Source organism: Bradyrhizobium sp. CCBAU 21365 (assembly GCF_015291305.1).
GTDB lineage: Bacteria > Pseudomonadota > Alphaproteobacteria > Rhizobiales > Xanthobacteraceae > Bradyrhizobium > Bradyrhizobium elkanii.
The window spans coordinates 8,050,186-8,506,581 of the sequence record NZ_CP030036.1 but is presented as its reverse complement, the minus strand read 5'-3'; the positions used below and the strand labels follow the sequence as shown (position 1 = coordinate 8,506,581).

421 protein-coding genes, 1 tRNA gene and 50 pseudogenes (1 of these 472 only partly in view) are annotated in these 456,396 nt (G+C 62.1%); 283 read left to right on the top strand and 189 right to left on the bottom strand.

What is annotated here, in order from left to right:
- The 4 genes from XI02_RS40220 to XI02_RS40205 all read left to right on the top strand — a co-directional run.
- A protein-coding gene (locus XI02_RS40220) for a lytic transglycosylase domain-containing protein (RefSeq protein ID WP_244980935.1) crosses the window boundary here: on the top strand, positions 1-647 show its 3' portion. Its footprint begins 274 nt before the window's first position; only the last 647 of its 921 coding nucleotides appear in the window; its start codon lies beyond the left edge, outside the window; its stop codon occupies positions 645-647.
- Positions 648-1,001: 354 nt separating this feature from the next.
- Positions 1,002-2,741, top strand: coding sequence for a VirD2 family relaxase/mobilization nuclease (locus XI02_RS40215; protein ID WP_028343849.1), 1,740 nt, complete (start codon positions 1,002-1,004; stop codon positions 2,739-2,741).
- A gap of 41 nt (positions 2,742-2,782) precedes the next feature.
- Entirely contained in the window at positions 2,783-4,765 is a 1,983-nt protein-coding gene (locus XI02_RS40210; protein ID WP_028343850.1) for a conjugal transfer protein TraG, read from the top strand.
- Between the two features lie 7 nt (positions 4,766-4,772).
- The gene (locus tag XI02_RS40205; protein WP_028343851.1) at positions 4,773-5,237 is read left to right on the top strand and encodes a hypothetical protein; all 465 of its coding nucleotides are present in this window, start codon (positions 4,773-4,775) and stop codon (positions 5,235-5,237) included.
- 50 nt (positions 5,238-5,287) lie between these two features.
- On the opposite strand, the gene XI02_RS40200 is transcribed toward XI02_RS40205, so the two are convergent.
- Both XI02_RS40200 and XI02_RS40195 read right to left on the bottom strand, forming a co-directional pair.
- Complete coding sequence (locus XI02_RS40200; RefSeq protein WP_028343852.1) at positions 5,288-8,926, bottom strand: DEAD/DEAH box helicase; 3,639 nt, start codon at positions 8,924-8,926, stop codon at positions 5,288-5,290.
- Between the two features lie 8 nt (positions 8,927-8,934).
- Positions 8,935-9,885: a hypothetical protein gene (locus XI02_RS40195; protein ID WP_028343853.1), complete on the bottom strand. Its 951-nt coding sequence runs from the start codon at positions 9,883-9,885 to the stop codon at positions 8,935-8,937.
- Between the two features lie 384 nt (positions 9,886-10,269).
- Here XI02_RS40195 and trbB (XI02_RS40190) point away from each other — a divergent pair, with 384 nt between their 5' ends.
- From trbB (XI02_RS40190) to XI02_RS40140, 11 genes are read left to right on the top strand one after another with little or no spacing between them, the layout of a single operon-like run.
- Entirely contained in the window at positions 10,270-11,220 is a 951-nt protein-coding gene (trbB, locus tag XI02_RS40190) for a P-type conjugative transfer ATPase TrbB (RefSeq protein ID WP_051448102.1), read from the top strand.
- The gene (locus XI02_RS40185; protein ID WP_028343855.1) at positions 11,217-11,558 is read left to right on the top strand and encodes a TrbC/VirB2 family protein; all 342 of its coding nucleotides are present in this window, start codon (positions 11,217-11,219) and stop codon (positions 11,556-11,558) included. The genes trbB (XI02_RS40190) and XI02_RS40185 overlap by 4 nt, the downstream gene beginning before the upstream one ends.
- Positions 11,558-11,833: a VirB3 family type IV secretion system protein gene (locus tag XI02_RS40180; protein WP_028343856.1), complete on the top strand. Its 276-nt coding sequence runs from the start codon at positions 11,558-11,560 to the stop codon at positions 11,831-11,833. The genes XI02_RS40185 and XI02_RS40180 overlap by 1 nt, the downstream gene beginning before the upstream one ends.
- Positions 11,834-11,840: 7 nt before the next feature.
- On the top strand, positions 11,841-14,279 hold the full coding sequence (gene trbE / locus XI02_RS40175) for a conjugal transfer protein TrbE (protein ID WP_028344229.1): 2,439 nt from the start codon (positions 11,841-11,843) through the stop codon (positions 14,277-14,279).
- On the top strand, positions 14,276-15,034 hold the full coding sequence (gene trbJ / locus XI02_RS40170; protein ID WP_028344230.1) for a P-type conjugative transfer protein TrbJ: 759 nt from the start codon (positions 14,276-14,278) through the stop codon (positions 15,032-15,034). The genes trbE and trbJ overlap by 4 nt, the downstream gene beginning before the upstream one ends.
- Positions 15,035-15,044: 10 nt before the next feature.
- Entirely contained in the window at positions 15,045-15,365 is a 321-nt protein-coding gene (trbK-alt, locus tag XI02_RS40165) for a putative entry exclusion protein TrbK-alt (protein ID WP_028344231.1), read from the top strand.
- Positions 15,362-16,723, top strand: coding sequence for a P-type conjugative transfer protein TrbL (gene trbL / locus XI02_RS40160; protein ID WP_028344232.1), 1,362 nt, complete (start codon positions 15,362-15,364; stop codon positions 16,721-16,723). Before trbK-alt ends, trbL begins: the two co-directional genes overlap by 4 nt.
- A 3-nt stretch (positions 16,724-16,726) precedes the next feature.
- The gene (gene trbF / locus XI02_RS40155) at positions 16,727-17,416 is read left to right on the top strand and encodes a conjugal transfer protein TrbF (protein WP_028344233.1); all 690 of its coding nucleotides are present in this window, start codon (positions 16,727-16,729) and stop codon (positions 17,414-17,416) included.
- Complete coding sequence (gene trbG, locus XI02_RS40150) at positions 17,413-18,489, top strand: P-type conjugative transfer protein TrbG (RefSeq protein WP_028344234.1); 1,077 nt, start codon at positions 17,413-17,415, stop codon at positions 18,487-18,489. The genes trbF and trbG overlap by 4 nt, the downstream gene beginning before the upstream one ends.
- On the top strand, positions 18,480-19,682 hold the full coding sequence (locus XI02_RS40145) for a TrbI/VirB10 family protein (protein ID WP_028344235.1): 1,203 nt from the start codon (positions 18,480-18,482) through the stop codon (positions 19,680-19,682). The genes trbG and XI02_RS40145 overlap by 10 nt, the downstream gene beginning before the upstream one ends.
- Positions 19,679-19,936, top strand: coding sequence for a DUF2274 domain-containing protein (locus tag XI02_RS40140; protein WP_028344236.1), 258 nt, complete (start codon positions 19,679-19,681; stop codon positions 19,934-19,936). The genes XI02_RS40145 and XI02_RS40140 overlap by 4 nt, the downstream gene beginning before the upstream one ends.
- On the opposite strand, the gene XI02_RS40135 is transcribed toward XI02_RS40140, so the two are convergent.
- Entirely contained in the window at positions 19,900-20,811 is a 912-nt protein-coding gene (locus tag XI02_RS40135; protein WP_085970796.1) for a LysR family transcriptional regulator, read from the bottom strand. The two genes, XI02_RS40140 and XI02_RS40135, sit on opposite strands and share 37 nt — an antisense overlap.
- Positions 20,812-21,720: 909 nt before the next feature.
- On the opposite strand from XI02_RS40135, the pseudogene XI02_RS40130 reads away from it, so the two are divergent.
- Positions 21,721-22,045, top strand: a pseudogene (locus XI02_RS40130) (helix-turn-helix domain-containing protein).
- A gap of 131 nt (positions 22,046-22,176) precedes the next feature.
- Here XI02_RS40130 and XI02_RS45870 read toward each other — a convergent pair.
- Positions 22,177-22,320: pseudogene (locus XI02_RS45870) on the bottom strand (ferredoxin--NADP reductase); the annotation flags it as partial.
- Positions 22,321-22,741: 421 nt separating this feature from the next.
- On the opposite strand from XI02_RS45870, the gene XI02_RS40125 reads away from it, so the two are divergent.
- The 14 genes from XI02_RS40125 to XI02_RS40065 all read left to right on the top strand — a co-directional run bounded on the left by XI02_RS40125 (position 22,742) and on the right by XI02_RS40065 (position 35,560).
- Positions 22,742-23,065, top strand: a complete 324-nt coding sequence (locus XI02_RS40125; RefSeq protein WP_018268871.1) for a hypothetical protein — start codon at positions 22,742-22,744, stop codon at positions 23,063-23,065.
- A 300-nt stretch (positions 23,066-23,365) separates the two neighbouring features.
- Entirely contained in the window at positions 23,366-24,769 is a 1,404-nt protein-coding gene (locus XI02_RS40120) for a GGDEF domain-containing protein (RefSeq protein WP_028344238.1), read from the top strand.
- 659 nt (positions 24,770-25,428) lie between these two features.
- Entirely contained in the window at positions 25,429-27,021 is a 1,593-nt protein-coding gene (locus XI02_RS40115; protein WP_028344239.1) for a bifunctional diguanylate cyclase/phosphodiesterase, read from the top strand.
- 410 nt (positions 27,022-27,431) lie between these two features.
- A complete protein-coding gene (locus XI02_RS46595; protein ID WP_063607128.1) occupies positions 27,432-27,893 on the top strand; it encodes a transposase in 462 nt (153 codons plus the stop codon).
- Positions 27,890-28,216, top strand: coding sequence for an IS66 family insertion sequence element accessory protein TnpB (gene tnpB / locus XI02_RS40105; RefSeq protein WP_028344241.1), 327 nt, complete (start codon positions 27,890-27,892; stop codon positions 28,214-28,216). The genes XI02_RS46595 and tnpB (XI02_RS40105) overlap by 4 nt, the downstream gene beginning before the upstream one ends.
- 350 nt (positions 28,217-28,566) lie before the next feature.
- The gene (locus tag XI02_RS40100) at positions 28,567-30,657 is read left to right on the top strand and encodes a recombinase family protein (protein ID WP_129964893.1); all 2,091 of its coding nucleotides are present in this window, start codon (positions 28,567-28,569) and stop codon (positions 30,655-30,657) included.
- 112 nt (positions 30,658-30,769) lie between these two features.
- Positions 30,770-32,329, top strand: a complete 1,560-nt coding sequence (locus tag XI02_RS40095; protein WP_172649038.1) for an IS66 family transposase — start codon at positions 30,770-30,772, stop codon at positions 32,327-32,329.
- 29 nt (positions 32,330-32,358) lie between these two features.
- Positions 32,359-32,928, top strand: a complete 570-nt coding sequence (locus tag XI02_RS40090) for a YecA family protein (RefSeq protein ID WP_172646725.1) — start codon at positions 32,359-32,361, stop codon at positions 32,926-32,928.
- 54 nt (positions 32,929-32,982) lie between these two features.
- Complete coding sequence (locus tag XI02_RS46590; RefSeq protein ID WP_370142434.1) at positions 32,983-33,219, top strand: transposase; 237 nt, start codon at positions 32,983-32,985, stop codon at positions 33,217-33,219.
- Positions 33,220-33,247: 28 nt separating this feature from the next.
- Positions 33,248-33,355: a hypothetical protein gene (locus XI02_RS46585; protein ID WP_370143884.1), complete on the top strand. Its 108-nt coding sequence runs from the start codon at positions 33,248-33,250 to the stop codon at positions 33,353-33,355.
- Complete coding sequence (locus tag XI02_RS40080) at positions 33,352-33,897, top strand: UPF0149 family protein (RefSeq protein WP_334369536.1); 546 nt, start codon at positions 33,352-33,354, stop codon at positions 33,895-33,897. The genes XI02_RS46585 and XI02_RS40080 overlap by 4 nt, the downstream gene beginning before the upstream one ends.
- An 81-nt stretch (positions 33,898-33,978) precedes the next feature.
- Entirely contained in the window at positions 33,979-34,386 is a 408-nt protein-coding gene (locus XI02_RS40075; RefSeq protein WP_244980937.1) for a hypothetical protein, read from the top strand.
- Between the two features lie 66 nt (positions 34,387-34,452).
- Positions 34,453-35,198 (top strand): IS5 family transposase gene (locus XI02_RS40070; RefSeq protein WP_370142457.1). Its coding sequence is split into 2 segments (ribosomal slippage): positions 34,453-34,797 and positions 34,800-35,198, totalling 744 coding nucleotides; the frame shifts between segments, so codons are not numbered across the junction.
- Positions 35,198-35,560: a hypothetical protein gene (locus tag XI02_RS40065; protein WP_244980938.1), complete on the top strand. Its 363-nt coding sequence runs from the start codon at positions 35,198-35,200 to the stop codon at positions 35,558-35,560. The genes XI02_RS40070 and XI02_RS40065 overlap by 1 nt, the downstream gene beginning before the upstream one ends.
- 759 nt (positions 35,561-36,319) lie before the next feature.
- Here XI02_RS40065 and XI02_RS45855 read toward each other — a convergent pair.
- On the bottom strand, positions 36,320-36,517 hold the full coding sequence (locus XI02_RS45855; protein ID WP_244981118.1) for a phasin family protein: 198 nt from the start codon (positions 36,515-36,517) through the stop codon (positions 36,320-36,322).
- A gap of 1,187 nt (positions 36,518-37,704) precedes the next feature.
- On the opposite strand from XI02_RS45855, the pseudogene XI02_RS40055 reads away from it, so the two are divergent.
- Positions 37,705-38,403: pseudogene (locus XI02_RS40055) on the top strand (IS256 family transposase); the annotation flags it as partial.
- Between the two features lie 444 nt (positions 38,404-38,847).
- Here XI02_RS40055 and XI02_RS40050 read toward each other — a convergent pair.
- A pseudogene (locus XI02_RS40050) lies at positions 38,848-39,372 on the bottom strand (transposase); the annotation flags it as partial.
- A gap of 154 nt (positions 39,373-39,526) precedes the next feature.
- Here XI02_RS40050 and XI02_RS46580 point away from each other — a divergent pair.
- Positions 39,527-39,640, top strand: coding sequence for a hypothetical protein (locus XI02_RS46580; protein ID WP_371814171.1), 114 nt, complete (start codon positions 39,527-39,529; stop codon positions 39,638-39,640).
- On the opposite strand, the gene XI02_RS40045 is transcribed toward XI02_RS46580, so the two are convergent.
- From XI02_RS40045 to XI02_RS40030, 4 genes and pseudogenes are all read right to left on the bottom strand, one after another.
- Entirely contained in the window at positions 39,632-39,841 is a 210-nt protein-coding gene (locus tag XI02_RS40045) for a hypothetical protein (RefSeq protein WP_172646727.1), read from the bottom strand. The genes XI02_RS46580 and XI02_RS40045 overlap by 9 nt on opposite strands.
- Positions 39,842-39,998: 157 nt before the next feature.
- A pseudogene (locus XI02_RS40040) lies at positions 39,999-40,169 on the bottom strand (IS5/IS1182 family transposase); the annotation flags it as partial.
- A gap of 322 nt (positions 40,170-40,491) precedes the next feature.
- Positions 40,492-42,234, bottom strand: a complete 1,743-nt coding sequence (locus tag XI02_RS40035) for an ABC transporter ATP-binding protein (protein WP_129964839.1) — start codon at positions 42,232-42,234, stop codon at positions 40,492-40,494.
- Positions 42,235-42,451: 217 nt separating this feature from the next.
- A complete protein-coding gene (locus XI02_RS40030; RefSeq protein WP_129964838.1) occupies positions 42,452-43,795 on the bottom strand; it encodes an IS1380 family transposase in 1,344 nt (447 codons plus the stop codon).
- Positions 43,796-44,285: 490 nt separating this feature from the next.
- On the opposite strand from XI02_RS40030, the gene XI02_RS45850 reads away from it, so the two are divergent.
- Positions 44,286-45,872, top strand: a complete 1,587-nt coding sequence (locus tag XI02_RS45850; RefSeq protein WP_244980939.1) for a hypothetical protein — start codon at positions 44,286-44,288, stop codon at positions 45,870-45,872.
- 8 nt (positions 45,873-45,880) lie between these two features.
- Here XI02_RS45850 and XI02_RS40020 read toward each other — a convergent pair whose 3' ends face one another.
- The 5 genes and pseudogenes from XI02_RS40020 to XI02_RS40005 all read right to left on the bottom strand — a co-directional run.
- Positions 45,881-46,990, bottom strand: a complete 1,110-nt coding sequence (locus XI02_RS40020; protein WP_172646728.1) for a hypothetical protein — start codon at positions 46,988-46,990, stop codon at positions 45,881-45,883.
- Positions 46,991-47,292: 302 nt separating this feature from the next.
- Positions 47,293-48,644: pseudogene (locus tag XI02_RS40015) on the bottom strand (IS3 family transposase).
- 52 nt (positions 48,645-48,696) lie between these two features.
- A complete protein-coding gene (locus XI02_RS46170) occupies positions 48,697-49,107 on the bottom strand; it encodes a hypothetical protein (protein ID WP_259245184.1) in 411 nt (136 codons plus the stop codon).
- An 88-nt stretch (positions 49,108-49,195) separates the two neighbouring features.
- Positions 49,196-49,516 carry a transposase gene (locus XI02_RS46165; protein ID WP_259245185.1) on the bottom strand — a complete coding sequence of 107 codons (321 nt, stop codon included), beginning with the start codon at positions 49,514-49,516 and terminating at the stop codon, positions 49,196-49,198.
- 86 nt (positions 49,517-49,602) lie between these two features.
- Positions 49,603-50,171 (bottom strand): annotated as a pseudogene (locus XI02_RS40005) (transposase); the annotation flags it as partial.
- On the opposite strand from XI02_RS40005, the pseudogene XI02_RS40000 reads away from it, so the two are divergent.
- Positions 50,144-50,496, top strand: a pseudogene (locus XI02_RS40000) (transposase); the annotation flags it as partial. The pseudogenes XI02_RS40005 and XI02_RS40000 overlap by 28 nt on opposite strands.
- 53 nt (positions 50,497-50,549) lie before the next feature.
- On the opposite strand, the gene XI02_RS39995 reads toward XI02_RS40000, so the two are convergent.
- The 17 genes from XI02_RS39995 to XI02_RS39915 form a co-directional block, all read right to left on the bottom strand.
- On the bottom strand, positions 50,550-51,179 hold the full coding sequence (locus XI02_RS39995; RefSeq protein WP_172646729.1) for a GNAT family N-acetyltransferase: 630 nt from the start codon (positions 51,177-51,179) through the stop codon (positions 50,550-50,552).
- Between the two features lie 25 nt (positions 51,180-51,204).
- Entirely contained in the window at positions 51,205-52,131 is a 927-nt protein-coding gene (locus tag XI02_RS39990) for a sulfatase-like hydrolase/transferase (protein ID WP_179077631.1), read from the bottom strand.
- On the bottom strand, positions 52,125-53,147 hold the full coding sequence (locus XI02_RS39985; RefSeq protein ID WP_028344151.1) for a hypothetical protein: 1,023 nt from the start codon (positions 53,145-53,147) through the stop codon (positions 52,125-52,127). The genes XI02_RS39990 and XI02_RS39985 overlap by 7 nt, the downstream gene beginning before the upstream one ends.
- Positions 53,140-53,709 (bottom strand): hypothetical protein, encoded by a 570-nt coding sequence (locus XI02_RS39980; RefSeq protein WP_028344152.1) that lies wholly within the window; start codon positions 53,707-53,709, stop codon positions 53,140-53,142. Before XI02_RS39980 ends, XI02_RS39985 begins: the two co-directional genes overlap by 8 nt.
- Positions 53,706-54,668: a hypothetical protein gene (locus tag XI02_RS39975; protein ID WP_028344153.1), complete on the bottom strand. Its 963-nt coding sequence runs from the start codon at positions 54,666-54,668 to the stop codon at positions 53,706-53,708. Before XI02_RS39975 ends, XI02_RS39980 begins: the two co-directional genes overlap by 4 nt.
- Complete coding sequence (locus XI02_RS39970; RefSeq protein WP_028344154.1) at positions 54,665-55,870, bottom strand: metallopeptidase TldD-related protein; 1,206 nt, start codon at positions 55,868-55,870, stop codon at positions 54,665-54,667. Before XI02_RS39970 ends, XI02_RS39975 begins: the two co-directional genes overlap by 4 nt.
- 18 nt (positions 55,871-55,888) lie before the next feature.
- Positions 55,889-56,695 carry a DUF3050 domain-containing protein gene (locus tag XI02_RS39965; protein WP_028344155.1) on the bottom strand — a complete coding sequence of 269 codons (807 nt, stop codon included), beginning with the start codon at positions 56,693-56,695 and terminating at the stop codon, positions 55,889-55,891.
- 12 nt (positions 56,696-56,707) lie between these two features.
- Positions 56,708-57,895: a hypothetical protein gene (locus XI02_RS39960; protein WP_028344156.1), complete on the bottom strand. Its 1,188-nt coding sequence runs from the start codon at positions 57,893-57,895 to the stop codon at positions 56,708-56,710.
- Positions 57,892-59,889 (bottom strand): B12-binding domain-containing radical SAM protein, encoded by a 1,998-nt coding sequence (locus tag XI02_RS39955; RefSeq protein ID WP_028344157.1) that lies wholly within the window; start codon positions 59,887-59,889, stop codon positions 57,892-57,894. The genes XI02_RS39960 and XI02_RS39955 overlap by 4 nt, the downstream gene beginning before the upstream one ends.
- A 15-nt stretch (positions 59,890-59,904) precedes the next feature.
- Positions 59,905-61,251, bottom strand: a complete 1,347-nt coding sequence (locus tag XI02_RS39950; RefSeq protein WP_028344158.1) for a radical SAM/SPASM domain-containing protein — start codon at positions 61,249-61,251, stop codon at positions 59,905-59,907.
- The gene (locus XI02_RS39945; protein WP_051448133.1) at positions 61,251-62,186 is read right to left on the bottom strand and encodes a transketolase family protein; all 936 of its coding nucleotides are present in this window, start codon (positions 62,184-62,186) and stop codon (positions 61,251-61,253) included. The genes XI02_RS39950 and XI02_RS39945 overlap by 1 nt, the downstream gene beginning before the upstream one ends.
- Complete coding sequence (locus tag XI02_RS39940) at positions 62,176-63,030, bottom strand: transketolase (RefSeq protein ID WP_051448134.1); 855 nt, start codon at positions 63,028-63,030, stop codon at positions 62,176-62,178. Before XI02_RS39940 ends, XI02_RS39945 begins: the two co-directional genes overlap by 11 nt.
- A 2-nt stretch (positions 63,031-63,032) precedes the next feature.
- Positions 63,033-64,394 carry a DegT/DnrJ/EryC1/StrS aminotransferase family protein gene (locus XI02_RS39935; RefSeq protein WP_051448135.1) on the bottom strand — a complete coding sequence of 454 codons (1,362 nt, stop codon included), beginning with the start codon at positions 64,392-64,394 and terminating at the stop codon, positions 63,033-63,035.
- A gap of 9 nt (positions 64,395-64,403) precedes the next feature.
- A complete protein-coding gene (locus tag XI02_RS39930) occupies positions 64,404-66,272 on the bottom strand; it encodes an alkaline phosphatase family protein (protein ID WP_028344159.1) in 1,869 nt (622 codons plus the stop codon).
- Between the two features lie 32 nt (positions 66,273-66,304).
- Complete coding sequence (locus XI02_RS39925) at positions 66,305-66,766, bottom strand: nuclear transport factor 2 family protein (RefSeq protein ID WP_172646730.1); 462 nt, start codon at positions 66,764-66,766, stop codon at positions 66,305-66,307.
- A 200-nt stretch (positions 66,767-66,966) separates the two neighbouring features.
- The gene (locus XI02_RS39920) at positions 66,967-67,806 is read right to left on the bottom strand and encodes a BTAD domain-containing putative transcriptional regulator (RefSeq protein WP_194483293.1); all 840 of its coding nucleotides are present in this window, start codon (positions 67,804-67,806) and stop codon (positions 66,967-66,969) included.
- 171 nt (positions 67,807-67,977) lie between these two features.
- A complete protein-coding gene (locus XI02_RS39915; protein ID WP_051448136.1) occupies positions 67,978-69,183 on the bottom strand; it encodes a S8 family serine peptidase in 1,206 nt (401 codons plus the stop codon).
- Positions 69,184-69,814: 631 nt separating this feature from the next.
- Here XI02_RS39915 and XI02_RS45845 point away from each other — a divergent pair.
- Both XI02_RS45845 and XI02_RS39905 read left to right on the top strand, forming a co-directional pair.
- Positions 69,815-70,048: pseudogene (locus tag XI02_RS45845) on the top strand (helix-turn-helix domain-containing protein); the annotation flags it as partial.
- 1,768 nt (positions 70,049-71,816) lie between these two features.
- Positions 71,817-72,447: pseudogene (locus tag XI02_RS39905) on the top strand (IS6 family transposase).
- Between the two features lie 8 nt (positions 72,448-72,455).
- On the opposite strand, the gene XI02_RS39900 reads toward XI02_RS39905, so the two are convergent.
- The gene (locus XI02_RS39900; protein WP_172646732.1) at positions 72,456-73,724 is read right to left on the bottom strand and encodes an IS256 family transposase; all 1,269 of its coding nucleotides are present in this window, start codon (positions 73,722-73,724) and stop codon (positions 72,456-72,458) included.
- Between the two features lie 95 nt (positions 73,725-73,819).
- Between XI02_RS39900 and XI02_RS45840 the strand changes: the two are divergent.
- The 5 genes and pseudogenes from XI02_RS45840 to XI02_RS39880 all read left to right on the top strand — a co-directional run.
- A pseudogene (locus XI02_RS45840) lies at positions 73,820-73,958 on the top strand (IS6 family transposase); the annotation flags it as partial.
- Between the two features lie 224 nt (positions 73,959-74,182).
- Positions 74,183-74,347, top strand: coding sequence for a hypothetical protein (locus tag XI02_RS39895; protein ID WP_244980940.1), 165 nt, complete (start codon positions 74,183-74,185; stop codon positions 74,345-74,347).
- A gap of 339 nt (positions 74,348-74,686) precedes the next feature.
- Positions 74,687-76,066: an aspartate aminotransferase family protein gene (locus XI02_RS39890; RefSeq protein WP_035633702.1), complete on the top strand. Its 1,380-nt coding sequence runs from the start codon at positions 74,687-74,689 to the stop codon at positions 76,064-76,066.
- Positions 76,067-77,801: 1,735 nt separating this feature from the next.
- Positions 77,802-78,950, top strand: a complete 1,149-nt coding sequence (gene solA / locus XI02_RS39885; RefSeq protein ID WP_028344453.1) for an N-methyl-L-tryptophan oxidase — start codon at positions 77,802-77,804, stop codon at positions 78,948-78,950.
- 287 nt (positions 78,951-79,237) lie between these two features.
- Positions 79,238-79,974 (top strand): annotated as a pseudogene (locus XI02_RS39880) (IS6 family transposase).
- A 321-nt stretch (positions 79,975-80,295) separates the two neighbouring features.
- On the opposite strand, the gene XI02_RS46575 reads toward XI02_RS39880, so the two are convergent.
- Together XI02_RS46575 and XI02_RS46570 are read right to left on the bottom strand one after the other, a co-directional pair.
- The gene (locus tag XI02_RS46575; protein ID WP_370169440.1) at positions 80,296-80,556 is read right to left on the bottom strand and encodes a transposase; all 261 of its coding nucleotides are present in this window, start codon (positions 80,554-80,556) and stop codon (positions 80,296-80,298) included.
- 82 nt (positions 80,557-80,638) lie between these two features.
- Positions 80,639-80,860, bottom strand: a pseudogene (locus XI02_RS46570) (transposase); the annotation flags it as partial.
- A 549-nt stretch (positions 80,861-81,409) separates the two neighbouring features.
- On the opposite strand from XI02_RS46570, the gene trbB (XI02_RS39870) reads away from it, so the two are divergent.
- From trbB (XI02_RS39870) to XI02_RS39855, 4 genes and pseudogenes are all read left to right on the top strand, one after another.
- On the top strand, positions 81,410-82,360 hold the full coding sequence (gene trbB / locus XI02_RS39870; RefSeq protein ID WP_051448102.1) for a P-type conjugative transfer ATPase TrbB: 951 nt from the start codon (positions 81,410-81,412) through the stop codon (positions 82,358-82,360).
- A complete protein-coding gene (locus XI02_RS39865; RefSeq protein WP_028343855.1) occupies positions 82,357-82,698 on the top strand; it encodes a TrbC/VirB2 family protein in 342 nt (113 codons plus the stop codon). The genes trbB (XI02_RS39870) and XI02_RS39865 overlap by 4 nt, the downstream gene beginning before the upstream one ends.
- A complete protein-coding gene (locus XI02_RS39860; protein ID WP_028343856.1) occupies positions 82,698-82,973 on the top strand; it encodes a VirB3 family type IV secretion system protein in 276 nt (91 codons plus the stop codon). The genes XI02_RS39865 and XI02_RS39860 overlap by 1 nt, the downstream gene beginning before the upstream one ends.
- A 7-nt stretch (positions 82,974-82,980) precedes the next feature.
- Positions 82,981-84,543 (top strand): annotated as a pseudogene (locus tag XI02_RS39855) (conjugal transfer protein TrbE); the annotation flags it as partial.
- Between the two features lie 790 nt (positions 84,544-85,333).
- On the opposite strand, the gene XI02_RS39850 reads toward XI02_RS39855, so the two are convergent.
- Positions 85,334-85,600, bottom strand: a complete 267-nt coding sequence (locus XI02_RS39850) for a DUF3892 domain-containing protein (RefSeq protein WP_080686996.1) — start codon at positions 85,598-85,600, stop codon at positions 85,334-85,336.
- Between the two features lie 1,112 nt (positions 85,601-86,712).
- Entirely contained in the window at positions 86,713-86,916 is a 204-nt protein-coding gene (locus tag XI02_RS45830) for a hypothetical protein (RefSeq protein WP_028344410.1), read from the bottom strand.
- Positions 86,917-87,228: 312 nt separating this feature from the next.
- Between XI02_RS45830 and XI02_RS39840 the strand changes: the two are divergent.
- Both XI02_RS39840 and XI02_RS39835 read left to right on the top strand, forming a co-directional pair.
- Positions 87,229-87,762: pseudogene (locus XI02_RS39840) on the top strand (transposase); the annotation flags it as partial.
- Positions 87,763-88,276: 514 nt separating this feature from the next.
- Positions 88,277-88,678, top strand: a complete 402-nt coding sequence (locus tag XI02_RS39835; protein WP_028344413.1) for a hypothetical protein — start codon at positions 88,277-88,279, stop codon at positions 88,676-88,678.
- 124 nt (positions 88,679-88,802) lie between these two features.
- On the opposite strand, the gene XI02_RS39830 is transcribed toward XI02_RS39835, so the two are convergent.
- Positions 88,803-89,447, bottom strand: coding sequence for a hypothetical protein (locus tag XI02_RS39830; RefSeq protein WP_194483292.1), 645 nt, complete (start codon positions 89,445-89,447; stop codon positions 88,803-88,805).
- Between the two features lie 205 nt (positions 89,448-89,652).
- Between XI02_RS39830 and XI02_RS39825 the strand changes: the two genes are divergently transcribed.
- From XI02_RS39825 to XI02_RS39810, 4 genes are read left to right on the top strand one after another with little or no spacing between them, the layout of a single operon-like run.
- Positions 89,653-89,967: a hypothetical protein gene (locus XI02_RS39825; protein ID WP_129964766.1), complete on the top strand. Its 315-nt coding sequence runs from the start codon at positions 89,653-89,655 to the stop codon at positions 89,965-89,967.
- Positions 89,968-90,006: 39 nt separating this feature from the next.
- Positions 90,007-91,776 (top strand): carbamoyltransferase C-terminal domain-containing protein, encoded by a 1,770-nt coding sequence (locus tag XI02_RS39820; RefSeq protein ID WP_051448168.1) that lies wholly within the window; start codon positions 90,007-90,009, stop codon positions 91,774-91,776.
- Positions 91,754-92,398 carry a DUF6445 family protein gene (locus tag XI02_RS39815; RefSeq protein ID WP_035633741.1) on the top strand — a complete coding sequence of 215 codons (645 nt, stop codon included), beginning with the start codon at positions 91,754-91,756 and terminating at the stop codon, positions 92,396-92,398. Before XI02_RS39820 ends, XI02_RS39815 begins: the two co-directional genes overlap by 23 nt.
- A gap of 36 nt (positions 92,399-92,434) precedes the next feature.
- Positions 92,435-93,151 (top strand): iron-containing redox enzyme family protein, encoded by a 717-nt coding sequence (locus XI02_RS39810; protein ID WP_129964764.1) that lies wholly within the window; start codon positions 92,435-92,437, stop codon positions 93,149-93,151.
- A gap of 917 nt (positions 93,152-94,068) precedes the next feature.
- Here the strand turns inward: XI02_RS39810 and XI02_RS45825 are convergent.
- The 3 genes from XI02_RS45825 to XI02_RS45815 are packed head-to-tail and all read right to left on the bottom strand — an operon-like array spanning position 94,069 to position 95,531.
- On the bottom strand, positions 94,069-94,602 hold the full coding sequence (locus tag XI02_RS45825; protein WP_244980941.1) for an IS4 family transposase: 534 nt from the start codon (positions 94,600-94,602) through the stop codon (positions 94,069-94,071).
- Positions 94,603-94,659: 57 nt separating this feature from the next.
- Positions 94,660-94,938 (bottom strand): hypothetical protein, encoded by a 279-nt coding sequence (locus XI02_RS45820; protein WP_244980942.1) that lies wholly within the window; start codon positions 94,936-94,938, stop codon positions 94,660-94,662.
- Positions 94,926-95,531 carry a transposase DNA-binding-containing protein gene (locus XI02_RS45815; RefSeq protein ID WP_244980943.1) on the bottom strand — a complete coding sequence of 202 codons (606 nt, stop codon included), beginning with the start codon at positions 95,529-95,531 and terminating at the stop codon, positions 94,926-94,928. Before XI02_RS45815 ends, XI02_RS45820 begins: the two co-directional genes overlap by 13 nt.
- 166 nt (positions 95,532-95,697) lie before the next feature.
- Here XI02_RS45815 and XI02_RS45810 point away from each other — a divergent pair, with 166 nt between their 5' ends.
- Positions 95,698-95,871: a transposase gene (locus XI02_RS45810; protein WP_244980944.1), complete on the top strand. Its 174-nt coding sequence runs from the start codon at positions 95,698-95,700 to the stop codon at positions 95,869-95,871.
- A gap of 359 nt (positions 95,872-96,230) precedes the next feature.
- Here the strand turns inward: XI02_RS45810 and XI02_RS39795 are convergent, their stop codons facing one another.
- The 7 genes from XI02_RS39795 to XI02_RS39770 all read right to left on the bottom strand — a co-directional run bounded on the left by XI02_RS39795 (position 96,231) and on the right by XI02_RS39770 (position 99,868).
- Complete coding sequence (locus XI02_RS39795) at positions 96,231-96,701, bottom strand: tyrosine-type recombinase/integrase (RefSeq protein WP_197971369.1); 471 nt, start codon at positions 96,699-96,701, stop codon at positions 96,231-96,233.
- Between the two features lie 337 nt (positions 96,702-97,038).
- The gene (locus XI02_RS45805) at positions 97,039-97,158 is read right to left on the bottom strand and encodes a hypothetical protein (protein WP_304494566.1); all 120 of its coding nucleotides are present in this window, start codon (positions 97,156-97,158) and stop codon (positions 97,039-97,041) included.
- A gap of 25 nt (positions 97,159-97,183) precedes the next feature.
- The gene (locus tag XI02_RS39790; RefSeq protein WP_197971350.1) at positions 97,184-97,597 is read right to left on the bottom strand and encodes a hypothetical protein; all 414 of its coding nucleotides are present in this window, start codon (positions 97,595-97,597) and stop codon (positions 97,184-97,186) included.
- A gap of 11 nt (positions 97,598-97,608) precedes the next feature.
- Positions 97,609-97,848 carry a hypothetical protein gene (locus tag XI02_RS39785; protein ID WP_129964762.1) on the bottom strand — a complete coding sequence of 80 codons (240 nt, stop codon included), beginning with the start codon at positions 97,846-97,848 and terminating at the stop codon, positions 97,609-97,611.
- Positions 97,826-98,287, bottom strand: a complete 462-nt coding sequence (locus XI02_RS39780; protein WP_129964761.1) for a hypothetical protein — start codon at positions 98,285-98,287, stop codon at positions 97,826-97,828. Before XI02_RS39780 ends, XI02_RS39785 begins: the two co-directional genes overlap by 23 nt.
- Positions 98,288-98,824: 537 nt before the next feature.
- Entirely contained in the window at positions 98,825-98,998 is a 174-nt protein-coding gene (locus tag XI02_RS39775) for a hypothetical protein (protein ID WP_155258820.1), read from the bottom strand.
- A 633-nt stretch (positions 98,999-99,631) separates the two neighbouring features.
- Positions 99,632-99,868, bottom strand: coding sequence for a hypothetical protein (locus XI02_RS39770; RefSeq protein ID WP_244980945.1), 237 nt, complete (start codon positions 99,866-99,868; stop codon positions 99,632-99,634).
- 537 nt (positions 99,869-100,405) lie between these two features.
- Between XI02_RS39770 and XI02_RS39765 the strand changes: the two genes are divergently transcribed.
- Both XI02_RS39765 and XI02_RS39760 read left to right on the top strand, forming a co-directional pair.
- A complete protein-coding gene (locus XI02_RS39765; RefSeq protein ID WP_129964759.1) occupies positions 100,406-101,167 on the top strand; it encodes a hypothetical protein in 762 nt (253 codons plus the stop codon).
- Between the two features lie 16 nt (positions 101,168-101,183).
- Entirely contained in the window at positions 101,184-101,393 is a 210-nt protein-coding gene (locus XI02_RS39760) for a hypothetical protein (RefSeq protein ID WP_129964758.1), read from the top strand.
- 76 nt (positions 101,394-101,469) lie between these two features.
- Here the strand turns inward: XI02_RS39760 and XI02_RS39755 are convergent.
- From XI02_RS39755 to XI02_RS39740, 4 genes and pseudogenes are all read right to left on the bottom strand, one after another.
- Positions 101,470-102,158, bottom strand: a pseudogene (locus XI02_RS39755) (IS5 family transposase).
- A 587-nt stretch (positions 102,159-102,745) separates the two neighbouring features.
- Positions 102,746-103,161 (bottom strand): annotated as a pseudogene (locus XI02_RS39750) (transposase); the annotation flags it as partial.
- 126 nt (positions 103,162-103,287) lie between these two features.
- Entirely contained in the window at positions 103,288-103,653 is a 366-nt protein-coding gene (locus XI02_RS39745) for an alcohol dehydrogenase catalytic domain-containing protein (protein ID WP_028344450.1), read from the bottom strand.
- A gap of 247 nt (positions 103,654-103,900) precedes the next feature.
- Positions 103,901-104,901: pseudogene (locus XI02_RS39740) on the bottom strand (IS481 family transposase).
- A 142-nt stretch (positions 104,902-105,043) separates the two neighbouring features.
- On the opposite strand from XI02_RS39740, the gene XI02_RS45795 reads away from it, so the two are divergent.
- The gene (locus tag XI02_RS45795) at positions 105,044-105,358 is read left to right on the top strand and encodes a transposase (RefSeq protein WP_080687005.1); all 315 of its coding nucleotides are present in this window, start codon (positions 105,044-105,046) and stop codon (positions 105,356-105,358) included.
- 2 nt (positions 105,359-105,360) lie between these two features.
- Positions 105,361-106,920, top strand: coding sequence for an IS66 family transposase (locus XI02_RS39730; protein ID WP_028344449.1), 1,560 nt, complete (start codon positions 105,361-105,363; stop codon positions 106,918-106,920).
- A 278-nt stretch (positions 106,921-107,198) separates the two neighbouring features.
- On the opposite strand, the gene XI02_RS39725 is transcribed toward XI02_RS39730, so the two are convergent.
- Both XI02_RS39725 and XI02_RS39720 read right to left on the bottom strand, forming a co-directional pair.
- Positions 107,199-108,410 carry an IS701 family transposase gene (locus XI02_RS39725; protein ID WP_080687004.1) on the bottom strand — a complete coding sequence of 404 codons (1,212 nt, stop codon included), beginning with the start codon at positions 108,408-108,410 and terminating at the stop codon, positions 107,199-107,201.
- Between the two features lie 61 nt (positions 108,411-108,471).
- Positions 108,472-109,160, bottom strand: a pseudogene (locus XI02_RS39720) (IS5 family transposase).
- Between XI02_RS39720 and XI02_RS39715 the strand changes: the two are divergent.
- The 4 genes from XI02_RS39715 to XI02_RS39700 all read left to right on the top strand — a co-directional run bounded on the left by XI02_RS39715 (position 109,107) and on the right by XI02_RS39700 (position 114,936).
- A complete protein-coding gene (locus XI02_RS39715) occupies positions 109,107-109,814 on the top strand; it encodes a YecA family protein (RefSeq protein ID WP_244980947.1) in 708 nt (235 codons plus the stop codon). The pseudogene XI02_RS39720 and the gene XI02_RS39715 overlap by 54 nt on opposite strands.
- 850 nt (positions 109,815-110,664) lie before the next feature.
- Positions 110,665-111,870, top strand: coding sequence for an HlyD family secretion protein (locus XI02_RS39710; protein WP_051448141.1), 1,206 nt, complete (start codon positions 110,665-110,667; stop codon positions 111,868-111,870).
- On the top strand, positions 111,870-113,840 hold the full coding sequence (locus XI02_RS39705; RefSeq protein ID WP_028344310.1) for a glycosyltransferase: 1,971 nt from the start codon (positions 111,870-111,872) through the stop codon (positions 113,838-113,840). The genes XI02_RS39710 and XI02_RS39705 overlap by 1 nt, the downstream gene beginning before the upstream one ends.
- A gap of 58 nt (positions 113,841-113,898) precedes the next feature.
- Positions 113,899-114,936 carry a cache domain-containing protein gene (locus tag XI02_RS39700; RefSeq protein ID WP_038387930.1) on the top strand — a complete coding sequence of 346 codons (1,038 nt, stop codon included), beginning with the start codon at positions 113,899-113,901 and terminating at the stop codon, positions 114,934-114,936.
- Between the two features lie 616 nt (positions 114,937-115,552).
- On the opposite strand, the pseudogene XI02_RS39695 reads toward XI02_RS39700, so the two are convergent.
- The 3 pseudogenes from XI02_RS39695 to XI02_RS46560 all read right to left on the bottom strand — a co-directional run.
- A pseudogene (locus XI02_RS39695) lies at positions 115,553-115,696 on the bottom strand (transposase domain-containing protein); the annotation flags it as partial.
- 112 nt (positions 115,697-115,808) lie between these two features.
- Positions 115,809-116,807, bottom strand: a pseudogene (locus tag XI02_RS46565) (tyrosine-type recombinase/integrase).
- 126 nt (positions 116,808-116,933) lie between these two features.
- Positions 116,934-117,293 (bottom strand): annotated as a pseudogene (locus XI02_RS46560) (tyrosine-type recombinase/integrase); the annotation flags it as partial.
- A gap of 170 nt (positions 117,294-117,463) precedes the next feature.
- Between XI02_RS46560 and XI02_RS39675 the strand changes: the two are divergent.
- Positions 117,464-117,715, top strand: coding sequence for a hypothetical protein (locus XI02_RS39675; protein ID WP_244980949.1), 252 nt, complete (start codon positions 117,464-117,466; stop codon positions 117,713-117,715).
- A 632-nt stretch (positions 117,716-118,347) separates the two neighbouring features.
- Positions 118,348-118,623 carry a hypothetical protein gene (locus tag XI02_RS39670; protein WP_125459452.1) on the top strand — a complete coding sequence of 92 codons (276 nt, stop codon included), beginning with the start codon at positions 118,348-118,350 and terminating at the stop codon, positions 118,621-118,623.
- A 38-nt stretch (positions 118,624-118,661) separates the two neighbouring features.
- On the opposite strand, the gene XI02_RS39665 is transcribed toward XI02_RS39670, so the two are convergent.
- Positions 118,662-118,835: a hypothetical protein gene (locus XI02_RS39665; protein ID WP_155258786.1), complete on the bottom strand. Its 174-nt coding sequence runs from the start codon at positions 118,833-118,835 to the stop codon at positions 118,662-118,664.
- A gap of 641 nt (positions 118,836-119,476) precedes the next feature.
- On the opposite strand from XI02_RS39665, the pseudogene XI02_RS39660 reads away from it, so the two are divergent.
- Positions 119,477-119,905, top strand: a pseudogene (locus XI02_RS39660) (ISL3 family transposase); the annotation flags it as partial.
- Between the two features lie 953 nt (positions 119,906-120,858).
- Here the strand turns inward: XI02_RS39660 and istB are convergent.
- Positions 120,859-121,332 (bottom strand): annotated as a pseudogene (istB, locus tag XI02_RS39655) (IS21-like element ISBj11 family helper ATPase IstB); the annotation flags it as partial.
- A gap of 306 nt (positions 121,333-121,638) precedes the next feature.
- On the opposite strand from istB, the gene XI02_RS39650 reads away from it, so the two are divergent.
- A complete protein-coding gene (locus tag XI02_RS39650) occupies positions 121,639-121,815 on the top strand; it encodes a hypothetical protein (protein ID WP_155258785.1) in 177 nt (58 codons plus the stop codon).
- Positions 121,808-123,877 carry a recombinase family protein gene (locus XI02_RS39645; protein ID WP_028344307.1) on the top strand — a complete coding sequence of 690 codons (2,070 nt, stop codon included), beginning with the start codon at positions 121,808-121,810 and terminating at the stop codon, positions 123,875-123,877. The genes XI02_RS39650 and XI02_RS39645 overlap by 8 nt, the downstream gene beginning before the upstream one ends.
- A gap of 34 nt (positions 123,878-123,911) precedes the next feature.
- Here the strand turns inward: XI02_RS39645 and XI02_RS39640 are convergent.
- From XI02_RS39640 to XI02_RS39615, 6 genes and pseudogenes are all read right to left on the bottom strand, one after another.
- A pseudogene (locus XI02_RS39640) lies at positions 123,912-124,256 on the bottom strand (ATP-binding protein); the annotation flags it as partial.
- Positions 124,253-125,515, bottom strand: a pseudogene (gene istA, locus XI02_RS39635) (IS21-like element ISBj11 family transposase); the annotation flags it as partial. The pseudogenes XI02_RS39640 and istA (XI02_RS39635), both read right to left, overlap by 4 nt.
- Positions 125,516-125,986: 471 nt before the next feature.
- Positions 125,987-126,265 (bottom strand): thioesterase II family protein, encoded by a 279-nt coding sequence (locus XI02_RS39630; RefSeq protein WP_245163915.1) that lies wholly within the window; start codon positions 126,263-126,265, stop codon positions 125,987-125,989.
- Positions 126,266-126,627: 362 nt separating this feature from the next.
- The gene (locus tag XI02_RS39625; protein WP_028342888.1) at positions 126,628-127,047 is read right to left on the bottom strand and encodes a globin domain-containing protein; all 420 of its coding nucleotides are present in this window, start codon (positions 127,045-127,047) and stop codon (positions 126,628-126,630) included.
- 424 nt (positions 127,048-127,471) lie between these two features.
- Positions 127,472-129,382 carry a di-heme-cytochrome C peroxidase gene (locus tag XI02_RS39620; protein ID WP_244980950.1) on the bottom strand — a complete coding sequence of 637 codons (1,911 nt, stop codon included), beginning with the start codon at positions 129,380-129,382 and terminating at the stop codon, positions 127,472-127,474.
- Between the two features lie 438 nt (positions 129,383-129,820).
- Positions 129,821-130,225, bottom strand: coding sequence for a VOC family protein (locus XI02_RS39615; protein WP_075969173.1), 405 nt, complete (start codon positions 130,223-130,225; stop codon positions 129,821-129,823).
- A 247-nt stretch (positions 130,226-130,472) separates the two neighbouring features.
- On the opposite strand from XI02_RS39615, the pseudogene XI02_RS39610 reads away from it, so the two are divergent.
- Positions 130,473-131,111, top strand: a pseudogene (locus tag XI02_RS39610) (IS6 family transposase).
- A gap of 488 nt (positions 131,112-131,599) precedes the next feature.
- On the opposite strand, the gene XI02_RS39605 reads toward XI02_RS39610, so the two are convergent.
- Both XI02_RS39605 and XI02_RS39600 read right to left on the bottom strand, forming a co-directional pair.
- Positions 131,600-131,812, bottom strand: a complete 213-nt coding sequence (locus XI02_RS39605; RefSeq protein WP_129964749.1) for a hypothetical protein — start codon at positions 131,810-131,812, stop codon at positions 131,600-131,602.
- A 362-nt stretch (positions 131,813-132,174) separates the two neighbouring features.
- A complete protein-coding gene (locus XI02_RS39600) occupies positions 132,175-132,417 on the bottom strand; it encodes a hypothetical protein (protein ID WP_129964748.1) in 243 nt (80 codons plus the stop codon).
- Positions 132,418-132,838: 421 nt separating this feature from the next.
- Between XI02_RS39600 and XI02_RS39595 the strand changes: the two genes are divergently transcribed.
- The 3 genes from XI02_RS39595 (at position 132,839) to XI02_RS45775 (ending at position 134,500) form a co-directional block, all read left to right on the top strand.
- Positions 132,839-133,105: a DUF3892 domain-containing protein gene (locus XI02_RS39595; protein WP_075969178.1), complete on the top strand. Its 267-nt coding sequence runs from the start codon at positions 132,839-132,841 to the stop codon at positions 133,103-133,105.
- Between the two features lie 797 nt (positions 133,106-133,902).
- The gene (gene queD, locus XI02_RS39590; RefSeq protein WP_028342886.1) at positions 133,903-134,265 is read left to right on the top strand and encodes a 6-carboxytetrahydropterin synthase QueD; all 363 of its coding nucleotides are present in this window, start codon (positions 133,903-133,905) and stop codon (positions 134,263-134,265) included.
- 28 nt (positions 134,266-134,293) lie between these two features.
- Positions 134,294-134,500 carry a 7-cyano-7-deazaguanine synthase gene (locus XI02_RS45775; protein WP_244980951.1) on the top strand — a complete coding sequence of 69 codons (207 nt, stop codon included), beginning with the start codon at positions 134,294-134,296 and terminating at the stop codon, positions 134,498-134,500.
- A gap of 654 nt (positions 134,501-135,154) precedes the next feature.
- Here the strand turns inward: XI02_RS45775 and XI02_RS39580 are convergent.
- A pseudogene (locus tag XI02_RS39580) lies at positions 135,155-136,310 on the bottom strand (IS110 family transposase).
- A 4-nt stretch (positions 136,311-136,314) separates the two neighbouring features.
- On the opposite strand from XI02_RS39580, the pseudogene XI02_RS39575 reads away from it, so the two are divergent.
- Both XI02_RS39575 and XI02_RS39570 read left to right on the top strand, forming a co-directional pair.
- Positions 136,315-136,461: pseudogene (locus tag XI02_RS39575) on the top strand (IS5/IS1182 family transposase); the annotation flags it as partial.
- Between the two features lie 935 nt (positions 136,462-137,396).
- Positions 137,397-137,738, top strand: a pseudogene (locus tag XI02_RS39570) (hypothetical protein); the annotation flags it as partial.
- A 60-nt stretch (positions 137,739-137,798) separates the two neighbouring features.
- On the opposite strand, the gene XI02_RS39565 reads toward XI02_RS39570, so the two are convergent.
- Positions 137,799-137,984 carry a hypothetical protein gene (locus XI02_RS39565; RefSeq protein WP_028342883.1) on the bottom strand — a complete coding sequence of 62 codons (186 nt, stop codon included), beginning with the start codon at positions 137,982-137,984 and terminating at the stop codon, positions 137,799-137,801.
- Between the two features lie 866 nt (positions 137,985-138,850).
- On the opposite strand from XI02_RS39565, the gene XI02_RS45770 reads away from it, so the two are divergent.
- Positions 138,851-139,111 (top strand): hypothetical protein, encoded by a 261-nt coding sequence (locus XI02_RS45770; protein WP_245163916.1) that lies wholly within the window; start codon positions 138,851-138,853, stop codon positions 139,109-139,111.
- Between the two features lie 173 nt (positions 139,112-139,284).
- On the opposite strand, the pseudogene XI02_RS39555 reads toward XI02_RS45770, so the two are convergent.
- A pseudogene (locus XI02_RS39555) lies at positions 139,285-139,533 on the bottom strand (ATP-binding protein); the annotation flags it as partial.
- Between the two features lie 310 nt (positions 139,534-139,843).
- Between XI02_RS39555 and XI02_RS39550 the strand changes: the two are divergent.
- From XI02_RS39550 to XI02_RS39540, 3 genes are read left to right on the top strand one after another with little or no spacing between them, the layout of a single operon-like run.
- Positions 139,844-140,905 (top strand): tyrosine-type recombinase/integrase, encoded by a 1,062-nt coding sequence (locus tag XI02_RS39550; RefSeq protein WP_197971351.1) that lies wholly within the window; start codon positions 139,844-139,846, stop codon positions 140,903-140,905.
- A complete protein-coding gene (locus XI02_RS39545) occupies positions 140,902-141,879 on the top strand; it encodes a tyrosine-type recombinase/integrase (RefSeq protein ID WP_028342882.1) in 978 nt (325 codons plus the stop codon). Before XI02_RS39550 ends, XI02_RS39545 begins: the two co-directional genes overlap by 4 nt.
- Positions 141,876-142,901: a tyrosine-type recombinase/integrase gene (locus tag XI02_RS39540; protein ID WP_028342881.1), complete on the top strand. Its 1,026-nt coding sequence runs from the start codon at positions 141,876-141,878 to the stop codon at positions 142,899-142,901. Before XI02_RS39545 ends, XI02_RS39540 begins: the two co-directional genes overlap by 4 nt.
- Positions 142,902-142,996: 95 nt before the next feature.
- Here XI02_RS39540 and XI02_RS39535 read toward each other — a convergent pair.
- A pseudogene (locus tag XI02_RS39535) lies at positions 142,997-143,496 on the bottom strand (ATP-binding protein); the annotation flags it as partial.
- Between the two features lie 11 nt (positions 143,497-143,507).
- Positions 143,508-144,290: pseudogene (locus XI02_RS39530) on the bottom strand (IS21 family transposase); the annotation flags it as partial.
- 104 nt (positions 144,291-144,394) lie between these two features.
- On the opposite strand from XI02_RS39530, the gene XI02_RS39525 reads away from it, so the two are divergent.
- The 3 genes from XI02_RS39525 to XI02_RS39515 all read left to right on the top strand — a co-directional run bounded on the left by XI02_RS39525 (position 144,395) and on the right by XI02_RS39515 (position 147,737).
- The gene (locus XI02_RS39525) at positions 144,395-144,604 is read left to right on the top strand and encodes a DUF5372 family protein (protein ID WP_240537328.1); all 210 of its coding nucleotides are present in this window, start codon (positions 144,395-144,397) and stop codon (positions 144,602-144,604) included.
- A gap of 111 nt (positions 144,605-144,715) precedes the next feature.
- Positions 144,716-145,291: a helix-turn-helix domain-containing protein gene (locus XI02_RS39520; protein ID WP_240537329.1), complete on the top strand. Its 576-nt coding sequence runs from the start codon at positions 144,716-144,718 to the stop codon at positions 145,289-145,291.
- Between the two features lie 373 nt (positions 145,292-145,664).
- A complete protein-coding gene (locus XI02_RS39515; RefSeq protein ID WP_197971352.1) occupies positions 145,665-147,737 on the top strand; it encodes a recombinase family protein in 2,073 nt (690 codons plus the stop codon).
- 24 nt (positions 147,738-147,761) lie between these two features.
- Here XI02_RS39515 and istA (XI02_RS39510) read toward each other — a convergent pair.
- Positions 147,762-148,514 (bottom strand): annotated as a pseudogene (gene istA, locus XI02_RS39510) (IS21 family transposase); the annotation flags it as partial.
- Positions 148,515-148,619: 105 nt separating this feature from the next.
- Here istA (XI02_RS39510) and XI02_RS45765 point away from each other — a divergent pair.
- Positions 148,620-149,000 (top strand): hypothetical protein, encoded by a 381-nt coding sequence (locus tag XI02_RS45765; RefSeq protein ID WP_244980953.1) that lies wholly within the window; start codon positions 148,620-148,622, stop codon positions 148,998-149,000.
- 278 nt (positions 149,001-149,278) lie between these two features.
- Here the strand turns inward: XI02_RS45765 and XI02_RS39500 are convergent.
- Positions 149,279-149,712, bottom strand: a pseudogene (locus tag XI02_RS39500) (integrase core domain-containing protein); the annotation flags it as partial.
- A gap of 1,718 nt (positions 149,713-151,430) precedes the next feature.
- On the opposite strand from XI02_RS39500, the gene XI02_RS39495 reads away from it, so the two are divergent.
- From XI02_RS39495 to XI02_RS39485, 3 genes are read left to right on the top strand one after another with little or no spacing between them, the layout of a single operon-like run.
- The gene (locus tag XI02_RS39495) at positions 151,431-152,930 is read left to right on the top strand and encodes a radical SAM/SPASM domain-containing protein (RefSeq protein WP_244980954.1); all 1,500 of its coding nucleotides are present in this window, start codon (positions 151,431-151,433) and stop codon (positions 152,928-152,930) included.
- Positions 152,931-152,941: 11 nt separating this feature from the next.
- Positions 152,942-154,267, top strand: coding sequence for a radical SAM/SPASM domain-containing protein (locus tag XI02_RS39490; RefSeq protein ID WP_028342873.1), 1,326 nt, complete (start codon positions 152,942-152,944; stop codon positions 154,265-154,267).
- Between the two features lie 6 nt (positions 154,268-154,273).
- Positions 154,274-155,326: a DUF5700 domain-containing putative Zn-dependent protease gene (locus XI02_RS39485; protein ID WP_129964744.1), complete on the top strand. Its 1,053-nt coding sequence runs from the start codon at positions 154,274-154,276 to the stop codon at positions 155,324-155,326.
- A gap of 21 nt (positions 155,327-155,347) precedes the next feature.
- On the opposite strand, the gene XI02_RS39480 is transcribed toward XI02_RS39485, so the two are convergent.
- Both XI02_RS39480 and XI02_RS45755 read right to left on the bottom strand, forming a co-directional pair.
- Positions 155,348-156,001: a PAS domain S-box protein gene (locus XI02_RS39480; protein ID WP_244620937.1), complete on the bottom strand. Its 654-nt coding sequence runs from the start codon at positions 155,999-156,001 to the stop codon at positions 155,348-155,350.
- A 2,397-nt stretch (positions 156,002-158,398) separates the two neighbouring features.
- Positions 158,399-158,671, bottom strand: a pseudogene (locus tag XI02_RS45755) (transposase); the annotation flags it as partial.
- Between the two features lie 114 nt (positions 158,672-158,785).
- Here XI02_RS45755 and XI02_RS39475 point away from each other — a divergent pair.
- The 3 genes from XI02_RS39475 (at position 158,786) to XI02_RS39465 (ending at position 161,924) form a co-directional block, all read left to right on the top strand.
- Entirely contained in the window at positions 158,786-158,965 is a 180-nt protein-coding gene (locus XI02_RS39475; RefSeq protein WP_016843092.1) for a hypothetical protein, read from the top strand.
- A 322-nt stretch (positions 158,966-159,287) separates the two neighbouring features.
- Entirely contained in the window at positions 159,288-160,634 is a 1,347-nt protein-coding gene (locus XI02_RS39470) for a hypothetical protein (RefSeq protein WP_244980955.1), read from the top strand.
- Positions 160,635-161,417: 783 nt separating this feature from the next.
- On the top strand, positions 161,418-161,924 hold the full coding sequence (locus tag XI02_RS39465) for a GNAT family N-acetyltransferase (RefSeq protein WP_028342869.1): 507 nt from the start codon (positions 161,418-161,420) through the stop codon (positions 161,922-161,924).
- Positions 161,925-161,988: 64 nt separating this feature from the next.
- Here XI02_RS39465 and XI02_RS45750 read toward each other — a convergent pair.
- Positions 161,989-162,138, bottom strand: a pseudogene (locus XI02_RS45750) (IS110 family transposase); the annotation flags it as partial.
- 236 nt (positions 162,139-162,374) lie between these two features.
- On the opposite strand from XI02_RS45750, the gene XI02_RS39460 reads away from it, so the two are divergent.
- Positions 162,375-162,662: a hypothetical protein gene (locus XI02_RS39460; RefSeq protein ID WP_145972837.1), complete on the top strand. Its 288-nt coding sequence runs from the start codon at positions 162,375-162,377 to the stop codon at positions 162,660-162,662.
- A 380-nt stretch (positions 162,663-163,042) separates the two neighbouring features.
- On the opposite strand, the gene XI02_RS45745 is transcribed toward XI02_RS39460, so the two are convergent.
- A complete protein-coding gene (locus tag XI02_RS45745) occupies positions 163,043-163,459 on the bottom strand; it encodes a hypothetical protein (RefSeq protein WP_244980956.1) in 417 nt (138 codons plus the stop codon).
- Between the two features lie 55 nt (positions 163,460-163,514).
- On the opposite strand from XI02_RS45745, the gene XI02_RS45740 reads away from it, so the two are divergent.
- A complete protein-coding gene (locus tag XI02_RS45740) occupies positions 163,515-163,883 on the top strand; it encodes an ABC transporter ATP-binding protein (protein ID WP_028342868.1) in 369 nt (122 codons plus the stop codon).
- A 325-nt stretch (positions 163,884-164,208) separates the two neighbouring features.
- Here the strand turns inward: XI02_RS45740 and XI02_RS46555 are convergent, their stop codons facing one another.
- On the bottom strand, positions 164,209-164,334 hold the full coding sequence (locus tag XI02_RS46555; protein WP_371814020.1) for a hypothetical protein: 126 nt from the start codon (positions 164,332-164,334) through the stop codon (positions 164,209-164,211).
- Between the two features lie 350 nt (positions 164,335-164,684).
- On the opposite strand from XI02_RS46555, the gene XI02_RS39450 reads away from it, so the two are divergent.
- Complete coding sequence (locus XI02_RS39450) at positions 164,685-164,834, top strand: hypothetical protein (RefSeq protein WP_155258665.1); 150 nt, start codon at positions 164,685-164,687, stop codon at positions 164,832-164,834.
- Between the two features lie 5 nt (positions 164,835-164,839).
- Here the strand turns inward: XI02_RS39450 and XI02_RS39445 are convergent, their stop codons facing one another.
- Both XI02_RS39445 and XI02_RS39440 read right to left on the bottom strand, forming a co-directional pair.
- Positions 164,840-164,983, bottom strand: coding sequence for a hypothetical protein (locus tag XI02_RS39445; protein ID WP_155258664.1), 144 nt, complete (start codon positions 164,981-164,983; stop codon positions 164,840-164,842).
- Positions 164,984-166,275: 1,292 nt separating this feature from the next.
- On the bottom strand, positions 166,276-166,596 hold the full coding sequence (locus XI02_RS39440; protein WP_028342865.1) for a hypothetical protein: 321 nt from the start codon (positions 166,594-166,596) through the stop codon (positions 166,276-166,278).
- Positions 166,597-167,126: 530 nt separating this feature from the next.
- On the opposite strand from XI02_RS39440, the gene XI02_RS39435 reads away from it, so the two are divergent.
- A complete protein-coding gene (locus XI02_RS39435) occupies positions 167,127-167,492 on the top strand; it encodes a hypothetical protein (RefSeq protein WP_028342864.1) in 366 nt (121 codons plus the stop codon).
- 880 nt (positions 167,493-168,372) lie between these two features.
- Here the strand turns inward: XI02_RS39435 and XI02_RS39430 are convergent.
- Positions 168,373-168,681, bottom strand: a complete 309-nt coding sequence (locus tag XI02_RS39430; RefSeq protein ID WP_129964743.1) for a hypothetical protein — start codon at positions 168,679-168,681, stop codon at positions 168,373-168,375.
- Positions 168,682-169,135: 454 nt separating this feature from the next.
- A complete protein-coding gene (locus XI02_RS39425) occupies positions 169,136-169,402 on the bottom strand; it encodes a hypothetical protein (protein WP_244980957.1) in 267 nt (88 codons plus the stop codon).
- Between the two features lie 215 nt (positions 169,403-169,617).
- Between XI02_RS39425 and XI02_RS39420 the strand changes: the two genes are divergently transcribed.
- The 12 genes and pseudogenes from XI02_RS39420 to XI02_RS39380 all read left to right on the top strand — a co-directional run bounded on the left by XI02_RS39420 (position 169,618) and on the right by XI02_RS39380 (position 176,074).
- Positions 169,618-169,836, top strand: a complete 219-nt coding sequence (locus tag XI02_RS39420) for a hypothetical protein (RefSeq protein WP_028342862.1) — start codon at positions 169,618-169,620, stop codon at positions 169,834-169,836.
- 366 nt (positions 169,837-170,202) lie between these two features.
- Positions 170,203-170,817, top strand: coding sequence for a class I tRNA ligase family protein (locus XI02_RS44930; RefSeq protein ID WP_338139840.1), 615 nt, complete (start codon positions 170,203-170,205; stop codon positions 170,815-170,817).
- Between the two features lie 210 nt (positions 170,818-171,027).
- Positions 171,028-171,345, top strand: a complete 318-nt coding sequence (locus tag XI02_RS44925) for a class I tRNA ligase family protein (RefSeq protein WP_028342860.1) — start codon at positions 171,028-171,030, stop codon at positions 171,343-171,345.
- Positions 171,346-171,770: 425 nt separating this feature from the next.
- Positions 171,771-172,121 (top strand): transposase, encoded by a 351-nt coding sequence (locus XI02_RS39410; protein WP_028342859.1) that lies wholly within the window; start codon positions 171,771-171,773, stop codon positions 172,119-172,121.
- A 294-nt stretch (positions 172,122-172,415) separates the two neighbouring features.
- Positions 172,416-172,871, top strand: coding sequence for a transposase (locus XI02_RS45735; RefSeq protein ID WP_334369526.1), 456 nt, complete (start codon positions 172,416-172,418; stop codon positions 172,869-172,871).
- A gap of 4 nt (positions 172,872-172,875) precedes the next feature.
- Positions 172,876-173,655, top strand: a complete 780-nt coding sequence (locus tag XI02_RS45730) for a transposase (RefSeq protein ID WP_244980958.1) — start codon at positions 172,876-172,878, stop codon at positions 173,653-173,655.
- A 33-nt stretch (positions 173,656-173,688) separates the two neighbouring features.
- Complete coding sequence (locus tag XI02_RS39400; protein ID WP_028342858.1) at positions 173,689-173,946, top strand: hypothetical protein; 258 nt, start codon at positions 173,689-173,691, stop codon at positions 173,944-173,946.
- Positions 173,850-174,528 (top strand): annotated as a pseudogene (locus XI02_RS39395) (IS30 family transposase); the annotation flags it as partial. The gene XI02_RS39400 and the pseudogene XI02_RS39395, both read left to right, overlap by 97 nt.
- Positions 174,529-174,568: 40 nt before the next feature.
- Positions 174,569-174,838 (top strand): annotated as a pseudogene (locus tag XI02_RS39390) (integrase core domain-containing protein); the annotation flags it as partial.
- Positions 174,839-174,863: 25 nt separating this feature from the next.
- Entirely contained in the window at positions 174,864-174,980 is a 117-nt protein-coding gene (locus XI02_RS46550; RefSeq protein ID WP_129964750.1) for a hypothetical protein, read from the top strand.
- A gap of 138 nt (positions 174,981-175,118) precedes the next feature.
- A pseudogene (locus XI02_RS45725) lies at positions 175,119-175,408 on the top strand (CopG family transcriptional regulator); the annotation flags it as partial.
- Between the two features lie 321 nt (positions 175,409-175,729).
- On the top strand, positions 175,730-176,074 hold the full coding sequence (locus XI02_RS39380; protein WP_370142472.1) for a hypothetical protein: 345 nt from the start codon (positions 175,730-175,732) through the stop codon (positions 176,072-176,074).
- Between the two features lie 466 nt (positions 176,075-176,540).
- Here the strand turns inward: XI02_RS39380 and XI02_RS39375 are convergent, their stop codons facing one another.
- Together XI02_RS39375 and XI02_RS39370 are read right to left on the bottom strand one after the other, a co-directional pair.
- The gene (locus XI02_RS39375) at positions 176,541-176,759 is read right to left on the bottom strand and encodes a hypothetical protein (protein WP_244980959.1); all 219 of its coding nucleotides are present in this window, start codon (positions 176,757-176,759) and stop codon (positions 176,541-176,543) included.
- 883 nt (positions 176,760-177,642) lie between these two features.
- On the bottom strand, positions 177,643-177,867 hold the full coding sequence (locus tag XI02_RS39370) for a hypothetical protein (protein ID WP_244980960.1): 225 nt from the start codon (positions 177,865-177,867) through the stop codon (positions 177,643-177,645).
- A gap of 549 nt (positions 177,868-178,416) precedes the next feature.
- Between XI02_RS39370 and XI02_RS39365 the strand changes: the two genes are divergently transcribed.
- From XI02_RS39365 to XI02_RS39335, 8 genes and pseudogenes are all read left to right on the top strand, one after another.
- On the top strand, positions 178,417-178,986 hold the full coding sequence (locus XI02_RS39365; protein ID WP_244980961.1) for a hypothetical protein: 570 nt from the start codon (positions 178,417-178,419) through the stop codon (positions 178,984-178,986).
- Between the two features lie 23 nt (positions 178,987-179,009).
- Positions 179,010-179,261 carry a hypothetical protein gene (locus tag XI02_RS45720; RefSeq protein ID WP_244980962.1) on the top strand — a complete coding sequence of 84 codons (252 nt, stop codon included), beginning with the start codon at positions 179,010-179,012 and terminating at the stop codon, positions 179,259-179,261.
- Positions 179,224-179,979 carry a hypothetical protein gene (locus XI02_RS39360; RefSeq protein ID WP_080686870.1) on the top strand — a complete coding sequence of 252 codons (756 nt, stop codon included), beginning with the start codon at positions 179,224-179,226 and terminating at the stop codon, positions 179,977-179,979. The genes XI02_RS45720 and XI02_RS39360 overlap by 38 nt, the downstream gene beginning before the upstream one ends.
- A 261-nt stretch (positions 179,980-180,240) precedes the next feature.
- Positions 180,241-180,555 carry a hypothetical protein gene (locus XI02_RS39355; RefSeq protein WP_179077634.1) on the top strand — a complete coding sequence of 105 codons (315 nt, stop codon included), beginning with the start codon at positions 180,241-180,243 and terminating at the stop codon, positions 180,553-180,555.
- Positions 180,524-182,143, top strand: coding sequence for an oleate hydratase (locus tag XI02_RS39350; protein WP_051448033.1), 1,620 nt, complete (start codon positions 180,524-180,526; stop codon positions 182,141-182,143). Before XI02_RS39355 ends, XI02_RS39350 begins: the two co-directional genes overlap by 32 nt.
- A 22-nt stretch (positions 182,144-182,165) precedes the next feature.
- A complete protein-coding gene (locus XI02_RS39345) occupies positions 182,166-182,924 on the top strand; it encodes a glucose 1-dehydrogenase (protein WP_129964742.1) in 759 nt (252 codons plus the stop codon).
- Between the two features lie 40 nt (positions 182,925-182,964).
- Positions 182,965-184,717 (top strand): annotated as a pseudogene (locus XI02_RS39340) (oleate hydratase); the annotation flags it as partial.
- A 765-nt stretch (positions 184,718-185,482) separates the two neighbouring features.
- Positions 185,483-186,818, top strand: a pseudogene (locus XI02_RS39335) (IS5 family transposase).
- 97 nt (positions 186,819-186,915) lie between these two features.
- On the opposite strand, the gene XI02_RS39330 reads toward XI02_RS39335, so the two are convergent.
- The 4 genes from XI02_RS39330 to XI02_RS39315 form a co-directional block, all read right to left on the bottom strand.
- Complete coding sequence (locus XI02_RS39330) at positions 186,916-187,323, bottom strand: hypothetical protein (RefSeq protein WP_080686869.1); 408 nt, start codon at positions 187,321-187,323, stop codon at positions 186,916-186,918.
- Positions 187,324-187,690: 367 nt separating this feature from the next.
- The gene (locus XI02_RS39325; protein WP_028342850.1) at positions 187,691-189,145 is read right to left on the bottom strand and encodes a GntP family permease; all 1,455 of its coding nucleotides are present in this window, start codon (positions 189,143-189,145) and stop codon (positions 187,691-187,693) included.
- A gap of 4 nt (positions 189,146-189,149) precedes the next feature.
- Positions 189,150-190,202, bottom strand: coding sequence for a patatin-like phospholipase family protein (locus XI02_RS39320; protein WP_028342849.1), 1,053 nt, complete (start codon positions 190,200-190,202; stop codon positions 189,150-189,152).
- Positions 190,203-190,867: 665 nt separating this feature from the next.
- On the bottom strand, positions 190,868-191,368 hold the full coding sequence (locus XI02_RS39315) for a DUF1269 domain-containing protein (RefSeq protein ID WP_016839870.1): 501 nt from the start codon (positions 191,366-191,368) through the stop codon (positions 190,868-190,870).
- A 142-nt stretch (positions 191,369-191,510) separates the two neighbouring features.
- Here XI02_RS39315 and XI02_RS39310 point away from each other — a divergent pair, with 142 nt between their 5' ends.
- The 3 genes and pseudogenes from XI02_RS39310 to XI02_RS45715 all read left to right on the top strand — a co-directional run bounded on the left by XI02_RS39310 (position 191,511) and on the right by XI02_RS45715 (position 193,260).
- Entirely contained in the window at positions 191,511-191,768 is a 258-nt protein-coding gene (locus XI02_RS39310; RefSeq protein WP_155258663.1) for a hypothetical protein, read from the top strand.
- Positions 191,755-192,096 (top strand): annotated as a pseudogene (locus tag XI02_RS39305) (transposase); the annotation flags it as partial. The gene XI02_RS39310 and the pseudogene XI02_RS39305, both read left to right, overlap by 14 nt.
- Before the next feature lie 102 nt (positions 192,097-192,198).
- Positions 192,199-193,260 carry a tyrosine-type recombinase/integrase gene (locus XI02_RS45715; RefSeq protein ID WP_334369658.1) on the top strand — a complete coding sequence of 354 codons (1,062 nt, stop codon included), beginning with the start codon at positions 192,199-192,201 and terminating at the stop codon, positions 193,258-193,260.
- Positions 193,261-193,274: 14 nt separating this feature from the next.
- On the opposite strand, the gene XI02_RS39295 is transcribed toward XI02_RS45715, so the two are convergent.
- From XI02_RS39295 to XI02_RS39285, 3 genes are all read right to left on the bottom strand, one after another.
- Complete coding sequence (locus tag XI02_RS39295; protein WP_075969327.1) at positions 193,275-193,766, bottom strand: hypothetical protein; 492 nt, start codon at positions 193,764-193,766, stop codon at positions 193,275-193,277.
- A 124-nt stretch (positions 193,767-193,890) separates the two neighbouring features.
- Positions 193,891-194,100: a hypothetical protein gene (locus tag XI02_RS39290; RefSeq protein ID WP_028342848.1), complete on the bottom strand. Its 210-nt coding sequence runs from the start codon at positions 194,098-194,100 to the stop codon at positions 193,891-193,893.
- A 463-nt stretch (positions 194,101-194,563) separates the two neighbouring features.
- Entirely contained in the window at positions 194,564-194,830 is a 267-nt protein-coding gene (locus XI02_RS39285) for a hypothetical protein (RefSeq protein WP_244980963.1), read from the bottom strand.
- 916 nt (positions 194,831-195,746) lie between these two features.
- Here XI02_RS39285 and XI02_RS39280 point away from each other — a divergent pair.
- Positions 195,747-196,006, top strand: a pseudogene (locus XI02_RS39280) (helix-turn-helix domain-containing protein); the annotation flags it as partial.
- Positions 196,007-196,324: 318 nt separating this feature from the next.
- Positions 196,325-196,558, top strand: a complete 234-nt coding sequence (locus XI02_RS39275) for a hypothetical protein (RefSeq protein ID WP_028342846.1) — start codon at positions 196,325-196,327, stop codon at positions 196,556-196,558.
- Between the two features lie 90 nt (positions 196,559-196,648).
- Here XI02_RS39275 and XI02_RS39270 read toward each other — a convergent pair whose 3' ends face one another.
- Positions 196,649-196,960, bottom strand: a complete 312-nt coding sequence (locus XI02_RS39270; protein WP_028342845.1) for a tyrosine-type recombinase/integrase — start codon at positions 196,958-196,960, stop codon at positions 196,649-196,651.
- Positions 196,961-197,118: 158 nt separating this feature from the next.
- Here XI02_RS39270 and XI02_RS46545 point away from each other — a divergent pair, with 158 nt between their 5' ends.
- From XI02_RS46545 to XI02_RS39255, 3 genes are all read left to right on the top strand, one after another.
- The gene (locus XI02_RS46545) at positions 197,119-197,418 is read left to right on the top strand and encodes a helix-turn-helix domain-containing protein (protein ID WP_080686866.1); all 300 of its coding nucleotides are present in this window, start codon (positions 197,119-197,121) and stop codon (positions 197,416-197,418) included.
- Between the two features lie 664 nt (positions 197,419-198,082).
- Entirely contained in the window at positions 198,083-198,292 is a 210-nt protein-coding gene (locus XI02_RS39260; RefSeq protein ID WP_028342843.1) for a hypothetical protein, read from the top strand.
- Positions 198,293-198,379: 87 nt separating this feature from the next.
- A complete protein-coding gene (locus XI02_RS39255; protein ID WP_028342842.1) occupies positions 198,380-198,742 on the top strand; it encodes a hypothetical protein in 363 nt (120 codons plus the stop codon).
- A gap of 409 nt (positions 198,743-199,151) precedes the next feature.
- On the opposite strand, the gene XI02_RS39250 is transcribed toward XI02_RS39255, so the two are convergent.
- From XI02_RS39250 to XI02_RS44910, 3 genes are all read right to left on the bottom strand, one after another.
- Entirely contained in the window at positions 199,152-199,871 is a 720-nt protein-coding gene (locus XI02_RS39250; RefSeq protein ID WP_028342841.1) for a hypothetical protein, read from the bottom strand.
- Positions 199,872-200,155: 284 nt separating this feature from the next.
- Positions 200,156-200,434, bottom strand: a complete 279-nt coding sequence (locus tag XI02_RS44915) for a hypothetical protein (RefSeq protein ID WP_028342840.1) — start codon at positions 200,432-200,434, stop codon at positions 200,156-200,158.
- Entirely contained in the window at positions 200,434-201,054 is a 621-nt protein-coding gene (locus XI02_RS44910; RefSeq protein ID WP_028342839.1) for a helicase-related protein, read from the bottom strand. The genes XI02_RS44915 and XI02_RS44910 overlap by 1 nt, the downstream gene beginning before the upstream one ends.
- 60 nt (positions 201,055-201,114) lie before the next feature.
- Here XI02_RS44910 and XI02_RS39240 point away from each other — a divergent pair.
- From XI02_RS39240 to XI02_RS39220, 5 genes and pseudogenes are all read left to right on the top strand, one after another.
- Positions 201,115-201,465 (top strand): annotated as a pseudogene (locus tag XI02_RS39240) (acetyl-coenzyme A synthetase); the annotation flags it as partial.
- 91 nt (positions 201,466-201,556) lie between these two features.
- Positions 201,557-201,730: a nucleoside monophosphate kinase gene (locus tag XI02_RS46540; RefSeq protein ID WP_348652650.1), complete on the top strand. Its 174-nt coding sequence runs from the start codon at positions 201,557-201,559 to the stop codon at positions 201,728-201,730.
- 173 nt (positions 201,731-201,903) lie between these two features.
- A complete protein-coding gene (locus XI02_RS39230; RefSeq protein WP_028342837.1) occupies positions 201,904-202,353 on the top strand; it encodes a cytochrome c in 450 nt (149 codons plus the stop codon).
- A gap of 155 nt (positions 202,354-202,508) precedes the next feature.
- Complete coding sequence (locus XI02_RS39225) at positions 202,509-203,009, top strand: hypothetical protein (protein WP_028342836.1); 501 nt, start codon at positions 202,509-202,511, stop codon at positions 203,007-203,009.
- A gap of 70 nt (positions 203,010-203,079) precedes the next feature.
- The gene (locus XI02_RS39220) at positions 203,080-203,796 is read left to right on the top strand and encodes a S1C family serine protease (RefSeq protein WP_244980965.1); all 717 of its coding nucleotides are present in this window, start codon (positions 203,080-203,082) and stop codon (positions 203,794-203,796) included.
- 83 nt (positions 203,797-203,879) lie between these two features.
- On the opposite strand, the gene XI02_RS39215 is transcribed toward XI02_RS39220, so the two are convergent.
- Positions 203,880-204,566 carry a CBS domain-containing protein gene (locus tag XI02_RS39215; protein WP_028342835.1) on the bottom strand — a complete coding sequence of 229 codons (687 nt, stop codon included), beginning with the start codon at positions 204,564-204,566 and terminating at the stop codon, positions 203,880-203,882.
- A 130-nt stretch (positions 204,567-204,696) separates the two neighbouring features.
- On the opposite strand from XI02_RS39215, the gene XI02_RS39210 reads away from it, so the two are divergent.
- Positions 204,697-205,158: a host attachment protein gene (locus tag XI02_RS39210; protein ID WP_028342834.1), complete on the top strand. Its 462-nt coding sequence runs from the start codon at positions 204,697-204,699 to the stop codon at positions 205,156-205,158.
- Positions 205,159-205,192: 34 nt separating this feature from the next.
- Here XI02_RS39210 and XI02_RS46535 read toward each other — a convergent pair whose 3' ends face one another.
- Positions 205,193-205,528, bottom strand: a complete 336-nt coding sequence (locus XI02_RS46535) for a LysE family translocator (protein WP_369525590.1) — start codon at positions 205,526-205,528, stop codon at positions 205,193-205,195.
- A gap of 113 nt (positions 205,529-205,641) precedes the next feature.
- Here XI02_RS46535 and XI02_RS46530 point away from each other — a divergent pair, with 113 nt between their 5' ends.
- From XI02_RS46530 to XI02_RS39180, 5 genes are all read left to right on the top strand, one after another.
- Positions 205,642-206,094 (top strand): transposase, encoded by a 453-nt coding sequence (locus XI02_RS46530; protein WP_051376434.1) that lies wholly within the window; start codon positions 205,642-205,644, stop codon positions 206,092-206,094.
- Positions 206,091-206,414, top strand: a complete 324-nt coding sequence (tnpB, locus tag XI02_RS39195; protein WP_028342833.1) for an IS66 family insertion sequence element accessory protein TnpB — start codon at positions 206,091-206,093, stop codon at positions 206,412-206,414. The genes XI02_RS46530 and tnpB (XI02_RS39195) overlap by 4 nt, the downstream gene beginning before the upstream one ends.
- Positions 206,415-206,439: 25 nt before the next feature.
- The gene (locus tag XI02_RS39190; RefSeq protein WP_189397628.1) at positions 206,440-206,769 is read left to right on the top strand and encodes a hypothetical protein; all 330 of its coding nucleotides are present in this window, start codon (positions 206,440-206,442) and stop codon (positions 206,767-206,769) included.
- A complete protein-coding gene (locus tag XI02_RS39185; RefSeq protein ID WP_172646724.1) occupies positions 206,766-208,856 on the top strand; it encodes a recombinase family protein in 2,091 nt (696 codons plus the stop codon). The genes XI02_RS39190 and XI02_RS39185 overlap by 4 nt, the downstream gene beginning before the upstream one ends.
- 168 nt (positions 208,857-209,024) lie before the next feature.
- Positions 209,025-210,608, top strand: coding sequence for an IS66 family transposase (locus XI02_RS39180; protein WP_028339956.1), 1,584 nt, complete (start codon positions 209,025-209,027; stop codon positions 210,606-210,608).
- On the opposite strand, the gene XI02_RS39175 is transcribed toward XI02_RS39180, so the two are convergent.
- Together XI02_RS39175 and XI02_RS39170 are read right to left on the bottom strand one after the other, a co-directional pair.
- Positions 210,609-211,046 (bottom strand): hypothetical protein, encoded by a 438-nt coding sequence (locus XI02_RS39175; RefSeq protein ID WP_028339957.1) that lies wholly within the window; start codon positions 211,044-211,046, stop codon positions 210,609-210,611.
- Positions 211,047-211,178: 132 nt separating this feature from the next.
- Complete coding sequence (locus tag XI02_RS39170; protein ID WP_051447787.1) at positions 211,179-211,448, bottom strand: LysE family translocator; 270 nt, start codon at positions 211,446-211,448, stop codon at positions 211,179-211,181.
- Positions 211,449-211,804: 356 nt separating this feature from the next.
- Here XI02_RS39170 and XI02_RS39165 point away from each other — a divergent pair, with 356 nt between their 5' ends.
- The 4 genes from XI02_RS39165 to XI02_RS39150 all read left to right on the top strand — a co-directional run bounded on the left by XI02_RS39165 (position 211,805) and on the right by XI02_RS39150 (position 215,039).
- On the top strand, positions 211,805-212,266 hold the full coding sequence (locus XI02_RS39165; RefSeq protein WP_018268815.1) for a CBS domain-containing protein: 462 nt from the start codon (positions 211,805-211,807) through the stop codon (positions 212,264-212,266).
- 199 nt (positions 212,267-212,465) lie between these two features.
- On the top strand, positions 212,466-212,654 hold the full coding sequence (locus tag XI02_RS39160) for a hypothetical protein (RefSeq protein ID WP_129964714.1): 189 nt from the start codon (positions 212,466-212,468) through the stop codon (positions 212,652-212,654).
- Positions 212,647-213,654 (top strand): LOG family protein, encoded by a 1,008-nt coding sequence (locus tag XI02_RS39155; RefSeq protein WP_051447788.1) that lies wholly within the window; start codon positions 212,647-212,649, stop codon positions 213,652-213,654. The genes XI02_RS39160 and XI02_RS39155 overlap by 8 nt, the downstream gene beginning before the upstream one ends.
- Entirely contained in the window at positions 213,651-215,039 is a 1,389-nt protein-coding gene (locus XI02_RS39150; RefSeq protein ID WP_028339959.1) for an MBL fold metallo-hydrolase RNA specificity domain-containing protein, read from the top strand. Before XI02_RS39155 ends, XI02_RS39150 begins: the two co-directional genes overlap by 4 nt.
- 62 nt (positions 215,040-215,101) lie before the next feature.
- On the opposite strand, the pseudogene XI02_RS39145 reads toward XI02_RS39150, so the two are convergent.
- Both XI02_RS39145 and XI02_RS39140 read right to left on the bottom strand, forming a co-directional pair.
- Positions 215,102-215,281 (bottom strand): annotated as a pseudogene (locus XI02_RS39145) (BON domain-containing protein); the annotation flags it as partial.
- A 57-nt stretch (positions 215,282-215,338) separates the two neighbouring features.
- Positions 215,339-215,930 (bottom strand): annotated as a pseudogene (locus tag XI02_RS39140) (CBS domain-containing protein); the annotation flags it as partial.
- Positions 215,931-216,206: 276 nt separating this feature from the next.
- Between XI02_RS39140 and XI02_RS39135 the strand changes: the two are divergent.
- The 5 genes from XI02_RS39135 to XI02_RS39115 all read left to right on the top strand — a co-directional run bounded on the left by XI02_RS39135 (position 216,207) and on the right by XI02_RS39115 (position 218,623).
- Positions 216,207-216,578: a carboxymuconolactone decarboxylase family protein gene (locus tag XI02_RS39135; protein WP_028339962.1), complete on the top strand. Its 372-nt coding sequence runs from the start codon at positions 216,207-216,209 to the stop codon at positions 216,576-216,578.
- Between the two features lie 84 nt (positions 216,579-216,662).
- Positions 216,663-216,953, top strand: coding sequence for a hypothetical protein (locus tag XI02_RS39130; protein WP_129964731.1), 291 nt, complete (start codon positions 216,663-216,665; stop codon positions 216,951-216,953).
- Positions 216,954-217,066: 113 nt separating this feature from the next.
- Positions 217,067-217,888, top strand: coding sequence for a universal stress protein (locus tag XI02_RS39125; RefSeq protein ID WP_028339964.1), 822 nt, complete (start codon positions 217,067-217,069; stop codon positions 217,886-217,888).
- Positions 217,889-218,133: 245 nt separating this feature from the next.
- Entirely contained in the window at positions 218,134-218,346 is a 213-nt protein-coding gene (locus XI02_RS39120; RefSeq protein ID WP_028339965.1) for a DUF2892 domain-containing protein, read from the top strand.
- A gap of 16 nt (positions 218,347-218,362) precedes the next feature.
- On the top strand, positions 218,363-218,623 hold the full coding sequence (locus tag XI02_RS39115; RefSeq protein WP_028339966.1) for a hypothetical protein: 261 nt from the start codon (positions 218,363-218,365) through the stop codon (positions 218,621-218,623).
- Positions 218,624-218,992: 369 nt separating this feature from the next.
- On the opposite strand, the gene mgtA (XI02_RS39110) is transcribed toward XI02_RS39115, so the two are convergent.
- Positions 218,993-221,602 carry a magnesium-translocating P-type ATPase gene (gene mgtA / locus XI02_RS39110; RefSeq protein WP_028339967.1) on the bottom strand — a complete coding sequence of 870 codons (2,610 nt, stop codon included), beginning with the start codon at positions 221,600-221,602 and terminating at the stop codon, positions 218,993-218,995.
- Positions 221,603-221,858: 256 nt separating this feature from the next.
- On the opposite strand from mgtA (XI02_RS39110), the gene XI02_RS39105 reads away from it, so the two are divergent.
- Positions 221,859-222,023 (top strand): hypothetical protein, encoded by a 165-nt coding sequence (locus tag XI02_RS39105; RefSeq protein WP_172646738.1) that lies wholly within the window; start codon positions 221,859-221,861, stop codon positions 222,021-222,023.
- 382 nt (positions 222,024-222,405) lie between these two features.
- Here the strand turns inward: XI02_RS39105 and XI02_RS39100 are convergent, their stop codons facing one another.
- Positions 222,406-223,131: a CBS domain-containing protein gene (locus XI02_RS39100; protein WP_051447789.1), complete on the bottom strand. Its 726-nt coding sequence runs from the start codon at positions 223,129-223,131 to the stop codon at positions 222,406-222,408.
- 137 nt (positions 223,132-223,268) lie between these two features.
- Here XI02_RS39100 and XI02_RS39095 point away from each other — a divergent pair, with 137 nt between their 5' ends.
- A complete protein-coding gene (locus XI02_RS39095) occupies positions 223,269-224,492 on the top strand; it encodes an OpgC domain-containing protein (protein WP_244980968.1) in 1,224 nt (407 codons plus the stop codon).
- A 28-nt stretch (positions 224,493-224,520) separates the two neighbouring features.
- Here XI02_RS39095 and hemN (XI02_RS39090) read toward each other — a convergent pair whose 3' ends face one another.
- The 6 genes from hemN (XI02_RS39090) to XI02_RS39065 all read right to left on the bottom strand — a co-directional run bounded on the left by hemN (XI02_RS39090) (position 224,521) and on the right by XI02_RS39065 (position 228,971).
- The gene (gene hemN / locus XI02_RS39090; RefSeq protein WP_028339970.1) at positions 224,521-225,873 is read right to left on the bottom strand and encodes an oxygen-independent coproporphyrinogen III oxidase; all 1,353 of its coding nucleotides are present in this window, start codon (positions 225,871-225,873) and stop codon (positions 224,521-224,523) included.
- 55 nt (positions 225,874-225,928) lie between these two features.
- Positions 225,929-226,606: a helix-turn-helix domain-containing protein gene (locus XI02_RS39085; protein WP_028339971.1), complete on the bottom strand. Its 678-nt coding sequence runs from the start codon at positions 226,604-226,606 to the stop codon at positions 225,929-225,931.
- 188 nt (positions 226,607-226,794) lie between these two features.
- Positions 226,795-226,959: a hypothetical protein gene (locus XI02_RS39080; RefSeq protein WP_155258421.1), complete on the bottom strand. Its 165-nt coding sequence runs from the start codon at positions 226,957-226,959 to the stop codon at positions 226,795-226,797.
- Between the two features lie 19 nt (positions 226,960-226,978).
- Entirely contained in the window at positions 226,979-227,701 is a 723-nt protein-coding gene (locus tag XI02_RS39075; protein WP_028339972.1) for a CBS domain-containing protein, read from the bottom strand.
- Positions 227,702-227,763: 62 nt separating this feature from the next.
- Entirely contained in the window at positions 227,764-228,057 is a 294-nt protein-coding gene (locus XI02_RS39070) for a cytochrome c (RefSeq protein ID WP_370143886.1), read from the bottom strand.
- 77 nt (positions 228,058-228,134) lie between these two features.
- The gene (locus XI02_RS39065) at positions 228,135-228,971 is read right to left on the bottom strand and encodes a universal stress protein (RefSeq protein ID WP_028339974.1); all 837 of its coding nucleotides are present in this window, start codon (positions 228,969-228,971) and stop codon (positions 228,135-228,137) included.
- Positions 228,972-229,133: 162 nt separating this feature from the next.
- Here XI02_RS39065 and phbB (XI02_RS39060) point away from each other — a divergent pair, with 162 nt between their 5' ends.
- The 6 genes and pseudogenes from phbB (XI02_RS39060) (at position 229,134) to XI02_RS39035 (ending at position 235,416) form a co-directional block, all read left to right on the top strand.
- Positions 229,134-229,859, top strand: coding sequence for an acetoacetyl-CoA reductase (gene phbB, locus XI02_RS39060; protein WP_172646739.1), 726 nt, complete (start codon positions 229,134-229,136; stop codon positions 229,857-229,859).
- Between the two features lie 15 nt (positions 229,860-229,874).
- Positions 229,875-230,354 carry a CBS domain-containing protein gene (locus XI02_RS39055; RefSeq protein ID WP_244980971.1) on the top strand — a complete coding sequence of 160 codons (480 nt, stop codon included), beginning with the start codon at positions 229,875-229,877 and terminating at the stop codon, positions 230,352-230,354.
- Positions 230,351-230,740: a hypothetical protein gene (locus XI02_RS39050; protein WP_080686696.1), complete on the top strand. Its 390-nt coding sequence runs from the start codon at positions 230,351-230,353 to the stop codon at positions 230,738-230,740. The genes XI02_RS39055 and XI02_RS39050 overlap by 4 nt, the downstream gene beginning before the upstream one ends.
- Positions 230,737-232,551 (top strand): annotated as a pseudogene (locus XI02_RS39045) (PHA/PHB synthase family protein). Before XI02_RS39050 ends, XI02_RS39045 begins: the two are co-directional and overlap by 4 nt.
- Positions 232,535-232,876, top strand: coding sequence for a hypothetical protein (locus XI02_RS39040; protein WP_035631253.1), 342 nt, complete (start codon positions 232,535-232,537; stop codon positions 232,874-232,876). Before XI02_RS39045 ends, XI02_RS39040 begins: the two are co-directional and overlap by 17 nt.
- On the top strand, positions 232,861-235,416 hold the full coding sequence (locus tag XI02_RS39035; RefSeq protein ID WP_129964726.1) for a cation-translocating P-type ATPase: 2,556 nt from the start codon (positions 232,861-232,863) through the stop codon (positions 235,414-235,416). The genes XI02_RS39040 and XI02_RS39035 overlap by 16 nt, the downstream gene beginning before the upstream one ends.
- A gap of 144 nt (positions 235,417-235,560) precedes the next feature.
- Here the strand turns inward: XI02_RS39035 and XI02_RS39030 are convergent, their stop codons facing one another.
- The 3 genes from XI02_RS39030 to XI02_RS39020 form a co-directional block, all read right to left on the bottom strand.
- Positions 235,561-235,806, bottom strand: a complete 246-nt coding sequence (locus XI02_RS39030) for a hypothetical protein (RefSeq protein WP_018273625.1) — start codon at positions 235,804-235,806, stop codon at positions 235,561-235,563.
- Between the two features lie 68 nt (positions 235,807-235,874).
- Positions 235,875-237,455: an AAA family ATPase gene (locus XI02_RS39025; protein WP_371814018.1), complete on the bottom strand. Its 1,581-nt coding sequence runs from the start codon at positions 237,453-237,455 to the stop codon at positions 235,875-235,877.
- Entirely contained in the window at positions 237,455-238,438 is a 984-nt protein-coding gene (locus tag XI02_RS39020) for a zinc-dependent alcohol dehydrogenase family protein (protein ID WP_194483290.1), read from the bottom strand. Before XI02_RS39020 ends, XI02_RS39025 begins: the two co-directional genes overlap by 1 nt.
- A 134-nt stretch (positions 238,439-238,572) precedes the next feature.
- Between XI02_RS39020 and XI02_RS39015 the strand changes: the two genes are divergently transcribed.
- The 3 genes from XI02_RS39015 (at position 238,573) to XI02_RS39005 (ending at position 242,333) form a co-directional block, all read left to right on the top strand.
- Positions 238,573-239,046 (top strand): Hsp20/alpha crystallin family protein, encoded by a 474-nt coding sequence (locus tag XI02_RS39015; protein WP_194483289.1) that lies wholly within the window; start codon positions 238,573-238,575, stop codon positions 239,044-239,046.
- A 75-nt stretch (positions 239,047-239,121) separates the two neighbouring features.
- A complete protein-coding gene (locus XI02_RS39010) occupies positions 239,122-239,598 on the top strand; it encodes an HPP family protein (RefSeq protein WP_018268786.1) in 477 nt (158 codons plus the stop codon).
- On the top strand, positions 239,580-242,333 hold the full coding sequence (locus XI02_RS39005; RefSeq protein WP_194483278.1) for a bifunctional acetate--CoA ligase family protein/GNAT family N-acetyltransferase: 2,754 nt from the start codon (positions 239,580-239,582) through the stop codon (positions 242,331-242,333). The genes XI02_RS39010 and XI02_RS39005 overlap by 19 nt, the downstream gene beginning before the upstream one ends.
- On the opposite strand, the gene XI02_RS39000 is transcribed toward XI02_RS39005, so the two are convergent.
- On the bottom strand, positions 242,320-242,730 hold the full coding sequence (locus XI02_RS39000; protein ID WP_018268784.1) for a hypothetical protein: 411 nt from the start codon (positions 242,728-242,730) through the stop codon (positions 242,320-242,322). The two genes, XI02_RS39005 and XI02_RS39000, sit on opposite strands and share 14 nt — an antisense overlap.
- A 211-nt stretch (positions 242,731-242,941) precedes the next feature.
- Here XI02_RS39000 and XI02_RS38995 point away from each other — a divergent pair, with 211 nt between their 5' ends.
- From XI02_RS38995 to XI02_RS38985, 3 genes are read left to right on the top strand one after another with little or no spacing between them, the layout of a single operon-like run.
- On the top strand, positions 242,942-244,024 hold the full coding sequence (locus tag XI02_RS38995) for an ABC transporter permease (protein WP_081334562.1): 1,083 nt from the start codon (positions 242,942-242,944) through the stop codon (positions 244,022-244,024).
- 2 nt (positions 244,025-244,026) lie between these two features.
- Positions 244,027-244,764: an ABC transporter ATP-binding protein gene (locus XI02_RS38990; protein ID WP_172646810.1), complete on the top strand. Its 738-nt coding sequence runs from the start codon at positions 244,027-244,029 to the stop codon at positions 244,762-244,764.
- A gap of 16 nt (positions 244,765-244,780) precedes the next feature.
- On the top strand, positions 244,781-245,890 hold the full coding sequence (locus XI02_RS38985) for an MlaD family protein (protein WP_194483288.1): 1,110 nt from the start codon (positions 244,781-244,783) through the stop codon (positions 245,888-245,890).
- Here XI02_RS38985 and XI02_RS38980 read toward each other — a convergent pair.
- The 3 genes from XI02_RS38980 to XI02_RS38970 form a co-directional block, all read right to left on the bottom strand.
- Positions 245,887-247,071 carry an acetate/propionate family kinase gene (locus XI02_RS38980; RefSeq protein WP_194483287.1) on the bottom strand — a complete coding sequence of 395 codons (1,185 nt, stop codon included), beginning with the start codon at positions 247,069-247,071 and terminating at the stop codon, positions 245,887-245,889. The two genes, XI02_RS38985 and XI02_RS38980, sit on opposite strands and share 4 nt — an antisense overlap.
- 28 nt (positions 247,072-247,099) lie before the next feature.
- The gene (locus tag XI02_RS38975; protein ID WP_035631294.1) at positions 247,100-249,511 is read right to left on the bottom strand and encodes a phosphoketolase; all 2,412 of its coding nucleotides are present in this window, start codon (positions 249,509-249,511) and stop codon (positions 247,100-247,102) included.
- 479 nt (positions 249,512-249,990) lie between these two features.
- A complete protein-coding gene (locus tag XI02_RS38970) occupies positions 249,991-250,248 on the bottom strand; it encodes a hypothetical protein (RefSeq protein ID WP_172646742.1) in 258 nt (85 codons plus the stop codon).
- Positions 250,249-250,308: 60 nt separating this feature from the next.
- Here XI02_RS38970 and XI02_RS38965 point away from each other — a divergent pair, with 60 nt between their 5' ends.
- Positions 250,309-250,554 carry a hypothetical protein gene (locus XI02_RS38965; RefSeq protein ID WP_129964723.1) on the top strand — a complete coding sequence of 82 codons (246 nt, stop codon included), beginning with the start codon at positions 250,309-250,311 and terminating at the stop codon, positions 250,552-250,554.
- Between the two features lie 2 nt (positions 250,555-250,556).
- On the opposite strand, the gene fixJ (XI02_RS38960) is transcribed toward XI02_RS38965, so the two are convergent.
- The 5 genes from fixJ (XI02_RS38960) to XI02_RS45700 form a co-directional block, all read right to left on the bottom strand.
- Entirely contained in the window at positions 250,557-251,165 is a 609-nt protein-coding gene (fixJ, locus tag XI02_RS38960; protein ID WP_028339989.1) for a response regulator FixJ, read from the bottom strand.
- Positions 251,162-252,592, bottom strand: coding sequence for a PAS domain S-box protein (locus XI02_RS38955; RefSeq protein WP_028339990.1), 1,431 nt, complete (start codon positions 252,590-252,592; stop codon positions 251,162-251,164). The genes fixJ (XI02_RS38960) and XI02_RS38955 overlap by 4 nt, the downstream gene beginning before the upstream one ends.
- A gap of 110 nt (positions 252,593-252,702) precedes the next feature.
- Entirely contained in the window at positions 252,703-252,930 is a 228-nt protein-coding gene (locus tag XI02_RS38950) for a hypothetical protein (protein WP_035631256.1), read from the bottom strand.
- A 1-nt stretch (position 252,931) separates the two neighbouring features.
- Complete coding sequence (locus XI02_RS38945; RefSeq protein WP_028339991.1) at positions 252,932-253,288, bottom strand: hypothetical protein; 357 nt, start codon at positions 253,286-253,288, stop codon at positions 252,932-252,934.
- Between the two features lie 403 nt (positions 253,289-253,691).
- A complete protein-coding gene (locus tag XI02_RS45700; protein WP_155258422.1) occupies positions 253,692-253,838 on the bottom strand; it encodes a hypothetical protein in 147 nt (48 codons plus the stop codon).
- Between the two features lie 151 nt (positions 253,839-253,989).
- On the opposite strand from XI02_RS45700, the gene XI02_RS38935 reads away from it, so the two are divergent.
- The 12 genes from XI02_RS38935 (at position 253,990) to ccoS (XI02_RS38880) (ending at position 263,885) form a co-directional block, all read left to right on the top strand.
- Positions 253,990-254,739: a CBS domain-containing protein gene (locus XI02_RS38935; protein ID WP_028339993.1), complete on the top strand. Its 750-nt coding sequence runs from the start codon at positions 253,990-253,992 to the stop codon at positions 254,737-254,739.
- Entirely contained in the window at positions 254,736-254,945 is a 210-nt protein-coding gene (locus XI02_RS38930) for a hypothetical protein (RefSeq protein ID WP_129964721.1), read from the top strand. Before XI02_RS38935 ends, XI02_RS38930 begins: the two co-directional genes overlap by 4 nt.
- Positions 254,946-255,096: 151 nt before the next feature.
- Entirely contained in the window at positions 255,097-255,396 is a 300-nt protein-coding gene (locus XI02_RS38925) for a hypothetical protein (RefSeq protein WP_244980974.1), read from the top strand.
- A 112-nt stretch (positions 255,397-255,508) separates the two neighbouring features.
- The gene (locus XI02_RS38920; RefSeq protein ID WP_155258423.1) at positions 255,509-256,006 is read left to right on the top strand and encodes a hypothetical protein; all 498 of its coding nucleotides are present in this window, start codon (positions 255,509-255,511) and stop codon (positions 256,004-256,006) included.
- A 26-nt stretch (positions 256,007-256,032) separates the two neighbouring features.
- Positions 256,033-257,655, top strand: coding sequence for a cytochrome-c oxidase, cbb3-type subunit I (ccoN, locus tag XI02_RS38915; protein WP_028339996.1), 1,623 nt, complete (start codon positions 256,033-256,035; stop codon positions 257,653-257,655).
- A gap of 8 nt (positions 257,656-257,663) precedes the next feature.
- Entirely contained in the window at positions 257,664-258,398 is a 735-nt protein-coding gene (ccoO, locus tag XI02_RS38910) for a cytochrome-c oxidase, cbb3-type subunit II (protein WP_028339997.1), read from the top strand.
- Between the two features lie 10 nt (positions 258,399-258,408).
- Complete coding sequence (locus tag XI02_RS38905; protein WP_016845468.1) at positions 258,409-258,573, top strand: cbb3-type cytochrome c oxidase subunit 3; 165 nt, start codon at positions 258,409-258,411, stop codon at positions 258,571-258,573.
- A 6-nt stretch (positions 258,574-258,579) separates the two neighbouring features.
- Positions 258,580-259,452, top strand: a complete 873-nt coding sequence (gene ccoP, locus XI02_RS38900) for a cytochrome-c oxidase, cbb3-type subunit III (protein ID WP_028339998.1) — start codon at positions 258,580-258,582, stop codon at positions 259,450-259,452.
- Positions 259,453-259,546: 94 nt separating this feature from the next.
- Complete coding sequence (gene ccoG, locus XI02_RS38895; RefSeq protein ID WP_028339999.1) at positions 259,547-261,004, top strand: cytochrome c oxidase accessory protein CcoG; 1,458 nt, start codon at positions 259,547-259,549, stop codon at positions 261,002-261,004.
- Positions 261,005-261,019: 15 nt separating this feature from the next.
- Positions 261,020-261,520: a FixH family protein gene (locus tag XI02_RS38890; protein WP_028340000.1), complete on the top strand. Its 501-nt coding sequence runs from the start codon at positions 261,020-261,022 to the stop codon at positions 261,518-261,520.
- An 11-nt stretch (positions 261,521-261,531) separates the two neighbouring features.
- Entirely contained in the window at positions 261,532-263,718 is a 2,187-nt protein-coding gene (locus tag XI02_RS38885; protein WP_028340001.1) for a heavy metal translocating P-type ATPase, read from the top strand.
- Entirely contained in the window at positions 263,718-263,885 is a 168-nt protein-coding gene (ccoS, locus tag XI02_RS38880) for a cbb3-type cytochrome oxidase assembly protein CcoS (RefSeq protein ID WP_028340002.1), read from the top strand. Before XI02_RS38885 ends, ccoS (XI02_RS38880) begins: the two co-directional genes overlap by 1 nt.
- A gap of 154 nt (positions 263,886-264,039) precedes the next feature.
- Here ccoS (XI02_RS38880) and XI02_RS38875 read toward each other — a convergent pair whose 3' ends face one another.
- Entirely contained in the window at positions 264,040-264,285 is a 246-nt protein-coding gene (locus XI02_RS38875; RefSeq protein WP_129964719.1) for a hypothetical protein, read from the bottom strand.
- A gap of 295 nt (positions 264,286-264,580) precedes the next feature.
- On the opposite strand from XI02_RS38875, the gene XI02_RS38870 reads away from it, so the two are divergent.
- Together XI02_RS38870 and XI02_RS38865 are read left to right on the top strand one after the other, a co-directional pair.
- Positions 264,581-265,759, top strand: a complete 1,179-nt coding sequence (locus XI02_RS38870) for an NnrS family protein (protein WP_028340003.1) — start codon at positions 264,581-264,583, stop codon at positions 265,757-265,759.
- Between the two features lie 46 nt (positions 265,760-265,805).
- Positions 265,806-266,381 (top strand): cytochrome b, encoded by a 576-nt coding sequence (locus XI02_RS38865; protein ID WP_063607072.1) that lies wholly within the window; start codon positions 265,806-265,808, stop codon positions 266,379-266,381.
- Positions 266,382-267,264: 883 nt separating this feature from the next.
- Here the strand turns inward: XI02_RS38865 and XI02_RS38860 are convergent.
- The gene (locus XI02_RS38860; RefSeq protein WP_016846976.1) at positions 267,265-267,867 is read right to left on the bottom strand and encodes a hypothetical protein; all 603 of its coding nucleotides are present in this window, start codon (positions 267,865-267,867) and stop codon (positions 267,265-267,267) included.
- Positions 267,868-267,870: 3 nt separating this feature from the next.
- On the opposite strand from XI02_RS38860, the gene XI02_RS38855 reads away from it, so the two are divergent.
- Positions 267,871-268,743 (top strand): hypothetical protein, encoded by an 873-nt coding sequence (locus XI02_RS38855; protein WP_172646743.1) that lies wholly within the window; start codon positions 267,871-267,873, stop codon positions 268,741-268,743.
- Between the two features lie 59 nt (positions 268,744-268,802).
- On the opposite strand, the gene XI02_RS46105 is transcribed toward XI02_RS38855, so the two are convergent.
- A complete protein-coding gene (locus XI02_RS46105) occupies positions 268,803-268,931 on the bottom strand; it encodes a hypothetical protein (protein WP_256438794.1) in 129 nt (42 codons plus the stop codon).
- Positions 268,910-270,424, bottom strand: a complete 1,515-nt coding sequence (locus XI02_RS38850) for an ATP-binding protein (RefSeq protein ID WP_172646744.1) — start codon at positions 270,422-270,424, stop codon at positions 268,910-268,912. The genes XI02_RS46105 and XI02_RS38850 overlap by 22 nt, the downstream gene beginning before the upstream one ends.
- Positions 270,425-270,911: 487 nt before the next feature.
- Here XI02_RS38850 and XI02_RS38845 point away from each other — a divergent pair, with 487 nt between their 5' ends.
- The 3 genes from XI02_RS38845 (at position 270,912) to XI02_RS38835 (ending at position 274,446) form a co-directional block, all read left to right on the top strand.
- Entirely contained in the window at positions 270,912-272,279 is a 1,368-nt protein-coding gene (locus XI02_RS38845; RefSeq protein ID WP_246783599.1) for a hypothetical protein, read from the top strand.
- Between the two features lie 2 nt (positions 272,280-272,281).
- Positions 272,282-272,842, top strand: coding sequence for a hypothetical protein (locus tag XI02_RS38840; RefSeq protein ID WP_172646746.1), 561 nt, complete (start codon positions 272,282-272,284; stop codon positions 272,840-272,842).
- A gap of 314 nt (positions 272,843-273,156) precedes the next feature.
- Positions 273,157-274,446, top strand: a complete 1,290-nt coding sequence (locus XI02_RS38835) for an MFS transporter (protein WP_172646747.1) — start codon at positions 273,157-273,159, stop codon at positions 274,444-274,446.
- Positions 274,447-274,507: 61 nt separating this feature from the next.
- On the opposite strand, the gene XI02_RS38830 is transcribed toward XI02_RS38835, so the two are convergent.
- The 3 genes from XI02_RS38830 to XI02_RS38820 all read right to left on the bottom strand — a co-directional run bounded on the left by XI02_RS38830 (position 274,508) and on the right by XI02_RS38820 (position 277,858).
- The gene (locus XI02_RS38830) at positions 274,508-275,680 is read right to left on the bottom strand and encodes an OpgC domain-containing protein (protein ID WP_172646748.1); all 1,173 of its coding nucleotides are present in this window, start codon (positions 275,678-275,680) and stop codon (positions 274,508-274,510) included.
- 263 nt (positions 275,681-275,943) lie between these two features.
- Positions 275,944-276,597, bottom strand: a complete 654-nt coding sequence (locus XI02_RS38825) for a TetR/AcrR family transcriptional regulator (RefSeq protein ID WP_016846968.1) — start codon at positions 276,595-276,597, stop codon at positions 275,944-275,946.
- Between the two features lie 88 nt (positions 276,598-276,685).
- The gene (locus tag XI02_RS38820; protein WP_194483285.1) at positions 276,686-277,858 is read right to left on the bottom strand and encodes an acyl-CoA dehydrogenase family protein; all 1,173 of its coding nucleotides are present in this window, start codon (positions 277,856-277,858) and stop codon (positions 276,686-276,688) included.
- A 237-nt stretch (positions 277,859-278,095) separates the two neighbouring features.
- Here XI02_RS38820 and XI02_RS38815 point away from each other — a divergent pair, with 237 nt between their 5' ends.
- The gene (locus tag XI02_RS38815) at positions 278,096-279,187 is read left to right on the top strand and encodes an asparaginase (protein ID WP_172646750.1); all 1,092 of its coding nucleotides are present in this window, start codon (positions 278,096-278,098) and stop codon (positions 279,185-279,187) included.
- Here XI02_RS38815 and XI02_RS38810 read toward each other — a convergent pair.
- Positions 279,166-279,714 carry a sigma factor-like helix-turn-helix DNA-binding protein gene (locus XI02_RS38810; protein WP_172649040.1) on the bottom strand — a complete coding sequence of 183 codons (549 nt, stop codon included), beginning with the start codon at positions 279,712-279,714 and terminating at the stop codon, positions 279,166-279,168. The genes XI02_RS38815 and XI02_RS38810 overlap by 22 nt on opposite strands.
- 185 nt (positions 279,715-279,899) lie before the next feature.
- Here XI02_RS38810 and XI02_RS38805 point away from each other — a divergent pair, with 185 nt between their 5' ends.
- From XI02_RS38805 to XI02_RS38785, 5 genes are all read left to right on the top strand, one after another.
- Entirely contained in the window at positions 279,900-280,880 is a 981-nt protein-coding gene (locus XI02_RS38805) for an AraC family transcriptional regulator (protein WP_244980977.1), read from the top strand.
- A 60-nt stretch (positions 280,881-280,940) separates the two neighbouring features.
- Positions 280,941-281,747 (top strand): MBL fold metallo-hydrolase, encoded by an 807-nt coding sequence (locus XI02_RS38800; RefSeq protein WP_172646752.1) that lies wholly within the window; start codon positions 280,941-280,943, stop codon positions 281,745-281,747.
- 90 nt (positions 281,748-281,837) lie between these two features.
- Complete coding sequence (gene htpG / locus XI02_RS38795; RefSeq protein WP_172646753.1) at positions 281,838-283,700, top strand: molecular chaperone HtpG; 1,863 nt, start codon at positions 281,838-281,840, stop codon at positions 283,698-283,700.
- Positions 283,701-283,995: 295 nt separating this feature from the next.
- The gene (gene zigA, locus XI02_RS38790) at positions 283,996-285,201 is read left to right on the top strand and encodes a zinc metallochaperone GTPase ZigA (protein WP_018268755.1); all 1,206 of its coding nucleotides are present in this window, start codon (positions 283,996-283,998) and stop codon (positions 285,199-285,201) included.
- 221 nt (positions 285,202-285,422) lie between these two features.
- The gene (locus XI02_RS38785) at positions 285,423-286,571 is read left to right on the top strand and encodes a DUF3095 domain-containing protein (RefSeq protein ID WP_172646754.1); all 1,149 of its coding nucleotides are present in this window, start codon (positions 285,423-285,425) and stop codon (positions 286,569-286,571) included.
- A 122-nt stretch (positions 286,572-286,693) separates the two neighbouring features.
- Here the strand turns inward: XI02_RS38785 and XI02_RS38780 are convergent, their stop codons facing one another.
- From XI02_RS38780 to XI02_RS38770, 3 genes are all read right to left on the bottom strand, one after another.
- Positions 286,694-287,137, bottom strand: a complete 444-nt coding sequence (locus XI02_RS38780; RefSeq protein ID WP_016846959.1) for a DUF2147 domain-containing protein — start codon at positions 287,135-287,137, stop codon at positions 286,694-286,696.
- 283 nt (positions 287,138-287,420) lie between these two features.
- Positions 287,421-288,806 (bottom strand): MATE family efflux transporter, encoded by a 1,386-nt coding sequence (locus XI02_RS38775; RefSeq protein ID WP_016846958.1) that lies wholly within the window; start codon positions 288,804-288,806, stop codon positions 287,421-287,423.
- A gap of 277 nt (positions 288,807-289,083) precedes the next feature.
- Complete coding sequence (locus tag XI02_RS38770) at positions 289,084-289,614, bottom strand: GNAT family N-acetyltransferase (RefSeq protein WP_172646755.1); 531 nt, start codon at positions 289,612-289,614, stop codon at positions 289,084-289,086.
- A gap of 139 nt (positions 289,615-289,753) precedes the next feature.
- Here XI02_RS38770 and XI02_RS38765 point away from each other — a divergent pair, with 139 nt between their 5' ends.
- The 15 genes from XI02_RS38765 (at position 289,754) to XI02_RS38695 (ending at position 305,865) form a co-directional block, all read left to right on the top strand.
- Positions 289,754-290,353: a superoxide dismutase gene (locus tag XI02_RS38765; RefSeq protein ID WP_016846956.1), complete on the top strand. Its 600-nt coding sequence runs from the start codon at positions 289,754-289,756 to the stop codon at positions 290,351-290,353.
- Between the two features lie 245 nt (positions 290,354-290,598).
- Positions 290,599-290,985, top strand: a complete 387-nt coding sequence (gene crcB, locus XI02_RS38760) for a fluoride efflux transporter CrcB (protein WP_016846955.1) — start codon at positions 290,599-290,601, stop codon at positions 290,983-290,985.
- 580 nt (positions 290,986-291,565) lie between these two features.
- Positions 291,566-292,279, top strand: a complete 714-nt coding sequence (tolQ, locus tag XI02_RS38755; protein ID WP_016846954.1) for a protein TolQ — start codon at positions 291,566-291,568, stop codon at positions 292,277-292,279.
- A gap of 34 nt (positions 292,280-292,313) precedes the next feature.
- On the top strand, positions 292,314-292,781 hold the full coding sequence (locus XI02_RS38750; protein WP_016846953.1) for a biopolymer transporter ExbD: 468 nt from the start codon (positions 292,314-292,316) through the stop codon (positions 292,779-292,781).
- 30 nt (positions 292,782-292,811) lie between these two features.
- Positions 292,812-293,744, top strand: coding sequence for a cell envelope integrity protein TolA (locus XI02_RS38745; RefSeq protein WP_016846952.1), 933 nt, complete (start codon positions 292,812-292,814; stop codon positions 293,742-293,744).
- Between the two features lie 37 nt (positions 293,745-293,781).
- Positions 293,782-295,140 carry a Tol-Pal system beta propeller repeat protein TolB gene (gene tolB / locus XI02_RS38740; protein ID WP_172646756.1) on the top strand — a complete coding sequence of 453 codons (1,359 nt, stop codon included), beginning with the start codon at positions 293,782-293,784 and terminating at the stop codon, positions 295,138-295,140.
- Positions 295,141-295,324: 184 nt separating this feature from the next.
- On the top strand, positions 295,325-297,649 hold the full coding sequence (locus XI02_RS38735) for a bifunctional diguanylate cyclase/phosphodiesterase (RefSeq protein WP_172646757.1): 2,325 nt from the start codon (positions 295,325-295,327) through the stop codon (positions 297,647-297,649).
- Between the two features lie 175 nt (positions 297,650-297,824).
- Positions 297,825-298,559, top strand: coding sequence for a hypothetical protein (locus XI02_RS38730; RefSeq protein WP_038376456.1), 735 nt, complete (start codon positions 297,825-297,827; stop codon positions 298,557-298,559).
- A 271-nt stretch (positions 298,560-298,830) separates the two neighbouring features.
- A complete protein-coding gene (gene pal, locus XI02_RS38725; protein ID WP_016846948.1) occupies positions 298,831-299,313 on the top strand; it encodes a peptidoglycan-associated lipoprotein Pal in 483 nt (160 codons plus the stop codon).
- Positions 299,314-299,563: 250 nt separating this feature from the next.
- The gene (gene ybgF, locus XI02_RS38720; RefSeq protein ID WP_194483284.1) at positions 299,564-300,610 is read left to right on the top strand and encodes a tol-pal system protein YbgF; all 1,047 of its coding nucleotides are present in this window, start codon (positions 299,564-299,566) and stop codon (positions 300,608-300,610) included.
- A gap of 52 nt (positions 300,611-300,662) precedes the next feature.
- Positions 300,663-301,697: a tRNA lysidine(34) synthetase TilS gene (gene tilS, locus XI02_RS38715; RefSeq protein WP_172646758.1), complete on the top strand. Its 1,035-nt coding sequence runs from the start codon at positions 300,663-300,665 to the stop codon at positions 301,695-301,697.
- A complete protein-coding gene (locus XI02_RS38710; protein ID WP_194483283.1) occupies positions 301,697-301,936 on the top strand; it encodes a hypothetical protein in 240 nt (79 codons plus the stop codon). Before tilS ends, XI02_RS38710 begins: the two co-directional genes overlap by 1 nt.
- A gap of 259 nt (positions 301,937-302,195) precedes the next feature.
- On the top strand, positions 302,196-304,118 hold the full coding sequence (gene ftsH / locus XI02_RS38705; RefSeq protein WP_018268750.1) for an ATP-dependent zinc metalloprotease FtsH: 1,923 nt from the start codon (positions 302,196-302,198) through the stop codon (positions 304,116-304,118).
- 12 nt (positions 304,119-304,130) lie between these two features.
- Complete coding sequence (locus tag XI02_RS38700) at positions 304,131-304,544, top strand: DUF3052 family protein (RefSeq protein ID WP_172646759.1); 414 nt, start codon at positions 304,131-304,133, stop codon at positions 304,542-304,544.
- Between the two features lie 121 nt (positions 304,545-304,665).
- Positions 304,666-305,865 carry an ABC transporter substrate-binding protein gene (locus XI02_RS38695; RefSeq protein WP_069280143.1) on the top strand — a complete coding sequence of 400 codons (1,200 nt, stop codon included), beginning with the start codon at positions 304,666-304,668 and terminating at the stop codon, positions 305,863-305,865.
- Positions 305,866-306,071: 206 nt separating this feature from the next.
- Here the strand turns inward: XI02_RS38695 and XI02_RS38690 are convergent, their stop codons facing one another.
- Positions 306,072-307,571, bottom strand: coding sequence for a hypothetical protein (locus XI02_RS38690; protein ID WP_018268749.1), 1,500 nt, complete (start codon positions 307,569-307,571; stop codon positions 306,072-306,074).
- A gap of 393 nt (positions 307,572-307,964) precedes the next feature.
- Here XI02_RS38690 and XI02_RS38685 point away from each other — a divergent pair, with 393 nt between their 5' ends.
- Both XI02_RS38685 and XI02_RS38680 read left to right on the top strand, forming a co-directional pair.
- Entirely contained in the window at positions 307,965-308,639 is a 675-nt protein-coding gene (locus XI02_RS38685) for a TetR/AcrR family transcriptional regulator (RefSeq protein WP_026191806.1), read from the top strand.
- 93 nt (positions 308,640-308,732) lie between these two features.
- Complete coding sequence (locus XI02_RS38680; RefSeq protein ID WP_172646760.1) at positions 308,733-309,161, top strand: OsmC family protein; 429 nt, start codon at positions 308,733-308,735, stop codon at positions 309,159-309,161.
- 71 nt (positions 309,162-309,232) lie between these two features.
- Here the strand turns inward: XI02_RS38680 and pyk are convergent, their stop codons facing one another.
- Together pyk and XI02_RS38670 are read right to left on the bottom strand one after the other, a co-directional pair.
- Positions 309,233-310,669 (bottom strand): pyruvate kinase, encoded by a 1,437-nt coding sequence (pyk, locus tag XI02_RS38675; RefSeq protein WP_026191805.1) that lies wholly within the window; start codon positions 310,667-310,669, stop codon positions 309,233-309,235.
- Complete coding sequence (locus tag XI02_RS38670) at positions 310,666-311,226, bottom strand: DUF1036 domain-containing protein (protein WP_172646761.1); 561 nt, start codon at positions 311,224-311,226, stop codon at positions 310,666-310,668. The genes pyk and XI02_RS38670 overlap by 4 nt, the downstream gene beginning before the upstream one ends.
- A 244-nt stretch (positions 311,227-311,470) precedes the next feature.
- Between XI02_RS38670 and XI02_RS38665 the strand changes: the two genes are divergently transcribed.
- The 3 genes from XI02_RS38665 to XI02_RS38655 all read left to right on the top strand — a co-directional run bounded on the left by XI02_RS38665 (position 311,471) and on the right by XI02_RS38655 (position 314,148).
- A complete protein-coding gene (locus XI02_RS38665) occupies positions 311,471-311,773 on the top strand; it encodes a DUF1244 domain-containing protein (protein WP_026191804.1) in 303 nt (100 codons plus the stop codon).
- A gap of 174 nt (positions 311,774-311,947) precedes the next feature.
- A complete protein-coding gene (locus XI02_RS38660; protein ID WP_016841616.1) occupies positions 311,948-312,220 on the top strand; it encodes a DUF2312 domain-containing protein in 273 nt (90 codons plus the stop codon).
- A gap of 164 nt (positions 312,221-312,384) precedes the next feature.
- Entirely contained in the window at positions 312,385-314,148 is a 1,764-nt protein-coding gene (locus tag XI02_RS38655) for an adenylate/guanylate cyclase domain-containing protein (protein WP_016841615.1), read from the top strand.
- A gap of 35 nt (positions 314,149-314,183) precedes the next feature.
- Here the strand turns inward: XI02_RS38655 and XI02_RS38650 are convergent, their stop codons facing one another.
- The 3 genes from XI02_RS38650 to XI02_RS38640 all read right to left on the bottom strand — a co-directional run bounded on the left by XI02_RS38650 (position 314,184) and on the right by XI02_RS38640 (position 320,102).
- A complete protein-coding gene (locus XI02_RS38650) occupies positions 314,184-315,779 on the bottom strand; it encodes a DUF882 domain-containing protein (protein WP_172646762.1) in 1,596 nt (531 codons plus the stop codon).
- A gap of 265 nt (positions 315,780-316,044) precedes the next feature.
- The gene (locus XI02_RS38645) at positions 316,045-318,303 is read right to left on the bottom strand and encodes a L,D-transpeptidase family protein (protein ID WP_172646763.1); all 2,259 of its coding nucleotides are present in this window, start codon (positions 318,301-318,303) and stop codon (positions 316,045-316,047) included.
- Between the two features lie 308 nt (positions 318,304-318,611).
- Entirely contained in the window at positions 318,612-320,102 is a 1,491-nt protein-coding gene (locus XI02_RS38640) for a sigma-54 dependent transcriptional regulator (protein ID WP_069280122.1), read from the bottom strand.
- Between the two features lie 142 nt (positions 320,103-320,244).
- On the opposite strand from XI02_RS38640, the gene XI02_RS38635 reads away from it, so the two are divergent.
- The 10 genes from XI02_RS38635 (at position 320,245) to XI02_RS38590 (ending at position 329,259) form a co-directional block, all read left to right on the top strand.
- Positions 320,245-322,161, top strand: coding sequence for a M3 family oligoendopeptidase (locus tag XI02_RS38635; protein ID WP_172646764.1), 1,917 nt, complete (start codon positions 320,245-320,247; stop codon positions 322,159-322,161).
- Between the two features lie 243 nt (positions 322,162-322,404).
- Positions 322,405-322,557 (top strand): aa3-type cytochrome c oxidase subunit IV, encoded by a 153-nt coding sequence (locus XI02_RS38630; RefSeq protein ID WP_016841611.1) that lies wholly within the window; start codon positions 322,405-322,407, stop codon positions 322,555-322,557.
- 144 nt (positions 322,558-322,701) lie between these two features.
- Positions 322,702-323,826 carry a Re/Si-specific NAD(P)(+) transhydrogenase subunit alpha gene (locus XI02_RS38625; protein WP_018268745.1) on the top strand — a complete coding sequence of 375 codons (1,125 nt, stop codon included), beginning with the start codon at positions 322,702-322,704 and terminating at the stop codon, positions 323,824-323,826.
- 11 nt (positions 323,827-323,837) lie between these two features.
- Positions 323,838-324,155, top strand: coding sequence for a proton-translocating transhydrogenase family protein (locus tag XI02_RS38620; RefSeq protein ID WP_016841609.1), 318 nt, complete (start codon positions 323,838-323,840; stop codon positions 324,153-324,155).
- A 43-nt stretch (positions 324,156-324,198) separates the two neighbouring features.
- Positions 324,199-325,596: an NAD(P)(+) transhydrogenase (Re/Si-specific) subunit beta gene (locus XI02_RS38615; protein ID WP_172646766.1), complete on the top strand. Its 1,398-nt coding sequence runs from the start codon at positions 324,199-324,201 to the stop codon at positions 325,594-325,596.
- A 10-nt stretch (positions 325,597-325,606) separates the two neighbouring features.
- The gene (locus XI02_RS38610) at positions 325,607-325,777 is read left to right on the top strand and encodes a hypothetical protein (RefSeq protein ID WP_172646767.1); all 171 of its coding nucleotides are present in this window, start codon (positions 325,607-325,609) and stop codon (positions 325,775-325,777) included.
- A 15-nt stretch (positions 325,778-325,792) separates the two neighbouring features.
- Positions 325,793-326,611, top strand: a complete 819-nt coding sequence (locus XI02_RS38605; RefSeq protein ID WP_172646768.1) for an alpha/beta hydrolase — start codon at positions 325,793-325,795, stop codon at positions 326,609-326,611.
- A gap of 53 nt (positions 326,612-326,664) precedes the next feature.
- The gene (locus XI02_RS38600; RefSeq protein WP_172646769.1) at positions 326,665-327,762 is read left to right on the top strand and encodes a calcium:proton antiporter; all 1,098 of its coding nucleotides are present in this window, start codon (positions 326,665-326,667) and stop codon (positions 327,760-327,762) included.
- 36 nt (positions 327,763-327,798) lie between these two features.
- Positions 327,799-328,083 carry a cupin domain-containing protein gene (locus XI02_RS38595; protein ID WP_069280521.1) on the top strand — a complete coding sequence of 95 codons (285 nt, stop codon included), beginning with the start codon at positions 327,799-327,801 and terminating at the stop codon, positions 328,081-328,083.
- Positions 328,084-328,347: 264 nt separating this feature from the next.
- Complete coding sequence (locus XI02_RS38590; protein WP_172646770.1) at positions 328,348-329,259, top strand: hypothetical protein; 912 nt, start codon at positions 328,348-328,350, stop codon at positions 329,257-329,259.
- Positions 329,260-329,307: 48 nt separating this feature from the next.
- Here the strand turns inward: XI02_RS38590 and XI02_RS38585 are convergent, their stop codons facing one another.
- Together XI02_RS38585 and rpsU are read right to left on the bottom strand one after the other, a co-directional pair.
- Entirely contained in the window at positions 329,308-329,970 is a 663-nt protein-coding gene (locus XI02_RS38585) for a tetratricopeptide repeat protein (protein ID WP_016840584.1), read from the bottom strand.
- A 113-nt stretch (positions 329,971-330,083) separates the two neighbouring features.
- Positions 330,084-330,377 carry a 30S ribosomal protein S21 gene (rpsU, locus tag XI02_RS38580; protein ID WP_018268740.1) on the bottom strand — a complete coding sequence of 98 codons (294 nt, stop codon included), beginning with the start codon at positions 330,375-330,377 and terminating at the stop codon, positions 330,084-330,086.
- Positions 330,378-330,641: 264 nt separating this feature from the next.
- Here rpsU and aqpZ point away from each other — a divergent pair, with 264 nt between their 5' ends.
- Entirely contained in the window at positions 330,642-331,364 is a 723-nt protein-coding gene (aqpZ, locus tag XI02_RS38575; RefSeq protein WP_016840586.1) for an aquaporin Z, read from the top strand.
- Positions 331,365-331,628: 264 nt separating this feature from the next.
- On the opposite strand, the gene XI02_RS38570 is transcribed toward aqpZ, so the two are convergent.
- Both XI02_RS38570 and purE read right to left on the bottom strand, forming a co-directional pair.
- Positions 331,629-332,735 (bottom strand): 5-(carboxyamino)imidazole ribonucleotide synthase, encoded by a 1,107-nt coding sequence (locus tag XI02_RS38570; RefSeq protein ID WP_172646771.1) that lies wholly within the window; start codon positions 332,733-332,735, stop codon positions 331,629-331,631.
- Positions 332,732-333,220, bottom strand: coding sequence for a 5-(carboxyamino)imidazole ribonucleotide mutase (purE, locus tag XI02_RS38565; RefSeq protein ID WP_016847376.1), 489 nt, complete (start codon positions 333,218-333,220; stop codon positions 332,732-332,734). The genes XI02_RS38570 and purE overlap by 4 nt, the downstream gene beginning before the upstream one ends.
- 145 nt (positions 333,221-333,365) lie before the next feature.
- Here purE and XI02_RS38560 point away from each other — a divergent pair, with 145 nt between their 5' ends.
- Positions 333,366-334,082 (top strand): GGDEF domain-containing protein, encoded by a 717-nt coding sequence (locus XI02_RS38560; RefSeq protein WP_172646772.1) that lies wholly within the window; start codon positions 333,366-333,368, stop codon positions 334,080-334,082.
- A gap of 14 nt (positions 334,083-334,096) precedes the next feature.
- On the opposite strand, the gene XI02_RS38555 is transcribed toward XI02_RS38560, so the two are convergent.
- From XI02_RS38555 to XI02_RS38545, 3 genes are all read right to left on the bottom strand, one after another.
- On the bottom strand, positions 334,097-334,348 hold the full coding sequence (locus XI02_RS38555; RefSeq protein WP_018268738.1) for a hypothetical protein: 252 nt from the start codon (positions 334,346-334,348) through the stop codon (positions 334,097-334,099).
- Positions 334,349-334,390: 42 nt separating this feature from the next.
- Positions 334,391-334,600: a hypothetical protein gene (locus tag XI02_RS38550; RefSeq protein WP_028336001.1), complete on the bottom strand. Its 210-nt coding sequence runs from the start codon at positions 334,598-334,600 to the stop codon at positions 334,391-334,393.
- Between the two features lie 196 nt (positions 334,601-334,796).
- Complete coding sequence (locus XI02_RS38545; protein WP_016847372.1) at positions 334,797-335,003, bottom strand: YdcH family protein; 207 nt, start codon at positions 335,001-335,003, stop codon at positions 334,797-334,799.
- 240 nt (positions 335,004-335,243) lie between these two features.
- Between XI02_RS38545 and XI02_RS38540 the strand changes: the two genes are divergently transcribed.
- On the top strand, positions 335,244-335,429 hold the full coding sequence (locus XI02_RS38540) for a YdcH family protein (RefSeq protein WP_016847370.1): 186 nt from the start codon (positions 335,244-335,246) through the stop codon (positions 335,427-335,429).
- A gap of 96 nt (positions 335,430-335,525) precedes the next feature.
- On the opposite strand, the gene XI02_RS38535 is transcribed toward XI02_RS38540, so the two are convergent.
- Complete coding sequence (locus XI02_RS38535) at positions 335,526-336,629, bottom strand: NAD(P)/FAD-dependent oxidoreductase (protein ID WP_172646773.1); 1,104 nt, start codon at positions 336,627-336,629, stop codon at positions 335,526-335,528.
- Between the two features lie 274 nt (positions 336,630-336,903).
- On the opposite strand from XI02_RS38535, the gene XI02_RS38530 reads away from it, so the two are divergent.
- The 3 genes from XI02_RS38530 to XI02_RS38520 all read left to right on the top strand — a co-directional run bounded on the left by XI02_RS38530 (position 336,904) and on the right by XI02_RS38520 (position 343,292).
- A complete protein-coding gene (locus tag XI02_RS38530) occupies positions 336,904-339,591 on the top strand; it encodes an EAL domain-containing protein (protein WP_172646774.1) in 2,688 nt (895 codons plus the stop codon).
- 362 nt (positions 339,592-339,953) lie between these two features.
- On the top strand, positions 339,954-341,483 hold the full coding sequence (locus tag XI02_RS38525) for an ABC-F family ATP-binding cassette domain-containing protein (protein WP_172646775.1): 1,530 nt from the start codon (positions 339,954-339,956) through the stop codon (positions 341,481-341,483).
- A gap of 342 nt (positions 341,484-341,825) precedes the next feature.
- Positions 341,826-343,292: a glycerol-3-phosphate dehydrogenase gene (locus XI02_RS38520; protein WP_172646776.1), complete on the top strand. Its 1,467-nt coding sequence runs from the start codon at positions 341,826-341,828 to the stop codon at positions 343,290-343,292.
- Positions 343,293-343,559: 267 nt separating this feature from the next.
- Here the strand turns inward: XI02_RS38520 and XI02_RS38515 are convergent, their stop codons facing one another.
- Complete coding sequence (locus tag XI02_RS38515) at positions 343,560-343,958, bottom strand: hypothetical protein (protein ID WP_244980978.1); 399 nt, start codon at positions 343,956-343,958, stop codon at positions 343,560-343,562.
- A gap of 88 nt (positions 343,959-344,046) precedes the next feature.
- Between XI02_RS38515 and XI02_RS38510 the strand changes: the two genes are divergently transcribed.
- A complete protein-coding gene (locus tag XI02_RS38510) occupies positions 344,047-344,532 on the top strand; it encodes an Hsp20/alpha crystallin family protein (protein WP_172646777.1) in 486 nt (161 codons plus the stop codon).
- Between the two features lie 635 nt (positions 344,533-345,167).
- Here XI02_RS38510 and XI02_RS38505 read toward each other — a convergent pair.
- Positions 345,168-345,788: a PAS domain-containing protein gene (locus tag XI02_RS38505; protein ID WP_245163919.1), complete on the bottom strand. Its 621-nt coding sequence runs from the start codon at positions 345,786-345,788 to the stop codon at positions 345,168-345,170.
- A gap of 29 nt (positions 345,789-345,817) precedes the next feature.
- Here XI02_RS38505 and XI02_RS38500 point away from each other — a divergent pair, with 29 nt between their 5' ends.
- Positions 345,818-346,018 (top strand): hypothetical protein, encoded by a 201-nt coding sequence (locus XI02_RS38500; protein ID WP_172646778.1) that lies wholly within the window; start codon positions 345,818-345,820, stop codon positions 346,016-346,018.
- Between the two features lie 610 nt (positions 346,019-346,628).
- On the opposite strand, the gene XI02_RS38495 is transcribed toward XI02_RS38500, so the two are convergent.
- Together XI02_RS38495 and XI02_RS38490 are read right to left on the bottom strand one after the other, a co-directional pair.
- On the bottom strand, positions 346,629-346,967 hold the full coding sequence (locus XI02_RS38495) for a hypothetical protein (protein WP_172646779.1): 339 nt from the start codon (positions 346,965-346,967) through the stop codon (positions 346,629-346,631).
- Positions 346,968-348,128: 1,161 nt separating this feature from the next.
- A complete protein-coding gene (locus tag XI02_RS38490; protein WP_194483491.1) occupies positions 348,129-349,358 on the bottom strand; it encodes a tetratricopeptide repeat protein in 1,230 nt (409 codons plus the stop codon).
- A gap of 348 nt (positions 349,359-349,706) precedes the next feature.
- Between XI02_RS38490 and XI02_RS38485 the strand changes: the two genes are divergently transcribed.
- From XI02_RS38485 to XI02_RS38470, 4 genes are all read left to right on the top strand, one after another.
- Positions 349,707-350,876: a lipopolysaccharide assembly protein LapB gene (locus tag XI02_RS38485; RefSeq protein ID WP_194483282.1), complete on the top strand. Its 1,170-nt coding sequence runs from the start codon at positions 349,707-349,709 to the stop codon at positions 350,874-350,876.
- A gap of 245 nt (positions 350,877-351,121) precedes the next feature.
- Entirely contained in the window at positions 351,122-352,294 is a 1,173-nt protein-coding gene (locus XI02_RS38480; RefSeq protein WP_172649042.1) for an ABC transporter ATP-binding protein, read from the top strand.
- The gene (locus XI02_RS38475) at positions 352,291-353,205 is read left to right on the top strand and encodes an ABC transporter permease (RefSeq protein ID WP_172646781.1); all 915 of its coding nucleotides are present in this window, start codon (positions 352,291-352,293) and stop codon (positions 353,203-353,205) included. Before XI02_RS38480 ends, XI02_RS38475 begins: the two co-directional genes overlap by 4 nt.
- Positions 353,205-354,014, top strand: coding sequence for an ABC transporter permease (locus XI02_RS38470; protein WP_172646782.1), 810 nt, complete (start codon positions 353,205-353,207; stop codon positions 354,012-354,014). Before XI02_RS38475 ends, XI02_RS38470 begins: the two co-directional genes overlap by 1 nt.
- Before the next feature lie 6 nt (positions 354,015-354,020).
- Here XI02_RS38470 and XI02_RS38465 read toward each other — a convergent pair whose 3' ends face one another.
- The 4 genes from XI02_RS38465 to XI02_RS38450 form a co-directional block, all read right to left on the bottom strand.
- Positions 354,021-354,872, bottom strand: coding sequence for a carbohydrate ABC transporter permease (locus XI02_RS38465; RefSeq protein WP_016843362.1), 852 nt, complete (start codon positions 354,870-354,872; stop codon positions 354,021-354,023).
- Positions 354,869-355,738 (bottom strand): carbohydrate ABC transporter permease, encoded by an 870-nt coding sequence (locus XI02_RS38460; RefSeq protein WP_026191797.1) that lies wholly within the window; start codon positions 355,736-355,738, stop codon positions 354,869-354,871. Before XI02_RS38460 ends, XI02_RS38465 begins: the two co-directional genes overlap by 4 nt.
- Positions 355,739-355,959: 221 nt before the next feature.
- Positions 355,960-357,345 (bottom strand): ABC transporter substrate-binding protein, encoded by a 1,386-nt coding sequence (locus XI02_RS38455; protein ID WP_172646783.1) that lies wholly within the window; start codon positions 357,343-357,345, stop codon positions 355,960-355,962.
- 160 nt (positions 357,346-357,505) lie between these two features.
- On the bottom strand, positions 357,506-359,470 hold the full coding sequence (locus tag XI02_RS38450) for an AsmA family protein (RefSeq protein WP_069280107.1): 1,965 nt from the start codon (positions 359,468-359,470) through the stop codon (positions 357,506-357,508).
- Positions 359,471-359,715: 245 nt separating this feature from the next.
- Here XI02_RS38450 and XI02_RS38445 point away from each other — a divergent pair, with 245 nt between their 5' ends.
- From XI02_RS38445 to XI02_RS38415, 7 genes are all read left to right on the top strand, one after another.
- Positions 359,716-360,423 carry a CoA transferase subunit A gene (locus tag XI02_RS38445; RefSeq protein WP_028336014.1) on the top strand — a complete coding sequence of 236 codons (708 nt, stop codon included), beginning with the start codon at positions 359,716-359,718 and terminating at the stop codon, positions 360,421-360,423.
- 24 nt (positions 360,424-360,447) lie between these two features.
- A complete protein-coding gene (locus tag XI02_RS38440; protein WP_018268725.1) occupies positions 360,448-361,098 on the top strand; it encodes a 3-oxoacid CoA-transferase subunit B in 651 nt (216 codons plus the stop codon).
- 1 nt (position 361,099) lies between these two features.
- Positions 361,100-361,744 carry a GNAT family N-acetyltransferase gene (locus XI02_RS38435; protein WP_172646785.1) on the top strand — a complete coding sequence of 215 codons (645 nt, stop codon included), beginning with the start codon at positions 361,100-361,102 and terminating at the stop codon, positions 361,742-361,744.
- A 201-nt stretch (positions 361,745-361,945) separates the two neighbouring features.
- Entirely contained in the window at positions 361,946-362,980 is a 1,035-nt protein-coding gene (locus XI02_RS38430) for an IS110 family transposase (RefSeq protein ID WP_172646394.1), read from the top strand.
- A gap of 497 nt (positions 362,981-363,477) precedes the next feature.
- A complete protein-coding gene (locus XI02_RS38425; protein ID WP_172646786.1) occupies positions 363,478-364,485 on the top strand; it encodes a GlxA family transcriptional regulator in 1,008 nt (335 codons plus the stop codon).
- Positions 364,486-364,587: 102 nt separating this feature from the next.
- Complete coding sequence (locus tag XI02_RS38420; RefSeq protein ID WP_172646787.1) at positions 364,588-365,115, top strand: tautomerase family protein; 528 nt, start codon at positions 364,588-364,590, stop codon at positions 365,113-365,115.
- Positions 365,116-365,128: 13 nt separating this feature from the next.
- Positions 365,129-366,112 carry a carbon-nitrogen hydrolase family protein gene (locus tag XI02_RS38415; RefSeq protein WP_172646788.1) on the top strand — a complete coding sequence of 328 codons (984 nt, stop codon included), beginning with the start codon at positions 365,129-365,131 and terminating at the stop codon, positions 366,110-366,112.
- Between the two features lie 59 nt (positions 366,113-366,171).
- On the opposite strand, the gene XI02_RS38410 is transcribed toward XI02_RS38415, so the two are convergent.
- From XI02_RS38410 to XI02_RS38400, 3 genes are all read right to left on the bottom strand, one after another.
- Positions 366,172-367,539: an MFS transporter gene (locus tag XI02_RS38410; protein ID WP_172646789.1), complete on the bottom strand. Its 1,368-nt coding sequence runs from the start codon at positions 367,537-367,539 to the stop codon at positions 366,172-366,174.
- A gap of 180 nt (positions 367,540-367,719) precedes the next feature.
- Positions 367,720-369,249 carry an aldehyde dehydrogenase gene (locus XI02_RS38405; RefSeq protein WP_016842317.1) on the bottom strand — a complete coding sequence of 510 codons (1,530 nt, stop codon included), beginning with the start codon at positions 369,247-369,249 and terminating at the stop codon, positions 367,720-367,722.
- Positions 369,246-369,899, bottom strand: a complete 654-nt coding sequence (locus tag XI02_RS38400; protein ID WP_075969134.1) for a GntR family transcriptional regulator — start codon at positions 369,897-369,899, stop codon at positions 369,246-369,248. The genes XI02_RS38405 and XI02_RS38400 overlap by 4 nt, the downstream gene beginning before the upstream one ends.
- Before the next feature lie 155 nt (positions 369,900-370,054).
- On the opposite strand from XI02_RS38400, the gene XI02_RS38395 reads away from it, so the two are divergent.
- On the top strand, positions 370,055-370,849 hold the full coding sequence (locus tag XI02_RS38395; RefSeq protein ID WP_016842320.1) for an alpha/beta fold hydrolase: 795 nt from the start codon (positions 370,055-370,057) through the stop codon (positions 370,847-370,849).
- A 131-nt stretch (positions 370,850-370,980) separates the two neighbouring features.
- Positions 370,981-371,466, top strand: a complete 486-nt coding sequence (locus XI02_RS38390) for a Crp/Fnr family transcriptional regulator (protein WP_016842321.1) — start codon at positions 370,981-370,983, stop codon at positions 371,464-371,466.
- On the opposite strand, the gene XI02_RS38385 is transcribed toward XI02_RS38390, so the two are convergent.
- Complete coding sequence (locus tag XI02_RS38385) at positions 371,405-372,232, bottom strand: metallophosphoesterase (protein WP_172646790.1); 828 nt, start codon at positions 372,230-372,232, stop codon at positions 371,405-371,407. The two genes, XI02_RS38390 and XI02_RS38385, sit on opposite strands and share 62 nt — an antisense overlap.
- A gap of 461 nt (positions 372,233-372,693) precedes the next feature.
- On the bottom strand, positions 372,694-376,560 hold the full coding sequence (locus XI02_RS38380) for a histidine kinase dimerization/phospho-acceptor domain-containing protein (RefSeq protein WP_194483281.1): 3,867 nt from the start codon (positions 376,558-376,560) through the stop codon (positions 372,694-372,696).
- 354 nt (positions 376,561-376,914) lie between these two features.
- On the opposite strand from XI02_RS38380, the gene XI02_RS38375 reads away from it, so the two are divergent.
- The 3 genes from XI02_RS38375 (at position 376,915) to XI02_RS38365 (ending at position 378,287) form a co-directional block, all read left to right on the top strand.
- Entirely contained in the window at positions 376,915-377,313 is a 399-nt protein-coding gene (locus XI02_RS38375) for a phasin family protein (protein ID WP_016846989.1), read from the top strand.
- Between the two features lie 272 nt (positions 377,314-377,585).
- Positions 377,586-378,020 (top strand): phasin, encoded by a 435-nt coding sequence (locus XI02_RS38370; protein WP_016846990.1) that lies wholly within the window; start codon positions 377,586-377,588, stop codon positions 378,018-378,020.
- A 190-nt stretch (positions 378,021-378,210) separates the two neighbouring features.
- A tRNA-His gene (locus XI02_RS38365) sits at positions 378,211-378,287 on the top strand.
- 551 nt (positions 378,288-378,838) lie between these two features.
- Here the strand turns inward: XI02_RS38365 and XI02_RS38360 are convergent.
- From XI02_RS38360 to XI02_RS38345, 4 genes are read right to left on the bottom strand one after another with little or no spacing between them, the layout of a single operon-like run.
- Positions 378,839-379,525, bottom strand: coding sequence for a 3'-5' exonuclease (locus XI02_RS38360; protein WP_016846991.1), 687 nt, complete (start codon positions 379,523-379,525; stop codon positions 378,839-378,841).
- 1 nt (position 379,526) lies between these two features.
- Positions 379,527-381,329 (bottom strand): putative nucleotidyltransferase substrate binding domain-containing protein, encoded by a 1,803-nt coding sequence (locus XI02_RS38355; protein WP_244980983.1) that lies wholly within the window; start codon positions 381,327-381,329, stop codon positions 379,527-379,529.
- Between the two features lie 34 nt (positions 381,330-381,363).
- Entirely contained in the window at positions 381,364-383,055 is a 1,692-nt protein-coding gene (locus tag XI02_RS38350; protein WP_172646791.1) for a cation acetate symporter, read from the bottom strand.
- A complete protein-coding gene (locus tag XI02_RS38345) occupies positions 383,052-383,354 on the bottom strand; it encodes a DUF485 domain-containing protein (RefSeq protein ID WP_172646792.1) in 303 nt (100 codons plus the stop codon). The genes XI02_RS38350 and XI02_RS38345 overlap by 4 nt, the downstream gene beginning before the upstream one ends.
- Before the next feature lie 410 nt (positions 383,355-383,764).
- Between XI02_RS38345 and acs the strand changes: the two genes are divergently transcribed.
- From acs to XI02_RS38325, 4 genes are all read left to right on the top strand, one after another.
- Positions 383,765-385,759 (top strand): acetate--CoA ligase, encoded by a 1,995-nt coding sequence (acs, locus tag XI02_RS38340; protein ID WP_194483280.1) that lies wholly within the window; start codon positions 383,765-383,767, stop codon positions 385,757-385,759.
- A gap of 60 nt (positions 385,760-385,819) precedes the next feature.
- Positions 385,820-386,398, top strand: coding sequence for an adenylate kinase (locus tag XI02_RS38335; protein WP_172646794.1), 579 nt, complete (start codon positions 385,820-385,822; stop codon positions 386,396-386,398).
- A gap of 239 nt (positions 386,399-386,637) precedes the next feature.
- On the top strand, positions 386,638-387,087 hold the full coding sequence (locus XI02_RS38330) for a cytochrome c (RefSeq protein WP_018268719.1): 450 nt from the start codon (positions 386,638-386,640) through the stop codon (positions 387,085-387,087).
- 151 nt (positions 387,088-387,238) lie between these two features.
- Positions 387,239-387,739, top strand: coding sequence for a hypothetical protein (locus XI02_RS38325; RefSeq protein ID WP_069276635.1), 501 nt, complete (start codon positions 387,239-387,241; stop codon positions 387,737-387,739).
- Between the two features lie 175 nt (positions 387,740-387,914).
- Here the strand turns inward: XI02_RS38325 and XI02_RS38320 are convergent, their stop codons facing one another.
- A complete protein-coding gene (locus XI02_RS38320) occupies positions 387,915-388,601 on the bottom strand; it encodes a CBS domain-containing protein (protein WP_069276634.1) in 687 nt (228 codons plus the stop codon).
- 129 nt (positions 388,602-388,730) lie between these two features.
- Here XI02_RS38320 and XI02_RS38315 point away from each other — a divergent pair, with 129 nt between their 5' ends.
- The 5 genes from XI02_RS38315 to XI02_RS38295 all read left to right on the top strand — a co-directional run bounded on the left by XI02_RS38315 (position 388,731) and on the right by XI02_RS38295 (position 392,810).
- Positions 388,731-389,192 (top strand): host attachment protein, encoded by a 462-nt coding sequence (locus XI02_RS38315; RefSeq protein WP_172646795.1) that lies wholly within the window; start codon positions 388,731-388,733, stop codon positions 389,190-389,192.
- Between the two features lie 390 nt (positions 389,193-389,582).
- Complete coding sequence (locus XI02_RS38310) at positions 389,583-390,044, top strand: CBS domain-containing protein (RefSeq protein ID WP_018268691.1); 462 nt, start codon at positions 389,583-389,585, stop codon at positions 390,042-390,044.
- A 24-nt stretch (positions 390,045-390,068) separates the two neighbouring features.
- On the top strand, positions 390,069-390,425 hold the full coding sequence (locus XI02_RS38305; protein ID WP_172646796.1) for a hypothetical protein: 357 nt from the start codon (positions 390,069-390,071) through the stop codon (positions 390,423-390,425).
- A complete protein-coding gene (locus XI02_RS38300) occupies positions 390,418-391,425 on the top strand; it encodes an LOG family protein (protein WP_244980986.1) in 1,008 nt (335 codons plus the stop codon). The genes XI02_RS38305 and XI02_RS38300 overlap by 8 nt, the downstream gene beginning before the upstream one ends.
- The gene (locus tag XI02_RS38295) at positions 391,422-392,810 is read left to right on the top strand and encodes an MBL fold metallo-hydrolase RNA specificity domain-containing protein (RefSeq protein WP_172646797.1); all 1,389 of its coding nucleotides are present in this window, start codon (positions 391,422-391,424) and stop codon (positions 392,808-392,810) included. Before XI02_RS38300 ends, XI02_RS38295 begins: the two co-directional genes overlap by 4 nt.
- A 60-nt stretch (positions 392,811-392,870) precedes the next feature.
- On the opposite strand, the gene XI02_RS38290 is transcribed toward XI02_RS38295, so the two are convergent.
- Together XI02_RS38290 and XI02_RS38285 are read right to left on the bottom strand one after the other, a co-directional pair.
- Positions 392,871-393,059, bottom strand: a complete 189-nt coding sequence (locus XI02_RS38290) for a BON domain-containing protein (protein WP_016847216.1) — start codon at positions 393,057-393,059, stop codon at positions 392,871-392,873.
- Positions 393,060-393,431: 372 nt separating this feature from the next.
- Positions 393,432-394,163 carry a CBS domain-containing protein gene (locus tag XI02_RS38285; protein WP_172646798.1) on the bottom strand — a complete coding sequence of 244 codons (732 nt, stop codon included), beginning with the start codon at positions 394,161-394,163 and terminating at the stop codon, positions 393,432-393,434.
- A gap of 291 nt (positions 394,164-394,454) precedes the next feature.
- On the opposite strand from XI02_RS38285, the gene XI02_RS38280 reads away from it, so the two are divergent.
- The 4 genes from XI02_RS38280 (at position 394,455) to XI02_RS38265 (ending at position 396,559) form a co-directional block, all read left to right on the top strand.
- A complete protein-coding gene (locus XI02_RS38280; RefSeq protein WP_018268713.1) occupies positions 394,455-394,826 on the top strand; it encodes a carboxymuconolactone decarboxylase family protein in 372 nt (123 codons plus the stop codon).
- Positions 394,827-394,970: 144 nt separating this feature from the next.
- Positions 394,971-395,825: a universal stress protein gene (locus tag XI02_RS38275; protein WP_246783598.1), complete on the top strand. Its 855-nt coding sequence runs from the start codon at positions 394,971-394,973 to the stop codon at positions 395,823-395,825.
- A 245-nt stretch (positions 395,826-396,070) separates the two neighbouring features.
- Positions 396,071-396,283 (top strand): DUF2892 domain-containing protein, encoded by a 213-nt coding sequence (locus XI02_RS38270; protein ID WP_244980988.1) that lies wholly within the window; start codon positions 396,071-396,073, stop codon positions 396,281-396,283.
- A 15-nt stretch (positions 396,284-396,298) separates the two neighbouring features.
- Complete coding sequence (locus tag XI02_RS38265; protein WP_016847823.1) at positions 396,299-396,559, top strand: hypothetical protein; 261 nt, start codon at positions 396,299-396,301, stop codon at positions 396,557-396,559.
- Positions 396,560-396,583: 24 nt separating this feature from the next.
- Here the strand turns inward: XI02_RS38265 and XI02_RS38260 are convergent, their stop codons facing one another.
- Positions 396,584-396,829 carry a hypothetical protein gene (locus tag XI02_RS38260; protein ID WP_172646800.1) on the bottom strand — a complete coding sequence of 82 codons (246 nt, stop codon included), beginning with the start codon at positions 396,827-396,829 and terminating at the stop codon, positions 396,584-396,586.
- Positions 396,830-396,926: 97 nt separating this feature from the next.
- Positions 396,927-399,533, bottom strand: coding sequence for a magnesium-translocating P-type ATPase (gene mgtA / locus XI02_RS38255; RefSeq protein WP_172649045.1), 2,607 nt, complete (start codon positions 399,531-399,533; stop codon positions 396,927-396,929).
- Between the two features lie 516 nt (positions 399,534-400,049).
- Here mgtA (XI02_RS38255) and XI02_RS38250 point away from each other — a divergent pair.
- Positions 400,050-400,262: a hypothetical protein gene (locus tag XI02_RS38250; protein ID WP_018268708.1), complete on the top strand. Its 213-nt coding sequence runs from the start codon at positions 400,050-400,052 to the stop codon at positions 400,260-400,262.
- A gap of 50 nt (positions 400,263-400,312) precedes the next feature.
- Here XI02_RS38250 and XI02_RS38245 read toward each other — a convergent pair whose 3' ends face one another.
- The gene (locus XI02_RS38245; RefSeq protein WP_069276624.1) at positions 400,313-401,050 is read right to left on the bottom strand and encodes a CBS domain-containing protein; all 738 of its coding nucleotides are present in this window, start codon (positions 401,048-401,050) and stop codon (positions 400,313-400,315) included.
- 175 nt (positions 401,051-401,225) lie between these two features.
- On the opposite strand from XI02_RS38245, the gene XI02_RS38240 reads away from it, so the two are divergent.
- On the top strand, positions 401,226-402,419 hold the full coding sequence (locus XI02_RS38240; RefSeq protein WP_172646801.1) for an OpgC domain-containing protein: 1,194 nt from the start codon (positions 401,226-401,228) through the stop codon (positions 402,417-402,419).
- 29 nt (positions 402,420-402,448) lie between these two features.
- Here XI02_RS38240 and hemN (XI02_RS38235) read toward each other — a convergent pair whose 3' ends face one another.
- The 5 genes from hemN (XI02_RS38235) to XI02_RS38215 form a co-directional block, all read right to left on the bottom strand.
- Positions 402,449-403,801 (bottom strand): oxygen-independent coproporphyrinogen III oxidase, encoded by a 1,353-nt coding sequence (gene hemN / locus XI02_RS38235; RefSeq protein WP_172646802.1) that lies wholly within the window; start codon positions 403,799-403,801, stop codon positions 402,449-402,451.
- Positions 403,802-403,854: 53 nt separating this feature from the next.
- The gene (locus XI02_RS38230) at positions 403,855-404,532 is read right to left on the bottom strand and encodes a helix-turn-helix domain-containing protein (RefSeq protein WP_172646803.1); all 678 of its coding nucleotides are present in this window, start codon (positions 404,530-404,532) and stop codon (positions 403,855-403,857) included.
- A gap of 359 nt (positions 404,533-404,891) precedes the next feature.
- The gene (locus XI02_RS38225) at positions 404,892-405,614 is read right to left on the bottom strand and encodes a CBS domain-containing protein (protein ID WP_172646804.1); all 723 of its coding nucleotides are present in this window, start codon (positions 405,612-405,614) and stop codon (positions 404,892-404,894) included.
- 62 nt (positions 405,615-405,676) lie between these two features.
- Positions 405,677-406,000, bottom strand: coding sequence for a c-type cytochrome (locus XI02_RS38220; RefSeq protein WP_018268702.1), 324 nt, complete (start codon positions 405,998-406,000; stop codon positions 405,677-405,679).
- Between the two features lie 47 nt (positions 406,001-406,047).
- Entirely contained in the window at positions 406,048-406,884 is an 837-nt protein-coding gene (locus tag XI02_RS38215) for a universal stress protein (RefSeq protein ID WP_038378748.1), read from the bottom strand.
- A gap of 161 nt (positions 406,885-407,045) precedes the next feature.
- On the opposite strand from XI02_RS38215, the gene phbB (XI02_RS38210) reads away from it, so the two are divergent.
- The 6 genes and pseudogenes from phbB (XI02_RS38210) to XI02_RS38185 all read left to right on the top strand — a co-directional run.
- Positions 407,046-407,771 carry an acetoacetyl-CoA reductase gene (gene phbB, locus XI02_RS38210; RefSeq protein ID WP_172646805.1) on the top strand — a complete coding sequence of 242 codons (726 nt, stop codon included), beginning with the start codon at positions 407,046-407,048 and terminating at the stop codon, positions 407,769-407,771.
- Positions 407,772-407,786: 15 nt separating this feature from the next.
- Positions 407,787-408,266, top strand: coding sequence for a CBS domain-containing protein (locus XI02_RS38205; RefSeq protein WP_244980990.1), 480 nt, complete (start codon positions 407,787-407,789; stop codon positions 408,264-408,266).
- Positions 408,263-408,652 carry a hypothetical protein gene (locus XI02_RS38200; RefSeq protein ID WP_172646807.1) on the top strand — a complete coding sequence of 130 codons (390 nt, stop codon included), beginning with the start codon at positions 408,263-408,265 and terminating at the stop codon, positions 408,650-408,652. Before XI02_RS38205 ends, XI02_RS38200 begins: the two co-directional genes overlap by 4 nt.
- Positions 408,649-410,463 (top strand): alpha/beta hydrolase, encoded by a 1,815-nt coding sequence (locus XI02_RS38195; protein WP_245163921.1) that lies wholly within the window; start codon positions 408,649-408,651, stop codon positions 410,461-410,463. The genes XI02_RS38200 and XI02_RS38195 overlap by 4 nt, the downstream gene beginning before the upstream one ends.
- Positions 410,447-410,788, top strand: a complete 342-nt coding sequence (locus XI02_RS38190) for a hypothetical protein (RefSeq protein WP_194483496.1) — start codon at positions 410,447-410,449, stop codon at positions 410,786-410,788. Before XI02_RS38195 ends, XI02_RS38190 begins: the two co-directional genes overlap by 17 nt.
- An 18-nt stretch (positions 410,789-410,806) precedes the next feature.
- A pseudogene (locus XI02_RS38185) lies at positions 410,807-411,531 on the top strand (cation-transporting P-type ATPase); the annotation flags it as partial.
- Positions 411,532-411,846: 315 nt separating this feature from the next.
- On the opposite strand, the gene XI02_RS38180 reads toward XI02_RS38185, so the two are convergent.
- The 3 genes from XI02_RS38180 to XI02_RS38170 all read right to left on the bottom strand — a co-directional run bounded on the left by XI02_RS38180 (position 411,847) and on the right by XI02_RS38170 (position 414,721).
- On the bottom strand, positions 411,847-412,092 hold the full coding sequence (locus XI02_RS38180; protein ID WP_194483279.1) for a hypothetical protein: 246 nt from the start codon (positions 412,090-412,092) through the stop codon (positions 411,847-411,849).
- Between the two features lie 68 nt (positions 412,093-412,160).
- Positions 412,161-413,741 carry a bifunctional aminoglycoside phosphotransferase/ATP-binding protein gene (locus XI02_RS38175; RefSeq protein WP_172646808.1) on the bottom strand — a complete coding sequence of 527 codons (1,581 nt, stop codon included), beginning with the start codon at positions 413,739-413,741 and terminating at the stop codon, positions 412,161-412,163.
- The gene (locus tag XI02_RS38170; protein WP_018268788.1) at positions 413,738-414,721 is read right to left on the bottom strand and encodes a zinc-dependent alcohol dehydrogenase family protein; all 984 of its coding nucleotides are present in this window, start codon (positions 414,719-414,721) and stop codon (positions 413,738-413,740) included. The genes XI02_RS38175 and XI02_RS38170 overlap by 4 nt, the downstream gene beginning before the upstream one ends.
- A gap of 134 nt (positions 414,722-414,855) precedes the next feature.
- Between XI02_RS38170 and XI02_RS38165 the strand changes: the two genes are divergently transcribed.
- From XI02_RS38165 to XI02_RS38155, 3 genes are all read left to right on the top strand, one after another.
- Positions 414,856-415,329 (top strand): Hsp20/alpha crystallin family protein, encoded by a 474-nt coding sequence (locus tag XI02_RS38165; protein ID WP_026191811.1) that lies wholly within the window; start codon positions 414,856-414,858, stop codon positions 415,327-415,329.
- A 76-nt stretch (positions 415,330-415,405) separates the two neighbouring features.
- On the top strand, positions 415,406-415,882 hold the full coding sequence (locus tag XI02_RS38160; protein WP_018268786.1) for an HPP family protein: 477 nt from the start codon (positions 415,406-415,408) through the stop codon (positions 415,880-415,882).
- A complete protein-coding gene (locus XI02_RS38155; RefSeq protein WP_194483278.1) occupies positions 415,864-418,617 on the top strand; it encodes a bifunctional acetate--CoA ligase family protein/GNAT family N-acetyltransferase in 2,754 nt (917 codons plus the stop codon). The genes XI02_RS38160 and XI02_RS38155 overlap by 19 nt, the downstream gene beginning before the upstream one ends.
- On the opposite strand, the gene XI02_RS38150 is transcribed toward XI02_RS38155, so the two are convergent.
- Entirely contained in the window at positions 418,604-419,014 is a 411-nt protein-coding gene (locus XI02_RS38150) for a hypothetical protein (protein ID WP_018268784.1), read from the bottom strand. The two genes, XI02_RS38155 and XI02_RS38150, sit on opposite strands and share 14 nt — an antisense overlap.
- Positions 419,015-419,225: 211 nt before the next feature.
- On the opposite strand from XI02_RS38150, the gene XI02_RS38145 reads away from it, so the two are divergent.
- Genes XI02_RS38145 through XI02_RS38135 form a run of 3 tightly spaced genes read left to right on the top strand, consistent with a single transcriptional unit; the run spans position 419,226 to position 422,174 of the window.
- Positions 419,226-420,308, top strand: a complete 1,083-nt coding sequence (locus XI02_RS38145; RefSeq protein ID WP_081334562.1) for an ABC transporter permease — start codon at positions 419,226-419,228, stop codon at positions 420,306-420,308.
- 2 nt (positions 420,309-420,310) lie between these two features.
- Entirely contained in the window at positions 420,311-421,048 is a 738-nt protein-coding gene (locus XI02_RS38140; protein ID WP_172646810.1) for an ABC transporter ATP-binding protein, read from the top strand.
- A 16-nt stretch (positions 421,049-421,064) separates the two neighbouring features.
- Positions 421,065-422,174 carry an MlaD family protein gene (locus XI02_RS38135; RefSeq protein WP_172646811.1) on the top strand — a complete coding sequence of 370 codons (1,110 nt, stop codon included), beginning with the start codon at positions 421,065-421,067 and terminating at the stop codon, positions 422,172-422,174.
- Here XI02_RS38135 and XI02_RS38130 read toward each other — a convergent pair.
- Positions 422,171-422,464: a hypothetical protein gene (locus XI02_RS38130; RefSeq protein ID WP_244981123.1), complete on the bottom strand. Its 294-nt coding sequence runs from the start codon at positions 422,462-422,464 to the stop codon at positions 422,171-422,173. The two genes, XI02_RS38135 and XI02_RS38130, sit on opposite strands and share 4 nt — an antisense overlap.
- Positions 422,465-422,687: 223 nt before the next feature.
- Positions 422,688-422,945: a hypothetical protein gene (locus XI02_RS38125; RefSeq protein ID WP_172646812.1), complete on the bottom strand. Its 258-nt coding sequence runs from the start codon at positions 422,943-422,945 to the stop codon at positions 422,688-422,690.
- 149 nt (positions 422,946-423,094) lie between these two features.
- Between XI02_RS38125 and XI02_RS38120 the strand changes: the two genes are divergently transcribed.
- Both XI02_RS38120 and XI02_RS38115 read left to right on the top strand, forming a co-directional pair.
- Positions 423,095-423,388, top strand: a complete 294-nt coding sequence (locus tag XI02_RS38120) for a hypothetical protein (RefSeq protein ID WP_172646813.1) — start codon at positions 423,095-423,097, stop codon at positions 423,386-423,388.
- Positions 423,389-423,631: 243 nt separating this feature from the next.
- The gene (locus XI02_RS38115) at positions 423,632-425,626 is read left to right on the top strand and encodes a methyl-accepting chemotaxis protein (protein ID WP_172646814.1); all 1,995 of its coding nucleotides are present in this window, start codon (positions 423,632-423,634) and stop codon (positions 425,624-425,626) included.
- 26 nt (positions 425,627-425,652) lie between these two features.
- On the opposite strand, the gene XI02_RS38110 is transcribed toward XI02_RS38115, so the two are convergent.
- From XI02_RS38110 to XI02_RS38095, 4 genes are all read right to left on the bottom strand, one after another.
- Positions 425,653-426,618: a helix-turn-helix domain-containing protein gene (locus XI02_RS38110; protein ID WP_069276611.1), complete on the bottom strand. Its 966-nt coding sequence runs from the start codon at positions 426,616-426,618 to the stop codon at positions 425,653-425,655.
- Between the two features lie 101 nt (positions 426,619-426,719).
- Positions 426,720-427,328 (bottom strand): response regulator FixJ, encoded by a 609-nt coding sequence (gene fixJ / locus XI02_RS38105; protein ID WP_018273613.1) that lies wholly within the window; start codon positions 427,326-427,328, stop codon positions 426,720-426,722.
- Entirely contained in the window at positions 427,325-428,755 is a 1,431-nt protein-coding gene (locus tag XI02_RS38100; protein ID WP_194483277.1) for a PAS domain S-box protein, read from the bottom strand. Before XI02_RS38100 ends, fixJ (XI02_RS38105) begins: the two co-directional genes overlap by 4 nt.
- 311 nt (positions 428,756-429,066) lie before the next feature.
- Positions 429,067-429,423, bottom strand: coding sequence for a hypothetical protein (locus XI02_RS38095; RefSeq protein ID WP_172646816.1), 357 nt, complete (start codon positions 429,421-429,423; stop codon positions 429,067-429,069).
- A gap of 695 nt (positions 429,424-430,118) precedes the next feature.
- On the opposite strand from XI02_RS38095, the gene XI02_RS38090 reads away from it, so the two are divergent.
- From XI02_RS38090 to ccoS (XI02_RS38040), 11 genes are all read left to right on the top strand, one after another.
- Entirely contained in the window at positions 430,119-430,865 is a 747-nt protein-coding gene (locus XI02_RS38090) for a CBS domain-containing protein (RefSeq protein ID WP_172649048.1), read from the top strand.
- A 228-nt stretch (positions 430,866-431,093) separates the two neighbouring features.
- Complete coding sequence (locus tag XI02_RS38085; protein WP_069276607.1) at positions 431,094-431,321, top strand: hypothetical protein; 228 nt, start codon at positions 431,094-431,096, stop codon at positions 431,319-431,321.
- A 115-nt stretch (positions 431,322-431,436) separates the two neighbouring features.
- Positions 431,437-431,934 carry a hypothetical protein gene (locus XI02_RS38080; protein WP_172646817.1) on the top strand — a complete coding sequence of 166 codons (498 nt, stop codon included), beginning with the start codon at positions 431,437-431,439 and terminating at the stop codon, positions 431,932-431,934.
- On the top strand, positions 431,931-433,583 hold the full coding sequence (ccoN, locus tag XI02_RS38075) for a cytochrome-c oxidase, cbb3-type subunit I (RefSeq protein ID WP_069276606.1): 1,653 nt from the start codon (positions 431,931-431,933) through the stop codon (positions 433,581-433,583). Before XI02_RS38080 ends, ccoN (XI02_RS38075) begins: the two co-directional genes overlap by 4 nt.
- 8 nt (positions 433,584-433,591) lie before the next feature.
- Positions 433,592-434,326, top strand: a complete 735-nt coding sequence (gene ccoO / locus XI02_RS38070) for a cytochrome-c oxidase, cbb3-type subunit II (RefSeq protein WP_018273606.1) — start codon at positions 433,592-433,594, stop codon at positions 434,324-434,326.
- 10 nt (positions 434,327-434,336) lie between these two features.
- Positions 434,337-434,501 (top strand): cbb3-type cytochrome c oxidase subunit 3, encoded by a 165-nt coding sequence (locus XI02_RS38065; protein WP_018273605.1) that lies wholly within the window; start codon positions 434,337-434,339, stop codon positions 434,499-434,501.
- A gap of 6 nt (positions 434,502-434,507) precedes the next feature.
- Positions 434,508-435,380: a cytochrome-c oxidase, cbb3-type subunit III gene (ccoP, locus tag XI02_RS38060; RefSeq protein WP_069276605.1), complete on the top strand. Its 873-nt coding sequence runs from the start codon at positions 434,508-434,510 to the stop codon at positions 435,378-435,380.
- Between the two features lie 96 nt (positions 435,381-435,476).
- On the top strand, positions 435,477-436,934 hold the full coding sequence (gene ccoG, locus XI02_RS38055; RefSeq protein WP_194483276.1) for a cytochrome c oxidase accessory protein CcoG: 1,458 nt from the start codon (positions 435,477-435,479) through the stop codon (positions 436,932-436,934).
- Between the two features lie 16 nt (positions 436,935-436,950).
- Positions 436,951-437,451: a FixH family protein gene (locus XI02_RS38050; RefSeq protein ID WP_194483275.1), complete on the top strand. Its 501-nt coding sequence runs from the start codon at positions 436,951-436,953 to the stop codon at positions 437,449-437,451.
- 11 nt (positions 437,452-437,462) lie between these two features.
- The gene (locus XI02_RS38045; protein ID WP_194483274.1) at positions 437,463-439,649 is read left to right on the top strand and encodes a heavy metal translocating P-type ATPase; all 2,187 of its coding nucleotides are present in this window, start codon (positions 437,463-437,465) and stop codon (positions 439,647-439,649) included.
- A complete protein-coding gene (gene ccoS / locus XI02_RS38040) occupies positions 439,649-439,816 on the top strand; it encodes a cbb3-type cytochrome oxidase assembly protein CcoS (protein ID WP_016845472.1) in 168 nt (55 codons plus the stop codon). Before XI02_RS38045 ends, ccoS (XI02_RS38040) begins: the two co-directional genes overlap by 1 nt.
- A gap of 154 nt (positions 439,817-439,970) precedes the next feature.
- Here ccoS (XI02_RS38040) and XI02_RS38035 read toward each other — a convergent pair whose 3' ends face one another.
- Positions 439,971-440,285, bottom strand: coding sequence for a hypothetical protein (locus XI02_RS38035; protein ID WP_172645830.1), 315 nt, complete (start codon positions 440,283-440,285; stop codon positions 439,971-439,973).
- 220 nt (positions 440,286-440,505) lie between these two features.
- Here XI02_RS38035 and XI02_RS38030 point away from each other — a divergent pair, with 220 nt between their 5' ends.
- Positions 440,506-441,684: an NnrS family protein gene (locus XI02_RS38030; protein WP_172646823.1), complete on the top strand. Its 1,179-nt coding sequence runs from the start codon at positions 440,506-440,508 to the stop codon at positions 441,682-441,684.
- Between the two features lie 22 nt (positions 441,685-441,706).
- On the opposite strand, the gene XI02_RS38025 is transcribed toward XI02_RS38030, so the two are convergent.
- Both XI02_RS38025 and XI02_RS38020 read right to left on the bottom strand, forming a co-directional pair.
- Positions 441,707-442,282 (bottom strand): hemerythrin domain-containing protein, encoded by a 576-nt coding sequence (locus XI02_RS38025; RefSeq protein WP_172646824.1) that lies wholly within the window; start codon positions 442,280-442,282, stop codon positions 441,707-441,709.
- A 34-nt stretch (positions 442,283-442,316) separates the two neighbouring features.
- A complete protein-coding gene (locus tag XI02_RS38020; RefSeq protein WP_172646825.1) occupies positions 442,317-442,508 on the bottom strand; it encodes a hypothetical protein in 192 nt (63 codons plus the stop codon).
- 58 nt (positions 442,509-442,566) lie between these two features.
- Between XI02_RS38020 and XI02_RS38015 the strand changes: the two genes are divergently transcribed.
- From XI02_RS38015 to XI02_RS37970, 11 genes and pseudogenes are all read left to right on the top strand, one after another.
- Positions 442,567-445,311 carry an MFS transporter gene (locus XI02_RS38015; protein WP_172646826.1) on the top strand — a complete coding sequence of 915 codons (2,745 nt, stop codon included), beginning with the start codon at positions 442,567-442,569 and terminating at the stop codon, positions 445,309-445,311.
- A gap of 11 nt (positions 445,312-445,322) precedes the next feature.
- Entirely contained in the window at positions 445,323-449,075 is a 3,753-nt protein-coding gene (locus XI02_RS38010) for a nitrate reductase subunit alpha (RefSeq protein ID WP_172646827.1), read from the top strand.
- Entirely contained in the window at positions 449,072-450,592 is a 1,521-nt protein-coding gene (narH, locus tag XI02_RS38005) for a nitrate reductase subunit beta (protein ID WP_172646828.1), read from the top strand. The genes XI02_RS38010 and narH overlap by 4 nt, the downstream gene beginning before the upstream one ends.
- Entirely contained in the window at positions 450,592-451,302 is a 711-nt protein-coding gene (gene narJ, locus XI02_RS38000; RefSeq protein ID WP_016841351.1) for a nitrate reductase molybdenum cofactor assembly chaperone, read from the top strand. Before narH ends, narJ begins: the two co-directional genes overlap by 1 nt.
- Before the next feature lie 11 nt (positions 451,303-451,313).
- Positions 451,314-452,039 carry a respiratory nitrate reductase subunit gamma gene (narI, locus tag XI02_RS37995; protein ID WP_016841352.1) on the top strand — a complete coding sequence of 242 codons (726 nt, stop codon included), beginning with the start codon at positions 451,314-451,316 and terminating at the stop codon, positions 452,037-452,039.
- A 4-nt stretch (positions 452,040-452,043) separates the two neighbouring features.
- A complete protein-coding gene (locus XI02_RS37990) occupies positions 452,044-452,868 on the top strand; it encodes a peptidylprolyl isomerase (protein WP_172646829.1) in 825 nt (274 codons plus the stop codon).
- 9 nt (positions 452,869-452,877) lie between these two features.
- On the top strand, positions 452,878-453,216 hold the full coding sequence (locus XI02_RS37985; RefSeq protein ID WP_016841354.1) for a hypothetical protein: 339 nt from the start codon (positions 452,878-452,880) through the stop codon (positions 453,214-453,216).
- 96 nt (positions 453,217-453,312) lie between these two features.
- Positions 453,313-453,423, top strand: a pseudogene (locus XI02_RS46525) (molybdopterin adenylyltransferase); the annotation flags it as partial.
- A complete protein-coding gene (locus tag XI02_RS37980; protein WP_172646830.1) occupies positions 453,392-453,943 on the top strand; it encodes a DUF2478 domain-containing protein in 552 nt (183 codons plus the stop codon). The pseudogene XI02_RS46525 and the gene XI02_RS37980, both read left to right, overlap by 32 nt.
- A 626-nt stretch (positions 453,944-454,569) precedes the next feature.
- Positions 454,570-454,836 (top strand): hypothetical protein, encoded by a 267-nt coding sequence (locus tag XI02_RS37975; protein ID WP_172649049.1) that lies wholly within the window; start codon positions 454,570-454,572, stop codon positions 454,834-454,836.
- 213 nt (positions 454,837-455,049) lie between these two features.
- Positions 455,050-455,376 carry a hypothetical protein gene (locus XI02_RS37970; protein ID WP_018273595.1) on the top strand — a complete coding sequence of 109 codons (327 nt, stop codon included), beginning with the start codon at positions 455,050-455,052 and terminating at the stop codon, positions 455,374-455,376.
- Between the two features lie 13 nt (positions 455,377-455,389).
- On the opposite strand, the gene XI02_RS46100 is transcribed toward XI02_RS37970, so the two are convergent.
- Positions 455,390-455,524, bottom strand: coding sequence for a hypothetical protein (locus XI02_RS46100; RefSeq protein WP_256438792.1), 135 nt, complete (start codon positions 455,522-455,524; stop codon positions 455,390-455,392).
- 34 nt (positions 455,525-455,558) lie between these two features.
- Between XI02_RS46100 and XI02_RS37965 the strand changes: the two genes are divergently transcribed.
- Positions 455,559-456,239, top strand: a complete 681-nt coding sequence (locus XI02_RS37965) for a ParA family protein (protein WP_026193359.1) — start codon at positions 455,559-455,561, stop codon at positions 456,237-456,239.
- Positions 456,240-456,396: the final 157 nt, after the last annotated feature.

The window sequence follows — 456,396 nt, the reverse complement described above, 5'->3', positions numbered from 1 at the left end:
AGAGAGCGCCGGCGCGCGGTCAACCTGCGAGCGACCGCTATGTCACTTATGTGGCGGAAGCCGCGCTGCGCTTTGGCATTCCGACTGCATGGATTTGCGCCGTTATGCGCATCGAGAGCAATGGCGATCGGCGTGCCGTCTCACCTAAAGGCGCAATCGGTCTGATGCAACTTATGCCCAAGACCTGGGCGGACATGCGCGCTCGCTATGGTCTCGGACGCGATCCCTTCGATCCGCATGACAACATCTTGGCTGGCGCCGCATTCCTTCGTGAACTGCACGACCGCTACGGCTCGCCGGGCTTCCTCGCGGCCTACAATGCGGGTCCTGGCCGCTACGAGGATTACCGCGACAGACATCGTCCGCTGCCGGCGGAGACGAAGGCCTATGTCGCGGCCATCGCCCCTTTTGTCGATGCGGAGGGGACGCCAGAGCCTCTCCTCCTGGCGGCCTCCTATCGTTCATCCTGGACACGGGCGCCGCTCTTCTTCGCCCGCGCTGACGTTCCGCCTGCTGCCGCGTCACCGACGCCCGATGGACCGCCGCACGGCATGCCGACTGCAGTTCCAGTGCGCGATCTCTCGGCCATCGCGCCGCAGTCGGAGGGCCTGTTCGTCGCGCTCTCGACACCGGGACGATCGCAATGAATGCGCGGCGTCGCCAACATCATGATGCCGATCGACACGCGCCCGTAAGCACCCACGCTGCGGACACCGGGACCGTTGTCGTGCAAAGGCGGCTAGCCACGGCCATCCGTTGCCAATTCGTCCTTCGGCGTGTTTCAGGGAACATCGGCGAACAGGAAGGAGCAGGCGAGGGAGAGGAGCAGGCAACGACCGAACGAGGGCGAGATAAAAGGCCGCAATGTGCGGCTCGGTCGGTCGGTTGTTTGTGCTTCCATTTTTCCTCGGGTCCGCAACGTGCGGCTTCGGCGCGCAATGTGCGCCTCACCATCAACTCATTGCACGGATTCTGCTTCTTGCACATTACCGAGGTAGCCAATGGCTGAAGAGAATGACTTTCAGCCTCGGCCTGGCCGCATCCGCTCTTCGCGCGCCCAGCGGGCAAAACCCTTTATCGCCCAAGCGCTCGCTGCCGCTCAGCGCGCCGGTGGCGGCATTTCACGAGCCGGCCATCTCGTGAGCCACCGTCATTCGCGCTTCGGCCGCGGCCGCCTCGCCAGTGTGCGGGCAAACCGCCTGCTTACCGGCCGCTCGCGTCTGGTGACGATCAAGACCCGGGTTGTCAGGCATAGGGCGAGATCAGCGCCGCTCACCGCGCACCTCGGCTATCTCCGGCGCGAGGGCGTCACCCGGGACGGGGAGAAGGCCCACCTGTTCGGCCCGGACACAGAGGATGCCGATCCCAAGGCCTTCGCTGAGCGGTGTCAGAATGACCGCCACCATTTCCGTTTCATCGTCTCGCCCGAAGACGCGCCGGAGATGACTGACCTCAAAGGTTTCGCCCGCGAGTTGGTCGGCCAGATGGAAAAGGATCTTGGCACCAGGCTCGACTGGCTGGGCGTCGATCACTGGAACACCCAGCACCCGCACGTCCACATCATCGTGCGCGGCGTCGCCGAAGACGGCCAGGACCTCGTCATCTCCCGCGACTACATCAAAGAGGGGATGCGCGCTCGCGCCCAGGACCTGGTCACGCACGAACTTGGACTGCGCTCCGATCTCGACATCCGCCGCTCGCTCGAGCGCCAGGTCGAAGCCGAACGCTGGACACAGCTCGACCGCCAGCTTGTTCGCGACGCTGACCGGCATGGCGTCATCGACCTTGCGCCCAATCCGGCCGAGCCGCCTGATCAGTTCCATGCGTTGAAGGTCGGCCGGCTGCGCCGCTTGGAGAGCCTTGGCCTCGCTCATCAATTTGGGCCAGGCCAATGGGGCATGGACGAGACCGCCGAGACGACGTTGCGCGCACTCGGCGAGCGCGGCGACATCATCAAACGCATCCACCGCAGCCTGACCGAACGCGGCATCGAGCGCGGGACGGCGAGCTACGTGCTGGCAGGCGAAAGCCTCGACGTCCCCCTTATCGGACGCCTCGTCGATCGTGGTCTTGACGACGAACTCAAGGGGACCGCCTATGCCGTAGTCGACGGCGTCGACGGCCGCACCCATCACATCCGGTTGTCCGACCTCGATGCCGCTGACGACAGCGCACCCGGCTCGATCGTCGAGCTGCGCAAATTCGAAGACGCGAGAGGGCAGCGTCGCGTGGCGCTTGCCGTCCGTTCCGATCTCTCGATCGAAGCGCAGGTGACGGCGAGCGGCGCGACATGGCTCGACCGCCAGGCCGTTGCACGCGACCCTGTGGCGCTCGGCCAGGCCGGCTTCGGCGCCGAGGTCCGCGACGCCATGCAACGGCGGGCCGAGCAGCTTATCGAGCAGGGTCTCGCCGAACGCCAGGCGCGTGGACTGGTGTTTGCGAAGAACCTCATCGGCACGCTGCGCCATCTTGAGATCCAAGCTCTCGGTAACCGGCTCGCTGCCGAGACCGGCCAACCGTTCAACCCGTCGGCCGCCGGCGAATATGTCACCGGCACCTATCGGCAGCGCTTCGCGCTTGCCTCCGGCCGCTTCGCGATGCTCGACGACGGTCTGGGCTTCCAGCTTGTGCCTTGGACGCCCTCGCTCGACAAGCAGCTCGGCCGGCATGTCTCCGGCATCGCTCGCGCCGACGGCGGCATCAATTGGGATTTCGGGCGGAACCGGGGGCTCGGCCTGTGAGCGATCCTTCCAATCACCGACGTCAGGAAAGCACTGCCGCCATGTCCGCGACCAAGATTCTCTGGGGGCAGGTCATCACTGTCTTCGCGATCGTCCTGCTGACGATTTGGTCTGCGACGGAATGGACCGCCTGGCGGCTCGGCTTCCAGCCGCAGCTCGGGCAGCCCTGGTTCGAACTGCTCCATTTTCCGTTCTATCTCCCGCCGGCCTTCTTCTGGTGGTGGTATGCCTACGATGCCTACGCACCCTCAATCTTCATCGAGGGCGGCTACATCGCCGCATCCGGCGGCATCATCGCGGCCGCCGCTGCGATTGGCATGTCGGTCTGGCGCGCTCGTGAAGCGAAGAACGCTGAGACCTACGGTTCTGCGCGCTGGGCTGAGGCAAAGGAGATCGAGCAGGCCGGATTGCTTGGACCTGACGGCGTCGTGCTCGGCCGGTTCGAGCAGACCTATCTTCGCCATGATGGGCCGGAGCATGTCCTGTGCTTCGCGCCAACCCGGAGCGGGAAGGGCGTCGGCCTCGTCATTCCTTCGCTGCTGACTTGGCCGGGCTCGGCGATCGTCCACGATATCAAGGGAGAGAATTGGCAGCTCACCGCCGGCTTCCGCACTCGGCATGGCCGCGCGCTTCTGTTCGATCCCACCAACGCGAAATCGTCGGCCTACAATCCGCTGCTGGAGGTCCGCCGCGGCGAGTGGGAGGTTCGCGACGTCCAGAATATCGCCGACATCCTGGTCGACCCGGAGGGCAGCCTCGAGAAGCGGAACCACTGGGAGAAAACCAGTCACGCGCTCCTGGTCGGCGCGATTCTCCACGTCCTCTATGCCGAGGAAGACAAGACGCTCGCTGGCGTTGCTGCGTTCCTGTCCGATCCCAAGCGGCCGATCGAGACGACGCTTGCCGCGATGATGCGGACGGCGCATCTCGGCGAGGCCGGCGTCCATCCAGTGGTCGCTTCCGCTGCGCGAGAACTGCTGAACAAATCCAGCAACGAACGCTCCGGCGTCCTGAGTACCGCCATGTCGTTCCTGGGTCTCTACCGAGATCCGGTGGTGGCGCAGGTCACCCGGCGCTGCGACTGGCGGATCACCGACATCGTCGGCGGAGAGCGAGCGACCACGCTTTACCTCGTCGTGCCGCCCTCAGACATCAACCGCACCAAGCCGCTGATCCGCCTAATCCTCAACCAGATCGGCCGCCGCTTGACCGAGGATCTCCAGGCCAAGGCCAGCCGGCGCCGGCTCCTCCTGATGCTCGACGAATTCCCGGCGCTCGGCCGGCTCGACTTCTTCGAGTCCGCGCTGGCCTTCATGGCGGGTTACGGCATCAAGAGCTTTCTGATCGCCCAATCGCTGAACCAGATCGAGAAAGCCTATGGGCCCAACAACTCTATCCTCGACAACTGTCACGTTCGGGTCAGCTTCGCGACCAATGACGAGCGGACCGCGAAGCGGGTGAGCGATGCCCTCGGCACGGCGACCGAGATGAAGGCGATGAAGAACTATGCCGGCAGCCGGCTCGCGCCTTGGCTGGGTCACCTGATGGTGTCGCGGTCGGAGACCGCCCGCCCGCTGCTCACCCCAGGCGAGATGATGCAGCTCCCGCCATCCGATGAGATCGTCATGATGTCGGGTCTCCGTCCGATTCGGGCCAAGAAGGCGCGCTATTACGAGGACGCGCGCTTCCAGGAGCGCATCATAGCGCCGCCGACGCTGACCAAACCCAATGGCGGCCGGCTGGACGATTGGAGTTCACGGCCGCTGCCGCCGCGCCCATCGGCATTGCAGGCGCCGACTGACGGCCAGACGGATGACGAAGATCCAAAGACCGCCGATCGCCGGCGGCAGCCGGAACTCGATCGAGACACGGTGGAGAATAAGGAACCACTCGAGAACGAGTTCGCTTCGGACCTCGTCGATGAGCTCGATGAAGATGTCCCGCGAATCAGGCGCATGAACGACATGATGCAGGGCGTCGCTCGCCAAGCGTCGCTCGATCCCGGCGACGATCTCGGATTGTGAGGCAGGCATGACCGCCCCAAAGAAGAAAGCCCAGATGTCAGTTTATCTCGACCCTGACGTCATGACCTCGCTGTCTGCTTACGCCGCCCGGCGCGAGCAGCCGCTTTCGCTCATCGCCGAAGCCGCCATTGCATCCTTTCTGTCGCCGGACGCCGATGAGCGGCGTGAAGCCGCCATCGCCAAGCGCCTAGACCAAATCGATCGCCGGATCGCGCGCCTTGAGCGGGACGTCGGGATTTCAGTCGAGACCATCGCTCTCTTCATCCGCTTCTGGCTCACGACGACACCGCCGCTCCCCGAACCAGCCTCCAAGGCCGCGAGGGCACAGGCCGGAGCGCGTTATGATAACTTCGTCGCGACGCTGGGCCGGCGACTAAGCCACGGGCCACAGCTGAGGCAGGAGATCCCGGGTGACGTGGATAGCGTTCAGTCTTATTCCCGCCCAGAACCAGCGGGGTCCGAAGGTAATTAGGGAACCGCAACAGTCGCCAGCCCCGCTCCGGCCCCATTCGTCTCAGCGGATTATTGAGCGCCTGCGCGAAAAGTTCTGTTCACGGAGGCGCCGCGCTGCGTGGCGCGAAGCTCGTAGTCGTTCCGAATGGAACTATTGTCATAAGCGCCGGCAATATCCTTCGACGTTGCGAGCTCAAAGCCAGCGGGGTCAAGCCAACTAACGCGGGCGCCGTGGGGAACAGGTATCACGTTGTATCGTGGTCGCGCGCCATTGGTTCCAGTCAATTCGACCGTCTCGGGAGCAAATGGTACGGCGGCGTGCTCTCGCCTGGGCAAGCTGTTCTGCCACTCGAGAAAAAGCTGCGGATCGATGTAGTCGTCGGGCTCGATATCCACGTGGTTTGCGTGCAACCAAGTTTCGAACTCTTCACGACGTTCGGCAGCGCGCTCTCGTGTGTGAGCTAGCCCTTGTGCAAGCACATAGGCGACGAACGGATCGTGTGTGCCCCATCGCAGCAGTTCGCGAGCCCAAAAGCCAAACCACGGTAAACCCGTGGTAACGCGCCACTCTGAAAGCGACGGTACCGCGTAGGGGTCGCCCGCGCCTGCCGACCAGGCCTGCGCGACGGCCGCTCCTATGGCGACACCCAACTTGAATTCGAGGTTGTCGGCAACGAAGCGCTGCCAGCTCCGAAGCTGATCCGCATCAGGTCCAGCGGCGTCCGCTGCTTGCATCCACCATGCCAGCACGTCTCGCCAGTTTGCGAGCAGCGCCTGATCGCCGACCGTGGCGCGCACCCGAAATCCGAACCCGCGATCATTAGAGAGAAGCATCCCGATTTGTTCGAATACGCGCAGCCGGGTGCCAGCATCATCAACCCCGTAGCTGTGTGCTGCTGCCATCAAAACTCGGATTTGAGGAGCAACCCCCTCGAAGCGACGGCCAACGATCGGAGAGAAGCCATATTGATAGAGACGCCGACGTTCGTCCGCGTCCGGGTAGACGGTTTCCACCACCGCGCGGCCACGCCGTATAAACGCTTGCTCCATCCATTCTTCTTGGGCGGCAGCAACCGCGGTGAATGTTCGCCGCCATAGTTCGATGAGCTGAGCTTCGGCTTCGGCGCCCGTCATGCTCACTTCGTCTGCGCGTGCGACCTCCTCCAGCGCCGCGAGCAGCACGCCGTCAAGTTCATCAAGACTATCTGCTAGGCGAGCGCGAAGTCCGCTCGCTCCCTCACCAGCCTCGGGACTGATATTCGGCGGAAGGACCTGATCGAGCCAGTCCAGAAATCGGTTAGGCGGCAGCCCAAGAACGCTGATTGCACGATCGCGGATTGCGGTCAGGAGCATGGCCAACGGACTCTCGACCGCATCAGCATCGCGTTCCTCGATCAGCAACGCCGTTCGGAGCTGTTCATAGTCTGTCACGAGATCACGACGTTGCCTGCGCTGAACCCCGACGAAACTGTCTGCCGTCGTGGAGATCGTGGTTGGGAGCGCTACAAGCGTCATACCCTCGATCCCTCGGGCGGCTCCGGGCCGTCCAGCCCGGCCTGCGAGATTGCGGAATTCCGCAGTGGAAAGTGGCGTTATTATCTGTTGCTCGTTCTCTGCGTCCCAAGAGCGCCGCTTCAGCGACGTAAGAAGAATTAAGTCGAACGGAAGGTTAACTCCCTCTGTCAATGTCGCGGTTGCGACCGTTATCGGGCAAATTCTCCGCTCGATCATTTCGGTCATCAGGCGCCGAAGCCGTTGCGGCATTTGGCCGTGGCTCGTCGCAATGCCCCGATCAAGGAGCGCGAGCTCGAAGGAGTCGACGCCGCAATAGTCGATACAAGCAGCCCGTGCTTCGTCGTAGCGCCCGCGCATTTCCCCGTCAGGCGCCGAGAAGCCAGGCGCTGTCGCCCATGTCGGCAGTTCGAGAGCTTCCTTGAACCAGCGCATCGTCTGTTCTGGTTCCTGCGCTACGGAGATAAGAATGCGTTGATCTTCCTCGACCAAGTGAAGAGCCGTCCAAAGTACGGTTAGACTATTGAAGCGATTGAGACTATTCCGCATGCCCGCTGGCAATTGCGGCATTTGTTCGATTCGAAGCCGGAGATACAAGGGCTGCTCCTGGCCACGCAGATACAGCGGTCGCCCGTTCATGATATCGAGAAGGATCCGGCACGGGCGGTTCGGTGTTGTTTCCAAAACGCCGATAACCTGTCGAGTGCTTCGATAACGCACTCCTACGGCTTCAGCGTCGGGCCGCCCCTCGACCCAACGTGCTACAGGCAGGGATGCGCCTCCTGCCACCGCAGTGAGCGCGATTCGCACGACGTCCGGCCGCCTTGCGAGAACGCGCGATATGAAGCTTTCGAGCCGGAGCGAGCGATTGCGGTGCTCCGAAAAACTGATCCTGGTGTTCTCCCCACTCTCCGGAACCACCTGGTGTGCTTCGTCAATGACCACAAGCCGCAAGCGCCCAAGCAAAAGGGGACCAAGGTAGCGCATCAGCGCATCCGCCTTTTCTACCGTCACGATGAGCACGGTCGGTTGTTCACCGCTCAGCCAATAATCCGTGATGCCCCAGTCCGCGCCGTCATAGAGTCCGGTGACGATCATCTCATCGCCGAGCTCACCTCGAAGCTTAGCCTCCACTTCACCAGCTAGGGCGCGCGAGGGCACGAGATAGATTGCCAAGGGGGCGACGTCCTCGTGCCCCCGTAGCAGCAACTCTTTGACCAACGCCATGTTGGCGACCAGCGTTTTGCCAGATCCAGTTGGTGTACAAAGAGCAAAGGAACTGTCCCTCAACAGGCGCTCCAGCCCCTGCAATTGCGAGGTCCAGAGAATACCGCGCCCCCGGCTGAATTGTCCCCGAGCGTAGGCCAGGAGCTTCGAACGTCGGTCGGGATTGAGGTCCGATAGCGCATTGAGGGGACGATAGATGCTTGCGCGTCTGAAGCCATCCGCTACCTGCTTCAGCAGTCCCACGAGGAGCGAGGCGTCGTCGCTGAAAACACGCGCGGCCATTCCATCAAGGGCGTTGAGCTTCTCCATCGCGCGGCCGCTGCGCTCATCATCCCCACGTCGTAGACTGTCAGCCAGGAGCCCGAGGCAGCGCACGAGCTCGACGGTGAAGAGCCAAGTTACTCGGTCATCATCGTCGAACGCGTCTAGGTCGGGTCTAGCCAATTTTTCGGAGGCGTCTGATCTCGTCAGATCGCTGTGGGATGCCCAAAACTCGGCCGCCCGCTCCAGCACGTTGTCAAAATCCGCACGCAAGAAGGCAGCGTACAGAGCGACCCCATCGTGCTCGCTATCAACCTGCCCCAATAGACCGGACGCCATTGCTGGGAGGCCGCCAAGTTGGTAGGCGGCAGCAGCAAGTATCTCGATCGGAACAACGGCGCGGATGCTATCCGCTGCTCGCGTCAACCACTCAAGGATTTCGCCTGTGCGGCGAAAGCAGGCGATAGCGCCTGGCGACGCCGGCCCTTCGACTTGCTGAAATATATGTGCTGCATGAAGGAGACGCCTTGCGTCCTGCAGCTGACCGGCGGATTCCTGGTCCGTCCATTGAATTGTAGGCACTTGCCATGTCGCCTGCAGACAGCGAACATACGCTCGAGCCTGTAGGCGCGAGAGTTCATTTTCCACGGCCAGTTGGCGGCGGAGATTGTTGGCCAGGTCGAGCCGTTCAGCATCAAATTCTGGCATAGCTCAGCCTACGTCCAGAGCGAAGAATACAGGCCATCGATGAGCAATTCTCCGTCGCTCAGGATGAGCTCAACGACCTGTAGGTCATGAGGAGCGGTGTACTCGTTCGGCAGTTCCTCCCAGCCGATCAGCACGTCTCCTTCCTCTCTCCGTTGCGCGCCGTTACCCGCGATCAGAATGAGGTTCGTGCGAGGCAGCGGCCGTGGGTGATCGAGGATCAGCGCCTCATCGAGCGACAAGATCGCCGCCGCATAGCCCTCCGGATCTCGCTGTTCTAAAAGCCTCTGCAGTTGGCGCAAGCCATGCGGCATCGGTGTGTCCCGATTTATTTCAAACCACACACCTTTCCCCGAACGTGTGCGCTCTCCAGTGTCCGGGTCGGTGATAAGCTCACCGAGCATCAGCTCATTGAAGACACTATCGGTGAGCCGGCGGCGCCATTTGGCCTCTCCAGCGATAAACCTCGATACCCGACCATCATCATCCAGAACGACTCCGATGAAGTCGCTCCCGAATCGGCCAAACACCTCGCGCCGCCGCCGCCCGTCTCGAGCCAGTGAGAATAAATAGGCCTCAACATCAGCGTGATACCGAAACAGGTAGATCGGCACGCGCCAAGCGTGACCGCCGACAAACGAATCGCGAAAAGCTTCCGTGAGCATTCCCGCCATCACCTCCCCGAAAAGACCGCGAAGCGCCTTCAGGGGGAGGCAGTTCGGATAGCAAGCCTCCTCGCCGGGAGCGCCAGCGTCCGGGTGAAGGTTGATCCCGATCTGAGCGTGGAAGTATTCCCGCGCGTCTGTGTGAGCCGACTCGAAGTACGGCCTTAGCCCGGCGATCAGGTCGTTGTCGGTGTCGGATTTTTGCTCGAGGAGAAGGTGGCCGAAACGCCCCCGCACGCTGTCGAAAGATTCGAGCCATTCGTCGAGCGCCTCGCTCGGGGGCGGACAGGTGTGCATCGTTGATAAAACGCCTCAACCAAAAATTGTCGATCGCCGGGAATATACCCTGTTATCGTTCGATGAAACTAGGCCTTTGGCGGTCGCAACGACCAAAACCGGGCCTACACGTGCAGTATGACCGTCGTCCATTGCAATTCCGAAAAAGTAGTCAGTAGCAACCTGGCCCCGCATCCCGGTTAGGATATCGCCTTCTATGCAGCAAGTATTTTTTCTCTGCCCTACGCCGGCCCCCTACGACATCTGAATACTTGTTGAACTAACCTATTTCCTGCCTTTTCTATCCATCCCCGTCGCCGATCGGTTGTTGCGATTGGCGTTCGACGGGGGACGATCGTGGTGGGCATTCCACTCCATTCGGAAGCGCTTTCGCGGGGCGCGCGCATGCTGCGCACCGCGCTTGGCCCCGCGATCGCGACCTTCCTCGAAGACCCCTCGATCGTCGAGGTGATGCTCAACCCCGACGGCCGGCTCTGGATCGACCGGCTGTCCGGCGGGCTGGAGGATAGCGGACGAACGATGTCCGCCGCCGACGGCGAGCGGATCGTGCGCCTGGTCGCGCACCATGTCGGCGCTGAGGTGCATGCCGAGAAGCCGCGCGTCTCCGCCGAGCTTCCCGAGACAGGGGAGAGGTTCGAGGGGCTTCTCCCGCCCGTCGTTGCGGCGCCGGCCTTTGCGATCCGCAAGCCCGCTGTTGCTGTTTTCACGCTGGACGACTACGCGGCGGCTGGGATCATGACGGTGGGCCAGGCGGGCGTGCTCCGCGACGCCGTCGCCGCCCGCAAGAACATCCTGGTCGCCGGCGGTACCTCGACCGGCAAGACCACCCTGACAAACGCACTACTGGCCGAGATCGCCGGCACCACTGATCGCGTGGTCCTGATCGAGGATACGCGTGAGCTGCAATGCCGCGCTCCGAACCTGGTCGCACTGCGCACCAAGGACGGCGTGGCGTCCCTGTCCGATCTTGTTCGGTCCTCCCTCCGCCTACGCCCCGACCGGATTCCAGTCGGCGAGGTACGGGGCAGCGAAGCCTTGGAGCTCCTCAAAGCCTGGGGCACGGGCCACCCCGGTGGGATCGGAACGATTCACGCTGGCACGGCGCTGGGCGCGCTTCGCCGCCTCGAGCAGCTCATCCAGGAAGCCGTCCTCACCGTTCCCAAGGCACTGATCGCCGAGACCATCGATCTCATCGCGGTGCTGCGCGGCCGCGGCCGCGAACGCCGCCTCGCCGAACTTGCTCTCGTCGCCGGCCTCGATCCCGCCACCGGCGATTACCGCGTCCAGTCTGCCGAGGCGGGCGGCCAATCCTCGATTCTCGGAGACCCGTCATGATCCAGTGTCCTTCCGCGATCCGTCGCGTTCGTCGCTGCTTCGCCGACCTCGCGGAGATTGCCTTCATCTCCATCGCCTTTGCCCCGGCGGCCTACGCCTCGGGCTCCTCGATGCCGTGGGAGACGCCGCTCAATCAGATCCTGGAGTCCGTGCAAGGTCCGGTCGCCAAGATCATGTCAGTCATCATCATCACCGTCACCGGCCTGACGCTCGCGTTCGGCGATACCTCGGGTGGCTTCCGCCGGCTGATCCAGATCGTCTTCGGCCTGTCGATCGCCTTCGCCGCGTCGAGCTTTTTCCTGACCTTCTTCAGCTTCTCCGGCGGAGCCTTGGTGTAATGGCCAGCATCGTCGATCCAGAAGTGCCGGGCTTCTTCGCGCCGGTCCATCGCGCGCTCACCGACCCCATCCTGATGGGCGGCGCGCCCCGCACGGTTGCGATCGCCAACGGCACGTTGGCGGCGGCAATAGCGCTCGGCCTCCACCTCTGGATTCCCGGGGCGTTGATTTGGGCCGTGGGGCATGCCGCTGCGGTCTGGGCGGCCAAGCGCGACCCGCTATTCGTGGACGTCGTTCGACGTCACCTCCGCTATCCATCCTATCTCGGCCAGTGAGGCTTGCATGCTGCACCTCGCCGAATATCGCAACCGTCCCCACAGTCTCGCCGACTTCCTGCCCTGGGCCGCTTTGGTCGAGAAGGGCGTCATCCTCAACAAGGACGGTGCGTTCCAGCGCACGGCGCGCTTCCGCGGCCCGGACCTCGACAGCGCAACGGCTGCCGAGCTGGTCGGCGTGACGGCCCGCCTCAACAACGCGCTGCGCCGTCTCGGCTCAGGCTGGGCGATCTTCGTCGAAGCCCAGCGCATCGCCGCCCAGACCTATCCGCACAACACTTTTCCAGACGCCGCATCAGCGCTGGTTGACCTGGAGCGGCGGGACGCATTCGAGGAGTCCGGCGCGCATTTCGAGAGCCGCTATTTCCTGACCTTCGTCTGGCTGCCGCCGGCCGAGGACGCCTCGCGCATCGAGGGCTGGCTCTATGAGGGCCGCGCGCAGAGCGGCGTCGATCCGCACGAGCTGATGCGCGGATTCGTCGACCGGACCAATCGCGTCCTGCAACTGGTCGAAGGGTTCATGCCCGAGGTGGCGTGGCTCGCCGACAGCGAGACGCTGACCTACCTGCATTCGACGATCTCGACCCGGCAACAGCGCGTACGCGTCCCCGAGACGCCGATGCATCTCGACGCGTTGCTCGCTGACGAGCCGCTCGCCGGTGGCCTCGAGCCGCGCCTCGGCAGTCATCACCTTCGCACGCTCACCGTGGTCGGTTTTCCGACCGCGACCCATCCCGGAATCCTCGACGAGCTGAACCGGCTCGCCTTTCCCTACCGCTGGTCGACGCGCGCGATCCTTCTCGACAAGACCGAGGCGGTGAAGCTGCTGACCAAGATCCGCCGACAGTGGTTCGCCAAGCGAAAGTCGATCGCCGCGATCGTCAAGGAGGTGATGACCAACGAGGCCTCGACACTGGTCGATAGCGACGCGGCGAACAAGGCCGCCGATGCCGATCTCGCCTTGCAGGAACTCGGCACCGACGATGTCGGTCAAGCCTACGTCACCGCGACCGTCACCGTCTGGGACGAGGATCCCGGTCTCGCCGCCGAGAAGCTGCGCCTCGTCGAGAAGGTGATCCAGGGTCGTGACTTCACCTGTATGCCCGAAGGGGTGAACGCGCTCGAAGCCTGGCTCGGCTCTCTGCCGGGGCACGCCTACGCCAACGTCCGCCAGCCGCCGCTCTCGACACTGAACCTCGCCCACATGATTCCGCTGTCGGCGGTCTGGGCCGGGCCAGACCGCGATGAGCATTTCCGCAGCTCGCCACTCTTCTTCGGCAAGACCGAAGGCTCGACACCGTTCCGCTTCTCGCTGCATGTTGGCGACGTCGGCCACACCCTGATCGTCGGCCCGACCGGCGCCGGCAAGTCTGTGCTGTTGGCGCTGATGGCGATCCAGTTCCGGCGCTACCGGAAGAGCCAGATCTTCGCCTTCGATTTCGGCGGCTCGATCCGCACGGCGGCGCTTGCCATGGGCGGCGACTGGCACGACCTCGGCGGAAGTCTGTCGAACAGCGCTGAAGACTCAGTCTCCCTTCAACCGCTGGCGCGTATCGGCGATGCGGCGGAGCGCGCCTGGGCGGCCGAATGGGTGACCGCGATCCTCGCCAAGGAAGGCGTCACCATCGACCCGACCGTGAAGGAGCATGTCTGGTCGGCGTTGACGTCACTGGCATCCTCGCCCGTCGAGGAACGCACGATCACCGGCCTGACGGTTCTCTTGCAATCGACCGCGCTCAAGCAGGCCCTGCAACCTTATTGTGTCGGCGGCTCCTCCGGCCGTCTGCTCGACGCGGAGGCCGAGCAGCTCGGCTTCGCCCCGGTGCAGGCTTTCGAAACCGAGGGCTTGATTGGCGCTGGAGCGGCACCTGCCGTTCTTACCTACCTCTTCCATCGCATCGAGGGACGGCTCGACGGCCGGCCGACGCTCCTCATCATCGACGAGGGTTGGCTCGTCCTCGACGATCCGGCCTTCGCGCAACAGCTCAGGGAGTGGTTGAAGACGCTACGGAAAAAGAACGCCTCCGTCGTCTTTGCCACCCAATCGCTCTCCGACATCGACGGCAGCAACATCGCACCCGCAATCGTCGAGAGCTGCCCGACGCGCATCTTCCTGCCGAACGAGCGCGCAATCGAACCGCAAATCGCCGCGATCTATCAGCGGTTCGGTTTGAACGATCGCCAGATCGAGATCATCGCGCGGGCGACACCGAAGCGGGACTATTACTGCCAGTCCCGCCGCGGCAATCGGCTCTTTGAGCTCGGCCTCGGGCCGGTCGCGCTCGCCTTCTGCGCCGCGTCTTCCAAGGCCGACCATGCCGCAATCGAGCGGTTGCTCGCTGAGCACGGCCGCGACGACTTCACGCCCGCCTGGCTCGCCGATCACGAGCTGCTCTGGGCTGCCGATCTCATCCCTGACCTGACAAACCTGGAGGTACAATCATGATCACTCGTAAGACGCAGCGCGCAAACTTCGTCGCCACGACCGCTCTCTCGCTCGCTCTATCGATCTCGCCGCTTTTGACGGCACCGGCCTCCGCGCAGTGGATCGTCTACGACCCCACCAACTTTAGCCAGAATGTGCTGACTGCGGCGCGCGAGCTGCAGCAGATCAACAATCAGATCCAGATGCTGACCAATCAGGCGCAGAGCCTGGTGAACCAGGGAAAGAACCTCGCCAACCTGCCGTTGTCGACGCTGACCCAGCTTCAGGCACAGGTCGCACGGACTCAGTCGCTGCTGAGTCAGGCCCAGAACATCGCCTTTAGCGTCGAGCGCATCCAGACGGCGTACTCCACGACATACGGCACGGCGGCGGCCACGGGCTCCAATGCGACGATGTTTGCCGCGGCTCAAACCCGTTGGCAGAACTCGGTGGGCGCTTTCGAGGACTCGCTAAAGGTGCAAGCCGGCGTCGTCGGCAATATCTCGACCAACTCCAGCGCAATGAGCTCGCTGGTTACCGCCAGCCAGTCGGCAAGTGGCGCCCTGCAGGCCGCTCAGGCCGGCAATCAGCTCCTGGCCCTGCATTCCCAGCAGCTTTCCGATCTTGTCGCGGTTCTCGCCGCGAAGGGGCGGGCGGACGCGCTGGAGCAGGCGCGCGTGACGGCGACCGAATCGCAAGGCCAGCAGCAGTACAAGATCTTCGCGACGCGCAGCGGCTACCAGCCCGGCAACGTCACTATGTTCAGCGGCAACTGAGGCACCGACCATGGAGCGCTCGGATATCCTTCGCGCTGGCGCGATGATCATCGTGTTCGCCATTTTCCTTGCCGCGCTGCACGTCATCCATCGGCGCCCGGCGGAACGGTCCGTATCCGATGCCCCCTCTGTCTCCGCTCCCGATGATCTCTCGGCCGAGCTGCGCCGCTGCAGCGCGCTCGGACCCCAGGATGCCGAAGATCCGCACTGCCAGGCGGTTTGGAAGGAGAACCGCGCGCGCTTCTTCGGCGGGCCGGCGCGGCCACTTCTGCCGCAGGCCGCGCCGGCCACTCAGCCGATGACGAACGCCACGCAGGGAGAGAAGCCTTGAACAACGTAGGGGTTATTGACACCTTCCTCAATACTTTCACGACCTACATTGATTCAGGTTTCGGTCTGGTCAAAGGCGAGGTCACGTATCTCTCGTCGACGTTGATCGTCATCGACGTCACCTTGGCCGGCCTGTTTTGGGCCTGGGGCGCAGACGAGGACATACTCCAGCGGCTGGTGAAGAAGACCCTCTATATCGGCTTCTTTGCCTTCATCATCACCAACTTCAACAAGCTCTCAGGCATCATCTTCAACAGCTTTGCTGGCCTCGGTCTGAAGGCCGGTGGCTCATCGATCTCGCAAGCGGACTTTTTGCGACCCGGCAAGCTGGCGCAGGTCGGTCTCGATGCCGGGCAGCCGCTGCTCGACGCAGCAAGCCAGATGATGGGCTTCACCAGCTTTTTTGCGAACTTTGTCCAGATTGCCGTGCTGATGCTGTCCTGGCTGCTGGTGCTGATCGCCTTCTTCATCTTGGCGGTGCAGCTCTTCGTCACGCTGCTCGAGTTCAAGCTGACGACCCTCGCCGGCTTCATCCTTATTCCCTTCGCGCTCTTCAACAAGACCGCCTTCCTCGCGGAGAAGGTGCTGGGCAACGTCGTGGCGTCCGGCGTGAAGGTCATGGTGCTCGCCGTCATCGTCGGCATCGGCACCGGGCTGTTCTCCCAGTTCACGTCAGCCTATGGCGGCGGCCAGCCGACGATCGAGCAGGCGCTCTCCGTCGTGCTGGCGGCACTCGCCATGCTCGGCCTCGGCATCTTCGGTCCCGGCATCGCCACCGGTCTTGTTTCCGGCGCGCCGCAGCTTGGCGCGGGCGCTGCCGTCGGCACCGGCCTTGCCGTCGCCGGTACCGCAATGGTCGGCGGCGCGGCGCTCGGTTTGGCCGGAAGGGGAGCGATGGCAGCTGGCTCCGGTGCTGCGGCCGCCGCGCGTGGTGGTGCGGCGATGGCGGGCGGTGCGTCCTCCGCCTACAGCCTTGCATCGGCCGGTGGGTCCGGCGCTGGCGGCGTCGCGTCCGGTCTCGGCGGCGTGGGCCGTGCGGCGGCAAGTCACGCGGCAGCTCCCGTCAGACGCGCCGCTGCGCGAGCAACGGGGGCAATGACGGAAAGTTTTAGCTCTGGCGCCCGTGCCGGCGTCGCCAACACCGGTGGCTCCTCGACGATGGGGACCATCGGGAGCGGCGCCGCCGCAAACGATGGAACCGCATCTCAAGCAGCGAACGAGAGCGGTCCGCCCGCCTGGGCCCAGCGCGTCAAGCGTAATCAGGTCGTCATTCACGGCGCGCAGACGGCCGCGCAAGCCCTCAAATCCGGCGACAGCCATGGCGGCGGTCACGCCGTCGACCTCTCGGGAGGAGAATAAAAAGTGTCAGTCTTCCGGCGATCGTCGGTCCGCTTCGGCCGTACACCCGAACCCGAAACCCCGTATCAGCGCGCAGCCCAGGTTTGGGACGAACGCATCGGCTCAGCCCGCGTGCAGGCCAAGAACTGGCGGCTGATGGCCTTCGGTTCGCTGATCCTGTCCTGCGGCCTCGCCGGCGGGCTCATCTGGCAATCCACCCACGGCACCGTCGTTCCCTGGGTGGTGCAGGTCGACAAACTCGGCGAAGCGCAAGCCGTGGCACCCGCCACCGCCGACTACCGGCCGAACGACCCGCAGATTGCCTGGTATCTCGCCCACTTCATCCAGATCGTCCGCTCGCTTCCGGCCGACCCGATCATCGTGAGGCACAACTGGCTGCAGGCTTATGATTTCACGACCACGGCGGGCTCGGTGGCGCTGAACGACTACGCCCGCGCCAATGACCCCTTCGCCAATCTCGGCAAGCAGCAGGTCGCTATCGACGTCTCCAGCGTCATCCGCGCCTCGCCCGACAGTTTTCGCGTCGCCTGGGTCGAACACCGCTTTCAGGATGGGGCGCTCGCCGGCACCACACGTTGGACCGCGATCCTCACGATCGCAATTCAGCCGCCCACCGACGCCGATCGGCTGCGCAAGAATCCACTCGGCATCTACGTCAACGCCATCAACTGGTCAAAGGAGCTGGGACAATGACCCCGCCGATTTTCTCAAGAGCCGGCGGTCCGGCTTCGCAGCTTATCGTTCACCAAAACCGGAAAGTCGGCGATACGTCTCCCCGTAAACCCGCCTTTGCGGCTTTGCTGATGGTCGCATCGGCGCTTGGCGGCTGCGCACACAATTTCATCCCGCCCGACATCAATTACGACACCGCGGAGCCGGCGACGCTTACCGCTGATCCGCCGGCGCCGGTCCAGATCGTGGAATTGCCAAAACCCCTGCCGCTACCGGGGCAGTTGAAACCGCTCGTCTCCGGCAAGCGCGTCCCCGAAGCCGCTGACCCCAAGGTTCGCGTCAAACAGGCCAACGCCGCGGCACGGGTGCAGCCGGTCCGCAACGGCTTCATCAACGCAGTGCAGGTCTATCCGTTCTCCGGCGGAGCCCTGTACCAGGTCTATACGGCGCCCGGTCAGATCACCGATGTCGCTCTGCAGGAAGGCGAGCAGCTCGTTGGCTCCGGACCGGTCGCCGCCGGCGACACGGTGCGCTGGATCATCGGAGATACCGAGAGCGGGGCGGGCGCGACCCGGAAGATCCACATTCTGGTCAAGCCGACGCGGCCCGAATTGGTCACCAATCTCGTGATCAACACCGACCGGCGAACCTATCTCCTTGAGCTGCGCTCTACGGAGAAGACCTACATGGCCTCGGTCTCCTGGCAGTATCCCGAGGACCAACTCATTGCGCTTCGGCGGCAGAATGCGGCGGCTGAAACCGCAGCGCCCATTGCGGCCGGCGTCGATCTCGCCTCGATCAACTTCCGCTACTCAATTGAGGGCGACGATCCGGCTTGGCGTCCACTGCGCGCCTTCGACGACGGGAACAAGGTTTACATCGAGTTTCCGAGTGGGATCGTTCAAGGCGAAATGCCGCCGCTGTTCGTCATCGGTCCGGCCGGCGGCTCTGAACTCGTGAACTATCGCGCCAACCGCAACTACTACATCGTCGACCGCCTGTTCGCCGCCGCCGAATTGCGTCTTGGCGACAAGGACAGCGAGCGGCGCGTGCGCATCGTCCGCACCGACGGAAGGCCGCGCGCATGGCGATAGATGGCGAAGACGAACATCAGCGCGAGATTCCGCCCGTCGCGCCACCGGACCTTCGGCTTCGAGGCGAGCGGCCCCGTGTCACGCGGCTCTCGCGCAAGGTTCTGATCGGCCTCGGCGCAGTGTCGGCCCTCGCCGTCGCGGGCGCGCTCGGCTACGCACTGCAGACTGGGAACAAGCAACAGGCCGGCCAAGAGTTGCTCAGCACCCAGAACAGGCCTTCGGCCGACGGCCTCGCCGCCTTGCCGAAAGACTATACCGGTCTGCCGCGCCAGGCGCCGCCGCTCGGGCCACCGCTGCCCGGCGATCTCGGCAAGCCGATCCTCAACGCCGGAGCTGCACCGAACACCGTGGCAGCGACGTCAGACCCGGAGACGCAGCACAAATCCCAGGAAATCGAGGCAGCGCGGGTAAGCCGCCTCTTCGCCCAAACCGCTCAGCAACCGCAGAGTGTCGGCCAAGTCATCCCGAATGCCGCGGCCGGCATAGTGGCGGCTCCAGCCGCGACACCGCCCGTCGACGCCGGGTCCGCCCAGAACATGCAGGACCGCAAGACGGCCTTCCTTACCGCTGCGACGGACAAGCGCACAGTCAGTCCGGACCGGCTCGAGGCCAAGGCCTCACCTTACGTCGTGCAGGCTGGCACCGTGATCCCGGCCGCGCTCATCACGGGCATTAGGTCCGATCTGCCTGGCCAAGTCACTGCTCAGATCACGGAGGCGGTCTGGGACAGCCCGTCCGGAAAATATCTTCTGATTCCGCAGGGTGCGAAACTGATAGGCCAGTACGACAGTTCCGTTGCGTTCGGCCAGTCCCGCATCCTCTTGGTCTGGACTCGCATCATTATGCCGGACGGCAACTCGATCGTGCTGGAGCGCCAGCCTGGCGCTGACACTGGTGGTTATGCTGGACTCGAGGACGAGGTCGACAACCACTGGGGTATGCTGTTCAAGGCCGCCGCTCTCTCGACCATGCTCAGCGTCGGAGCGGAGGCGGGGACGAGCCAAAATGAGAACAACCTCGTTCAAGCGATCCGTAGCGGTGCGTCCAACAGCATCAGCCAGACCGGCCAACAGATCGTGCAGCGCCAGCTCAACATCCAGCCGACGCTGACCATCCGGCCAGGTTTCCCGGTGCGGGTTATCGTCACGCGGGATTTGGTATTGGCTCCGTACGGAAAGGGGCGAACGCCATGACGAAGCTCAAGCTCGGGCCGCTTGAAGACGACAAGCCGGTCAAGCTCACGATCGAGCTGCCGGCGGCGGTTTTCAGGGACCTCAAGAGCTACGCCGAGATTTTAACGCGTAGCGGAGGCGCGACGACGCCGGCCGAGCCTGCCAAATTAATCGCGCCGATGATCGAGCGTTTCATGGCAACCGACCGCGCCTTTGCAAAAGCTCGCCGAAATGCGGCTCAGGTCGTCTCTGGATCAGCCGAGAGGTCTGGATAGCGTTCCCGAAGTAGGGCGAGGAACGGACGCAGTGACGGATTGCAGTTGTCTTGCCGCCAATAAGCGCGGAAGCTCAGCCGCGTCGGACCCTCCGCATCATGGACCTCGCGGAAGGTCACTCCCTGATAGGCCGCGCCGGTCGCGCCTTCCAAAGTCAGCAGGACACCCCAGCCCGCGCCCACCAAAGTGAGAAGCCGGTCGAGCGCCACATCATGGTGAAGCAGCCAACACGGATCGGACCCACCCAATTTGCTGACGAGAAGCTTGAGCAATTCCGGTGCCGGGCCATGCTGTGACAACAGAAGCGCTTCCTCCCTCAGTTCGCCCCAGTGAACCACATCACGCCTTGCCAGCGGATGGCCCTTGGGGAGGGCGACGACGACACGTTCGCTCCAGAGCGACAAGCACCCGTCGCTCCAGCTTGAATTGGGTTCGGCCACAAAGGCGACGTCAATGGCGGAACTGGCTAGATCGGAGATCAGATGGTCTCTCGATCCGTCTACCAGATGCGTATCAGCATCGGGGAAGCGGTGCCGGTGGTCGAGGAGGGTGGCCCGGAGATTGCCGGCTGAGAGTGAGGCGTGGACGCCGATGGTCAATCGGCCGCTCTCGCCTCGCCAATGAGTCTTGAGGCGAGCGGCGATCGCTTCCGTTTCATCCACGATGCGCTGGGCGGCATCGAGGAATTCTTGCCCTTCAAGGGTCGGTCGCGTGCCGGCGTAAGTGCGCTCGAAGAGAGCGCCGCCCAACTTGTATTCGAGATTGCGCAGGCGACGACTAAGCGTCGACTGCTTGATTCTGAGCGTTTCTGCCGCTTGGCGGAGGCTTCTGTGGTGAGATGCGGCGATTGCCCAGCGTAGATCTCTTAATTCCACTGGCGTGGTCGGAGCCCTATGGCGAATTGCCGGTGACCAAACTTTTTTTTGAATGGTTCACTCCATTTGTTTGCGCTGCTTCAGCGCCTTCTTCGCGCTAGCCCTGACGCAGCCATTGAGCGCCTTCGTGAAGGCATTGGAGGTTCTGGCGACCGACCGCAATGGCGTGTAAAAGAGCCAACGTAGGCTTCCGCCCCGACCAAAAAAATCGCTGTCGACTTCAGATTGAACCGCATGTAGCTGCCCGCCAGCTAAGAGGCTAAAGCGCGTCCATTCGACGAACTCAACCGCGAAAAGGTCAGGAGCTTCGGTAAGTAATTGCGAGAAGGTTTAGCTATCTGCCCTCGGTTGCCTCCTTTTCAAAGGATTCGGCGATCTCGTTTCTCCGACCAATGATCGAACCGACCTTGGCGCATTCGACAACTCGTTCACTGAGTGGCGCGCCGACGCTGGCTCTTGCCATCGGAGTGCAATCGCCTCGGCGAGCGTTACGGGCGGGTTCAGACGAAGTTCTGCTTGAGCAAGACGGCTGGGCCGTTTGCTGGAATTATGCCACCAAAATACAATCTATTTGATTAGATGACGACTCGGCCTCACGACAATCCATCGCCAAATCAGATCGGTCCATCACATTAGTTGGTGGTTGCGCTTGGATGCGCCGCCGAGGTTGCGAACAAGGTTGCAGCGGAACCGCCGGTCACGGGAGGCCACGGTTATCGCCTCAGCCTCATCGAGCGCTCCTTCTGAGATGCGGGGGAGCCATCGCATGGGACCTTCGAACGTGATTGCTCCTGACTGGATCGGCAAAGTAGCCCTACCGCCTCAGCATTTATTAATGAGTCTGCACCCTGCTAATAGTAGCGTTATAGTCAGTGGTTTGACGGTCAGAGCGAATGGCATGCTTGGCACATGAAAACTCGTGCGCTAGTGGCTTGGAATGTGCGTCGGATTCGGGCGAAACGCGGTATTTCCCAAGAGAGATTGGCTTACCAAGCCGGGATGGACCGCTCTTACATGGCCAGTCTTGAGCGGCAATCGAAAAATCCGACAATTGATCTCCTCGATCGCATCGCCGAAACGCTGGGCGTTCATTTTGTCCGAATTCTTTGCTCGGCCGTCCAAACATGCGGTGTCTTGCAAGACCTCGCCTAAACGCCGTAAGTCAGCGCGTCTCGGCAAGCCGCGTGTCCAAAAGAACAAACGCAACGGTCCGACGCCACAGAATTTCGAATGAGGCCTCGGCGAGAAGCTTGGAGCCCGAACAGATCGGGCGCCGGCTTTCGCACCAGCCGATGCACGCCCGCGTAGGCTATCAACTCGCGGCCTTGAACCGGCACCCCTCGATATCACTGGTGAGCCAGCTACGCTGGCGAGGCTACAGGCACGCAGCAGCGGCTCCTCGTCGACCTTGAACCCGATCATGGTGAATTCGCCGCTGCGGAAGCGGAACGACGAATCCCGCGTGGTGGTGAAGCTGAAGAGATTGTCGGCCCAGTGGGGGCTACTAAGCTATGAAGATGGAGATGCGGGCGGCAATACGGAATCCCTGATACCGGCGAATGGATCCAGCATGTCTCGCCTACTGGGACACGATCTTCGGCGGTTACTTCTCGTCCTATGGCGCCATCTTTGACGCCACGACAAAGGCGTGCCGATGGTGTCTGTGTCGACTACTATACCGCATTCCAGAGCGACCAGTTTGGCCAGTGTCGAGCAAGCGGGGATGTTGCCTATCCCGCAACAGTGGGCAGTTAGGTGCTTACACCGAAGCGGCACCGCATTTTCTACATGATGAAAACTATCTGACAGGTTCCAAATATTGGCCGCCTACAAGATCTGGCAGGGGCCTAGCTTAGCCAGCTTATGTATATAGCGGAACCTCTGTCCCGCATTTTGCGCGGGGACACGCGGCAGGTAACGGAGGTCACAGATGGCATACAAGAAACTCATCAATCAAAGCGGCCTGACACTTACGGTGTTGCTCATCACGCGCGTTGGCTCAGAGCCGAACCAGTCCGGACAGATCGTCGCAACGGCGCTACCGGTGGGTGGCAAGCAGACGATTGAGTACGGCAGTGCGCAGAATCCCTTCCTCAACGGGCTCGTGATTTCCTCATCTTCCGATGGCGCGTTTTCGAACGGGTCGCAGATCGTGACGACTCGGGGCAGCAGCTGGGATACTGTCCTGAACACGCACGATACCCTTACCTTTAGCGGAGCGGGTGGGCTGAACGTGGTGGGCTCGAACATATAACCCGCCACGGCACCGACGGTCCCGCGGTGGCGGACTTGGCCGCTCCTCGATGGCAAGCCGATCCTGGCGGCGTCGCCGCCCTGCTCGGATGAGTGCAGCCGATGGACGGAAAGGCAACTCTTGTGACTTCGGCGCCCGTGCAGCGGTGATCACCCGTGCCGGGGTGTTGGATGACTTCGCCGGAGACGAACCATGATGCCTTCACTTTGGTTGTCCAACAGGACCCCAGGTGCTCTGAAGAAAGGCCCGCGAGTTCATGAAAGGACCGCGCGGGATCATCATGGAATGACGGTATAGCATATGAGTACCAATCTTATGTTGCACGAGCCGCCCAACGCGCTGCGGCTGATCACACAGGCGTATACGAGCCTTCTCATTATCGGCTTCGCCCTGCTGCCCACTCAGTTCATCGCTTACCTTTATTTCCAGCAGGATCCCGCGCTGAAGTTTGAAGACCACCTGTTCCACGAATTCGCCATCGCCGTCGCCACCCTCGAGGGGCTGTTCGTCACATATGTGACGTGGCGTTGCTATCGGTCTTCAGGCGAGCCGTTGTTGCGGTGGTTGACCCTTGGTTTTCTGGCCTTCGTGCTGATCTATTCGCTGCACGGCGCCTTCACCGGGATGGCACATCGCAATATTTGGCTGTTTCTGCTCTATGGGCCGGCGTCGCGTCTGGCGATGTCGATTTTGCTCTTCGTCGGGCTACTCAGCTACAACCAGCCGTCAGACGAGCTTGAGAAGCGCTCGGACACGCGCGCGTGGCTCATGTGGATTGGCCTGTTCCTTACGGTGGACCTAGCTGTCGCACTTGTCGCCTATTCACGCTATGCTGGGCATCCGGTGGTCCGCCTGTCCATGGAGGGCGGCGCATTGCTATTCAGCGCGCTGAACGTCGCGGCCTTGCTCATGCGACGGATTCACTCACCGCTGATGCTTGTTTTCGGCGTTTCTGTCACATGGTTTGCGTTATCGTCGCTCGCATTCATTTTGGCCGCGCCGTGGAATCATATGTGGTGGCTGGCTCACGCGATCTTTGCTGGCGGCTTTTTTCTGCTCAGTTATGGCGTCGTCCGAGCTTTCCGAACAACGCAATCGTTCGCGACCATCTATAGCCAGGAAGAAATGACCGCCCGCCTGGCCAAATCGATGGCTGACACTCAAAAAGCACTCCAGCAAGTGCAAATGAGCAATCAAAGGTTGGAGCGGCTCGCCGCCACCGACCCACTAACCGGTGCCGGGAATCGGCGCCACTTCATCGAGCATATCGGCGCAGAGATCGCGCGTGCCAAACGGACCGGTGCTCCATTGGCTCTGCTATCCCTCGATCTCGACCATTTCAAGGATATCAACGACTCGCGTGGTCACAGCGTCGGCGATGAGGTCCTGCGCGTATTCGTGCGAAAGTGCCTGGAGGCAATCCGGCCTTACGACTCTGTCGCGCGCGTGGGCGGTGAAGAATTCATGGTACTGCTGCCGGGGGCGACGCTCGACGCGGCTTGCGCGGTCGCCGAGCGCCTTCGGTCGGCCATCGAACGCACCGCATTCGACGTCGGAGCCGAACCGTCGGTCGGCGTCACCATCAGTGTTGGAGTGTCGGAGTTCGGGCGCGATGCAGACACGCTCGACGGGTTCTTGAACGTCGCCGACCAGCGACTCTATCGTGCAAAATTTGAAGGTCGCAACCGCGTGGTTGTCGCCTAGGTTATCCTTCATCGCTCACTTCGTCTCTGGTGCTCTGGGCCCCGACGCCCGTTCTCGCTATCATTCTCCGAGTCAAAGCCGCAACTCCACTAACAATTATTCGGTCATGGTCCATCCATTGCAACATTTGCAGGTAGATTCGCACCACAATAGGTTGCTGCCGGGAGCTGTCATGTCGTTGCTTGCTACAACAGCGCTTGACAGCCATTGTTCCGTCGAGCGCTCAACTGGCAGCAGCCGCCGCACCTCGCCAAGGCGGCCGGCCCTTGGCGCGCGCCGCGATTACCGATCCGCTGGCCAGGCACTCGGCAGAATGTCGGGATCAGGGAGCACAACTGACAGGAACCTAGTCGCGCCGATTGCTATCCCACGTGAACTAGCGGCTCGCGCTCCAGGGTGTTCAAGTGGCAGATGTAACTCGTTGCTTCGGCCGCGCTAACGATGTGCGAACTTGCAGGTCGCTCGAACACAACTTCTGCCCGGCAACTATCGCTACCCGATGGCTCATTGCAGCTTCCGAAGCCGCAACTGAAGTTCGGCAATCGGCGCAACATCTGGTTCTCAGTTAACAACCGCGCTGCGGGCACCAACCTCACTGGATCACTCTACGTTGCGAAATTTCGACTGAGATGAGAATTTCAACTCCACGATTGCGAGTATTGCACTTCGATTGGAGCCGTTCTGCCACGAGAGACTTCATTGCTCTTTTCGGCGGCGTCGTTCTCGCTTCACTCTTAGCGCATCTCTATGGGCTTGGCCCCCGTTTGGCGCAGCTGGGACGGCGCTATGTGGATTCGGTACTCGACGACATTATATTCATTGTGTTCGTCGCGTTCTTGCTGAGCATTGCACTATCAATCTTTAGTGTTCGGCGCTACCGAGAACTCGCCCGCGGAATTGACGCACGAACCATTGCAGAAGGGGACGTCCGCGATTTGGCGCGACACGATCCATTGACTGGCTTGCCGAACCGCCGCCTGTTTGATGAGAAACTTGATCTGTGCGCTGGCCTCGCCACCGACACGCATCAAGTCGCTGTTCTGATGCTCGGCCTCGACGGCTTAAAGCGGATCAAGGATACGCACGGCCATGAAGCGGTGGACAAGGCACTCTGCGAACTTGCCACAAGGCTTATCGACATCTTGCGCAAGGATGGCCTCCTGGCGAGGATCGGAGGCGACGAATTCGGGATCGTCCTGCCCTGCATTAGCTCCCTCGAAGATCCCGCCAACCTGGCGCGCCGTATGGTGGCGTCCGCCGCCGATACTTTCGCGATTGAGACTGGCGCAGCCGAGCTTAGTCTTGGCATTGGCATCGCCATCGCTCCGCTTGATGGCGTCAACCCCCACGAATTGGTCAGGCGCGCAGAACGCGCGCTTTATCGCGCGCAGAGCGACGGCAGGTCGCGTGTTCGCTTTTTCGAACCGGACATGGACATACATGTCGAGCGGCGCATCAATATTGAGCGTGAGCTTCGGAGCGCTATCGCGGCGGATATTATCGAGCCCCACTACCAGCCGGTGGTTTCACTCGAAAGTAATCGCATCGTCGGGTTCGAGGCGTTGGCGCGTTGGGAAAACAGGACATTAGGGCATATCCCGCCCGACGTGTTTATTCCAATTGCAGAAGAAACTGGCCTCATCGACGCTCTTGGAGATCAGGTTTTTCGCCGCGCGTGTCTTGATGCCACTGCGTGGCCGAAGACGTTCTCGCTTGCCTTCAACATTTCGCCTGTTCAATTGCGGGATTCCGCGCTTGGAGGGCGCATTATATCAATCCTTGAGCAAACCGGCTTTAGTCCATGCCGCCTGGAGATTGAAATTACCGAGAGCGCGTTCGTGGAACGAAACGGGGCTGCGAAGACCGTGATTGACGAACTTCGTCGAGCCGGCGTCCGCATCGCGCTCGATGATTTTGGAACGGGTTATGCTACGCTTAGCCAGCTGCTTTCGTTTCGTCTTGACAAGATCAAGATCGATCGCAGCTTCGTGTCGCATCTCGACGAGAGCACCGACAGCCGGGTGATCGTTCGTGCTATACTCGGCCTTGCTAAAGGGTTTGGTTTGACGACCACGGCCGAGGGAGTCGAAGACGAAGGCCAACTCGTCTATCTGGTGGCCAATGGTTGCACAGAAGGACAAGGCTACTTGTTCAGTGGTCCCGTTCAAGCCGCCGGTATCCCCGCGCTGCTTGATCGCCAAGCCCGCCGCGGACCGGTTACTGAAGATGGAGCAAGAAACCTACATGCGTGAGTCGACGCGCTGAGTTCAAGCGTGCTCGGGAGGCGTTAGAATGAGCCGTGTAGATCTGCCGCACTGCATTTGACGCGTTGCCGGCAATTGCATTGTTGCTCACGGAAGGCGCATTCACTTAGACAGGGCGTGGGCTCTTAAGAAATCACATTGGCTCGATCACTGGTAGCGGCCTGTCGTGCACACCGTTTTGCACCTGCTCCAACGTCAACGCATAGGGGCATCCGCGAACGGCGATCAGATATCAGAAGTCCGGATATCGTCTCAAAGATCCGTCACCAACGCCCCTAATGCCTCTCCGACTGAAACGCCGGAGCTGACCGTTCGTAACCGGCATGAGGCCCACACCTAGCCCCCCTCGGCGTGCGCGCGATAGAGCCTGGCATGAGCTAATCGGCGGAGGTGGAACGATGGCAAATGCCATGCTTGATGCCAGGCAGGAAGGTGACTCCTATCGTCGCGTCGAGGTGATCACGGGGGAGCGCCGACGGCGTCGGTGGACGGGCGAGGAGAAGGCCCGGATCGTGGCGGAGAGCTTTGAGGAGGGTGCGAACATCTCCGAGGTGGCGCGGCGCAATGGCGTTTCGCGCGGGCTGCTTACGGTGTGGCGACGCCAGGTTGCGGCGGCGGTGGTAGGCAAGGCGCCGAACTTCGTGCCGATCCAAATTTGTGCCGAGAGCGGTAGCGGGACAGCTGTCGAGCCCGAGCGTATTTCGCCGCTACAGACGAAGCCTTTGGAGATCACCGCGCCGCCGGCCAAGGTTTGCGGGGTGGTTGAGATCGAGGTGAACGGGGCGCGCATTCGGGTCGAACCGGGCGTGGAGCTGGCGACGCTGTCGACCGTGCTGGCGGCGCTTCGGGGCATCCGGTGATTGTGCTACGATCTGACCTCAAGGTGGTGCTGGCGAGACAGCCGGTCGATTTCTGCAAGTCGGTGCACACGTTGTCGGCGCTGGTGAGCGAAGCACTGCGCGCGAACCCGTATTGCGGCGACGTCTTCGTGTTCCGCAGCAAGCGCATGGACAGAGTGAAGCTGCTGGCGTGGGATGGCAGCGGCATGGTTCTGATAACGAAGTGGCTGCACCAGGGGTGCTTCACCTGGCCGCCGATCCGCGACGGCGTGGTGCATCTAAGTGCGACGCAGCTTGCGATGCTGCTCGAGGGCACATCGAAATATCCCCTCTGGGGAGTCTGACGAATCACCTGCCATCGAAGTTACAGTGTGCGAACCGACGCATCCGCTGTTCGGCCGCACGTTCCGCGTCATTCGCCGCTCGGTTCATCGTGGCGGGGGCTTCCCGCTTTCGTACGAGGTCGAATATCGAGACGGTGCCAGCCTTTTGATTCCGGTCGCGGCGACCGAACCACGGAAGTCGATGGAGAATCGAACGAAGCTGAGCGCGAGGCACTACACGATCTGACCTCTCTGGTTGAGCAGCTCGAACACGATGCCGATCGATCCGAAAGACCTTTGGGCCACGCTGTCAACGGCACTGCAGCGCCAAATCGTCAACGAGGTCGCCGCAGTGCTGGCGGAGGCAAGTCATGAAGTCCGAGCTGGTCAAGCCGATACACCTGGCGCGCCGCGCGGTCGTGTACATCCGGCAGTCGACGACTCATCAGGTTGTGACCAACCAAGAGAGCCTGCGATTGCAATACGCGCTTCGCCAACGCGCCATCGAGCTCGGATGGCACGAAGCTGGCATCGACGTCATCGACGCTGATCTTGGCATCAGTGGGGCGTCGGCGGCTCAGCGCAGCGGCTTCAAGGAACTGGTCGGGCGTGTTGGTCTTAACGAGGTTGGTCTGATCCTGTCGATCGACGTGACGCGTCTCGCCCGCAACTGCTCGGATTGGTATCCGCTGCTCGATATCTGCGGGCTGCACGGCTGCCTCATCGCCGACCGTGATGGCGTCTATGACCCTGGCAGCGCGAATGGCCGACTGCTGCTCGGCCTAAAGGGGACGATATCGGAGCTCGAGCTCCATACAATTCGTAGTCGATTGACGGCTGGTCTTCTTGCCAAGGCGGAGCGCGGCGAGCTTGCGCTCACCTTACCGATCGGCCTTGTCCGCGATCCCTCTGGCGTCGTCGTCAAGGACCCGAACCTGGAAGTGCAGGAACGGCTCGAGCTGCTGTTCGAGACCTTCCTGAAACTGCGCACCATTGCCAAGGTCATGCGTGAGTTCAACGACCGTGGTCTGGAGCTGCCGCGCCGCGATCGTCACGGCGATCTGCATTGGGCGCGGGCGACGACAGCCGCGGTCGCGGCGATTCTGAAGAATCCTGCCTATGCGGGCGCCTTCGTTTACGGACGGACACGACTGCGCAAACCGTCGGAGGGAAGATTACCGACGAAGGCGCCGAAGCCGATCGAGCAGTGGCGGATCATCGTCAAGGACCGCTATCCTCCCTATATCGCTTGGCAAAGCTACGAGAAGATCAGGGGCATCGTCAGCGACAACCGAGCAGAATACATGCGCAACAAGACGAGGGGGGCCCCACGTGAGGGCGAACTACTGCTGCAAGGCATCGCATGGTGTGGAAGATGCGGTCACAAGATGTACGCGCGCTACAAGAGACGCGCCGAATACGTCTGCAATCACCTGCGTTCACATCAGGGGTTGCCGGCGTGCCAATACATCCGTGCTCCCCGCGTCGACGCCGCCGTGGCGCAAGCCTTCCTTACAGCGCTGGCGCCGGCCGAGATCGACGCGTTGTCGTGCGCTCGTCGCGCTCAGCAGCAGACGTACAAAGCAATACGAAGCAATGCCGAGCAGCAGCTCGAGCGGCGACGCTACGAAGCAGCACTCGCCGAACGTCAGTTCAACCGCGTCGATCCCGACAACCGGCTCGTCGCCGCCGAGCTCGAGCGCCGTTGGGAGGCGGCTCTGAAGGAGGCTCGAGCGGCAGAGGAGACCCTGGCCCGTTTAAAGTCTCCCCAGGCTATCGCTCAGATCACCTTTGGCAACAAGGCGCTGAACGACAAAGTCGTCCACCTCTCCGGCCGTCTGCCTGAGATCTGGACGGACTCAAGCACGACCGACGCGAAACGCAAGGCGCTGCTGCGCTGTCTCATTGACAAGGTGATTCTCGATCGTGGCGAGCACGACCTCGTCAAGGTGAGGATTGTGTGGCGCGGCGGAGCCGTCACCGAGATCGAGGTAAAGGTGCGCGTCAATTCAGTAGAGAATCTCACGCAGGGCGTGGAAATGCGAGAACGCGTCCTCGAGCTCGCCCGCACCAAGCTGCACGACGACGAGATCGCTGCCATATTGACGGGCGAAGGACACCGGTCACCAAAATGCCCAGACGGGGTGCTGCCGATCACTGTCCAGCGCATTCGCTTCCAGGCCGGCCTCAAAGGGCTTACCGAGCAACGCACGCGATGGCGGCATTCACCCGATTTGCTCAGCGCACAGGAACTCGCCGGCGTATTGAACATTCCCGTGAACTGGCTGTACGTTCAGATCAGGCAGGGCCGTCTTTTGATCGATCGTCACCCTTCGGGCGCGCACCTGTTCTCCAACACGTCGCGCGTGATTGAGGCTGTTCGAAAACTCCGCAATCACGAGCTCGATCATCTCGATCTCAGAATCACTGAGCCTCACGAGGAGGGGCATTCACATGGATAGTCGCTTGACGGGTTGGAGTGGACGCGCGTCTCACCCAAGCCTGTGAAGCAGCCGGCCGTTGTTGGGTAAGAGGAGGATTGGAGCGTGGAGCGTGCACATGTATCGTCTGATCATGGCGATTCGTCCCGACGCTCTCCCGACCGATCCGGCGTCTCTGACCGAGATGGTGCTCGCGTTTGATGCCGAGAACGAGAAGCTGCGTGTGGCCATGCAGACACTCAGGGAGATGATCTTCGGGAAGCGTTCGGAGAGGCTTACGGCGCTCGTGGACGAGCAACTGGCGCTCGAGCTGGATGATCTTCAAACCGACGCCACACGGCCTGCACCGGCCAACGACGATGCGCCTGCGGCAAAGTCGCCCGACAGACCACGCAAGAGAGCGCGCCGCAACATCGGTGCGCTGCCCAAGCACCTGCCGCGTTGTGAGCAGGTGCTGGAGCCGGAGGTGACCGCGTGCCCGTGCTGCCAAGGCCGGCTTCACAAGATTGGCGAGGACGTCAGCGAGGTGCTGGACGTGATCCCGGCGATGCTCCAGGTGCTGCGGACGGTCCGTCCCAAGTACGCTTGCCGCAGCTGCACCGATGGCGTGGTCCAGGCAAAGGTACTGCCGCGCCTGATTGAGAGTGGCATGGCCTCGACAGCACTCGTGAGCCACGTGGTGGTCTCGAAGTTCGCCTGGTATCTGCCGCTGTACCGGCAGGTTCAGATCCTGGCCGGCCAGGGCATCCAGCTTGACCGTGCGACACTCGCCGGTTGGATCAAGCGTGCCGCCTGGTGGCTCAAGAGCCTCTACAAACTGCTACTGCGGATGATCCAGGCTGCGCCGCGCGTGTTTTGCGACGAGACGCCGATGCCGGTGCTCGATCCCGGACGACATCGCACCCGCATCTGCCAGTTCTGGGCGCATGCCATGGATGACCGGCCGTGGGGCGGGCCGTCGCCGCCGGCGGTTGCCTACGTGTTCGCCAACGGCCGCGGCACGGAGGAGATCGCCGGACAATTGACGGGCTTTTCCGGCATTCTGCAAGTAGATGGTTATGCCGCCTACAAGGCGCTCGCCCGCCATCATGGCGGCGCGATCCAGCTCGCCTTTTGTCTTGCCCATGCCCGCCGCAAATTCGTCGAGGTGTACAAGACGACCCAGTCGCCGTTCGCTCGCGAGGTGATCGAACGCCTGCAGGCAGTCTATGCCATCGAAGCGGAGATCCGTGGCAGCAGTGCGGAGCAGCGGCTGGCCACCCGCCGCACCACGAGCGCACCGTTGATGGCGGCACTCAAGGCGCGACTGACCGGGATGGTGGACCAGCTCTTCTCACAGTCGAAGCTGGCAGAAGCGATCAACTATGCGCTCAATCACTGGGACGGGTTGACACTGTTCCTCCGCGACGGTCGTGTCGAGGTCGACAGCAATACGGTCGAGCGTTCCATGCGCCCGATTGCGATGGGAAGACGCAATTCATTGTTCAGCGGCAGCGAAGGCGGCGCCGAGAGCTGGGCGATCCTTGCCTCGCTCGTGAACACGGCAAAACTCCATAAACTCGACCCGCAAGCCTACCTGACAGACGTGCTGGAGCGCATCGTGTCCGGGCGAACCAAAAGCCATCAGCTGCACGAACTGCTCGCCTGGAACTGGAAGGCGGCGCACGATCGCACCACACAGGCTGCCGCATGAGCCCGCGTCGCCATAAAACAGCATCGTCGATGACGTCAGCTGCGATGCCGCTTGCGGAGCTCGAGCGATGGCTCCAGGCTCGCGCCAATCGCCATCCTGTCGCCACCAGCATCGCCATGCTCGACGGCTATGCCGCCGCGATCGTCGCCGGACCGGTGTCAATGAGCCCGATCGACTGGATCTGCCCGCTGCTCGCGATCGACGCTGACGCTTTCAACCATGGCGGCACGCCGGAGTTCGCCGCGATATCAGCCGTCGCGCTACGCCACAACGACATCAGCAACACCCTCTCGACCGCGCCCGATCGGTTCGAGCCGATGCACCGGCGCGACGTCAATGGCGATATCGATCCGCGCCCCTGGTGCCAGGGCTTCTATGCCGCGATGCAGCTCAGACTGTCCGCGTGGGCGCCGTTGCTGGACGCCGGCAACGGCAATCACGGCCTGCTGCTACCCATCCTGCTGCACAGTCGCGACGATCAGAACCGTCCGCTGCTCGGAGCGCCACAAAGCGGCCGCGAGCCTAACGCTCACGCCGACATCCCAGCGGCCGTCGAGGCCTTGCGCCAATATTGGATGCCGATCCGCTACGCACGCTGATCACCGCGGACGTGGTAGCTCATACCGCTTACACTCAAGGCGCGACTGACCGGGATGGTCGGCCAGCTCTTCTCCCAATCGAAGCTGGCAGAAGTGATCAACTATGCGCTCAATCACTGGGACGGGTTGACGCTGTTCCTCCGCGACGGCCGCGTCGAGGTCGACTCCAGTACGGTCGAGCGTTCCATGCGCCCGATTGCGATGGGGCGGGGGAACTCATTGTTCAGCGGCAGCGAAGGCGGCGCCGAGAGCTGGGCGATCCTGGCTTCGCTCGTGAACAAAACTCCGTGAACTCGACCCGCAGTCCTACTTGACCGATGTGCTGGAGCGCATCGTGTTCGGGCGAACCAAGAGCCATCAGCTGCAGGAGCTGCTCGCCTGGAACTGGAAGGCGGCGCGCCATCGTACCACACAGGCTGCCGCATGAGCCCGCGTCGCCATAAAACAGCATCGTCGATGACGTCAGCTGCGATGCCGCTTGCGGAGCTCGAGCGATGGCTCCAGGCTCGCGCCAATCGCCATCCTGTCGCCACCAGCATCTCCATGCTCGACGGCTATGCCGCCGCGATCGTCGCGGGACCGGTGTCAATGAGCCCGATCGACTGGATCTGCCCGCTGCTCGCGATCGACGCCGACGCTTTCAACCATGGCGGCACGCCGGAGTTCGCCGCGATCTCCGCCGTCGCGCTGCGCCACAACGACATCAGCAACACCCTCTCGACCGCGCCCGATCGGTTCGAGCCGATACACCGGCGCGACGTCAATGGCGATATCGATCCGCGCCCCTGGTGCCAGGGCTTCTATGCCGCGATGCAGCTCAGACTGTCCGCGTGGGCGCCGCTGCTGGACGCCGCCAACGTCAATCACGGCCTGCTGCTGCCCATCCTGCTGCACAGTCGCGATGATCAGCACGCTGATCACCGCAGACGTGGTAGCTCATACCGCTTACGACTGAGCCAAGAAAAATAGGCGATCTGGCTGTGCGCAAAATGGCCCAATTCTTGCGAGCGATCAGACGGCGGGCACAGAAGCCCAAGTTGGAGATTGAGAATGGCGAAACTGAAGGTACTCGCTGTGCTGATTGCAGTCACACATGCGCTTCTTCCGGTATCGGCAAAAGCTCCGATATGGACTTCTAATGATCGATACGGGAGCTTTTCACTCGATGGCTACTCTTGGAACAACGACGTATGGGGCAGGGACGCAGGGCCTCAGACCATCTCGGTGAGTGCTATCAACCAGTGGGGGGTATGGTCGAACCAGCCTGATACTGATGGCATCAAGAGCTATCCCCATGAGGGTTTCAATATCGGGAAGCCGCTCAGTTCAATCAACACTCTAGTATCCGCCTTCAATCAGGATGTTCCGACTAGCGGCGCCTGGGACGTCGCTTACGATATCTGGGACAACTCAAATCAGCACGAGATAATGCTCTGGACTAGAGTGAGAACTCATTAATTGTTCTGCTCCGACAATACGATACTGATTCTCTTTTGGGGAAGGATTGGGATCGTGAGTAGGAGTTTGTTTTGGCTGAGCGACGAGCAGTGGCAGCGGATCGAACCTCACTTGCCAACCGATGTGCGCGGTGTCGAGCGGCAGGACGATCGCCGCATTATCAGCGGCATTATACATGTGCTGAAAAGCGGCTGCCGCTGGTCCGATTGCCCCGAAGCCTACGGGCCTCCGACAACGATCTACAATCGCTTCGCCCGGTGGGCGCGGCGCGGCATATGGGAAAGCCTGTTCCGCACGCTTGCCGGCAACGGTCGATCGATAGACACGCAGATGATCGACTCCACGCACGTCAAAGCGCATCGCTCAGCAGCGGGCGGAAAAGGGGGGAGCAGAAGCAGGCTGTTGGCCGCTCGCGCGGAGGGCGCAACACGAAGATACACGCACTTGCAGATGCTAAGGGACGCCTGATCGCGATTTTGTTGACCGGAGGTGAAGCGCACGACTGTCCGGTCGCAGAACGCCTGATCCGCAGGGTCAAGCCTCCGAAACGGATGCTCGGCGACAAGGCCTATGACAGCGCCGAATTGCGCGAGGAGCTGGATGCGCGCGGAACCAAGCCGGTCATTCCAAACCGCAGCAATCGCAAACAACCCTACAGCTTCTCAAAGCGCCTCTACAAACTGCGCTGGCGCATCGAGAGTGCATTCAACCGGCTGAAGGACTTCAGGCGTATCGCGACCCGTTATGACAGGCTGGCGCGAAACTATCTCGCCTCCGTCTGCCTCACCGCAGCTCTTGTATGGTGGATCTAATGAGTCTGGACCCTAATTACACCGGAAATCCTGACGGTGGCGGCAACGTCAAGCCCATTTCTTACAAGTATGCTCCTTCCGGGGCGGCTATACCGGTCTACACAAACGTCGACGTAGGCGGAGCGACTTGGAACGTGTTTGAAGGCGAAAATCGCCACAAGGTCATCTCATTCCTGCGCACTTCGAAGACTAACAGCGGGACGGTGGATATCAAAAGTGTCCTTCAGTGGATCAAGTCGAAAGGGTACTTTGGGGAGATAAACGTCGGCAACGTCCAATACGGCGTTGAGATCACCTCCTCCCCAGGCGGGGTGAATTTCCACTTCAGTAATTGGACCCTGACATCAATAATTGCACCCTGACATCGAACTGAGTGAAATGGACCCGCGGAGCGGGACTGCTTGAGCCGGTTTGCTAGTTGGTAACTGACCGCCCCAAATCCCTTTCTACCACGCTGCGAGAGACGAGCTATGCGGGAGCGTGGATGATGACTGGCTGAGAGAGGCGGCGCATCGAGGCGGGTGTCAAGCCTGCCAGGACCTCTTGAAGAGAGCGATACGCCATGACGAAACTACAAACATCCTGACCCTCTGTCAGCGGTCGGCGGTTGATGATCCACCGACAGAAATTTTGCGGAATGGAGCCTGAAACCTGCTCGCCAGGGCGGTCGAGATTGAACTGCGGGCGTTTCTGGAGAGGACGGCTGAGTTGAAGCTGCCGGATGGCTGCTCGACGAGCTGCGCCGCCGGCATACCGACCTTAACCCCAACATCCGACGCGCGCTGGAGCGGCGGCGCATCGATGCCTGGCGGGCGCTCAGCGGCCCTGAACAGGACGTGATCTTCCGCCAAGAGCACGACCGGTCGTCATAAGTGGTCTCCCTGCGGCCGAAGGATCCTGGATGCTCCGCGACGATCCTTCCATGCTGACGGACCACGATGCGGTCGGCATAGGCCTGGAAACGGCGGCGAGCATTTTCCTCGCTTCCATGGATGGATGTCCGGGTCCTGGATCCCGCATGCGCTTCCTCTTTGGAAGCACACGCTCCGAACCGCTCCCCCACGCAAGACGCCAATGCGGCCGAGCAGCTGCGTGGCGCGTTGGGACCAACGCGGTTTGTGCTATCTTGACCATAGTCTCTCCAGATACACCATTCCCTGCTTGGCCATTTCCCTGTGGAGCTCACAGGTCTTCTGCGAGTCAGCGGTGAGAGTTTCATTGGTCTGCTTCAGACAATTGGTCTGAAGCTCAAGAGCTTCATGAAGCGAGCGCACGCGCGCGAGCTTCTCGACAAACGACTTGGTCTGTTCGAACGATATTGTGGCGTAGCCGCCATAGGTATTCGCGATTTTTTTAAGCTAATCGGGATCGTTTCCGCCGACGGGGCACGGCCGCTAGGGAAGATCTCACTCGAGTCGGCCTGTGCGTTGAGCGGCTTATGGGTGTCCTGGAACTGTTCCGGCTTCGAGCCGCGTTGCTGACCGGAGTTGCTCCGCTGCGTCGCCTTGTCGCTCTGCTGGCTCGCCTTCCGGGTGCCCTTGCCCGACCGCTCTATGGGCTTATTCTCTTCTGTCATCGTTCGAGACTCTATGGAAAAGGTTGATCAACTTGCAAGCCTCTGCCACATTTGCGCTAACTCACGAGGGCAGAGGCGCATCTCAGACCGTGAATGCGCGTCAGGAGCACAAGGAGATGTCTGACCGGCGGCGACGCGAATCTCGGCAACGGACGAGCTCAATTCCAATCTTGCGCCGCACGGGGTCCCTTCAGCAAGCCTTAGTCAACCTGGGCCTTTCCATTTCGCTTGAGACGCAAATGAGCGGCGGCTAGTCCAGCAGCTTTCCAAAGCTGAGCAGCGAGCCTACGAAGCGTACTTCCCATCTCGCATTCGTCCTTGTGTCGAGGGCAGGGCATATCGCCGCAGCTCTTCTTAGGCGCGCACTTGACGCTCAAGCTCAGCCCCCGCGTGACTAGACTCTCTTCTCCCCGAGAATGGAAGCGAAGTCGATAACTCTATCTACACGGCAGATCACCTCCTGAATCAGGTAGGGTCTCTGCTGAAGTTGTCGTGCACACCGACCGTAAATTCGCACATGCTTCAAGGCACCAGGAGCCCTAATTGTATTGGTGGCGGGCGCAGCTTAGTCCAGTAGGCGGGCGCGATACGCCTCATTTGCGGTCGTCGAATCGGTCTTTGTTGGCCTGACTCCCCCGCCACCATTCCCGCGTTGATTAGCGAAGGTGGTCATCGGGCGAGATGGTGGTCACGACCGCTGAAGTCGGTCCAAGGAAGATAAGCGACGTCGGTGCTTGCGCGCCACCGCTCGGCGAGCATGATTTCGGCGCTTAGGCCAACACCGGGTGCATTCCACTGACTATCCTGGCTACCACCCATCCTGTTGTCACCCGGCGTTGGGCATGGACTCATGGGGTTGACGATCTGCACGCATCCCGAGCCGTAATAGATCCAGCCGATAAATCCGCCGGCCTTGTAGGAAATCGTAACCGACGTCGGCCCCGCATCGTCTCGGTCGCGGTGATTGTCGCGGTCGGCGTCAACAGCGACGGCCGGCGCGAGGTTCTCGGCATGGATATTGGTCCCTCCGAGGCCGAGACGTTCTGGACGGCGTTCCTGCGCAAACTTGCCCGCCGCGGCCTGCGCGGCGTCAAGCTCGTCGTCTCCGACGCCCATGAGAGCATCAAGGCTACCGTCGCCAAGGTGCTCAACGCCAGCTGGCAACGGTGCCGCGTCCACTTCATGCGCAACGCGCTGGCGCACACCGGCAAGAGCGGGCGGCGCGTCGTCTCCGCCTTCATCGCCACCGCCTTCGCCCAGGACGATGCCGAGGCCGCAACGGCGCAGTGGCGCAAGGTCGCTGATCAGCTCCGCCTCAAGCTGCCCAAGCTTGCCGACTTCCTCGACGAAGCGGAGACCGATGTGCTGGCCTACATGACGTTCCCGCCGCAACATCGCACCAAGCTGTACTCCACCAACCCAATCGAGCGCCTCAACGGCGAGATCAAGCGGCGCACCGAGGTGGTTGGCATCTTCCCCAACGAGGATGCCATCGTCCGCCTCATCGGCGCGATCCTGCTCGAGCAGAACGATGAATGGGCCGTCCAGCGTGCCCGTTACATGACACTGGAAACCATCGCGCCGTTGAGTGATGATCCGACCGTCAGCCTTCCGGCTATCGCCAGCTGACCGGCCCGGCCCACGCCGGCGAACGCGGTGCCCCGCCGCCAGCTACACCACGCCCGGGGACACGATCAACCCTGACCATCGCGCCAACTATTTTTGCTCTCGGTTTTGGTAGGTCGACCCGAATTGAACTGCGGTTGTAGCGAGCGGGGTGATGAACGTTTCACGATACACTCGATGCGAACAATGTCATTGTTGGCTTCGAATAGGCCGACGATGACGTCTCAGGCCGCGGCACAGGTCCGTTATTCATCTTCGAACGAGCTGATTTTTGCGAGCGAACGAGCGCTGGTGCTTGTCCCGTTTGTTTGATTTTTGACAGCGGCACAGCGCCTGTCGGGCTCCAAACACCAGCTGCCATCTTCCGCGTGTTTGTCCGTCGTCAGATAATTTGAGACTGATCAGGCATTTCGAGAAGGGAGGCTCTGGCTCATCAGGGGTTAGAATTTAAGCTGCTTGCAATTGATGCTGCCAGCGGCGGTTTGCGATGGTGTTGCGCTTGATGCGTTTTCGCTCGGCGAGGATCGCCTCAGCCCTGCCGAAGTAGACATCGGCAGGAGTGAGGTTGTCGATGCTCTCATGATAGCGGACGTGATTGTAGTGTTCGACGGAGGCCCGTATCTGCCGTTCGAGGTCGCCGGGCAGGTAGTAGTTGTTGAGCAGAATGCGGTTCTTCAAGGTCTGGTGCCAGCGCTCGATCTTTCCCTGGGTTTGGGGATGATACGGAGCGCCGCGCACATGTTGCATGCCCTTCTGTTCGAGCCAGCTGGCCAGATCGTCTGCCACGTAACTCGAGCCATTGTCGCTTTGAAGCCTCGGCCGGAGTGCGACGGTGCCGCGGTCGAGACCAGAGGCCACGATTGCCTGGTCGAGCGTGGCCGTGACGTCGGCGGCAGCCATGGTGGGACCAAGCCGCCAGGCGACGATGTACCGCGAGAAGTCATCGAGCACGGTCGAGAGATAGTACCACCCTCATCCGGCGATCTTCCTCCCTCCGCAAAATCCTTCAATTTGTCTCACAGGTCCTGACGGCGAACAATTTTAGACAGGTACGTCCTGGCCTGAGATGGGCGTATGATCGTCGCTGTGGACGAGGACCATTGCAATGTAGCGCTACTATTTCCCGATCATTCGTAACGGGCGCGTACAGCCAGACGATGAGGGTGAAATGTTTAGCTCGGCAGATCTCGCGAGGCAGTACGGTACCCGTGTCGCTCGGGGGCGACCCCGACTACGATAGACTGTTAGTACCACGGTCGTAGCGGTGCTCGATAGCGCTGGCACGGAGATCGGGCGAGATGTTGTTGGCGAGATGCCTCGCTGAGGAGCGGCCCAAGGCATCCAAAGTTCGCCACCCTCCTTCGTCGATCCAGAATTCTCCATTCGCCATATCGCGACAAAATATGCGCTCCGTGTACTGGTGGTTGGCAAAGTCGGTCATGGCGACTGCCGAGCCGCTAACTCAGCCTCAGCTGCGCGCAGTGAGGCTACACGCTTGCTCCTGCAGTGCAGCTGGCGGCTTTATGAGCATATCGAGCGTGGCGCGCTTCTCCGGTAGTACCGACGATCGCGGAAGTGTTGCTGATCAGATCCGCGCATGGCAGGTCAGGCTGCCCCGGCCCGGTTTGGCACACCAAACCAAAGCGGTCATCCAGAAACTTCCAGTCGATCAGCGCCGCCAACCGCACCAGCGGGTGGCCCATGTCGATGATTTGATCGAGCGCCGGAAGCAACAGGTCTTTCTGGCGATCATCCCGCGGTTTGCTCATCGCCGTCCCCAATGCCGATGACCCGCCGTCAGGGAATCACGAATCGCTGCGAAAGCAAAATCCCAAAACGCAAGAAACCGCGGCCCCACACCCGGCTTTCCTGCAAAATCGAATACTTTATCCAGGTAACTTCTGTCTATCTCTCAGGCCGATCTGCATTCTTCACGGACAACCCCGATGAATCGCTGTTTCGAACAGTAGCCAAAGATGCCCACCATCGTCTTAATTGCGTGGGCAACTTCTTGCAATTGCGAAGGCATCTCGTCCAGCAATGCGCCTGCAGTGCAGACAATCAGCGCGCCGGGCTGATCATCCCCTTCGCCTATGTCAAGGACAAGCCGCAGTCGGTCAGCTCGACCACGACGTCGGTTGTAGAAATGACGCCTTTGCGATGAGTGATCGCCAGCACGGTCACATCTTCCGCCAGGCTGCGAATATGGTCCAAAATGTCCCGCTCGGTTCGTTCGTCAAGCGCGGAGCTGGCCTCGTCGAGAAGAAGGATCGCCGGCTCGCCATAGAGCGCGCGGGCAATAGCAATACGCTGCCGCTCCCCGCCTGAAAGCTTCAAACCGCGTTCTCCAACGGTTGTTTCAAATCCTTCCGGCAGAGCGTCGATAATGGGGAGAATAGCGGCGTTTTCCGACGCACCGCGAAGGCGCACCTCGTCGCGGGGCCGTCCTAGCAGAATATTGTCGGCTAGCGACTCATTGAGCAACATCACGTCCTGCGGCACGACAGCAACTGCGGCATACCAATCCGTGTGATCGATGGTCGCTATATCGGTTCCATCGACCAGAATACGGCCGCAGTCTGGCTCAATCGATTTCAGGACGAGCTTGAAGATTGTCGACTTCCCCGATCCGGTTTCGCCGACAAGGAAGGTAATGGCGCCGCGCCTAGCCATAAACGAGACATTCGTAACGCCACGACCGTTGTCGTAGGCATAACCAATGCCCTCGAAGGATAGCTGGCCAGCGGAGGGCGTGAAATCATGAGCATGAGATGTTCGCCGCTCTTCTGGTGCGACCCACAGTCTGGCGAGAGGAATGAGGTCGGCTCGCGACCGCGCCGCGTCAGAGATCGCGCGCGCGACCATCTCGAAGGGCATATTGAGTTGGAGTAGAATCGTGTTGAATAGCACAATATCGCCGATCGTGACCGCGCCGGCCCGGTATTCAGGTATTAGAATGAGAAGTGTGACGGCAAATTGTAGCGCGATGGCTAAGCCGAGCACGGCTATGTAGGCCAGTCGTTGAAACACGTAAGCTCGCCAGTTATCGCGCACCTCCCGCGCCTTCATCGTAAAGCGCTGGCTCATCCAGGAATGACTGCCGAAATGGCGCAACGTGTCCATGGAGTTCGTGACGTTGCCGACGAAACGTGCATTCTCCTGTCCGGCTTCGATGGCCCGGTCCAAAAACACGTGCGCCCGACGCGTGGAACTCCACCCCAATGTAATCGCGACAGCCCCATAAGCGACAACGATTGCAGCGATTTGGATATTGACGAGCACACCGAGAGTAGCGAGCGTAAGCAGAAGCTGCGCTGCAGCCGGGATGATTATCATAATTCCAAGCTGGACCAACGTCGTCAACGCGCTGCACCCGCGCGCGGCCGCCCTCTGTATCTCCACGGGATTGTGCTCAAGAAAAAAGGCCGAGGTTTTTCTCAGGATGCGATCGAAAAAGCGAGTTGCCGCAATGAAGCCCAGGTTCTCGGCTGTCATGAAGGAAAGATACTGCAGCATGCGCTGCAATGCGGAGGCTATGCCGAGCAGGACCGCATAGCCGGCGAATCCCCAGGCAAGCGCCGACATGCCGTCCCCCCGCGGGAGACGATCAATGAGACTCGAAAATACATAGGGGGCTGCGACGCTGCTCGCGCTGGAGATCAGCACCACTGTGGCAACGATGAGAAGCAAGCGCCGATCGGATCGCCAGTACGCATGCAGAATTTCGGAAACCGGCGACAATGTGCTGTCGTTGACCTGATCTGCGGCGGATCCAAGGAATGGGGCTTTGCTTGCACTGAGAGAGCCGACATGGCCTTGCGATCTGGATTCCATACGATCTCACGTAAAGATGCGGCTCTGCGGAATTTGCTGCCGTTTACCGTTACTAGCCCGTCTTATTCACGATGTGCCCGCGTGAAGAAGGCCACATTTGCGTTCCCCGGGGTGGGGTCGCGAGTGAGGGTTGCGGAGTTTTCCGCGGTTTGCGTCGAATGTGGGGAACGCGTTTGAGGAGCGATGGGGATGAACGGGGCATCAGCCGCCCCGTTGGTCACGGCGGTTGAGGGAAGAATGCGTTGACAAGGCCGCGGAACAGGTCGGCCTCGGGACAGGCTGCGGCGAAGGCGATGCGGATCCGGCTTGTGGTCTCGACGATGCGAGCGGCGATCTTGAGAAGTCTGAGCCTGATCGTTGCGAACTCGGCGGTGGCGAGGTCGCGCAGTTTCGGGATCCTGTCGCGCACGACGAGCACGAGCCAATAAGCGGCGGTGTGGAGCACGAGGCGGACCTGATTGGCGAGCGCCGAGCGGCAGCTGGTCCGATCGGAAGCGAGCTGGCTCTTGTGCAGCTTGATCAGGTTCTCGGCCTGTCCACGTTGGCAATAGAGGCTGTCGTAGATCCATTGAGCCGAGCCGATGCCCAGGCTGGTGACGACATAACGGATATCGAGCCCGTGCTCGCTCGCCTCGATGCGGGCGACGATGCGGCGCTCGTGGTGCCAGGAGCCGGCGGCGTGGCGGACCTCGGTGTAGTCCCGCACTACCGCCTTGCCTTCGATCGCCCGTTCGACGCGGACCGCGTCTGCGATCTGCTCGACCTTCACGGCGAGCGGCTTGGTCCCGGCCACGGCGAAGACGTAATCGATGCCGTTTTGCTCGCAGAACTCCATGGCCTCGGGGCGGGCGTAATGACTGTCGCCGCGGAAGGTGATGCGCGTCGTGGGCCAGCGCTTTCGAATGTGACGGACGAGGCGGCGCAGATGGGCACGAACTTCGAGGCCGCCCGGCACCTTGCCCGGGCGCAGAACGACCGCAACCGGCCGGCTGCGCTGGGTATCGTAGACATGGATCGGCAGAAAGCAGTGCTCGTCGTAATGGGCGTTGAACAATGATAGCTGCTGACGCCCATGCACCACGTCGACGGTGTCGTCGATATCAAGCGTCACAGCGCCCGGCGCGCGTGAGTAGCTGTCCATCCACAGGTCGACAAGCGCATAGCTCAGTCGGATCGTCTCGCGCAGGTCAGGGGCATTCTCCAGCCGCGACAGGGTCGGCTGCGAGCAGAGGTTCAAACCGCTGTCCGGTAGACGGCCGCAGGCCAGCTTGAAGGCCGGATCGCTGCGCAGCTGGTCGAGATCATTGCCGTCCTCGTAGCCGCACGCGATGGCGAAGATCCGGGCGCGGATCAGATCGACAAGGCGATGTGCGATGCGGGCCGGATCGCGCCGCTCGGGAAAAACGCGCGCCAGTTTCTCCGAGACCTTGGCATGACCGTCGGCCAGCGACAGCAGCATGACGCCTGCATCCGACGTCAGTCGCCCGCCATCGAAAGCGGCTGTGATCTTCTTGCGTCCGACCGCTGGAAATATGAAGGGCAGAATTGTATCGTCGACCATGGCGGGTGTGGCGGCCTCAATGTCAGCGCAGAATTGGTGTCAGCAACCGAATCCTACGCCCCATCAGCGGCTTACGCCACACCCGCCAGCCACTTCAAAGCTCATCGTGAATAAGACGGGCTAGACTCCAACCCAATTTTGTCCAGCACCGTCATCCAACCCCGCCAAATCTTGGTAGGTTGCCGCCCGGTTTCTCACATGAGAGACGTTATAGTGTGGCTCGACACGCTGCCGCGCCACACGACGAGAAGCCCGATCACGCTATCAATAGGAACAGACATGAAGAGCGCAACTGCAGACACGTCTAAGCGGCCATCGAGGCCCGATACAACGGACGACCTCCCCTTACCGGTGTTGCCACCTCCCACTATCGAGGGAGAGAAGGCCCCTTTCCCTGACGACAGCAGTAACTACGGCTACCTTTAAGATCATTCTTAACTCCGTTATCGCCTCTCCCGCGAGAGGCGATAACGTTTAAGTCGAGGAACAAATGCTCAAGGCTACTCTGAAGATAGCCGACTTGGAACACGTTGATCCTGCTGTTAAAGGCTGTTCGATAGAGTTTGGTGAAAGCTACATCCGGCCGTTCCAGCATAAGAGTCTTGAGAGTTCGTTAGTCAAGAACACTGAGCAATGGTTCTTCGTCATACGTGAGCGTCAAGTCGCGACGGACGGGGCTGACGTTCATCCGGTCCTAATAGCCCATGCGTCTACGGATCAGTTTCGTCAGCACTATCAGAAATGCATGCACTGGCCGCTCGATTTTATTGTGATCGAGGCCGCTCGCCGGGGTCCTCGGTTGCGAGTACGAGCAGGCCATATAGGCAGCCTCCCAATTTACTTCCACGTGGAGGAGCGCACTCGTACGGTTACGCTCTCCTGGGATTTCGTCGATTTTTTGGATAAATCGCGAGCGATTGATGCGGAGATTATAGCGCATCACCTGTCGATGAGAACGTTCTACTCTGCGCGACAGGCCTGTGTTGGCGTTAACCTGCTGACTGCTGGCTCCACCTTGTACGTCGACAGATCGGAAACGTCATTTGAGTACGGCGCGACAACTTCATCAGCCCCTGAGCTCTCTGGACGAGAGGAGAGCAATCATGTCCTTGAGTTTTCTGATACTCTTCAGGCGGTTGTTCGTTCGCGGCCGACGGCCTTCTGCGCAAGCGCTGTGGAGCTGAGCGGAGGAATGGACTCCGCTGCCGTCGCAATCGCTGTTGGCGAGAGCGTAGCATCGCTAGCATGTGGCGGGATACTATTGGGCGACGGGAGTAGCCCCAAGCAGATTGACCGCCGAGCGAGCATTTTGAGTGCACTGAATTGCCGCGATCACAAAGTTGAAATGCACGCCCACATGCCGGCGATTGATATAGATCTTGACCTGAAAGGACGTCTGCCACTCATTTCAGAGTATTACCTTGAGGCGTTCGGGTCCCTCTGGGATCGGTTTCGCGGTGATGGCTGCGAAATAATCTGGACTGGCATAGGAGGAGACGAGCTTTGCGCTCGCTTCAGCAGCGACGAGGGGGAACCCAGATCTCCCTCTTCACCCCATCTGGATATCGCGCTTGGGCTTGCAGAAGACCTATTGACGAAACGCGGGCTCGACGTCGCTCGTTCATCCTTCCTTTTTAGCGCCCCCATCAGCGCCACTCTATCCACAACTCTGCTCGCAAGTCTTTGTCATGCTCGCCCGCTCGCGACGCGAGGACTTTGGCCCGTCCGCCCATTCGGCGATCCGAGATTGATCAATTTTGGAGCGAAGCTTCCGTTTGCACTTCGCTCGGGCAAGGAACTCCTCCGTTCTTATTTGAGTGAGCGCTTGGGCTCTGACGTATTTCCACACGGTTACGCAAAGGAGACTTTCGCGCTTGTACTGCCAAAGGCGATTGCGGCTCGTGCGGACATAATTTCATCACAGCTTGCTTCTTGCGCCTTGGCCGACTTCGGCTTGGTTTCGCAAGAGGCTGTCATGGCGCTCTTGAAGAGGGTGATAACAACACACGAATTTTTGGCAACAAGCACCTTGGCTCGCTTTTTATGGGCGGAACGTTTCGTTCGACAACTCTGTTGATTGCGTTGTCATAAACGATCACGCGTCAGAATGTTTGTCGGGGGGGGGACGGGCACGTTGGTTTGTGCCGTGAACAATGTAGCGACGTCAGGCGCGAGCGTCAGGTATGCATCATAAGCTGCTTGAGTGGCTGGCACGACTGCCGTGGTCAGTGATGCAGGTAGGACGCCATTGTTCGCAGCGATCGAGGAAGACCGAAATTTCTTCTCAGCCTCTCGCAACTCGCCGATCATCTTGTTGAGGTCAGCCATTGAGGTCGGCGTAACTAGTTTTCCGCCGATATAGACGACGTGGCTGAGCCCAAGAATGCCCAGCAAAGTCTGTGGGATCTCAAAAGAGGAGAGCTGTGTGACCCCGCCAATTATGAGAGCACCACCTGCCGCCAGGCTGAAAATAAAGCTTTGATAGCGATAAACGTCAAATTCACCGTCGGTCGAAAACAGGTCGCGCCAATGTGCATCATTGGTCGTAGGATTGACGTTCGATGGAAGCCACCGCTTCCTGAGCAGCCAGGCACGATTCTCTGGCGTGATGGTTGTCCTGGAGAGGTCGGCCCCTTTAGCTACGGTCGATCCGACGCCAGCGATGCCAAGCAACAGCAGTACGGTGCTTGAAACGTCCGTGAGCAATCCGGTTTTGATCAAGAAATATGTTATCAACCCAAACACAACAAGCGAAAACATCAGAATCTGCAGCGTTCCCAAGCTGGCCTTACCATCCATGCCGGATGTGATGCGAATTGGAGTCAAATAAGCTATCCAGCGCTCTGGGCGCGTCGGCCGAAAGGCAAACGCTGCAATGAGGTACGCGGTGAAAACACTGCGACCAGCCAAGATCGAACTATAGAGAGACGGACTGACTCTGACGTTGGCTTCGGACACTTTGAACGGCGATCCATCCCGGCAGGTAAAAATATAGAAATCGGCTTGCGACCAAGGTGCATTCAACACATCGGGGATTCGGACGGTGCGGATGGTGCGATCTTTTCGCATTAGACCATTTTTGACGATTGGATCGCTATCGGATGCTTGACGCGCCACGAGAGACCCGAAGAAATACTCTGTTTCAGAAAATACTTCGTCTAGTCCTACGTCAACGGTCTGACCGGTAGGAAGCAAGAAAGTATCGAAAATGAGCCGGCCGCCAATTTGGCGCCTTTTGTTTACGAGTTCGGATCAGGCGTCCTCTTTTGTGATGCAGAGATCGCGAGGATCGTATCGCTTCTTCGGGGGAGCCGCCGCCTTCGAATCGTTGTTCCCGGGCGGCAATGCTTGCTTGGAGACTGGTTGTTCTGTGGGACTGCTCGCTGGCGCCTCCTGAGCGTGCCCCTCCAAACCAAACGAAAGTGTCCGTCGTCAGATAATTTGAGACTGATCAGGCTTTTCGCGAAGAGAGGCTCTGGCTCATCAGGGGTTAGAATTTAGGCTGCTTGCAATTGATGCTGCCAGCGGCGGTTTGCGATGGTGTTGCGCTTGATGCGTTTTCGCTCGGCGAGCATCGCCTCAGCCCTGCCGAAGTAGACATCGGCAGGAGTGAGGTTGTCGATGCTCTCATGATAGCGGACGTGATTGTAGTGTTCGACGGAGGCCCGTATCTGCCGTTCGAGGTCGCCGGGCAGGTAGTAGTTGTTGAGCAGAATGCGGTTCTTCAAGGTCTGGTGCCAGCGCTCGATCTTTCCCTGGGTTTGGGGATGATACGGAGCGCCGCGCACATGTTGCATGCCCTTCTGTTCGAGCCAGCTGGCCAGATCGTCTGCCACGTAACTCGAGCCATTGTCGCTTTGAAGCCTCGGCCGGAGTGCGACGGTGCCGCGGTCGAGACCAGAGGCCACGATTGCCTGGTCGAGCGTGGCCGTGACGTCGGCGGCAGCCATGGTGGGACCAAGCCGCCAGGCGACGATGTACCGCGAGAAGTCATCGAGCACGGTCGAGAGATAGTACCACCCTCATCCGGCGATCTTGAGGTAGGTGAAGTCGGTCTGCCAGAGCTGATTGACGGCGGTCGTCTTGTCCTTGAACTCGTTCGCCGCCTTGATCACCACATAGGCCGGGCTGGTGATGAGGTCATGCGCCTTGAGCAAGCGATAGACCGACGCTTCGGAGACAAAATACTTCCGTTCGTCGGTGAACCGCACGGCCAGCTCACGCGGCGACAGCTCCGGAATCTGCAGCGCCAGGTCGATGATCTGACCTCGCACATCGTCCGGGATGCGATTCCAGACCCGTTCTGGCCGAGATCGATGATCGGCCAGCGCGGCGATGCCGCCCTCGTGGTAACGCTCATACCAGCGATAGAATGTGGCGCGTGGGATCCCAAGCTTGTCCAGCGTGCGCTTGGCCGGAAGATGCGATTGTTCGACCAGCTGGATGATCTCGGCCTTCTCGGACGCAGGATATATCATGCCTCGTCCTCCCCATCTCCGCTCATGCTTTTTTTGAGCAACCGGTTCTCCAGGGTGAGGTCGGCCACGACTTCCTTCAGCGCTGCCGTCTCACGACGCAGATCCTTCACCTCGCCAGAGGTCGCCGCACGCGCCGTGTCGCCCGCCAGGCGACGCTTGCCGGCTTCGAGGAACTCCTTGGACCAGCCATAGTACATTGAGGCGGCAATGCCCTCGCGCCGGCAGAGCTCGGAGATATTCTCCTCGCCCCGCAGTCCTTCCAGCACGATACGGATCTTCTCTTCCGCCGAATATTGCCGGCGTGTCTGGCGCCGAATGTCCTTTAGCACTTGTTCTGCCGGCGCTTTGCCCGGTCCGGATTTCTGCTTCATCTTCGCTCCTGGTGGCTACGATGAACCAGAAATCCTCCCTCCGCAAAATCCTTCAATTTGTCTCATAGGCGCTGACGGCGAACACCTTGATCCGATGTAGGCCTTTGACCGCAACTTCATCCATTTCGTCGGTAATTGTATGATTGCCGTCTCCGGCAAGCCTATCAACACAGGTTCGCACCAGGAAGTGCGTTCCAACCTCATCGGCTAGGCAAAACAGCTCATAGATGTCGCTCTCGCGATCACCAATATGAACGCATCGTCCAGGGGCTGCGAGAAGGTCGGTCGATTGCCGTAAATTCTCCAGCCAGCGGATACTCTCCTTCTGCTCGATCGGAACCCGTGTCGGATTGATCTTTCGCTTCAGCGCCGTCGTTCCCTTGAACTTCTTGCGTGTCCAGAACTTGATTGCCGCCAGTCCGAACGGAAGCCCCTCGGTCGTCACGGCGAGGCTCGAATGCATCAGGATGTCGCACCGCGTGCGCCCTGCCGTCTTGCCCGTAAAGCCAATCAGATCCGGCTTCTCGCGCTTAAAGCTGAATTCCGTCGTGTCATGAAGGACGAGGATCGGTCCATCCGCCGCCGTTGCGCGCCCGCGCGTCGCTTCGAAATGACCGCAAAGAATATCCGCCTCGTTGACCCGTTCGTTGGAGAGGAAGCGAGGCGGCCTTCGTGTTGGCCCAGTCCTGACAAACCAGCGGGATGCTTTGACCCATGTCGCTCCCGATTTGTGCAAGCAGTTTGCCGAACCGGCGGCCTAGCCGCTCATCCTTAAACTCGCATCCCGCAGCTTCCCGATCAACCCACGTCTCGATACCAGTCGTAGATCGCTGAGCACGCGCTTTCGCATGCTCCTTTAATACCAAACCCATCGAGCACCCTCAAATTTCGAATCAGGTGCTCGACAACGAATCACAACAGATTCCAACGATTCAAGATTTTGTCCCGGACTAGTCGTCTATATCAGGCGGCAAATGTGGGTAATTGAAAGCAAGCTGAGGCCGTCAGGCGGCGTGGGCATAAGTGCGTCGATTTTCGCTGCTCGGCCAGCCGTTGGCGATGCGCTGAAGTGTTAAGCGGGGCCAAGCAAATGGATCGACGTTGTTCATTTTCGCTGTCTGCAGCAGCGTTGCGATGGTTGCCCAGGTTCGTCCGCCGGCGTCGCTGCCCGCGAAGAGGCTATTCTTTCTCGTAATTGTTTGTGGCCTGATGGCGCGCTCGACAATGTTGGAGTCGAGCTCAATCGCGGCCGTCGGCGAGGAAGCGTTCGAAGATGGCACGGCGCGAGGCGGCATAGCGGATCGCCTCAGCCAGTTTTGATCTGCCGGAGATCCGCCGCAAAGTCTGCTGCCAGAGGTCGAATAGATCTGCGACGACCGCCGCGGAGGCTTGCTGACGCGTGGCAACGCGAGCGTCGGGGCTTTGACCGCGCACGGTCTTCTCGATCTGCCAGAGCCTTGCCATCCGCTCGACAGTCGTCGTTGCCACTTTCGAGCTCCCTGCAACATGTAGCTCGTAGAACTTGCGACCGCAGCAGATTGCTCGAGTTTTTCGCCAAGTTGCCAAGGTGTGTGGTTGCAATGGAGGCCTGCGCCAGCGCTCACTATTGGGGACGGGAGATCGGTAAATTGGGGCAGGAGGTCCGGCTGATCCATCCCTCCTACGTGAAGCCCTTCGTTAAGCGTCAGAAGAACGATGCAGCGGACGCGGAAGCGATCGCCGAAGCCGCGTTCGACCAACGATGCGTTTTGTCGGCGTCAAGAGCGCCGAGAAGCAAGCCTCTTCCATGGCATTCAAGGTTCGTGATCTCTTGGTTCGACAGCGTACACAGGCGATTAACGCTTTGCGCGGATTGGAGAGCGAGCTCAAATCATTTAATCGGCTAGTCTAGCTAGGGGATCCGGCTCAACTAACCCAAACCCGCAGTGCCGCTTGGTCGTCGGCGACTTTCGCAAAGCCAGCATTTGCAAACATCTTCGGAGTGCCGGTCCAGGCAAAGGCTCCGGGGAGTTGACTGCCAGCCGAGGTTGCGACGGGGTATCCCTCGACAACCGCGGCGCCGGAAGCTTTCGCGAACTTGCGTGCTGCGACGAGTAGACGCGTGGCAAGGCCACGATTTCGGTGCCTTGAGGGAATGTAGAAACACACGACGGACCAAGTCTTTGCCGGTCGTGCGTGTCTGATCGCGCGAACGGTAGCAAGCCGGGGAAAGTCCTCATACGGTCCAAGACAAGCCCAGCCGATTGGCGTTCCCTCTTCGACGGCGAGCAGTCCGTGGACCTTTCCACTCCGCACCAGCCTTTGAAAATGCGTGCGCGCCTTCTCTCCGCGCATGTCGTCCCAGGTTCGTCCGCCACGTTCGACACGCCAATACATGCACCAGCATCCGCCACAGGCCCCCTTATCGCCAAACAGCGACGAAATCGCCGGCCAGTCCTTGTCGGTCAGCGGCCGGATCACGAGCTTCTTGAAACGCGATCCGGCTCGCGCTGTTTTTCCGGCCATGGTGACAACCGCCTTTTTTGCCTTTGCCATGAACGCCGTCCCTCAAATGAGTTTGCTAAGCATAGCCGAGTTTTCTCAGCCGGGCCATGATCACGGCCTGGTCGTGATCGATGTTGGTGGCTTCCGCAATGCGCGGGTTCTTGCCTTCCACGAAGAACACCTCGAACACCTTCTCATGGATCACGGGTCCGTGGCCAAAATATCCGCCTTCTCCGAACAGCTCGCCGTGGTCGGCCGTGATGATGAACCAGGTGTTCGGCGGCGCCTTCTCGATCAGGTCGGCGACGACGCCGTCGAGATATTCGATGCAGGCGACCTGCTTTTGCCAGAGCGGCCGCAGCGATTCCGTATCGAAGCGGATGGCGTCGCCGGATGACGGCCGCGCCGCGTCGCCCGCATTGTTCAGAAAATCATCGAGATCGCGCCAGACGCCATGAACGCCGGGAATTCGCGGCAGGTCGTTCGGTCCCTCGTGCGGAAGCGCATAGGGATAGTGGGTTTCTCCGGCATTGACGAAGATGAATTGCGGCTCGCGCGAGAAGCGAAGCCGCGCCACGATCGCGGCAAGGTCGTTGTGCGTCGGCATCAACTCGAAATGATCGAAATGTTGCGCGATCGGCGTGTGCGGATTGAGCACGGGGAGCGAGACATAGGCCTCTGCTCGATAACCGATCGAGCGCAGGAATGCGGGCAATGAGAGGGACGGCGCAAAATCCGCAAAGGAAATCCGGTGGGCTTCGTCGCCGATGCGGCGTTGCCACAGCGCGAGGTCGCGCCGGTGCACGTCGGCAGCGAGCATACGCGGCTCATTGGCATGGGGCGGCAAACCCATCATGAAGGCATAATGGCTCGGCGCGGTCCAGCTCGCATAGGAGAAGCGCCGCTCGGTCGGACCGATGCTGTCGATCGCAGGCGTGCGCGCCGCCATGAATGCGTCGTACCGCGCGCTGTCGAACACGAGCCAGACGATGTTGTTCAGCATGGTGATGCTCCGGCACTTGTTGAACGGGGCTGCTGCTTCGGGTAGCACTCGCTGATGAAGCTCGACAGGCGCCGTTCCCGCCGTTCCGCGGAGCGCAGCGCGTGATCGACGAGCGTGGCGTATTCGGAACGATCGAACGCCAGCGATTTGATCAGGACGTCACGCGCGCTGGCGAGCTCGGCGAGTTGCCGCGACCAACCCCGGATCTCGGCCGTGAGCAGGGGGTCCTCGAGGAAATCGCCCGCAAGATCGAGGAAGGCGCGGAGATAGGCGCGCAAGCCGATTTCGGCGCGCAGCTGCAGCGCGGCGGCGCGCCGAGCAGTGCGCGAGATCGCGATCGGCCGCGACAGCGCTTCGACCGCAGCGTAGCGGAAAGCAGCGATTCTGGCCGGCGTGTCGATACCGATTGCATCCGCGGCGAGCCCGCACAACGCCAGCACGATGCCGTCCCGGTCGCGAATGAGAGGGGCGGCCACGCGGGCGAGGGTCCACCAGCGTTGCCGCAAGGTGACGCCCGCATAGAGCGGCTCGCGTTCGATATTCTCCGGCACGAGCGAGCTCCGTGCGCGATCGAGATCGGCAAGCTCGACGGGGCCGGCATAGTCCGGCATCCAGGTATCGATGATCTCGGCAAGGCCGAGATCGATCGAAACACGATCGACGACCAGCGTTCGAGCGCTGTGCACCCGCTGCCAGGCCGGCCGGTAAGGCAGGTAATAGCTGTCAACCGCAACGACGATCGGCTGACCGAGCTCGACGCGGTCGTAGGCGTTACCGCCGCCATGCTCCGAATAGTCGAGCTGAATCCCGGAAAAGCCCAGGATCTGTTGCGCGTAGAAATCCCAGCCGCACGGCAGGTCGAACTCGGTCGCCGTGGCGGCGGGATCGACATTGCCGAAGCCCCAGACGCAGCCAAGGCACGGGGCACTGGGCCGGTCCGTGATCGCATCCAGGATGACATTCAAGTTCCGAAGCACGCTCGGGACCAGGATTTTGCCGGGTGTGATGTCAGGCATGCAGGGAGGCTCCGGCCAGCAGGCTGATGGCGACGACGTGTGCTAGTGGATTGGCGTGGAGCGTCACGGAACGGGGGCGGACGGCCGAGCTGAACGGCGCCGTCACTGCAAACAGGCACGGGCGCAGATGATTCAGCTCGTAGTCGGGATAGTGCAGATGCGTTGCCCGCCAGCTTTGCGGCGTCGGCCTCGCGTTCTCTGGAACGAGCCAGTTTGGCAGGATCACCTGCGTGAGGTGCTCGGCCCCGAAATTATCGGAGAGGCGGAGCTTCAGTTCTTGATCGCCGAGTTCGCCGAAGCCAAGCACGGCGACCGCGCGGACGGTGGTCATCACCTCGACCTCGACGGTCTGCTCGAGCGCTTCGATATGATCCGGAGCGCCGTGCAGCTTTTTCGGCAGGCGGAACATGGTTCCTCCGAACAGGAAATTCTGGCCAAAGGGAATCTCTTCCGCCGGAAAGCTGTTGCGCCAGGCGTTGACGAAACCGGCGCGGCGGTCGGAATCGAACGTCGCCGCGTGGGCGTTCAGATGAGCCTCGAGGTCGAGACAAGGCGATTTCATGCGAGCACCTTGATCGCCAGGGACGTAGGCTGGACGAGCAGGTGCGGAGCCGTTCCGTAGCACTCGCCTTCGATGGGGTCGCAGATGCAGGCGGGCCAGGGGCGGCCCACCGCAACGGCGTCGCTTCGCAGAATTCCCGAGGTGTCGATGACAACGGCGAGCCGCTCCTCTCCCCAGCATGATCGGCCCTGCTCCGTCAGATACCAGGTCGCAAGCCAGGACGAACGCGACAGCGTGGGTTCGACCTCCGCCGACAATGTGTCGAGCACGACGACGGCGCCGCACGGATCCGGCGCGATGGTGTCGCATTGGATGGCGAGGTTGCGCTGCCGCATGTTGTAGAGCGCGTTTACCGGCCGTTGCCAGACTTCGCTGCGTTGTAGCAGCATGAATGCGATGTCGTCGCCCTCGTCGCGGTGGGTGATTCCAGCGCCAACGCGGCATGGCGTGGACTCCGCGCGATGCTGCGGAGGATAGGGCGAGTGCCCGGTATCGTGGATCAGCAATCGGTCGTCGAACGGCCATGATGCGTCGTCGATGGTGCCCGGAATGCCGTCGAGAATGAAGTCCACCAGTGCGAGCGTTGCCGACGGACCGAGCAGCAACGCGCAGGGCTGCGCAACATCGGCCCATTTGATCGCTTCGGCAGATGAGGGCAACCGCGGCGACTGCAGGCCGTCGAGGATATTGCCGTTGGCATGGACGACCGAATAGGGGAGGACGTTGCCGAGATCGACGACGCGGCCCATCTCGGAGACGAGCTGGCTGCGGCGGCCGAGTGGCAGGCGAGCCGAATGACGCTGCCATTCGCGGCGTGCCAGCTCGCTGAGCTCTGCGGCGCCATGGTCGCACCCGCCGACCACCGCATCTCCGCGATCGACCGTCACGCGGTGCGCGAATTGGTGGACGGTGTGCCCGTCGCGGCAACGTGCAAACAAGATGGTACGGTCGGAGTTCATGACGTGATCCTCAGCCGCGATAGCTGCATGGCCGGCGCGAGCGTGCCGACGTCATAGAGGATCTGACCGTGCTTCCCGCACAGCGCGTTGGGATTGAGCTCGATGCGGTCGGCGCGACCAAGGCATCTTGTCAGCACATCGATCCGATCGGTCACGCGGCCGCCGCTGACGTAGCGCCCGGTGCGCCGGCCGGACTCGATGTGCTCGGCGAGCACTATGCGCGCCTCGATATCGAGACCCCGCGAGAAGCCGTGCGAGAGGTGGTGGATCAGCAGGCCGTTGCCAAGCGCGTCCAGCAGCTCGTCCTCTGATCGCGTGCCGGCCGGCACGACCAGATTGGAGAGGCGCGGGATTGGCCGTTGGCTGAGCTGCGCCGCACGCGCGTTGGCTGTGGAGAGTGTCTCGGCGGTCCTGGCCGAGCTGCAGCCATGGAGCTGCTGCACGAGAACGCCGCCGGCAACAATCTGCGTTGGTCCGACCGCGACGGTGCCTTCGTCGTCGACGTCGTAGCGCGCGGCGGCATCGAGCGTCGGATCGTCAAACACGTCGAAATCCTCGGTTGCAAGACGCAATCCGAGGCGATGCCGCAGGTCGATCGTAGCGCTCGCCGCCGCCTCAGAAAAATGGCCGATGGCCTCATGGGCGACGACGGCCGCCGGCTGTGCCGCCAGCAGCACTGGGATGTCGCCCGCATCGGTCGGTGCGGCCGTTCCGGCGCAACGCGAGAGCCATTCGATCCGCTCGCGCTTCAGACCCGCCGCCATGCCGGCAAGGCCGTCGCCATACCCGCTCCAGCCCAACGACATCGTGCGGCCGTCGGCGAGGGTGATCCGGCCGGTCAGGGCGTGCACGTCGATCGTCCTCGACTGCCAGCCCTCCTCGCCGTCGGTCATTTGCCGCTGCGCGATCAATCGGCTGTAGCGCAACGCGACCGGCGCCGGGATCGCCGCGGAGAACGCCAGCAGCGCCGCGGTGGCTTCGTCGGTATCCATCGCGGCCGGTGAGGATGCCGGGGGCATCCGCCAGTCGACCGGCCCCGGCGACGTCCGGCTGCTGACCGTCCCGCAAGGAAGCTCCTCGCGGCAGGCATCGAACGACACAGTTCGCGCCCTCGGCTGTCCATGCGTCGTGAAGTCGATCGTCAGCAGCACGCCGCTCTCGCTGCTCCTGCGACGGATATGCTTCGGAGGAAATGACCGCATGGCAGCTGTCCAAGGCCATTAGCCTGTCGCGCGAAGCTTGGGAATGCCCATGCGGGCCAGCGAGACCTCGCTTACGACGGTGCTCCACAGGCTGTGACGTGCCGTGAGCGCGGCGATCGCAGCCCGCGTCGCCTCGCCCCATTTCTCGTCGTCGGAGCCACAGAGCTCGGCGAGCATTTCGACCGCCATGGGCGCGTGGTGATCCTCATCTAAGCCGATATGACGATCGAGATAGGTGATGAAGGTCTTGAGGCGGTCGCCATGCTGCTTCTGCAGGCTTCCGACCAGGGTGCGGAACATGTCGGGGATCGGCTCCTCGCGGCCGAAGGTGAAGGCGGACGCGATGACGTGGGTCTTTCCGGACGCAATGAGTTCGAATGTCTTGTCGACAAACGCGCGCGCGCCGACCGGTGCGCCGCACGAGGAGATTGCCTCGCCGACCGGCATTCCGCGGGCGACGGCTCCGATCATGGTGTCGATCGGACGCGTATCGGCGCCGATCTCGGTCATCGCCCTGTGATAGAGCTCATAGTGGCTGACGGGAACGCCTTCGACCTCGTCGGTCTCCTCCTCGAGAACGATCTCGTTGATCAACCGCCGCAGCCTTGGCGTGCCGACCGGCACCCAGGGGACCTCGACGCACGTCAATGCCTTCTGCAGCGACTTCAGCAGCGACATGAAGTCCCAGACGGCGAAGACGTGATGCTCCATAAAGATGCGGATGTCGTCGACGCTCTCCAGGTTTCGATAGATGCTGTGCTCGGCAATTTGCTTGCGCGATGTGTCGAGACGACGCAAGAGGTGGTACATTCCCATGGCTGACATTGAGTTCACCTCTCATTGAGCTGCATTTGCAAAGGCGTCCACAAGCGGCCGGCGCTCGTCGGGGGCGTGAAGGAAGAGTTCCTCGGGGTCCTCCTTGCCCAGAAAGCGCGTGCGCATCGAGCGGCAGTAGGCGCCGGCGTTGTGGAAGGCGATCAGATCGCCGACCTTTGGGTTAGGCAACGCGGCGCCGCGCGCGAGGAAGTCGCGCGAATAGGTCGAATTGCCGGTGACCCAGACCGGCAAGGCGGCCGGCAGCCGATGCCGACCGTCGACGATCTCGCAAGGGTGGCGGGCCTTTTCCGGATGCAGCAGCATGCGTGGAAACTGCACGACGCTCGCCGCGACACCCGCCAGGATGCGATCGGCGCGCGGCTTGACGTCGATCACCCGGGCAAAGAACCATCCGATCGGCGCGCTGAGCCAGCGTCCGGGCTCCACGATCAGGGTCACGGGCCGCCGCAGTCTCTCCTCCAGTCGCGCAATGATGGCGGCGGCCCCTCTGCCGTAAGCCGCGAGATCGAATGCGGGCGAGTCGAAATCGTCTGCAATGCCGAAGCCGCCGCCGCCGTCGACATATTCGAGATCGGGGAGCAGGACCGCGATTGACGCCAGCCGATCGAGCCCGTCCAGCAACGTCCGCGGATCCAGGATGTCGGTGCCGAAGTAGCAGTGGACGCCGGTGATGCGCAGGTTGCGCGTCGAGCGCTGCACAGCGTCGACCTCGTCGGCGAGCAACCCGAACCGGTAGGACGCCTCGAGCGCTAGCGAGGGGCCTTCGATCGCGCTGCCGGCATTGACGCGGATTCCGACCGGCGTGTTTGTCGGTGCGATGGCGTCGAGGCTCGCCACCTGGCCCGCCGAATCGAGCACGAGGTGGACGCCGACGTTCAGGCACATCCGCATCTCGCTGCCCGACATGTTGCTCGCAGCGTAGATGATCTGCTTGGCCGCAACTCCGCTGCTGAGGGCAAGGCGGAGGTGCAGCGGCGAATTGACGAACACGCCGTGCCCAGTTTCGGCGATGGTCGCGAGCACGTTCGTGTGATCGTTGGCCATGGTCGCGAAGTGAATGTGCTTCCGCTTCAGCGGCAGCGCGTCCTCGATCTGGCTCAGCCGGGATCGCAATATGTCGAGGTCGTAGACATAGCCGGCGGTGTCGATTTGACGTGCGGCCGACAAGACATGCGGCGGAATTATCATTTCCGGAATTCCCTCAGCAGGTTGGAGGATGTGAGCGCCTGGACGGTCGCCAGGCCGCGGTCGAAGGCATCGCTGTGCGGTGATGCGGAATCGTTAAGCGCGATCCGCACCAGCTCTTCGCGCGACCTCGGCGTGCGGGCGCGTTCGAGCACGCGCCGAGCGGCGTCGGAAACGACATGGGTATTGACGGTTCCGGCAGGCTCGCGCGCGAAAACGACCCATTGCGGCAGCTCGATGTCGTTGGCCGCCGGCGGCTTGCCGCCGACCAATCGGCCGATATCAGTCGCGAACGGAACGATCAGGAACGGCCGGCCTTGGCCCAACATGCCGGGCGGCAGACCTTCCGCATCCGGCGGCACGTCCGGCGGCAGGGCGGCGGCAGCGAGCTTGGCGGCCTCGTAGCGGACCAGATTGCGCAAGGGCTCATCTTCGATGCCGAGCAGCGCGAGCTCCGCCGAGATGAAGTCGATTAGGTCGCCCGCGTCGCCGTGGTGACTGGCCCGCCACCGTCTTTCGCCGTTTCGCGTTCCGATCCACGACGTCCAGTGCCGGAACAGCGTGGCCGGCTCGTCATAATAGGGCAGCAGCCGCGGCCAAATCCGTTTCAGCAGTACCATGTGCGACGAAATTTCCTCCGCCGCCGAGATGTAGTCGGGTACCACATTTGGCGTAGCGAAGCGGTAGTGGCTCGCAAACAGGCTGCGGTCGCCCATGCTCAACTCGTCGGCTTCTTCCCTCACGGTCGGCTGCAGCGGCAGGTCGAGATAGTCGGCGCGGCGGTCGATGCCGGCTTTGGCGCTCTCGAACATCGGCGCACCCGGAAACGGGCACAGCGTGAAGATGTGGGCGCGGAAGCCGCCGACCTCCAGAAAGTCGAAGAAGCGCGCGATCGTGTCGGAGAATGTCTTTTGCGTTTCCTGGGGATAGCCGACGATGAAGCCGGTCACCGGGCGGATGCCGCAGGCGGCGGTCGCGCGAACGATCTCGCGCGACCAGTTGAGGTCGAGCCCCTTGCAGATCGTGTGCTGCATCTCCTGCGAGCCGGTTTCGATGCCGTAGTAGATTTCGACACAGCCGGCCTCGGCCATGTGTTCGAGCAGCTCGGGATCGATGACATCCGTGCGGGTCGAGCATGTCCAGGTGACCCCGAGCTTGGCCGCTTTCATCGCTTCGCAGAATTTGTGGGTCCATTTATTGTCACAGGTGAAGATGTCGTGCGAATAATTGAAATGGCGCCGTCCCCAGCGGTCGCGCAGCAGCCTCATCTCGTCGAGAATCCGCGGGATCGACTTCATCCGATAGCGACGTTCCCAGAACGGTGCGGTGGCGCAGAACGCGCATTTGAAGGGGCAGCCGCGGCCGACGTCGAGATACAGCGCCGCGTGCGCGGTCTGGTCGTAAGCGTCGAAATCCGGGATCGGCAGTCGGTCGAGATCTTCCATCACCTTGCGGTCGGCGGCGTGACGAATGGTGGCACCGTCGCGCCAGGTCAGGCCCTGGATATCGTCGCGGGTGCGGCCGGCTTCGAGCGCGGCGAGAAATTCCGGAAACGTCTCCTCGCCTTCGTTGCGCACGACGAAGTCGAGTGCATCGTAGCGCTCGAGCAGCCGCCGCGCGGTAGGCGTGACGGCGGGGCCGCCAAGGCCGACGATCGAGCGGGGCGCGCGGGCCTTGACCCGCTTCGCGATCGCGACGGTGTGGTGCAGCGAGTCGGCGTCGGTCATCAACCCGACCACGTCGGTGCCGCGATGCAGTATGGTCTGCGCGATGTTGTCGTAGAAGTCATCGTCATTGGGAATGGCGCCGGCGTTGATCAGGGTGTTCAGCTCGTTCACATTGACGCGCCAGTTCGCATTCTCGGCGTCGCACGCCGCCTTCAGCGACAGCAATCCGACCGGCACGAAGGCCTGCATGGTCAACCGGCTGCCCGGGGTCGCATCGAACGATCTGGCACCGTGATCGAGATGGAGGCTGGTTGCGAGCGATACCTGCATGCAATCGATCTCCCGTCAGGCTTCGGCTGTGATGGTGGCGTTGGAGCGTGGCGCCTTGGTCTGATGACGTGTCACGGGAACGGCGGGCTCGGCATGGATCCGCGCCTTGAACAGCTCCTCGCGGCGCAGGATGCTCGCCTTCTGGAAATCCGTCGTGCCGCAGCCGTCGAGCCGGCCGCGTAGGACGCTGGAGCTGCCCGGACAGCGGCCGGTGCAGAAGTAGCGCCGCTCGCTGATCGCACACCCGTTGCAGGTATCGGCAAAGCTGTCCCAGGTGATGCTGCGGATGTCCCAGTGCCCGTCCCAAATCTCGGCAAAGGAATCCCAGCGGGCGTTGCCGGCGCACAGCACCTTGTTGCCCGAGCAGGTGCTGCAGGGGTAAACGTCACCGTTGGAATTGACGTAGCAGAGACCGCGGCCGCTCATGCAGCGCCGGGTCGCGTACACCATCGTCAGCAGGAAGTTGAAGACCTTGCCCGCGCAAAGGCCGATCTTCGGATCGCGCACGCGCTCCCATTCCTCCTCGGCGATCCAGAACCGCGCGGCTCTCTCGACGTCGTCGACGTCGTTGACGAGATGGCGGTTGAGCGAGCCGCGTCCCATCGCGACAAAGGGAACACTGCGCAGGCTGATGTCGTTGGCCACGGCCCAATCGATGATCGCCTGCAGCTGGTCGATGTTCTGGCTCGACGTCGTCGTCATGATGCTGGTGTTGAATCCGGCCTCCTGCATCAGGAGCAGCTTGCGCGTGACATAGTCGAAGTCGGTGGCGCCGGAGCGCCCGCCCTGGCCATGCAGATGATCGATGCTGACGCTGATGATGACGTCGTCGCGAGGAATCTTGGCCAGCAGCCGTTCGGTGATGGGCATCCCGTTGGTGGCGATGCCAACGGTGAATCCCAGGCGGTGGGCGTGATGCAGGATGACCACGAAGTCCGGATGCATGGTCGGCTCGCCGCCCGTGAGAATCACGGAGAAGACGCCCATCGCCGCCCATTCATCGAGCAGGCCGAGAATGCGCTCGGTCGACAGCTCACCGGCGCGCGCCACGCCGCCCTCGACGAAGCAATGCGGACAACGCAAGTTGCAGGCCCGGGTCAGCTCGAGCCAGGCCATCAGCGGCGCGCGAAAGTGGAAATCAGTCGGCACTTCGAGCTGAGGAATGAGATGGGAGATGCAGGCATCGTAGTCGGCGCCGGCCTGCAGCAGCGGAACTGCATCGTCGCCGAAGATGCCGACATGGCCGTCGGGAAAGGCCGCAAGGTAGCCGAAGGCCTCGCGCCTCCAGCGCACCAGCGGGCGGGCGCGGGTAGGGATGCGGTTGCGGCAGGCGGCGTTCAATGGCGTGAGGGTTTGCAACATCAGGCGGCCCTTTCGGCCAGCGACGCGGCGATCCGGTCGGCCAGCGAGGTGGCGTCGAGGCCCGTCACCGCCAGCAGCCATTGCGGATCTCCCGCCGGCAGGAAATCGTCCGGCAACGTGAAGCATGCTACGTTGATGCCGTGGCCGGCGAGCGCGGTGGTGACCGCCTGTGCGCCGCCGCCGACCATGCTGTGGTTCTCGACGATGACGGTGCGCCGGCTGCGCCGGGCGCTGGCGAGCACGGCCTCGATCGCGAGCGGCTTGACCCGGACCACGTGAAACAGGTCGGCCTGAATTCCTTCATCGGCCAGGATACGGACCGCCGTGAGCGCCTCTTCGAGCAGATTGCCGATGACGACGACGGTGACCGCGGTGGGATCGCCGCCGGCATGAACCAGATGCGTGCCCTCGCCACCCCTGCGTTCGCCGTTCCCGGGCCGCATGCCATTGCGCCGCAATCGCACATAGGAGGGACCGTCCTCAGCCATCGCTTCGCGCATCGCCTCCTGCAAGTCGTCGCCGTCGGCCGGCTCGTAGACCGTGAAGCCCGGCAGGGCCGTGAAGGTTGCGAGGTCGTCGCTGGCGAAGTGCGACGGACCGTTGCGGCCGTCGAATATGCCGCAGCTGCCGCCGACCAGCAGCACGCGAAGCCGCGGCAACGCGATGGAAACCGCGATCTGGTCATGCGCGCGTCGGGCAAGGAAGTTGGCGAAGGAGTGGACGATCGGCCTGAATCCACGTCGCGCGAGGCCCGACGCATAGCCGACGGCATTGGCCTCGGCGATGCCCAGATTCACGTAGCGTTCGGGGAATGCCGCCTGGAACAGGCTGGTCTGCATCGAGGTCGCCAGCCCAGCGTCGACGACGATCGCGTTGGCATGCTGGTTGCCGAGGTCGCGCAATGCGCGGGCATAAAGCGGCGCGTCATCCGTCACGATTTGTCTCCCCAATCAGCATTTGCTCGACGAGGCGAAGCTCGGCGCCGTCGAGCGGCGGCGGGTAGTGGCATTCGGTCGCGTTCTCCAGGAAGGGAACGCCGCGTCCCTTGACGGTTCGCGCGACGATCAGCTTCGGCGTGTCGGGGGCGACGTCGCGGATCGCGGCGAACAGGCCGAGCATCGCGCGGGAATCGTGACCATCGACGTCGTGGACCTGCCAGCCCAGCGCGCCCCAGGCGCCCTGGACGTCGCGGACCGGCATGATGTCGCTCATCGCGCCGTCCTGTTGCAGGCCGTTGGCATCGATGATGACCATGAGATTGCCGAGCTTCAAATGCGGGGCGGCGATCGCGGCTTCCCAGAGCTGCCCCTCGTTGAGCTCGCCGTCGCCGGTGATCACCACCGTCCATTCGCCGGCGCGGCCGGCCAGTCGGCTGCCGTGGGCGAGCCCGAGCCCGATCGACAGGCCTTGTCCGAGCGATCCCGTGCAGACTGACGCTTCGGGCAATACCGTTTCGTTCGGATGCGGCTCGAGGGCGCTGCCATTCTGTCCGAATGTCGCCAGATCGGCCTGTGGAATGGTGCCGGCCTGCGCCAGCGCGCAGTAGAGGCCGAGGGCGGCGTGTCCCTTCGAGAGAACCAGCCGGTCGCCCTGCTGCGTGGTCGGGCTCGCGAACTGTCCGGTGGCGAACAGCGCGCTCAGGATCTCGACGAGGGACAATGAGCTGCCGAGATGGCCGTGACCGGCGGCGGCGTGGGTGCGCAGGATTGCGATGCGCAGATGCGTGGCGCGGAGATCGAGATTGCGGTCGTCGTCGAATGTGCGCGGGCGTTCGGTCATGGTCAAAACATCCGGGCCGCGGTGGACCACGGCGCGCTCGCCGGCAGGCTTGCTGCGAAGCGCTCGAATATCCGCATGCTTGAAGCAAACTTCTCGAAGGCTGCCACATAAGCGTCGATCACCTCCGGATTGGCGAGGACCGCCTGCGAGGGCATGCCGACCACGAGGGAATCGCGAATCGCCTGCAGCGCGCCGGGGAATTGCTCGATGCTGTAGTCGATGTCCTCCCGCCCGTGGCAGCGCCAGGGGCACCCGCGGCCGTAGCCGACGCGCTGCCGGATGAGATCATGGCCCGCCAGCGGTTGGTTCTGAAACTCGACCAGAAACAGTCCCTCGGCATGAAATGCTCGCTTCAGCGCCTCGTGCGCCTGATCGATGCTGATCGAGAGCCCCGCTGCGGCCGGATCGAACTTGAAGCGGTACATGTGGTAGCAATGCTGCCGGTCTTGCGGAACGAACGGAGGCGTAAAGCCGCGGATCGCCGAAAGCGTGGAATCGAGGCGGGCCGCGCCCTGCTGCCTGAGCTCTGTATATCTCTCCAGATGAAACAGCTGGCGGCTCACCATCACGGCCGACAGCAGATTGATGCGGTAGTTCCATCCCATGGTGGCGCCGATCAGCCCGTAGCTTCCGTCAACCTTGACCACTTCGCTGAACGCCTTGACGGCCGCTGCCCGATTGCGGATCTCACGTTTATTGGTGACGAGAACGCCGGCCTCTCCGGCCGAGGGCAGGTTCTTGCCGGCCATCAGGCTGGCGGCGCCGACGTCGGCGAGGCCGCCGACCGGCCGATCGCGATAGGTCGCGCCGACGGCTTGCGAAAAGTCCTCGATCACGGGGATGCCGTGGCGGCGGCCGACCTCGCAAATCGCCTCGATGTCACAGGGCAGGCCGTGCAGATGAACGGCCATGATCGCACGCGAGCGCGGCGTGATCGCCTTCTCGACGCTGTCGGCCGTGACGTTGTAGGTGACGGGATCGACATCGGCGAAGACCGGGATCGCCTGGTGATGCAGCACGGCGGCGGCGCACGCGATATAGGCCAGCGCCGGGACGATGACCTCGTCGCCGGATTGCAGTCCGAGTCCGGCAACGGCGCAGTGCAACGCGGCGGTGCCGCTGTTGACCGCCAGCGCGTAACGGGTGCCGGCCATCATCGCCATCTCAGCTTCAAATTCGTGCACCCGCGCGGTCGATGCCATCTCGGTGAAGAGGCCGCTTTCCAGCTGACGAATGACGGCGTCGAGATCGCTGCGATCGAGCCGCGGCCAGCGCGACATCATCATGTGTCCCTTGCGGACGATGGGATCGCCGCCGTCAATGGCGAGGCGGGGCCGGCTCGCGATCGTCGGTGCTTTGACCATGGACACGGTTCAGACCTCCAGCGGCTGCGACGGAGCGGCAGGAACGGGCGGCGGATCGGCAAGGACCGACTCGATCGTGACGCCGTCGATGTCGGGTGGTGGCGCGATGCCGAGAACCGCCAGGATGGTGGGCGCGACGTCGACGATCGGACGCGGGCGCGACGGCCGCCCGTCGGCTGCAAAGGCGGGGCCGGCCGCGAACATCAGCGACTGCAAGCGCGGATCGAGCGGCCAGAAATGATCATGTCCGCTGGTGAATTCGGCCCAGGGCGTGGTGATCTCGAACATCGGGCCCGGATCGTTGCGGGCCTGATAGCCGCTGCGCAGGCAAAACACGATGTCGCCCATGCCGCGGCCGTGCGCGCCGAGATAGGCAAAATGCTCGCGTGGCGCGGCGACGTGCACGACGCGTTCGCCGTTACGCGGATCGGAAATGCCGAGCAATCCCGCGCAGAGCTCGTCGATCAGCACAGCGGCGCGGCCCGGATCGACGATACCGGTGGGTTCTCGCCCCGCGAGATTGAGGTACACGCTGTTGCCGAGAGTGCAGGCGAGGGTCCGCGTCCAGTCGATCGCCGTCGGATCGTCATCGCGGAAGGCAAGGTATCCGGTTCCGGCGAGCCAGTGGTTGAACCTGACCGTGGTGTGATGCAGGTCCTGGCCATGATCGCCCATCACGATGATGTTGGCATCATCCCCGGCCGCATCGATCACACTTGCGACGAGCCGGTCGGTCATGGCGTAGAAATGCCGCAACAGCGCATCCGCTTGGTCGGCACGATCGGGCTCGAAGCGCGGATGGCGGGAATCAATCGCGCCGTGCAGGACGTGATGCGCCCAATCGACAATATGCGTGTGCACCATGAACAGATCCCACGGCTCGTCGCGGAGAACCGATTGGGAGATCCGGCACAGCCAATCGGTGTTCAACTGGCAGCGATCGACATGCGTGGCGACGTCGATCGCGCCCGAGAACAGCAGGGACGGGTCGGTCTGTTCTTCGATCGGTCCGGCGGCACGACGGTGCTTTTGCCAGAGCGAGTCGGGGAGCGAGTGGCCGCTAAGCTCGTGGACGGGGGTGTTGAACAGTTGCACGGAAACCGGATCCGTCTCCAACGCCAGCGCCTTGAAGCGCAGCGCGCAGCGGCGCACCTTGCCGCGGCGATCGGCGGCGGGAATTTCGACGGGATCGCTCCATTCACCGCGCAACAGCGTCGTGAGCAGACTGCCCCAATCGGGATCGTTCGCGATCGAGACGGCCGGTCCGTCCTCGCTTGTGGACAGTGCCAGCGCGAACCGGATCGGTGCATGACCCCAGGTGCTAGAAAGCGACAGACAGCCGAGCCAGACCGGGCTTAGTCCGGCGGGCGGCTGACCGGCCCATTGTTCGACCGCGGAGATCAATGCGTTCTCGCCATCGGGCCATCGGCTGACACCCGAGGCTGCCGCCTCATGAAGGCATGTCAGCCCGCCCCATCCTGCGGCGCCGTCAACGCGCAGCGTTGCGGCCGAAGGATAAGATAACGGGAATTTGACGACGTAGCTCGAGAGGCCGTTGAGACAGGCCGTCTGCCAGATTGGTTCGGCGGTCATCAGGTCGGCATAGACACCACTGATGCGGTCGTCGAGCCGACGTCCGGGTCGATGCAGCAGAAAACCCTCGATTCCGTTCTTGGCAGGATAGCATCCTGTGCTCATCGCAGCCCATGCGACCGGCGTGGTGGCTGGCAGGGTCGAGACGAGAGGTACGCGAACGCCACGCGCGGCCAGCGACGCGAGAGCCGGCATCACCCCGTCACCGAGAAAGTGCTGCAGCGTCGAAGGCGAGAACCCGTCGATGCCAACAATCGCAATCCTGGATCGAGCGTGGCGTTTCATCAGGCGCTCCTCGTGAACTCTGTTTCCTCGAACTATTTAGGCGTGCCGACGGCGGCGGCGGCGGTGGCCACCCGTTCTTCCAGGAGGGTGACGGCTTCTGGCGCGCGTCCTTGGACGGATACACCTACCGAAGCGAGCGGCGAGGTGTGCAGATGTGCGATCTTGAGCCCGGCAGGGTCGTTCACCACGACCAGCGTGGCGCGCAGGTTCGCGGTGCCTCCACCGACTGAAACGCGGTTGTGGTACGATACGAGGGCCGCGTCGCCAATCACCCGAATCTCGGGCGAGAGAACCTGCGAGCGGCGCTGCTGGCCGAGGAATTGCTCCTCAAACCCGCGGCGGAACTCCTCGACACCGTCGATGCGGGTCGGCGACGAAACCGAGAAGAACGAAGCACTCGGGTCGAAAGCGTCGAAGAAAGCCTTGTCGCCAGCCTCGTAGGACGCGACCCACTTCTTCAGGAAGTCGCTGACGTCCTGTTCTTTCAGAGCCATGGGAAATCTCCGTTGTTAATCAAGGTCAGGGGCGGACCGTGCAGGCTGACGCCGCGGGATTGCGGCGGAGCTTGTGGTCCTCGCACCACGATAGCGTGGGGGGGGCTCGGCATGGTCACGCGTCGATCTCACCAGTGTTTCGGCGCAAGCGCGCGCCTTGCGAGCTGGCGGCGAAGCAGCACCGGCTGGCAGAGTCAGGATCAAACAGCCGTTGAGGGGGGGCGATGATCGGAGGGAGCGTCCGGCGGTAGCTCCTCGAGCAATTCGGCGCAGGCGACCAGCAACCTGGAAACGGTCGTTCGGAGCTTCCTTACGCGGTCCGCTTCGATATCGGGGGCGGCGCAGACAGCAATCGGTTGCGTTCGCGGTCCGGTCCGGCGCCGTCCCGTACGGAGCGAAGCAAGCATGCATTCGGCATCGGCGCTCAAGGGAACCCCGAGGTCGTCCCTCAGCACGCGGCGGCAAAGATCGAGCTGTGTTGCAGCGAGCCCGGTCTTCCCGGTCGTCAGATACGCTTTCGCGAGCGCGAGGTGGACCGACTCGTCATAGGGGTCGATCTGTAGGAAGCGGTTTGCGTAGGTGGTGACCTTGTCCGGCTTCCCGGCCTTGTCGAGATACAGGATCAGCAATTGCAGCATATCAAGATTGCATTGCCGCACATGGGCGCGCGCCTGGCACAGCCATTCGCTATCCATGTCCTCGAGCAGATCGCCGCGATAGAGATTGACGGCCTTTTCGATCGCCGCGCCGTCGCTGTCGCGGAATTTTTCGACGTGGGCGGGGATTGCCTTGAAGATCGCCTCGAACTCCGCCAAATCGATGTAGGTGCTGGCGTCGGCGTCGATCCGAATATCGCCATTCTCCTCGATGTGAACGATCTCGCACCCCTGTGCGTTCCGCGGCGACGCGCTATTGACGCGCCAAAGAATCGTGCTGAGACGCCGCCGATGCATCTTGTCGTAGTCGGCCGACCAGAGCAGATCGACGATCTCTTCCCGCCTTACGCTTCGGCCGTAACGCAACGCGAGTAAAGCCAGCAACGTTTTGGAATGCGGTGCAAGTCGGCGACCGAAAGATCGGCCGTTGCAGAAAACCTGTAAGCTCCCGAACACTCGTATGTTGCAGAACACAGGAGCACCCACTCAAGAGAGATTGCACACCAATTTCTGGTCTGAAGACCAGAAAACCCGTCCCCGATTCAAGTGTGCCGGTTAGAAATCGGCTCGGCTTGCCGCAGATACTCGCTCGTCTTCAAGCAGCGTCTTGAGAAATTCACTCGAGGCAGAAATATGCATGACGCCCAATCGCGACGTCCCGCTCCGCAACTCGTACCCGCCAAACCTGCGCGTCGAGAGAATGCCTGCGCCCGGAGCGACCAGATCGGGCTTCGGATAGGGCGGCGGTCCTGGCAGAGCCTCACTGCATGAGGATTCGGCGACAACATGCTGCTCGTTGATGGAGCCGACGCCCAGCACGTCCGCATAGTTCGCCGGCGAGAAGCTGTTCCCCTCGAAATCGTTGCCGATCGAGATGATCGGCCAAACATTGGCAGCGCGAAGGCGTTCGACAACGGCTTGAAACACCGGGTTGAATGGTTCGACACCGGCCGACAGCGACAGCAGCCGGACGCCTTTTCCCATTAGCCATTCCAGTCCGCCGAGCATCCGCAGCAGCGACTGATCTCCAGTGATCTGCCCGCTGAACAATACCGCCTCCAGCGCGATACCGACCGACGTGCCGTCGATCGGGCGGGCACACCGAATGCCGGCGGTATGCGTGCCATGGCCGTGATCATCCGATGCGGCGACCTCCTCATTCGCGGTGCCTGTTCCGTCGATGGCAACGAACTGACGTAGCGCCGAGCGGAGCGCGGGGTGTTTCCCGTCGATCCCGCTATCGAGGTGTCCGATGGTAATCCCCTTATCGGTAAACCCCTTCGCCCAGAGCTCCGGAATGCGCAGGAACTCAAGACTCCAGGGGCGCCGCGCCGTCGCGTCCTCCAGCAACTGTACGTCGTACACCATTCTCGGCGCTGCGGCATGCACGACGTCGTCGACTTCGGGATCCTTGCGCAGTTTGCGGAGCCCGTTGTCGTCGACATCGCCCACGATCAGCCCGAGCCTGGGAAAGTGCTTCGGACCAACCGCGGCGAGCGCGGAAGACCGGGGAGTAGCGGTTTCGAAATCACCCCGATCGTGAGCCTTATTGAAGGTGTGGCGGGTGATCGCCAATGTCGAAAAGCCACCCAGGTCGAGCTTCGAATGGATAAAGAGCGATTCTACCTGGTCGATCGCGGACGAATGGTCGTCAGTCGAAAGCAACGAGTCTCCGCCGTCGGGTCGCGGCGGCGCCTGGCTCAGAACCGCAATGACTGTTGCATGTGCTTCTAATGTCATGCTTGCGATCAAGGTCGACATTATGTTCGGATGTCCGGCAAAAATAGCAGCAAACGGCTAAATAATCAACTTAAGATTGTTTGCGGCTGGCGGTAAATTTTAGCGCTGCCCTCCTGACTAATCCTATCTTGTCCCCAATCAGGCGGCTCCAACACGTGCATCACCTGCAGTTCTTGTAGTTGATCAGCGACCAATCAAACCTGTAAGGAAAAAAGACTGATTTGTCGTCGAGAGACGTGAAGTCAAAAATGCAAGAAGTGCGTTAGCTCGACCGGCTACAACGTTCTGGCGGATTTCTTGGGCGCGGCTCCGTGCGGATCTGTTGTGAGGAGTTGTGATGCGTCACGTGTATCGACTGCAAATCGTAGCCTTAAGCGTTACACCGCTAATAGTCGTCGCTCAATGGTCTGCTGGCGCACAAGCTCAACAGGTCCAGTCCGAGCCGATTGCGGTTCAGGACCGGCTACCCTTGGGCCCTCTGACCCGTTTGATTGGCGTATGGACCGGCACTGGCATCGACACGGTGCCGGACAGCAAGGGCGGATCGACCCGTACCCGGCGGGCGAGCGGGAGCGCTCACCCAGATGGCGCGCCCGCGCAGCCCTCGCCGACCTGAACAGGAGCTTATCTTGTAACGCAAGAACAGAAGGCGATTTTGGGCCAAGGTCGGAGTGCTGGAACTCGCCAGGCAATTCGGCAATGTCAGCCAATCCTGCAAGATGATGGGATATAGTCGCGACAGCGTCTACGGGTTCAAGGAGTTGTATGACAAAGGTGGCGAGTTGGCGCTGCAGGCGATCAGCCGCAAGAAGCCAGTTCTCAAGAAGCGCGTCGCGCCTGAGATCGAAGCGGGGTGGTCGCGCTGGCGATCGAGCAACCGGCCTGGCGCTAGGTGCAGAAACGAGGTCGAGGTAGTAATCTTGGCCGCAGACCTCACGGTGATACTGGCTCCCGACAAAGGCGGGTCACAAGCAGCGAAGCGCCGGACCAAGCGCTTCGCCGGGCTGTCGCGCTGGGGCGGCGAAGCTCTGGCCTACGCGGCAAGTCCGGCGATCAGGCGAGCTGCGCGAACTCAGTCACGCCAAAGGCGCTTTCGCACAGTATCGCGGTTGTTACGCGCTGTGGGCGAGTACGTCCCGGGCATCTAACGAACTCTGACAATGCTGGCATTGCCCAGCAAGTCGGGCGAGAATTCAGTCGCTGGCAGCCGCTCGGCTTTGATACGTGCGCAGCTCTTGCCGAATGCCCCTTAGACCGCCAGTCTATATCAACGGATGTCGCGACCTTCCAAACGCGCTGTCGCATCTCCGACAATATCGAAATTGCGTCGATGCGTGTGAATCGGCGTGGGGTCCGGACGCCGGTCGGCGTCCCAAGTGCTTGATTGACTTCGTGCATGCGGGGTCAATGTTCGGCGTCGATTCACAATCGCAAGTGCAGTAGGCCACGGCAAGCACGGCTTGCAGGTTCGTTGTCCGCGCTTTCGGCAGGAGCTTGAGCAATTCGGGTTTGATAAAGCCGAGCGGCCGAGCGCAGCCGTGGGCACGAAAACCCAAGGGAGCACGGGCCATTCCTTATTGAGCAACGTGTCTTCCGTCGGCGTCGAGCCACGACCGCTTTACGAGAGCGCGCGGTCGTCGCGCCCTGAGTAGAATATGATTGTTGCAAACGTATAGGTTGTATGCAACCGTAGGCTTGGCGATGAACTGGGCGGGCATCAGGGCGAAGGCGATGAGGAGAAGGCTCATATACGCCTGTGTGACCAGCCGGAGCGCATTGGGCGGCTCGCGTACCGCACGATTGGTACTCATATCCACATACCGTCTCCCATGATGACGTGCGGTCGTTTCGTGGACACTTCTCCGAAGGATACTCTGTCCCAGAGCACCGTCGGTCCCTGCTTTACTACCCAGATGAAGGAACCATGGTGCGTCGCGGCTGAAAGGCCAATTCAACAACTCGGCGCCCGCGATCACCGCTGCGCCGGAGCGGACGGAGGCATGAGCTTGAGCTTTCCGTCCATCTGCGGCACCCCGTCGAGCAGGCGGCGGCGCCGACAGGGTCGGCCTTGTCGTTCAGCAGATTATTCCGGCCCCTACCGCGAGTTGTCACGGTCTGCGAGGCGCTCGAAAATGCCCATCGAGACAAGGAAATCACGGGCCCGTTGAGGAAGGAGTCTGCGTATTACCGTACTCAACCGTCTGCCTGCCGCCCGCCGGTAGTGCCGCCGCCACAATCGGTCCGTTACTGGTTCGACTCCGAGCCAACACGCGTAATGAGCAAAACCGTAAGCGTCAGCCCGCTTTGATTGGCGAGTTTCTTGTAGGCCATCTGCGATCTCCTTCGTCTGGGATGTCCCCGCACTGCGTGACCGGGGCCGTTAGGATACCTAAGCTGGTTGAGTCAGCAGCCTGCCAAACCTTGTAGGGTCCCTAACGCAACCTGTGAGATTGGCTTGCGGCAAGGACGAATTACTCGATCCGTCCCGGATGACGCACGAAGAGATGTCCGACGGACAAAGTAATCGCCGGTCCAGCTCTATCGCTCTATCGGCGCGCGGCCAGCAGCTTCGCCCATGTCCGGAGCCTCCCGACGCGGCGTGACGGCACCGTCAAGTTAACAAATTGGAGCGGCCGAGGGGGTAGACGACGGGCATGCCGACCACCCGGGACCCTCTTTATCGCCGCCATCGCTTCCCACCGGAAGTGATCAGCTATGCCGTTTGGTTGTATTTCCAGTTTACCTTAAGCTTGCGCATGGTCGAGGAAATGCTGGCCGCGCGTGGCATTGGCGTGACCTACCGTGCGCCAGTGGGGGCAGAAATTCGGCAAGGCGTTCTCCGATCGGATCCGCCAGCGCGCACCCGCTCGCGGTGACCAATGGCATCTGAACGAGGTCGTTATCTCGATCTGGCGCGCGGTCGACCAGAATGGCTTCGTTCTCGACGTCTTGATCCAGCGCCGAAGAGACTCGCGCGCTGCGCAGCGGCTCATGAAGAAGCTCTTGAAATCCGCCGGCACGCCGCCGCGCGTGATGATCACGGACAAGCTCCGTTCGTACGGCGCTGCGAGGGCGAAGATGGGCTTTCACGTCGAACATCGCCAGCACCAAGCTCTCAACAATCGGGCCGAGAATTCTCATCAGCCGACGCGGCGACGCGAGCGGATCACGAAGCGTTTCAAATCGTCCCATCAGGCTCAACGGTTTCTGTCAGTTCACGATCAGGTCGCGAACCTTTTCCACATCCCCTATCCCGGAGCCGGAGCTATGCGGGATTTTGGGTGACGAGGTGATCAGGCGGCGTGGTTTGCCGGCACTTGGATGACCTCGATGCCGTCGTTGAATCTGACACCAGCGATGACCTTCGGCAACTGATTTGTGCCTTTGAGCCGCCGCCAGGTCTTTGATGCGGCGATGACCAGCTTGAACACCATCAACTTGGCGGTGGTCGGCGACAACGCACCCTTGGTGCGCACCGTCCGGTGCCGCACGGTGGCGAACACGCTCTCGATGGGATTGCTGGTGCGCAAGTGATCCCAATGCTCGGCAGGGAAGTCGTAAAAGGCCAGCAGCGCGTCGCGGTCTTTGGCGAGGCATTCGACCGCCCGGCCGTACTTGGCGTGGTATTTCTCGGCGAAGACGTCGATAGCCACTTCGGCGGTCGCCCGGTTCGTCGCCCAATACACCTCGCGCAGGTCCTTCTTCATGTTGGCCTGCACCGAGAGCGGGACCTTGTCCAGGACGTTGACGGTCTTGTGGACCCAGCAGCGCTGGTGCCGCGTGCCGGGAAAGACCTCGTCGAGTGCCTTCCAGAAACCGAGCGCGCCGTCACCGACGGCGATTTCCGGGGCGATTTGCAGCCCACGCTGCTTCACGTCGATCAGGAGCTCACGCCAGCTCTGCGCGCTCTCCCGCACGCCGACCTGGAAGCCGATCAGCTCCTTCTTGCCTTCCGGCGTCGCGCCGATCAGCACCAGCATGCATTCGCCGTGACCTTCCATGCGGGCCTGCAAGAAGACGCCATCAGCCCACACGTACACGTATCGCCGCGCCGATAGATCGCGCTTTTGCCAACGCTCATACTCGCCCTGCCACTCGGCTGTCAGCCGGGAGATCGCCGCCGGCGACAGGTTCGGCGCGTCCTTGCCCAGCAGGGCCGTCAGCGCCTCCTGAAAATCGCCGGTCGATATGCCGCGCAGATACAGCACCGGCAACAGCGCATCCAGGCTCCGGGTGCGCCGCGCCCACAGCGGCAGGATCGCCGAGTTGAACCGGATCCGCTCGCCATCGCCGGCCGCCCCGCGGTCCCGAATCTTCGCCCGCGTGACCTCGACCGGTCCGATGCCGGTCGCAATCGTTCGCGCCGGGCCGTAACCATGCCGCACGACACGGGCGCGCCCGTCGGCTAGCTTCAAATCCTTCACCGAGGCAAGAAACGTCTCGACTTCGGCCTCCACGGCCTGCGCCAGAAGCTGCCGCGCGCCGGCGCGCAAAATATTGGTCAGTGGATCGTCGATCTCGTCGGGCTGACGAAGCGGGACAATGTTGCTAATCTCGTTCATGGCGTATCGCTCTCCTTGAGAGGTTCTGGCAGGCTCGACACCCGCCTCGATACGCCGCCTATCTCAGTCCGTCATCACCCACTTTCCCGCATAGCTCCGGAGCCGTCACTGCCGACTTCCGTCGTGCTTCGCGCGAGCGAGCCTTTGCGACTTGGCGCGAGATCTCCTCGACAAGCGCAATGGCCGAATCTCGAACCTTTAAGAAGCGCCTCCTTCAGCTCGGCGGTCGATTAAGTTGACGATGCCGATGGCGGAGATAAAGAGGGTCCCGGGGCGGTCGGCATGCCGGTCGTCTACCCCATCGGTCGCTCCAATTCGTTAACTTGACGGTGCCGGTTGGGGGGGAGCCTACAAGCGTTGGCAGGCGACGAACTCAGCGAGTTAAGGTATTCTGGAGGAAACTCGGTCGCGCATCTCCGCGCAAAGCCGGGACACCGACTAGATCAAGGAGATCACGGATGGCCCACAAGAAACTGGTCAATCAGAGCGGGCTGACGCTTACGGTTTTGCTCATCACGCGTGTTGGCCCGGAGCCCAACCAGTCCGTGACGACGCGCGGCAGCAGCTGGGATAACGTGCTGAACACACATGACACGCTGACCTTCGGCGGAGGGGCGGCCTGAACGTGGTGGGCTCGAATACGTAACCGCGGTCCACGGCGCTACGACCACCGACTCTCTACGGCCTGAACGCCGCCGGCAGCTTGATGGAGGCTCCCGTCGGCGACCAACGCGTCCCGGAAATCCGGTGCTTTGTCGTGCTTGGACATCGTCCCCTCTCTGTGATCACTTCCAGACAGTGCGTCGCCGCCAGCCTGTGGTCAGACATAGGCACAAGCGAATCCCTTTAAAGAGATCGTCAACCACGACTATCGCAAGGCCCAGAGAAGCCGGGAACGGACCGGCGCTTCCCCACATGATGCTGTCCCTATCCAATTCTGAACCGATGATGTGACGCCGACCATGCTGCCCAGTTCTCAACAGGCCCGAGATGTGGCCTATCAGCTTCACGCCTATACCAACGCGCGGTCGCACCAACGGGCCGGGCCGCTCATAATTGAGCGCGGCGAGGGCCCCTACGTCTTCGACACGGCAGGAAAACGCTACCTCGATGCGATGGCCGGTCTCTGGAGTGCGGGTCTTGGCTTCAGCGAAAAGCGGCTTATCGAAGCCGCGCATCGCCAGATGCAAATCCTGCCATTCTATCATACCTTCGCCTCACGATCGAATGGGCCTTCCATCGCGCTTGCCGAGAAGCTGGTGAAGATGTCTCCGGTGCCGATGAGTAAGGTGTTCTTCACAAACTCCGGCTCGGAAGCGAACGATACGGTGTTGAAGCTGATCGCCTATCGATCGAATGCATTGGGCCAGCCCCAGCGCAAGAAGGTCATCAGCCGGTTGCGCGGCTATCACGGCGTCACGATCGGTGCGGCAAGCCTGACCGGATTTCCCGACAACCACCGCTCTTTCGATCTGCCGCTGCCCAACATTATGCACACGGGCTCCCCCCATTTCTACAAAGACAGCCGTGCGGGCGAATCGGAGGAGACCTTTGCAACGCGTCGGGCCGAGGAGCTCGAGTCGCTGATTCAGCGCGAAGGTGCCGATACCATCGCAGCATTCTTCGGTGAGCCCGTAATGGGCGCGGGCGGCGTCATCGTTCCGCCGCCGACTTACTGGGACAAAATTCAAAGGGTACTAAAAAAGCATTGCATCCTTTTGGTCGCTGATGAGGTGATTTGCGGCTTTGGCCGGACCGGAAAAATGTTCGGTTGCGAAACCTACAACATCGCGCCCGATGTAATCGTGGTGTCGAAGCAGCTCACGTCCAGTTATTTTCCGTTATCGGCGATCATAATGAATGACTACATGTTCGAACCAATCGCGGACGAGAGCAATAAGGTTGGACTGCTGGCTCATGGCTTCACGGGCGGTGGTCACCCGGTCGGAGCCGCCGTTGCGCTCGAAAACCTCAAACTTATCGAGGAGCGGGGTCTGATTGCGAACATTGGCCGCATCGGGGCCTACATGCAGGAACGGCTGCGCACGCTCGTTGATCATCCACTCGTTGGGGAGGTCCGCGGCGTTGGCCTTATTGCGGCAATCGAGCTGGTGCTGGACAAGAAACGGAAAGTCGCCGCTACTACTCCGGGCGACATTGGCAGCATCGCGAGCCGGTTGCTGCACGAGCGAGGGATCATCGTGCGGAATGTAGACGATGCATTGTCGATATGCCCACCTCTGATCGTCAACAAGGATCAAATCGACGAACTCGTCGACGGGATCACGGCCATGCTCCAGGATCTTAAGGCGACTGTAGTTAATTGTCGCGAGCCTCACTAGCGTTCACTCAACTCCGCTTAGTGCGCCTCAAGTCCGATTGCCTGGACAGATCCGCCAATGATCGATACACGGCGCAATAACGCTCATGCATTTGCCCGATCGAACCGGTGCTTCCGCAAATCCGCGGCGCAATCGAAGTTACGTAACAATTATAGGGCGAGATCGACGGCGCGAGATGCGGACGCCCGGAAGGCGTGACCCTCATCGCGGCGAATCACGAAGGCCTGCTTTTCGCAGCAAGAGGCGTTGACGATCGCTGGGCCTCGCTCTCGATCAAGGCAAACGGGATGGATTTATCTCGGTTGGCACAATGGCGACGACAGCATCTACGCCGTAAGGTCGACCAGGGCTTGGACCACGCCTCAGCCGCCGACCTCGAAGCGGCTGATCCGGAAGACGCAGCCCCTGCTTTCAAGCGACCGCCCTAAAAGGAAGCTTGAGCCGAAGCTTCTCGCCGAGAACGAGTACCGGGCCAAGTCGGCCGGGGGAAAGGTACGAACCATTCTTCAAGGACTTGCGAGAGTTCCCCGAGGTCATGCCGCTTGCTCGCGGTCAAGGTAAAGATGGTGACTTTTCTAGATTGTCTTCGGTCCCGGCAGCCTGTGGTATTGCTCTTCCAACGAAGTCTCTTGGCCGGCTCGGGCAGCTCATGCCAGCCGCCGGACAGAGCGCCAGCGGCAACTTGTAGGCGGTGGTCTCGAAGTGCCCGAATGAATGTTCTTGATGAACTCGTCTCCCCCGTCGAATGAATCATAGCCATCACGTTTGCCACAATCAGGCGCAACGCCTTTCAAGCTCGAAGCCGTCTCGCTGCAGCTCCCCGATACTGCTATGCGTTTTCATTTGCTCTTCGTCTCTTCGAGGTGGGCGCCGTTCGCTTTGATACCCGGATCATTCTCCAACCGCTTACCGCATGAGTTCGCGCGCCTGCGGCTCAATTGCAGGCGGCTCTCAAGCGGAGAACGAATTGTATACAGAGTCGGCCGTGCCATTCCTTCCTCCACCTGGTTCGAGGTCTAAACCGCGATCAACTCAGAACTTTGCCTGAAGAGGGCCGCGGTAACCCTGGCGCCCCTTTCTGGCTGCGGGTGGTGCTCGAAATGAGGAAGTGGCGATGTTCGAGCTCTCACAAATCTTGTCAGCTTTGACCTAACATCAGCAAGCGACGCGATGCCCAACAGAGGACTGTAGTGTTTGCAGAAATCGCGCCTTTCTGTCCGGCACGTCGCTTGCATTGTTCACACCACCATCACACCGTGACGAGAGGACGATGCGGAGAATGCTGTCTGGAGTTCACGAGGTGTTAATTACGATGGTCGCGGCGCTGCGTCATCGCTGCGCTTTCTCGAATCGAGAGAGCGCTCGGCTACGATATCTATCTTACGATCGTGCGCGACTGCCGGCTGCTGCTTCCGGTCGTCGCACCGTTCTCCACCGCAGCGCTCTTCGCAGCCCACGCGCTCGCGAGCTTTCTGCTGCTCGTGCCGTTATTCGCCAGCGTGGTCTTCGCGGAAGCATTGTTGGCGCTCTATGGCACTGCGATGGCGGCGGTGCTCGTCATCCGTTCGCGGACAACGATCAACGGCCGGGAGCTGCAGACTGCGCGACTGCACCCTTCAGGGATTCTTGTGCTCCTGCTGCGGCTGCAGTGTGTCCACCAAGGGCGGGGCCCTCAAAAGTGCGGTGGCGCGGCAGATCAATCGCGCGTGCTAGACAGCGGAAGAGGGAGTGAGGGATGCGTGCTTGCGAAATCGCCGTCGTCGGCCTCGGCCTGATAGGGAGTTCTGCGTTCCATGCGCTGGTGCGTCGTGGGGCCGACGTGCTCGGATTCGACCCTCTTGTCTTGGGCGAGGCTCGCGGCTCGTCGCATGGCTCATGCCGAGTGTACCGACGCTTCAATTTCGAGAGCGCGGGTTACACGGAGCTTAGCGATGCTGCCCTCAAGGGATGGCGGATGTTGGAGGCCGCCAGCGGACGAACAATCCTCATGCCGACCCGCGTACTCGAAGCAGGACCTCCCGGATCGAAGATGGTGGCCGACTCCCGCGCCGCCGCGCGCAAGGACGCCGTCTCCGGTCCGGTCACGGGAGCGGAAGCAAACGCCGCATTTCCCGGGTTCCGGCTTCCGGAAAATTGGGATGTGGTCGTCCAGGAAAGCGGCGGGATCCTGTTGGCCGAAGCGGCGATCCGCGCGTTTCGCGAAGGCGCCGAGCACCGCATCATTCTGGCTCCGGCCCGAATACGGCCGGTGGCCGCCGGCATCCGTATTTCAATGCCCCAAGAGGTAATCTTGGCCGAGAGGGCCATCATTGCTGCAGGACCGTGGATTGCCGAGCTAATCCCGGGACTCGCACGACACTTAAAGATCACCCGACAAACGGTCGGTTGGTTCAAGCCGGCCAAACCCGAATTGGTGCGTTACGGCGAGTTTCCGGCGTTTATTGTCGAAGGGGAGAAAGGAGTGGTCTACGGCTTTCCCGATTTCGAGGGACGAGGCGTGAAGGCTGCACAGCACGACCAAGGGCCAGTCGTGGGGGCAGACGCCTGGCACCCGCCTCCAACGGACGCAGAACTGGAGACTGTCGGATTGACACTCGCCGAATTGGTTCCCGGTGCGGCGGGGCCAATCGTCGAGCGCGATATCTGCCTCTACACGAACACGCTGCGAGCAGACCTGCAACCGGACGAGGGCAACGAATTCATCATAGATCGACTTCCGGCCGACCCCCGCATCGTCGTCGCGTCGCCTTGCTCCGGTCACGGTGCGAAGTTCGCCAGCGCGATTGGTACGATGCTCGCGGATCTGGCACTCGATGCGAAGCTGATAGCGCCGAACGCGTTTCGGCTCGACCGGTTCAGCGGCGTCGCGCCGCCAAGCTCCTGAGACGTCAATTGGCGTCCAATTCTGGTATTGCAGACAATGGCGTAATTGCGGTCGTGGGCTCGGGCACCAATGGAGCTCCCGCAAACAACCGATTCGCATCAACTGCCATGAAGCACTATGTTGGGCCGGAGACCGCAGTGTGCGTGGTCGGCGAGACGGGGCAAGTGGGTCTTTGAAGGCCGCCCGTAATCGGTCTGTGCCGGGAATTGCCCCAGCTGATCAAGTAGCTCGCAGGAGGGCACCGTCAAGTTAACAAATTGGAGCGGCCGAGGGGGTAGACGACGGGCATGCCGACCACCCGGGACCCTCTTTATCGCCGCCATCGCTTCCCACCGGAAGTGATCAGCTATGCCGTTTGGTTGTATTTCCAGTTTACCTTAAGCTTGCGCATGGTCGAGGAAATGCTGGCCGCGCGTGGCATTGGCGTGACCTACCGTGCGCCAGTGGGGGCAGAAATTCGGCAAGGCGTTCTCCGATCGGATCCGCCAGCGCGCACCCGCTCGCGGTGACCAATGGCATCTGAACGAGGTCGTTATCTCGATCTGGCGCGCGGTCGACCAGAATGGCTTCGTTCTCGACGTCTTGATCCAGCGCCGAAGAGACTCGCGCGCTGCGCAGCAGCTCATGAAGAAGCTCTTGAAATCCGCCGGCACGCCGCCGCGCGTGATGATCACGGACAAGCTCCGTTCGTACGGCGCTGCGAGGGCGAAGATGGGCTTTCACGTCGAACATCGCCAGCACCAAGCTCTCAACAATCGGGCCGAGAATTCTCATCAGCCGACGCGGCGACGCGAGCGGATCATGAAGCGTTTCAAATCGTCCCATCAGGCTCAACGGTTTCTGTCAGTTCACGATCAGGTCGCGAACCTTTTCCACATCCCCTATCCCGGAGCCGTCACTGCCGACTTCCGTCGTGCTTCGCGCGAGCGAGCCTTTGCGACTTGGCGCGAGATCTCCACGACAAGCGCAATGGCCGAATCTCGAACCTTTAAGAAGCGCCTCCTTCAGCTCGGCGGTCGATTAAGTTGACGATGCCCGCGACCCTGTTGAAGTCGGATAGAACGAAGGCGCGGGAGATATGCACGGTGGTGCGGCTATGGGGATAGTTTGAAATCGCGGGTTGCTATCGGCAGACTGCGGAGCTGACGTCGGCGACGATTTGGTTGCGCAATGGCGGCAATTGAGAAAGAGAGTATTTTACAGGCAGTCGCGATCGATGGCCCGCTGCATCGAATGACTTCCATCACCTAACTTCCATCACCGGTACCAGTGGGTTGGATCGTCGGAACAGCTGAAGCTGTGTCGAAAGCGCATCGATGATACGCATGACAAACCTTGGCCCACGTCAGAGCGTCCGAATCCACAGGCTACGGCTCGCCATCGTTTGGCGCTGCCCGCTCACGATCGAGAAGTTTGCGGCAGAGGGCGAGTTTGGCAGCACGGTGGCCGTTTGGCCATGAAACCGAAGTGGCGGGATGCGATGGAAGCCATCGGGCAGCGTATGAAGAAGGAAGCTGCGAATGAACTCGTCGGGCTTGAGCTTCGTGATCTTTGAGGTAAGGGCGACGTGATCCTTGTCGAGGGCTACGAGCCGGCTGTTGGCTATTGCAACGCGATGGGTATATCGGACCGAGATAGGCCAGCACCTGTGCGAGGCTACCGAACGGCCGTTTGGCGTAGACGACCCAGCTGATGCGCCGCATAGCGACGAGGTGAACTGCGAAGGCGGCAGGCTTGGCCAGGGATGCGAGATCGCCGAAGAAGTTCAGGGGGCCGGCGTTGAAGGCGACGGTCAGCCGTTCGAGGAACAGGAGTCTGAACAACTGGGCGAGCGGTTTGGCGGCCAGGAAGAAGTTCGGTCGGCTGGCGATCCAGCGCGCGCTATTGAGCGAGAGACCGCCGCCCGGCACGACGCAGTGGACGTAGGAGGACTTGGCGTGAACGCTCGAGAAGGTTCGCGAGCCAGGGATCTTGATCCCATTGAAGACTAACGGGAGATCGTCGATTTGCACGGAAATCTCGGCAGTCGGGGACGACGCGTCACCGGCGGCGAATGAACGAGGAACTCCGCCGCTAAATAATGAAAAATAGACGATCTTCAGTGCCTTCGCGCGCGCAACGTATTGCGGAATCAATTGAATGCGCCGCGAGCGGTGTCATGACCGATTCGCACTCAAGAAGTCTGCCGATAGTCTTTCAAAGCCTGGGCAAATTCACGGTCGCACATGTCTCTATGACGCGTCTGTCATCAGGGGCGGTCAGCAGCCTGCTACGCAGCAAGTATTTTTTCTCTGCCCTACGCCGGCCCCCTACGACATCTGAATACTTGTTGAACTAACCTATTTCCTGCCTTTTCTATCCATCCCCGTCGCCGATCGGTTGTTGCGATTGGCGTTCGACGGGGGACGATCGTGGTGGGCATTCCACTCCATTCGGAAGCGCTTTCGCGGGGCGCGCGCATGCTGCGCACCGCGCTTGGCCCCGCGATCGCGACCTTCCTCGAAGACCCCTCGATCGTCGAGGTGATGCTCAACCCCGACGGCCGGCTCTGGATCGACCGGCTGTCCGGCGGGCTGGAGGATAGCGGACGAACGATGTCCGCCGCCGACGGCGAGCGGATCGTGCGCCTGGTCGCGCACCATGTCGGCGCTGAGGTGCATGCCGAGAAGCCGCGCGTCTCCGCCGAGCTTCCCGAGACAGGGGAGAGGTTCGAGGGGCTTCTCCCGCCCGTCGTTGCGGCGCCGGCCTTTGCGATCCGCAAGCCCGCTGTTGCTGTTTTCACGCTGGACGACTACGCGGCGGCTGGGATCATGACGGTGGGCCAGGCGGGCGTGCTCCGCGACGCCGTCGCCGCCCGCAAGAACATCCTGGTCGCCGGCGGTACCTCGACCGGCAAGACCACCCTGACAAACGCACTACTGGCCGAGATCGCCGGCACCACTGATCGCGTGGTCCTGATCGAGGATACGCGTGAGCTGCAATGCCGCGCTCCGAACCTGGTCGCACTGCGCACCAAGGACGGCGTGGCGTCCCTGTCCGATCTTGTTCGGTCCTCCCTCCGCCTACGCCCCGACCGGATTCCAGTCGGCGAGGTACGGGGCAGCGAAGCCTTGGAGCTCCTCAAAGCCTGGGGCACGGGCCACCCCGGTGGGATCGGAACGATTCACGCTGGCACGGCGCTGGGCGCGCTTCGCCGCCTCGAGCAGCTCATCCAGGAAGCCGTCCTCACCGTTCCCAAGGCACTGATCGCCGAGACCATCGATCTCATCGCGGTGCTGCGCGGCCGCGGCCGCGAACGCCGCCTCGCCGAACTTGCTCTCGTCGCCGGCCTCGATCCCGCCACCGGCGATTACCGCGTCCAGTCTGCCGAGGCGGGCGGCCAATCCTCGATTCTCGGAGACCCGTCATGATCCAGTGTCCTTCCGCGATCCGTCGCGTTCGTCGCTGCTTCGCCGACCTCGCGGAGATTGCCTTCATCTCCATCGCCTTTGCCCCGGCGGCCTACGCCTCGGGCTCCTCGATGCCGTGGGAGACGCCGCTCAATCAGATCCTGGAGTCCGTGCAAGGTCCGGTCGCCAAGATCATGTCAGTCATCATCATCACCGTCACCGGCCTGACGCTCGCGTTCGGCGATACCTCGGGTGGCTTCCGCCGGCTGATCCAGATCGTCTTCGGCCTGTCGATCGCCTTCGCCGCGTCGAGCTTTTTCCTGACCTTCTTCAGCTTCTCCGGCGGAGCCTTGGTGTAATGGCCAGCATCGTCGATCCAGAAGTGCCGGGCTTCTTCGCGCCGGTCCATCGCGCGCTCACCGACCCCATCCTGATGGGCGGCGCGCCCCGCACGGTTGCGATCGCCAACGGCACGTTGGCGGCGGCAATAGCGCTCGGCCTCCACCTCTGGATTCCCGGGGCGTTGATTTGGGCCGTGGGGCATGCCGCTGCGGTCTGGGCGGCCAAGCGCGACCCGCTATTCGTGGACGTCGTTCGACGTCACCTCCGCTATCCATCCTATCTCGGCCAGTGAGGCTTGCATGCTGCACCTCGCCGAATATCGCAACCGTCCCCACAGTCTCGCCGACTTCCTGCCCTGGGCCGCTTTGGTCGAGAAGGGCGTCATCCTCAACAAGGACGGTGCGTTCCAGCGCACGGCGCGCTTCCGCGGCCCGGACCTCGACAGCGCAACGGCTGCCGAGCTGGTCGGCGTGACGGCCCGCCTCAACAACGCGCTGCGCCGTCTCGGCTCAGGCTGGGCGATCTTCGTCGAAGCCCAGCGCATCGCCGCCCAGACCTATCCGCACAACACTTTTCCAGACGCCGCATCAGCGCTGGTTGACCTGGAGCGGCGGGACGCATTCGAGGAGTCCGGCGCGCATTTCGAGAGCCGCTATTTCCTGACCTTCGTCTGGCTGCCGCCGGCCGAGGACGCCTCGCGCATCGAGGGCTGGCTCTATGAGGGCCGCGCGCAGAGCGGCGTCGATCCGCACGAGCTGATGCGCGGATTCGTCGACCGGACCAATCGCGTCCTGCAACTGGTCGAAGGGTTCATGCCCGAGGTGGCGTGGCTCGCCGACAGCGAGACGCTGACCTACCTGCATTCGACGATCTCGACCCGGCAACAGCGCGTACGCGTCCCCGAGACGCCGATGCATCTCGACGCGTTGCTCGCTGACGAGCCGCTCGCCGGTGGCCTCGAGCCGCGCCTCGGCAGTCATCACCTTCGCACGCTCACCGTGGTCGGTTTTCCGACCGCGACCCATCCCGGAATCCTCGACGAGCTGAACCGGCTCGCCTTTCCCTACCGCTGGTCGACGCGCGCGATCCTTCTCGACAAGACCGAGGCGGTGAAGCTGCTGACCAAGATCCGCCGACAGTGGTTCGCCAAGCGAAAGTCGATCGCCGCGATCGTCAAGGAGGTGATGACCAACGAGGCCTCGACACTGGTCGATAGCGACGCGGCGAACAAGGCCGCCGATGCCGATCTCGCCTTGCAGGAACTCGGCACCGACGATGTCGGTCAAGCCTACGTCACCGCGACCGTCACCGTCTGGGACGAGGATCCCGGTCTCGCCGCCGAGAAGCTGCGCCTCGTCGAGAAGGTGATCCAGGGTCGTGACTTCACCTGTATGCCCGAAGGGGTGAACGCGCTCGAAGCCTGGCTCGGCTCTCTGCCGGGGCACGCCTACGCCAACGTCCGCCAGCCGCCGCTCTCGACACTGAACCTCGCCCACATGATTCCGCTGTCGGCGGTCTGGGCCGGGCCAGACCGCGATGAGCATTTCCGCAGCTCGCCACTCTTCTTCGGCAAGACCGAAGGCTCGACACCGTTCCGCTTCTCGCTGCATGTTGGCGACGTCGGCCACACCCTGATCGTCGGCCCGACCGGCGCCGGCAAGTCTGTGCTGTTGGCGCTGATGGCGATCCAGTTCCGGCGCTACCGGAAGAGCCAGATCTTCGCCTTCGATTTCGGCGGCTCAATCCGCACGGCGGCGCTTGCCATGGGCGGCGACTGGCACGACCTCGGCGGAAGCCTGTCGAACAGCGCTGAAGACTCCGTGTCTCTTCAACCGCTGGCGCGAATCGGCGATGCGGCGGAGTGTGGGGTTGGTCGGCCAATCCGCACGATTGGACACATCGTAAATCGACGAATGCCCGCGGCAATTGCCATTCCGAACTAGTCCTAGCCAACAGAGCGGCAAGGCCGAGCGCTTGATAAGCACACAATGCGAAGCGTTCCTTTGACAAACTAGACGAAAAACAGGAGCGGAAAGTGACTGCTTAAGGGGCCGCCAAGATGGCGGCCTTTTGTTGCACCTAATTCGCTAGCTGCCGCTGCCAGTACACCGTGAAGTCCGCTGACTTGCCGCGCTTCAAGGCCAGCGCCGTGATGCGGTTCACCTGATCCCACGAGACGCGACGGTTGTCCTCCCGCCATGAGGACTTCCCGCTCGGGGAAATTGGTGGGTGCCGGCCTGTTTTAACTCTCAGTGGCCTGGGCTTGATCCACCGCAAGGTTCTCACCCAAAACTAGTTAATGATGTTTTCTATCACCGGACCCTGGTTCGGCCGTTGCCGGTTACTGGGAGTGTTGTGCTCCCGCCGTTAGCTGCGGTGACGTATGCGCTTTATCCGAGCCCGCTTGGGCCAATTGCTTAAGGCATCTATCGAAATCTCCCGGAGACAACTGGTGTGCCTTTCAGTTTCCGAAGTGCGCCGGATGGCCCTAATGCCGCCGCGTTGCCTCATCATTCAGTGGGCGCGCTTGAACACCCGATGGAATCGGACGAGATCAAAGGGTGGCTTTGCGGGCTTAAGCCGTACAGGGGTTTCTGTTGCCATCAAAAAGTAAGGCCGCAGAGACTGCGACAGCGAAGATCGACATGCTGGTCACGAACACTCTGGAAGACTCAGAAGATTGTCGGGAAGAAAACGATCGTTCTCGGTCTTGAGGTACTCGCGACCATCGTGGGTTTTGACGATCACCTTGACCGTCTTGCCCTGCTCAGTGATCTCATAAGCGCTTTTGTCGCGTTTGACGTTTGCAATGGCTGTTTCTTCCGAGTCTCGCCATCCTGAACCACCGACGGCTTGAATACGCCGATGGCGGTCTTGATGGCTAGGCAGCTTGGTAATGCAGGTAATACGGCGAGTCATGGCTCACCCCTATTTCGTGAGCCAAGGCTTGACCGTTAGCAGAGTCGGACTCATTATCCGATTGCTTGGAAACGTTCAGAGCCCTGCCTCACACGGTTGCAAATTTGAATCAAGTGAAGCCGTCAGTGGTCGCACACTGACGGCTTTTCTTTCGAGGTTGCAAGGCCTTCCAATCACATCACCCGGAAATTCCGCTTCACCCGTACCAGCCGGTCGTCTCCAGCGGCAGAACGGCCCAGCAAATCCCCCAACCGACCAAGCGAGGACGCACCAACTGAGGCAGCCTTACGGCACGACATGCGTCAGTATTATCCCGACCAGCAGGGCAGCTCCTAAGACCGCAATGCCAATACAGATGCGGGCCGGGGTTGAATAAGAATGGAAGCGTGGTTGTTTGAACATGCCACTATCCTCTTGTCCCTGTAACGGCGGCTGACGGATACAGCATCAGCAGTGGATCGGCTCCCTACCTACTCTAGGGGGGCGGGCTCTGCAGGCATAGCAGCATCAGTATCTGACAATGGGAGGTAAGATTGTTCGAACATGCCACGATCCTCTTGTCCCTGTAACGACGGCTGACGGGCGCCCCGGGATGAAAATGCCCGCCCCCTAGAGTAGGTAGGGAGCCGATCCACTGCTGATGCAGTACCGTCAGCCCTCGTTAGCCTTTTCGAGCTGACTCCGTGGGGCTTATCAGCATCAGGATCTGACGGTGAGACGTAAAAAGACCACCAACTTGAGCGCCAAAGTTAAGAAGCGCATTGCCCAGATCGAAAGTATGACACTAGTCCAAATTCAACCGGTCATGATGGATGGTATGTCCGAGCGGCCCCCGTGAGTACAGGCTCGTTCTCGCTGCGACTGTCATTGCTGGCTCCACGCAATTGCCGGAGCCGCGCGAGCACTATAATACCTTCCCGGGCATTCTTCTCGATATCAGCCAGCTCGAAGAAGCCCCGCCGCGCAACGCTGGTTGCGATTGACGGACAACCTATCTGATCCCAACATCGCGCAGATCGCACTCGACCGTTTGGGAGCACGCCGACATTGCGATCCTTCATAGGTATGCCGTTGCCGGCGGCCTCCATGAGTGCACGCGGCATTCCTTCACTTTAGATGCCCTTCAGAACCAGGCTCTTTGCTGATCCGACGCAAATTCCAAAGTGTGCCGCAGCCTTCGCAAGGCTGATCATTTTTCCGTCGCATGATGCGGGATCGTATTCCGGCAAGCTCAAGCGTTCGCGCATTTCCCGCACGCGAACAGTCGTCCAGGTCTCGCCGTCGCCGGTCTTGCAGCGCATCCGATTGAGCGACACGGCGAGCTCTCGATCAGGCCAATGACCAGCGAGTTTGCGAAGTGCATCAACGGCAGTGGGTGCCATATCCCCCGGATATCGGCCCGTCTTAACGCGAGCAACACGAACCTCCGTGTGCCGGCCGCCGGTCCAGTGGATGAGCAGAACCGCCTCATTGGCGTTCTCATCGAGATCGCAAACAATCTCTCGGACCACGATGTGAACCAGCCGCTGCTTAGTGCGTGTGTCCGTGGACGGTGCATTGGCGCGCAGCTCCTTGGTCCGCCCCTCAAGCTCGGCAACCCGCTCCAATGCGCCATTCCAGCGCGCCTGGTCTCTCCGATCGCGCTGGAGGCGGTCAGACGCCTCGATGCGTTGTTCGAGATCGAGCGCGCCATTAACGGCTGCGGTGCCGACGAGCGGCGCGTCGTGCGCCAGGAAAAGAGCAGGCCGCTTCTCGACGACGTGCACGCCTGATTGCTGCGTGAGCGCGAAACCCTCTCTCGCTCCTCCGAGGTCCTGAAGCCCATGAATTACATGCTCAGGCGCTGGGACGACTTCGCCCGCGTCCTCGACGATGGCAGGATCTGCTTGACCAACAATTGTGCTGAGCGCGCATTGAGAGGCATCGCCTTGGGAAGGCGCAACTGGACCTTCGCCGGCAGCCAGCGCGGCGCCGACCGTGCCGCCATTATGCTGACGATGATCACGACCTGTCGCCTCAACGAGGTCGATCCGAAAGCCTGGCTCGCCGACGTCCTCGTCCGCATCGCCGATCTTCCCGCATCGCGTCTGCACGAATTGCTGCCCTGGGAATGGAAGCTCTTGCGCCAAGCCGACAAGCCCGCCGATCAGCAGGTCGCCTGACCTTCACACAACGCCCAGCCATCATTGAGGCAGCCGCTCTCACGCGCATGCGCCAATCAGGCGGTCTTCGTCGTGTGCGTACCGTGCAGTTGGTCACGCCTACGAACAATGCGTGTGGGCGATGTTTGCGTTGCGACGTAATCGACTGCGATGGCTTCCACAAATTATCCGACTCATATCGTCACGCAGGCGCTCGCCAATGTTCCGGCAACACCCGTCCGGCCATCTTGCATATCGATTTCGCTGCCGTGAAAACCTTGCTTGAGGGAGTTACCCGCGACTGAAATGGTGTCCTCGAGTTTTTGGTGGAAGAGTTTTCGTCCGCTGCGGTCGCGACGAGTAGTGATCAGTTGGCGTGCTTGTCGGCGTCCAGGTCATTTCACCGCTCCTTAGAGCCCCCTACCTATTTTGGCGGTGGCGGCCGGCTGTGTCGTGGTACACACTCAGGAAGTATTCAACTCGCAGTTCCGGATGGCATCGATGTCAACCCGATCGAAAGCTCTTGGGAAACGCCATGAGTGATCCTGATAAGACCGGTCCTGGCAGCTCCAGTTTGATTGATAGCCTTCGCCAAGCAATCGAGCAGGCCGAGGAGCGCGTGGCTACATTGGGCCCAGATCAGTGTACGGCCCGTCTGCTCGCCGCTCTTGCCAACCAGTCGGTGCAAGAGCATTTCATCAAGCATATTTTGAACGGCGAGGGGTTCTCGCGCGGCTATTGCCTCGGCAGCTTTATCCCCGAAGAGGATCGTATCGTTTTCGAGTTCATCTGCATGCCACCCAAGATTTGTCTGTTTCCAATGAAGTTCCTTGTCCGAATGAACATCATCACGCAAGCGGTGATCGAGGTGATCGATCCTGCGCCGACCTGGGTGCCGGTCCATGAACAATTACCCGGCGCAATGTTCAGGCTTTGACAGGGAAGAAGCTAGTGAATGCGTCGCAACCAGATCTAGTCGAGTTACTAACAGGGGCAACAGCGGGAAGCGTTGTTTGGAAATGCGTCAGTGACGCATCGGCACAGGAGAGAAGGACGATGACTCAGGGACTCACAGCGGGCACGACTGCAGGATTCGACGGAACGGCGCCCACCTTGGCGGCCACGGCAACGCCGGGTTTTGCCGCGACGGCAACTCCGGGCTTGACCGCAACGCCAGGCTTGGCGGCCACGGCAACGCCGGGTTTTGCCGCGACGGTCACTCCGGGCTTGACCGCGACGCCGGGTTTTGCCGCGACGGCAACTCCGGGCTTGACCGCAACGCCGGGCTTGGCGGCCACGGCAACGCCGGGTTTTGCCGCGACGGTCACTCCGGGCTTGACCGCGACGCCGGGCTTGGCGGCCACGGCAACGCCGGGTTTTGCCGCGACGGTCACTCCGGGCTTGACCGCGACGCCGGGCTTGGCGGCCACGGCAACGCCGGGTTTTGCCGCGACGGTCACTCCGGGCTTGACCGCAACGCCGGGCTTGGCGGCCACGGCAACGCCGGGTTTTGCCGCGACGGTCACTCCGGGCTTGACCGCGACGCCGGGCTTGGCGGCCACGGCAACGCCGGGTTTTGCCGCGACGGTCACTCCGGGCTTGACCGCAACGCCAGGCTTGGCGGCCACGGCAACGCCGGGTTTTGCCGCGACGGCAACTCCGGGCTTGACCGCAACGCCTGGACTTGCCGGTCTCACTGCTGCCATGGCCCCCACTCCTAGTTCTGCTGTAACGGCCACTCCTCAGGTTTTTCGTGTGATGGTCCCAAGCTTGGCGGGGCCAGTGGCTATGGACGTCGTCAAGTAGCCGCTAGACAGTGCCGCCCGCCTTGCGGCTGCGCGTCGGTTGAAGGTCCGACGCGCATCCGTGACGCGTGGAGGTGCAATGTTAATCGTTGGGGAGTGGGCCGCAATGGCGTATGGGCAGATGGAAAAGCTCCTGATCAAAGCAATACTGGAGCCCGACTTTGGCAAGGAGCTGATATCACAGGGGAGGTCGGCTGGAGCGCGATACGGCTCCGACCAAGGCGAAGCCGCGGCGCTGTCGGAGCTACTCGCGAATGATGGCGCTGGCTTGGCTGCCGTGCTGTCGGTGATCGATACGGCTATCGATGCCCGCCTGTCACTCGGCCTGTTTGGCAGACTCCCGCACGAACTTGGCGGAGGAGATCCCAAACAGCATCAGCCCGCCGGTCACGTCGCCCCCATGAGCGCCCATACGGGCTAAGCTCGGAGCAGTGCGGCAATTGTTGCGGGGCGCCTTCTCATGTATGCTCTTGGTCTGAACCTGTCGCATGATAGATCCGCGTGCCTGCTGAGCGACTCAGGCGATATCGTCGCAATCGCGGAAGAACGTCTCGACCGGCACAAGCATTCCTGTCCGTTGGACCGGCTGAACCGACTTTTCGCTCTCGTCCCGCAGAAGAGCCTGTATTACTGCCTCGAAGCCTGCGGCATTGGCGTCGAAGACCTGGACGTCGTCGTATTCTGCAACGCAGCGATCGTCGGCGGCAACGTCATCCGTAATCTAAGTGTTGCCGATTGCGCGGTTCAGATGCCGTGGTCGCCGCGTTCGCACCTTGCGACGATAAACCATCACGAGGCGCACGCGCTGAGTGCCTTCGTGCCATCGGGCTTCGAAGAGGCGGCCGTCCTAGTCGTCGACAAAGGAGGCAGCGTGTGGGACTGGTGGCGAAATCGGCAGGGCGCCGACATCCCGCTGATCGAGCGGGCTAGTCTCTACCGAGCCTCGCCCAACGCACTGGAGCTGGTCGCAAAAATCCATGATCGCAAGGGTGATCTGCTGTGGAACTGCAATTCTGTCGGCGCGCTCTACGAACTCGCCACGCTCCAGATCGGATGCACGCCGTTCGACGCCGGCAAGACGATGGGTTTAGCGCCGTACGGCATGACGATATACGCCGACGAGTTCAAGCGCCAGCTCGAGCTGGCCGAAGGTGGCTTCCAGATCAGCCCAACTGTTCAATCCGTTGGCCAACATCTCTTTCCGCAATTCTTCACCGCCAAATATGGGCCGGTGAACTTGCGACCGGACGAGCCCCCGCAATATTACGCCGACCTCGCGCGCGCCGCCCAGGAAGCCGTCGAAGAGATTATGGTCCACCTGGCGCGAGAGGCCTATGCGAAGACCGGCCTGCCTCGACTCTGTATTGCCGGCGGCCTCGGCCTCAATTGCGTGGCCAATGCCCGTATCGAGAAGTCGACCCCCTTTGAGCAAATTTTCGTGCAGCCCGCTGCCACCGATGATGGCACCGCTATTGGTGCTGCGTTCCGGGGATTATCGATAAGGGGAGGCGAGTTTCCGCGCAACGGCTTGTGGCACACCGCGCTTGGCCGCACGTATAGCTCCGTGGAGGTCGAGAGTGCTGTGCGGGCGCTGCCTACGCTTGAGCAAAACTACGCCGAGATTCTCGATGCTACGCTCTACGATGTCGTGCGGGTGCTGACCAACGCGGGGGTGGTCGGATGGTTCGAGGGTGGCTCGGAATTCGGCCCGCGCGCGCTTGGTCATCGCAGCCTCTTGGCCGACCCGCGTCCAGCCGAGATGCGAGCGTTTCTCAACGGGCAGGTCAAAAACCGCGAGCAATATCGCCCATATGGAGCGAGCGTCCTGGTTGATCGTGCCAACGATTATTTCGAACTGCGCAGCGAACAGCCTTACATGCTGTTCGTTTGCGGCGTCCGGCCGCGGTGCCAGGCGGAGGCGCCGAGCGTCGTTCACGTCGACAATACCTGTCGAGTGCAGACGGTCGCGCGTGATCGTGATCCCCTCTACTACGACCTGATTTCGGCGTTCGCGGAGCAGACCGGATTGCCGTTTGTGCTCAACACCTCATTCAACGGAAAAGGCGAGCCGATCGTCGAGTCGCCAGCCGACGCCATTACGACCGCGGTCAACATGAAGCTCGATGCACTGTATCTGAACGGGCGCCTCTTCGTGCGGCGGCAATCAAACACGCGATTTAAAAAATGGGAGCAGACGAGTGGCTGCAATGCGCCTAACAGTTCTCGATGATTTTTACCCGGACCCATGGGCAGTGCGTCGCTACGCGCTGACCTTGCGCTACGAAGACGCCGCCAACGAGAACGACAATACCCATTATAAGGGCATGCTGACTACGCCCTCGCACCCATACGCGGAGGGCGGCCTGGGTCTCATCGCCTGCGCCCTTAGCAAACCTCTCGTTTGGCGCACCCCTATCGGCGAGTTCCGCCTGCTGCTGAAGAGGAAGCCAGACGCAAATCCCAACGAACGGGCGACCTGGATCCACTACGATGCCATGGTCGCTAGCTATGCTGCTCTCGTTTTTCTTAATCTCGATTCGCAGTGTCAGGGCGGGACCAGCTTCTTTCGCCACCGCCAACTCCAATGGGATCGCATACCGGACTTGAATTCAGAGGATATGGCCCAGCTCTGTCGCAACTTGAATATCACCATCCCCGAGGTGCTCGAGACCTTGAAGCATGACGGCTTCAAGATTGATGAGAAGTGGGATCTGCTTACGACAGTGCCTATGAAGTTCAACCGGTGCATCATCTTCGACAGTCGCCAGTTCCATGCTCGAACCGGAACCTTCGGCGCTACGCCGCTCGATGGCCGACTGACCCAAAACTTCTTTTTTGATGTCCTGAATTGACTTTGTCCGCTCGTGCGGGCGGCGCGGGAGGCTTACGTGAGGGTAGAGCAGTGGAGGCAGGCGATCGACCAAATCATGGTGGCGGAATGCTTGCTATTCGCAAACAGCGTTCCCCGTGCTGACCATCTGAGCGGACCGACGACGCCACTCGATCGGACGTACTATCTGCGTCACCGTATCGAGACGGTGCGGCGCATCTGGGAGACCGCACGCACCGATGCGCTCGCCCTGAGCGTAATGGTCCGTGAGGACTATGAAGCGGCGCGCTATTGGGCCGAGTATCTCCGCGAAGAGATGAACCATGACAAGTTGTATTTGGGCGATCTCGGAAGGCACGGCATTAGCAGAGACCTGGTCTCGACCACCCCGCCGTTCGCTTCCACCTTGGATCTGATCGCGACCCTCGAACGGCGGATCATGGAGTTCGGTTCGCTTCCTGCCGTTGCGTATTCGGTGTTCGTGGAGTGGAACTCAAGACATGCCTCGCCGCTCGCCGCGGCGCGTGCGGCCGAGGCTTTCGGTCAGAACTGCGTCAACGGTGCGAGGGCGCACATCGCCATCGACGAGCGCGATCACCACGATGAGATGATGCTGGCCGTGGCCACGCGAGTCATGGGGGCGCGAAACTATTCGACTGGGCTCCTGGCAACTCTGCTGTCCGAAGTCGGCGCTTTGTTGCGCGCTTATTTCGTAGAACTCGACGGGTATTCATCCGCGATGTCCGTTCGGCTGATTCGCACCTCAAAATCATAGCGACGAAAGCGCTGAGACAAAGCTCTTAATCTATCGCGCCGTCGACGTGCCAGCGTAGTTGAAGCGATCGGTAATGCCGAACTAGTTGTTGAAGCCTCCGCTGAGCGTCAGCATTCGTTGCCCCCAGCAGGCGCGTCAATAATACCCCCTGGAGACACCGCCTGACACCGCATCCATGTCGAATCCCATTCCCCAAAGTTCATAGTGAGGCCCACAGTTAGAGCGCGGCTACTTTCGCTCGCGTTGATGAAGGCTCGAAGCGCCTCGCGCAGTTCTCCAATGCGCGAAATGTGCGGGCAGCGGCGTCGCAACAGGATCGCCACGTATACGCTTAGAATTAGACCCGCAAACCGCAACAAAGGCGACTACGACGCCGTTATGTACGACATGGTCTGTTCCTGACGGCAACTGCTTCCCGCCGAAAACGCTCCATGTGTGGGTGTCTCCGCTCTTATGCCCACTCGGCACCTCTACCATTCAAGGTTCTAACCTCCTGACTTCCGTCCGAGACTATGTAGCAATGAGGCCGCAACTGGAGAGAGGAGAACAGCAAGGATGCTCCATCGACATTGGGGCATCACCATTTACCCCACAAGATCAAAAGGGCATTGGAGCTGAGCCCTCCAAGAGGGACGGCCGTTGATGACGTTTTGGAGGCATCGCTACGCGCGCCGTCCCCGCTCCAACGGTTAGGAGCTGTCGGTTCTGGTCTTCACACGCCGCTCCAGATATTCGACGATCTCGTGAACCCACCAAACGCGGGGAGAATTGCGGTGGTCCTTCAGCTTGAAGCCGATCGGAAATTTCCGCGCATCTTCCAAGCGATCAAGATGAGTTCGCGACCAACCGATATCGAAATCTGACTGATACCGAAATCTGACTTGAGCCGTTTGAAAGGTCTCCCTCCGGTGAAGCTTTCAATTACCCACAATTTCTACCCCAACGACGGCACCCAACCCGATGTCAGTAAGGCGTGACAGTCCGCGCCACATAACCGTATTGCCGGGCGGGGGATCATCGGAGCGCGCGAGGTAGCCGCCGAGTCGTGCGATCTTGGTCAGGTAATGAGACAGTGATTTTTGTCGGAACGACCTTTGGCCTTTATCCTTTACAAGAAGATCGAGCAGGTCGATCTCGATGTCGGACAGCGCAAGGCTCGGTGGCGCATCCGGGGCCGAGCGGTTGAGCATCGTCATCCAGAAGACTCGCCAACTCAGGATGCAAAAGACCGAGATCAGATTGGCAAGCCGTTGGGCGGTCCTGAGCTTCGACTCCTCAGCTTTGCAGCCCGATCTGAGGATCTTGTGGAACACCTCGATTTTCCACCTCAGCGCATACCATTCGAGCTTCTCAATGGCGTCCTTGCGTGACTGAACGGGCAGGTCGGTGATCAGTTTCCACTCGATTTTCTTTCTGTTCTTCGGTGTCCCGCGTTCTTCGGCATGGATCACCGTTAATGTCAGCGCGGATACCGCTTTCTGCTTTCCGATCGGCGGCAGGACTCGAATCTAACGATATCGGATCTCGAGAACGGCTTCGTCTGGATCGCCGCGGCTATCTCGAACTTCGACGCGATGCAGTCCCTTGACGGCAACCTCTTCCATTTCCTCGGCGATCGTGTGATCCCCGTCCACAGCCAAGCGGTCAACACAGGTTCTGACTAGGAAGTGCGTTCCGATCTGCTGTGCCGCGCAGAACAGTTCATAAATGTCGCTTTCACGATCACCGATATGGATGCACCGTCCCGGCTCCTCCAGAAGCTCGGTCGATTGCCTCAGATTCTCCAACCATCGGATGCTTTCCTTCTTCTCGATAGGAATCCGGGTTGGATGATCTTCTTTTTAAGCGCTGCCGTCCCCTTGAATTTCTTCCGAGTCCAGAATTTAACGGCTGCCAACCCAAGCGGCACCCCGTCGAATGTAACTGCGAGGCTCGAGTGCATCAGGATGCCGCAAACCGTGTGCGATCTCAGGCGACCCGCCTTGTCCCGTCCACTGTTTATGCTCTTGGTGATGCCGATCGCTTCTGAGTTCTCGCGTTGATAGCTAAACTCGGTTGTATCGTGCAGCACAAGAACGAGACCTTCAGCGGCGGCGGCACGATCACGTGTCGATTGGAAATGGCCGGCCAGAATGTTCGCTTCGCTGACCCGCTCATTAGAGAGAAAGCGGTAGGCTGCCTTGGTATTCGCCCAATCCTGGCAGACGAGCGGAATGCTTTGTCCCATGGCGCTTCCAATCTGCGTGAGCAGTTTGCGGAATCTGCCGCCGAGCCGCGCGTCCCTAAACTCGCATCCACTAATCTCTCGATCAATCCAGCATTCACGTTCCAACGATCGCAAAACGCCTTTTGCCGATCGATCCTTCAATGTCAGCCCCATAGAGCACCCCTTGCGAATCAGGTGCTCAACAAGGAATCACAAGTGATTCTTTCGACTCAAGAGTTCGCCGATCAGCAGATCAGCCCAAGTGGTCCAAGTTATGGGTAATTGAAAGCCGGTGAAGGCCGCCTTGTCGGGATAATGCGAGTGCTGTGTAACAGCCCTTATGGACAGCAATAAGTGCGGTGCTCAGATTGAGCGGGTTGAGGTTGTTGAGACTGGCCGGCGGCGTCGGTGGACCGATGATGTGAAGCTCAGGATCGTTTTGGAGAGTTTGCAGAGCCCGCGGGCCGTCTCATCGACTGCGCGGCGATATGGGATTCGCGCTCGCTTCTGTTGACTTGGCGGCGATCGCTCGGGACGCGGCCGCGCAAAAATGAACAGCCTCAGCCTTCCTTTGTGCCGGCGATGGTGACGCCCGAGCCGGCTGCAGTGGGGTCGACCGTTCTGGCGACACCGGCGAGCGGGCGTATGGAGATTGTCGTCGGCACGGCCTGTCGTGTGATTGTGGACGCCGGCGTTGATATGACCGCGTTGTCTCGGGTGTTGGACCTTCTGGAGCAGCGATGATCCCGATCGCAGCAGGCGCGAGAATCTGGATCGCGACCGGTCACACTGACATGCGCAATTATGCGGAGCCTACAATTATGCGGAGTGCGCGGCAGGAAGTTGCTGCCCGCCGCGGTTTTCTCGTATGTCTCACTCCGCATAATTCGGCTTGCGTCCGGCCGCGTTCAGCATGGCCAGGAGCTTGTCGGGTGCCCGGAAGCGACCAGGGGTCAGCATCGGCGGCGACATGGCGGTGAGCGCTTCGAGCTTCTCCGTCGGATCGGCTCGAAGGTAGACCTCGGTGCTTTGCAGGCTGGCGTGTCCGAGCCACAGCGAGACTTTCCGGACGTCCCGGGTCGCCTGAAGCGTATGCATGGCGCAGGTATGGCGCAGTACGTGCGGACTGACGCCTTTGTCGGCGATCGAGGGCGCTTTGCGAGCGGCGGTGGCGACATGCTTGGTCAGGATGTATTCAAAGCCTGAGCGGGTCATCGCCTGGGCGCGAGCGTTGAGGAACAGCTCAGGAGCGCCGCTGACTGGACGCACTTTGAGCCAAGCCTTCACAGCTGCGGCCGTCTCCTTCCAGAGAGGCAGGACACGTTCACGACGGCCCTTGCCCATGATGTGCACGCTGGACATGGTCTGGCGGGCCAGAGCTGATTGACGGCGGTCGTCTTGTCCTTGAACTCGTTCGCCGCCTTGATCACCACATAGGCCGGGCTGGTGATGATCACGCAACCGAAAGAATTCGGCTCCATGTTCGACCTGGATGATCTCCAATGAGCCGTGCGACCTGGTGTGGTGCTCGTGGAGGGGGTGTTGATTTTCGGCTTCGACATGAGCTCGCGCAGGCATTCCGCGAGCGTACCGTACCAATTAGCGTCCTCGGCCACTCGGCTCGATAATTCGGCCCCGACCTCCAGGGCGCGCGGTCCCGTCACGGTTAACCCGCGCAGGATCATCTCGATCGCCTTGGCCTCCCAACGATCCTGGGCAAGCGCTGCGTGCCGCCGCCACCCGGAAAGATGCCAATACGGGTTTCCGGCAGACCCATTGCCGTAACGGCATTCCCTGCGATGCGCAGGTCGCATGCTAGTGATAGCTCAAAGCCTCCACCTCATGCATAAGCTATTTATCGCGGCTACGACCGGCTTCTCGACGGCTGCAATCAGGTCGGTGAGCGCATGGAAGCCTGGCGGTCGAGGACCGGGTGGCGACGGCGGGTGCGGCGCTCCGCGCTCAATCGCATCCGCGGAGTCAGGGAGTTCCCTGACGTCGTAATGGCGAATGAAGATGCCGGGTACGCTCCCCGTGATGACTACGGCCCGCACCGATGTGTTTTCTCCTGCAGCCGCGACTGCATGAAACATCTCGGCCGTCCCAGCAGCGGTCATGGTGCCGAACGGGGCGTTTACGTAGGTGATGATACGAACCACGGCGCGATCTTCGGTGGAAACAAGGGCGATGGGCGTCCTCTCTCCTGCCGCGCACCGGCTGCTCGGGACCGTGATCTCCATCGGAAGCATCCTCACATTCTGGATGAACTTTCCAACTGGATCGCGGATGCAAAGTGATCGCGGATCAGGCAGCCAAATCGGCATCCGGCGGTCGCTCGAACAATCTCGCTTGAAAAAGAATGGCCGATCTCCGCGTTGAGGTGGGTGCACTTGCGCGTTATCGACGCGATCAACGCCGCCGGCAGTCGCATTGACAGCTTGGCGAAACACGGCAGCACTAAGATCCTATCACTGATGAAAACCGGCTTCATTCGGTTCTTGTTCTTCAGTGGGCGCAGGGGTCAGCGAGCCGTCGGCCTGAACGATCATCTTGCGCGAGAGGGGCGCGCCAAGCGGCGGAACTGCCGATCGCCGGATCTGCGGCGGATATCGCCGGGAAAACGCTGCAATCAGGCGCTGGCGGCGGCGAGCTTTTTCCACCACCTTCTCGATGGTCTTCTCTTTGGAGCGTAGTGCGGCGCGGGCGCGTCGGCGTTGGCGGTTCCACTCCTGCACGTCCGTTAACAGCCACATTGCCTCACCCGCTGAAGTGCTCGCGCACGGAAAATGTGGCTCTCCAGCCCAACGAGCGATTGTCCGAGGCGTGGTCTTGAAGTACGCGGCCAGTTGGACCACTGTCATTAAGATGCCGATAAAGCCGATCGATGTCGGTCCAACATTCTCAGTGATGCTCCCAGTGCTGTCTTTCATTGCTCGCGAGCCGCCCCTGGCAAGCGACCGCGAGCGGGCAGCAACTTGCCATTCATGAGCGACGCTCTTCATGCGCCGCGATGGCGCTTTCCAAAACCTCTTCACGGGTCATGTGAACTATCTCCCCAGCGAGCCTGTTGCGGAAGGCCGGCAGAAAGAGGCGCGGGCGTCTGGAGGAGCCGCCCGCGCGAAGTTTGCTACGCCAAGCTTGGCTGCTGGGGTTGCGTGAAATAAACAGCTAAGCCAAAAGTCTCTCAGCAACTCGCGTGCCAGACGGTCACGAACTTCAAGTGTAGAGATAAGCGGTGCCAGCCTTTTCGCCCGTCGTAGCCTGACCTCGACAGAGCACGGCGGCTAGCGCCACGATGGAAAACGTGCGGGCGGCGGCTGAGGGACCGCCCGCCGAGTTGAGTTACGCATGATACTTGGCCCTCAGGAGATTCAGCAAGCGACTAAGCCATACATGGCTCAGCAATCCGCGTGCCAGACAGTCATCAAACGCAAGGGAAAAACGGCACGCTTTCACACGCAGATCCGCTAAGCAGTTCTAAAGAGCGCAAGCGGGTGTTTGCGTATGAGTTCTGTGCTCGCCTTCGCGAACTCGTCACGGCCTCCACGCTCATCGATGGCCTCCCGCAGTGCGGCGAGCTTGTCGGGATCGGCAGAGCGAATAGCTGCGTCGAAGGCAGGCATGAACTTGAGCCTGTCCATTGCAATAGTCCCCAGAGGCGATCTTGAGCCTGACCTACGAACTTTGCTTCCACTGCGGAGGCGGCCTAGGTGACCGTCTGGTTGCCTGATGCTTCACAATCGCCGCAAGCACTGCGCTCTTTGTGATCTTCCCCTTAGACCATTCCCGGAGTGCCGCTATGGCGTCCTCTTCACGCGTCATGGCATGATCTCCACACCGTGTCACCGATGGCATGGAAAAGATGCGCGGAGGAGAGTCACCCACGCAGACTTGGCCATCTCATGGGGGTTGCGCGAAATTATGAGGAGCCAAGCCCAATTGGCTCCCAGCAACTCGCGTGCCATTCAAGATGCAAGAGAGGCGAAATAGTGCGCACCACCATGAAAAGCGTGCGGGCGGCAGCTGACGACCGCCCGCACGAGTTACGATGCGAGGACTTGGCCCTCAAGAGAGTCAATCAATAAGCGACCAAGCCATACTTGGCTCAGCAATCAGTGTGCCAGACGGCCACATTGCGCAGAGAGGCAAACGGCGCGCTTTCATACCTTGTGCAGACTAACTATTCGCGCGAGCGGTGCCTTCCGGACCACAATGTCATGAACCGGACGCAACTGAACGAGATCAGACGTGCCGCGGTAATGACGACGAGGGCGCTAAATAATCGGACTGATCTCGTCATCGTGCACGACGAGAAGCTCGCCGGGCTTCATGCCGAGTCTTCGCAACTGCTCCTCTTCGATTGGGCAGTTGAGCATTGCGGCCTTTGCGCCGCATTTCGCGATGGTCATCCTCACCACTTCCGCCGGATCGGCGACGGCCACCACGTAAGTTATGTGCCTGAATTCTTCGTCATCGTCGCCGTCTTCCTTGAAGACAGCTGCTGTCACCATCCAACCATCCATCTTGTTGCGCTCCGTATGCCGTGGGCCCTGCACTGCCGAACCTCTGAAGATCCGGAGGCATCGGACACGGCGGCTGAACACGAGGTCGGCCACCTCATTGCATGAATATTACGACCGCTGCGATGGCGAGCGAGGCTAGTCCCATCAAAATGACGCATGCGATGTACGGAAGGTCGCCACGCACTACACCGCTCCAGCACTTGACGGAGCGTGCACTCCGAGACGCGGCACACCAGCACAAGCCGGCGCGCAGCGTTCCGCACCCTGACACGGCAACCCAAGCCCTACACCTACTTGTCTGCATAGGTGCCAACTTCACGGCGAAGCCATTAGACGTTAGCACGCGCTCAACCTGCGGAGTATCTCGTTGACGCATCGCGAGGAGAAGCTCCGTCCTCCCGCGACCAAATCCCAATAGGGATCGGGCTGGAAGCCAGCTGTTCAATTGAACCACCATTTGGTGCAGCATCCTTAGATTGCGTTACGGGTACGGACGCAATGGCACCTCTCAACAGACGAGCGAGCATGAAGTTCCGAGTGCCCGAGGTTGTCATAGGTTGCTTGCTCACGGTCGCCGCTTTCGCCGTGGGAATGGCCTTCATGCCGTCTGCGAGAGCAGGCGAACCCTTGCTCAGTTGGTTCACCAAGGATGCAAGTGGCTTTTTCACTTCGGTGCAATTCGTTGTGGCGACAGTCCAAGCGGCACTCTTCTTCTATCAGCTTCGTTTGATCAAGCTCAGTTTGGATGACGCCAAGGTCGCATCTGAGGCGGCTACTCGGCAAGCTCGTGTTGCCGAAGACACCCTCAACAAGATCGAGCGCCCTTATGTCTTCGTCTTCAATGTGAGCTCTCTCAAAATCGTACGCTGGGAGGATTGGGAAAACGGGACCGAGGGTGTGAGGTTGTCCGTCACCTACTCGGTCGCAAACTATGGGAAGCTCCCTGCCGTCATCGAAGCTATGCAAGTAAGCCTGAGCGTGCACGCAGAGCCGCCAGCTCCGGTCAACTACGACCACAACCATCCCCTTGCGACCTCTGCTGTCCTCGTGCCTGGCGAGCCCCGCAACGATCTGGATGAGGGGCTTGCGTGGAATGATGTGGAGCTTGACGACTACGAAGGTGACCGTCCCGATTTCGGCGACATGCATCTGTTCTTCTGGGTCATCATTCGGTATCGCGGCACGTTCACAAGCGGCCACACCACCCGAGCGTGTTGGCGATACGACGAGCGAACACGCCGGTTTGTCGAGTTTAACGGAGGCCCCGAGTACAACAGTCAAACCTGAAGAGCAAGGAAGCGGGATGACAAAACACGGTTCGATCATCGAGGAGTTGGAGCGAGAACGAGCGAACATTGATCAGCTTTGGGCAGGCCTTGGAGGCCGCCAAGTCCGCGTCCATGCGGCCGGCGCCTCCGAGGCCGTTGTCACGGCCGAATACGTGGACGGCCTCAAGCAAGCCTCGAACGCGCTCAACAAAGCAATTACGGCCCTAAAGAACGTGGATGCCTGAAGGCGTTAGTTATCCACGATGGCCGGCCCGCCGTCACGCAAGATGTGCCGGTAGCCTTGATTAGGGTCCAGACTCATTAGATCCACCATACAAGAGCTGCGGTGAGGCAGACGGAGGCGAGATAGTTTCGCGCCAGCCTGTCATAACGGGTCGCGATACGCCTGAAGTCCTTCAGCCGGTTGAATGCACTCTCGATGCGCCAGCGCAGTTTGTAGAGGCGCTTTGAGAAGCTGTAGGGTTGTTTGCGATTGCTGCGGTTTGGAATGACCGGCTTGGTTCCGCGCGCATCCAGCTCCTCGCGCAATTCGGCGCTGTCATAGGCCTTGTCGCCGAGCATCCGTTTCGGAGGCTTGACCCTGCGGATCAGGCGTTCTGCGACCGGACAGTCGTGCGCTTCACCTCCGGTCAACAAAATCGCGATCAGGCGTCCCTTAGCATCTGCAAGTGCGTGTATCTTCGTGTTGCGCCCTCCGCGCGAGCGGCCAACAGCCTGCTTCTGCTCCCCCCTTTTCCGCCCGCTGCTGAGCGATGCGCTTTGACGTGCGTGGAGTCGATCATCTGCGTGTCTATCGATCGACCGTTGCCGGCAAGCGTGCGGAACAGGCTTTCCCATATGCCGCGCCGCGCCCACCGGGCGAAGCGATTGTAGATCGTTGTCGGAGGCCCGTAGGCTTCGGGGCAATCGGACCAGCGGCAGCCGCTTTTCAGCACATGTATAATGCCGCTGATAATGCGGCGATCGTCCTGCCGCTCGACACCGCGCACATCGGTTGGCAAGTGAGGTTCGATCCGCTGCCACTGCTCGTCGCTCAGCCAAAACAAACTCCTACTCACGATCCCAATCCTTCCCCAAAAGAGAATCAGTATCGTATTGTCGGAGCAGAACAATTAATGAGTTCTCACTCTAGTCATCCACTTGGCTCGGGCAAGATACGTCTCATAGGCTCGGCGGGCGCGCTGCGGCTCGCGTTTAGGATTGATGCGCAATACGATCTCCGCTACCACTCGCCAGTCTGCGCACTCTGCGTCCACTTCCAGCATGCGCATGTAGGTGACGGCGTGCTCCCGGTCATAAGGCGTCAAGGTCTGATCGCTCGGGGCGATATCCCGTGGCGGTCTTTGCATCGGATGCAACTCCGGTTTATCACCAACTAGAGCGTGATGACTTTCGTTTGGCCATATCCGGCGTTGGCGAAAGTAATAGGCACATTCGGCCGGTGAGACGGTGCCGAGGATCGGAGCGATAGCATCGTAGACGGCCTCGGTAGTTCGCTCATGCGCATGTTGGCGAGTCAATTGGGGGGGGCGCACGCTCAGGTCTTTGGCCCTGGCACTACATCGCACCCGGCAAACCGATCCTGAACATTGCCCGGGTGCACGATGGCGCTCAGCAAATGTCCTTGTGTATCGGTGACGATGTGGCGCTTGCGACCTTTGATCTTTTTGCCCGCATCAAAGCCGCCGTGCCCTCCGCTCTCGGTTGTCTTGATCGATCGACTGTCGATGATCGCCGCCGTTGGTTGCGGCTCCCGACGATTCCAACCAGGGCTTCATTGATCAAGGCCAACGCCCCGCTGTCGCGCAGGCCACAAAAATAGTACTGCACCGTCGTGAAGGGAGGAAAATCCTTCGGCAGTAGCGTCCATTGGCATCCCGTCGTCGCAATGTACTGGATCGCATCCCATACCGATCGCATCCAGGTCGTGCGCGGTTGCCCGACCTTGCTCAGCCTTGGCATCAACAGCTCGAGCAAGTCCCATTCCGCATCAGCTGCCGCCTCAACGCCCTTTGCGAACGCGACGCACTCAGCATGTGTTTCAAAGGTGGCTTGAAAGTTCCCACCGAAAAGGACATGGTTCGGCTGTGAAAGCGCTTGTTAGGCAACCAATTTGCCTCACAGGTCCTGACGGCGAACAACGCGGGCCACGTCGTTCGCCCGAAGCGTACGATAATCGGCGTTTGACCCGACCACAGTCATATCGGCCACGCGGTCGCCAATCTGAAAATCGTGCACGTCTTCACCGAGCTGATCGATTATCCCGACGACGTCGTAATCCATTACGAACGGCGGGCGGAGGCGCATCGTTTGCGGGTATAGGTGGCGCCTGATCAACACCTCGGTGTAATTGAGGCTCGACGCGATTACACGGACCCGCAGCTCTCCCCGACCAGCTGTCGGCAGGGGAGCGTCGATCACCTCCAGCCTCTTCGGATCACCGAAGCTGCTGACTTGAACAACTCGATTGCGCAGCTCTATCATGAGTGATCTCCCTGCAATCTCGTAATTCGGTGCAAGAACGGCACCAGTCCGCCGCTATCTTGCGGTCGCATCGCTACGTGATAGAGAATATTGCTGACCTGAGGTTCTGCCTTGATCTGACTCAAATCAGCCGACCCGACGTTGTCGGACCAGGTGGACGTTCGCGATCACGTTCTTTCTGGATTCGCGTAATAGAGGCACTAGGTAGTGTGGACTCTAAGGATTCCCTTTTGGGAGCAAATCAGATTCAAGGCTGCTTTTGGGGAGGCTGCCTTGGGTGTGATGTGTTTAGTCCCGGCATTTGCGGGAGCGGATTGAGGGTGAATCGTTCGGGCTCTTTTGTCCAGGCTTTGCAGATGTATTCGTAGGGCGTGAGGCCCTTCAGGGTCTTCAGCCGCCGAGCGTAGTTGTAGGCGTTTACGAAGTCGGCAAAGTGTGCTTCGAGCTGATCGTGTCGATCGTAATGGTAGCGCTGGACGGTCGCTTCCGTGATCGTGCGGTTCATGCGCTCGACCTGCCCATTGGTCCAGGGATGCTTGATCTTGGTCAGCCGATGTTCGATACCATTCTCTTGGCAGCGCATATCGAACATGTGTGTCACGTATCTTGCCGTCGCGCCGTCGGCGTAGCGCGGTGGGAAAGTGAACTGGATCCCATTGTCGGTGAGAACCGTGTGGATCTTGTAGGGGACAGCCGCGATCAGAGCTTCGAGGAAGGCCGAGGCGGAGGTCCTTCCCGTCTTCCTGGCCAGTTGCACGAAGGCGAACTTGCTGGTGCGATCGATGGCGACGTAGAGGTAGAGCTTGCCCTTCGGCGGTCTGGAGCTCAGCAATGTCGATGTGGAAATGACCGATCGGATAAGCCTTGAACGTTTTCTTCGGAGGCTTGCTGCCTTCGACCTCCGGCAATCGGCTGATGCCATGGCGCTGGAGACAGCGATGCAGGGATGATCGCGTTAGATGCGGAATGGTCGGCTGGAGCGCATAGAGGCAATCGTCGAGCGGCAATAGCGTGTGCCGACGGAAAGCGACGATGATCGCCTCCTCCTCAATGGAAAGGACTGTCGAGTTGGCTTCCTTGGGGCCGGTCGAACGATCGGCGACGGTGTCGCGGCTGCTTCCACTTCGCGACAGTCTTCTGATTGATCCCGTAGCGCTTGGCGAGTGCTCTCAGGCTCTCTTGACTATTTTGTATTGCTCGACGGACTGCCTCCGTCGTGGTGGCGCAGCCGTGTAAAACTTGTCCCATAGCGCATCCTTCGAATCGTGCGACAAGATTGCACCATCAAAGCCTGGGACTAAACACCTAGTCGTGTCCTGAATCAGAAGTTCGACGGACTCCAAATTGACTCGATGATAGCGGATTCTCCAGATTTTGGGGAGAATTGGCCATGGGTCGACGCTTTGCTCCGCTGGAGCTGGATGAGGTGGAACGCGCTGAGTTGACGTCGTTGGCGTCGCGTCGAAGCACTGCTCAGGCGTTGGCGCTTTGTCTCGCCCATGCCCGCCGCAAATTTGTCGAGGTGTACAAGACGACCCAGTCACCGTTCGCTCGCGAGGTGATCGAACGCCTGCAGGCAGTTTATGCTATCGAAGTGGAGATCCGTGGCAGCAGTGCCGCGCGTCTCACCCAAGCCTGTGAAGCAGCCGGCCGTTGTTGGGTAAGAGGAGGATTGGAGCGTGGAGCGTGCACATGTATCGTCTGATCATGGCGATTCGTCCCGACGCTCTCCCGACCGATCCGGCGTCTCTGACCGAGATGGTGCTCGCGCTTGATGCCGAGAACGAGAAGCTGCGTGTGGCCATGCAGACACTCAGGGAGATGATCTTCGGGAAGCGTTCGGAGAGGCTTACGGCGCTCGTGGACGAGCAACTGGCGCTCGAGCTGGATGATCTTCAAACCGACGCCACACGGCCTGCACCGGCCAACGACGATGCGCCTGCGGCAAAGTCGCCCGACAGACCACGCAAGAGAGCGCGCCGCAACATCGGTGCGCTGCCAAAACACCTGCCGCGCTGTGAGCAGGTGCTGGAGCCGGAGGTGACCGCGTGCCCATGCTGCCAGGGCCAGTTTCACAAGATCGGCGAGGACGTCAGCGAGGTGCTGGACGTGATCCCGGCGATCCTGCGGGTGCTGCGGACGGTCCGTCCCAAATACGGCTGCCGCAGCTGCACCGATGGCGTGGTCCAGGCGAAGGTGTTGCCGCGCCTGATTGAGGGCGGCATGGCGTCGACGGCCCTCGTGACTCACGTGGTGGTCTCGAAGTTCGCCTGGTATTTGCCGCTATACCGGCAGGTGCAGATCCTGGCCGGCCAGGGCATCCATCTTGACCGCGCGACACTCGCTGGCTGGGTCAAGCGTGCCGCCTGGTGGCTCAAGAGCCTTTATGAGCTGCAGCTGCGGATGATTCAGGCCGCGCCGCGCGTGTTCTGCGACGAGACGCCGATGCCGGTGCTCGACCCCGGACGACATCGCCCCCGCATCTGCCAGTTCTGGGCGCATGCCATGGATGACCGTCCCTGGGGTGGGCCCTCGCCGCCGGCGGTAGCCTACGTGTTCGCCGACAGCCGTGGCACCGAGAAGATCGCTGGACAATTGACCGGCTTTTCCGGCATTCTGCAGGTGGATGGGTATGCCGCCTACAAGGCGCTCGCCCGCGGTCACGGCGGCGCAATCCAGCTCGCCTTTTGTCTCGCCCATGCCCGCCGCAAATTCGTCGAGGTGTTCAAAACGACGCAGTCGCCGTTCGCGCGCGAGGTGATCGAGCGCCTGCAGGCGGTCTATGCCGTCGAAGCAGAGATCCGTGGCAGCAGTGCCGAGCAGCGGCTCGCCGCCCGCCGCACCAGGACCGCTCCGTTGATGGCGGCGCTCAAGGCGCGACTGACCGAGATGGTCGGCCAGCTGTTCTCCCAGTCGAAGCTGGCAGAAGCGATCAACTATGCGCTCAATCACTGGCACGGACTGACACTGTTTCTCCGCGACGGCCGCATCGAGGTCGACTCCAACACAGTCGAGCGTTCCATGCGCCCGATTGCCATGGGAAGGCGCAACTCGTTGTTCAGTGGCAGCGAAGGCGGCGCCGAGAGCTGGGCGATCCTGGCGTCGATCGTGAACACGGCAAAGCTCCATGAACTCGATCCGCAAGCCTACCTGACAGACGTGCTGGAGCGCATCGTGTCCGGGCGAACCAAAAGCCATCAGCTGCACGAGCTGCTCGCCTGGAACTGGAAGGCTGCGCGCCAGCGCACCGCACAGGCCGCCGCGTGAGGGGACGTCGCCATAAACAAGCATCGTCATCGATGGCCGCCGCCGCGATGCCACTTGCGGAGCTCGAGCGCTGGCTGCAGGCTCGCGTCGATCAGTATCCTGCCGCCACTAGCATTACAGTTGCAATTTTTTGCTGAGATGGGCTTTGCGCGCGTTGGCCTGATGAGCCCTACGCCAGGACGACCATGCGAGGATGTGGGCGTGGGGGATGCGCCGCTGGGTTAGCTTCATGGCGATGCGCCGGATTTCCTGGATTGACCAGCGGATCAAGAACGATGCTACGGTCGAGGCCGCTGTCGCGTTTTTTTGAGCAATGGCCCGGTGTTGGCCCGATGACGGATGACGGCCATCATGGCGAAGGCAAGCATGACGAGCGAGACATGGCGATGCCAGCCTTGCCAGGAGCGGGTTTCGTTGTGATCAAGGCCGAGCTCGTTCTTAGCGGTTTCGAAGCTGTCCTCGATAGCCCAGCGATGGCCTTCCACCGACACCAGCTTCTGCATGGACGTGCCCTTGGGGCACCATGTGGAGAAGAAGGCCAAGCTGCCGTCGGCAATGTTGCGGCGGATCAGAAGACCCCGCGTCCATTCCCCGGCAAGGTCGTCGTTGTATTCTCCAGCGTCGAGATCGGCCAGCTCAAGATAGGTCCAGTCGTGCCAGCGCGGACCTTTGGTCCCTTCGCCGGACGACAGGCGATGCCAGTCCTTCTTGGGAAGGCTCTGCGCGATCGCGGAGGCAGTGCCGGCGACAGGCTGCTGCTTGCCCCAAGAACGGAACACATGATTGGAAGCAACACCCAGAACATAGCCCTTGCCCGCCTTGCGCAGCAGGGTTTCGATCTCTCCGGTGCCATACACGCTGTCCGCCGCCACGAACGAGAACGGCACCTTTGCGGCGATCGCGCGAGCGATCATTCGACGCGCGATCTTGGGCTTCGTCGCAAAGCTCACATCGGTTGGTACATGCGCTGCCTTCAGGCGAGCGGATTCGTCCGTCCATTCCTTTGGCAGGTAGAGCGCCCGGTCGATGAAGGCATGGCCATGCCGCGACACATAGGAGGCGAACACTCCGATCTGGCAATTGGTGATCTTGCCCGCCGAGCCAGTGTACTGGCGTGCGACCCCGCACGAGGCCTTGCCCTGCTTCAAAAAGCCGGTCTCATCGATGACCAGGACCGCGTCCTCATCGCCAAGCGCTTCCAGCGCGTACTCACGCACAATGTCGCGTAGTGCGTCGGCATCCCACCGCCCCCGACCCAGGATCGCCTGCTGGCGCCACGGGCCTGGATCGCCGGCCGCTTCCGCCCGCATCCAACCCGTCTTGCGCGGCTCGTTGCCCAACAGTCCGTCGAGAAACTGCCACGCCGAGGCCGCGACCCGTTCCTGCGTAAACAGCGGACGGATGCGTTGCTTGGCATCTCGCAACGATGAAGCCCACAGCGCCAGCGTATTCTCAACCGACGCACCACCAATCATCAGATCCCGAATCATGGTCACCCATGGATTCAGAACCCTCAAGAAAATGCAACTGTAATGCTAGGGTCCAGACTCATTAGATCCACCATACAAGAGCTGCGGTGAGGCAGACGGAGGCGAGATAGTTTCGCGCCAGCCTGTCATAACGGGTCGCGATACGCCTGAAGTCCTTCAGCCGGTTGAATGCACTCTCGATGCGCCAGCGCAGTTTGTAGAGGCGCTTTGAGAAGCTGTAGGGTTGTTTGCGATTGCTGCGGTTTGGAATGACCGGCTTGGTTCCGCGCGCATCCAGCTCCTCGCGCAATTCGGCGCTGTCATAGGCCTTGTCGCCGAGCATCCGTTTCGGAGGCTTGACCCTGCGGATCAGGCGTTCTGCGACCGGACAGTCGTGCGCTTCACCTCCGGTCAACAAAATCGCGATCAGGCGTCCCTTAGCATCTGCAAGTGCGTGTATCTTCGTGTTGCGCCCTCCGCGCGAGCGGCCAACAGCCTGCTTCTGCTCCCCCCTTTTCCGCCCGCTGCTGAGCGATGCGCTTTGACGTGCGTGGAGTCGATCATCTGCGTGTCTATCGATCGACCGTTGCCGGCAAGCGTGCGGAACAGGCTTTCCCATATGCCGCGCCGCGCCCACCGGGCGAAGCGATTGTAGATCGTTGTCGGAGGCCCGTAGGCTTCGGGGCAATCGGACCAGCGGCAGCCGCTTTTCAGCACATGTATAATGCCGCTGATAATGCGGCGATCGTCCTGCCGCTCGACACCGCGCACATCGGTTGGCAAGTGAGGTTCGATCCGCTGCCACTGCTCGTCGCTCAGCCAAAACAAACTCCTACTCACGATCCCAATCCTTCCCCAAAAGAGAATCAGTATCGTATTGTCGGAGCAGAACAATTAATGAGTTCTCACTCTAGTCTCCCCATGCTCGACGGCTACGTCGCCGCAATCGTGGCCGGACCGGTGTCGATGAGCCCACTCGACTGGATCTGCCCGCTGCTCGCCATCGATGCCGATGCATTCAACCACGGCGGCACCCCGGAGTTCGCAGCCATACCGGCCGTCGCTCTGCGCCACAACGACATCAGCAACACCCTCTCGACCGCACCCGACCGGTTCGCGCCGATGCACCGGCGCAAACCGAGTCGAGACGTTGATCCGCGACCCTGGTGCCAAGGCTTCTATGCCGCGATGCGGCTCAAGCTATCGGCCTGGGCGCCGTTGCTCGACGCCGGAAACGTCAACCACGGTCTACTTCTGCCCATCCTGCTACATTGTCGCGACGATCAGGGCCGTCCGCTGCTTGGACCACCACGAAGCGGCCGCGAGACCAAGAACTTTCTGCGTAACGCCCACGCCGATATTCCGGCGGCGGTCGAGGCATTGCGGCAATACTGGATGCCGATCCGCTACGCCCGCGCTCGCTGATCACCGCGGACGTGGGAGCTCATACCGGTTACGACCGTTCTGGTCTCCTAACGACTCCTGATTGCGCCAGGGAGTGCCGAGCGCACACGATCCAAAGCGCACTTCCACGAGCATCCGGTTGTCCGGTCTGGTGGAGACGTTCTGATCAGGCCGTTTATGATCAGCGACACCTCCCAGCCCGCATTACTCAACGCCGAACGATTCACCCAAGGCTTCCAAAACGAGACTTAGCCTGATTTGCGACCTTGCGTTAGAACGTAACATAGATTGTCCGATTTCTGACATGCAGTCGGTCTGGTACACTTCGTTGAAAAATATCCTTTACTGATCAAGCTGTCGCAGTTGGCACAGGGTTTGAACAGAGAAGTCCGTCCACCGCAGCCGCCCACGAAGCGGCGGCCACAATAATGCTTCTTCGGCAATGCCGTTTGGCACAACGACACGGGCTGCCACATGGAGTCGGTCTCAATAGCACGTCACAAAAACTGTCCTCAATGTGGCTCTGCGTTGGTCCACCGCGAGTGGCATGAACGCATTGGTGCGCGGGAGGTCCAAGATCTCTGGCGCTGCTGGAATTGCAGGCACGAATTTATGACCATTGTCACTTCTGACGATACGGATCCTCCTATCGCTGAGATCACAAAGCTATTCTTTACCAGCCTGTTAGTCTGATCAATGAACGCCTGAGCCGCTAACACTCGCATCCGAGCGGCATCAGACTTGGCAATCCAAAGCAGGGCGGAGGGTCGCTTAGGGGAGAACAATTCGACCGTAGGCTCAGTATCTGCTTATCCCGGATGGGGAATACGCTTCGCGACCTTCCCATCATAAATGAAGTTGGAATGTTCTTATGAGGCTCGTACGTGCAATCGTCGGCTTGGCCCTGTTGGCAGTTGGATTGTACGTTATTATCGGCGAGCACTTCGCCGGAACATCGGCGGATGCTACACTCAATGCTCGACTCTACATCGTTCGGGCCCCGATCGAAGGAAAAGTGACGCTTGCCGTAAAGAGCATCGGCGCGCGCATTAGTCCCGGCGAGCTTATAGCAGAATTGAACGACCAACGCTTCGATACCGCGAGGCTTCTTGAGCTTGATCGCGATCGCACGAACCAGCAGATCGAGCTAAACCGTCTCGTTGGCCAGCGAGAGGCCTTGTCCGCATCCCGGTCTCGCTTCGATGTTCAATCAACTGATTACCAGCGCGGCAGGGTTCGGCAGATTGAGGCTCGAATTGCCGAAACGAAAGCAGCTCAAGACGCTGCGGCCGCGCGCCTTCGTCAAGCGGACGCAGAATTCAAGCGGGCAAATGAGCTAAGCACGCGTGGTGTACAGACGGTGGCGAATTTGGATCGCGCTCGCGCAACTTACGACGTCGCGCAGCAAGAACTGGAGAGTGCGCAGCAGCGAGTGAATTATTTAGAGACGGAACTTACGTCCGCTCGCGACGGCGTCTTCATCGGGGAGTCCTATAACGACGCTCCCTCCTCGGCCCAACGTATCCGCGAGCTCGAGCAGCGGCTGGCCGAGCTGAATGTCGACAAGGAGCAGGTGAAGGCACGTATTGTGCTGCTCGACGGGCAAATCGATGCCGAGCGTCTTCGTGTCAATAGCTTGAGCTTCGCTACTCTTAATGCCAGCGTCGTTGGCCTAGTCTGGGACATACTAATAGACGATGGCCAATACGCGCGGCGCGGCCAGGATCTCATCAAGATCGTCGACTGCAGTACACTGATCGTCACTGCGGGCGTCAGCGAATCTCTCTACGACGGTCTCTCGGTGGGAACGGCCGTGCAATTTCGGTTGTTTCGCGATGACCGTGTTTTCAATGGAACCATAACTCGCCTTGGCGGATCCGGTGCGGCCTCGCTTTACACCAATCTTGCTGTGGGTCCAAGTGCACAACATCTCCAGCGCTTTGATGTCACCGTGACTGTTCCAGACCTTGCAGGAGAGGCAGATCTCAGCTGCGCGATTGGACGTACCGGACGCGTTATCTTCACAGCCGGCCCAATCGCACAATTCCGTCGCTTTATCACGCGGTACGGACTCTGATGCTTCTGCTGTCGCCACTCGTTGCTGCCTTCGCAGGCGCCGCCTTCATAGTTGGGCTTCGCCTTACCGTCTTTCCGTTGCTTAATCCGATGAAGTGGTATTGGCGCGCTCTTCTCCTGGGGACGGCTACCGTACTGTCTTGGCGTTATATGGCTTGGCGCTTCACCGAAACACTGGCACCGCTCGACTGGACTGCGGACGCGCTGTTCAGTTGGGGATTCGCCATACTCGAAGCTCTGACGATGCTTTCCTCTACCATCGCGTTTTTCATACTGTCGCGGGTGAAAGAGCGGTCGGCAGAAGCAAACCAGTACTCCGAATGGTGGCTGCCTGGAGAAGCGCCGCGCGTCGATGTTTTCATCACGACTTACAACGAGCCGTCGGAAGTGCTCGAGCGCACGATCATTGGCGCGACCGAAATCCGCTATCCACGGCTTCGGATTTTTATTCTCGACGACGGCGCCAGGAATTGGGTGAGGCAACTTTGCGAGCTGTACGAAATCGGATATCTCGCACGCTCGGATAAGGAGCACGCTAAAGCGGGGAACATCAACCACGCACTTCGCGTGCGCGCCCGCGATCCAGCCCCCCCGGTCTTTGTCGCTGTACTTGACGCAGATTTCGTTCCCCATGCGGACTTCATCGAGCGGACACTAGCGTTGTTTCACGAGCCAGACGTCGCGCTCGTGCAAACCCCGCAGCACTTCTTCAATCCTGATCCGATCCAACATAACCTGGGAATAAGCACCGCATATCCGGATGAACAACGTCATTTCTTTGACAACGTCGAGCCAGCGCGGGACGCTTGGGGGATTGCCATCTGCTGTGGGACATCATCCGTAATGCGGGTCCGGGCCGTCGAGCAGATTGGCTGGATTCCAACACAAAGCGTAACCGAGGATTTCCTGCTCACCCTTAAGCTTGCGGAGAACGGCTGGCAAACTGCGTACCTTAACGAGCCATTGACTGAAGGTTTGGCTCCCGAAGGATTGAAAGAGTATATTACTCAGCGTGGACGGTGGTGCCTTGGCCTGATGCAGATTGTCCGCGGCTCATACAGCCCCTTTGGCATGCGAGGCCTTGGGCTGATGCATCGAATCGGTATCCTCGATTCATTGCTCTACTGGCTCAGCACCTTTCCCTTCAGGCTTGCCAGCTTGATTTGCCCCCTGTTGTACTGGTGGTTCGGTATCACCATCGTGAACGCGTCGCTGGTGGAAATTATCAGTTATTATGTACCCTATTACCTAATGGTTCTGGTGTCCCTGAACTGGCTTTCAAAAGGGTTGTTTGTCCCGCTTCTCAACGATACGGCTCAACTGATCGCGGCCTGGCCCATCAGCCGGGCAGCTGCTCTCGGGCTTCTGACCAGCGGATCGCATAAATTCTCGGTGACGGCCAAAGGCGGCGACCGTGCCAAGGTCGTTGTCCAATGGGCGTTGATGCGACCGTTTCTACTCCTGCTCGCACTGACGATCGGCGGCCTGATCGTGCCGTTGAACTCCGATTTCGTCTTCAATACGGCCCCAACAGCGGGCGACGGCACGGCTATCGTGATGTTCTGGACACTTTACAACATACTGGTGCTGTTCGTGGCAGTCGTGGTGTGCATCGAACGACCGCGATACGATCGACCTCAGCGGCAGATCCCAGAACCCATCACGTTGGTGATCCAAGGTGAGAAACACCGCGGATGGCTTCTCAATCTGGGCCGAGGGGGCGCTCGAATCAGCGGTCCATCCGGGCTTTCCGCCGGAGCAGAAGGGAAGCTCGACCTGCCCGGGATTGGCGGAGTGGACGCGCATGTTGCTGCGACTACTCGTGATGGCTATCGAATCAAGTTCTCTCCAACTCCTGAGCAAAGGGCGAAAATTATCAAGAAGCTTCATACCGAATCGGCCATGCCAGGGGCCGATCGAGGGAACATCTTGCAAATGATCCGCGAGTTGGCGCGAGCTCTAACGAGTTGAGGAGCGTGAGATGCCGAAAAGACCGAGCTTACTCTCCTTGGTGTTCTGTGGAGGCGCCTTGCTCATATTGGTGCCTGCCGTGGTGACCGCAACGATCTACACGGCCTTGCTACAGCAACGGGGAGAGCAGCTGCAATTCGACGCGCTAAGGATTCGCGGCGAAATGAGTTCCGCGCTGTTGGCCCGCCGGCTCTATGGAGTTTGGATGGATGTAGCTCGGTCCGCTGAGCTCATTGACCCGGCAGATCTTAAGAGTGCGCGAGAACACATCGACTTCTTGAGCCGCCTTGATCGACGCTACACTTGGCTCGGCGTCGCGGATCTCGAAGGGACCATTCTCGCGGCTAAAGACGGCATGCTCGAAGGAGTAAGCGTTGCACAGCGACCCTGGTTTAAGCGGGGCCTTGTCTCGCCGGCGGCTATCGATGTGCATGCCGCTCAACTGCTGGCCACCCAGTTGCCTGCATCTCGTGAGCCCTATCGCTTTATCGACCTGGCAGCACCGTTGCGCCACGCCGGCTCCGTTGCCGGGGTCATCGGCGCGCACCTTGACTGGAAATGGGTCGCAGAAGGCATGGACTCGTTACAAGTGCCCGGCATTGACGTGCTGCTGCTTTCGGGTGATCGAACCGTCCTGTTTGGCCCGCCCGATCTCATCAACAAGCCGCTCAACATCGGCTCCGCGCTTGCGGCTAGTCGCGTGACGACCGCGTCTCTACGCGAGCGCTGGCCTGACGGCAGGGACTACTTCGCAGTAATCGTTCCGACGGTCGGCTTCGCAAACCTTCCAAGCTTCGGTTGGTCTCTTCTGGTTCGGCAGAGTACCGACGAGGCGCTTGCGACCACCCGTAATTTAATCCGATCATTTTGGAGTAGTTTCGGTGTTTGTGCCATTGCCACACTAGCACTACTCTTTTGTGCGGCGCAGTGGCTGAGGACGCCGCTCCGCCGGCTCTCGAATACAGCGGAGGCCCTCTTGCACGATCCATCCGCCCGCCCGCCATATTCGGAGACACGCTTTAACGAAGCGGCGAGGCTCAGTGACGCGCTAGCTCGTATCCAGTCGAAGCTGATGGGCCACTCTGGTCGCAATTGAATCCAAGCACCGACTGGAGATGACTAGCTGAACGATGATCACATCGGGCATGAAGTTGCGCGGAAGTGTCGTGTCTGGTCAGCGCCGAAACATCTGAGGCAAATTGAGGTTGACGAGGGAGGATATCTGGTTCGTCGCAGCCACCGGGAGCGAAGATGCAAGAGAAGTCTCCAGGGCCGCAGAACAAATGCTGAGGGATATTCCGCATCAGATCCGCTGGCAATTCGGCGGGAAGAACGGGTCTGCCGGTTCCGGCGGAGGGCCGGTACGTCCCGGTAGCGCTTCACGCTCGATAAGCAACACCGCCCCCTCTACGTCCTGGATGGTGAGGCACGGCGCGTCTGGTAGAACAGCATGGCCGCGGTATTCGATCACATTCCGAACGATGACGTATTCCTATCTGATTCTCTTGTCGAGCAATGGCAAGGACGACAGGTTCTTCCGGGGCCGTTTACTCAAAACCAAATCTGCTTAACCCGAGAAAGGGACGAAGACCACGCAGGTTCGCGCTCGAGATCACTGTAGTGCGCATCGCGGATCAACCGTTAGCAAACAGCGAGGCCGTCGTATGCATCCGGCCAGCACCCTGGGTAGGCGCACCGGTCTGCCGCGGCGCTCAGGCAGCAGCAGCTTTGGACTGTTGGGTCTCCTTCCAATTCCACGGGAGCAGGTCTGCGACTCTGCTGACGGGGTGATCTGGAAGCTTGGCCAGCACGTCAGCGAGCCAGGCTTGCGGATCAACGTCGTTCATCTTGGCTGTTTATCCCGCCCGCCGAACTATGCCAAACGGATTTAGTATGGCACGCCGTTGTCGCGCTGGCACCGTCGATCGCGTGCAGGCAGCCCCATTCCATTCGGCATAGTCTGATCGTTCAGAGCGTCTCGAGGAAGGCGAGTAGGCGGTCGTTCGGCTGGAAGCGAGTTCGCTTGCCGCGCTCGTACGGCTTGAGCTTCGCCAGGGCAGCTTCCTTGAGGGCGAGGTTGGCGTGCAGGTATGTCTGCGTCGTCTCGACCGATTCATGACCGAGCCACAGCGCGATCACGGAGCAGTCGACGCCGGCTTGCAGCATCGCTGCGCTGTGCCTCAGCACGTGCGGTGACACGCTCTTGGCTTCAAAGACGGGCAACTCTTGTGAGCGACACGAACATGCTTTCCCAGCAGGGACTGGACGCTGTCGGCACTGAGCCGGCCCCCCATGCGCACTCCGCTGACCACACTCGCTCGGCGTGCGCTCCAGGCATGGCTCAAGGAACCGTGGAAAGGAGCAACAGCGTTGTTCCCCAACGTGGGACAGCATCCCGGTCAAGGCTAGTCAGCTCGGAGAGGCGTAAGCCCGTCCGGGCCGCGACCAGCAGCAAGGTGTGATCACGGCGGCCAAGCCACGTCGTTCGATCGGGCGCTGCGAGAACCGCCTCGATCTCGGGGCGCGTTAGGAAGTGCAGCTGTCGCTTATCCGGTCCACTCCTTCCGCCCTTTACCGACGCATCGTACGTGTGCGCCAGACCCGAGGTTCCGATCCTTCTTCAGGTTCGTGTCCTTTGACGAGCCGGCACACAGTGCGCTGATCCAGCGCGTGCTCGCCATACCGAGCAAGCGCCACGATGGCGGTCAGACGCAGGTTACGCGTCTTCGCGCTGGCGCCGCGCTTTACCTCGAGATCGGTTAGGAACGCGCCGATGAACGTTGCGTCCAAATCGGTGAGCGCCAAGGCCGATGGGGGCTTCCGCAGCTGCACCTGTGCGAACAAGAACAGCAGCCGGAACGTGTCCCTGTAGGAGGCGATCGTGTTGGCGCTAACATTGCGCTGGCGCATGAGGCGCTCGGTGAAGAAGCGCTCGATCAACGTGGCGACATTGCAGGCAGGCTTCATGGCGTCACCTCCCACCGCCGATCGAGACGCCGCGCCGCTTCTTCCATCAACTCGGTGGCAGGCCGAGAGATACCAGTAGGTATCACGCACGCAGGCGTGGCCGAGGTAAGTGGAGAGCACTGGGAGTTGCTGCTCGACGTCCTTGCCTTCGCGATACCAGTCGAACAGCGTCTGGATGGCGAAGCGATGACGGAAGTCGTGCACGCGTGGCCCGGTACGATCACCTGGGCGCCGCAGTCCGATCTCTCGGGACAATCGCCAGAAGACGCGATGAACGTACTGGTGCAGCAAGCGGCCTCCCTGTTCGGCAACGAAGAAGGTCGAGCCGCAGCGTGATCCGAGCATCGCGTCGCGCCGGTGAGCGTAGTCGCGCAACGCGGTTCGCGTCGTCGGATGCAATGGCACGAGCCGCGACTTGCCGAACTTGGTCAGCCGGACCGTCAGCACGCCGGCGTCGAGGTCGACGTCATCACGCTCCAGGCCCATCGCCTCGGATAGCCCAGCGAGCGGCGCGGAGAAAGAGTTCCCGGAATGCTACGGGCGCCGCCGACCTTCGCGTTCAGCCCCGTCTCACGGGTGTTTGGCGGCTCCGGATTTGCAGGGCTCGGCAGCTCATAGTTGACGCCAGGGAGCGCAACAAAATGGATGGTTGGATAGTGACAGTCGCTGTCTTCAAGGAAGAAGTCGACGACGACGAAGCTTTCAGGCATATAACTTACGTGGTTGCCGTCGCCGATCCGGCGGAAGCGGTGAGGATGACCTTAGCAGACTGCGGCGCAAAGGCCGCAATGCTCAACTGCCCGATCGAAGAGGAGCAGTTACTAAGACTTGGCGTGAAGCCCAGCGAGCTTGTCATTGTACACGAGGACGCGATCGGCCCGATCATCTCGCGCCCTCGTCGTCACTAATGCGGCACGTCTGATCTCATTCAGCCGTGTCCGGTTCATGACGTTGGGGTCCGGAAGCCGCCGCTCGCGCGAGCAGTCAGTCTGCACAAGGTATGAAAGTGCCCCGTCTGCTTCTCTGCGCAATGTGACCGTCTGGCACGTGGGTTGCTGAGCCAGGTATGGCTTGGTTCGCTTATGAATGATCCTCGTGAGGGCCAAGCCTGTTCGCGGCGCGACGGCGTGCGGGCGGTGGCCGTCAGCAGCCGCCCGCACGCTTTTTCGTCGTTTCGGCCCCTAGCCCCGCTGTGCTGTGTCGATTACTCACCGCTTATCTTTGCATTGCATAGTGACCATCTGGCACGCGAGTTGCTGAGAGGCTTACGGTTTGGCTGTTCTATCCTCACGCAACCCCAGACAGTCAAGCTTGGCGTAGCAAACTTCGTGCGGGTGGTTCCCGCCCGCACGTCTTTTTCGTAGCCGTGGAGATCATGGCATGACACGTGAAGAGGCTTTGAAGAACGCTATAGCAGCGCTCAGGGGATGGTCGGAGGGAAAGATCGAAACCGGCGCTGTACTGGCCGCGATTGCGGAGCTTATGGCGACTGGGCCGCCGCCTCGAAAACAGAAGCTCTTTTCATAGGCCAGAAACTGAGATGGCAGCAGGATGGATGATTTCGGTCGGCGTAGTCAAAGACGGCAAGGTTCGATATGTGACCTATGCCGTCGCAATGGCTAATCAGGCGGAAGCTGTGAAAGCTTCATTGGCGGCCAGCGGCGGTGAAGCAACGATCGTGAATTCCGAACTCCGCGAAGCGCATTTGAAGGGCCTTGGCCTAAAGACTGGCGAGCTTGTGGCCATACACGATGATCGAAATGATCCGCTGATGTCGCGCACTTGGCGCCCTGTCCGACCGCGCGACACAAATTAGCGGGCAACCGCCAGGATCAGCCTCTTTGCTGGCGGCATTTAGTCAATGCTCTTGAGCAGGTCCAGCAGCTTAGGCCACGCCGTAGTCATAACGAATGCGATCTTATCCTTGGGAAGAACAAGACGGGATGAAATCTCGTCAAGCGTGATTTTCCCGGCTGCATTCAGGGCAAAGAATTCATCTCGGGCTTCCTCTGGGAATAGCACTGCCATCGCTTGATACTCAGCCCACTGGTCCTTATGGCAGGGAAGATCAGCGTGCGCGCAAAGCGCGAGATCACATCAGCGCTGGCCGAGCGTTATCGGTCGAGCGGGCGGATCGAGAAGGGACGGAGCCTGGACGAGCTGTGCGCCGTTACGGGGTGGCATCCCAAGCATACGGTACGTGCGCTTCGGCCACGCGAGACAGTTGGGCCGGGCAAGGTCGAGACACCGCAAGAGCGCAAGCGTAGATATGGCGCGAACGGTCAAGGACACGATGACGGCGCTGTGGGAGGCGTCGGAACGGGTGTGCGGCAGGGCACAAGGCGCTAGGTGAGTTTCTGTGACCCACTACGCCACCACGCTTTTCACTGCCATGTCCCAGCACTGTCGCTGAAACCTGCCAACCTACAGCTCCCACGCTGCAACGGGAGTACGCATCTCTTCCAGATAACGTGTGGCGCTGGTAGATTCTCGCGACGCCGGGGCGAACCTGCCCAAGAGGTGATTGAGCAGTTTCTCGATGAACCTCTTCCACACGAGCCGAGAATTGCGCTCGGCTCACAACCTCAAGAGGAGGCGATCGAGAGTGATGAACAAGAAGCGGATCAGCGTAGAGGCGCGGCCGGCGATCCTTTCGCGCGTTCGTCGCCTATGGCGAAGCCGCAGCAAAGGCCTTGCCGTACGCGGTACGGGTCGCGGATCGTTGGCATCTTATGGAGAACGCCGGCCGAGCCTTCCTTGATGCCGTCCGAAAATCGATGCGTCAGATGCGCGCCGTCATCGGCGCGACCACGATCGATCCCAAGCTGCTCACAGCCGCCGAGCGCCTCCAGTATGAGGGCTATCTGCGCCGCGAGGAGACTAATGCAGCCATCCTGACTCTGTCGAAGAATGGCATACCTATCGAGTAGCTGGTACGCCAGACCGGCCATAGCAGGAAGCTCGTACGGCAGGTAGTCCGCGGCGACCGCAACGATGTCTTTCGGACCCGGCAAAGTTCGTTGGACTTGAATTTGCCATGGCTCGATGATCAGTGTGCGACCGGCTGTCGAAACGGGACTGAACTTTGGCGCCGCCTAGTCGACGCTGCACCAAACCTGCGTAAGAGCCAATATTGCAAGCCGGATGACACTTTATGGAGCCCTGCCTCTAAAGAGGGCTACACGAGGACCCGTTGTCGTCGTAAGAACGGCAAGGGTGGTCTGGCAAACCTTAAATCTGACCAAGAGAACCGTCTTTCTGTGGAAAGTGTTCCTCTTCCATGAGCCAAATGAAAATCGATGCCATACTCGCCCGGAACGAGAGGCCTGCTACAGTTTGTGGTCAGCGCATGGCTGCGAAACCCAAATGTCGTTGGCGTAGTTTCAGGCCGACGGAAACCGTCTCCTTCTTGGCCGCTGCGTGGACAAAGGATGCGTACCTTTGCGAACGGCTGACCACGCCGAGCCCACCTGCACGTTGCCTGCCGGCAGGTTATCGCATCGAACGTCAGAGGCTTCGATGCTGCTGCTCAAGTCCTTGTCGTCGCCTTGCCGGACCAATCGCCTTGGTGGTCCCAGCGACTGTTATGCGCTTTCTTCCAATGCCTGGTTGAAAACCGCATGGAGTGCCGCGCAGGCAATGGCGCCTGCGCGGCCCATGCACCCACAAAGGTGGAATCGGGTTCCAACTCTTCGAGGGTCCATTCCGGCATCGCCTGGCCGTTCGAGGGACTTGGGTGTGCGGCCACTCGATCTCGCAACGGCGAGGGCTGATGGACAGGCCGATGCCGGAGGCCTTCAGCACGTTCGCAACAGCGATGAGCGTTGCGCGCAAGGCGACAGCGCCCGCCAACGCGCGTGTTCCGATTCACTGAGCACCGCGATCGCCATGGAACTGATGTCGCCTCGGCGATCGATCGGCTCGATGTCGATATAGCGCGACGATCTGGGTCGGAAGAGCGCGGCGATCAGGATGGCGAGTCAGTGTCGCGGCGCGATGATGATCGCCGCGCGCAAGAGTTTTGTTTGCTTTGATTGTCGCGGAGCGTCAATCAAGCGAGCGTTTTTTGTGTCGCGTGCTCCGGTGGCCGCCCTGGACCACGCTTTCGCTCGAGGGCAGTCCGCCTGCGATAGCTCTCGACGTTCATCTCGACGATGGTGGCGTGGTGAACAAGGCGATCGATCGCCGCGAGGGTCATAGCTGGGTCCGGAAAGACGTTGTTCCATTCTCCAAAGGGCTGATTGGCGGTGATCAGCAAGGAGCGTCGCTCGTAGCGTGCGCTGATGAGCTCGAACAGCACACTGGTCTCGCCCTGATCCTTGGTGACATAGGCAAGATCGTCAAGGATAACGAGATCGAAGCGGTCGAGGCGGTTGATGGCACCCTCGAGGTTGAGCTCGCGGCGAGCCACCTGGAGCTTCTGCACGAGATCGGTGGTGCGGGTGAAGAGGACGCGCGATCCGTTCTCGATGAGGGCCAAGCCGATGGCTGCCGCCAAGTGACTCTTGCCGCCACCGGGCGGACCAGCGTCATAATGCCGGGCGTCTGGGATCTGAGATTGAAATCCTCTACCCGTTCCACCCACGCTGCGGAGCCTTGGTGGCCGTTGTCGCCCGCAAGCAGCTTGGGGGCGAAGCGCATTTTGTCATCAGACAGCCTGACGGCACGTTAACGTTGCTGCCGGCATGGATGACGGCTCCCGCCGCCGCTTCCTTCCGACTCAAAGCTGATCCAAGGCTTCCGGTGAATCGCCTACTGGAGGCGCGCATTCTTGTCGACGCGCTCTTAGCCTCCTCCATTCGGGAATCGTCCCATTCACAAGGAGGCGGTCATGGTGGCGGCATCACATCGCCAGGGGGATCTGTTCGAGAGTCCTCCAACATACGGCAGCATTCCAATCGAGGCTCACCAACAGATGCTGGAGCTCCTAAAGGAGCTTCTGACCGAAGCGCTCACCGACAGCGCGACCGAGGTACACGACGTCGGCGGGGAGAACGGCGGTGAGTAAGATCACGTCCGTGCACCTTGCTCGCCAGGCCGTGGTCTACATTCGTCAGTCGACGGCCGATCAGGTTATCCACAACAAAGAGAGCCAGCGGCGTCAGTACGGCTTGGCCGACCGGGCGCGGCAGCTGGGCTGGAGCGAAGTCGTTGTGATCGACGATGATCTCGGCCGCTCTGGTGGCGGCACCGCCCGTCCCGGATTCGAGAAGTTGCTCGCCGCCATTTGCGAGGGGCGAGTTGGTGCCGTAGTCTCAATCGAGGCATCTCGGCTCGCCCGCAACGGCAGGGATTGGCACACGCTCTTGGAGTTCTGCGGGCTGGTCGCCACCCTCATCGTTGATGAAGATGGTGTGTATGATCCGCGCCACCCCAATGACCGCCTTCTGCTCGGCATGAAGGGCACGATGAGCGAGATGGAGCTGTCGATCTTCCGTCAGCGCTCACTCGAGGCCCTGAAGCAGAAGGCACGCAGGGGCGAGCTCTTTTTGAATGTCGCCATCGGCTACCTCAAGGTCTCTCACGATCGCATTGAGAAGGATCCTGATCGGCGCATCCAGGAAGCGCTGGCGCTTGTGTTCGCCAAGTTTACCGAGATGCAAACGCTACGCCAGGTGCACTTTTGGTTGCGGCAGGAGTCCATCGCTTTGCCCGCAGTCAGCAATGGCGCCGAGGGCCGGCACGTCGAGTGGAAGCTGCCCGTCTACAATACGATCCACCACATCCTGACGAATCCCATCTATGCTGGCGCCTACGCCTTCGGTCGCTCGGGTAGTCGGGTGACGATCGAGGGCGGCCGCAAGAGGATCGTGCGTGGCCTCCGCCGTGAGCAGCGCGACTGGGAGGTTTTGATCAAAGACCACCACGAGGGCTACATTACCTGGGCGGAGTTTGAGAGGAATCAGCGCCTGATCACCGACAACGCCAACGGAAAAAGCTTCATGAGTCGTGGTTCGGTCCGCCGCGGCGAAGGCCTTCTTGCAGGGCTCCTTCGTTGCGGTCACTGCGGCCGCAAACTTCACGTTGGCTACAGCGGCACGCACAGCACTGTCGGGCGCTATTATTGCCGCGGTAGCCAGATCAACCATGGCGGAGATCCGTGCATCTCATTCGGCGGTTTGCGCGTGGATCGCGCGATCAGCGCGGAGGTCATCGCGCGGGTGCAGCCGCTGGGTGTCCAGGCAGGGCTGGCGGCCATAGAGGCGCGCGGGCGTGAACACGCCGACAAGCTACGTCAGCTCGATTTGGCTCTGGAGCAGGCACGCTACGAGACAACTCGCGCTCGTCGGCGATACGAGACTGTCGATCCGGACAATCGCCTTGTTGCCGGCGAGCTGGAGCGGCGCTGGAACGAACGCCTGCTCGCTGTCCACGAGCTTGAGGGCGAGCGCGAGGCGTTGTTGGCGACGCCGGAGACGACGCTGAGTGATACCGATCGCGATCGGCTGCTTGCGCTTGGTGCCGATCTCGAGCGAGCTTGGGAAAGTCCGGGTGCAACAGCTGCGACGCGCAAGAGGATCATCCGAAGCTTGATCCATGAGATCGTCGTGCGCATCCGCGACGAGATGCTGGACTTGGTTGTCCACTGGCATGGCGGCGATCACACGGCATTGCAAGTGAGGAAGAACCGCACCGGCGAGCACCGCTGGAGCACCGCAGCAGATGTGGTCGATCTCGTTCGTGTCCTCGCGCGTCAGATGCCCGACAGCACGATCGCCGCGGTTCTCAACCGCGCCCGCAAGTCGACGGGGCGGGGCAACAGTTGGACCCGTGTCCGCGTTCGCAGCCTGCGCAACCAACACGCCATCGCGGCCTACCAAGAGGGCGAGCGCGCCGAGCGTGGAGAGGCCACTTTGGACGAAGCTGCAACTGCGTTGAAAGTCAGCCCTTCGACGGTTCGCCGTCTGATCGAAGAACAGAGCTTGCCTGCGCAGCAGCTGTGCAAAGGCGCGCCGTGGATGATCAAAGTGGTTGATCTGGAACGTCCCGATGTCAAGCGCACCGCGCATGCGCGGCGGCTCCGGCGGCCATCGTCTGGCGATCCTGGTCAAAAAGAACTTGAACTCTAAGGGGGTAGCGAGATGGGCAGTATGAATCTGACTCGGGCGGGCCAAACAGCAGCAGATTGGCGCCCTTGCCGAGCCAGCCGTCGCCGGCGGCGAGCGCGCTCATTTGCGCCCTGGAGATCATCGGCACGGCTTCGAAGTCGAAGCTGTCAAAGGTCTTTCCGGTGGGCAGCCGCGCCTCGACGAGATGGCGCTCGATGCGGCGACGGCTGCGTTCAGCGATCTCGTGCTCGGCAATGGTGGCGAGGAAGCGCGCCGCCGGCCAGCCTTCCTTATCGGACAGCTCGGCAAATTGCGGCCACAGCACCTTGATGGCGGGCAGCCGCAGCTCGTTGAGCAACAGATTGAGGCGCGCGGTGTCGACTACGTTGGTTGTGCTCATGCGGCACCTCCGATCTCGGCAGTACCGATGAGGCATTCATAGGTGGCGAGCGGTGCGAGGCGCACCACGACGTTCGGCATCTGGGCGGGATCCGGGGCGAAGTGAGTACGTAGCCGGTTGAGGTCGGGCAGCCGGCCGTCGTTCAGGTCGGCCGTGAGCTGATCGGCGAGTTCGGCCTCGCAACCGCGCTCATGGGCGAGTGCGAGGAGATCGACCATGATCCGGCAGGCCTTCTTGTCCGGTAAGCGTTTGCGCAAGACGTCGAAGGCTCGGCGGTAAGCTTCCCGGGGGAACAGCTGGTCGCGGTAGACCAGGTTGAGGAGCGCCATCGGCTTGCGCCGCAAGGAATGGATCACGTGCCGATAATCGACGACCTGATCGTGCTTGCCATTGGGATGCGGCCGCCCGCGCGGCAAGGTGAGGAGATGCGTGCCGCCGACAAACACGTCGAGGTGATCGTCATACAGGCGCACCCGCAGCCGATGGCCGATCAAGCGCGACGGCACCGTGTAGAACACCTTGCGCAAGGTGAAGCCGCCGGACGATGTCACGTGGACGATCACCTCTTCATAGTCCGACGTGCGGCGGTCCGGCAGATCCTGAAGTGCGGTACGTTCGCTGTCGATCCGCTTGGCGTTGCGGGCATTGCGGCGGCTGACGATCTCATCGATGAAGCCACGATAGGCAGCGAGATCGTCGAAGTCGGCGGTGCCACGCAGCAACAGCGCGTCGCCGACCGCCCGCTTGAGATGGCCATGCGAACTCTCGATCGCCCCGTTCTCGTGGGCGATGCCACGATTGTTGCGGGAGGGGCGCATGCCGTAATGGGCACAGAGGTCTTCGTATCGCCGCGTCAGATCGTCTTTGGCGTCGCGGTCGAGATTGCAAAAGGCGGCCGACAGGCTGTCGGTGCGATGCTCCCGTGGCGCTCCACCGAGTGACCACAAGGCATTCTGCAGGCCTTCGGCCAGAGCGATGAAGCTCTCACCGCCGAGCACGACATGGGCGTGCTCAAACCCGGAATAGGCCAGCCGGAAGTGATAGAGACGATGGTCGAGCGGCACGCCCGCGATCGTGACACCCAATTCGCCCATGTCGGTGAAGTCGGACAGGCCGCGCTGACCGGGTTCGTGGGTCTGCCGGAAGATGACCTCCTGCTCCTCGCCGTGGATCGCCCGCCAGGCCCGGATCCGGCGCTCCAGCGTGCGACGGATGCCGGCGCCGAGCTCAGGATGGCGTCGGAGCAACTCCTCGAAGATAGCGCCCGCCAACGCGCGTGTTCCGATTCACTGAGCACCGCGATCGCCATGGAACTGATGTCGCCTCGGCGATCGATCGGCTCGATGTCGACTCCTACGTCCCCACCGCGCGCGATGCCTATCAGGCATCGGCGTCTGCCATGCGACAGGCTGAAGTGGATCGGCGGCAAGCGCGGTAGGACGGCGCGCGGCTTGCCGAAGCGGCTGGTGGCGAAGACCAGATCGGCGGCGCTGATGTGGACGTAGGCCTGCAGCACCTGCCGCAAGGCGGCATGCGCGACGATGTAGCGCCGGCGGCGTTCATCCGCCCGGTGGCCGGCCGCGACCATGCGCTCCGCATCGGGAAAGCACCGGCAGCCGGCCGGTGTCGCAGGCACCATCCAGCTCGACCAGCCACAGGTGCACGTCGCCGCGCCCGAGCGCAGGCGCGACATCGGCAGGTCGGGCGGTGGGCCACATCGCGTGCTATCGTTAGCGAGGCATCGCGCGCAGCACCGGCCTGAGTATCGACACCACGAGGTCGATTAACACCGGCAAAGACTTGCGAAAGTAGAAGTGGCCGCCGGGAAGCAGCACGGGCACGAATGCGTGCACGTGGCTTGCCCATCGCTCGAGAAGGTCCGGGCGCACGACGGGATCGTCCTCGCCGCCCAGCAGCGTCGTCGGGCAGGCAAGGCGCACGGGAGCTTCGGGACGATAGGTCTCCAAGATCTCGACGTCCGCCCGCATCGGCTTGATCAACGCGCTCATCATCTCCGGGTCATTGATCACCGCCTCGGGTAGTCCGTCGTAGTGTCGTAGTGACCAATCCGGGCGATGAAGTCGGGGTCGGTCAGCCGCGTCGCACTCCCTCGGCGCGCCCGGCCGATTCCGTTCACTCGCGTTCCCACAGATTGCAGACCCCGCGGATTTGCCACTGGATCCAACGTCACATTCCAAAGTCGATCGCGACGATGCGACGGCGGCTCGCCCGAACGCTGTTGAGTTCGTCCAATCCACAGACCACCCTTGTGACGCAGTAAGACTAAATGTGGCGTTGAGTATGGTACCGTCGCGCACGTCTTATTTGTGTCCGACGTAATCTTTCACAAACTGGCCCCTGTCCGCCGCTGTCAGAATGAACTCGGTCGGCCAGCCGCGCGCAGCATCTCGTTCTGGGCGGTGGCGTAAAGTGTTCGCCAGGAATCCCTCAACTCGGGGGTGAAAAAAGCGCCGAATTTGCGCTCAAAGCTCCACATCAGCGCCTCGCCCATTGCGACAAAGTGCGATGGCTGAACGCCAAGTCTGGCGTGCTTGTGACCGGAAAGCGTGATCAGCGATTGGAACATCGGTCTTTCGTCGAGCGAAGCGACCAGAGCGGTGATCATATCCAGCATCTTCATTCGCTGCTTCTCAGCATCGCCGCCGAACAAGCTCCTTGCATCAGGAGCTAGTTCGACGAACCTGTTGTAGCACAGGTCAGCGAGGTCGCGACGAATCGGCCACATCGCGTCAAATGATGTCCTTATAAGGTCGACCTGCTCGGGCGTCATTGATCAGACGAGCAGGCTCGTAAAGAATGGTTTTGTGATCTCATCGACTAAAGGCACCCTCTCGTCAGAAGTGATGATGGAGACAAACTGGTGTTTGCAGTTCCAGCAATGCCAATGATTCTGAACTTCATTCGCATTCACGCGTTCATGCCACTCGAGGGTGACTAATCCAGAACCACAGCGAACGCATTCTATGCGATGTCGCATCGAAATTGGGAGCATGCGTAATCTCTATTCTTATGCAGAAGCGACGCATACGTAAGATGGGCGAGAATTTGTAAGCCGTCACTTGTGCTTCCTGGAGCGGTTGTGCTGGATCAGATGTCTGTGCGAGAGCTCGGTAAACCGATGCCGTTTGCTCAAACAAGCATGCTGTGACCGACAGCATGTAGGAAGCCGCTCAAAGAGGGAGCGCCGGAGCGGGTCACAGTGTCTTGAGGTATTCAAGCAACGCCCTTTTTTCTGGGTCGCTTAAACTGGTCCCATACTCGTGGCCGCATCGGCTATTCCCGGAGTTGATATTACTGCAATCCGTGAGGGATAGAGTTTCGCTCAGGGGCTCCTGGGTGGCAGCAAGACCAACGTTTTCAATGTCGTATTTCCGTCCAACGCTAAATTGCGATAAGCGCTGCCCTGATGGCTTGAGCAATTCCGCCAGCGTAGGAACCGAGCCGTTATGAAGATATGGTGCGGCGGCCCAAATGCCCTGCAGAACTCGAGCCTCGTAGGAGCCCCATGGAGGGAGCCGGCTGCGAAACGCTCGTTCTGCTCCCTGCCGCTTAGTTTTAATTGCTTCCGAGGTGCTGGCAGTATCAAAAGCCGTTAGCAAATCCTGCAGCGTTGGTGGTAGTCGCACCAGACCCAGAGACTCCGGTGTGTCCGACGATCCCGGCTCTGGCGCCGCTGCCACCCGGGCATTGGTTGAAGGGGCGCCGCCGGCCAACAGGTGTTCCGCTATCGAACCGATGACCGAGGTCGCAAGAATGTTAAAAATCTCATCGTTCTCCTTGAGCGGGGCGGTCGCGAACGGAATGAACGCTCCTTTCAGCACGCCCGTTTTCGCCTTCCAGGTGAGGACATCGTATTCTCGTGTATCGGTACCAACGTTCTGGACCGGAGTTCTCCACGTTTTGATGAATGGAACGCGTTGCTCTCCGTCTTCAATCCCGTGACACCCGCTACATCCCCCTTCAGCGGAATCCCTTTCGAAAATTACTTTGCCCCGGGTGGCCAAAGCAGCGTCAATCTTCCAGGGCCATTTCGGAGGGCCGATCCGCTTCACCAAGTTTTCAAGCTCGCTCAAGCCGTCGAAATTGGTTGAATTATTGTCGAGGAAATTGATAATCGCGCCCTGACGCTTCGGCTCGAACGTAGCGAATACCCCCAGAACCTCGCCAACGTTCCGAGCCAGCCCCAAGATGTCATTTCCATTTTTTGCGAATCCAGGCCATTGCGTCTTGTCTTGCCGCGGCGAATTCCAAAGGAATGGGTATCTCACGGGAGCGTCCGCGTTTTTCATATTTTCCGGGATCATGAAGTCGGGTGGCGGACCGATGTCCAGGCCGGATATGCGGTTGAAGATCATTCCTACAGCATCGAGACGGCCAACTCCCCAGCCGCTCTTGGGCAGCGCGCGTACCATGAGCGTGTGAAACCGCAAGTACCACCCATCTACCTGTCGACGAAGGTCCGCAACATCGGCCGCATCCGGCGTTGTGGACCGCAGGACAGCTGCAGCAAAGGGAGCGAACGAGCTGTCGCTGGCAATCACATCGCCGACTGCCTTGTCCAGATCGCCAAGCAGTGCGTAGAAGTCTACAAGCCCCGGACCGCCATCCACCCGATACACCTTGCCGTCAACTTCGATCTGGCGCGTGTGACATGCCGAGCAGGTCATTCCAACGACCTGGAAGTCTTGAGGGCCAGAAGCGTGAAAACCGACGGGAAGGTTGGCCGTGTTTGCAGGATTCGGTAGATAACCGTACCGTGACAAACCATCCGCGAGGAATGGCTGTCCATTCTTTTGCTTCAGGGCCTGCATCCAAGACAACGCAATCAAACGCGAGCCCTGATCGCGCGAGTAGAAGTCCGCTCTTGCTGCCGCGGTCCAATCCATACCTTGGTCAACATATATGGGATTGGCGTCGGTCCCTTGAGCACTTGATCTTGTCGTGACGACAAACGTCAAGGCAATTATAAAGAGAGTCCGGAGCATCGTGTGGCCTACCGCTTCCATCGTCAAAATTGCAAGAAGAGGCGTGCGCCGAAATTCCGCGCCATTTCCGGCAAACTTCGGCTCGCCTTTCGGCTTGCAGGTCGCTTGATCATCGATCATTAGAGGCCGCTGTCCAACTAAGTGCAACCTACCAAATCTTAGAAGAAGGCACCGGCTAGCGGTGTAGCGGTAAGCCCACTAGTCGAAGAACCGCATGCCGTGGCGAATCAGACGGATGCCAATTTGTCTGTAGAGACTGGCGATCCCTTTGGAGGTCTGGGTAGGTATTGGCGATCACTTTGCCGGGCGACGTGCGTCTCCCGCCGAATGGTGGAGTCACATTCGTCGCTTGTGGAGGCGGACACTGTGTCGTGCCGGCAGTGGCTGGCAGCGCAACCATTCAACAGCAAGTTAACTCGGCGGCCCTCTGTGAAGTGCCGACGCGCAAGGGTAAGTGAGCCGGCGGCGGGCCGGGTTCACCCAACTTTCCGAAGGGGCAACCCGCCAGCGGGTCAGCAGCCACCGGCTCGCATGAGGCGCAAGCCGGTGGCTGGTGGACTACGCGCCGCCTACGGCAGCTGCCTTGGGATGCTGCGGAGAGTTTTGACGAAGACCGAGGGAGTTGCCGTCGGGATCCTTGAAGAAGGCAAGCCGAACGCCGTCTCCCACATCATCTATTTTACTGACCTCCACGCCCTGCTTCTGCAATCGGTTACTTGCCTGCTCGATGTCATCGACGACAAGCGTTGCCACGGCACCGCCTGTTCCGACTCCGGTAGGGTGCACATTCAGTCCGATGGCAACACGTGGAAGCACACGGAATTGCCGCCATGTCGACGTGTGGTACTTTTCGTCTGGAATTAAGCCGAGCTTCTTTCCATAGAACGCCACGCTGGCATCCAAGTCTGATACATCTACTTTGGATACAAAAGCGTATTCGCCAATAACATCTTTCAGTGCCATTATTTGCTCCCTGTGCTGTGGCAGCTCGCAGATTGCAAGAATTTGTGCTACACGCAAAGCATGCTGTCGCCTCCTCGTCCTGGTAGGGGCCGAGGGTGCCGTCAAGTTCAACGAATTGGAGCGGCGCAGGGGGTATACGAGCGACGTGCGGACTGCCAAGGATCCTCCTTATCACCGCCATCGCTTCCCGTCGGAAGTGATCAGCTATGCCGTTTGGTAGTATTTCCTGTTTCCCTTAAGCTTGCGCATGGTCGAGGAAATGCTGGCGGCGCACGGCGTTGGCGTGACCTTATGAAGCCGTGCGCCAGTGGGGACGGAATTCGGCAAGCCGTTCTCCGATCGGATCGGCCAGCGCGCTCCCGCTCGCGGTGACAATGGTATCTGGACGAAGTCGTTATCTCGATCGCGGGCGAATAACATTGGCTCTGGCGCGCTGTCGACCAGAATGGCTTCGTTCTCGACGTCTTGATCCAGCGCCGAAGAGATTCGCGCACTGCACAGCGGTTCATGAAGAAGCTCTTGAAATCCGCCGGCATGCCGCCGCGCGTGATGATCACGGACAAATGCCGTTCGTACGGTGCTGCGAGGGCGAAGATGGGCGTTGAACATCGCCAGTACAAAGCTCTCAACATTTTCATCAGCCGACGAGGCGGCGCGAGCGGATCATGACGCGTTTCAAATCGTCCCATCAGGCTGAACGGTTTCTGTCAGTTCATGATCAGGTTGCGAACCTTCTCCACATCCCCTATCCCGGAGCCTCGCCGCCGACTTCCGTCGTGCCTCGCGTGAGCGAGCCTTTGCGACTTGTCGCGAGACCTCCATGACAAGCGCTACCGCCGACTCTCGACCTTTGGGAATCGCCTCCTTCGGCTCGGTGGTCGATTAAGTTGACGATGCCGCTATGAGTATTCAGTTCGCTTGACTCTCTTGAGTCGGATGACAGCGCGCCAATCTCGAATTTGGCGGCGCTTCAGTTTCGGAGCCGTTAGGCGCCAATCCGAATCCAGCGGCCATCTATCAGTCCATCGATCCGTTTAAGGATTTCGAGATCAGGCCCTTCATCAAAGTAGATGTTGTATCCATACAGCCAGCCATCGTCGCTGTGCAGTACCTTGATCGGTGCGAATGCCTGTTAACCTTCCCGCAGGGGGGCAAGTCCCGAACCAACCTCACTAGGTTCGCGCCGTCGCTCCACCAGCAATACCGCAGCATCGGAAAATGCGGCATCGTCGGTCACGACATACCATTCCATTAGGAGCGAAAGCCGATTGGACAAGGAAGAATCGTAGAACCGGGAGCGATTGGGTTCAGTCGGATCGCGCTTCATGACGGGAAGTTGCAGGAATCGCTGCGCGATCGGCCAAAATGCGATTCCTAAAGTCTTCTTCTGCTCGATTGATTTCGCTGCGATCCGTTGTCCTGATTCCAGACCGCCTTTGCCCAGTCGGCCTTCTGGGCAGCTTCCGCGAACAAGGCTCGCAGAGCCGTATCATCGAGATAGTTTGTCAGATAGTCGCGGATCGACGGATTAATGAAGCTTACGCGCCCACTGCTAATTGACACAAAGCCGCCTTCGAGGATCTTCAATGCTTCCTCGAAATCCTTGCGGCGAGCCTGTTCGATCGTGACCGCGGATCGGAAGATGATCCGCTACTGCCGGCACCGTTACCTGATGCGCCGATTCATCTCTTGGAGGTCGGCAGCCTTGAATGGCGTGAGCCGTCGCGTCGTCCTGCTCGGCGCGATAGAGCCCTTGCCTGTCCCGTTGACTTGATCCGGCCGCCCCCCAGAGTAGGTAGGAGCCGATCCAATGTTGATGCTGTACCGTCAAACGTCGTTAGCCTTTCGGGCTGGACTCGGTGGAGCATCAGGATCTGACGATGTCTAAAAAGACTGCCAACTTGCGCGCCAAAGTTAAGAAACGCATTGCCCAGATCGAAAGTATGACACTAGTCCAGATTCAACGGGTCATGATGGATTGTGTGGCCGAGCGGTCTGCTGGCAGGATGACGACGTGTGAGGGCAATGCGTTGCGCCGAGCGCTGAACAAACGGGTCAGCATTCTCAGACGAGACCTTGTCGCGTAAGAGTTCGCGAGCTTGCAGGCAAAGCGCCGCGCCGAACTGCGGGAAGCCGGCGAGCTGCGAGAGAAATCGCGAGAAAGCCAAAGCGCGGTGGAACCGGTTCGCCAAGCTCGCATGCCTAAAGAAAGAACTCGCGCCACGGAGTTAGGGCACATCAGCGGTACGCGCTCGCGTCAAGGGACAAGAGAAGAAGTCGCATGTTCAAACAACCACGCTTCCGTTCTTATTCAACCGCGGCTCGCATCGGTATTGGCATTGCGGTCTTAAGCGCCGTCCTGCTGGTCTGGATAATAATGACGCACGTCGTGCGGTAAGGCTGGCCAGTTGGTGTATCCGCGCTGGCATAACCAACGATGCAGATACAGACAGCGAGCAGAGGAAACCCGGGTGAATGCAACCCGCCCGTACTGACCACGTTATTCAAATTTTCAACCCGTGAGGCGGGGCTCTGAAGGTTTCCAAGCAATCGGATAATGAGTCCGTTCTGCTAACGGTCAAAGCCTTGGCTCCACGAAATAAGGAGTGAGCCATGACTCGCCGTATCACCTGCATTACCAAGCTGCCTAACCATCAAGACCGCCATCGGCGTATTCAAGCAGTCGGTGGTTCAGCATGGCGAGATTCGGAAGAAACAGCCATTGCAAACGTCAAACGCGACAAAAGCGCTTATGATGTCACTGAGCAGGGTAAGACAGTCAAGGTGATCGTCAAAAAACACGATGGTCGCGAGTACCTAAAGACCGAGAATGATCATTTTCTTCCCGACAATCTTCTGAGCCTTCCGGATTGCTCGTGACCGGCTTGTCCGTCGTCAGATGATTTGAGACTGATCAGGCTTTTCGAGAAGGGAGGCTCTGGCTCATCAGGGTTAGAGTTTAAGCAGGCTGCAGTTGATGCTGCAAGCGGCCGTTTGCGATGGTGTCGCGCTTGATGCGTTCTCGCTCGGCGAGGATCGCCTCCGCTTGAGGCGCGCGCCAGCCACCCGTTCGTCCAGCCGGTCGCGGCGGAGCGCCGGGACTGGGTCCGGGTCCGGGGGTCGGCCGGTCGCCGGAGGAGTTGGGGCTGTGAGGCGGCCGAGACAGACGCTGAAGCCGCGGCAGGCCGCGGTCCTGGCCGCCGACCGCGAGGTGACGGCGCTCGAGATCGGCCGCGACTCCGGCCTTTACCCCAACGGCAATTCGCGGACATGGGCCGAGCTCGGCTCGTCACTGATTCGGTGCCCTGATCGCCGGCTCCGTGGCGTAGTGCGGCCGCAAGCCCCTTCGCTTCGAAATCACGGAACGCGGTCGGATCGCGATTGCGCTCTTCAAGGCCATTGCCAACAGAGAGGTTCGACATGCAGGGGCCTTCGGGCAGAAGGTTGCAAAAGAACGGCGGAAGGACCTGCTGATACGGCTTAAACGAGGTGAGCAGGTTTCCGAACGGGCCCGAGGCGCTACCCGAGCGTCTCGAAGACCTTGACTTCGCGAACTTCCTGCTCCAGCCGATGGATGGTCCCGACGTCGTCGCCAGTACACGCGATGCCATCGAATATTGTCGGCCTCATCCCAAATGGCGTCTCAGCGTCCAAACTCACAAACACCTCGGAATCAAATGAGAATATCTCAAGCATTCAAGTTTGAAGCCGCGCACCGGCTGCCGAACGTGCCCGAGACGCATCGCTGCCACAGGATGCACGGTCACTCCTACCGGATCGAACTCGTCTTGAGCGGTCGGGTCGATCCGCGGACGGGCTTCGTGATAGATTTCTTCGAGCTCGAGGAGGTTTTAGGGCCTTTGTTGCGACAACTCGATCACCATTGCCTCAACGATATCCGCGGGCTCGAGAATCCGACCGCGGAGAACATCGCGATCTGGATCTGGGACAAGATAAGACCCCGATTGCAGCAACTCTCCGCGGTCAAGGTCTTCGAGACCGCCGAATGCTGGGCCGAATATGATGGAGACGAACCGTGAGGCTCGGAGTCATTTTGGGACACTGGGGATGACAAGATCTGCACTCGTGCGTTTCTCTGGAGGCCATGATTCTACGACCTGCCTTGCCTGGGCGTTGACGCGCTACGACAGCCGCGCGGTTCGTCACGGCGTGCTCGATGATGGGCTGGGGACTCGAGAAGGCGGGCGTCTCAGGCGACCGCAGCGCGCGCTTCCGCCGAACGACACCATCCTGCAGCTGCCGGCCAGCATCTGATTACTATGTGGCGGAGAATCTCTGGGTGGCCGGCCCTGGCTGGTGTTAGGGCGCCTCTGCCACATAATCTCGTCCGACACACAAGAACGGATCCGAACCGGCATCGCGCACAAGCGCAACAAGACCATCGATACCCTTGCGGAAAGCCTTGGTTCGAGAAACAGCTGTCGATGGTCTCCTGCGGTTCGACGCTCGCCGAAGGGTTACGGTTTCTGCACCCCGCGCGCACTGACAGTTCAGGGGCCGGTGATCTGGAATCAGAAACAGCGGAAGCCCGTTCCCGAAGATCATACGTCCGTCAGCAAGGACGAGGAATCGGGTGCACGCGGATTGCAGCGCGATCTGCAAGACCGGTTGCAGCCGGCGCACGACGAGCCGGTGAGCGCGCCCGTCAGCGATAGCGCTCCCCATCCCGAAGCACCTGCAGGCTAGGGCCGGTGGGTTCGCCGCCTGCTCAAGGTCGGCATTGGCCTTTGCGATCGTGGCCGTCTTCGGATGGTTGCCGCTGAAGGCCGTGCTGCAGACCTCGGGCGTCGAGGCCGTGGTCAATGCCAGGATCGTGACCTTGCGCTCGCCGATCCACGGCCCCGTGAGCGCGAAGCCGCCGCAGGGCTCGACGCAACTCAGCGTGGTCCATGAGGGCGATGCGATCCTTCATGTCGTCAACGCGCGCGGCGATCGCGTGCGGCTCGACGATCTTCGGCGGCAGATGTCCCGAGCGGTCAGGCGGGTCTGCGCTTTCCATGCGATCTCTCGCACCGCTGGCGATGGCTGCTCGAGCCGGTATAGCTTTGTTTTTCCGATCTTCGGCGGGTGCCGATACGTCCAGGCGCTCTCGACCAACATGTGGCGAACGCGGCCATTGCCGGCCTTGGTGATGCCGCCACGCCTGACCGTCTCCCCGGTCGATCGCTCGCCCGACACCAGGCCGAGATAGCCCATGAGCTGACGTGAGGTCTCAAAACGGCTCACGTCACCAACCTCAGTGGCAAATGTCACCGCGACGATTAGATCGATACCTCGCAGTGTTTGAAGCGCCCGCACGAGCGGCTCCAAGGACCAGGCAGAGACGAACTCTTCGATCGTGCGCTCCAGACGTTCGACCCGCTCCCTGGCGAGGCAAACCGCTTCGACCATTTCTTGGAGCGCGATCTGATGCGCGGGATGATCGAACTGCTGTTCCTGAAGCCAACGCAGATAGCGCATCGTCCATCCCTTCTTGCGGGGATAGGTGCGGCCGTGCTTGAGCATGAAGGCGCTCACCTGTTGGCGGTGGACCCGCAGCGCCTCAACCGCCGCCGCCCGGGCGCGGACGAGATCGCGCATCGCTTCGTGGCTTTCATCGGGAACCCACACCGCCGTCAGCTCGCCGGCGTGCAGCAGCCGGGCAAGAGAAACAGCGTCCCGGCGGTTCGTCTTCACGCGATCACCTGGCTTCCTCGGGATCAGCGACGGCGCAACCACGGTGCATTCATGGCCGAGCGACCGGATCAGGCGATAAAGGCCATAGCCAGTCGGACCGGCCTCGTAACAGAAATGCACACCACCAAACCGGCTGGCGATCCGTTCAACGACCCGGCGCATGGCCGTCGCCGACGCGTCGACCTCACCGATGAAGCGAACCTCTCCTTCCCGGCCTGTTTCCGCGATCGCGATGGGCGTTTTTCAGCTTCGCGACGTCGATTCCGACAAATGCTTCCCCATAATCTGCCACGGCTCGTCCTGCCGTGATGAAGGTCGGCTCGGTACGCCCGAGTAACCCTCGGACGCGCAGTGTGGGGCGAGCCACCTCACTGGAAGAGGCGGACATACGGCCTTACGGTCTGTTCGTGCTGTACGCCAGGTCGTTGCCCGACAATCCGTACGACGGTCACACCTTGCGGGACGTTATTGACCGCACCGAGACACTGACCGGCTGTGCGATCGAGCGGCCTTATGTCGACAAGGGTTACTGCGGCCACGGCCGCGAGTTGTATGCGACGTAGGAAGCGTTTTGCTCGCCGCGCGAGCAGACGCCTTGATTGGTGCTTACTTCGGCAGTGACGCGCCAAAGCAGGCGAGGCCAAGAATCAGCAGCGCGCCAGCGCATGCCTCCATGATCTTTGATTGATGCCGACGTGCGTACAAGGCTAGGGCGGATCCCGAAAGCATACTCAGGAGGCCAAATTCCCTGATCATTCTCGATCCAAATTGCTGAACTTGAAACTTGTCCTTGGACGAAAAGAAGCGCTTGGAAGAACCCATCCGGTTGTCGTTGGAAATGGAAATACCTTCGGACACCCATAGTCGGCACGCGAGCGGGGAGTTTTCACGTCTGGTTTGAGCCTTATCGCGCATTGGCCAACTTGGTGTCCCGGCTCAGCTTGCGACGTTATGCTGACGACTCTCAGCCGTTGAATCCGTTTGTCGTTTTGAGGCCCTGTCGGTAGACAAGAATCTTGATCAGGCGATCTAATTGATTTGCATGCGGGATGTCCGGATCCTGCGGACCGGCGGGTAGTAATGGGGCTCCAGAAGGAACGATCGCTCGCGCGCAGTGAGTGACTGCCCTTTCGGCCCCACTTCCAGAAATCATCAGGTGATTGGCGAATGCCACGCTCGGCAATCTTCTGCTGTTCCTTCAACAGCGCGAGCAATTCTACGTAGTTCTTTGCCATGGCGGGATCGGGATAGTCCTTCACTCACACTGTCCTCCGTTTGAACCTACAAACGCAAGAAGCAACTCTAACCCGCGGCATCCAGGAACGAACCTACCTGATCTGGCTTTTGAATCTGGTTAGCGTGCCGGTCGCGCTGTACGCTGTCTTGCGAGGTCCCTTGCCATTTTAGACAGTAGATTCCCGGTCTGATGTTGGCGTGTTCGCCGTCAGGGCCTGTGAGACAAACAGTGGGGGATTTGCGGAAGGAGGATTTCTGGTTCGTCGTAGCCACCAGGAGCAAAGATGAAACAGAATCCGGGCCGGGCAAAGCACCGGCAGAACAAGGTCTAAGAGACGTCAGGCGACAGGCCCGCCGGCATTATTCAGCGGAAGAGAAGATCCGTACGCTGCTGGAAGGATTGCGCGGCGAGGAGAACATCTCCGAGCTCTACTGCCGAGAAGGCATTGTCGCCTCGATGCATTACGACCGATCCAAGGAGTTCCTCGAGGCCGGCAAGCGCCGCCTGGCCGGCGACACGGCGCGAGCTGCGACCTCCGGCGAGGTGAAGGACCAGCTCAAGAAGCTCAAGAAGCTTCGTCCCGAGTTTCCGTTCACCAAATCTCTTCAGCCGGCCCACATGGGATATCGACTGTGTTGCTCAGTTTGACGCGGGCCAGCCGTACTTCAGCAGCGGTTCATATCCGTGATTGCTCAGCCATTTCGCCCTTGAAAGGTGCGTCTCGTACACTTTCCTGGCGCGATCAAGGTCGCGCCCCGGCTCGATGCGCAGCACGATATCGGCCACTTCGCGCGAGTCAGAGCCTTCGGCGTCCGTGTCCAGCATGCGCAAATACGTGATCGCATGTTCGTGTCGTGGTCATACGGCGTGAGCGGATCATCCGCCGGTGCCGTGTCGGCGACTGGGGATTAGGCGGGATCTCGCGCATGGCTTCTCCTCCGCGGACTGCGCCCTGCTTGTCGTACGCCATTTGGACCGATTGATGTTCTCGTGATTAGTACGATGCGTTTGCCGGGCTTGACGGCTCAACCGGGGGACCGCAGTACGACGAGCGGTAAGAGGAGTATGACGGAAGATCCCTTCAACTAACTAGGATCATGGAGTGAGCTTCTGTTTCGGACGCCGCCTTGGTGGTGGCCTCATCACTTCGGGCTTCGCGATCGCGGCGAGCACGACGCTCGTTGCGACCTTCTCTTGAGACCATTGTGTGAGCGCCTCTATTGCGTTCTTCAAAGCCTCTTCGCGGTAATGGCACGATCTCCACGATGTGCGACGGTCGGATACCAAAAAAGCGCACGGGAGGCCGACTGCAGACAACCACCCGCGCGAAGTTTTTACGGCAAGCTCGGCTGTCTGAGGGGACGTGAAGAATAGACGGCCAAGCCAAACATCCCTCAGAAACCCGTGTGCCAGACAGGCATAGACTTCAAAAGCACCAAAGCGATGAGTGTTTTTTCGCACCGCGCGAGCCATTCGCACTTCACTCCCGCCGCACGCTGCCGTGTTTGATGCTTTCGTGTTTCGAGTCCGACGTTTTGGAGAGCGAGCTTCGGTCGTAAAGCACATGTTTTCCTTCCTTTTCCACTGTAAACCACATGTTCTTCCACCAAGGTCTCTCACGCGCGCTTCTTGCTCAGTCGAGGCATCAGACCGCTGCGGCCATCAGCGGACTCCGCGCAATGCGCCCGCCAATGAGAACGAACGCCATCGTCACGGTGATCGAGAGGATGTCGATGTCAGACCCGAATTGGTTCTCGTGGTATTCGTTTCCATTCTTTGTGCCACTAAGCGGGGGTGTGAATCAGGAAATTGAAACGAACGTCGTCAAAGTTTCGGAGATCGAAAAGAAGAGTTTAGAGAAATATATGCGGATTCCGACGAAGTCGCCCGGGCGTACCGATATGAAGTCGCCCGCCGATTCCGAGACGATGTCGCCCACCTCTCCGATTTGATCTCGCCCGGTGGCGAGGCGTTCTGGCCGGTTGGTTCTCTGGCATCGGTCAAGCCGGATGGTCAATCTGGAATCGCAACCTGAACCTGTTTTCTTTGTCTGCGTTTGCTGTGGGCATGTGGGCAACGCGTTTGCGTTGTCCAAGCGTAGCGGCATGTCCACAGCGCCACGGGCTCAGGTCTTTCGGGCGGATGACGGTGTTCGGCGCAGGCTCTCGCCGGTGAGGTCGAGCCGGTGGGCGTTGTGGACGAGGCGATCGAGCACGGCGTCAGCGTAGGTGGGGTCTCCAATTAGCACGTGCCATGCATCCACGGGGAGCTGGCTGGTGACGAGGGTGGAACGTCGGCCGTAGCGATCCTCCAGGATCTCCAGGAGATCGTGGCGGGCGCCTGCATCGAGCGGGGCGAGGCCCCAGTCGTCGAGTCACGTTGAGCTCAACGTGACTCGACTTATGTGGAGCGCACAGTGATGTGGAGCCGTATCGATCTCCCCGCTATTAACAGCCGCTTCGACCGTTCCTACTCAACATAACTGACGACGGTAGCGTGGTTCTCCCAACCATCCAACGGGGGCAACCATGCTCGAACACTTATTTCGGAAGGTTCACGCGTGCTACACGGGATCGCCCAATGGCGCTTTGTTGGAAGATTTCGCCGCTTGGCTCATCTCGGCTGGATACGCCCGACCCACAGCCTGCCGCCACGTACGAGGGCTAAAGGAAGCCCTCGATCGGATGGGCGCGGCGCGGCTTGATTGCGATACCGGCGTTTCAGAGAGGTTTTTCTCGCAAGCATTTTCTTCTACGTCATTGCAAGGCACTCGATGCGCCGTTGTACGCTTTCTCACCGTGAGAAGACTGCTCGTCAGGGAACCGGCGCCAGACCCGTTCTCATCGCTTCTTGATCGCTACAAACGGCATCTATCGGAGGTGCGTGGCCTTTCCAGCGCGACGCTGGAACAGCACATCGCAACGGCGAAGAGCTTGCTCGCGCACGCTTTGCCAGCTGACGCCCCGCTGCAGGCGTTATCAGCCGCCGCAGTGGAGCGGTTCGTAATCACCGCAGCCCGGCGGATCAAACGACAGACACTACAGCACGTTGTCGCTCGCCTTCGTGCTTTTCTTCGGTTTTGCTTCGACCAGGGCGAGGTCCAAGAGCGGCTCGACGTAATTGACGCGCCGCGCGCCTACCGAGGTGAACTGCCGCCTCGAGCCCTGGCATGGCCGCTCGTCCAGCGGCTGCTGCGTTCCATCGATCGATCAAGCCGGCTTGGCTGGCGAGACTATGCGATCCTCCATTTGATGGCGCACTACGGCCTGCGTCCCTCAGAGATCATCACGTTGACGCTTGGCTCCATCGATTGGGAGAACAAGACGCTCCACGTCAAGCAGTGCAAAACCAGATCGGATCTGATCCTTCCCGTAGCCGACCAAACGCTGCGGATTCTCAGACACTATCTGCGCCGCGGCCGGCCTGGCGGGAAGCACCCTGAACTGTTCCTCCGCGCCAGCACCCCGGTCGGTCCCCTCACGCACTACGCCATCGGCGATCTCTACCAGAAGCGCGCGGGTCAGAGCGGGCTGCCGCTCCAAGGTACGTCCTCCTACTGCCTGCGCCATTCATTTGCGATGCGTCTGCTCGATCGCGGGGTCGGCGTAAAGGTGATCGGTGATCTGCTGGGTCACCATACCCTGGAGAGCACCTGCGTCTATCTCCGGCTGGAGACCGGAGCCTTGCGAGAGGTCGCGCTTGCTCTGCCGACGGCGACCATTGGCCTCGAGGAGGACGCCAGATGAGCGCGACATTACAATGCAGCGCGTTCGACCAGTTGGCCGACCGATATTTGCGGAGGCAACGTTCACTCGGCCGCGCCTACGTCAATGAGGAGCGCATAATCGACGGTCTGCGTCGGTTTCTTGAGAAGACCAGCCGTCCCGACCTCGATCAAGCACTCTTCGATGCATGGTGCGCGGCGCAAGGTCATCTCTCTGCAAACACGCGACGTAATCGCCAGCGCATCGTGCGCAACTTTTGCCTCTATCGACGGCGTACCGAGCCAACCTGCTTCGTTCCGGATATCAACCGTCTCCCACATCGCAGGCCGTATGCACCGCCGGTCATCTTTGGGGCGGCCGAGGTCGCCAGGATGTTGGCCGCGGCCGATCGTTTGGCCCCGACGTCGACCTCGCCGCTTCGGCCAGCCGTGATGCGACTTGCCGTGGTCCTGCTCTACACGGCAGGGCTCCGTCGGGGCGAACTCCTGCACCTCACATTGGCCGACGTCGATTCCCGCCACGGCATTTTGCAGATTCGGGCATCGAAGTTCCACAAGTCGCGGATCGTCCCGTTGTCGCCAGACGCCGCTCGGGAGCTGAGGTCGTACCTCAGGAAGCGGCTTCGGCCACCGCTGAGCCGTTCAGCGGGTTCACCCTTGCTGTGCAACAGCAAGGGGCGGGTGCGCGGCTACACGGGTACCGGCCTGCGCCAAGGAATCCAAGCGCTATTCCGAGCAGCCAACGTTTGCGGCACCGACGGACGAGCCCCGCGGGTGCACGATTTTCGTCACAGCTTCGCGGTCGGGTCGCTGTTGCGATGGTACCAGCAAGGTGCGGATGTCCAATCCAATCTGCCAAAGCTTGCGATGTACATGGGGCACGTCTCAATTGTTTCGACTGCCTATTACCTGCGCTGGATTCCGCAACTCGCTGCTGCAGCCAGCGATCGGCTCGAGACGCACTTCGGCCATCTCATCACCGGAGGTGCCGCATGAGATCCCAAAGACCTAACGAACTCGGCAAGGGCATCGAGCGGTTCTTCCGCGAGTATCTGCCGACGCTCCGGGGTACCAGCCGACACACCATACGCAACTACCGGGATGCCATCGTGCTGTTCTTGCGTTTTACTTCGTCGCAAACAGCCAAGGCTATCGAGGATCTCGACCTCGTCGATTTCACCGCCAGGCAGGTCCAGGACTTCCTGGCCTTTCTGGAAGCCGAGCGTCACAATGGCGTCGCCACCCGCAATGCGCGGCTGGCGGCACTGCATACATTTGCTCGCTTTCTTGCAACCGAACAGCCCGCCCATCTAGCCGAGCTGCAGCGCGTGCTAGGCGTACCGTTCAAACGCGGCGCGCGTAGCAAGCCGATCGAATACCTTGAGCCGCAGGAAGTCGAAGCGTTGCTCAAATCGATCGATCGCTCCACGGAACGGGGTAAGCGCGACTATGCCCTGTTCGCACTGATGCTCAATACGGGTGCCCGTGTTCAGGAGATACTCGATCTGCGCCTGTGCGACATCCGCACTGATCCTCCTCATCAAGTCCGGCTGCGCGGCAAAGGCGGCAAAATGCGATTGTGTCCAATTTGGCCGCAAACCGCACGGCTTCTGCAGGACCTCTCGAACAGTGCTGCTCAGTCAGAAGGCGGCGACTCTCCGCTGTTCGTGAACCGCCAGGGCAACAAGTTGACCCGCTTTGGCGTTCGTTACCTGCTCAAGAAGCACATCACGGCCGGAGCCAGTGCAACCCGCACGCTGCAGGAGAAGCGGATCCATCCCCATTCCTTGCGGCATACGACCGCCATCTTTCTCCTGAAGGCGGGAGTCGACTTCGCGACCATCAGCCAATGGCTCGGGCATTCGTCGCTGAACACTACCATGACCTATGCAAGGGCGGACATCGATCTAAAACGCCAGGCGCTAATGCAGGTGTTCCCTGAGATCCTCGCACCGCCTCGTGCCGGGCACGTCTCCTCTGCGGCGATCAACATCGTTGATTGGCTGAAGAGGCTATGACCTACAGGTAAATTATGTGGAGTTGGCGGCTGTCAAAAACCGGACCGGCGCCGATTGTCGACCCTCAACTCCACATCACTGTGCGCTCCACATAAGTCAAGGATCAACAGATCGACGCGGCCAAGAGCGCGCAACAGGCGCGGATGGCGGCCGTCGCCGCGTGCGAGCGCCAGCTCGTCGAACAGACGCGGGACGCGTTGGTAGAGCACGGAGCGATTGTCGCGACAGGCCTTGTGGCCGAGCGCCGAGGCGAGCCAGCTCTTGCCGACGCCGGCCGGGCCGCAGATCAGGAGATTGACGCGGTCGTCGATCCAGCGACCCTCAACGAGGCTGGCGAACAGCGGACGGTCGAGCCCGCGCGGGGTGCGGTAGTCGACGTCCTCGACGCACGCCTGTGGCGCAGCTTGGCGTAACGCAGACGAGTGGCGAGCCGCTTGTCGTGACGCAGCGAGGCTTCACGTTCGAGCAGCAGCGCAAGCCATTCGGCGTGACCGAGGCTTGCGGCCTCGCCGGTGGCTTCGATGTCGGCGAAGGCCTTGGCCATGCCGTGCAGGCCGAGGGCGTTGAGGCGGTCGAAGGTCGGATGAGTGAGCAAGGGAGGGTCTCCTAATTGTAGTAGCGCGGTCCACGGATGTTGGCATGCAGGATCGGCGCATCGTCCGCGGAGCGCTGGTGAGCAGGACGCCGATCGAGATTGTTGGCGAGGATCGACTTGACCGAGCCATAGGTGCGCGCGCCGATGTCGATCGCCCGCGCAGCCGCAGCGTCGAGGCGCTCGCGCCCGTAGGAGGCGGCAAGCCTGAGAATGCCGAGACAGGCGCGGAAGCCTTGCTCGGGGTGCGAGCGCTCGTCGAGAATGAGGTCGCACAACGCGCGGGTCGCCGGCCCGATCGCGGTGGCATCCTGGCGGATGCGTGCGATGGTCCAGCCGGCGTAGCGCCGATGGCTGGAAGCCATGTGCTCCGGCACGGTGGTGTGCTTGTGATTGCCGCTCATGCGCTGATGCGCGGCGATCCGCTCGCCCTTGTGGAAGATCTCCACGGTGCGGGCAGTGAACCGCACCTCGACCTCGGCGCGGGCGAAGCGATGGGGAACGCTATAGTAATGCTTCTCCACCTCGACGTGGTAATCGAGACTGACACGGCGGATACGCCACTCGGCGAGCACGTAGGGGGATGCCGGCAACGGCTTGAGTGCCGGCCGGTCGACCTCTTCGAGCAGCCGGCGGCGCGTTATGCCGAGCCGCCGGATCGTCCGCTCTTCGTTGAGCCTCGTGAGCAGTTCGCCGATCGCCGTGTTGACCTCGGCGAGGTTGTAGAAGGTGCGATGACGCAGGCGCCCAAGCAACCAGCGCTCGACAACGAGGACGGCCTGTTCGACCTTGGCCTTGGAGTCTAGCGCGCATTGCATATGGTGATGAGCATGGCGCGCAAGTTTTTACGGTCACGCATCCATTCCATCCGCTACGAGGACAGACGTTCGATCTGCTTGCCGTGCGCAACAACTGGGGCGGAGACCGCGTGTTGTACGCAGGCCCCGAAGGGAGGCTGCGCACACTTCCGGTCGAATGGACTGACGTTATCGAGCCCGACCTCGTAGTCACGGTTGGTGCTGGTCGCGCCTTCTTCCGAACCGATCAACTGCGTGAGCTGCGCAAGCTCATCGATGAGTGGCGGCAGCAAGGGGAGGCGCCGTCATGTTAGGCAAATTATATGCATGCTGTCTTGGAAAATATGTTCGCGCGTCGGTGGCGACGTGTGGGTCGATAAACGGATTTCAGCGATTTATCGCCGATGTAAGAGGATATTATCTGATTGCGCGATCTTCTCCTCTTGATCGTCGCCCATATGCTGTATCTAATTATCAAGACACATGGGCGATTCGCGCTTCAAGGAGGCCGGATGGCAGCAGATTCACGTCAACGGGTGCGGCGCCGGCAGGCCTTGCAGGCACACGGCGCCACCCACCCCCGCCCTCAGGCCGTGAGCGATCCGCTCTTCCGCGGCAGTGCGTTCTTCGATCCGAACGATCTGGTCCAGGTCAAGTACGAGATGCTCCGCAGCGTCGCGAAGGAGGGGCGCGCCGTGGTGGATGCGGCAGAGGCCTTTGGACTGTCCCGGCCGGTCTATTACGTGACCTGGGAGCTGTTCAATCGCGAAGGTCTGCCGGGCCTGTTACCGCGCAAGCGCGGGCCGAAGCGCCCGCACAAGCTTACCGAGGAGGCCCTTGCCGTGCTGGCGCAGGCGGTGCGCGAGGCGGAACACATGCCAGGCGGTGCAGAGTTGGCCGAGCTCTTGGCCGAACGTTGCGGCATTCATGCCCACCCGCGCAGCATCCTGCGACGTCTGCTCCCCTATCTGAAGCGGCAGGAAAAAAAACGCCCACGATAGCCGAAGTGGCTGCGCTCGATCCTGCGCAGTACGTAGCCCATTACGAGCTGCTTCGTTCACAGGTCGTCGCTGCGGAGGCCAGTCCCGGCGGGACGAGCGCAGCAGGCCAGCCCCGCGGCGTGGGTCTTGCCTTGCTGCTGTACGAAGGGATGCCCGGCTGGCTCAAGGCGCTGGAGGGCGTTATCCGGGCGTCGGGCGTGCGACACACCACACCCCCCGCGGAGGTGCCTGCGGCCGAACCTCCCGGCGCGTACGACTCTGCGCCGGCGTGGCTCGGCAGTGTGCCTCACCGCGATCTGACCGCGCTTTTGACCAATCTGGTTCTCTCGACGCGTTGTGTCGAACACCCCATACCGAGGGAGGGATATCGATCATGCCGATGAACAGTGAGGCCTCACAGAAGATCACTGCCACGCATTTGTCGCGCATGGCATACTTGTATGTGCGACAGTCGACGTTGCGCCAGGTCTTCGAGAACACCGAGAGTACGCAGCGCCAGTATGCGCTGCGCGATCGTGCCGTCGCGCTCGGTTGGCCGCTTGATCGGATCGTGGTCATCGATTGCGATCTCGGGCAATCCGGTGCCAGCGCGACCGACCGCGAGGGCTTCCAGCGTCTGGTCAGTGAGGTTGGCCTGGGCCGTGTCGGGATCGTACTTGGACTTGAGGTATCGCGCCTTGCGCGCAACAACACCGACTGGCATCGATTGCTCGAGCTGTGTGCACTCGCTGACACACTGATTCTGGACGAAGACGGGTTGTATGATCCGGCGCACTTCAATGACCGCCTCCTCCTGGGTTTAAAGGGAACCATGAGTGAAGCCGAACTTCATGTGCTCAAGGCGCGACTTCGCGGCGGGATTCTCAGTCGCGCCCGCCGCGGCGAGCTCAAGCAGATGGTCCCGGTCGGCTTTGTGCATGATGCACACGAGCGTGTTATCCTTGATCCGGACATCCAGGTGCAGGCCGCCGTGCGGCTGTTCTTCGACACGTTCAGGCGCACGGGCTCGTGTTTGGCAGTGGTCAAGGACTTCCATGCGAAGAAACTGCTGTTCCCGCGTCGTTTGAGAAGTGGCGCGCACAAGGGCGAACTCGTGTGGGCTGAGCTCCTGCACTGTCGCGCACGGCAGATCATCCATAATCCGCGCTATGCCGGCGCCTTCGTGTTCGGTCGGACCAAACATCGTCGTCTGCCGAGCGGCAAGTACACCTCGCGGCAGGTTCCAAGCGAAGAGTGGATCCTGCTCCGCGACGTCCATCCTGGCTATATCAGCTGGGAGGACTACCGATCGAACCTGGACCGTGTGAAGGGTAATGGGTTGGCCTGGAGTACCGAGCGGCATCGGGGCCCGCCGCGCGAGGGAACGGCCTTGCTGCAGGGTCTTGTGATCTGCGGGAGCTGCGGCGAGCGCATGTCGGTGCGTTATCACCATCACCACAACCAACAAGTGCCGACCTACTGGTGTGGCCGCCGCCCAATGTTCCGAGGCGAGATCGGCCTGTGTCAGACCGTGCATGGCAGCGCGCTCGATGCTGCGATCGGCGACATCCTGATCGAGGCGATGACGCCACTGGCGATCGAAGTCGCTCTCGGCGTGCAGCAGGAGCTTGCCAACCGTCAGGACGAAGCAGATCGATTGCGCCGTCAGCACGTGGAGCGAGCGAAGTATGATGCAGAACTTGCGCAGCGTCGCTTCCTCAAGGTCGATCCCGACAACCGTCTGGTGGCTGACGCCCTGGAAGCCGACTGGAACACGAAGCTGCGCGCGCTCGCCGCGGCACAGGACGCTTACGACAAAGCCTCGACGGTCGATGTAGGCGTCGTGACCGATGCCGAGCGTACGGAGCTGATGGCCCTCGCCACCGACTTCCCCCGCCTCTGGCGCAATCCGCGCACTCAGATGAAAGACAAAAAGCGCATGCTGCGCCTGCTGATCGAGGACATAACGCTCAGCAAGGGCGATACGCTCCATGTCGATATCCGCTTCGTCGGCGGCGCGACGCGCTCCTTGGATCTACCGCTGCCGAAGTCGTGTGTCGAGTTGCGCACGACAGATGCCGCCGTGATCGAGGAGATCGACCGCCTCATCGATACCTACACGGACAAGGAGATCGCCGGCCTGCTCAACGAGCGTGGCGTGCGGACCGTCGTGAGCACCCCTTGGACAGCTACGCGCATTGGGCGGCTTCGCCACACCTACCACCTTACCGATCGACGTGAGCGTCTGCTCGCGCAGGGACTGCTGACCCCGCAGGACGTCGCGGCTCGCTACAACGTTGTGGTCTCGACCGTCCACATGTGGCGCCGACGCGGCCTGCTACGCGCACATCCAATCAACGATCGCGGCGACTTCCTCTACGAGATTCCGCCCGAGGGCCTGCCGGGAAAGTTCATCCACAAACGCGATTACCAGGTCGATCCCGCAACTTCATCCTCACGTAACTGACGAGGTGCAGTATGAGTCTGAGCCCTTGTCGCGCGGCTTGCGCGGCCGCGCCGGCAAGATGGCGGTGCCGTAATGCGCTGCCATCTCCGCATAGGTGCGGTTGATCTGCGGGTCGTAGAGACACGCCTTGATGACCGCGACCTTGGTGTTGTCCGGCACCAGCAGCGCCGGGATGCCGCCGATCGCCGCGAAGGCGCCAACATGGGCGCTGATCCAGTCGGCGAGCCCCTGCGTCCACGTCGCCTGAGCGTAGGTGAAGCTCGATGCGCCGAGCACGGCGACGAAGATCTGCGCCTTCCTGCGCTCCCCGGTCAGACGGTCGACCACCACTGGCACGCCATCGCCGGCGTAATCGACGAACAGCTTGTCGCCGGCCGCGTGCGCCTGGCGCATCGTCACCGACAGACGCCCCTCCCAGGCGCGGTAGAGCTCACAGAAGCGCGAGTACCGGTATCCGCCGGGCTCGGCGGCGATATACTCCTCCCACAGGATCGACAGCGTCACGTGCTTGCGTTTGAGCTCGCGGTGCACGGCCGCCCAGTCGGGCTCCGTGACGCGGCGGTGACCCTGACGGTTGCCATTGCCGGTCTTCGCGAACAGGCGGAGTTCCAGAACCGTGTCGGTGACGTCGTCCGGCAACGGCCAGCTCAGACCCGCGGCCTCGAACCGCCGGATCGCCAGCCGCACCGTCGAGGGCGCCGCGCCCACCCGTCGCGCAATCTCGCGGCTCGGCAGCCCGGCCGCCTTCATCCTGATCACATCGCGCACACGGCGCATCGCAAGCCTCTCCGTCGGCATCCAGGGTCCCCCTTCGCAAAGCCGAAAGGGTTGACCCTATGGGAGCCAGAAGAGGCCTCGTCACCCGGGCGACATCATCCCGGAATGGTGGGCGACATCATCTCGGAACGGGTGGGCGACTTCAAATCGGAATGGTGGGCGAGATCATCTCGGAATCCTGGGCGACATCGACCGGAATCAGCAAAATATAGCCCAGGCCAACAGCTCAAGGCCCTTTTCGCTGCCTTTAAACAATTGAAGGGAAAGACTGACGCGAGCGCCGGACACGCAATGAATTGTCTCGAAGAGATGATAAAAGGCGCGGAAGAGGTCAAGCAACGTCACAGCATTGACTTACGTCACGACGCCGAGCGTGCGTTGCAACGCCTGAAGGCCGCCGACCTCGCGCAATATCAAGCGTTCATTAACGACCACGAGATGGCGCCACGAGATGGCACACGGAGATCTAGTCACACCGGCGGTTGAATAGCTCGGGGTCGTCTCCGTGGCCTCGAACTGCAATCCATATCACCCGCCACCCCCTTCCGGCCTAGAGGTGGTCCCAAAGACAGCGCCAGCTTGAATATACCTCTTCGAGCACATTCCAAATGAAAAGGAGATCGTGATGACAGGCGAAACCGGGCTCCACGATCAGATGCGCGTTGCCGCAGACGCGCTTCAGGACTTCACCTGTCCGTCGTCAGATGATTTAGGACTGATCAGGCGTTCTGAGAAGAGAGGCTCTAGCTCATCCGGGTTAGAGTTTAAGCAGCCTGCAGTTGATGCTGCAAGCGGCGGTTTTCGATGGTGTCGCGCTTGATGCATTTTCGTTCTGCGAGGATCGCCTCGGCCCTGCCGAAGCAGACATCGGCTGGTGTGAGGTTGTCGATGCTCTCATGATAACGGACGTGATTGTAGTATTCGACGAAGGCCCGTACCCGGCGTTCGAGATCATCGGGCAGACAGTAATTGTCGAGCGGTATGCGGTTCTTCAGCGTCTGATGCCAGCGCTCGATCTTTCCCTGGGTCTGGGGATGGGTACGGAGCGCCGCGCACATGCAGCATGCCATTCTGATCGAGCCACGTGGCCAGATCGTCCGCCACCGTAACTCGAACCATTGTCGCTGAGAAGCCTTGGCCGGTGCGCGACGGCCATGTGGTCAAGACCGGATACAGCGAGTGCTTGGTCGAGGGTGGCACGCGCTGGCATGCCTCGCGATGGATCGCGTGCCATGCTGGGCGCTCGGATCGCCGAGCAGGCCAGCTGTGCCATCCATCTAGTGCATCACACGCGCAAGGCCCCAGCAGGCACCGAGGTGACGAGCGGGGAGCCAAGGCGCTCACCGACGCGGCGCGCGTGGTGCGCGCTGAACCAGATGACCGAGGAGGACGGCGCGAAGGCTGGCGTCGAGAACCATCGGCTGTTCTTTTTCAGCAGCCCGGGGCCAGGCTGCCCCGTCGCCGAGGTTGGACGCGGTTCCCGAAGACCTCCCGGCGGCTGTTGGATGTTCAAGCCGATGCGTCGCCGGGCTTGGCTGATGATCCCAACGAGACGGGTCAGTGCCGAATATATCCGTATATCTTCCTCTGGACTGGCAGCACGGTGCGCAGTGGGCGCCGGATGACAAGGAGGGAATGTGCTTGCACCGCGTGCTGCCAAGCGCGTCTCAACCGGAGACAAACCTCACTCTTAAGGGCGTGACTTACACGGGCATCATTGAGCCGCCAGGTTATGAGGATCAGGTTTTTCTGCGCCCTACCGGAAAAAGGGAATAGCTATCTTCGGAGGTGGTGCGCGTTCAATGACCGCTATCAGTCGCGAACGGCGTGCGGCATTGGTTGTGGTCGTTTCGCTCAACGAAACCACCCGGCAACGCGTCGACCGACTTCTCGCCGAGTGGCAAACGAAGCGCAGGCGGGCGTGGGCGGCTCGCTAGATGGCGAGTTCGCCTATGACGCCTCCGTAATCCTGCGAGTCTAACCCCTCCTATTCGTGAGAGTGCGGCTCTTTGACCCGATTGATGCGGCCGCACATCTCCTCTGACGCGGCGCAGGATTGCCTTCGGCTTTCGAACTGCCGAACTGCCGGGGGCGAGCTGCTGGCCGGCAAACATCCGCAGCTCGCGAGCGTCCACGTGGTCGTCGGAAATCTCGGCCGCCGCCTGCTTGGATGCGTATCGTAAGAGAAGCTGTTCGCAGACCGATATAGAGAGCGACCTAGGATCGCCCTGAGAAATAAGGGTGATCGGTTCGCGGCGAATAACTTCGTTCTGAATGTCTGGGTGCCAGAGCGATAGCCAAGCTGCTTCGCCGCGCAATGACGGAACCACGGTCTCCACGCCATAACGTTTCTGCGAAAAGAAGCTGAAATATCTCCGTGCGCGGGCAATTGTTGCGGATCAAAAACACAGCATTGAATGGCGTTGCTTTTGCTTCACATGTGGCACTCCATCCCCTCTGTTACATTCATCACTCCCGAATGACGCTTGTTCAGTTTACCCGTTTAGGGCCCCGATGATAGCGTCGCCAAGTGGAAACTTTGGCAATGGAGATCTCACAATGGCAACGAGAATTGACAGGGGCAGAGCGTCCGAGGCGGAACGCGAAAAACTGATTGAAGAAATGCAAGAGCTGATCAGGGCGAAAAATCTCGACGTGGAACTAGTGGTCGGTCGGCCGGTCGCTCCGACCTTGAAGGGCTGCTCGCAGTGCACGGTCTGCCCGTGCATTATCTGCTGGTAGTGCGAGTGGCTGGGGCTGTCGGCTTGCGCACCGTCAACTTCGACATCGCGAAGGAAGGGACAGACTGTAGCAAGCCGACGGTCTCCACGCTTCGGGCATGAATCGAATCGTTGGCTGTAGGTCAAAGCGTCCGCTTTCCAGCTAACCACTGATTCCAAGCCGCCGGTGATCGACATGCATATGCTCAATACATCAGGTTCACAATATCCCGCCGTCAGATGCGAATTCATTCTCAAGGTCGACGGTGCCCGGCCGATCGTTTATTCGCTCGATTACATCAACACTCAAATCTATTACTTGGCGCCAATCGAAGGCTTTGCGCTGTCCTTGCTCGACGGACAACGATCGATCTCCGAGCTTAGCGTCCTATTTAAGAGCCTGCTCCCGAGAACCGATAAGCCGTTGCTTGACGTGTTGCGCTCCGCCGACACGCTTGTCCGTATGTCGCCCTCGCAGACCGGGCTCGGCAAGGATGGATTGTTCGACATTTCTGATGAGCCGATTGCCGATGCGCAGTCTTTCGATCCGCGCGAGTTCATCATCGATCCAGCTCATTTTGCAGCTCGTAAGAACGATCCGAAGACGTCGCTGCGGCTCGATACGCCGATCAATGTCTATACCGTCTTCACACATCGCTGTCTGACCGACTGCGTTTACTGCTACGCGGATCGCTGCAAGATGACGGAAATGCCGATTTCGCGCTGGCGCCAGATCATTCGCGAGATGCGCAGCCTGGGCATCTGGCTGGCGTCACCGGACAATGGCGACACTTTCGCCCGCCGCGACGGCATCGATCTTCTCGAATGCCTGCTCGAGAACGAGATGCACTTTCTGCTGTCGACCAAGGCCTATGTCAGTAAAGACTACATCAAGCGCCTGATCGACGCCGGCTTCACGAAGAAGGTGCGCGGCGTAATCCAGCGTCAGGTGCAGTTAAGCATCGATGCCGTCGACGACGACGTGTCGCGACGCGTGCTGTGCATCAAGAGATCGAACGTCGCCCGCAATCAAGAGACGATCGAGAACTTCCTTTCCTTCGGCATCATGCCTAAGATTAAGGCGGTGATCACCGGCCTCAACCACGACCAGCCGGAGAAGATTGTCCACCGGTTCTACGAGCGCGGGGCGCGGGTCTTCCACTTCGTCCGCTATGGGCGGTCGTTTCACCGGCACACGGACCATCTCTTTGTCGATGAGGTTGCGATTGCTTCACTGCGCGATCAGTTTGATCGCATCCGTAGCCGTTACGATGACGCCGATATCGTCGAGAATCTCACGCAGGCGCCGCCGGACCAGAGCGAACTCGACGCGAATGCGGCGCGCGCCATTTGGGACGGTCGCATCGGTTGCGGCGGCGGGTGGTCGGCGCTGGGTATCTCGCCGAGTGGGAAGGCCTTCTTGTGCGAACAGATGAAAATGGCGGACCCGTTCTTCGTCGGCGATGCCAGCTATCAGTCGATCGAAGAGATCTGGCACGGCGCGCACCTGAAGCGCTTCATCTATCCTGAGCAAATGCAGTTCGCTGGCACGGCATGTGAATCATGTCCAGAATTCGAAACCTGCATGTGGGAAAAGGGCCGCTGTTACCGCGACGCCTATTTCTCGTACGGAACTGTGTTCCATCCACCGCCGCTCTGCCCGAGTAACTATCGCTCCGGACTGCGTTTGAGCTGAAGGAGGCCGGAATGACCGCCGCCGTCCAGCTTAAGCCGTCCGCCTTCAACGTAAAGTTGCGGCACGAGGGCAGGCACCTTGCTTTCAACAGTATCGTTGCCCACTCGCTGGAGATGAGCGAGGCGCAGGCGCGTGTTTTCAACGATGCGCTCGATGAAGTGGCTCAATCCGGGTCGTGCAAGGACGAGGCGCTACTGCGTTGCCTTTATGCGCTCGGCTTCGTGGTACCGGCCGACCATGACGAACTGGCGGTGCAACGGGCGGTTTTCCAGGCAACGAAGGCAAGCACCGAGACCTTGCGGTTCACAATTGCGCCGACCATGGCCTGCAATTTGCACTGCAGCTACTGCTTCCAACAGGACTTTGCACCCTGCAAGACCATGCGGCTGGACATCGAGCGCGGCATTATCGAGTTCGCGCGGCGCAAGTTGGAGGGCTGCAAGACGCTGGTGGTGCAGTGGTTCGGGGGCGAGCCGTTGCTGCGTTACAAACGTATTGTCGCGATGACTGAGGCGTTCCAGCGCGTCTGTGCTGAGCGCGGCGTCAACTATTACGCGGAAATATTGACGAACGGCGTTCTGCTCACGCCTGAGATCATCGCAAACTTGCCCAAGCTGGCGGTCAAGGCGATCCAGATTCCGCTGGACGGTGACGTCGATACCTACGCACGGCGGAAGGGTGTCAGCCGTGAACGAGCCCAGGCGTACCACGACGTCTTGGTCAACCACATGCACGCGCTGGTGGATGCGACGGGCAGCGTGACGATCAGGATTAACGTCGATCGTGAGAACCCCGCCGCCGGCTACGACGTGGTCAGGATGTTCAAACGGAAGGGGTGTGTCGACCCGCGTATCGATTTCCGGCTCGGCTTTCTCAACAACCGCGATGGTATTGTCGACTGTATTCCGCACGATTGCTTATCGGATGTCGAATTCTCCGATACGGAGGCGGAGTTCCGTCGCTTCCTGGTCGAGCAGGGCTACCGCGTCTATGGCGAGCCCGGGCCGCGCAAATTTCCATGCTCGGCACCGTTACGAAACAACTTCACCATAGATCCCACTGGACGCATCGGCAAATGCGTGCCGGTAATTGGTACCGACGAATCCGTGTTCAGCTGCATTTATCCCGACGACATCGCGCGCACCATGCGGGAGACGAGCATATCGAATGCGCCCTATTCGGATTTCGACCCCTATGGGAGTGTCTGCCGCAATTGTGAATTGTTGCCGGTGTGCCTTGGCTCATGCCCGCGCTCGCATGCCCCGGAACATTCTGTGATTTGTCCACTCAAACAAGGATTGGCAAAGACTCTTGCCTTCTATCGCCTGCATGGCTGACGCGCTATGTGCAACGAGGCTCAGCGGACACATGTTCACGACGCCGAACGAGACTGCAATATTCCCCGCGACGACCGGGTGTCTTTGCAATTTGATAACGCGCAGGTCGCAGCGGTGCTGAACATCTTGGATAAGATTGCGCAAGCAACGCCCGTCGATAACGATGATTGGCAAGACTTGTATGCGGCCGAACCCTATATCCGGTTGAAAGAACGTGAGGTCTCGATCAATCGGCCGTTCACCGACACCGATTTCAAGAGCTTTCTCTTGTCTTCGGATACACAGCGGCAACGGGTGGCATTGAAGCATACGCTGGCGGCCTGGTGTCGGCTGCCGCTGTCCGCGATCGGCGTAAGCACATTAGACTATTTGCCGGCTCACGCGCGCATTCGCGCAAGACTATTCCCCGTCATCAAGCCAGCGCCGAACAGTTTCGTGCATGGGGCGAGCGACGACGCGATGGTTTTCCTGTATCTCGATCCCACCCTGCGCATGCCGCAGGTTGAAGCCTTGATCGTGCACGAGCTGCATCACATCGGACTCTACCCGTTCGAATGCGAAAGCAACCAGCGGCAGGATCTGCGGCCGCCGGTCCGTCGCGCCGTCGGGTTCATGCGCGACTTCCGCGAGGGTTACGCTATGTTGGCGGCGGCCGGCGGATCTGACGTGCATCCGCGTCATCTCGACGGCGCGGCCGAACGCGCATTGTGGGACCGCGCCATGAACGATTTCGGTCATGAGCTGAAGGCAATCGAGAGCTTCCTGCTCGATGTGGTCAACGAACGGCTCGCTCCGGCGCAATCCGAACGCATAGCCATGGAATTCCTCGGCCGGCAAGGCCCATGGTACACGGTCGGCTGGCGCATGGCGGCGATGGTCGAACGAAGATTTGGCCGCGACCTGCTGATCGACTGCATGTCCGATCCGCGGCTCTTGCTGCTCTGCTACAATTCAGCTGCGGTAATCGCCGGACGTGACGAAAGCGCCGAAGAATGGCCGATCTGGTCGATGGAGTTGATGCGCGCGCTGGTGCCGTCACGTCGCGAAACGAGGCCTTGACCGTAGGTTCGCCCAACGCGATCAAATAACGCCGCGCCGCTTGGCCTCGATCACCGCTTCCAGACGATTGCAGGTGCCGAGCTTCTGGTTGACACGGTGAAGATGGTTGCGCAGCGTGCCTAGCGTAATCTGTCGCTCGCGCGCGACCGTCCGCGGGTGCTTGCCGTCGCTAATGTCGCGCAGGATCCGGTGTTCCTGGTCGGTGAGCGGAACGATCGGCGGCCGCCGTTGCTCGGCCTGAGGTAGTTGCACAATCTGCCGTACCAGATCGATGAGCTGCTGGTTTAAGTTCTCCGCGTCCTTCTGCCGCGTGATGTCGCGCGCGAAATGCACCACGAGCAGCTCGTTGTTGACCTCGTCCTGATACGCGAGAATTGAGACATTGATCCAAATGGGTGTTCCGGCCGCTGTCTTCGCCCTGACGTCATAGTTGGGTACGGTCGTGCCCGCTAGGCATTGGCCAATCACACCACATTGCTTGCAGCAGGTGTCCGCGTGGGTGCCGGTGTGAAATGAAATCAGGTCGACGCATGGCATGTTCATCGCTTGGGCGGCGCTGTAGCCGAACAACTGTTCAGCGCTGCGATTCCAGGCGCGGATCATACCCTCGCGGTTGACGGCGAACCCTGCATCGGCAGTGCGGCTCAGAAGCAATGCAACACGATTAGAACTCATCGCTCTTTACCCGAGGCCAGCATTCCATTTTCGAAAAGACACCAGGACAACAATAGTGCGAAGTAACTCGCTCTGCAATCAAGGAACGTAGATGCAAAGATGACAAGAAGTTGGGAAATGCCGGTCGGCGCGCACCTATTGTGGCTTCTGAACCGCCACATGGGCTTGACTTCGGCCCGATGGCATCGGGGCGGCATTGCCTTTTGGCCTCCCGATGAGTTTGGGCGTTGACTATCGTGATGTCTCTTCATGGCCCATCTTCGGCCTGGGCTACGCGCCAGGGTACGGCGCATAGGTTGCTGCGCTCTATGCCATTCCGCTTGATCCCGTCAGCAAGACGCAATGTATCGGCATTATCGCACTAAGTGGCGCGTATCTAGCCTCAGATGTTGCGCAGGCCGCCGTGCAGGGCGGGCCGCCCCTGGGCTAGCCGCGGGCGGCGCACCCACAGCGTACGGAGATCGAATGAAGGCGAATGTGGTCTAATGTCAGCTCGGGAGGATCATCTCCTCTCGATCGCAGAGACCCCTTCAGACGTCCCGTTCCATTTGGTTCAGCGAGCGGGCGGCAAGCGTCCGAAGCGCGATCCACATGCCGGCGACCCAGAAAATGCATTGGACACGCGACGATCGGTCACCCGCGGCACGCGGCGGGCCTATGCTAACCGAAGCTCGCCCTCATCGATGAAGACGAGGCGCTCAGAATCAAAGGTACATAGCTTTCGCGATCTAATATCGCTCCAGCCGCCTCGAAGTTATGTTCGTCGAACTGCTCTTTCCAAGTCTCAACGCGCGTTGCTGAAAAACGCCCTACCAGAATCACGAGTTGATCAGTCTCCTACATGCAACTATCATTATCGCCCTGTTTCAGGTTACGGCGGCGATAGCCGAGTCAAGCGGAGGTTCTCCTCATCGCGCAGCCTGCAAAACAGATCGCGTCTCGCGTCGAGATGCGCGTGCGTTCCGATCTCAGGGGCTCTCTTCGCATCGCAAAAGGCCAGGTCGAGCCTTGGGGCCGTTTTGCGCCGGCGCCCGGGGGCCTCGCCGTGTTCTGGATACGAGTATAAGTGTCAATCGGCACTGGAATGGGACCCCCCGTATTGCCTCATCTGCGGATGTTACCCTGATGGCGTCATTGCCTATGATGATCCAATGTCGATTGACGGGCAGCGCCACGTGGCTCTCCGAGCTTGCTCGACGAGAGGGGCTGTGGGCGGATCGGGCCCTACATAGCCCGAGCCGTCCACAACCCCGGGCAATGGGGCAGCGGTCGTGGCTGCGCCAAACGCCTCCTGAGCGACCAGTGTTCGGCAGCCCTGAGTCTAAGCGCCCTCAGCAGACGCTGGACGATCGAATGTCTCGTCCCGAACTCCTCAGGGTATTTCTCGCTCAGTCGGCCGACAATGGCGAGTGACGTCAGCTGCGACTGCGCAGCGAGCCACCCCCGATCGTAGCAATATGCGGGTTCAGCTTGGACGGCATGCGAACTCTAGTTTTATAGGGCCGACGGGATCGCCGGTGTGTGGCACGAGGCTTGCCGCCCTTCGCCGTCTTGCCGAGCGTCTTGGCAAGATTGGCTGCGGTCGCTGGCGCGTTGCAGGCCGCGCGCCTGAGCCAGCCACTGACGTGCCGCCATGGGCCACCTTGCTGCCGCTTTGCCATATCCGCCGCCACGATCGCGGGCGATGACCGATATCATTGGATGAGCAGCCAGCCAGGCTTGTGCGCTCGGGCTCACGGTCCGGCAGCAAGGTGACTACCCGGCGCATTTCCAGGTTGCAGATAATGCTGGCGTATCGGTGATTGCGCCGCCAAGCCCAGTCATCGATCCCGATGACCTTGAGAGAATCGGCCGACAAACGGCTGCGGCGTCGGACAACGCGCAGAAGCGGATCCTTGCTCACTGGTAGCATCAGCCGTTTTGCGAAACCCGCTGCCGGTCGACCGCCAAGCCCCAGACCAAGGTGATGGACGATAGAGTCCAGCCTTGCCGCGCGTCGCGCCGATGGAGCTATCCCGTCGGCGAAACGCTCAGTGAAGATCTGACGTCCGCACAGGACAGCGTCGCAGCGGAAGTGGCGGACGATCACCAGGAGCTCTACGACGCGCCCAGACAGCGGCAGATCGGTCACGCGGCGTCGATAGCGGCTATGGACACGTCGCGAAACCGTTCCACGACGGGCACAGGACGACGCCCCCGGAAGCCCGAACCACAACAATCGCCTTATCAGCCTGTAGTAAGCACTCTCTACAATAAACCCACGCGTGACCAAACTGGAGCGGTGGAGTGCCTGCTGCATGGCGCTGATTCTCCTCCAATCAAAGCGCCAGACATCCCCCGAACTGCATCAAAAGTGGGACAGAGCCCTTATTTTATGCCGAAGCACACCTTGGCTTTGAGCATGTCTTCCGACGCGCGCCGCTCGGCCGTTCCCGTGGCGTGCGTGACCCGACCGGCCACGGCCAGGCCATTCCGGTTCTCCATGGTGACATGCCCCATGTAGCAGAGCTTCGCCTCCCGCCCGGCAGCCTTCCGATAAAGCCGGCTGTCGGGAGCGGTTCTTCGTAGACGTCGTCGGGTCCCACACCGGATCGTTCGGCGCCAGCCCTACAAACCACCGATACAGCAGTTGTAATCCAGCTGCTCCATCAGTTGTCGTTCCGAGCGAATACAATCGTATGATCGCCATCGCCTCACGCGATCGACGTAGGCGCGGAAGGAATTGAGCACGAGGCTCTTGCGTCAGGCTATACGATTCGTTGTCGCTTTCGCGGCCACCGAGATATGAATGCAACGCTCCGGCTGCCCGAGCCGCTCGATCGATTGCCTGAGATTGTCGGTTTGTCGAGCCAGCGAACGCTTTCCTTCTTCTCGGTCGGAATGCGGGGCGGGTTTGATCTTCCTCTGGACTGCGCCGTGCCTTTGAATTTTTTCCGTGCTCAGAGCTTCACCGCGGCCGACTAACAGTGGTAGACTCCGACACCGCCCAGGTCGAGGCTGGAATGCATCAGCATTCCGCAAGTCGTGTGATGTATTGGCCGCAGGCTGTAGCCATAGATCCATAGATGCCGAAGCGAGCGAGTCCGACGGTTGGCACGGCCGGCGAACCGACAGTTCACCTTGGCGCAGTCAACGAAGCGGACCGGGGTGCTCACCTCTCGGATGTCTTCGCTACTTTGACGCCCGACATGAGTGACCGGCCTTGGCGCGCGCCAGCGTAGCGGCGATAGGGTGAATCGACTAGTATTTCGATCCTGTCGTCACGCAGCCGTACCAGGCGATTTCCATGATGAAAAGTCCGCGTAAAAAGATTCGGTCGTTATTGGTTGTTGTACTTTCGGTTGCGGGCGCGGCAAGTGGAATATGGGGCTGCAGGCGATGGCATGGGACACACGAACCGCCGGAGGCGCGGCTTGCGTTGGATGCGTACTACCCAGAGATGCCGCCCGATGCAAACCATCGATACCTCAATCTTCCGATGGATTATACAGATGAAAGCAGCGGACGCTTTCGCGCGTTCTACGTGCTCAGCACTAACTTCAATCCCAAAGATCCTGTGGTTTTTTTTCTGACGGACGGGCAAATGGAATTGGTAGGCCCGGAGATGGATTTTTCTTTCTTTGATGAGCAGCTTCCTGGCGTGTCATATGTGCTGATCGGCCATCGCGGCCATTGTCCCACGCTTTTTCCTGAGGTCTATCCAGATGGCAAGCTGGATCTGCGCCGCGCAATGAACCTTTATGGCTCCTGGCAGCGCATCGAGGATATCGAACGCGTAAGGAAGGACATGGTTTCCGCGAAACTGCTTCCGTCAGACGGACGCATTATGATTTTCGGAGCCTCAGGCGCAGGCCTACTTGCGCAGCAGTACCTGCAGCGATATGGAGAACACGTGACCCGGACATTGCTGGCCACCACGGGAGCGCCGGACTTGGCCCGTCAGCACGGATGGACCTACGCCCGCAACTTAGCTGAGATCGACTCGCAAGCCGCAGCCTCCTTGTCGGAGATTGCAAAGCTTGAGAATGGCAGGCGAGCAAACTTAGCTTATATGGTCTTTCAGCTCGCGCGACAAGGACAGTCAGGCTTAGCAACGCTTCGTAAGATTGTCCATGAAGAGCTAACCCACAACTTCTTGCCGTATACTTTGCACGACCTGCACATGAGCCTGCGGTGGGCACTCACCCGCACCCTGCTAAGCCTGCCTGCCGCTGATGCCGTGAAAGTGCGAATGTACGAGCTACTTGGAAGGGACCTACAGAGTATGTCCTCATATGGTTATGACCTCCCGCTCTACGTGTGGTCTGCGGAAGTCCTGAAAAACTTTCTGCAGGAGCCTGTGTCCTTACCGAATCTGCAGTTGGATCGGAGCCGTTATCAGGGGGAGGTTTTGGTTATCGCAGGAAAGGACGATGTCGTATTCTCTCCTGCAATAGGCAACGCTATCGCGTCAGCCTATTCTAGGAGCAGGCTCCTATTGGTTCGAGGTGGCCACCAATTGGAACTTGATCACGAGTACCAGCGTGCCGTTCGGAGAGCCTTCTTCCTGCATGGCCTACACGCGGGCGAAACAGTATTGCTCCTGGACACTCCTCCCTCCGGTCCCGCGAGGCGGGACGGAGAACCACAATAGGGAATCGATATGTGCGCCCATTCCAGCGGAACGGAGGTCTTCAGGCATGTGGCGCAGTGACGACTAACACTTCTGATTTTTTGCCCTACTGAACGCACCGCTGTAATTTCTCAGAGTTCCGCGCCGCAGCCGTAGCAATAACTCGCGCTGCCTGTCAGCAGAGATGGCTAAGACGGTTGACGCAGATCAAAGAAGCCCAACCCTAGATCAACTATCATGTGAGCGGTCACGTTCCAGCGGAGACGCCGATCTGCTTCTGCAGTACCAGTCGGACAAGTTGATCCAGGAGATGCGGACCCTGATCACCATCCTGATGTTTGTGCATCCAGATGGTCCGGCCAGATCGAGGATTCTGGTCAGAAAGTACAAGGAGGAGTGCGGTGGCGACGAGGCTATCGATTGAGCCAAATCAGTTTGTCGCAGTGCGCCGGGACTTCATCTTCACACGAGATGGTGATCGGCCAATTCCACGCTGCCGTACTTGTAGACCGACACGGCGCGTGATCCGAACGGCTCCCATCGTCGCGTACATGCTCGGCCGGGATCGGCAGCGCGTGCTCTCTTATGCCGAGCGCGACAGATGGCGCGCGACGTGGATCGATTGACCCGCGCGAGGCCTGCCAGGGCCATCGATTGCAAAGTTACTTTGGGAAAGCCGAGGCGGCGCGGGATCGCGGGACCGCCCATCTTGCGCATATAAGGCGCTTGCCGTTTCGGCCTTTGACTGCGCTGTGAACGGCTCAGAAATAAACTGGAGTGAATAAGACGGAGCAACGGACCGATATGAGCAAGCCGCATTGGCGTCCCGCGCGCGCGTCTGACCTTGCTGCGATCAGCGCGATCGCCGCGCGCATCCATCCCGCTCTGTTCGAGCGCTCCGAGGTGTTCGCAGAAAAGATGCGGCTTTGTCCAGATGGCTCCCGCGTGCTCGCCGCGGACGTAGCGATCGTCGGCTACGGGCTCGCCCATCCCTGGAAGCAGCATCGGATCCCGCCGCTCGACGGCTTGCTCGAACGATTGCCTGACGATGCAGATTGCCTTTACGTGCATGACGTGGCCGTGCTGCCCGACGCCCGCGGTGGTACGGCACGCGCTTATGTCGCGGCGATCGAGAAACTCGCGCGCCTGTCAGGCATTGCGGCTCTCGCGCTGGTCTCGGTTTACGCCACGCGACCGCTATGGGAACGTTTCGGCTTTCGGCCCGTCACGACGAATGCGGAATTGAGCGCAAAGCTCGCGTCCTACGACAAGGGCGCGACCTACATGCTCCGCGATCTCGGTGCGACGTAATGTCCCTCACGCTCGCGGCTCATGCGGCGTTAAGCCACGCGCTCGAACCGGTCTCGGACAGCCTCCGTCGAACAACCGCGTGTACCGTTCCGGTCGCACCTTCGACCTCACCGAAGAAACGAACCTCTCCCTCCCGGTCTGCGTCCGCAATCGCGACCGCGTTCCTCAGCTTGGCCACATCGATTCCGACAAATACTTCCCTATAATCTGCCACGCTCGTCCTCCTGTGATGAGGATCGGCTTGGTCCGTCCGAGCAACCCTCGGACGCGCAGTGTAGGGCGAGCCACCTCCTCGACAGAGGCGGACATAAGGTCTTACCCTTGATCGACGCTGCAGCTATGTATTCAGCGTTGACGCAGTGTTGTCGGTGGATTTGGAGCCGTCGTACACGAGCGCCGACGCCCCTTTATCCGAGTGCACGCAACGAGTATCGGAGCTTTCGCGAACAGTTGAGCCGATTCCGCGCGGAAGACTATCGCGGACGCAAAAAAAAACGGGCGAGTTCGCGGCCTCGATCGGCTTACCTCTCGCTCGGCGTGCGGCGGACAACGCCTGAGGTCTTTCGTCAGCTCTATGCCGATGGCACGCCGGAGAAGATATGGCTCAGTTTGGATGCGAGCGATTTCGAAAATGCGGAATATGCTGATTTCTTAGTTGGTACAGGAGATATTTCGCCGCAACGACTATGGATACGCTCAGCGCGCCTAACTCAGCAGCGCAGCATGTATGCAGGGTAAGACCAATTCCAATGGTTAAGCAGCCGGACCTAGCTAAAAATGGCTGGGGCAAAGAGCGATCATCGTTGTAGACCAAGGGTACTCCGCTGATGGCCGTGCTGGCATCGTAAATCCTGCTCTTCGAAATCACCTCATGCACAAGCCGATCCCGCGGGAGAGGTCGTCTCAGATCGTCTTCGTGGAGTCTTGAGTTGTGCACGCGAACACCTCGGGCGCGATAAGCGGCTCGTCGTTTGCTCCAACAAGGCCCCCGTCGCGTCGCTCGAAGAGATGGAGGATCTCGCCCAAATGATCGCGAGGGGTTGGGTAACGAAACGTGTTCGGAGACGCCCTCAAGGGTCTACGTGGTTAACTTCACGATAGGGCCGTGATCCGAGCTGCTATTTTGCATTGGTAATGCCTATTGATAGAAGAGGACGCCATGGCGACTGCGACGCAAACGTCTCGGGGTCCTTGAAACGCAGCGCGGCGAGACCCTTTCCCGCGTGCAGGGCGAGGCAGACGCGGTTGCCGCCGTCATTGGTGCAGGTAACCCGTATCCTCAGCTTTGCAAAGCGGTTCCGTGATGCCGTTCTGGAATATCGACTGGTGCGCCGGCGCTCAAGGCGAAGCAGGACAAGCTCAATCTGCTGGACCGGTGGTAGACGTTTATCACGCGCGCCGGCCAGAGCTTCGCCGACGCCGAGGCGGCGCTGGCTAACGAGCGGATTGCCGAGATTCAGACCGCCTGCCAGGATCTGTTCGCTCGCTTCGTGCGCGGCTGGCCTGATGTGAAGCCGCCCCTGAGCCGGGCTCAAAACAGCGAAAACGTTGATCTAAAGCTCGCGGACTTTTTCGGCCTTCAGGATCTCAGTGCCCGGGGCTCTCCTATCGGAAAGCTATCGCAACGCTGTTGCGGCCGCGATTTTCCTGGCGGCTGCGACCAAGCATAGTGGCGTTCCGCGCTTCACGGTGCTTGATGACGTGACGTCCAGCTTCGACGCTGGTGACCAGTTCGCGCTGATGGATGCTGTTCGGACATTGCTGCGCTATAGCGCCGTGCCGGACGGGCTTCAGTTCATTTTCTTAAGCCATGACACCAGTCTGGAGAAATACTCCGACAAGCTGAATGGCACCGCGGATTGGCATCATCAGAAGTTACAAGGCATGCCGCCGAAGGGGCGGCTCATGGTATCGGCTCAGGAGGCTGATCGCCTCAAGGCACAGGCGTTGCACACCTGAATGCCGGTCAGATCGATATTGAACTACGACAGCCTTATGCAGCGATTTTTTCCGATCATGCTGGGAGGAGGGGGCCTAGGCCGAGACGTCGAGACACCGCCCGCGGTCGCGGATTACATCAACTGGTTCATGGGTTGAACAAGCTGCGCAAGCTACAAGCCGGCCTCTGTGGCAATCGCGCCATCATGATTGACAAGCGGCTACGGTTCGACGATGAAGCACAGGCATTCCGGCACAATCTGGTTGCTGAGTTTTGTGCATTGGCGTGCGGTTGCGCTCTCGGTCCACGCCAGAGAAACACATCTTCTGGTCATCGCGACGCCGGTTAATCAGGCCCCGAACAATCTTGCCCTGCGCGCGGATGTAACCAACCGTTGTAATTGCCCTTTTGTTTGGTCAGCAACGCCGCGCACGCGCCTCGGAAATCACCATCGTTGATTCTGGCTAACATTGGCGATTTGCACACGGCACTAGTACCAGCGTTGTAGGACCTGGTAAGGAACTGGCCGACTACAGAGAACATGTGCGGCTGAATATCTGAGCAAGGACTCGATGACAAAAATCACGGCAGCCATCAATAGGTTGGGCGATCGACTTGACGGGTTCTTTCTTCAGTTTGTCAAAAGGCCAGATTGAGTCGGCTCTCATCGCCACAGCAAGGGCCCGGTAAATCTTCGTAGACTATCAATCCTGGTAGGTGCGTCGCAATTCGCCTTTCACGATAGTGCCTTATGCAGACTCATTGCGCGATATCGTCACTCGTAAGGAAGCAGAATCATGCCCAGACTTCAGGGGACTTATGTGAACGACAACATCGGAGCGAAGCTGGTAATCTCACAGGCCAATGATGCAAACGGCCAGATTACTGCTGCTTCGATCAGCTATAATGGCCATAACTATCCTGCAACCGGCCACTACACTTCAAGAACAGCGCTGGCCCAACCACGGTAGCGGTTCTAACCGGTTTGAATGATGATATTGGCTATGTCGCCTTGTCCTTGACCGCCGAAAACCAGGAATTCAAACGGCTCAAGAGCTTCGGTGGCCTCGTTGATTTCAATGTCGAAACCATCGGCATCGGTGGCGCCTTCATTCGCCAATAGTGCAATGACTGGGTGTGATCTTAGGATTCGCGCTGCGTTTGGGCTGTGGGGGGCTACTGCCGCGGAACGGATGATCTCGGCTAAACCCTATAGGCGCCGCTCTCTTTCGTCTTTGTAGAAATCGGCCGCGAACGTAGAATCGCCAGGTTCGCGGGCATCGTCGCAGCCGATTTTTCAACGAGCTTATTATTTGGTGATGAGCGAAACCTCAGACGGCTGGACGCGCGAGCAGGATGAGATCTTCTGGCATTTGGTAAGGAAGCAAACTCCAGAGGAAGTCATCGCGGCGGAACTGAACAAAAACTGTCAGGATCTCAGACGTCGCGGTTACGCGCTGGGTCTGCCAACGAAATGGTTTAAATCCGCTAAGAGAACGACTGCCCCCCCGGTGCCAGAGACCGGGGAGGGTCGCCAGCCCCGTATAGCGGAGAGATTTCCCAAAGCCGACCGCCCCGTTGAACCGATCCAGTTTTCGCGGCCCAATGATGCAATGACCGTTGGGTCTCGCGTGATAGTGGCGTACTCGACAGGTTCAAAGTTAAAATGGCGGCGCGGCCTCATCGTCGGTCTTGGTACGACCAGGACAAGGGTGCGCGTCCTCTTGGACGGAAACATGCGCCCGATGACACTCCACGTTTGCCTTTTGGAGGTGGAGGAGGCGCAACGTTCATAGCCAGCGCCGCGCAGCCAGATGATGTCGGTACCCGGATAGTAACGCCGCCCGCGCTTAACATATATGTGGACGGCGCTGTCTCTATCCGCAGGAGGGATGACAAAATCCTGACCTGCGTGACGTATGGAGCGGAGCTTCCGTCTTCGCTATCCGTATGATTCCGGAAAAGAACCCCAATGAGCTGTGGAGGCGGCTCGGTGCGCGGGCTGGATCGGCGGCTGGCTGCCTAGCCGTGCGCGCTGGCGGCCAGGGTGACGCACCCAACTACGAACAAAACCAACGAGCTCACAATCGCGATGAGTCCGGCCCGCATATACAGATCTGATGTTCGAATATGGCGTGACTGTAGAGTGTTCTCCCGTTCGCTCTTGTCAACGTATCTTGTGGAAATGAAGGCCAGAACCCACGTGCTAACAGCGGCGACTGTCCCTAGCGCCCAAAGAAGCATCGAGCACCTGGCGCCGGCTGTGATTGCGGGCTTGTTCATCTCAACTAGTTTTGCTGACTGCGTCAGGAGAGCAGCAGCCGCGCCAGCGTTTATGAGAATGCAGGCTTTGATAGCACCTTGTGCATATTCTTGGGAGATTTCCCGATAGTCGGCCATTGTATATCGCTGTCAATTCTCTACCGCGTCCACCCGCATGTCGCCGTAATCTTCTTGCATCGGCCGCTCGCCGTCGAAATCCGGATGAGCGAGGAGGGCGCCATTGCCAAATAGCACCATGCCGCCAATCCAGACGAGGCAGGTGGCAGTCGAATGAGCTGACGTTTCGACGCCCATATTGCCGGTGAGGCCGAACAACGTGCTCGCGTTGAACAGTAGGCCGGGGATTCCCCAGAGCCAGAATAGCACTGCTAGGATTCCCCTGAAAGCGCCGTAGCGGCTTGTGAGCGGGAAGGTGTGTTCCCAACTCTCGTTGCGTTTAAATAGCCCCATTGAAATCCCCTAAAACCAAACGCAACGTTAGATCGTGGGTACCGTGCGCGACAACTAGTCTTTGGGCTCGTGCATGTTTTCGCCCCAGCATTCCAAGTTCCGTACGGTCCGCGCCGGGACCTGAAACTGGACCTCCGATACACTGTCGCAGGAAGTATGGAGTGCAGTGATCGCGAATGAGCTTGATGATTTGGGTGGTCGGATCGCTGAGATTGAAATCGACGAGTTGGTTGCGATCATAGTTGATCAAGTCGACGACGAGATCACAGTCCAGATCGCGAGCTTTGTGGGCGTTGATTTTCAGGGGACGGGCCGTTGCCGCAGAGGACGCGGCGAAGTTCGGAGCGTCAGTCGCGACGTAGTGGCGGATAGGTGCGAGCCTATTCCTTAGTGTGAAGCTCCTGCATAAAACATGCAGCTCGAATACGAGCCCGCTCTAGTGTGGCCTCTTTCTTCTTCAGAATCTCAAGCTCAGATTCTAGCCGTTCGAAGGTCGGCAAATAAGCTCTCCCTCTCTGCCCGCGCGGTGCATGTTCGACGCGCCTGCTGCGGGCTGGCGCGAGCTAAGCAGGAAAGCTCTGCTGCTACTCGATGAGCTGCCGTACGAGCCTGAATGGCTCGATAGGATCTATGATCGCCTATTCGAGGACAGCGCGCGCCTGAAGCTGGCCGAGACAGCAGACGGCCGGACTTTCGAAACGTTGAAGGAGGCGGAAGACTTCCTGGCTGACATCGGATTCCACCTGGTGCCTGACAGCTGCGATTGGCGGATTGCAGCTGGTGATGACGCGGATTGCTACGCTGTCGAAGGTGGTGGATACAGCGTCAAGATCGGGGCGGCCGAATCTACAGCGCGCGCCTGTCGTGCTGAGGCGCTCGCGCAGGCGGCTGAATAGCCGGAAGCTGATCAAGAAAAACGGGGCCTGTACATATCGTGCAGGCCCGTTTTCGACTTTAGGCGCGGCATCGCCGGCCAGTAACAAGGCTGGTTTCCAAGCCTCGGATTATATATCGTGATGCGTGGTGATATCTAGTGCCTGCCGTAGCCGTGTATGGTACCAGCGCCGTTGGATCACCGTCCGAAGCTGCTAAGGTCGTAGCAAGACCAGGCCCGAGACCTGGCGCTGGGAATAGCTTTGCTCGCGGCTGCTGCCATACCGGCAACATTGCAGTCTGACATCGTCGCCATGTAACCTTCAAGGATTGTGTGCTGCAAGTAGGCAGCGACACCTAATACGCGCGATGAACTCCGTTTTCGGGTAGTGTCGTGGCAGACATAGGACGCAGAATAACCGGGCTTCAAAGTCGCGGCCTTGATTGCCGACTCTCCAATCCTCCGACACTCATCTAAGGTCTCTGACGGCCGAGCGACGATGTGGATGGTGGCTAAAATGCTGAGGTGCGTCGAAGCGACAATGATGATGAGCGGTGACATGTCGGCTGACCTCGAAATCGTTACTGGGTAATTCCATTAAGCGCATCAAGCCATCGAAGATTGTTGGAGCCGGCCATTGTGCTGGCCCTTCGTTCTTGGCCGATCTCTTTGCCGTTCTGACCCGATCACTCGCGCCTTCTCTGTCGGTCCGCACATACAGCCGCCGCCATGATGCGCAAGCCGTAATAACGATAGACACAGCCGCCTCTGCGATGAGAATGCTATGGCCTCGAGAAGCTGGGGTGATGCTCATGAGCGTCTTTCCTTATGTGCCGCGTCGGAGATGATCTTAAGCAACCTAAAGGGCGTAAGCGGGTCTTTGCGGATGAGTTCTGTGCTCGTCACTGTAAACTCTTCGGGGCCCCGCGCTCGCCGATGGCCACGCGAAGTGTGGCGAGCTTCTCGGGGTCGGCAGAGCGAATAGCTGCTTCGAAGACAGGCATGAATTTGAGCCTGTCCATTGCAACAGCTTCGTTAGCGATCGTGAGCGGGCGGCCTCGAAGTGCCCTTCCGCTTGGAGGCCGTCTGGGTGGAGGCCTAGTCACTTCGAGTTTTGCAATCGCGGCAAGCACGACGCTCGTTGCGACCTTTCCTTGAGACCACTGTGTGAGGGCCTCAATGGCGTTCTCCGATGCCTCTTCACGGGTCATGGCATGACTTCCGCGAAATTATGGAAAAAACTTGCGGGCAGCTGGAGGAGCCACCCGCGCGAGTTGCGCCAACAAAGAGGCCCGGCCATCTCAGGGGGGGGGGGGCGCGCGAAGTTATGAGTAGCCAAGCCGATAAGCCTCTCAGCAACTTGCGTGCCATTCACAATGCAGGACACGCGGAACAGTGCACGGCACATGAAAGGCGTGCGGGCGGCTGCTGACGGACCGCCCGCACGAGTTGCGATGCGAGTGGCTTGGCCCTCCAGAGGGGCAATCATAAGCGACCAAGCCGTACACGGCTCAGCAATCCACGTGCCAGACTGTCACGTGTCGCAGAAAGCAAACGGAGCGCTTTTACACCTTGTACAGGCTGACCATCCGAACCTTGATGGCGGCTTTCGGACCACAGTGTCAGGAACCGAACGCGGCTGAACGAAATCAGACGTGCCCGTCCTTAGTGGCGCCGGGATCTCGTGATGATTGGATCGATCGCGTCATCGTGTATGACTATGAGCTCGCCGGGCTCCACGCCGAGACTTTGCAACATCCCAGCTTCGAGAGGGCAGTTCAGCATTGCAGCCTTGACGCCGCTGTCGCTAATCGTCAGCTTCACGGCTTCAGCCGGATCCGCGACCGCAACGGCGTAAGTTACATGCCTGAATTCTTCGTCATCGTCGCTATCTTCCTTGATGATGGCGACCGTCACCAACCAACCGTCCATCTTGCTGCGCTCCGGAAGCCATCGTCTGTGAGCCACCGATCCACGATGAGCCAGCAATTTCGGGGCCATCGGATATGCTGCCATAAACCCAGCGCGGCTGGTGCGATCGTTGCTGGGATTGGCGGGCTGCCGTATGCGAACAGCGCGCCGATGCGGCGGTGAATTAGGACATTGACGTAGCGCGTTACGGCAGGTTTGATGATTGATCAATTTGGATGACCATGACAGTTGCAGAGAAGATCGTCCGCGCCGTCCGCGAACAACCAGGTTTGACAGAACGCGAACTCGCCGACCGTCTCTTCGGGGAGAACGCAGCAATTCAGCGCGTCAATCCGACATGCCGGAAGCTGGTAGAACAGGCCCTGTTGGTGCGCCAAGGAAAGGGATGGAGCGACGATCCGTTCAGGTATCGCCCGGCGAAGCGCGAACGCTAGCGGCTGCAGCCCAGTGGCAACTCCAACTCTTACGCGGAGGCGATCCATCGAGCCGTGCAGAGTGTACGATAAGCTGCTCGTGCGAATGCTTTCAACGCCCCGCGACCGCGTTTGTGTCGATGCGTGACGTCAATTCGGCTGGCGGGCGAACCCGCCGCTCTGCGCCGGAGTTGATCCAGAGAATGGAGTCGGGCTTGTTCGGAAGAAGCGGCCAGATTCGAGGACGGGCAACCGCGCTGATTGGCGTTGGGGTGTTCCAGTCCGCTGCCGCCGAACAGGCCTGAACCGTCTTGTCAGGACCTCGGTCTGCTGCGTGGAGCCGAGAAAATTCGCCACATGGTGCCCCACGGGGACCGTTCGGGTGTCGTGGTCGAGCCTTTTCTGACCGACCAGTGGTTCGTGAACGCCGAAGTGCTGGCGCAGCCTGCAATCAAGGCCGTGGTTGAGGGCGATACGGTCTTCCTGCCCAAGCAGTGGGAAACGACCAACCTCGACTGGATGCGCAACATTCAGCCCTGGACCATTTCGCGTCAGCTCTGGTGGGGTCATCGCAACCCGGCCTGGTTCGGCCCGGATGGCACCATCTTTGTCGAGGAGACCGACGAGAAAGCGAAGGCTCAGGCCCGGTTACACTATGGCCACGACGAGCCGCTGACTCAGGACGAGGACGTGCTCGACACCTGGTTCTCCTCGGCGCTGTGGCCATTCTCGACCCTCGGCTGGCCCGAGCAAACAACCGATCTTGAGCGCTTCTATCCAACGGACACTCTCATCACAGGTTTCGATATTATTCCGTTCTGGGCCGCTCGGATGATGATGCAGGGCCTGCAGCTGACGGGCGAGGGTCCGTTCAGGCGAGTGTTCATCAATGCCCTGGTGCGTGATACGAGCGGCGCGAAGATGTCGAAGTCCAAGGGGAACGTCTTAGACCCTCTCGCGCTCTCGATGAGCTCTGAGCCGACGCCCTGTGCTTCACGCTGACCGCCATGTCGGGCGCCGCACGCGATATCAAGCTCTCGCGGCAGCGCGTTGAAGGCTATCGCAATCTCGGTACCAAGCTCTGAAATGCCTCGCGTTTCGCCCAGTTGAACGGCTGCGCGCGACAAGCGGGATTTTCGCCGGTTCGGGCGACGATGCCGCTGAACCGCTGGATTATTGGCGAGACGGTCCGTACGGCGAAAACCGTGACCCGTGGCATTGGCGGAGTGCGGCTTCGGTGAAGCTGCGGAGACGCTCTACCGCTTCATTTTAAACTTGTTCTACGATTGGTACATCGAACTGATCAAGCCGAGGCTGAACGGTGCCGACATTGCGGCGCACAACGAGACCCGCGCGGTCACCGCGTGGGCGTTGGACGTCACCTTCAAACTGCTGCACCCGGTCATGCCATTCCTGACTGAAAAGCTTTGGGCCCAGACGAGCGATTGGCGCATCACGCGAGCACCAGGGCTTCCCCATGACCGCGTCCTGGCCACAGTTCGCGGAGAGCCTGATCGATCCGGCCGCTGATGGGGAAATCAGGCTGATCATTGATGCCATCTCCGAAGGCCGGTCGGTTCGACAAGAGCTGAATGTTCCTCCCTCAGCGCGCCCACCGCTTCTGGTGGTCGAGGCCTCCGAGACGCAGCGCAAGGCGTTGAAGGTCAGCGCGCCGCTTATCGCGCATCTGCTCCACATCTCTGATGTACGGTTCGTCAGTGCGGTGCCCGCAGGCGCGATCTCCTATGTGATCGCCGGCGCTACGCTGGCATTCCCGGTCGCAGAATTCATAGAGCTGACGGCCGAGCGCACGCGCCTCGCTAGGGAACTCGCTAGCCTTGACGTAGAGGCCGACAGACTTTCTAGGAAGCTCGGCAATGCGGACTTTGTCGCGCGTGAACCTCCTCCGAATGAGTGGACACCTGTAGTAGGCTCATTGAGCCCGGAGGTGTCGAATGGAACGTCAACGTCGGTCGTTTACCGAGGAGTACAAGCGCCAGGCCGTCGAGCTGGTGGTGTCGAGCCTTCGCTCGGTCACGTCGGTTCCCAAGGAGCTCGGTCTGCGCGACTCGGTGCTGCGGCGCTGGGTCGACAAGTTCCGGCAGGAGCCGGCATCGGCGGCGTGGCGCCTCACCACGCAGGCGACGTCGATGTCGGCGGACCAGGCTTCGGACATCGCCCGGTTGCGCCAGGAGAACGAACGTCTGCGCATGGAGCGCGATATTCTAAAGAACTGGTCCAGTACAGTGGCACGCCTGTGCGGCGTAGAAACAGCCTTGTGCTACCCTCGGCGGCTGGGAGGGTAGCGGCCGTTCAATTATTGGAGGCACAATCCCCGTTAAAAAACATGTCCATGGGGGCATGCGAACTTGAGAGCGGTGACGTCGCCCTGGCGACGATCCCGATTAGGAAGATGACGATAGGAAGATGACGATTGGCATAGCCCAAACCCTCCTGCTCATCATTGAATGGAGGATTGCCATGCTCAAGAAGAGGACGGCCGGCGACCGCCCAGAAGTTAGGCGAGTCAACGTCGCGGCCGCCGCCATCGACATCGGATAAAAGATGCACATGGCTGCGGTGAACCCGCTTGCACTGACGTGCCTGTGCGCTCTTTCGGCACATTCACGCGAGACCTGCATGAGCTGGCGGACTGGTTCAAAACGTGCGGCGTGACGGGTGTCGCAATGGAATCCACCGGGGTCTATTGGATCCCGGTCTACGAGATCCTGCAGCAGCGCGGGTTTGAGGTGATTCTGGTCAATGCGCGGTACGCCAAGAACGTGCCCGGGCGCAAGACCGATGTCAGCGATGCCGCGTGGTTGCGCCAGCTTCACTCCTATGGCCTGTTACGCGGCAGCTTCCGACCTGATGCCGAGATCGCAACCCTGCGCGCGTATCTACGCCAACGGGAGCGGCTGGTGGAATATGCCGTCGCCCATATCCAGCGTATGCAGAAGGCCCTGATGGAGATGAATCTGCAGCTCCATCATGTGGTCACCGATATCACGGGCGCAACCGGCATGCGGATTATCCGAGCGATTGCGGAATCCTGACGTCTTGGCAACCTATCGGGACGTGCGATGCCATTCATCCATCGCGACGATCCGTGCGGCACTGGTGGGCAACGACCGGCACGAACATGTCTTCGCGCTGACCCAGTCGCTGGAACTTTACGACGTCTACCAGGCGAAGATGCTGGACTGCGACCGCAAGCTCGAGGTCCTGATCGCGGCACTGAACAATAAAGGCGCGAAGCCGACCGGAAAGCTATCCAAGCCACGTATCAAGACCAAACAGGTCAACGCGCCTACCTTCGATGTCAGGACCGCACTGTACAGCGTGCTCGGCGTCGATCTGACTGAGATCCATGGGCGGGGTCCATCACTGGCATTGAAGCTCGTCGGTGAGTGTGGCACCGATGTGCGAGCATGGCCGAGCGCTAAGCACTTTACCCCCTGGCAGTGCCTTGCGCCAGGCAACAAAATCTCTGGCGGCAAGGTGTTGTCCTCGCGCACACGGAGATCGTCCAGTCGGGCAGCCGCACTGTTGCGGTTGGCAGCAACAACCGTCGGGCGGAGCGATACGGCGCTCGGTGAATTCTATCGCCGACTATCCTCACGTGCGGGTAAGTCAAAGGCGGTGACAGCGACCGCCCGCAAGATCGCCGTTTTATTCTACAACACCCTCCGGCACGGTATGCACTACAGAGACCCCGGCGCGGATCACTATGAGCAGCAATATCGCGGTCGTGTCCTCGCTAACCGTCAGCGCCGAGCCAAATATCTCGGCTTCGTGTTACAGCCCATTCCGGGCGACCCCGATCCGGCTGTTTCTTAGGAAGTCGATCGCGATCTTTGCCGGAACCCGGACATGAGCTTCCGCTTCATTGAAGACCACCGCGATGCCTTTCCGGTACGGCTGATGTGCGCCGTGCTCGAGGTCTCACCGGCCGGCTACTACGCCTGGCGCGATCGCCCCGTGAGCGAGCGGACAAAATCCAATGCCACGCTCCTGGCTGCGATCCAGCAAGTCCATCAAGCAGCAGCGGCCGCTACGGCAGTCCCCGCGTCCATGCCGTCCTGCACAGGCAGGGCCGTGGCGCCAGCCGCGGCCGGATCGAGCGGATGATGCGTCGGCACGGCATCCGCGCCATCATGGCACCGCCGCGCCGTGTGCGCACCACCGACAGCCGTCACGACCTGCCGGGACATTGGGAGGGAAACCTCATCCTCGGTCTTGGCAGCTCGGCGATCGGCACGTTGGTCGAACGCACCACGCGCTTCACAATGCTATTGCACCTTCCCCGGTTAGCGGGGCATGGCGGAAGCTCCGCGCAAGAAGAACGGAGCTGCGCTTGCGGGACACGGGGCGGAAGCCGTGCGTGACGCGATCTCGCGCACCATCATCACTTTGCCGGAAGAGCTACGTCGCACGCTGACTTGGGATCAAGGAGCCGAAATGGCTCAGCACGACCGCCTCAAGTTCGATGCGGGCATCCAAGTCTACTTCTGCGACCCGCAAAGCCCTTGGCAGCGCGGCATTACCGAAAACACCAACGGGTTGCTACGGCAGTACTTTCCGAAAGGCACAGACCTGAGCATCCACAGCGCCGACGAGATATCCGCTGTAGCAGCGGCCCTCGACGCCCGACCGAGAAAGATACTGGGCTGGAAAACGCCGGCAGAAGCGCTTGACGAATTTCTGTCATGAATGAAAACAATTGGTGTTGCGACGACCGTTTGAATCCGTCCAGTATGCCTCACACGCCTATCGCAACGCTCTCACCGGCGCCGGCATCACCACATCGATGAACCGCAAGGCCGATTGCTACGACAATGCCCCGATGGAGAGCTTCTTCCATACCTTGAAGACCGAGCTCGTTCATCATCGCAACTACAAGAGCCGCGCCGAAGCCCAACGCGATATCTTCGCCTTCATCGAGGGCTTCTACAACCGAACAAGGCTCCATTCCGCCGTGGGATACATCGCCCCGATCAAGATGGAGCTAAAGGCCGCCTAAACCAGTCCACTTTTATCGGGCGAAGATCACTCGAGCCCCCGAACAGGTCGTTGAGGATACGCGCGAACGTCTCGCTGAAACCGAAGGCGCCAAAAACAAGCTTGAGGCCGCGCTCGCCCGCCTGCTGGACGTCATCCGGTGATTGTGGGCAAGTCATCCCGCGCGCAGGGAACGACGATGCCGAGAGAGCTGCAACGGACCGCTAGACAGAGCAAGCGATTCCGCAACGCCTCCGGCGCGTGCAGGTGTGGTGCCGAGTGCAAATGATTGCGCGCCATTTGCCGAAATCGGTCAGCACAAACGTTCGATGTCGCTCATCGCGGAAGCCGCCATCGCCAAGCGCCTCGACCAAATCGACCGCCGGATCGCCCACCTATCGGGATCTCGGTCGAAACCATCGCTCTCTTCATCCGCTTCTGGCTCACCACGACACCGCCACTTCCCGAACCGGTCGCCAAGGCCCCGAGGGCACAAGCCGGAGCGTGTTATGATAACTTCGTCGCCGCTCTGGGCCGCTGGCAGGAAATCCCGGAGGATTTTCAGCGGACTAGCTCGATTCAGGGTGACTAGCCGCGCATCCTGACCGAAGTCTGCAGGAGCCTTGCGTGGTACCGCGCAAAAGATCCATCAATACGTAGTAAAGAGCGAATATGAAGTGGTTCGTTTTCACGGCTAAGAGAATCTGCTCGGGGTTCTCCTTATAGTTTAGGAAGGATATTCGCCGAAGAGTGCCGTGATCCGCCGACCCACGCATGACCGGACACCGGAAAAATTGCAAACCGGACAAGGCACACCTGGAGTCACTTCTCATGACGCTCGAGGGCGATATTTCCTTCAGGGTCGCTCGCCGCGAAGACGTTTTCAGCATCACGAAGGCGTCGATCCACAGCCTTGCACGCGCATCCTATCCCGCGTGAAGACGACGCCATTGCGGTGCTCTTCATCGGCACCGACGGGCTGCCCGGCAATCCGCACAACCTCGTGTCGAGATGGGGGCCGGTCGAACCCGTCTGGCGGGGCACGATCGATGGCAACTTCATCGCCGTGCAGGTGAGGGCGATCAACAACGGCTTCCGCCTGGCGCATCATGGTTTTGCGATACCGGTCTATGTTTTCACCGAAAGCGAGGCGACGTCAGCGCGGTTGATACCGGTGACCTCGGGCGCCGACGCAGGCAAGAAGCTGCTGTGCCCGATGCCCGGTCTCGCCTGCGTTATCGTTCTAGCGGTAGCCTAGGTGTCGGCTTGCTTGCCTCAAGCTCTGTAAGCGCGATGCTGGTTGCGATCTTCTCTTGAGACTATTTCTTAAGCGCCTCTATGGCATAGTCCAAAGCCTTTTTACGCATGATGGAATAATCTCCGCGGACCGGCGACGAAAAAGTGCGCGCGCGGCTGGAGGGCCACCCGCGCGAGTTTGCGCATGAAGAGGCTTTGCTGTCTCATGGGGGGCGTGAACATATGAGCAGCCGAGCCATACATGTCTCAGCAACCAGCGTGTCAAACGATCGCACCGCCTCTCCGCTTAAACAGATGCAGAACGCTGCGCCTTAAGCGCGACCTCGAATAGCTACTCGCACTTCGATGGCGACTTCCGGACATGCGCGTCATCAACCGGGACGCGACTGAACGAGATCGGACCTGCAGCGCTTAGTGACGCCGCGGCCGCGCGGTGATTGGGTCGATCTCGTCATCGTGTATGGCGATCAGCTTGCCGGACTGCAAGCCTGGCCTTTGCAACTGTTCTTCCTCGATCTGTTTAGCATTCGGGCCTTGGCGCCGCAGTCTTTCAGGCTCAGCTTCACGGCTTCTGCTGGATCGTTGACGGCAACCACGTACGTTGCGTGCCTGAGCTCTTTGTCCTCATCGCTGTCATCCTTGAAGATGGCGACCGTCACTATCCAACCACCCATCTTGCTGCGCATCGGGAGTAGCCGTCGCCATGAGGTCGGCTCGTACCGATGATCCTGCAAATTCGAAGCCATCGGACATGCATGCTGTCAACCCAGCGCGGCCGCACGCGATCAGGAAACATGCCTCTGACTAGCCTCAACGGCTGCCCGGAGGTAGGTCGTGCGGCAGCATGCGCATGACGCGCTCATCCACTTGCGCGTGGAGGGAGTTCGCTGAGTCATTACCTTCGAAAAAACCGGCGGTTCAGCCGGTCACGACTTCAAAAAAAGTCGTTCGTCCTGGCGACTCAATATCTCGCAGCCGGCGCGCCACCCCAGCGGTAGTTCACGCCGACCAAACCGATATCAACGTCCTGACCAATACGCGCGGTCCCTGCAAGAGCGCCAGGCGGACCGCCCACGAATCCGGTTGAAAAGAAGAAGTCAACAGCCCGATGACCCATACTGCACCCAGCAGGACGTTCTTCATACGAATTGACTCCCCGATGGTTCATCGGGGACGACTGCCATGTGTCGGTCCTCTCCATCAATAACCAAGCTCAGTAGTTGACTAAGGCGCAAGACATTTGTGGAGCCAGCAGCATGCTGAGCGAGCGCGTTGATTTGGGATGCCCGCCATTTCTGGTAGGAGCCTCGCGGTCGTTTTTTACCGATACTGGACCAACGTAGGCATATTGAACCAGCTCAACGCAGAGAGGCCCACAATCAAAATGGCTGTTTGGGGTGTGCTCGGCGTGTTGCGGTTCGTGTCTTTCGGTAGGTGTCTTCGGGTGGCTGGTAAGGCCGTTTGTGAGTCGGTCCATCAGGCAGATGCTCACGAAATCGTTGAGCAGCACGGATCGGCGCTGAGCGAATCGAGGCCCATACCGACGCGATGGCGTGGAAACGCGGGCCTCTAATCATGAATAGCGAAGGCGAGGAGATGGGCGGCAGGCTGATACGCGCCATTGCGCGTGCAGAGGTCCGAACGCGCGACCGCATAATCCGCTTGCTCGAAGCCGAGGACCCCCTCGATGCCGACGTCGAAGCGCTTCGCCCTGAAGAGCGGCGCCGCATCGTCGCGGCTGTAGAGTGCCAAGCACAGCTGGCCGATGCCGCCCTCAGGCTCCAGGAGCGCCAAGTCGCCGCCTTGGAAGTTTTGGTCGCAGGCGTGCAAAAGCGCGGCCGGGCTTGAGCGTCAACCTTGCTGCAACAGCGCCGACTCAAACAACGGCGATGACGGTAAGCTAGGGGCTTCTCATCCGCGTCGGAACTGGCAGCAAGACGTTCGCTTGCGCTGTCGATAATTGCGAGGCCGACAACGATCGACATGAAGTCGTTCTGGATAGGCCTTAGGTGCAAACATTAAGACGTGCACAAGTCGGAAAGCGGACAAGGCCAACACAAACATGGTGCCAACTGCCGGCCATTGCCTGGCACGAAGAATGCAGACCCTCGATATGCCCGGGGTGCCCTCCCTTGGGCATGGCCACCATCGCAAGTTGAAGCTGTGGCTGGCCCCCGAGGTTAGCGGCGCGTGACATAGACGGGGGACGGCGCGCCTGCTCGTGCGCGACACTGGCGGGCACCTGCGTCACGTCGCCGCTAACTTCTATCTATCGCGAATAGCGCATTCGGCGGTTGGTCCGCTTTAGAATTGGCGTGTCGACAAGAGCGGATGGGCGGACTTATGAACAAAATGGTTGGAAGACGCGTGCTTTGGTTCTGTCTCGGCCTGCTGCTGATCTGCCTGGCTGAGGCCGCCACGAGCAACAGTGTTCGCGCCGACGACAATCCACTTGTCGACAAGGTCAAGTCGATGTGGCGAGCACAAGACGGCGAGACAGTAGAACAAATTATTTCCAGGGTCGCGAAGGTGGCGCACTTCGTTCCACGAACGTGGGGAGTTGCCGGAGCAATTGATCAATCTGAGTATGTCTTTCTTTCGTGGACTAGGCACCGCCACCACAGATCACTCGAAGAATACGTTATCACCTGGAAGGTCAGACCGGACGGAGCGATTAAGATTGCGTCGACATATGCGAAGCCGATGGAATTGAGCTGGCGGGCCTTCGCGCTCTCATTGATTGCCGGTGAAGTCGCTGACGGCGAAGAGAACGTGAACCTTCGCTTTCTGCATGAGCCGACCAATTTCAACTTCGTCACGACCGCGCAAGGCAAGCTGGGTAATCTCCTCGGGCACGGCCGTTGCACGATCGTTGAACCTGTTAGCGTGGATTACTTGCCGAAGGTGGACTAGAATCAGGCCACGAAAGGTGATCTGTGGCGCGTGCTACTTTGGTGAACTGCAATATTCCGGGACCCCGTTATTTTACCCGCAAGGGGGGCATCACCTTCGAGAAGCGCGAGGGACAAGAGTGGGAGCCGCAATCCTTCCTTGCCAAGCGTATTGCGACATTTCCCCCGGGCTCTTGGTTTGATCACATCGAGCCGGATGAACAGGACGCGCTAGAAAGGGCGCGCAAGGCCTCGGCAAATGAACGCAGAGAACAATTTCGCGGCACGGCTGATTGACGCCGGTCGTCTCGCGGCAATAGCACGTACATGCGGTCTGAAAGCTGACGTCTCATATTACGTCAATGAGGCGCTCAAGGAGCTTTGGCGAAGCAGGTCTCCCGAAGAGGCAAAGAAGATCGCCGAGCGCTGGGTCTTGTGGGACGCAGAGGGGAGGCCGTGGCCGCGCATGCCACCGCTGGAAAACGTGGTCCAGTTCCATCGCGCCGGCACGGCGCAGGTACCGGTTGTGAATCGGCCGGTGACGCCGTTGCATGCAATCCGAGCTTGGTTCGAAAAACAGGACGACGGGGTGCAATGCGAGATCGCTGGCATGGCGGCGCTTTTGGTCTTCGAAGGTGCGGACCTTCTCGACCTCAGCAGCCGAGTGTGGTGCGACTGTCTTCGGAGGTGGCTGAGTGAGGCGGGCTTACCAGCCCATACGATCATCGGCCGCGCTTTGACGTTCCGGACCTGTTTTGAGTATTTCGCGGAGAGCAGGTTCACCGAGTCGGGGTGGAGGCGGTCCGAAACGACCGCTCTTAAAATTCTCGAAGATGCCAAGTGCGACCCGAACTCGGAAGCCGCGCGCCTTGCACCGATTGCCGAGAAAATGCTCGACACCCTGCCCGCTCGAAAGGGCCGTTGGATGGAGGTGCGGAAGTCCTGGAGAGAACTGGCCAGTGCCAGCCTCACAGCCCGAAGTCTCAGAGTTTGGAGCACCTTGCAGACGAAATGAAGGCTCACGGGCTCTAGGCGAAGAGTGCCTCGCCATCCCGAAAGACTTTAGCGAGATGGCAAGGACTGCTAGTGCTTGCGCTCGAACTCGACCCGGTCGCTGGCCAAGCACCTTGTAACGTCACCTTGGCATCGTCGTGCTGCAATATGGTCGGGTTCGGCAAAAGTGACAACCGGAACCAACTCAATTTCCGTCTTGTCCAGTTGCTTTCTGTCTTGTCTGGTTGGCGACGGGTCGGTTGGAAACCCGACATGACGACGCTTGCATTCCGTCTTCAAGAAGGGCCCGCAACCAGCTCCTTGCGCGGCGCACAGCCGCTGCTGGTATGACTTGGTCGATTCCGATCAACGCGGCGCTATTGCTGCTTATGGTCAGGCGCCCGACGGCGTCTGCATATGGCTTGTGTACGTCGAAGAGCTTCGGCGCTTGCTGATTATGCAGTCCCGGGAACGGTGGTTCGCGATCATATTTTTAGCACGCGCCGCCATCGGCGCGCCGATTGCATGGAATCTATATTTCCAACCGCTGCATGCCGGAGAACTTTATGCGCTCTGCTTCTCTCGTTTCCCGCCTTGATCCACCGAAGCAGGTGGCTCCTCGCAACGCCTATTTGGTCGGAACAGGCATCGCTGCCTTGGCCGCAGCGGCCTACCTCGTCAAGGAGGGCGGGCTATCGGGCCCGAATATCGTTCTGTTCGAGCAGATGGAGCAGTTCGGCGGAAGCCTCGACGCGCATGGCAATCCGAAGGATGGATACGTCATGCGCGGCGGCCGCATGTTCGAGGAAAGGTTCAATTGCACCTACGACTTGTTGTCCTTCATCCCCTCAATTGGCGACCCCATGAAATCGGCGAAGGACGAGCTGATGGAGTTCCATCAGGAGTTCTTCTGGAACGACAGGGCGCGTCTGGTTTCGGGCGGTCAGATCGTCGACGTCTCCGATCTGGGTTTCAGGGAGAGGGATCGGCTCGACCTGATCGCGCTTTGCGCGACTCCAGAATCGGTGCTCGACATCAGGACGATCCAGGACTGGTTCGAACCCCACTTTTTCCGCAGCAACTTCTGGTTCATCTGGTCCACGACCTTTGCTTTTGCGCCTTGGCACAGTGCGATCGAGTTCAAGCGCTACTGTCTACGCTTCCTGCATCTGTTCTCGACGATCGACACCATGGCAGGCATTTACCGCACGCAGTTCAACCAGTTCGACGCCATGGTCCGCCCGATCGTTGCATGGTTGAAGGCCCGGGGCGTGCGGCTTGAGATGGGGGCGGAAGTGACCGATATTGATGTTGTGATCGAAGGCGGGCAGAAGACCGCGACGCGTTTGCACTATCGGCAGGGCGGTGAAGATCGCGTCATCGATCTGGCTGAACAGGATCTAGTGTTCGTGACCAACGGATCAATGACGTCCGACACCAGCTACGGTTCGATGGACACGGTTCCGGCGCTGAATACGACGCGAAACGGAGGTTCGTGGAAACTTTGGGAACGTCTGGCTGCCAAGAGTCCAGACTTCGGGTGCCCCGCCGTCTTCGTTTCCAGGATCGACCAGTCCAAATGGGAATCGTTCACAGTCACGGCGGACGATTCGAGCTTCTTCGACCGGCTCGAAGCCTTTTCCGGCAGCAGAGCCGGCAAGGGCGGACTGGTAACGATCAAAGACTCCAATTGGCTCCTGACCGTCGTCCTTAATCGTCAACCGCACTTTTACGAACAGCCGAAGAATGTCTTGGTGTGGTGGGGCTATGGGCTCTTCCCGGACCAGCCGGGTAACTTCGTGCATAAGCCCATGTCGGAGTGCACGGGGCGTGAAATTCTCATCGAATTGCTTTCGCACCTGCGATTCACAGAGAGTATTCCGCACATCCTCGACACTTCGCGCGTCATAACGGCGATGATGCCTTACATTACCGCCCAGTTCATGCCGCGCGTGAGGACCGACCGGCCGAAGGTCATCCCGAAGGGATCGCGCAACCTCGCCTTCATCAGCCAGTTCTGCGAGATTCCCGACGACGTTGTCTTTACCGTCGAATATTCCGTGCGCGCGGCGCAGACCGCCGTTTTCGGCTTGCTCGACATCCAGCGTCCGGTCTCGCCCTTTTATAAGGGCCAGCATGATCCCCGCGTCCTCTTCGACGCCTGGAAGACGCTGCACCGCCATTGACCAACGGCACGAGGCAAGGATCATGGGACGTTTGAAGAACAAGGTTATTCTGGTGACCGGCGGAGCTCGCGGGATGGGTGCGGCTCACGCGCGTCTGCTGGTGGCTGAGGGGGCGAGGGTCGTAATCACTGATATTCTTCATATAGAAGGGGAGGCTCTCGCCGCTAAACTGGGCGAATCCACGGTTTATGTCCCTCAGGACGTTACCCAGCCGAAGGAGTGGGCCGAGGCGGTCGCAAGCGCCGAGCGGCGCTTCGGCGCGCTGCATGGGCTAGTCAACAACGCCGGGATCGCCAACATGGCCCCTATCGAGCAGTTCCCGCTCGATCAGTGGAACAAGACCCTCGCCGTCAATCTGACCGGTGTATTCCTCGGAATGCAGGCGGCCCTGCCGGCCATCAGGCGCGCCGGCGGAGGTTCGGTCGTCAACATCTCCTCGGTCGAGGGGCTGCGGGGCAGTGCCGGGCTCCACGCCTATGTCGCTTCCAAGTTCGGCGTTCGGGGCATAACAAAATCCGCTGCGCTGGAAGCCGCAGCCTCGGGGGTCCGCGTCAACTCGATCCATCCCGGCTTCATTGCCACCCCGATGACCGAGAGCTTCGAGTCCTCCCTTTTCCCCGTTCCACTCGGGCGGGCAGCCGAGCCGCAGGAAGTGTCGCAGGCAGTCTTGTTCCTACTCAGCGACGAGTCCAGCTACCTTACCGGTTCCGAGATCGTCATCGATGGCGGTCTAACGATCGGCGTCCCGCGCAAATGCCTGGCGCCCGAGAACATCTTTTAATGAGCCCAAGGATTGTCGATCCAATCGGACGGAATGTTCCATGTATTACGGTAGCGGAAATTACGAAGCCTTTGCCCGCCCCCGCAAACCCGAAGGTGCGGACAGCAAGACGGCATGGCTGGTCGGTGCGGGCCTGGCGGCGCTTTCCGGTGCGGCCTTCCTGATCCGCGATGGCCATATGCGTGGCGACCGGATCACCATCCTCGAACGGCTGAAGATCCCCGGTGGAGCGCTCGACGGTAACCAAGACCTGGGAAGGGGCTTCGTGATCCGGGGCGGCCGCGAGATGGAGGATCATTTCGAGTGCCTATGGGACTTGTTCCGGTCGATCCCGTCGCTGGAAATCGAAGGTGCCAGCGTGCTCGACGAATTCTACTGGTTGAACAAGGATGATCCGAACTACTCGCTGCAGCGGGCGACGGTGAACCGGGGACAGGATGCGCGTACCGACGGCCTTTTCACTCTGAGCGAAGAAGCGCAGAAGGAATTGATTGCCGTCTTTCTTGCCTCCCGTGAGGAGATGGAGAACAAGCGCATCGACGAAGTGTTTGGGAAAGAGTTCTTCTTCAGCAATTTTTGGCTTTATTGGCGGACGATGTTCGCCTTTGAGGAATGGCATTCCGCCCTGGAGATGAAGCTTTATCTGCATCGGTTCATCCACCATATCGGAGGCCTGCCGGATTTCAGTGCGCTGAAGTTTACCAGGTACAATCAGTATGAATCGCTGGTTCTACCGTTGTGCAAATGGCTGTTGGAGCAGGGCGTCAACTTCCGCTACGACGTCGAAGTCACCGATGTCGATTTCGACTTAAAGGCCGGATGCAAGCAGGCCACGGCCATCCACTGGCTGGAGGATGGCGTCGCCGGCGGTATCGGCCTTGGCGCCGACGATCTTGTATTCATAACGATCGGGTCGCTCACTGAAAACTCGGACAAGGGAGACCATCACACGCCCTCCAGGGTTGACGAAGGCCCGGCGCCAGCTTGGGATCTGTGGCGGCGTATTGCGGCCAAGGACGCGGCTTTCGGCCGCCCGGACGTCTTCGGCGGCAATATCCCTGCAACAAAATGGGAATCGGCAACGATCACGACTCTTGACGCGCGCATTCCGGCCTATATCCGCAAGATCGCCAAACGCGATCCGTTCAGCGGCAAGGTCGTCACGGGAGGGGTCGTCACGGCGAAGGATTCGAACTGGCTGCTCAGTTGGACTGTAAACCGTCAACCGCATTTCAAGCACCAGCCCAGTGATCAGATCGTCGTCTGGCTCTATTCACTTTTCGTCGACAAGCCCGGCGATTACGTGAACAAACCGATGCAAGATTGCACGGGCGAGGAAATTACGCAGGAATGGTTGTATCACCTCGGCGTGCCGATCGATGAAATACCGGGACTGGCCGCGACAGCCGCAAAAACAGTGCCGGTGATGATGCCCTACGTCACATCTTTCTTCATGCCGCGGCAGGCGGGTGATCGACCAAATGTTGTGCCCAAAGGCGCTGTCAATTTTGCCTTCATCGGCCAGTTTGCTGAGTCGGCGGAGCGCGATTGCATCTTCACGACCGAATACGCAGTTCGCACTGCGATGGAAGCCGCCTACACGCTCCTCAACGTTGAACGCGGTGTGCCGGAGGTGTTCAATTCGACCTATGATATCCGCAAGCTGCTCGTTGCAATCGGCAGACTGCGCGACGGCAAGGAAGTCAGAATCCCCGGATCGACGCTCTTGCGCGAGCTAATGCTGAAGAATATCGACGCTATGGAGCCCGGCGAAACTGCTCAATGAATATCATCGATCTCCAGGTGAGGGGGCCTTGTGCGGTCCCACCTGTCTTGTGCAGCTGGAGAGCTCTGTTCTCCACTGCTCGTACGAGGGTGAATTGCAAGGGGCGAGTGCTTCGTCGAGGGCCGAAAGCGGCGCACTCATAATATTGCGCATGACGGCGCACACGAGGCTACCATCCTGTCAAATCGGACATGAAAACCGGTTCTTGAGGCGTCACAGATCGGACGCATGGGCCTCGCTCGGATTGCGCAAACTCGGACATCTAGGCGTCCAGCCAACGACGCTCTTGAGGAGCCGCTGCCATGGTAGTGACCAAATTCGGCATGACGCTCGGTTCTGAGCGGGAGTGCAGGGACTTTGATTTGTGAGAAGTTTGAGGTTTTTGGGACTCCAGCCGATGAGATCGGGAGGACGGAAACATCCTCCTTCGGGCGCGATGCATAACATGGCGTGGTAATGGAAGCCGCAACCATCGCGCCTTCACATAATGCTGACGGCCGACCGTTGCTTGATAGTCGCGTTCGATGCGCCATCTGAGCTCCATATCGAGCAGGAGGCGGACGGAGGTGCTCTCAGGTCGAGCCGGATGCAGTATCCACAGTCGTCCGTGAAGAATGCGGATCGGCCTGAGAGATAGGCAGAAGTTGTCTCGATAAAGTATTCGATTTTGCAGGAAAGCCGGGTGTTGGGCCGCGGTTTCTTGCGTTTTGGGATTTTGCTTTCGAGCGATTCGTGATTCCCTGACGGCGGGTCATCGGCATTGGGGACGGCGATGAGCAAACCGCGGGATGATCGCCAGAAAGACCTGTTGCTTCCGGCGCTTGATCAAATCATCGACATGGGCCACCCGTTGGTGCGGTTGGCGGCGCTGATCGACTGGAAGTTTCTGGATGACCGCTTTGGTTCGGTGTGCCAAACCGGTCCGGGGCAGCCCGGCCTGCCGACGCGGCTTGTCGCCGGCCTGTTCATCCTGAAGCACATGCACAATCTCTCGGATGAGGTGCTGTGCGCCCGCTGGATCGAGAACCCCTTATTATCAATACTTCTGCGGCGAGTTGAGCTTCTGCCACCGGCTGCCGTTCGATCGATCGTCGATGACGCGCTGGCGCCAGCGGCTCGGCGAGGAGCAGCTCGTCGCGCTGATCCAGGAAAGTCTGTCGGTGGCACACAAGACTGGCGCCCTTGGTCCTAACGACCTGGAGCGGGTGGTGGTCGATACCACGGTGCAGCCAAAGGCCGTTGCGCATCCGACCGACGCACGGCTGATGCATCGGGCCATCACCAAGCTCGTCGGGTTCGCCAAGCGCAACCGTGTGCCGCTGCGCCAGAGCTATCTGCGCCTGGCGAAGCGCGCCGCCATCATGGTCGGCCGCTATACCCACGCGCATCAGTTCAAGCGCGCCCGGCGCCAACTCAAGTTCTTGCGGACGCGGCTTGGCCGGATCATCCGCGACATCCGCCGCAAGATTGATGGCGATGCGGTGCTGGAAGCGCGCTTCGGCCCGCTGCTCGATCTGGCGCAGCGGGTGCGCAGCCAGGATCAGCATCAGCGCGGCCCCAAAGTCTATGCGTTACATGCGCCGGAGGTCGAGTGCATCGGCAAGGGGAAAGCCCGCGCGCCTTACGAGTTCGGCTGCAAGGTCAGCATCGCCACCCCCGTGACGTCCCCGAAGGGCGGACAGTTCGTGCTCCATGCCAAGGCGCTGCACGGCAATCCCTTCGACGGGCACACGCTCGGCCCCGTGGTCGCCGACATGGAGAAGCTCACCGGCGTGGAGGCTCGCCGCATCCATGTCGACAAAGGGTACCGCGGCCACAACCACCCGCACCGGCTCAGGGTCTGGATCTCAGGCCAGGTCCGTCGCGTCACGGCTTCCATCCGGCGCGAGATGAAGCGTCGTGCGGCTGTCGAACCCGTCATCGGTCACGTCAAGGCCGAGAACCGCATGGACCGCAACTATCTCAAAGGCCGCGTCGGCGACCGTATCAACGCCGTCCTCGCAGCGGCCGGCTACAACTTCGGCCTGCTCCTGCGATGGCTCGCAGAACTCTTGCGTACCATCATCCGGGCGCTCGCCGAAACTGTCCCGGCTCAAAACATCGCTTAAATCAGCGCTCGTCCGCGTTCTTCACGGCGGACTCCACAACGTCCCCGACCGCCGACGTGTGGCCCCGGATGAAGCAGAGTACCGTCGGGCCGTTGCTTCAAGCTCGGTGGATTGCTTGGCTTGCCGCAGATGATGGCTGTGGTTTGAGATGATCCAATATCTTCGAGCCTTGGCTGAACGACTTCGACCAGAACTTCTCCGCAAAGTCCAGGTGGCACTTCAGGAGCTCCGAGGGAGTCTTGGAGTCGGAAAGATTTCTCAGAAAGTTGGCCTGGTCGTGCAGAGAGGAAGCGGCGAAACTTAATCCGTCCTTTAGTGCCGTCGCGAACAGGTGCCTTGTCGCTTCGATCGATTTTTCCCATTCCGGAAAAATTAATGGAATGCGTGATGCCGCTGCCGCTGCTTCTCTTAAGCCGTCGGGGCCGCCGCCCGATGCCTGGGCCAGTCCGGGCTCTGGACGTGCCCGCCGTTCGCGTTTCTCGTCTTCGGTTATATTCGCGGTCATTCGACGTCTCCTAGCCTAAGGGGATTGTAACGAGCTGAGTTGTTCGCTGCTCAGCTTCGATCATCAACCTTGAGAAGCTACCACAACCGCCAACATGTCATACCTACCTCATTTGGTAGCGCGTGATCACACTGCAAAATTGCGCACTCTGCGCGCCACTTGCCGGAATGTTCACTCGTCTCCGGCTCAGAGGCTGAGAACCGCGGTAACCTGATGGGCGCCGGCTATGCGTAGATCGCTGGCGCTGCCCGAGGCGGTAAGGTCGCACGTCGATACAGGCCAATCAGGCCTTCAATAACGGCTCACGAGTTCGAAGTCGGCCCTTACGGCGGACAAGATCGCGTCGATAGCGTCCTCGTCGTCCCTCCTAGAATGATCCGATCATCGAACCCAAAAAAATGACGAGGGTCAAGGCGATGATCGGCCCAACGATGTTGGCCATCACCATATCGAAGTAGCTCTTGCCATGGGTCGAACCGCAGACCGCAAGCAGCGTCACGACGGCACCGTTATGCGGTAGGCTATCGAGGGTGCCGGAACCGATCACGGCAATGCGATGCATGAGCGCCGGGTCAATGTGAGACGTCTGGGCAATCTGCAAATAAGTGTCACCAAGGGCATCGAGCGCAATGGTCAATCCGCCGGAGGCCGATCCGGTCAAGGCAGCAAGAACGTTTATCGCGATGGCGAGAGAGACGATAGGACCGCCGGAGATCGACAGTACCCAGTCGCGCACCGACACAAAGGCCGGTAGCGCAGCGACGACGGCTCCAAAGCCGACGAGGCTCGCCACGCTGAAAATGGGGAGCACCGAGGCGTTTGCGCCGGCATCCATGCTCGCCCTTAGATCCGTCAGACGGGCTCGATTGAGCGCGATGAGCGTCGCCGCGGCGGCGGCGAGAGCGACTGCGACCGACCACACCCCGGCGACGCCGGCAAGGGATGTCCCGCCCCAGCGCTCCTGCGCGAGGAACGAGAAATTGAGCCGTGGCAGGATCAGGAGCGACATCAGCAGATTCACGCCCACGACCACGAGAAGCGGGATGATCGCCGTGCCGATCGGTGGCCGCACGTCGCCGCGCTTGCCATGCATTATTTCGGCCGGATCGAACTCGTGGGACGATGTCGCGCGCTCGCGGATGAACTGATCGTCAGCGACCGCTCCGCTGACGAGCTCTGCGTCTCCGCCATAGCCTTCACCGGTCTTGCGTGCCGATCCCTCGGCGCGGCGGAGCCACCAGAGCCCGAATGCAAGCATGATCGCCGCAGCGACGATGCCCAATCCGGGCGCGGCAAACGGCGTGGTTCCGAAGAACGGCATCGGAATCGTATTTTGAATCGCGGGCGTTCCGGGCATTGCCGACATCGTGAATGTAGAGGTGCCCAGAGCGATGGTGGCCGGCATGAGCCGATGTGGGATGTTCGCGACGCGAAACATTTCCCGTGCCATCGGCGCCAAAACGAAAAAGGCGACGAAAAGGCTTACCCCGCCGTAGGTGACGATCGCGCCGGCAAGCACAACGGCAAGAATCGCGCGACGCGCCCCGAGCTTGGTGCTCATGAAATGGGCAATCGCGTGGACCGAACCGCTGTCGTCCATCAGCTTGCCGAACAGCGCACCGAGCAGAAATATTGGGAAGAATTGCGCGATGAACTGCGCAGCGCCGCCCATGAACGTCTGCGTCCAATGGGCGAGCAGGGGCTCTTCGGCGAAAGCCGCAGCGACGATCGCGGCAGCCGGCGCCAGCAGGAGCACGCTCCATCCGCGGAACGAGAGCCAGATGAGCAGGCCAAGGGCAACCAGGATTCCGACGAGGCCCATGGCGTCAAACCTGCTGCAAGAGCAAATCCAAATCCATCGAGGAACGCCTGCCGATATTCCGGTCGTTCGCGGCGAGGAATGCCTCCGCGGCACGGCGGCCTTCGTCGCGCAGCATGCAGAGAAAGTCCCACTCGGCATTGAGCTTTGACGAGACGCCCAGCCCGGCCAGAACCTTGCTCGCGATCAGATGGATGCGCATCTCGGCCCATTTGCGCCCCTCGGAACTCCCGGCGTCCGCGACCTGCCGCAGCAGCGCGATCATGCGCAACTCCTTGAGCAGCGTGGCGTTGAACGCAATCTCGTTCAACCGATCGAGGATCTCGCGCGCAGAGCGCGGTGTCCCGGGTCGCTCGACCGGGTTGACGGCGACGAGAAGCGTGTCATGCGAGTCACACTCGCGTACGAGCGGTGTGATCGTCGGGTTCCCGGAGTAGCCGCCATCCCAATAGGGCTCGCCATTGATCTCTATCGCGCGGAACAGGGTGGGCAAGCAGGCGGAAGCGAGCAGAACGTCGGGTGTAAGCTCGGCGTTGCGAAACACACGCCCGCGGCCGGTATGAACGTTGGTCGCCGTCACGAACAAGCGGATCGGGGAGTTCGCGATTTGTCGAAAATCGACCGACTCGGCGAGGACCTGGTGCAAAGGGTTTGTGCCGGCAAGATTGAGGTCGTACGGCGAGAACACGCGGCTCGCCAGATCGAAGGCGAGATAGAAGGGCGACGTATCAAGGGTCCAGCGACCGAGGATGACGTCCAGCGGACTTCGCCGAATGAGACTGAACCGCGCTGAGTCAGCGACCCGCCGCCAGAAGGCCTCCAATGCAGACTTGGCGCCGGCCCGGCCGTTGGTCATAAAACCGCCCGCCAGCACGACGGCGTTCATCGCGCCGGCCGACGTGCCCGATATCGCCTCGATGCGCAGCCAGGTCTCATCCATGAGCCGATCGAGCACCCCCCAGGTAAAAGCGCCGTGCGATCCACCGCCCTGCAGCGCGAGATCGACCAGCACGGCATCGCGCGCTTGGCCCGCGCATTTTTGCGGCTCCTTCAAGGCCATGGCGGGCTCCGACTGGCCTGCCACGTCGCGGCCGGCGAACGACATACAAAAATGTCGTCAGCTCCTGCCAGGGAACGGTTGTGGGAGTGGTCGCGGACGCTCGATTCCTGGCCGACCAAGTCTCGGAGGCCGAGTGACCGGGCGGTGGCCTGGCCGTCGCCATCCGTGCCATCCCGCCGGACCACCCCAGCCCAAGCCGCGCCTCGAAGCAAAACCACACCGATACCAGCCGCCACCGCGCCATCCCCTATTGTACCAACAATAGCGATGGCCCCTCCAGACGAACTGGACAGTTTCCGCGAGACGAAGCTCGTCGGCGGCCTGACGCACGCCCAGCGGCGCCATAGGGCCGGCTTGCGAGCGACCGCTGGTCGCCGTAATCCCTGCCGAAGCAATCCCAAGTGCGAACCCCCATAGAAGCAATCTTCGCATGATTTTCTCCCGGCTTTTGATAGCGCGGAAGAGAGCCGGCTGAGCGGCCGCGGAGCCGCATGGCTGCAGCCGGCCTCCTTCGCGGGCGATCCCGCCCAGGGACCGATGCCGTTGCGCACCGATCCCTACGCAAAACTGTAGCGTATTCCGCTGCCACAGCGACTGCCGTGACAGCGCAGCGACTACCGTTCTCGGCGACGCTTTGACGCTGGCGCCAGGTTTTGGCTCACTGGCTAGGCAGGCTTGGCCTGAGTTGCGGCTGCGAGAGCATCGCGCAGGTGCTGCTCTCTCTTTTCATCGAGCGAGGTTGTCAGGACAATCCCTCCCGCATCCTTAATCGCATTGAGAACCTTGTCTGACGTCATAGACTGGATCAGCAGGAAGAGGACGGCATCGCCCGATCTTACCTTCGACGCGAGATCCTTCATGAACTGGTCTCTGATCCCGAAATCGGTCAGCGCACCGCTCAGTGCGCCTGCGCCGGCTCCGAGAGCCACGCCTAGAAGCGGATTCAGGAAGACCATCCCCAACAGCAATCCCCAGAAGCTGCCACTTGCGGCGCCAGTCATAGTGGTATTCACAAGTTGACTGAGTTTTACAGAGTCCCCAGTTTTGACGGCGATCACGGCATCGCTGATCGTGATCAGATACTCGCTCTGGAGCTTGAATATTTTCTGCCGAACTTCCTCTGCTTTAGCTTCGGATGGGTACACGATCGCAACAAGGTCTGACATTAAAAGCTCCCCTGATGACTTCTAGTGCTCCCCATTTGCCTGCTTGATGCACGGCCGAAGCTTACCCCCCGAAGATCTCTTGTCGACTGGTCAGACAAGCAGGTTGACAATATCAAGATGCTTTGATCTGGGGCCGCGCCCAATGGAAGTCCAACTCTCAACGGTCAACGTAACGGAACTCAAACAAACAGTCGCAGCCGAAACCGACCCGTCAAAGCCGGGCCTGATCGCCGACGCCAGTACGATCCGCTGGCCGGGAGGCGAAAACAAAATTGAGGCCGATCAGCTCGACCGCGAGTGTCGGCTCGCTCGCCATCGCTGTCGGACTGCTTTGGGCGGAAATGAAGTCGCGATGACCTTCAAGCCAGGCGCTCGCAAATACACTGACCGAGGTTGGTGACGTGAACCGTTTTGAGAGCCCACGTCAACTTATGGGTTACCTCGGCCTAGTGCCAAGCGAACGATCGACGGGAGAGTCTGTCAGGCGTGGTAGCATCAGCAAGGCGGGCAACGGCCGTGTTCGCCACATGTTGGTCGAAAGCGTCTGGACATATAGACACCCGCCGAAGATCGGCAAGACAAAGCTATACCGGCTTGAGCAGGTGTCGCCGGCAGTGCGAGAGATTGGTTGGAAGGCGCAGAGCTGCTTGACGGCCCGCTATCGGAAGCTGGCTGCGCGCGGCAAGCGAACGACGGTAGTCTGCACCGCTATCGCCCGTGAACTGGTGTGCTCCGGCGGCGCCGGCGCCCTGCGCAAGATCAGCCAAGAGGACGTGATCCGCTACGTTGAGCGCCACGCCCAGGATTGGGGCCCGGAAACAGGCAAGGCGATGTGCTGGTCATTGCGTGCCTTTCTCCGTTACCTCCACCATCGGGGGCTGAACGCGCGCTCGTTGGCGGATTGCGTTCCATCGATGCGCCGATGGAAGCTCGCAACTCTGCCGACCTATCTGCGTGCCGCTCAGGTGCGGAGGGCTCTCGACGGTTGCGACCGAGAGACGGTGATGGGACGGCGCGACTACGCCATTCTGTTGTTGCTGGCCAAGCTCGGCCTGCGGGCCGACGAGGTTGCGACGCTCACCGTCGACGATATCGACTGGCGCGCCAGCGAGATACTCGTTCGCGCCAAGGGCCGACAGCGTGCACGAATGCCGATACCGCCAGACATTGGCGCGGCTATCGTTGCATATCTGCGCAATGGCCGCCCAAAGTCGTCGTGCCGACGGCTGTTCGTCCGCACACTCGCGCCACACGTCGGCTTTGCTTTCGGATGCGCGATCACCATGATCGCCAAGGCCGCTCTCGATCGCGTTGGAATCGAAGGTTGCGCCCACCGCGGCGCCCATATCTTCCGACATAGTCTCGCTACCGATGACCTTGCCCCCAAGTTTTATCCGGTCCTGAGTTCGCCCCGGCTGTTGGATTTGCCCGGTTGGGCGGTGGTAGCGACGGGAGCTGGCGCGGAGCCCTCGGCATTCTTACAAATCGCTGGCGACCGCGCTGGGCGTGCCCGAAATTCTGTTCAGCATTTTGCTAGGCCACGCCGTGCCGGGCATCAGCGGGCGCTACATCGGCGAATTGGCCGTGCTGCGGTCAGTGGAGCTACGCGAGGCGCAAGAATCCATCTCGCGCCCGGTGTTCGAATTGCTCGGGCTCAAACTTACTCGGGATGCGAAACGTCCGAGAAAGGCGAGGGCCGCATAATGAGCCGCAACACACCACGTACCACGGGCAAGCCGCAGGCCCTACGGGCCTACGGAAAGCCGGACGTGCTCCGCACATCCGCAAAGTCGCACGGGATACGGATTGCCGATAGCGTGCTCGCGTTGGTCGCGACGTTCCGACAACTCCTGAAGGTGATGCAGCGCGTACGCTACACGCGCGAAGATTAGAAACGCTCATCGCATCATTGTTGAAAGATGCCGAGATCGTAGCAAGCCCAAGCCCGGGTTCTAACGCCGGGAACAGCCTTGCTCGCGGCTGCCGCCATTCCGGCAACTTTGCAGTCAGACATCGTCGCCATGTAGCCCTCAAGGATCGTTATTTTACCGTCCTCTTGCGAAACGTAGGCAATCACACCTAGTGCGCCCGTTAAACCCTGTTCGCGCGTAGTATCGTGGCAGACATAGGACGCGGAGCGGCTGGGCTTCGCGGTCGCGGCTTCTATCGCTAGCTCACCAATCCTTCGACACTCATCTAAAGTCTTTGATGGCCGAGCAGCGATGTTGACGGTGGCTAAAATGCTGAGGTGCGTCGAAGCGACAATGAGGATGAGCGGTGACATGTCGGCTGACCTCGTAATTCCGTTGAAACCATCAAGCGATCGGAGATTGATGGGGCCGGCCATCGCGCTGGCCTTGCGTTTCTGGCCGATCTCTTTGCCTTCATCCCAGTCCAACCACTTGGGTCTTCTCTGTCGGATCGCACGTACAGCCGCCATGCTGCGCAAGCCACCTTAACGAGCGATACGGCTGCCTCTGCAATGAGAATGGTGTGACTTCCGGAGGCTGGGTGGATGCTCATTAGCGCTCGTCCTCATGTGCCGCGTCGGAGATGATCCTAAGAAGTCTAAAGAGCGTAAGCGGATGTTTGCGGATGAGTTCTGTGCTCGTCAGTACGAACTCGTCAGGGCCTCCGCGCTCACGGATCGTCTCGCGAAGTGCGGCGAGCTTGTCTGGATCGGCAGAGCGAATAGCGGCCTCGAATGCGGGGACGAATTTGAGCCTGTCCATTGCAACAGCCTCCTTAGCGACCCTTTCAGGGGGCGCGGATCATCTCGCGGCTTTTCGCGCGAAAAACGCGCGGGCGGCTGGAGGAACCACCCGCGCGAGTTGCGCCAACAAAGAGGCTTTGCTATCTCATGGGGGTTGCGTGAAGTATGAGGAGCCAAGCCGAAGCGTCTCTCAGCAACTCGCGTGCCATTCACAAAGCCGCGCGTAGCGCTATGAAAAAGCGTGCGGGCGGCTGCTGACGACCGCCCGCACGAGTTACGATGCGTAGACTTGGCCCTCACTCAATCAATAAGCGACCAAGCAATCATGGTTCAGCAATCAGCGTGCCAGGCGGCTACATTGCGGAGACAAGCAAACGGCGCGCTTTCATACCTTGTGCAGATTGACTGCTCGTGCGAGCGGCGGCTTCCGAACGACAATGTCATGAACTCGACGCAACTGATCAAGATCGGACGTGGAGCGCTTAGTGACGACGATGGCGCGAGATGATCGGATCGAACTCGCCATCGTGTATAACGAGAAGCTCGCCGGGCTTCACGCCAAGTCTTAGCAATTGCTCCTCCTCGATGGGGCAGTTGAGGATTGCGGCCTTCGCGCCGCTGTCTTTTACGGTCAGCTTCACTGCTTCCGCCGGGTCAGCGGCAGCAACGACGTAAGTTATGTGCCTGAATTCTTCGTCATCGTCGCCGTCTTCCTTGAAGACAGCGACCGTCACCAACCAACCATGCATCTTGCTGTGCTCCCGTAAGTTGTCGGCTATGAGCTGCTGAGCCTTGCAAATCCGGACCCATCGAACGCTCGTGAGGTCGGCTGGCGTCCGTAGCATTCCGGGAGCCCTTCCCTCCGCGCCGCACATTGAGCTAGGCTCGCAACCTCATGAGGAGCGGACGTGTGACGAGTGAGAAGCGGATCAGGGTCGAAGGACGGCCTTCTGTGCTGTCGCGGCTTCGCCGGGTGCAGGCATGGCGCCGGAAGCGGGCTCCAGCGCCTTCTATCTGATCCCTACATCGCGGAAACCGATCCGGGGCGGTATAGTCCATCAAGGCCGCACAGCACTACACGGCCGTCTCTATCCGCGCGGAAGCCATCTTGAAGGACCTGATCCCGCGCTAGGTCGGAAAGCCTGCATGTGACTCCCGGAAGGGCGTCCTTGCCCTTTGAACGGGCTGAACGCTACATCGGCCCCGGGCCTTATTGCATAAGCATGGCGATCGCTATGATCGCGAGGAAGCCTAGTCCCATCAAAATGACGCATACAACGTACGCTAGGTCGCTGCGCATTACCCAGCTCCAGGCCTCCTAAAGGACATCGAAACGTGCGGGCGACTGCCGCCGCTGACGGACCGCCCGCACGGTCCCATAGGACGAGGCTTGGTGCTCAGGAGGGGCATTCAAAAGCGACCAAGCTCTGCCAACCTGACACAGCAATCCGAGCCCTACACCTACTTATATGCGTAGGTGCCGGTCGCGTTTTCCGGACGCCGAGTTCGCGCTCGGCCATTCGAAAGCGACGATCACTGCGATCTGGACGGGCGCCGTTACCGTCCCCGGGACGGCCGTCAATTGCGGGGCGATCTGAACTTCAACGATTCTGGTTGGGGATTGCACAGGGAATGACCAGCGAGGATGCTGCGCTAACAGCTGGTATGTCGCAGCCTGTGGGAACCAGATTGTTCCGAAAGGCAGGCGGAATGCCACCAGCGACGTTCAGATCTTCAGCCAAGCCGCCGTCCGGGCGGTATCTCTCTTTTGCAGAACGCGAGGAGATCGCACTCTTCGCGTTCAGGGCCTCTCGAGGCGTGAGATCGGGCGCCGTCTTGGTCGATCTGCCTCGACCATCTCGCGTGAGTTACGACGTAACGCCGCGACGCGCAGCGGCGGCTTGGAGTATCGTGCATCGACAGCCTAATGGCACGCCGAGCGATCGGCCCGTCGGCCCAAACCCACCAAGCTTGCACTCAACACAACACCTCGTGCCGCGTGGGCGTGCATCACCGATGAAAAGGTCCTGCGCCGGGAAATTGCGCGGACGTTTAGCGACAAAGCCAACCATCTCTACACGGTCGATCAAGAGGGGGTCACCGCCGATGAAAAGGAAACGGACATTCGTCTGCGGTCTACGGCAGCCAGTCAACAGGCCACTCTCGAACTTAAGATTGGCGAACAGCCGCGGTCTGCCGGTGCGTTGCGTGGGGCCCTGAAAGATCAATTGCTGAAAAAATACATGTCATCCGACGAATGCCGCGCTGGTTGCCTATATATCAGCGTCGCTTCGGACCGGACGTGGCGGCATCCCGATACAGGCAAGAAACTTGATCTCGACGGCCTCATCGAGATGTTAAACGAAGAAGCGGATCGAATTGCCGCTGATTTGGGAGGGGCTGTCCGGTTGATGGCCAAAGGCCTCGACTTGCGGCCGCGCCTGCCGCCCGAGAACGTGGCGGGTGGCGACGAGTAGTTGCGTTGGCGGAGAAAAGCGGCTGCGGCGGTCATATTTGACCAACGACTTAAAGAGCGTTGAACCTTCCGAGCTACCCGTTTAGCGCGGTTAAGCATTGCAGGGATGCTCTCGGTCGTCGCAAGTCCTAGGCTCAAACATTGCTTCAAGCTTGCGTGCGGCACTTTCCGCCAACCTTACGTCGCGGCCGAGATAGTGCTTATCAAGGATGCTCTCTACGTCCTTCAGGCTATGGCCGGTGAAGGTCGCGATCTCCGGGACCGTTGATCCGGCAAGCGCCAATCGGATCACCGCCGAGCCTCGGAGATCGTGGAACGTGAGATCCTCGTTGATGCCGGCCTTGTCGAAGGCTTTGCCCCACGACGAGCGGAAACCGTCCTCGGTCCATGGACGATTGCGCACGGAATCGCACAGGCGGGCTTCCCAGCGGCGACCTGCCTGCTTGGGATAGCCCGCGTGGTCAGCGGTTCAGGCCAAGCCGGTCATATGATAGCCCGGAAGAGCCCGGTTCGGGCACTGAGTGTCCGGCCTGAAGCCATCTGACAAAGAGAATCTTGCCCATGACGCCCCTATTGAAACCCGCCGAGGTTGCCGCCGCTTTAAATGTTTCTCCCAGAACCCTGCGCGGACTGATACGGGATGGTCTCATTGCCTACGTGATCACCGGTCGTGGTAAGAAGCGACCGGGGATCGGGTTCGAGGCCACCGAGATCGAGAGGTTCAAGGCTGAGCGGCGCAGGCGCGAATGTCCGCCTACAAGCGTGAAGGCAGCCCCTTCAATCAGTATGACTTCTGAAGCCACGGCCGGCAGTTTCCTGGCTCTACGGAAGTTACGTCAAAAGCCGAAGCGCGGCGGGTAGGAGTTTCCGTCGGATATGCCGTGCTCGCAATAGGTTGGCTCAATGGGTTGTGACGATGCCGAAGGACCCGTCGCGTTTGCGCGCGCGTCAGCCGGAAATACCCACTTGCAATTCCATAGTTTGCGAGTGGCTGGTCGGTCACCTCGACAATGACCGGCATGTGGTTTGTGTAGCAGTGCTTGGTTCGAAAGCTCGTACCAGCACAGCTTAAGTCGGCGCAACGATGAAAGGTAAAACGATCACAACTCAGCAATGATCCGGAAGCCTTCGTCACAACCAGAGAACCCCTGACGGCAGCCGTATTGGCTCGAACGGTTGATCCAGCGCCCGCGGCAAGCCCCTCTGGTCAGAGTTCGGTCACTTATTCCAACGCCAGATACTCGTCGAGAATACGCCTGATCGACTCCGGGCGTCCCGGTTGATCTGGTTGCCTTTTGATCCAGGCATCAAGGGCAGCCACCTGCTCTGGAAGCAAGCGCACCAGAATCGGCGTCGCGTACGTCGGTGGTCTTCCGAACCTGCGCTCTTTCTTTTTTTTGGGGATCTGAAACTCATCGCGACTTTCCAATATTAACAAGTCGAGGGGCAGCGAAGGGTCGTGCGCCATCCCTGTCTATGACTGAAGCGGCCGTTTCCAATATTGACAAAACCGAAGGAAGTTTCAATGACAGCATACGAAATCGATCTGATCGGTGCCTTGGCCGAGGCGCTGGCACTCGAATATGCGGACGTCGACGACGAAGATCTCCTCGGCATCTGCCAGGGCGTCGGTCTCCTGACGCGAGCGCAGCAGTGCATCGAACGGTGGGGCCGTCAGTGCCCCGTTCCCGTGGCACTTGTCATCGCGCACTACAGGCAGCGTGTTCAGCCATAACCCGCTCATCGAGCGAAGGGCACTTTTTGCCTGTCTGGCACATCAACCCAACCGAAAACCTTTAACTCATCTCATCGTGGAGAGAGAATGTTGCTGTTGAACCTTTTTGCAATTCGCCGTCTCGACACCAAAGAGGCTGTCGGGCTCTATTGGGCGCCGGACCTCGAGACTCTGTGGTGGATGGTCGAAGCTATAGTCGATCCCGACGACTGTGAGTATTGTGTGGTTGATGCCCCCGCGGCAATAACATGGCCGGGTGAAGTGCCTGCAATCGGCGTCGAACGAGGGGAAGACGATAAGAGCATCGAGGCACTTTCACGCGACGTGTCATTCGAATTCGCGCTCTCTGACGTTCTCCACTGCGAGATCATAAAGGGCTGGATACAGATGCCGTCCGCTCCTGAGCCCGGAGAAGAATACCCGGAAATTCTAAGGGAGTGGGAACGCTAGGGAGTAGGGCGCGAGGAGAGAGACCCAGCTGATGCCGCTTGGGCCTCAGCCGGATCCGATTTATCTGGTGTGCATGGCCCCGAGCGGCTTGAGAGCCGGCTCATGGTTTCCCCGAACATCGGTGCTCTGGGATCTCAATCGAAATTCTGGCGGGCGCGGGCTTCATGCCGGCCAACGGCCGCAGCCACGATCCGATTGACGGTCTACCGTGACGTCGAAGGGGTATATGCTTTTATAGGGGCAGTGATCGCGCCGCGCCGGCATGGTGCCACGGAGATCGCGCTCAAAAATTTCGAAACACAGACACTTGTACCATCTCCGACGAGACTCGCAGATCGGGTCAAATCGAGGGATGAAGAACGATCAAACCTGGTTGTCGTCGCGCCTCTTCAGTTTTTCGGCCTGACCGTCAGTTTCCGAGCGCCGGAGCGCTGCTGCTTCGGCGGAGGGCGCGACTTGGTTGCGGCCTGTTCGATCTACTGCTTCCGCGGTCGTTGAACATCAGCGCAAGCAGGAAGCGCGCCAGGCGCGGCGTCAACGGAGCGTCGTTCGCCGTCCGGTGGCCTTCGGCGTTCAGGCGACGGGCGACGTCCCATGGCTTACGCGTGTGCTCGCGGGTGTAGGCCCGGAAGATCGGCTCCGACTTTCCGAACAGCTTTCCCAGGTCGACCTCGTTCGAATTGAAGTGGATCATCTCGGCTTCGGTCATCGGGGCTCGTGAATCCTCGACTAGCCGCTTGCCTCCCGCAGGGATGAGACGAGGCTGTCTGAGCTGCAACGCTCCCTGCGGCGGAGGCGCTACTTCCTCCGCCGGCGCGGCAGGCATAGTCACCGTTACACCGATCCGGAAGAAGACCGGCCTGAGCGCCTCCTTGTGTATGAAGGAGATCTCATCCCCTCTCATGTTGATGAAGTCGCCCACATCGAAGATCGGAAGTTCGGAGTGGCAAGCGAACGTCGTAGTTTCTCCGTTGCTTGAGTCGAGATACTCCACGGTGACGGCGTTCTCGTCGCTGATGCGGTCCACCGCGAGCACGATGAGCACCGTCCATTCGTCGGGGGCTCGACGACCGAACACTTTGTTATCAAACAGGCCGACGACGTTGGCAGCAGAAATCAACTCCTGCACGGCCCCGCGGGCCCGCCGTTGCGGCGACCGGTCCGTGGGTCGGTAATCCCTCGGGATGTCTGTACAGGGGTGTTTGGGCCAAGGCGGACCCAGATGGTCGAAAAACACGCGGCTGCCGTGTTCGTTTGTGTAAAAAACACGCTAGCATTACATTCGGGGTAACGCGCGTTCGCGCCTGAAAGTATTTCTCGCGCAGGCGTTCGACCGCCGGGGCACGCGCTCCATCCTGTCTGACCGCGATCGGCTGCACCACGACACGGCGTTCGCCGTTACCACCAGATGTCTCAACCATCCAGAGCGACAGCAGCCTGCCCGCCAACCTCGCCCGACACTGCAATTCCGAGATTCTCTGGCGGCAAATTGCGCCAACGTTCCAGCTCTTCCTGTACCAACGGATGGTCTAAGCCCATCAACTGCAGTTCGTCCTGATTCGTCGCAGCTTCGCGGTTCAAAGTGAAGCGCGCACGGCGAGTGCCTTCCGCGGTGATGAGGTCGTAGGTTGCGTCATCCAGCTTGATCAGCTTCTGCTGGAGGTCTGCGGCCGCAGTCGAGAAGAAGCGCACTAGCCGATCCAGACTGGACGAGACATCCGAGAAGGCTTGTAGTCATCAAGGCTGAAGCCATCGAGGTCTTGAAACAAGTCAAACACCACTTGCCGCGCTTCGCGCGAGTTCGACAGCGCGGCTTCTAGTTCCACCTGGGTGCGCTTCAGCTCGGGGTCGGAAAGCGCCTCCTGATAAAGGCGGTCATCATTCAGCCGCTCGGACAACTGCCCGAGAATCTGCGCTTGCAAGTCCTCCGCCGCGTTGCCTTGTTCATCCACCTTTCCGACCGTGCGTGCGATCTCGGTCAGCTTCTCGTCCAGCAGCAGAAAGATACGTCCTTCGATGGTATCCGAGAGAACGAGATGGTAAACCTGTGCGGTGTCACGTTGACCGTAGCGATGGATGCGCCCAATGCGTTGCTCCATATCCATCGGATTCCACGGCAGATCGAAGCTGAACAGGATTCGCGCGAATTGCAGATTGATGCCTTCGCGTCCTGCTGCCGTGCAAACCAGCACACGCGGGCCATCCTTTTGGCGGAAGCGGCGCTCGGCCGCCACCTTGGCTCTGTGGTCACCACCGCGCAGCACCACGACGCCCTGACCGGGGAACGTCTGCTCGATCTCGCGGGCGATCATATCGACTGTGCCGAGGTAGGTGGCGAAGACCACAATCTTGTCACTCGGATTCTGTCGCCACAGAGTTCGCTGGTCGCGCATGAGGCGGTGTCGGAAGCCGCCGTCGTCGGCTACCCGCACGACATCAAGGGCCAGGGCATCTATGCCTATGTCACGCTGATGAAGGGCACTGAGCCGACCGAAGCGCTGCGCAAGGAGCTGGTCGCCTGGGTCCGCAAGGGCGTCGGCCCGATCGCATCGCCGGACCTGATCCAGTTCGCGCCCGGCCTGCCCAAGACGCGCTCCGGCAAGATCATGCGCCGCATCCTGCGCAAGATCGCCGAGGACGAACCGTCCAGCCTCGGCGACACCTCGACCCCGGCCGATCCGGCCGTGGTCGACGACCTCGTGCAGAACCGGCAGAACAAGAGGGTGCGCAAGCGTAGGAAAGTGACCGTATCGTACCAACCCAATGCTCGAACCTGTGGAGACAACGCTGTGAAATTAGTTCTGTTGGGGGTCCCTGGATCCGGGAAAGAAAGGGACTCAGGCGGCCCGTCTTGCCAAGCGCCTGGACATTCCTCAACTATCGACCCGCAATATGTTGCGAGCGGACGTATCCCAAGGAACGCCAATCGGGATAACGGTTAGCCGAGGTCCGGGCTCAAACCCGACGCCTCCACCATATCGAAGCTAGCGTGCCGCTTCCGGCTCAGCGTGGGGATAGAAGCGGCAAGCCTATGTCTGTTTACTGTTTGGCCCGAGTGATAGTGCGCCGTTGGACTGGGCGGGCGTGATGCATTGACCCGCGTCAAACCAAGGGCGACCCAATACTGCTAAAAGCGCGTATCCGAAAAACTGGGGCATGATATGATTATCTGTGGCCTGAAGTCTTTCATGATTGCTGGTCTGACCGCTGGTTTCGCCGCGGCCGCTCACGCTGAAGACGCCGATGTTGGCAAGGCGGAATTTCAAGCTTCGTGCGCAAGCTGTCACGGCGTGGATGGAAAGGGCAAAGGACCCGTTGCTGGGCAGCTGAAGGTGCCGCCTGCCGATTTGACGGCCTTGGCCAAGAACAACAACGGGGTCTTTCCTATTACCGCCGTCTACGAAGCCATAGACGGGCGGAAAACAATATCCGCGCACGGCACCCACGAAATGCCGATTTGGGGGGAACGGTTCAACCCCGTCAAGAACTTGCCTCACATTGTCGATCCGGCCTACGACGCGCTCGATCCTTCCCGGGATTTGCGGGAGGTCGTCGTGCGAACACGAATCCTTGCCATTATCGATTATCTGAACCGCATTCAGCAGAAGTAGCGCGCCGCGAAAGCTCATGGGGTCCCCCGGCTACGCAATCTGCCGCAGTAGATGGGCGGCAACCGCACGCGCGTCCAGGCGCTCCCATCATTGATCCCCATCAAGGCGGCTGCGAGCAAAGCCGGTAATGGTCATATGGAAACGGAGGATCGACGATGACCGGCATAGTGCTCAACGCCCAGCAAATTCAGAACGCTCCAGCGCCCGTTCGCCTCTGGCTTGAGCAGCAGATTTCGGCCGCTCTCGGTCCGAGGCCGGCACCCGGAGCGTCGTCGCCCCGCCTGGTTGCCTGCACGGAAGCCCAGGCAGCGAACCTCCTCAATCGAATCAGGCAAGCGCCATCTGCGGTCGAAGTGTTCTTCGGACTCGCCCATCCCGAGATCTCGTTCGGTGACCCGCCGGTCGTGACGTTCCGGCTTCTCGATCTTCAGCGTCGTGCCGGCATGGAGAACATCGCCAAGCTCCTGGAATGTCTCGACCTCATCAACCGGTCATTTGCGGAAATATGTGGTGATCCGGCAGCGCGTTTCTGTGACTTTGACGCCGCAGGGCATTGCTCGCTTCTGCCAGCCACTCAGTGCAGCATCGCCGCATTGTGGAAGGCGATCATTGCGGCGGAGCGGCCCGGCGTGCTGCCGATCGCCGCTGCCGAGTAGACGGGGCGGGCGCGAGATGAGCCCGAAAAGATCATGCCGCAAGTCGGCGCGGAAATGGTCGGAACGTCCGTTGTCATTCATCGTCGCCGTGACGTGCATGCTCCTGCCCTGGCCTAGACTGGTGCAAGCAGGGGAAATCCGGGATGTGCAAACTCTTGCGCCCCTGGTCGGGAAGGTTATCCAAAGTGTCGTCGGCATAACGGCCAGCACGGAGACGGCGGCAGCCTCCCGGTCAGGGAATTCCGGTCCCGAACTGCCCAGCGATCCGCGTCCCGCGACGAAAGATGTTTACGGCGCAGGCGTCATCATCAAGGCAGAGTCCGGATTGATCGTGACGAGCAATCATGTGGTCAGCGGCGCCAAGACACTCTCGGTCCGATTGTCGGATGGGCGCCAGCTTGACGCTAGGTTCGTTGCGGCCGACGAGCGATACGATCTGGCGATGCTGAGGATTTCGGCCTCCGGCCTGACCGCGGCCCGCATCGGCCGATCGGTCGACGCCGAGCCTGGCGATTTCGTCCTTGCGGCCGGTGGTTCCTTGAAATCCACTCCGAGCGTCAGCTTTGGCATCGTCAGCGCTCTGCATCGTTCGCGGCCCGGAAGCCCTTGCCGGGATCTCATTCAGACCGATGCCTTGCTGGATCGCGGCAGCGCAGGCGGGCCGCTGTTCAATCTGCGGGGCGAAGTGATCGGCATTGTTGCCGCCAGCACCGGCGAGACCGAATCCGAGCACGCCTTTGCGATTCCCTCGGATGCCATCGATCGCCTCTACATCAGAATGAATTAGGCATTCCGCGGGATCGCGGATCGTTTCGAAGTGCGACCGATTTGACTACCTAATGGTGGTTGCTTGATGATCGTGCACCCGGATCAGTAGGCCATGATCGGCGTTTCCAGCAGGTGATCGTTCACAGCAACGACACCGGGAATTGCCTCCGCGGCAATCCGGATCGCTGCGCGCTCGGCGGCGGATGGCGCATATCCCCACAGGTCGACGATGCCGTTCTGTACGGTCGCAGTCAGATTGAACGTGTGTGCCCACGGTTGCCCGTGAAGCACGCCGAGTAATCTCTTCCTGATGACGGAATCGGCGGGTGACATCTCCAGCTTCGGCCGGGCGCTCGCGACGGCCTGGAGCAGGTTGGCCCGGCTGACGATGCCGAGGAGGTGGCCGGCCTCATCGACGATGGGGACACGCTTGATGCCATGTTTCTCGAGCAGCATCGCAATTTCATGCAGAGGCGTGTCGGGCGCCGCGGTCACGACCTTGCGGGTCATGATGTCGGCGATCTTGACAGCATGGGACTTCACGTAGTCGGACGCCATTTGCGCGTCTCCGACCAAAAGCCGGAGCCACCACGAATACGGGCGCTCGGTGCCGGCTTCAGTCCGATGCATCAAGTCGCTTTCCGTGACGATTCCGACTAGTTCGCCATCCTTGCCCACAACAGGAACGGCGCTGATGCGGTGCTGGAGCAGCAGGGAAGCAACCTGCCGCACCGTTGCGTTGGAGTTCTCCGTGATGACGGGTGACACCATGACGTCGCGTGCTTGCATGATCGTGCTCTCTGTAGGACGGAAAGATACCCCATTCTGTGGGATCGCGCGCATGCGTGATTTGACTCCGATCAATTGATCTAAAGCTTCCGGGCATTAGACAGGATTTGTTGAAGTGGAGGATGTTTGGATGGCGGGAATTCCAAAGAACGCGTTCGTGCTTGGAAACGGGCGCAAGGCGCTGTTGCTCCGCAACGAAGGCGACAATCAGTTCCCCACCCTGAAGGCGGAGGCGGTGTTCGAAGATCAGAATCCGCCAACGCACCTACAAGGCACGGACCGTCCAGGACACTTCATAAAAGGGATCGTCTCCGGTCAGCGGGGAGCCGTCGAAACGACGAACTGGCACGAACTCGAGGAGTATCGGTTCACGAGGCGGATTGCGCGGGCTGCGGAGGAGATTGTTCGGAGTGGAAGGACGACGGCGTTTGTCATCGCCGCTCCGCCGCGAACGCTGGCACAGCTTCGGGCGACGCTCGCTACCGATGTCAAGCGTCACATCATTGCGGAGATTCCCAAGGATCTGACAAGGCTTCCCGTCGGGGAAATTGAAAGGCACATTGTTGAGGCGCTTGCGTCGCCCACACGATAGGCGCCGTGCCGCCGACAGCGTCCCACGAGCAAGTTCAAGAGTAAGTTCGTCTCGTCGTATAGAACAGCCAGATTGCAATAACGGCCAGCAACACTGACATTATCCGCCTGATGAGCATTGTGTTTGCCCGTTTTTCGATGCTTGGCCGGATGGCGTTCGCTGAAATCACGACAGCCGTATGTATTGCAGTCGCTATCGTGATGTATACCGTCAGCAAGATCGCTATCTGCGGAAGCAGTGGACGTGCTTGATCGATGAAAGTCGGAAAAATCGATAGATAGAAAACTCCGGCCTTGGGATTGAGTAGATTGGTAATCAAGCCCCTGAGGAAGAATTTGGTATGTGCCGTCGCCTCGACTGGCTTGGTGATCTCTTGCGGCGCATCGCGCCATCCTTGGTGAGCGTCATCCAGGGACCACGCGCTGAGGGCTAATCTGGTCGGTTAGGAAGATCTCGTGGACTGAATCATCACGAGGTCTCGCCATGTCTAAGGATAGCCGTAAGGATAGCGATAGGGATAGGCATACGCCTATCCTCAAGGATTTTTCTGACACGCTGCAGCGTGTCGAGATCATCACTGGGACCGGCCGGCGCCGGCGCTGGTCGGCCGATGCGAAGGCGGCGATTATCGCGGAGAGTTTTGCGCCGGGTGCAAGCGTGTCCGCTGTGGCGCGGCGACACGACATCAGTCCAAGCCTGTTGTTTCTGTGGCGTCGTCAGACGACGCGGGCGAAGGTCGCGGCGCGCCGGGCCGGAGACGTGCCACCTGGCTTTGTGCCGGTCGCGATCACCGGCTGCGGGGGCGAATTGCCGTCGCGCGAGGAGCAGGCGGCAATCGAGATCGAGGTCGGCGCGGTTCGCATCCGTGTCAGAGGGACGGTCGACCGGCGGGCGCTGTGCGAGGTGCTGGCGGCAGTCGGGACGGTTGGCCGATGATCGGGATGCGACCCCGGTTGTCGATCTGGATCGCGACGCAGCCGGTCGATTTCCGTCGCGGGATGGACTCGCTGGCGATGCTGGTGAGCGAGGCGTTTGGAGCCAATCCGTTCGACGGCGGACTTTACATCTTCCGCTCCAAGCGCCGAGATCGCGTGAAGATCCTGACCTGGGACGGAAGCGGCCTTGTCCTTTACTACAAGAGAATCGAGGGGCAGTTCACCTGGCCGCCGATCAAGGAAGGCGTCGTGCCGCTATCTCATGCTCAGCTCTCGGTGCTGCTCGAGGGCACATCGAAATATCCCCTCTGGGGAGTCTGACGAATCACCTGCCATCGAAGTTACAGTGTGCGAACCGACGCATCCGCTGTTCGGCCGCACGTTCCGCGTCATTCGCCGCTCGGTTCATCGTGGCGGGGGCTTCCCGCTTTCGTACGAGGTCGAATATCGAGACGGTGCCAGCCTTTTGATTCCGGTCGCGGCGACCGAACCACGGAAGTCGATGGAGAATCGAACGAAGCTGAGCGTCGAGGCACTACACGATCTGACCTCTCTGGTTGAGCAGCTCGAACACGATGCCGATCGATCCGAAAGACCTTTGGGCCACGCTGTCAACGGCACTGCAGCGCCAAATCGTCAACGAGGTCGCCGCAGTGCTGGCGGAGGCAAGTCATGAAGTCCGAGCTGGTCAAGCCGATACACCTGGCGCGCCGCGCGGTCGTGTACATCCGGCAGTCGACGACTCATCAGGTTGTGACCAACCAAGAGAGCCTGCGATTGCAATACGCGCTTCGCCAACGCGCCATCGAGCTCGGATGGCACGAAGCTGGCATCGACGTCATCGACGCTGATCTTGGCATCAGTGGGGCGTCGGCGGCTCAGCGCAGCGGCTTCAAGGAACTGGTCGGGCGTGTTGGTCTTAACGAGGTTGGTCTGATCCTGTCGATCGACGTGACGCGTCTCGCCCGCAACTGCTCGGATTGGTATCCGCTGCTCGATATCTGCGGGCTGCACGGCTGCCTCATCGCCGACCGTGATGGCGTCTATGACCCTGGCAGCGCGAATGGCCGACTGCTGCTCGGCCTAAAGGGGACGATATCGGAGCTCGAGCTCCATACAATTCGTAGTCGATTGACGGCTGGTCTTCTTGCCAAGGCGGAGCGCGGCGAGCTTGCGCTCACCTTACCGATCGGCCTTGTCCGCGATCCCTCTGGCGTCGTCGTCAAGGACCCGAACCTGGAAGTGCAGGAACGGCTCGAGCTGCTGTTCGAGACCTTCCTGAAACTGCGCACCATTGCCAAGGTCATGCGTGAGTTCAACGACCGTGGTCTGGAGCTGCCGCGCCGCGATCGTCACGGCGATCTGCATTGGGCGCGGGCGACGACAGCCGCGGTCGCGGCGATTCTGAAGAATCCTGCCTATGCGGGCGCCTTCGTTTACGGACGGACACGACTGCGCAAACCGTCGGAGGGAAGATTACCGACGAAGGCGCCGAAGCCGATCGAGCAGTGGCGGATCATCGTCAAGGACCGCTATCCTCCCTATATCGCTTGGCAAAGCTACGGGAAGATCAGGGGCATCGTCAGCGACAACCGAGCAGAATACATGCGCAACAAGACGAGGGGGGCCCCACGTGAGGGCGAACTACTGCTGCAAGGCATCGCATGGTGTGGAAGATGCGGTCACAAGATGTACGCGCGCTACAAGAGACGCGCCGAATACGTCTGCAATCACCTGCGTTCACATCAGGGGTTGCCGGCGTGCCAATACATCCGTGCTCCCCGCGTCGACGCCGCCGTGGCGCAAGCCTTCCTTACAGCGCTGGCGCCGGCCGAGATCGACGCGTTGTCGTGCGCTCGTCGCGCTCAGCAGCAGACGTACAAAGCAATACGAAGCAATGCCGAGCAGCAGCTCGAGCGGCGACGCTACGAAGCAGCACTCGCCGAACGTCAGTTCAACCGCGTCGATCCCGACAACCGGCTCGTCGCCGCCGAGCTCGAGCGCCGTTGGGAGGCGGCTCTGAAGGAGGCTCGAGCGGCAGAGGAGACCCTGGCCCGTTTAAAGTCTCCCCAGGCTATCGCTCAGATCACCTTTGGCAACAAGGCGCTGAACGACAAAGTCGTCCACCTCTCCGGCCGTCTGCCTGAGATCTGGACGGACTCAAGCACGACCGACGCGAAACGCAAGGCGCTGCTGCGCTGTCTCATTGACAAGGTGATTCTCGATCGTGGCGAGCACGACCTCGTCAAGGTGAGGATTGTGTGGCGCGGCGGAGCCGTCACCGAGATCGAGGTAAAGGTGCGCGTCAATTCAGTAGAGAATCTCACGCAGGGCGTGGAAATGCGAGAACGCGTCCTCGAGCTCGCCCGCACCAAGCTGCACGACGACGAGATCGCTGCCATATTGACGGGCGAAGGACACCGGTCACCAAAATGCCCAGACGGGGTGCTGCCGATCACTGTCCAGCGCATTCGCTTCCAGGCCGGCCTCAAAGGGCTTACCGAGCAACGCACGCGATGGCGGCATTCACCCGATTTGCTCAGCGCACAGGAACTCGCCGGCGTATTGAACATTCCCGTGAACTGGCTGTACGTTCAGATCAGGCAGGGCCGTCTTTTGATCGATCGTCACCCTTCGGGCGCGCACCTGTTCTCCAACACGTCGCGCGTGATTGAGGCTGTTCGAAAACTCCGCAATCACGAGCTCGATCATCTCGATCTCAGAATCACTGAGCCTCACGAGGAGGGGCATTCACATGGATAGTCGCTCGATGGCTCAGACTGGAAGCGTGTGCCGATGCGGGTTGTGGATCAGCCAGCACGAGCTGGTTGATCCGTATCAAGAGTAGTTCGTCACTCATGCGGAGTTGTTGTAGAATCACTCTGCATGAGTGATTTGCCTTCTGATCCAGCATTGCTCCGACAAGCCGTGATGGCGCTGTCGTCACGGCTTGCGGCGTTGTCGGCGGAATGCGGCACGCTGGCGGCCGAGCGTGATGCGGCGATTGCCCAACGCGACGCTGCGGTCCAGGAGAACGACAAGCTCCAGATAATCCTGTCCCAGTACAAGCGCACGATCTTCGGTCCCCGCTCTGAGACACTGGATCCCGGACAGCTGCCTCTCTTCGCCATCACGGCGCAGGCGGCTGGTGCCGCCGCCAACGACGACGTTACCGGAGGCGGGCTGCCTGACGGAGCGGAGGGCCGTGGAAAGCGACCGGCGCGACGCAACCGGGGGAAGCTTCCGGAGCATTTGCCGCGCATCGACGTCGTGATCGATATCGAGAGCCACATCTGCCCTTGCTGCGGCGAGCGGCTGCACAAAATCGGGGAGACCGTCAAGGAAGCCTTCGACGTCATTCCGATGCAGTACCGGGTCAAGCGCATAGTGCGTCCGCGGTACGGCTGCCGGGGATGCCGCCAGGGTGTGCTGCAGGAACCCGCGCCGGCCCAGGCGATCGACGGCGGGATGGTGACGGAAGCCTTGCTGGCCCACATCGCGGTGATGAAATACGGCTACCAGCTGCCGCTGTATCGGCAGGAACAGATGTTCGCTGCGCAAGGCATCACGCTCGACCGGCAGACGCTGGCCTCGTGGATGGGGCGCGCCGCCTGGTGGCTGAAGCCGCTTCACACGCTGTTGCGCGACACAGTGATGTCCTACCCGCGGCTGTTTGCCGACGAGACGCCGCTGCCGGTTCTCGATCCCGGCCGTGGCCGGACCAAAGTCTGCCAGTTCTGGGCGATCGCCACCGATGACCGTCCGTGGGGTGGCCCGGCGCCGCCGGCGGTGGTCTACATGTTTGCCGAGGATCGCAAGGCGATCCGCGCCAAGCAGCTGTTCGGGGACTACCACGGCATCCTGCAGGTCGACGGTTATGCCGCCTACAAGGGCCTGATCAAGAACGGCGGCCATCTGGTGCAGCTGGCGTTCTGCTTCGCGCATGCGCGGCGGAAGTTCTGGGACGTTCACGTCGCGACCAAGTCGCCGATTGCCGCGGAAGCGCTGCGACGGATCGCGATGTTCTACGCCATTGAGGATCGCATCCGCGGTCTGCCGGCGGCGCATCGGGCTGCTATGCGGCAAAGCGACACCAGGCCGTTGATCGAGGACTTCAAACCCTGGCTTGAGGCGCGGCTGCTGGAAGTCTCGAAGAAGTCCGGTCTGGGTAAAGCCATCCGCTACACCCTCAACCATTGGGACGGCCTGACGCGCTTCATCGACGACGGACGCATTGAAATAGACAGCAATACGGTTGAGCGCAGCATCAAGCCGATAGGCCTGGGAAAGAAGAACTACTTGTTCGCCGGCAGTGAAGGCGGCGCCGAGACATGGGCCATTCTCGCCTCGCTCATCAACTCGGCAAAGCTGCAAGACATCGACCCGCGGCACTATCTGACCGATGTTCTCGAGCGCATCGTCTCCGGACGTACCAAGATCAATCAGCTGCACATGCTGCTGCCGTGGAATTGGAAGGCCGAGCGCGACAGTTCGCCGGCAAAGCTCGCCGCCTGATCAGTTCGACGGCAGGGCATCTGGAACTTCCTGCGCATCGCTGGTGTCGTCATAGATCTCCTCGCGGATCACACGCAGCGTCACCTCGTGCAGATAGACTTGCAGCGCCCTCTCCAGCTCGGTGAACTCCGGCAGCAGCACTTTGTCGACGAAGCCTCGTGACGCGCGGATCATCACCGTGTTGCGTCGCTGGCGGTGATAACGAAACGGCCGCAGCCCGCAGCGACGGCAAAGCGCCAAGAACAGGTGCCGCGACCATTGGTCGGGAAGTGAGAATTGCTGTTCGATCGGTGGATCGTGGCGAGCGAGTTCCTCGACCCGGGCACGCACCCGCCGCAGCGCGGCTTCCGCCGCAAGGCGCTCACCAGCAGTTCCCGCACCCACGAACAACGCCTCGATCTTCCGAAGCTTCTCGCGCAGCTGCGACTCGCTGGTCATTCTGATCCCCGTTGCCCGCTCCGAACCGGGATCACCCCATCACCGCGTGCTTGCGGCGTCAATCATCCCGACCGCGCTATCCAGAGCATTCCGCGCGAGTCAAGGCCCGGCACGGTGCGCTTCCCGTGACGCTCACCATCCTTGCCAGGCAAGCCAAAGCAGGTAGAGCGCCCAGCGAAGGGCTTCGTAAAGCGGGTTGGAGGCAGCCACGATAGCTGCAAGGCCGAGCGACGATGCGATCCCAACTCCAAACAAGCCGAAAGCAACACCGGCTGTTGCGGCAAGACCGGCCCTGCGTCCGGCCGACGCGGCCAGCACCGCGAGATAGCCCATGTTAGGTCCCGGGGTCAGTTCGATGAGCGTGACCGTGAGTGCGAAAGCAAAGAGAGAGTTTTCACCCATGGATCGATCCCTGCGCTTCCGAGGCGGGGTTGCCCTAGATGTTGGTCAGATGGCTTGATCTGGGTCAAATTGTCCGCGTCATGCCGCCTCTCTCGATTCCGAGCTGACATGAATGCAGTCGACAGAGGGCGCAACGACCGCGAGCTTCCGCAGGTAGCATTCGACGTGGGCAATCAGGGTAGCGGCCCCATCCTCGACGGCGATTCCCACATGAGCTGACAGCTCGCCGAATGATCCTGAGGCGAAAACCAGCGATTACAAAAGCTGCACGGCTTTTTGATCCAGATCAGCCTGGCCTTCCATTTTTGAATGATGCTGGCAGATCATCGCGTACACGAAGCTCTGGGGAGGTTGCCATGTTGGCTTTGGATGTCATGCGGACGTCTTTCTCGACGATCAAACCCGGCGCGCCATTGCTCGATGCCGTTCGTCTCTTGCTGGAAACTGGCCAGCGCGGCTTGCCTGTGCTCGATGGCTCAGGGGCGCTGATCGGTGTTATCTCTGAAGGAGACTTCCTTCACCGTCGCGAACTCGGCGTGCATTGGCCAGAGGGATTTTGGCTCGAATGGCTGTTGAGCAGAGAGGAGGGACGGCTGGTCCGCGAGCGGACCCGGGCCCTGAGCGTCGACGCTGTGATGAGCCGCAAGCCCGTTTGCGTCGACGAATGCGCGACTGTGGACGAGATCGTGGTCGAAATGGACAAGCATCAGATATCGCAAGTCATGGTGCTCCGGGGTATGCGTGTCGTCGGCATCGTTGGACGTGTGCAGCTGATCACCGCGCTTGAGCGGATACTCGCGCGATCCGAGGGTAACTGACGCGGAAGACCCCGGCAGGCGATTGCGGAGCGTGCGATTGATCCGGACGCGCTTCCGGTTGAGCGTAACAGCGGCGAGAAACTAGGCTCAGGTTGGCGCCTTGCCATCAAAGAAATCCCTGAATTGACCCTGCTCAAGGCGCCCGTGCAGCCGATTGCGGATGCTAGGCAATGCCCATCGAATGCCGACGAGGTTCGCCATGACTGACCGAATGAAGTTGCCGGCCGTCAAGCAACCGGTGAATTTTGAAGCAGATATTGGTAGGTCGAAGCCGACCGATCACCGCTGGCTACTGGATGCGTTGGAGGATGACGAGGTTCGTGAGGCCCTGAAGCACGATGCGGCGCTCACATCCTCCGAGGCGGACGGCGGGCCGGCGCATGACTGACGATCTGCCATCGACTCGTCCGAGCCCGAAGCCGGCTCACCATGTCGACAGGGCTGTGGTACTCCCGGGTGGGCAGCCCAACGGCGCCGAAGAGGACGGCCGTGCGCTTGGCGATCTGCGCAGCATCCTGCAATCGCCAAGCTATCGGGAGGCGAATCAGGACGAAGATTTCCCGCAGAGCGAAGCCACACGCGGCATTCGCCTCCAACTCGATTTCCTTAAGACGGAGACCCTGCTCCGGGAGCATCAGATCGCTCATACGATCGTTGTCTTTGGCAGCACTCGCATTTGCGAGGCGCAGGCGGCGCGCCGGACCGTCGCATCGATAGCCGATGCGCTCGCGTTGAATCCCGACGATGGCGGCTTGCAGCGCCGTCTCAAGACGGCACGGAGCCTTGCGGCGAAGACCAAGTATTACGGAATCGCACACGAGTTCGGACAGATCGTCGGTGCCGCGAGCGAAAAGGCCATCGGTGGCCGCCTCATGATCATGACCGGCGGTGGGCCGGGCATCATGGAAGCAGCTAACAGGGGCGCGCACGATGTCGGGGCCCAATCGATCGGACTGAACATTACCCTGCCGAAGGAGCAGGACCCTAACCCATATGTCACGCCCGAGCTCTGCTTCAGGTTCCACTATTTTGCGATGCGCAAATTGCATCTCCTGATGCGCGCCCGCGCGCTGGTGGCATTCCCGGGCGGCTTTGGCACGATGGACGAGCTGTTCGAAGTGCTGTCGTTGGCGCAAACCCGAAAGATCGCGCCGGTGCCGGTCGTGCTGGTCGGCGAGTCGTACTGGCGTCGCGCGTTTGATCCGGACTTCCTGGTCGGCGAGGGTGTCATCGATCCGGAAGACAGGGGCCTGTTTTGGTTTGCAGAGTCCGCCGAGGAAGCCTGGCATGGCATTCTGCGGTGGTACGAGACGGCCGGCCGCCCGCTTCTGCCGATCGGAGATGGCGCCTCACGGGGCAAGTCGATCAGTCAAGAGGGTAGATCGTGAAGTTATCCTTTCATGGCGCCGATCGCGCGGTGACCGGGTCCTGTCACCTGGTCGAATGCCTGAACCAACGCATTCTGATCGATTGCGGTCTTTTCCAGGGAAGCCGCGACCTGGTGGAAGAGAACGTCGCCGCCTTCGGGTTCGATCCTGCAACCATCGACTATGTCCTGCTGACCCATGCCCACCTGGACCACTGCGGCAGGATTCCATTGCTCGCGAAGCGAGGGTTCAGCGGTGAAGTGATCACGATTGCGGCCAGTCGCGAGCTGGCCCGCCTCGTGCTGGTCGATGCTGCGCATCTCCAGGAAGAAGACGCGCAGCGGAGAGCCCGCCAGTGGCGCAGGCGGGGGGAAGAAGAAGCGCCGTCGCCGCTCTACACCGTCGTCGACGCGCTCGAGTGCTTCGACCGGTTTGGAAGGACGGCTGAATATGGACAGCCGTTACAGCTCGCGGAGGGACTTCGCGCAACTTTCTTCGATGCCGGCCATATCCTGGGCTCTGCGAGCATCCTGATCGAGGCTGCCGAGCACGGCCGCACACGTTCGGTCTTGTTCTCGGGCGATCTCGGCAACGCCGGTCGTCCGCTGCTGCGGTTGCCGAGCCCTCCCGCTCGCGCCGACGTTGTCGTCATGGAATCGACGTATGGAGACAGGCGCCATCGGCCGCCGAAAGACTCGATCGAGGAGCTTTACGGCGCGATCAGCGGCACGCTGGCCCGCGGCGGCAACGTCATCATCCCGACCTTCGCGCTCGAGCGCGCCCAGGAGATCCTCTATGTCCTGCGTCAGGGGCTAGAGCGGAGCAGGCTGCCGCCGGCCATGCAGATCTTCCTGGACTCGCCGATGGCGATTTCGGCGACCGAAATATTCAAGCGGCATTCCGAATGGCTCAGCTCCGAGGCTGCCTCCATGTTTCGCGAAGGGCGGGATCCGCTGCATCCGGCAAACCTGCGTCTGGTCCGCGAGAGCGCCGATTCGGTTGCCATCAACAGGATAACCGGCGGCGCCGTCATCATGGCCGGGTCCGGGATGTGCACGGGCGGCAGAATTCGCCATCACCTCAGGCACAATATTTGGCGCAAGGAATCGGCGATCGTATTCGTCGGATACGCCGCCGCGGGAACGATCGCGCGGCAGATCATCGATGGGGCCAAGTCCGTGCGGCTGTTCGGCGAAGACATTGCGGTTCGCAGCACGATTTACACGATCAACGGATTTTCCGCGCACGCGGACCAGCAGGAGCTGCTGGCATGGCGACGCGCGATCGAGGGATGCGAAGCAACGTTCCTGGTCCATGGCGAAGAGCCCGCAATGCAGGCGCTCGCTGCGCACTTGGAGGGACGGCGGGTCGAGCTGCCGCGCCTGGGCGACGTGTTTGATCTCTAGATGGCCCGCGAAGGCGAGCCGGACAATGCGAGCCAAACAATCATTCTGAGCTGCTGGTTGCTTCAGCTCGCAGCCTTCACGTCCCTGGGAGATTCGACGTAGAGGCCGGTATAGGTATCCACGAAGCAGGGGTGATCGTACACCTTCTTGACGCCGGCGGTGTTCTCCGCGGCCACGATGGTTGCCTCACGCGCATGGTCGCTGGTGGCGATGCCATGCAGATGGACAACGCCGTTGCGGACGATCACCATCGATCTGTCGGACGATACGGTCACGGATATGGTAGTCGTCCGCGGTTGGATCCGGGATTTCGTGTGCCCCGCTCAAGTGGACGATGCCGTCCCGAACGATGACGCTGAGTCCAAGCGGGCACCAGGCGTTGCGTTCGATCTCGTCCAGAATGCGCTGCCGGATCTGGTCGTCGTTTTCGGTCGGATCAGGTACGTCGCGTGCAAGACTCGCCACCGTTCGCAGCAGGTTGCTGCGGGTGATAATGCCGACAAGTTTGCCGTCGCGAATCTCCGGCAGCCGCTTGACGTTGTTTTTCTCCATCAGTTCGACGAGCGTCGTCAGCGGCGCATCCTCGGCCACGGTGACCGGCGCACGCGTCATGATCTCAGAGACCTTGCGTCCATGCTCGGACACGTAGTCCTCGGCCCACTTTCCCGGTCCGAGAATGAAGGTCATCAACCAGTTGCGCTTCCGCTCGGTGCCGATCTCGCTGCGATGAAGAAAATCGCCTTCGGTGACGATGCCGGCGATCGCGCCGTCGCGATCGACCACCGGTAGCCCGCTCACATGGTGCCGAAGCATGATGTTTGCCGCGTCGAGGATGGTGCTGTCCGGCGTTGTCGAGGGCACCTTGCGAGCCATGATCTGGTGCGCGTACATCCGAATGTCTCGTGGTGTTCAGCCTAACTCCAGATGCGGTGGGACGCGTTGATCTGACGCAAGCGGTAAATTGGGTGCGGTTTGATCTGGCGCAAATGTCACGCGCGATCACCGGGTTACAAAGTGCGGGTCCTTGCAGGCCGAACACGCACGTCCTTCATAGAGGCCAGATCGTGTTGCCGGCTGCGTTGGATGAAGGGCGGCGTTCGCCGTTGCATCCCCGTCGGCGGAGCCGCCCTTTCCTGGACCGTTTGAATAGCGAAGACCGAGGGTCGCATGCAAAAGGACTATGCCGACATCTGCAAGCACATCTCCAACAATCTGGGCCAGTTGCGCAAGGGCATTCCTGAAACCATGCGAGCGTTCTCGGCCATGGCGCAGGCGGCCACCAGAAATGGCGCGCTCGATGCCCGAACCAAGGAATTGATCGCGCTCGCGCTGGGCGTTGCCGCGCACTGCGACGGCTGCATCGGCTTCCACGCCGAGGCCCTGGTCAAGCTTGGGGTCAGCCGCAAGGAGGTCGAGGAGACGCTCGGATTGGCGGTCTACATGGGCGGCGGACCGTCCTTGATGTATGCCGCCGACGCGTTGCAAGCTTACGACCAGTTTCAGGAGCGCGCGGTGGTTTCCGAGCCGGCGATGGATTGATCCGACGCCACGCGCCGTGGGGCGTTGGCGAACTGCTGGAAGGGACCGGAGCTGTCCTCCTTCGATAGCCGGGAGTTTGGTGCGATGTGCTCTGGAGATGGCAAGCGGCGGCTGCCGCAGCAACACGGGAATGGAGCCGTCACCGTTGCGCAGCCACGTCAGGCGGCGAAGAATGCCGATGAGGTGGCGCAGAAGAAGCCGCGTGCCCGAAAGCCTCAGGACGACGCTTCATATTGGGCGTCCCGCGCCGAGCGGACGAAGCGGCAGGCCGCGCGACATCAGGACCAGGCGACTCGCGATCATTTCATGAAGATCGCGGCCGGATATGAGGCGCTCGCCCGCTCGGCCCGCAGCGTCGGGCAGGATCGAGATTAGGCGGACGGCAGACGTAGAGCTTAGGGGACCGAGGCGAGCTTGAGCTGGCTCAACGTAGGCAGCGCCGCCATACGCGGCAATACATGATCATTTTAGCTTGGTGGAGCAGACACATGTTTTTGGCCAATGTCATGGTTTATGTCGACCCTCAGCAGCAGGACGAGGGACAGATTCGCGTCGCCGAAGGGATTGCGGACAAGTTTCACGCATCGATGATCGGCGTCTCAGCTTCCGCCATCGATCCGCCCTTCGTCGCCGAAGGGGTGATCATCGAGCAGACGACCGAAGATGACGTCAGGCGGATGCGGGCCGATCTCGCGGCGAAGGGCGAATGGTTCGGGAAGATCACGGGTCGGGAGCGTCACAAATTGGAGTGGCGGTGGGCGCTGGAATCCCCCACCGCGTTTCTCGCGGAGCAGGCGAGGGCGGCAGATCTGGTTGTCTTCAAGCGCCGGAAGGCCCAGTCCTACAATTTCCATTACCTCGATTCGGCCGAGGCCATCCTGCGGATGGGTCGTCCCACGCTGTCGGTGCCGGAAGGCGTAACCGGCTTGTCCGCCGATCGCATCGTCGTCGGGTGGAAGGACACCCGCGAGGCGCGTCTGGCGATTCGGGACGCGTTGCCCTTCCTGACCCGGGCTTCCAAAGTGACCGTCGCCGAAATCTGCACGTCGGACGAGCAGGACGCAGCGACCCGCCGCTTGCGCGATGTCGCGAGCTATCTCGAACGGCACAGCGTCAATTGCCAGTTCGACGTTCGCGTCCACACGGCCGAGCCGGACGCAGGGTACCTTGTCAGACTGGCAAAGAGCGAAGGCGCCGACCTCATCGTCACCGGAGGCTATGGACATAGCCGGCTCGGTGAATGGATGTTCGGCGGCATGACGCGGGGCTTGCTGCAGCAGGCTCCAATCTGCCTGCTGATGTCGCATTAGACCAGCCGTTCCAGGGCGCGGTGACGGTGGCATCTGAGGATGTTGGTCTTGCGGTCGCCATGGCCGTTTAGTGCCGCTCGGTGCGCGTCGGAGCAGCTCTGCCGTCTGAGGTTCGACAAATCGACAATCGCGGCGAAGTGCCAATGGTGCTGGTTGGCGATCTGCGCCGCGTGAATTGATCACGATCAAGGGCCGGGAGCCGGAGTGCGTTCAAAATGGAGCGGCATCGAAGGAGGCAGATTGCCATGACACGCAACGTCGGACTCATTGATCAGTACGCCCGGATCATCATCGGTCTGGCCGTGATCGCATATACCCTGAAGGACGGCTCCCTTGGAGCGGGATGGCTGGTCGCCGGGACTCTCGGATGCGTCCTGATCGCGACAGCGTTCTTCTCTTACTGTCCGCTCTACACATGGCTGGGAATCAACACTCGGCAGACGTCCAACTCGATCTAGAGATCTGACAAGATTAATGAATAAGAATCTCACCCTTGTCGAGTTGCGATCGCGACTCGATCGCCTCGGCGCAGGCGCTGTCTTGAGAATCTCTGATCGTGATTATGAGCGGTTGTTTGGGATCAACGAGGTCGCTGCCGCCAAGGCCGCACAGTTTGCCAGGAAGCATCGTTGCGTGAGCGTTCCGCGCGAAGATTCGGTGTACTTCCGAAAGTCGACCCCCGACGCGTATGGTTCAGCCGAACTGGTGCAGGACGGGCCTTCAATTTCCACCTGAACTGGAATTCCGCTCAACGAGACCTTCAGTCGAGAGTGATGATGGTCAGAAGCAGCTGGAAGATCTCCCAGCCGGCGGCGACCAGTAATGTCCCAACGATGAGCACACGGCCGTACCATGAGACAGTCGGATCGCTCCGACGCTTCCGGCGTCGAAGCTGATTGACCGTCGGCATCGATGTAAGGCTTGGAATGGCGTGAGCATGCCTATCGCTCGCGTCGCCAAGTCTCAGTTCGTTCCGTTGTCGTGATCGATCCATTTGTGGGCAAAGCCGTGCACTGTACCAGCACAACGATCGCATTCCAGGGACGAAAGACCTTGATGCGAATCAACTCCGGTCCACGGTTCGGTTGATGTGAGCGCCGTAGGTCATCCATTCAGTGCGGTACCCTTGGCAGGATATTGTCGCCTCAGCGCAGCGCGATTTGGCTCATATGTAGCGGCTGGAAGAGCAGGGCGCTTTCCGGTCTCCGCCATGACGAGGTAGCCGAGCGTTATCAGCGTGATCGCGCCTAGCAGCACAGGCGGCAGGTCCGCGAAACCGAACAAGGAACCGAACGGTCCCAGGGCCAGGAAGATCCCTGAAGCAAGCGCGCCCAGCGAGCCCAACCCCAGGATGAGGTGCGGGCGGCTGGCGCGCCACGGCGGCCGCCGCGAGCGGATCAGGAAGATCACGAGGATCTGCGTAGCGATCGATTCCAGGAACCAGCCGGTCTGGAACGCGGCGGCATCAGTATGGAAGACCTTCAGGAGAATGGTGAAAGTTGCGACGTCGAACAGCGATGAAATCGAGCCCATGACGAACGTGAACCGCAGGATATCAGCCATGTTCCATGATTGGGGTCTCTCGACATCCTCCTCATCGATCTCGTCAAACGGAATGCCGGTCTCGGAGAGATCGTAGAGCAGGTTGTTCAGGAGAATCTGCAGCGGCAACAGCGGCAGGAACGGCAGGGCAATGGATGCCAGCGCCATCGATAGCATGTTGCCGAAATTCGAGCTGGTTCCCATCCGGACATATTTCAGGATGTTTGCGAACGTTCGTCGTCCCTCGATCACGCCCGCACCCAGCACCGAGAGATCCGGCGCCAGCAGGATCATGTCCGCCGCCGCGCGTGCCACCTCGGTCGCGCCGGCGACGGAAATTCCGACATGGGCGGCGTGAATCGCCGGAGCGTCGTTCACGCCGTCGCCCATGAAGCCGACGACGTGACCGCGTTGACGCAAGGCCCGGATGATCCGCCTCTTCTGCTCGGGATCGATCCTGGCGAACAGGTCGACGTCCTCGATCTGCGCGGCGAGCGCCTGATCGCTCAGATTGGCGATCTCGCCGCCGGTCAGGATACGACCGGAGGGAAGACCGACGGCATCCGCGACATGCGCGACCACCGCAGCGTGGTCTCCGGAGAGCACCTTGATGCCGACGCCACGTGCCCTCAGGTCTCGGACCGAGTCGGCCGCATCGCGCTTGGGAGGGTCCGCGAACGCGCAGAAACCGACCACCGTCAGGACAGCTTCGTCCGCGGTCGTAACATTGGCCCGATCCGGCGCCATGGTTCGGATGGCGACGCCGAGCAGCCGAAAGCCCTGCCGGGCATGGTCATCCTGCAGGCGAACGAGCGCGGCACGGTGGCTGTCATCCAGCGGCCGGGCCAAGCCGTCGACCTCGACTGCAACCGCGCGGTCCATGATCGCTTCCGGCGCGCCCTTGACGATCAGGAACCGGTCGTTGTCCCGCATCGCAAGGACCGAGAGGCAGCGCCGCTCGAAGTCAAACGGAATCTCGGCGAGCCGGGTCCAGGCGCTGCTGCCCGGCGGGCTGTCTGCGGCAAGCAGCGCCTCATCCAGCGGGCTGTGAATGCCGGTCTGGAAGGCGCTGTTCAATCGAGCCAGCTCGAGCACCCGATCGCTGGGGCGTCCCGCAGGATCGAAATGTGCTGCGAGCGTGATCTTGGCTTCTGTCAGCGTGCCGGTCTTGTCGACGCATAACGTGTCCATCGCACCGAGATCGTGGATAGCAGACAGCCTCTTGACGATCACCTGCCGCTTCGCCATCCGCTGCGCTCCGCGCGCCAATGTCACCGTCATCACCATCGGCAAGAGCTCGGGCGTCAGGCCGACGGCGAGCGCGACGGCAAACAGGAATGATTCCATGGCCGGCCGATGTGCCACGAGGTGGGCGAGCAACACGAACAGCGTCAAAAAAAGCGTCAGCTTGAGGATGAGCAAGCCAAGCTTCTGTACACCTTGCTCAAGGGCGCTTGGGGGATCGTTCGCCAGCAGCTCGGCGCTGATCATGCCGAAGCGCGTACGGCGGCCAGTCTCGACGACGAGCATGACCCCGTTGCCGCCAACGACGCTGGTGCCGGCGAACAGCGCATTGCTCGCTTCCGCAGGCTGACTGGTCGCGCATGGCTCCGTCGTCTTCGCGGCAGGAAACGGCTCGCCGGTCATCAGGGCCTCGTTCAGCTGGAAATTGCGGGCCATGAGCGCGACCCCGTCGGCCGGCACGAGGTCGCCGGTCCGCAGCTCCACGACGTCTCCGGGCACGAGTTCGCTCACCGGCAACGCGACGATTGCGCCATCGCGAATGACATCGGCCTGGATGGCAACCGAGCGTCGCAACGCATCGGCGGCGACCTCCGCGCGGTGCTCCTGCACGATATCCAGCGTCAGTGACAGGCCCACCACGAGCGTGATGATCACAAAGCTCGCGAGGTCGCCGCTGAAGCCCGACACGGCCGCCGCCACGATCAGGATGGCAATCAGCGGGTTGACCAGACGATGTACGATCTTCTGCAGGATCGATCGCGTGCCCGATGGCTCTGCGAGGTTTGGGCCGATCCGGGCGAGCCGCTTTTCGGCCTCCTGTTGGCGCAGACCGCACCGCTGGGTGTCGAGCCTGCACAACAGCGCATCGGCCGGCTCCCGCCAGAACGCTTCAACGGCAGGCCCATACGCGGGCGGCTTGAGCGGCATGAGAATCTCGCGCTGCTGGAAAGAATTGGCAGCAAATCATACTGCAGCCTCGTAGGTGCGAGGTTGATGCGGCTCAAGCGACTCGGGGCGGTGTGCGACCCGTCTCCCTGGCGAGGTAAGTCTCGGGCAAAGCGAGGAAATTCTCGCTCCAAGGCAGGCGGGGCCGGGTCGAGCCACAGCCGCTGCTTGCTGGCCAGCGTGTGCGCGGCTAGGATTACTCTTTCAAAGCACGCGAATGGGTAGAAAACGCTGTCCCATGGAGCGATTTATTCACGACGAGAACCTGGCCTTGTTCAGGAAAAAGCTTGCAGATCCACAGCTGACGGACGAGGAACGCAAGGTCGTGCTCAAGCTGTTGGCCGATGAAGAAGCGAGACAGATTGCGTCTCAAGGCACGGCAGAAGATCGCAGGCCGGATTGATGCAGATCAAGTCCGATGCCCGGGCAATCTGCTTTGCTTGGATGCGCAGATCCCCTAACTGCGTAGAGCAGCCCCACTGAAGCTGCCGGCTGGCCTAAGCTGCCGGCTTCTTTGGGCGGGCCGCGATCGGAGACCCGCAGGATGGTGTTCCGGTCCGTGATCGGATCGGACTGGAGTTTCTGAACGCCGCCGCTGCGATCACGCACAGGAAGCAGGATTCGAACCGAGGAGCCGGCTGGCAACGTCGATCGTCACGTTGTGGTCATCGACGGGTCGGGCAAGGAAATTCACCGGGAGGCGATCTATCTCGTCTAGGGACTGGCGCATAGTCTGTCGATGCAAGGCAGGCGCCATTGGCGCGATCATCGGCGCCTTTGCATGCTTACAAGGGTTGATCGTCTTCGGTCGAAGGCTCTTGCTCTAACGAGACAAAGTCGCCGCCGCCATAGTCCTCTTCCGCCGGCGGGTAGGCCATTTTTACCAGTTGGTCTTCGACCCGCTTCACGCCCGAGACGTTTTCCGCAGCAACGATCGCTGCTTTGTGCGCATTATCGCTCCGGATGCTGCCGCGTAGGCTGACGATCCCGTCATTTACGCTGACGTCCAGTGCAGCGGGTCGCCAAGGCGCATGCGCAAATGCCGCAATGACCGACGCACGGATCTGATCGTCATTGCCGGAAATGGAAGACCATTCGAGGCGAAGCCTTGCGATTGCCGTCATGAAATCCGTGCGCGTGACCATCCTATCGCGCATGACCGGGAATCGCGTGACGCCGTGCGATTCCATGAGCTGGACGACCTGCTCAAGCGATGTGTCCTCCTCGACGGTGATTGGGTCGGGCGACATGATCTGACTGACCTTGCGGCCATGTTGGCGCGCGAAGTCGAGTGCAACCTGGTTCGTGCCCGCGAGCATCGCAAGCCAGCGGCCGCGGCGCTTCTCCGTTCCAACTCCCACGCGCCGGATGAAATCTCCGTCCGACAGGATTCCGATGAGCGCTCCGTCTTGATCGATGACAGGAAGGCCACTGATGTGATGGGACAGCATGGTCTTGATGGCATCGATCACCGATGCATCGCCATCGATTGTGATGACGTTCCGTGACATGATCTCCCGTACGCGCACAGCGTAGATCCTCCGACTCGAACTGATCCAGCTAACTCTCGGAAGGAACAACGTGTGTTGATCCTTATCAATCGGACGGTCGTGCAACTGCGCTGATATGTTAAACAGTGCGGCAGGCAATGGGCAAGCCGACAGCTGGTAATGGTCTCATGCTTTCTGACTGTTCGACCGGTCCCTTGAACGGCAAGAGTCTTCACCGGAACCCCGCGCTCCTGACCGTTCATCCCGGGAAGGACGACAGCGTGCCTTTGGACCGCGATCTCCGGCTGGATCTATGCCGAGGTCTTGCGCTCTGGTGCGTCTTCCTCGATCACATCCCCAAGAATGTCTTCAGCTGGTTGACCTTGCGCCATTATGGCTTCAGCGATGCGACCGAAGTCTTCATGTTCGTGTCCGGCGTGACATGTGCGCTGAGCTACAGCAGCGTCCGCCGTCGCGATGGGTGGGCTACAGTCCTCGCACATACGCTGCTGCGAAGCTGGGAGATCTATGCGGCCTTTCTCATCCTGACCATCGCGCTTGCCATCGTTGCGTACAGCTCAGGCAGCAACCGGCTGGCGGACGAAGCCAACGTGAAGATCCTGCTGCAAGAGCCGGGTGCTGCGCTGGCCCACGCCGCCATCCTGATGTATCGCCCCGTAAATACGGATGTCCTGCCGACCTTCGTGCTGTTTCATCTATCGTTTGCGCCTGCCCTCTGGGGAATATCGAAGTTTCCTGGTGCGTCCCTGCTGATCTCCGCGTTCCTCTATGCGCTGGTCCAATTGTACGGCTGGAACTTGCCGCAGTGGCCGGTCAATCTGTGGTACTTCAATCCGTTTGCCTGGCAGCTTCTGGTCGTTCTCGGGGCGTGGTGGGCGATCCGGGGCTATCGAATGTTTGGGCGGAAAATCGCGTCGTGGCCCGTCGTCGCACTTGCGATAGCGTACCTCGGCTTTGGTCTTGTGATCACATTGAGCTGGCAGATCGAGCCATTGGCGGCCGCGGTTCCCAGCTATATTGCGCGGTTGATCTATCCGATCGACAAGCCGGATCTGGACCCGCTGCGGCTCCTGCATTTTCTGGCAATTGCCGTCGTCGTGGCGAGGTTCGTGCCGCCGAATTGGCGAGGACTTGCCAGGGGCGGCCTGAGGGGCGCAATTCGTTGCGGCGAGCGTTCGCTCGAAACCTATTGTGCAGCTGTCGTGCTCTCCCTGTTGGCGAGTTTGTATCTCATCGAAGTGTCCGACAGCATTGCGGCGCAGTTTCTGACGAGCGCCGCAGGGATCGCGGCGCTCGTTCTGTTTGCGACATGCCTGGCCTGGATCGGTAAACGAAGCCGCCAACATCCGAAACTGCTGTAGACGGCGGACCGGTTCCGCCGGTCGGAATCTAGACCGCTCGGCTATGCCGGTTCGTGGCGCGACCAAGGTGAGCGTCGAACGCCGAGGCGACGCTTCGGACCAGGAACTCCGCATCATCGTTGATCAGGAGCCGGTCACCTCTCATCGTCACCGCGCCGTCCGCGATCAGCCTGTCGAGCCGGGAACGATCGACGACGGCCGAACCAGGATCCCAGCGGTGCCGGCGGCACATTCCCGGCAGGTCGACGGCCATGTCGCACATGATGCGCTCGATGATGTCGGCTCGGAAACGGTCCTCCGCCGTCAGCATGTAGCCCTTGACGGTGGCAAGCCGGTCCTCGGCGATGCGCGCAAGGTAGTCGCGTGTCGCGACTGCATTCTGCACGAAGCCCTGCGGCACGCGGCCGATTGCGCTGGCGCCGAGACCAATCAGGGTCTCGGCAGAATCGTCCGTGTAGCCCTGGAAGTTACGCCGCAGCCGGCCCTCGCGCTTTGCGATGGCCAGATTGTCGCCGGGGAGCGCGAAATGGTCGAGGCCGATGCGGATGTATCCGGCGTCGGTCAGCGCCTGCGCGACTGCCTCGGACTGACGATGCCGCTCGAGGCTATCCGGCAGCGACGCCCCGTCGATCATGCGCTGGTGCTTCTTGAAGGAGGGAATATGGGCGTATCCGAACACGGAAAACCGGTCGGGCCGCAGCGCGACGCATGTGTCGACGGTATCCAGGCAGGAAGCGACAGTCTGAGCGGGCAGGCCGTAGAGCAGGTCGAAGTTGATGCGGCCGACGCCGGCACGGCGCAGCCGCTCGACCGCTTCCGCGGTCTGCTCAAGGCTCTGCGACCGATTGATGGCGTGCTGGACGACAGGATCGAAGCTCTGGACGCCAAGGCTCGCGCGGTTGACGCCGCTGTAGCCCAATGCTTCCGCCATCGGCTCGGTCAGGGTGCGTGGATCGATCTCGACGGCGATCTCGGCGTCGGGCTGCACGAAGAACGAGTAGCGTAGCGCGCTGACGAGGTCGGCAAAGGCTTCTGGCGTCATGATCGTCGGAGTGCCGCCACCGAAATGGATGTGGGAGACGGGCAATCGCTGACCGACCGCTTCCGCAACGAGATGCGCTTCGGTGCGAAGGCCGGCGGCGTAAACGACGACCGGTTCGTCGCGGCTGGTGATGGAGGTGTGGCACCCGCAGTACCAGCACATCGACCGGCAAAACGGCACATGCAGATAGATCGAGGCTGGCCGCCGAGCTGGAACTGACTTGAGCCATGCCCCGTAATCAACGTCGCCGACCGCCGCAGAAAAATGCGGAGCCGTGGGGTAGCTGGTGTAGCGCGGGAGCCTGTCCTGCCCATAGGTGATCGCCAGGTTCGACCGCATGCTATTCTTTGCCTCTCACTTGCGGCCGATTATCGAAGCCTGGCACGCCCTTCGCTTACGCCGCCATGTTCCGGTTCGATATCGCGCGGTTGCGCAGTTCCACCCGACGCGAGGTCGGAAGGGAGATCACGCCGTTCTGCTCGAGCTGGGTGAAGGTGCGTGACACCGTTTCGATCGTCAGACCGAGATAGTCGGCGATATCCTGCCGCGACATCGGAAGCTCGATCGCCGCATTCTTGACGGCGCGGCGCGCCATGTCGTGGAGGAAGCCGACGACACGATCTTCAGCGCTGCAGATCAGCAGCATCAGATGCTCCTGGAAGCGACGCAGTTCCTGGGCCGTCGCATCCCAGAGTTGGCGTGCCAGATCCTTTTCGTGGGTCGCACGGACCATGAGCGCGGCGCGCTTGACCACGATGACCCGCGTCTCGGAGACGGCCTCGGCCGAGGAGATATGGGTCTCGCCGGCCTCGAAGCCGAAAATATCCCCGGGCAGATAGAATGCGCCGATCTGGCGACGTCCGTCTTCCAGAATCTTGTAGGTTCGGACGGCGCCGGAAACGACCTGATAGAGGTATTCCGCGGCCTCGTCCTCGCCGTAAATTTCGCTGTTGCGGGCGAACCGCATCGGCGTCCCAACCATGCCGAAGGGTCCTTCAACGCGCGCCTGCCGGCTGAGGATGCTGGTCGGGTGATGGCTGTTCTCGAAAGAAATGGCGTTCTGGGTCTGCATGGCGACGCTCCATGAATGGGAAGATCGATGGAGGCAGATTGATCGCATCTCGTGGATCGGGAAATTTGGATATTTCCCCTAAGTAGAAGCCACTTACGTATTTGTACGTAGCTCCGGGAATGCAGAGCAATAAACGGTGGCCGCACGGCGAGACATCAGTGTCTCGGCGCGCGAGGCAAAAAGCGCTGCTAGGTCCCGTTCTTATCGGGATAGGCAGCGCGTGTGCTGGCTCCATTCCCGTCCTGTTCCCGAAGCCAGCGCGTCGTGCTGCGATCGGTCACGGCGAGCACGAGCGCAAAGATCGCGAAGATGAGACAGACGGCTGTGACGACAAGCAGTGTACTGATTGCCATGTTGGCCTCCTCGATCTGATCAGCTAGCCGCCTTGACGTCTTCCGGCGATTGCACGTAGTAGCCGGAGTAGCCGTCGACGAAGCATAGATGATCGCGGACTTCCCTGACGCCCGAGGTATTCTCGGCGAGGACGATCGCGGCCTGGCGAGCTCGTTCATCGAAGATCAGGCCGTGCAGATGCACGGCGCCGTTGCGTACCCAGACCTGGAAGCCGGCCGGCCGCCAGCCGGTGGCGTTGATTTCGCGCAGAATCCGTTCACGGATATGGCTGTCGTCGGCGGTCGGATCGGGAACTTCGCGCGCCAGCGATGCGACGGCCTGCAGGATGTCCGCCCGGGTGACGATTCCGACCATGGTCTTGCCCTTCACAACCGGCACCCGCTTCACGCCGTGCTTGTGCATCAGATGCACGATCTCGTCGAGCGGCGCCTGCTCATCGACGGTGATCGGGGTCGTGGTCATGACGTCCTCAACCTTGCGGCCGCGTTCGTGCACGAAATCGGTCGCAGCGCGACCCACGCCGGTGAACAGTTCCAGCCATGCCGAGCGCTTGTGTCCTGTGCCGATCTCGGCGCGCTCCAGGAAATCTCCCTCGGACACCATGCCCCTGAGCGTGCCGTCTTCGTCCATCACCGGCAGACCACTGAGGTGACATCGCAGCATGATATTGGCCGCATCCAGGATCTTCGTGTGCGGACTGACGGCGATGATATGCCTGGTCATTATCTGATGCGCACGCATGTCGGACCTCCGTGTTGAAGCTTGAACAATGAGGCTTTGTGCGTTCCGCGCATTGACCTGGCTCAACGGTCCGCTTGGCCCCGCTCGAGAGATTTCAAGAACAGAATGAAGTCGCCCACCTGGTCCGGCTCGAAGCTGAACTGGGGCATGGTCGGATGGCCGGTGACGATCCCTTCCGCCAGCGATTCCTGCAGCATCTCGACCGGATAGCGTTCGTGCAATGTCCGGAACGGAGGTGCTATCCTCAGCGGGCTCGGGCTTACCCGGTCGATTGAATGGCAGCGGGCGCAGTAGAGTTGCGCAAGGCGACGACCTTGTTCCTGGTCGGCGGCAGCAGGAGTCAGTGCGGCGCAGATCGTGCCGAGGATGACGAGGCCGCGAGCGACATGATGCCGAAGTGGACTGGCAGGATGTTTCACCAGACGCCTCGCGCTTAGTGGGACATCAGGACCGGGACGGTCATCGCACGCAGCATGTCGCGCGTCACGCCGCCGAGCAGGATTTCCTGCAGGCGGGAATGGCCGTATCCGCCCATCACCAGAAGGTCGAGGCTCTCATCCGCCGCGATCGACAGCAGGATCGACTGAACCTCGGACTTGGACGCCGGCAACGACGTGATCTTGGCCGGAAGCCCCTCCTTTGCAAGATAGCGCACCAGATGGTCGGTGGAGCATTCTGAAGGGATCGGATCAACGCCATCGATGGTGATGACGGCGAGAGCATCGGCTGCGCGCAGTAGCGGCATTGCGTCGTGGAGAGCGCGGGCGGCGAGCCGGCTGCCGTCCCAGCAGATCCCGATTCGCTTCGCCGAGAACGCGCCATGGAACGTGTAGGGCATGAACAGGACGGGACCGCCGGCCTGGAACAATAACTCCCGAGGGATCACGTTGTCGTAGCTGTTGTATTCGCCCAGCGGTTGCACCACCACGGTCAGGTCATGCAGTCGCGCGCTCGCGCAGATCATCTCCCGAGCATCGATGGGGAGCGCACCCACGGCGCGGGTCGCGTAGGATATCCCCGCATTACGTGCCTCGATATCGAAGACGCGCAGCGCAACCTCGGCGCGTTCGAGGGCCTGCTCATGTTCAGCCTCGAACAGTGAGGCGACCGCCGCGCCGCCTTCAACGACGAACGGTACGCTGGCGGTCTCGTAGCCGATCGCCATTGCGTCGAGGTGCGCGCCGGTGCCGAGCGCGAGCGAAACCGATCCGTCGACCGCGGGACGTGGCGACAGCTCCGTCGGGATGTGGACCAGGATGTTCTTGAACATGGCCGTTCTCCAAAGAGGTGGAAGAGCAAGTGCCACCAAAGCACGGATCGAGGCGGGCCAATTTGATCTGCCTCATGCGCGGTCGGGGATTCAGATTGAGCGAGATCAATTCATCGAGCGTGTAATTCGCGCAAATGTTGTGCCCAGCTTGGAGGAGCCGGCATGGCGCGCGTCGCATTGGTTACGGGTGGAAGCAGAGGAATTGGCGCAGCGATCTCGCGTGCCCTCGTTGCTGCCGGATGCCGGGTTGCGGCCTGCTATGCCGGAAATGCCGGGGCCGCCTGGTCGTTTCAGGATCAGACCGGAATTCCGGTGTTCCAATGGGATGTCGCGAACTTCCAGGCCTGTGCAGCCGGCATCCGCGAGGTGGAGGCGGCGCTGGGCCCGATCGACATCCTGGTCAACAACGCCGGTATCGTGCGCGACGCTACACTGCATCGAATGACCAAGCAGCAATGGGACGCGGTGATCCGAGCTGATCTCGATTCGCTGTTCAACATGTGCCGACCCCTCATCGAGGGCATGCGGGCGCGCAAGTTCGGACGGATCATCAACATCTCGTCGATCAATGGGCAGAAGGGCCAGATCGGCCAGACGAACTATGCCGCGGCGAAGGCCGCCGAGCTCGGCTTCACCCGTGCGCTCGCGCTCGAAAGCGCGCGGTTCGGAATCACGGTCAATGCGATCTGTCCCGGTTATATCAACACCGAGATGCTGGCCGCGGTGCCGACCGATGTCATGCAGAACTCCATTCTACCGCAGATTCCGGTCGGGCGGCTGGGGCAGCCGGAGGAGATTGCCCGTGCCGTCGCGTTTCTTGCCGCCGACGAAGCAGGGTTCATCACCGGATCGACGCTGTCGATCAATGGCGGTCAACACATGTGCTGAAGGGGAGAGATGACTATGCTCGCAACCGATGTGATGCGAAGTTCGTTCGCGACGATCAAGCCAACTGCCACAGTGCTCAATGCCGTCGAACTGCTGCTTGAAACCGATCAGCGCGGCCTGCCGGTGATCGACGACGCCGGCGAACTCGTCGGCATGGTTTCGGAGGGCGACTTCCTTCACCGCGATGAGCTGGACATCAGCCCGCCGTCCGGAAACTGGCTGGAGTCGCTGCTTGGCATTGTGGAGAATACATCTGAACGCGAGCGCATGCGGACGCTGCAGGTCGGCTCGCTCATGAGTGGATTGCCGATCACCGTCGATATCGAAGCATCGATCGAAGACGTCGTCGCGCAGATGGATGTCTACAATGTCGCCCAAATTCCGGTGCTCTGCGCCAGAACCGTCGTGGGTATTGTGAGTCGCAGGGAACTACTTGCGGCATTGGCGCGCCGATTGAGAGACGCAGAGAAAGCAAGCACCGGAGTTACATCATGAGCGAGACGGCCCTGCAATCACATGCGCACGCCGTCGTTTGGATCGATCACCTTGTTGCGAAGGTTTTCGGCATTGGGTTGACAGGCATCAGCACGACGGCCGTCCATGCGCATTTGGTGTCGCAGCATCTGCATCACAAGGCGAATACGATCGGCGATGGTCGCGTCCAGGCCGACGCGACGTTCCTCGCGAGGGTGGGGGAGGCCGTGAACGGTTGCAGCGATCTGCTCGTCATCGGTCCGGGTATCGAGAAGGTCGAGCTGACGCAGTATCTCAGGGCGGAGCGGCCCGACCTCAATTTGCATCTTGAGTCGAGCGATCATCCGACCGACGCGGAGATCGTGGCGCTCGGTCGGAAGCGGTTCCACCTCGGAGACGGGCGATGACAGTCCAGGCAGTTCTCGACCAGCCCAGATCTCCTGCCAACGACGATGTGACGGGTGCCGGAACGCCTGCATCGGCGCAGCCCGAGAAGGAGCCATTGACGGGTACGGAATCGCTCGACCAGCTCGTTCACGCGGCGATGGCGCAATGGACCGGCGGGCTTTCACCGGCTGGCCTCGCGCTCGCCTTCGCCGATTGGCAACTGCATCTGGCGGCCTCACCCGGTAGACGGCTTGAGCTGGCGTTGAACGCAGTTGCTGACGGCTCGCGCTTCGCGCGCATGGTGTCGACGCCGCATGCGGCCTGGCAACCCTGGTTCATGGTTAAGCCTCAGCCGGGTGACAACCGTTTTGCGGGCCAGGATTGGACGTTGCCGGCCTTCAACGTCATTGCGCAGGCGTTCCTGCTGGCGGAGCATTGGTGGCATTCGGCGACCAGCGGCCTGCACGGCGTCTCGAAAGCAAATGCAGCGGTCGTGGATTTCACCGTCCGGCAATGCCTCGACGTCGTTGCGCCGTCCAACTTTGCGTTCAGCAACCCCGAGGTGCTGCGCAAGGCAATGGATTCGGGTGGCGGCAACTTCGTTTCGGGCTGGCATAACTGGCTGGAAGATTGCAGGAATCTGTTGAGCGCCGAGCCGTCCGGATCCGCGCCCTTTGTGGTCGGCAAGGACGTTGCCGTGACCGAGGGCAAGGTTGTGTACCGGAATGAACTGATCGAGCTCATCCAGTACGCGCCCGAGACGGCCGACGTTTGCCCCGAACCGGTGCTGATCGTGCCGGCGTGGATCATGAAGTACTACATCCTCGATCTCTCGCCGCAGAATTCGCTCGTCCGGTTCCTGGTCGAGCGCGGCTTCACCGTGTTTATGATCTCGTGGCGAAATCCGGGGCCAGCTGACCGCGACCTTGGCCTCGATGACTATCGCAAGCTTGGGGTCGACGCTGCGATCGACGCGATAAATCAGCTCATTCCTGAACGTTGAATCCACGCGGCCGGCTATTGCCTCGGCGGCACGCTGCTCGCGGTTGCGGCCGCTCGGTTGCAGAAGGAGCGGCCCGGCTGCCTGCGCTCGGTGACACTGTTGGCAGCCCAGGTCGATTTCACCGATGCGGGCGAGCTGACGCTCTTCATCAATGAGAGCCAGGTTGCGTTCCTGGAGGATATGATGCGGCAGCGCGGCGTGCTCGAGACGGCGCAGATGGCCGGTGCGTTCCAGTTGCTGCGGTCGAACGACATGATCTGGTCGCGCCTGATCCGCGACTATCTGATGGGTGAGCGTGCCGCACCGAGTGATCTGATGTCATGGAACGCGGACGCGACCCGCATGCCCTATCGGATGCATTCGGACTACCTGCGCAAGCTCTTTCTGAACAACGACCTTGCCGAGGGTCGCTATCTGGCGGACGGGCAGCCGGTGGCACTTTCCGACCTTCGCGCCCCCATGTTCGTGGTCGGCACCGTCCGCGATCACGTCGCGCCCTGGCGGTCGGTTCACAAGATTCACCTGTTGGCTGATGCCAATATCGCCTTCGTGCTGGCGAGCGGCGGTCACAACGCTGGCATCGTTGCTCCGCCGTCGGAGGAGGGGCACAGCTATCAGTTGTTGGAGAAAATGGCGGATCAACCCTATGTCGGCCCCGACGAGTGGCTGCGCAAGGCGATGAATCGCGACGGATCCTGGTGGCTGGAGTGGGTTCGTTTCCTCACGGCGCATTCCGGTGCGTGGGTGCCGGCGCAGCCGGTGCTTCACGCGCCCGAGGGTGAATCGCCGCTCGAGGATGCGCCGGGCCGGTATGTCCTGCAGCATTGAGCTGCCGGCACGGGTGCTCGGGCAGCTTGATCTGCCGCAACTTCTCAACGGTGCGAACCGCTACGGTAAACTGCGCCGCGCCAGCAGGATCGAGTATCCAGCTGGGCACCCCTTGCCTAGGAAGCTTCAAACGGCGTTGTGCCAGCAGGAGAGAGCCATGAGCGTCATCCTTCGCATCCTCTTCGTCCTCGTGGGATCTATCACCGCGTTCTTCGTTGCGCGGGATTCTCTGAACTTTGACATCATACAGACATTTGTGGCCATTCTGCTCGTTACCGCGCTCTTGCTGGGTGGAAGCGTCTGGAACCTATGGCGGAAGACGTGAGCGCCACAGACCTCACAGGACTAAGCGAAGCCGAAGCGACGGCCCGGCTTCGGGTCGAGGGGCACAACGAGCTTCCGAGCCCTGAGCGGCGCACTCCCATACGTATCGCGTTGGACGTGCTGCGCGAGCCCATGCTCGCGCTGCTTCTGAGCGGCGGACTGATCTACCTTTTGCTTGGTGATCTCCAGGAGGCACTCCTGCTCCTTGGCTTCGGCGCCATGTCGATCGTGATCACGATCGTGCAGGAGACACGAACTGAACGCGTGTTAGAAGCCTTGCGCGACCTGACCAGTCCGCGGGCCCTCGTGATGCGGGATGGAGTACGCCGGCGTATCGCCGGCCGGGACGTCGTCCGAGGCGACCTCATCATCCTTGGCGACGGTGATCGCGTGCCAGCCGACGCTGTGCTCCTCGACGGTCATGATCTGCAGGTCGACGAGTCCCTGCTGACAGGCGAGTCGGTACCCGTTCGCAAGCAGGTGGTCGAGACGGACGCCGTGGCCGAGCATCGGCCGGGCGGCGACGATCAGCCGTTCGTGTATTCCGGCTCGCTCGTCGTGCGGGGCGAGGGCGCCGCCCGGGTCACGTCCACCGGACCGCGAAGCGAGATCGGAAAGATCGGAGCGTCTCTACGCACGCTGCAAGCGGAGCCGCCACGTCTCCAACAGCAGACGGCGAGGCTGGTGCGGTTTTGCTTTTTCGGCGGCGCTGCGGTCAGCATCGTTGCCGTGCTGCTTTACGGGACGTTGCGCGGAGACTGGCTGCAAGCGTTGCTCAGCGGCGTCGCAATCGGCATGTCCATGCTGCCGGAAGAATTTGGTGTGGTGCTCACCGTGTTCATGGCCATGGGCGCGTGGCGCATTTCGAAAGTCCGCGTGCTGACGCGCCGGGCGGCCGCAATCGAGACGTTAGGCTCCGCCACCGTCTTATGCACCGACAAGACCGGTACTCTGACGCTGAACGAAATGTCAGTTGTAGAATTGCGGTTGCTCGACGGTTCATGCATGCGTCCCAAGTCTTCGAATCCGGGTTGCGTACGACCCGAATTCCCGGAGATGCTGCGCTACGGCGTCCTTGCCAGTTCGCCTCAGCCGCTGGATCCGATGGAGCGGGCGCTGCACGCCCTTGCGGGCCACGTCCGGAAAGAAACCAGCGGGCAGGATGTTCATGGGCAACTGATACGTACCTATGGACTCCGGCCCGAGCTCCTCGCCATGACCCAGGTCTGGCGGTCATCCCCCGCAGAGGAATACGTTGTTGCAGCCAAAGGAGCCCCTGAAGCGGTTGCGCGTCTCTGCCAGCTGAGCCGTTTGGATCAGGAATCGATGAGAAGTGCCGTCGGCTTGATGGCGGAGCAAGGGCTCCGTGTGCTCGGGATCGCGGCGGCCGTGCATAAAGGCAACCAGCTTCCTTGTTCGCAGGAAGCCTTCGCATTCCGCTTCCTCGGACTGGTGGGATTCGCCGACCCGCTTCGCCCCGGTGTGCCTGCTGCGGTGCGTGAATGCCGCTCAGCGGGAATTGGCGTCGCCATGATCACAGGCGATTATCCGATAACCGCGGCCGCAATTGCGAAGCAGGCGGGGCTGGATGTCCATGAGGTGATCACGGGGAATCAGATCAAGCTCATGAGTGACCTGCAGCTTGCGGAACTCGTCAGACGCGTGAACGTGTTTGCTCGCGTATTACCGGAGCAGAAGCTCCGCATCGTGCAGGCAATGAAGCAGAACGGCGAGATCGTTGCGATGACCGGCGATGGCGTCAACGACGCTCCATCCCTGAAAGCGGCTCACATCGGTATCGCGATGGGCGGGCGCGGAACGGACGTCGCGCGCGAGGCGTCGTCCATAGTGCTGCTTGACGACGATTTCAGCGCGATCATCTCGGCCGTCCGCCTGGGTCGGCGCATTTACGACAATCTGCGAAAGGCGATGGCCTTCATCTTCGCTGTCCACGTTCCTATCGCGGGGCTCACCCTGCTTCCCCTGGTGTTCGGATTACCTTTGATTCTCGGCCCCGTTCACATCGCATTTCTCGAGCTAATCATCGATCCCGTATGCTCACTCGTGTTCGAGGCCGAGCGCGAGGAGCGCGACGTCATGGCGCGTCCACCCAGGCGAGCTGACAGCCCTCTGTTCACCTGGACGCTAGTTAGCTGGAGCGTACTTCAAGGTGCCCTGATTTTTGTGCTTGTCGCCGTTCTGTTCGTCATTGCACTTCACGCCGGCATGCCTGCAGATGAGGTCAGAGCCTTGGCCTTCTTCGCCCTCATCGGGTCAATTGTCGGTCTCGTCCTGGTCAATCGATCTTTCAGTTCTTCGTTCCTATCGGCGTTCTTCCGGCCGAATCTGGCGCTGGCGGTAATCTTGCTTTCAATCGCAGGCGCTCTCGGGACCGCACTGCTCTGGCCTCCGGCGTCCAGCTTGTTTCGTTTCGGTCCCCTTCATCCGGACGATCTGATGATCGCGCTCGGACCGGGAGTGGCGATGCTGGTGGTGCTTGAGCTGCTCAAGCCACTCTGGCGCCGGCGACTGAGATCCTAGCCGGCGGAAACGTTGAAGTGCGCCTGAAAGGTGATAACTGGGTGCCTACCTTACGAGGAACACGTCGGTAGCGGTGTTCCTACGTCGAAGGCCGGCTCCGAAGAGCCGGCCTTCGAGGTATGGCAGGCACGAGCAGCGCGCGTTCTAGCGGACTGTGACATCTCGGTTGGTGAGGGTCATCAGCAGCAATGACAGTCCGGATGCCGCCGCCACGAACGCTGCGGTCCATGTCAGCGCAGTGACTACGAACGCCGCCTCCAAGCGCCAGGCTAGAAGCGGCTCGGTCGAGGCAAGCGGAATGGCATTGGGGAAGAAGTAATTGTAAAATAAAACAAGCGCTACCGTTGAGATGACGCTTCCGGCAAGAAGAAGGCTCAATGCGCGTTTCATGACATTCTCCTGTCTGGGCGGGAGAATGCTGACAGGTTTCCGTCGATCGACCAATTCCGGATGTTTCCTTAGGTGATATTCCGCCGATTTGAATGGAAAGGTGCGTCTGGCAGGCAGGGCATGCTGCGCTGGAGAGTGGCGGCAGGTGAGCCTGATGCGTCGATGAGCTGCCAATCGATATGGCCAGTATCGATGCTCTCCTGGCTCAGAACGACGCCAGCCGTTGCATCCGAAGCGTCGTGTTGCCGTGAGGCGACGCGTCGCAGCCGGATGGCTTGTTCGGCGGTCAGGAACAATCCACTGAATTTCACCTTGGCATTGCGGGCGGCGGCTCGTGCGGCATCGCGCTCCGCCTGCTTCAAGAATGCCGCGTCGAGAACAACGGAAATCCCCTGAGCCATGGCGCGTTTGGCTCGGTCGAGCATGGCTTGATAAACGCGGTCCGATGCTTCGGGAGTGTAGGTCTCCGGCGCTAACGTGGCATGTTCGGCGACGTGGGAGAGTTGCTTGCGAATGACATCCGATCGCAGAACCAGGGCGCCCGGGGGCGGCGCGATCAGACGCGCCATGTCGCGCGCCAGCACGCTCTTGCCGGTACCCGACTTCCCGCCAACTGCAACTAGGCGGGGCGGCTCCGGCTCAATCAGCCGACGTGCAAGCTCGAAATAGCGGCCCGCTTGGGCGGCGATCTCTTGATCGAGTTGATGTTGCCGTGCCTTGGTGAAGAGCACATTAGCCCGGATCGCCGCTCGCATTGATAGAAACAATGGCAGCAAAGACAACGCACCCGATTGCGTGTCCCAGGCATTCTGCATGTAGCTATTGAATAGCCTGTTGGCGACGGTCTCGCGTCCGAAGTACAGCAGATCCGTCAGTGGAAATGCGAGGTCGTAGAGGACGTCGGTCGTCGCGATATCGGGGTCGAACTCGATCGCATCGAACAGAACAGGCTCGCCGTCGAGCAGGACGATGTTGCCGAGATGTGCATCGCCGTGACAATGCCGGATTTGCCCAGCTGCGGCGCGGAGGCGCAGAAGCTCAAGATTCCGAGCGAGCGATCGATGGCTCAACTCGTGCAGTTCATCGATCTTCCTGCAGGAAAGAGTTGACTCGGCGCGAAACTGCTCGGTGTTGCGATCGATGATGACGGGGAGTGACGTAAGCCAGTGCGATCCATCGCTCCCAATCAGTTCTCGATGGGATTTGAGCAGGATAGTGGCCAGTTTCTCGCCCAGCTCCGGCGGGATTGCGTCCTGCTCTGCGAGATGATCGAGTGTCTTGTTTTCGTCGAACCGAGCCATTTCGACGGCCCATTCGACGACTGGTCCGGTCCCGCCGACCGCAAGTCCATCGCGCCCGTGCGTGATCGGAACCACCCCGCGATAGATCGCGGGGGCGTGGCGCTTGTTGACGGCAATCTCATCCTCGCAAGCGCGCCGCCGCTTCTCCAACGTCGAGAAGTCGAGATAGGGCAGCTTGACCGCTCGCTTGATCTTCAGGACGCGCGAAGCTTCGAGAAAGACGATCGAACAATGGGTGTCGATCCGCTTGACCGGGGTGTTCGGCTCGCCAGATCCGGCCAGAAACGACAATACGGCGGCCTGGCCGGTCTCGCCTGTGGCAGTCGCAGTTGATGATGCCGGCGTCATCATGGCTTCAAGACGGCTGCGCCGACGAGCTTGCCGTCCCGCAAGCGCGCAAGTGCTTCGTTCGCCTGGTCCAGGGGAAAGACGGTGACGTGCGTCCGGATTCCAGCCCTTGCCGCTGTCTTGAGAAAATCGACGCCATCTTGTCGCGTCAGGTTGGCAACGGAAACGATCTGCCGTTCACCCCAAAGGATGTCGTAGGGAAAGCTCGGGATATCCGACATGTGAATGCCGGCACAGACCACGCGTCCGCCCTTGCGCAGCGTGCGCAGTGCAAGCGGGACGAGGGGCCCGGTCGGCGCATAGATGATCGCGGCATCAAGTTCTGCCGGGGGCCGATCTTCCGAAGCACCGGTCCAGCATGCGCCGAGCGACAATGCCAGGCGCTGGGCCTCGGTGTCGCCGGCGCGGGTGAAAGCGTACACATCCCGCCCTTGCCAGCGCGCCACTTGCGCGACGATATGTCCCGCCGCGCCAAAACCGTAGATGCCGAGCTTGCGGCCGTCGCCAGCCATCACCAGGGAGCGCCAGCCGATCAGGCCGGCGCACAGCAGGGGCGCCAGCTCCGCATCCTCGCCGTCTTCGCCGAGCGGAAAGCAGTAACGCGCGTCAGCCACCAGGTGCGTGGCAAAGCCGCCGTCCCGGGTGTAGCCGGTGAACAGGGGGGCGTCGCAGAGGTTTTCCTTGCCCTCCCGGCAGTAGGAACAATGCCCGCAGGTGGATCCGAGCCAGGGAACGCCGACGCGTGCACCGAGATGCAGGCCATCCACGCTTTCACCGATCGCGTCGATACGGCCAACCACCTCATGGCCGGGAACGATCGGATAGGCGATGCCGGGCAGTTCTCCATCGACGACGTGCAGGTCGGTGCGGCAAACGCCACAGGCGCCGACCTTGACGCGGACCTCGCCTGGTCCCGGAAGTGGGTCGGGCCGCTCGGTATATTGCAGCCGTGCGCCGCGCGCGGGCAGAATCATGGCGTGCATGGCGGAAACTCGCTTTGGGTCTGTGCTCCTCTTTTGATCATATCACGTTGGCCCGGTTTTGATCCTGGTCAACGGCCGGGGAGCTGTTCCTGACTAGCTTTGCTTCGCAAGCAACACGCAAGCAGGAGGTACTGATGGCTAACGACGTGATCCCCGTTGGAACCGAGCGCGCTTTGGCGCGGCGCGAAAACAATCCCTTCGCATTTCTGCAGCAGGAGATCGACCGGCTGTTCGACGGCTTCGGCCGCAATTTTCCGGCGTTCGCCGCGCCGCAGGCGATGATGCCGCGCATGGACGTCAGCGAGACCGACAAGACCGTCGAGATCTCAGCCGAACTGCCAGGCCTCGAGGCCAAGGACATTCAGCTCAATCTCGCCGACGACACGCTCACGATCCGCGGCGAGAAGAAGAGCGAGCGCGAGGAGAAGGACAAGGACTATCACCTGATCGAGCGCAGCTTCGGCGCATTCTCGCGGTCCGTTGCATTGCCCGAGGGCGTCAAGGCGGAAGACGTCAGTGCCGAGATCGCCAAGGGCGTGCTCAAGGTCACCGTCAAGAAGCCGGCTCCCAAGCAGAGCAGGCAGATCGACATCAAGACGGCGGCGTAGCTGCCTTGCGAGGCGCGTCGCCCGTTAGGCAGCGACGCGTCCCCGAAATAACCATCCATCCAAAGGGGATCAGCCATGTACGAGTTTCTTCAGGAGACCGTTGCGAGCAACATGACGAGGTCGGTACGAAGCGTCGCTCCCGAAATGACCGTCGGCGACTTGTACCGGTTGTTCGCGAAAGACGACTTTGACGCCTATCCCGTGCTCCGCGACGATGTCGTGGTCGGGTTCGTCACGAAGCTGGACGCCCTGAAGGTGTTCGCCTGTCCGGTAGATCACATGCTGCCACGTTACGACGATCGCATGGGAACGACGGTCGACGAGATCATGTCGTCCGACGTGATCGCGGTCGAGCCGGACACAAATCTGCAACGCGTTCTGCAGCTGATGATCGCCCATCGGCTCAAGAGCCTGCCCGTGATCGACAAGTATCATCACCTGGTCGGGATTATTGCTCGCGAGGATGTCATGCGGGCCCTGGCGCGTTGCACGAAGCGGCAAGCGCCTTCGCTGGTTCCCTGCGAGACTGTCCGATGTCTACGTTTGGTCTAGATCGGGTTCTTTCGCCTCGATCGGTCGCGCTTGTCGGTGGCAGTTCGCGTCCGTCTTCGCTGGGCTTGGCGGTACTCATGAACCTCAAGGCATGCGGTTTTGCCGGCCGCATCGCCGTCGTCAATCCGAACTACACTGCGATCGACGGCGAGATTACGTCCCCGGATCTCAAGTCGCTTCCATTCGTTCCGGACCTCGTTGCGATCACGGCGCCTGCAGCCGCGATTCCCGGAATCATCTCGGACGCTGCCGCGGTCGGTGTCGCCGGTGCCGTGATCCTGTCCGCCGGCCTCGGGCATGGTGCCGGCTCGCTAGCCGAGACGGTCGCGCAGGCGGCGCACCGGCACGGCATGCGCCTGATCGGGCCGAACTGCCTCGGCGTCATGGTGCCGCGCGTGAAGCTCAATGCGAGCTTTGCCGCGCATCAGCCCACCGAAGGGCGTCTTGCCCTGATCTCGCAGTCGGGGGCCATCGCTGCCGCGATGATCGAATGGGCGGCAGAGCGGCGGCTCGGCTTCTCCGGCATCGTGTCGATCGGAGACCAACTCGACGTCGATGTCGCCGATCTGCTCGACTATTTCGCGCAGGATGATCATACCAACGCGATCCTGCTCTACGTCGAGGCCGTCAAGGATGCGCGCAAATTCATGTCGGCCGCGCGCGCCGCGGCGCGGCTCAAGCCCCTGATTGTCGTGAAGGCGGGCCGGGTGGCGCAGGGAGCCAAGGCCGCAGCCACCCATACCGGAGCGCTTGCCGGTTCGGACGCCGTCTATGACGCGGCGTTCCGCCGGGCTGGCATGCTGCGCGTGTACGACCTTCGCGAATTGTTCGACTGCGCCGAGTTGCTTGGCCGCGGTTTCGTTCCGCGCGGCAACCGCCTGTCGATCCTGACCAATGGCGGCGGGCTCGGCATCCTCGCGATCGACCGGCTCGTTGAGCTCGGCGGCGTTCCTGCAAGCCTGACGACGGAGACGATTGCGGCACTCGATCGGGTTCTGCCGCAAGGCTGGTCTCGCGCCAACCCCGTCGATATCTCCGGCGATGCCGACGCTGCCCGCTACGTGGCCGCACTCGGCGCGCTGCTGGAGGACGCCAACAGCGACGCCGTGCTGGTCATGAACGTGGAAACGGCTGTTGCGCCGACCGAAGGGATCGCCGAAGCGGTGACGCGGTGCGTTGCCGACCGCCGAGCCAGGAACAGCGAGGTAGCCGCACTGGTGCTTGCGTCGTGGGATGGTGCCGACGCCCGCACGGCGGCGACCTTCGAGCGGGCGCGGGTCCCGCATTTCCCGACCGAGGATGATGCCGTGCGCGCCTTCATGTATCTGGTGAGATACCGCGATGCCTCCATCACGCTGGCCGCAACGCCGCCCAGCAGCGCCTCGACGTTTGCGCCGCGGACGGCTGCGGCGCGGCACGTGATCGTGAAGGCGCTATCCGAGGGGCGGGAATGGCTCGATCCGGTCGAGATCGTCGCGCTGTTTGAGGCCTACGATATTCCGATCGTTCCGACCGTCGTGGCCCGTGATGCCGACGATGCCGTGGACAAGGCAGTGCCCTTCCTGGCGCAAGGGCTTGCCGTGGCGGTGAAGCTGTTTTCGCGCGACATCAGGCACAAGTCGGACATCGGCGGAGTCATTCTCGGCCTGCGGACTCGCGAAAGCGTCGCACAGGCGGCCAGAACGGTGCTGGCGCGCGCTCGTGCCGCGCGTCCGGATGCCGTCCTGCAAGGTGTGACAATCCAGCCGATGATCGAGCGGCGGGCGGCACGTGAGCTGATCCTCGGCATTGCCGACGATCCGACTTTCGGCCCGGTGATCGTGTTTGGCCGCGGCGGGACCGCGGTCGAGGTGATCGACGACAAGGCGCTCGCGTTGCCGCCTCTCGACATGAACCTGGCACGCGACCTTGTGGGGCGCACGCGGGTCTCGCGGCTGCTTGCCGCCTACCGCGACGTACCCGCCGTTCCGGAAGATGTCGTTCCGCGCACCCTCGTCAAGCTGGCGCAGATGGCGGCTGATATTCCGGAAGTCGCAGAGCTCGATATCAATCCCTTGCTGGCGGACGAAACCGGCGTGCTGGCGCTCGACGCGCGGGTGGCGATCCGCAAGCCCGCGCGGTTGTTTGCCGGCCAGACCCGTCTTGCAGTGCGGCCGTACCCGTCGCAGTGGGAAGGCGAACTTGCCCTGAGGGACGGCTCGCGCGTGACGGTGCGGCCGATGCGGCCGGAGGACGAGCCGATGATCGACAGCTTCCTCAAGCGGGTGACTGCCGAGGACCTCAGGCTGCGGTTCTTCCATTTCACGAAGAACTTCTCGCATGCGTTCATCGCGCGGCTGACCCAGCTCGATTATGCGCGCGCGATGGCGTTTGTGGCGCTGGATCCGAACTCCGGTGCGATCATCGGCGTCGTCCGGCTCCATTCGGACTCGCTCTATCAGAATGCCGAGTACGCCATCCTCCTGCAATCCGACCTCAAGGGCAAAGGGCTCGGATGGGCGCTGATGCGCCTGCTGATCCACTATGCGCGATCGGAAGGGCTGAAGCGCATGTCCGGCCAGGTGCTGACCGAGAACATCAGCATGCTGAGCATGTGTCGTGATCTGGGCTTCGCAACCTGCCCGGATCCCGAGGACCACAGCATCGTCGATGTGGAGCTCGACCTGTCTCGGCCAGTCGCGGATGCCGAAGCGGCTGGCGGCCTGATCCGGCCCGGTGCAATCAAAGCGGCGTGACGGCGACGACCCGGTAGGGATGCATGCCGTCCGCCTCATGGACGGAGACATATTCGCCGAGCCGAAAGTGCTCGCCGCCGAAATGAAACCCGGCTTCATCGGCGGTGGCGCCGGCAACGTCATAGTGAAAGCGCCAGCTGTCGGACGGTCCATGCACGAGGTGGCCGAGCTGATCGTCCTCGCCCGGGCGTTGGCGGACGACGCGGCAGGCGTCGCGATTGGCCCTCCAGGTCTCGACATCGATCCGCGATGCCGTGTCGAGCGGGGCGACGATGACGTAGCCGATCGCGGACGTACCTTCGGGGTGATCGTGCTCGCGGGCGCGCTCGAGCCGGACCTGCCTGAACGAGTGCGGCAACGCAGTGTTTTGCAAAGGTTTGAAGGCGGCGCGATTCATCTGAAATCTCCTGAGCACGCCCGAGGCTGCCGGGCAATCTGTGAAATCATACGGCCGTCGCTTGCCAAGCCGTTGATCTGGGTCAAGCACATTCCGGGTGGCCAAGATGTGGTCTATTGCGCTGGGTCAAACACAGCCGGCTCCAGCATCCTAGGGTGACTCGAAAGTTGGAGTCAGAATCTTGCTCAATGCCCCGGCCCTGATAGCAAATGTGAACAATCCGCGTGTGCTCACCGCATGTGGGGCCTGGAACGTTGCCAATGTCGAGGAGCTGGAGCGGCTGTGCGCGCACGCCGCGCGTACCGATATCGGCTCGATCGATGTACGGCGTGTCACTGCGCTCGATACCGTCGGGGCCTGGCTGCTCGAAAGACTCGCCCGCAGTGGCGTGACCAGAGCAGTCCTCACCGGTGCCGACGGTCCATATGGCGACTTGCTGGAAGAGGTGCGGGGGCTGAACCGTTCCGGCCGCGCCGAACGCAGACCGGTCAACCCCGTGCTGCAGAAGCTTGATCAACTCGGCCGCGGCAGCAGGCGGCTGGCATCCGATTCGGCGGCATTCCTGCATATGCTCGGCGCCTTCAGCCTAGCGCTGCTCGGCATTTTCAGGCATCCGCGATCGTTCCGATTGACGTCGACCGTCTATCAACTCGGCCGGGTGGGCTGGCAGGCGGTGCCGATCATGGTGCTGATCACGTTCCTGATCGGTGCCATCATCGCACAGCAGGGCATCTTCCATTTCCGCCGCTTTGGCGCGGAATCCTATGTCGTGGACATGGTTGGCATCCTCGTGCTGCGCGAGATTGGCGTGCTGATCGTGGCCATCATGGTGGCCGGACGATCCGGCAGCGCCTATACGGCCGAGATCGGTGCGATGAAGATGCGCGAGGAGATCGACGCGCTCAGCACCATGGGGCTCGATCCTGTCGCGGTGCTGATCCTGCCACGAATCCTGGCGCTAGTGGTGGCGCTGCCGATCCTCGCCTTTCTCGGCTCGCTCGCGGCGCTCTATGGCGGCGGGCTCATCGCGTGGCTTTATGGCGGCATGAGTCCGGCGATCTTCATTGCACGCCTCCATGACGCGGTTTCGGTCACTCATTTCGAGGTCGGGATCATCAAGGCGCCGTTCATGGCGCTCGTGATCGGGCTTGTCGCGGCCGTCGAGGGATTGAGCGTCAAGGGCAGCGCGGAGTCGTTGGGGCAGCAGACGACGGCATCGGTCGTAAAATCGATCTTCCTGGTGATCGTGCTCGACGGGTTGTTCGCGGTCTTCTTCGCCTCGATCGGGATGTAGCCATGGCCGGCACGCCAGCGATCCATATTAGCGACCTCGTGGTCGGTTTCGGCGAGAAGATCATCCTCGATCATCTCGATCTCGACGTGAACGACGGCGAAATTCTCGGCCTCGTGGGCGCGTCCGGCGGCGGAAAGTCGGTGCTGATGCGGACATTGGTTGGCTTACTTCCGAAGCGGAGCGGACAGATCGATTTCGCAGGCGACAGCGATGACGAGCGCCGCTGGGGCGTGCTGTTCCAGCAGGGAGCGCTGTTTTCGGCCTTGACGGCTCGCCAGAACATCCAGTTTCCGCTGCGCGAGCGCGCACGGCTGTCGCCGGGGCTGCTGGACGAAATTGCGGACGCGAAGCTCGAGATGGTTGGCCTGAAACGCGAAGACGGGGACAAGTATCCGTCCGAGCTCTCGGGCGGCATGACCAAGCGGGTTGCGCTCGCGCGGGCGCTGGCGCTCGACCCCTCGCTCCTGTTTCTCGACGAGCCAACCTCCGGTCTCGATCCGATCGCTGCGGGAGAATTCGATGCCCTGATCCGGACGCTGCACCGGACGTTGCGCTTCACCGTGTTCATGGTGACACACGACCTGAACAGCCTGCAGGCCATCTGCGACCGCGTCGCCGCGCTCGCCGACGGCAGGATCGCGGCAATCGGGCGGCTGTCATCTGTGCTCAAGTCCGATCATCCCTGGGTCCAGGCCTACTTTCATGGTGCCCGGGCGCAGAAGCTGGGCCTCGGCAATTAGGCAGAGAGAGACGCATATGGAAATCCGCGCGCCCTACATCATCGTTGGTGCATTCGTGTTATCGGCGATCGTCGCCGTGTTCGGCTTCGTTTACTGGCTGAACAATGTCGGGGGGATCGGGAAACGGCAGACATATCAGCTGGTTTTCGCCGATCCGGTGCCCGGACTGCTGGTCGGGGCGGGCGTCCTCTTCAATGGCATCCGCGTCGGCGAAGTGACCGCGCTTGAGCTGGTTCCGGACCGTCCGCGCGAGGTTCACGCCACGATCGCAGTCGCCGAGCGTACGCCGGTGCATAGCGATACGCGCGTCGGCCTCGATTTCCAGGGACTGACTGGTGTTCCGGTGATCGCGCTCGAAGGCGGCGATGATCCCCAGGCGCCGCCGGCGCGCGAACCGCTGGTGGCCGAAAAGGGGGCCGGGCGGAGCATGACGCAGGCCGCCCGCGATGCACTACGCCGGGTCGATGCCGTCCTGTCCGAGAACGCCGCGCCGCTGCACAGCACGATCGACAATCTCAGCACGTTCGCCGAAGGGCTCGCGCGCAACACGCCGAAGCTCGACGGTATCGTGGCCGGGCTGGAACGCATGACCGGCGGTGGTGCGCCCGCGCCGCGCAAGGTAGTGTACGACCTTCACGCGGTGGACGACTTCGGAGCGCAGCGCCATGCCAATCTGCCCGAGCAACTGGTCATGGCGGAGCCGACCGCGATCGCACGCTTGCAGACCCAGCGCTTCCTGTTTTCGCCGGATGAAGAAAGTCAGGGGTTCGAAGGTGCGCAGTGGGGCGATAGTCTCCCGGTGCTGGTGCAGGCGCGGTTGCTGCAGAGCTTCGAGAATTACGACGTCGACCATGCGCCACTGCGGGCCGACAGCGGTGTAGAGGGTACGCCGCGCCTGCTGATCGACCTGCGTCGGTTCGAAATTGTGCAGGGAGCCCAACCGCGCGCGACGATCTCCCTGTCCGCGAAAATCGTCGATCGAAATGGGCAGGTAAAGGCCGCCAAGCTTCTTGAGGGATCCGAAGGAATAAACTCGCTCACACCATCCGAGGCGGCAGCCGCATTCGATCGGGCCTTCGGGTCTCTCGCAAGGGAGCTTGTGATGTGGGTTGCATCGACGGACTAGCGACCTGTGCGCAGCAGGCTGCGGCAGTGCCGCGCAATACTGACTTCCTCATTGGTCGGAATGACAAGTACGTCGACCGGGCTGCCCTTCGCGGCGATGCGTTGTTCGCCCTGCGCATTTGCAGCCGTATCGATGCTGACGCCGAGCCAGGAGAGGCGATCGCAGACGCGTTGCCGGATGTCCGCGGCATGCTCGCCTATGCCGCCGGTGAACACCAGGCCGTCGAGGCCCGCAAGGGTATTTGCCATCACGGCGACTTCTGCGGCGACACGAAATGTGAAGAGATCGACCGCTTCGCGGGCCTCGGGCTTTTGGCTCGCCAGTAGGGCGCGCATGTCGGCTGACAGCCCTGAGACGCCGAGCAGGCCCGAACCTTCGTACAGCAAATGTTGTACGTCATCGACCGACATCCTTTCTTCCTGCAAGAGATAAAGCAGTACGCCGGGATCTATCGTTCCACAGCGGGTCCCCATGACGAGACCGTCGAGCGGGGTCAATCCCATGGTGGTGTCGACGCTGTTGCCCTTCTGCAGGGCACAGAGGCTCGCGCCGTTGCCGAGATGCGCCACGACGACGCGCTTGTCCGCCCATTGCGGCGCGATCGCGGCGAGTTGGCTCGCGACGTATTCGAAGGAGAGGCCGTGGAAGCCGTAGCGACGGATGCCGCGCTCCTCAAAGTGCCGCGGGATGGCAAAGCGGCTGGCCGGCGGCGCCAGGCCGTGATGGAAGGCCGTGTCGAAGCAGGCGATCTGCGTCAGCTGCGGCCGCAGCGATTGCACGGCGCGGACCGGCGCCAGGCAGCGCGGCTGGTGCAGCGGCGCAAGCGGCGTCAAGGCCTCCAGCGCGGCGATAGTCTGCCCTGTGATGACGACCGGTCGATAGAACGCACGCCCGCCATGGACGATACGATGCCCGACGGCGGCGAGCTTGCCGCCGGCGAGATAGTCCTCGATCCAGGCAAATACGTCGCTGAACAGGCCGTTGTCCCCCGACGTGCCGCTCGGGCGACGCCTCTCGAACAGCTGCCTGCCCGAGGCATCGCTTATCACGATGCGCGGGACTTTCTCCTGCTCATCGAGCAAGCCCCTGCATTGCAGCTTTGGCTCGGCCGGTGCGATGTCGAACAGGCCGAACTTGATGCTGGACGAGCCGGCGTTGAGCACCAGGACGCTGTCGGACATGGACCGTCTCTCTCGCGTGTTCGCTGCCTCAGTCAACGGATTTGTGGTCTGTCGTACCGTAGGGCCAGACCCAGTCACGGATCTGCGGCATGTCCTCGCCATGCTCGCGCACGTAGCGGGTGTGCTCGGTCAGGGCGTCACGGAATCGCCGCTTGACGTGGGCTGCCGCGATGTCGAGCCCCGGCACGCGCTCGATTGCCTCGATGGCGAGATGGAAGCGGTCGAGGCCGTTCAACACCACCATGTCGAACGGGGTCGTGGTGGTGCCTTCCTCCGCGAAGCCCCGCACGTGCATTCCGTCGTGATTGGTGCGGCGGTAGGTCAAGCGATGGATCAGATAGGGATAGCCGTGATAGGCGAAGACGACAGGCTTGTCGCGGGTGAACAGGCTGTCGAAGTCGCGGTCGGACAGGCCGTGCGGATGCTGCTCCATCGGCTGCAGCGTCATCAAGTCAACCACGTTGACGACGCGGATCTTTAGTTCCGGCAGCGCCTTGCGGAGCAGGTCGACGGCGGCGAGCGTCTCCAGCGTCGGAACGTCGCCGGCGCAGGCCATCACCACGTCGGGCTCAGCATTGGGGGGCTCGGTGCCGGCCCAATCCCATATCCCGATGCCGGCTTCGCAATGGGTGATTGCCGCACGCATCGAAAGCCATTGCGGGGCAGGTTGCTTGCCCGCCACGATCACATTGATGCGGTCATAGGTGCGCAAGCAGTGATCGCCGACCCAGAGCAGGGTGTTGGCATCGGGCGGAAGGTAGACGCGGACAATGTCGGCCTTCTTGTTGGTGACGAGATCGACGAAGCCGGGATCCTGATGACTGAATCCGTTGTGGTCCTGACGCCAGACATGCGAGGTGAGGAGATAGTTCAGCGACGCGATCGGTCGTCGCCAAGGCAGCGCGCGCGAGACATTCAGCCATTTGGCGTGCTGGTTGAACATTGAATCCACGATGTGGATGAAGGCTTCATAGCAGGAGAAGAAGCCGTGCCGGCCCGTGAGCAGATAGCCTTCGAGCCAGCCCTGGCAGAGATGCTCGCTCAGGACTTCCATCACGCGGCCGTCATGGGCGAGGTGGACGTCGTAAGGCTCGATGCCTTCCATCCAGACCCGGTCGGTGGCCTCGAATACCGCGTCGAGCCGGTTCGACGCGGTTTCGTCCGGACCCATGATGCGGAAATTGCGGGCTTCCGCATTCAACTCCACGACCTCGCGCAAGAACTTGCCGAGTTCCCGCGTGGCTTCGGCGACGACCTCGCCCGGAGCGGTGACCTCGACCGCATACGCACGGAAATCCGGCAGCTTCAGCTCCCGCTTCAGGAGGCCGCCATTGGCGTGCGGGTTGGCACCCATCCGACGGGCGCCTGCGGGCGCAAGGGCTTGCAATTCAGCTACCAGCCGCCCGTTTGCATCGAACAGGCTTTCAGGCTCGTAGCTCCTCATCCAATGCTCGAGCAGCTTCAGATGCTCGGGGTTGCCGCGCGGGTTGGCGATCGGCACCTGATGTGCACGCCAGAATCCTTCGACCTTCAACCCATCGACCTCCTTCGGTCCGGTCCAGCCCTTCGGGCTGCGCAGCACGATCATCGGCCATCGCGGCCGCTTAAGGTCGCCGGGCTGCTGCCGCGCGGCTTGCTGGATTGCGCGGATGCTGCCGAGCGCAGTGTCGAGCGTGCTGGCCATCGAGCGATGCATCGCATGCGGATCGTCGCCTTCGACGAACAGCGGCTCGTAGCCGTAGCCAGTGAAGAGGCTACGGACGTCCTCGTCATCCATCCGCCCCAGCACGGTGGGATTGGCAATCTTGTAGCCATTGAGGTGCAGGATTGGCAGCACTGCGCCGTCATGCTTCGGGTTCAAGAACTTGTTGGAATGCCAGGAGGCCGCGAGCGGGCCGGTCTCTGCCTCGCCGTCGCCGACGACGCAAACGGCGATCAAATCGGGGTTGTCGAACACTGCGCCATATGCGTGAACCAACGCATAGCCGAGTTCACCGCCTTCGTGGATCGAGCCGGGTGTTTCCGGCGCGGCGTGGCTTGGAATGCCGCCGGGGAAGGAGAATTGACGGAACAGCTTGCGCAAGCCGTCCAAATCGCGCGTCACCTCCGGATAGAGCTCCGTGTAGGTTCCTTCGAGATAGGTGTTCGCGACCATGCCGGGGCCGCCATGGCCGGGACCGCAGATATAGATGACGTTGAGGTGGGAAGTGCGGATTGCACGATTGAGGTGAGCATAGATGAAGTTGAGCCCGGGCGTGGTGCCCCAATGTCCAAGCAGGCGCGGCTTGATGTGCTCCGGCTTCAGCGGCTCTCTCAGAAGCGGATTCGCGAGCAGGTAGATCTGTCCAACGGAGAGATAATTGGCGGCTCGCCAATAGCGGTCGAGCAGCACAAGATCGTCCGCCCGCGCTTGCTCGTTTGGAGTGGTCGCAGATTGCATGTCGTTCTCCCGGGATTCAAAGATGACCTCGGACGCCGCTATCGGTTCCACGTTAGAGGGCGAATGTGACGGGAATGGCTTGAGCCAGCTCAAAGATGCACGCCAATTCGAGTCGAAACCGCAACGTTGCTGCGAACGTCCATCCAATCCTGGCGTCCAAGGAACGGAAGGTTCAATCGTTCGAAAGCGGAACCGGCTCCTTCGAGGCAAGGTTTGCTCGCGCTCCCACGAGTTCCGGCGGCGGTTATCTCAGGGCCATCTCTGGAGGCCTCACGCTGACCCGCAGTAACGCCGCGCGCCTGCCGGGGTTCTGCCAATTTCTCAGCATCATGCGGCGAGACAAAAAGATGCCCGGCAAAGCCGGGCATTGAATATCGAGACAACCCCAGGGAGAATAGGTCACTCGTCCTAACAGCTGCATTCAAGCATGCGATGCCGGGCGACGATTTGAGCTAGCGCAATAAATCGTAGATTAGTCTTTACCAGGAGTCAGGACGAGACCGTTCCTGCTCCAGGTCGCTTGGCACCATGCCATATGTCCTCAGCATGGTCATTTTCGTCCCCGGATGGCCGGTACGGACGACTGCCGCGGCACCCGCGTGGCCGAACGTCTTCCATAAATGCTTGGCGTGCTCAATCGCCGCGGCGGGGCTGGCGCACTTGGCCTGCTGGCCTGGAACGAGTTCGCCATCGGTCCGATCGTACGGCAGGGCAATGAAGTGCGCGATCTCGTCCATCGATGGCCCTTTCTCGTTCGGTCGACTTCACCCAGAAAATGATGGTTCGGAGGGGCTATCTTGATCTCCCTCGGCCCATTTCGCTTGATCCGGATCAAGGCGGAATGGCGCATTTTGTTGCTGTTGGTGGGGTCGAAAGGGAGCTTGCTTGCCATTGAGCTTCCTCCTCTCGAATATGGGCTGGCCAGGGCAATGGGAAACCTCGTGCACTTTCCGGCACCGCGTCGCGCGAACTGCGAACAGGAACAGGTGGCGTCAGGAGCGGACATTCGCCATTCCGTCCGCCAACTGTTGCTCGCAGCTTGAGGCTAGAGCCCGGCAGCGATGGCGATCCGCATCAATTCCGACATGCTGCGCACATTGGTCTTGGCCATCAGGTTGGCACGGTAGACCTCGACCGTGCGTGGGCTGATGCCAAGATCGTGGGCGATCACTTTGTTGATCTTGCCCGCCACGAGCCCCCGCAGAACGTCACGTTCGCGCGGCGAGAGATCCACCAGGCGAGCCTCGGCCTCGCGCTTGACCGTACCGTCGGCGGGGGCCGCCGACTGCATTTGCAACGCTTCGCCGATTGCACGCAAGAGCGCCTCGTCCTCGAACGGTTTTTCGATGAAGTCAACCGCGCCTGCCTTCATCGCCTCGACCGCGAGTGCGACGTCTCCATGGCCAGTCATCAGAATGACGGGACATGCGACTGCGTCGGCCTTGAGTTTGCGGACCAATTCGAGGCCGCTCATGCCCGGCATACGGATATCAGATACAATGCAGTCGACTGTTCTGCCGGCGAGATGATCGAGAAAATCGGTTGCCGTCTCATAAGAGGTTACGGCAAAGCCGTTGACGTCAAGAAGGAAGGCCAGTGAGTCTCGCATAGCTGGATCATCGTCGATCACGAGAATTGTACGCCGCGTTGTCATGCTTCTTCTCCGTCCTCCGCGAACGGGAGGATGAACTGAAAAACCGTGCCGCCACCAGCGTTTGGCGTCACATCGATGCGTCCGCCATGGGATTCGATGATGGTCCGGCAGATCGAGAGGCCGACACCCATGCCATGCTCCTTGGTCGTGATAAAGGGCTGAAATAAACGGTCGGCGATATCGGGGCTAATGCCCGGGCCGGTATCGGCGATAGTGAACGTCGCAACACCGTTAGTGTTGGCGACGCCGACGGTCAATTCGCGGCGCGGGCCCGAGGCCATCGCCTCGATCGCGTTGCGAACCAGGTTGAGCACGACCTGCTGAATCTGGATTTTGTCAACGATGATCGGGGGCATGTCCCGGTCGCTGCGGATCGCCACCCGGACGCCCTGCTCCTTGGCGCCGAGCAGCGCTAATGCGACAGCCTCTTCGAGCAGGGTGGCCGGGCTCTCCAGGGACTGCTGGGTCTCGCCCTTCGCGACAAATTCGCGCAGACGCTTGATGATGTCGCCGGCCCGTAGGGCTTGCTGCGCGGCCCGCTCGAGCGCATCCCGAATGCGGGTAGCATCCGGTATTTCCGACGGCAGCAGCGCCTTCGCACCGCGCATGTAGTTCGTGATGGCTGACAGCGGCTGGTTGATCTCATGCGCGATTGAGGACGCCATCTCACCCATAGCGGTCAATCGCGACACATGAACCAGCTCGGACTGCAGCTCCTGAAGCCGCCTTTCCTGCGCCCGACGCTCGGTGAGATCGCGGATAAAGCCGGTGAAGAAGCGTTCTCCGCGTACCTTAGCCTCGCCGACGGCGAGCTCCATCGGAAACGTCGAGCCGTCACTCCGTTCTCCGACCACGATGCGGCCGATGCCGATGATGCGCCGTTCGCCGGTCGTAAGGTATCGCTCGAGATACCGGTCGTGCTCGCCGCGATACGGCTGTGGCATCAGACTCGAAACGTTCGTTCCGACGACCTGGTCCGCTTTCCAGCCAAACAGGCGCTCGGCTGCAGCGCTGAAGGAGCGAATAATGCCGTGGTCGTCGATGACAATCATCGCGTCAGGGACCGTGTCTAGGATCGACTGCAGATGGGCCTGGCGATTTCGCGCCTGATCGCTCTCCTTCAGTAGCCGGTCACCCATAAAGCCAAGGATCGGACCGAGGACAGCAAAACAGGCGATATCGATCAGATTCGCAGGCTCAGTGACCAGGCTCCTGCCGAGGAATTTGGCGCTGATGACGAGGCAGAGCAGGGTGGTGAGGATCGCCGGACCGCGGCCGCCGGCGAACGCGGCAAACAGCACGGCGGGGACAAAGATGATCGTGAAGGTCCGGTCTTCGAGATAGTTATCGAGCCCCGCGCGCACCGCGAATACGAGCGCGGCCGCTGCCGCGGCAGTGCCATAGCGGTACCAGATGCGGTCGGACATATTCCCCCGGCAAAGCCCTCAAATCCGCTTCGACAGTACAACGTTCAGGTACCTGAAGCCAACCGTCGCTCTGATGGGCACGTCTTCGGCGACCTTGACCAGGAATCTGCTCATTTGCCCCAAGCGCGCCAATGCGTCGGCTGCACCAGGATGCGTTCGACGGTCCCCGCCTTCATCCAGCCGCCCAGGATGCGGCGGCAGGGGAAGACGAGCTTGTGAATAGCGTTACCTTCGATGACGGCGAGCTCAAGGTCTCGATCGAAGGGGGCTGTCGCGACCCCCTTCCATGTCTCGCTGACGCCGGCCCTTGGGCGCTCTGGAGCGTCGGGTGCCGGCATGTCAGGCGGCCTTCTGAGTAGCCTCGTCGACACTGCCGGTCTTTCTAGCAAACAGGTTCAGCTCGATCGTGCCCAGCGAACGCGCGGTCTCGATCGCGTACGTCGCGTCGTTCGCGCCACGCGCGGTAACGCCCTTGGCCCAGTCCTGCAGCGCTGTGATCTTCTCGGCGACCGAGGCGGTAGAATTGAACCTGCGGAAGAGTTCCCAGGCCTCGTTCGCTTCGATTTGCATCTGCTCGAACCAGTGCCGGTTTGCCTCGACCAGTTTCTCCGAGAATTCCGACTGGACGGCCATCGCGCGCTTCGCATAGCTCTGGATGGCGTCGGAGACGGGCCGGGCTTCGCTGTGGTCTGTCATGTTCAACCTCCTTCGTTGAGGAAGGCTTTTCTTTCCACACGTCCGGCACTTGCGTGTTGATGTGCGTCAACTCGATAGCCTTCCGGATCGCACGGTTCTGGTGATCGAGTTAGCCGCGCTTGGGATCGACGACTGCGCCGGTTCGCAGGTTGATGAAGTGGATGCCATCACAAGCGGCGCAGGAGATCGAATGCAGATCGTCAGTCAGAGGTCCGGACGGGTCATCGGGAAGCAGGCCTTGGACGCGATCACCGGTAGTCGGACACGAGAAGATAATGGGGCGTAAAGCCGTTCTGTCTGCCATTTGCACAATCCTGACGGAGCGGCATCGTCTGGCGGGGCGCGCCGCGCCGCATTGATGCACGTCAAAAATCCGGTGCACGGTCGAGGCGGCGCCGGCGGCCTAGAACGGGCGACGGCGATGGTGCCGAGCAAGGCTGGATCCGGCCGGCTGGCTGAGCGAAGGCCGCTTTGCCTGCAAGATCATCCGGACGAAGGCCACGACAACGATCGCGAGCGCTCCGAGCGAGGCGAGCAGATTCTGCAGCATGATTTGTTCTCCTGACTAACTGCCAATACCTTCGATCTTTGATCATCGGTCGTGGCGCCTTGATTCCCGACAAGCGCGGGCATTGAGAAGGATCAAGATGAACGGGCCGATCATGTGCGAGCTTGCTGCGGGCATTGAAAGGAGAGCGGCAATGCGCGCACACCAGATTATGGCGAGACATCTCATTATTGTTGGAACCGAGACCTTAATTATCGAGGCCGCCAAGTTGATGCTGGATCATCATGTCAGCGGCCTACCGGTGGTCGATTCGGCTGGAAGATTGGTCGGAATCCTGTCGGAGAGCGACTTTTTGCGGCGAAGCGAGATCGGCACGCAACGTCGGCGTGGCCGCTGGCTTCAGTTCCTTCTCGGCCCCGGCTATGCAGCTGCGGACTTTGTCCACGAGCGCGGGCGGAAGGTCGGAGAGATCATGTCGTGTGATCCCGTTACCGTGACGGAAGAAGCGCCCCTGCCTGATCTTGTCGATCTCATGGAGAGGATGGGGGTCAAACGGCTGCCGGTGATGCGCGAGGGGCGCCTCGTTGGCCTCGTGACACGTGCCGATCTGCTGCGGGCAGTCGCGTCTATTGCGCACCAGATCCCGGATCCTACGGCGGATGACAAGCACATCCACGATCGCATCGTGCGAGTCCTCGACGGTGCAAATTGGTGTCCGCTCGGGCTGCAGGTCTCGGTGCGCAACGGCGAGGTGCACCTCCGTGGGGTCATCACGGACGAGCGGGCGAGGCAGGCTGCGATTGTCGCCGCGGAGAATGTCGCCGGCGTCAAGGAAGTGCACGATCATCTGTGCTACATCGACACCTATTCCGGCTTCTATATCCAATCCGCGGAAGACGAACGAGCAGCTGCAGCGAAAGCAGCAAAGGAGACGGCAGGATGATCGTTCGCCCCGCAATCGCTCTGATCCCGCTGATCGCGACTGCGGTGGTAAGCGCCGATGTCGTGGGCTTCGCCGCAACATTGATGACGATCTTTGTAATCGTGGGCTTCGCGGTCACTGCCGCAGGATGGACCGTCAATGGCAAGACGACGTCAATACCGGCAGTCCGGCCGTCATCCGCGGACTGGACATCTCACCACAGATAGCACCTCGTCCGGCCTGGTCTCAGTGCCCGATGATGAGAGCCAGACGTCGCGAAAGGCTCGTCGCTCGAGTTCCTGGCGGTCGAGGACGTTCAAGGCTCTGCTCGCCTTCGATATCCTCTACAATAGGACAGCCGCGCCTCAGAGCATTCCGTTGCGGCAGATCAATACGGGCGTCTCGCGCCAATGGCAGCATGAGCAAGGAATCAGCCCAAGCGAGGGTGCCATGACATCATTTGACGTTCGTTTCATCAAAACGGTTTGCGACGATACCGGCCACGAACATCGCGCCTGCCAGGCAGCGTTCAGGGTTGACGCTGTCTCGCTTTCCGCGGCTGCACAGCTGGCCGAGGCCGACTTCTGCAGACAGAAGGGCGTCCGCGACTGGACGATCTTTGCCGATTCCATGGAGCTTCGAACGCCGCCGGCTTTGCCGTCGGCCTGGGGCGGCTAGCGCCCCTTGGGCGGCCGTCGCGGTCGATTGGCGCGCTATCGCGTGCTTGATCGGTATCAAATCGACAATCGGGTCCTTCGGCTAGAGATGGAGAGCCAAAAGGGGGTGAGAAATGACCGACCGATCAGCTGGCAATAGCTCGCCGCAATTCAAGAATCTTCTCGCGCGCTTGCGAGCGTTTCTTGTGCGTCGACACGAATTCGATCTGTTGACCGCCAGGGAGATCGACGAGGTCGCGCACGAGCTGAATCTGCCGACGTCGGACCTTCGTGCGCTTGCCCGCGAGCAAGGTTCGCCGGAGTTGCTCAGCAAGCGTCTCGATCATGCAGGGTTGTCCGAGCAGACGCTCGCGTCGTCCCATTGCGATGTGTTGCGTGATCTGCAGCGAGTGTGCGGTCTATGCCGTGAGAAGGCTCGCTGCGCCGCGGATCTCGCGCGGGAAAGGCGGGCCAGTCCGGCACGATACTGTCCGAATGAACTGACCCTGACGGCGCTGAGCCGCGGCGCCAGCGGCGCTCGGCATGGCGCAGGAATTGATGCCGATCAAGTAGCTGGCGGCGAGATTGTAGTCTCCATGACGCCACCGCATCCAAAGAAAGCTTCCACATGACAAGTCCATCTTCCGTTTCAAAGTCGATGACGATGGGCGAAGCCGGCTTGACGTCTTCACTTGCGGTTTTTGCCTTCGTTAGCTTTCTGGGCGCGGCGATGGGGCACGATGCGGCGTTCAGTTTTCACGCGTCGCTTGCTTGTGCCGCCAGCCTGATCTCCGTGGTCATGATCGGCAATCGCTACCTTGACCGTCCTGCAGAATTGCCACCGGCGGAGATCGGCGGGCGCCCCAATTACAACCTTGGCCCGATCAAGTTCGCGTCCGCCATGGCGATGTTCTGGGGCATCGCGGGTTTCACTGTGGGTCTGATCATCGCCATGCAGCTGGCCTGGCCGGCGCTTAATTTCGATCTGCCCTGGACGACATTCGGCCGCCTGCGGCCGCTGCATACGTCGGCCGTGATCTTCGCGTTCGGCGGCAACGTCCTGATCGCAACGTCGTTTTATGTCGTGCAAAAGACCTGCCGCACTCGCCTTGCAGGCGACCTGTCGCCCTGGTTCGTCGTGGTCGGCTACAACTTCTTCATCCTGATCGCCGGCACCGGCTACCTGCTCGGCGTGACCCAGTCGAAGGAATACGCCGAGCCGGAATGGTACGCCGACTTCTGGCTGACGATCGTCTGGGTGACGTATCTGCTCGTGTTCCTGATGACGCTGGTAAAGCGCAAGGAGCCGCATATCTTCGTCGCCAACTGGTTTTACCTGGCGTTCATCATCACGATCGCGGTGCTGCATCTCGGCAACAATCCCGCGCTGCCGGTTTCCTTCCTCGGCTCGAAGTCCTACATCGCCTGGGGCGGTGTGCAGGATGCGATGTTCCAGTGGTGGTACGGCCACAACGCGGTCGGGTTCTTCCTGACCGCCGGCTTCCTGGCAATCATGTACTACTTCATTCCGAAGCGGGCGGAGCGTCCGGTCTATTCATACCGGCTTTCGATCATCCATTTCTGGGCGCTGATCTTCCTCTACATTTGGGCCGGCCCGCATCATCTGCACTACACGGCGCTGCCGGACTGGGCGCAGACGCTCGGCATGACGTTCTCGATCATGCTCTGGATGCCGTCCTGGGGCGGCATGATCAACGGCCTGATGACGCTGTCGGGAGCGTGGGACAAGCTGCGCACCGATCCCGTGCTGCGCATGATGGTGGTGTCGGTCGCCTTCTACGGCATGTCGACCTTCGAAGGCCCGATGATGTCGATCAAGGTGGTCAACTCGTTGAGCCACTATACCGACTGGACCATCGGCCATGTGCATTCCGGCGCATTGGGCTGGGTCGGATTCGTCTCCTTCGGCGCGCTCTACTGCCTGATCCCCTGGCTGTGGAATCGCCAGCTCTACAGCCTGAAGCTGGTCAACTGGCACTTCTGGATCTCAACCATCGGCATCGTGCTCTACATTTCCGCGATGTGGGTGTCGGGAATCCTGCAGGGTCTGATGTGGCGTGCCTACACCTCGCTCGGTTTCCTCGAATACTCCTTCATCGAATCTGTCGAGGCCATGCATCCCTTCTACATCATCCGCGCAGCGGGCGGCGCGCTGTTCCTGGTCGGCGCCCTGATCATGGCCTTCAATCTCTGGATGACGGTCAATGCCGGCCAAGCCAGCGAAACCGAGGGCGCCGGCGCTCTCCAGCCTGCCGAATAGGTCACGCAATGTCCTTCTGGAATCGACACAAGATCTTTGAGAAGAACTCGATCATCCTGATCGCCGGCATTCTCGTCGTCATTGCGATCGGCGGGCTGGTCGAGATCACGCCGCTGTTCTATCTGAAGAGCACGATCGAGGCGGTCGACGGCGTGCGGCCCTATACGCCGCTCGAGCTCGCCGGGCGCAACATCTATGTCCGCGAGGGCTGCTATCTCTGCCATTCGCAGATGATTCGACCGCTGCGCGACGAGGTCGAACGCTATGGCCACTATTCGCTCGCGGCCGAGAGCATGTACGACCATCCATTCCAGTGGGGCTCCAAGCGCACCGGACCGGATCTTGCGCGGGTCGGCGGCAAGTACTCCGACGATTGGCACGTCACTCACCTGATCAATCCGCGTTCGATCGTTCCGCAGTCGGTGATGCCCGGGTACCCGTCGCTCGCGAAGACGGAACTCGATCCGTCCGACGTCGCGGCTCATCTGCGGACGAATCGCGCGGTCGGCGTACCCTATACCGACGAGCAGATCGCCAACGCGGTCGCCGATCTCAAAGCGCAGGTCGATCCCGACAGCCCCGGCTCCGATCCGTTTCAGAAGCGCTATCCGAAGGCCCTGGTCCGCAACTTCGACGGCAAGGCCGGCAATCCGACCGAGCTCGACGCCCTGATCGCCTATCTTCAGATGCTCGGCACGCTCGTCGACTTCAAGCTCTACAACGAAAAAGCCAATCTGCGCTGAGGGCACGAGCATGAAAGCGATCATTCACGTCGAGAATTTCGCATCAAGCCTGGTCGGCACGCTCTGGACGCCGATCTTCGTTGGAATCTTCATCGCCATCGTCGCCTACGCACTGTGGCCCCGCAACAAATCTCTCTTCGACGCCGCAGCCCGGATGCCGCTGCGGGAGGACTGACCGATCATGAGCGAGCATAATGAGATCGACCGCGTTTCCGGCCGCAGCACGACCGGTCATGAGTGGGACGGCATCAAGGAACTGAACACGCCGCTGCCGCGGTGGTGGGTCCTGACTTTCTATGCAACGATCGTCTGGGCGATCGGTTACTGGGTCGTCTATCCGGCCTGGCCGCTGGTCTCGGGCTACACCACCGGTCTGTTCCAGTATTCCACCCGCGCCAGTGTCGCGACCGACCTGGCCGATCTCGAGAAGCTGCGTGGCGAGAAGATGGCGGTGCTCGGCAATGCGTCGCTGGCCGACATCGAGAAGGATCCTGCTCTGCTGGCGCTGGCGCGCGCCCGCGGCAAGACCGTGTTCGCCGACAATTGCGCGCCCTGCCACGGCAGCGGCGGCGCGGGTGCAAAGGGCTATCCGAACCTGAACGACGACGACTGGCTGTGGGGCGGCTCGCTTGACCAGATCATGCAGACGATCCAGTTCGGCGCGCGCTCCGGACACGCAAAGACCCATGAAGGCCAGATGCTCGCATTCGGCCGCGACGGCGTCCTCAAGAAGGACGAGATCGTGACCGTCGCCAACTATGTGCGCTCGCTTTCCGGCCTTTCCACCGCGCCGAAGTTCGATGCCGCCGCCGGCAAGAAGCTATTCACCGAAAACTGCACCAGCTGCCACGGCGACAACGGCAAGGGCAACCCGGAGCTCGGCGCGCCGAACCTGACCGACCAGATCTGGCTCTATGGCTCCGACGAGGGGGCGCTGGTCGAGACGATCACCAACGGCCGCGCCGGCGTGATGCCGGCCTGGGTCGGCCGTCTGGATCCGGTCACCGTCAAGGCGCTGGCGGTCTATGTGCACTCATTAGGCGGCGGCAAATAGCTGCCGCCGCGAGGCCGTCCGGGATCATTGACCGAGGTCAAACCCGGACCTGGTGCAGGGATGTAGGTTTCAACCAGCCTCATTCGAGCAACCCATGAACAAGCCCGTGCCGCCTGCTGAACTCATGACCGACGAAGACGGGCCGCTCTACGCGCCTCGCAAGAAGGTGTACCCGCAGAGCGTATCCGGCCGGTTCCGCTCGATCAAGTGGCGGCTGATGGCCGTCTGCCTCGGCGTCTACTATCTGCTGCCCTTCGTACGCTGGCATCGGGGTCTCGGCGCGCCCGACCAGGCGGTCCTGATCGACTTCCCAAACCGACGCTTCTATTTCTTCTTCATCGAGCTGTGGCCGCAGGAAATCTACTATTTCACCGGTCTTTTGGTGCTCGCAGCTCTCGCCTTGTTTCTGATGAACGCACTGGGTGGCCGGATCTGGTGCGGCTATCTCTGCCCGCAGACGGTCTGGACGGATCTTTTCTATGCGGTCGAGCGGCTGGTCGAAGGTGACCGCCGCGCCCAGATCAAGGCCGACGCTGGCCCAATGACCGCAAAGCGCGCCGGTCGCCGTGCATTGAAGCACGCAATCTGGCTGATGATCGCCTGGTGGACCGGTGGCGCCTGGGTGCTCTACTTCGCCGATGCGCCGACCTTGGTGCGCGATCTTGCGACTCTTCGGGCGCCGGCGGTCGCCTATGTCTGGATCGCGATGCTGACCGCGTCGACCTATTTGCTGGCCGGCTATATGCGCGAGCAGGTCTGCGTCTACATGTGCCCGTGGCCGCGGATTCAAGCCGCACTGACCGACGAATGGGCACTCAACGTCACATACAAATACGATCGCGGTGAGCCGCGTTGCTCGGTCAAGAAGGCGTTCGACATTCGCTCGCTCGGCGAGAAGGCCGGCGATTGCATCGATTGCAACCAGTGCGTTGCCGTATGCCCGACCGGGATCGACATTCGCGATGGTGCGCAGCTTGGCTGCATCCAGTGCGGCCTGTGCATCGATGCCTGTGACGCCGTCATGACCAAGGTCAGCCGCAAGGCCGGTTTGATCGGATACGATAACGATATCAACGTTCAGCGGCGCGTCGCCGGCAAGCAGGAGATTTTCAAGCCCGTTCGCGCCCGTACCGTCGTCTACGCCAGCCTGATCACCGTAGTCTGCGCCGTGATGCTTTACGCGTTGATGTCGCGAACCCTGCTCGACGTCAACGTGCTGCACGACCGCAATCCGATCGCGGTGCGTCTCAGCGACGGCGCGATCCGCAATGGATACACACTGCGCTTCCTCAACAAGCGCGGTTTTGATCGTGTGATCGCGATCGATGTCGATGGACCCGCCGAAGCGAAGCTACACGTCATCGGTTCGGACTCCGTGACGCCAGATCGGCCGATGATCGTTCTTGCGCGTGACACCACCACCGAACTGCGCGTGCTGGTGACGACGCCCTTCGATGAAAAAGCGGAAAAGTCGGTGCCGGTCACATTCCGCGTCACTGATATCGGTCTCGGAGAGGTCGCCTCCGCGACCGACCACTTCGTCCTTCCCTAAGCACGGAATTTCATCATGGCAGTCTCAAGTCAAGCCGCGCGACCTATCACCGGACGTTTCGTCCTGGTCACGACGGTCGCGTTCTTTGCCGTCGTCATCGGCGTGAACATGGTCATGATGCGCCTTGCCATTACGACTCTTCCGGGCACCGAGGTCGACAGCGCATACAGCGCCAGCCTCGCCTATCAGCGCGAGATCGACGCGGCCAGACAGCAGAACGAGCGCGACTGGCGGGTCCGGGCGCATATCGACCGGCGGCTTGACGGCAGCGCTGCAATCGCGCTGGAGGCGCGTGACCACGCCGGAGCGCCGCTGACGGGACTGAGTTTCCTCGCTCGGCTCGAGCGGCCGATCGATCATCGCGCAGACCGGGCGATCGAGATCACCGAGGCCGAGGGTGGGAGCTATAGCGGCCGCGCCGAGGGCGTCGCCGCGGGGCAGTGGGACCTCGTCATAGAGGGCGACGCTGACGGCGGCCGCATGTTCCTGTCGAAGAATCGAATCCTGCTGAACTGAAGGTGGATCCTATGCAGGCGGATATCGACTTCTCTCACTATCTGAAGACCACGGGCGTCGGGCTCATCCATCTCGATCTCGCAGTCGAAGGCATCAATTGCGCGGGCTGCATGGCCAAGATCGAGCGCAATTTGTCAACCATACCGGACGTCACCTCGGCCCGCGTGAACCTGACGAACAGTCGCCTTGCACTGGAATGGAAGGCGGGTGCTCTTGACCCGGCGCTGTTCGTAAGCCGTCTCGCGGAGCTCGGCTACAAGGCCTATCCCTTCGAGCGGAATGATGCCGAAATCCAGGAAGCCCGGCGTGCGCAAGCCCTGTTGCGCCGATTGGGTGTCGCCGCCTTTGCGGCGATGAACGTCATGATGCTGTCGGTCCCGGTATGGTTCGGCAACGTCTCCGACATGCTGCCGGAGCAGCGCGACTTCTTCCACTGGCTGTCGGCGCTGATCGTGCTGCCGGCGGCCGCTTACTCGGCGCAGCCCTTCTTCTCGTCGGCGTTGTCAGCGCTGCGGGCGCGCGGCGTCAACATGGACGTGCCGATCAGCATCGGCATCGTGCTCGCGCTGGCGACCTCGGTGATCGAGACCGTAAACCACGCCGAACATGCCTATTTCGATGCCGCGATCATGCTGATCGCGTTTCTGCTTGCCGGTCGTTATCTCGACCAGAACATGCGGCGGCGCACTCGCGCCTTTGCCGGCAACCTGGCTGCCCTCAAGGCGGAGACGGCGACGAAGTTCGTCGGTCCGACCGAGATCAAAACAGTCCCGGCAGCCGCGATCCGCCCCGGCGACATCGTTCTGCTGCGGCCCGGAGAGCGCTGCGCGGTCGATGGCAATGTGATCGAGGGCCGCTCGGAGGTCGATCAGAGCCTGATCACGGGCGAAACCTTACCGGCGATAGCCACGCCCGGCACCGCGGTGTTCGCCGGCACTCTGGTCCGTTCAGGCACATTGCGCATCCGCGCGTCCGCGGCTTCGGGCGGCACGTTGCTCGACGAAATATCCCGGCTGCTCGATCACGCGCTGCAGGCGCGCTCGCGCTACCTTCGCCTGGCGGAGCGGGCATCGCGGCTCTATGCCCCCATTGTCCACGCGACCGCATTTCTCGCGATGCTCGGCTGGTTGGCCTATGGCGCGAGTTTTCACGATTCGATCGTGACCGCGATTGCGGTCCTGATCATCACCTGTCCCTGCGCGCTGGGGCTTGCCGTTCCGGCCGTGCAGACCGTTGCATCCGGTGCGCTGTTCAGTTCAGGTGTGCTGCTCAACGCTGGCGATGCGATCGAGCGTATCGCTGAGATCGATCGGGTGATCTTCGACAAGACAGGGACGTTGACGCTGCCCGAGCTTGATGTCGCCAATCTCGCGGACATTCCAGACGATGTCTTGAAGATTGCAGGCCGGCTGGCACTCTCGAGCCGTCATCCGGTCGCTGCCGCCGTTGCGCGCAGGGCGGGCGTCGCCTCACCGTTGCCCGACATCCAGGAAGAACCAGGCCAGGGCGTGCACGGCTTTCATGAGGGGCGTCCGATCCGACTGGGCCGCCCGTCATTCTGTGGCGCGGACAACTTGGCCAACGAGATTCTGTGCCGCGATCCGGAGGCTTCCGTCGTCGCATTCAGCCACGGCGAGAGCAAATATGCCTTCGCAGTCCGGCAGAGGCTACGGCCGGACGCGGCCGAGGTGGTGGCAGGGCTGGCGCGCATGGGCATCGCCGTCGAGATCGTGTCCGGGGATCGCGAACCTGCGGTCCGGCTGACGGCCGAAGTGCTCGGCGTGCATGAATGGCGCGCCGAGGTGTCTCCGGTCGACAAGATCGACCGGATCGACGAGCTGGCGCGCCAGGGCTGCAAAGTTCTGATGGTCGGCGATGGCCTGAACGATGCGCCGGCTCTTGCTGCGGCACACGCTTCGATGTCGCCCGTTACGGCCACGCACATGAGTCAAGCGATCGCCGATGCGGTCTTTCTTGGCGAGCGTCTTGCGCCGGTGCTGGCAGCGGTCAAGGTGTCGCGCCAGGCGCTGCGGCTGATGCGGCAAAATCTCTGGCTTGCTGTCGTCTACAACGTGCTGGCGGTACCGATCGCGATCGCCGGCCTAGTCACGCCGCTGATCGCCGCCGCGGCCATGTCAGGCTCTTCAGTGATCGTGATGTTCAATGCACTGCGAGCACGAACGAGGGAAGCGGCCTGATGGAAGTTCTGGTCATTCTGGTCCCGTTAGCGCTCGCGCTTGGCTTTGCCGGGCTGCTCGGCTTTCTCTGGTCACTCAAGAGTGGACAGTATGACGACCTCGATGGCGCAGCCTGGCGTGCCATCACCGACGATGAGCCCGTCAGTGGTCAAGGCCGGTCCAAGTAATGAAAGTACAGCAATGAAGCCGCCGATGCGATCGTGAGCGCCGTGCAGGCGAGCGCAAGCACCAGTGTCCAGTCTGTCTGCCGCAATCGCGGTGTCCGCGACCACAGGAGCAGGACTGAGACCAGCCGGTTGATGACGCCAAACCGCGCCATCGTCAGCAGCAGCACGTCGGAAGCACGTCAGGCTGCCAATGGCGCCAGTGTGTCGCCGACACGATAACAGGCTGCATCGTGGCGGCGTCCAGCCACCCCTCGGTGTGGCGGATGCAGGGGACGCCGAGCGGCTGACGTTCGCCATCAATCATTGCAAGCTCGATCACGCAACCGAATGGCGCCGACGCGATGTCGTGCCATCCCAAAAGGGTGAGCCGGCGAAACCGTGATGTGAATGTGTGGCGCACGCAAGCCTCCGGTCGATGTTCCGCTTTGTCGCACGTGTAGCAGGTCACGCGATTGACGTGGCTCAAAGTCTGCGGTGCGGACGGCGAGGGGGCCGTTGACGCAGCACAATCCACCAAGCGGGAGAACTGCATATTCTTGAGGTGCCCACGGCAAAGGAAATCCGGAGCAAACGCCACGGAGCGTTACCGGCCGGGTTGACGGAGATCAACTCAAGACCCGCGGCGACGCGATTAACTCTCATCGCGCAGTATCGTGCCAGATCTCGCTGACATCCGCTGAACAAGGAAGACGTCCATGGCGACGATGCAGAGGTTAACGGGTTATCGAGGCCCAGCACTGTTCTCCTACGGCTTTCGGCCGTTCTTTCTGTTCGGCGCCATCTACGCCGGCGCAATCGTTCCATTGTGGATGGCGGTTTTCTATGGGGATGTCAGCCTTCCAACCGCGTTGGCGCCACGGGACTGGCACGTGCATGAGATGCTGTTCGGTTACGTGGGTGCGGTGATAGCAGGTTTCCTCCTGACCGCCGTTCCGAACTGGACAGGGCGCCTCCCGATCCAGGGCGGTCCGCTCGGCGCTCTGTTCGCCATCTGGCTTGCCGGAAGACTGGCCGCGACATTCTCAGGCATCATCGGCTGGCAATTCGCGCTTGCGATCGACGCTACGTTCTGGCTGTTGCTCGCCGCCGCAGCCGCCCGCGAGATCATCGCTGGACGAAAGTGGGGCAATCTGAAACTGGTCGGCATCGTATCGCTGCTTGCGGCCACCAACATCGCTTTCCATATCGAAGCACATTTCAATGGCATTGCGGACTATTCAGCGCGGGCGGGTGTTGGTCTTGTCGTTACGCTGATTTGTGTGATCGGAGGGAGGATCGTTCCGAGCTTTACACGCAACTGGCTCTCGCGCCAGAAGCCGGGCCGGCTGCCTGTTCCCTTCGGCCGCTTCGACGCGGCGGCGGTCGCTATCGGTGCGAGCGCGATGGGTGCATGGGCTGTGGTTCCTTCCGGTCGCGCGGTCGCAGGCGCCCTGGGAGTTGCTGGAGTGCTCCACGTCATCCGCCTTGCTCGCTGGGCCGGCCATCGAACGATATCGGACCGGCTGGTCCTGATCCTCCATGTTGCCTACGCGTTCGTGCCTGTCGGGTTTTTCCTGACGGCGCTATCGTCGCTAGACCTCGTCGCCCCCAGCGCGGGTATCCATGCCTGGACCGGTGGTGCGATCGGCTCAATGACGATCGCGGTGATGACACGAGCGTCGCTCGGTCATACGGGGCAGGAGCTCTCGGCATCCATGGCTACTCAAGCCGTTTACGCCTCGGTCAGCATCGCAGCGCTGGCGCGGATATGCGCGGCTGTCGATCCGACCTACTCAATCCCGCTATTAATGGTCGCTGGTGTCGAATGGACGAGTGCATTTCTCGGATTCGCGCTGATCTATGCTCCGGCCCTGTGTCGCGCACGCAGGTTCTGAGTCCACCGGCTGTAAAAAGCTCACTATGGGCGCGGAGGAGGCAGTGATGAAGAATGCGGTTGGAAGGGACTACGGTCCAGTTGCAAAGACACTGCACTGGCTGAGCGTTCTCTTCGTCGCACTCGCATGGGCCTTGGGAACGTTCGGAGAGGAATTGTCCGAGGGATCAAGGCGGGAGACCGGACTGATAGCGCATGTTTGGACCGGTCTTATCGTACTGTTGCTCGTCGCGGTGCGGATACCGTGGCGCGTTGCAAATCCGCCACCGAAGTCCAGTCCTACCGAATTCGGCAAATGGCTGATCGAATGGACGGATCCGGCAGCGCGGATCATGCACTACCTCCTTTACGTCTTGTTGGTGGCTGTACCGCTTGTTGGGATCGCATTTCTCTTCGCGCGAGGACATTCGCTCTCGCTGTTTGGCTTCTTGGAAATCCCGTCACCGTGGAGTGCCGACCGAGCGCTCGCACGGAAACTAAAGGAAGTTCACGAAGTTCTCGGCAACCTGCTCGTTATCCTGGCGCTGTTTCACATGATGGCGGCACTGCTGCATCATTGGGTTTTTGGAGACAATACGTTGAGGCGGATGCTGCTGCACTTTCGTAGTCCAAACGCGCATTGATTTCAGGGGGAGACGGACTCGAAGGCCTTTCGGGCCGTCGGAGCGGCCGGGCAATCGTTCCCCGCAAGGAACAAGGTGTACTGCACGACTTGGCGGTAGTAGTGCCGGCTGCACTCAGGGCGCGCTCAAATCGAAACTGAAGTTTCGACGTGTTCAACCTTCTTGATCGTTCTTACCGTCAATAGGCGAAGTAGCCGTGCCTGCCCGGTTGCAAGACGGATCAAAGGCTTGACTTGGTGCCGTTCCGCTTCAGCTTCTTGCTCCAGTCGTAGAATAGGCGCTCTTAAGGCAGCGAAGGTCTCTTCGGCGGCGTCGCTAAATAGCGAATCTTTGTGATCGGTTAGGTTAGGGCAGAAGCGACCTCCGCCCAATCCTGGGGTAATAGAGCCTTGAAGGCTGCCGGGAAGAAATCGCGGTAAGCTGGTATCGCATGAAAGTCCCCCCGATTGGTTCAGATTTCGACTACGCAATGATTGATGTCGCCTCCTCGCCGGTGCTGATAGTGAGAAGACGTGAGGTGGTGAGCGTGAAAGTACTAGCGGTGAAGTTGATCGCTTTCATTTCGAAATCCGTTCGTAAGTGATTGATCTTCCTTCTCTATCCGCTCTTTAGAGGCCAAGTCATTGAAATGATTGGGATTGCAATAGGACTCTTAATCAGCGGCGCGGTCCGAATCAGTTATGCAGCAAGCTTAGGAAGCTCCTGTTCAATCAATCGCAATAATCGGGTGTTGCGCCTCCCCGCAACCAAAGTCCGGACCAACCGGTTCCGATAAAATGGCCCGCATTCGCGGGCCATTTTTTGCTTTGGGAGGACAATCGGGCCTCGTGTCGTCGACTGATTGGGCGCAGATCGCGTCGCTTCCGCAACGCGGGGCCGCTCCCTAGACGATGAAATGGAATTCGTGCCACGCACTCCAGCTGATGCCATCGCTGGCGCGAACCCAGAGGTCGTCAGGCACGGTGCCGCCCTGGAACGTCGTGCTGGCAATTTGAGCCGCGCTGACGTTGATCGCGGTGCCGGTGGGCTGCGCAGTACCGCCAATGCTCCAGTGGCCGCTGCTTGCCGACGGCGTCGAATCCCAGAATTGGTACTGTGCCATGCTGTCGCCGTCGGCATCCGTGACTGAAAACAGGCTCAATGCGGCCACGCTCTGATTGGCCGTGGCGTGGAAGTCGGACGCCGTCACGACGGGAGCGCTGTCAACCGGCGCGGTGACGTGAAATTCCTTCCACGCCCCCCAGGCAAAGCCGTCGTAAGCCCTCACCCAGAGATCGTCCGAGCCCGAGCCGCTTTGAAAGCTTGTGCTCGAAAGCTGAGCTGCCGTGACATCGATGGCGGCATTGGTGCCTTGGGCGACTCCCCCGACCACCCAGTGCCCGCTGCTCGCATCCGCCGTCGAATCCCACACCTGATAATTCGTGATGGTGTCGGCAACGATACGATCACCCAGTACGCCTTCTGGGACACCGGAGGAAACGGCCATTGGGTGGTGAATGGTGTCGCCCAGGCCGCCAACACCGAGATCGATGTGAGCGCGGCGAACCTGTCGCAGGTGAGCTACGTGTTCGGCCCCGGTGGCTCGCCATCGGATACGCTCTGGGTTAAGGCCAATGACGGTAGCATGTGGAGTTCCTGGAAGAGCTTCACGGCCACTGCAACCAACCAGGCGCCGACGGTCTCGGTCTCGAACGTAACGACGGTCTCGGGGCAGGTCTTCGCGGCTTCGAGCCTGGTCAGCGCGACGGACGCGGACGGCGATACCATAACGAAATATGCGTTGTGGGATTCCAACACGAACGGGCGCTGGAACGTCAACGGAGTGAACCAGTCTGCGAATACGGAGATCGACGTCACTTCGGCACAACTTGCCCAGACGACCTATCAGGCCGGCTCCGGCACCGATCAGCTCTGGATCCGGGCGTATGATGGCAGTGCGTGGGGTGTCTGGCAGCCTTTCAACGTAACGGGAGAGAGCCCGAGCAGCGCCACCATCGCAGCGGGCGCCACCCTGGAATTGACGGGGGCTTCGAACGCCGCCGTGACGTTCCTGGGCAGCACGGGGAGGCTGAAGCTCGACAATTCCGCGAGCTTCACCGGAACTGTCGCCGGGATGACCGGTTCGGACACGATCGATTTCGCGAATATCAATTTCGCGACCGTTCAGACGCCGACCTTCAGCGGTGACAGCACGCACGGAACGCTCACGGTGACGGACGGCACCGTCACCGCCACCATTGCGCTGCTGGGCAACTACATGGCTTCCACATTTACGGCCTCGAGCGACGGCCATGGCGGTACCTCGGTTGTCGATCCGCCGGCAATGCAGGTCAGTCAGCTTGCGCAGCCGCAGCATGCGTAAGCGCTTGAGATAGGGCGGCTGTAGAGGGCCTGTCGCGGGCCCTTCGCAACCAAAATCGCTCAACAGGCAAAGATGAAAAGGCCCGCCTCCTGGCGGGCCATTTTCTTGTCTTGCAACGCTTCGGCGATGCTGCGCAACACCGAACGCCTGGTTGCCCAGCGCCTGATCACGGCGACGAGCTGCTGCAAGTCACCTCTGTCGCCTGGTCGTCCACATTCGGGTCGGCCGCGGCCGTGGCCCAGGCGAGCTCGACCAGGGTCACAATCCGCCGGCCGGCACCGTCGAGCTGGCAGACGATCAGGCCCTGTTCCTCGATGTAGGTGAGAAGATGCCGGGCGCGGCGCAGCGAATGCGTGCCGTAGGCGCGAGCGATCGCGGCATCGCTCGGGCAAGGCCAGCCCTCCTTCGCGGCGCGGGCAATCATCATGAAGACGCCCTGCATGTCCTCGGGCAGCAGGGCCGCACGCAGCGAGACATCCTGCCAGGCGTCGTCCTCCGCCATCTCGGTGCCGAGCCCGGCGCGGGCGCGCGTCAGCATCCGGCGGAAATCGGTCAGCTCCGGCACAACGGCACCGAGACCCTCGATCCGGCAGCGGACCACGAACTCCTGATAGAGCACGCCGATGGCGCGGAAGCCGGCGTCGGGCTCGGCGAGGATGGCGCGCAGGATACGGTCCAGCCGCTCACGCCGCTCGGCCAATTGCTCGGCGCTCGGCGGTGGCTCCGCAGCTTCGGGATCTGGCTCCAGTGCCGACTGTTTGGCGGCCATCAACTGGCTGAGCAGGTCCGGCGACGGCGCCCGGCGCTGCGGCCGCACCGTTTCCGGCGGCGGAGCGGCCAGGATGATCGCGCGTGCGTCCTCCAGTGCCGCTTCAGGCAGCGGCATCAGCCGCGGCGCCGCGTTGCGCGGCTGGGTGTCGGTCGGACCGATGCGCAAGCCCAGCGGACGGCGGGACAGCGCAGGTCCCAGCGCCATGAATTGCCCGCGCTCGAGGTCGCGGAAGGCTTCCGCCTGCCGGCGTTCCATGCCGAGCAGGTCGGCGGCGCGCGCCATGTCGATATCGAGAAAGGTGCGGCCCATCAGGAAGTTCGACGCTTCGGCCGCGACATTCTTGGCGAGCTTCGCCAGCCGCTGGGTTGCGATGATCCCGGCAAGCCCGCGCTTGCGGCCGCGGCACATCAAATTGGTCATCGCGCCGAGCGAGAGCTTGCGCGCCTCGTCGGACACCTCGCCCGCGACCGCCGGCGCGAACAGCTGCGCCTCGTCCACCACCACCAGCATCGGATACCAGTGGTCGCGGGCGACGTCGAACAACCCGCCGAGGAAGGCTGCGGCGCGCCGCATCTGGTTCTCGGCGTCGAGCCCTTCGAGATTGAGCACCGTGGAGACGCGATGGATGCGCACGCGCTCGCCGGCGACCTGCAGGCTGCGCTCGGTATGGTCCTCGGCGTCGATGACGAGGTGGCCGAATCGCTCCGCCAGGGTGACGAAATCACCTTCCGGATCGATAATGGTCTGCTGCACCCAGGGGGCGCTCTGTTCCAGCAGCCGGCGCAGCAGATGGGATTTGCCGGAACCCGAATTGCCCTGCACCAGGAGGCGTGTCGCCAATAGCTCCTCGAGGTCGATGGCCGCCGAAGCGCCGGCCGTCGTTTGTCCCATCTCGATCGCTACGGTCATGTCCCGACTCAAATTGCGCTTGCGGAGAGGCGGCTTAACAAGCTGATCGCGCCGCGTCGAGCGAGCCGCACCATCATCCCCAGGCACGGCCGGGAGGCGGACAATGCTGACGCTCGCCAGACGAGATAAAGATTGATCGAGCCACTACAACGTGTTTAGCTCGCGTGTCTGATGTAGATTTTTTCGAACAAGTTCCTGTTCAGCTGCGCGATCCGGCCCGGTTCGGACCCGCTCTTATTCAATCAACCCGCCGAACTCGATGTTTGAGTTCAACTACGACGCATTCATTTCCTACCGCCGGTCCGACGGGATTGCCGTTGCACGGTGGCTCAGGCGCACACTTGTCGGCTTTTGCCTTCCCGCCGCGCTGCGCGGCGTCTATGGGAAGAAGCTGCGCGTCTACCTCGATACAGCCTATGAGCGCGGCACCAGCGACTTCTACCAGCAAAGCATCAAGCCGGCGCTGCTCTCCTCGCGATACCTGATCGTGGTGGCGACGCCCGACGCGATGCGGCGGCCGGGCGGCGTCGAAGACTGGATCGAGCGCGAGATCAGAGACTTTTCCGCTGGTCCTGGCGCCGGCAATGTCATCGTGGCGAGAGGTGCGGGCGACTTCGACGGCCCGCTGCCCGGAGACCTGAAGCAAACTTTTCCAAACATCGAGATCGTCGATCTGAGAGGCGCGGGACCATTGTGGTTCCTGAGCTTCTCGCGGGTGGTCCGCCTGAGCGCGGAAAAGCTGAAGATCGTCGCGCCCCTGCTCAACATACCGCCGGAGGAGATGCCCCGGCTCCGGCAAGAAGAGGAGAGGCGGCAGCAGACGCAGTTGGGCGCGGTCGCGGGCGCAACCCTGGGAACGCTTGTCGCCGTTGGTGGTCTTAGCGTGCTGGCCTTGATCAATCAGTACAAGGCCATCCGCGCCAACGATGACAGCATGTTTGCGGCTTCCAGCATGATTGGCGAGGCGGCCAATTTGAGAGCCGACGATGCCGACACCTTGCGGACACGCCGGCTGATCATCGGCCGCGGCTGCGATCTGCTCGACAAGGCGGATCAAGGGACAGCGAGCGATCCTCCGATCAACGGGATCGTGACCTGTCGGCTCGAGCGCGGCGCCCACCGTGAAGCGCTTCACGAAGACAAGGAGGCGCGGAAGGAATTCGGCGACGCCATCGAGCGCGCAGCGCTCAGTCATCGGGGCCGCGCACGCGTCGACTCGGCGCTGGCGCTCCTGCAGGCCCGGCAAGCCTATGCCGAATATCTGGCGCGGCAAAAGGATAAGGATGGCGCCGGCCGCGCATTTGCCGATCTGCTCGATGACAGCAGGCGGCTCGGCAAGGAGCATGACGGACGCGCTCAGTTCATCCGGTTCGAGGCCGAGGCGCTGGGCCAGACGGGCGACCTGCACGTCGCCGCAAATCGCCACCAGGAGGCGGCGGACAGCTACGACGCAGGTGCCGACGCGTTGAAGCGCTTGCTCGACGCCCGCAAGTCCGACGGTCGTAGCGAGGATTATCAGATCGTCGGATGGCGGGTGCGCCTGTTCCGGCTGGCGGGCCAGCAATGTGCCGCGCTGGATCGGCTCGATCCCGCGGCCGAGCAGTTCAAGCTTGCAGTCGGTGCCGGCTCATCCCGTGACGGCAAGCCCGCGGACGCATCTGTCGCGTACGAGGTGGCGATCGCGCAGGCATACCTTGTCCTGATTGAGCGCAAGCGCGGAAATGCCGCCGCTGCCGCAGATGCCAAGCAGGCAGCCCTCAACACCATCGACGCGGTCGCCGGTTCCAAGGCGGAGGCCGGCATCAAGCAGCGTGCTGCCGATCTCAAGCGCTGGATCGAGCAGCAGGGGAACTGACGATGGATATCCCCGGCAGCGCGCGCCTTGTCACCGCAATGCTGGTATCGTTTGTGGTGAGCGCGACTGTGCTCGGTGGCGCCGGATATTCAGCGTCGCGTATCCTGGTCGCGCCGCAGCGAGACGTCTTCCGGGCCGCGGCGTTCGACATGGAGCTGGCACACGGCTGGTGGTGCGAACAAGACGACACCGAGTTCGTCTGCTCCCCGCCCGGCAAGCCGCCCCGTGCGGCAATCGCGATCATCGCCATGAAGGAACGCAACGAGCGGGACAATCTGCAGGCCTACGAAGACCATCTGAAGCAGCGGCAACGGATCGGCGACGAAGGCACGGGCAAGCTGTCCGACATCCGGTTTGTAAAGCGCAACGTGATCGGCTCGCACCAATGGGTCGAGGCGCTGCATTCCGGCTCCGAGCTGGCCAATTTCGACACCTATTATCTCGCCACCAATACATCCGAGCTCGGCATTCTCGTCACCTTGTCGGTCCACAAGGATTACGCCGATAAATATGTTGCCGAGCTCAAGCAGATGATTGAAACGCTCAAGATCTATCAAAAGTGAGACGTTCCCGGACACATGCCGAAATACTCGCGCCCGGTGTGGCGTGCGCTTTGGCAAATACCGTCGTGCACCACGCCGGGAATTCTCTATCTCTGGGCGGCGAGGCTGCGCAAGGCGCCGGCGCGTCCGCCGGTTGCAACGGCGCAGCCGCCGCGCGTTCGTCTTAGGGCAACACGCGTTCGCGCTCGCGCGGTGACGCCAATGTGATCGGCGTCGCTATTCTTGTGCCGGATACCTCCGTCCCGTTTGCCGGAGATGTCTCGTCGCGCAAACCTCGGCATAGTCCGCCGCACAAAAGAAACGTGCGAGGAAACATGACTGAGAGCATCGTCGATACACTTGCGCCGTCGGTCGCGGCGCCTGGCGCAGTGTCGCCGCGGAAAGTGTTTTGGGCGACCTGGTTCGGCTGGATGCTCGATGGCTTCGATTCCTCGATGTACGCCTATATCCTGGTCGGCGCGTTGAGCGAATTGCTGCCGGCCAGCGGCATCGAGCCGAGCAGGGCCAATATCGGCATCTATGGCGGGCTGCTGTTCTCGATCTTCATGCTGGGCTGGGCCTGCTCGATGGTCTGGGGCTGGGCCGCGGACCGTTACGGACGGGTCCGGATCATGTGCTGGACGGTGCTGGTCTACTCGCTGTTCACGGCGCTGTGCGGGCTTGCGACCGGTATCGTGATGTTCGCATTGTTCCGCTTTGTTGCCGGCTTCGGCATCGGCGGCGAATGGGCCGCGGGTACGCCGCTGCTGCAGGAATCCGTGCCGGAGAATACGCGGGTGCGGCTCGCCGGGTGGCTGCACACGGCAACGCCGACCGGGCTGTTCCTCGCTGCCGCCGTGACGCTTGCGATCGGCAGCACGCTCGGCTGGCGCGGCATGTTCCTGCTCGGCATTCTGCCGGCGCTGCTGATCGCGTATCTGCGCAGCAATATTCCCGAGCCCGAGCGCAGCGCTGCGCGCGAGCAGCCGTCGGTCGCGGCCTTGTTTGCCGGCGATCAGGCGCGCACCACCTGGGCCGCGGCGCTGATGATGGCCTGCATCATCTTCGGCCTGTGGTCGTCGAACTTCTGGGCCCCGACCGTGATCTCGACCAAGCTGGTTGCCGCGGGCGCGACGCCGGCGCATGCGCAGGAGATGGGCGCGGTGGCCGGGCTGATCACCAATGTCGGCACGCTGATCGGCTGCCTGCTGGTGCCATGGCTCACCACCTGGCTCGGCAGCCGGCGCCGCACCGCGGTGTTGTTCTTTGTCGGCGGGCTGATCTCCGTCGTGGTCTGCTATGAGGTCGCGATCGAATGGCTCGACAGCCTGACGCTGTTCATGGTGCTGCTGCCGGTGCTCGGCTTCTTCACCAACGGCGTGTTCGGCCTGTTCACGATCTGGCTGCCGGAGATGTTTCCGTCAGCGCTGCGCGGCTCGGGCTCCGGCTTCGCCTTCAGCATGGGCCGCGTGCTCGGCGCCGCCGGACCGACCCTGATCGGCGCGCTCGCCGCCCGCACCGGCAGCTTCCCGCTGGCGATTTCGATGCTGTCGCTGATCTATGTGGTCGGCCTGCCGCTGATCGCCCTGGCGCCGGAGACGGCCGGCAAGCCGCTGGCGAAATAGCAGGCTACTTTGCGCGTTGCGCGCGGCTTCGGCCGCGCGCTGTCGCGCATCAAGCGGGGCCTTACTCCGCCGGCTTCGCGGTCACCGGCGCCTGCGCGGCCGCAGGTACCTTCGCGGGCGCCTTGTCGACCTTCTTCGACCAGGAGCGGTAGTAGGCGAGTGCGGTCATCAGCACGATGCCGACAATGCTGACCGCGATCTGCATCCAGATGCTGCCGGAGACTTCGACCAGCACCACATGCGCGATGACCGCGAGGAAAACGCCGGTGCAGAACACTTCGAGCGACTGCTGGCCGCATTTCAGTATCGGCTGGAACACCGGCCATTCATATCCGGGCCATTCGCGCGGCAGGAAGCGCGTGACGAAGAAGGCCAACACGATGAAGTGCAGGACGCGATAGGGCGCGAGGTTGGTCTTGTCGTTCGGATTGAACGCGTCATAGAGCCAGGCCGGCATCGCCTGTCCGAGCTCCGGGAAGCGGCCCGCCAGCGTCATGACCAGCGCGAACAGCAGATAGGCGCCGCCGAGCCAAAGGAAGGCGCGCGAGCGGATGAACGTGATCGATTCGCTGGCGCCGCCGAGCGCGAACCAGCCGCCGAACACGAACAGGAACTGCCAGCAGAACGGATTGAAATACCATGAGCCGGACGGATAGGCCGGCAGGTTCCAGCCGAATTGCCGCGCCGCGAGATAGAGCAGGAACGAGGCCAGCAGCGTCAGATTGAGCTTGCGCAGCATCGCCCACAGCACCAGCGGATAGCACAGCATCAGCGCGATATAGAGCGGCAGCACGTCCATGTTGACCGGCTTGAACGCCAGGATCAGGCCCTGATAAAGCGTCTCGGCCGGATTGTGCATGAAGCCCGCGACGTTGAATTCATTCTGCAGATTGGGGTCATGATAGCGCTGGGAGAGATAGCCGATTTCGGCGATGTAGATCACGAACAGCAGGACATGCGCGACATAGATCTGCCAGGCCCGCTTGATCAGGCGGGTGGCGCCGATCACGGTGCCGCGCTCGAGCATCATGCGCGCATAGACGAAGGAGGCGGTGTAGCCGGAGATGAACACGAACAGATCGGCCGCGTCGCTGAAGCCGAAATTCTTCTGCGTGATCCAGTTCACCGCGTTGTTCGGAATGTGATCGAGATAGATCGCCCAGTTGGCGAAACCGCGCAGCAGATCCAGGCGATAGTCGCGGCCACGCGGCGGCAGGACAGCCTTGACGTCCATCGGTTCGCTCCCATCCCAGTGCCCGCGTGTCCGGTCGCGGGTCGCCCACGACGTCATACTAGAGCAGGATTTCGACGGTTGTGTATTGGTTTTCCGGAAAGGGATTACTTCGACAGCCGGCCAAACATCGATGAATTTGGATCAAATCGTTCGCGCCACGAACCGCTCGCCGGCGAATGGTGCGTAGGATGAGCAGAGCGACGCGAAACCCATCACTCCATGCCAGCCTGACGAATGATGGATTTCGCTTCGCTCTACCCATCCTACGAGAGCCTGCGAGAACCGGCCGTACGCCGGCGCGGATAACGCTGCACGAACCCGTTATGCAGCGTGGTGAACAGCGCCTTGCCCTTCTTCACCAGATCGTATTTGCGGCCGTAAAGCAGCCAGACCGCGGTGAGATGGCACATCCCGCCCATCATCAGCGACATCGCGGTGTAGGGATCGAGATTGCGGCGATAGGTGCCGGCGCGGCTCGCCTGCCTGATCAGCTGCACATAGCGCAGCGCGTATCTGTCGACCGCCTTTTTGATCCGCGGCTCGGCGGCAAGCACGCTCGGCCAGATCTCGAGGAAGAACACCCGGCCCCAACTCGGGTTGTCCTTGATGTACTGGAAGTTGGTGAGGAAGATGATGCGGAGCTGCTCGACGGGGTCGCCACCCTTGACCAGCAGCGGCTCGGTCTTCTGATACAGCGCCTCGAAATTGCCCTCGGGCACATCGAGCACCAGCGCGCGCTTGTCCTCGAAATAATCATAGATGCTGGAGAGCGGCACTTTCGCCGCGGCGGCGACCTCGGTGAGCGAGGTGCCGTCGATGCCTTTTTCGCCGAACAGCTTGGTGGCTGCCGTGAGGATCTGCTCGCGCCGGTCGCGGCTGCGTTGCTGCTTGAGCTTGAGTGTCGTCCCCGAAGCCACTTTCGTCTCCTCGCGTCCGGGAAAAACAGTAAGGCAGCGGGACCGGAACACAAGCGCTATTGCAACGAGATAGAGCATAGGATTGCCATCACACCGGCGTGTTCCGCCGTTCATGGCGACGGAATGCATCGCGGGCAATGATCTGGCGCATGATCTCGGAGGTGCCGTCCAGAATGCGGACCACCCGCGTTTCCCGCCAGATGCGTTCGATCGGCAGGTCCCTGGAATAACCGGCGCCACCGGACAGCTGCATGGTGGTGTCGGCAACGCGCTGCACCATGTCGGCGCCGGTATATTTGGAGAGCGCCGCCGCGGCGGTGCGGGCGGCGGCATCGCCCTGGTCGTAACGCCAGGCTGCCTCATAGGCGACAAGCCGCGCGGCATGCAGCGAACTCGCCATGTCGGCGATCTGCCACTCGAGGCCCTGATGATCGCGCAGCTTGCGTCCGAACGCCTCGCGCTCCGAGACATGGTCGAGCGCGTAGTCCAGCAGCTGGCTCGCCGCGCCGACGCAATAGGCGCCCCAATGGGTGCGCCCGGCATCCAGGCACCGCATCGCGATGGCGAATCCGTCGCCCTCCTGTCCCAGCAGATTCTCGCGCGGAACACGGCAATCCTCGAAGATCACTTCGGCGTGCTGCGAGCCGCGTCCGGCGGCCATCTCGACCAGGCGGCCGATGGCAAGGCCCGGCGTCTTTGCGTCGATGACAAAGGCCGCGATGCCCTTGGCGCCGGCTGACGGATCGAGCGTGGCGAACACCGTGAAAACGCCGGCTGTGGGCGCATTGGTGATGTAGGTCTTGCGGCCGTCGAGCACGTAATGATCGCCGTCCCGCCGCGCCCGGGTCTGGATCCGGGCGGCATCGGATCCGGCATTCGGCTCGGTCAGCGCGAACGCGCCGATCAGCCGTCCGCTGGCGAGCTCCGGCAGCCATCGGTCGCGAACCGCCGGCTGCGCGTAGAACTCGATCGCCTTCGAGTCGATGTGAACGTTGACCCCGCTCAGATAGTAGAAGGCGGTGTGGGCCTTCGCGAGCTCCTCGATCGCGATGCAGCTGCCCAGCATCGAGAGGCCGAGGCCGCCGAATTGCTTCGGCGTGTTGGTGCCGAACAATCCCATCCTGCGCAGGCCGGCCATGGCGCTGTCCGGCACCTCGCCGGTCGCCTCGATCGCGGCATCGTGCGGCTGCAGCTCGCTACGCACGAATTCGCGCACCCGGCCTTGCAGAACGCGGAGATCGTCGGGAAGCTCAAAATGCATGGCGCGGCCAAAAGTCGAATAATCTTCGAAAAATGTCGACGCCTCCCGGCAGATGTCAAGGTTTTGCGGAAGTTCCCAAGGGCAAGACCGGCAAGATCGCGCTGCGCAAGTCACTTGAAGCTTGCTGAAGATCCTGGCCGAGCTTTCGCCCGCTGCCTCTATCGCCGCAACTTTGTCCACTTGTTGAGGGACAAAATCAAGAGTTGTGGATTTGCAACCCGTCGCTCGGGGCAAAAAATGACACCACGTTCGTTTCGACCCAACTATTCCGCACGGCTCTTTCTCGCCGCAGCCCTTACGATCGGGATTGCCTCGCCGGTATCCGCACAACAGGCCACCGGCACCACGCTGGCCCGCGTGCTCGTGCTCGGCACGGGCGGCACCATCGCGGGCCAGGCCAGCGCCCGCGCCGGCAACGCCTATGATTCAGGCAAGGTCAGTGCGGCCAACCTGATCGCGGCGATCCCAGGCATCGACAAGCTTTCCCAGATCTCGGCCGAGCAGATCTCGTCGATCGGCTCGCAGGACATGAACGACAACGTGTGGTTCGACCTCGTCAAGCGCATCCGCGCGGCCGTCGACAACAAGGAGGTCGACGGTGTCGTGATCACCCATGGCACCGACACGATGGAGGAGACCGCGTTCTTCCTGCAGAACGTGCTCGACACCGACGTGCCGATCGTGCTGGTTGGATCGATGCGGCCCTCGACCGCGATCGGCGCTGATGGCCCGGCCAATCTTTACGAGGCGATGCGGGTCGCCTCTGCCCGGGAATCCCGCGGCCGCGGTGTGCTCGTGGTGCTCAACGACACCATCCATGCCGCGCGCTGGGTGCAGAAGACCAACACCACCAGCGTCGAGACTTTCCGTTCGCCCGATGCCGGGCCGGTCGGCTATGTCGACACCGGCTCGCTGCGCTTTCTGCAGCCGGCCGCTCCAGCCAGGGGCGCCAAGCTGAAATTGCCGGATGCGCCGCCCTTGCCGCGGGTCGACATCATCTATTCGCACGCCAACATGGACGCCGCTGAGGTCGAGGATGCGGTCAAGCGCGGCGCCAAGGGCATCGTGCTGGCCGGCGTCGGCGACGGCAATTCATCGAAGGGCGCGATCGATGCGCTGGCCGCCGCGGCGAAGCAGGGCGTCGTGGTGGTGCGTTCGAGCCGGGTCGGTTCAGGTTTCGTCAACCGCAACGTCGAGGTCGAGGATGACAAGCTCGGCTTTGCGGTCTCGCTCGATCTCAACCCGCAGAAGGCGCGCGTGTTGCTCGAGCTCCTGATCGCGAACGGCATCACCGAGCCGTCGGCGGTTCAGCAGGCCTTCGCGCGGTAGACCGCCGGTTTTGAGGCGCCGCCGGCGGGCCTCGGCTCCGGTAGCGTCTGCGTCGTCTTATTCGCCGCGCGCCGCGCCGCGAGCAGCATGGCGCGCGCTTCCGCGATGCGCGACATCACGGTAGTGACGGGAATGCCGGTGACTTCGGCGATCTCCTTGTAGGAGAGATCGATCATTTCGCGCAGGGCGATGACTTCGCGGAGCGGCGCGGGCAGGTCGGCGACCAGTTGCCGGATTGTTGCGCTGTCGCGCCGTTCTGGCGCTACATTCTCGCCGGCTAGTTCTTGGCCGAGTTTCTCCAGGCAGACGGCTTTGAGGATCGCGAGCAGCCACGGCCTGATGGCCGGGCCGCGTAGGCCGTCGAACCGGCGCAGTGCGCGCCGATAGCATTCCTGCACGGCCAGTTCGGCGTCCGCCTCGGTTCGCATCAACACCTGAGCGAACGCATAGGCATCGTCGAGACACGGCAGCGCCGCGTCGCGAAACTGCTGCGCCGTCTTATTCCCGGCTTTCGCACTTCGCATCATAGGGTTGCATCTCGTGAATAGCTTTACCGGCAATCGGCGCAGTGGTATCAGGCTCCGCGCCGGAGTCGTGGACCGTCGCGCCAAGCGTAGGGACAGGAACGACGTGCGCACACGACATGCGCGCGGCGGGCAGCAAGCGAGCGATCGTGTCAGCCTTGATCGATCGGGCGTTCGGAGCACGGATCATGTCCGAGACACAGGTGCCCAACCGGTTCTCGATCTTCCATCATGGGCTGGCGAAAGGGCCGGCCTATGAGGCATGGCGCGAAGGGATTTGCCGCGGCTTCTGCCGGCTCGACGTCGGACCGACCGACGACAACCGCATCGATTGCCACAATGAGTTCACGCTGCTGCATACGGTCGCCATCGCGACGCCGCGCGGCGGCTCGGCCCGCTTCGCCCGCACCCGCGCGCTTCTGAATGACGGCTGCGACGATCTTGTCCTGATCTTTGCGACGCGCGGCACGGTGCAGGTCACGCAAGCAGGCAAGGCGATCGAGCTTCAGCGCGGCCAGATGTGCCTCACCGAAATGAATATCGTCGGCACCGCCGATCTCACCCGGTCGGGCAGCTTTACGACGACGCGGTTTCCGCGGCGCTTGCTGCTCCAGATCGCACCCTCGGCGGAGACGCAGCTGGCGCGGGTGCTCGGGCGCGAGCCGGCCTTGGGCGCGATGATCGAGCGCTATTCCGCGCTCTGCACCGAGCTTGCCGGCGATCTCGACGTGCCTGGCCAGCGGGCAGCGGCGCACCATCTCGCCGACCTGGTCGGTCTCGTTCTTGGCAACAGCGCCGAGACGAAGGAACTGGCGGCACGCGACGGCGTGGCGAAGGCGCGGCTCGATCTGATGAAGGCCGATGTCCTGAAGAATCTCGACAATTGCAAGCTCACGATCGAGGCCGTAGCAAAGGCGAATGCGCTCAGCACCCGCCAGGCGCAGCGCCTGTTCGCGTCGGAAGGGACGACGTTCTCGGAGTTCGTCCTCGATCAGCGTTTGCTGCTGGCGCGGCGGCTGCTGCTGCACGAAGAGGGCGCCGGCCGCAAGGTCAGCGACATCGCCTATACGGTCGGCTTCAACGACCTCTCATATTTCCACCGCGCGTTCCGCCGGAAGTTCGGCGTAGCACCGGCGGAGATGCAGATGGAACTGGGGCGGCGGCATTGAACACCGCTTGTCGCTGACGTAGATCAGAAGACCGGCTTCATCCCAATGAGGGCGCTGCCAATGCCTCTGTGGACCTGCGAGCAATGCGGCGCGCAATTTCCTGAAGCCGCGACGTCACCGCCGGCTTGTCCGATCTGCGAGGACGAGCGGCAATATGTGAACTGGAAGGGGCAGGCGTGGCTGACGCGCGCGGAACTCGCAGAGCGGCACAGACTTGTCTGGCGCGACGATCTCGGCCTCGTCGGGATCGCGCTCGAGCCGTCCTTTGCGATCGGGCAGCGCGCGCTGCTGGTGCCGGATCGCGGCGGCTGCGTGATGTGGGACTGCGTGCCGCTGGCGACCGCGGAGGCGATCGCGCATGTCAGGTCGTTCGGCGGGCTGAAGGCGATCGCGATCTCGCATCCGCATTATTATGGCGCTGTCGCCGACTGGAGCGCGGCGTTCGACAATGCCCCGGTCTATCTGCACGGCGACGACGCGCAATGGGTGACGCGGCCCTATCCGTCGATCGTGCCGTGGCAGGGCGACAGCCATCGCATCTCCGACGACATCCTGCTGGTGCGTGGCGGCGGGCATTTCGCCGGCGCCACCATGCTGCATTGGCGCAACGGCGCCGACGGGCGCGGTGCGCTCCTGACCGGCGATATCGCGATGGTGGCGATGGACCGCCGCTCGGTCAGTTTCATGTATTCCTACCCGAACTATATCCCGCTCAATGCATCGGCGGTCCGCCGCGTCGCGCGCGCGGTCGAGCCGCTGGCCTATGATCGGATCTACGGCGCCTGGTGGGGCAAGAATATCGCCTTCGATGCCAAGGCGGCGTTCGACCGTTCGGTGCAGCGCTATATCGCAGCGATCTCGGACTGACGGTTCCGGCCGCGTTCGAAATCTTGCCACGCGGCGCGATCGCGCTATATCAGGGCTTTCCCGCCACTTACCCTTTGTCCGAGTTTCCGCATGACCACAATCACCGCTGCCGAATCCCAGCCGTTCCAGGCCGAGGTTGCCGAATTGCTGCACCTGATGGTGCATTCGGTCTATTCCGAGACCGATATCTTCCTGCGCGAGTTGATCTCGAACGCGTCGGATGCCTGCGACAAGCTGCGCTACGAGGCGATCGCCAATCCGTCCCTGATCACGGACGGCACGCCGCCGGAGATCAGGATCGTCCCGAACAAGGCGGCCAACACGCTTGCCGTGGTCGATACTGGCATCGGCATGGAGCGTCAGGAGCTGATCGACAATCTCGGCACCATCGCGCGCTCCGGCACCAGATCGTTCCTGTCGAAGCTCACCGAGGCCAAGGACGGCGCCAATCTGATCGGCCAGTTCGGCGTCGGCTTCTATGCCGCCTTCATGGTCGCCGAGAAGATCGTCGTCACCAGCCGCCGTGCGGGCTCGGACGAGGTGTGGGCGTGGTCGTCGGAAGGCGGCAGCGGCTTCGAGATCGCACCGGCGAGCGAGGAGGCCGCGAGCCGCGTCGCGCGCGGCACCGAGATCGTGCTGCATCTGAAGAAAGATGCCGCCAAATATCTCGAGGCCTACGAGATCGAGCGCATCGTCCGCGAATATTCCGACAACATCCAGTTTCCGATCCTGCTGGTGCCGGAAGAGGGCGAGCCGCGCCAGATCAACTCGGCGAGCGCGCTGTGGCAGCGCTCGAAATCCGAGCTCAAGCCGGAGGATTACGCGCAGGCCTACAAGCAGATCGCCGGCGCGTTCGACGAGCCGGCGATGACGCTGCATTACCGCGCCGAGGGCCGGCAGTCCTACGCCGTGCTGCTGTTCGCGCCGTCGCAAAAGCCGTTCGACCTGTTCCAGGTCGAGCGCAAGGGCAAGGTCAAGCTCTACGTCCGCCGCGTCTTCATCGCCGACGATGCCGAGCTGCTGCCGGCTTACCTGCGCTTCATTCGCGGCGTGATCGACAGCGAGGATCTGCCGCTCAACATCTCGCGCGAGATGCTGCAGAACAATCCGCAGCTCGCGCAGATCCGCAAGGCCGTCACCGGCCGCGTGATCGGCGAATTGGAGACGCTCGGCGAGAAGGAGCCGGAGACCTTTGCAAAGATCTGGGACGCGTTCGGCCCGGTGATCAAGGAAGGCCTGTGGGAGGACTTCGAGCGGCGCGACAAGCTCCTGGCGCTGGCGCGCTTCACCACGACGTCGGGCGAGAACCGCTCGCTGAAGCAGGTGGTCGACGACTTCAAGCCGAACCAGACCGAGATCTATTATCTGGTCGGCGACAGCGTCGAGCGGCTGAAGTCGAATCCGAAGCTGGAATCGGCGCGCGCCCGCGGCATCGAGGTGCTGCTCTTGACCGATCCGGTCGATGCGTTCTGGACCTCGGCGCCACTCGATTTCGGCGGCAAGCCGCTGAAGTCGCTGAGCCAGGGCGATGTCGATTTCGGCCTGATCCCGCTGGCCGACGACAAGGACGACAAGAAGGACGAACCCGCGGCCGACGCCGCGACCACGATCGCCGTGATCAAGGATGCGCTCGGCGAGCGCGTTTCCGACGTCCGCGCCTCGCAGCGGCTGACCGCGAGCGCGTCGTGCCTCGTCGCCGGCGGCGATGCGCGCGACCGCGCGCTGGAGCGGCTGCTCGCCCAGCAGAACCGCGGTGCGATCACAAAGCCGGTGCTCGAGATCAATTTGCGCCACCCGCTGGTCGCGGCGCTCGCGATCGATACCGCGCAGGCGAAAGACCTGTCGCTGCTGCTGTTCGAGCAGGCGCAGATCCTCGACGGCGAGCTGCCCGACGACCCCGCCGCCTTCGCTGGCCGCATGAACCAGCTCGTGCTGCGCGGATTGGGGAAGTAGCAGCCAGATCGTAGCGAGCTCTCTGTTCCGTCATCCCCGCGCGAAGACTTCGCCTTTGTCGCTGGAGGAGCGCGGAGCGCGTCTCGAAAGATGCACGGCCACAGTCGGGCCGTCGTGCTTCGAGACGGCCGCTGCGCGGCCTCCTCAGCATGACGGACTGGTGAAAATGGCAAGCTGACCGCGCCGGCCCGGCGCTTGACAGGCGATGGCTCATTGGTGTTATGTTATAACATAACATCAAGCGAATGCCCCATGTCCCGCCGCCGCCCATCCCTCCAGCAACTGTTTGATCTCGATGCAAAAACTCCCCGTCACCATCTTGTCCGGCTTCCTCGGGGCTGGAAAGACCACTTTGCTGAACCACGTCCTGAACAACCGTCGCGGCCTGAAGATTGCGGTGATTGTGAACGACATGAGCGAGGTGAACATCGACGCCGACCTCGTTCGCGATGGCGGTGCGAACCTGTCCCGGACTGACGAGAAACTGGTCGAGATGAGCAATGGCTGCATCTGCTGCACCTTGCGCGACGATCTGTTGAAGGAGGTGCGCGCGCTCGCCGAGAGCGGCCGCTTCGATTATCTGCTGATCGAATCGACCGGCATTTCCGAGCCGCTGCCGGTCGCCGCGACCTTCGAGTTTCGCGATGAAGCTGGCCAGAGCCTCTCCGACGTCGCACGCCTCGACACCATGGTCACGGTGGTCGACGCCGCCAATCTGTTGAAGGACTACGCCTCGACCGACTTCCTCAGCCAGCGCGGCGAAGCGCTCGACGGCGACAAGCGCACGCTGGTCGATTTGCTGGTCGAGCAGATCGAGTTTGCCGATGTCGTGGTGCTGAACAAGATCGACGCCGCGGCGCCAGCGCAGCGTGAGGCCGCCCGCACCATCGTGCGCGCGCTCAATCCCGAGGCCGACCTCGTCGAGGCGAACTTTGCAAGAGTTCCGTTCGACCGCGTGCTCGACACCGGCCGGTTCGCCCATGAGCGGGCGCAGCAGCATCCGCTCTGGCACAAGGAGCTCTACGGTTTTGCCGGGCATGTGCCGGAGACCGAGGAATACGGCATCGCGAGCTTCGTCTACCGCGCGCGGCGTCCGTTCGATCCGCTGCGCTTCCACGCCTTCCTGCGCGAGAGCTGGCAAGGCGTGATCCGCGCCAAGGGCCACTTCTGGATCGCAACGCGCCCGGACTGGTGCGGCGAGTTAAGCCAGGCCGGCGCGATCGTCCGCACCGAAGGACTCGGTTCGTGGTGGGCGGCGATCCCGCGCGAGCACTGGCCGGATCATCCGGACTGGCGGCTGATGATGCAGCGGAGCTGGAACGATCTCTACGGCGATCGCCGGCAGGAGCTGGTCTTCATCGGCTCCGGCATGAACGAGGACGACATCCGCCGTCGGCTCGATGCCTGCCTCGTCACCGGCAGACCGGGCATGGACCCGCAGGCCTGGGCCGGGCTGCGCGATCCGTTTCCGCCGTGGAGCAGGGCAGGCGAGGCGGCGTGAGGCGGAGCTATGCTTCTCTATCTCCGTCATCCTGAGGGGCGCGCATCGCGCGCGTCTCGAAGGATGCACGGCCCGGCTGGTGGCCGTCGACCCTTCGAGACGCGCGCCAAGGCGCGCTCCTCAGGGTGACGGTGAAGGCGCGGCTCCGAGGAAAACCCGATCCCAACCGGCTGCGTATCTGCTAGAGAGTCTTGTAGAGGCGGAAACGGCGCGGCGTTGCGATGACTGGCGGCAGCGAGATCTTTTACGGCGGCATTCCGGTGTTTCGCGGCTTCGCGAAGCTGATGGACCCCGCGCTGTATGCGCCGTTGCCCGACGACTGGACGGTCGGCGTCGCCGATATCGTGGAATCGACCAAGGCGATTGCGGCGCAGCGCTACAAGGCGGTCAACATGGCCGGCGCCGCGGTGGTCGCCGCCGTCACCAATGCGCTGGAGGGCCGCGAATTCCCCTTCGTGTTCGGCGGCGACGGTGCGAGTTTTGCGGTCGCGCCCGCCGATCTCGACAAGGCGCGCGAGGCCCTTGCCGCGACCGCGCGCTGGGTGCACGAGGACCTCGATCTGGTGCTGCGGGTGGCGCTGGTGCCGATGGCGGCGATCCGCGCCGCGGGCGCCGATGTCCGCGTCGCGCGCTTCGGGCCGTCGGCCAATCTGTCCTATGCGATGTTCTCCGGCGGCGGCCTTGCTTACGCCGATGCCGCGATGAAGCGCGGCGCGTTCGCGGTCGATCCGGCGCCTCAGGGCACGCAGCCCGATCTGTCCGGCCTGTCCTGCCGCTTCGAGGTGATGCCGTCCGCGCGCGGCGTCATTCTGTCGGTGCTGGTGCTGCCGGCGAAGAACGCCGATCCCGCATCCTTCCGCAAGGTGATCGAGGATATCGTCGTCCGCATCGAGAAGAGCCCCGATGCCGGACGGCCGGTGCCCGCAAGCGGCCCGCCACTGCACTGGCCGCCGCAGGGAATGGAGTACGAGGCTCGCGCACGGCGCGGCGGCCCGCTCGCGCTGCGGCGCGCCACGGTGCTCGCGTTCACGCTGTGGGCCTATACGTTGATGCGGTTCAACATTCCGGTCGGCAAGTTCGCGCCAAAACGCTATCTGCAGCAGGTGGTCGAGAACTCAGACTTCCGCAAGTTCGACGACGGCTTGCGCATGATCCTGGATTGCACGCCGGAGCTCGCCGCCGACATCGAGCAGCGCCTCGCCGCCGCAGCCGCGCAGGGCATCGTGCGTTATGGCCTGCATGAGCAGGATGCCGCGATGATGACCTGTTTCACCCCGTCGGTGATGCGCGCCGACCACGTCCACTTCATCGACGGCGCCCGCGGCGGCTACGCCTCGGCCGCGACGGTGCTGAAGGCGCGCGCGGCGTAGGCATTTTTCCAACCTCTCCCCGGTCTTCTGCCGGGCTATCGCGGATAGGGTCCCTCACCCCAACCGTCTCCCCGCAAAAGGGCGGGGAGAGGGAGCGCAGTCTCGTTGCGGTTGGCCGGAAATCAGCGTCTCACCCGCGTCCAGGTCTCGCCGCCGCACAGCGCGCCGACGCAGCCTTCGACGCGCAGCGTGCTCTCGCCGGTCACCGAGATGCTGCTCGCATAGGTGCCGCCGTCGTCGGCGTTGTAGATCTGGCCCGACCATTTGCCCGCGGCAACAGGATACATGCCGGAGAACAGCGGCAGCCCGATGATCGGCCGGCTGGACAGCGACGGATTCGGATTCTTGTTGTCGACTTGCGGCTTGCCGGTCATCGGATCGATCGGGTCGCGCAGGCTGACCACCACGCCGCAGATACCGCCTCCGCATTTGCTGATCTTGACGCGGGCATCGCCGGCCTGGGTCTGCCAGACGCCGACAGGCTCAGGCGCGCCTTGCGCATGCGTGGCAGGCACGGCAAGCGCCGTCGCAAGGATTGCGATCATGAATCCGAATCGGCAGGCCATGGCTTGCTCCCCCAAGAGCATGATCCGGACCGGTACGGCCGCGTTAGCGCAAAGTGCGAAGCGGTTTTCCGAAAGGATCATGGTCAAACAAAGAACCAAAGCGCGATGACGATTCGACTCAATCTCATCGCGCTTTAGAGGTCGGCCTGCATAACAAGTCGAAAAATTTCTGCAATGTCATATTCGCGCAATCAGGAGAGCGTGATCCGAAAAATTCTGTTGCCTGTTTTTGGGGCGGTCATGCTCGGGCAACGCTGCGCTGCAAGGGGCGCTGCGTCGTATCTTATCCCCAGCGGGTCAGCCGGATCGAAATGATGGTGGCAAGGCCGAACGCCACCATCGCAGCGCCGACCAGCGCAAACAGCGTCCACGCCGGGGCGCTCACGGTAGCGAGCCACCAGCCGCCGATGCCGACCAGCAGCAGGCGGATGGTGCCGGCCAGCACCGGTCCGCCGACCTTGGCGGCGCCTTGCGAGGAGAAATAGAGGCAGACGCCGACGCCGAAGAAGCCGAAGCCCGGGCCGGCCAGCGCGAAATAGGACGAAGCCGCGGCGGTCACGCCGGGATCGGTGGTGAACAGCGCAATCCACAGGGTCGGCTTGAATGCGACCACAAGTCCGACGAGGCCAACGACAAGTCCGGCGACGGTGCCGGCGGTCCACGCCACCTTGCGGGCGCGCGTCACGAGCCCCGCGCCGATCGCCATGCCGACCATCGGCACCGAGGCGACGCCGACCGCAAACGCGATCGGGATCAGCAAGAATTCCAGCCGCGAGCCCATGCCGTATCCGGCCAGCGTCTCGGTGCCGAAGCTGGCCAGGATCTTGGTGAAGATCAGGATGGTCAGCACGCTCTGCAGCGGCGACAGGCAGGAGATCGCGCCGACTTTCAGGATGTCGAGGAACATCGCGCGCTGGAAGCTGAAGGCGGCGAAGTCGAGCTTTAACCGGCTGCGGCCAGAGGCGAGATACCAGGCGAGGAAGATCGCACCACACGTGAAGGCCGTGAGCTGTCCGGCGGCGACGCCGCGCATGCCGAGACCGGGCATGCCGAACAACCCGAGACCAAGCACGCCGCCGACCGCGATCTGGATCATCGAGACGGTGATCAGCGTCATCGAGGGAATCCGCATGTCGCCGGTGCCGCGCACGACGGAGGCGAGCGTGTTGACCAGCCAGATCGAGATCGCGCCGGAAAATAGCACCTGCGAATAATGCATCGACTGCTCGAGCACGCCGCCATGTCCGCCGAGCAGCGCATAGAAATTGCGGCCGAAGCCCAGCATCATCACGGTGAAGAACAGTCCGGCGCATCCGCCGATGATCGCCGCATGCAGCGCCAGGTCGGCGGCACGGTCGCGGTCGCCGGCGCCGAGCGCGCGGCTGATCGCCGACGAGACGCCGCCGCCCATCGCGCCGGCCGACATCATCTGCGTCAGCATCGCGAACGGAAACACCAGCGCAATGCCGGCCAGCGGCTCGGTGCCGAGCCGGCCGATGTAAGAGGTCTCGGCCACCGCGACCAGCGTCGAGCCGAACATTGCGATGGTGTTCGGGATCGCAAGCCGAAGCAGCGTCGGCAGGATCGGCGCGGTCAAGAGGTCGTTGACCGGCACGGCAGGCGCAGCCGCGGTGGGGCTGGCGTCGTCGATCGAGGCTTCAATGGTCATGGGTCGATCACCCTTCACCTCTCCCGCCTGCGGGGGAGGTCGGATTGCATCGGAGATGCAATCCGGGTGGGGGCTCTCTGCGATTTGACTCGCGGTGAATGTCCCACCCCAACCTCGAGAGCAGCTTCGCTCGCCCCGGACCCCGCAAGCGGGAGAGGGGGCGCAGTTTGCTCGCAGCTGCGGTTCGAGGTCACTTTGTGAAAGCCTGTCGTCAATAAATGATGATCGACATGCTACGATGCGCAGGCCGTTCAGGCCACCGCCACCCGCGCAGGGGTCACCACGGCAGGCCGCATAGGTCGATCTTGCCCTGGCGCGGCGCGCGGACGATGTCGTTGACGAACGGCGCCATCGCCTCGAAGCGGATCTGCCCGGAAGGCTGTTCGCAATAAACTTCGCCGCTGAAGGGATGCCAGCCGCGCGCCTGGTAGAATGCGAAATTGTGCGGCTCGCAGAATAAGATTGCAAATTTCACCGCGTCGTTGGCACGAATGGTGTGCACGGCGGCATCGAGCGCGGGTGACGCATAGCCGCGCCGCCGGCAGTCCGCGCGGGTCGAGACTCCGCCGATGCCGCCGACATGCACCTTGTGGCCATTCCAGGTGATGGTCCGGAAATAGATACCGACATGGCAGGCGAGCCCGCTGTCGTCGGGCGCATCGAGCAGCACGCGCAGATCCGCGTGGGCCCATTTGATGTCCGCCCAGGCTGGTTTCTCGGCGGCATCCGGGCTCCAGACCGCCTGGAGCAGCGGCTCGGCGCGCTTCCACGATGCATCTCCGTTGAGAATGTCGATTTCGATGCTCATCGTCTGGGTCCTTGGTCTTGGTTCGGGCTGTGCCGATCTGTCATAGGCGATCCGAAAATGCGGTGTTTCTCCGCGATGGAACCTTCTATAAGGGGGACCCGTTAAGTGTAGTCTCCCACCCTCTGTTGGACATTACCCCATGACCTTCACGCTACCCGATCTGCCCTACGCCCACGACGCCCTTGCGCCCTACATGTCCAAGGAAACGCTGGAGTTTCACCACGACAAGCATCACCAGGCCTACGTCACCAACGGCAACAACGCGATCAAGGGGACCGAATTCGAAGGCAAGTCCCTCGAGGAGATCGTGAAGGGTTCGTTCGGCAAGAACGCGGCCGTCTTCAACAATGCCGGTCAGCACTACAACCACATCCATTTCTGGAAGTGGATGAAGCCGAATGGCGGCGGCAGCAAGCTGCCCGGCCGGCTGGAGAAGAAGATCAATGAAGACCTCGGTGGCTTCGACAAGTTCAAGGCCGACTTCGCCGCCGCCGGCGCCGGCCAGTTCGGCTCCGGCTGGGCCTGGCTGCAGGTCAAGGGCGGCAAGCTCGAGGTCGCCAAGACCCCGAACGGCGAGAACCCGCTGGTTCATGGCGCGGTGCCGATCCTCGGCGTCGACGTCTGGGAGCACTCCTACTACATCGACTACCGCAACCGCCGTCCGGACTATCTGAAGGCGTTCGTCGAAAATCTCGTCAACTGGGACTATGTCGACGAGCTGTTCGGCAAGGCCGGCTAAACGCGGCTTCGACCGTCGCATATTTCTTCACCCTCCCCTGAAAGGGGAGGGTCGTTTCGCATGCAGCGAAGCGAAATGCGAAACGGGGAGGGGTCATCTCTCAACACGAGCAGTCTCTCAATGGAGAGACTGTGACCCCGCCCCGCCGCTCATTTCATTCGCGTCGACCCTCCCCTTTCAGGGGTGGGTGATTTGAGTGTGCGGCAAGATGCGCCCTCACTCGACACACACCAGCGGGGGCATTGGTGGGTAACGCGGCAAGCTATCTCCTCGTCTTCTTCGGCGGCGGTCTCGGCGCCACGCTGCGGCAATTGATCAACGTCACCTGCGCGCGCTGCATCGGCACCGCATTTCCCTACGGCACCTTCATCATCAACATCACGGGCTCGACCGTGATGGGCCTGATCGCCGGCTATCTCGCCTTCAGGGGCGATGCCTCGCAGCCCTGGCGGCTATTTTTGATGACCGGCATCCTCGGCGGCTACACCACCTTCTCCGCCTTCTCGCTCGACACCGCGCTGCTCTATGAGCGCGGCGAGCTCGGCCTTGCGGTGCTGTATGTCGCAGGCTCGGTGGCGCTCTCGATCGCCGGCCTGTTCGCCGGGCTCGCGATCGTGCGGCATTTGACGTGAGATCCCCTCGGCACCGCCGTCTCTGGAATACTGGATCACCCGCATGCGCATGCACGGGTGATGACACCGCGTGGTGTGGCAACTAGAATCGAGAACCATCCTTCCCGTCGTCCCGGCGAAGGCCGGGAGCCATTACCCCAAATCTCAATTGTTGCGCGCGCTGGGGCCACAATCCCGTTCATGATTGAGTGCGGTGGTCATAGGTCCCGGCCCCCCGTGCGCAATTGCGCACTAGGCCGGGACGACGTGGGGAGGGGTCTCGTCACCTTCCATGCCGCGGAAACTGTTCATCTGTGGAACCCGCCAACCTCCCCGGCCGGCGGCATTTCCCGCCTCCAAATTTCCCTTTGGTAACCTCGCCTTAACCATGAATAGCGTTTGGTTAGGGTCGGAATGACGCGTGAAAAGCCCTCGTTTTGACATGTTGGCAGGGGAAGCAGGGCCCGGCTTTTGGACGGGCCCCCCATGCGACAGATGTAAGAGGCTCTCGCGCAGTTTTGCCGCGCCGGGCGCGGCCGTGGAAGGGGTGCCGATTGGCGGCCCGCCGAATTGGGACACTTGCGTTGAGAGGATATTGCCGATGAATCCCGCCGACGTGGCTCAGTCAACTCTGCCACTGGCATCGAGCGACGTGTCGCTGATCGCGCTGTTCTGGCAGGCCCATTGGGTCGTCAAATGCGTGATGTTGGGACTTCTGTCCTGCTCGGTGTGGGTCTGGGCGATCGCAATCGACAAGATCCTGCTCTACGCCCGCACCAAGCGGGCCATGGACAAGTTCGAGCAGGCCTTCTGGTCCGGCCAGTCGATCGAGGAACTCTACCGGGCGCTCTCGGCCAAGCCGACCCAGTCGATGGCAGCGTGTTTCGTCGCGGCGATGCGGGAGTGGAAGCGCTCCTTCGAGAGCCAGTCGCGGTCCTTTGCCGGTCTGCAGGCGCGGATCGAGAAGGTCATGAACGTCTCGATCGCCCGGGAGGTGGAGCGGCTGGAACGCCGGCTGCTGGTGCTCGCCACCGTGGGCTCGGCGGGCCCCTTTGTCGGCCTGTTCGGCACCGTCTGGGGCATCATGTCGAGCTTCCAGTCGATCGCGGCCTCCAAAAATACCTCTTTGGCCGTGGTGGCGCCCGGTATCGCGGAAGCGCTGTTTGCCACCGCAATCGGCCTGATTGCCGCAATTCCGGCGACTATTTTCTACAATAAGTTCACTTCGGAGGTGAACCGGCAGGCCGCGCGCCTGGAGGGCTTCGCCGACGAGTTCTCCGCCATCCTGTCGCGTCAGATCGACGAGCGGGGTTGAGTTAGACGATGGTCACTTTTGCGGGTGTGCGATCATGGCGATGAGCATGGCAGGGTCCGGCGGAGGCAGACGCCGCCGCGGCGGGCGCAAGCCGGTCATGGCCGAGATCAACGTCACGCCGATGGTCGACGTGATGCTGGTGCTGCTGATCATCTTCATGGTGGCGGCGCCGCTGATGACGTCGAACATCGACATCGACCTGCCGGTGGCGAGCGGCGGCAAGTCGATCTCGTCGAACCAGCCGCCGCTGACGTTGTCGGTCAAGCGCACCGGCGGCGGCTGCAACTCGAATGTCGAGCTCTATCTGGGTGACGCGCCGGTCACGGCCGCCGACTTTCCGGCCAAGATCAAGGCGATCGGTGACGCCCGGTCGGATGCCGAAAAAGTGGTCTATCTGCGCGGCGACAAGGACGTCTGTTACACGGATATGATGAAACTGCTCGGGGAGGTCCGGGCCGCGGGATTCAAGGCGAATATCGTCATCATCCCGGAAGGCGGATAACCACCATGCCAAGGCACGGGGAAGCCTGATTTGAAGGTCAAGGTCGACAAGACTCTGGCGGCATCGATTGTCCTGCACGTCCTCGTGATCGGGTGGGGCCTCGTGTCGTGGTCGACCAAGGCGTACGTGATGCCTGAAGAGGAGTCGGTTGCCGTCGACGTGATCTCGCCCGACCAGCTCTCCCATGTCATGGCCGGTCAGAAGGACGGCAAGAAGGAAAATCCCAAGCCGCTGGTCGACAAGGTCGCCGAAGCCAAGCCGGTCGACGACACCGTCGGCAAGGTCGAGGAGAAAAAGCCCCCTGTCGTGACCGACACCGCGCCGCAGCCGGCGCCGAAGGTGGAGAAGCCGGAAGACAAGAAGCCGGATCCGCCGAAGAAGGTCGAGAACAAGCCGAAGGAAGAGCCGAAGCCGGTCGAGAAGAAGCCCGATCCGGTGAAGCCCGACCCGATCGCCGAAGCGATCAAGAAGGAAGAGAAGAAGCCGCCGCCGAAGCCGGTTGCACAGGCCGCCAAGCCGCCGCCGGAGCAGAAGCCGAAGGATCGCGTGTTCGACCAGAGCAAGATCGCAGCCCTGCTCGACAAGCGTGACCCGACACGCGCCGCGGCGACCGGCGATACGCTCAATGCCAATGCGGCGCTCGGCACCGCAAAGGGCAAGGCGGCCGACAATTCCGCGACCTGGGGCGCGATGTTCCGGCAGCAGGTCGAACGCTGCTGGAAGAAGCCTTACGGTGGAATAGAGGCGCAGATGGCAGAAGCCGTGTTCTCCATCCATTTGAAGCGCGACGGCACGCTGGAAGGCATGCCGGTCGTGGTAGGAAACGCGAAGACGCCTTATCTTCGGGTGTATCAGGAGAGCGGCTTGCGCGCGATCATCGAGTGCCAGCCCTATCGATTGCCTCCAGCATTCTTTGAGGAGTGGCAGTTCTTTGAGCCGGCCTTCACCGAGAGGCAGAGCTGAAATTGCACGCTACCGTTTACGAGCATGAGTTCGAGCGATGATTGACAAGATCCGATTGCCTGAAACGCTGTTCCGTCCGAGCCGCCGGCAGATCCTGGCCGGAATGGCGTCCGCCGGCGCGATGCTGGGTGGTCTCACCGCCCCCGCATCCGCCCAGAAGCGGATCACCATCACCGAGGGCGAGTTCGCGCCGGTGCCGATCGCGATCCCGAACTTCGCCGCCGGCACGCCTGGCGATGCTGAAGTCGGCGTCGGCGTCACGCAGGTGATCACCAACAACCTGAAGCGCAGCGGATTGTTCGCGCCGATCGATCAGGCCGCCTATCTCGAGAAGCAGATCAACATCGACGCGGCGCCGAACTTCAACAACTGGAAGAGCATCAACGCGCAGGCGCTGGTGACCGGCCGCATGACACGCCAGGGCAACGGGCGCGTGAAGGCGGAATTCCGGCTCTGGGACGTCAACACCGGCCAGCAGCTCGCCGGCCAGCAGTACGACACCTCGGCCGAATACTGGCGGCGCATCGCCCACATCATCTCCGATCAGATCTACGAGCGGATGACCGGCGAGAAGGGTTATTTCGATACCCGCGTCGTGTTCGTCGACGAGAGCGGCTCGGCGGATCGCCGCGTCAAGCGCCTTGCGCTGATGGACCAGGACGGCGCCAATGTGCGCTACCTGACCCGCGGCTCGGACCTCGTGCTGACGCCGCGCTTCTCGCCGTCGACCCAGGAAATCACCTATATGGAATTCGGGCAGGGCGACCCGCGCGTCTATCTGCTCAACATCGAGACCGGCCAGCGCGAGATCGTCGGCAACTTCCCGGGCATGTCGTTCTCGCCGCGCTTCTCGCCCGACGGCCAGCGCGTCATCATGAGCCTGCAGCAGGGCGGCAACTCCAACCTGTTCGTGATGGATCTGCGCTCGAAGTCGATGACGCGGCTGACCGACACGCCGGCGATCGACACCTCGCCGTCCTATGCGCCCGACGGCACGCGGCTCTGCTTCGAATCCGATCGCGGCGGCAAGCCGCAGATCTATGTGATGCCGGCAACCGGCGGCGCCGCACAGCGCATCTCGTTCGGCGACGGCACCTATTCGACGCCGGTATGGTCGCCGCGCGGCGACTACATCGCCTTCACCAAGCAGGGCGGCGGGCAGTTCGCGATCGGCATCATGAAACCCGACGGCTCGGGCGAGCGCATCCTGACCTCGGGCTTCCACAATGAAGGCCCGACCTTTGCCCCGAACGGGCGCGTCTTGATGTTCTTCCGCGATCCCGGCGGCAACAGCGGCCCGTCGCTGTTTACCATCGACGTCTCCGGGCGCAACGAGCTGCGGGTGCCGACCCCGGGCTTTGCCTCCGACCCAGCCTGGTCGCCGCTGTTGTCGTGAGCTGGGCGCAGAGCTGCTCCGGGAACCCCGGCGGCGATCGCAGCTTCTCACCTAGCGCACTGAATTTCATGGTGAATTCCGGCCGTCGTCTGGGCGCGGCAAGGACTTGCTAACGATGTTCGCTCAGAAAGACTTCACCTGCGATCAGTAAGAGTGCGAGCTGAAAAGGACGCGCGCTCTCACAATGCAGTTTGCAAGTCAGACGGGTGAACCGGACCGGTCGATGTCGCCGACGATTTCGGCGGCGCTGGTCGATTCCCTGTTCATGAACCCCGCGCCCATGATCTTCGGCGCCTTCGGCCCCGCCATTGCGGGCGCCGTGATTGCGGCTGTCACGAGCAATCTGTTGTGCTGGCTGTGCGTGCCGCTGTTCATCGTGGTGGGGCTGGCGCGCGCGCTGCAGATGTACCGCTACCAGCAGCGCAATTCCCGGCTCACCGTCGAAGAGTCCGTGACCTGGGAGAAGCGCTACCGGATCGGCACCATCGCCTACGGCATTTCGCTCGGCATCTGGGGCGTTACCGTGCTGCTCACGACCAGGGATGCCGCCGCGCACATGCTCTGCGTGACCACGGTGGTCGCCTACACCTCGGCGGGGGTAGGGCGGACCTTCGGCCGGCCGCAGATCTTCCACCTGCATCTGTTGATGTCGATCGGTCCCTTGATCCTGACGCTGATGTATGTCGGCGGCCCCTATCACATCGCCCTCGCGCTGCTCAGCCTGGTGTTCTTCAGCGCCATCCGGCACCTGACCTCCAGCCTGCAGCGCATCTACGTCAACGCCTGGATCGCCAAGGAGCGCGAGGCCGCGCTGGCGGGCCAGTTCGATACCGCGCTGAACAACATGCCGCATGGCCTGTGCATGTTCAGCGCCGATGGCCGCGTTGCGGTGATGAACCACCGCTTCATCGAGATGATGCAGCTGTCGGACGATTACGTGCAGCGCGGCGCCAGCGCCACCGACATCTGCAACGCCTGCGTCCTGTCCGGCTCGATCTCGGCCGCGGCCGCGCAGCAGATTCTCTACGAGGTCGAGAGCTCGCAGCGCGGCGATATCGTCACCAGCGACCCCGATCCCACCAAGAACCGCTCGCTGGACTGGACCTTCCAGCCGATGGCCGGCGGCGGCACGGTGGTGCTGGTCGAGGACATCACCGAGCGCAAGGACGCCGAGGCCCGGATCAGCCACCTCGCGCGCTACGACGAGCTGACCGCGCTGCCCAACCGCGTCAATTTCCGCGACGAGATCGGCCGGCTGCTCGCCATGCAGCACGGCGATCATCGTTCCGCATTGCTGTTCGTCGACCTCGACCAGTTCAAGCAGGTCAACGATACGCTCGGTCATCCCTGCGGCGACCAGCTGCTCTGCGCGGTCGCCGAGCGGCTGCGTGAGATGCTGCGGCCGGAGGATTTCGTGGCGCGGTTCGGCGGCGACGAGTTCGTGGTGTTCCAGCAGAACATCCACTCGCATGAGGACGCCGCCGCGCTGGCGCGGCGTATCGTCGACCGCCTTAGCGAGCGCTACAAGATCGACAACCACCTGGTCGAGATCGGCGCCAGCGTCGGCATCGCGATGACCGCGCCCGGCGTCGGCGCCGACACGTTGCTGAAGAACGCCGACATGGCGCTCTACCGCGCCAAGGCCGACGGCCGCGGCACCTTCTGCTTCTTCCGCGACGAGATGGCGCAAACCGTCGAGGCCCGCCGCATCCTCGAGCTCGACCTGCGCAAGGCGCTCGCCAACGAGGAATTCGAGCTGTTCTACCAGCCGCTGATCAACCTGAAGTCCGGCAAGGTGAGCACCTGCGAGGCGCTGTTGCGCTGGAACCATCCGGCGCGCGGCACGGTCTCTCCGGTCGACATCATTCCGGTCGCCGAGGACATGGGCCTGATCGTCGATCTTGGCCGCTGGATCCTGCGCAAGGCCTGCATGGAATGCATGAAGTGGCCCGAGGCGGTCAGCGTCGCGGTCAACTTCTCGCCGCAGCAGTTCCACCAGCGCGACGTCTTGAGCGAGGTTCGCTACGCGCTTGAGGTCTCCGGCCTGCCGGCGCACCGTCTCGAGATCGAGATCACCGAATCCTCGCTGCTGCACAACACCGAGCTGACCCACGACGTGCTGTCCCAGCTGCGCTCGCTCGGCGTGCGGATCTCGCTGGACGATTTCGGCACCGGCTACTCGTCGCTCAGCTACCTGCACAATTTCCCGCTGCAGAAGGTCAAGATCGACCGCTCCTTCCTCGAGGGCATCGACAGCGACCGTCCGCTGACGCTGCTGCGCGGGGTGGCGCGGCTGTCGGCGGATCTCGGCATGTCGGTCGTGGTCGAGGGTATCGAGACCAATGAACAGCTCGAACTGATCAGTGCCGATGGCGCGGTGACCGAAGCACAGGGATACCTGTTCAGCCGGCCGGTTCCCTCCGTCCGCATCCGCCAGCTGCTCAATGCCTCGCACGGCCGGCGGACCGACGAGCAACTGCACGTGGTTCCCTCGCGCTCGATCGCTTAAGCCCGGCGCAATACCCTCAATCGATAGTTGTGAGAGCCTTCGGCTGCACCATTCGTAGTGTGCCCCTTGCGGCGAGAGATTAACTGTATTGCCTCGATTGCTTTGACGGAAATTAAGAAGCTGTTAATCTTTTGGCTCGCGCGTTGAAGTTGTTGAGTTGTTCAAGGAGTACCAAATGAGGTCCGCGGCCGAAGCCATCAAGCCCGCGACAGGAAGGCTTGCGGACCCTCTGGATCAAGTCGACTACCGCCTCGCTCAGACCCCGGAACAGAAAGACGAGATCTACCGGCTTCGCTATCGCGCCTATCTGCGCGAAGGCGCGATCCGGCCCTCGGCGGACGAGCGGGTCGTCGACCGGTTCGATGATGCGCCGAATGCCTGGGTGTTCGGTGTCTATCTGCAAGGCGAACTCTGCAGCTCGATCCGCATCACCGTGGTGACGCCGGAATGGCGCACCTCGCCGACGCTCGAGGTGTTCGGCGACGTGCTGCTGCCGAAGCTTGATCAGGGTCTGGTCTTCATCGACTCGACGCGCTTCGTCGCGGATCCCGACAAGGCCCGGAACACTCCGGAACTGCCCTATGTCACGGTGCGCCTCGGCTCGACCGCGGGCGTGCATTTCAATGCCGATTACGGCCTGGCGCCGGTCCGGCCCGAGCACATGGCGTTCTACCGGCGCGTGTTCCTGCACGAGACCTGGTCGGAGCCGCGGCTCTATCCCGGGCTGGTGAAGCCGGTCGGCTTGATGGCGTCGCATCTGCCGACGGTGCGGGAACGCGTGCTGGCCCGCTATCCGTTCCTGCGCTCGAGCGCCTTCGAGCGGCGAATGCTGTTCGACCGCGAAGGCCAGTTGCAGCCCGACGGCGTCGTGCAGCCGTTCGAGCGCGCGTCGATCGTGCCGAATCCCTGAGGGAATCGGCATTCTTATCGAGTCAGCGTCGATCGACTGTTGCCCGCAGGCCAAATTGTCCTGCAAAAGCGGCCGGTTCCCGCGAGCCTTGCCTTCCCTTCACCATCGCGCCACATTTGCCACCCATTAACCATCGGGGGCGCTTTTCGCCATTGCCTGGCATTTGATGGGGTTGAGCAAGGTCTCGTCAAGGTTGACGGAACGTTCGCTTAACCATCGCCCTGTAGACCGATTGGGTAGTACGAAGAGCGCGAGCGTGGAGGCTCCGGGAATGAATTATCTCCAGGGTATGAAGCTGGTTGCGGTTCTGGCGGTGGCACTGTCGATGGGTGCCTGCGCCAACAAGAACCCGTTGGACGCCAATGGCGCGATTGGGGGCGCCGCGACCCCGGGCAGTCAGCAGGATTTCGTGGTCAATGTCGGCGACCGCGTGTTCTTTGAGAGCGATCAGACCGATCTGAGCCCGCAGGCGACGGCGACCCTCGACAAGCAGGCGCAGTGGCTGCAGACCTATAACCGTTACTCGTTCACCATCGAAGGTCATGCCGACGAGCGCGGCACCCGCGAATACAACATCGCGCTCGGTGCCCGCCGTGCCCAGTCGGTCCGCGCCTATCTCGCCTCGCGCGGCATCGATCCGAGCCGCATGCGCACCATTTCCTACGGCAAGGAGCGTCCGGTCGCGGTCTGTAACGACATCTCCTGCTGGTCGCAGAATCGTCGCGCCGTCACCGTGCTGAACGCCAGCTCCTGACGCGATCCGAGATAACTGCTTTCAAGCCGGCGCCTTCGGGCGCCGGTTTTGTTTTGGCCGCGTGAAAGCCCGGCCTGCCGTCGTCAAGATGAACAAAGTTGCGCGCAATTGGCCGCTTGCTTGTTCCAGCGTCCGTACTAAACCGGTATCCCGCGACGCTGACCCGGATTTGAACTGCCAGTCACAATTCTGGCGTACTCCGTCTTTCAATGTCGCTCGCTTTTCACGTCGATCTCGTCGTCAGGGCAAAATGTCATCCAGGATTCATTTTCTTTCTTCCGCCGCGGCGATCGCGGCGCTGTTCGCCGTTTCCGCGCCAGTGTTTGCCCAATCCGACGATTCCGATGCCGAAATGCGGATCGAGCGGCTCGAGAACCAGCTGCGGCAGCTGACCGGCCAGAACGAGGAACTGCAATACCGCAACCGTCAGCTCGAGGAGCGCTTGCGCCAGCTTGGCGGCCAGCCGCCCGGCCCTGGCGGACAGGCCCCAGCGGTGCAGCCCGGTGTTGCGGCGGTGCCGCCGGCGCAGCAACCGCAGACCTACCCGCAAGCGCAGCCGGGCTACGCCCAACCCCAGCAAGGCTACGGCCAGCCGCAGCAAGGATATGGGAGGCAGCCGCAGGGCGGCTATGACCAGCAGCAGATCGCGGCGCCCGCGCCGATCGCGCAGGAACCGGCGCCGGCGACCGCTTCCGGCCGCCGCGGTCGCGGCGATGCCTTCGATCCGACCCAGAACCCGAACGCCCCTGGCGCCCCGCGCGTGCTCGGTGGCGGCGGCCAGATGCCGGCGCAGAGCAATGCGGCGGTCGGTGCCCCCGGCGGCCGCGGGGCGGGCGAGCCGCTCGATCTCGGCAACACCAGCCCGCAGCGTGCCCCCGGCGCGAGTGCGGCCCTGACCACATTGCCGCCGTCGGCTACGCCGAAGGATGAGTTCGACCTCGGCATCGGCTACATGCAGCGCAAGGACTATGCGCTCGCCGAAGAGACGATGAAGAACTTTGCGGTGAAATATCCGAGCGATCCGCTGGTCGCGGACTCGCAATACTGGCTCGGCGAAAGCTATTTCCAGCGCCAGCAATATCGCGACGCTGCGGAAACCTTCCTCGGCGTGACCACCAAGTTCGACAAGTCCGCGAAGGCGCCCGACGCGCTGCTGCGGCTCGGCCAGTCGCTGGCGGCGCTGAAGGAAAAGGAAGCCGCATGCGCCGCGTTCGGCGAGATCTCGCGGAAGTACCCGCGCGCGTCCGGCGGGGTCAAGGCTGCGGTTGACCGCGAGCAGAAGCGCGTGAAGTGCTAAACCAGATGCGGGAAGGCCGCTTCCGGCCTCTCCGCGAGCAGCTGGTTTTGCGATGCCCGACGATCAATCCGCCATCCCGGCAAGGGACGCCAAGCGCCTGTTCGCAGGCCTTGCGGGCGCGCCGGCGATCCTGCTCGCGGTGTCCGGCGGTCCCGATTCAGTCGCGCTGATGTGGCTGGCCGCACGCTGGCGCCGCGCGCTCGCGCAGGGCCCGCGGCTGGTGGCGGTCACCGTCGATCACGGCCTGCGTCCTGAAGCGGCTCGCGAGGCGCGCGACGTCAAGCGGCTGGCGCGAAGTCTCGACCTGCCGCATCACACGTTGCGCTGGACCGGACCAAAGCCTGGAACGGGCGTGCCGGCGGCCGCGCGCGCGGCCCGCTATCGCCTGCTCGCGCAGGCCGCACGCAAGCATGGCGCCACGCATATCTTGACCGCGCACACCCGTGACGATCAGGCCGAGACGCTGTTGATGCGGATGCTGCGCGGCAGCGGCGTTGCGGGCCTCTCGGCAATGGCGCGCGAGACCGAGCGCGACGGCGTCTTGCTGACACGGCCGTTGCTCGACGTCTCCAAGGCGCAGCTGATCGCGACGCTGAAGAAGGCGCGCATCGGCTTTGCCGACGATCCGACCAACCGCGATCGATCCTTCACGCGTCCGCGGCTCCGTGCGCTGATGCCGATGCTGGCGGCGGAGGGCGGCGACACGCGGAACCTGGCGCGGCTTGCCGCAAGGATCGCGCGCGCCAACGCCGCCCTGGAACTGCTGGTCGACGGCGCCGAGCACTATCTTGCGTTGAAAAGCGAGGATAATTCCGGCGCGGGCTTCGACGCTGCGCTGTTCGCGGTGATGCCCGAGGAGATCCGCGTCCGTCTGCTCAAGCGCGCCATCGACCGCGTCGGACATGAGGGGCCGGCCGAACTCGGCAAGGTCGAAACCCTGCTCGCCGCGATGGACGAGGCCTTGGACGGGACTTTGGGACAACGCGAATCCAAGCTGAAACAGACCCTTGCCGGAGCGGTCATCAGCGTCGCCGCTGGCCGTATCAGGATCGGCCCGGCGCCACCCCGCCGGGCGCGCTCCCGCTGATGCCCGAGGAGATCCGCGTCCGTCTGCTCAAGCGCGCCATCGACCGCGTCGGACATGAGGGGCCGGCCGAACTCGGCAAGGTCGAAACCCTGCTCGCCGCGATGGACGAGGCCTTGGACGGGACTTTGGGACAACGCGAATCCAAGCTGAAACAGACCCTTGCCGGAGCGGTCATCAGCGTCGCCGCTGGCCGTATCAGGATCGGCCCGGCGCCACCCCGCCGGGCGCGCTCCCGCTGAGCCGGGTTCGATTGTTTCAATCGCTGTCATAATCCGGCAAGGAGGCTTAACCACCCCGGAAAAACACCGGATTCAGCGCCATTTTTTGACCGGGAATCGCGCTAGGATGCGGTAAATAGTCGTGCGTGGTTCCCTTGGCATCGACCCCAGCGGCACCTAGATTGTAAGGCATCGACGGGATGGATTCCCTGGGGATTCCCACAGAGCCTGCCCAAGGATTAGAGAGAGGCCGCGATCCGCGCGACCACGAAGGAAGACCATGAACGCCAATCTGCGGAATTTCGCCCTCTGGGTCATCATTGTCTTGCTGTTGCTGGCGTTGTTCACGCTTTTCCAGAATCCCGGCCAGCGCTCGTCGTCCTCGGACATCTCGTTCTCGCAGCTTCTCACTGAGGTCGATCAGGGCCATGTCCGCGACGTCGTGATCCAGGGGCCCGAGATTCACGGCACGTTCAACAACGGCACGAGCTTCCAGACCTACGCGCCGAGCGATCCGTCGCTGGTGAAGCGCCTCTACGACGCCAAGGTGCAGATCACCGCGAAGGCGCCCGGCGACAACGTGCCGTGGTTCGTTTCGCTGCTCGTCTCCTGGTTGCCGTTCATCGCGCTGATCGGCGTGTGGATCTTCCTGTCGCGGCAGATGCAGGGCGGCGCCGGCAAGGCGATGGGCTTTGGCAAGTCGCGCGCCAAGATGCTGACCGAGGCGCATGGCCGCGTCACCTTCGAGGACGTCGCGGGTGTCGACGAGGCCAAGCAGGATCTGCAGGAGATCGTCGAATTCCTCCGCGACCCCGGCAAATTCCAGCGGCTGGGCGGCCGGATTCCGCGCGGCGTGCTGCTGGTCGGCCCTCCCGGCACCGGCAAGACGCTGATCGCGCGCGCGGTCGCGGGCGAAGCCAACGTGCCGTTCTTCACCATCTCCGGTTCTGACTTCGTCGAGATGTTCGTCGGCGTCGGCGCGAGCCGCGTCCGCGACATGTTCGAGCAGGCCAAGAAGAACGCGCCCTGCATCATCTTCATCGACGAAATCGACGCCGTCGGCCGTCATCGCGGCGCCGGCCTCGGCGGCGGCAACGACGAGCGCGAGCAGACGCTGAACCAGCTGCTGGTCGAGATGGACGGCTTCGAGGCCAATGAGGGCGTGATCCTGATCGCGGCGACCAACCGCCCCGACGTGCTTGATCCCGCGCTGCTGCGTCCCGGCCGCTTCGACCGCCAGGTCGTGGTGCCGAACCCGGACGTCGTCGGCCGCGAGCAGATCCTCAAGGTCCACGTCCGCAAGGTGCCGCTGGCGCCGGATATCAACCTCAAGACCATCGCGCGCGGCACCCCGGGCTTCTCGGGCGCCGACCTGATGAACCTCGTCAACGAGGCTGCGCTGACCGCCGCCCGCCGCAACAAGCGGATGGTGACGCAGGCCGAGTTCGAAGAGGCCAAGGACAAGGTGATGATGGGCGCCGAGCGCAAGTCGCTCGTGATGACCGAGGAAGAGAAGTTGCTGACGGCCTATCACGAGGGCGGCCATGCCATCGTCGGCCTCAACGTCGTCGCGACCGATCCGATCCACAAGGCGACCATCATTCCGCGCGGCCGTGCGCTGGGCATGGTGATGCAGCTGCCGGAGCGCGACAAGCTGTCGATGTCGCTCGAGCAGATGACCTCGCGCCTTGCCATCATGATGGGTGGCCGCGTCGCCGAAGAGCTGATCTTCGGCCGCGAGAAGGTGACCTCGGGCGCGGCCTCCGACATCGAGCAGGCGACCCGCCTTGCCCGCATGATGGTGACGCGCTGGGGCCTCTCGGAAGAGCTCGGTACCGTCTCCTATGGCGAGAACCAGGACGAGGTGTTCCTCGGCATGTCGGTCTCGCGCACGCAGAACGCGTCCGAGGCGACCGTCCAGAAGATCGACTCCGAGATCAGGCGTCTGGTCGAGGAAGGTTACAACGAGGCGACCAAGATCCTCACCGAGAAGCGCGAGGACCTCGAGGCGCTCGCCAAGGGCCTGCTCGAGTTCGAGACGCTGACCGGCGACGAGATCATCGACCTGTTGAAGGGCAAGAAGCCCAACCGCGAGTCGGTGCTGGAGCCGTCGACGCCGCGCGCCTCCGCCGTGCCGCCGGCCGGCAAGCCGCGCCCGCGTCCCGATCCGGACACCGGCATGGAGCCGCAGCCGCAGGCGTAAGCCTCGCCCGCCATGGCCGGCAGGTCCGGCAAACCCGTTGTGCAAAAGCTCGGCCTCAAGCCGGGCTTTTGTATTTTTGTCGACGGGCTGTCCGCTCCCTACGACGACGTCGTCGGCGAACTGCCCGCCGATGTGCTGGTGGCGAAGACCGCACGGGCACCGCTCGATGCCGTGCACCTGTTCGCCGCCAAGGCCGAGGGGCTTGCGGCCAAGCTGCGGTGTTACCGTCAGGCGATCGCCCCTGACGGCATGATCTGGGTGTCGTGGCCGAAGGCAAGTTTGGGCGTCGCGACCGACCTTACGGAGAGACAGGTCCGCGAAACCGGGCTCGCGAACGGCCTCGTCGACGTCAAGGTCTGTGCGGTCGATGACGTCTGGTCGGGACTGAAATTCGTGATCCCGGTCAAGGACCGCGGCAAGCGCTGAGATCGCGCCTTTCGAATATCCTTGGCTCCCGCTGCGGCGCCGTGGCATCCTCGCGACAAGCCGTCAAACGGCACGGCCGCGTTGTCTGAGGGCGCGGCAAGAAAAAGGGGAGGGGAGGCCGATGCGCAAGGCATTCGGCGCGCTTGGCGCCATTTCGTTCCTGCTGCTGCCCACGTCTTCCATCGCCGCCGAGATGCGCGGCGTCACATCAACCGAAATCAGGATCGGCCAGACCATGCCCTATAGCGGGCCGGTGTCGGCGTTCGGCGCACTCGGCAAGGGCGAAGCCGGCTATTTCAGGATGCTGAACGAGCGCGGCGGCATCAATGGCCGCAAGATCAACCTCATCTCGCTGGACGATTCCTACGCGCCGCCGAAGACGGTGGAGCAGACGCGCCGCCTCGTCGAGAGCGACGAGGTCGCGCTGATCTTCTCCTCGATCGGCACCGCGCACAACACCGCGATCGCAAAGTACCTGCAGGGCAAGAACATCCCGCAGCTGTTCCTGGCCTCCGGCGCCTCGAAATTCGGCGACATCGCGCAATTCCCGCAGGCGACGATGGGCGTGCAGGCGCCGTTCCGCTACGAGGCACGGCTGTATGCGCGTTATGCGCTGGCGAAGAATCCGAATGCAAGGTTCGCCGTCATCTCGCAGAACGACGACTACGGCCGCGACTATCTCGCGGGCCTCAAGGACGTCCTCGGCGAGAAGTATGAATCTCTGGTTACCGTTGCGACCTATGAGATCACGGACCCGACGATCGACTCCCAGATCGTCAAGCTGAAGGCCACCAATGCCGACGTCTTGGTGATCGCGGCGACGCCGAAATTCGCGGCGCAGTCGATCCGCAAGGCCTTTGAGATCGGCTGGCGGCCGATGACCTTCCTGTCCAACACCGCGGTGTGGATCTCGACCGTGATGCAGCCGGCCGGCCTCGAAGCCGGCACCGGCATCATCTCCACGGCCTATGTGAAGGACCCGGACGATCCGGCCTGGAGCGACGATCCCGGCATGAAGGGCTGGCGCGAGTTCATGACCAGATACGTGCCCGAAGGCGACCAGCACGACACCAATTACGTCAACGCCTACAACAGCGCGATGGCGCTGGAGGCGGTGCTGAAAGCCTGCGGCGACGATCTCTCGACCGAGAACATCCTGCGTCAGGCATTCGCGATCAAGGGCCTGGAATTGCCGATGCTGCTGCCGGGCATCAAGGTCAACACCTCACCGGCCGACCACGTGCCGGTCGATCAGATGCAGCTGATGCGCTTCAACGGCAAGACCTGGGATCGCTTCGGCGAGCTCCAGACGGGGAATTGAGGGTGGGGCTGATCGCAGTTGAACTGTGAGCGCCGGGGATCAAACCCGTCATCCTGAGGAGCCGCGAAACGGCGTCTCGAAGGATCGACGGCCCGACTGGTGGCCGATTCATCCTTCGAGGCTCGCCCAGCGGCGCAATTGCGCCGCAAGGCTCGCACCTCAGGATGACGGGACGACGATGCGATTTTGGGCTTATGCAGCGTCGGTTAGTTCGTGCTCTGACCCGCCGCCGCGCCAGCCTTGGTCTCGTCCGAGCGCACATGGATCACGGCGATGTCGTCCTTGTACAGCCGCTTCCAGCCCTTCAGATGATCCAGTGCGTTGCCGGCCGGCGAGTCCGAGCTCAGCAGCGTGGCATCGATCCGGTATTTGTCGAGCAGGCCCAGCAGCTGGCCGACGTCGCGCGCATCGAGCGCATCGTAATAGTCGAGCACGAATTGCTCGCCATAGAGCTCGGCGCGGCCGTCGATGAACACCTTCATGTCGCGGCTCACCATGTAGCCGCCGAACGGCGCCGTGCTGAACACGCGCTGCGCCTTGTGCTGCTGCAGCACATCGACCGCGGCAACGGGCGAGAACATCGGCAGGAATTTGAACTGATGCTGCGCGACGAACATCGCCGTCGTCACCCACGCGCCGATCACCATCGCGATCACAGCCAGCATCGTGACGACGGGGAATGCGCGCGTTTCTCCGAAGCGGGCGGCGGCGGCGCCTGTGGTTGCCCATTGCTCGGCGATCGGCTTGGCGAGCACCAGCGGTGCGATGAACGCGAACACCTCGATGTTGCGGACATGGCTCAGCGCCATCCAGATCAGCCCGAGCAGCAGCAGGATCCGCGGCACCGACAGCGTCAGCCTGCGATAGCAGATCAGGCCGATCAGGCCGAGCAGCGTGGCTTCGAAGAAGCTGGGCTTGCTGAAATCCGCCGGCTTCCATTCCCCGATCAGCGTCAGCAACTTGCCGAGGCTGAGGATCTTGGTCGCGCCCAGCAGGCTATTCCAGCCATAGGGCGTCACGCAGCTCGCGGCCAGTGCCGCGAGGCCGAACAGGCCCCATCGCACGACAAGCTGACGGCGGCGGCCGGGCCCCGCATTCCACACGGCCTCCAGTCCGATCGGTCCGATCAGCGCCAGGCCGAGAACGAAGCCGCCGTGCAGATTGGCCCACAGCGTCATCAGCGGCAGCAGCCACCATGACGGTGAGGTGCGGCGATCCGCGGCCGCGAGCAGGCCGCCGATGAACGCCAGCAGCACCGGCAGCGCCAGCACATGCGGCCGCGCCAGAAAGTGGATCGTCGACAACAGCAGCGCCAGCGCCGCGATCAGGAGCGCGCGGGCCGGATCGAAATACGGGCTCAACAGATGCAGGAAGATCGCGACCGTCGCGCCGATCGCCATCGACGACAGGATCACCGGTCCGGCCCAATCGCCGCCGTAGACGAGCGCGTACATCACCTGCGACAGCCACGAGCTCGAGATCCAGGGCTCGCCGAAACGGGTGAACGAGAACACGTCCGATGTCGGCATCGCGCCGTGTTCGAGAATCCATTGTCCGACCCTGATCTGCCACATCGTGTCGGAATCGCGCAGCAGGATTTCGCCGGCCGAGAGATAAAACAGATAGGCGCCCACGGCGGCGCACAGCGGCACCAGTCCTCGCGCCGCGCTACGGCTGCTCACGCTGCTGGTGATGGAGAGTGACATGCGCTTTCTTGCTTGTTGCCGGGGCATCCAGAGCCAACGCCACGCGTGACGCCAGCGCGCACTCGACCACGGCTTCCGATAAATTCGGGTAAATGCCGCAGCGATATCGCGCGCATGCGCAAGATCGGATGTCTCGATTTCGAGCGATCACCTTAGCCGGCGATTTACCATCGCGGTCCCGATCCGGTTCGGGAGCGGCCGGAGCGCCGCCGGCTCAATCAGAGGTGGTGCCAGAGGTTGCAAAAAATCCTTACAATTCCAGCTTGTCATTCAGTCTGAATAGTTGTTCACTTCTTCAGACGATTGCGGGATCAATCGTTCAAAACGTTGAAGACTCGTGTGTTCTGCCGGTGGGCGCCGGCCGGGGCGCGCACGGCGGGGGGACGGAACGCCATGGTTTACCGGCGAACTCATCAGGTCGTGAAACGGCTGGCCGCGCGGCGCAGCGCCATCCTGTCGGCTGCGCGGGACGCGGCGGCGGCGGGCGGCATGGCGGCGGTCCAGATCGCACCCGTCGCGGTGCGGGCCAATGTCGCGGCCGGAACGGTCTACCGCTATTTTCCGTCGAAGGCCGAGTTGATCTCGGAACTGATCACGGAAGTCTCGCGCGACGAGCTCACGGCGATCCGGCGCGCCGCCGATGCCGCGCCAGGGCCGTCATCGGCGCTCGCCGCCGCGGTGACGACGATTGCGGTTCACGTGCTGTCGCAACGCAAGCTCGCCTGGGGCATTTTAGCCGAGCCGGTCGACGTCGACGTCACCGCCTCGCGCCTTGCCAGCCGCCGCGATATTTCCGGCGAGCTGGCCATGCGCATCGATGCCGCCGTGCGCGCCGGCCATCTGCCGGCGCAGGATACGGCGCTGGCCGCCACCGCCTTGCTCGGCGCGCTGCACGAGGCGCTGGTCGGCCCGCTGGCGCCGGCCAATCTCGACGATCCGATCAAGCTGCGTGACGCGGTGCAGACCGTGACGCTGCTCGCGCTGCGCGCGGTCGGCGTGATGGACGCACGCGCGCGTGGCCTCGTGGTGCAGGCAACGACTCCGGCCAAGGCGCTGGTCGGCGCCTGAGGCCAGGGTGAGGTCAAGGCGCGCGAAGAACACTTCTGTCGCAATGGCGTTGTAGGTTTCGGGGCTGGGCTCAACCACCTCACGGAGCAACCCATGACGACGACCCATGGCTCGGCCAAATGGCAGGGCGGCATCAAGGACGGCAAGGGCGCGATCTCGACCAAGAGCGGCGCGCTCTCGGATTACCCCTACGGCTTCGCCAGCCGCTTCGAGGGCAAACCGGGTTCGAACCCGGAGGAGCTGATCGGCGCGGCGCATGCCGCCTGCTTCACGATGGCGCTGTCGCTGATCCTGGGCGAAGCCAAGCTCACGGCGGAGTATATGGAGACCAAGGCCGATGTGACCCTGGAGAAGGTCGCCGACGGCTTTGCCATCACCGCGGTGCACTTGACGCTGTCGGCGAAGATCCCGGGCGCCGATAACGCGACGTTCCAGGAACTGGCCGGCAAGGCGAAGGCCGGATGTCCGGTGTCGAAGCTGCTCAACACCAAGATCGCGCTCGACGCGTCGTTGCAGGGCTGATCGCCGCGCGATGGGTTCGCGCGTTTTCGAGCGAAGTGGGCACGCGTGAAGAAGACGCGTCAAACAGGAATCTAGAGCTGCGCGTCGCCCCTCGGGCCGACCGAGGCGATGCGCAGCATGTTGGTGGTGCCGGGCGCGCGCAGCGGCACGCCGGCAACGATGATGACGCGCTGGCCGGCCTTGGCAAAACCGTCGCGGAACGCAATCGAGCCGGCGCGGTCGACCATGTCGTCGAGATCGTGCGCGTCCTCGGCGACCACGCAATGCACGCCCCACACCACCGACAGCTTGCGGCCGGTGACGAGGTTCGGCGTGATCGCAACCACCGGCACCTTCGGGCGCTCGCGCGCCACCCGGATCGCGGTCGAGCCTGACGACGTCCAGCAGATGATCGCCGACAGGTCGAGCGTCTCGGCGATCTGCCGCGCGGCATCGGCAATGGCGTCACCCACCGTCGCTTCAGGATCGACGCGCTGCGCGTTGATCACGTTGCGATAGGTCGGGTCGCGCTCCACTTCCTCGCCGATGCGGTTCATGGTCGAGACCGCCTCCACCGGGAATTTGCCGGCGGCGGATTCCGCCGACAGCATGATGGCGTCGGCGCCTTCGTAGACGGCGGTGGCGACGTCGGAGACTTCGGCGCGCGTCGGCACCGGCGCCTGGATCATCGATTCCAGCATCTGGGTCGCGACCACCACCGGCCTGCCGGCGCGGCGCGCCATCCGGATCATCTGCTTCTGCAGGCTCGGCACCCGCTCCAGCGGCAGTTCGACGCCGAGATCGCCGCGGGCCACCATCAGCGCGTCCGATGCTTCGATGATGTCGGCGAGGCGGTCGATCGCCTGCGGCTTCTCGATCTTGGCCATCACGGCGGCGCGGCCGCGGATCATCTTCTTGGCCTCGATCACGTCCTCGGCGCGCTGCACGAAGGACAGCGCGACCCAGTCGATCCCCTCCGGCAGCGCGGCTTCCAGGTCGGCGCGGTCCTTTGCGGTCATCGCCGACACCGGCAGATCGGTATCGGGCAGGCTGACGCCCTTGCGGTCCGACATCTTGCCGCCGATCACGACGCGCGTGACCGCGCGCTCGGGCGAGGTTTCCTCGGCGATCAGCCGCACCTTGCCGTCGTCGAGCAACAGCGCATGGCCCGGGCGGAGCGCGGCAAGGATCTCCGGATGCGGAAGCTGGACGCGGCTGTTGTCGCCCGGCGTCTTGTCGGAATCCAGAATGAAGCTCTGGCCGTTCTTGAGCTGGGTCGCGCCTTCCGCGAACGCGCCAACCCGCAGCTTCGGTCCTTGCAGGTCGACCAGGATGCCGATCGGCCGGCCGTAGCTCGATTCGACATTGCGGATGGTCTTGACCAGCTCCCGCATCTTGTCATGCGGGGTATGGCTCATGTTGATGCGGAAGACGTCGGCGCCCGCCTCGAACAGCTTGCGGATCATCGCGCTGTCTGAGGAGGCCGGGCCGAGTGTTGCGAGGATCTTGATTCGACGCAGTCGTCTCATTGTTTGCTTCCGGGTGGTGCGGCTGGCGGCAGACCAGACGCGCCCGGAGGCGCTGCGCCCGGCGGCGGGTTGGGCAGGCCCGGCATCGCCCCGGGACTTCCTGGACCCACGCCGCCCGGCATTCCCGGTACTTTCTGCGGCTGTTGTTCGTTGGCTTCGGTCAGCTGGACGGTCCACGCACGCTGCTCGCCGGTGTCGACCTCGAAGAAGCCGGTGCGGTCAAACCCGCGCGCCAGGCAATTTTCGGTGCCCTTGATGGTGAATTCCTTGTCGCGCGAGCACATGAAGGCCTGGCCGGACCATTCGCCGCCGCGATCATAGTCGAGAGCGTAGATGTAGTAGTAGCGCGCCACAAGGTTGCCGCGCAGCAAGGTCTCGCAGGTGCGCGACGACACGTTCCACCAGCCCTCGGTGGTCCAGCCCTCGGCGTCCTTGTAGCCGAGCGCGATGCCGACGCGGCTCGAAGTGTTGTTGCAGAGCCGGAAATCGGCGGCCGCCGGACTCGTCCACAGGCAGGCCGCGACAAGCGCCAGCACCGGCAGGAGGCCGGCCAACATCAGGCGGATATTGCGGGGAGCTGAGGCGAGGGAATCTGTTGGGCTCATGCAGCGAAGCTATATCAAATCATGGACGATTTCGCGTGCCCGGCCGGCACTGTCAACGGGCGGGCGCCCGTCTGCGACGCTGTCGGACCTTGGCCGGGGTGGCCGGACCGGTCCGTTTTGCGCGCCGATATGGCAAAATCTGTGACAATTCCCACCTGATATCAATATGGTGAGCGCGACACACGGGATCACGATCATGAGCATTGACGACAAAACCAGAACGGAACTCGAGGCCGCGGTCTTCCGGCGTCTCGTCAGTCACCTGCGCAACCGCACCGATGTGCAAAACATCGATCTGATGAACCTCGCCGGCTTCTGCCGCAACTGCCTGTCCAACTGGATGAAGGAAGAGGCCGACGCCAAGGGCCTTGCCGTGAGCAAGGACGAGAGCCGTGAGGCGGTCTACGGCATGCCGTATGAGGAATGGAAGGCGAAGCATCAGGGCAGCGCGACGCCGGAGCAGCTCGCGGCGATGAAGAAGGCCCAAAGCGGGCATTGAACCTCAGCCTGTGTGATGTCAGTTCCGCGGCCGTCCGCATCTCCTGTGGGCGCGCTGTGGATGAGCGCGATGTTTCCTTGACGGAACGCGCGCCAAAATCGAGGGTCGCCCGCAGCAAGCGGTGCGCGAGGCGCGTATTCGCGTAACATTTCAATACCCGTTCAGGAGTGCGCGATGGCCACCACGTCTGCCGCCGTCAAGGAAGAGCCCGCAACGCGATTTGCCAAGGACCAGCTCAAGTCCATCATCGAGCGCATCGAGCGGCTGGAAGAAGAGAAGAAGACGATCTCGGACGACATTCGCGACGTCTATGCCGAGAGCAAGGGCAACGGCTTCGACGTCAAGGCGCTGCGCGCCATCATCCGTTTGCGCAAGCAGGATCCGAACGAGCGCCAGGAGCAGGAGACCATCCTGGAGACCTACATGCAGGCGCTGGGGATGCTCTGAGGCGCGCAGCGGCCACCTCGTGCCGGGCGTTCGCCAAGGCGTGCCCCCCCAAGGCGCGCCCCCAAAGGCTCAGGTCAAAGCTGCTGGCGGGCCTCCTGTCGAGGCTTGGGTGAAATCCCGGGATTTGCTACACTGGCGGCGAGGTAACCGGGCAGATCGTTCAGATGGACGTGCCAGGACCAGAGCGCCGGCTCGCTGCGGTCCTCGCCGCCGACATGGTCGGCTATAGCCGCCTGATGGAGGCTGACGAGACGGGCACCCTTGCGCGCCTCAAAACCCATCGCATCGAGCTGATCGATCCGGCCATCGCCAAGAATCGCGGCCGCATCATCAAGACCACCGGCGACGGCCTGCTGGTCGAATTTCATAGCGTCGTCGATGCGGTGCTGTGCGCGGCCGAGGTTCAGAGCCGGATGGCGAAGCGCAACGCCGACGTCGCGCCGGCGCGCTGGATGCAGTTTCGCATCGGCATCAATCTTGGCGACGTGATCGTTGACGGTGCCGACATCTTCGGCGACGGCGTCAACGTCGCGTCCCGCCTGGAGACGCTGGCCGAGCCCGGCGGCATCTGCATTTCCGGCGCGGTCCGCGATCAGGTCGGCGATCGCCTGGAAGATCTGAGCTTCGAGGATCTCGGCGACCAGACCGTCAAGAACATCGCGCGCCCGATCCGGGTCTTCCGCGTCCATCTCGAATCCGGTGCCAGGCCCGTTCCGGAGCACCCGGGTGCGGTGGCCGCCCCTGTCGTCGCCAAGAAGCCCTCCATCGCCGTGCTGCCGCTCGTCAACATGAGCGGCGATCCCGAGCAGGAATTCTTCGCCGACGGGCTCACCGAGGACATCATCACCGAGCTGTCGCGCTTCCACGATCTGCTGGTGATCTCGCGCAACTCGAGCTTCGTGTACAAGGGCAAGGCCGTGAAGGTGCAGGACGTCGCGAAGGAATTCGCCGTCGACTATGTGCTGGAAGGCAGCGTGCGGAAGGCGGGCGGCCGGATCCGCGTCACCGTGCAGCTGATCGACGCCGTGGCCGACCGGCACGTCTGGGCCGAACGCTACGACCGCGAGCTTGCCGACATCTTCGCCATCCAGGACGAGATGACGCGCGCGATCGTGGCGACCTTGCCGGGACGCGTCGAGGCTGCCGCGCATGACCGCGTCAAGCGCAAGCCGACCGACAACATGGCGGCCTACGAGTGCGTGCTCGCCGCCAAGGTGCTGCATCATCGCTCGGCACGGGACGACAACGCGGAGGCGCAGCGCCTGCTTGAGCGGGCCATCGTGCTTGACCCGAACTATGCCCATGCCCACGCCTGGCGGGCCTGCGTGCTCGGCCAGACCTGGGTCTACAACTGGTGCACCGACCGCGACGCGACCATGGCGCAGGTCGGCGCAGAGCTCGAGATCGCGCTCAAGCTCGACGACAATGACAGCGACGTGCACCGGATCCTCGCCGCCCTGAACCTCAACCGCGACGACCACGACAAGGCGACCTTCCACCAGGAACGCGCGCTCGCGCTCAATCCGAATTACGACCTCGTGGTCGTGCAGCAGGGCGAGCTCCTGACCTGGCTCGGGCGGCCCGAGGAGGGCATCGACTGGATCAAGCGGGCGATGCGCCTCAATCCGTTCCATCCGGAGCGGTTCTGGAACCATCTCGGCCGGGCCTGCTATTGCGCCGAGAAGTACGCCGACGCCGTCGAGGCGTTCTCGCGCATCACGCGCCCCGACCACACCCATCACGCCTTCCTCGCGGCGACCTTCGCGCAGATGGGCAACACGGTGGCTGCCTCGGCCCACGCCGCCGAGGTGCTGAAGCGCGAGCCGACCTTCTCGGTTGCCGCGCACCTGACCACCCAGCGCTACAAGTGCGAGCCCGATCGGGCGCGTTACGAGGCCGGCCTGCTCAAGGCAGGGCTGCCGGCCTGAAGGGGCGGAAAGCTACTTGTCGGCAGAAGCGCGGCTCAGCGCAGCGAGGCGGTGCGGAGCACGAAGGACTGGGTCGTCAGGAGGGCGGTCGCCGAGCCCGAGAAACGGTCGCAGGTCATGCCCATCATCGGATCTTCCGAGAAGGTCATGACGACGGCGGCCTGCGGCTTCACGAAATGAGTCCGCATCATGGTCATGTCGGTGTCGCCAAGCACCGTGGTCAGCATGGCATTGCTCGCGCTCGGCGCCAGCATCACCACGCGCATCCAGATATCGTTGCCCTTGGCAGCCGAGATCCGCGCGGAGGTGGTGATCACGCCCTGGCTCGGAGCGCCCTTGGCAACGACGGTGTTGATTTCGGTGCTAGGAGCCGCGGCATTGCGTGTCGGGCGCACGTTGCGCGGGATCGGCGCGGTCGCTGCGACGATGTTTGCGCGATCGACCGGTGACGCCGCAGGCGCATAAGCCAGCGCCTTGTTGAAGTTTTCGGTCGTCGTGCTGGCAGTGGTCTGCGGATCGCTACCGCCGACCGCCTCACGGGCCTTCAGCGCGGCAATCTGCGCCGCCGACGCCTGCTTCGGCGCCTCACCCTCGTCACCCCAGAAGCCGCGGGCATTGATGATGTCGGCAGGCGATTGCGGCGCGGTGTTCTCGGCCACCTGCACCATTTGCACCGCGGGCTTCGCCTTCGGCATCGGCACGAGCTGGGCGTCGGCGGCGGCGAGCTGGATGGCGGCGGCGAACTGCGGCTTGGCGCGCGGCAGCGGAATCGGATCGGCGGATTTGGCGGGCGCGGCGGCGGCCACCACGGTGTTGGCGGCGGGCTTGTCGTTCACGCTGGCCGCGCCTTCGTCTTCATCGTCACTCGACTTGCCGCCACCGAACAGCTTGGCGAACAGGCTCGGCTTGCCGATGGTCGCGGCATCGTCACCATTGCCGCGGCGCTCGATGTCGGCCTTGGCGAGCTCATAGCCCTTGAGCGGCGTGCCGTCGGTCGGGACATGGACGGTGCGGCCGTCGGGAAACACCCTGACCAGCTGCTCGCGGGTCATGCGCGGCCAGTGGCGAATGCTGCCGGTATCGAGATGGACGAACGGCGAGCCCGAGGTCGGATAGAAACCGACGCCGCCGCGCTGCAGGCGGAGGCCGGCGTAGCGGATCTGCTCCAGCGGCACGCCCGGGATGAAGAAGTCCATCGCATGCCCCAGCATGTGCTGGCTGTGGCGCGCGACGCCCGAGGAGCGGCGGCGGAGCATGGCGTTGGTGGCAGGGGCGCGATAGGCGGAGATGATCTGGATCGGCTGCTTGCCGCCGACGTCGTTATAGACGTCCCACAGGATGTCGAAGAGGTGACGGTCCATCACCGTTTCATCCTGGGAGCGCCAGTCGCGCAGGAAGTGGTTGAGCTGCTTCAGCGCGCCTTCGTCGTAGCGACCCTCGCGCTTGAAGGTGACGGTGAGGTCTTCGCCGGAATGGGTGTGGTGGAAGGAGAGGGTGCGGGTCTGGTTCAGCGCGGTGGCATCGTGCACCGATCCCGCGCCCGCCAACAGCAATAGCGCAGTCAGGCCGACTTGGTATCCGGCCTTAGGTAACGACAGCGGATTGCAGCGGCGTGCGAAGACAGCCAGCACTATGAGCCCACCCAGTCGACGAGCGTTCGGTCGGCATCTTTCGCAGACCCCCTGCGGAAGACGGTGAACGCTTTCTTAAAGCGGGAGGGTTAACCGAGGTTTACCGACCCGCCCCCAAGTTAGGCTTAACTAACTGGGCGACTGTGGCAAAAGATAGCCCTGCTCCCCAGCCGAGACCCGAAATGGTTAACGTAAACGATCTCGCCTTTTGAGCGAGATCGTTGATTTTGCTTCAAAATTTATCCCAATCGGGCGGAAATGCAGACTAGCGCGTGATCACCCGGCGCTGCTGCTGAGCCTGCCCACGACGGATCGGCTGCGGCTCTGGTTGTCCGAATCCCCCGAACAGGCGCTCGAAGAAGTTTGGTCCGGAGGAGCCAAAGCCGTTGTCGCCGGCGACATTGACGCCGGCGGGCAGGCTGCTGCTCGGCGGACGCGAATAGCTCGGCTGGGCGTGCGCCACCACCGTCTCGAGGTCCTTGCCGCGGCTGTTCCTGAGCAGCGACAGCATGGTGGCGTCGCGGCCGTAAACGTCCCTGCGGAATTGCAGCTTGCCGGCATCGTCCACGAACGCGGTCTGGTAGGTGATGTTCACCGGGATCGGCGTCGGGAATTTCAGGTCGACCTCGCTCGAGCCGTACATGCTGCGGATCCGCTCCGGCGTGTAGTGCTGGTTCGGCTCGGTGATGTTGAGCAGGACGGCGGCGTACTGATCGGGGTTCTGCACGCGCATGCAGCCGTGGCTGAAAGCGCGCTCGTCCTTCGCGAACAGGTACTTGTCCGGCGTGTCGTGCTGATAGACTAGGAACTTGTTCGGGAAGTTGAAGCGGATGCGGCCGAGCGCGTTGGCTTCACCCGGCGGCTGCGAGATGTGGATCGAGCCGTCGCGGTTGCGCTCGAGCCTGAGGCCCATGCGCTGCAGCACCGTCGGATCCTGCTGCAGGGCCGGCAGATACTCGTTGTAGATGATCGACGGCGGCACGTTCCAGGTCGGATTGACCGTGATGTACTTCATCGTCTCGGTCAGAAGCGGCGTGGCATGCTGGCCGGGCTTGCCGGTGACGACGCGGGTGGTCCAGACCGGCGCGCCGTTCTGCATCACCTTCAGCGTGTAGTCCGGGATGTTGAGGATCACATAGGCATTGCCGACACTGGCGGCGCCGAGCTGGCGCGGCAGCCAGCGCCAGCGCTCCATGTTGACGATCACGGTGTCGATCTGCCGGTCGCGCTTCGGATTGTTCAGCGCCTTCACCGTGCGCTCGTCGAGAACGCCGGTCGGCTTGAGATCGACGCTGCTCTGGAATTTCTCCACCGCCCGCGCGACCGTCGCGTCATACTTGGTGCTGTCGGCATCCTCGGTGATGCCGAGCTTGTTGCGCAGGTCCGGCACGCGCGGATCGTCCATTTCGACCGCGGCCTGCTTCTTGCGCGCCGGCAAATATTTCAGCGCCGGGCCGTCCGCGATCGTGATGACCGGACCGTCGCCCTGGCCACGCAGCTCGGCGAGCTTCTTCTTCAGCTCCTTGTAGAGCTTCTGCTGCGGGTTGTAGCCGTCGAGCGCGGCGGAGGCGTCCTTGGCGGAGGTCACATTGGCGAACACTTCCGCCGGATCGATCGGGTGCTCCGGATAGAGAATGTCCCCCGACACCTGCGACCAGTGCATGCGGCCGCTCTGGGCCTGGCGGGCGTAGTCCAGCATGCTGGCCGCGAGCTTCAGCTCGGCGTCGGCCAGCGCGTCCGGCGAGGTCGCCGCGGCGAAATCCGGCACCGGATAGTCTGATGCATCGAGGCCGTCGGCGGCCGCGTCCTTCAGGCGCGCGATGACGCCCTTGCCGGCGTCGGTCAGCTTGCCGGCCTTGGTGAACACCGGCGCGTATTCGCGACCCGAATAGAATTTCTCGGCCGCCGCGCGCTCGTTCTTGCGGTCGAAGGTGCGCAGCGACTTGCCGGCGAGCAGTTCGCGCAGCTTGTCGGCAACCGGCTGATCCTCGGCGGCAACGTTGCTCGCGGCCTTCGCAGGCTCCGTAGCGGGAGCAGCGGCCGTCGCCGGAGCAGGCGCTGTGGCAGGCGCCGCGGCCGTTGCAGGCGCGGGGCTTGCGGCAGGCGCGGTGGCAGTTGCCGGGGCGGGGGCCGACGGCGCGACGGCGGTATCGGTCTTCGGCGCATCGGCGGGCTTCGGCTCGACCGCCTTTGCAGTCGCGCTCGGCTCTGCTGGCTTGGCGTCGACCGGCTTTGTCTCAGCAGGCTTGGCTTCGGTGGCTTGTACATCCGCTGGCTTCACGTCGGCCGGCTTGGCTGCATCGGGCAGCGCTGCGGTGGTGTCGGCCTTGAAATCGCTTGCGGTGGGGGGCGGCACGTTGGCCGGTTCGGGGCGCGGGATCGCCGCGTCGATCGCGAGTTCCGAAGCGCTGGAGTGCGGCGTGTCCTGCGCGAGGGCCGAGGTCGCGGACACCGTGAGGAAGGTTGCCGCGACGGCCATCAATACGCGGTCAAATCCTCGACGGTTGTTCGAACAGTCACGCATCGTCACACCCCCTGGGTGAAACTGCCCCTCGTCAAACCGGAACAGTTCAATTCAGAATTTGGTTTCGTAGCTTGCGCGAAAGCGCCGGCCTCTCGATCGACTCGCACGCCTGCACACAACGAACGCAGACGATACCTTTGCCCCTCTCATGCAGCCAGCGCCATGCGGGGCAACTCACGACAAACTGACCTCGAAGCAGCTGATTTCACTCCGGGCTGTGCGTTTTTGCCACGCGGCACAGCCTTTGTCTGTCACCGCCACGACACGGTTCAAAAGGTTCCCTGGTATGGCCCTGTCGGCCTTGAGGGCTAAGTGGCGTCGCTTGCGCGCGCGCCGGCCGCAGCTTCGTCGAGCTTGCGATAGAGCGTCGAGCGGCCGATCTTGAGGCGGCGCGCGACCTCCGACATCTGTCCGCGGTAATGCGAAATCGCAAAGCGGATGATCTCGTTCTCGAGATCTTCCAGGGGGCGCACCTCGCCCGCGGCATTGAGCATGGCGAGGCCGCCGGCGGTGGGCAGGGAGACGGCAACTGGTATTTCATTACCGGAAATCATGGCGGGGGCCGTGGAGGGCGACACCACCAGCGGCTCGCCCTGCAGCGATGTGCCCTCCGCTACCGGATGCGCCGTTCCTTGCGGGAAATCGGCGAGCGCGAGCTGGTCGCCGTCGCTCATCACCACGGCGCGATACACCGTGTTCTCGAGCTGGCGGATGTTGCCCGGCCAGTCGAGCTGCGAAAGGTGGGCCATCGCCTCGCCGCTGATGCCGGTGATGTTGCGGTTTTCCTCGGCGCAGAACCGCGCGAGGAAATGCCGCAACAGATGCGGGATGTCTTCGCGCCGCTGTCGCAGCGCCGGAATGGTCAGCGGCAGCACGTGCAGGCGATAGAACAGGTCCTCGCGGAACTGGCCGCCTTTCACGAGATCGAGCAGCTTGCGGTTGGTCGCCGAGATGATGCGAACATCGACCTTGACCGGCTTGCGGCCGCCGACCGCCTCGACGGTGCCTTCCTGCAGGGCGCGCAGCAATTTCACCTGCGTGGCCAGCGGCAATTCACCGACCTCGTCGAGGAACAGCGTGCCACCATGCGCTTCGACGAACTTGCCCTGGTGGCGCTCGGTGGCGCCGGTGAAGGCGCCCTTCTCGTGGCCGAACAGGATCGATTCGACGAGATTGTCCGGGATCGCGCCGCAATTCACCGCAACGAACGGCCTGGCCTTGCGCTCGCCGCTGCCATGAATGGCGCGCGCGAACAGTTCCTTGCCGACGCCGGATTCGCCCTCGATCAGCACCGGGATCGTCGAGGACGCGGCCTTTTGCGCGGTGCGCAGCACCCCGGCCATCGCCTCGCTGCGGGTGATAATATCGGAGAAGGTCAGCCGGCCCTCGCGGCTGTGGCGGATCCGCTGCAATTCGCCCTTCAGCGCCGAGGCGTTGAGGGCGTTGCGCAGGGAAACCTGCAGCCGCTCGAAGCCGACCGGCTTGACAACGAAATCCTGGGCACCGGCGCGCATCGCCGACACGACATTGTCGATGCCGCCATGCGCGGTCTGCACGATGACCGGGACGGTCAAACCAGCTTCACGAATTTTTGCGAGGACTCCGAGACCGTCGAGGCCCGGCATCACGAGGTCGAGCACGACGGCGTCAATCGCCTGCGTCTCGGATGCGGTCAGGGCCGCGATCGCCGCGTCGCCACTGTCCACGACGAGGGGCTCATAGCCGCACTTCTGCACCATGTTTTCAACCAAACGGCGCTGTACTGCGTCGTCATCGGCGATCAAAATGGTGGCAGCCATGGTTTTCCCCGCACGCTACGTTTATTTGTCTCGAATCGGGGCAATGTCGCCGATGCCGATTAACGCACTCTTAAATGTTGCAAACCCGCATTCATTCCGCCGCCGCCGACATCTTTCCGACTGAACCAAGGTTACGAACAAGATGACCTCGCGCTCCAAAACTGCATCCAACAAGTCTGCCCTCAGCAAGGCCGCTCTCCGCAAGGAAGCCGCGTTGCGCAAGACGGCCGCGCAACGCAAATCGTCCGCAGGCGGCCCGGCGGCGAAAAAGGCAGCCAACAAGACCGGCAAGCTTCCGGAATGGAATCTGGCAGATCTCTACTCCGGTATCGATGCGCCTGAGGTCGCACGCGACTTGCAGAAAATGGACGCAGATTGCGTCGCGTTTGAGACCGACTACAAGGGCAAGCTTGCCGAAAATACCGCCAAAGAGGGTGGCGGAAAGTGGCTGGCCGAGGCGATCCGGCGCTATGAGGCGATCGACGATCTGGCTGGCCGTCTCGGCTCTTACGCCGGCCTCGTCCATGCCGGCGACAGCGTCGATCCCGCGATCTCGAAATTCTACGGCGATATTTCCGAGCGGCTGACCGCTGCGTCGGTGCATCTGTTGTTCTTCTCGCTCGAGCTCAATCGGGTCGACGATGACGTGATCGAGCGCGCGATGGCCGAACCCGAACTCGGCCATTACCGGCCCTGGATCGAGGATCTGCGCGAGGACAAGCCGTACCAGCTCGAGGATCGCGTCGAGCAGCTGTTCCACGAAAAGGCGCAAAGCGGCTACGCGGCCTGGAACCGGCTGTTCGACCAGACCATCTCCGGCCTGCGTTTCAAGGTCGGCGGCAAGGAGCTCGCGATCGAGCCGACGCTGAACCTGCTGCAGGACAAGGCGGGGGACAAGCGCATGGCTGCCGCGCAGGCGCTTGCCAAGACCTTCAAGGACAATGAGCGCAGCTTCGCGCTGATCACCAACACGCTCGCCAAGGACAAGGAAATCTCCGACCGCTGGCGCGGCTTCCAGGATGTCGCGGACTCCCGCCATCTCAACAACCGCGTCGAGCGCGAGGTGGTCGATGCGCTGGTCGCCTCGGTGCGCGCGGCCTATCCGAAGCTGTCGCACCGCTATTACGCGCTCAAGGCCGGCTGGTTCAAAAAGAAGAAGCTGCCGCACTGGGACCGCAACGCCCCGCTGCCGTTCGCGGCGACCGGCACCATCGCCTGGCCCGAGGCGCGCAACATGGTGCTGTCGGCCTATAGCGGCTTCTCGCCCAAGATGGCCGCGATCGCGGAGCGCTTCTTCGACGATCGCTGGATCGATGCGCCGGTCCGTCCCGGCAAGGCGCCCGGCGCGTTCTCGCATCCGACCACGCCGTCGGCGCATCCCTATGTGCTGATGAACTATCAGGGCAAGCCGCGCGACGTGATGACGCTGGCGCATGAGCTCGGTCATGGCGTCCATCAGGTGCTGGCGGCGAAGAACGGCGCGCTGATGGCGCCGACGCCGCTGACGCTGGCGGAAACCGCAAGCGTGTTCGGCGAGATGCTGACCTTCAAGCGGCTATTGTCCCAGACCAGGAACGCCAAGCAGCGCCAGGCGCTGCTCGCGGGCAAGGTCGAGGACATGATCAATACCGTGGTGCGGCAGATCGCGTTCTATTCATTCGAGCGCGCGGTTCATACCGAGCGCAAGAACGGCGAACTCACCGCCGAGCGGATCGGCCAGATCTGGCTCAGCGTGCAGGGCGAGAGCCTGGGGCCGGCGATCGAGATCAAGCCGGGCTACGAGACGTTCTGGATGTACATCCCGCATTTCATCCACTCGCCGTTCTACGTCTATGCCTATGCGTTCGGCGATTGTCTCGTGAACTCGCTCTATGCGGTCTACGAGCACGCGTCCGAAGGCTTTGCCGAGCGCTATCTCGACATGCTCGCCGCCGGCGGCACCAAGCACTACTCCGAGCTGCTGCGGCCGTTCGGGCTCGATGCCAAGGACCCCAAATTCTGGGACGGCGGCCTGTCCGTCATCGCCGGCATGATCGACGAACTGGAAGCGATGGGCTGAGGCCCATCCGCTGTCCCGGGGCTGAAGCCGGCGCTTTTGCGCCGGACGGCACGATCTGTCCTTATCTTTCCTTGGCGTCCGCGCTTCGGAGATCAATCCGGCCCGGACGCGGCCGTTGCCGGGCCGCCCGGATCGGGGACGATTTGCGCTTCAAATCGCCCGATCGGGACCGCGCCGTTGCCCTGCCTACCCGTTTGCGGTAATGGCTCGCGGAGGAACGCGAATTTCTGACTGGGGACAGCGATGGCAGACCATAGCGAAGTGGCCTACACGACCGCCGACGGCAACGATTACGTGGCGCATGAGCAGACCTATGAAGGGTTTATCATGCTGGTCAAATGGGGCACCATCAGCGTCGCCATTATTCTCGCCCTGATGGCCTATTTCCTGGTCTGATCCTTGAGATCGGCTAGCGGCGCCGCCGTCCCGCGGCGGTGCCGGAATTCCTGTCGAATCCGGATGTAAAAACCGGGTATCCAAATCTGGCGAAAATAACGCTAGTTTGAAGACGCGTGCGCCGCTCGCGCCGCCGGAGGGCCCATGAAGATTGCCGTTGCCAAGGAAATTGATCCGTCCGAGCCGCGGGTTGCGGCCTCGCCCGATACCGTGAAGAAGTTCAAGGCACTCGGCGCCGAGGTCGCGGTCGAGCCGGGCGCGGGCATCAAGTCGGGCCTTCCCGATTCGGAGTTCACCGCGGTTGGCGCCACCGTCAGCGCGGACGCGCTCAAGGACGCCGACATCATCATCAAGGTGAAGCGGCCGGAAGCCTCCGAACTCTCCAAATACAAGCGCGGCGCTCTGGTCATCGCGATCATGGATCCCTACGGCAACGAGGCCGCGCTGAAGGCGATGGCCGATGCCGGCGTGTCTGCCTTCGCGATGGAATTGATGCCGCGCATCACCCGCGCGCAGGTGATGGACGTGTTGTCCTCGCAGGCCAATCTGGCCGGCTACCGCGCCGTGATCGAGGGCGCCGAGGCCTTTGGCCGCGCCTTCCCGATGATGATGACCGCCGCCGGCACCGTTCCGGCCGCGAAGGTGTTCGTGATGGGCGTCGGCGTCGCCGGCCTGCAGGCGATCGCGACCGCGCGGCGGCTCGGGGCCGTCGTCACCGCGACCGACGTGCGCCCGGCCACCAAGGAACAGGTCGAATCGCTCGGCGCGAAATTCCTCGCCGTCGAGGACGAGGAATTCAAGAACGCGCAGACCGCCGGCGGCTACGCCAAGGAGATGTCCAAGGAGTACCAGGCCAAGCAGGCCGCGCTGACCGCCGAGCACATCAAGAAGCAGGACATCGTGATCACGACCGCGCTGATCCCGGGCCGTCCGGCGCCGAAGCTCGTTACCGGCGAGATGGTGAAATCGATGAAGCCCGGCTCGGTGCTGGTCGATCTCGCGGTCGAGCGCGGCGGCAATGTCGAGGGCGCCAGGCCCGGCGAGGTGGTCGAGGCCGACGGCATCAAGATCGTCGGCTACACCAACGTCGCCGGCCGCGTCGCGGCGTCGGCCTCGGGGCTCTACGCGCGCAACCTTTTCTCGTTCATCGAGACGATGGTCGACAAGGCCAACAAGGCACTCGCGGTCAATTGGGACGACGAGCTGGTGAAGGCCACCGCGCTGACCAAGGACGGCGCCGTCATCCATCCCAACTTCCAGCCGAAGTAAGGAGAGAAGCCATGGAGCATCTCGCGCAGGCCGTCGATCCGTTCGTGTTCCGGCTGTCGATTTTCGTCCTCGCCGTGTTTGTCGGCTATTTCGTGGTGTGGTCGGTGACGCCGGCGCTGCATACGCCGCTGATGAGCGTGACCAACGCGATCTCCTCGGTGATCGTGGTCGGCGCGCTGCTCGCGGTCGGCGTCGGCATGGTCTCGAGCGGTTCGGGCTGGGCCCGCGGCTTCGGCTTCGTCGCGCTGATCTTCGCCTGCGTGAACATCTTCGGCGGCTTCCTGGTCACCCAGCGCATGCTCGCGATGTACAAGAAGAAAGCCAAGTGAGCGGCAATCACCTCGGGGTGATGAGGATTTTGGGGGACCTGAGATGAGCGCCAATCTCTCTGCACTGTTGTATCTCGTGGCGGGGGTGCTGTTCATCCTGTCGCTGCGCGGCCTGTCGAGCCCGGCGTCGTCGCGCCAGGGCAACATGTTCGGCATGATCGGCATGGCGATCGCCGTCGGCACCACGCTGGCGAGCCATCCGCCGGCCGACGGCGTGGCCTGGGTGCTGGTCATCCTCGCGGTCGCGATCGGCGGCGGCATCGGCGCCGTCATCGCGCGCCGGGTGCCGATGACCTCGATGCCCGAACTGGTCGCCGCATTCCACTCGCTGGTCGGCATGGCGGCGGTGCTGGTCGCCGCCGGTGCGTTCTATGCGCCCGAGGCGTTCGACATCGGCACGCCCGGCAACATCCATCCGCAGAGCCTGATCGAGATGTCGCTCGGCGTCGCGATCGGCGCGCTGACCTTCACCGGCTCGGTGATCGCGTTCCTGAAGCTGTCGGCCCGGATGAGCGGCGCGCCGATCATCCTGCCGTTCCGCCACGTCATCAACATCGTGCTGGCGCTGGCGCTGGTGTTCTTCATCGTCGGCCTCGTGATGAGCGGCAGCGCGCTCGACTTCTGGATGATCACGATCCTGGCGCTGGCGCTCGGCGTGCTAATGATCATCCCGATCGGCGGCGCCGACATGCCGGTCGTGATCTCGATGCTGAACTCGTATTCCGGCTGGGCCGCGGCCGGCATCGGCTTCACGCTCGGCAACTCGGCGCTGATCATCACCGGCGCGCTGGTCGGCTCGTCGGGTGCGATCCTGTCCTACATCATGTGCCACGCGATGAACCGCTCGTTCATCTCGGTGATCCTCGGCGGCTTCGGCGGCGAGACCGCGGCGGCCGGCGGCGGCTCGGGCGAGCAGAAGCCCGCCAAGCTCGGCTCGGCTGATGATGCGGCCTTCATCATGAAGAACGCCTCCAAGGTCATCATCGTGCCCGGCTACGGCATGGCGGTGGCGCAGGCCCAGCACGCGCTGCGCGAGATGGCCGACATGCTGAAGAAGGAAGGCGTCGAGGTGAAATACGCCATTCACCCGGTGGCGGGCCGCATGCCCGGCCACATGAACGTGCTGCTCGCCGAAGCCAACGTGCCCTATGACGAGGTGTTCGAGCTCGAGGACATCAACTCGGAGTTCGCGCAGGCCGACATCGCCTTCGTGATCGGCGCCAACGACGTCACCAACCCGGCCGCCGAAGAGGACAAGACCTCGCCGATCTACGGCATGCCGGTGCTGCAGGTCTGGAAGGCCGGTACCGTGATGTTCATCAAGCGCTCGCTGGCCTCGGGCTATGCCGGCATCGACAATCCGCTGTTCTACCGCGACAACACCATGATGTTGCTCGGCGACGCCAAGAAGGTCACCGAGAACATCGTCAAGGCGATGTAAGGCGGTAGCGATGACGCTGAACCGGGAGTGGCATCGAACGCATCGCATGCCGCCCCGGGCAACGCGCGAGCAGCGCATCAAGTGGCACGTCGCGCATGCGGCGGCGGGCGCGTGCCGGCCGGTCCCCGACAGCGTCGAGGCGGACGTCGAGAAGCTGCGCAAGCTCGCCCGCCGCAAATAGCCGCGGCCACCGGTGATGGCGCTGGCACTCGCAATCCTGAAATGGCTCCTGATCGCCGCGGTCGTCGTCTATCTCGGCGGCCTCGTGGCGCTGTATGTCAAGCAGCGCGAACTGCTGTTTCCGATCCCGCCGGTCGGGCGGACCGCGCCGGCGGCCGCGGGCCTTCCCGAAGCGGAAGAACATGTCCTGACCACCGGCGACGGCGAGAAGGTCATCGTCTGGCACGTGCCGGCGAAGCCGGGCCGGCCCGTCGTGCTGTTCTTCCACGGCAATGGCGATTTCCTTGCCGGGCGCGTGGCGCGCTTCAAGGCCATCACGGCCGACGGCACCGGGCTGGTGGCGCTGTCCTTTCGCGGTTACGCAGGGTCGAGCGGGTCTCCGAGCGAGCAGGGACTGCTGCAGGACGCCGCGGCGGCTTACGCCTTCGCCACCGCGCGCTACCGCGCCGAGCAGATCGTGGCCTGGGGATTCTCCCTCGGCACGGGCGTTGCGGTTGCGCTCGCCGCCGAACATCCGCTCGGCAAGCTGATCCTTGAGGCGCCGTATACGTCGACGGCTGACGTCGCCGGCGCGCATTTCTGGTATGTGCCGGTCCGCCTTTTGATGCGCGATCAATTCCACTCCGACCGGCTCATCGCGCGGGTCAAGGCGCCGCTCCTGATCATGCATGGCGCCGACGATCCGGTGATCCCGATTCGCTTCGGCGAGCGCCTGTTCGGCCTCGCCCATGAGCCCAGGCAATTCGTGCGACTGCCCGGTGGCGGGCACGACAATCTCGACGATTTCGGTGCGATGGCGACGGCGCGACGGTTTATCGACGCCGCAAGAGGCTGACGGCGGCGATTGTCTGTCGCATAATCGCGGCACCGAAGTGAGGGGACCCCACGATGAGCGCACACGGACCGATGCCGCGGTCGGCCTGGCTGTATCCCGTTCTGGCGGTGCTGTTGTTTGCCGCGGTCACGGCCACCGGCTACAGCTTCGCGCCGTCGGCCGGTGGCTGGGTGTTTGCGGCGGTACTTCTGGTCATTCTGTTCGGCACCGTGTTCGCGGCGGTCCACCATGCCGAGATGATCGCCGAGCGGATCGGCGAGCCGTTCGGCACATTGCTGCTGACGCTCGCGGTGACGATCATCGAGGTGGCGCTGATCTCGACCATCATGCTGGGCGACACGCCGGCGCCGACCTTGGCCCGCGACACGGTGTTTGCGGTGGTGATGATCGTCTGCAACGGCCTGGTCGGGCTCTGCATCTTCATCGGCGGCATCCGCTACCGCGAGCAGGATTTCCAGATCACCGGCGCCAACCTTTACCTCAGCGTGCTGTTCGTGCTCGCGACCATCACGCTCGATATGCCGAATTTCACGCTCACAGCGCCGGGGCCGATCTACTCCTCGGCCCAGCTCGCCGTGATCAGCGTCGTGACCCTGCTGCTTTACGCGGTGTTCCTCTACACCCAGACCATCCGTCACCGCGATTATTTCGTCAGCGGCGCCAACGAGGCGGCGGCGCATGGCGAGGTGATGTCGGACCGCATGACGGCGATCAGCGTTGCGCTGCTGCTGATCTCGCTGCTGGCGGTGGTGTTGCTGGCGAAGAAATTCTCGCTGGTGGTCGATGTCGTCACCGTCAAGATCGGCGCGCCGCCGGCCTTTGCCGGCCTGGTGGTGGCGGCCCTGATCCTGTTGCCGGAGAGCGTTGCCGCGGTGTCGGCGGCGCGCAAGAACGACCTGCAGAAGAGCATCAACCTCGCGCTCGGCTCCTCGATCGCCACCATCGGGCTCACGGTTCCGGCGGTGGCGGTTGCCGCCTCTGTGCTCGACAAGCAACTGGTGCTCGGGCTCAGCAACCAGCATATGCTGATCCTGCTGCTGACCTTCATGGTCAGCATGCTCACCTTCGGAACTGGCCGCACCAACATCCTGTTCGGGCTCGTTCACATGGTGGTGTTCGCCGTGTTCGTGTTCATGGTTTTCGTGCCGTAGGACATGATCCGCTCAAAAAACTTGGAGAGAATGACGATGCTCAGCGCCAAATCGGATGTGCAGGTGGATACCGCGGAGGTCCGCGTGACCGAATGGCGCCTTGCGCCGGGCAGCGCCACCGGCCACCACACCCATGGGATGGACTATGTCATCGTTCCGATCACGGCTGGCGAGATGACGATCGTGGCGCCGAACGGCGAGCGCTCGAAGGCGCAGCTCGGAGCCGGCAAATCCTATTTCCGCAAGGCCGGGGTCCAGCACGACGTGCTCAACGAGACGGCCAGCGAGATCGTGTTCCTCGAGGTCGAGCTCAAGCCCTGACGCGGCGCAACAACCCTGCAAGGAACCCTGCACCCGCCGAATGGCAGGTCCGAGCCGGCGCGGCTGTGGAAATTCATAACCCGTTAACGGCTGCGCGATGATCTAGCAGGCGGATGCGGCCTGCGCAGGGGGCGCCTCCGGCTGAAACCAAAGCGACACCAAAGGTGACGTCGGAACGGGGGTTTGCCACCGATCCGACGCAGTTGATCCCTGAATGTGCCTCAAAGTTCCAGCATGTAATACCGGGGTGGGGAGTGGCAGGTCATGCTGAGTTACCTGAAGAAATTCGTGATGGACATCTTACCCTCGGTGGCAGCGACCATCATCGGGGCGTACATCGTTAATCACTACATCGTGGCCAAGCCGGAGGCGCCGGCAGCCGCAGCCGTGACCGCCGCAGTCGATCCCAAGGCCGATCCGAAGGCCGCCGCCAAGCCGGCCGCCGTCGTCAGCAGCCTCCCCGAAGCCGGCGTGAAGGCCAAGGGCATGTCCGAGCGCACCCTGATCGAGCGCTCGGCGTCCGAGAAGGCCGCCGTCACCGAGAAGCCCGCCGAGAAATCGGCCGATCCGAAATCTGCCGACGCAAAGCCTGACGCGCCGGCCGATACCGCCAGCATCCCCGCCGACACCCGCCATCATCCGGCGGCGCCGAAGGCCGTCGCGAAGGTCACGCCCGCCGCGCCGCAGCCGGCGGCGCCTGCGGCGTCAGTCGCGCCGGTCGAGACTGCTGTGACGCCTGAGGAGAGCCGCGACGCCAACGACCTCGCGCGCGCCGCCATCGAGCGGCTGCGCAAGGAGCGTCCGCAGGAGGCGGCGCGTTCCCAGGACGCCACGCGTTCCCAGGACGCCACGCGCACCGATCTTGCCCGCTTGCCTGAGGCGCAGCGTCCGGCAGCCGTCTCGGCGATCCGGCCGTTGCCGCCGCCGATCATGGTGTCGAGCCCGTCGACTGACAATGTCGATCAATCCTCGCAGCCGCGTCCGCCCTACGCCGCCGGCGGCCAGGACTCCAACCGGCTGACGCCGCCGGCCGACATTCCGGTCCCGGTGGTGCAGGCCCCGCTCGACCTGCGCGCCGAGGCGATCATGCCGGCGCAGAAGAACGAGCGTACGTCGGTGACCGACGACATGTTCTCCGGCATGAAGTCGATGTTCCACGCCGTCCTGCCGAAGTAGCCGCAACGCCGCTCGATCGTTCCTGACGGGTTGTCTTCACGCCGAGCGCTAGCCGCCGGTGCGCGCCAGCCCGCTGCGCGCATTGCCGTCACCTGGCCGCAGCGCCAGCGCGCGATTGTAGGACGCCGCCGCCTTGGCCTTGTCGCCGAGCCGCTCATAGGCCTGGCCGCGAGCGCTCCACGCCGCAACATTGCTTGGATCGGCCTGCACGGCCTCGTCGAGATCGCTGGCGGCCTGCTTGGCCTTGTCGAGCGCGAGGTAGCTGGTCGCACGGCCGACCAGGGGCTCGGCCTTCTGCGGCGACAGCCCGCTGGCCGCGGTGAAATCGTCGATCGCCTGCTGATGCTGTCCGCGGCCCTGATAGATCAGGGCGCGGCCGTAGAGCGCCTGGATGTTGTAAGGGTCGGCCACCAGTGCCTGTTCGAACTCCGCCATCGCCTCGTCGAGCTTGCCGGAGCGCGCCAGCACCTGAGCGCGCGTGGTGTGATCCTTGGCGCTGTTGACGTCTTGCGGGGTGATGGTGTCGGCGGCAGGCTTGTCGGCGGTGGCAGCCGGCTTCGGCTTGTCGTCCGAGGAGCCCCATGAACCGAGGTCGAAGGAGCAGCCCCCGAGCGGCAGGCCGAGAAGCACTGCAATGATGACGAGATGCGGCGCGCGACGGCGCTGCGCGGGTCCTGGAAAGAGCGGGCGGGATCCCGGATCAGCCGTCATGCAAAATGCTCTTGCCGGTCGTTTTGCATGGGTACCCCGGAACGCGGCGTGCTTCAAAACGACAACGCGGGCCCGTGGCCCGCGCTGTTAGACTTCCATATCGGCAAAACGGTTCAGCGAGGGCCGCGACCAGCGCCTGCACCGCCTGGACGGCCGCGGTCGCCACCGGGGCCAGCGCCGAACACCGGCTTCGGCTTCATCGGCAGCAGGCCTTCGCGCTGCAGCTTCTTGCGCGCCAGCTTGCGTGCGCGGCGCACGGCTTCGGCCTTTTCGCGGGCTTTCTTCTCGGAGGGCTTTTCGTAGTGACCGCGGAGCTTCATCTCGCGGAAAATGCCCTCGCGCTGCATCTTCTTCTTCAGCGCCTTCAGGGCTTGGTCGACATTGTTATCGCGGACGAGAACCTGCACGCGGCATCCTCTTTTGAATTGATCGGTTCGGAATTCTGGCGAGGTGAAGGGGCGGCAAAAGGCCTGCCTCTTAACCCTAGGCGGGCGCATGTATCAGACAAACGCGCAGATGTCCACCGGTCGAGTGACTTTCGGGCCTAGTAAAGCCACGAAATAGGGCGAAAATGCCATTGTGCGGCCCTGATTTGGGTGGTTTGGCGCCCAGATGAGGGCCGCTCCCGGCGTTTTGGATAACCCGGACATTGGAAATAGGGGAGATGCGAGATGGAGATGAAAAAATACGCTGCCGAGGCCATCGGTACGTTCTGGCTCACATTCGCTGGTTGCGGCAGCGCGGTGATCGCGGCCGGCTTTCCGCAGGTCGGGATCGGACTGGTCGGCGTGTCACTGGCCTTCGGGCTGAGCGTGGTGACCATGGCCTATGCGATCGGCCATATCTCGGGTTGCCACCTCAACCCGGCGGTGACTGTCGGGCTCGCCGCGGGTGGGCGTTTCCCGGGCGGCCAGGTGCTGCCCTACATCATCGCGCAGGTCGTGGGCGCCATCATCGCGGCCTGGCTGCTCTATGTGATCGCGAGCGGCGCGCCCGGCTTCGATGTCAGCAAGGGCTTTGCCTCCAACGGTTATGACGCGCACTCGCCCGGCCAGTACAACATGGTGGTGTGCTTCATCACCGAGGTGGTGATGACCATGATGTTCCTGTTCATCATCATGGGATCGACCCATGGCAAGGCGCCTGCCGGCTTCGCGCCGCTCGCCATCGGCCTCGCGCTGGTGATGATCCATCTCGTCAGCATTCCCGTCACCAATACGTCGGTGAACCCGGCGCGCAGCACCGGACCGGCGCTGTTCGTCGGCGGCTGGGCGTTGGGGCAGCTCTGGCTGTTCTGGGTCGCGCCGCTGATCGGCGGCGCGCTCGGCGGTGTGATCTACCGCTGGCTCAGCGACGAGCCGGCCGGCATCGTCGCCGGCGCGAAGACGGCGTGATCGGCGCGAGCGTTTTCGAGCGAAGTGGACGCCGGTTCGCGTGAAGAAAACGCGTAAACAAAAATCCAGAGCATCGGTTCTGATTGAACCGGAACCGATGCTCTCATGGATCGTGGCTGCCACGATCCCATTTCCATCGATGTGTCGAAGGCGGCTTGCGGCCGCCGGAGCATGATCCGGAAAAGTGGGAAGCGGTTTTCCGAAGAGATCATGCTCAAACGACGAGCTAAAGCGCGATGAATATCTCACCGCGCCTTAGTGGAATTATGGCTTGCGGGCAGGCGTCACTTCGGTGACGTGTCCCATCTTGCGGCCGGGGCGCGGCGTGCCCTTGCCGTACAGATGCACCGTGGCGCCGGGAACGGTGAGCCACTGCTCGTAGCTCAGGATGTCGTCGCCGATCAGGTTGGTCATGACGACATCGCCGTGGCGCACCGGCTTGCCCAGCGGCCAGCCGGCGATCGCGCGGATGTGTTGCTCGAACTGTGAGATCGAGGCGCCGTCGAGCGTCCAGTGGCCGGAATTGTGCACGCGCGGCGCGATCTCGTTGACCAGCACCGTCGCCTTGCTGCCATTGCCGGGCACCACGAACATCTCCACCGCGAGCACGCCGACATAGTCGAGCGCCGAGGCGATCTTTTCGGCGATCGCGCGCGCCTGCGCGGCAAGCTCATCGGGGATTGCGGCCGGCGCGCGGGAAGTTTTCAGAATGTGGTCGCGATGCTCGTTCTCGGTGACGTCGAAGCATTCGACTTCGCCGGACGCGGAGCGGGCCGCGATCACCGAGATCTCACGCTCGAACGGCACGAAGGCTTCGAGGATCGCCGACTTGGTGCCGAGGTCCTGCCAGACCTGTTCAAGGTCGTCGCCGGCGCGGATGATGGCCTGGCCCTTGCCGTCATAGCCGAAGCGGCGGGTCTTGATCACCGCAGGTAGGCCGATGCGCTCGATCGCCGTGCGCAGCGTGCCGACCGAGGAGATGTCGACGTAGTCGGCGGTGCCGATGCCGAGCTTGCTGACGAAATCCTTCTCGATCAGCCGGTCCTGCGTGGTCTCCAGGATCTTGTAGGCCGGCAGCACCGGGCGCCGCGCGGCGAGCACCATCGCGGTCGCGGCCGGGACATTCTCGAACTCATAGGTGACGACGTCGACGTCGTTGGCGAACAGTTCGAGCGCCTCGACGTCGGCATATTCCGCGCAGGTCGCGTTCTGCACCACGTCGAACGCCGGGGAGTCCGGATCCGGCGAAAACACCTGGCAGCGGAGCCCGAGCCGCGCCGCGGCCATCGCCAGCATCCGGCCCAATTGCCCGCCGCCGAGGATTCCAATGGTGTCGCCCGGCTTCAGCTTCACTCCGTTCGAAGCCGTCACGCCGCGCCCTCCGGATGCTCGCTGATCGCGTCGGTCTGCTGCTTGCGCCACGCCGCAAGTCGGCCCGACAGAGCCGGATCGTTGAGCGCGAGCACGCTCGCCGCGAGCAACGCGGCATTGATCGCGCCGGCCTTGCCGATTGCCAGCGTCCCGACCGGGACGCCGGCCGGCATCTGCACGATCGAATAGAGCGAATCGATGCCCGACAGCGCCTTCGACTCGACGGGAACCCCGAACACCGGAAGCTCCGTCAGCGCGGCGGTCATGCCCGGCAAATGGGCGGCGCCGCCGGCGCCGGCAATGATCACCTTGTGGCCGGCTGCCTTGGCGCCCTTGGCGAAGGCATAGAGCCGATCCGGGGTGCGGTGGGCCGAAACGATACGCGTTTCGCAGGCCACACCGAGCGCAGCCAGCGTCTCGGCGGCATGGCGCATGGTTTCCCAGTCGGACTGACTTCCCATGATGATGGCGATCGGAGCGGTCATCTCTTCAATTCTGTGCAGGAATCCAAAAGCATAGGCCGATTATAGGGGCGGCCCGGGCGTCATCCAAGGCGTGGCAAGGGAGTTAGAATGGACTATCCTGTCTTGGTGAATCCCGGCAAGCCTTCATAAGCAGGCCTCAACAAGGATGCGCATGAAGAAGAAGACGACGGCGGCCGCCTCCGGGGCCGCGAAACGACGCAAAGGCGCGCCCGCCGCGCGCAAATCCGGGCCGGGCAAGACTGGGGCCAAGCGGGCTGGAACCAAACGGGCCGGAACCGAAGCTTCCACGCGAGGCGCGGTCGCATCCGGCGACAAATCGACGATCCGCAGCTTGCGGGCGCAGCTGGCGCGGGCGCAGGCCCGGATCGAGGCGCTGCAGGCCTCCGCCGAGACCGACTTCCTGCTCGACATCCTGAACCGGCGCGGATTCGAGCGCGAGCTCGCCCGTTCGCTTTCCTTCATCAAGCGCTATCAGGCCTCCGGCGCGCTGATCGTGCTCGACGTCGATCGCCTCAAGCCGATCAACGATGCCTTCGGCCACGCGGCGGGCGACGAGGTGCTGAAGGCGATCGTTGCCGCGATATCGGATCAGGTGCGCGCTTCCGATGTGATCGGCCGTCTCGGCGGCGACGAGTTCGCCGTGCTGTTGTGGAATCTCAGCGAGATCGATGCCCGCGCCAAGGCGGCTGCGCTGGAAGAGGCGATCGATCGGTTGACCTTCATGTTCCGCGACAGCCAGGTCACCGCAGGCGCCTCCGCCGGCGTTGCGATCCTCACCGCGCATTCGGATATCGATCGCGTTCTCGATGAGGCCGACCGTGCGATGTATGTGCGCAAGGCGCAGCGGCGCCACGAATCCTAGAGGATCCGGGCCGATCAAAGCGCGCTCAGGTCCTCCGGCACATTGCCGTAGGCCCGCAACAGCTTGGCATCGCCGAATTCGCCGATCGCGGGATCGCCGGTGCGGCTGAACGCGACGGCGCCGATGCTGCCGGGCATCCGCGACATGGTCTCCGCGCGGCGCAGCGCGACCGCCGAGCTCTGGCATTCCTCGGCATTGCCGGCGACCGGCGTGCCGTCATCGTCCTGCATGAAGGGCAGTGCCACGTAATAGGTTACATCGGCCATCGCTGTGCTCCCTGAAGATCAGGCCAAGGATCGGGCCAAGGATCAGGCGGCGTCGCTCGCCGCCCGGGTCTGCGCCGGCACGCAGCCGGCGGTGATCGCGGCCTGCAATTCCTCAAGCTCGGCTTCCAGGTATTCGTTGGCCATGATCAGCGCCTTGATGGTGCTGCGCAGGTTGCCGTCGCACATCGCGATCGCCTGATCGCAGGCCTTCTCGTAGCGGCTGTTGTCGGGCAGGGAAGGCGGTGCGGACATGGCGAAACTCCCTCTGATGGCTGGCGGCTGGGTCGGCATGTTCTCTTTTTGTTCCGATAGAGTCAAGCGCCGGGAAATCGCCTCGCGTCCGTTGCCGCGAACGTGAAGCCGGTGAGGCGCTGTGGATGACGGGGAAAACCGCCGCCCGGCCTGAACCGGAAGCGCCCAACCGCGAAGGCCGGCGCCGCGGCGCGCGTCAGGCAATGATGTCGGGCGTGATCTGGTCTTCGATGAAGGCGATGCGATCGCGCAGCTGCAGCTTCCGCTTCTTCAAGCGTTGCAGCATCAAGAGATCCGGCGCCGGCGACTGGTGCAGCGCGTCGATCGCGGCATCGAGGTCGCGGTGCTCTTGTTGCAGACGCGCGAGCTCGGCGATTAGTTCGCGCTCATCCTGATCGTTCATGGTTGTATATTAACTGATAGGCACGATGAGGTTGTTGCGGCGGAAGTCGCCGCTCGCCGGAATATCCTCCTTGCGCGCGCGCCGCGCAAGCCGGACCGGTTCCATAGTCACGATTGGTTACAGATAAACCGAAATGAGTGCGTGCGGCATTTCGCGTCCCCCATCGACAGCGCCGTCCACTCGTGTACACTCGGCGGTCCGGATCGAACCTGAGGTTTAACGCACCGAGGAGTGTTCGCAATGGCAATACAGGCCCATCTCATTGAGCTGGAGCGTAAACACAAAATACTCGAGAACGAACTGCACGAAGCGCTCGTTCACCCCTCTGTAGACGACCTCCATATTTGCGAGCTGAAGCGCCGCAAGTTGATGGTCAAGGATCAAATCGAGCGGTTGAGACTGTCCGCCGACGACACGGTCCACTAGACCGCCCCCCTGCAAATTAGCAAATAGCCTGGCCTTTCACCGAGGGATGAACGCCCAAGTGCGCGCGCATCCCCCGGCAGGCCATACTGTATTTGCTCAGAGTTCCGCCAACTCGCCGACATGGTCGGCGACCGCGAGCGACGACGTCAGTCCGGGCGATTCAATGCCGAACAGGTTGATCAGGCCGGCGACGCCGTGATCGGTGGGCCCCTGGATCAGGAAGTCCTGCGTCGCCACCGCCGGCGGCACGATCTTGGGGCGGATTCCCGAGTAGCTCGGCATCAGCGCGCCGTCCGGCAGGGCCGGCCAGTATTTCCGGATCGCCGGATAGAACCGCTCGGCCCGATCAGGGTCGACGGCGTAATCGATGTGATCGATCCATTGGACGTCGGGCCCGAACCTCGCCTGTCCGGCCATGTCGAGCGTCAGGTGCACGCCGAGCCCGCCGGGTTCCGGCACCGGGTAGATCAGGTGCGAGAACGGCGCCCTGGCGCTGCAGCTGAAATAATTGCCCTTGGCCAAATAGGCCGTTGGAATCAATTCGATCGGCATGCCCTCGACGTTGCGCGCGACCGCCGTCGCGCCGAGCCCGGCGGCATTGACCAGGAGATCGCAGGCCAGCGTCATCGGCGCCGCGCCGCCGGCCTCGATCTCGAACCCGTCGGCGGTCGCCCTGGCGTGGAGCAGCGGCGTATGGAAGGCGAACGCCGCCCCGGCCTCCTCGGCGTCACCGCGCAGCGCGAGCATGTAGGCATGGCTGTCGATGATCCCGGTCGAGGGCGACAGCAGCGCTGCGTCGCAATTCAGCGCCGGCTCCAGGGCGCGTGCCGCCTCGCCGGACAACAGCTGCATGTCGTCGACGCCATTGGCCTTGGCATGCGCGCGGATCGACTGCAGCTTCTCGGTCTCCGCCGGCGTGGTGGCCACGATCAGCTTGCCGCAATTCTTGTGCGGGACGCCGTGCTCGGCGCAGTAGCGGTAGAGCGCCCGCTTGCCGCTGACGCACATCCGCGCCATCAGGCTGCCGGCGCGGTAGTAGATGCCGGCGTGGATCACCTCGCTGTTTCGCGACGAGGTCACCGTGCCGATCCCCTCGGCCTCCTCGATCACAATCACTTCGCGGCCGGCCTGTGCCAGCCGCCGCGCCACCGCGAGGCCGATCACCCCCGCACCGACGATCACGCAATCAACCCTGTCCATCTCGTCCTTCAGGTCCGAAAATTTCCGCCCGGCCGCGCCCTGGCCGCTGCCGCCAGCATCGTTCAGCCGATCCGGTCGCTTTGGGCAAGTGCTTATTAGGCAAGTGCTTGGGCCATCTCAAATAGTTGGGAGGCCATGCCCTGTTAGTGGAGCATTAATCATGTCAGGGCAATTGCCATAAATTAAGTCAGCATTTTCCGGTTGCATCAGTACGCGTTTACCCGATCCAAACCGCCGGAGCCGGACACTCGCCCCGGAAATCCGCGGGTGATCGATGGCTGGCAGGAAGGTGCAGGCGGGCGGGAAGAATTCGATTCCGGCAAGGGCCGTGCTCTGCCTGATCGCCGCCGTCGCGCCGTGCGCTGCAGCCCGGGCCGGCACCGGTGCGTTCGCGCCGTCGAGCTATCTGGGCAGCCTCGATCCCGGCGTGGTCTGGGAGCTCCTGATCGGCAGCGTGGTGGTGGCGTCCTTTTTCGGCGCGGTCGGGCTGTGGATCCTTTCGGCGCTGCGCAAGGCCAAGCGCGCGCAATTGCGGCGCAACGCCTTCGTCTCGTCGGCACTCAACCATTTGAACCAGGGCGTGGTGATGACCGATGCGCAGGAGCGCATCGTGTTCTGCAACGACCGCTATCTCGACATCTACGGCCTGTCGCGCGCCGACATCCGGCGCAACATGACGGGCGTCGAGCTGCTCGAGCTGCGCCGCGACCGAGGCGTGCTCGACCTCAGCGCCGAGGATTTCTTCGCCAGGGCCGCGGCGCCCGAGGGATTGGTCACCGAGCTGCCCGGCGGCAGGTCGGTGCTGGTGAAGTATTTTCCGCTGCCGAACGGCGGCTCGGTCGCGACCCATCTCGATTGCACCGACCAGCGCAAGCTGTCGCGCAAGCTCGCCTCGACCACGCAATTCCTGGAATCGGTGCTCGACAACGTTCCGGTCTGCGTCGCGGCCAAGAACATCGAGGACGGCCGCTACATCTTCGCCAACCGCGCCTTCGAGCGCTTCTCGCGCTTCTCGCGCGATCACATCGTGGGCAAGCGCGCCGACGAGATCTTCCGGCCCGAGACCGCCGCCAGCATCGACACCGCCGACCGCGCGGCGCTGAACGCGGCGGAAGGCTATCATCGCAGCGAATTCTTCGTCGAACGCGGTTCGGACAAGCGGATCCTCGCCTCCAACCGCGTGATCGCCCGCAACGAGGCCGGCGAACCGGAATTCCTGATCGCGCTGTTCGAGGACGTCACCGATCGCCGCTCGCTGTCGCGCGAGCTCGAGAACAACAAGAAATTCCTCGAGCTCGTGGTCGACAACATCCCGGTCTCGCTGATCGTGCAGCGGGTCAGCGACGGCCGTTACCTGCTGGCCAACCGCAGCGCCGAGACGATCCTCAATCGCCGCCGCGAGGACGCCGCCGGCCTGACCGCGTCCGACATCTTCAATGCGCGTGAAGCCAAGCTGATCATCGCCCGCGACGAGGCCGCGATCAGGAAGCGCAGCATGATCGCCGAGGAGCATCCGATCTCGACCAAGGACGGCCTGCGGCTGTTCCTGACCCGCCGCATGACCGTGCTCGACGATGTCGGCGAGCCGCAATATCTGATCAAGACCCATGAGGACGTCACCGACCGGCGCCAGACCGAGTCGCGCATGGCGCACATGGCCTATCATGACGGCCTGACCGATCTGCCGAACCGCGCCGCCTTCCTGCAGGCGCTGACCCAGATGATCGAGGCCTGCGACGGCACCGACGAGGAGTTCGCCGTGCTCTGCGTCGATCTCGACGGGCTGAAGGAGATCAACGACGTCTATGGCCACGCGATGGGCGACAAGGTGCTGATCGAGGTCGCGCAGCGCCTGCAGACCGTGGCGCGCGGCGGCGTGGTGGCGCGGCTGTCCGGCGACGAATTCGGCCTCATCATCGACGGAAAGCAGCCGGTCGCCGGCATCGCGCTGGCCGAGCAGGCCGCCGAGGCGCTCGGACAGGATTTCCTGATCGACGGCAAGTCGGTGCGGACCGGCCTCACCACCGGCATCGCGGTGTTCCCGGACAACGGATCCGACGCGGCCTCGCTGCTGGCCAATTCCGGCGCGGCGCTGTTTCGCGCCAAGGCGAAGTCGCGCGGCACGATCTCGATCTTCGAACCGGAAATGGACCAGCAGATCCGTGATCGCCGCGTGCTGCACCAGGAGCTGTCGGTCGCGATCAAGAATGGCGAATTGTCGCTCTACTACCAGCCGCAGGCCGCCGCGGGCGGCAGCGTGGCGGCCAGCCAGATCATCGGCTTCGAGGCGCTGGCGCGCTGGCACCATCCGGTGCGCGGCTTCGTGCCGCCCGGCGATTTCATTCCGCTCGCGGAAGAAAGCGGCCTGATCGTCGAGATGGGCGAATGGATCCTGCGCGAAGCTTGCCGGGAGGCGGCGTCCTGGGCGATCCCGCTGCAGGTCGCGGTGAACCTGTCGCCGGCGCAATTCACCCATGGCGACCTCGTCGGCCTCGTCCATTCGATCCTGCTCGAGACCGGGCTCACGCCCGACCGGCTCGAGCTCGAAATCACCGAAGGCGTGCTGATCGAGGATTTCGACCGCGGCCTGTCGCTGCTGCGGCGGCTGAAGGCGCTCGGCGTGCGCATCTCGATGGACGATTTCGGCAGCGGCTATTCCTCGCTGAGCTACCTGCAGGCGTTTCCGTTCGACAAGATCAAGATCGACCGCGCCTTCGTCATCAATCTCGGCCGCAACCCGCAATCGGCCGCGATCGTGCGCGCGGTGATCGATCTCGGCCACGGCCTTGAAATGTCGATCGTCGCCGAGGGCGTCGAGACCGAGGCGCAGCTCGGCTTCCTCGCCGAAGAGGGCTGCGACGCGGTGCAGGGCTATCTGATCGGCCGGCCGGCCCCGATCGGTCAATTTGCCGCGCTGGTCGGCGGCGACCGGCTTGCCGAAACCGTGCGCAGAGCCGGGTAATTTGGCCTGAATGGTCGCCGGCCCGGCCGGCTGTGCTTGCCATCCGTTGCACGCCCGGCTACATCTCGACCCACCACATCATTTCAGCCGAGAAAGGAGGGCCGCGTCGTGGCGAGATACACCGATCCCCACCTCAAGCGTGGCCCCGTCAACGCCCTGCAGATGCGTTTGCAGGGCTGACCGGAAACTCGCGCAACATCTCTTCCTGGTCTGCCCTTCGTGGCCGTGCGGCGTCGAACGTTTGAGCGTTCGCGCCCGCATATCAATCCCTCGCCGCGCTTCGACACGCCCATCCGATGGCTGGATGCCCAAGGGCATGCTGGCATGCCCGGGACTGTCGTGATTGCCGGCAAGACCAGAGAATGATCGTGACCCTCATCAATGTCCGCAATCTCGGCGTGACGCTGAACGCGCCGCTGTTTTCCGAACTGAATTTTGTCGTCAATGCCGGCGACCGCATCGGGTTGGTGGCCGCCAACGGCCGCGGCAAGTCCACGCTGCTGCGCTGTATCGCAGATGCGATGGAGCCCAACGAAGGCGACATCACCCGCGCGCGCGGGCTGACCATCGGCCATGTCGAGCAGGATGCGCCGCCGAAACTGCTGGATACGTCGTTCCATGCCGCCGTGCTTGAGGCGCTTCCCGGCGAGCAGCGGGCCAGCGAGGGCTGGCGGGTCGACGTCGCCCTGCAATCGCTCGAAGTTCCGGAGGAACTGTGGACGAGACCGCTGAAGCAGCTGAGCGGCGGCTGGCTGCGGCTTGCGGTGCTCGCCCGCGTGCTGGTGACCGAGCCCGATGTGCTGCTGCTCGACGAGCCGACCAACCATCTCGATCTCGCCAAGATCGGCCGGCTTGAGGCCTGGCTGAACGCGCTGCCGCGCGAGATGCCGGTGGTGATCGCAAGCCACGATCGCGCCTTTCTCGATGCAACGACCAACCGGACGCTGTTCCTGCGCCCGGAGCGGTCGCAGCTGTTCTCGCTGCCCTATACCGCGGCGCGCGCCGCGGTCGACGAATTCGATGCCTCGGACGAGCGGCGCTATCAGCGCGACATGAAGACCGTGCGGCAGCTCCGGCAGCAGGCCGCGAAGCTCAGCAACCTCGGCATCAATTCCGGCAGCGACCTTTTGCTGTCGAAGACCAGGCAATTGAAGCAGCGCGCCGAGAGACTGGAGGAGTCGGCGAAGCCCGCGCATCTGGAACGTTCGGCCGGCACGATCCGGCTCGCCAACCGCGACACCCATGCCAAGGTTCTGATCAGGCTGAACAACCCCGCGATCGCCGCGCCCGACGGCAGGCTGTTGTTCAGGACCGGGCCGCAGTTCATCTGCAAGGGCGACCGGATTGCGCTGCTCGGGCCGAATGGCGCCGGCAAGACGCGCTTCGTCGCGGCGCTGCGGCTGGCGATCGAGGATGCCGGAACGGCACCGGCCGAGATCCGGGCCACCGAGTCATTGGTGCTTGGCTATTGCGACCAGGCACTGGCCGATCTCGCCGATAGCGACACGCCGATGCGCATGCTGACGCGGCGCTTCGAGGTCGGCGATCAGCGGGCGCGCGGCCTGCTCGCCGGCGCCGGGCTCTCGATCGAGATGCAGGGCCGACCGATCGGGCGGCTGTCGGGCGGGCAGAAGGCTCGTCTCGGTATGCTGGTGCTGCGGCTCACCCAGCCGAACTTCTATCTGCTCGACGAGCCGACCAACCACCTCGACATCGAGGGGCAGGAGGCGCTGGAGGACGAATTGATGGAACGGCAGGCCAGCTGCCTCCTGGTGTCGCACGACCGCCAGTTCGTACGGACCGTGGCCAACCGGTTCTGGGTGATCGAGGGCAAGAAGCTGATCGAGGTCGATGGACCGGAAGGCTTCTTCGCCGCGGCCGGTGCGGACTAGCACGTGATGGAGTCCGATAGGACAGCGGTCGCGAAAACGGTGTGCCTCGCCCGCTTGCGGGGCCCGCCGCAGGAGGAGCGCTGCCAAAATATCGAAAACAACCCCATGCAAAGGAGTCGGTGGCGGCCGGCGTTCGAGCAGGCGCTTGACACGTCGGGCAACTCAGGGGCATTATTCCAATATTCCGAAATCCTGCAAACGACGCTCGCCCCGCAAGCGGGAAGGGTGGGGTGTGCCGTGAGACCGCTTCCCCCAGGCATCATGTGGTTCGGCGCCACGCCCTGACGCAATTTGGGTGCGAATACGCATTCCGTTCGCATTGAAATGCGATAGGCGTTGCGCATGGCGGATTACGATCTCGCGATCATCGGCGGTGGCCTGAACGGCACGAGCATTGCGCGTGATGCGGCCGGTCGCGGCCTGCGCGTGATCCTGCTGGAGCAGGGCGATCTCGGCTCCGGTGCGTCGCAGGCCTCGCCGCGGCTGGTCCATGGCGATCTGGCCGGGCTGGAACGGCGGGAGTTCTTCCGCGTCCGCCGGGCGCTGAGGGAACGCGACGTGTTGCTGCGCATCGCGCCGCATCTGGTGCGGCCGGTGCGCTTCGTGATCCCTGTTCATGCCGAGGAGCGGCCGCCGTGGCAGCTGCGGTCGTTGCTGCTGCTCTACGAACGGCTGGCCTCCCGCAGCGGCCTGCCGCGCTCGGCGACGCTCGATGTCACCCACCATCCGGTCGGCAATGCGCTGAAGCGGCCGTTCGGAACCGCGTTCGAATATTCCGACTGCGTCGTCGACGATTCCCGGCTCGTCGTGCTCACCGCCGTCGACGCCGCGGCGCGCGGCGCCGATATCCGCACCGGCGCGCGCGTGACCCGGGCCGAGCGCAGTGAAACCTGGCGGCTAATCGTGATCGACCGAGGCTATCGGCGGGTGATCACGGCGCGGGCGCTGGTCAACGCGACCGGTGCGTGGACCGCCTCGGTCGCCGACACCGTGCTGCGCGTGCCCGCGCCTCAGCTCGCGACCGTGCAGATTGGCCAGATCGTGGTGCGCCGCCTGTTCGACTGCGACAACGTCTATGTGTTTCAGAACCCTGACGGCCGGCTGATCTTCGCCAGTCCCTACGAGCGCGACTTCACCCTGATCGGCAGCGTCAGTCATGCCTTCAAGGGCGATCCGGCGGTTGTTGCGATGGATGTGCGCGAGGTGGCCTATCTCTGCGACGCGGCCAATCGCTACTTTCGCGATCAGATCGCTCTAGTCGACGTGTTGCGAACAGTCTGCGGCGCCAATTCCGTGGTCGCGCCCGCGCGCCGGCACATGAGCGATGGCGCAGCGCTGCTCGATGTCGGGCGCGGCAAGGCGCCGCTGCTCACGATCTTCGGCGGCGACGTCACCACCGCGCGGCGCCGCGCCGAGCGGGCGGTGTCGGAGTTCACGCGGTTCTATCCGATGACGCCGCGCTGGACCGCGACAGTGCCGCTGCCGGGCGGTGAATTCGCCTGGCAGCGCTTCGAGACCGAGGTCGAGATCGCCCGCGACCGCTGGCGCTTCCTCGGCGAGGCGCAGGCGCGGCGGCTGGTGGCCGCCTATGGGTTGAACGCCAGGGATGTTCTGGGCGACGCCAGGGAGACGGCCGATCTCGGCCCGGCCTTCGGTCCCGAACTGACCGGCGCCGAGGTGCGCTACCTCATGCGCAGGGAATGGGCGCGCTTTCCCGACGATGTGCTGTGGCGCCGCTCCAAGCTCGGGCTGACCATGCCGCAAGCCGATCGCGATGCGCTCGCGGCGTTTATGGCGAAGGCCGATTGAGCGCAATTCTCAAACCTCCCTTGCAAAGGGGAGGTCGCCTTGCAAAGGGGAGGTCGCCTTGCTCGCCAGAGCAAAGCGGGTGGGGATACTTGCGAGTTTGACCCGCATCGGGCTGAGAACGGCGGGCCATTAGGTGATGGGTATCCAAGCTCGAATGATTTCGGTTTCAAATATTGAATGCGCGGCGCTGCGTCGCATCAAAAGGGGCTTGGGGCCCGCTTTGATCTCCATCGGCACATTACGTACAGAACCGAGATGCAAATAATTCTACAAGACTTCAGCAAGTGATGGAGCTGGAGCGAAACGATCAGGTTCGCTGATGGGCCTGACGTCAACGACATCTCCATCATCTACATGGTCGTTGATTGCAGCAAATTCCGCCGCATCAATTTCCAGCAGCCATTCTTTCCACTCTCGGGGGTGTCCTTCCGGCGCAACGGGCTCGCCTCCGGCCGTATACTTGTATTTCGCCAACGCGCTCATGGCCCGTTCCATCGCACCGCCGTCCTTTAGCGTAACAACGCACCTCATCACGACACCTCGCCTGTTAGAAATCACAAGAATTCCACAGCGCTTTGGCGTCGCCTTGACCGGCATCAAAATATGAAGGGCGGCAATCAAGCTGCGACCGTCGAAGACAGAAATTGCCGATCGGTTTCTCTGCATTGATCGATGTCAATGTTAGCTGCCGGGCTATCGGTTTTCCATTTGAAGCTTCCTCGAAAGAGGCGTCGCAAACAAATAGGAGAAACAAATGGCAGCACCATTGCCAGTTCCAGTGACTCAGCAGAAGCCCGCTGGTGCCCGTCCAAGCGCAGATTTCCTGGGCTCGCTCCAACGTGAGATTGACCGGGTCTTCGACAGTTTCACGCGAGGCTTGCCATCGCTGGACTTCAAGACGTCGTCGGGTCTCGCTCCGAACATGGATATCGCAGAGACTGATCGAGACATCGAAATTACCGCCGAGTTGCCGGGTCTCGAACAAAAGGACGTTCAGGTCAACTTGGCAGACGATGTGCTGACTATCAAAGGCGAGAAGAAAGCGGAGAAGGAAGAGAAAGATAGGAACTATTTCCGCATAGAGCGTAGCTATGGTTCGTTCTATCGCTCTGTTCAACTTCCGCCAGGCGTCAACGCCGATAGCATCAAAGCATCGCTCAAGAATGGCGTGCTCAAGGTGACAGTGGCCAAACCTGCAGCGGCGCAGCCGAAGAAGATCGAAGTCAAGGCAGCTGCGTGAAGCAAACGCTGGGTGCGCTCTATCGTCGAACCGAACGGAGCGCGCTCACGTTCTGTAAGGACAGAAGGCGGTTGAAGTTGGCTTCGGCGAGCATAATGACACGGTGCCCCAATACGCAAAGAACGATTTCGACCGGCTTGCGTACAGATATGGTCGTCTTCGAAAGCCTGCCGGACGTCGCCGTACCTGTCGACTGTCCCGAATGTCGTCATCAGCATTATTGGCGGCCGGCCGATGCGTGGCTTAACGCATCCGGTGTACCAAGCCATCAGCTGAGTGAGGGGTTACGGCTTCGCGCTAACGGGCCGCACCGGCGAAGAGCGTCTTGAAACCTGTAGCGAGGCGAACCGGCAATCGACGATCACCGGCGGCGAGACGATTCGATCCACGCACGCCAGTGGGTCGGATGCACATTGATTGCCTCGCCACTCGCCGACTTCACCCAGCCCAGTTGAACACGACGACAGGGAAACACAAGCAGATGGATCCCGGTGCTGTCGATCACCGCTAACTCCAGGTCGCATCCAAATGGAGCCGTTGCTATGAGCTGCCATTCCATGATGCAATGATCGCATCGAATTAAGTTTCCAATTTGAGGGCGATCAAAAATCCCGTCGAAGGCCAAGACCGAGAGTTCAGGCTGCTGATTTCTTGACGTGCCGCTCAGTTACATCGATGACCTGATGGAGCAAGAAGGCGATCTTGCCGCTATCGTCTAGCACTGGGCTGTTGACGGGTTGCCAGTAGCGTTTCACAAAGACGCCATTCGCGTCGCGCACGTCGTAGCGCTGGATTCTCATGGCGTGCGACTGACCGGTCGTAGCAACAACATTCAGCGACTCGAACAGGTTCGCCACTCCATCGGCCGCCGCGTCGTTAGGGTTGTCGGGGAATATATCGAACATCTTCTCGCCAGCGACCTTGCTCGCATCGATCATGGTGGCGGCGGCGTAGATCTTGTTAGCTTCTACAATCTGCAGGCCGGGGCCAGGCTCGACAAGTAATAGCGGAGTGCTTGCCGCCTCGAACTCACGTTGGAAGGCGCTGGTCAACTTTGGGATCGTTCGCGGAAACAGTTGCTCGCGCACGATCTGCGCACCCGAGTAGGTCCCGCGCTCGCTCGCTTCGATCAATGCAAGCCTGCGCTGCGCGCTGGCCAACAATGCTTGCAACAAACGCCGTTGCACTTCTGTCGCCTCGTGCGAAAGGAGGTGCTTAAAGCGTGCAATATTCTGTTGCTCGATAAAGCGTTGCATATGCTCGGCTTCCTGGGCGGAACCGAAACATGCGCGGCTGGCGTCTTCAAGCTGAGAATGTCGAGCGCCTATTGACCCAAATCAAAGACACGCCAACAGATAAGTCACGTTTTGCTGGCGCTGTCCCGGCCAACGACGCCGCTTCATCAAAACATATATATGCGATTGAAGAGATAGCGGCGCGGAGCGGCGGGCAAAGGTTGCTGAGTATGATGTCTGGTGCGACGTAGGCGACCCTCGCTCCAAAAATGAAAGACGCCGCCAACTGAGGACGGCTTTATTCTCCGCCGCCTAGATCAAGCACTTCCGGGTGCAATGTTGATTTTCTTGACTGAAGCTTGGTAACCATCGGTCACGCGCCGACAGCAATAGGAAACAACTTGGCTCCGGGACCCTCCAAGTCCGGGGCGACCTTCTTTTGAGGTAGGTAGTTTTACGGAATTGCTGCGCTTGCGAAAGAAACTAGGGTTTTCAAGCCGGGGCTAGATTTCATTCCGAAGCAATTTTCAGATTTCCGGTAGAGGGGCCGTGCGATGCGAGCGGCCCCTTTTCATTTGTCTGGGGCCGATCTCGGGCGGTTTATATCGTGTCGGAAGCCGGGTAGCTCTCGCTCTTGCGGCACTAAAGCGCGATGTGATTAGGTTGAATCGTCATCGCGCTTTAGCTCTTTGTTTGAGCATGATCTTTTCGGAAGACCGCTTCGCACTTTTCCGGATCATGCTTTAGGAAGATTATCTGCCCCTGTTTTTTTGCGGAAAGCAGAGCGCGCAATGCATGTGCACGTCAAAAGCTAAGGTGAGTCCATGAAAGAGGGCGCGAACTGAGACGGCGTTTAACGTTCTAAAGCAGACCGCCGTCCGCTTTACGGCGCATCTGGACACAGGCACCTTCGATAAACTTCGCCAGCCACTCGAAACTGATCAGCAGGCTTTCAGCCTGTCTGCGCTGCAACGATCCAGGCTCGAATGAATCCGTCAACCGCCGCTGGCGTTCTGCGCGCTCGCGGCACGCCATCGCTCTGCTTTCGGCGAACTCAAGCTGCTCCCGCTCGTGGCCTAGCTTTCTCTCTTCTTCGATCAGGATCTTTGTAACGGTCGCTTTGGTGCTGTCCGGAGTGTCGCTGGCTTTGAGCAGGTCCAAACAATGATCAATGTTTGCACGCGCGATAAACGGGTCCATGGACGTAATCCCTACTAGCTATCGTCCGGGTTCCATCGTGCTCCGGTTTCATGACAGCAGCGAGTCAATTTCGCGAGAAAATTGCACCGTGGAATGACGGTACACTGCGAACCAGGGGGGTGACCGAAGCCTGCGCAGCATCGCGATCTTCACCGCGTCCGTTTCAATTGCCAGAAGTTCTTTGAAGTGGGCGATATTCGCCCTCAACATAAAGTCTGCCAATGGCTCATCCCCTCTCGCTAACCGGAGCCAAGGACTATCTTGCCACAAAAGTATTCGGACCAAATACCACTTACGGAGAACGCCAGCTTCACTTATCGGCCGGTCGCACCGGACCGGCCAAAAACTTGTATGTTGGCACCCAAGCTGAGTTCCATGTTTCCAGCGTTGACCCGCAGAGGAAGCATTCAAAGCTGCTGATCTCTCGAGCCGGAGCGATGGACTCGGTGCGGCTGTAAACAGCTCCGCAGCGGCAGGTTCGATTGTGCGACTCCATCCGCTCTTATGGGCCTCAAAATCAAAACAGGCCATCTGGTAAATCAAACCAGGCCACTGGGGAAGAAACAAGCCAGCATCACCATTTCCAATGAGAACGTATAGTGAAATTGGAATAGATGAGGAACGCAAGCCGCGCCGCTAGCGGCCCCAGCAACCTTGGGGGCCTTGGAAGGCTGGCTGCTGGGGCCATCTACCGGCCCGCGCGGTGGCGTGCGTGTTCGGGCCAGTCGCGGGTATGGAGACCTCGTCACTCAGCGTGGCGCCGTCTTTTCGTCGGAAGCGCCATCGGTCTCGGGCTGCTTCTCCTCGCAATGCAAGCGAGACATGCGGCCCGCGCTTTCCCTTTGGATGGAAGGTCAGGGGCTTATGGCACGTCGCGCAGGTGGGCCATTTCGGCAGCTTCGTCATGGTCGTAGAATTGCGGAAGGCCTCGGCGCGCGTTTGATCTTGATCAAGGTTTCCACGCGAAACGCCCGGTGAGCAGGTGCCCGACCGATGGAAAATACCCGTTAAGCTTCCTCTTTCGGGGGAAGGAGAAGAGTTTCCGGCCGGCACGACTGCGCAGCCCGGATGGAGCCAACGAGTCGCGCGAATGCGTGCCCGATGACAGGCGCCGCGAAATCCGGGAACAGGCGACGACACAGTCACCAACCGCAGCAGCTTCTATTGCCGGGCCGCCTCCAGCGACCAGGCGAGGTCACGCCGCGACGGACGGCGATGCAGCCGCTCCGAGATCAGACTCGCTGCCTGCCGGCCCTGGCCGGCGCGCAGGCATGCGACGATGAAGGTGTCTTCCCACAATTCGCGTTGCGCATGGCTGCCGCCGATCCGCACCAGCTCGGGCATCAGCGGCGCAAGGATGCGCACGGCGTCGTGGTGATCGCCGGCGGCGAACGCCGCGATCCCGCGGCCGAGCCCGATCGCCGCCGGGCCGGGCGCCAGCCTGCCGTCGGCGTCGCGCGCGGCCATCTCGACCAGCCGCGCCTCGAGCGCGTCGTTGTTCGTCGTGGCTGCGACCAGCGCGTGGTGCACGTCGGCGAAATGCGCGCCGGCCTTCGGGAAGTAGCCGTCGCCATAGGCGGCGACATCCTTCCAGTGCTGCTCGAGGCCGGCCTTGCCGGCAACCGTCAGCCGCCACAGCAGCGAGGCCGTGTCGGTGAAGATATTGAGCGGCGGATAGGGCCGGCCCGCCGGCTTGATGTGCTGCTCGTAAATCTCGAGCGCGCTGTCGGCGTCGCCCTCCTCGATCGCGATCAAAGCGAGGTGCCAGGCGAGATGGCCCTGCAGGAAGCTGGTGCGATCATTCGCCGGCAGCCAGGCGGAGAGGAAGCTGCGGCCTTCCGCCGCGTCGCCCTGTTCGAACAGCGCATGCGCGACGGCGTGTGCGGCACCGGCGTTCTCCGGCTTCGCCGCATAGCCGCGCTCGGTGATGGCACGGCCGGACACGACATCGCCGGCCTCGGTCTTCGACCAGCCGAGATAGGTGAGGAACCACCAATCGTCGCCATAGTCCCTGACGTACCGTTCGCAGATCGCCAGCCGCGCGGCGTCATGATCGGGCCGGCCGGAGAACGCATAGAGGCCGAAGGCGCCGAGCAACAGCGACAGCACCTGCGCATCGCGCGGATATTCGGCAAGATGCTGTTCGGCCGATGTCATCGCCTTCTTGCCCTGACCTTCGATCACGGACGCCATGATCTCGATGTGCTGGCGCTCGCGTGGGGTCGCGGCCGCAGCCAGCTGCCGTGCATCGGCTGCCTTGGCGCGGGCCTTGGCGCCTTCCATGTTGAGCTGGTGCACGCGGGCACGACCGATATGGGCCAACGCGAAATCGGGGTCCTCGGCGATCGCCGCCTCGAACGCCGCATCGGCGCCGTGCAGCGCCGCCAGCATGCGATCGACGCCATCGACATAATAGGCGGCGGCGCGGTCCGAATTGGTGGTCAGTTGCAGGCCGTAGCGGTCGTGAATCATCGGTTGTCCTCCCGAATTCGGCTGCGAAGTCTAGGGCATGCACTCATAAAGGCAACGAGCCACTTCGGGGCTTACGTCTGCTTAGCCCTCAACAGCATCGCAAGACCGACAGCGCCGGAGGTGCGAGTTGGGCCATGAACCGTCGACAAACACTTTTCCTGGCAGCGACTCGTCCGTGCATACGCCACAAGCTCCATCCAGACCCTAGCATCGTCAGTGTGCACCGGATAAATTGACCACAACCTTCCCTTACAAATGGGAGTCGCCGTGCGCTTGATCTTGCTGGTGGTTTTCCTTGCCGCGACGTCGCCGGCGCTCGGCAGGTGGGTGGGCGTGGAAGAGGAGCGGATCCCGGTCGCCAGGCTTATCGATAACCTAGAGAAGATCGCCAAGGACGATCCTACCAGCGTCGAGGCGTTGCTGAACCTTGGTCGTGCGCATGGCATGGCTTACGCTCAGAAGTCTGACCCGCTGACGGTACCGAAGGCCTACCATGGCATTCAGCCACCGGCCGTTCCTTTCGGTACCGTCATGACTGCCGCTGACTCCACTTTGAGTACCGCCTCCCAGGCGCACCTAGAAGCCGCGTTGAAAGCGTACAAGCAGGCATTGGAACTGGACAAGGATAGCCTTGTCATCCGGCTCGGCCTCGCCTGGTTGACCGAGCAGGCCGGCAGGAAAGACGATGCGGTGAAGCAGTATCGAACGATCGCAACCGACGCCTGGGAGAAGGAAAAGAGCCTGACAGTCCGTGGATTCGGCGGGCGGACTCTGACCGGCGAAGTCGTCTCTTACCTCGTCCCGCTTCTCGACGCCGAGAAGGATAAGCGCGAGATCGAGACGCTGAAGAACCACGCGGCCGCGATGGGAAAGCTACCGTACCCAATCACTCCCATCGCTGTACCGCTGGCCGATGGGCTCACTATCACCGACCTCGAAGCACCCGACGCGCGGGTCACGTTCGACGTGGACGGCAGCGGGTTGAGCCGCGAATGGAGCTGGATTACCCCCAAAGCTGCCTGGCTTGTTAGCGACTTGAAGCTTGATGGCAAAATTAGCAGCGGCCGGCAATTGTTCGGCAACATCACGTTTTGGATGTTTTGGAACAACGGATATGCACCGCTGGCCGCACTCGATGACGACCGCGATGGCATTTTGACCGGGCAAGAACTGGCCGGCCTCGCCCTGTGGCGCGATGTCAATGGCAATGGCGTGGTAGATCCCGGAGAGGTCAAGCCGGTTTCGGCTTACGGTATCGTCGCCATATCGTACAACTGGCAGACGTTGAACAAGGGCCCGGACAAGGTCGCCTTCAGCCCGAACGGCGTGGTGTTCCAGGATGGAAAAACGCGCCCCAGCTTCGATCTAGTCTTGAAAGCGCAGCTTGGCTCCCAAGCCACGTTTCGTGCGCCAAATGCGTCGGGGAACAGCCCCTAAGTTGCTTGAAGGACGTTGGTCCACTTGACGCGCACCGGTATGCTGAGCCTTTGAGCGCAGCGTTTCCGAGTTGCTGACAAAGAGATCGCGAACGTGATCGCTACGGTTGAGCACGTGCTTTTGAGTCCACGCCCAGCAGAGGCGCGGAAGCCGACAATATTGCGGGAGATGTCCGTGAGGCGGTTGAGCCGGTGGCGATCCACCGCTAGCTTGCCGCCAGAATCGGACCTTACGGGGAATCGGGGCTGACGGACGTGACATCGGGCGAAGCGAGTGCGGAGGCGGCAAGGCCGTTGCCTGAACCGGCCGTCTCGGACATGCCGCTGCTGCGGATCGAGGGTGTCGCCAAGTCGTTCGGCAATTTTCGCGCGGTCGACAAGCTCTCGCTCGATATCCGCGCCGGCGAATTCTTCGCGCTGCTCGGCCCGAGCGGCTGCGGCAAGACCACGCTGCTGCGCATGCTCGCGGGCTTCGAGACGCCGGACGAGGGCCGCATCCTGCTCGGCGGCAGCGACATCGCGCAGGTGCTGCCGCATGAGCGGCCCGTCAACATGATGTTCCAGAACTACGCGCTGTTCCCGCATCTGTCGGTGCGCGACAACATCGCCTTCGGGCTGAAGCGCGCCGGCATGGCGCGCGGCGACATCGCGGGTCGCGTGGCCGAGATGGTGGCCCTGGTCAAGCTCGAGGGAATGGAGAAGCGCAAGCCCGACCAGCTCTCCGGCGGACAGCGGCAGCGCGTCGCACTGGCGCGCTCGCTGGCGCGGCGCCCGCAGGTGCTGCTGCTCGACGAGCCGCTCGCCGCGCTCGACAAGAAGCTGCGCGAGAGCACGCAGGCCGAATTGATGGAGCTGCAGCGCCGTCTCGGCATGACCTTCATCATCGTCACCCACGATCAGGAGGAGGCGATGACGATGGCCGGCCGCATCGGCGTGATGGATGCCGGCCGTCTGGTCCAGGTCGCAACCCCGCGCAATCTCTACGAGGCGCCGGCCTCGCGCTGGATCGCCGAGTTCGTCGGCGACATCAATCTGTTCAACGGCGAGGTCACGTCCCGCGAGAACGGGCGCCTGACGGTCGCGACCGCTGATGCGGGCACGCTCGCGGTCAGCGAGCTGTGGCCGCCGGTGACCAGGCAGGTCGTTGCCGTCGCGATCCGCCCCGAGAAGGTGAAGCTGTCGCGCCGCGCGCCGGCAACGGAAGGAGGCGCGTCGCAGGCGATCAACCGGCTGGAGGGCGTCGTCACCGACGTCAACTATCTCGGCGGCGTGACGAGCTACCGGGTGAAGCTGGAGACCGGCGCGGTGGTGCGCTCGTCGATGGCCAACACCGCGCGGCTCGATGTCGATGCCTATCTCGCCGGCCAGCGCGTGGTGGCTTGGTTCACCGCCGACGATTGCCTGGTGCTCGAGCAATGAGCGCGCGCCGCATCTTCGCCCGGCCGGCGCGGCTCGCCGCGATCGCGCCCTATCTGTGGATGGTGCTGTTCTTCCTGGTGCCGTTCGGCTTCGTGCTGAAGATCAGCCTGTCGCAGACCGCGATCGCGCAGCCGCCCTATACGCCGGTGTTCGATTTCACCGAGGGCCGCGCGGCGCTTGCCGCGGCGTTCGCGCAACTGTCGTTCGACAATTTCCGCCTGTTGCTGCAGGACAATCTGTACATCCTGTCCTATCTGCGCAGCCTCGTCGTCGCGGTGACCTCGACCTTGATCCTGCTGCTGATCGGTTACCCCATCGCCTATGGCATGGCGCGGCTGCCGCAGCGCTGGCAGGGCGTGGCGATGATGCTGGTCATCGTGCCGTTCTGGACCTCGTTCCTGATCCGGATCTATGCCTGGATCAACATCCTGCAGCATGACGGCCTGCTCAACCAGATCCTGCTGGCGCTGCACATTGTCTCGACGCCGGTGGTCTGGCTGTCGACCGACAGCGCGATGTATCTCGGCATCGTCTATTCCTATCTGCCGTTCATGATCCTGCCGCTCTATGCGACGCTCTCGAAGCAGGATGCCTCGCTGCTGGAGGCCGCGGGCGATCTCGGCGCCTCGCCGCTGCAGGCGTTTTGGCTGGTGACGTTTCCGCTGTCGCTGCCCGGCGTCGGCGCCGGCGCGCTGCTTTGCTTCATCCCGATTGTCGGCGAGTTCGTGATCCCCGATCTGCTCGCCGGGTCCAACTCGTTGATGATCGGGCAGACGCTGTGGCTCGAGTTCTTCACCAACAAGGACTGGCCGGTCGCGTCCGCCGCGGCGGTCGCGTTGCTGCTGCTGCTGGTGCCGCCGCTCGTGCTCTACGACCGCCTGCAACGCCGTCAACTCGAGGCGGACCGCTGATGGCACGCACCGGGCTTACACGCTTCAACATGACCTCGCTGGCGCTCGGGCTGGCGTTCCTCTACCTGCCGATCGTCATCCTCGTGATCTACTCGTTCAACGCCTCGCGGCTGGTGACGGTGTGGGGCGGCTGGTCGCTGCGCTGGTACCGCGAGTTCTTTGGCGATCGCGCCATGCTGGAGGCGGCGTGGATGAGCCTGTCGGTCGCCGCGGTGTCGGCCACGCTGGCGACGCTGCTGGGCACGCTGGCGGCGATCGGGCTGGCGCGCGGCGAGCGGTTCCGGGGGCGGGCGCTGTTCTCCGGCATGCTGTATTCGCCGCTTGTCATGCCCGAGGTGATCTCCGGCCTGTCGCTGCTCTTGCTGTTCGTGGCGCTGAGCGCCGAGCGCGGGTTCTGGACGGTGACGATCGCCCACACCACGCTGACGATGTGCTTCGTCACGGTCGTGGTGCAGTCGCGCCTCTCCACGCTCGACCGCAGCCTGGAGGAGGCCGCGATGGACCTCGGCTGCGATCCGGTGCGGGCGTTCCTCCTGGTGACGCTGCCGCTGATCGTGCCGGCGATCGTCGCCGGCTGGATGCTGGCCTTCACGCTGTCGCTCGACGACGTCGTGATCGCGAGCTTCACCACCGGCCCGGGTTCGGCGACGCTGCCGATCCGGATCTATTCCGAGGTCCGGCTCGGCGTGAAACCCGAGATCAACGCGATCTGCACGCTGGTGATCGCGCTGATCGCCGTGATCATCGTGATCGCCTCGTTCGCCTCGAAACTGTCGAGCGCGCGCGGCGAGAGCGCCGCGCCGCTATGAAGCCCGTCACGACTTGACGGCGCCTGCCGTCAGCCCGCCAACCATGTAGCGCTTGAAGGCGTAATAGACTGCGGCCGGCGGCAGCGCGTAGATGAAGCCGGTGGTCATCAACAGCTCCCATGGCGAATCGTCGGCGGCGAGGAAGTTGCCGAGCGCGACCGGCAGCGTGATGTCGGTGTCCTTCGACAGCAGCAGGAACGCGTAGAGATATTCGTTCCACGCGAGCAGGATCGCATAGGTGCCGACCGCGACCAGCGAGGGCATCATCAGCGGCACATAGACCAGGCGGAACAGCTGAAGCGTGGTGGCGCCGTCCATCGTCGCGGCTTCATCCAGCTCGACCGGCAGCTTGTCGGAGGCCTGCTTCAGGACCCAGATCGCGTAGGGCGCGGCGATCGTCACCATCGCGAGAATCAGCGACCAGTGATTGTTGAGCAGGCCGTAATTGCCCATGGTGCGGTACATCGGCACGGCGAGGAACGCGGCCGGGATGAAATAGGTGAACAGCGCCATGTTCATGACGGCGCGGCCGCCCGGCACGCGCAGCCGCGAGATCGAGAACGCGGCGGCGGTGGCGACGAACAGGGTCAGCGCGCCGACCGCGAGCGCAATCACGGTCGAATTCCAGAACTGGATCCAGAAGTCGCGCAGGAAGTAGTGCTGCTGGTTGAACACGATCTCGAAATTGTGCAGCGTCGGATGCGTCGGCCACAGCTTGCCGGAGAACGCGTCCTCCTTCGGCGAGATCGCGAACACGAACATGTGGTAGATCGGGATCATGGTCCAGATGAAGACCGGGATGCCGATCAGGAGCAGCTTGGCTTCGGTGCCGACTTCGCGGAGGGTGGGCAGCTTCATCGCGACAACCGTTTCATCATGAAATAGACCAGCGGCAGCACGAACGGCATCGCGCAGACGATCGAGGCCATTGCCAGCGAGAGCTGGTCGAGGCGCAGATAGCGGATGCCGAGGGTCGACAGCACGTGGGTGAGGTCGGCGGGGCCGCCGCCGGTGAGCAAATAGACGCTGTTGAAGTCGCCGAGCGTCCAGATCATCGAGAGCAGCGTGCAGGTGACGTAGAGCGTCTGCATCGACGGCCAGGTGATGTAGCGGAATTTCTGCCACCAATTGGCGCCGTCGACGTCGGAGGCCTCGTACAGGTCGTGCGAGATCGCGAGCCGTCCGGTCAGCAGGATCAGCGTCCAGAACGGCAGCGACTTCCAGATGTGCACGCCGATCGCCATCGCTAGCGCGACCGAGGGATCGTTCAGCCAGTTCGGGCCGTCGTCGCCGGTGAACTTGAAGATCAACTGGTTGACCACGCCCCATTCCGGGTTGAGCATGAAGCGAACCGACAGGATGGTCGGGATCGAGGGCACCGCCCAGGGCAGGATGAAGATGACAGACAGCCACCTGATCCAGGGCCGCTGCTGGGCGAAGAAGCCGGACAGGAACAATGCGATCAGCATCTTGATGTTGATGCCGATGACCAGGAAGATCAGCGTGTTGATCGCCGCGCGCGCGAAGATCGGGTCGTGATAGAGCGCGACATAGCTCGCCGGATGGCGCGCCAGCCACAGGCCGTAGCCGACCGGATAGACCACGAAGGCGAGGAAGACGAGCAGATAGGGCGCGAGCAGCACGATGCCCCAGACCTGCGGCGGCGACAGCCGCGCCGACAACGGCGGCGAGGGGACATCGGATGCGGAGAGTGTGATCGCCATTCGGTTACTCTTTGAGCAAGCTACCGCTTGCGCCTACGCCTACCCTGTCGTCCCTGCCTAGTGCGCAGTTGCGCACGGAGCAGGGACCCATAACCACCGGCTTTCGTTATTGCACGAAAGCCGTCGACCAGCATTCTCGAAAACGACCGCCGCGGCGTATGGGTCCCTGCTTTCGCAGGGACGACCAGGGAAATGTGCCGCGGCAGTCGGTCTCGCAACTGCTACCCCGCGACCTGCTTGATGCGGGCGATCAGTTCGTCGACGGCCTTGTCCACCGGCACCTTCTCGCTGACGACGCGGTTCATGGCCTTGGCCCAGACGTTCTCGTTGTTCAGGATGGTGAACTTCCAGTTCTTGGTAAAGTCGAACGGCGCGGTGCCGCCGGTGAACTGATTGTAGACCGCCTTGCGATGCCGGTCAGCCTGCCAGAACGGGCTCGCCTGGCTGGCCTTGGTCACCGGGAACCAGCGGCCGAGCGCGCCCTCGATGTAGGGGCGGACATTGTCTTCCTGTAGCAGGAAGGCGATGAACTGCTTGCCCTCCGCCTTGTTCTTGGCGTTGGCGAAGATCAACCCGGTCTTGACGTCGGAGCGGTAGCGGATCGTCGATCCGTCCGGCGCCTTCGGGAAGGACGCGGTGATGATGTCCTGCTCATAGGCCTGCTTGCCGGCGGCGCGCTGCGCGTCGGTCAGCGCCGGGTTGGTGGAATCCTCGAACCACTTCGCCGCGATCGAGATCGTGAAGTTGTGGGTCATCACGATCGTCTTGTTGTGGAAGGCGACGTTGTTGTCCGGATCCTTCCAGGTCGTCGAGGAGGGCGGCGAGCAGCTCTTGATGTAGGTGTCGGTGTAGTCCTTCAGCGCGTGAATCAACCCGTCGCGCACCTTGGGATCGTCGACCAAGAGCTTGCCGTCGTCATCGACCAGCTTGACGTGATAGGCGTCCATGAAGGTGTAGAACGACTGGAACGAGTCGGTGGATTCCACGCCCATCGGCTGGCCGACGCCGTAGATGCGCTGGCCGGTCGCCTTGCGGACCGCCGGCTGCACCTTGTCGCACCAGAACGACCAGTAATCCTCCCACTTGGTCGGGATGTCGGCGGCCTTGAAGCCGGCCTTCTCGAGCATGTCGCCCCAGATCTGGACGTGCATGCTCTGCTGCTTCAGCGGGAAGCCGTAATAGGCCTTCTTCTTGGCGACGTCATTGTAGAGCAGCGCCGTCTCCAGCGTGTTCGGCGCGAACGCGTCCTTCATCGGCAGCAGGATGTCGGAGAGATCCTCGAGCTTGCCCTCATAGGCCCATTTGCCCTGCGCCTGCACGTCGTAGGAGTCGGAATAGGCGACGTCGGGCACGGTGCCGGAATCGAGCGCGGCGACCGTCTTCGGAATCATGTCCTGGATCGCGTATTGCGACAGTTCGACCTTGATGCCGGTCTTGGCTTCGAATTTCTTGATCGTCTCGAGCAGCGCGTCGTCTTCGGATTTGTAAAATCCCTTGCCCCACCAGACGGTGATCGTCTTGCCCTGGGCCAGAGCGGGTGCAGTTGCGGCGAACAGGCCGACCGCGGCGACCGCAATTGATAGTGCACCGATAACCTTGGATCTCACGTTGTTCTCCCTCATGAGGCCGGCTTTTTAACCGGTTGGAGAAAACACTAGCGCATGCCCGTGACCCGATAAAGATGTCGCGCCGCCGACTTGCGTAGGGGTTTGCGGCGAGCGCGTGGATCGGTCCCGGTGCATTGATGCGCAAAGTGAATGGATTCGATCAGTTCGACTTCGCATTCTCGGCCGACGCCGCCGGTGCGCTGCCGGGCGCGCCTGCCGCGGCATCGGGCGCCGCCGCGGGCCGCGCGGCGCCGCCGGTGAAGCGCTCGATCACCGAGCGCACCGCGTCGCGGGTCTTGCGATCCTTCACCGCATCGAGCAGCGGGGCGGAGGCTGGCGAGCGGCGGATCAGGCTTTCCGGATCGGGGAAGATCAGCGGATCGTCCCACGGCCCCTGGATCACGAAGGGCAGATCGAAACCGTTGCCGCCGGCCGACGCCGAGGTCAGGCTGGCGACGCCCTTGAGATCGTATTCGCGCGACGGCACCGAGGCCGTGCCGGTCAGCGTGATCTTCGCCGTGGGGCTTTCGACATGAATGTCGTCGGCGGTCGCGACGCCGTCGGCGAATTTCACCGAGATGCTGAGATTGTCGTAGGGCGTCGAGCCGGAGCGGAAATTGCCGCCGCCGGACAGCGGCCGCTTCTCCAGCCGCTTCAACAGCTGCTCGACATTGAAGCCCGCGATCGCGCCGTCATGCCCGTTCAGCGTCGCGGTGCCGTCGAGCGACGAGGCGAGCCCGAACGGGCTCGAGCCCGAGGCCGTCAGCGAGACGTTGAGGTTGCCGCGGCCGGACAGCTTGTTGATGCCGAACAATTCGCTGGCGCAGGCCTGCAAATCGACATCGGTGAACTGGAATTGCGCCCTGACGTCGGCGACCGCATCGGAGCGCGCGATCGCGAACGAGCCCTTGGCGATGCCGCCATACATCTGCGCCTCGCCGACGCTGAGCGCCAGCGCGCCGCCGCGCAGATTGGCGCCGAACGCGGTGCGGCCGAGCTTGGACGGGCCGACCGTCACCTTGGCCGCCGACAGGCGCATGTCGAGATCGGTCGACGACAGCGAGGACAGGTCGAACAGCTGCCTGTTCCAGTCGCGCTGGCCGCTGGCCAGCAGGCGGAACGTCGAGATGTAGGGCGTGAAATCGAGATTGCCGGCGGCAAGCGTCGCCTGCAGCGTCTGCCGGCCGTTATTGGCGTAGGTCATCACGCCTTCGGCGACGTTGCCGTCGAGCTCGACATTGACATTGGTGAGCGCGACCGAGCCGCCGACCACATTGGCACGGGCCTTCAGCGCGAAGCGGCCGAAGCCGCCACCGCCGCCGGGCGGGGCCTGTCCCATCCAGCGCAACGCGTTGCGCAGCGACGGGCTGTCCATGGTGGCGACGCCTTCCATCATCAGGCTGGTGCGGTTGGCGACGGTTCCGTCGAAAGCAACCTTCAGCGGCGCGCTGGCGAGCCGCGCCTTCAGGCCGGAGCGGTCGCCCGACAGCAACGCGACGAAGTCGCTGGCGCTGATCGAGCCGTCGACGCGTTCGCCGCGCCAGTCGAACTGGCCGGTTGCGGCAAAGGAGCGCGAGATCGAGGGCCAGGCCAGCGACAGGTCGATATCGCCGAGCTGTTCGGAGATGTTGTTGGTGCCGTCCTGGTAATTCAGCTCGCCGTCCTGGATCCGGATTTCGGAGAACGACACCTGATTCTCGGCGCCGGGCGTCATCGCCTTGGCGATGGTCTCGACGAACGGGGTCCAATTGCTCTCGCCGGCGCCGTCGCGGACCACATGGATATGCGGGCGGAGCATCATGACATCGGCAATCTCGAACCGCCGCAGCAACAGCGGCAGCAGGCGGAGATTGGCGGTCAGCACGTCGACCTGCAGGGCGGGACCGATGGTATCGGCGCCCTTCAGCCCGACATTATGAAAGGAGACGTAGCTGCCCGGAAAAACCGAGACGTCGATCGGGCCGTTGACGACGAGTTCGAGCCCGGTCACGGCGCGAATCTGCGCCTCCACCGCGCGCTGCAGCGCGTCCCGGTTGAGGAACCACGACGTTCCGACCAGCCCGACCAGCGCCAGGCCGAAAAGCGCCGCGATCGGCATCCCCAGGCGCTTAATTCCTTGGGCCATCGTCAATGACATATCCGGGTCGGGTTGAGCTTTGTCGGGTCGTCGTCGAACACAGCGGGCTCTCGCCGGAGGCCCCTGCCAACCCACGCAACTTGAAGGGTTTTCTTGTCGCTTTCAAGGCCATGTTGATTGCCGCAGGCCGCCGCCCGTCGCCGCACCCGGCCGTGATTGACGCACTGCGAAGATTTCGCCTAATAATCCGCTTTGCCACAGCCGTTCCGCGCCCTCCATCAGGTATTCGCTGCATGAACAAAGTTTATCCCGACGCCAAATCGGCACTCGATGGTCTCCTCAAGGACGGCATGATGATCATGTCGGGCGGCTTCGGCCTCTGCGGCATCGCCGAGACCCTGTCGGACGCGATCCGCGAGTCCGGCGTCAAGGGCCTCACCGTCGTCTCCAACAATGCCGGCGTCGACGGCATCGGCCTCAGCCGGCTGCTGGAGACGCGCCAGATCAAGAAGATGATCTCGTCCTATGTCGGCGAGAACAAGCTGTTCGCCCAGCAATATCTCGCCGGCGAGCTCGAGCTCGAGTTCAACCCGCAGGGCACGCTGGCCGAGCGCATCCGCGCCGGCGGCGCCGGAATCCCGGCCTTCTACACCAAGACCGGCGTCGGTACGCTGATCGCCGAGGGCAAGGAAGTGAAGGAATTCGACGGCGAGAAGTACATCATGGAGCGCGGCCTGTTCGCCGACGTCGCCATCGTCCACGCTTGGAAGGGCGACACCGCCGGGAACCTCGTCTACCGCAAGACCGCGCGCAACTTTAACCCGATGATGGCCACCGCGGCGAAGGTCACCGTCGCCGAGGTCGAGCACCTGGTGCCGGCCGGCGAGATCGATCCGGACCACATCCACACCCCCGGCATCTTCGTCAAACGCATCATCGAGGTCGGGACCGGCAAGAAGCGGATCGAGTTCCGCAACACCCGTCCGCGGCCCGCCGCCTAAAACCCAATTCTTCAGGAGAGCCTCATGGCCTGGACCCGTGAACAGATGGCCGCCCGCGCCGCCAAGGAGCTGCGCGACGGCTATTACGTCAATCTCGGCATCGGCATTCCGACGCTGGTCTCGAACTACATTCCCGACGGCATCGACGTCAGCCTGCAGAGCGAGAACGGCATGCTCGGCATGGGCCCGTTCCCCTATGAGGACGAGGTCGACGCCGACCTGATCAACGCCGGCAAGCAGACCGTGAGCGAGCTGCCCTCGACCAGCTATTTCTCCTCGGCCGATTCCTTCGGCATGGTGCGCGGCGGCCATATCGATCTGTCGATCCTCGGCGCCATGCAGGTGGCGCAGAACGGCGACCTCGCCAACTGGATGATCCCCGGCAAGATGGTGAAGGGCATGGGCGGCGCCATGGACCTCGTCGCCGGCGTCAAGCGCGTCGTGGTGGTGATGGAGCATTCCGCCAAGGACGGCCCGAAGCTGCTCAAGCAGTGCAACCTGCCGCTGACCGGCGAGCGCGTGGTCGACATGGTCGTCACCGACCTTGCGGTGTTCACCATCGACAAGCACGGCAAGGACGGCATGGCGCTGATCGAGCTTGCCGACGGCGTCACGCTCGATGAGGTCAAGGCCAAGACCGAGGCCGAATTCCGCGTCGCGCTGAAGAATACCTGAGATGATCGGCGCGGGACGATCCTCGATCCGTCCCGCACGACCCGACGACGCCGGCTTCATCGCCCGCACCGTCCTGGCCGCGCAGCGCGGCCCATTGCCGCGCGGCTGGTTCGACATCGCGCTCGACCGGGGCGAGGCGGAATGCCTGGCGTTCATGACGCGGCTTGCCGTGGCGCGGGTGCGATCATGGTATCACGTCGCCCATTTCCTGATCGCTGAAGTCGATGGTGTGCCGGCCGCCGCACTGTGCGCGATGCCGGCATCCGGAACCGTCGTCGCGGCACGTGCGGCGATCGAGGAAATCGCAGCAGAGACCGGCATGGATGCCGATGCCATCGTCGCGCGCGGCGGCTATGCCCGTAACTGCTGGGTGCAGGGCGGCGAGGGCGACTGGCTGATCGAGCATGTCGCCCGACAAGCGTCGCGTCGCAGCGGCGGTCTGGTGCAGGACTTGATCCGCCGCGCACTCGCCGACGGCAAGGCGGCGGGTTACGCGCGGGCATCGATCTCGTTCCTGATCGGCAACGACGCCGCCGAACGCTGCTACGCCAAGGCCGGATTCGCCTTCGCCGAAGAGAAACGCGACGCCGCCTTCGAAGCGATGACCGGCGCGCCGGGCTTTCGCAGATTTGTGCGGGCGATGTGAACAGGCGGTACGCGGCCAGATACTCCGCTGTCGTCCCTGCGAAAGCAGGGACCCATACGCCGCGGCTTGTGGTGTGAACGGGACTCGTCGTTTCAGCGTCGCGCAATGATCAGCATTGATGGTTGATGGGGTGGACGGCCCCCTACGGCATCAGTTGTGCCAGAATGAGGTTGTTGCAAATCTCAGACAAGGGAGCCGTCCGTGAGAGAGATTATCCGCATCGGTATGGATACGTCGAAGCATATTTTTGTGCTGCATGGGGTTGATGCAGCCGAGCAGGTTGTGTTGCGCAAGAAGCTGTCGCGGAAGCAGGTGCTGGACTTCTTCGCCAAGTTGCCGCCGACGGTGATCGGGATGGAGGCCTGCGGAGGCTCGCAGCATTGGGCGCGAGAGCTTGGCAAGCTCGGCCATGAGGTCAAGCTGATGGCCCCGCAACTGGTGAAGCCCTACGTGATGCGGAACAAGAACGACGGGCGGGATGCGGAAGGGCTGTGTGAAGCGATGGGCCGGCCGAGCATGCGCTTTGTGCCGGTCAAGACGGCCGAGCAACAGGCCGCGCTGATGCTGACGGGTATCCGCGATGGATTGATCGCCCGGCGCACCCAGCTTGGCAATACGATCCGTGGCCATGCGGCGGAGTTCGGCCTGATCGCAGCCAAAGGGGTCGACAAGGTCGAGCCGCTGCTGGCGCGGATTGCGCAGGACGAGACGCTTCCCGCCCTGGCGCGCGAGTTGTTTGTCGTGCTGGGCCGCGAGTACACCAGGCTTGAGGGCGAGCTTGGGGAGATCGAAGCCAAGCTGATGGCCTGGCACCGATCCGATGCCACGGGTCGGCGTCTGGCGCAGATCCCCTCGATCGGTCCAATCATTGCGACGATGCTGGTGATGAAGACGCCGGATCCGCTTGCCTTCCGTTCCGGCCGGCACTTTGCGGCTTGGCTCGGCCTCACACCTCAAGACCATTCCACCGGCGGCAAGACCAGGCTCGGCAAGATTACGCGGGCGGGCGACGAGGACTTGCGACGGCTGCTGGTGATCGGGGCCACGGCGGTGATCCAGCAGGCCAGGCGCGGGCGCGGTCATCACTCGCGCTGGCTGCTGGCACTGATCCAGCGCAAGCCGCCGAAGCTTGCGGCCGTGGCGCTCGCCAACAAGGTGGCCCGCATCGCCTGGAAGCTGATGGCAACAGGTGAGAGCTACGATGTGGCACGGATGAATCCCATTCCGGCCACCTAACAGATTGGCCGGCCGGCGGGCTCGCTCGCCGGTCGACCCGGAGCTGCAGGAGCAGATGGAGCGATCGATCGAGCAACGATGCGAGACAATCCGTGGGACCCATCGGCCGTCAACAGGTCGCCTGGTTGTTTGGAACTCGCATCGCGCAACCCATCTTGGCCAGCGATCGACCCGATCGCACTCAACAGGCCGGACATATGGATGCAAGCGATCCGATCTCACCAAAAAGCTCTTGTGCCACGGGGGCCGTCCACATATGGGTCCCGGCCCCCCGTGCGCAATTGCGCACTAGGCCGGGACGACAGCGAATGTGTGGTGCGGTCTGTGAGTCGTACGCCCGCATTCTCGCGACATGGTTTGTCCGAGCGACAGGTTTTTGCCGAATTGCCCGTCGGGCAGTCACACGGCGCGTCACATTCGGCGCGCGCTGTCGCCGGCTTGTCCGGTCGCCCATGCAATGGCAGAATTGCACCATATTGTGCAAAATCGGACACGCCATGCCACTCATCCGGATCTGGGTCTATGACGGCATCCTCGCTTCGGGTGTGGCGGGGATTGTCGACGTGTTTACCGCCGCCAATTCGGTGATGGCGCGGCGGCCCCGGCGTCACAGCGTCAAGCCGTCACAACTGCGGTGGCGCGTCGAGTCCTTGAGTGGCCGGCCGGTCCAGACGGCGTCCGGCCAGGTCATCGGCGTCGATGGACCGATCGGCGCGCGGTCTACGGCAGACGCCGTGGTGATTCCGGGACCGTTCGTCGGCGATATCGAGCGCTTCTTCGCGCGGCTCGATACCGTCGCGCCGCTGCTCGCGGCGCTGCGGCGGCAGCATGAGCGCGGCACCCTGCTTGCGTCCTATTGCACCGGCAGCTTCATCCTCGCCGAGGCCGGGCTGCTCGACGGCAGGGTTGCGACCACCCACTGGGCCAAGGGGCGGACATTCGCGATGCGCTATCCGGCGGTGGATCTGCGCGTCGCCGAGATACTCACCGAGCAGAACCGCATTGTCTGCTCGGGCGCGGTGACCACCTCGCTCAATCTCGCGCTTCGGCTGGTCGAGAAATTCGCCGGTGCCGATGTCGCCGCGGAGACCGGCAAGCTGATGCTGATCGACAGCAATCGCGCCTCGCAGGCACCCTATGCCAGCCGCGCGCGCGACACACAGCACTCCGACGCGCTGGTGGCGCGGGCGCAGAGCATGATGGAGAAGTCGTTGCAGCAGGGCTTCAGTCTCGCCAGGCTGGCCCGCGACCTTGCGGTCAGCGAGCGGACGTTGAACCGCCGCTTCAAGCTGGCGGTCGGCGAGGCGCCCTTGCAATATCTGCAAGCGCTGCGGGTGGACGTGGCCAAGCGCCTGATCGAAACCACGCGGCTGAAGCTCGACGCGGTCAGTGCGCGCGTCGGCTACGACGATCTGTCGACCTTCCGCCGGCTGTTCAAGCGCGAAACCGGGCTCTCGCCCCGCGAATACCAGCGCCGGTTCGTGCGCAGGGCCGCCGCGAGCTGAGAACGCCGTGTCCGAATTTGCCCCGAGAATGGCGATACTGCCACTGCTGCCGGGAGCACGCCGCGCATAGACCTCGTCCTGTCAACAACAGGAGGTCTCTCAATGCCGATGATCGACGTGACAATTCCCGAAGGAGCCCTGAAGCCGGAAGCGGAAGCGCGGCTCATCAAGGAACTCGGCGATATCCTGATCGGCCACGAGGGGTTCGATCCGGCGAACAAGGTTGCGCAAGGCGTCACCGTTGTCTTCCTGCATCGGCCGGCCGCCGTCTACGTGGCGGGCGCGCCATCGCCGTCGCCACGCTATCGCATCGTCCCGACGGTGCCCGAGGGGCAGTACACCGAAGCCTCGCGCGCGGCCTTGGTGAAGGACGTCACCGATGCCGTGGTGCGCGCCGCCGGCGGTTCGTTCGACGATGTGACGCCGCAGGTCTGGGTGTTTCCGACCGAGATCCCCGACGGCCAGTGGGGCAGCCGTGGCGTCATTCGTCCGCTGCCGGACATCCAGGCCTTCATCGCCGGCGAGCACGAGCGCAAGGTCGGCGAGGCGCGTCTGGCGCGACGGCGGCGCGTCAAGGCGCTGGAGTTGCTTGCGGGCGCGCTCGATGCCGCCCGTAAGGGCGTCGATTGACGCGGGCACAGCCATGACATCCGACACGCATTTCAGGCTCGCGGCGGTCCAGGCCACGGCGGTGCCATTCGATCGCGACGCCTCGGTGGAGAAGGCCTGCCGCCTGATCGGCGAGGCCGGCGCCATGGGCGCGACGATCGCCGCCTTCGGCGAGACCTGGCTGCCCGGCTATCCCTTCTTCTGTCACGCGCCGACCGGGCCGAACACGTTTCGCGCGATGGCCGAATATCTCGACAACGCGGTCGAGATTCCCTCGCCCGCGACCGATCGGCTCTGCGCCGCCGCCGAGGCTGCCGGCATCGATGTCGTGATCGGCGTCGCCGAACGTGATGCCGTGACCAAGGGCACGGTCTACTGCACGCTGCTGTTCATCGGCCGCGAGGGACGGCTGCTCGGCCGCCATCGCAAGCTGAAGCCCACCTTCAACGAGCGCTCGGTGTGGGCCGATGGTGACGCGGCGGGGCTGCGCGTGCATGAACGGCCCTATGGCCGGATCAGCGGCCTCAATTGCTGGGAGCACAACACCATGCTGCCCGGCTATGCGCTGGCCGCGCAGGGAACGCAGATCCACGTCGCGGCGTGGCCGGGGCGGGAGCCCGTGGTGGCGCCACCGTCGCCGACGCCGCTGTGGCCGCGGCAGTTGTTGCTGTCGCGCGCGTTCGCCTCGCAGGCCGGCTGCTACGTCATCGCGGTCGGCGGCATGCGCTCGCACGAAATCACGCCGGAACGCTACCGCGAGCTCTCGACGATCGAGTACAGCGGTGACAGCGTCATCATCGATCCGCGCGGCGAGGTCATCGCAGGTCCGGCGCAGGGCGAGACCATCCTGATCGCGGACGGCTCGCGGGAGGCCGTGCTCGCCGCCAAGGCGCTGTGCGATATCGGCGGCCATTATTCGCGCCCCGACCTGCTGCGGTTGATCGTCGATCGCAATCCGCAGGAGCGGGTCATCGACTGCGGCTTCGCCGGGCGAGTCACGCCGGAGATGTGGGAGTGACGCGAACGGCGCGGGTATCCCGCGCCGTCAAAGCTTGTCGCGAGAAAGGTCGCTCCGCCTCACGACGCTTCCTGCGGAATTGCGGATGGTGATTCCTCGCCTTTGAGCTCCTCGAGGCTGCGGTGCCGCGGCTCGATGCCGAGCGCCCATACGGTGATGATCTGCACGATGAGCAGTCCGATCATCAGGGCCATCACGCCGGCGACGCCGCGCGCTTCGAACAGCATCACGACCAGGAATGGTGTCACGATGGTGGCACCTCGACCGAGTGTGTTGACTATGCCGGATGCCCGCAGCCGCACCTCGGTCGGGAACAGTTCGGGAATATAGATGCCGAACAACAGCGCGACCAAGACATAGATCGGCACGGTCAGCGCGAAGCCGACGGCCGGCAGCAGGAACGGATCCGAGATCATCGGATAGATGACGCCGAGGATGATCGAGATCAGCGATGCGCCGATGATCGTAGGCTTGCGGCCCCAGCGGTCGGCGGTCAGGGCGCCGATCGCCGAGCCGATCGGCGCGCCAAGCGCCATCAGCAGCGAGTAGCCGAACGAAGTCGCGACGGACAGGCCCTGCTTGATGAAGAACACCGGCAGCCAGGTCACGAAGCCGTAGAGTAGCGTATTGATGGTAATCAGGCATACCGCGCCGACGATCATGCGGGAGAGCAGCGGCGCGGTGAACAGCGTGGCGAGATCGGGCGACACCGGTGCCGGCGTTGCAGCCGCGGGGGCCGGCAAGGGCTGCCCCTGGGAAGCTTCCTTCTCGATCGCCTGCATCAGCGCCTCGGCCTCGGCGGTGCGTCCCACCGCCTCCAGCCAGCGCGGCGACTCCGGCAGCGACTTGCGCAGGTACCAGACGATCAAGGCACCGACGCCGCCCAGCACGAACATCGCGCGCCAGCCGAATTGCGGGACGACGACCGATGCGACCAGCAGCGCGATGGGCAGGCCGGTCACGACGCAGACGGCGGTGAAGCCGAGCCACTTGCCGCGGCTCCGGGCCGGCACGAACTCGGTCATCGTGGAATAGCCGACAACATTTTCGGCGCCGAGACCGACGCCCATCACGAAACGGCAGGCAATCAGAAAGGCCATGTTTGGCGCAAACGCCGCCGCCAGGGACGCGATGCCGAACAGCAGCAGATTGAACTGGTAGGTGAAGCGCCGTCCGTACCGGTCGCCGAGGAAGCCGGTGCCGAAAGATCCGAGCATCATGCCGACGAAGGTTGCGGAGATGAACGCGGCGTTTTGGGCGAGCGTCGAGAACCCGGTTTTCAGCGTCACGCCGAGCACTGTGCCGGCGATATAGATGTCGAAACCGTCGAAGAACATTCCGATTCCGATCAGGATCATGATCCGGCGATGGAATGGTCCGATCGGTAGCCGATCGAGGCGGCCCCCGGCATTGACCGATGTCGACATATGCGCTCTCCCCTTGACTGTTTCCTCGGTGATGCGGCCCGCCATCTATGGGCGGTTTGCCGCTTTGCTCGACTGCGGCTAGAGCGTTTTCGAGCGAAGTGGATACCGGTTCGCGTGAAGAAAACGCGTCAAAACAAGAATCTAGAGCCCCGTTCCGATTCCATCGGAACGGGAAAAGCTCTAGTTCAGCCGGCGCTGGCTGGCCGTGTCGCGGTACCAATCGAACGGCTGTTCGTGGGTCGCGACCATCACGCTCTTGGTGTTGAAATGGTCGTCGAAGCTCTCGGTGCCGCATTCCCGGCCGATGCCGGAATCGTCAACGCCGCCCCAGGGCGAGGCCGGATCGAGCCGGTGGTGATCGTTGATCCAGACGATCCCGGCCTTGACCGCGGCGGCCACGCGATGCGCGCGCGCGACGTCGCGGGTGCGAATGGCGGCGGCGAGGCCAAAGGGCGAGTCGTTGGCGAGCCGGAGTGCGTCGGCCTCGTCCTTGAATGGGGTCACCGAGGTGAAGGGACCGAATACCTCCTCCTGGAAGATCCGCATGTCGGATTTGACGTCGGCGAACACGGTGGGTTCGACGAAATAACCGTTGTCGTGGCCCGCGACCTTTGCGGCCACGCCGCCGGTGAGCAGCCGCGCGCCATCTTCATGACCGTAGCGCGCATAGCTGAGAACGCGGTCGCGCTGGCGCGCCGAGATCACCGGCCCAAGCTGTGTGTTCGGATCGAACGGATCGCCAATGCGGATTGTGCGGGTCTTGGCCTGCAGCTTTTCGACGAATTCGTCGTAGATCGAGGCCTGCACGATATGGCGCGACGCGCAAACGCAGGTTTGGCCGGCGCCGATGAAGGCGCCGAACGCGGCATAGTTGACGGCGCGGTCGACGTCGAAATCGTCGAATATCATCACCGGCGTCTTGCCGCCGAGCTCCATGGTCTGGTGCGCGAACACCTTCGCCGCGGCGCTGCCCGCGATGCGGCCCGCTTCGGTGCCGCCGGTCAGCACAAGCTTGTTGATGTCGCCATGCTCGGCGAGCATCTTGCCGGCGCTCTGGCCGAGGCCGAGCACGATGTTGAAGACGCCGGGAGGCAGTCCGGCCTCGCTGAAGATCTGGGCGAGCTTCAGTGTCGTCAGCGGCGTGTATTCCGACGGCTTGACCACGGTGACGCACCCGGTCGCCAGCACGACGGCAAGCGACTTGCACAAGATCATGAGCGGGTGATTGAAGGGCGTGCAGTTGGCGACGATTCCGATCGGCGTGCGCAGGGTGTAGTTCAGATATGCGCCTTCGACCGGAATGACGGAATCACGGCGCGACAGCGCGAGTCCGGCGAAGTAGCGGAAGAAATCCGGCAGGCGCGACAGCTGCGCGCGCGTCTCGTTGACCGGGCGTCCGTTGTTCAACGTCTCCAGCCGGTACAGCGTGTCGAGATTGGCTTCGAACGCGTCGGCGAGCCTGTTGACGAGCCTGGCGCGCGCCCTCGTGTCCATCCCGCCCCACGCCTTGCCTTCGAATGCAGCGCGAGCGCTCTTCATCGCACGGTCGATATCCGCGGCGGTCGAATTCGGAATCCGGGCGATGACGTCGCCGGTCGCGGGATTGCGCACGTCGAGCATCTCGCCGTCTCCGGCCTCGACCTCGCGTCCGTCGATGAAGTTGCCGTGGATCTCGACGTCGATCGTCGCGGGCTTCGACGGAATGTTCATGATGACCTCTCTTCGACGATGACGGCGTTGCGCTTGAGTGCCGGCAGCACGCGCTTTTCGGTCGCCGCGATGTGAGCCTTGATGATGCGGGCCGCGGTGCGTGCCTCGCGCTGCTGCATGGCGTCGATCAATGCGACATGCTCGGCCACGAGCTTCGCCGGGTCGTGGCCCTTTAGATTGGAGACGCTGACGCGCACCAGCCGATCGGCCTGGCCGATCAGGTCGCAGAGCGTGGTCGCCATGCGGCGGTTGCCCGATGCGTGCGCCAGCGCCGAGTGGAAGCCGCGATTGTAGGTGATGAAGTCTTCATGGCTGCCGGAGAAGCGGCGGAATTCATCGAGTGATTTCAGGATGCTGTCGGGCGCGCTCTCGATTGCTTCGGCGACGCAGGCCGGCTCGAGCGCAAGGCGGAAGCGCAGCAGATCGCGCGCGTCGGACAGCGAGATCGGATTGACCCGGTAACCCTGACGGGGCTGCACCGTCACGAGGTGCTCGCGCTCGAGCCGCAGCAGGGCGTCCCGGACCGGCTGGCGGCTGACGGCGTAACGCTCGGCCAGATCCTGCTCTCGTATTTCATCACCGGGAGCTAACTGACATGATAAAATATCAGATCGCAGGTTTTCGTAGATATTCTCGCGGAGAAGTATCATTTCATTGGGTCTCCTGCCCAATAAAATGCAGTTTGTGAAATATCACGTCAAGCTGAAATCCTTGAAATCCGGGTGATTTGATTTATCAATCGTCCGCAGGGGCGCTTCGGAGCCCCGATGCGCGAATTTCGGACGCGATTTGAAAGAGAGCGACGATGGACAGGCTTTTGGCCAACCGCACAGTCAACGCAGCCCAGTCGGGCGAGGGGCCGCCGCTGGTGCTGTTTCACTCGCTGCTGTCGGATCGCGCGAGCTTCGATGCAATCGTGCCGGAGCTTGCCCGGTCGTTTCGGACCATTGTGCCGGAACTACCGGGATTCGGCCGGTCGAGCGCGGCCGAGGGGGGCCTTGCCGCAATTGCCGACCGGATGGCGGACGCGGTGCATGATGCGGCTGATGGCGCGCCGGCCATCGTGCTCGGCAATGGGTATGGCGGGTTCGTCGCGCTGCAGATGGCGATCCGCCACCCGGCGATCGCGAGCCGGCTGATCCTCGCCGACAGCGGTGCGGCGTTCTCCGAGCCGGGCCGCGAGGCGTTTCGCAACATGGCCCGGGTTTCACGCGAGAAGGGGCTCGCCGCGATCACCGACATTGCAATGCGCCGGCTGTTCGCACCGGATTTCCAGGCGCAGCATCCCGCGCTGATGCAGGATCGCCGCGATGCATTCCTGCGCACCGATCTCAACGTGTTCTGCGCGGCCTGCGACGCGCTGGCGAGCCTCGATCTTCGTGCCGAATTACGCAGCGTGACTATACCGACGCTCGTCGTGGTCGGCGAGTATGACGAGGCAACGCCGCCGCCGATGTCATACGAATTGGCAGGCGGCCTGCCGAGAGCCAGGCTCAGGGTCATTCCGGGGTGTGCGCATGTCCCGCAACTGCAAGCGCCAAAACTGTTCCTCGATACGATCGGCGATTTCCTGGCGGTCAAGCATAACGCCCCCGCCTGAGGCACGAGCACTGGGCTGGATCGCGCCGCGGGTCACGCGGTGGCGTGCCGACAATTTGGGCAGAACGCCCAGCTAATGCCGTTTGACGCGACAGCATCTCTGCCTAGTCTGACCGGAGACGGAGATGAAACATGCGAGCGATCCTTGATCACTGCACCGGCGGTCGCAGGCGCAGCTTGCCGGCCGGCACGGATTTCATCGAGGAGGGCGGCAAGACCGGGCACCTGTTCGTGCTGCTCGAGGGCAAGGTGGAAGTCGTCAAGGGCGACAGCCTGGTGGCGGTCATCGACGAGCCCGGCGCGGTGTTCGGCGAGATGAGTGTGCTGCTCGACCGGGCGCACAGCGCCAAGGTGCGCACGGCCTCCGATTGCGTCCTGTACGAGTTCGACGATGCGGCCTCGTTCCTGCGCCAGCAGCCGGCGGTGGCGCTGCTGATCGCGCAGCTGCTGGCACAACGGCTTCATGTCGCCACGACCTATCTCGCCGACCTGATGCACCAATATGCCGATCACGGCACCCATCTGGCGATGGTCGGCGAGGTGCTGCAGAGCATGATCAACCTGCCGCCGATGCAGGTCGCGCCAGGCTCGGATCGGCAATCCGATCCAAGGATATGAGCCAGTCCGGCGCATCGCGCAGCGGCGCCGCCGGCCGCGACAGCGGCGCCTTGAGATCGATCATCTGCGCATCGCCGGCGGCGAGCCAGAACGCCTTGTCCTGCGCGAGATCGAGCACGATGTAGACCGGGGGCCGGCCGGGCTGCAGGCCGGTGTTGAACACCCAGGTCGCTCCGATCCGGTCGAACCACGAGCCGCTCTGGATGAACGGCGACTGATGCACATGGCCCGAGATCACCATCGCCGGATGGTGGCGCCCGATCCAGCCGAGCAGCTCGGCGTCGCCGAAGAAGCGCTTGCCGCCCCAGCTGGTCGGCGAATCCGCCGGCGGGGCGTGATGGACCCAGACCCAGCGCTTGTGCGGTACCGCGGCTGCGGCGCGAAGCTGCGCGTCGATCCGCGCCTTGACCAGCGGGCCGTCCCACCACGGGCACACCGTGAACAGCGTGTCGCCGATGGTCAGATTGTCGCCGTCGCAGGCGACGCCGAATTCCCTGATGCCAGCGACCCAGCGCGCGATCTTCTCGCCCTCCGGGTTGCGCTCGTCGAGGTCGTGATTGCCCGAGCAGAAGATCACCCGCGTGAGATCGGCGAGCCGCGACAGGTATTTCGTGACGACGACGATCTGGGCGCGGAAATCGACCGCCGAGCCGAGGTTGAGCGCATCGCCGGCGAAGATCACGAGATCGAATTGCGGTGCCGCCGCCAGCAGCCAGTCGAACTGCGGCAACGAGTAATGCAGGTCGGCGACGACAAGACAGCGCATCGGTGAAATCCGAATGCCCGGAAAACGGGCGGGGCCGCACGGCAATGAATTCAAACAAGCCGAATCGCAGCAAGATCTATGCCGCGCCGCGCGGATCCGGCGCGACAGATGTTCGCAGTGTCCGGCGAGTCGTTGGTCCTGCTGGCGCGGCGGTGGAGCGCGAATTTCGAAGCGACTTGAATTTTGCGCGGTTGTGCGCCGCTCAGGCAAGTGAGGTGAGCACGCCTGTCAGGCTCCCTCTCCCCCTGCGGGAGAGGGTGGGGAGAGGGGTGGCCCGGGCGAGATTTTTGCGATGAGTGCCGGTCTCACAGTCTCGGCCGCGCCGTTCTGCAAATGGAGAGAGCACGTCGTGTGGCACCCCTCTCCCCAACCCTCCCCCGCAAGGGGGGAGGGAGCCCTTCCGCCGGTGCGTCCCTTACGGGAGTGCGAGACAGCACACGCGCTGCATCTCGCGCCGCTGCTCACGCCCTCGCTGCGGCGTGGACGAAAGTCACCTCGATCAGCGTGCCGGTGCGGCCGCCGGTCCTGATCTGGAATTTGGCGCGATTGGCTTCGACCAGCGCCTTGGTCAGCGACAGGCTGACGCCGCCGGAGCCGGCCTGATCTGATGGCGTCGGCGCGCGGAACGGCTCGAGCGCCGCGGCGACCTCGTTGTCGTTGAGGCTCTGCCCGGTGTCGCGCACGCGCAGCATCACCTCGCCGAAGTCCGACAGCGCGGTCGAGACGATCACCTGGCCGCCGGCATTGGCGAGATGGATCGAGTTGCCGATCAGGTTCAGCGTGATCTGGCGCAGCGCGCGGGCGTCGGCGACGACAGGCGGCAGCGTGTGCGCGAGCGAGGTGCGGATGATGATGCGCTCGCGGTTGGCCTGCGGCTGCATCACCGCGACGCAGCTCTCCACCATCTCGTTGAGGTTCTGGCTGGCGAAGGCGAGGTCGAGCTTGCCGGTCTCGATCCGCGAGAGGTCGAGCAAATCGTTGACGATCGCGATCACCCGCTCGCCGGAGGCGCGGATGTCCTTCATGTATTCGACATAGCGCTCGTTGCCGAGCGCACCGAAGCGCTCGCCGATCATCACCTCGGCGAAGCCGATGATGGCGTTGAGCGGCGTGCGCAGCTCGTGGCTGATCCGCGCCAGCATGTCGGACTTGGCGTTGGCGGCGCGTTCGGCGAGCCGCCGCGCCTCGCGCAATTCGCCCTCGCTCTTCCTGGTCTGCGACAGATCGCGGAACACCGCGAAGAAGTTCGGCCCGTCGGCGCGGGTGCGGCCCATCGTCACCGACAGCGGGATGATGCCGCCCTGGCGGACGCGGCCGAGCGTCTCGCGGCCATGGTCGAGCAGGCTGGTGACGCCGGCCGATTTCAGGCTCGAGAGATAGTCGAAGATGCCGTGCTGGCTTTCCGGCGCGAACAGGTCGGCGAGCTTGCGGGTGACGAACTCGTCGCCGTCATAGCCGAACAGCGCCTCGGCGCTGCGGTTGCAGGAATGGATGTTGCCTTCGGCATCGAACATGATGATGCCTTCGGCCGCGGTGTCGAGGATCGCGCCGAGCTCCTCGGCGTCGGCCTGGCCGGCCTGCGGCTCGGCCGGCGCAAGCAGCGGCTCGGCCGCAGGCTCCGGCTCGGACAGTGCGGCGGCGATCGCGGCATCCTCGTCCAGCGTGCGCGAGAAGATCAGCGCCAGCGCGGAATCGTCGTCCCAGGTGATGGTGTGCAGCCGCGCCTCCGCGGACACCGACTGCGCGCCGTGCTCGGTGCTCTGGTTCGCCGAGATCGTCACCGGCGTGCCGGTGCCCGACGTGCTGCTCGCCTGCGAGACGCCGGGCTCGACATAGAGCGCGTCGAGGCCGCCGGCGGCCTCCAGCGCGTGCAGGCTGTCATGGCCCATGCGTGCGAGGAAGGCGTGGTTGGCATAGAGCAGGCGGTCGAGGCGGTAGATCAGGACACCGACCGGCAACAGATCGAGCAGCGCGCAGTCGCGCCGGGAGTCGGCGCGCGGCGCCGGCTCCGCCGCGGCGAGCCAGCTGGCCTTTGGCGTTTCCGCCGGCGTCTCCAGCTGCGCGACCGTCTCCTGCGGTGCCGCCGCTGCTTCCTGCGGCGGTTCGCTGGCGGGCGGCGCTTCGGCGAGCGGCTCGGCCGGCACGCTGTCGTTCGTGGTCGCGGCGAGGCCGGCCTCGTTCTCGAGCCGCGCCGACAATTGACGGGCGAGCTCGTTGAAGGCGTTGTTCTCGACCGGCGTCAGCGACGGTGGCCGGGTATCGCCGGCGGGACGGAACGGCACCACATTCGGTGGCGGGTCGTGACGCACTTCGTGCGTTTCCTCGTGCGTTTCCACGGCGTGATCCGGATCGGCTCGGTGTGAAGTCTCTGCTGCTGTCGGCTCGGTTAATTCCTCGGGTGGTGCTATTGCGGTCGTGTCGGGCGGCGGCTCGGCGTGCGGCGGAGGATTGTCCGGCGGCGCGGCGGGCCCGGGCGGCGCATCGCTGCGCGGCGCCGGCGCGACATCGGCCGACAGCGATTTCGGCGCGACCGTGCCGCTGAAGAACTCATAGCGGCGCAATGCGGCGAGTCGCGCAAGCCCGTCGAGGTCGCGACACACACCAAAGCCGCGATAGCCGGCGAAATTCCGGGCACGATCGAACACCGGCAGCCCGGACAGTTCGACCGGGAGCCGGCCGCCGCCGTCGACCGGCCAGTGCAGCGTGATGCCGCTCCAGGTGTCGTGGCTGGCGAACGCCTGCATCACGCGGCCTTCGGGATCGAGGCCAAAACTCTCGGCGATATCGCTCCAGAGCCGGCCGAAGCCGGCCGCGGTGTGCAGGCCGATCAGGCGGGTGAATTCATCGGAGCCGAGCGAGAAGCGCGCCCCGTGGTCCATCTGCCACATGAAACGCAGCGGATGCCGCCGCACCGGCAACGGCTCGTCGAGCCAGGATGGCGGTGGCACCGGCGCCAATGTCGCGGGCTCCGGTTCGGCGGCAGGCGCAGGCGTCTCAGCGACCGCATAAGGCGAGGGGGCGGGATCGGCCGGCGGCGCTGATGCTTCCGGCGCGTTTGCCGTCTCTTCTAGATCAGGCGCGGGCTCCGGCTCAGGTTGTTCGACCCGCGCCTCGGCGGGCACGTCGATCAGCGCTTCCGACAGCGGCTCCTCGACGGCGGGAGTTTCGTCGGGCGTGGTGTCGAGAGGCGCTGTCTCTGCGTGCGCCTGTTCTGCTGACGCGAGAGATGGAGCAAGGTCTGCAGGCTCTTCGACCCGCGCCTCGGCGGGCACGTCGATCAGCGCTTCCGACAGCGGCTCCTCGACGGCGGCAGTTGCGTCGGGCGTGGTATCGAATGCCGCGCTCTCGACGGGCGCCGCTTCGACTGGCGCGGGAGATGAAGCTGCATCCGCAGAGTCCGGTTCCGTCGCGCTGATGATCGGCGCGGCCGCTTCTTCCGGCGTCGGATCGAGCGCATCGAACAGCGTGAAGGTGGCCGGCGCTTCGCTTGCCGACGCAGGGGCTTCGTGATGCGCGGCTTGTTGGTCGACGGCGATCGGTGCTGGCGGCGGCTCGGTTGCGGCGGGCTCTGGCGGCGTCACTGCCGGGGATACGGGGGCTTCGGACGCTGCCGGCGCGACCGGCTCAGGCACGACCGGCTCAGGCGCGATCGGCGCCGCCGGCCTCGCGGCGAGATGCGGCGCCGGCTTGATCAGCGCGACCAGCGCGCGATCGGCGCCGTGGCCGATCCGCTGCAGCACGACGCGGCCGATCGCAACGCTCGCTGCCGCGCGGCCCTGCGCCAGCGCCTCGCCGCGTGCGGCCTCGAGACCGGCTTCGGTGAGATCGTGCAGGCCGGGCAGCGCACGTGCCGCTTCGTTGGTTGCGACCAGAAGTCCGTCGCTGGTGAAGGCGGCGGCTGGACGCGGCAAGCCCTGCAGCAGCCGCAGCAGGCGTTCCGCGAGCGGCATGCCGCGGCCGGTCGCGTTGAGCGTTGTCATCAGGATGCCGTGGCTGCCGTCCGGCAGGTCGATCCTGGCGCAGCCGCAGGTCGCGAGCATGCCGGGCGCCGCGCCGAAGCCGCGCAGCCGCTCCAGCCGGACCGCGCCATTGGCGTTCAGGCTGTGGCCGAGCCGCGCGACCTGACGACGATGCGGATCGGCCGGGCCGAAGCTGCGCTTTGCCAGTTCGGCGCCGTTGGCGGCACCGAATACCTTCGCGCCGACCGGATTGGCCCAGAGAATCCGCGCGCCGTCGGCCGCCCACAGCCATGCCGGCAGGGCGCCCGTCGCATGATCCGCCAGCCTGACATCGCCCAGCGCCTGGATCTGGAATTCCGCGTCACTCATCACGCAAGATTTGACCGCATGGGTTTGGCTTTCTTCCTTAAGCTCAGCCGAAGGCCCGGCAGCCGCAGGACGACAGCCTTAACAGAAGGTTAGTATCGCAACTGGGGGGCGGCAGGTCCATGTCCGCAGCGAAACTGCCCCCGCCAAAGCCGGGATAACGTTAACTTCGCTGAACGATCCACAGCCGTTCGGCGTTGTCGGGCAGAGAGAGGTTGCTGCGAGCCGCGAGATGCGGAACCAGGCGGCGCCGCGTCACACCTGCGATTGCAGTGCCACGCTATATTCTGCCGTCTATCTTGCCCTGGGCCCGCAGGGCCAAGCGGCGGGCCGATCAGCAAGCGAGGGAGAGCGACCATGAGCGATAACGGGCGTGACCATTTCGAGATCCCCAAGTTCGAGATTCCCAAGGATATGCGGTCGATGGCGGAGGCGAGCTTCGATCAGGCGCGCAAGGCGTTCGAGCAATTCGTGACCAACGCCAAGGACACCGCCGGCAAGATCGAGGAGCGCAACGCCACGATGCGCGCCGGCGCCAAGGATCTTTCGGCCAAGGCGCTGTCCTATGCCGAAAAGAATGTGCAGTCGTCGCTGGACTACGCCGAGGCGCTGCTCAAGGCCAAGGACCTCAGCGACGTCATGCGGCTGCACAGCGAATATGTGCAGGGCCAGATGCGCTCGCTCGCCGAGCAGGCCAGCGAAATGGGCCAGGCCGTCAGCCGCGCCGCGATGGACGCGGTCAAGCCGAAGAACTGATCGAGGCGCTTTGACCGCGGTCGCCCCCGGCGCGTTCAGCCTCGGCCGGCCGCGGTAACCTTATATTCCGCCATGCAAAAAATATGGCGTTGCACGCGATCTTACATTGCGTTGCACAAAATTGACATGATATGGGTGTTTATTAGGCGCGCCCGACGAAGGGCACTCCCGTGAATCAAGGCAGCGTGATCCATTTCAGCGCTCCCGGCCTGATGGGCTCCGGGACGTCCGCAATGGTCACATCTACTCACCCGTTGCGAAGGATTACACGTATGACCAACCCGTCCGATCCGTTCTCCGCCTCGATCATTCCGTTTGAAGTTCCCGAGCAGATGCGTGCGTTCGCCGAGAAGGGCGTTCTGCAGGCCCGCGACAGCTACGCCAAGTTCAAGGACGCTGCCGAGACCCACAACTCGACGGTCGAGGCCGTGTTCACCTCGGTGAGCAAGGGCGCCAGCGCGTATTCTGCCAAGCTGGTCGAGTTCTTCAAGGCCAACACCACCTCCTCGCTCGACTTCGCCCAGGAGCTGTTCAGCGTGAAGTCGCCGACCGAAGCGGTCGAGCTGTGGACGTCGCACGCCCGCAAGCAGTTCGAGACCTACACCGCGCAGGCCAAGGAACTGGCCGAGCTCGGCCAGAAGGTCGCCAGCGAGACCGCCGAGCCGATCAAGGCCAGCGCCTCGAAGTTCTACAAGCCGGCCGCCTGATCGCTGCCGTTTTGAGACCAGCGAAAGGCCCGGGGCCGTAGCGGTCCGGGCCTTTTTGCTGACCAGGGGCCCGTCAAGCGGCCCGACATAACAGCGGAAATCGGCGCGTTACGGCCTTGCCAAAGCGCGGCGTTGCACCTAGTTTCCGCCCGAAATCGCCGCCCCGCTTGAGCGGGCCGCGCGTCAGGATGCAGTTGTAGCTCAGTTGGTTAGAGCGCCTGTCTGTGGAACAGGAGGTCGGTGGTTCGAGCCCACCCAACTGTACCAAACAAATCAGCGCCTTATTTTAACAGCGGCTTGAGCCACCAGCTAGCTACCACCACAGCGCTCAATGCAGTGCGGTCGACGCGATGTGTGGCGGAACGAAGCATTGATAATATTGCCACTTTGCGCAGAAAGCGAAAAGGCGTCGCACGGTCGGAATTGTCTCGCTGTCTTTTGGACAGGAAGTCATTCGCCGGAGCAGGCGGAATTAGGAGTATAAATCAACGTATTATGAAAACTTCGCCGAACCGTTAGCTACCGAGTAGATACCATAGGCGACGGGGAGCGTGAGATGGCTCCAGGAGCAGCCATTCGCAGTGGCAGGGGTCAAAGGCTCGACCTCCGCTGCGGCATCACTTCAACCTACGAAGGTACTTCGCTAGTCTTCGAGCCGTCCCTCAGCGCCACGTCATGCTGCAATTGAGAGAAAGTTGAGAGGCGTTTCCAAAGAAGGAGGCAATCTCAATCTGTGCCGATAGCTAAGCGAGCGAGGCCGCCGGTTTTCTTCTCGGCTTCGTGGCTAGCAACCGGTCGTTTTCGTGGCATCAACAGACCTATGCGAGGATCGCTTGACCGCCGAATGGATCGGAGACGGCCTGACTGTTCGACCGTGGGATTCGCATTCCTCTCTTCTTCTTGTCACGCAGCACGACGTACATCATCGCGGTCATTAATGCGTCATTGAACGCGTCATGTTGAGGAAGCGAAGGGATTTCGAGGTCCGCGAGAATTGCGGAGAACGAAAGATCGATCGAGGTGTGAGGGGGCGCATCACCGTACTTCCGATCATAGTAGAGGCTGGAGATCTCGATGCGGGGATTCGGCAGTTCGATTCCAATGAACGGAAGAATATATTTGTCCAGCATCGCGATGTCGAAATCGACGTAGTACCCGACCAGCGGTCGCCCGCCGACGAAATGCAGGAAGTCGGGCAGCAACTTCCGGATCGGGGCTTCATGCTCGACGTCGACCTGGCGCAGGCGGTGTATCTTGATCGCATCCGCCGGTATGCTTGCGTCGGGACGTACCATCCTCTCGAACCGCTCACTTGTAAGAATGCGGTTGCCTCTGATTTTGATGGCGCCAATGCTGATGATGTCGTCCGTACGTACGTTTAGTCCCGTGGTCTCGCAATCGATCGCGACGACTTCGTCTGCGGGTTCACGTCTGAACATGAATCGATATGACTGGTCGCCGATCGACGCTTGATGGAATAGGCGTTTGATCGCGCGCGGAATCACGTCAGAAGGCTCCGAGATTGAAGTGATGGCGAATGAACTCGCGGAATTTCTTGACGACATAGAAGGCGTCACGCAGAAGGTCACGCTCCATGCTCGACAGGGATGATGGTCGCACCAGCGTGCCTGTGGCGCCGGCTGATTCCGCCAGCTGCCCGTCGAGACGCAGCATCAGCATGAAGTTGAAAGCTTGATGGAGCTCGCGGGCGAACTCCGCGTGCAACACGCCCATATCGCGGAGGCGATTGATGCGCTTGTCCGTTGCGGTTTCAATCAACCCATGCTCGAGAGCGAGGCTGCGAACGCCATGCACAATCGGAAATAGACCGCCTTTCTTCAGGTCGATCGCGTCGCCGTTACCCGCAGATGTGATCAAGTTCTTGAACAGGCCAATCGGCGTTGCGAAGAGGTCTATCGCTCGCGCGAAATGCGCCAGGAAGGCCTGCTCTCCTCCGACCATCTCGATCAACCTGGTCTTCACTTCAGTTAGCAACGTCGCGTCCCCGGCAACGCACCGCGCGTCAAAGAGGATGGCGACGTTCAGGTGCGCGCTATCGTCGGGCAGTGCAAGCCACCTGCGAATGTCGGCGATGTAATCGGGAAGTGGTTTGGACCATGCTGGATTGTTCACCATCACGTGTCCGGGGCAGGGAGGAAAGCCAAAGTCCAATAGCGCGCCGGAGAATGCAGTGCGAAACTTGTCAAGCTCCGCCTGTTCGATTGCCCTTGACAGAATGAGCCCGTTGTCTTGATCCGTGCGGGCGGTCTGCTCGCCGCGGCCCTCGCTTCCCATGACCATGAGGCACCCAACCGCGCGAATGTCGGCCGGCGCCAGAAGGTCGAACAATCTGGAAAACAGACGCTGGTTCAAATCGGAAACAATTTCGCCAATCAACTCGACGCCGATTCCTTGGCGCCTCAGGGTCCGCACCTGGGCCGCTATCTGGCGAGCGGCAGCCGCCAGGTCATCTTGATTCGCCGCGCGCTCAATACGTCCCGCAATGACCTGAGCGCTACCGGCGAGGTAGCCCAGTACATCGATGTCCTCCAGGATGCCGACGAAACGTTCGTCGTCGCGAATGACGACGCGACGCTTGTTGAGCTTGGTCATAAGCACGAGCGCTGAGGAGACGAAATCGTCGGGCCGCAGGGTAACCAGGTCGAAGTGGGCCAGATTGCGAACAGATGTTTGAATCGATTGGCGCCGTAACACAACGGCTTTCGACAGGTTCATGCCCGTGATGATGCCGGTCCGTTGGCCGTCGCGAACAAATAATGCGTTGCTGTTGATCTCTTCCATCTTGCGGCCTGCCGTTTCCACGGAGTCGTCGGCTTCAACGAAGGCGGCAGGGTGCAGAAAGAGCTCGGAAATGCGAGCGCGCATCATCGATCCGTGCCTCTGTTCGTCGTGGTCCCTGACGAACTCGTCCAGTTTGCGCGCGATATCGTGGTAGAAAAACGAGGCAAACCTCGGATTATTCTGGATCAGGTCGAGTACCGTAGATCGCGGAACGGAGTAGCATAGCGTTTCATCGCGGGCGCGGAAGGCGTGTCCGCTCTTGCCGTGCACCAGGGCGCGGCTGTCGAAGCTGTCCTTCGGGCCGAGCAGGGCCAGCAGACCGGCCCCATCGCTCTCCTCTATCGTGCCTTTGATGACGACGAAGAGGGCCTGCGAGGGGCTGCCTTGATCGATGACCGGTTCACCGGGTCGAAAGTAGACGATGTCCAACGCCGCACGCAGCGTCTCCATTTCGTGCGGCGTCAGACGATCAAACGGTGGATTTGCGGCATCAAAAGCCTTGGGCATTCGCAATTGTGCCTATTTTCCACATAGCGAAAGTTCAATGACTGGTGGCGCTTGCGGCTCCGATGCCGGTTTGGCTCCGGACGAACTGCGCGTCGAATCCGTCACGGTCGGTGCCGGCACGCGCGCTACGGTCCAGAACCGAGATCAGCCAGATGGAAGCGAAGGCAATTGCCATCGAGAACAGAGCCGGGTTGTCCAGCTTGATGGGGGCCGATCCCTTCGCAAAGCCGAGGGTCACCTCCCACACTGCCGGCGACAGAATGACGCCGACGACAGCGCTGATCAAGCCGAGCAGGCCTCCAATCAAGGCGCCCCTCGTCGTAAGGTTCTTCCAGAAGATCGACATCACCAGCACCGGGAAGTTGCAGGACGCTGCGATGGCAAAGGCAAGGCCAACCATGAAGGCGACGTTTTGGTTCTCGAAGATGATGCCAAGCACGATTGCGAGCACGCCCAGGAACAGCGTCGCTATCTTCGAGACCCGAACTTCGTCCTGTTCGTTGGCATGTCCGCCCTTGATTACCATGGCGTAGATATCATGGCTGATGGAGGAAGCTCCTGCGAGCGCCAGGCCGGAGACCACCGCGAGGATCGTGGCGAAGGCGACGGCCGAAATGAAGCCGAGGAACAGATTGCCGCCCACCGCGTCGGCCAGATGGATCGCGGCCATGTTCGACCCACCCTTGATCGCGGCGATCCCGCTTTTGGTTTTCTCGAGAATCCCGGCGTCGAGGAACGCCAGATCGGTCGAGACGAGCGTGATGGCGCCGAAGCCGATGATGAAGGTCAAGATATAGAAATAGCCGATGAAACCAGTCGCATAGAACACCGATTTGCGCGCAGCTTGAGCGTCTTTCACCGTGAAGAAGCGCATCAGGATGTGTGGCAGGCCGGCGGTGCCGAACATAAGGGCCAGGCCGAGCGAAATGGCCGATAGCGGATTTGAGATCAGGCTTCCGGGCTCCATGATTGCAAGCTTCTTGGGATGGACCTCGGTTGCCTTGGCGAACAGTGCTTCCGGGCTGAATCCGAATTTGTACAGCACGGCTCCGGCCATGAAGGTCGCGCCGAACAGCAACAGCACGGCCTTGATGATCTGTACCCAGGTTGTGGCTTTCATGCCGCCAAAGGTCACGTAGATCATCATGAGGCCACCGACCAGGATGACGGCGATCCAGTAGTCCAGGCCGAAAAGCAGCTGGATCAGCTTGCCGGCGCCGACCATCTGCGCGATCAGATAGAAGGCAACGGTCACCAGCGAACCGCACGCCGCCAGGATACGTATCCGCGTCTGGCCGAGCCGGAATGATGCGACGTCGGCGAATGTGAACTTGCCGAGATTGCGGAGTTGCTCGGCAATCAGGAATGTGACAACGGGCCAGCCGACAAGCCAGCCGACCGAGTAGATCAGGCCGTCGTACCCTGAGGTGTAGACAAGGCCGGAGATACCCAGGAACGATGCTGCCGACATATAGTCGCCGGCGATCGCAAGACCATTCTGGCCGGCCGAGATGCCGCCGCCTGCCGAGTAGAAGTCTGCGGCCGACACCGTCCGTTTCGATGCCCAATAGGTTATTGCAAGAGTCAGGGATACGAACCCGATGAACATGCCAATGGCTGCCCAATTGACAGCTTGCTTGGTGCCGCCATCGATCGTCCCGGCTGCAAGTGCGATGGAAGGAAGGCAAACGAACAGCGTCACCAGTAGGTGGGGTATCTTCTTCATTGGCGGCGCGCTCCAACAATCTCGCGGATCAAAGGGTCATATTTTGAATTTGCCTTGCTGACGTAGACGCCTGTCAGCAGGAATGCCGAAACAATAACCAGCAGTCCGATCGGAATGCCAATCGTGGTTACGCCTGTCCCAATAGGAGTGCCAAGGAAGTGCGGCGCGTAGGCGACGAGCAGGATAAAGCCGAAGTATACGATCAGCATGATCGCGGACAGCATCCAGCCCAGCGACGAACGTCGACGAACCAGTTCCTGATAGTTCGGGTCTTGCTCGATCTGTTCGTAGGTGGTCAATGTTTGGTCCCTTCAGAATGAGTGGAAGAGCATCGGGTCGCGTAAGGCGGCGATCATTTCCTGAGTATCAATGTCGGGCACGTGTAGACGTGAGCCGGGCGAAGCTCACCGAAATTGGCAATCGGGTTACGTATGTACGATCGAGACTGAGAGACCTTGATGCAGATCAAAAATGTTGCGTGGTCTGGTTTATGTCTGCGCGCTCCGTGAGCAATGGGCACTTCTTGATAGAGATCAAACTGGCATCGACCACGTGGCCATATAGGAGCGGGTGAGTAGCATGCTAGAAGATGCGAAACCGGCTGCTCGAGCGCTGAGTGCGGTCTACCTAGCCTCCGAGAAGAGAGCGCGGACTTACCCGGTGTGAATGGTTTGCGTCGCAAAGATAACGATCTCGGAGGAAGTGGCTTATGGATGCAAAGTTCGCGAATGCTGGTTCGCCGGAAGCGATCTATGACGTGTCGGCCGACTGGGCCAAGCGCGCCTATATCGATGACGCCAAATATCGCGAGATGTACGCGCACTCGGTCAAGGACCCCAACGGTTTCTGGGGCGAGCACGGCAAGCGGATCGACTGGATCAAGCCCTACACCAAGGTCGAGAACGTCTCCTTCGCGCCCGGCAACATCTCGATCAAATGGTTCGAGGATGGCGTGCTGAACGTCGCCTGGAACTGCATCGACCGCCATCTCGACAAGCGCGGCGACCAGACCGCGATCATCTGGGAGGGCGACGATCCCTCCGAATCCAGGCACATCACCTACCGCCAGCTGCACGACGAAGTCTGCAAGATGGCCAACATCCTGCGCACGCGGAACGTCAAGAGGGGCGACCGCGTCACGATCTATCTGCCGATGATTCCGGAAGCGGCCTACGCCATGCTGGCCTGCGCGCGGATCGGCGCGATTCATTCGGTGGTGTTCGGCGGTTTCTCGCCGGACAGCCTCGCGCAACGCATCGAGGATTGCGACTCGAAGGTGGTGATCACCGCCGACGAGGGCCTGCGCGGCGGCAGGAAGGTGCCGCTGAAGGCCAATGTCGATGCCGCCATCGCCAAGATCGACTCTAAGGAGTCCGGCGGCGTCGACTGGGTCGTGGTGGTGAAGCGCACCGGCGGCAAGATCGACATGAACCCGACCCGCGACCTCTGGTATCACGAGGCCGCCGAGATGGTGACATCGGAATGCCCGGTCGAGCACATGCACGCGGAAGACCCGCTGTTCATCCTCTACACCTCGGGCTCGACCGGCACGCCGAAGGGCGTGCTGCACACCTCCGCCGGCTATCTCGTGTTTGCGTCGATGACGCATCAATACGTGTTCGATTATCACGACGGCGACATCTACTGGTGCACCGCCGACGTCGGCTGGGTCACCGGCCACAGCTACATTCTCTACGGGCCGCTCTGTAACGGCGCGACCACGCTGATGTTCGAGGGCGTGCCGAACTACCCGGACAACTCCCGCTTCTGGAACGTGGTCGACAAGCACAAGGTCAACATCTTCTACACCGCGCCGACCGCGATCCGCGCCCTGATGCAGGGCGGCGACGAGCCGGTGAAGAAGACCTCGCGCAAATCGCTGCGCCTGCTCGGATCGGTCGGCGAGCCGATCAATCCGGAAGCCTGGGAGTGGTACTACCGCGTGGTCGGCGACGACCGCTGCCCGATCGTCGACACCTGGTGGCAGACCGAGACCGGCGGCATCCTTATCACGCCGCTGCCCGGCGCGACCAAGCTGAAGCCCGGTTCGGCGACACGGCCGTTCTTCGGCGTGGTGCCGGAGATCGTCGATGCCGACGGCAAGACGCTGGACGGCGAGACCTCGGGCAATCTCTGCCTGACCAAATCATGGCCGGGCCAGATGCGCACGGTCTATGGCGACCATGCGCGGTTCGAGCAGACCTATTTCTCGACCTACAAGAACAAGTATTTCACCGGCGACGGCTGCCGGCGCGATGCCGACGGCTACTACTGGATCACCGGCCGCGTCGACGACGTCATCAACGTCTCGGGCCACCGCATGGGCACCGCCGAGGTCGAGAGCTCGCTGGTCGCGCACGAGGCGGTGTCGGAAGCCGCCGTGGTCGGCTACCCGCACGACATCAAGGGCCAGGGCATCTACGCCTATGTCACGCTGATGAAGGGCACCGAGCCGACCGAAGCGCTGCGCAAGGAGCTGGTCGCCTGGGTCCGCAAGGACATCGGCCCGATCGCCTCGCCGGACCTGATCCAGTTCGCGCCCGGCCTGCCGAAGACGCGCTCCGGCAAGATCATGCGCCGCATCCTGCGCAAGATCGCCGAGGACGAGCCGTCGAGCCTCGGCGACACCTCGACCCTGGCCGATCCGGCCGTGGTCGACGACCTCGTGCAGAACCGCCAGAACAAGAAGGGCGCGCCGGCGTAGGAAAGCGACTGTATCGCACCAACGGCACGCCCCAATGCTTGAACCCATGGAGATAACGCTGTGAGATTAGTCCTGTTGGGAGCCCCTGGATCCGGGAAAGGGACTCAGGCGGCCCGTCTTGCCAAGCGCCTGGACATTCCTCAACTGTCGACCGGCGATATGTTGCGAGCGGCCGTATCCGAAGGAACGCCAATCGGGACAAAGGTAAAGGCGACAATGGAGCGCGGCGAACTTGTTCCCGATGATCTCGTCGTGGCCATCGTTGCCGAGCGCATATCGCAGCCTGATGCGAAATCCGGGTTTATCTTGGACGGCTTTCCGCGGACCATTGCTCAGGCGGCAGCGCTCGACGAGATTCTGCGAGCAGCCCATCTTCGCATTGACCGCGTGCTGGAATTGGACGTCGACGAAGCCGCTCTGCTGAGCCGCATCCTCAACCGTGCGAACGAAGCGAGATCCAACGGCCACGCACGCGCGGATGATACCGAAGCTGCGCTGAGAGTGCGCCTGGCCGAGTATCGCGGCCAAACCAGACCGCTTGCCGACTATTACCGTGAGCAAGGACTTCTGAAGAGCATCAATGGTCTGCAATCGATCGACAAGGTAGCAAGCTCGCTGTTGGAGGCGCTCGATGCTTGAGAGAGCGAGAGTTAGTGGGTAGCCAAGGTCCGGGCTCAAACCCGACGCCTCCACCATAGCGAAGCGACCTTGCCGCTTCCGGCTCAGCGTCGGGGTAGAGGGGGCGAGTCTGTTTCTGTTTAGTCTGGCCCGACCGGCACCGCGCCGTTAGACTGGGAGGGCGCGGCGCATTGACTCGCGTCAAGCTAAGGGCAACCCGATACTGCTAAATGCGCTTATCCGAAAAACTGGGGCATGATATGATTATCTATGGTCTGAAGTCTTTCATGATTGCCGGTCTGACCGCTGGTTTCGCCGCGGCCGCTTACGCTGAAGACGCCGATGTTGGCAAGGCAGAATTTCAGGCTTCGTGCGCAAGCTGCCATGGCGTGGATGGAAAGGGCAAAGGACCTGTTGCTGGGCAGCTGAAGGTGCCGCCTGCCGATTTGACGGCCTTGGCCAAGAACAACAACGGGGTCTTTCCTATTACCGCCGTTTACGAAGCCATAGACGGGCGGAGAACAATTTCCGCGCACGGCACGCATGAAATGCCGATTTGGGGGGAACGATTCAACCCCGTCAAGAGCTTGCCTCACATTGTCGATCCGGCCTATGACGCGCTCGATCCTTCCCGGGATTTGCGGGAGGTCGTGGTGCGAACACGAATCCTTGCGATTATCGATTATCTGAACCGAATTCAGCAAAAGTAGCACGCCTCGAACGGGACCGTCCCGGCAACGCAATCCGCCGCAATAAATGGGCGGCAATCGCACGCGCGCGTCCAGGCGCTCCCTCATTGATCCCCATCAAGGCCGCTGCGAGCAAAGCCGGTAATGGTCATATGGAAACGGAGGATCAACGATGACCGGCATAGTGCTTGACGCCCAGCAAATTCAGAACGCCCCGGCTCCTGTCCGCCTCTGGCTCGAGCAGCAGATTTCGGCCGCTCTCGGTCCGCGGCCGGCACCTGGAGCATCGTCGCCTCGCCTGGTTGCCTGCACGGAAGCTCAGGCAGCGAACCTTCTCGATCGAATTAGACAGGCGCCATCTGTGGTCAAAGTGTTCTTCGGGCTCGCCCATCCCGAGATATCGTTTGGCGAGCCGCCAGTCGTGACGTTCCGGCTGCTCGATCTTCAGCGTCGGGCTGGCCTGGAGAACATCACCAAGCTCCTCGAATGCCTCGGCCTCATCAATCAAGCTTTCGCCGAGATGTGTGATGATCCTGCCGCGCGGTTCTGTGATTTTGACGCCGCAGGGCATTGCTCGATTCTGCCAACCACCCAGAGCAGTATCGCTGCATTGTGGAAGGCTATCATCGCGGCGGAGCGGCCTGGCGTGCTGCCGATCGCCGCAGCCGAATAGGCGGGGCGGGCGCGAGATGAACCCGAAAAGACCCTGCCGCAAGTTGACGCGGAAGTGGTCCGACCGCCTGTCGTCATTCATCACCGTCATCGCGTGGATGCTCCTGCTCTGGCCTGGGCAGGTGCAAGCAGGGGAAATCCGGGATGTGCAAACTCTTGCGCCCCTGGCACCCGGATCAGTAGGCCATGATCGGCGTTTCCAGCAGGTGATCGTTCACAGCAACGACACCGGGTATTGCCTCCGCGGCAATCCGGATCGCTGCGCGCTCGGCGGCGGATGGCGCATATCCCCACAGGTCAACGATGCCGTTCTGTACAGTCGCGGTCAGATTGAAGGTGTGGGCCCACGGTTGCCCGTGAAGCTCGCCGAGTAATCTCTTCCTGATGACGGAATCGGCGGGTGACATCTCCAGCTTCGGCCGGGCGCTCGCGACGGCCTGGAGCAGGTTGGCCCGGCTGACGATGCCAAGGAGGTGGCCGGCCTCATCGACGATGGGGACACGCTTGATGCCATGTTTCTCGAGCAGCATCGCAATTTCATGCAGAGGCGTGTCGGGCGCCGCGGTCACGACCTTGCGGGTCATGATGTCGGCGATCTTGACGGCATGGGACTTGACGTAATCGGACGCCATTTGCGCGTCTCCGACTAGAAGCCGGAGCCACCACGAATACGGGCGCTCGGTGCCGGCTTCAGTCCGATGCATTAAGTCGCTTTCCGTGACGATTCCGACGAGTTCGCCATCCTTGCCCACAACAGGAACGGCGCTGATGCGGTGCTGGAGCAGCAGGGAAGCAACCTGCCGCACCGTTGCGTTGGAGTTCTCCGTGATGACGGGTGACACCATGACGTCGCGTGCTTGCATGATCGTGCTCTCTGTAGACGGAAAGATATCCTATTCTGTGGGATCGCGCGCATGCGTGATTTGACTCCGATCAATTGATCTAAGGCTTCCGGGCATTAGACAGGATTTGTTGAAGCGGAGGATGTTTGGATGGCGGGAATTCCAAAGAACGCGCTCGTGCTTGTCGGAGACGGGCGCAAGGCGCTGTTGCTCCGCAACGAAGGCGACTATCAGTTCCCCAACCTGAAGGCGGAGGCGGTGTTCGAAGATCAGAATCCGCCAACGCACCTACAAGGCACGGACCGTCCAGGACACTTCATAAAAGGGATCGTCTCCGGTCAGCGGGGAGCCGTCGAACCGACGAACTGGCACGAACTCGAGGAGTATCGGTTCACGAGGCGGATTGCGCGGGCTGCGGAGGAGATTGTTCGGAGAAGAACGACGGCGTTTGTCATCGCCGCTCCGCCGCGAACGCTGGCACAGCTTCGGGCGACGCTCGCTACCGATGTCAAGCGTCACATCATTGCGGAGATTCCCAAGGATCTGACAAGGCTTCCCGTCGGGGAAATTGAAAGGCACATTGTGGAGGCGCTTGCGTCGCCCACACGATAGGCGCGGCGCATCGCGCCATCCTTGCCAAGCAAGCCAAAGCATCCGTGCGCTCCCGAGGCGGGGTTGCCCTAGATGTTGGTCTGATGGCTTGATCTGGGTCAAATTGTCCGCGTCATGCCGCCTCTCTCGATTCCGAGTTGACATGAATGCAGTCGACAGAGGGCGCAACGGCCGCGAGCTTCCGCAGGTAGCATTCGAGGTGGGCAATCAGGGCAGCGGCCCCATCCTCGGCGGCGATTCCCACATGAGCTGACAGTTCGCCGAATGATCGTGCGGCGAAAACCAGCGGTTAGACAAGCTGCGCGGCTTATTGATCCAGATCAGCCTGGCCGTCCACTTTTTGATCGATGCTGGCAGATCATCGCGTACACGAAGCTCTGGGAGTTTGCCATGTTGGCTTTGGATGTCATGCTCACGTCTTTCGCGACGATCAAACCCGGTGCGCCATTGCTCGATGCCGTTCGTCTATTGCTGGAAACTGGCCAGCGCGGCTTGCCTGTGCTCGATGGCTCAGGGGCGCTGATCGGTGTTATCTCTGAAGGAGACTTCCTTCACCGTCGCGAACTCGGCGTGCATTGGCCAGAGGGATTTTGGCTCGAATGGCTGTTGAGCAGAGAGGAGGGACGGCTGGTGCGCGAGCGGACCCGGGCCCTGAGCGTCGACGCTGTGATGAGCCGCAAGCCCGTTTGCGTCGACGAATGCGCGACTGTGGACGAGATCGTGGTCGAAATGGACAAGCATCAGATATCGCAAGTCATGGTGCTCCGGGATACGCGTGTCGTCGGCATCGTTGGACGTGTGCAGCTGATCACCGCGCTTGAGCGGATACTCACGCGATCCGAGGGCAGCTGACGCGGAAGACCCCGGCAGGCAATTGTGGAGCGTGCGATTGATCCGGACGCGCTTCCGGTCGAGCGTGATAGCGGCGAGAAAGTAGGCTCGGTTTGGCGGCTTACCATCAAAGAAATTGCTGAATTGACCTTGCTCAAGGCGCCCGTGCAGCCGATTGCGGATGCTAGGCAATGCCATCGAGTGCTGACGAGGTTCGCCATGACTGACCGAATGAAGACCGTCGAGCAACCGGTGAATTTTGAAGCAGATATTGGTAGCGCGAAGCCGGCCGATCACCGCTGGCTTCTGGATGCGTTGGAGGATGACGAGGTTCGTGAGGCCCTGAAGCACGACGCGGCGCTCACATCCTCCGAGGCGGACGGCAGGCCGGCGCATGACTGACGATCTGCCATCGACTCGTCCGAGCCCGAAGCCGGCTCACCGTGTCGACAGGGTTGTGGTACTCTCCGGTGGGCAGCCGAAGGGCGCGGAAGAGGACGGCCGCGCGCCTGGTGCCCTGCGCAGCATCCTGCAATCGCCAAGCTATCAGGAGGCGGATCAGGACGAAGGTTTCCTGCAGAGCGAAGCCACACGCGGCATTCGCCTCCAACTTGATTTCCTCAAGACGGAGACCCTGCTCCGGGAGCATCAGATCGCTCATACGATCGTTGTCTTTGGCAGTACTCGCATTTGCGAGCCGCAGGCGGCGCGCCGGGCCGTCGCCTCGATAGCCGATGCGCTCGCGTTGAATCCCGACGATGGCAGCTTGCAGCGCCGTCTCAAGGCGGCACGGAGCCTTGCGGCGAAGACCAAGTACTACAGAATCGCACGCGAGTTCGGACGGATCGTCGGTGCCGCAAGCGAAAAAACCATCGGTGGCCGCCTCATGATCATGACCGGTGGCGGGCCGGGCATCATGGAAGCAGCCAACAGGGGCGCGCACGATGTCGGGGCCCAATCGATCGGACTGAACATCACCCTGTCGAAGGAGCAGGCCCCTAACCCATATGTCACGCCCGAGCTCTGCTTCAGGTTCCACTATTTTGCGATGCGCAAATTGCATCTCCTGATGCGCGCCCGCGCGCTGGTGGCATTCCCGGGCGGCTTTGGCACGATGGACGAGCTGTTCGAAGTGCTGTCGTTGGCGCAAACCCAAAAGATCGCGCCGGTGCCGGTCGTGCTGGTCGGCGAGTCGTACTGGCGTGGTGCGTTTGATCCGGATTTCTTGGTCGACGAGGGCGTCATCGATCCGGAAGACAGGGACCTGTTTTGGTTTTCAGAGTCCGCCGAGGAAGCCTGGCAAGGCATTCTGCGGTGGTACGAGACGGCCGGCCGGCCGCTTCTGCCGATCGGAGATGACGCCTCACGGGGCAGGCCGATCGGTCAAGAGGTCGAATCGTGAAGTTATCCTTTCATGGCGCCGATCGCGCAGTGACCGGGTCTTGTCACTCGGTCGAATGCCTGAACCGACGCATTCTGATCGATTGCGGTCTTTTCCAGGGAAGCCGCGACCTGGTGGAAGAGAACATCGCAGCCTTCGGGTTCGATCCTGCAACCATCGACTATGTTCTGCTGACCCATGCCCACCTGGATCACTGCGGCAGGATTCCATTGCTCGCGAAGCGAGGATTCAGAGGTGAACTGATCACGACTGCGGCCAGTCGTGAGCTGGCCCGCCTCGTGCTTGTCGATGCCGCGCATTTGCAGGAAGAAGACGCGCAGCGGAGAGCCCGCCAAGGGCGCAGGCAGGGGAAAGAAGAAGCGCCGTCGCCGCTCTACAACGTTGTGGATGCGCTCGATTGCTTCGATCGGTTTGGAAAGACAGCTGAATATGAGCAACCGCTGCAACTCGCAGAAGGACTCCGAGCGACTTTCATCGACGCTGGCCATATCCTGGGCTCTGCGAGCATCCTGATCGAGGCCACCGAGCACGGCCGCACGCGCTCGGTCCTATTCTCGGGCGATCTCGGCAACGGCGGTCGCCCGCTGCTGCGGCTGCCGAGCCCTCCCTCTCGCGCTGACATTGTTGTCATGGAATCGACGTATGGAGACAGGCGCCATCGGTCGCTGAAAGACTCCATCGAGGAGCTTTACGGCGCGATCAGCGGCACGCTGGCCCGCGGCGGCAACGTTATCATCCCGACCTTCGCGCTCGAGCGCGCCCAGGAAATCCTCTATGTCCTGCGTCAGGGGATAGAGCGGAGCAGGCTGCCGCCGGCCATGCAAATCTTCCTGGACTCGCCGATGGCGATCTCGGCGACCGAGATATTCAAGCGGCATTTCGAATGTCTCAGCTCCGAGGCTGCCTCCATGTTTCGCGAAGGGCGGGATCCACTGCGTCCGGCAAACCTGCATCTGGTCCGTGAGAGCGCCGATTCGGTCGCCATCAACAGGATAACCGGCGGCGCCGTCATCATGGCCGGATCTGGGATGTGTACGGGCGGCAGAATTCGCCATCACCTCAGGCACAATATCTGGCGCAAGGAATCGGCGATTGTATTCGTCGGATATGCCGCCGCGGGAACGATTGCGCGGCAGATCATCGATGGGGCCAAGTCCGTGCGGCTGTTCGGCGAAGACATTGCGGTTCGCAGCAAGATTTACACGATCAACGGATTTTCCGCGCACGCGGACCAGCAGGAGCTGCTGGCATGGCGACGCGCGATCGAGGGATGCGAGGCAACGTTCCTGGTCCATGGCGAAGAGCCCGCAATGCAGGCGCTCGCTGTGCACTTGGAGGGACAGCGGGTCGAGCTGCCGCGCCTGGGCGACGTGTTTGATCTCTAGATGGCCCGCGAGGCGAGCCGGACGATGCGGGCCAAACAATCATTCTGAGCTGCTGGTACTTCAGCTCGCAGCCTTCACGTCCCTGGGAGATTCGACGTAGAGGCCGGTATAGGTATCCACGAAGCAGGGGTGATCGCACACCTTGTTGACGCCGGCGGTGTTCTCCGCGGCCACGATGGTTGCCTCACGCGCATGGTCGCTGGAGGCGATGCCATGCAGATGGACAACGCCGTTGCGGACGGTCACCATCGATCTGTCGGAGGATAGGGTCACGGATATGGTAGTCGTCCGCGGTTGGATCTGGGATTTCATGTGCTGGAATATCATCCTACCGCGAGTGAGTGCGTCGTAGCCCCTGCAGCGCCAATGCTCTTAGTCGCTTCGTCGCGATGCTTTCCGACAGGTGGATCGTGATCAGGAGCGACCCGAACAACAAAATCATCAAAATAGCCTTTGCTGTTTCACTAGCCATTGCGAAAACTCCGAATGTGCGGCAGTTTGAAGTTGAGCGCATCGCAGTGGAGTGTTGTTGTTCTGGATCAACAAAGCGACGAGCGATTTGGAGATTTGTCCGCGCCATCAACGTTCACGAAGCCGCTGGAATATCCCTCGCTTGGTCGTTCAGTGAACCTGTTTCTCCAGCTCCTGATCGTCCGGAGATTTCAGGTAGAAGCCCGAGAAGCTATCGCCCCAGCAGAGGTGATCATGCACCTCGCGGACGCCGGGGACGTTTTCGGCCGCGACGATCGCGGCGTTGCGAAATCTGCTTTCGGTAATCACGCCGCTCAAGTGGGCGATGCCGTCCCGAACGATGACGCTGAGTCCAAGCGGACACCAGGCATTCCGTTCGATCTCGTCCAGAATGCGCCGCCGGATCTGGTCGTCATTCTCGGTCGGAGCAGGTACGTTGCGTGCCAGGCTCGCCACCGTTCGGAGCAGGTTGCTGCGGGTGATGATGCCGACAAGCTTGCCGTCGCGAACCACCGGCAGCCGCTTGACGTTGTTCTTCTCCATCAATCCGACGACCGTCGTCAACGGCGCATCCTCGGCCACGGTGACCGGCTCGCGTGTCATGATCTCAGAGACTTTGCGTCCATGCTCCAATACGTAGTCCTCGGCCCACTTTCCTGGTCCGAGAATGAAGGTCATCAACCAATTGCGCTTCCGTCCGGTGCCGATCTCGCTGCGATGAAGGAAATCGCCTTCGGTAATGATGCCGACGAGCGTCCCGTCGGGATCGACTACCGGCAGCCCGCTGACACGGTGCTGAAGCATGATGTTTGCCGCGTCTAGGATGGCGCTGTCCGGCGTGGTCGAAAGCACCTTACGGGCCATAATCTGGTGCGCATACATCCGAATATCTCCCATCGTTCTGGAACGTGACGGTTCAGCTTAGTTGCTGATGCATGGGACGCGTTGATTTGACGCAAGCGGCAAACGGGGCGCGGTTTGATCTGGCGCAAATGTCACGCGCGATCGCCGCGCTATAAAGTGCCGGTCCTTGCAGGCCGAACACGCACGTCCTTCACAGAGGCCAGATCGTGTTGTCGGCTGCGTTGGACGAAGGGCGGCGTTCGCCGTTGCATCCCCATCGGCGGAGCCGCCCTTTCCTGGACCGTTTCAATAGCGAAGACCGAGGGTCGCATGCAAAAGGACTATGCCGACATCTGCAAGCACATCTCCAACAATCTGGGCCAGTTGCGCAAGGGCATTCCTGAAACCATGCGAGCGTTCTCGGCCATGGCGCAGGCGGCCACCAGAAACGGCGCGCTCGATGCCCGGACCAAGGAATTGATCGCGCTCGCGCTGGGCGTTGCCGCGCACTGCGACGGCTGCATCGGCTTCCACGCCGAGGCCCTGGTCAAACTGGGGGTCAGCCGCAAGGAGCTCGAGGAGACGCTCGGATTGGCGGTCTACATGGGCGGTGGACCATCCCTGATGTACGCCGCTGACGCGCTGGGCGCTTACGATCAGTTTCAGGAGCGCGCGGTGGTTTCCGAGCCGGCGATGGATTGATCCGGATCAACCTTACGCGGCGCCGACATACGTCCTCTCAAATTCAGAAGGGAGATCTAGACTAGGCGACAGCGGGCGACGAGCTGAGGGGACCGAGGCAAGCTTGACCTGGCTCAACGTTGGCAGAGCCGCCATGCGCGATAATTGAAGATCATTTCAGGTTGGTGGAGCAGACACATGTTTTTGGCCAATGTCATGGTTTATGTCGACCCTCAGCAGCAGGACGAGGGGCAGATTCGCGTCGCCGAAGGGATTGCGGACAAGTTTCACGCATCGATGATCGGCGTCTCAGCTTCCGCCATCGATCCGCCCTTTGTTGCCGAAGGAGTGATCATCGAGCAGACCACCGAAGATGATATCAAGCGGATGCGGGCCGATCTCGCGGCGAAGGGCGAATGGTTCGGGAAGATCACGGGTCGAGAGCGTCACAAATTGGAATGGCGGTGGGCTCTGGAATCCCCCACCGCGTTTCTCGCGGAGCAGGCGAGGGCGGCAGATCTGGTTGTCTTCAAGCGCCGGAAGGCCCAGTCCGACAATTTCCATTACCTCGATTCGGCCGAGGCCATCCTGCGGATGGGTCGTCCCACGCTGTCGGTGCCGGAAGGCGTAACCGGCTTGTCCGCCGATCGCATCGTCGTCGGGTGGAAGGACACCCGCGAGGCGCGTCTGGCGATCCGGGACGCGTTGCCCTTCCTGACCCGGGCTTCCAAAGTGACCGTCGCCGAAATCTGCACGTCGGACGAGCAGGACGCGGCGACCCGCCGCTTGCGCGATGTCGCGAGCTATCTCGAACGGCACAGCGTCAATTGCCAGTTCGACGTTCGCGTCCACACGTCCGAGCCGGACGCAGGGTACCTTGTCAGACTGGCAAAGAGCGAAGGCGCCGACCTCATCGTCACCGGAGGCTATGGACATAGCCGGCTCGGTGAATGGATGTTCGGCGGCATGACGCGGGGCTTGCTGCAGCAGGCCCCAATCTGCCTGCTGATGTCGCATTAGACCAGCCGTTCCAGGGCGCGGTGACGGTGGCATCTGAGGATGTTGGTCTTGCGGTCGCCATGGCCGTTGAGTGCCGCTCGATGCGTGTCGGAGCAGCTCTGCCGTCTGAGCTCCGACAAATCGACAATCGCGGCGAAGTGCCAATGGTGCTGGTTGGCGATCTGCGCCGCGTGAATTGATCACGATCAAGGGCCGGGAGCCGGAGTGCGTTCAAAATGGAGTTGCATCGAAGGAGGCAGATTGCCATGACACGCAACGTCGGACTCATTGATCAGTACGCCCGGATCATCGTCGGCCTGGCTCTGATCGCATATACCTTGAAGGACGGCTCGCTTGGATCGGGATGGCTGGTCGCCGGGACTCTCGGATTCGTTCTGATTGCGACAGCGTTCTTCTCGTACTGCCCGCTCTACACGTTGCTGGGAATCAACACTCGGCACAAGTCCAGCTCGGTCTAGGATCTCGTAACGGTAATGAATGAAAGCCTCACTCTTGCCGAGTTGCGAGCGCGACTCGATCGTCTCGACGACGGCGCCGTTTTGAGAATCTCCGATCACGACTATGAGCGGTTGTTTGGGATCAATGAGGTCGCTGCCGCCGAGGTCGCGCGACTTGCCCGGAAGCATCATTGCGTGAGCGTTCCGGGAGAGGGCTCGGTGTACTTCCGAAAATCGAACTCCGACGCGTATGGTTCAGCAGAGCTGGTGCAGGACGCGCCCTCCGTGTCCTGCTGAACTCGAAATCCGCGCAACGAACCTTCAGTCGAGAGTGATGATGGTCAGAAGCAGCCGGAAGATCTCCCAACCGGCGGCAACCAGCAATGCGCCAACGATCAGCAGCCGGCCGTACCATGAGACGGTCGGACCGCTCCGAACATGCCGGCGTCGGACCGGTTGGTCGACTGTTGGCGTCGCCACTGAGGTAGCGATGGCGCGAGCATTGCTCGCGTCGTCAAGTTTCTGCCCGTTCCGTTGCCGTGATTGATCCATTGTGGTCAATGCCATGCATCATTGCAGCACAACGATCGCATTCGGTGGAAGAAAGGCCTTGATGCGGATCAACTCTGGTCCCGCGGTCCCACTAACGGGTAGCGTCTGTGGGTCATCCATTCAGTGCGGCATCGCTGACGGGATGTTGTCGTCTCAGCGCGACTTGACTCACCTGTGCAGCTGCTGGGAGCGCAAGATGCTTTCCAGCCTCGGCCATGCCGAGGTAACCGATCGTTATCAAAGTTATCGTTCCCAGGAGCACAGGCGGCAGGTTCGCGAAACCGAACAAGGAACCGGCCGGTCCCAGCGCCAGGAAAATGCCTGAAGCAAGCGCGCCAAGCGAGCCCAACGCCAGGATGCGATGCGGGTGGCTGGCGCGCCATGGCGGCCGCCGCGAGCGGATCAGGAAGATCACGAGGATTTGCGTAGCGATCGATTCCAGGAACCAGCCGGTCTGGAACGCGGCCGCGTCGGTGTGGAAGACCTTCAGGAGAAGGGTGAAAGTCGCGACGTCGAACAGGGATGAAATCGAGCCCATGACGAACGTGAACCGCAGGATATCCGCCATATTCCATGATTGGGGTCTCTCAGCATCCTCCTCATCGATCTCGTCGAATGGAATGCCGATCTCTGAGAGATCGTAGAGCAGGTTGTTCAGGAGGATCTGCAGCGGCAACAGCGGCAGGAACGGCAGGGCTATGGATGCCAGCGCCATCGATAGCATGTTGCCGAAATTCGAGCTGGTTCCCATCCGGATGTACTTCAGAATGTTGGCGAAGGTTCGTCGTCCCTCGATCACGCCCGCGCCCAGCACCGAGAGGTCCGGGGCCAGCAGGATCATATCCGCTGCCGCTCGTGCCACTTCGGTCGCGCCGGCGACGGAAATTCCGACATGGGCAGCGTGAATCGCCGGAGCGTCGTTGACGCCGTCGCCCATGAAGCCGACGACGTGACCGCGCTGACGCAGGGCTCGGATGATCCGTCGTTTCTGTTCGGGATCGATCCTGGCGAACAGGTCGACATCCCCGATTTGCGCGGCGAGCGCCTGATCGCTCAAATCGGCAATCTCGCCACCGGTCAAGATGCGACCCGAAGGTAGGCCGACGGCATCCGCGACATGGGCAACCACTGCAGCGTGATCTCCGGAGAGGACCTTGATGTCGACGCCGCGTGCCCGCAGCTCCCTGACCGAGTCGGCCGCATCGCGCTTGGGAGGGTCCGCGAAGGCGCAGAAGCCGACCAGCGTCAGGACAGCTTCGTCCTCGGTCGTAACATTGGCCTGATCCGGCGCCATGGTTCGGATGGCAACGCCGAGCAGCCGAAAGCCCTGCCGGGCATGATCGCCCTGCAGGCGAACGAGCTGGGCGCGGTGGCTGTCATCCAGCGGCCGGGCCAGCCCGTCGACCTCGACTGCAACCGCGCGGTCCATGATCGCTTCCGGCGCGCCCTTGACGATCAGGAATCGGTCGTTGTCCCGCGCCGCAAGGACCGAGAGGCACCGCCGCTCGAAGTCAAACGAGATCTCGGCGAGCCGGGTCCAGGCGCTGCTGCCCGGCGGGTTGTCTGCGGCAAGTAGCGCCTCATCCAGCGGGCTGTGGATGCCGGTCTGGAAAGCGCTGTTCAACCGAGCCAGCTCAAGCACCCGATCGCTGGGGCGTCCCGCTGGATCGAAATGGGCCGCGAGCGTGATCTTGGCTTCTGTCAGCGTGCCGGTCTTGTCTACGCATAGCGTGTCCATAGCACCGAGATCGTGGATCGCGGACAGCCTCTTGACGATCACCTGTCGCTTCGCCATCCGCTGCGCTCCGCGTGCCAATGTCACCGTCATCACCATCGGCAAAAGCTCGGGTGTCAGGCCGACGGCCAGCGCGACAGCGAACAGGAATGATTCCATAGCCGGACGATGTGCCACGAGGTGGGCGAGCAACACGAACAGCGTCAAGAAAAGCGTCAGCTTGAGGATGAGCAAGCCAAGCTTCTGGACACCTTGCTCAAGGGCGCTTGGGGGATCGTTCGCCAGCAGCTCGGCGCTGATCATGCCGAAGCGCGTACGGCGGCCAGTCTCGACAACGAGCATGACCCCGTTGCCACCGACAACGCTGGTGCCGGCGAACAGGGCATTGCTCGCTTCGGCGGGCAGACTGGTCGCGCACGGCTCGGTCGTCTTCGTGGCTGGAAACGGTTCACCCGTCATGAGGGCCTCGTTCAGCTGGAAATCGCGGGCCATAAGCGCGACCCCGTCGGCCGGCACGAGGTCGCCGGCCCGCAACTCCACGACGTCTCCGGGGACGAGTTTGCTGATCGGCAGCGCCACAGTTGCACCATCGCGAATGACATCGGCCTGGATCGCAACCGAGCGCCGCAAGGCATCGGCAGCGACTTCCGCGCGATGTTCCTGCAGGATGTCCAGCGTCAGCGACAGGCCCACCACTATCGTAATGATTACAAAGCTCGCGAGGTCGCCGCTGAACCCCGACACGGCCGCCGCCACGATCAGGATGGCAATCAGCGGGTTGACCAGACGATGCACGATCTTCTGCAGGATCGATCGCGTGCCTGATGGCTCTGCGAGGTTCGGGCCGATCCGGGCGAGCCGCTTTTCGGCCTCCTGTTGGCGTAGACCGCACCGTTCGGTGTCGAGACTGCGCAAGAGCGAATTGGTTGGCTCCCGCCAGAACGCTTCAACGGCTGGGCCATACGCAGACGGCTTGAGCGGCATGAGGATCTCGCGAGGCTGGAAAGAACTGATAAATTGTAGTGCGGCCGAATGGATCCGCCGTTGATGTGGCTCAAGCCCGCTCGCGGTTAGGGCAAAATCCTTTTTGTCGATAACCAATTGATTAGACGTTGGAATCGCGAGGCCGAGCCGGGACCGGACAGCGCCGCGGCCGGTTGGCATGAGCCGGCACCGCCGATGGAAGGAGGAGACCATCCGCGGAATAAGGTCCGGGTCACGACGATGGGCACGCCAATAGGCGGCCATCGAGCGTCGGCGGCTTCAGGGTCTCCGGCGCTCCCGCCTGCATCAGCAATCGAACGAGATCAATGGCGTCTCAGAGCGCGACAGGAAAATCGCAAGCCGGATTGATGCAGGTCAAGTTCAATGCCGCAGCAGTCCGCTTTACTCGGGCCGCGCAGATTCCCCAACTGCGCTCAGCAGCCCACTGAAGCGCCGGCTGCGGCAAGCTGGCAGCTTCTTTGGGCGGGCTGTTTGGTCGGAGACTTGTAGATCCTGATGAGAACCTACTACTTCGACACGAAGGATGGTGTCCCGGTCCGTGATCGGATCGGACTTGAATTCGCGAGCGCCGCCGCCGCGATCACGCACAGCAAGCAAATGGCGAGCAAGATTCGTCGCGAGAATCCCTCTGGCGATGTCGATCGTCACGTTGTGGTCATCGACGAATCGGGCAAGGAAATTCACCGGGAAGCGATCTATCCCGCCTGAAAATTGGGCTGACGCTCGTTCTGGCGACACCAGGCGCCATTGGCGCGTCCCTACAAGGGCTGATCGTCTTCTGTCGAGGCTTCTTCCTCCAGCGAGACGAAGTCGCCGCCGCCATAGTCGTCCTCCGGCGGCGGGTAAGTAATCTTTACAAGTTGATCTTCAACGCGCTTCACGCCGGCGACGTTTTCCACAGCAACGATCGCTGCCTTGTGCGCATTGTCACTCCGGACGCTGCCGCGCAGGCTGACGATCCCGTCATTCACGCTGACGTTCAGCGCAGCGGGTCGCCAAGGCGCATGCGCAAGTGCCGCGACGACCGACGCACGGATCTGATCGTCACTGCCGGAAGCGGAAGACCATTCGAGGCGAAGCTTTGCGATGGCGGTCATGAAGTCTGTGCGCGTGACCATGCCGACCAGCTTGTTATCGCGCATGACCGGAAATCGCGTGACGCCGTGCGATTCCATGAGTTGGACGACCTGCTCGAGCGGTGTGTCCTCCTCAACGGTGATCGGCTTGGGCGACATGATCTGACTGACCTTGCGGCCGTATTGGCGGGCGAAGTCGAGCGCGACCTGGTTCGTGCCCGCGAGCATCGCAAGCCAACGGCCGCGGCGCTTCTCCGTTCCGACTTCCACGCGCCGGATGAAATCGCCGTCCGACAGGATCCCGACGAGCGCTCCATCCCGATCGATGACAGGAAGGCCACTGATGTGATGCGACAGCATCGTCCTGATGGCATCGATCACCGATGCACCGGTATCGATTGAGATGACGTTCCGTGACATGATCTCCCGTACGTGCACGGCGTAGATCCTCCGACATGAGCTGATAAAACCCAGCTAACTCCTGGAAGGAACAACGCGTGTTGATCCTTATCAACCGGACGGTCGTGCAGTTGCGCTGATATCCAATCCAGCAGGCAAGCGAGTTTGCCAAGCCGACGACAGTTGGTGACGGTCCATGCTTTCTGATTGTTCGGTCGGCCGCCTGAATGGCGGGAATGTTCACCGAAACCTCGCGCCCCTGACGGTTCATCCGGGGAAGGACGACAGCGTGTCTCTGGACCGCGATCTCCGGCTGGATCTGTGCCGAGGTCTTGCTCTCTGGTGCATCTTCCTCGATCATATTCCCAACAATGTCTTCAGTTGGTTGACCCTGCGCCATTACGGCTTCAGCGATGCCACAGAGGTCTTCATGTTCGTGTCCGGCGTGACCTGTGCACTGAGCTATAGCGGTGTCCGCCGTCGCGACGGATGGGCCTCAGTCTTCGCGCATACGTTGCTGCGAAGCTGGGAGATCTATGCGGCCTTCCTCATCCTGACCCTAGCGCTTGCCGTGGTCGTGTATGGCTCGGGTAGCGATCAACTGGCGGACCAAGCCAACGTGAAGATCCTGCTGCAGAAGCCAGGTGCAGCGCTGGCCCATGCCGCCATCCTGATGTATCGCCCCGTGAATACCGATGCCCTGCCGACCTTCGTGCTGTTTCATCTGTCGTTTGCGCCTGTTCTCTGGGGAGTATTGAAGTTTCCCAACATTTCCCTGCTGATCTCCGCGGTCATCTATGCACTGGTCCAATTGTACGGCTGGAACTTGCCGGAGTGGCCGGTCAATCAGTGGTACTTCAACCCGCTCGCCTGGCAGTTCTTGGTCGTCATTGGGGCGTGGTGGGTGACGCAGGGCTACCGAATATTCGGGCGCGGCATCGTCTCGCAGCCTGTCGTCGTAACTGCGATAGCGTACCTCGGTGTTAGTCTCGTGATCACATTGAGCTGGGAGATCGAGTCACTGGCAGCCGCGATTCCGAGCTACATTGCGCGCCTGATCTATCCGATCGACAAGACGGATCTCGACCCGCTGCGGCTCCTGCATTTCCTGGCGATCGCCATCGTCGTAGCGAGGTTCGTGCCGCAGAATTGGCGGGCATTTGCCAGGGGCGACCTGAAGGGCGCAATTCGCTGTGGCGAGCGTTCGCTGGAGATTTATTGTGCGGCCGTCGTGCTGTCGCTGCTGGCAGGCGTTTATCTCACCGAGGTGTCCAACAGCATCACGGCACAGTTCGCGGTAAGCGCTGCAGGGATCGCGTTGCTCGTTCTGCTTGCGACATGCGTGACCTGGATCAGCAAGCGAAGCAGGCAACATCCGAAGCTGCTCTAAAGGGGCGAGCCGCCCGCCGCGGTCGCAACTTAGACCGCTCGGCTATGCCTAGCCGTGGCGCGACCTAAGTGAGCGTCGAATGCCGAAGCGACGTTGCGGACCAGGAATTCCGCGTCATCGTTGATCAGGAGGCGGTCGCCCCGCATCGTCACGGCGCCGTCCGCGATCAGGCTGTCGAGCCGGTACCGATCTACGACGGCCGAACTCGGGTCCCAGCGGTGCCGGCGGCATATTTGCGACAGGTCGACGGCCATGTCGCACATGATGCGCTCGATGATGTCGGCACGGAAGCGATCCTCCGCCGTCAGCATGTAGCCCCTGACAGTGGCAAGCCGGTCCTCGGCGATGCGTGCAAGGTAGTCGCGTGTCGCAACTGCGTTCTGCACGAAGCCCTGCGGCATGCGGCCGATTGCGCTGGCGCCGAGGCCTATCAGGGTCTCGGCAGAATCGTCCGTATAACCCTGGAAGTTACGCCGCAGCCGGCCCTCGCGCTTTGCGATGGCCAGATTGTCGCCGGGGAGCGCGAAATGGTCGAGGCCGATGCGGATGTATCCGGCATCGGTCAGCGCTTCCGCGATCGCCTCGGACTGACGATGCCGTTCGAGGCTATCCGGCAGCGACGCTTCGTCGATCATGCGCTGGTGCTTCTTGAAGGAGGGAATATGGGCGTATCCGAAGACGGAAAGCCGGTCGGGCCGCAGCGCGACGCATGTTTCGACGGTTTTCAGGCAGGAAGCGACAGTCTGAGCGGGGAGGCCGTAGAGCAGGTCGAAGTTGATGCGGCCGACGCCGGCGCCGCGCAGCCGCTCGACCGCTTCCGCGGTCTGCTCAAGGCTCTGCGACCGATTGATGGCGTGCTGCACGGCAGGATCGAAGCTCTGGACGCCAAGGCTCGCGCGGTTGACGCCGCTGAAGCCCAATGCTTCCGCCATCGGCTCGGTCAGGGTGCGGGGATCGATCTCGACGGCGATCTCGGCGTCCGCCTGCACGAAGAACGAGTAGCGCAACGCGCTGACGAGATCGGCAAAGGTCTCGGGCGTCATGATCGTCGGGGTGCCGCCACCGAAATGGATATGGGAGACGGGCAATCGCACACCGACCGTTTCCGCAACGAGGTGCGCTTCGGTGCGAAGACCGGCGGCGTAAATGGCGATCGGTTCGTCGAGCCTGGTGATCGAGGTGTGGCACCCGCAGTACCAGCACATCGACCGGCAAAACGGCACATGCAGGTAGATCGAGGCCGGCCGCCGAGCTGGAACCGACCTGAGCCATGCCCGGTAATCAGCCTCGCCGACCGACGCAGAAAAATGCGGAGCCGTGGGGTAGCTGGTGTAGCGCGGTAGCCTGTCCTGCCCATAGGTATTTGCCAGGCTCGACCGCATTGGATTTCCTTGCCTCTCACTCGCCGCCGATCATCGGAGCCTGGCTCGCGCTCTCACGCCGCCATGATCCGGTTCGACATCGCACGGTTGCGAAGTTCTACCCGACGCGAGGTCGGAAGCGAGATCACGCCGTTCTGCTCGAGCTGGGTGAAGGTGCGCGACACCGTTTCGATCGTCAGACCGAGATAGTCGGCGATATCCTGCCGCGACATCGGAAGCTCGATGGCGGCGTTCTTGACGGTGCGGTGGGCCATGTCGTGGAGGAAGCCGATGACGCGATCTTCGGCGCTGCAGATCAGCAGCATCAGATGCTCCTGGAAGCGCCGCAATTCCTGGGCCGTTGCATCCCACAGCTGCCTTGCCAGATCCTTTTCGTGTGTCGCGCGCACCATGAGCGCGGCGCGCTTGACCACGATGACCCGCGTCTCGGAGACGGCCTCGGCCGAGGAGATGTGGGTCTCGCCAGCCTCGAAGCCGAAGATATCGCCGGGCAGATAGAAAGCGCCGATCTGGCGACGTCCGTCTTCCAGGATCTTGTAGGTTCGGACCGCGCCGGAAACGACCTGATAAAGGTATTCCGCGGCCTCGTCCTCGCCGTAGATCTCGCTGTTGCGTGCGAACCGCATCGGCATCCCGATCATGCCAAAAGGCCCTTCAACGCGCGCCTGCCGGGTGAGGATGCTGGTCGGGTGACGGCTGCTTTCGAGAGAGATGGTGTTCTGGGTCTGCATGGCGACGCTCCATGGATGGGAAGATCGATGGAGGCAGATTGGCCGCATCTTCTGGATCGGGAAATTTGGATATTTCCCCTAAGTAGAAGCCACTTACGTATTTATACGTAGGTGTCGGACAAAGTGGCCCGCGCCGAGACGTCGGTCGCCCGGCGCGCCGCTCAAAAGGAGAGGCTAGGGACCTTTCCTGTCGGGATAGGCAGCGCGTGTGCTGGCTCCATTCCCGTCTCGTTCCCGAAGCCAGCGCGTCGTGCTGCGATCAGTCACGGCGAGCACGAGCGCAAAGATCGCGAAGATGAGACAGACGGCTGTGACGACAAGCAGCGTACTCATTGCCATGTTTGGACTCCTCGATCCGATCAGCTAGCCGCCTTGACGTCTTCCGGCGATTCCACGTAGTAGCCCGAGTAACCGTCGACGAAGCAGAGATGATCGTGGACTTCCTTGACGCCCGAGGTGTTCTCGGCGAGCACGATTGCGGCCTGGCGCGCGCGGTCATCAAAAATCAGGCCGTGCAGATGCACGGCGCCGTTGCGCACCCAGACCTGGAAGCCGGCGGGACGCCAACCGGTGGCGTTGATCTCGCGCAGGATCCGTTCACGGATATGGCTGTCGTCAGCGGTCGGGTCGGGAACATCGCGCGCCAGCGATGCGACAGCCTGCAGGATATCCGCCCGGGTGACGATTCCGACCATGGTCTTGCCGTTCACAACCGGCACCCGTTTCACGCCATGCTTGTGCATCAGATGCACGATCTCGTCGAGCGGCGTCTGCTCGTCGACCGTAATCGGATTGGTGCTCATGACATCCTCGACCTTGCGACCGCGTTCGTGCACGAAATCGGTCGCCGCACGACCCACACCGGTGAACAGTTCCAGCCATGCCGAGCGCTTGTGTCCTGTGCCGATCTCGCTGCGTTCCAGGAAATCTCCCTCGGACACCATGCCCCTGAGCGTGCCGTCTTCGTCCATCACCGGCAGACCGCTGAGGTGGCACCGCAGCATGATGTTGGCCGCATCCAGGATCTTGGTGTGCGGACTGACGGCGATGATATGCTTGGTCATGATCTGATGCGCGCGCATGTCGGACCTCCGTGTTGAAGCTTGAACAATGAGACTTTATGCGTTCCGCGCATTGACCTGGCTCAACGGTCTGCTTGGCCTCGCTCGAGGGATTTCAAGAACAGAATGAAGTCGCCCACCTGGTCCGGCTCGAAGCTGAACTGGGGCATGGTCGGATGGCCGGTGACGATTCCCTCCGCCAGCGATTCCTGCAGCATCTCGACCGGATAACGTTCGTGCAATGTCCGGAACGGAGGTGCTATCCTCAGCGGGCTCGGGCTCACCCGGTCGATTGCATGGCAGCGGGCGCAGTAGAGCTGTGCAAGGCGACGGCCTTGTTCCTGGTCCGCGGCGGCTGGAGTCAGCGCGGCGCAGATCGTACCGATGATGACGAAGCCACAGGCCACATGGCTCCGAAATGTCCTGGCGGAATGCTTCACAATTAGACTCGCGCTTAGTGAGACATCAGGACCGGAACGGTCATTGCGCGCAGCATGTCGCGCGTCACGCCGCCGAGCAGGGTTTCCTGCAGACGGGAGTGGCCGTATCCGCCCATCACCAGAAGGTCGAGGCTCTCGTCCGCCGCGATCGACAGCAGGATCGACTGAACCTCGGACTTGGACGCCGGCAACGACGTGATCTTGGCCGGAAGCCCCTCCTTTGCAAGATAGCGCACGAGATGGTCGGTGGAGCATTCTGCGGGGATCGGATCAACGCCATCGATGGTGATGACGGCGAGAGCATCGGCTGCGCGCAGCAGCGGCATTGCATCGTGCAGGGCGCGGGCGGCAAGCCGGCTGCCGTCCCAGCAGATCCCGATTCGCTTCGCCGAAAATGCGCCATGGAACGTGTAGGGCATGAACAGGACGGGACCGCCGGCCTGGAACAATAACTCCCGCGGGATCACGTTGTCGTAGCTGTTGTATTCGCCCAGCGGTTGCACCGCCACGGTCAGGTCATGCAGTCGCGCGCTCGCGCAGATCATCTCCCGAGCATCGATGGGAAGCGCACCCACGGCGCGGGTCGCGTAGGATATCCCCGCATTCCGTGCCTCGATATCGAAGACGCGCAGTGCAACCTCGGCGCGTTCGAGGGCCTGCTCATGTTCAGCCTCGAACAGGGAGGCGACCGCCGCACCGCCTTCAACGACGAACGGTACGCTGGCGGTCTCGTAGCCGATCGCCATTGCGTCGAGATGCGCGCCCGTGCCGAGCGCGAGCGAGACCGATCCGTCGACCGCGGGACGCGGCGACAGCTCCGTCGGAATGTGGACCAGGATGTTCTTGAACATGACCATTCTCCAAGGGGTGGAAGCGCACTTGCCATCAGAGCACGGGTCGAGGCGCACCAATTTGATCTGCCTCATGCGCGTCAGCGGAATTTGATTGAGCGAGATCAATTCATCGCGCGTGTACTTCGCGCAAATGTTGCTCTCAGCTTGGAGGAGCCGGCATGGCGCGCGTCGCATTGGTTACGGGTGGGAGCAGAGGAATTGGCGCAGCGATCTCGCGTGCCCTCGCTGCCATCGGATGCCGGGTTGCGGCCTGCTATGCTGGAAATGCGGAGGCCGCGCGGTCGTTTCAGGATCAGACCGGAATTCCCGTATTCCAGTGGGATGTCGCGAACTTCCAGGCCTGTGCAGCCGGTATCCGCGAGGTGGAGGCGGCGCTGGGCCCGATCGACATCTTGGTCAACAACGCCGGTATCGTGCGCGACGCCACACTGCATCGAATGACCAAGCTGCAATGGAACGCGGTCATCCGGACCGATCTCGATTCGCTGTTCAACATGTGCCGGCCCCTCATCGAGGGCATGCGGGCGCGCAAGTTCGGGCGGATCATCAACATCTCGTCCATCAATGGGCAGAAGGGCCAGATCGGCCAGACGAACTATGCAGCGGCGAAGGCCGCCGAACTCGGCTTTACGCGCGCACTGGCGCTCGAAAGCGCGCGGTTCGGGATCACGGTCAACGCGATCTGTCCGGGCTACATCAATACCGAGATGCTGGCCGCGGTGCCGGCCGATGTCATGCAGAACTCCATTCTGCCGCAGATCCCTGTCGGACGGCTGGGACAGCCGGAAGAAATTGCGCGTGCCGTCGCGTTTCTTGCCGCCGACGAAGCAGGGTTCATCACCGGATCGACGCTGTCGATCAACGGCGGCCAATACATGTGTTGAAGAGGAGGAATGACAATGCTCGCAACCGATGTGATGCGTAGTTCATTCGCGACGATTAAGCCGACTGCTACCGTGCTCAATGCCGTCGAGCTGCTGCTTGAAACCGATCAGCGCGGCCTGCCGGTAATCGACGACGCCGGCGACCTCGTCGGAATGGTTTCGGAGGGCGATTTTCTTCACCGCGATGAGCTGGACATCAGCCCGCCGTCCGGAAACTGGCTGGAGTCGTTGCTTGGCATTGCGGAGAACACACCCGAACGCGAGCGTATGCGCACGCTGCAGGTGGCCTCGCTCATGAGTGGCTCTCCGATCACCGTCGATGTCGAGGCATCGATCGAGGAAGTTGTCGCGCAGATGGATATCTACAATGTTGCCCAGATTCCGGTGCTCGGCGCCGGAACCGTCGTCGGCATTGTCAGCCGCAGGGAGTTGCTTGTGGCATTGGCGCGCCGATTGAGAGAATCAGAGAAAGCAAATACCGGAGCTACGTCATGAACGAGATGACCCAGCAGTCACATGCGCACGCCGTCGTTTGGATCGATCACCTTGTTGCGAAGGTTTTCGGCATCGGCCTGACAGGCGTCAGCGCGACGGCCGTCCATGCACATTTGGCGTCGGAGCATCTGCATCACAAGGCGAATACGATCGGCGACGGTCGCGTCCAGGCCGATGCGACATTTCTTGCCAGGGTGAGCGAGGCCGTAAGCGGTTGCAGCGATTTGCTCGTCATCGGTCCGGGTATCGAGAAGGTCGAGCTGACGCAATACCTCAAGGCGGAGCGGCCCGACCTCAACTTGCATGTTGGGCCGAGCGATCATCCGACCGATGCGGAAATCGTGGCGCTGGGTCGGAAGCGGTTCCGCCTCGGAGGTGAGCGATGACAGTCCAGGCAGTTCTCGACAAGCCCGCATCTCCTGCTAACGACGATGTGACGGGGGACGGAACGCCTGCTTCAGTGCAGCCCGCGAACGAGCCATTGACGGGTACCGAATCGCTCGACCAACTCGTCCACGCGGCGATAGCGCGATGGACCGGCGGACTTTCACCGGCCGGCCTTGCGCTCGCCTTCGCCGATTGGCAACTCCATCTGGCAGCCTCACCCGGTAGACGGCTTCAGTTGGCCCTGAGCGGGGTTGCTGATGCTGCACGCTTCGCGCGCTTGGTGTCGACGCCGCATGCGGCCTGGCAGCCTTGGTATATGGTCAAGCCTCAGCCAGGTGACAACCGATTTGCCGGCCAAGACTGGACATTACCGGCCTTCAACGTCATGGCGCAGGCGTTCCTGCTGGCAGAGCAATGGTGGCATTCCGCGACCAGCGGCCTGCACGGGGTCTCGAAAGCAAATGCAGCGGTCGTGGATTTCACGGTCAGGCAATGCCTCGACGTCGTTGCGCCGTCCAACTTTGCGTTCAGCAACCCCGAGGTGCTGCGCGAGGCGATGGATTCGGGTGGCGGCAACTTCGTGTCGGGCTGGCATAACTGGCTGGAGGATTGCCGGGACCTGATGATCGCCAAGCCGCTCGGGCCCGCTCCGTTTGTTGTCGGCAAGGACGTTGCTGCGACCAAGGGCAAGGTTGTCTACCGCAATGAGCTGATCGAACTCATCCAATACGCGCCCGCAACAGCCGACGTTTGCCCCGAGCCGGTGCTGATCGTGCCGGCATGGATCATGAAGTATTACATCCTCGATCTCTCGCCGCAGAATTCGCTCGTCCGATTCCTGGTCGAGCGTGGCTTCACCGTGTTCATGATCTCGTGGCGGAATCCGGGACCAGCTGATCGCGACCTCGGCCTCGATGATTATCGCAAGCTTGGGGTCGACGCTGCGATCGACGCGATCAATCAACTCGTGCCTGAACGCGCAATCCATGCAACGGGCTATTGCCTCGGTGGCACGCTGCTCGCAATTGCAGCTGCTCGTCTGCAGAAGGAGCGGCCCGGCTGCCTGCGCTCGGTGACACTCTTGGCGGCTCAGGTCGATTTCACCGATGCAGGCGAGCTGACGCTCTTCATCAATGAGAGCCAAGTTGCGTTCCTGGAGGACATGATGCGGCAGCGCGGCGTGCTCGAGACGGCGCAGATGGCCGGAGCGTTCCAGTTGCTGCGGTCGAACGACATGATCTGGTCGCGCCTGGTTCGCGACTATCTCATGGGCGAGCGTGCCGCACCGAGCGACCTGATGTCATGGAACGCGGACGCGACCCGCATGCCCTACCGGATGCATTCGGATTATCTGCGCAAGCTGTTTCTCAACAACGATCTTGCCGAGGGCCGCTATTTGGCGGACGGGCAGCCGGTGGCACTTTCCGACCTTCGCGTCCCGATGTTCGTGGTCGGCACCGTACGCGATCACGTCGCACCCTGGCGGTCGGTTCACAAGATTCACCTGTTGGCCGATGCCGATATCGCCTTTGTGCTGGCGAGCGGCGGCCATAACGCCGGCATCGTTGCTCCGCCGTCCGAGGAGGGGCACAGCTATCAATTGTTGGAGAAAAATGCGGATCAACCCTATGTCGGGCCCGACGAGTGGCTGCGCAAGGCGGTGAATCGCGACGGATCCTGGTGGCTGGAGTGGGTTCGCTTCCTCACGGCGCGTTCCGGTGCGTGGGTGCCGGCGCAGTCGGCGCTTCACGCGCCGGACGGTGAATGGCCGCTCGAGGATGCGCCAGGCCGGTATGTCCTGCAGCATTGAGCTGCCGGCACGGGTGCTCGGGCAGCTTGATCTGCCGCAACTTCTCAACGGTGCGAACCGCTACGGTAAACTGGGCCGCGCCAGCAGGATCGAGCATCCAGCTGGGCATCCCTTGCCTAGGAAGCTTCAAACGGCGTTGTGCCAGCAGGAGAGAGCCATGAGCGTCATCCTTCGCATCCTCTTCGTCCTCGCGGGATCTATCACCGCGTTCTTCGTTGCGCGGGATTCTCTGAACTTTGACATCGTACAGACATTTGTGGCCATTCTGCTCGTTACCGCGCTCTTGCTGGGTGGAAGCGTCTGGAGCCTATTGCGGAAGACGTGAGCGCCACAGACCTCACAGGAAGCCGAAGCGACGGCCCGGCTTTGGGTCGAGGGGCACAACGAGCTTCCGAGCCATGAGCGGCGCACTCCCATACGTGTCGCGTTGGACGTGCTGCGCGAGCCCATGCTCGCGCTGCTTCTGAGCGGCGGACTGATCTACCTTTTGCTTGGTGATCTCCAGGAGGCACTCCTGCTCCTTGGCTTCGGCGCCATGTCGATCGTGATCACGATCGTGCAGGAGACACGAACCGAACGCGTGTTAGAAGCCTTGCGCGACCTGACCAGTCCGCGGGCCCTCGTGATGCGGGATGGAGTACGCCGGCGTATCGTCGGCCGGGACGTCGTCCGAGGCGACCTCATCATCCTTGGCGACGGTGATCGCGTGCCAGCCGACCCTGTGCTCCTCGACGGTCATGATCTGCAGGTCGACGAGTCCCTGCTGACAGGCGAGTCGGTACCCGTTCGCAAGCAGGTGGTCGAGACGGACGCCGTGGCCGATCATCGGCCGGGCGGCGACGATCAGCCGTTCGTGTATTCCGGCTCGCTCGTCGTGCGGGGCGAGGCGCCGCCCGGGTCACGTCCACCGGACCGCGAAGCGAGATCGGAAAGATCGGAGCGTCTCTGCGCACGCTGCAAGCGGAGCAGCCACGCCTTCAACAGCAGACAGCGAGGGTGGTGCGGCTTTGCTTTTTCGGCGGCGCTGCGATCTTCCGGCCGAACCTGGCGCTGGCGGTAATCTTGCTTTCAATCGCAGGCGCTCTCGGGACCGCACTGCTCTGGCCTCCGGCGTCCAGCTTGTTCCGTTTCGGTCCCCTTCATCCGGACGATCTGATGATCGCGCTCGGACCGGGAGTGGCGATGCTGGTGGTGCTTGAGCTGCTCAAGCCACTCTGGCGCCGGCGACTGAGATCCTAGCCGGCGGAAACCTTGAAGTGCGCCTGAAAGGTGATGACTGGGTGCCTGCCTTGCGAGGAGCACGTCGGTAGCGGTGTTCCTACGCCGAGGGCCGGCTCCGAAGAGCCGGCCTTGGAGGTATGGCAGGCACGAGCAGCGCGCGTTCTAGCGGATTGTGACATCCCGGTTGGTGAAAGTCATCAACAGCAATGACAGTCCGGATGCCGCCGCCACGAACGCTGCGGTCCATGCCAGCGCAGTGACTACGAACGCCGCCTCCAAGCGCCAGGCTAGAAGCGGCTCGGTCGAGGCAAGCGGAATGGCATTGGGGAAGAAGTAATTGTAGAATAGAATAAGCGCTACCGTTGAGATGACGCTTCCGGCAAGAAGAAGGCTCAATGCGCGTTTCATGACATTCTCCCGTCTGGGCGGGAGAATGCTGACAGGTTTCCGTCGATCGACCAATTCCGGATGTTTCCTTAGGGGATATTCCGCCGATTTGAATGGAAAGGTGCGTCTGGCAGGCAGGGCATGCTGCGCTGGAGAGTGGCGGCAGGTGAGCCTGATGCGTCGATGAGTTGCCAATCGATATGGCCAGTCTCGATGCTCTCCTGGCTCAGAACGACGCCAGCCGTTGCATCCGAAGCGTCGTGTTGCCGTGAGGCGACGCGTCGCAGCCGGATGGCTTGATCGGCGGTCAGGAACAATCCACGGAATTTCACCTTAGCATTGCGGGCGGCGGCTCGTGCGGCATCGCGCTCCGCTTGCTTCAAGAATGCCGCGTCGAGAACAACGGAAATCCCCTGAGCCAAGACGCGTTTGGCTCGGTCGAGCATGGCTTGATAAACGCGGTCGGATGCTTCGGGAGTGTAGGTCTCCGGCGGTAACGTGGCGTGCTCCGCGACGTGATAGAGCTGCTTGCGAATGACATCCGATCGCAGAACCAGGGCGCCCGGGGGCGGCGCGATCAGACGCGCCATGTCGCGCGCCAGCACGCTCTTGCCGGTACCGGACTTACCGCCAACTGCAATCAGGCGGGGCGGCTCCGGTTCAATCAGCTGGCGAGCAAGCTCGAAATAACGCCTCGCTTGGGCGGCGATCGCTTGATCAAGCTGGTGTTGCCGTGCCTTGGTGAAGAGCACATTGGCCCGGATCGCTGCGCGTATCGACAGGAACAATGGCAGCAAACACAACGCCCTCGATTGCGTGTCCCAGGATGTCTGCATGTAGCTATTGAACAGCCTGTTAGCCACGGTCTCGCGTCTGAAGTACAGCAGGTCCATCAGTGGAAATGCGAGGTCGTAGAGGACGTCGGTCGTCGCGATATCGGGGTCGAACTCGATCGCATCGAATAGAACGGGCTCGCCGTCGAGCAGAACGATGTTTCCGAGATGCGCGTCGCCATGACAGTGCCGGACTTGCCCCGCGGCGGCGCGGAGGCGCAGGAGTTCAAGATGCCGAGCAAGCGATCGATGGCTCAACTCGTGCAGTTCATCGATCGTCCTGCAGGAAAGAGCTGAATCAGTGCGAAACTGCTCGGTATTGCGATCGATGATGCCGGGGAGTGACGTAAGCCAATGCGATCCATCGCACCCTATCAATTCTCGATGGGATTGCAGCAGGATAGTGGCCAGTTTCTCGCCCAGCTCCGGCGGGATTGCGTCCTGCTCTGCGAGATGATCGAGTGTCTTGTTTTCGTCGAACCGAGCCATTTCGACGGCCCATTCGACAACCGGTCCGACCCCTCCGATCGCAAGACCATCGCGTCCGCGCGTGATCGGAACTACCCCGCGATAGATGGAAGGGGCGTGGCGTTTGTTGACGGCAATCTCATCCTCGCAAGCGCACCGCCGCTTCTCCAGGGTCGAGAAGTCGAGATAAGGCAGCTTGACTGCTCGCTTGATCTTCAGGACGCGCGAAGGTTCGAGAAAAACGATCGAACAATGGGTGTCGATCCGCTGTACCGGCGCGTTCGGCTGGCCAGATCCGGCTAGGAACGACAATACGGCGGCCTGGCCGGTCTCGCCTGTGGCAGCCCCGGTTGATGAGGCCGTCATCATGGCTTCAAGACGGCTGCGCCGACGAGCTTGCCGTCCCGCAAGCGCGCAAGTGCTTCATTCGCCTGGTCCAGGGGAAAGATGGTGACGTGGGTCCGGATTCCGGCCCTTGCCGCGGTCTTGAGAAAGTCGACGCCATCCTGTCGCGTCAGGTTGGCAACGGAAACGATCTGTCGCTCACCCCAGAGGATGTCGTAGGGAAAGCTCGGGATATCCGACATGTGAATGCCGGCACAGACCACCCGTCCGCTCTTGCGCAGCGCGCGCAGCGCAAGCGGGACAAGCGGCCCGGCCGGGGCATAGATGATCGCGGCATCAAGCTCGGCCGGCGGCCGGTCTTCCGAAGCACCTGCCCAGCAAGCGCCGAGCGATAATGCCAGGTGCTGGGCCTCGGTGTCGCCCGCGCGGGTGAAAGCATACACATCGCGCCCCTGCCAGCGTGCCACTTGCGCGACGATATGCCCCGCCGCGCCAAAGCCATAAATACCAAGCTTGCGGCCGTCGCCGGCCATCACCAGGGAGCGCCAGCCGATCAGGCCGGCGCACAGCAGGGGCGCCAGCTCGGCATCCTCGCCGTCTTCGCCGAGCGGAAAGCAGTAACGCGCGTCTGCCACCAGGTGTGTGGCAAAGCCGCCGTCCCGGGTGTAGCCGGTGAACAGGGGGGCGTCGCAGAGGTTTTCCTTGCCCTCCCGGCAGTAGGGACAACGCCCGCAGGTCGATCCGAGCCAGGGCACGCCGACGCGTGCACCGAGATGCAGACCATCCACGCTTTCACCGATCGCGTCGATACGGCCAACCACCTCATGGCCGGGAACGATCGGATAGGCGATGTCGGGCAGTTCTCCGTCGACGACATGCAGGTCAGTACGGCAAACGCCACACGCATTGATCTTGACGCACACCTCGCCCGGGCCGGGAATCGGGTCGGGCCGCTCGGTATATTGCAGCCGTGCGCCGCGCGCGGGCAGAATCATGGCGTGCATGGCGGAAACTCGCTTTGGGTCTGTGCTCCTCTTTTGATCATATCACGTTGGCCCGGTTTTGATCCTGGTCAACGGCCGGGGAGCTGTTCCTGACTAGCTTTGCTTCGCAAGCAACACGCAAGCAGGAGGTACTGATGGCTAACGACGTGATCCCCGTTGGAACCGAGCGCGCTTTGGCGCGGCGGGAGAACAATCCCTTCGCATTTCTGCAACAGGAGATCGACCGGCTGTTTGACGGTTTCGGCCGCAATTTCCCGGCGTTCGCCGCGCCGCAGGCGATGATGCCGCGTATGGACGTCAGCGAGACCGACAAGACCGTCGAGATTTCCGCCGAGCTGCCCGGCCTCGAGACCAAGGATGTTCAGCTCAACCTTGCCGACAACACGCTCACGATCCGCGGCGAGAAGAAGAGCGAGCGCGAGGAGAAGGACAAGGACTATCACCTGATCGAGCGCAGCTTCGGCGCATTCTCGCGGTCCGTTGGGTTGCCCGAAGGCGTCAAGGCGGAGGACGTCAGCGCCGAGATCGCCAAGGGTGTGCTCAAGGTCACCGTCAAGAAGCCGGCCCCCAAGCAGAGCAGGCAGATCGACATCAAGACAGCGGCGTAGCCGCCTTGCGGGGGCGCGTCGCCCGTCAGGCAGCGACGCGTCCCCGAAATAACCATCCATCCAAAGGGGATCAGCCATGTACGAGTTTCTTCAGGAGACCGTTGCGAGCAACATGACGAGGTCGGTACGAAGCGTCGCTCCCGAAATGACCGTCGGCGACTTGTACCGGTTGTTCGCGAAAGACGACTTTGACGCCTATCCCGTGCTCCGCGACGATGTCGTGGTCGGGTTCGTCACGAAGCTGGACGCCCTGAAGGTGTTCGCCTGTCCGGTAGATCACATGCTGCCACGTTACGACGATCGCATGGGAACGACGGTCGACGAGATCATGTCGTCCGACGTGATCGCGGTCGAGCCGGACACAAATCTGCAACGCGTTCTGCAGCTGATGATCGCCCATCGGCTCAAGAGCCTGCCCGTGATCGACAAGTATCATCACCTGGTCGGGATTATTGCTCGCGAGGATGTCATGCGGGCCCTGGCGCGTTGCACGAAGCGGCAAGCGCCTTCGCTGGTTCCCTGCGAGACTGTCCGATGTCTACGTTTGGTCTAGATCGGGTTCTTTCGCCTCGATCGGTCGCGCTTGTCGGTGGCAGTTCGCGTCCGTCTTCGCTGGGCTTGGCGGTACTCATGAACCTCAAGGCATGCGGTTTTGCCGGCCGCATCGCCGTCGTCAATCCGAACTACACTGCGATCGACGGCGAGATTACGTCCCCGGATCTCAAGTCGCTTCCATTCGTTCCGGACCTCGTTGCGATCACGGCGCCTGCAGCCGCGATTCCCGGAATCATCTCGGACGCTGCCGCGGTCGGTGTCGCCGGTGCCGTGATCCTGTCCGCCGGCCTCGGGCATGGTGCCGGCTCGCTAGCCGAGACGGTCGCGCAGGCGGCGCACCGGCACGGCATGCGCCTGATCGGGCCGAACTGCCTCGGCGTCATGGTGCCGCGCGTGAAGCTCAATGCGAGCTTTGCCGCGCATCAGCCCACCGAAGGGCGTCTTGCCCTGATCTCGCAGTCGGGGGCCATCGCTGCCGCGATGATCGAATGGGCGGCAGAGCGGCGGCTCGGCTTCTCCGGCATCGTGTCGATCGGAGACCAACTCGACGTCGATGTCGCCGATCTGCTCGACTATTTCGCGCAGGATGATCATACCAACGCGATCCTGCTCTACGTCGAGGCCGTCAAGGATGCGCGCAAATTCATGTCGGCCGCGCGCGCCGCGGCGCGGCTCAAGCCCCTGATTGTCGTGAAGGCGGGCCGGGTGGCGCAGGGAGCCAAGGCCGCAGCCACCCATACCGGAGCGCTTGCCGGTTCGGACGCCGTCTATGACGCGGCGTTCCGCCGGGCTGGCATGCTGCGCGTGTACGACCTTCGCGAATTGTTCGACTGCGCCGAGTTGCTTGGCCGCGGTTTCGTTCCGCGCGGCAACCGCCTGTCGATCCTGACCAATGGCGGCGGGCTCGGCATCCTCGCGATCGACCGGCTCGTTGAGCTCGGCGGCGTTCCTGCAAGCCTGACGACGGAGACGATTGCGGCACTCGATCGGGTTCTGCCGCAAGGCTGGTCTCGCGCCAACCCCGTCGATATCTCCGGCGATGCCGACGCTGCCCGCTACGTGGCCGCACTCGGCGCGCTGCTGGAGGACGCCAACAGCGACGCCGTGCTGGTCATGAACGTGGAAACGGCTGTTGCGCCGACCGAAGGGATCGCCGAAGCGGTGACGCGGTGCGTTGCCGACCGCCGAGCCAGGAACAGCGAGGTAGCCGCACTGGTGCTTGCGTCGTGGGATGGTGCCGACGCCCGCACGGCGGCGACCTTCGAGCGGGCGCGGGTCCCGCATTTCCCGACCGAGGATGATGCCGTGCGCGCCTTCATGTATCTGGTGAGATACCGCGATGCCTCCATCACGCTGGCCGCAACGCCGCCCAGCAGCGCCTCGACGTTTGCGCCGCGGACGGCTGCGGCGCGGCACGTGATCGTGAAGGCGCTATCCGAGGGGCGGGAATGGCTCGATCCGGTCGAGATCGTCGCGCTGTTTGAGGCCTACGATATTCCGATCGTTCCGACCGTCGTGGCCCGTGATGCCGACGATGCCGTGGACAAGGCAGTGCCCTTCCTGGCGCAAGGGCTTGCCGTGGCGGTGAAGCTGTTTTCGCGCGACATCAGGCACAAGTCGGACATCGGCGGAGTCATTCTCGGCCTGCGGACTCGCGAAAGCGTCGCACAGGCGGCCAGAACGGTGCTGGCGCGCGCTCGTGCCGCGCGTCCGGATGCCGTCCTGCAAGGTGTGACAATCCAGCCGATGATCGAGCGGCGGGCGGCACGTGAGCTGATCCTCGGCATTGCCGACGATCCGACTTTCGGCCCGGTGATCGTGTTTGGCCGCGGCGGGACCGCGGTCGAGGTGATCGACGACAAGGCGCTCGCGTTGCCGCCTCTCGACATGAACCTGGCACGCGACCTTGTGGGGCGCACGCGGGTCTCGCGGCTGCTTGCCGCCTACCGCGACGTACCCGCCGTTCCGGAAGATGTCGTTCCGCGCACCCTCGTCAAGCTGGCGCAGATGGCGGCTGATATTCCGGAAGTCGCAGAGCTCGATATCAATCCCTTGCTGGCGGACGAAACCGGCGTGCTGGCGCTCGACGCGCGGGTGGCGATCCGCAAGCCCGCGCGGTTGTTTGCCGGCCAGACCCGTCTTGCAGTGCGGCCGTACCCGTCGCAGTGGGAAGGCGAACTTGCCCTGAGGGACGGCTCGCGCGTGACGGTGCGGCCGATGCGGCCGGAGGACGAGCCGATGATCGACAGCTTCCTCAAGCGGGTGACTGCCGAGGACCTCAGGCTGCGGTTCTTCCATTTCACGAAGAACTTCTCGCATGCGTTCATCGCGCGGCTGACCCAGCTCGATTATGCGCGCGCGATGGCGTTTGTGGCGCTGGATCCGAACTCCGGTGCGATCATCGGCGTCGTCCGGCTCCATTCGGACTCGCTCTATCAGAATGCCGAGTACGCCATCCTCCTGCAATCCGACCTCAAGGGCAAAGGGCTCGGATGGGCGCTGATGCGCCTGCTGATCCACTATGCGCGATCGGAAGGGCTGAAGCGCATGTCCGGCCAGGTGCTGACCGAGAACATCAGCATGCTGAGCATGTGTCGTGATCTGGGCTTCGCAACCTGCCCGGATCCCGAGGACCACAGCATCGTCGATGTGGAGCTCGACCTGTCTCGGCCAGTCGCGGATGCCGAAGCGGCTGGCGGCCTGATCCGGCCCGGTGCAATCAAAGCGGCGTGACGGCGACGACCCGGTAGGGATGCATGCCGTCCGCCTCATGGACGGAGACATATTCGCCGAGCCGAAAGTGCTCGCCGCCGAAATGAAACCCGGCTTCATCGGCGGTGGCGCCGGCAACGTCATAGTGAAAGCGCCAGCTGTCGGACGGTCCATGCACGAGGTGGCCGAGCTGATCGTCCTCGCCCGGGCGTTGGCGGACGACGCGGCAGGCGTCGCGATTGGCCCTCCAGGTCTCGACATCGATCCGCGATGCCGTGTCGAGCGGGGCGACGATGACGTAGCCGATCGCGGACGTACCTTCGGGGTGATCGTGCTCGCGGGCGCGCTCGAGCCGGACCTGCCTGAACGAGTGCGGCAACGCAGTGTTTTGCAAAGGTTTGAAGGCGGCGCGATTCATCTGAAATCTCCTGAGCACGCCCGAGGCTGCCGGGCAATCTGTGAAATCATACGGCCGTCGCTTGCCAAGCCGTTGATCTGGGTCAAGCACATTCCGGGTGGCCAAGATGTGGTCTATTGCGCTGGGTCAAACACAGCCGGCTCCAGCATCCTAGGGTGACTCGAAAGTTGGAGTCAGAATCTTGCTCAATGCCCCGGCCCTGATAGCAAATGTGAACAATCCGCGTGTGCTCACCGCATGTGGGGCCTGGAACGTTGCCAATGTCGAGGAGCTGGAGCGGCTGTGCGCGCACGCCGCGCGTACCGATATCGGCTCGATCGATGTACGGCGTGTCACTGCGCTCGATACCGTCGGGGCCTGGCTGCTCGAAAGACTCGCCCGCAGTGGCGTGACCAGAGCAGTCCTCACCGGTGCCGACGGTCCATATGGCGACTTGCTGGAAGAGGTGCGGGGGCTGAACCGTTCCGGCCGCGCCGAACGCAGACCGGTCAACCCCGTGCTGCAGAAGCTTGATCAACTCGGCCGCGGCAGCAGGCGGCTGGCATCCGATTCGGCGGCATTCCTGCATATGCTCGGCGCCTTCAGCCTAGCGCTGCTCGGCATTTTCAGGCATCCGCGATCGTTCCGATTGACGTCGACCGTCTATCAACTCGGCCGGGTGGGCTGGCAGGCGGTGCCGATCATGGTGCTGATCACGTTCCTGATCGGTGCCATCATCGCACAGCAGGGCATCTTCCATTTCCGCCGCTTTGGCGCGGAATCCTATGTCGTGGACATGGTTGGCATCCTCGTGCTGCGCGAGATTGGCGTGCTGATCGTGGCCATCATGGTGGCCGGACGATCCGGCAGCGCCTATACGGCCGAGATCGGTGCGATGAAGATGCGCGAGGAGATCGACGCGCTCAGCACCATGGGGCTCGATCCTGTCGCGGTGCTGATCCTGCCACGAATCCTGGCGCTAGTGGTGGCGCTGCCGATCCTCGCCTTTCTCGGCTCGCTCGCGGCGCTCTATGGCGGCGGGCTCATCGCGTGGCTTTATGGCGGCATGAGTCCGGCGATCTTCATTGCACGCCTCCATGACGCGGTTTCGGTCACTCATTTCGAGGTCGGGATCATCAAGGCGCCGTTCATGGCGCTCGTGATCGGGCTTGTCGCGGCCGTCGAGGGATTGAGCGTCAAGGGCAGCGCGGAGTCGTTGGGGCAGCAGACGACGGCATCGGTCGTAAAATCGATCTTCCTGGTGATCGTGCTCGACGGGTTGTTCGCGGTCTTCTTCGCCTCGATCGGGATGTAGCCATGGCCGGCACGCCAGCGATCCATATTAGCGACCTCGTGGTCGGTTTCGGCGAGAAGATCATCCTCGATCATCTCGATCTCGACGTGAACGACGGCGAAATTCTCGGCCTCGTGGGCGCGTCCGGCGGCGGAAAGTCGGTGCTGATGCGGACATTGGTTGGCTTACTTCCGAAGCGGAGCGGACAGATCGATTTCGCAGGCGACAGCGATGACGAGCGCCGCTGGGGCGTGCTGTTCCAGCAGGGAGCGCTGTTTTCGGCCTTGACGGCTCGCCAGAACATCCAGTTTCCGCTGCGCGAGCGCGCACGGCTGTCGCCGGGGCTGCTGGACGAAATTGCGGACGCGAAGCTCGAGATGGTTGGCCTGAAACGCGAAGACGGGGACAAGTATCCGTCCGAGCTCTCGGGCGGCATGACCAAGCGGGTTGCGCTCGCGCGGGCGCTGGCGCTCGACCCCTCGCTCCTGTTTCTCGACGAGCCAACCTCCGGTCTCGATCCGATCGCTGCGGGAGAATTCGATGCCCTGATCCGGACGCTGCACCGGACGTTGCGCTTCACCGTGTTCATGGTGACACACGACCTGAACAGCCTGCAGGCCATCTGCGACCGCGTCGCCGCGCTCGCCGACGGCAGGATCGCGGCAATCGGGCGGCTGTCATCTGTGCTCAAGTCCGATCATCCCTGGGTCCAGGCCTACTTTCATGGTGCCCGGGCGCAGAAGCTGGGCCTCGGCAATTAGGCAGAGAGAGACGCATATGGAAATCCGCGCGCCCTACATCATCGTTGGTGCATTCGTGTTATCGGCGATCGTCGCCGTGTTCGGCTTCGTTTACTGGCTGAACAATGTCGGGGGGATCGGGAAACGGCAGACATATCAGCTGGTTTTCGCCGATCCGGTGCCCGGGCTGCTGGTCGGGGCGGGCGTCCTCTTCAATGGCATCCGCGTCGGCGAAGTGACCGCGCTTGCGCTGGTCCCGGACCGTCCGCGCGAGGTTCACGCCACGATTGCGGTCGCTGAGCGCACGCCGGTGCATAGCGATACGCGCGTCGGCCTCGACTTCCAGGGGCTGACCGGTGTTCCGGTGATCGCGCTGGAAGGCGGCGATGATCCCCAGGCGCCGCCGGCGCGTGAACCGCTGGTGGCCGAAAAGGGGGCCGGGCGGAGCATGACGCAGGCCGCCCGCGATGCACTACGCCGGGTCGATGCCGTGCTATCCGAGAACGCCGCGCCGCTGCACAGCACGATCGACAATCTCAGCACGTTCGCCGAAGGGCTCGCGCGCAACACGCCGAAGCTCGATGGAATTGTGGCCGGGCTGGAACGCATGACCGGCGGTGGTGCGCCCGCGCCGCGCAAGGTGGTGTACGACCTTCACGCGGTGGACGACTTCGGAGCGCAGCGCCATGCCAATCTGCCCGAGCAGCTGGTCATGGCGGAGCCGACCGCGATCGCACGCATGCAGACCCAGCGCTTCCTGTTCTCGCCGGATGAAGAAACTCAGGGGTTCGAAGGTGCGCAGTGGGGCGATAGTCTCCCGGTGCTGGTGCAGGCGCGGTTGCTGCAGAGCTTCGAGAATTACGACGTCGACCATGCGCCACTGCGGGCCGACAGCGGTGTAGAGGGTACGCCGCGCCTGCTGATCGACCTGCGTCGGTTCGAAATTGTGCAGGGAGCCCAACCGCGCGCGACGATCTCCCTGTCCGCGAAGATCGTCGATCGAAATGGGCGGGTAAAGGCCGCCAAACTTCTTGAGGGATCCGAAGGGATAAACTCGCTCACACCATCCGAGGCGGCAGCCGCATTCGATCGGGCCTTCGGGTCTCTCGCAAGAGAGCTCGTGATGTGGGTTGCATCGACGGACTAGCGACCTGTGCACAGCAGGCTGCGGCAGTGCCGCGCAATACTGACTTCCTCATTGGTCGGAATGACCAGTACGTCGACCGGGCTGCCCTTCGCGGCGATGCGTTGTTCGCCCTGTACATTTGCTGCCGTATCGATGCTGACGCCGAGCCAGGAGAGGCGATCGCAGACGCGTTGCCGGATGTCCGCGGCATGCTCGCCAATGCCGCCGGTGAACACCAGGCCGTCGAGGCCGGCAAGGGTATTTGCCATCACGGCGACTTCTGCGGCGACACGAAATGTGAAGAGATCGATGGCTTCGCGGGGCCTCGGGCTTGTGGCTCGCCAGCAGGGCGGCGAGCTCGGCTATGCGCTGGTTCACGCATCTGGCGCAGTGTTCGACAAAAAGATGCCCGGCAAAAGCCGGGCATTGAATATCGATACAACTCCAGGGAGGAGAGGTCGTCCTAACAGTTCTATTCAAGCATGCTATGGTGGGCGACGATTTGAGCTAGCGCAATAAATCGAAGATTGATTTTTAGTGGGAGTCAGGAGAAGGCCGTTCCTGCTCCAGGTCGTTTGGCACCATCCCATATGTCCGCAGCACGGTAGTTTTCACACCCGGATGGCCGGTGCGGACGACTGCCGCAGCACCAGCGTGGCCGAACGTTTTCCATAAGTGCTTGGCCTGCTCAATCGCCGCGGCAGGGCTGGCACACTTGGCCTGCTGGCCCGGAACGAGTTCGCCATCGGTCCGGTCGTAGGGCAGAGCAATGAAATGCGTGATCTCGTCCATCGATGCCCCTTTCTCGTTCGGTCGACTTCACCCAGCAAGCATTGTGCGACGAAGCTATCTTGATCCGCCTCAGATCACTTCGTTTGATCCGGATCAAGGCCGAATAGGCGCATCTCGTTGCTGTTGATGGGTTCGAAAGGGAGCTTTGCTTGCCATTGGGCTTCCTCCTCTCGAACTTGGACTGGGTCATGGTGATGGGAAACGTCGTGCACTTTCCGGAATCGCACCGGGCGAATTACGAAGCGGTGGCGTCCGGAGCGGACTTTCGCCAGTCCGTCCGTCAAGTACTATTGATGCTCGAACTGCAACTGCTCCAGATCAGCGGCTTGGTCGCTATGTGCCCGGCCGGAAGGGCCAGGACGAAGCTGCAGCAGCAGCACGACCAACTACTCGGTCGCCTTGCGACCGCGCGACAGCATGCGCGAGCGCTGATCGGCGATTGACGCCGGCCCACATTGCGGCGTCACCTGCCGCCAGAACGCAACATTTCATCGGATTGACGATAGATCGTCCGGCTCGTCGCCATGCGAAAAATGAGCTCTGCTGCAGGATTCCGATAGAGGATTTTACGTGAGTTAAATCTCGCGGTCCAATAGTCCGTACCGGTTCGGGCGAGCCCATATTGACTTGCCCTGCGCAAGTCAGATCTGGCAACCGTTTGCGACAAGTCTGTTTGGTGAAAAGCGATGAATTTCGGGATTTCTCTGGCGCAGCGCATCTACGCAATTATTGGGCTGAGCTTTTGCGGGCTGACCGGACTGGCCGCTATCCAGGCAAGCAATCTGGCAGATGCCTTGCGCGGGCAGCGGCAGAGCGAGTTGAGACACCTTACTCAACTGGCTCTTGGCATTGCGCAGGAGGAGCATGACGCGGCTGTCGGCCGGGGAGCGGATGGAGACGCCGCGCGTCGCAATGCAGCAGCCAGAATCGGCGCGCTGAGATTTGGGAACGGGGATTACTTCTGGATCAACGATCTTAGTCCCACGATGGTCATGCATCCGATCAAGCCCGAGCTCGACGGCAAGGATTTGCGTGACGTCAGGGATCCGACCGGCAAGCAGTTGTTCGTCGAATTTGCCGAGATCGTGAAGCGAAGAGGCGAGGGGTTTGTCGACTACCAATGGCCAAAGCCGGGTCTGGACACGCCGCAGCCGAAGCTATCGTTTGTTGTGGGCTTTCAACCGTGGAACTGGGTCATCGGGACAGGCCTGTATGTCGACGATCTCCAGGCGCAGGTCTGGGAGCGGGTACGAAGCATCATTACGATTGCTGCAGCGATCGTATTGTGCGTCGGGCTGGTAACACTGCTGCTTGCCCGACGGATATCCAAGGCTCTCGTCACAATGACGGGCGCCCTCAACCGGCTGAGCGGTGGTGATTTCGACATGAAGCTCCCAGGGCTCGAGCGGCCCGATGAACTGGGCGACATGGCGCGTTCAATCGAGCAATTCAGGGGCAGGGCCGCTGAAAAGGTGCGTGACGAGGCGAGGCAGGACGAAGAGAGGCGCCGCGCGGCCGAGGAGGCCCGGGCATCAGCGTTGCAGCAAATGGCCGCCAATGTCGAGAATGCTACAAAGGTTGCCGTCGGCGAAGTTGCCTCTGGTACGGACCGGATGGCAAGAAACGCCTCGATGATGAGAGATACGGCACTCACGCTGGAGAGAAACAGCAGCAGTGTCGCTGCGGCTGCCGAAGAGGCCCTTACAAATGCTCAGACCGTCGCAAAAGCATCCTCGCAGCTGGCCGCGTCAATATCGCAGATCGCCGATCAGGTGGGGACGTCGCGTTCCTTGACGCTGGAGGCCGTCACGGCATCGACGCAAGCCCAGGCCACAATCGCCAAGCTGTCGGAAGCTGCGTCAAAGGTGGGAACTGTGACGAGCCTGATCAGCGAAATCGCCGGCCAGACAAACCTCCTGGCGTTGAATGCCACAATCGAGGCCGCACGAGCCGGAACAGCTGGCCGCGGTTTCGCGGTCGTCGCGGCCGAAGTGAAGTCGCTGGCTGAACAGACCGCGCGAGCAACAAATGAGATCGCGCTGCAGATTGCCGAGATCCAGGAGGCGACGTATGCCTCGGTTGCATCCATGACTACCATTGGTGACGTCATTCGCAGCGTTGAATCTGTGTCAGCCGCAATCTCTGCCGCGGTCGAGGAGCAAAATGTCGTCACGGCTGATATTTCGAGGACGGTCGAAGAGACGTCACACGCGGCTCGCGAGGTCGCCTCCCAAATTGCCTCGGTATCGGCCGAAGCGGTCGAAACCGGTCGACGAGCATCGGAAATGCACGACGGATCGACGGCCATTGCGGAGAATGTGGCCGAACTGCGCACGACACTCATCCGTGTTATCCGTACGTCGACGACGGATGTTGATCGCCGACTGTCTTCCCGCGTCGTCTTTCGACGGTCCGGAGCATTGTCATGGCGCAGCGAGACGAAGCGTATCGAGGTCCGTGACTTGTCGCCGGGCGCGGTCTTGATCAACTGCACCTTGCCGGACGCAGCAATAGGCGAGCCAGTCGAACTGACGATCGAGGGGCTTTCATTCCGGCTTGGCGGTGTTGTGGGGCGTATAGACCGCGGCTCGGTGTTGATCTGTCTGAATCTGACGGCAGAGAGCGAGCAAGAATTGTCCGAGATACTCTCAGCCGAGCGAGCGCGGGCCGCAGCGGCCTAGGAGCGGCTTCTCGGGGGCGGGCGATTCTACTTGCAAGGTATGCTTGCCGGCTTGCCCTGCGCCTCGATGAGCGTCCTGGATGGTACTTCTCCAAAGGCAGCTCGATACATCCGTGAGAACTCACCCATGTGCCAAAAGCCATGGGCCAGGGCGGTCGCCTTGACTGTGAGGCCCGGGTAGCCCATGCGCAAATGCTGTCGAACAAGCCAAAGTTGACGCAGCCGTCGGTATTGATGAATGCCGGCGCCACAGATCGATTGTGCCGCGGTATGAAGCGTGCGCACCGAAATTCCGAGTTCGTTCGCTAGCTCATCGCACGTCTTGTTGGAGGCGGGGGTCGACATGATTGCATCGTCTATGTGATCAATAATCCGCTTGTAACGTTCCGCAATGTTGGCTTTGCCTCCTTCGAATGCCCCTCGATGAAATTCTTCATCGAGCGCGGAGAATAATGTTCCCTGTATTGCCAGCAACTGATGGACGTCGATCGGCTTCGATTGATGAGCCGCGAACCTCAAGGTCGATTGTATCAGGGTTTGAATAAATGCCAGCGAATCCCCTGGTAACCCAAGCAACAGGTAGCCCGCGCTCAACTCCGCCCATTTCAGAGCAAGATGATCCGACGGAATGGAAAGGATGGCAACCAGCCGGGGTTCCGGTTCGAACACCGTACAGTTCGCGCTTCCTTTGAGAACGATGATCGAATGACGGACTGCTTGCCCGTTGAGGCGCGCGGACGCGACCCGGTCCATCGGAACAACGAAGACGAGTCGATCGGACAGCTCGTAGCCGTTGATAATCCGTGGGAACGTTCGTACCAGCGAGAGGGTAGCTGAGGGCAACGACAGACTGGCCCGCAGAATGGAAGGCGGTGCTGCCGTGAGCGGAATGCTCGAAGCCTGCACATAGCGCTCGCTTTCGCGGAAATGATCGACGTCGGCATAGGCCTGCAGGTCGAGCGCAGGCGACGCGGAGAGTGCGTTGAAGAGCATTGGCTGCTACTCGATTCGAGCAATCCGCACACTCTCGTACCGTCACCCTCCAATTGAAATTACGTATAATTACTCATGCCACCGGGAGCGGCGGCCCTTGGCTAGAGCCCGGCAGCGATCGCGATCCGCATCAATTCCGACATGCTGCGCACATTGGTCTTGGCCATCAGGTTCGCCCGGTAAACCTCGACCGTGCGTGGGCTGATGCCAAGGTCGTGGGCGATCACCTTGTTGATCTTGCCTGCCACGAGCCCTCGCAGAACGTCACGTTCGCGCGGCGAGAGATCCACCAGGCGAGCTTCGGCCTCGCTCTTGGCCGTACCGTCGGCCGGTGCCGTCGACTGTGTTTGCAAGGCTTCGCCGATTGCACGCAGGAGCGCCTCGTCCTCGAACGGCTTTTCGATGAAGTCAACCGCACCTGCCTTCATCGCCTCGACCGCGAGTGCGACGTCTCCATGGCCAGTCATCAGAATGACGGGACATGCGACCGCGTCCGCCTTGAGCTTGCGGACCAGTTCGAGGCCGCTCATGCCGGGCATGCGGATATCGGATACGATGCAGTCGACCCTGCTGCCGGCAAGATGATCCAGAAAGTCGGTTGCCGTCTCATAAGTCGTTACGGCAAAGCCGTTGACGTCGAGAAGGAAGGCCAGTGAGTCCCGCATCGCGGGATCATCGTCGATCACGAGAATTGTGCGCCGCGCAGTCATGCTTCTTCTCCGTCCTCCGCGAACGGGAGGATGAACTGAAAAACCGTGCCGCCACCAGCGTTTGGCATCACGTCGATGCGTCCGCCATGGGACTCGATGATGGTCCGGCAGATCGAGAGGCCAACGCCCATGCCCTGCTCCTTGGTCGTGACAAAGGGCTGAAACAAACGGTCGGCGATATCGGGGCTGATGCCCGGGCCGGTATCGGCAATGGAAAACGTCGCAACACCGTTAGTCTTGGAGACGCCGACGGTCAATTCGCGGCGCGGGCCCGAGGCCATCGCCTCGATCGCATTGCGAACCAGGTTGAGCACGACCTGCTGAATCTGGATCTTGTCGACGATGATCGGGGGCATGTCCCGATCGCTGCGGATCGCTACCCGGACGCCTTGCTCCTTGGCGCCGAGCAGCGCCAGTGCGACTGCCTCTTCAAGCAGGGTGGCCGGGCTCTCCAGGGACTGTTGGGTCTCGCCCTTGGCGACGAATTCGCGCAGGCGCTTGATGATGTCGCCGGCCCGGAGCGCTTGCTGCGCGGCCCGCTCGAGCGCATCCCGAATGCGGGTCGCATCCGGTGCCTCCGACGCCAGCAGCGCCCTCGCACCGCGCATATAGTTCGTGATGGCTGACAGCGGCTGATTGATCTCATGCGCGATTGAGGACGCCATCTCCCCCATCGCGGTCAACCGCGAGACGTGGACCAGCTCGGATTGGAGCTCCTGAAGCCGCCGTTCCTGCGCACGGCGCTCAGTGAGATCGCGGATAAAGCCGGTAAAGAAACGCTCTCCCCGTACCTTGGCCTCGCCGACGGCGAGCTCCATCGGAAACGTCGAGCCGTCGCTTCGCTCCCCGACAACGATGCGGCCAATGCCGATGATGCGCCGCTCGCCGGTCGTAAGGTAACGCTCGAGATACCGGTCGTGCTCGCCGCGATACGGTTGGGGCATCAGGCCCGAAACGTTCTTTCCGACGACTTGGTCCGCTTTCCAGCCAAACAGGCGCTCGGCTGCCGCGCTGAAGGAGCGAATAATGCCGTGGTCGTCGATGACGATCATCGCATCAGGGACCGTGTCGAGGATTGATTGCAGATGGGCCTGGCGATTTCGCGCCTGATCGCTCTCCTTCAGTAGCCGGTCACCCATAAAGCCAAGGATCGGACCGAGGACAGAAAAACAGGCGATATCGATCAGATTCGCAGGCTCGGTGACCAGGCTCCTGCCGAGGAATTTGGCGCTGATGACGAGGCAGAGCAGGGTGGTGAGGATCGCCGGACCGCGGCCGCCGGCGAGCGCAGCAAACAGCACGGCGGGGACAAAGATGATCGTGAAGGTCCGGTCTTCGAAATAGTTATCGAGCCCCGCGCGCACCGCGAACACGAGTGCGGCCGCTGCCGCGGCAGTGCCATAGCGGTACCAGATGTGGTCGGACATATTCCCCCGGGCAAAGCCCTCAACTCGCCGAATATTACAACGTTCAGACGCTCGAAGCCACTAGCTGCTCTGTGCAGATGACCTATTTGACCCAGGCTCGCCAATGTGTGGGTTGTACCACGATGCGTTGGGCGGTCTCCACCCTCACCCAGCCGCCCGGGATGCGGCGACAAGGAAAGACGAGCTGGTGAATGGCGTTGCCCTCGATCACGGCGAGCTCTAGGTCTCGACCGAAGGGGGCCGTCGCGACCCCCTCCCATGTCGCGCCGGCGCCGGCCACTGGGCGCTCTGGAGCGTCGCGTGCCGGCACGTCAGGCAGCCTTCTGAGTAGCCTCGTCGACACCGCCGGTCTTTCGTGCAAACAGGTTCAGCTCGATCGTACCCAGAGAACGCGCGGTCTCGATCGCGTACGTCGCGTCGTTCGCGCTGCGCGCGGTGACGCCCTTGGCCCAGTCCTGCAGGGCCGTGATCTTCTCGGCCACCGAGGCGGTGGAATTGAACCTGCGGAAAAGCTCCCAGGCCTCGTTCGATTCGATCTGGATCTGTTCGAACCAGTGCTGATTCGCCTCGATCAATTTTTCCGAGAATTCCGACTGGACGGCCATCGCGCGCTTTGCGTAGCTCTGGATGGCGTCGGGGGCGGGACGGACTTCGCTCTGGTCTGTCATGCTAAAAATCCTTCGTTGGGGGAGGCCTTGCTTCCCATAGGGGCGGCACTTGCGTGTTGATATGCGTCAACTCGATAGCTTCCGGCCCGCACCGGTTCTTGCGATCAACCTAGCTGCGCTTGGGATCGACGACCGCGTCGGTTCGCAAGTTGACGAAGTGGATGCCGTCACAGCCGGCGCAGGAGATCGAGTACAGATTGTCAGCCAGAGACTCGGACGCCTCATCGGGAAGCAGGGCTTGGACGCGATCACCGGTGGTTGGACACGAGAAGATAATGGGGTGCCACGCCCTTCGGTCTGCCATTTGCACAATCCTGACGCAACAACATCTTCCGGCGGCACGCGTCGTGCCGCATTGACGCACGTCAAAATTCCGGGAAGACGGTCGAGACGGCGCCGACAGCCTAGAACGGGCGGCGGCGATGGGGCCGGACAGGGTTTGACCTGGCCGGCTGGCTTAGCGAAGGCCGCTTTGCCTGCAACATTATCCGGACGAAGGCCACGACAGCGATCGCGAGCGCTCCGATCGAGGCGAGCAGGTTCTGCAACATGATTTGTTCTCCTGACTGACTAGCAACATCGTCGATCATGGGCCGCGGAGCCTTGATTCCGGTCAAGTGCGGGCATTGAGCGAGATCAAGACGAATGAGCCGGTCATGTGTGAGCTTAGTGTAGATGTCGAAAGGAAAGCGGCAATGCGCGCGCATCAGATCATGGCGAGACATCTCGTCACTGTTGGAACCGAGACCTCCATTGTCGAAGCCGCCAAGATGATGATGGATCACCATATCAGCGGCCTGCCGGTGGTCGACGCGGCTGGAAGACTGGTCGGAATCCTGTCCGAGAGCGACTTTATGCGGCGAAGCGAGATCGGCACGCAACGCCGGCGCAACGGCTGGTTTAAGTTTCTTCTCGGCTCCGGCTACGCAGCCGCGGACTTTGTCCACGAGCGCGGACGGAAGGTCGGAGAGATTATGTCGTGCGACCCCGTCACCGTGACGGAAGAAACGCCCGTGTCTGATCTGGTCGATCTCATGGAGAAGAAGGGCGTCAAGCGGCTGCCAGTGATGCGCGACGGGCGCCTCGTTGGCCTCGTGACGCGGGCGGACCTGCTGCGGGCGGTTGCATCCATCGCGCACCAGATCCCGGATCCCACGGCGGACGACAACCATATCCACGATCGCATCGTGCGGGTGCTCGACGGTGCAAACTGGTGTCCGCTCGGGCTGCAGGTCTCGGTGCGCGACGGCGTGGTGCACCTTCGTGGGGTCATCATGGACGAGCGGGCGAGGCGGGCGGCGATCGTCGCCGCGGAGAATGCTGCCGGCGTCAAGGAAGTGCACGATCATCTGTGCTACGTTGATACCTATTCCGGCTTCTATATCCAATCCGCGGAAGACGAGCGAGCAGCTGCCGCCAAAGCGGAGGAGGCGGCAGGATGATCGTTCGCTCAGACTGGAAATCTCGCCACAAATGGTACCTCGTCCGGTCCGGTTGTCGTTCCTGATCACGTGAGCCGCACGTCGCGAAATGCGCGTGGTTCGCGCGGTCGAGATCGTTCAAGCTCTGCTCGCCTTGCAATACAGAGCAAGCCGTTGCGACAGATCAATACGGGCGCCTCGCACTGATGGCAGCGTCAGCAATAAGGAATCAGCCCATGCGAGGGTGCCATGCCATCATTCGACGTTCGTTTCATCAAGACTGTTTGCGACGACACCGGCCACGAACATCGCGCCTGCCAGGCAGTGTTCAAGGTCGACGCTGCCTCGCTTTCCGCGGCCGCACAGCTGGCCGAGGCCGACTTCTGTAGGCAGAAGGGTGTCCGCGACTGGACGATCTTTGCCGATTCCATGGAGCTTCGAACGCCGCCGACCTTGCCGTCGGCGTGGGGCGGCTGACGATCTTGGGTGGCGATCGAGATCGATTGCCGCGACATCGCGCACTTGACCAGGATCAAATCGGCAATCGGGTCTTTCGGCTAAAGGTGGAGCCGAAAGAAGGGATGTGTGAGAAATGGGCGACCGATCAGCTGGCAACAGTTCACCGCAATTCGAGAGTCTTTTGGCCCGCTTGCGGGCATTTCTTGCGCGTCGACACGAGTTCGATCTGTTGACCGCCAGGGAGGTCGACGAGATCGCTCACGAGCTCAATCTCTCGACGCCGGACCTTCGTGCCCTTGCTCGCGAGCAAGGTTCGCCGGAGTTGCTCCGCAAGCGTCTCGAGCATGCAGGCCTGTCCGAGCAGATGCTAGCTTCTTCCTATTGCGATGTGTTGCGTGATCTGCAGCGAGTGTGCGGTCTGTGCCGTGAGAAGGCTCGCTGCGCCGCGGATCTCGCGCGGGAAAGGCGGGCCAGTCCGGCACGATACTGTCCAAATGAACTGACCCTGACGGCGCTGAGCCGCGGCGCCAGCAGCGCGCGGCATGGCGCAGGAATTGATGCCGATCAAGTAGCTGGCGGCGAGATTATGGTCTCCACGACGTCACCGCGTCCAAAGAAAGCTTCCACATGACGAATCCATCTTCCGTTTCAAAGTCGATGACGATGGGTGAAGCCGGCTTGACGTCGGCACTTGCGGTTTTTGCCTTCGTTAGCTTTCTAGGCGCGGCGATGGGGCACGATGCGGCGTTCAGTTTTCACGCGTCGCTTGCTTGTGCCGCCAGCCTGATCTCCGTGGTCATGATCGGCAATCGCTACCTTGACCGTCCCGCAGAATTGCCACCGGCGGAGATAGGCGGGCGCCCCAATTACAACCTTGGCCCGATCAAGTTCGCGTCCGCCATGGCGATGTTCTGGGGCATCGCGGGTTTCACTGTGGGTCTGATCATCGCCATGCAGCTGGCCTGGCCGGCGCTTAATTTCGATCTGCCCTGGACGACATTCGGCCGCCTGCGGCCGCTGCATACGTCGGCCGTGATCTTCGCGTTCGGCGGCAACGTCCTGATCGCGACGTCGTTTTATGTCGTGCAAAAGACCTGCCGCACTCGCCTTGCAGGCGACCTGTCGCCCTGGTTCGTCGTGGTCGGCTACAACTTCTTCATCCTGATCGCCGGCACCGGCTACCTGCTCGGCGTGACCCAGTCGAAGGAATACGCCGAGCCGGAATGGTACGCCGACTTCTGGCTGACGATCGTCTGGGTGACGTATCTGCTCGTGTTCCTGATGACGTTGGTGAAGCGCAAGGAGCCGCACATCTTCGTCGCCAACTGGTTCTACCTGGCGTTCATTATTACCATTGCGGTGCTGCATCTCGGCAACAATCCCGCGTTGCCGGTCTCCTTCCTCGGCTCGAAGTCCTACATCGCCTGGGGCGGCGTACAGGATGCCATGTTCCAGTGGTGGTACGGCCACAATGCGGTCGGCTTTTTCCTGACCGCCGGCTTCCTGGCGATCATGTACTATTTCATTCCGAAGCGGGCGGAGCGTCCGGTCTATTCCTACCGGCTGTCGATCATCCATTTCTGGGCGCTGATCTTCCTTTACATCTGGGCCGGCCCGCATCATCTGCATTACACGGCGCTGCCGGACTGGGCGCAGACGCTCGGCATGACCTTCTCGATCATGCTCTGGATGCCGTCCTGGGGTGGCATGATTAACGGCCTGATGACGCTGTCGGGCGCCTGGGACAAGCTCCGCACCGATCCCGTCCTGCGCATGATGGTGGTGTCGGTCGCCTTCTACGGCATGTCGACCTTTGAAGGCCCGATGATGTCGATCAAGGTGGTCAATTCGCTGAGCCACTACACTGACTGGACCATCGGCCATGTGCATTCCGGCGCGCTGGGCTGGGTCGGCTTCGTCTCGTTCGGCGCGCTGTACTGCCTCGTCCCGTGGCTCTGGAATCGCCAGCTCTACAGCCTGAAGCTCGTCAACTGGCACTTCTGGATCTCGACCATCGGCATCGTGCTCTACATCTCCGCAATGTGGGTGTCGGGAATCCTGCAGGGCCTGATGTGGCGCGCCTACACCTCGCTCGGCTTCCTCGAATACTCCTTCATCGAGTCCGTCGAGGCCATGCATCCCTTCTACATCATCCGCGCGGCCGGCGGCGCGCTGTTCCTGGTCGGCGCCCTGATCATGGCCTTCAATCTCTGGATGACGGTCAATGCCGGCCGAGCCAGCGAAACCGAGGGCGCCGGCGCCCTCCAGCTTGCCGAATAGGTCACGACATGTCTCTCTGGAATCGACACAAGATCTTTGAGAAGAACTCGATCATCCTGATCGTCGGCATTCTCGTCGTCATTGCGATCGGCGGACTGGTCGAGATCACCCCGCTGTTCTACCTGAAGAGCACGATCGAGGCGGTCGACGGTGTGCGGCCCTATACGCCGCTCGAGCTCGCCGGCCGCAACATCTATGTCCGCGAGGGCTGCTATCTCTGTCATTCGCAGATGATCCGTCCGCTGCGCGACGAGGTCGAACGCTACGGCCACTACTCGCTCGCCGCCGAGAGCATGTACGACCATCCGTTCCAGTGGGGCTCCAAGCGTACCGGGCCGGATCTGGCACGTGTGGGCGGCAAATATTCCGACGATTGGCACGTCACGCACCTGATCAATCCGCGCTCGATCGTCCCGCAATCGGTGATGCCCGGTTACCCGGCGCTCGCCAGGACGGAGCTCGACCCGTCCGACGCCACGGCTCATCTGCGGACCAACCGTGCGGTCGGCGTGCCCTATACCGACGAGCAGATCGCCAACGCGGCCGCCGATCTCAAGGCGCAGGTCGACCCCGACAGCCCCGGCTCCGACGCGTTCCAGAAGCGCTATCCGAAGGCGGCGGTCCGCAACTTCGACGGCAAGGCCGGCAATCCGACCGAGCTCGACGCGCTGATCGCCTATCTGCAGATGCTGGGTACGCTCGTCGACTTCAAGCTCTACAACGAAAAAGCCAATCTGCGCTGAGGGCACCAGCATGAAAGCGATCGTTCAAGTCGAGAATTTCGCATCCAGCCTGGTCGGCACGCTCTGGACGCCCATCTTCGTTGGAATCTTCATCGCCATCGTCGCCTACGCGCTGTGGCCCCGCAACAAATCTCTCTTCGATGCTGCAGCCCGGATGCCGCTGCGGGAGGACTGACCGATCATGAGCGAGCACAATGAGATCGACCGCGTTTCCGGCCGCAGCACGACCGGTCATGAGTGGGACGGCATCAAGGAGCTGAACACGCCGCTGCCGCGGTGGTGGGTCCTGACATTCTATGCCACGATCATCTGGGCGATCGGCTATTGGGTCGTCTATCCCGCTTGGCCACTGGTCTCGGGCTACACCACCGGTCTGTTTCAGTATTCCACCCGCGCCAGTGTCGCGACCGACCTTGCCGATCTTGAGAAGCTGCGTGGCGAGAAGATGGCGGTGCTCGGCAACGCGTCGCTGGCCGACATCGAGAAGGATCCGGCCCTGCTGGCGTTGGCGCGCGCCCGCGGCAAGACGGTGTTCGCCGATAATTGCGCACCATGCCACGGCAGCGGCGGCGCGGGCGCGAAGGGCTATCCCAACCTGAACGACGACGACTGGCTGTGGGGCGGCTCGCTCGACCAGATCATGCAGACCATCCAGTTCGGCGCACGCTCGGGACACGCAAAGACCCATGAAGGGCAGATGCTGGCGTTCGGTCGCGACGGCGTCCTCAAGAAGGACGAGATCGTCACGGTCGCAAACTATGTGCGCTCGCTTTCCGGCCTTTCCACCGCGCCGAAGTTCGACGCCGCGGCAGGGAAGAAGCTCTTCACCGAGAACTGCACGAGCTGCCACGGCGACAACGGCAAGGGCAATCCGGAACTCGGCGCGCCGAACCTGACCGACCAGATCTGGCTCTATGGCTCCGACGAGGAGGCGCTGGTCGAGACCATCACCAATGGCCGCGCCGGCGTGATGCCGGCCTGGGTCGGCCGTCTGGATCCGGTCACCGTCAAGGCGCTGGCGGTCTATGTGCACTCGTTGGGCGGCGGCAAGTAGCCGCCACCGCGAGGGCGTCCGGGATCATTGACCAAGGTCAAACCCGGACATGGTGCAGAGATGTAGGTTTCAACCAGAGCCTCATTCGAGCAACCCATGAACAAGCCCGTGCCGCCTGATGAACTCATGACCGACGAAGACGGGCCGCTCTACGCGCCTCGCAAGAAGGTGTACCCGCAGAGCGTCTCCGGTCGGTTCCGCTCGATCAAGTGGCGGCTGATGGCCGTCTGCCTCGGCGTCTACTATCTGCTGCCCTTCGTACGCTGGCATCGGGGTCTCGGCGCGCCCGACCAGGCGGTCCTGATCGATTTCCCAAATCGTCGCTTCTATTTCTTCTTCATCGAGCTCTGGCCGCAGGAAATCTACTATTTCACCGGCCTTCTGGTACTGGCGGCGCTCGCCCTGTTCCTGATGAATGCGCTCGGTGGCCGGATCTGGTGCGGCTATCTCTGCCCGCAGACGGTCTGGACCGATCTGTTCTATGCGGTCGAGCGGCTGGTCGAAGGTGACCGCCGCGCGCAGATCAAAGCCGACGCTGGCCCAATGACCGTAAAGCGAGCCGGTCGCCGTGCGTTGAAGCACGCGACCTGGTTGCTGATCGCCTGGTGGACAGGTGGCGCCTGGGTGCTCTATTTCGCCGATGCGCCGACCCTCGTGCGCGATCTGGCGACTTTTCAGGCGCCGGCGATCGCCTATGTCTGGATCGCGATCCTGACCGCGTCGACCTATCTGCTGGCCGGCTACATGCGTGAGCAGGTCTGCGTCTATATGTGCCCGTGGCCGCGGATCCAGGCCGCGCTGACCGACGAATGGGCGCTCAACGTCACCTACAAATACGATCGTGGTGAGCCGCGTTGCTCGGTGAAGAAGGCGTTCGACATTCGCTCGCTCGGCGAGAAGGCCGGCGATTGCATCGATTGCAACCAGTGCGTTGCCGTATGCCCGACCGGGATCGACATTCGCGATGGCGCGCAGCTCGGCTGCATCCAGTGCGGCCTATGCATCGATGCCTGTGACGCCGTCATGACCAAGGTCAGCCGTAAGACCGGTCTGATCGGCTACGACAACGACATCAACGTTCAGCGGCGCGTCGCCGGCAAGCAGGAGATTTTCAAGCCTGTTCGCGCCCGTACCGTCGTCTACGCCGGCCTGATCACCGTGGTCTGCGCCGTGATGCTTTACGCGTTGATGTCGCGAACCTTGCTCGACGTCAACGTGCTGCACGACCGCAACCCGATCGCGGTGCGTCTCAGCGACGGCGCGATTCGCAATGGATACACGCTCCGCTTCCTCAACAAGCGCGGCTTTGATCGTGTGATCGCGATCGATGTCGATGGACCGGCCGACGCGAAGCTACACGTCATCGGCGCGGACTCCGTGACGCCAGATCGGCCGATGATCGTTCTTGCGCGCGATACCACCACCGAACTGCGCGTGCTGGTGACGGCGCCGTTCGATGAAAGGGCGGAAAAGTCGGTGCCGGTCACATTCCGCGTCACCGATATCGGTCTCGGAGAGGTCGCCTCCGCGACCGACCACTTCGTCCTTCCCTAATCACGGAATTTTTACCATGGCAGCCTCAAGTCCAGCCACGCGACCCATCACCGGACGTTTCGTCCTGGTCACGACGATCGCGTTCTTCGCCGTCGTCATCAGCGTGAACATGGTCATGATGCGCCTTGCCATCACGACTCTTCCGGGCACCGAGGTCGACAGCGCCTACAGCGCCAGCCTCGCCTATCAGCGCGAGATCAATGCGGCCAGACAGCAGAACGAGCGCGACTGGCAGGTCCAGGCGCATGTCGATCGGCGGCCTGACGGCAGCGCCGCAATTGCACTCGAGGCGCGCGACCACGCCGGAGCGCCGCTGACGGGAATGAGTTTCCTCGCTCGGCTCGAGCGGCCGATCGATCGTCGCGCAGACCGGGCGATCGAGATCGCCGAGGCTGGGGGTGGGAGCTATAGCGGTCGCGCCGAGGGCGTCGCCGCGGGACAGTGGGACCTCGTCATCGAGGGCGACGCTGATGGCCGCCGCATGTTCCTGTCGAAGAACCGAATCCTGCTGAACTGAAGGTGCATCCTATGCAGGCGGATATCGACTTCTCTCACTATCTGAAGAGCGCGGGCACCGGGCTCATCCATCTCGATCTCGCTGTCGAGGGCATCAATTGCGCGGGCTGCATGGCCAAGATCGAACGCAATCTGTCGGCCATACCTGACGTCACCTCTGCCCGCGTGAACCTAACGGACAGCCGTCTTGCGCTCGAATGGAAGGCGGGTGCTCTTGAACCGGCGCTGTTCGTAAGTCGGCTCGCGGAGCTCGGCTACAAGGCCTATCCGTTCGAGCGCGATGATGCCGAGACCCTGGAGGCCCGACGGGCACAAGGCCTGTTGCGCCGGCTGGGCGTCGCGGCCTTTGCCGCCATGAACGTGATGATGCTGTCGGTCCCGGTATGGTCCGGCAACGTCTCCGACATGCTGCCGGAGCAGCGTGATTTCTTCCACTGGCTGTCGGCGCTGATCGTGCTGCCGGCCGCGGCCTATTCGGCGCAGCCGTTCTTCTCGTCGGCGTTGTCAGCCCTGCGAGCGCGCGGCGTTAACATGGACGTTCCGATCAGTATCGGCATCATCCTGGCGCTGGCAACCTCGGTGATCGAGACCGTAAACCACGCCGAACATGCCTATTTCGATGCCGCGATCATGCTGATCGCGTTCCTGCTCGCCGGTCGCTATCTCGACCAGAACATGCGGCGGCGCACTCGCGCCTTTGCCAGCAACCTGGCTGCCCTCAAGGCGGAGACCGCGACGAAGTTCATCAGTCCGACCGAGATCAGAACGGTCCCGGCAGCCGCGATCCGGCCAGGCGACATCGTGCTGCTGCGGCCCGGCGAGCGCTGTTCGGTCGACGGCAATGTGATCGAGGGCCGCTCCGAGGTCGACCAGAGCCTGATCACGGGCGAAACCCTGCCGGCGATGGCGTCGCCCGGCAGCGCGGTGTTCGCGGGCACGCTGATCCGTTCCGGCACGTTGCGCGTCCGCGCGTCGGCAGCCTCGGGCGGCACGCTGCTCGACGAAATATCACGGCTGCTCGATCACGCGCTGCAGGCGCGCTCGCGCTATCTGCGTCTGGCGGAGCGGGCCTCGAGGCTCTATGCCCCGGTCGTGCACGCGACGGCGTTGCTCACGATGCTCGGCTGGCTGGCCTATGGCGCGAGTTTTCATGACTCGATCGTGACGGCGATTGCGGTCCTGATCATCACCTGTCCCTGCGCGCTGGGGCTTGCCATTCCGGCCGTGCAGACCGTTGCATCCGGGGCGCTGTTCAGTTCGGGCGTGCTGCTCAACGCCGGCGATGCAATCGAACGCATCGCCGAGATTGACCGGGTGATCTTCGACAAAACGGGTACTTTGACGCTGCCCGAGCTCGATGTCGCCAACCTTGCGGACATCCCGGATCACGTCGTGAAGCTCGCGGGCCGGCTGGCACTCTCGAGCCGTCATCCGGTCGCGGCCGCGGTGGCGCGCAAGGCGGGGGCGGCCTCACCCCTGCCGGACATTGAGGAGGAACCGGGCCAGGGCGTGCACGGCTTCCATGAGGGGCGTCCGATCCGGCTGGGCCGCCCGTCATTCTGCGGTGCCGACGACCTCGCCAACGAGATTCTGTGCCGGGATCCGGAAGCCTCGGTCGTCGCGTTCAGCCATGGCGAGAGCAGGTATGCCTTCGCGGTTCGGCAGCGGCTGCGGCCGGACGCGGCGGAGGTGATCGCAGCGTTGACCCGCATGGGCATCGTCGTCGAGATCGTGTCCGGGGATCGCGAGCCAGCGGTCCGGCATGCGGCAAGGATGCTGGGCGTGCATGAATGGCGTGCGGAGGTCTCTCCGGTCGACAAGATCGACCGGATCGAGGAGCTGGTGCGCCAGGGCTGCAAGGTACTGATGGTCGGCGACGGCTTGAACGACGCGCCGGCTTTGGCAGCGGCGCACGCCTCGATGTCGCCTGTTACGGCCACGCACATGAGCCAGGCAGTTGCCGATTCTGTCTTCCTTGGTGAGCGGCTTATGCCGGTCATGGTCGCGGTCAAGGTGTCCCGCAAGGCGCTGCGGCTGATGCGGCAGAATCTCTGGCTTGCCGTCGTTTACAACGTCCTGGCAGTACCGATCGCGATCGCCGGCCTGGTCACGCCCCTGATCGCGGCGGCGGCGATGTCGGGTTCGTCGGTGATCGTGATGCTCAATGCGCTGAGGGCGCGAGCGAGGGAGGCACTCTGATGGAGGTTCTGGTCATTTTGGTGCCGCTGGCTCTCGCACTTGGCTTTGCCGGCCTGCTCGGCTTTCTCTGGTCACTCAAGAGCGGACAATATGACGACCTCGATGGCGCGGCCTGGCGCGCCATCGCCGACGATGAGCCCGCCAATGGTCAAGGCCGGTCCAAGTAATGAAAGTATACCAACGAAACCACCGCGGCGATGGTCATTGCCGTTGAGGCGAGCGCTAGGACCAATGTCCAGTCCATTCGGCGCGACTGCGGCACCCGCGAGCGGAGAAGCAGGACCGCGACCAGCCGGTTGATGGCACCAAACCGCGCCATCGTCAGCAGCAGCACATCGGCAGCACGTCAGGCCGCCAGTAGCGCCAGTGCGTCGCCGACACAGTAACAGGTTGCATCGTTACGGCGTCCAGCCACCCCTCGGTGTGGCGGATGCAGGGGATACCGAGCGGCTGATGTTCGCCATCAATCATTGCAAGTTCGATCACGCAACCGAATGGCGCCGACGCGATGTCGCGCCATCCCAAAAGGGTGAGCCGGCAAAGCCATGATGTGAATGTGTGGCGCAGCAACATCGCCTCCGGTCGATGTTGTTCCTTGTCGCACGTGTAGCAGTTCGAGCGATTGACGTGGCTCAACGTCTCCGGTGCGACGGCGAGGGGGCTGTTGACCCAGCTCAATCCAGCAAGCGGGAGGGCGGCATATTCTTGAGAGGTGCCCGCGGCAAAGGAAAGCCGGAGCGAGCGCCAGGGAGTATCGCGGGCCAGGTTTGACGCAGATCAATTCAAGATTCGCGGCGTCGCGATTGATTTGCATCGCGCAGTATCGTGCCAGACCCGCTGAACAAGGAAGACGTCCATGGCGACGATGCAGAAGTCAAGGAGCTACCGGGGCCCAGCACTGTTCTCCCACGGTTTTCGGCCGTTCTTTCTGTTCGGCGCCATCTACGCCGGCGCGATCGTTCCATTGTGGATGGCGGTCTTCGTGGGGGATGTCAGCCTTCCAACCGCGTTCGCATCACGGGACTGGCACGTGCATGAGATGTTGTTCGGTTATGTGGGTGCGGTGATAGCGGGCTTCCTCCTGACCGCCGTTCCGAACTGGACAGGACGTCTCCCGATCCAGGGCGGTCCACTCGCCGCTCTGTTCGGCGCCTGGCTTGCCGGAAGACTGGCCGCGACATTCTCAGGCATCATCGGCTGGCAATTGGCGCTTGCGATCGACACTGCGTTCCTGCTCTCGCTCGTCGCCGCAGCCGCCCGCGAGATCATCGCTGGACGAAAGTGGAGCAATCTGAAGGTGGTGGGCATCGTGTCGCTGCTTGCGGCCACCAACATCGCTTTCCATATCGAGGCACATTTCAATGGCGTCGCGGACTATTCAGCGCGGGCCGGTGTTGCGCTGGTCGTTACGCTGGTTTGCGTGATCGGAGGGCGGATCGTTCCGAGCTTCACGCGCAACTGGCTCTCGAGCCAGAAGCCGGGTCGGCTGCCTGTTCCCTTCAACCGATTCGACGCGGCGACGATAATTGTCGGCGCGTGCGCTATGGGCGCATGGGCGGCGGTTCCTTCCGGTCGCGCGGTTGCAGGTGCTCTGGGAATTGCTGGAGTGCTCCATGTTATCCGACTCGTTCGCTGGGCCGGCCATCGAACGATATCGGACCGGCTTGTCCTGATCCTCCACGTTGCCTACGCGTTCGTGCCTGCCGGTTTTTTCCTGGCGGCACTATCTTCGCTAGACCTCGTCGCACCCAGCGCAGGGGTTCATGCCTGGACCGGCGGTGCGATCGGTTCGATGACGATCGCCGTGATGACGCGGGCGTCGCTCGGTCATACGGGGCAGGCGCTTTCAGCATCCACTGCCACTCAGGCCGTTTACGCCTCGATCATCGTCGCAGCGCTGGCGCGGATATGCGCCTCTGTTGAGCCGGCCTATTCGATCGCGCTGCTGATGATCGCGGGTATCGCATGGACAGGAGCGTTTCTGGGTTTCGCGCTCGCTTACGCCCCGCTGCTGTGTAGCGCTCGCAAGCTCTGAGACGGCGATGACGGATCATGGATCAAAGCTTGACTTGGTGGCGTTCCGCTTCAGCCTCCTGCTCCAGTCGCAGAATATGCGCTCTCAAGGCATCGAAGGTCTCTTCGGCGGCTTCGCTGAATAACGGATCCTTGTGATCGGTTAGGGCCGAAGCGACCTCCGTCCAATCCTGGGGCAATAGAGCCTTGAGCGCCGCCGGGAAGAAATCACGCTCTTCCACCATCATATGGTGGCGCTCCTTCACTATGAAATCTCGTATGATGCGGCCGACCTCCTGTCGAGGAAGCTCGCGATCCGCGAGGACACCATCGATCGCCTCAGCGAAGCGGCGCAAACGATCGGCTCCATCTGCGTGCTCACGTGCTAGATCGCCGACGGTTGCAGCCGCATCCGGATCGCGAAGCGTCAGCTTGGCGAAGATCAAGTCTTCCTGGGGATGATGGTATACCTCCGGGTAGACTTTGAAATAGCTGATAATCGCTCGAATAACCTCATAGTCGGGGCGACGGCCGCGCTCAAAGAGCTGAAGTTCCCGCTCAAGGACAGTGAGGAGCAAATCAATATTGCGATGCTCTCGGCGCAAAAGATCGATAATCACTGCAGCGCCTTCCTCAGAGGAGATACCTAGATAACTAAGGTAGGCCGAAGCCGGTTTCGCCTTTTTGCGCCAGATCAAACCTGAGCCGAACAAAGTGCAGCGCCTCCTCGTTCAAAAAGGCGGAAGGCGGCAATGCTGCGATTTCGCCCGCCGCGTCGATCCAGCGGCTATCGCTCGCAGAGACGCCGCGCGGCTGATTTAGCCGGGCTCGTTTGATCTGGCGCAAATCAATTCAATTCAAGTTCTGCGATCCATGCTTTGCAACAGCCATTCCGAGGGGCACCATGGACGCTGCAGGTTCGAGCACCAAACGCGAAAGCCGGGCACTTTGGCTTTCGACGATTTCCTTCACGATCTGCTTCGCAGTCTGGACGATTTTCTCGATCATCGGGATTCGGATCAAGCAGGAGCTTGGGCTGAATGATACCGAGTTCGGTTTGCTGGTTGGCACACCGATTTTGAGCGGATCGTTGATCCGGCTGGTGCTGGGCATCTGGACCGACCAGTATGGTGGGCGGCGGGTTTACACCGCGGTGATGCTGTCCGCGGCGGTCGCAACCTATCTGCTGACGTGGGCACATACTTATCCCGGATTCCTGCTCGCGGCCTTCTTTGTCGGCATCGCGGGTGGCTCGTTTGCAGTCGGCGTGGCTTATGTCTCGCGGTTCTATCCGGCAGCCAAGCAGGGAACCGCGCTCGGGATTTTCGGCGCGGGTAATGTGGGTGCCGCGGTGACAAAATTCCTCGCGCCGTTTGTGCTGGTCGCCTATGGCTGGCAGGCCGTGGCCCAGATCTGGGCACTCGCCATCGCCGTGATGGGCATCATCTTCTGGATATTCTCCGACGAAGACCCGGTCGTTCGTGCGCGTCGCGAGCGGCATCAGCAGCCGAAAAGTGCCTGGCTCGAGCTCGCGCCCCTGATGAATGTCCAGGTCTGGCGCTTTGCGCTGTACTATTTCTTCGTGTTTGGCGCCTTTGTCGCGTTGTCGCTCTGGTTGCCGCAGTACCTGATCAAGGTCTACGGCGTCGACATCAAGACGGCCGGCATGATGGCCGCAATGTTCTCGTTCCCCGCCAGCGTGTTCCGTGCTTATGGCGGCCATCTCTCCGACCGCTATGGCGCGCGGCGCGTCATGTACTGGACGCTCCTGGTCGGCGCTGCCGCGACCTTCATCCTGTCTTATCCGCCGACCGACTACTTGGTGAAGACGGTCAACGGTACGGTCGGCTTCCATCTCGAGATGGGATTGGTGCCGTTCGTGGTGACCGTGTTCGTTCTGGGCTTCTTCATGGCGCTCGGAAAGGCTGCGGTCTACAAGCACATCCCGGTCTACTATCCGCAGAATGTCGGCGCGGTCGGCGGCTTGGTCGGCATGATCGGCGGCCTCGGCGGTTTCGTGCTGCCGATCGCGTTCGGCGCGCTGGTCGATCTGACGGGGCTCTGGACCAGCTGCTTCATGCTGTTGTTCGTACTGGTCACGACCGCGCTGGTCTGGATGCACGTCTCCATCAGGCAGATGGAGCGTGGCGTGGTCGGCGAAGCACTCAAGAAGCTTCCCGAACTGCCCGAGATGCTTGACATTCATCAGCCGCAGCATGTCGGCGCGCTGTCCGGCGCCGTCCTCACCGACTGGCGCCCGGAGGATGCCGCGTTCTGGGCCGGCGGCGGACGGGCGATCGCCCGGCGCAATCTTTGGATTTCGATCCCGGCGCTGCTGCTGTCCTTTGCGGTGTGGCAGGTCTGGTCGGTGGTGGTGGCCAAATTGCCGTCGGTCGGCTTCCAGTTCACGACCGACCAGCTGTTCTGGCTTGCGGCGCTGCCCGGCATATCGGGCGCGGTGCTGCGGATATTCTACTCTTTCATGGTGCCGATCTTCGGCGGACGGCTGTGGACCACGCTTGCCACCTGGTCGCTGCTGCTGCCCGCCGTCGGTATCGGCTATGCCGTGCAAAATCCGGCGACGCCGTATCCGGTCTTCCTGGGGCTCGCGTTGTTGTGTGGTTTCGGCGGCGGCAATTTTGCCTCCTCGATGGCCAACATATCGTTCTTCTTCCCCCGCGCGGAGAAGGGAAACGCGCTCGCGCTCAATGCGGGTCTCGGCAATCTCGGCGTAAGCGTCGTGCAGTTCGTCGTGCCGATCGTGATCACCGTGGGCGTGTTCGGTTGGTTCGGGGGCGATCCGACCGCGGTCAAGAGCGGGAGCACCGAAGTGCCGCTCTGGCTGCAGAATGCCGGCTTCATCTGGGTGCCGTTCATCGTCGCCAGCGCCTTTGCGGCCTGGTTCGGCATGAACGACATTGCATCCGCCAAAGCCTCGTTTGCCGACCAGGCGGTGATCTTCCAGCGTAAGCACAACTGGATCATGTGCTGGCTCTACACCGGCACTTTCGGCTCCTTCATCGGCTACTCGGCGGGCTTCCCCCTGCTGACGAAGACCCAGTTTCCCGCCGTCGATGCGCTGCAATTCGCCTTCCTCGGCCCGCTGGTCGGGGCGCTCTCGCGATCAGCCACGGGCTGGATGGCCGACAAATGGGGCGGCGGCCGCGTGACCGTCGGCGTGTTCGCGCTGATGATGGTTGGCGTGCTCGGGGTGCTTTATTTCCTCGGTATCAAGGATCAACCCGGCGCGTTCTGGGGATTCTTCGCGATGTTCCTGCTGTTGTTCTTCGCGACCGGCGTCGGCAACGCGTCGACCTTCCAGATGATCCCCAACATCATGCGGCAGGAGATGAACCGCCTGATGCCGACCGCCGATCCCGCGACCCGGTTGCGCCAGGCCGAGAAGGAATCGGCCGCCATAACCGGCTTCACCTCCGCGATTGCCGCGTTCGGGGCATTCTTTATTCCGAAGTCGTTCGGCACCTCGATCGACCTCACTGGCGGCGTTCAGGCGGCGCTGTGGGGATTCTTCATCTTCTATGTGACCTGCATCGTCATCACTTGGGCTGTCTATACCCGCAAGGGTGGCCTGCTTCACGACATCGAACGGCGCGCTCGGATCTCGCCCGCCACCCAGCCCGCGGAATAAGGAGACGAGGGATGAGCCATTTCCTGGACAGGCTGACATTCTTCACGCGCGCCAGGCCGGATTTTGCCGATGGTCACGGCGTGACGACGACCGAGGACCGCTCCTGGGAGGACGGCTACCGGAAGCGCTGGCAGCACGACAAGATCGTGCGGTCGACGCATGGTGTGAACTGCACCGGCTCCTGTTCGTGGAAGGTCTATGTCAAGGGCGGCATCGTCACCTGGGAAACCCAGCAGACTGACTATCCGCGCACGCGCCCGGACCTTCCAAACCACGAACCCCGCGGCTGTGCGCGCGGCGCCAGCTACAGCTGGTACCTCTATTCCGGCAACCGCGTGAAATATCCGCTGGTGCGCTCGCGGCTGTTGAAGCTGTGGCGCGAGGCGCGCGCTGTGATGACACCGGTCGCGGCCTGGAAATCGATCGTCGAAGATCCGACGAAGCGAGCGGCCTATGTGCAGAAGCGCGGCCTCGGCGGCTTCGTTCGCGCCAGCTGGGCCGAGGTCAACGAGATCGTGGCGTCCGCCAACGCCTACACCGCGAAGACTTACGGTCCGGACCGGGTGTTTGGCTTCTCGCCGATTCCGGCGATGTCGATGGTGAGCTACGCGGCAGGCGCGCGCTATTTGTCGCTGCTCGGCGGCGTCTGCATGTCGTTCTACGACTGGTATTGCGACCTGCCGCCGGCCTCGCCGCAGACCTGGGGCGAGCAGACCGACGTGCCCGAAAGCGCAGACTGGTACAATGCGGGCTTCCTGATCCTGTGGGGATCGAACGTCCCGCAGACGCGCACGCCGGATGCGCATTTCTATACCGAGGTCCGCTACAAGGGCGCCAAGAGCGTCGTGATCTGTCCGGATTATTCGGAAGCCTCCAAATTCGCCGATCTCTGGGTGTCACCCAAGCAAGGCACCGACGCGGCGCTGGCGATGGCTATGGGGCACGTAATCCTCAAGGAATTCCACGTCGATCGGCAGGCCAGATATTTCAACGACTACGCGCGCCAGTATACGGATATGCCATTTCTGGTACGGCTGGTGAAATCCGAGGGACGGCTCGTGCCTGAGCGGTTCGTGCGCGCCTCGGATTTCGCCACTTCGCTCGACGAGGCCAACAATCCCGAGTGGAAGACGGTGGCCTATGACGAGGCGACTGGCGAGATCGTGGTCCCGAACGGCTCGGTCGGATTCCGCTGGGGCGAGCAAGGCAAATGGAATCTGGAGGAGCGGGACTCGAGGAGCCGCGTCACCAGGCTCCGGCTTTCGCTCGCCGACACCAGGGATGAACTTGCCGACGTGGCATTTCCCTATTTCGGCAATCGCGAGCACGACCATTTCAAGGGAACCGACCATCCGGACGTCCTGACGCGCAAAGTCCCCGCCAAGCGGATCCAGCTGAACGACGGCGAGGTGCTGGTGGCGTCGGTCTATGATCTGTTCGTCGCCAATTACGGCGTCGATCGCGGCTTCGGAGGCGAGCACCTCGGCAACACTTACGACGACATCCAGCCCTATACGCCGGCTTGGGCGGAGAGGATCACCGGCGTGCCGCGCGATCAGATCATCGCGGTCGCCCGCGAATTCGCCGCCAATGCCGAGAAGACCGGCGGCCGTTCCTTGGTCATCCTCGGCGCCGGGCTGAACCACTGGTATCACATGGACATGAACTACCGTGGCATCATCAACATGCTGGTGATGTGCGGTTGCATCGGGCAGTCCGGCGGGGGCTGGTCGCACTACGTCGGCCAGGAGAAGCTGCGGCCGCAGTCCGGCTGGACGCCGCTTGCCTTCGGTCTCGACTGGGGCCGCCCGCCGCGGCAGATGAATTCGACCTCGGCGTTCTACGCCCACACCGATCAGTGGCGCTACGAGACGCTCGATGTGAAGGAAATTCTGTCACCGACGGCGCCGCAAGGTCCGTGGGATGGCGCGCTGATCGACTACAACGTTCGCGCCGAGCGGATGGGTTGGCTGCCTTCTGCACCGCAGCTCGAGACCAACCCGTTGGAAGTTTCGAAGCTTGCGGCTGCCGCCGGGCTGGAGCCGAAGGACTACGTCGCTAAATCCCTCCAGTCGGGCGTTCTGAAGCTGTCGTGCGAAGATCCCGATGGCCCGAAGAACTGGCCACGCAACATGTTCGTCTGGCGCTCGAACCTGCTGGGGGCGTCCGGCAAGGGGCACGAATACTTCCTGAAACATCTGCTCGGCACCAAGCACGGCGTGCTGGGCAAGGATCTCGGCGAGGACGGCAGGAAGAAGCCTCTCGAGGTCAAATGGCGCGAAGACGCCCCGGAAGGAAAGCTCGACCTGCTGGTCACGCTCGACTTCCGGATGTCCACGACCTGCATGTACTCGGACATCGTGCTGCCGACCGCGACCTGGTACGAGAAGAACGATCTCAATACCTCCGACATGCATCCCTTCATTCATCCGCTGTCGGCGGCGATCGATCCGGTCTGGGAATCGCGCAGCGACTGGGACATCTACAAGGGGATCGCGGAAGCCTTCTCGAAGGTCGCACCCGAGGTGCTGGGCGTCGAGAAGGACGTTGTCCTCACGCCGATCATGCATGACAGCCCCGGCGAGATCGCCCAACCTTTCGACGTGAAGGACTGGAAGACGGGAGCTATCGATCCGATTCCCGGCAAGACCATGCCGGCGGTGACCGTGGTCGAGCGCGACTACCCCAACCTCCACAAGCGTTTCACGTCGCTCGGACCGCTGATGAACAAGCTCGGCAATGGCGGCAAGGGCATGAGCTGGAACACCGATCACGAGGTCGAGCTGCTCAAGAAGCTGAACGGCGTCGTAACGGAGGAAGGCGCGTCCCAGGGACTTGCCCGCATCGACAGCGCGATCGACGCCTGCGAGGTCATCCTGAGTCTCGCTCCGGAGACCAACGGTGAGGTCGCGGTCAAGGCGTGGTCGTCGCTCGGAAATTTCACCGGGCGAGATCACACCCATCTGGCCGTCCCCAAGGAAGATGAGAAGATCCGGTACCGCGACGTGGTTGCACAGCCGCGCAAGATCATCTCCTCGCCGATCTGGTCGGGCCTGGAGTCCGAGAAGGTCTGCTACAACGCCGGCTACACCAACGTTCACGAATTGATCCCGTGGCGCACGCTGACTGGCCGTCAGCAGCTCTATCAGGATCATCTGTGGATGCGTGCTTTCGGCGAGGGCTTCTGCGTGTACCGGCCGCCGATCGACACCAAGACGGTCAAGCCGGTGATCGACCGCAAGCCGAACGGCAATGGCTCCGTAGTCTTGAACTTCATCACGCCGCACCAGAAGTGGGGCATCCACTCCACCTACACCGACAATCTCCTGATGCTGACGCTCTCGCGTGGCGGTCCGATCGTGTGGATCAGCGAACTCGACGCCAAAGCGGCGGGCATCGCCGATAACGACTGGATCGAGGCCTACAACTCCAACGGCGCGCTGGTCGCCCGCGCGGTGGTCTCGCAACGCGTCCGGCAAGGCATGTGCATGATGTATCATGCGCAGGAGAAGATCGTGAATGTGCCGGGTTCCGAGCAGACCGGCCAGCGCGGCGGCATCCATAACTCCGTTACCCGTACCGTGCTCAAGCCGACCCACATGATCGGCGGCTACGTACAGCAAGCCTACGGCTTCAATTACTACGGCACGGTCGGCGCCAACCGCGACGAATTCGTCATCGTTCGCAAGATGTCGAAAGTCGATTGGCTCGATACGCCTGCTGCAGATCAACCCGGCACGTCCCAGTTGGAGGCCGCACAATGAAGATCCGCGCCCAGATCGCAATGGTGCTGAACCTCGACAAGTGCATCGGGTGTCACACCTGCAGCGTCACCTGCAAGAACGTGTGGACCAGCCGCCAAGGCATGGAATATGCGTGGTTCAACAATGTCGAGACCAAGCCTGGTATCGGCTATCCCAAGGATTGGGAGAACCAGGCGCGCTGGAAGGGCGGCTGGAAGCGCAACCGCAACGGCTCGATCCAGCCGCGCATCGGCGGCAAGTGGCGGATACTGGCGAACATCTTCGCCAATCCCGACTTGCCCGAGATCGACGACTACTACGAGCCGTTCACCTTCGACTACCAGCATCTGCAGCAGGCGCCGGAAATGAAGGCGATGCCGACCGCCCGTCCGCGTTCGCTGGTCTCCGGCGAGCGGCTGGAGAAGATCCAGTGGGGTCCGAACTGGGAAGAGATCCTCGGCGGCGAGTTCGAAAAGCGCTCGCAGGATTACAATTTCGAGGGCGTTCAGAAGGACATCTACGGCCAGTTCGAAAACACGTTCATGATGTACCTGCCGCGGTTGTGCGAGCATTGCCTCAATCCCGCTTGCGTCGCGTCCTGTCCTTCGGGAGCGATCTACAAGCGTGAAGAGGACGGCATCGTCCTGATCGACCAGGACAAGTGCCGCGGCTGGCGCATGTGCGTCTCCGGCTGCCCCTACAAGAAGATTTACTACAACTGGTCCTCGGGAAAGTCGGAGAAGTGCATCTTCTGCTATCCACGCATCGAAGCCGGCCAGCCGACCGTGTGTTCGGAGACCTGCGTCGGGCGTATCCGCTATCTCGGCGTTGTGCTGTACGACGCCGACCGCATCGCGGAAGCGGCGAGCAAGCCTGACGAACGTGATCTCTATCAGGCCCAGCTCGATATCTTCCTCAATCCGAACGATCCGAAGGTGATCGCCGAAGCCGAACGGCAAGGCATTCCGTATGCCTGGCTCGAGGCGGCAAAGGCCTCGCCGATCTGGAAGATGGCGATGGAATGGAAGGTCGCATTCCCGCTGCATCCGGAATACCGCACCTTGCCGATGGTCTGGTACGTGCCGCCGCTGTCGCCGATCACCTCGGCCGCATCCGCCGGCAAGATCGGTCTCGATGGCGGCATGCCGGACGTGAAGTCGCTGCGGATTCCGATGCGCTATCTCGCCAATCTGCTGACCGCGGGCGACGAAGCGCCGGTTACGCTGGCGCTCGAGCGCATGATGGCGATGCGCGCCTATATGCGGGCCAAGACGCTCGACGGCGTCGTTGATGAAGCGATCGCCCGCCGGGTTGGCCTGAAGCCGGCGCAAATCGACGAGATGTACCAGATCATGGCGATCGCCAACTACGAGGATCGTTTCGTGATCCCGACCGCGCATCGCGAACTCGGCGCCGACGCCTTCGACATCCGCGGCTCCTGCGGTTTCACCTTCGGCAACGGCTGCTCCGTCGGCGAGACCGACACCAATCTGTTCGGTTCGCCCCGCAAGGTAAAGAATCCGATGGAGATCGCGTGATGAAGACGTTCAAGGTCCTATCGGCTCTCCTGAGCTATCCGACCGAGGCGCTGATCGAAGCCGCGCCGGAGTTTGCGGCTGTGCTCGATGCCGAGAGACTGGTGCCGGCGGCGTGCCGCGGTGCGGTCGAGGTGCTGATCGAGGAAATCGCCATCGGCGATCTCTACGACCTGCAGGAGCGTTACGGCCTGCTGTTTGATCGCAGCAAGACGCTTGCGCTGCATCTGTTCGAGCATGTCCACGGTGAAAGCCGCGACCGCGGCCAGGCCATGGTCGATCTTAAAGCCATGTACGAGAACGCGGGGTTGGCTATCGCGGCGAACGAACTGCCGGATTACGTGCCGCTGTTCCTGGAATTCCTGGCGACGCAGCCGGTCGCGGAGGCGCGGGAGCTCCTCGGCCAGACCGCACATATTTTTGCGGCACTCGCCGAGCGACTCGGACAGCGTAAGTCGAGCTACAGGGTCGTTTTCGATGCGCTGGTCAAGATCGCCGTCGAAGTGCCGCGTCGCGAAATCGTGGATGAATTGTTGAAGGCACCCGATACCGATCCGACGGATCTGGTTGCGCTCGACGCGGCCTGGGAAGAGGAGGAGGTCCGGTTCGGGCCCGGCGCGCAGGGGGCCGGCGCCTGCGGCCACGAGACCCTGATCGCAAAGCTTCGGCACGCCCGCCGCGCCGTGGGGCCGGCGGCGTCACAGCAGCAATGAGAGGCCAGATCATGCAGACGCTCAACGCCATCGTCTTCGGCTGGTATCCGTATCTCTGCCTCACCGTCTTCCTGTTCGGCAGTCTCGTCCGCTTCGACCGCGAGCAATATAGCTGGCGCAGCGGATCGAGCCAATTGCTGCGGCGACGACAGCTTGTCTGGGGCTCCAACCTGTTCCACGTCGGAATCCTCTTCATTTTCCTCGGCCACTTCGTCGGCCTGCTGACCCCGATCTGGATATTCGACATGCTCGGCGTCTCGCATGGCTTCAAGCAGATGCTGGCGATTGTCGCAGGCGGCGCGGCGGGGCTGATGTGTCTGGCCGGGATTTCGCTGTTGACGCACCGGAGGCTGTTCGATCCGCGCATCCGCGCCAACTCTTCGTTCGGCGACACCGCAATCCTCCTGATCCTGTTCGCCCAGCTGCTTTTGGGCCTGGCCACAATTCCCGTATCGCTCGGGCATCTGGATGGCCACGAGATGGTGAAGTTCATGGGATGGGCGCAGGGCATCCTGACGCTGCAGCCGGGCATTGCCGCAAATATCCTGGACGTGCACCCGATCTTCAAGGCGCATCTCGTATTGGGCATGACGATCTTCCTCGTCTTCCCGTTCACGCGGCTGGTCCATATCTGGAGCGCGCCGGTCTGGTATCTGGGCCGCCGCGGCTATCAGGTCGTGCGCCGCAGCGACGGCGCCTCGCGCGCCGCCGATCGTCCTCTGCAGCCTGCGGAGTAGGACCATGGATTGCTCGCTCACCGACAGCCTTCCCAAGCCGAAGACCATCAGCGTCAATGGCACCGTCATTCCGCGCGAGGCGATCGCGCGCGAGGTGCAGAACCATCCGGCGGAGAAGCCGATCCTGGCCTGGCAGGCAGCCGCACGTGCATTGGTCGTGCGGGAATTGCTGCTGCAGGAGGCGCGGCGGCTCGAAATTTCCGCGGAGCCGCTGCGGGACGCCAAAGGTCGGAGCGAAACCCCCGAAGAGGCGGCAATGCGTGCGCTGATCGAACGGGAGGTCGTCACGCCCGAGCCGGACGATGCCTCATGCCTGCGCTACTATGAACAGAACCAGCGTCGTTTCCGGTCGGGTGATCTGTACGAGGCCGCTCATATCCTGATCGCGACTCCGCGGAATGATGCTGCTGCGCGGAGTGGGGCCCGCGAGACTGCGGAGAAGGTATTGTCGTCCGTGCTGGAAGACCCCGCCCTGTTTGATCAGCTGGCGCGCACCCGTTCCGACTGCCGAACCTCGGCCGAGAACGGAGGCAGCCTCGGCCAGCTGACGCGTGGCCAGACGATCGAGGAATTCGAGGTGGCGCTGGCTCGCATGGACGAGGGTGAGCTCGCCATCGTCGAAACGCGCTATGGCTTCCATATCGTTCGGCTCGATCGGCACGCGCCGGGGCAGGTCCTGCCGTTTGAACTCGCCCGCGAGCGCATCGCCGACTACCTCGCAACAAGCGTGCAGCACCGCTCGCTCGCTCAATATGTTGCTGTCCTGGCCGGCCGTGCAGAGATCACAGGAATTGCACTGGCGGGCGCCAGCTCACCGCTTCTGCAATAGGGAAACACCATGCAGCTCGGGCAAATCATCAGGAATTTCAGCGAACAGGCCGTGGCGGCCGATGCGCTGCTCGGCTGTGGTGATCTCGTTCTGTTGGCGCGCATCGGTGCCGCGGCTGATCGCTTTGACGAGACGCTCGGTGAGTACGCCGCGGGCGCGGTGCGGCGTTTTGCCAACCTTGCATCGAGCGAGGACTGGCTTGCGTTGATGAATACGGTCGAACGCGCCGGTGATCCGGGCTTCCGCTGCCTGACGCACATGCTGCACTGGTCGCTGATGCGGGACGAAGCGCAGGGCGTCGTACCGCACGTGGGATGCTCATGTGCCGGCAGCGGGAGTTGCACATGAGCGACCAGCACGAAATCGGCCGCACGGCTTGTCCCCGCAGCCTTGCGCGAATCAGGGGCAGTCTGGAGCAGGTTCCGACCGCGATCCTCTCGCGGCATCTGTCTCGGCTCCGTCTTCCCGGCCATTCCCTATTGCCTTGATCTGATAGGCGCACGTTCCATTGAGGTGAATCAAGATGTCGGTCACGCTTTCCATCCGGACGCCTGAAGTCGTTCCGCCGCGCACGCCGTCGCTGGCGGCAATCGTTTATCCGCAGAACAAATACCCTGCGGCGGCATTTGAGGCGCTGGTCGCATCGTGTCGTCGCAACAGACTGTCGCTTGCCGGCGTCTTGCAGCACCCGGTTGACGCGGCGTCGGAGCGACGATGCGATGTCCTCCTGGAGGATTTAAGCACCGGTCGTCGCACGTCGATCTATGAGGATCGTGGTGCTGGCGCGTCGGGCTGCCGGCTCGACGAGTCGGCGCTTGCGGAGGTCGCTGCACGGATCGAAGGCAGCCTGGGCGATGCTCCCGATGTGCTGGTGCTCAACAAGTTCGGCAAGGCCGAATGCGGCGGTGGCGGACTGCTCGACCTCATCGCCAAGGCGATGGAGTGCAACATCACCGTCGTGATCGGTGTACCCCAGAGCAATTTGTTTGCATGGCGCGTTTTTGCCGGCGAATTCGGAACGGAGCTATCTGCCGACAGCGGCGAGATCGAAAGATGGGTGGAGGGCCTGCGCTAGGCATCCAGCAGCGGGGTGCGTCAAGAATACGTTTGTCATGTTGCTGAGGTTCGGGACGCCGATTAGGTCAGAGGCTGTCCGGGAAAATCGGAATGGCTGATCTTTTAGTGGGAATTGGCTGACGGCAGTTCGAATTTCGCTCTACCCCTCCGGTCGACCGATCTGCCCTTAATCCATTGCCTCAACTAGCAATTTGAGGCGGTCGTCATCGATCGCCTCTGTAGCTACCACGTAGCTACCACCCTAGCGCCAATTGCAGCGCAGGTAAGGCGGGATGCGGCGGTCCTACTATTTGATAATACTGCAATTTTCGTAGAAGTGGCGAAGATGGCGTAGGTCCGGCGGAGCCCTTACTGTGTCTGTGGAACAGGAGGTCGGTGGTTCGAGCCCACCCAACTGTACCATCCGCAAGATCACTCAGCGCGACATCGCAAGATCAGACCATCGCAAGGTCGCTCGCCCTTATCGCCCGGCGTGTCATCGCGTCCGCTTGCACTTCTCTGCCCTGTCACCCAAACTGACTGACACGACGCCTTAACGACGCCTAGTGACACCTTTTGGGGGGATGCATGGGGACCGCCGGTTCAAGGAGTTTTTCGTTTGCGTTGATTTCAAGCATCGCCTTGGTGGCGCTGCTGCTGCCGGGCCGAAGCGAGGCCTATACGCCGGATCAGCAGCAGGCCTGTACGCCTGACGCGTTCAGGCTCTGTAGCCCCGAGATTCCCGACGTCGATCGCATCACGGCCTGCATGATCAGGAACAAGGCGCAGCTCTCGCCGGCCTGCCGCGTGTTCTTCCGTCCCGAGCCGCGCGAGGCGAGCGAGCGCGTGGAGCGGCGGCCTGCGAAGCGGAAAGTCGCCAAATCGCACAAGGCGAAGAAGCCGGCCCACTGACCTCACTCGCATCGCGCGCAGGCGAGGAGTCACCAGCTTGACGCGCGTCGTCGCGCAATCGTGCGCTTCGCGTGAAAATGCGCGATAGATCGTCCGGCCGCGATTTCAAGCCTGTCATGCGCGACAGACTGACGCCTTGCGACGCTGTCACGCAGTATCATCTGTGGGACTTGTGTGGTTTGCCAAATCCGTTCCGCTCGTGGAACGGATGGAGTGGGACGCGTGAGCGAATACTACAAGCAAGAGATCGATCGGCACTTCGCCTGGTTCGAAGCCAAGCTGCCGGAAAAGCCGGCGCGCTTCGTCGCGTGGCTGCGCAAGCCGTCGTCGCGCTATGTGCGGATTCCGCTCGCGATCCTCCTGATCATCGGCGGCATCTTCAGCTTCCTGCCGGTGCTCGGACTCTGGATGCTGCCGCTCGGACTCCTTTTGTTCGCGCAGGACGTCCCGTTCCTGCAGAAACCGACAGCGCAATTGCTCGGCTGGATCGAGCGCAAATGGATCGAGCGCGAGCGCGCGAAAGCCGCCGGAAAACGCTAGGCCCTGAGTCAAATCAAACGCTTAGCGCTTCCATTTGCGGTTGCGTCATAAGTTCGGTGTGACTCAAAAAGCAAAGCGCACCGGTAATCTTGGCCACTTTGCGGATTGCAAGAAATTTTTTCTTTCGCGAATCAGCGCGCTGATTCATTTTCGCCTCCTGGGGTCAATCTGGAGGCCAACGTATGAACGTGATTGTTTTCGCTTCGCGTAAGGGGGGCTCGGGAAAAAGTACCCTGGCTGCTCACCTCGCTGCGCAAGTGCACAAGGCAACGAAGCCCTGTCTGCTGATCGACGCCGATCCGCAGGGCTCGCTGACTCTCTGGCACAAGCTGCGCGGCACCAACGAGCCGGCGATCAAGACGGCGGTGAACTCGGTCAGCGGGATCATTGCCCAGGCCAAGCGTGAGGGCATCGAGTGGGTGTTCATCGACACGCCGCCGAACCTCTCGGCCGTGGTCGACGACTCCATCAAGAACGCCACGATGGTGATCATTCCGGCGCGGCCCGGCGTGTTCGACGTCAACGCTGTGCAGGAAACCATCCAGACCTGCCGCTCGATGCGCAAGCCCTATGCCGTGGTGATCAACGGCGCGCCCGCGCAGCGTGACGGCGCCGAAAGCCGCATCGTCGCGATCGCGCGCGAGGCGCTGGCGAAATTCCGCGCGCCGGTGTGGAGCGGCCAGATCACCAACCGCGCCGATCTTCTGATGGCGCTCGGCCAGGGTGAAGGCGCCCGCGAATATTATGCGGAAGGCCGCGCCGCCGCCGAGATCAATCGGCTGTGGGCCGCGATCGAGCGCTCGATCAAGGCGATCCGCGGCACGGCGTCGGCGTCCGGTACGATGCACAAGCAAGCGGCGTAACAACGCCGCTTACGTTCGAAATGGAAAGAACGCGCGGCACTCGCGCGTTTTTTGTCGATTGATGGAACGTCATTCCGGGGCGATGCGCGGCATCGAACCCGGAATCTCGATATTCCCCGATGCGCAATCGCGCACCTGCGGTTCTCGCTTCGCGAGC

Bases quoted from the DNA above. Each gene is read 5' to 3' on its own strand.
- XI02_RS40215 (WP_028343849.1), top strand. From the start codon at position 1,002: ATGGCTGAAGAGAATGACTTTCAGCCTCGGCCTGGCCGCATCCGCTCT.
- XI02_RS40210 (WP_028343850.1), top strand. From the start codon at position 2,783: ATGTCCGCGACCAAGATTCTCTGGGGGCAGGTCATCACTGTCTTCGCG.
- XI02_RS40205 (WP_028343851.1), top strand. From the start codon at position 4,773: ATGACCGCCCCAAAGAAGAAAGCCCAGATGTCAGTTTATCTCGACCCT.
- XI02_RS40200 (WP_028343852.1), bottom strand. From the start codon at position 8,926: ATGCCAGAATTTGATGCTGAACGGCTCGACCTGGCCAACAATCTCCGC.
- XI02_RS40195 (WP_028343853.1), bottom strand. From the start codon at position 9,885: ATGCACACCTGTCCGCCCCCGAGCGAGGCGCTCGACGAATGGCTCGAA.
- trbB (WP_051448102.1), top strand. From the start codon at position 10,270: ATGCTGCGCACCGCGCTTGGCCCCGCGATCGCGACCTTCCTCGAAGAC.
- XI02_RS40185 (WP_028343855.1), top strand. From the start codon at position 11,217: ATGATCCAGTGTCCTTCCGCGATCCGTCGCGTTCGTCGCTGCTTCGCC.
- XI02_RS40180 (WP_028343856.1), top strand. From the start codon at position 11,558: ATGGCCAGCATCGTCGATCCAGAAGTGCCGGGCTTCTTCGCGCCGGTC.
- trbE (WP_028344229.1), top strand. From the start codon at position 11,841: ATGCTGCACCTCGCCGAATATCGCAACCGTCCCCACAGTCTCGCCGAC.
- trbJ (WP_028344230.1), top strand. From the start codon at position 14,276: ATGATCACTCGTAAGACGCAGCGCGCAAACTTCGTCGCCACGACCGCT.
- trbK-alt (WP_028344231.1), top strand. From the start codon at position 15,045: ATGGAGCGCTCGGATATCCTTCGCGCTGGCGCGATGATCATCGTGTTC.
- trbG (WP_028344234.1), top strand. From the start codon at position 17,413: ATGACCCCGCCGATTTTCTCAAGAGCCGGCGGTCCGGCTTCGCAGCTT.
- XI02_RS40145 (WP_028344235.1), top strand. From the start codon at position 18,480: ATGGCGATAGATGGCGAAGACGAACATCAGCGCGAGATTCCGCCCGTC.
- XI02_RS40140 (WP_028344236.1), top strand. From the start codon at position 19,679: ATGACGAAGCTCAAGCTCGGGCCGCTTGAAGACGACAAGCCGGTCAAG.
- XI02_RS40125 (WP_018268871.1), top strand. From the start codon at position 22,742: ATGGCATACAAGAAACTCATCAATCAAAGCGGCCTGACACTTACGGTG.
- XI02_RS40120 (WP_028344238.1), top strand. From the start codon at position 23,366: ATGAGTACCAATCTTATGTTGCACGAGCCGCCCAACGCGCTGCGGCTG.
- XI02_RS46595 (WP_063607128.1), top strand. From the start codon at position 27,432: ATGGCAAATGCCATGCTTGATGCCAGGCAGGAAGGTGACTCCTATCGT.
- XI02_RS40100 (WP_129964893.1), top strand. From the start codon at position 28,567: ATGAAGTCCGAGCTGGTCAAGCCGATACACCTGGCGCGCCGCGCGGTC.
- XI02_RS40095 (WP_172649038.1), top strand. From the start codon at position 30,770: ATGGCGATTCGTCCCGACGCTCTCCCGACCGATCCGGCGTCTCTGACC.
- XI02_RS40090 (WP_172646725.1), top strand. From the start codon at position 32,359: ATGACGTCAGCTGCGATGCCGCTTGCGGAGCTCGAGCGATGGCTCCAG.
- XI02_RS46590 (WP_370142434.1), top strand. From the start codon at position 32,983: ATGGTCGGCCAGCTCTTCTCCCAATCGAAGCTGGCAGAAGTGATCAAC.
- XI02_RS40080 (WP_334369536.1), top strand. From the start codon at position 33,352: ATGAGCCCGCGTCGCCATAAAACAGCATCGTCGATGACGTCAGCTGCG.
- XI02_RS40075 (WP_244980937.1), top strand. From the start codon at position 33,979: ATGGCGAAACTGAAGGTACTCGCTGTGCTGATTGCAGTCACACATGCG.
- XI02_RS40065 (WP_244980938.1), top strand. From the start codon at position 35,198: ATGAGTCTGGACCCTAATTACACCGGAAATCCTGACGGTGGCGGCAAC.
- XI02_RS40045 (WP_172646727.1), bottom strand. From the start codon at position 39,841: ATGACCGACTTTGCCAACCACCAGTACACGGAGCGCATATTTTGTCGC.
- XI02_RS40035 (WP_129964839.1), bottom strand. From the start codon at position 42,234: ATGGAATCCAGATCGCAAGGCCATGTCGGCTCTCTCAGTGCAAGCAAA.
- XI02_RS40030 (WP_129964838.1), bottom strand. From the start codon at position 43,795: ATGGTCGACGATACAATTCTGCCCTTCATATTTCCAGCGGTCGGACGC.
- XI02_RS45850 (WP_244980939.1), top strand. From the start codon at position 44,286: ATGCTCAAGGCTACTCTGAAGATAGCCGACTTGGAACACGTTGATCCT.
- XI02_RS46170 (WP_259245184.1), bottom strand. From the start codon at position 49,107: ATGCATTCGAGCCTCGCCGTGACGACCGAGGGGCTTCCGTTCGGACTG.
- XI02_RS46165 (WP_259245185.1), bottom strand. From the start codon at position 49,516: ATGGGTTTGGTATTAAAGGAGCATGCGAAAGCGCGTGCTCAGCGATCT.
- XI02_RS39995 (WP_172646729.1), bottom strand. From the start codon at position 51,179: ATGGCAAAGGCAAAAAAGGCGGTTGTCACCATGGCCGGAAAAACAGCG.
- XI02_RS39990 (WP_179077631.1), bottom strand. From the start codon at position 52,131: ATGCTGAACAACATCGTCTGGCTCGTGTTCGACAGCGCGCGGTACGAC.
- XI02_RS39985 (WP_028344151.1), bottom strand. From the start codon at position 53,147: ATGCCTGACATCACACCCGGCAAAATCCTGGTCCCGAGCGTGCTTCGG.
- XI02_RS39980 (WP_028344152.1), bottom strand. From the start codon at position 53,709: ATGAAATCGCCTTGTCTCGACCTCGAGGCTCATCTGAACGCCCACGCG.
- XI02_RS39975 (WP_028344153.1), bottom strand. From the start codon at position 54,668: ATGAACTCCGACCGTACCATCTTGTTTGCACGTTGCCGCGACGGGCAC.
- XI02_RS39970 (WP_028344154.1), bottom strand. From the start codon at position 55,870: ATGCGGTCATTTCCTCCGAAGCATATCCGTCGCAGGAGCAGCGAGAGC.
- XI02_RS39965 (WP_028344155.1), bottom strand. From the start codon at position 56,695: ATGTCAGCCATGGGAATGTACCACCTCTTGCGTCGTCTCGACACATCG.
- XI02_RS39960 (WP_028344156.1), bottom strand. From the start codon at position 57,895: ATGATAATTCCGCCGCATGTCTTGTCGGCCGCACGTCAAATCGACACC.
- XI02_RS39955 (WP_028344157.1), bottom strand. From the start codon at position 59,889: ATGCAGGTATCGCTCGCAACCAGCCTCCATCTCGATCACGGTGCCAGA.
- XI02_RS39950 (WP_028344158.1), bottom strand. From the start codon at position 61,251: ATGTTGCAAACCCTCACGCCATTGAACGCCGCCTGCCGCAACCGCATC.
- XI02_RS39940 (WP_051448134.1), bottom strand. From the start codon at position 63,030: ATGACCGAACGCCCGCGCACATTCGACGACGACCGCAATCTCGATCTC.
- XI02_RS39935 (WP_051448135.1), bottom strand. From the start codon at position 64,394: ATGGTCAAAGCACCGACGATCGCGAGCCGGCCCCGCCTCGCCATTGAC.
- XI02_RS39930 (WP_028344159.1), bottom strand. From the start codon at position 66,272: ATGAAACGCCACGCTCGATCCAGGATTGCGATTGTTGGCATCGACGGG.
- XI02_RS39925 (WP_172646730.1), bottom strand. From the start codon at position 66,766: ATGGCTCTGAAAGAACAGGACGTCAGCGACTTCCTGAAGAAGTGGGTC.
- XI02_RS39915 (WP_051448136.1), bottom strand. From the start codon at position 69,183: ATGTCGACCTTGATCGCAAGCATGACATTAGAAGCACATGCAACAGTC.
- XI02_RS39900 (WP_172646732.1), bottom strand. From the start codon at position 73,724: ATGAACGAGATTAGCAACATTGTCCCGCTTCGTCAGCCCGACGAGATC.
- XI02_RS39895 (WP_244980940.1), top strand. From the start codon at position 74,183: ATGGCCCACAAGAAACTGGTCAATCAGAGCGGGCTGACGCTTACGGTT.
- XI02_RS39890 (WP_035633702.1), top strand. From the start codon at position 74,687: ATGCTGCCCAGTTCTCAACAGGCCCGAGATGTGGCCTATCAGCTTCAC.
- solA (WP_028344453.1), top strand. From the start codon at position 77,802: ATGCGTGCTTGCGAAATCGCCGTCGTCGGCCTCGGCCTGATAGGGAGT.
- trbB (WP_051448102.1), top strand. From the start codon at position 81,410: ATGCTGCGCACCGCGCTTGGCCCCGCGATCGCGACCTTCCTCGAAGAC.
- XI02_RS39865 (WP_028343855.1), top strand. From the start codon at position 82,357: ATGATCCAGTGTCCTTCCGCGATCCGTCGCGTTCGTCGCTGCTTCGCC.
- XI02_RS39860 (WP_028343856.1), top strand. From the start codon at position 82,698: ATGGCCAGCATCGTCGATCCAGAAGTGCCGGGCTTCTTCGCGCCGGTC.
- XI02_RS39850 (WP_080686996.1), bottom strand. From the start codon at position 85,600: ATGACTCGCCGTATTACCTGCATTACCAAGCTGCCTAGCCATCAAGAC.
- XI02_RS39835 (WP_028344413.1), top strand. From the start codon at position 88,277: ATGAGTGATCCTGATAAGACCGGTCCTGGCAGCTCCAGTTTGATTGAT.
- XI02_RS39830 (WP_194483292.1), bottom strand. From the start codon at position 89,447: ATGGCAGCAGTGAGACCGGCAAGTCCAGGCGTTGCGGTCAAGCCCGGA.
- XI02_RS39825 (WP_129964766.1), top strand. From the start codon at position 89,653: ATGGCGTATGGGCAGATGGAAAAGCTCCTGATCAAAGCAATACTGGAG.
- XI02_RS39820 (WP_051448168.1), top strand. From the start codon at position 90,007: ATGTATGCTCTTGGTCTGAACCTGTCGCATGATAGATCCGCGTGCCTG.
- XI02_RS39815 (WP_035633741.1), top strand. From the start codon at position 91,754: ATGCGCCTAACAGTTCTCGATGATTTTTACCCGGACCCATGGGCAGTG.
- XI02_RS45815 (WP_244980943.1), bottom strand. From the start codon at position 95,531: ATGGGGCTGACATTGAAGGATCGATCGGCAAAAGGCGTTTTGCGATCG.
- XI02_RS45810 (WP_244980944.1), top strand. From the start codon at position 95,698: ATGGACAGCAATAAGTGCGGTGCTCAGATTGAGCGGGTTGAGGTTGTT.
- XI02_RS39795 (WP_197971369.1), bottom strand. From the start codon at position 96,701: ATGGGCAAGGGCCGTCGTGAACGTGTCCTGCCTCTCTGGAAGGAGACG.
- XI02_RS39790 (WP_197971350.1), bottom strand. From the start codon at position 97,597: ATGGAGATCACGGTCCCGAGCAGCCGGTGCGCGGCAGGAGAGAGGACG.
- XI02_RS39785 (WP_129964762.1), bottom strand. From the start codon at position 97,848: ATGAAGCCGGTTTTCATCAGTGATAGGATCTTAGTGCTGCCGTGTTTC.
- XI02_RS39780 (WP_129964761.1), bottom strand. From the start codon at position 98,287: ATGAAAGACAGCACTGGGAGCATCACTGAGAATGTTGGACCGACATCG.
- XI02_RS39775 (WP_155258820.1), bottom strand. From the start codon at position 98,998: ATGGACAGGCTCAAGTTCATGCCTGCCTTCGACGCAGCTATTCGCTCT.
- XI02_RS39770 (WP_244980945.1), bottom strand. From the start codon at position 99,868: ATGGTGACAGCAGCTGTCTTCAAGGAAGACGGCGACGATGACGAAGAA.
- XI02_RS39765 (WP_129964759.1), top strand. From the start codon at position 100,406: ATGAAGTTCCGAGTGCCCGAGGTTGTCATAGGTTGCTTGCTCACGGTC.
- XI02_RS39760 (WP_129964758.1), top strand. From the start codon at position 101,184: ATGACAAAACACGGTTCGATCATCGAGGAGTTGGAGCGAGAACGAGCG.
- XI02_RS39745 (WP_028344450.1), bottom strand. From the start codon at position 103,653: ATGATAGAGCTGCGCAATCGAGTTGTTCAAGTCAGCAGCTTCGGTGAT.
- XI02_RS45795 (WP_080687005.1), top strand. From the start codon at position 105,044: ATGGGTCGACGCTTTGCTCCGCTGGAGCTGGATGAGGTGGAACGCGCT.
- XI02_RS39730 (WP_028344449.1), top strand. From the start codon at position 105,361: ATGGCGATTCGTCCCGACGCTCTCCCGACCGATCCGGCGTCTCTGACC.
- XI02_RS39725 (WP_080687004.1), bottom strand. From the start codon at position 108,410: ATGATTCGGGATCTGATGATTGGTGGTGCGTCGGTTGAGAATACGCTG.
- XI02_RS39715 (WP_244980947.1), top strand. From the start codon at position 109,107: ATGTATAATGCCGCTGATAATGCGGCGATCGTCCTGCCGCTCGACACC.
- XI02_RS39710 (WP_051448141.1), top strand. From the start codon at position 110,665: ATGAGGCTCGTACGTGCAATCGTCGGCTTGGCCCTGTTGGCAGTTGGA.
- XI02_RS39705 (WP_028344310.1), top strand. From the start codon at position 111,870: ATGCTTCTGCTGTCGCCACTCGTTGCTGCCTTCGCAGGCGCCGCCTTC.
- XI02_RS39670 (WP_125459452.1), top strand. From the start codon at position 118,348: ATGGCAGCAGGATGGATGATTTCGGTCGGCGTAGTCAAAGACGGCAAG.
- XI02_RS39665 (WP_155258786.1), bottom strand. From the start codon at position 118,835: ATGGCAGTGCTATTCCCAGAGGAAGCCCGAGATGAATTCTTTGCCCTG.
- XI02_RS39650 (WP_155258785.1), top strand. From the start codon at position 121,639: ATGGTGGCGGCATCACATCGCCAGGGGGATCTGTTCGAGAGTCCTCCA.
- XI02_RS39630 (WP_245163915.1), bottom strand. From the start codon at position 126,265: ATGAGCGCGTTGATCAAGCCGATGCGGGCGGACGTCGAGATCTTGGAG.
- XI02_RS39625 (WP_028342888.1), bottom strand. From the start codon at position 127,047: ATGACGCCCGAGCAGGTCGACCTTATAAGGACATCATTTGACGCGATG.
- XI02_RS39620 (WP_244980950.1), bottom strand. From the start codon at position 129,382: ATGATCGATGATCAAGCGACCTGCAAGCCGAAAGGCGAGCCGAAGTTT.
- XI02_RS39615 (WP_075969173.1), bottom strand. From the start codon at position 130,225: ATGGCACTGAAAGATGTTATTGGCGAATACGCTTTTGTATCCAAAGTA.
- XI02_RS39595 (WP_075969178.1), top strand. From the start codon at position 132,839: ATGACTCGCCGTATCACCTGCATTACCAAGCTGCCTAACCATCAAGAC.
- queD (WP_028342886.1), top strand. From the start codon at position 133,903: ATGAGAATATCTCAAGCATTCAAGTTTGAAGCCGCGCACCGGCTGCCG.
- XI02_RS45775 (WP_244980951.1), top strand. From the start codon at position 134,294: ATGACAAGATCTGCACTCGTGCGTTTCTCTGGAGGCCATGATTCTACG.
- XI02_RS39565 (WP_028342883.1), bottom strand. From the start codon at position 137,984: ATGCTGGACACGGACGCCGAAGGCTCTGACTCGCGCGAAGTGGCCGAT.
- XI02_RS45770 (WP_245163916.1), top strand. From the start codon at position 138,851: ATGAGAACGAACGCCATCGTCACGGTGATCGAGAGGATGTCGATGTCA.
- XI02_RS39550 (WP_197971351.1), top strand. From the start codon at position 139,844: ATGGGCGCGGCGCGGCTTGATTGCGATACCGGCGTTTCAGAGAGGTTT.
- XI02_RS39545 (WP_028342882.1), top strand. From the start codon at position 140,902: ATGAGCGCGACATTACAATGCAGCGCGTTCGACCAGTTGGCCGACCGA.
- XI02_RS39540 (WP_028342881.1), top strand. From the start codon at position 141,876: ATGAGATCCCAAAGACCTAACGAACTCGGCAAGGGCATCGAGCGGTTC.
- XI02_RS39515 (WP_197971352.1), top strand. From the start codon at position 145,665: ATGCCGATGAACAGTGAGGCCTCACAGAAGATCACTGCCACGCATTTG.
- XI02_RS45765 (WP_244980953.1), top strand. From the start codon at position 148,620: ATGGTGGGCGACATCATCTCGGAACGGGTGGGCGACTTCAAATCGGAA.
- XI02_RS39495 (WP_244980954.1), top strand. From the start codon at position 151,431: ATGCATATGCTCAATACATCAGGTTCACAATATCCCGCCGTCAGATGC.
- XI02_RS39490 (WP_028342873.1), top strand. From the start codon at position 152,942: ATGACCGCCGCCGTCCAGCTTAAGCCGTCCGCCTTCAACGTAAAGTTG.
- XI02_RS39485 (WP_129964744.1), top strand. From the start codon at position 154,274: ATGTGCAACGAGGCTCAGCGGACACATGTTCACGACGCCGAACGAGAC.
- XI02_RS39480 (WP_244620937.1), bottom strand. From the start codon at position 156,001: ATGAGTTCTAATCGTGTTGCATTGCTTCTGAGCCGCACTGCCGATGCA.
- XI02_RS39475 (WP_016843092.1), top strand. From the start codon at position 158,786: ATGAATGCAACGCTCCGGCTGCCCGAGCCGCTCGATCGATTGCCTGAG.
- XI02_RS39470 (WP_244980955.1), top strand. From the start codon at position 159,288: ATGATGAAAAGTCCGCGTAAAAAGATTCGGTCGTTATTGGTTGTTGTA.
- XI02_RS39465 (WP_028342869.1), top strand. From the start codon at position 161,418: ATGAGCAAGCCGCATTGGCGTCCCGCGCGCGCGTCTGACCTTGCTGCG.
- XI02_RS46555 (WP_371814020.1), bottom strand. From the start codon at position 164,334: ATGTTAGCCAGAATCAACGATGGTGATTTCCGAGGCGCGTGCGCGGCG.
- XI02_RS39440 (WP_028342865.1), bottom strand. From the start codon at position 166,596: ATGGGGCTATTTAAACGCAACGAGAGTTGGGAACACACCTTCCCGCTC.
- XI02_RS39435 (WP_028342864.1), top strand. From the start codon at position 167,127: ATGTTCGACGCGCCTGCTGCGGGCTGGCGCGAGCTAAGCAGGAAAGCT.
- XI02_RS39430 (WP_129964743.1), bottom strand. From the start codon at position 168,681: ATGACCCGTGAAGAGGCATCGGAGAACGCCATTGAGGCCCTCACACAG.
- XI02_RS39425 (WP_244980957.1), bottom strand. From the start codon at position 169,402: ATGGACGGTTGGTTGGTGACGGTCGCCATCATCAAGGAAGATAGCGAC.
- XI02_RS39420 (WP_028342862.1), top strand. From the start codon at position 169,618: ATGACCATGACAGTTGCAGAGAAGATCGTCCGCGCCGTCCGCGAACAA.
- XI02_RS39410 (WP_028342859.1), top strand. From the start codon at position 171,771: ATGGAACGTCAACGTCGGTCGTTTACCGAGGAGTACAAGCGCCAGGCC.
- XI02_RS39400 (WP_028342858.1), top strand. From the start codon at position 173,689: ATGAGCTTCCGCTTCATTGAAGACCACCGCGATGCCTTTCCGGTACGG.
- XI02_RS39375 (WP_244980959.1), bottom strand. From the start codon at position 176,759: ATGCGCAGCAAGATGGGTGGTTGGATAGTGACGGTCGCCATCTTCAAG.
- XI02_RS39365 (WP_244980961.1), top strand. From the start codon at position 178,417: ATGAACAAAATGGTTGGAAGACGCGTGCTTTGGTTCTGTCTCGGCCTG.
- XI02_RS39360 (WP_080686870.1), top strand. From the start codon at position 179,224: ATGAACGCAGAGAACAATTTCGCGGCACGGCTGATTGACGCCGGTCGT.
- XI02_RS39350 (WP_051448033.1), top strand. From the start codon at position 180,524: ATGCGCTCTGCTTCTCTCGTTTCCCGCCTTGATCCACCGAAGCAGGTG.
- XI02_RS39345 (WP_129964742.1), top strand. From the start codon at position 182,166: ATGGGACGTTTGAAGAACAAGGTTATTCTGGTGACCGGCGGAGCTCGC.
- XI02_RS39330 (WP_080686869.1), bottom strand. From the start codon at position 187,323: ATGACCGCGAATATAACCGAAGACGAGAAACGCGAACGGCGGGCACGT.
- XI02_RS39325 (WP_028342850.1), bottom strand. From the start codon at position 189,145: ATGGGCCTCGTCGGAATCCTGGTTGCCCTTGGCCTGCTCATCTGGCTC.
- XI02_RS39320 (WP_028342849.1), bottom strand. From the start codon at position 190,202: ATGGCCTTGAAGGAGCCGCAAAAATGCGCGGGCCAAGCGCGCGATGCC.
- XI02_RS39315 (WP_016839870.1), bottom strand. From the start codon at position 191,368: ATGTCAGACCTTGTTGCGATCGTGTACCCATCCGAAGCTAAAGCAGAG.
- XI02_RS39310 (WP_155258663.1), top strand. From the start codon at position 191,511: ATGGAAGTCCAACTCTCAACGGTCAACGTAACGGAACTCAAACAAACA.
- XI02_RS45715 (WP_334369658.1), top strand. From the start codon at position 192,199: ATGTGCTGGTCATTGCGTGCCTTTCTCCGTTACCTCCACCATCGGGGG.
- XI02_RS39290 (WP_028342848.1), bottom strand. From the start codon at position 194,100: ATGGACAGGCTCAAATTCGTCCCCGCATTCGAGGCCGCTATTCGCTCT.
- XI02_RS39285 (WP_244980963.1), bottom strand. From the start codon at position 194,830: ATGCATGGTTGGTTGGTGACGGTCGCTGTCTTCAAGGAAGACGGCGAC.
- XI02_RS39275 (WP_028342846.1), top strand. From the start codon at position 196,325: ATGTCATCCGACGAATGCCGCGCTGGTTGCCTATATATCAGCGTCGCT.
- XI02_RS46545 (WP_080686866.1), top strand. From the start codon at position 197,119: ATGACGCCCCTATTGAAACCCGCCGAGGTTGCCGCCGCTTTAAATGTT.
- XI02_RS39260 (WP_028342843.1), top strand. From the start codon at position 198,083: ATGACAGCATACGAAATCGATCTGATCGGTGCCTTGGCCGAGGCGCTG.
- XI02_RS39255 (WP_028342842.1), top strand. From the start codon at position 198,380: ATGTTGCTGTTGAACCTTTTTGCAATTCGCCGTCTCGACACCAAAGAG.
- XI02_RS44910 (WP_028342839.1), bottom strand. From the start codon at position 201,054: ATGATCGCCCGCGAGATCGAGCAGACGTTCCCCGGTCAGGGCGTCGTG.
- XI02_RS39230 (WP_028342837.1), top strand. From the start codon at position 201,904: ATGATTATCTGTGGCCTGAAGTCTTTCATGATTGCTGGTCTGACCGCT.
- XI02_RS39225 (WP_028342836.1), top strand. From the start codon at position 202,509: ATGACCGGCATAGTGCTCAACGCCCAGCAAATTCAGAACGCTCCAGCG.
- XI02_RS39215 (WP_028342835.1), bottom strand. From the start codon at position 204,566: ATGCAAGCACGCGACGTCATGGTGTCACCCGTCATCACGGAGAACTCC.
- XI02_RS39210 (WP_028342834.1), top strand. From the start codon at position 204,697: ATGGCGGGAATTCCAAAGAACGCGTTCGTGCTTGGAAACGGGCGCAAG.
- XI02_RS46530 (WP_051376434.1), top strand. From the start codon at position 205,642: ATGTCTAAGGATAGCCGTAAGGATAGCGATAGGGATAGGCATACGCCT.
- tnpB (WP_028342833.1), top strand. From the start codon at position 206,091: ATGATCGGGATGCGACCCCGGTTGTCGATCTGGATCGCGACGCAGCCG.
- XI02_RS39185 (WP_172646724.1), top strand. From the start codon at position 206,766: ATGAAGTCCGAGCTGGTCAAGCCGATACACCTGGCGCGCCGCGCGGTC.
- XI02_RS39180 (WP_028339956.1), top strand. From the start codon at position 209,025: ATGGCGCTGTCGTCACGGCTTGCGGCGTTGTCGGCGGAATGCGGCACG.
- XI02_RS39175 (WP_028339957.1), bottom strand. From the start codon at position 211,046: ATGACCAGCGAGTCGCAGCTGCGCGAGAAGCTTCGGAAGATCGAGGCG.
- XI02_RS39170 (WP_051447787.1), bottom strand. From the start codon at position 211,448: ATGGGTGAAAACTCTCTCTTTGCTTTCGCACTCACGGTCACGCTCATC.
- XI02_RS39165 (WP_018268815.1), top strand. From the start codon at position 211,805: ATGTTGGCTTTGGATGTCATGCGGACGTCTTTCTCGACGATCAAACCC.
- XI02_RS39160 (WP_129964714.1), top strand. From the start codon at position 212,466: ATGACTGACCGAATGAAGTTGCCGGCCGTCAAGCAACCGGTGAATTTT.
- XI02_RS39155 (WP_051447788.1), top strand. From the start codon at position 212,647: ATGACTGACGATCTGCCATCGACTCGTCCGAGCCCGAAGCCGGCTCAC.
- XI02_RS39135 (WP_028339962.1), top strand. From the start codon at position 216,207: ATGCAAAAGGACTATGCCGACATCTGCAAGCACATCTCCAACAATCTG.
- XI02_RS39130 (WP_129964731.1), top strand. From the start codon at position 216,663: ATGTGCTCTGGAGATGGCAAGCGGCGGCTGCCGCAGCAACACGGGAAT.
- XI02_RS39125 (WP_028339964.1), top strand. From the start codon at position 217,067: ATGTTTTTGGCCAATGTCATGGTTTATGTCGACCCTCAGCAGCAGGAC.
- XI02_RS39120 (WP_028339965.1), top strand. From the start codon at position 218,134: ATGACACGCAACGTCGGACTCATTGATCAGTACGCCCGGATCATCATC.
- XI02_RS39115 (WP_028339966.1), top strand. From the start codon at position 218,363: ATGAATAAGAATCTCACCCTTGTCGAGTTGCGATCGCGACTCGATCGC.
- mgtA (WP_028339967.1), bottom strand. From the start codon at position 221,602: ATGCCGCTCAAGCCGCCCGCGTATGGGCCTGCCGTTGAAGCGTTCTGG.
- XI02_RS39105 (WP_172646738.1), top strand. From the start codon at position 221,859: ATGGAGCGATTTATTCACGACGAGAACCTGGCCTTGTTCAGGAAAAAG.
- XI02_RS39100 (WP_051447789.1), bottom strand. From the start codon at position 223,131: ATGTCACGGAACGTCATCACAATCGATGGCGATGCATCGGTGATCGAT.
- XI02_RS39095 (WP_244980968.1), top strand. From the start codon at position 223,269: ATGGGCAAGCCGACAGCTGGTAATGGTCTCATGCTTTCTGACTGTTCG.
- hemN (WP_028339970.1), bottom strand. From the start codon at position 225,873: ATGCGGTCGAACCTGGCGATCACCTATGGGCAGGACAGGCTCCCGCGC.
- XI02_RS39085 (WP_028339971.1), bottom strand. From the start codon at position 226,606: ATGCAGACCCAGAACGCCATTTCTTTCGAGAACAGCCATCACCCGACC.
- XI02_RS39080 (WP_155258421.1), bottom strand. From the start codon at position 226,959: ATGGCAATCAGTACACTGCTTGTCGTCACAGCCGTCTGTCTCATCTTC.
- XI02_RS39075 (WP_028339972.1), bottom strand. From the start codon at position 227,701: ATGCGTGCGCATCAGATAATGACCAGGCATATCATCGCCGTCAGTCCG.
- XI02_RS39065 (WP_028339974.1), bottom strand. From the start codon at position 228,971: ATGTTCAAGAACATCCTGGTCCACATCCCGACGGAGCTGTCGCCACGT.
- phbB (WP_172646739.1), top strand. From the start codon at position 229,134: ATGGCGCGCGTCGCATTGGTTACGGGTGGAAGCAGAGGAATTGGCGCA.
- XI02_RS39055 (WP_244980971.1), top strand. From the start codon at position 229,875: ATGCTCGCAACCGATGTGATGCGAAGTTCGTTCGCGACGATCAAGCCA.
- XI02_RS39050 (WP_080686696.1), top strand. From the start codon at position 230,351: ATGAGCGAGACGGCCCTGCAATCACATGCGCACGCCGTCGTTTGGATC.
- XI02_RS39040 (WP_035631253.1), top strand. From the start codon at position 232,535: ATGTCCTGCAGCATTGAGCTGCCGGCACGGGTGCTCGGGCAGCTTGAT.
- XI02_RS39035 (WP_129964726.1), top strand. From the start codon at position 232,861: ATGGCGGAAGACGTGAGCGCCACAGACCTCACAGGACTAAGCGAAGCC.
- XI02_RS39030 (WP_018273625.1), bottom strand. From the start codon at position 235,806: ATGAAACGCGCATTGAGCCTTCTTCTTGCCGGAAGCGTCATCTCAACG.
- XI02_RS39025 (WP_371814018.1), bottom strand. From the start codon at position 237,455: ATGACGCCGGCATCATCAACTGCGACTGCCACAGGCGAGACCGGCCAG.
- XI02_RS39020 (WP_194483290.1), bottom strand. From the start codon at position 238,438: ATGCACGCCATGATTCTGCCCGCGCGCGGCGCACGGCTGCAATATACC.
- XI02_RS39015 (WP_194483289.1), top strand. From the start codon at position 238,573: ATGGCTAACGACGTGATCCCCGTTGGAACCGAGCGCGCTTTGGCGCGG.
- XI02_RS39010 (WP_018268786.1), top strand. From the start codon at position 239,122: ATGTACGAGTTTCTTCAGGAGACCGTTGCGAGCAACATGACGAGGTCG.
- XI02_RS39005 (WP_194483278.1), top strand. From the start codon at position 239,580: ATGTCTACGTTTGGTCTAGATCGGGTTCTTTCGCCTCGATCGGTCGCG.
- XI02_RS39000 (WP_018268784.1), bottom strand. From the start codon at position 242,730: ATGAATCGCGCCGCCTTCAAACCTTTGCAAAACACTGCGTTGCCGCAC.
- XI02_RS38990 (WP_172646810.1), top strand. From the start codon at position 244,027: ATGGCCGGCACGCCAGCGATCCATATTAGCGACCTCGTGGTCGGTTTC.
- XI02_RS38985 (WP_194483288.1), top strand. From the start codon at position 244,781: ATGGAAATCCGCGCGCCCTACATCATCGTTGGTGCATTCGTGTTATCG.
- XI02_RS38980 (WP_194483287.1), bottom strand. From the start codon at position 247,071: ATGTCCGACAGCGTCCTGGTGCTCAACGCCGGCTCGTCCAGCATCAAG.
- XI02_RS38975 (WP_035631294.1), bottom strand. From the start codon at position 249,511: ATGCAATCTGCGACCACTCCAAACGAGCAAGCGCGGGCGGACGATCTT.
- XI02_RS38970 (WP_172646742.1), bottom strand. From the start codon at position 250,248: ATGGACGAGATCGCGCACTTCATTGCCCTGCCGTACGATCGGACCGAT.
- fixJ (WP_028339989.1), bottom strand. From the start codon at position 251,165: ATGACAACGCGGCGTACAATTCTCGTGATCGACGATGATCCAGCTATG.
- XI02_RS38955 (WP_028339990.1), bottom strand. From the start codon at position 252,592: ATGTCCGACCGCATCTGGTACCGCTATGGCACTGCCGCGGCAGCGGCC.
- XI02_RS38950 (WP_035631256.1), bottom strand. From the start codon at position 252,930: ATGCCGGCACCCGACGCTCCAGAGCGCCCAAGGGCCGGCGTCAGCGAG.
- XI02_RS38945 (WP_028339991.1), bottom strand. From the start codon at position 253,288: ATGACAGACCACAGCGAAGCCCGGCCCGTCTCCGACGCCATCCAGAGC.
- XI02_RS45700 (WP_155258422.1), bottom strand. From the start codon at position 253,838: ATGCTGCAGAATCTGCTCGCCTCGCTCGGAGCGCTCGCGATCGTTGTC.
- XI02_RS38935 (WP_028339993.1), top strand. From the start codon at position 253,990: ATGCGCGCACACCAGATTATGGCGAGACATCTCATTATTGTTGGAACC.
- XI02_RS38930 (WP_129964721.1), top strand. From the start codon at position 254,736: ATGATCGTTCGCCCCGCAATCGCTCTGATCCCGCTGATCGCGACTGCG.
- XI02_RS38920 (WP_155258423.1), top strand. From the start codon at position 255,509: ATGACCGACCGATCAGCTGGCAATAGCTCGCCGCAATTCAAGAATCTT.
- ccoN (WP_028339996.1), top strand. From the start codon at position 256,033: ATGACGATGGGCGAAGCCGGCTTGACGTCTTCACTTGCGGTTTTTGCC.
- ccoO (WP_028339997.1), top strand. From the start codon at position 257,664: ATGTCCTTCTGGAATCGACACAAGATCTTTGAGAAGAACTCGATCATC.
- XI02_RS38905 (WP_016845468.1), top strand. From the start codon at position 258,409: ATGAAAGCGATCATTCACGTCGAGAATTTCGCATCAAGCCTGGTCGGC.
- ccoP (WP_028339998.1), top strand. From the start codon at position 258,580: ATGAGCGAGCATAATGAGATCGACCGCGTTTCCGGCCGCAGCACGACC.
- ccoG (WP_028339999.1), top strand. From the start codon at position 259,547: ATGAACAAGCCCGTGCCGCCTGCTGAACTCATGACCGACGAAGACGGG.
- XI02_RS38890 (WP_028340000.1), top strand. From the start codon at position 261,020: ATGGCAGTCTCAAGTCAAGCCGCGCGACCTATCACCGGACGTTTCGTC.
- XI02_RS38885 (WP_028340001.1), top strand. From the start codon at position 261,532: ATGCAGGCGGATATCGACTTCTCTCACTATCTGAAGACCACGGGCGTC.
- ccoS (WP_028340002.1), top strand. From the start codon at position 263,718: ATGGAAGTTCTGGTCATTCTGGTCCCGTTAGCGCTCGCGCTTGGCTTT.
- XI02_RS38870 (WP_028340003.1), top strand. From the start codon at position 264,581: ATGGCGACGATGCAGAGGTTAACGGGTTATCGAGGCCCAGCACTGTTC.
- XI02_RS38865 (WP_063607072.1), top strand. From the start codon at position 265,806: ATGAAGAATGCGGTTGGAAGGGACTACGGTCCAGTTGCAAAGACACTG.
- XI02_RS38860 (WP_016846976.1), bottom strand. From the start codon at position 267,867: ATGGCCGTTTCCTCCGGTGTCCCAGAAGGCGTACTGGGTGATCGTATC.
- XI02_RS38850 (WP_172646744.1), bottom strand. From the start codon at position 270,424: ATGACCGTAGCGATCGAGATGGGACAAACGACGGCCGGCGCTTCGGCG.
- XI02_RS38840 (WP_172646746.1), top strand. From the start codon at position 272,282: ATGGATATCCCCGGCAGCGCGCGCCTTGTCACCGCAATGCTGGTATCG.
- XI02_RS38835 (WP_172646747.1), top strand. From the start codon at position 273,157: ATGACTGAGAGCATCGTCGATACACTTGCGCCGTCGGTCGCGGCGCCT.
- XI02_RS38830 (WP_172646748.1), bottom strand. From the start codon at position 275,680: ATGGACGTCAAGGCTGTCCTGCCGCCGCGTGGCCGCGACTATCGCCTG.
- XI02_RS38820 (WP_194483285.1), bottom strand. From the start codon at position 277,858: ATGCATTTTGAGCTTCCCGACGATCTCCGCGTTCTGCAAGGCCGGGTG.
- XI02_RS38815 (WP_172646750.1), top strand. From the start codon at position 278,096: ATGACACCACGTTCGTTTCGACCCAACTATTCCGCACGGCTCTTTCTC.
- XI02_RS38810 (WP_172649040.1), bottom strand. From the start codon at position 279,714: ATGATGCGAAGTGCGAAAGCCGGGAATAAGACGGCGCAGCAGTTTCGC.
- XI02_RS38805 (WP_244980977.1), top strand. From the start codon at position 279,900: ATGTCCGAGACACAGGTGCCCAACCGGTTCTCGATCTTCCATCATGGG.
- XI02_RS38800 (WP_172646752.1), top strand. From the start codon at position 280,941: ATGCCTCTGTGGACCTGCGAGCAATGCGGCGCGCAATTTCCTGAAGCC.
- htpG (WP_172646753.1), top strand. From the start codon at position 281,838: ATGACCACAATCACCGCTGCCGAATCCCAGCCGTTCCAGGCCGAGGTT.
- zigA (WP_018268755.1), top strand. From the start codon at position 283,996: ATGCAAAAACTCCCCGTCACCATCTTGTCCGGCTTCCTCGGGGCTGGA.
- XI02_RS38785 (WP_172646754.1), top strand. From the start codon at position 285,423: ATGACTGGCGGCAGCGAGATCTTTTACGGCGGCATTCCGGTGTTTCGC.
- XI02_RS38780 (WP_016846959.1), bottom strand. From the start codon at position 287,137: ATGGCCTGCCGATTCGGATTCATGATCGCAATCCTTGCGACGGCGCTT.
- XI02_RS38775 (WP_016846958.1), bottom strand. From the start codon at position 288,806: ATGACCATTGAAGCCTCGATCGACGACGCCAGCCCCACCGCGGCTGCG.
- XI02_RS38770 (WP_172646755.1), bottom strand. From the start codon at position 289,614: ATGAGCATCGAAATCGACATTCTCAACGGAGATGCATCGTGGAAGCGC.
- XI02_RS38765 (WP_016846956.1), top strand. From the start codon at position 289,754: ATGACCTTCACGCTACCCGATCTGCCCTACGCCCACGACGCCCTTGCG.
- tolQ (WP_016846954.1), top strand. From the start codon at position 291,566: ATGAATCCCGCCGACGTGGCTCAGTCAACTCTGCCACTGGCATCGAGC.
- XI02_RS38750 (WP_016846953.1), top strand. From the start codon at position 292,314: ATGGCGATGAGCATGGCAGGGTCCGGCGGAGGCAGACGCCGCCGCGGC.
- tolB (WP_172646756.1), top strand. From the start codon at position 293,782: ATGATTGACAAGATCCGATTGCCTGAAACGCTGTTCCGTCCGAGCCGC.
- XI02_RS38735 (WP_172646757.1), top strand. From the start codon at position 295,325: ATGCAGTTTGCAAGTCAGACGGGTGAACCGGACCGGTCGATGTCGCCG.
- XI02_RS38730 (WP_038376456.1), top strand. From the start codon at position 297,825: ATGAGGTCCGCGGCCGAAGCCATCAAGCCCGCGACAGGAAGGCTTGCG.
- pal (WP_016846948.1), top strand. From the start codon at position 298,831: ATGAATTATCTCCAGGGTATGAAGCTGGTTGCGGTTCTGGCGGTGGCA.
- ybgF (WP_194483284.1), top strand. From the start codon at position 299,564: ATGTCATCCAGGATTCATTTTCTTTCTTCCGCCGCGGCGATCGCGGCG.
- tilS (WP_172646758.1), top strand. From the start codon at position 300,663: ATGCCCGACGATCAATCCGCCATCCCGGCAAGGGACGCCAAGCGCCTG.
- XI02_RS38710 (WP_194483283.1), top strand. From the start codon at position 301,697: ATGCCCGAGGAGATCCGCGTCCGTCTGCTCAAGCGCGCCATCGACCGC.
- ftsH (WP_018268750.1), top strand. From the start codon at position 302,196: ATGAACGCCAATCTGCGGAATTTCGCCCTCTGGGTCATCATTGTCTTG.
- XI02_RS38700 (WP_172646759.1), top strand. From the start codon at position 304,131: ATGGCCGGCAGGTCCGGCAAACCCGTTGTGCAAAAGCTCGGCCTCAAG.
- XI02_RS38695 (WP_069280143.1), top strand. From the start codon at position 304,666: ATGCGCAAGGCATTCGGCGCGCTTGGCGCCATTTCGTTCCTGCTGCTG.
- XI02_RS38690 (WP_018268749.1), bottom strand. From the start codon at position 307,571: ATGTCACTCTCCATCACCAGCAGCGTGAGCAGCCGTAGCGCGGCGCGA.
- XI02_RS38685 (WP_026191806.1), top strand. From the start codon at position 307,965: ATGGTTTACCGGCGAACTCATCAGGTCGTGAAACGGCTGGCCGCGCGG.
- XI02_RS38680 (WP_172646760.1), top strand. From the start codon at position 308,733: ATGACGACGACCCATGGCTCGGCCAAATGGCAGGGCGGCATCAAGGAC.
- pyk (WP_026191805.1), bottom strand. From the start codon at position 310,669: ATGAGACGACTGCGTCGAATCAAGATCCTCGCAACACTCGGCCCGGCC.
- XI02_RS38670 (WP_172646761.1), bottom strand. From the start codon at position 311,226: ATGTTGGCCGGCCTCCTGCCGGTGCTGGCGCTTGTCGCGGCCTGCCTG.
- XI02_RS38665 (WP_026191804.1), top strand. From the start codon at position 311,471: ATGAGCATTGACGACAAAACCAGAACGGAACTCGAGGCCGCGGTCTTC.
- XI02_RS38660 (WP_016841616.1), top strand. From the start codon at position 311,948: ATGGCCACCACGTCTGCCGCCGTCAAGGAAGAGCCCGCAACGCGATTT.
- XI02_RS38655 (WP_016841615.1), top strand. From the start codon at position 312,385: ATGGACGTGCCAGGACCAGAGCGCCGGCTCGCTGCGGTCCTCGCCGCC.
- XI02_RS38645 (WP_172646763.1), bottom strand. From the start codon at position 318,303: ATGCGTGACTGTTCGAACAACCGTCGAGGATTTGACCGCGTATTGATG.
- XI02_RS38640 (WP_069280122.1), bottom strand. From the start codon at position 320,102: ATGGCTGCCACCATTTTGATCGCCGATGACGACGCAGTACAGCGCCGT.
- XI02_RS38635 (WP_172646764.1), top strand. From the start codon at position 320,245: ATGACCTCGCGCTCCAAAACTGCATCCAACAAGTCTGCCCTCAGCAAG.
- XI02_RS38630 (WP_016841611.1), top strand. From the start codon at position 322,405: ATGGCAGACCATAGCGAAGTGGCCTACACGACCGCCGACGGCAACGAT.
- XI02_RS38625 (WP_018268745.1), top strand. From the start codon at position 322,702: ATGAAGATTGCCGTTGCCAAGGAAATTGATCCGTCCGAGCCGCGGGTT.
- XI02_RS38620 (WP_016841609.1), top strand. From the start codon at position 323,838: ATGGAGCATCTCGCGCAGGCCGTCGATCCGTTCGTGTTCCGGCTGTCG.
- XI02_RS38615 (WP_172646766.1), top strand. From the start codon at position 324,199: ATGAGCGCCAATCTCTCTGCACTGTTGTATCTCGTGGCGGGGGTGCTG.
- XI02_RS38610 (WP_172646767.1), top strand. From the start codon at position 325,607: ATGACGCTGAACCGGGAGTGGCATCGAACGCATCGCATGCCGCCCCGG.
- XI02_RS38605 (WP_172646768.1), top strand. From the start codon at position 325,793: ATGGCGCTGGCACTCGCAATCCTGAAATGGCTCCTGATCGCCGCGGTC.
- XI02_RS38600 (WP_172646769.1), top strand. From the start codon at position 326,665: ATGAGCGCACACGGACCGATGCCGCGGTCGGCCTGGCTGTATCCCGTT.
- XI02_RS38595 (WP_069280521.1), top strand. From the start codon at position 327,799: ATGCTCAGCGCCAAATCGGATGTGCAGGTGGATACCGCGGAGGTCCGC.
- XI02_RS38590 (WP_172646770.1), top strand. From the start codon at position 328,348: ATGCTGAGTTACCTGAAGAAATTCGTGATGGACATCTTACCCTCGGTG.
- XI02_RS38585 (WP_016840584.1), bottom strand. From the start codon at position 329,970: ATGACGGCTGATCCGGGATCCCGCCCGCTCTTTCCAGGACCCGCGCAG.
- aqpZ (WP_016840586.1), top strand. From the start codon at position 330,642: ATGGAGATGAAAAAATACGCTGCCGAGGCCATCGGTACGTTCTGGCTC.
- purE (WP_016847376.1), bottom strand. From the start codon at position 333,220: ATGACCGCTCCGATCGCCATCATCATGGGAAGTCAGTCCGACTGGGAA.
- XI02_RS38560 (WP_172646772.1), top strand. From the start codon at position 333,366: ATGCGCATGAAGAAGAAGACGACGGCGGCCGCCTCCGGGGCCGCGAAA.
- XI02_RS38555 (WP_018268738.1), bottom strand. From the start codon at position 334,348: ATGGCCGATGTAACCTATTACGTGGCACTGCCCTTCATGCAGGACGAT.
- XI02_RS38550 (WP_028336001.1), bottom strand. From the start codon at position 334,600: ATGTCCGCACCGCCTTCCCTGCCCGACAACAGCCGCTACGAGAAGGCC.
- XI02_RS38545 (WP_016847372.1), bottom strand. From the start codon at position 335,003: ATGAACGATCAGGATGAGCGCGAACTAATCGCCGAGCTCGCGCGTCTG.
- XI02_RS38540 (WP_016847370.1), top strand. From the start codon at position 335,244: ATGGCAATACAGGCCCATCTCATTGAGCTGGAGCGTAAACACAAAATA.
- XI02_RS38535 (WP_172646773.1), bottom strand. From the start codon at position 336,629: ATGGACAGGGTTGATTGCGTGATCGTCGGTGCGGGGGTGATCGGCCTC.
- XI02_RS38530 (WP_172646774.1), top strand. From the start codon at position 336,904: ATGGCTGGCAGGAAGGTGCAGGCGGGCGGGAAGAATTCGATTCCGGCA.
- XI02_RS38525 (WP_172646775.1), top strand. From the start codon at position 339,954: ATGATCGTGACCCTCATCAATGTCCGCAATCTCGGCGTGACGCTGAAC.
- XI02_RS38520 (WP_172646776.1), top strand. From the start codon at position 341,826: ATGGCGGATTACGATCTCGCGATCATCGGCGGTGGCCTGAACGGCACG.
- XI02_RS38515 (WP_244980978.1), bottom strand. From the start codon at position 343,958: ATGCAGAGAAACCGATCGGCAATTTCTGTCTTCGACGGTCGCAGCTTG.
- XI02_RS38510 (WP_172646777.1), top strand. From the start codon at position 344,047: ATGGCAGCACCATTGCCAGTTCCAGTGACTCAGCAGAAGCCCGCTGGT.
- XI02_RS38505 (WP_245163919.1), bottom strand. From the start codon at position 345,788: ATGCAACGCTTTATCGAGCAACAGAATATTGCACGCTTTAAGCACCTC.
- XI02_RS38500 (WP_172646778.1), top strand. From the start codon at position 345,818: ATGCGCGGCTGGCGTCTTCAAGCTGAGAATGTCGAGCGCCTATTGACC.
- XI02_RS38495 (WP_172646779.1), bottom strand. From the start codon at position 346,967: ATGGACCCGTTTATCGCGCGTGCAAACATTGATCATTGTTTGGACCTG.
- XI02_RS38490 (WP_194483491.1), bottom strand. From the start codon at position 349,358: ATGCTGGCGGCGCTGCACGGCGCCGATGCGGCGTTCGAGGCGGCGATC.
- XI02_RS38475 (WP_172646781.1), top strand. From the start codon at position 352,291: ATGAGCGCGCGCCGCATCTTCGCCCGGCCGGCGCGGCTCGCCGCGATC.
- XI02_RS38470 (WP_172646782.1), top strand. From the start codon at position 353,205: ATGGCACGCACCGGGCTTACACGCTTCAACATGACCTCGCTGGCGCTC.
- XI02_RS38465 (WP_016843362.1), bottom strand. From the start codon at position 354,872: ATGAAGCTGCCCACCCTCCGCGAAGTCGGCACCGAAGCCAAGCTGCTC.
- XI02_RS38460 (WP_026191797.1), bottom strand. From the start codon at position 355,738: ATGGCGATCACACTCTCCGCATCCGATGTCCCCTCGCCGCCGTTGTCG.
- XI02_RS38450 (WP_069280107.1), bottom strand. From the start codon at position 359,470: ATGGCCCAAGGAATTAAGCGCCTGGGGATGCCGATCGCGGCGCTTTTC.
- XI02_RS38445 (WP_028336014.1), top strand. From the start codon at position 359,716: ATGAACAAAGTTTATCCCGACGCCAAATCGGCACTCGATGGTCTCCTC.
- XI02_RS38440 (WP_018268725.1), top strand. From the start codon at position 360,448: ATGGCCTGGACCCGTGAACAGATGGCCGCCCGCGCCGCCAAGGAGCTG.
- XI02_RS38435 (WP_172646785.1), top strand. From the start codon at position 361,100: ATGATCGGCGCGGGACGATCCTCGATCCGTCCCGCACGACCCGACGAC.
- XI02_RS38425 (WP_172646786.1), top strand. From the start codon at position 363,478: ATGCCACTCATCCGGATCTGGGTCTATGACGGCATCCTCGCTTCGGGT.
- XI02_RS38420 (WP_172646787.1), top strand. From the start codon at position 364,588: ATGCCGATGATCGACGTGACAATTCCCGAAGGAGCCCTGAAGCCGGAA.
- XI02_RS38415 (WP_172646788.1), top strand. From the start codon at position 365,129: ATGACATCCGACACGCATTTCAGGCTCGCGGCGGTCCAGGCCACGGCG.
- XI02_RS38410 (WP_172646789.1), bottom strand. From the start codon at position 367,539: ATGTCGACATCGGTCAATGCCGGGGGCCGCCTCGATCGGCTACCGATC.
- XI02_RS38405 (WP_016842317.1), bottom strand. From the start codon at position 369,249: ATGAACATTCCGTCGAAGCCCGCGACGATCGACGTCGAGATCCACGGC.
- XI02_RS38400 (WP_075969134.1), bottom strand. From the start codon at position 369,899: ATGATACTTCTCCGCGAGAATATCTACGAAAACCTGCGATCTGATATT.
- XI02_RS38395 (WP_016842320.1), top strand. From the start codon at position 370,055: ATGGACAGGCTTTTGGCCAACCGCACAGTCAACGCAGCCCAGTCGGGC.
- XI02_RS38390 (WP_016842321.1), top strand. From the start codon at position 370,981: ATGCGAGCGATCCTTGATCACTGCACCGGCGGTCGCAGGCGCAGCTTG.
- XI02_RS38385 (WP_172646790.1), bottom strand. From the start codon at position 372,232: ATGCGCTGTCTTGTCGTCGCCGACCTGCATTACTCGTTGCCGCAGTTC.
- XI02_RS38380 (WP_194483281.1), bottom strand. From the start codon at position 376,560: ATGAGTGACGCGGAATTCCAGATCCAGGCGCTGGGCGATGTCAGGCTG.
- XI02_RS38375 (WP_016846989.1), top strand. From the start codon at position 376,915: ATGAGCGATAACGGGCGTGACCATTTCGAGATCCCCAAGTTCGAGATT.
- XI02_RS38370 (WP_016846990.1), top strand. From the start codon at position 377,586: ATGACCAACCCGTCCGATCCGTTCTCCGCCTCGATCATTCCGTTTGAA.
- XI02_RS38355 (WP_244980983.1), bottom strand. From the start codon at position 381,329: ATGCCCAAGGCTTTTGATGCCGCAAATCCACCGTTTGATCGTCTGACG.
- XI02_RS38350 (WP_172646791.1), bottom strand. From the start codon at position 383,055: ATGAAGAAGATACCCCACCTACTGGTGACGCTGTTCGTTTGCCTTCCT.
- acs (WP_194483280.1), top strand. From the start codon at position 383,765: ATGGATGCAAAGTTCGCGAATGCTGGTTCGCCGGAAGCGATCTATGAC.
- XI02_RS38330 (WP_018268719.1), top strand. From the start codon at position 386,638: ATGATTATCTATGGTCTGAAGTCTTTCATGATTGCCGGTCTGACCGCT.
- XI02_RS38325 (WP_069276635.1), top strand. From the start codon at position 387,239: ATGACCGGCATAGTGCTTGACGCCCAGCAAATTCAGAACGCCCCGGCT.
- XI02_RS38320 (WP_069276634.1), bottom strand. From the start codon at position 388,601: ATGCAAGCACGCGACGTCATGGTGTCACCCGTCATCACGGAGAACTCC.
- XI02_RS38315 (WP_172646795.1), top strand. From the start codon at position 388,731: ATGGCGGGAATTCCAAAGAACGCGCTCGTGCTTGTCGGAGACGGGCGC.
- XI02_RS38310 (WP_018268691.1), top strand. From the start codon at position 389,583: ATGTTGGCTTTGGATGTCATGCTCACGTCTTTCGCGACGATCAAACCC.
- XI02_RS38300 (WP_244980986.1), top strand. From the start codon at position 390,418: ATGACTGACGATCTGCCATCGACTCGTCCGAGCCCGAAGCCGGCTCAC.
- XI02_RS38290 (WP_016847216.1), bottom strand. From the start codon at position 393,059: ATGGTGACCGTCCGCAACGGCGTTGTCCATCTGCATGGCATCGCCTCC.
- XI02_RS38285 (WP_172646798.1), bottom strand. From the start codon at position 394,163: ATGTATGCGCACCAGATTATGGCCCGTAAGGTGCTTTCGACCACGCCG.
- XI02_RS38280 (WP_018268713.1), top strand. From the start codon at position 394,455: ATGCAAAAGGACTATGCCGACATCTGCAAGCACATCTCCAACAATCTG.
- XI02_RS38270 (WP_244980988.1), top strand. From the start codon at position 396,071: ATGACACGCAACGTCGGACTCATTGATCAGTACGCCCGGATCATCGTC.
- XI02_RS38265 (WP_016847823.1), top strand. From the start codon at position 396,299: ATGAATGAAAGCCTCACTCTTGCCGAGTTGCGAGCGCGACTCGATCGT.
- XI02_RS38260 (WP_172646800.1), bottom strand. From the start codon at position 396,829: ATGGCATTGACCACAATGGATCAATCACGGCAACGGAACGGGCAGAAA.
- mgtA (WP_172649045.1), bottom strand. From the start codon at position 399,533: ATGCCGCTCAAGCCGTCTGCGTATGGCCCAGCCGTTGAAGCGTTCTGG.
- XI02_RS38250 (WP_018268708.1), top strand. From the start codon at position 400,050: ATGAGAACCTACTACTTCGACACGAAGGATGGTGTCCCGGTCCGTGAT.
- XI02_RS38245 (WP_069276624.1), bottom strand. From the start codon at position 401,050: ATGTCACGGAACGTCATCTCAATCGATACCGGTGCATCGGTGATCGAT.
- XI02_RS38240 (WP_172646801.1), top strand. From the start codon at position 401,226: ATGCTTTCTGATTGTTCGGTCGGCCGCCTGAATGGCGGGAATGTTCAC.
- hemN (WP_172646802.1), bottom strand. From the start codon at position 403,801: ATGCGGTCGAGCCTGGCAAATACCTATGGGCAGGACAGGCTACCGCGC.
- XI02_RS38230 (WP_172646803.1), bottom strand. From the start codon at position 404,532: ATGCAGACCCAGAACACCATCTCTCTCGAAAGCAGCCGTCACCCGACC.
- XI02_RS38225 (WP_172646804.1), bottom strand. From the start codon at position 405,614: ATGCGCGCGCATCAGATCATGACCAAGCATATCATCGCCGTCAGTCCG.
- XI02_RS38215 (WP_038378748.1), bottom strand. From the start codon at position 406,884: ATGTTCAAGAACATCCTGGTCCACATTCCGACGGAGCTGTCGCCGCGT.
- phbB (WP_172646805.1), top strand. From the start codon at position 407,046: ATGGCGCGCGTCGCATTGGTTACGGGTGGGAGCAGAGGAATTGGCGCA.
- XI02_RS38205 (WP_244980990.1), top strand. From the start codon at position 407,787: ATGCTCGCAACCGATGTGATGCGTAGTTCATTCGCGACGATTAAGCCG.
- XI02_RS38200 (WP_172646807.1), top strand. From the start codon at position 408,263: ATGAACGAGATGACCCAGCAGTCACATGCGCACGCCGTCGTTTGGATC.
- XI02_RS38195 (WP_245163921.1), top strand. From the start codon at position 408,649: ATGACAGTCCAGGCAGTTCTCGACAAGCCCGCATCTCCTGCTAACGAC.
- XI02_RS38190 (WP_194483496.1), top strand. From the start codon at position 410,447: ATGTCCTGCAGCATTGAGCTGCCGGCACGGGTGCTCGGGCAGCTTGAT.
- XI02_RS38180 (WP_194483279.1), bottom strand. From the start codon at position 412,092: ATGAAACGCGCATTGAGCCTTCTTCTTGCCGGAAGCGTCATCTCAACG.
- XI02_RS38175 (WP_172646808.1), bottom strand. From the start codon at position 413,741: ATGATGACGGCCTCATCAACCGGGGCTGCCACAGGCGAGACCGGCCAG.
- XI02_RS38170 (WP_018268788.1), bottom strand. From the start codon at position 414,721: ATGCACGCCATGATTCTGCCCGCGCGCGGCGCACGGCTGCAATATACC.
- XI02_RS38165 (WP_026191811.1), top strand. From the start codon at position 414,856: ATGGCTAACGACGTGATCCCCGTTGGAACCGAGCGCGCTTTGGCGCGG.
- XI02_RS38160 (WP_018268786.1), top strand. From the start codon at position 415,406: ATGTACGAGTTTCTTCAGGAGACCGTTGCGAGCAACATGACGAGGTCG.
- XI02_RS38155 (WP_194483278.1), top strand. From the start codon at position 415,864: ATGTCTACGTTTGGTCTAGATCGGGTTCTTTCGCCTCGATCGGTCGCG.
- XI02_RS38150 (WP_018268784.1), bottom strand. From the start codon at position 419,014: ATGAATCGCGCCGCCTTCAAACCTTTGCAAAACACTGCGTTGCCGCAC.
- XI02_RS38140 (WP_172646810.1), top strand. From the start codon at position 420,311: ATGGCCGGCACGCCAGCGATCCATATTAGCGACCTCGTGGTCGGTTTC.
- XI02_RS38135 (WP_172646811.1), top strand. From the start codon at position 421,065: ATGGAAATCCGCGCGCCCTACATCATCGTTGGTGCATTCGTGTTATCG.
- XI02_RS38125 (WP_172646812.1), bottom strand. From the start codon at position 422,945: ATGGACGAGATCACGCATTTCATTGCTCTGCCCTACGACCGGACCGAT.
- XI02_RS38115 (WP_172646814.1), top strand. From the start codon at position 423,632: ATGAATTTCGGGATTTCTCTGGCGCAGCGCATCTACGCAATTATTGGG.
- XI02_RS38110 (WP_069276611.1), bottom strand. From the start codon at position 426,618: ATGCTCTTCAACGCACTCTCCGCGTCGCCTGCGCTCGACCTGCAGGCC.
- fixJ (WP_018273613.1), bottom strand. From the start codon at position 427,328: ATGACTGCGCGGCGCACAATTCTCGTGATCGACGATGATCCCGCGATG.
- XI02_RS38100 (WP_194483277.1), bottom strand. From the start codon at position 428,755: ATGTCCGACCACATCTGGTACCGCTATGGCACTGCCGCGGCAGCGGCC.
- XI02_RS38095 (WP_172646816.1), bottom strand. From the start codon at position 429,423: ATGACAGACCAGAGCGAAGTCCGTCCCGCCCCCGACGCCATCCAGAGC.
- XI02_RS38090 (WP_172649048.1), top strand. From the start codon at position 430,119: ATGCGCGCGCATCAGATCATGGCGAGACATCTCGTCACTGTTGGAACC.
- XI02_RS38085 (WP_069276607.1), top strand. From the start codon at position 431,094: ATGCCATCATTCGACGTTCGTTTCATCAAGACTGTTTGCGACGACACC.
- XI02_RS38080 (WP_172646817.1), top strand. From the start codon at position 431,437: ATGGGCGACCGATCAGCTGGCAACAGTTCACCGCAATTCGAGAGTCTT.
- ccoN (WP_069276606.1), top strand. From the start codon at position 431,931: ATGACGAATCCATCTTCCGTTTCAAAGTCGATGACGATGGGTGAAGCC.
- ccoO (WP_018273606.1), top strand. From the start codon at position 433,592: ATGTCTCTCTGGAATCGACACAAGATCTTTGAGAAGAACTCGATCATC.
- XI02_RS38065 (WP_018273605.1), top strand. From the start codon at position 434,337: ATGAAAGCGATCGTTCAAGTCGAGAATTTCGCATCCAGCCTGGTCGGC.
- ccoP (WP_069276605.1), top strand. From the start codon at position 434,508: ATGAGCGAGCACAATGAGATCGACCGCGTTTCCGGCCGCAGCACGACC.
- ccoG (WP_194483276.1), top strand. From the start codon at position 435,477: ATGAACAAGCCCGTGCCGCCTGATGAACTCATGACCGACGAAGACGGG.
- XI02_RS38050 (WP_194483275.1), top strand. From the start codon at position 436,951: ATGGCAGCCTCAAGTCCAGCCACGCGACCCATCACCGGACGTTTCGTC.
- XI02_RS38045 (WP_194483274.1), top strand. From the start codon at position 437,463: ATGCAGGCGGATATCGACTTCTCTCACTATCTGAAGAGCGCGGGCACC.
- ccoS (WP_016845472.1), top strand. From the start codon at position 439,649: ATGGAGGTTCTGGTCATTTTGGTGCCGCTGGCTCTCGCACTTGGCTTT.
- XI02_RS38030 (WP_172646823.1), top strand. From the start codon at position 440,506: ATGGCGACGATGCAGAAGTCAAGGAGCTACCGGGGCCCAGCACTGTTC.
- XI02_RS38015 (WP_172646826.1), top strand. From the start codon at position 442,567: ATGGACGCTGCAGGTTCGAGCACCAAACGCGAAAGCCGGGCACTTTGG.
- XI02_RS38010 (WP_172646827.1), top strand. From the start codon at position 445,323: ATGAGCCATTTCCTGGACAGGCTGACATTCTTCACGCGCGCCAGGCCG.
- narH (WP_172646828.1), top strand. From the start codon at position 449,072: ATGAAGATCCGCGCCCAGATCGCAATGGTGCTGAACCTCGACAAGTGC.
- narJ (WP_016841351.1), top strand. From the start codon at position 450,592: ATGAAGACGTTCAAGGTCCTATCGGCTCTCCTGAGCTATCCGACCGAG.
- narI (WP_016841352.1), top strand. From the start codon at position 451,314: ATGCAGACGCTCAACGCCATCGTCTTCGGCTGGTATCCGTATCTCTGC.
- XI02_RS37990 (WP_172646829.1), top strand. From the start codon at position 452,044: ATGGATTGCTCGCTCACCGACAGCCTTCCCAAGCCGAAGACCATCAGC.
- XI02_RS37985 (WP_016841354.1), top strand. From the start codon at position 452,878: ATGCAGCTCGGGCAAATCATCAGGAATTTCAGCGAACAGGCCGTGGCG.
- XI02_RS37980 (WP_172646830.1), top strand. From the start codon at position 453,392: ATGTCGGTCACGCTTTCCATCCGGACGCCTGAAGTCGTTCCGCCGCGC.
- XI02_RS46100 (WP_256438792.1), bottom strand. From the start codon at position 455,524: ATGAATCAGCGCGCTGATTCGCGAAAGAAAAAATTTCTTGCAATCCGC.
- XI02_RS37965 (WP_026193359.1), top strand. From the start codon at position 455,559: ATGAACGTGATTGTTTTCGCTTCGCGTAAGGGGGGCTCGGGAAAAAGT.